At 64.6% G+C, this 423,058-nt stretch carries 378 protein-coding genes, 3 pseudogenes and 3 riboswitches; of the genes and pseudogenes, 177 read left to right on the forward strand and 204 right to left on the reverse strand.

The features are described 5' to 3' along the window. From BLR94_RS04155 to rph, 3 genes are all read right to left on the reverse strand, one after another. Positions 1-1,595: ShlB/FhaC/HecB family hemolysin secretion/activation protein (locus tag BLR94_RS04155; protein WP_090423660.1), on the reverse strand; the 1,595-nt coding region annotated here is incomplete at its 3' end. Positions 1,596-1,847: 252 nt separating this feature from the next. Then, on the reverse strand, positions 1,848-2,222 hold the full coding sequence (locus BLR94_RS04160; protein ID WP_084303515.1) for a DUF4870 domain-containing protein: 375 nt from the start codon (positions 2,220-2,222) through the stop codon (positions 1,848-1,850). 26 nt (positions 2,223-2,248) lie between these two features. Then, positions 2,249-2,971, reverse strand: coding sequence for a ribonuclease PH (rph, locus tag BLR94_RS04165; RefSeq protein ID WP_084303516.1), 723 nt, complete (start codon positions 2,969-2,971; stop codon positions 2,249-2,251). Between the two features lie 186 nt (positions 2,972-3,157). Here rph and BLR94_RS04170 point away from each other — a divergent pair, with 186 nt between their 5' ends. From BLR94_RS04170 to BLR94_RS04190, 5 genes are all read left to right on the forward strand, one after another. After that, the gene (locus BLR94_RS04170) at positions 3,158-4,021 is read left to right on the forward strand and encodes a YicC/YloC family endoribonuclease (protein WP_084303517.1); all 864 of its coding nucleotides are present in this window, start codon (positions 3,158-3,160) and stop codon (positions 4,019-4,021) included. A gap of 55 nt (positions 4,022-4,076) precedes the next feature. After that, positions 4,077-4,697: a guanylate kinase gene (gmk, locus tag BLR94_RS04175; protein WP_084303518.1), complete on the forward strand. Its 621-nt coding sequence runs from the start codon at positions 4,077-4,079 to the stop codon at positions 4,695-4,697. A 232-nt stretch (positions 4,698-4,929) separates the two neighbouring features. Continuing rightward, a complete protein-coding gene (gene rpoZ / locus BLR94_RS04180; protein ID WP_084303519.1) occupies positions 4,930-5,193 on the forward strand; it encodes a DNA-directed RNA polymerase subunit omega in 264 nt (87 codons plus the stop codon). A 60-nt stretch (positions 5,194-5,253) separates the two neighbouring features. Further along, positions 5,254-7,362 carry a bifunctional GTP diphosphokinase/guanosine-3',5'-bis pyrophosphate 3'-pyrophosphohydrolase gene (gene spoT, locus BLR94_RS04185; protein ID WP_084303520.1) on the forward strand — a complete coding sequence of 703 codons (2,109 nt, stop codon included), beginning with the start codon at positions 5,254-5,256 and terminating at the stop codon, positions 7,360-7,362. A 192-nt stretch (positions 7,363-7,554) separates the two neighbouring features. Beyond that, complete coding sequence (locus BLR94_RS04190; RefSeq protein ID WP_084303521.1) at positions 7,555-7,935, forward strand: RidA family protein; 381 nt, start codon at positions 7,555-7,557, stop codon at positions 7,933-7,935. Positions 7,936-7,975: 40 nt separating this feature from the next. Here BLR94_RS04190 and BLR94_RS04195 read toward each other — a convergent pair whose 3' ends face one another. Next, positions 7,976-8,833 carry an SDR family oxidoreductase gene (locus tag BLR94_RS04195; protein WP_084303522.1) on the reverse strand — a complete coding sequence of 286 codons (858 nt, stop codon included), beginning with the start codon at positions 8,831-8,833 and terminating at the stop codon, positions 7,976-7,978. Between the two features lie 165 nt (positions 8,834-8,998). Here BLR94_RS04195 and exbB point away from each other — a divergent pair, with 165 nt between their 5' ends. The 6 genes from exbB (at position 8,999) to BLR94_RS04225 (ending at position 15,941) form a co-directional block, all read left to right on the forward strand. After that, a complete protein-coding gene (gene exbB / locus BLR94_RS04200) occupies positions 8,999-10,135 on the forward strand; it encodes a tonB-system energizer ExbB (protein WP_084303523.1) in 1,137 nt (378 codons plus the stop codon). A gap of 4 nt (positions 10,136-10,139) precedes the next feature. Further along, the gene (gene exbD, locus BLR94_RS04205; RefSeq protein ID WP_084303524.1) at positions 10,140-10,568 is read left to right on the forward strand and encodes a TonB system transport protein ExbD; all 429 of its coding nucleotides are present in this window, start codon (positions 10,140-10,142) and stop codon (positions 10,566-10,568) included. After that, positions 10,565-11,311: an energy transducer TonB gene (locus tag BLR94_RS04210; RefSeq protein ID WP_084303525.1), complete on the forward strand. Its 747-nt coding sequence runs from the start codon at positions 10,565-10,567 to the stop codon at positions 11,309-11,311. Before exbD ends, BLR94_RS04210 begins: the two co-directional genes overlap by 4 nt. Positions 11,312-11,434: 123 nt before the next feature. Next, positions 11,435-12,358 carry a hydrogen peroxide-inducible genes activator gene (locus BLR94_RS04215; RefSeq protein WP_084303526.1) on the forward strand — a complete coding sequence of 308 codons (924 nt, stop codon included), beginning with the start codon at positions 11,435-11,437 and terminating at the stop codon, positions 12,356-12,358. An 8-nt stretch (positions 12,359-12,366) separates the two neighbouring features. After that, positions 12,367-14,442: an ATP-dependent DNA helicase RecG gene (recG, locus tag BLR94_RS04220; RefSeq protein ID WP_084303527.1), complete on the forward strand. Its 2,076-nt coding sequence runs from the start codon at positions 12,367-12,369 to the stop codon at positions 14,440-14,442. A 95-nt stretch (positions 14,443-14,537) separates the two neighbouring features. Then, positions 14,538-15,941, forward strand: coding sequence for an HDOD domain-containing protein (locus BLR94_RS04225; RefSeq protein WP_084303528.1), 1,404 nt, complete (start codon positions 14,538-14,540; stop codon positions 15,939-15,941). Positions 15,942-15,993: 52 nt separating this feature from the next. Here BLR94_RS04225 and BLR94_RS04230 read toward each other — a convergent pair whose 3' ends face one another. The 8 genes from BLR94_RS04230 to glcD all read right to left on the reverse strand — a co-directional run bounded on the left by BLR94_RS04230 (position 15,994) and on the right by glcD (position 22,802). Next, the gene (locus BLR94_RS04230) at positions 15,994-16,383 is read right to left on the reverse strand and encodes a helicase (RefSeq protein WP_084303529.1); all 390 of its coding nucleotides are present in this window, start codon (positions 16,381-16,383) and stop codon (positions 15,994-15,996) included. A gap of 145 nt (positions 16,384-16,528) precedes the next feature. Then, positions 16,529-16,801 carry an HU family DNA-binding protein gene (locus BLR94_RS04235; RefSeq protein WP_073263100.1) on the reverse strand — a complete coding sequence of 91 codons (273 nt, stop codon included), beginning with the start codon at positions 16,799-16,801 and terminating at the stop codon, positions 16,529-16,531. 167 nt (positions 16,802-16,968) lie between these two features. Beyond that, positions 16,969-18,132, reverse strand: coding sequence for an FAD-dependent oxidoreductase (locus BLR94_RS04240; protein WP_090423654.1), 1,164 nt, complete (start codon positions 18,130-18,132; stop codon positions 16,969-16,971). 162 nt (positions 18,133-18,294) lie between these two features. After that, on the reverse strand, positions 18,295-18,462 hold the full coding sequence (locus tag BLR94_RS04245) for a rubredoxin (protein WP_084303531.1): 168 nt from the start codon (positions 18,460-18,462) through the stop codon (positions 18,295-18,297). Between the two features lie 135 nt (positions 18,463-18,597). Then, positions 18,598-18,996 carry a heme-binding protein gene (locus BLR94_RS04250; protein ID WP_084303532.1) on the reverse strand — a complete coding sequence of 133 codons (399 nt, stop codon included), beginning with the start codon at positions 18,994-18,996 and terminating at the stop codon, positions 18,598-18,600. Between the two features lie 21 nt (positions 18,997-19,017). Then, on the reverse strand, positions 19,018-20,235 hold the full coding sequence (gene glcF, locus BLR94_RS04255; protein ID WP_084303533.1) for a glycolate oxidase subunit GlcF: 1,218 nt from the start codon (positions 20,233-20,235) through the stop codon (positions 19,018-19,020). Positions 20,236-20,238: 3 nt separating this feature from the next. Next, positions 20,239-21,303 (reverse strand): glycolate oxidase subunit GlcE, encoded by a 1,065-nt coding sequence (gene glcE / locus BLR94_RS04260; protein ID WP_084303534.1) that lies wholly within the window; start codon positions 21,301-21,303, stop codon positions 20,239-20,241. Beyond that, positions 21,303-22,802: a glycolate oxidase subunit GlcD gene (glcD, locus tag BLR94_RS04265; RefSeq protein ID WP_084303535.1), complete on the reverse strand. Its 1,500-nt coding sequence runs from the start codon at positions 22,800-22,802 to the stop codon at positions 21,303-21,305. The genes glcE and glcD overlap by 1 nt, the downstream gene beginning before the upstream one ends. Before the next feature lie 258 nt (positions 22,803-23,060). Here glcD and glcC point away from each other — a divergent pair, with 258 nt between their 5' ends. The 7 genes from glcC to BLR94_RS04300 all read left to right on the forward strand — a co-directional run bounded on the left by glcC (position 23,061) and on the right by BLR94_RS04300 (position 29,948). Then, positions 23,061-23,831 (forward strand): transcriptional regulator GlcC, encoded by a 771-nt coding sequence (gene glcC / locus BLR94_RS04270; protein ID WP_084303536.1) that lies wholly within the window; start codon positions 23,061-23,063, stop codon positions 23,829-23,831. 47 nt (positions 23,832-23,878) lie between these two features. Then, on the forward strand, positions 23,879-24,430 hold the full coding sequence (locus tag BLR94_RS04275; RefSeq protein WP_084303537.1) for a chorismate--pyruvate lyase family protein: 552 nt from the start codon (positions 23,879-23,881) through the stop codon (positions 24,428-24,430). 42 nt (positions 24,431-24,472) lie between these two features. Further along, a complete protein-coding gene (ubiA, locus tag BLR94_RS04280; protein ID WP_084303538.1) occupies positions 24,473-25,363 on the forward strand; it encodes a 4-hydroxybenzoate octaprenyltransferase in 891 nt (296 codons plus the stop codon). A gap of 112 nt (positions 25,364-25,475) precedes the next feature. Then, entirely contained in the window at positions 25,476-26,165 is a 690-nt protein-coding gene (gene phoB, locus BLR94_RS04285) for a phosphate regulon transcriptional regulator PhoB (RefSeq protein ID WP_084303539.1), read from the forward strand. A 52-nt stretch (positions 26,166-26,217) separates the two neighbouring features. Further along, complete coding sequence (gene phoR, locus BLR94_RS04290; protein ID WP_084303540.1) at positions 26,218-27,525, forward strand: phosphate regulon sensor histidine kinase PhoR; 1,308 nt, start codon at positions 26,218-26,220, stop codon at positions 27,523-27,525. Positions 27,526-27,613: 88 nt separating this feature from the next. Beyond that, positions 27,614-28,954: a hemolysin family protein gene (locus BLR94_RS04295; RefSeq protein WP_084303541.1), complete on the forward strand. Its 1,341-nt coding sequence runs from the start codon at positions 27,614-27,616 to the stop codon at positions 28,952-28,954. Between the two features lie 235 nt (positions 28,955-29,189). Beyond that, a complete protein-coding gene (locus BLR94_RS04300) occupies positions 29,190-29,948 on the forward strand; it encodes a hypothetical protein (protein WP_084303542.1) in 759 nt (252 codons plus the stop codon). Here the strand turns inward: BLR94_RS04300 and BLR94_RS04305 are convergent. The 6 genes from BLR94_RS04305 to BLR94_RS04330 form a co-directional block, all read right to left on the reverse strand. Beyond that, complete coding sequence (locus BLR94_RS04305; RefSeq protein WP_084303543.1) at positions 29,945-31,576, reverse strand: GMC family oxidoreductase; 1,632 nt, start codon at positions 31,574-31,576, stop codon at positions 29,945-29,947. The two genes, BLR94_RS04300 and BLR94_RS04305, sit on opposite strands and share 4 nt — an antisense overlap. A 1-nt stretch (position 31,577) precedes the next feature. Continuing rightward, positions 31,578-32,381 carry an ABC transporter ATP-binding protein gene (locus BLR94_RS04310; RefSeq protein WP_420492665.1) on the reverse strand — a complete coding sequence of 268 codons (804 nt, stop codon included), beginning with the start codon at positions 32,379-32,381 and terminating at the stop codon, positions 31,578-31,580. A gap of 17 nt (positions 32,382-32,398) precedes the next feature. Then, positions 32,399-33,202, reverse strand: coding sequence for an ABC transporter permease (locus BLR94_RS04315; protein WP_084303545.1), 804 nt, complete (start codon positions 33,200-33,202; stop codon positions 32,399-32,401). 113 nt (positions 33,203-33,315) lie between these two features. After that, the gene (locus BLR94_RS04320) at positions 33,316-34,302 is read right to left on the reverse strand and encodes an ABC transporter substrate-binding protein (protein ID WP_084303546.1); all 987 of its coding nucleotides are present in this window, start codon (positions 34,300-34,302) and stop codon (positions 33,316-33,318) included. Positions 34,303-34,438: 136 nt separating this feature from the next. Then, positions 34,439-35,812: an aspartate aminotransferase family protein gene (locus tag BLR94_RS04325; RefSeq protein ID WP_084303547.1), complete on the reverse strand. Its 1,374-nt coding sequence runs from the start codon at positions 35,810-35,812 to the stop codon at positions 34,439-34,441. A 42-nt stretch (positions 35,813-35,854) separates the two neighbouring features. Beyond that, positions 35,855-37,345, reverse strand: coding sequence for an aldehyde dehydrogenase (locus BLR94_RS04330; RefSeq protein WP_084303856.1), 1,491 nt, complete (start codon positions 37,343-37,345; stop codon positions 35,855-35,857). A 613-nt stretch (positions 37,346-37,958) separates the two neighbouring features. On the opposite strand from BLR94_RS04330, the gene BLR94_RS04335 reads away from it, so the two are divergent. After that, positions 37,959-38,702 (forward strand): endonuclease/exonuclease/phosphatase family protein, encoded by a 744-nt coding sequence (locus BLR94_RS04335; protein WP_084303548.1) that lies wholly within the window; start codon positions 37,959-37,961, stop codon positions 38,700-38,702. 57 nt (positions 38,703-38,759) lie between these two features. Here the strand turns inward: BLR94_RS04335 and BLR94_RS04340 are convergent, their stop codons facing one another. From BLR94_RS04340 to tagH, 17 genes are all read right to left on the reverse strand, one after another. Next, entirely contained in the window at positions 38,760-39,656 is an 897-nt protein-coding gene (locus BLR94_RS04340; protein WP_084303549.1) for a peptidoglycan DD-metalloendopeptidase family protein, read from the reverse strand. Positions 39,657-39,908: 252 nt separating this feature from the next. Next, on the reverse strand, positions 39,909-41,891 hold the full coding sequence (locus BLR94_RS04345) for a GGDEF domain-containing protein (protein ID WP_084303550.1): 1,983 nt from the start codon (positions 41,889-41,891) through the stop codon (positions 39,909-39,911). A 2-nt stretch (positions 41,892-41,893) separates the two neighbouring features. After that, the gene (locus BLR94_RS04350; protein WP_167359712.1) at positions 41,894-42,757 is read right to left on the reverse strand and encodes an endonuclease/exonuclease/phosphatase family protein; all 864 of its coding nucleotides are present in this window, start codon (positions 42,755-42,757) and stop codon (positions 41,894-41,896) included. A gap of 24 nt (positions 42,758-42,781) precedes the next feature. Further along, positions 42,782-43,411, reverse strand: coding sequence for a thiol:disulfide interchange protein DsbA/DsbL (locus BLR94_RS04355; protein ID WP_084303551.1), 630 nt, complete (start codon positions 43,409-43,411; stop codon positions 42,782-42,784). Between the two features lie 228 nt (positions 43,412-43,639). Next, on the reverse strand, positions 43,640-44,245 hold the full coding sequence (locus BLR94_RS04360; protein ID WP_084303552.1) for a c-type cytochrome: 606 nt from the start codon (positions 44,243-44,245) through the stop codon (positions 43,640-43,642). 425 nt (positions 44,246-44,670) lie between these two features. After that, positions 44,671-45,555 carry a type VI secretion system-associated lipoprotein TagQ gene (gene tagQ, locus BLR94_RS04365; protein ID WP_084303553.1) on the reverse strand — a complete coding sequence of 295 codons (885 nt, stop codon included), beginning with the start codon at positions 45,553-45,555 and terminating at the stop codon, positions 44,671-44,673. A gap of 155 nt (positions 45,556-45,710) precedes the next feature. Further along, positions 45,711-47,411, reverse strand: coding sequence for a formylglycine-generating enzyme family protein (locus BLR94_RS04370; protein ID WP_084303554.1), 1,701 nt, complete (start codon positions 47,409-47,411; stop codon positions 45,711-45,713). Next, positions 47,404-48,600 carry an ABC transporter permease gene (locus BLR94_RS04375; protein WP_084303555.1) on the reverse strand — a complete coding sequence of 399 codons (1,197 nt, stop codon included), beginning with the start codon at positions 48,598-48,600 and terminating at the stop codon, positions 47,404-47,406. The genes BLR94_RS04370 and BLR94_RS04375 overlap by 8 nt, the downstream gene beginning before the upstream one ends. Then, positions 48,600-49,316, reverse strand: a complete 717-nt coding sequence (locus tag BLR94_RS04380) for an ABC transporter ATP-binding protein (RefSeq protein WP_084303556.1) — start codon at positions 49,314-49,316, stop codon at positions 48,600-48,602. Before BLR94_RS04380 ends, BLR94_RS04375 begins: the two co-directional genes overlap by 1 nt. Further along, a complete protein-coding gene (locus BLR94_RS04385) occupies positions 49,316-52,345 on the reverse strand; it encodes a serine/threonine-protein kinase (protein ID WP_084303557.1) in 3,030 nt (1,009 codons plus the stop codon). Before BLR94_RS04385 ends, BLR94_RS04380 begins: the two co-directional genes overlap by 1 nt. Before the next feature lie 158 nt (positions 52,346-52,503). Beyond that, positions 52,504-53,232 carry a PP2C family protein-serine/threonine phosphatase gene (locus BLR94_RS04390; RefSeq protein ID WP_084303558.1) on the reverse strand — a complete coding sequence of 243 codons (729 nt, stop codon included), beginning with the start codon at positions 53,230-53,232 and terminating at the stop codon, positions 52,504-52,506. Further along, positions 53,229-53,888: a type VI secretion system-associated protein TagF gene (gene tagF / locus BLR94_RS04395; protein WP_084303559.1), complete on the reverse strand. Its 660-nt coding sequence runs from the start codon at positions 53,886-53,888 to the stop codon at positions 53,229-53,231. Before tagF ends, BLR94_RS04390 begins: the two co-directional genes overlap by 4 nt. Next, positions 53,885-57,403, reverse strand: a complete 3,519-nt coding sequence (tssM, locus tag BLR94_RS04400; protein WP_084303560.1) for a type VI secretion system membrane subunit TssM — start codon at positions 57,401-57,403, stop codon at positions 53,885-53,887. The genes tagF and tssM overlap by 4 nt, the downstream gene beginning before the upstream one ends. Continuing rightward, positions 57,400-58,749 (reverse strand): DotU family type VI secretion system protein, encoded by a 1,350-nt coding sequence (locus tag BLR94_RS04405; RefSeq protein WP_084303561.1) that lies wholly within the window; start codon positions 58,747-58,749, stop codon positions 57,400-57,402. The genes tssM and BLR94_RS04405 overlap by 4 nt, the downstream gene beginning before the upstream one ends. A 6-nt stretch (positions 58,750-58,755) precedes the next feature. Next, positions 58,756-60,090 (reverse strand): type VI secretion system baseplate subunit TssK, encoded by a 1,335-nt coding sequence (gene tssK / locus BLR94_RS04410; RefSeq protein ID WP_084303562.1) that lies wholly within the window; start codon positions 60,088-60,090, stop codon positions 58,756-58,758. A gap of 14 nt (positions 60,091-60,104) precedes the next feature. Then, positions 60,105-60,572 carry a type VI secretion system lipoprotein TssJ gene (gene tssJ / locus BLR94_RS04415; protein WP_084303563.1) on the reverse strand — a complete coding sequence of 156 codons (468 nt, stop codon included), beginning with the start codon at positions 60,570-60,572 and terminating at the stop codon, positions 60,105-60,107. A 52-nt stretch (positions 60,573-60,624) separates the two neighbouring features. Further along, positions 60,625-62,175: a type VI secretion system-associated FHA domain protein TagH gene (gene tagH / locus BLR94_RS04420; protein ID WP_084303564.1), complete on the reverse strand. Its 1,551-nt coding sequence runs from the start codon at positions 62,173-62,175 to the stop codon at positions 60,625-60,627. 352 nt (positions 62,176-62,527) lie between these two features. Here tagH and tssA point away from each other — a divergent pair, with 352 nt between their 5' ends. From tssA to BLR94_RS04520, 20 genes and pseudogenes are all read left to right on the forward strand, one after another. After that, on the forward strand, positions 62,528-63,565 hold the full coding sequence (gene tssA / locus BLR94_RS04425; protein WP_084303565.1) for a type VI secretion system protein TssA: 1,038 nt from the start codon (positions 62,528-62,530) through the stop codon (positions 63,563-63,565). Between the two features lie 87 nt (positions 63,566-63,652). Continuing rightward, complete coding sequence (tssB, locus tag BLR94_RS04430; protein WP_042553512.1) at positions 63,653-64,171, forward strand: type VI secretion system contractile sheath small subunit; 519 nt, start codon at positions 63,653-63,655, stop codon at positions 64,169-64,171. Positions 64,172-64,183: 12 nt separating this feature from the next. Continuing rightward, complete coding sequence (gene tssC, locus BLR94_RS04435; protein WP_084303566.1) at positions 64,184-65,677, forward strand: type VI secretion system contractile sheath large subunit; 1,494 nt, start codon at positions 64,184-64,186, stop codon at positions 65,675-65,677. A gap of 73 nt (positions 65,678-65,750) precedes the next feature. Beyond that, positions 65,751-66,239: an Hcp family type VI secretion system effector gene (locus BLR94_RS04440; RefSeq protein WP_084303567.1), complete on the forward strand. Its 489-nt coding sequence runs from the start codon at positions 65,751-65,753 to the stop codon at positions 66,237-66,239. Between the two features lie 167 nt (positions 66,240-66,406). Beyond that, a complete protein-coding gene (locus tag BLR94_RS04445; RefSeq protein ID WP_084303568.1) occupies positions 66,407-67,207 on the forward strand; it encodes a type VI secretion system accessory protein TagJ in 801 nt (266 codons plus the stop codon). Next, the gene (gene tssE, locus BLR94_RS04450; RefSeq protein ID WP_084303569.1) at positions 67,195-67,710 is read left to right on the forward strand and encodes a type VI secretion system baseplate subunit TssE; all 516 of its coding nucleotides are present in this window, start codon (positions 67,195-67,197) and stop codon (positions 67,708-67,710) included. The genes BLR94_RS04445 and tssE overlap by 13 nt, the downstream gene beginning before the upstream one ends. Further along, a complete protein-coding gene (tssF, locus tag BLR94_RS04455) occupies positions 67,707-69,566 on the forward strand; it encodes a type VI secretion system baseplate subunit TssF (protein ID WP_084303570.1) in 1,860 nt (619 codons plus the stop codon). The genes tssE and tssF overlap by 4 nt, the downstream gene beginning before the upstream one ends. Continuing rightward, on the forward strand, positions 69,530-70,561 hold the full coding sequence (gene tssG / locus BLR94_RS04460) for a type VI secretion system baseplate subunit TssG (protein ID WP_084303571.1): 1,032 nt from the start codon (positions 69,530-69,532) through the stop codon (positions 70,559-70,561). Before tssF ends, tssG begins: the two co-directional genes overlap by 37 nt. 11 nt (positions 70,562-70,572) lie before the next feature. After that, a complete protein-coding gene (tssH, locus tag BLR94_RS04465) occupies positions 70,573-73,281 on the forward strand; it encodes a type VI secretion system ATPase TssH (protein ID WP_084303572.1) in 2,709 nt (902 codons plus the stop codon). 35 nt (positions 73,282-73,316) lie between these two features. Further along, positions 73,317-75,164: pseudogene (locus tag BLR94_RS27895) on the forward strand (type VI secretion system Vgr family protein); the annotation flags it as partial. A gap of 865 nt (positions 75,165-76,029) precedes the next feature. Beyond that, positions 76,030-76,593 (forward strand): hypothetical protein, encoded by a 564-nt coding sequence (locus BLR94_RS04475; protein ID WP_139207411.1) that lies wholly within the window; start codon positions 76,030-76,032, stop codon positions 76,591-76,593. Positions 76,594-76,614: 21 nt separating this feature from the next. Next, a complete protein-coding gene (locus tag BLR94_RS04480) occupies positions 76,615-77,721 on the forward strand; it encodes a DUF2169 family type VI secretion system accessory protein (RefSeq protein ID WP_167359713.1) in 1,107 nt (368 codons plus the stop codon). Next, positions 77,718-79,487 carry a DNA/RNA non-specific endonuclease gene (locus BLR94_RS04485; protein ID WP_084303576.1) on the forward strand — a complete coding sequence of 590 codons (1,770 nt, stop codon included), beginning with the start codon at positions 77,718-77,720 and terminating at the stop codon, positions 79,485-79,487. Before BLR94_RS04480 ends, BLR94_RS04485 begins: the two co-directional genes overlap by 4 nt. Position 79,488: 1 nt before the next feature. Further along, entirely contained in the window at positions 79,489-79,905 is a 417-nt protein-coding gene (locus BLR94_RS04490) for an immunity protein YezG family protein (protein ID WP_084303577.1), read from the forward strand. A 119-nt stretch (positions 79,906-80,024) separates the two neighbouring features. Then, positions 80,025-80,582, forward strand: a complete 558-nt coding sequence (locus BLR94_RS04495; protein WP_084303578.1) for a hypothetical protein — start codon at positions 80,025-80,027, stop codon at positions 80,580-80,582. A 34-nt stretch (positions 80,583-80,616) separates the two neighbouring features. Beyond that, positions 80,617-80,901 carry a DUF7660 family protein gene (locus BLR94_RS04500; RefSeq protein ID WP_244158078.1) on the forward strand — a complete coding sequence of 95 codons (285 nt, stop codon included), beginning with the start codon at positions 80,617-80,619 and terminating at the stop codon, positions 80,899-80,901. A 142-nt stretch (positions 80,902-81,043) separates the two neighbouring features. Beyond that, positions 81,044-81,868, forward strand: a complete 825-nt coding sequence (locus tag BLR94_RS04505; RefSeq protein WP_167359714.1) for an ankyrin repeat domain-containing protein — start codon at positions 81,044-81,046, stop codon at positions 81,866-81,868. A 51-nt stretch (positions 81,869-81,919) separates the two neighbouring features. Then, positions 81,920-82,381, forward strand: coding sequence for a DUF6386 family protein (locus tag BLR94_RS04510; RefSeq protein WP_084303580.1), 462 nt, complete (start codon positions 81,920-81,922; stop codon positions 82,379-82,381). Then, positions 82,378-83,010, forward strand: coding sequence for a hypothetical protein (locus BLR94_RS04515; RefSeq protein ID WP_084303581.1), 633 nt, complete (start codon positions 82,378-82,380; stop codon positions 83,008-83,010). Before BLR94_RS04510 ends, BLR94_RS04515 begins: the two co-directional genes overlap by 4 nt. Beyond that, the gene (locus BLR94_RS04520; RefSeq protein ID WP_084303582.1) at positions 83,007-83,603 is read left to right on the forward strand and encodes a hypothetical protein; all 597 of its coding nucleotides are present in this window, start codon (positions 83,007-83,009) and stop codon (positions 83,601-83,603) included. Before BLR94_RS04515 ends, BLR94_RS04520 begins: the two co-directional genes overlap by 4 nt. A gap of 470 nt (positions 83,604-84,073) precedes the next feature. Here the strand turns inward: BLR94_RS04520 and BLR94_RS04525 are convergent, their stop codons facing one another. Further along, on the reverse strand, positions 84,074-85,135 hold the full coding sequence (locus BLR94_RS04525; protein ID WP_244158079.1) for an ankyrin repeat domain-containing protein: 1,062 nt from the start codon (positions 85,133-85,135) through the stop codon (positions 84,074-84,076). Positions 85,136-85,239: 104 nt separating this feature from the next. Here BLR94_RS04525 and BLR94_RS04530 point away from each other — a divergent pair, with 104 nt between their 5' ends. From BLR94_RS04530 to BLR94_RS04540, 3 genes are read left to right on the forward strand one after another with little or no spacing between them, the layout of a single operon-like run. Continuing rightward, a complete protein-coding gene (locus tag BLR94_RS04530) occupies positions 85,240-85,959 on the forward strand; it encodes a DUF6000 family protein (RefSeq protein ID WP_084303584.1) in 720 nt (239 codons plus the stop codon). A gap of 55 nt (positions 85,960-86,014) precedes the next feature. Continuing rightward, positions 86,015-86,554: a CbrC family protein gene (locus BLR94_RS04535; protein ID WP_084303585.1), complete on the forward strand. Its 540-nt coding sequence runs from the start codon at positions 86,015-86,017 to the stop codon at positions 86,552-86,554. A 58-nt stretch (positions 86,555-86,612) separates the two neighbouring features. Beyond that, on the forward strand, positions 86,613-87,161 hold the full coding sequence (locus tag BLR94_RS04540) for a hypothetical protein (RefSeq protein WP_084303586.1): 549 nt from the start codon (positions 86,613-86,615) through the stop codon (positions 87,159-87,161). Positions 87,162-87,327: 166 nt separating this feature from the next. On the opposite strand, the gene BLR94_RS04545 is transcribed toward BLR94_RS04540, so the two are convergent. From BLR94_RS04545 to BLR94_RS04555, 3 genes are read right to left on the reverse strand one after another with little or no spacing between them, the layout of a single operon-like run. Next, positions 87,328-88,698 carry an efflux transporter outer membrane subunit gene (locus BLR94_RS04545; protein ID WP_139207413.1) on the reverse strand — a complete coding sequence of 457 codons (1,371 nt, stop codon included), beginning with the start codon at positions 88,696-88,698 and terminating at the stop codon, positions 87,328-87,330. Positions 88,699-88,709: 11 nt separating this feature from the next. Further along, positions 88,710-90,653 (reverse strand): MacB family efflux pump subunit, encoded by a 1,944-nt coding sequence (locus BLR94_RS04550; RefSeq protein WP_084303588.1) that lies wholly within the window; start codon positions 90,651-90,653, stop codon positions 88,710-88,712. Continuing rightward, positions 90,647-91,816: an efflux RND transporter periplasmic adaptor subunit gene (locus BLR94_RS04555; RefSeq protein WP_084303589.1), complete on the reverse strand. Its 1,170-nt coding sequence runs from the start codon at positions 91,814-91,816 to the stop codon at positions 90,647-90,649. Before BLR94_RS04555 ends, BLR94_RS04550 begins: the two co-directional genes overlap by 7 nt. 424 nt (positions 91,817-92,240) lie before the next feature. Between BLR94_RS04555 and BLR94_RS04560 the strand changes: the two genes are divergently transcribed. Next, entirely contained in the window at positions 92,241-93,200 is a 960-nt protein-coding gene (locus BLR94_RS04560; RefSeq protein WP_084303590.1) for a hypothetical protein, read from the forward strand. 64 nt (positions 93,201-93,264) lie between these two features. Continuing rightward, positions 93,265-93,912, forward strand: coding sequence for an HAD family hydrolase (locus tag BLR94_RS04565; RefSeq protein ID WP_084303591.1), 648 nt, complete (start codon positions 93,265-93,267; stop codon positions 93,910-93,912). A 1-nt stretch (position 93,913) separates the two neighbouring features. Here the strand turns inward: BLR94_RS04565 and BLR94_RS04570 are convergent, their stop codons facing one another. Then, positions 93,914-94,156 (reverse strand): DUF1161 domain-containing protein, encoded by a 243-nt coding sequence (locus BLR94_RS04570; RefSeq protein WP_420492666.1) that lies wholly within the window; start codon positions 94,154-94,156, stop codon positions 93,914-93,916. A gap of 145 nt (positions 94,157-94,301) precedes the next feature. Next, positions 94,302-95,378, reverse strand: a complete 1,077-nt coding sequence (locus tag BLR94_RS04575; RefSeq protein ID WP_084303593.1) for an aminopeptidase — start codon at positions 95,376-95,378, stop codon at positions 94,302-94,304. 103 nt (positions 95,379-95,481) lie between these two features. Between BLR94_RS04575 and BLR94_RS04580 the strand changes: the two genes are divergently transcribed. Next, a complete protein-coding gene (locus BLR94_RS04580) occupies positions 95,482-95,901 on the forward strand; it encodes a PA0061/PA0062 family lipoprotein (RefSeq protein ID WP_084303594.1) in 420 nt (139 codons plus the stop codon). 105 nt (positions 95,902-96,006) lie between these two features. On the opposite strand, the gene BLR94_RS04585 is transcribed toward BLR94_RS04580, so the two are convergent. The 4 genes from BLR94_RS04585 to BLR94_RS04600 all read right to left on the reverse strand — a co-directional run bounded on the left by BLR94_RS04585 (position 96,007) and on the right by BLR94_RS04600 (position 98,263). Continuing rightward, positions 96,007-96,432, reverse strand: a complete 426-nt coding sequence (locus BLR94_RS04585; RefSeq protein WP_084303595.1) for an OsmC family protein — start codon at positions 96,430-96,432, stop codon at positions 96,007-96,009. 126 nt (positions 96,433-96,558) lie between these two features. After that, positions 96,559-97,554 carry an LLM class flavin-dependent oxidoreductase gene (locus BLR94_RS04590; protein ID WP_084303596.1) on the reverse strand — a complete coding sequence of 332 codons (996 nt, stop codon included), beginning with the start codon at positions 97,552-97,554 and terminating at the stop codon, positions 96,559-96,561. A gap of 161 nt (positions 97,555-97,715) precedes the next feature. Then, positions 97,716-97,937, reverse strand: coding sequence for a DUF1161 domain-containing protein (locus tag BLR94_RS04595; protein ID WP_084303597.1), 222 nt, complete (start codon positions 97,935-97,937; stop codon positions 97,716-97,718). A 110-nt stretch (positions 97,938-98,047) separates the two neighbouring features. Continuing rightward, positions 98,048-98,263 carry a dodecin gene (locus BLR94_RS04600; RefSeq protein WP_084303598.1) on the reverse strand — a complete coding sequence of 72 codons (216 nt, stop codon included), beginning with the start codon at positions 98,261-98,263 and terminating at the stop codon, positions 98,048-98,050. Between the two features lie 663 nt (positions 98,264-98,926). Here BLR94_RS04600 and BLR94_RS04605 point away from each other — a divergent pair. The 3 genes from BLR94_RS04605 (at position 98,927) to BLR94_RS04615 (ending at position 103,100) form a co-directional block, all read left to right on the forward strand. After that, the gene (locus BLR94_RS04605) at positions 98,927-99,442 is read left to right on the forward strand and encodes a sigma-70 family RNA polymerase sigma factor (protein ID WP_042553647.1); all 516 of its coding nucleotides are present in this window, start codon (positions 98,927-98,929) and stop codon (positions 99,440-99,442) included. After that, positions 99,439-100,398, forward strand: coding sequence for a FecR domain-containing protein (locus BLR94_RS04610; protein WP_084303599.1), 960 nt, complete (start codon positions 99,439-99,441; stop codon positions 100,396-100,398). The genes BLR94_RS04605 and BLR94_RS04610 overlap by 4 nt, the downstream gene beginning before the upstream one ends. Before the next feature lie 251 nt (positions 100,399-100,649). Continuing rightward, complete coding sequence (locus BLR94_RS04615) at positions 100,650-103,100, forward strand: TonB-dependent siderophore receptor (protein ID WP_084303600.1); 2,451 nt, start codon at positions 100,650-100,652, stop codon at positions 103,098-103,100. A 114-nt stretch (positions 103,101-103,214) separates the two neighbouring features. Here BLR94_RS04615 and tauD read toward each other — a convergent pair whose 3' ends face one another. The 5 genes from tauD to BLR94_RS04640 all read right to left on the reverse strand — a co-directional run bounded on the left by tauD (position 103,215) and on the right by BLR94_RS04640 (position 107,973). Continuing rightward, a complete protein-coding gene (gene tauD / locus BLR94_RS04620; RefSeq protein ID WP_084303601.1) occupies positions 103,215-104,054 on the reverse strand; it encodes a taurine dioxygenase in 840 nt (279 codons plus the stop codon). Positions 104,055-104,085: 31 nt separating this feature from the next. Continuing rightward, on the reverse strand, positions 104,086-104,901 hold the full coding sequence (gene tauC / locus BLR94_RS04625) for a taurine ABC transporter permease TauC (RefSeq protein ID WP_084303602.1): 816 nt from the start codon (positions 104,899-104,901) through the stop codon (positions 104,086-104,088). Then, a complete protein-coding gene (locus BLR94_RS04630; protein ID WP_084303603.1) occupies positions 104,891-105,679 on the reverse strand; it encodes a taurine ABC transporter ATP-binding protein in 789 nt (262 codons plus the stop codon). The genes tauC and BLR94_RS04630 overlap by 11 nt, the downstream gene beginning before the upstream one ends. A gap of 72 nt (positions 105,680-105,751) precedes the next feature. Continuing rightward, positions 105,752-106,735: a taurine ABC transporter substrate-binding protein gene (gene tauA, locus BLR94_RS04635; RefSeq protein ID WP_084303604.1), complete on the reverse strand. Its 984-nt coding sequence runs from the start codon at positions 106,733-106,735 to the stop codon at positions 105,752-105,754. A 260-nt stretch (positions 106,736-106,995) separates the two neighbouring features. After that, positions 106,996-107,973 carry an SMI1/KNR4 family protein gene (locus BLR94_RS04640; RefSeq protein WP_084303605.1) on the reverse strand — a complete coding sequence of 326 codons (978 nt, stop codon included), beginning with the start codon at positions 107,971-107,973 and terminating at the stop codon, positions 106,996-106,998. Positions 107,974-108,202: 229 nt separating this feature from the next. On the opposite strand from BLR94_RS04640, the gene BLR94_RS04645 reads away from it, so the two are divergent. Next, positions 108,203-109,573, forward strand: coding sequence for a uracil-xanthine permease family protein (locus BLR94_RS04645; protein WP_084303606.1), 1,371 nt, complete (start codon positions 108,203-108,205; stop codon positions 109,571-109,573). 136 nt (positions 109,574-109,709) lie between these two features. On the opposite strand, the gene BLR94_RS04650 is transcribed toward BLR94_RS04645, so the two are convergent. Then, positions 109,710-110,357, reverse strand: a complete 648-nt coding sequence (locus tag BLR94_RS04650; RefSeq protein ID WP_084303607.1) for a YitT family protein — start codon at positions 110,355-110,357, stop codon at positions 109,710-109,712. A gap of 45 nt (positions 110,358-110,402) precedes the next feature. Then, positions 110,403-110,915 (reverse strand): dihydrofolate reductase, encoded by a 513-nt coding sequence (locus BLR94_RS04655; RefSeq protein WP_084303608.1) that lies wholly within the window; start codon positions 110,913-110,915, stop codon positions 110,403-110,405. 131 nt (positions 110,916-111,046) lie between these two features. Here BLR94_RS04655 and BLR94_RS04660 point away from each other — a divergent pair, with 131 nt between their 5' ends. After that, positions 111,047-112,150, forward strand: coding sequence for a glycerophosphodiester phosphodiesterase (locus BLR94_RS04660; protein WP_084303609.1), 1,104 nt, complete (start codon positions 111,047-111,049; stop codon positions 112,148-112,150). A gap of 150 nt (positions 112,151-112,300) precedes the next feature. After that, a complete protein-coding gene (locus BLR94_RS04665) occupies positions 112,301-113,083 on the forward strand; it encodes an IclR family transcriptional regulator (protein WP_084303610.1) in 783 nt (260 codons plus the stop codon). A gap of 3 nt (positions 113,084-113,086) precedes the next feature. Here the strand turns inward: BLR94_RS04665 and BLR94_RS04670 are convergent, their stop codons facing one another. Both BLR94_RS04670 and BLR94_RS04675 read right to left on the reverse strand, forming a co-directional pair. After that, a complete protein-coding gene (locus BLR94_RS04670; RefSeq protein ID WP_244158080.1) occupies positions 113,087-114,565 on the reverse strand; it encodes a class I adenylate-forming enzyme family protein in 1,479 nt (492 codons plus the stop codon). Beyond that, entirely contained in the window at positions 114,562-115,584 is a 1,023-nt protein-coding gene (locus BLR94_RS04675; protein ID WP_084303611.1) for an alcohol dehydrogenase catalytic domain-containing protein, read from the reverse strand. Before BLR94_RS04675 ends, BLR94_RS04670 begins: the two co-directional genes overlap by 4 nt. Before the next feature lie 151 nt (positions 115,585-115,735). Between BLR94_RS04675 and BLR94_RS04680 the strand changes: the two genes are divergently transcribed. The 8 genes from BLR94_RS04680 (at position 115,736) to BLR94_RS04715 (ending at position 125,592) form a co-directional block, all read left to right on the forward strand. Continuing rightward, positions 115,736-116,443 (forward strand): enoyl-CoA hydratase/isomerase family protein, encoded by a 708-nt coding sequence (locus BLR94_RS04680; RefSeq protein ID WP_084303612.1) that lies wholly within the window; start codon positions 115,736-115,738, stop codon positions 116,441-116,443. A 98-nt stretch (positions 116,444-116,541) separates the two neighbouring features. Beyond that, positions 116,542-119,052 carry a TonB-dependent receptor plug domain-containing protein gene (locus tag BLR94_RS04685; protein ID WP_084303613.1) on the forward strand — a complete coding sequence of 837 codons (2,511 nt, stop codon included), beginning with the start codon at positions 116,542-116,544 and terminating at the stop codon, positions 119,050-119,052. A gap of 61 nt (positions 119,053-119,113) precedes the next feature. Further along, on the forward strand, positions 119,114-120,469 hold the full coding sequence (locus BLR94_RS04690; RefSeq protein WP_084303614.1) for an MFS transporter: 1,356 nt from the start codon (positions 119,114-119,116) through the stop codon (positions 120,467-120,469). Further along, on the forward strand, positions 120,466-121,650 hold the full coding sequence (locus BLR94_RS04695; RefSeq protein ID WP_084303615.1) for an acyl-CoA dehydrogenase family protein: 1,185 nt from the start codon (positions 120,466-120,468) through the stop codon (positions 121,648-121,650). The genes BLR94_RS04690 and BLR94_RS04695 overlap by 4 nt, the downstream gene beginning before the upstream one ends. A 430-nt stretch (positions 121,651-122,080) precedes the next feature. After that, on the forward strand, positions 122,081-123,457 hold the full coding sequence (locus BLR94_RS04700) for a DUF2868 domain-containing protein (RefSeq protein ID WP_084303616.1): 1,377 nt from the start codon (positions 122,081-122,083) through the stop codon (positions 123,455-123,457). Positions 123,458-123,604: 147 nt separating this feature from the next. Further along, entirely contained in the window at positions 123,605-124,990 is a 1,386-nt protein-coding gene (locus tag BLR94_RS04705) for a GTPase/DUF3482 domain-containing protein (RefSeq protein WP_084303617.1), read from the forward strand. Then, entirely contained in the window at positions 124,987-125,259 is a 273-nt protein-coding gene (locus BLR94_RS04710) for a hypothetical protein (RefSeq protein ID WP_084303618.1), read from the forward strand. The genes BLR94_RS04705 and BLR94_RS04710 overlap by 4 nt, the downstream gene beginning before the upstream one ends. A 15-nt stretch (positions 125,260-125,274) precedes the next feature. Then, positions 125,275-125,592, forward strand: coding sequence for a cupin domain-containing protein (locus BLR94_RS04715; RefSeq protein WP_084303619.1), 318 nt, complete (start codon positions 125,275-125,277; stop codon positions 125,590-125,592). A 47-nt stretch (positions 125,593-125,639) separates the two neighbouring features. On the opposite strand, the gene BLR94_RS04720 is transcribed toward BLR94_RS04715, so the two are convergent. Beyond that, on the reverse strand, positions 125,640-126,521 hold the full coding sequence (locus BLR94_RS04720) for a DMT family transporter (protein WP_084303620.1): 882 nt from the start codon (positions 126,519-126,521) through the stop codon (positions 125,640-125,642). Between the two features lie 91 nt (positions 126,522-126,612). On the opposite strand from BLR94_RS04720, the gene BLR94_RS04725 reads away from it, so the two are divergent. Next, the gene (locus BLR94_RS04725; RefSeq protein WP_084303621.1) at positions 126,613-127,536 is read left to right on the forward strand and encodes a LysR family transcriptional regulator; all 924 of its coding nucleotides are present in this window, start codon (positions 126,613-126,615) and stop codon (positions 127,534-127,536) included. Next, a complete protein-coding gene (locus BLR94_RS04730; protein ID WP_244158081.1) occupies positions 127,533-127,862 on the forward strand; it encodes a hypothetical protein in 330 nt (109 codons plus the stop codon). Before BLR94_RS04725 ends, BLR94_RS04730 begins: the two co-directional genes overlap by 4 nt. 93 nt (positions 127,863-127,955) lie before the next feature. On the opposite strand, the gene BLR94_RS04735 is transcribed toward BLR94_RS04730, so the two are convergent. The 3 genes from BLR94_RS04735 to BLR94_RS04745 are packed head-to-tail and all read right to left on the reverse strand — an operon-like array spanning position 127,956 to position 130,339. Then, the gene (locus BLR94_RS04735; RefSeq protein WP_084303623.1) at positions 127,956-128,750 is read right to left on the reverse strand and encodes a thymidylate synthase; all 795 of its coding nucleotides are present in this window, start codon (positions 128,748-128,750) and stop codon (positions 127,956-127,958) included. Then, the gene (gene lgt, locus BLR94_RS04740; RefSeq protein ID WP_084303624.1) at positions 128,747-129,547 is read right to left on the reverse strand and encodes a prolipoprotein diacylglyceryl transferase; all 801 of its coding nucleotides are present in this window, start codon (positions 129,545-129,547) and stop codon (positions 128,747-128,749) included. Before lgt ends, BLR94_RS04735 begins: the two co-directional genes overlap by 4 nt. A 9-nt stretch (positions 129,548-129,556) precedes the next feature. Beyond that, positions 129,557-130,339, reverse strand: a complete 783-nt coding sequence (locus BLR94_RS04745; protein ID WP_084303860.1) for a sulfite exporter TauE/SafE family protein — start codon at positions 130,337-130,339, stop codon at positions 129,557-129,559. Positions 130,340-130,459: 120 nt separating this feature from the next. Between BLR94_RS04745 and BLR94_RS04750 the strand changes: the two genes are divergently transcribed. Next, positions 130,460-130,837 (forward strand): hypothetical protein, encoded by a 378-nt coding sequence (locus BLR94_RS04750; protein ID WP_139207414.1) that lies wholly within the window; start codon positions 130,460-130,462, stop codon positions 130,835-130,837. Next, positions 130,828-131,574 (forward strand): NRDE family protein, encoded by a 747-nt coding sequence (locus tag BLR94_RS04755; RefSeq protein WP_084303626.1) that lies wholly within the window; start codon positions 130,828-130,830, stop codon positions 131,572-131,574. Before BLR94_RS04750 ends, BLR94_RS04755 begins: the two co-directional genes overlap by 10 nt. 99 nt (positions 131,575-131,673) lie before the next feature. Here the strand turns inward: BLR94_RS04755 and ptsP are convergent, their stop codons facing one another. Both ptsP and BLR94_RS04765 read right to left on the reverse strand, forming a co-directional pair. Next, positions 131,674-133,953 carry a phosphoenolpyruvate--protein phosphotransferase gene (ptsP, locus tag BLR94_RS04760; RefSeq protein ID WP_084303627.1) on the reverse strand — a complete coding sequence of 760 codons (2,280 nt, stop codon included), beginning with the start codon at positions 133,951-133,953 and terminating at the stop codon, positions 131,674-131,676. 12 nt (positions 133,954-133,965) lie between these two features. After that, entirely contained in the window at positions 133,966-134,445 is a 480-nt protein-coding gene (locus BLR94_RS04765; RefSeq protein WP_042553561.1) for an RNA pyrophosphohydrolase, read from the reverse strand. Between the two features lie 176 nt (positions 134,446-134,621). On the opposite strand from BLR94_RS04765, the gene BLR94_RS04770 reads away from it, so the two are divergent. Further along, complete coding sequence (locus BLR94_RS04770) at positions 134,622-135,275, forward strand: histidinol-phosphatase (RefSeq protein WP_084303628.1); 654 nt, start codon at positions 134,622-134,624, stop codon at positions 135,273-135,275. A 66-nt stretch (positions 135,276-135,341) separates the two neighbouring features. On the opposite strand, the gene BLR94_RS04775 is transcribed toward BLR94_RS04770, so the two are convergent. After that, positions 135,342-135,866: an SgcJ/EcaC family oxidoreductase gene (locus BLR94_RS04775; protein ID WP_084303629.1), complete on the reverse strand. Its 525-nt coding sequence runs from the start codon at positions 135,864-135,866 to the stop codon at positions 135,342-135,344. A 175-nt stretch (positions 135,867-136,041) separates the two neighbouring features. Between BLR94_RS04775 and BLR94_RS04780 the strand changes: the two genes are divergently transcribed. The 4 genes from BLR94_RS04780 to BLR94_RS04795 are packed head-to-tail and all read left to right on the forward strand — an operon-like array spanning position 136,042 to position 140,685. Beyond that, positions 136,042-137,217, forward strand: a complete 1,176-nt coding sequence (locus BLR94_RS04780) for a sensor histidine kinase (protein ID WP_084303630.1) — start codon at positions 136,042-136,044, stop codon at positions 137,215-137,217. Further along, positions 137,214-137,894, forward strand: a complete 681-nt coding sequence (locus BLR94_RS04785; protein ID WP_084303631.1) for a response regulator — start codon at positions 137,214-137,216, stop codon at positions 137,892-137,894. Before BLR94_RS04780 ends, BLR94_RS04785 begins: the two co-directional genes overlap by 4 nt. Continuing rightward, entirely contained in the window at positions 137,891-140,215 is a 2,325-nt protein-coding gene (locus BLR94_RS04790) for an ATP-binding protein (RefSeq protein ID WP_084303632.1), read from the forward strand. The genes BLR94_RS04785 and BLR94_RS04790 overlap by 4 nt, the downstream gene beginning before the upstream one ends. Next, on the forward strand, positions 140,212-140,685 hold the full coding sequence (locus BLR94_RS04795) for a response regulator (protein ID WP_084303633.1): 474 nt from the start codon (positions 140,212-140,214) through the stop codon (positions 140,683-140,685). The genes BLR94_RS04790 and BLR94_RS04795 overlap by 4 nt, the downstream gene beginning before the upstream one ends. Here the strand turns inward: BLR94_RS04795 and BLR94_RS04800 are convergent. Next, positions 140,682-141,122 (reverse strand): DUF2269 family protein, encoded by a 441-nt coding sequence (locus tag BLR94_RS04800; RefSeq protein WP_084303634.1) that lies wholly within the window; start codon positions 141,120-141,122, stop codon positions 140,682-140,684. The genes BLR94_RS04795 and BLR94_RS04800 overlap by 4 nt on opposite strands. Before the next feature lie 79 nt (positions 141,123-141,201). Continuing rightward, complete coding sequence (ilvA, locus tag BLR94_RS04805) at positions 141,202-142,716, reverse strand: threonine ammonia-lyase, biosynthetic (protein ID WP_084303861.1); 1,515 nt, start codon at positions 142,714-142,716, stop codon at positions 141,202-141,204. Between the two features lie 126 nt (positions 142,717-142,842). Between ilvA and rpiA the strand changes: the two genes are divergently transcribed. Next, positions 142,843-143,514, forward strand: coding sequence for a ribose-5-phosphate isomerase RpiA (gene rpiA, locus BLR94_RS04810; RefSeq protein WP_084303635.1), 672 nt, complete (start codon positions 142,843-142,845; stop codon positions 143,512-143,514). Positions 143,515-143,550: 36 nt separating this feature from the next. On the opposite strand, the gene BLR94_RS04815 is transcribed toward rpiA, so the two are convergent. The 5 genes from BLR94_RS04815 to BLR94_RS04835 form a co-directional block, all read right to left on the reverse strand. Further along, on the reverse strand, positions 143,551-144,468 hold the full coding sequence (locus BLR94_RS04815) for an SdiA-regulated domain-containing protein (RefSeq protein WP_084303636.1): 918 nt from the start codon (positions 144,466-144,468) through the stop codon (positions 143,551-143,553). Between the two features lie 129 nt (positions 144,469-144,597). Then, positions 144,598-145,515 (reverse strand): SdiA-regulated domain-containing protein, encoded by a 918-nt coding sequence (locus BLR94_RS04820; protein WP_084303637.1) that lies wholly within the window; start codon positions 145,513-145,515, stop codon positions 144,598-144,600. Positions 145,516-145,614: 99 nt separating this feature from the next. Beyond that, entirely contained in the window at positions 145,615-145,962 is a 348-nt protein-coding gene (locus BLR94_RS04825; protein WP_084303638.1) for a NirD/YgiW/YdeI family stress tolerance protein, read from the reverse strand. A 241-nt stretch (positions 145,963-146,203) separates the two neighbouring features. Continuing rightward, positions 146,204-146,869 (reverse strand): fumarylacetoacetate hydrolase family protein, encoded by a 666-nt coding sequence (locus BLR94_RS04830; RefSeq protein ID WP_084303639.1) that lies wholly within the window; start codon positions 146,867-146,869, stop codon positions 146,204-146,206. 97 nt (positions 146,870-146,966) lie between these two features. Continuing rightward, positions 146,967-148,358 carry an FAD-binding oxidoreductase gene (locus tag BLR94_RS04835; protein WP_208601334.1) on the reverse strand — a complete coding sequence of 464 codons (1,392 nt, stop codon included), beginning with the start codon at positions 148,356-148,358 and terminating at the stop codon, positions 146,967-146,969. Between the two features lie 183 nt (positions 148,359-148,541). Here BLR94_RS04835 and serA point away from each other — a divergent pair, with 183 nt between their 5' ends. Then, positions 148,542-149,771: a phosphoglycerate dehydrogenase gene (serA, locus tag BLR94_RS04840; RefSeq protein WP_084303641.1), complete on the forward strand. Its 1,230-nt coding sequence runs from the start codon at positions 148,542-148,544 to the stop codon at positions 149,769-149,771. 63 nt (positions 149,772-149,834) lie between these two features. Here serA and BLR94_RS04845 read toward each other — a convergent pair whose 3' ends face one another. Continuing rightward, a complete protein-coding gene (locus BLR94_RS04845; protein WP_084303642.1) occupies positions 149,835-150,458 on the reverse strand; it encodes a 2OG-Fe(II) oxygenase in 624 nt (207 codons plus the stop codon). Between the two features lie 82 nt (positions 150,459-150,540). On the opposite strand from BLR94_RS04845, the gene BLR94_RS04850 reads away from it, so the two are divergent. Then, positions 150,541-151,272 carry a DUF2059 domain-containing protein gene (locus tag BLR94_RS04850; RefSeq protein ID WP_084303643.1) on the forward strand — a complete coding sequence of 244 codons (732 nt, stop codon included), beginning with the start codon at positions 150,541-150,543 and terminating at the stop codon, positions 151,270-151,272. A 2-nt stretch (positions 151,273-151,274) separates the two neighbouring features. On the opposite strand, the gene bipL is transcribed toward BLR94_RS04850, so the two are convergent. Then, positions 151,275-152,207, reverse strand: a complete 933-nt coding sequence (bipL, locus tag BLR94_RS04855) for a phospholipase BipL (RefSeq protein ID WP_084303644.1) — start codon at positions 152,205-152,207, stop codon at positions 151,275-151,277. A gap of 259 nt (positions 152,208-152,466) precedes the next feature. Between bipL and BLR94_RS04860 the strand changes: the two genes are divergently transcribed. The 3 genes and pseudogenes from BLR94_RS04860 to BLR94_RS04870 all read left to right on the forward strand — a co-directional run bounded on the left by BLR94_RS04860 (position 152,467) and on the right by BLR94_RS04870 (position 156,997). After that, entirely contained in the window at positions 152,467-152,979 is a 513-nt protein-coding gene (locus tag BLR94_RS04860) for a DUF6436 domain-containing protein (RefSeq protein WP_420492667.1), read from the forward strand. Between the two features lie 87 nt (positions 152,980-153,066). After that, a complete protein-coding gene (locus BLR94_RS04865) occupies positions 153,067-154,554 on the forward strand; it encodes a methyl-accepting chemotaxis protein (protein WP_084303646.1) in 1,488 nt (495 codons plus the stop codon). Between the two features lie 63 nt (positions 154,555-154,617). After that, a pseudogene (locus BLR94_RS04870) lies at positions 154,618-156,997 on the forward strand (penicillin acylase family protein). An 88-nt stretch (positions 156,998-157,085) separates the two neighbouring features. Here BLR94_RS04870 and rpmG read toward each other — a convergent pair. Both rpmG and rpmB read right to left on the reverse strand, forming a co-directional pair. Beyond that, the gene (gene rpmG / locus BLR94_RS04875) at positions 157,086-157,241 is read right to left on the reverse strand and encodes a 50S ribosomal protein L33 (protein ID WP_083723973.1); all 156 of its coding nucleotides are present in this window, start codon (positions 157,239-157,241) and stop codon (positions 157,086-157,088) included. A gap of 9 nt (positions 157,242-157,250) precedes the next feature. Next, a complete protein-coding gene (gene rpmB, locus BLR94_RS04880) occupies positions 157,251-157,487 on the reverse strand; it encodes a 50S ribosomal protein L28 (RefSeq protein WP_084303647.1) in 237 nt (78 codons plus the stop codon). A gap of 381 nt (positions 157,488-157,868) precedes the next feature. Here rpmB and BLR94_RS04885 point away from each other — a divergent pair, with 381 nt between their 5' ends. Continuing rightward, on the forward strand, positions 157,869-159,446 hold the full coding sequence (locus BLR94_RS04885) for an ABC transporter substrate-binding protein (RefSeq protein ID WP_084303648.1): 1,578 nt from the start codon (positions 157,869-157,871) through the stop codon (positions 159,444-159,446). Between the two features lie 86 nt (positions 159,447-159,532). Then, complete coding sequence (locus BLR94_RS04890; RefSeq protein ID WP_084303649.1) at positions 159,533-160,897, forward strand: esterase-like activity of phytase family protein; 1,365 nt, start codon at positions 159,533-159,535, stop codon at positions 160,895-160,897. 9 nt (positions 160,898-160,906) lie between these two features. Here the strand turns inward: BLR94_RS04890 and radC are convergent, their stop codons facing one another. Further along, positions 160,907-161,581 (reverse strand): RadC family protein, encoded by a 675-nt coding sequence (gene radC, locus BLR94_RS04895; RefSeq protein ID WP_084303650.1) that lies wholly within the window; start codon positions 161,579-161,581, stop codon positions 160,907-160,909. Positions 161,582-161,758: 177 nt separating this feature from the next. Here radC and coaBC point away from each other — a divergent pair, with 177 nt between their 5' ends. From coaBC to argB, 4 genes are all read left to right on the forward strand, one after another. After that, positions 161,759-162,967, forward strand: a complete 1,209-nt coding sequence (gene coaBC / locus BLR94_RS04900; RefSeq protein ID WP_084303651.1) for a bifunctional phosphopantothenoylcysteine decarboxylase/phosphopantothenate--cysteine ligase CoaBC — start codon at positions 161,759-161,761, stop codon at positions 162,965-162,967. A 30-nt stretch (positions 162,968-162,997) separates the two neighbouring features. Continuing rightward, on the forward strand, positions 162,998-163,453 hold the full coding sequence (gene dut, locus BLR94_RS04905) for a dUTP diphosphatase (protein ID WP_084303652.1): 456 nt from the start codon (positions 162,998-163,000) through the stop codon (positions 163,451-163,453). A gap of 1,210 nt (positions 163,454-164,663) precedes the next feature. After that, positions 164,664-166,055 (forward strand): phosphomannomutase/phosphoglucomutase, encoded by a 1,392-nt coding sequence (gene algC, locus BLR94_RS27665; protein ID WP_208601337.1) that lies wholly within the window; start codon positions 164,664-164,666, stop codon positions 166,053-166,055. Between the two features lie 24 nt (positions 166,056-166,079). Continuing rightward, entirely contained in the window at positions 166,080-166,985 is a 906-nt protein-coding gene (argB, locus tag BLR94_RS04915) for an acetylglutamate kinase (protein WP_084303654.1), read from the forward strand. Between the two features lie 140 nt (positions 166,986-167,125). On the opposite strand, the gene BLR94_RS04920 is transcribed toward argB, so the two are convergent. Then, positions 167,126-168,214, reverse strand: a complete 1,089-nt coding sequence (locus BLR94_RS04920) for a TRAP transporter substrate-binding protein (RefSeq protein ID WP_084303655.1) — start codon at positions 168,212-168,214, stop codon at positions 167,126-167,128. Positions 168,215-168,961: 747 nt separating this feature from the next. Here BLR94_RS04920 and BLR94_RS04925 point away from each other — a divergent pair. After that, a complete protein-coding gene (locus BLR94_RS04925; protein ID WP_084303656.1) occupies positions 168,962-169,858 on the forward strand; it encodes a D-hexose-6-phosphate mutarotase in 897 nt (298 codons plus the stop codon). 85 nt (positions 169,859-169,943) lie between these two features. Continuing rightward, positions 169,944-170,588: a ribosome biogenesis GTP-binding protein YihA/YsxC gene (gene yihA, locus BLR94_RS04930; RefSeq protein WP_084303657.1), complete on the forward strand. Its 645-nt coding sequence runs from the start codon at positions 169,944-169,946 to the stop codon at positions 170,586-170,588. Between the two features lie 484 nt (positions 170,589-171,072). On the opposite strand, the gene polA is transcribed toward yihA, so the two are convergent. Then, on the reverse strand, positions 171,073-173,901 hold the full coding sequence (gene polA / locus BLR94_RS04935) for a DNA polymerase I (protein WP_084303658.1): 2,829 nt from the start codon (positions 173,899-173,901) through the stop codon (positions 171,073-171,075). A 75-nt stretch (positions 173,902-173,976) separates the two neighbouring features. Here polA and BLR94_RS04940 point away from each other — a divergent pair, with 75 nt between their 5' ends. The 3 genes from BLR94_RS04940 (at position 173,977) to BLR94_RS04950 (ending at position 176,090) form a co-directional block, all read left to right on the forward strand. After that, positions 173,977-174,261 carry a DUF2782 domain-containing protein gene (locus tag BLR94_RS04940; protein WP_042553594.1) on the forward strand — a complete coding sequence of 95 codons (285 nt, stop codon included), beginning with the start codon at positions 173,977-173,979 and terminating at the stop codon, positions 174,259-174,261. Positions 174,262-174,273: 12 nt separating this feature from the next. After that, positions 174,274-175,224, forward strand: coding sequence for a homoserine kinase (locus tag BLR94_RS04945; protein WP_084303659.1), 951 nt, complete (start codon positions 174,274-174,276; stop codon positions 175,222-175,224). Between the two features lie 188 nt (positions 175,225-175,412). Further along, positions 175,413-176,090: a TVP38/TMEM64 family protein gene (locus tag BLR94_RS04950; RefSeq protein WP_084303660.1), complete on the forward strand. Its 678-nt coding sequence runs from the start codon at positions 175,413-175,415 to the stop codon at positions 176,088-176,090. A 42-nt stretch (positions 176,091-176,132) separates the two neighbouring features. Here BLR94_RS04950 and znuA read toward each other — a convergent pair whose 3' ends face one another. After that, positions 176,133-177,086 carry a zinc ABC transporter substrate-binding protein ZnuA gene (gene znuA / locus BLR94_RS04955; RefSeq protein WP_084303661.1) on the reverse strand — a complete coding sequence of 318 codons (954 nt, stop codon included), beginning with the start codon at positions 177,084-177,086 and terminating at the stop codon, positions 176,133-176,135. Between the two features lie 189 nt (positions 177,087-177,275). Here znuA and BLR94_RS04960 point away from each other — a divergent pair, with 189 nt between their 5' ends. The 17 genes from BLR94_RS04960 (at position 177,276) to BLR94_RS05040 (ending at position 194,196) form a co-directional block, all read left to right on the forward strand. Continuing rightward, positions 177,276-177,776, forward strand: a complete 501-nt coding sequence (locus BLR94_RS04960; RefSeq protein WP_084303662.1) for a sigma-70 family RNA polymerase sigma factor — start codon at positions 177,276-177,278, stop codon at positions 177,774-177,776. Further along, the gene (locus tag BLR94_RS04965) at positions 177,773-178,714 is read left to right on the forward strand and encodes a FecR family protein (RefSeq protein ID WP_084303663.1); all 942 of its coding nucleotides are present in this window, start codon (positions 177,773-177,775) and stop codon (positions 178,712-178,714) included. Before BLR94_RS04960 ends, BLR94_RS04965 begins: the two co-directional genes overlap by 4 nt. A 100-nt stretch (positions 178,715-178,814) precedes the next feature. Next, a complete protein-coding gene (locus BLR94_RS04970; protein WP_084303862.1) occupies positions 178,815-181,508 on the forward strand; it encodes a TonB-dependent receptor in 2,694 nt (897 codons plus the stop codon). Between the two features lie 49 nt (positions 181,509-181,557). Further along, positions 181,558-182,202: a gamma-glutamylcyclotransferase gene (locus BLR94_RS04975; protein WP_084303664.1), complete on the forward strand. Its 645-nt coding sequence runs from the start codon at positions 181,558-181,560 to the stop codon at positions 182,200-182,202. An 11-nt stretch (positions 182,203-182,213) separates the two neighbouring features. Beyond that, the gene (locus BLR94_RS04980; RefSeq protein WP_208601335.1) at positions 182,214-183,797 is read left to right on the forward strand and encodes an ABC transporter substrate-binding protein; all 1,584 of its coding nucleotides are present in this window, start codon (positions 182,214-182,216) and stop codon (positions 183,795-183,797) included. Next, the gene (locus tag BLR94_RS04985; protein ID WP_084303665.1) at positions 183,794-184,801 is read left to right on the forward strand and encodes an ABC transporter permease; all 1,008 of its coding nucleotides are present in this window, start codon (positions 183,794-183,796) and stop codon (positions 184,799-184,801) included. Before BLR94_RS04980 ends, BLR94_RS04985 begins: the two co-directional genes overlap by 4 nt. After that, positions 184,801-185,682 (forward strand): ABC transporter permease, encoded by an 882-nt coding sequence (locus BLR94_RS04990; protein ID WP_084303666.1) that lies wholly within the window; start codon positions 184,801-184,803, stop codon positions 185,680-185,682. Before BLR94_RS04985 ends, BLR94_RS04990 begins: the two co-directional genes overlap by 1 nt. Further along, entirely contained in the window at positions 185,675-186,532 is an 858-nt protein-coding gene (locus BLR94_RS04995) for an ABC transporter ATP-binding protein (protein ID WP_084303667.1), read from the forward strand. Before BLR94_RS04990 ends, BLR94_RS04995 begins: the two co-directional genes overlap by 8 nt. After that, on the forward strand, positions 186,529-187,263 hold the full coding sequence (locus tag BLR94_RS05000) for an ABC transporter ATP-binding protein (protein WP_084303668.1): 735 nt from the start codon (positions 186,529-186,531) through the stop codon (positions 187,261-187,263). Before BLR94_RS04995 ends, BLR94_RS05000 begins: the two co-directional genes overlap by 4 nt. Positions 187,264-187,352: 89 nt before the next feature. Next, positions 187,353-187,853 carry a Fur family transcriptional regulator gene (locus tag BLR94_RS05005; RefSeq protein WP_084303669.1) on the forward strand — a complete coding sequence of 167 codons (501 nt, stop codon included), beginning with the start codon at positions 187,353-187,355 and terminating at the stop codon, positions 187,851-187,853. Next, positions 187,850-188,653: a zinc ABC transporter ATP-binding protein ZnuC gene (znuC, locus tag BLR94_RS05010; protein WP_084303670.1), complete on the forward strand. Its 804-nt coding sequence runs from the start codon at positions 187,850-187,852 to the stop codon at positions 188,651-188,653. Before BLR94_RS05005 ends, znuC begins: the two co-directional genes overlap by 4 nt. After that, positions 188,646-189,434: a zinc ABC transporter permease subunit ZnuB gene (znuB, locus tag BLR94_RS05015; protein ID WP_084303671.1), complete on the forward strand. Its 789-nt coding sequence runs from the start codon at positions 188,646-188,648 to the stop codon at positions 189,432-189,434. Before znuC ends, znuB begins: the two co-directional genes overlap by 8 nt. A 74-nt stretch (positions 189,435-189,508) precedes the next feature. Beyond that, entirely contained in the window at positions 189,509-190,336 is an 828-nt protein-coding gene (locus BLR94_RS05020) for a hypothetical protein (protein ID WP_084303672.1), read from the forward strand. A 333-nt stretch (positions 190,337-190,669) separates the two neighbouring features. Next, positions 190,670-191,674 (forward strand): methionine ABC transporter ATP-binding protein, encoded by a 1,005-nt coding sequence (locus BLR94_RS05025; RefSeq protein ID WP_084303673.1) that lies wholly within the window; start codon positions 190,670-190,672, stop codon positions 191,672-191,674. Next, positions 191,674-192,339 (forward strand): methionine ABC transporter permease, encoded by a 666-nt coding sequence (locus BLR94_RS05030; RefSeq protein WP_090423656.1) that lies wholly within the window; start codon positions 191,674-191,676, stop codon positions 192,337-192,339. The genes BLR94_RS05025 and BLR94_RS05030 overlap by 1 nt, the downstream gene beginning before the upstream one ends. 63 nt (positions 192,340-192,402) lie before the next feature. Beyond that, complete coding sequence (locus BLR94_RS05035) at positions 192,403-193,179, forward strand: MetQ/NlpA family ABC transporter substrate-binding protein (RefSeq protein WP_084303674.1); 777 nt, start codon at positions 192,403-192,405, stop codon at positions 193,177-193,179. 192 nt (positions 193,180-193,371) lie between these two features. After that, positions 193,372-194,196, forward strand: coding sequence for an alpha/beta fold hydrolase (locus tag BLR94_RS05040; protein WP_084303675.1), 825 nt, complete (start codon positions 193,372-193,374; stop codon positions 194,194-194,196). 9 nt (positions 194,197-194,205) lie between these two features. On the opposite strand, the gene BLR94_RS05045 is transcribed toward BLR94_RS05040, so the two are convergent. From BLR94_RS05045 to BLR94_RS05095, 11 genes are all read right to left on the reverse strand, one after another. Then, a complete protein-coding gene (locus BLR94_RS05045; protein ID WP_084303676.1) occupies positions 194,206-194,661 on the reverse strand; it encodes a GFA family protein in 456 nt (151 codons plus the stop codon). Between the two features lie 135 nt (positions 194,662-194,796). Next, positions 194,797-195,213: a YbaN family protein gene (locus BLR94_RS05050; RefSeq protein WP_084303677.1), complete on the reverse strand. Its 417-nt coding sequence runs from the start codon at positions 195,211-195,213 to the stop codon at positions 194,797-194,799. Continuing rightward, entirely contained in the window at positions 195,206-195,799 is a 594-nt protein-coding gene (locus BLR94_RS05055; protein WP_084303678.1) for a biliverdin-producing heme oxygenase, read from the reverse strand. The genes BLR94_RS05050 and BLR94_RS05055 overlap by 8 nt, the downstream gene beginning before the upstream one ends. Before the next feature lie 110 nt (positions 195,800-195,909). Further along, a complete protein-coding gene (locus BLR94_RS05060; RefSeq protein WP_084303679.1) occupies positions 195,910-197,268 on the reverse strand; it encodes a TolC family outer membrane protein in 1,359 nt (452 codons plus the stop codon). Continuing rightward, a complete protein-coding gene (locus tag BLR94_RS05065; RefSeq protein ID WP_084303680.1) occupies positions 197,265-198,593 on the reverse strand; it encodes an HlyD family type I secretion periplasmic adaptor subunit in 1,329 nt (442 codons plus the stop codon). Before BLR94_RS05065 ends, BLR94_RS05060 begins: the two co-directional genes overlap by 4 nt. Further along, entirely contained in the window at positions 198,593-200,350 is a 1,758-nt protein-coding gene (locus tag BLR94_RS05070; protein ID WP_084303681.1) for a type I secretion system permease/ATPase, read from the reverse strand. Before BLR94_RS05070 ends, BLR94_RS05065 begins: the two co-directional genes overlap by 1 nt. Positions 200,351-200,536: 186 nt before the next feature. Then, positions 200,537-201,103 (reverse strand): heme acquisition protein HasA, encoded by a 567-nt coding sequence (locus BLR94_RS05075; protein WP_084303682.1) that lies wholly within the window; start codon positions 201,101-201,103, stop codon positions 200,537-200,539. 115 nt (positions 201,104-201,218) lie between these two features. Next, positions 201,219-204,218 (reverse strand): TonB-dependent hemoglobin/transferrin/lactoferrin family receptor, encoded by a 3,000-nt coding sequence (locus BLR94_RS05080; protein WP_084303683.1) that lies wholly within the window; start codon positions 204,216-204,218, stop codon positions 201,219-201,221. A 201-nt stretch (positions 204,219-204,419) separates the two neighbouring features. Continuing rightward, positions 204,420-205,397, reverse strand: coding sequence for a FecR family protein (locus BLR94_RS05085; protein ID WP_084303684.1), 978 nt, complete (start codon positions 205,395-205,397; stop codon positions 204,420-204,422). A 90-nt stretch (positions 205,398-205,487) separates the two neighbouring features. Beyond that, complete coding sequence (locus BLR94_RS05090) at positions 205,488-205,991, reverse strand: RNA polymerase sigma factor (RefSeq protein ID WP_084303685.1); 504 nt, start codon at positions 205,989-205,991, stop codon at positions 205,488-205,490. 59 nt (positions 205,992-206,050) lie between these two features. Further along, positions 206,051-206,914: a LysR family transcriptional regulator gene (locus BLR94_RS05095; protein WP_084303686.1), complete on the reverse strand. Its 864-nt coding sequence runs from the start codon at positions 206,912-206,914 to the stop codon at positions 206,051-206,053. Positions 206,915-207,010: 96 nt separating this feature from the next. Between BLR94_RS05095 and BLR94_RS05100 the strand changes: the two genes are divergently transcribed. Beyond that, on the forward strand, positions 207,011-207,436 hold the full coding sequence (locus tag BLR94_RS05100) for a VOC family protein (protein WP_084303687.1): 426 nt from the start codon (positions 207,011-207,013) through the stop codon (positions 207,434-207,436). Positions 207,437-207,568: 132 nt separating this feature from the next. On the opposite strand, the gene BLR94_RS05105 is transcribed toward BLR94_RS05100, so the two are convergent. The 14 genes from BLR94_RS05105 to BLR94_RS05170 form a co-directional block, all read right to left on the reverse strand. Then, on the reverse strand, positions 207,569-208,201 hold the full coding sequence (locus BLR94_RS05105; RefSeq protein ID WP_084303864.1) for an SCO family protein: 633 nt from the start codon (positions 208,199-208,201) through the stop codon (positions 207,569-207,571). A gap of 289 nt (positions 208,202-208,490) precedes the next feature. Beyond that, positions 208,491-210,020 (reverse strand): SulP family inorganic anion transporter, encoded by a 1,530-nt coding sequence (locus BLR94_RS05110; protein ID WP_084303688.1) that lies wholly within the window; start codon positions 210,018-210,020, stop codon positions 208,491-208,493. Positions 210,021-210,240: 220 nt separating this feature from the next. After that, positions 210,241-210,972, reverse strand: coding sequence for a carbonic anhydrase (locus tag BLR94_RS05115; protein ID WP_084303689.1), 732 nt, complete (start codon positions 210,970-210,972; stop codon positions 210,241-210,243). Between the two features lie 361 nt (positions 210,973-211,333). Beyond that, positions 211,334-212,998 carry a glucose-6-phosphate isomerase gene (pgi, locus tag BLR94_RS05120; protein ID WP_084303690.1) on the reverse strand — a complete coding sequence of 555 codons (1,665 nt, stop codon included), beginning with the start codon at positions 212,996-212,998 and terminating at the stop codon, positions 211,334-211,336. A 92-nt stretch (positions 212,999-213,090) separates the two neighbouring features. After that, on the reverse strand, positions 213,091-214,056 hold the full coding sequence (locus BLR94_RS05125; protein ID WP_084303691.1) for a carbohydrate kinase family protein: 966 nt from the start codon (positions 214,054-214,056) through the stop codon (positions 213,091-213,093). Positions 214,057-214,126: 70 nt separating this feature from the next. Next, positions 214,127-215,611, reverse strand: a complete 1,485-nt coding sequence (xylB, locus tag BLR94_RS05130) for a xylulokinase (RefSeq protein ID WP_084303692.1) — start codon at positions 215,609-215,611, stop codon at positions 214,127-214,129. 3 nt (positions 215,612-215,614) lie between these two features. Next, the gene (locus tag BLR94_RS05135; protein WP_084303693.1) at positions 215,615-217,090 is read right to left on the reverse strand and encodes a mannitol dehydrogenase family protein; all 1,476 of its coding nucleotides are present in this window, start codon (positions 217,088-217,090) and stop codon (positions 215,615-215,617) included. Positions 217,091-217,107: 17 nt separating this feature from the next. Continuing rightward, positions 217,108-218,214: an ABC transporter ATP-binding protein gene (locus BLR94_RS05140; RefSeq protein ID WP_084303694.1), complete on the reverse strand. Its 1,107-nt coding sequence runs from the start codon at positions 218,212-218,214 to the stop codon at positions 217,108-217,110. A gap of 18 nt (positions 218,215-218,232) precedes the next feature. Continuing rightward, positions 218,233-219,066: a carbohydrate ABC transporter permease gene (locus tag BLR94_RS05145; RefSeq protein ID WP_084303865.1), complete on the reverse strand. Its 834-nt coding sequence runs from the start codon at positions 219,064-219,066 to the stop codon at positions 218,233-218,235. A gap of 10 nt (positions 219,067-219,076) precedes the next feature. Continuing rightward, positions 219,077-220,003 (reverse strand): carbohydrate ABC transporter permease, encoded by a 927-nt coding sequence (locus tag BLR94_RS05150; protein ID WP_084303695.1) that lies wholly within the window; start codon positions 220,001-220,003, stop codon positions 219,077-219,079. A 96-nt stretch (positions 220,004-220,099) separates the two neighbouring features. Then, entirely contained in the window at positions 220,100-221,410 is a 1,311-nt protein-coding gene (locus BLR94_RS05155) for an ABC transporter substrate-binding protein (RefSeq protein WP_084303696.1), read from the reverse strand. A gap of 224 nt (positions 221,411-221,634) precedes the next feature. After that, entirely contained in the window at positions 221,635-222,540 is a 906-nt protein-coding gene (locus BLR94_RS05160) for a helix-turn-helix domain-containing protein (RefSeq protein WP_084303697.1), read from the reverse strand. 446 nt (positions 222,541-222,986) lie between these two features. Further along, the gene (locus BLR94_RS05165) at positions 222,987-223,712 is read right to left on the reverse strand and encodes a carbonic anhydrase (RefSeq protein WP_084303698.1); all 726 of its coding nucleotides are present in this window, start codon (positions 223,710-223,712) and stop codon (positions 222,987-222,989) included. 297 nt (positions 223,713-224,009) lie between these two features. Continuing rightward, the gene (locus BLR94_RS05170; protein WP_084303699.1) at positions 224,010-225,071 is read right to left on the reverse strand and encodes a PA0069 family radical SAM protein; all 1,062 of its coding nucleotides are present in this window, start codon (positions 225,069-225,071) and stop codon (positions 224,010-224,012) included. Positions 225,072-225,222: 151 nt separating this feature from the next. Here BLR94_RS05170 and BLR94_RS05175 point away from each other — a divergent pair, with 151 nt between their 5' ends. From BLR94_RS05175 to BLR94_RS05190, 4 genes are read left to right on the forward strand one after another with little or no spacing between them, the layout of a single operon-like run. Further along, positions 225,223-226,320, forward strand: coding sequence for an efflux RND transporter periplasmic adaptor subunit (locus tag BLR94_RS05175; protein ID WP_084303700.1), 1,098 nt, complete (start codon positions 225,223-225,225; stop codon positions 226,318-226,320). Beyond that, on the forward strand, positions 226,317-227,384 hold the full coding sequence (locus BLR94_RS05180; protein WP_084303701.1) for an efflux RND transporter periplasmic adaptor subunit: 1,068 nt from the start codon (positions 226,317-226,319) through the stop codon (positions 227,382-227,384). The genes BLR94_RS05175 and BLR94_RS05180 overlap by 4 nt, the downstream gene beginning before the upstream one ends. Then, the gene (locus BLR94_RS05185) at positions 227,381-230,467 is read left to right on the forward strand and encodes an efflux RND transporter permease subunit (protein WP_084303702.1); all 3,087 of its coding nucleotides are present in this window, start codon (positions 227,381-227,383) and stop codon (positions 230,465-230,467) included. The genes BLR94_RS05180 and BLR94_RS05185 overlap by 4 nt, the downstream gene beginning before the upstream one ends. A gap of 36 nt (positions 230,468-230,503) precedes the next feature. Beyond that, positions 230,504-231,355 carry a tetratricopeptide repeat protein gene (locus tag BLR94_RS05190; RefSeq protein WP_084303703.1) on the forward strand — a complete coding sequence of 284 codons (852 nt, stop codon included), beginning with the start codon at positions 230,504-230,506 and terminating at the stop codon, positions 231,353-231,355. A 43-nt stretch (positions 231,356-231,398) separates the two neighbouring features. On the opposite strand, the gene BLR94_RS05195 is transcribed toward BLR94_RS05190, so the two are convergent. Further along, positions 231,399-233,156 (reverse strand): sigma-54-dependent Fis family transcriptional regulator, encoded by a 1,758-nt coding sequence (locus tag BLR94_RS05195; protein ID WP_084303704.1) that lies wholly within the window; start codon positions 233,154-233,156, stop codon positions 231,399-231,401. A 268-nt stretch (positions 233,157-233,424) separates the two neighbouring features. On the opposite strand from BLR94_RS05195, the gene BLR94_RS05200 reads away from it, so the two are divergent. The 3 genes from BLR94_RS05200 to BLR94_RS05210 are packed head-to-tail and all read left to right on the forward strand — an operon-like array spanning position 233,425 to position 236,715. Continuing rightward, complete coding sequence (locus BLR94_RS05200; protein WP_420492668.1) at positions 233,425-234,906, forward strand: benzaldehyde dehydrogenase; 1,482 nt, start codon at positions 233,425-233,427, stop codon at positions 234,904-234,906. A gap of 37 nt (positions 234,907-234,943) precedes the next feature. Next, positions 234,944-235,708 (forward strand): coniferyl-alcohol dehydrogenase, encoded by a 765-nt coding sequence (locus tag BLR94_RS05205; RefSeq protein WP_084303706.1) that lies wholly within the window; start codon positions 234,944-234,946, stop codon positions 235,706-235,708. A gap of 56 nt (positions 235,709-235,764) precedes the next feature. Next, positions 235,765-236,715, forward strand: coding sequence for a SphA family protein (locus tag BLR94_RS05210; protein WP_084303707.1), 951 nt, complete (start codon positions 235,765-235,767; stop codon positions 236,713-236,715). A gap of 57 nt (positions 236,716-236,772) precedes the next feature. Here the strand turns inward: BLR94_RS05210 and BLR94_RS05215 are convergent, their stop codons facing one another. Beyond that, complete coding sequence (locus BLR94_RS05215; protein WP_244158082.1) at positions 236,773-237,171, reverse strand: DUF2388 domain-containing protein; 399 nt, start codon at positions 237,169-237,171, stop codon at positions 236,773-236,775. Further along, a complete protein-coding gene (locus BLR94_RS05220) occupies positions 237,168-238,160 on the reverse strand; it encodes a bile acid:sodium symporter family protein (protein ID WP_084303709.1) in 993 nt (330 codons plus the stop codon). Before BLR94_RS05220 ends, BLR94_RS05215 begins: the two co-directional genes overlap by 4 nt. A gap of 98 nt (positions 238,161-238,258) precedes the next feature. On the opposite strand from BLR94_RS05220, the gene BLR94_RS05225 reads away from it, so the two are divergent. Beyond that, a complete protein-coding gene (locus BLR94_RS05225; RefSeq protein WP_084303710.1) occupies positions 238,259-239,050 on the forward strand; it encodes an AraC family transcriptional regulator in 792 nt (263 codons plus the stop codon). Here the strand turns inward: BLR94_RS05225 and BLR94_RS05230 are convergent, their stop codons facing one another. The 4 genes from BLR94_RS05230 to prlC form a co-directional block, all read right to left on the reverse strand. Further along, positions 239,051-239,830, reverse strand: coding sequence for a DUF1835 domain-containing protein (locus BLR94_RS05230; protein ID WP_084303711.1), 780 nt, complete (start codon positions 239,828-239,830; stop codon positions 239,051-239,053). Between the two features lie 22 nt (positions 239,831-239,852). Beyond that, positions 239,853-240,941 (reverse strand): hypothetical protein, encoded by a 1,089-nt coding sequence (locus tag BLR94_RS05235; RefSeq protein WP_244158084.1) that lies wholly within the window; start codon positions 240,939-240,941, stop codon positions 239,853-239,855. A gap of 144 nt (positions 240,942-241,085) precedes the next feature. After that, complete coding sequence (locus BLR94_RS05240; RefSeq protein ID WP_084303713.1) at positions 241,086-241,373, reverse strand: YheV family putative zinc ribbon protein; 288 nt, start codon at positions 241,371-241,373, stop codon at positions 241,086-241,088. Beyond that, positions 241,370-243,418 carry an oligopeptidase A gene (gene prlC / locus BLR94_RS05245; protein WP_084303714.1) on the reverse strand — a complete coding sequence of 683 codons (2,049 nt, stop codon included), beginning with the start codon at positions 243,416-243,418 and terminating at the stop codon, positions 241,370-241,372. The genes BLR94_RS05240 and prlC overlap by 4 nt, the downstream gene beginning before the upstream one ends. Positions 243,419-243,520: 102 nt before the next feature. Between prlC and BLR94_RS05250 the strand changes: the two genes are divergently transcribed. From BLR94_RS05250 to BLR94_RS05265, 4 genes are all read left to right on the forward strand, one after another. Further along, positions 243,521-244,063, forward strand: a complete 543-nt coding sequence (locus tag BLR94_RS05250; RefSeq protein WP_084303715.1) for a gamma carbonic anhydrase family protein — start codon at positions 243,521-243,523, stop codon at positions 244,061-244,063. Between the two features lie 96 nt (positions 244,064-244,159). Continuing rightward, positions 244,160-244,630 carry a type II RES/Xre toxin-antitoxin system antitoxin gene (parS, locus tag BLR94_RS05255; protein WP_084303716.1) on the forward strand — a complete coding sequence of 157 codons (471 nt, stop codon included), beginning with the start codon at positions 244,160-244,162 and terminating at the stop codon, positions 244,628-244,630. Further along, entirely contained in the window at positions 244,630-245,091 is a 462-nt protein-coding gene (locus BLR94_RS05260) for an RES family NAD+ phosphorylase (protein WP_084303717.1), read from the forward strand. Before parS ends, BLR94_RS05260 begins: the two co-directional genes overlap by 1 nt. Before the next feature lie 20 nt (positions 245,092-245,111). Continuing rightward, positions 245,112-245,609, forward strand: coding sequence for a GNAT family N-acetyltransferase (locus BLR94_RS05265; protein ID WP_084303718.1), 498 nt, complete (start codon positions 245,112-245,114; stop codon positions 245,607-245,609). A 221-nt stretch (positions 245,610-245,830) separates the two neighbouring features. Here BLR94_RS05265 and solA read toward each other — a convergent pair whose 3' ends face one another. Together solA and BLR94_RS05275 are read right to left on the reverse strand one after the other, a co-directional pair. Beyond that, the gene (gene solA, locus BLR94_RS05270) at positions 245,831-247,030 is read right to left on the reverse strand and encodes an N-methyl-L-tryptophan oxidase (protein WP_084303719.1); all 1,200 of its coding nucleotides are present in this window, start codon (positions 247,028-247,030) and stop codon (positions 245,831-245,833) included. A gap of 8 nt (positions 247,031-247,038) precedes the next feature. Further along, positions 247,039-247,698: an HD domain-containing protein gene (locus BLR94_RS05275; protein WP_084303720.1), complete on the reverse strand. Its 660-nt coding sequence runs from the start codon at positions 247,696-247,698 to the stop codon at positions 247,039-247,041. Between the two features lie 285 nt (positions 247,699-247,983). Here BLR94_RS05275 and BLR94_RS05280 point away from each other — a divergent pair, with 285 nt between their 5' ends. The 9 genes from BLR94_RS05280 (at position 247,984) to BLR94_RS05320 (ending at position 258,143) form a co-directional block, all read left to right on the forward strand. Then, the gene (locus tag BLR94_RS05280) at positions 247,984-250,209 is read left to right on the forward strand and encodes a type VI secretion system Vgr family protein (protein ID WP_084303721.1); all 2,226 of its coding nucleotides are present in this window, start codon (positions 247,984-247,986) and stop codon (positions 250,207-250,209) included. Between the two features lie 29 nt (positions 250,210-250,238). Then, on the forward strand, positions 250,239-250,697 hold the full coding sequence (locus BLR94_RS05285; protein ID WP_084303722.1) for a DUF6484 domain-containing protein: 459 nt from the start codon (positions 250,239-250,241) through the stop codon (positions 250,695-250,697). A gap of 10 nt (positions 250,698-250,707) precedes the next feature. Further along, complete coding sequence (locus tag BLR94_RS05290) at positions 250,708-251,820, forward strand: DUF2169 family type VI secretion system accessory protein (protein WP_084303723.1); 1,113 nt, start codon at positions 250,708-250,710, stop codon at positions 251,818-251,820. After that, positions 251,817-252,854, forward strand: a complete 1,038-nt coding sequence (locus BLR94_RS05295) for a 3-oxoacyl-ACP synthase (RefSeq protein ID WP_084303724.1) — start codon at positions 251,817-251,819, stop codon at positions 252,852-252,854. Before BLR94_RS05290 ends, BLR94_RS05295 begins: the two co-directional genes overlap by 4 nt. Next, entirely contained in the window at positions 252,854-254,071 is a 1,218-nt protein-coding gene (locus tag BLR94_RS05300; protein WP_084303725.1) for a PAAR-like domain-containing protein, read from the forward strand. The genes BLR94_RS05295 and BLR94_RS05300 overlap by 1 nt, the downstream gene beginning before the upstream one ends. Next, on the forward strand, positions 254,068-254,964 hold the full coding sequence (locus BLR94_RS05305; protein WP_084303726.1) for a hypothetical protein: 897 nt from the start codon (positions 254,068-254,070) through the stop codon (positions 254,962-254,964). The genes BLR94_RS05300 and BLR94_RS05305 overlap by 4 nt, the downstream gene beginning before the upstream one ends. Further along, a complete protein-coding gene (locus BLR94_RS05310) occupies positions 254,961-256,199 on the forward strand; it encodes a TIGR02270 family protein (RefSeq protein WP_244158096.1) in 1,239 nt (412 codons plus the stop codon). The genes BLR94_RS05305 and BLR94_RS05310 overlap by 4 nt, the downstream gene beginning before the upstream one ends. Positions 256,200-256,307: 108 nt before the next feature. Further along, positions 256,308-256,955, forward strand: a complete 648-nt coding sequence (locus BLR94_RS05315; RefSeq protein ID WP_244158086.1) for a DUF4198 domain-containing protein — start codon at positions 256,308-256,310, stop codon at positions 256,953-256,955. A 36-nt stretch (positions 256,956-256,991) separates the two neighbouring features. Beyond that, positions 256,992-258,143 carry a lipase family protein gene (locus tag BLR94_RS05320; RefSeq protein WP_084303728.1) on the forward strand — a complete coding sequence of 384 codons (1,152 nt, stop codon included), beginning with the start codon at positions 256,992-256,994 and terminating at the stop codon, positions 258,141-258,143. Between the two features lie 41 nt (positions 258,144-258,184). On the opposite strand, the gene BLR94_RS05325 is transcribed toward BLR94_RS05320, so the two are convergent. The 4 genes from BLR94_RS05325 to purE all read right to left on the reverse strand — a co-directional run bounded on the left by BLR94_RS05325 (position 258,185) and on the right by purE (position 260,707). Then, positions 258,185-258,718, reverse strand: coding sequence for a DUF3299 domain-containing protein (locus BLR94_RS05325; protein WP_084303729.1), 534 nt, complete (start codon positions 258,716-258,718; stop codon positions 258,185-258,187). A 66-nt stretch (positions 258,719-258,784) separates the two neighbouring features. After that, positions 258,785-259,033: a GlsB/YeaQ/YmgE family stress response membrane protein gene (locus BLR94_RS05330; RefSeq protein ID WP_084303730.1), complete on the reverse strand. Its 249-nt coding sequence runs from the start codon at positions 259,031-259,033 to the stop codon at positions 258,785-258,787. Positions 259,034-259,130: 97 nt separating this feature from the next. Further along, positions 259,131-260,216, reverse strand: a complete 1,086-nt coding sequence (locus tag BLR94_RS05335) for a 5-(carboxyamino)imidazole ribonucleotide synthase (protein ID WP_084303731.1) — start codon at positions 260,214-260,216, stop codon at positions 259,131-259,133. Continuing rightward, positions 260,216-260,707: a 5-(carboxyamino)imidazole ribonucleotide mutase gene (purE, locus tag BLR94_RS05340; RefSeq protein ID WP_084303732.1), complete on the reverse strand. Its 492-nt coding sequence runs from the start codon at positions 260,705-260,707 to the stop codon at positions 260,216-260,218. Before purE ends, BLR94_RS05335 begins: the two co-directional genes overlap by 1 nt. 374 nt (positions 260,708-261,081) lie before the next feature. Here purE and adhP point away from each other — a divergent pair, with 374 nt between their 5' ends. The 8 genes from adhP (at position 261,082) to aauR (ending at position 269,787) form a co-directional block, all read left to right on the forward strand. Further along, a complete protein-coding gene (gene adhP, locus BLR94_RS05345; protein ID WP_084303733.1) occupies positions 261,082-262,104 on the forward strand; it encodes an alcohol dehydrogenase AdhP in 1,023 nt (340 codons plus the stop codon). Between the two features lie 86 nt (positions 262,105-262,190). Then, a complete protein-coding gene (locus BLR94_RS05350) occupies positions 262,191-262,988 on the forward strand; it encodes a hypothetical protein (protein WP_084303734.1) in 798 nt (265 codons plus the stop codon). A 283-nt stretch (positions 262,989-263,271) separates the two neighbouring features. Further along, positions 263,272-264,180 (forward strand): glutamate/aspartate ABC transporter substrate-binding protein, encoded by a 909-nt coding sequence (locus tag BLR94_RS05355; RefSeq protein ID WP_084303735.1) that lies wholly within the window; start codon positions 263,272-263,274, stop codon positions 264,178-264,180. Between the two features lie 172 nt (positions 264,181-264,352). Further along, positions 264,353-265,099: an amino acid ABC transporter permease gene (locus BLR94_RS05360; RefSeq protein WP_042553386.1), complete on the forward strand. Its 747-nt coding sequence runs from the start codon at positions 264,353-264,355 to the stop codon at positions 265,097-265,099. Next, positions 265,096-265,764 (forward strand): amino acid ABC transporter permease, encoded by a 669-nt coding sequence (locus BLR94_RS05365; RefSeq protein WP_175154210.1) that lies wholly within the window; start codon positions 265,096-265,098, stop codon positions 265,762-265,764. Before BLR94_RS05360 ends, BLR94_RS05365 begins: the two co-directional genes overlap by 4 nt. Continuing rightward, positions 265,761-266,495 carry an amino acid ABC transporter ATP-binding protein gene (locus BLR94_RS05370; protein ID WP_084303737.1) on the forward strand — a complete coding sequence of 245 codons (735 nt, stop codon included), beginning with the start codon at positions 265,761-265,763 and terminating at the stop codon, positions 266,493-266,495. The genes BLR94_RS05365 and BLR94_RS05370 overlap by 4 nt, the downstream gene beginning before the upstream one ends. Positions 266,496-266,570: 75 nt before the next feature. Next, positions 266,571-268,472: a sensor histidine kinase gene (locus BLR94_RS05375; protein WP_084303738.1), complete on the forward strand. Its 1,902-nt coding sequence runs from the start codon at positions 266,571-266,573 to the stop codon at positions 268,470-268,472. Continuing rightward, on the forward strand, positions 268,465-269,787 hold the full coding sequence (gene aauR / locus BLR94_RS05380) for a two-component response regulator AauR (protein ID WP_084303739.1): 1,323 nt from the start codon (positions 268,465-268,467) through the stop codon (positions 269,785-269,787). Before BLR94_RS05375 ends, aauR begins: the two co-directional genes overlap by 8 nt. A 467-nt stretch (positions 269,788-270,254) precedes the next feature. Here aauR and BLR94_RS05385 read toward each other — a convergent pair whose 3' ends face one another. The 8 genes from BLR94_RS05385 to BLR94_RS05420 form a co-directional block, all read right to left on the reverse strand. Next, positions 270,255-271,493, reverse strand: a complete 1,239-nt coding sequence (locus BLR94_RS05385; protein ID WP_279615841.1) for a Zn-dependent hydrolase — start codon at positions 271,491-271,493, stop codon at positions 270,255-270,257. Between the two features lie 115 nt (positions 271,494-271,608). Then, positions 271,609-272,622, reverse strand: a complete 1,014-nt coding sequence (locus tag BLR94_RS05390) for an ABC transporter ATP-binding protein (RefSeq protein ID WP_084303740.1) — start codon at positions 272,620-272,622, stop codon at positions 271,609-271,611. 8 nt (positions 272,623-272,630) lie between these two features. After that, positions 272,631-273,737 (reverse strand): ABC transporter ATP-binding protein, encoded by a 1,107-nt coding sequence (locus tag BLR94_RS05395; RefSeq protein WP_084303741.1) that lies wholly within the window; start codon positions 273,735-273,737, stop codon positions 272,631-272,633. Beyond that, complete coding sequence (locus tag BLR94_RS05400) at positions 273,734-274,630, reverse strand: ABC transporter permease (protein ID WP_084303742.1); 897 nt, start codon at positions 274,628-274,630, stop codon at positions 273,734-273,736. The genes BLR94_RS05395 and BLR94_RS05400 overlap by 4 nt, the downstream gene beginning before the upstream one ends. Position 274,631: 1 nt before the next feature. Continuing rightward, positions 274,632-275,585, reverse strand: coding sequence for an ABC transporter permease (locus tag BLR94_RS05405; RefSeq protein WP_084303743.1), 954 nt, complete (start codon positions 275,583-275,585; stop codon positions 274,632-274,634). A gap of 69 nt (positions 275,586-275,654) precedes the next feature. After that, positions 275,655-277,313, reverse strand: coding sequence for an ABC transporter substrate-binding protein (locus BLR94_RS05410; RefSeq protein ID WP_084303744.1), 1,659 nt, complete (start codon positions 277,311-277,313; stop codon positions 275,655-275,657). A gap of 261 nt (positions 277,314-277,574) precedes the next feature. Next, complete coding sequence (locus BLR94_RS05415; protein WP_084303745.1) at positions 277,575-278,384, reverse strand: IclR family transcriptional regulator; 810 nt, start codon at positions 278,382-278,384, stop codon at positions 277,575-277,577. Positions 278,385-278,529: 145 nt separating this feature from the next. Then, complete coding sequence (locus BLR94_RS05420) at positions 278,530-279,432, reverse strand: LysR substrate-binding domain-containing protein (RefSeq protein ID WP_084303868.1); 903 nt, start codon at positions 279,430-279,432, stop codon at positions 278,530-278,532. 177 nt (positions 279,433-279,609) lie between these two features. Here BLR94_RS05420 and aspA point away from each other — a divergent pair, with 177 nt between their 5' ends. Both aspA and BLR94_RS05430 read left to right on the forward strand, forming a co-directional pair. Continuing rightward, on the forward strand, positions 279,610-281,067 hold the full coding sequence (gene aspA, locus BLR94_RS05425; protein WP_084303746.1) for an aspartate ammonia-lyase: 1,458 nt from the start codon (positions 279,610-279,612) through the stop codon (positions 281,065-281,067). Positions 281,068-281,236: 169 nt separating this feature from the next. Continuing rightward, on the forward strand, positions 281,237-282,004 hold the full coding sequence (locus BLR94_RS05430) for a substrate-binding periplasmic protein (protein ID WP_084303747.1): 768 nt from the start codon (positions 281,237-281,239) through the stop codon (positions 282,002-282,004). A gap of 44 nt (positions 282,005-282,048) precedes the next feature. On the opposite strand, the gene BLR94_RS05435 is transcribed toward BLR94_RS05430, so the two are convergent. After that, the gene (locus BLR94_RS05435; protein WP_084303748.1) at positions 282,049-283,392 is read right to left on the reverse strand and encodes a sigma-54-dependent transcriptional regulator; all 1,344 of its coding nucleotides are present in this window, start codon (positions 283,390-283,392) and stop codon (positions 282,049-282,051) included. 93 nt (positions 283,393-283,485) lie between these two features. Further along, positions 283,486-285,234 carry a sensor histidine kinase gene (locus tag BLR94_RS05440; RefSeq protein WP_090423658.1) on the reverse strand — a complete coding sequence of 583 codons (1,749 nt, stop codon included), beginning with the start codon at positions 285,232-285,234 and terminating at the stop codon, positions 283,486-283,488. Between the two features lie 265 nt (positions 285,235-285,499). On the opposite strand from BLR94_RS05440, the gene BLR94_RS05445 reads away from it, so the two are divergent. After that, positions 285,500-286,813 (forward strand): MFS transporter, encoded by a 1,314-nt coding sequence (locus BLR94_RS05445; protein WP_084303750.1) that lies wholly within the window; start codon positions 285,500-285,502, stop codon positions 286,811-286,813. Positions 286,814-286,817: 4 nt separating this feature from the next. Here the strand turns inward: BLR94_RS05445 and BLR94_RS05450 are convergent, their stop codons facing one another. Genes BLR94_RS05450 through BLR94_RS05460 form a run of 3 tightly spaced genes read right to left on the reverse strand, consistent with a single transcriptional unit; the run spans position 286,818 to position 290,702 of the window. Then, positions 286,818-289,088, reverse strand: coding sequence for a TonB-dependent receptor (locus BLR94_RS05450; RefSeq protein ID WP_167359715.1), 2,271 nt, complete (start codon positions 289,086-289,088; stop codon positions 286,818-286,820). A 20-nt stretch (positions 289,089-289,108) separates the two neighbouring features. Continuing rightward, positions 289,109-290,329: an MFS transporter gene (locus BLR94_RS05455; protein ID WP_084303752.1), complete on the reverse strand. Its 1,221-nt coding sequence runs from the start codon at positions 290,327-290,329 to the stop codon at positions 289,109-289,111. Then, on the reverse strand, positions 290,313-290,702 hold the full coding sequence (locus BLR94_RS05460; RefSeq protein ID WP_084303753.1) for a hypothetical protein: 390 nt from the start codon (positions 290,700-290,702) through the stop codon (positions 290,313-290,315). Before BLR94_RS05460 ends, BLR94_RS05455 begins: the two co-directional genes overlap by 17 nt. Before the next feature lie 147 nt (positions 290,703-290,849). Between BLR94_RS05460 and BLR94_RS05465 the strand changes: the two genes are divergently transcribed. Both BLR94_RS05465 and BLR94_RS05470 read left to right on the forward strand, forming a co-directional pair. After that, positions 290,850-291,788: a helix-turn-helix transcriptional regulator gene (locus BLR94_RS05465; protein WP_084303869.1), complete on the forward strand. Its 939-nt coding sequence runs from the start codon at positions 290,850-290,852 to the stop codon at positions 291,786-291,788. Positions 291,789-291,851: 63 nt separating this feature from the next. Continuing rightward, entirely contained in the window at positions 291,852-292,610 is a 759-nt protein-coding gene (locus BLR94_RS05470; RefSeq protein WP_139207417.1) for a hypothetical protein, read from the forward strand. Between the two features lie 10 nt (positions 292,611-292,620). On the opposite strand, the gene BLR94_RS05475 is transcribed toward BLR94_RS05470, so the two are convergent. The 3 genes from BLR94_RS05475 to BLR94_RS05485 all read right to left on the reverse strand — a co-directional run bounded on the left by BLR94_RS05475 (position 292,621) and on the right by BLR94_RS05485 (position 295,966). Continuing rightward, complete coding sequence (locus BLR94_RS05475) at positions 292,621-293,988, reverse strand: leucine-rich repeat-containing protein kinase family protein (protein WP_084303755.1); 1,368 nt, start codon at positions 293,986-293,988, stop codon at positions 292,621-292,623. A 305-nt stretch (positions 293,989-294,293) separates the two neighbouring features. Beyond that, complete coding sequence (locus BLR94_RS05480; protein WP_084303756.1) at positions 294,294-294,932, reverse strand: vWA domain-containing protein; 639 nt, start codon at positions 294,930-294,932, stop codon at positions 294,294-294,296. 26 nt (positions 294,933-294,958) lie between these two features. After that, positions 294,959-295,966 carry a magnesium chelatase ATPase subunit I gene (locus BLR94_RS05485; protein WP_084303757.1) on the reverse strand — a complete coding sequence of 336 codons (1,008 nt, stop codon included), beginning with the start codon at positions 295,964-295,966 and terminating at the stop codon, positions 294,959-294,961. A gap of 122 nt (positions 295,967-296,088) precedes the next feature. On the opposite strand from BLR94_RS05485, the gene BLR94_RS05490 reads away from it, so the two are divergent. The 3 genes from BLR94_RS05490 to BLR94_RS05495 all read left to right on the forward strand — a co-directional run bounded on the left by BLR94_RS05490 (position 296,089) and on the right by BLR94_RS05495 (position 298,333). Further along, on the forward strand, positions 296,089-296,667 hold the full coding sequence (locus BLR94_RS05490; RefSeq protein WP_084303758.1) for an LOG family protein: 579 nt from the start codon (positions 296,089-296,091) through the stop codon (positions 296,665-296,667). Between the two features lie 175 nt (positions 296,668-296,842). Beyond that, positions 296,843-296,974: a hypothetical protein gene (locus BLR94_RS28150; protein WP_279615842.1), complete on the forward strand. Its 132-nt coding sequence runs from the start codon at positions 296,843-296,845 to the stop codon at positions 296,972-296,974. Positions 296,975-297,244: 270 nt separating this feature from the next. After that, complete coding sequence (locus BLR94_RS05495; RefSeq protein ID WP_175154211.1) at positions 297,245-298,333, forward strand: 3-deoxy-7-phosphoheptulonate synthase; 1,089 nt, start codon at positions 297,245-297,247, stop codon at positions 298,331-298,333. A 73-nt stretch (positions 298,334-298,406) separates the two neighbouring features. Here the strand turns inward: BLR94_RS05495 and BLR94_RS05500 are convergent, their stop codons facing one another. From BLR94_RS05500 to cobW, 3 genes are all read right to left on the reverse strand, one after another. After that, positions 298,407-300,020 (reverse strand): ABC-F family ATP-binding cassette domain-containing protein, encoded by a 1,614-nt coding sequence (locus tag BLR94_RS05500; RefSeq protein ID WP_084303759.1) that lies wholly within the window; start codon positions 300,018-300,020, stop codon positions 298,407-298,409. Positions 300,021-300,480: 460 nt separating this feature from the next. Continuing rightward, entirely contained in the window at positions 300,481-304,209 is a 3,729-nt protein-coding gene (cobN, locus tag BLR94_RS05505) for a cobaltochelatase subunit CobN (protein WP_084303760.1), read from the reverse strand. Between the two features lie 73 nt (positions 304,210-304,282). Then, on the reverse strand, positions 304,283-305,332 hold the full coding sequence (gene cobW / locus BLR94_RS05510; protein ID WP_084303761.1) for a cobalamin biosynthesis protein CobW: 1,050 nt from the start codon (positions 305,330-305,332) through the stop codon (positions 304,283-304,285). A 98-nt stretch (positions 305,333-305,430) separates the two neighbouring features. After that, positions 305,431-305,613, reverse strand: a riboswitch (cobalamin riboswitch). A gap of 349 nt (positions 305,614-305,962) precedes the next feature. Next, positions 305,963-306,165, forward strand: a riboswitch (cobalamin riboswitch). A 97-nt stretch (positions 306,166-306,262) separates the two neighbouring features. On the opposite strand from cobW, the gene BLR94_RS05515 reads away from it, so the two are divergent. The 4 genes from BLR94_RS05515 (at position 306,263) to cobM (ending at position 308,465) form a co-directional block, all read left to right on the forward strand. Continuing rightward, entirely contained in the window at positions 306,263-306,448 is a 186-nt protein-coding gene (locus BLR94_RS05515) for a CbtB domain-containing protein (protein ID WP_084303762.1), read from the forward strand. Between the two features lie 10 nt (positions 306,449-306,458). Then, the gene (locus BLR94_RS05520; RefSeq protein WP_084303763.1) at positions 306,459-307,160 is read left to right on the forward strand and encodes a CbtA family protein; all 702 of its coding nucleotides are present in this window, start codon (positions 306,459-306,461) and stop codon (positions 307,158-307,160) included. Beyond that, positions 307,157-307,564 (forward strand): cobalamin biosynthesis protein, encoded by a 408-nt coding sequence (locus BLR94_RS05525; protein WP_084303764.1) that lies wholly within the window; start codon positions 307,157-307,159, stop codon positions 307,562-307,564. Before BLR94_RS05520 ends, BLR94_RS05525 begins: the two co-directional genes overlap by 4 nt. 127 nt (positions 307,565-307,691) lie before the next feature. Beyond that, on the forward strand, positions 307,692-308,465 hold the full coding sequence (gene cobM, locus BLR94_RS05530; RefSeq protein ID WP_084303765.1) for a precorrin-4 C(11)-methyltransferase: 774 nt from the start codon (positions 307,692-307,694) through the stop codon (positions 308,463-308,465). On the opposite strand, the gene BLR94_RS05535 is transcribed toward cobM, so the two are convergent. Both BLR94_RS05535 and BLR94_RS05540 read right to left on the reverse strand, forming a co-directional pair. Beyond that, entirely contained in the window at positions 308,428-308,742 is a 315-nt protein-coding gene (locus tag BLR94_RS05535; protein WP_084303766.1) for a hypothetical protein, read from the reverse strand. The genes cobM and BLR94_RS05535 overlap by 38 nt on opposite strands. Before the next feature lies 1 nt (position 308,743). Further along, complete coding sequence (locus BLR94_RS05540; RefSeq protein WP_084303767.1) at positions 308,744-311,467, reverse strand: PAS domain-containing sensor histidine kinase; 2,724 nt, start codon at positions 311,465-311,467, stop codon at positions 308,744-308,746. 55 nt (positions 311,468-311,522) lie between these two features. Between BLR94_RS05540 and BLR94_RS05545 the strand changes: the two genes are divergently transcribed. Together BLR94_RS05545 and BLR94_RS05550 are read left to right on the forward strand one after the other, a co-directional pair. Next, positions 311,523-312,044 (forward strand): prepilin peptidase, encoded by a 522-nt coding sequence (locus BLR94_RS05545; RefSeq protein ID WP_167359716.1) that lies wholly within the window; start codon positions 311,523-311,525, stop codon positions 312,042-312,044. Between the two features lie 181 nt (positions 312,045-312,225). Further along, on the forward strand, positions 312,226-312,948 hold the full coding sequence (locus tag BLR94_RS05550) for a response regulator transcription factor (RefSeq protein ID WP_084303769.1): 723 nt from the start codon (positions 312,226-312,228) through the stop codon (positions 312,946-312,948). A 128-nt stretch (positions 312,949-313,076) separates the two neighbouring features. Here the strand turns inward: BLR94_RS05550 and BLR94_RS05555 are convergent, their stop codons facing one another. The 8 genes from BLR94_RS05555 to cpaB all read right to left on the reverse strand — a co-directional run bounded on the left by BLR94_RS05555 (position 313,077) and on the right by cpaB (position 321,173). After that, positions 313,077-313,355 (reverse strand): DUF3613 domain-containing protein, encoded by a 279-nt coding sequence (locus BLR94_RS05555; RefSeq protein ID WP_084303770.1) that lies wholly within the window; start codon positions 313,353-313,355, stop codon positions 313,077-313,079. A 109-nt stretch (positions 313,356-313,464) separates the two neighbouring features. After that, positions 313,465-314,736 (reverse strand): tetratricopeptide repeat protein, encoded by a 1,272-nt coding sequence (locus BLR94_RS05560; protein WP_084303771.1) that lies wholly within the window; start codon positions 314,734-314,736, stop codon positions 313,465-313,467. Further along, on the reverse strand, positions 314,733-315,629 hold the full coding sequence (locus BLR94_RS05565; protein ID WP_084303772.1) for a type II secretion system F family protein: 897 nt from the start codon (positions 315,627-315,629) through the stop codon (positions 314,733-314,735). Before BLR94_RS05565 ends, BLR94_RS05560 begins: the two co-directional genes overlap by 4 nt. After that, entirely contained in the window at positions 315,629-316,510 is an 882-nt protein-coding gene (locus tag BLR94_RS05570) for a type II secretion system F family protein (RefSeq protein ID WP_084303773.1), read from the reverse strand. The genes BLR94_RS05565 and BLR94_RS05570 overlap by 1 nt, the downstream gene beginning before the upstream one ends. 32 nt (positions 316,511-316,542) lie before the next feature. After that, positions 316,543-317,784 (reverse strand): TadA family conjugal transfer-associated ATPase, encoded by a 1,242-nt coding sequence (locus BLR94_RS05575; protein WP_084303774.1) that lies wholly within the window; start codon positions 317,782-317,784, stop codon positions 316,543-316,545. After that, positions 317,781-318,950, reverse strand: coding sequence for a CpaE/TadZ family protein (locus BLR94_RS05580; RefSeq protein ID WP_084303775.1), 1,170 nt, complete (start codon positions 318,948-318,950; stop codon positions 317,781-317,783). Before BLR94_RS05580 ends, BLR94_RS05575 begins: the two co-directional genes overlap by 4 nt. Before the next feature lie 9 nt (positions 318,951-318,959). Continuing rightward, positions 318,960-320,147: a type II and III secretion system protein family protein gene (locus BLR94_RS05585; RefSeq protein WP_244158100.1), complete on the reverse strand. Its 1,188-nt coding sequence runs from the start codon at positions 320,145-320,147 to the stop codon at positions 318,960-318,962. A 78-nt stretch (positions 320,148-320,225) separates the two neighbouring features. Beyond that, entirely contained in the window at positions 320,226-321,173 is a 948-nt protein-coding gene (cpaB, locus tag BLR94_RS05590) for a Flp pilus assembly protein CpaB (protein WP_084303777.1), read from the reverse strand. Between the two features lie 395 nt (positions 321,174-321,568). Between cpaB and BLR94_RS05595 the strand changes: the two genes are divergently transcribed. Next, positions 321,569-321,787 (forward strand): Flp family type IVb pilin, encoded by a 219-nt coding sequence (locus BLR94_RS05595; RefSeq protein WP_084303778.1) that lies wholly within the window; start codon positions 321,569-321,571, stop codon positions 321,785-321,787. Between the two features lie 28 nt (positions 321,788-321,815). Continuing rightward, positions 321,816-322,205 (forward strand): response regulator, encoded by a 390-nt coding sequence (locus BLR94_RS05600; protein WP_084303779.1) that lies wholly within the window; start codon positions 321,816-321,818, stop codon positions 322,203-322,205. Between the two features lie 69 nt (positions 322,206-322,274). Here BLR94_RS05600 and BLR94_RS05605 read toward each other — a convergent pair whose 3' ends face one another. Genes BLR94_RS05605 through BLR94_RS05615 form a run of 3 tightly spaced genes read right to left on the reverse strand, consistent with a single transcriptional unit; the run spans position 322,275 to position 327,855 of the window. Then, positions 322,275-323,639: a TolC family protein gene (locus tag BLR94_RS05605; protein WP_084303780.1), complete on the reverse strand. Its 1,365-nt coding sequence runs from the start codon at positions 323,637-323,639 to the stop codon at positions 322,275-322,277. Then, positions 323,636-326,719: an efflux RND transporter permease subunit gene (locus BLR94_RS05610; RefSeq protein WP_084303781.1), complete on the reverse strand. Its 3,084-nt coding sequence runs from the start codon at positions 326,717-326,719 to the stop codon at positions 323,636-323,638. Before BLR94_RS05610 ends, BLR94_RS05605 begins: the two co-directional genes overlap by 4 nt. Next, a complete protein-coding gene (locus BLR94_RS05615; protein ID WP_090423659.1) occupies positions 326,719-327,855 on the reverse strand; it encodes an efflux RND transporter periplasmic adaptor subunit in 1,137 nt (378 codons plus the stop codon). The genes BLR94_RS05610 and BLR94_RS05615 overlap by 1 nt, the downstream gene beginning before the upstream one ends. Positions 327,856-328,066: 211 nt before the next feature. Between BLR94_RS05615 and BLR94_RS05620 the strand changes: the two genes are divergently transcribed. Then, entirely contained in the window at positions 328,067-330,781 is a 2,715-nt protein-coding gene (locus BLR94_RS05620; RefSeq protein ID WP_084303782.1) for a DEAD/DEAH box helicase, read from the forward strand. 6 nt (positions 330,782-330,787) lie between these two features. Here BLR94_RS05620 and BLR94_RS05625 read toward each other — a convergent pair whose 3' ends face one another. The 3 genes from BLR94_RS05625 to hexR all read right to left on the reverse strand — a co-directional run bounded on the left by BLR94_RS05625 (position 330,788) and on the right by hexR (position 334,196). Further along, positions 330,788-332,974 (reverse strand): patatin-like phospholipase family protein, encoded by a 2,187-nt coding sequence (locus tag BLR94_RS05625; protein ID WP_084303783.1) that lies wholly within the window; start codon positions 332,972-332,974, stop codon positions 330,788-330,790. Between the two features lie 74 nt (positions 332,975-333,048). Next, positions 333,049-333,237 (reverse strand): PA3496 family putative envelope integrity protein, encoded by a 189-nt coding sequence (locus BLR94_RS05630; RefSeq protein ID WP_084303784.1) that lies wholly within the window; start codon positions 333,235-333,237, stop codon positions 333,049-333,051. Between the two features lie 86 nt (positions 333,238-333,323). Continuing rightward, positions 333,324-334,196 (reverse strand): transcriptional regulator HexR, encoded by an 873-nt coding sequence (hexR, locus tag BLR94_RS05635; RefSeq protein WP_084303785.1) that lies wholly within the window; start codon positions 334,194-334,196, stop codon positions 333,324-333,326. 155 nt (positions 334,197-334,351) lie between these two features. Between hexR and zwf the strand changes: the two genes are divergently transcribed. From zwf to BLR94_RS05655, 4 genes are all read left to right on the forward strand, one after another. Then, positions 334,352-335,797, forward strand: coding sequence for a glucose-6-phosphate dehydrogenase (gene zwf, locus BLR94_RS05640; protein WP_167359717.1), 1,446 nt, complete (start codon positions 334,352-334,354; stop codon positions 335,795-335,797). 267 nt (positions 335,798-336,064) lie between these two features. Further along, positions 336,065-336,532 (forward strand): TadE/TadG family type IV pilus assembly protein, encoded by a 468-nt coding sequence (locus tag BLR94_RS05645; protein WP_084303786.1) that lies wholly within the window; start codon positions 336,065-336,067, stop codon positions 336,530-336,532. A 2-nt stretch (positions 336,533-336,534) separates the two neighbouring features. Beyond that, on the forward strand, positions 336,535-338,607 hold the full coding sequence (locus tag BLR94_RS05650; protein WP_084303787.1) for a pilus assembly protein TadG-related protein: 2,073 nt from the start codon (positions 336,535-336,537) through the stop codon (positions 338,605-338,607). 44 nt (positions 338,608-338,651) lie between these two features. After that, positions 338,652-339,164 carry a TadE family protein gene (locus tag BLR94_RS05655; RefSeq protein WP_244158087.1) on the forward strand — a complete coding sequence of 171 codons (513 nt, stop codon included), beginning with the start codon at positions 338,652-338,654 and terminating at the stop codon, positions 339,162-339,164. 8 nt (positions 339,165-339,172) lie between these two features. Here the strand turns inward: BLR94_RS05655 and BLR94_RS05660 are convergent, their stop codons facing one another. The 5 genes from BLR94_RS05660 to BLR94_RS05680 form a co-directional block, all read right to left on the reverse strand. Further along, complete coding sequence (locus tag BLR94_RS05660) at positions 339,173-341,065, reverse strand: PhoX family protein (protein WP_084303789.1); 1,893 nt, start codon at positions 341,063-341,065, stop codon at positions 339,173-339,175. Positions 341,066-341,427: 362 nt separating this feature from the next. Beyond that, on the reverse strand, positions 341,428-342,264 hold the full coding sequence (locus tag BLR94_RS05665) for an alpha/beta hydrolase (protein ID WP_084303873.1): 837 nt from the start codon (positions 342,262-342,264) through the stop codon (positions 341,428-341,430). A 5-nt stretch (positions 342,265-342,269) separates the two neighbouring features. Next, positions 342,270-344,645 (reverse strand): TonB-dependent siderophore receptor, encoded by a 2,376-nt coding sequence (locus tag BLR94_RS05670; RefSeq protein ID WP_244158093.1) that lies wholly within the window; start codon positions 344,643-344,645, stop codon positions 342,270-342,272. Between the two features lie 240 nt (positions 344,646-344,885). Continuing rightward, on the reverse strand, positions 344,886-345,812 hold the full coding sequence (locus tag BLR94_RS05675; protein WP_084303791.1) for a DUF4880 domain-containing protein: 927 nt from the start codon (positions 345,810-345,812) through the stop codon (positions 344,886-344,888). Continuing rightward, positions 345,809-346,327 carry a sigma-70 family RNA polymerase sigma factor gene (locus tag BLR94_RS05680; RefSeq protein ID WP_084303792.1) on the reverse strand — a complete coding sequence of 173 codons (519 nt, stop codon included), beginning with the start codon at positions 346,325-346,327 and terminating at the stop codon, positions 345,809-345,811. Before BLR94_RS05680 ends, BLR94_RS05675 begins: the two co-directional genes overlap by 4 nt. A gap of 206 nt (positions 346,328-346,533) precedes the next feature. Here BLR94_RS05680 and BLR94_RS05685 point away from each other — a divergent pair, with 206 nt between their 5' ends. Both BLR94_RS05685 and map read left to right on the forward strand, forming a co-directional pair. Beyond that, entirely contained in the window at positions 346,534-346,746 is a 213-nt protein-coding gene (locus BLR94_RS05685; protein WP_084303793.1) for a ParD-like family protein, read from the forward strand. Further along, a complete protein-coding gene (gene map / locus BLR94_RS05690) occupies positions 346,743-347,525 on the forward strand; it encodes a type I methionyl aminopeptidase (protein ID WP_084303794.1) in 783 nt (260 codons plus the stop codon). Before BLR94_RS05685 ends, map begins: the two co-directional genes overlap by 4 nt. A gap of 51 nt (positions 347,526-347,576) precedes the next feature. On the opposite strand, the gene glmS is transcribed toward map, so the two are convergent. The 22 genes from glmS to rpmH all read right to left on the reverse strand — a co-directional run bounded on the left by glmS (position 347,577) and on the right by rpmH (position 368,866). Next, positions 347,577-349,415, reverse strand: a complete 1,839-nt coding sequence (gene glmS / locus BLR94_RS05695) for a glutamine--fructose-6-phosphate transaminase (isomerizing) (RefSeq protein ID WP_084303795.1) — start codon at positions 349,413-349,415, stop codon at positions 347,577-347,579. A gap of 10 nt (positions 349,416-349,425) precedes the next feature. Next, positions 349,426-350,199: a DeoR/GlpR family DNA-binding transcription regulator gene (locus BLR94_RS05700; RefSeq protein ID WP_084303796.1), complete on the reverse strand. Its 774-nt coding sequence runs from the start codon at positions 350,197-350,199 to the stop codon at positions 349,426-349,428. 130 nt (positions 350,200-350,329) lie between these two features. Continuing rightward, positions 350,330-350,941, reverse strand: coding sequence for a LysE family transporter (locus tag BLR94_RS05705; protein ID WP_084303797.1), 612 nt, complete (start codon positions 350,939-350,941; stop codon positions 350,330-350,332). A 124-nt stretch (positions 350,942-351,065) separates the two neighbouring features. Then, on the reverse strand, positions 351,066-352,424 hold the full coding sequence (gene glmU, locus BLR94_RS05710) for a bifunctional UDP-N-acetylglucosamine diphosphorylase/glucosamine-1-phosphate N-acetyltransferase GlmU (protein ID WP_084303798.1): 1,359 nt from the start codon (positions 352,422-352,424) through the stop codon (positions 351,066-351,068). 118 nt (positions 352,425-352,542) lie between these two features. Continuing rightward, the gene (locus BLR94_RS05715) at positions 352,543-352,971 is read right to left on the reverse strand and encodes a F0F1 ATP synthase subunit epsilon (protein ID WP_084303799.1); all 429 of its coding nucleotides are present in this window, start codon (positions 352,969-352,971) and stop codon (positions 352,543-352,545) included. A 42-nt stretch (positions 352,972-353,013) separates the two neighbouring features. After that, complete coding sequence (atpD, locus tag BLR94_RS05720; RefSeq protein ID WP_073263617.1) at positions 353,014-354,390, reverse strand: F0F1 ATP synthase subunit beta; 1,377 nt, start codon at positions 354,388-354,390, stop codon at positions 353,014-353,016. A 46-nt stretch (positions 354,391-354,436) separates the two neighbouring features. Next, positions 354,437-355,297, reverse strand: coding sequence for a F0F1 ATP synthase subunit gamma (gene atpG, locus BLR94_RS05725; protein WP_084303800.1), 861 nt, complete (start codon positions 355,295-355,297; stop codon positions 354,437-354,439). Positions 355,298-355,347: 50 nt separating this feature from the next. Next, entirely contained in the window at positions 355,348-356,892 is a 1,545-nt protein-coding gene (atpA, locus tag BLR94_RS05730; protein WP_084303801.1) for a F0F1 ATP synthase subunit alpha, read from the reverse strand. Between the two features lie 21 nt (positions 356,893-356,913). Then, positions 356,914-357,450 carry a F0F1 ATP synthase subunit delta gene (locus BLR94_RS05735; protein ID WP_084303802.1) on the reverse strand — a complete coding sequence of 179 codons (537 nt, stop codon included), beginning with the start codon at positions 357,448-357,450 and terminating at the stop codon, positions 356,914-356,916. Between the two features lie 14 nt (positions 357,451-357,464). Continuing rightward, complete coding sequence (locus BLR94_RS05740) at positions 357,465-357,935, reverse strand: F0F1 ATP synthase subunit B (protein WP_070882403.1); 471 nt, start codon at positions 357,933-357,935, stop codon at positions 357,465-357,467. Between the two features lie 57 nt (positions 357,936-357,992). After that, the gene (gene atpE / locus BLR94_RS05745; protein ID WP_003097235.1) at positions 357,993-358,250 is read right to left on the reverse strand and encodes a F0F1 ATP synthase subunit C; all 258 of its coding nucleotides are present in this window, start codon (positions 358,248-358,250) and stop codon (positions 357,993-357,995) included. 163 nt (positions 358,251-358,413) lie between these two features. Beyond that, positions 358,414-359,283: a F0F1 ATP synthase subunit A gene (atpB, locus tag BLR94_RS05750; RefSeq protein WP_084303803.1), complete on the reverse strand. Its 870-nt coding sequence runs from the start codon at positions 359,281-359,283 to the stop codon at positions 358,414-358,416. A 31-nt stretch (positions 359,284-359,314) separates the two neighbouring features. Further along, complete coding sequence (locus tag BLR94_RS05755; RefSeq protein WP_084303804.1) at positions 359,315-359,707, reverse strand: F0F1 ATP synthase subunit I; 393 nt, start codon at positions 359,705-359,707, stop codon at positions 359,315-359,317. Positions 359,708-359,865: 158 nt separating this feature from the next. Further along, positions 359,866-360,738, reverse strand: a complete 873-nt coding sequence (locus BLR94_RS05760) for a ParB/RepB/Spo0J family partition protein (RefSeq protein ID WP_084303805.1) — start codon at positions 360,736-360,738, stop codon at positions 359,866-359,868. Between the two features lie 11 nt (positions 360,739-360,749). Continuing rightward, complete coding sequence (locus BLR94_RS05765; protein WP_084303806.1) at positions 360,750-361,538, reverse strand: ParA family protein; 789 nt, start codon at positions 361,536-361,538, stop codon at positions 360,750-360,752. Between the two features lie 13 nt (positions 361,539-361,551). Next, positions 361,552-362,199 carry a 16S rRNA (guanine(527)-N(7))-methyltransferase RsmG gene (rsmG, locus tag BLR94_RS05770; RefSeq protein ID WP_084303807.1) on the reverse strand — a complete coding sequence of 216 codons (648 nt, stop codon included), beginning with the start codon at positions 362,197-362,199 and terminating at the stop codon, positions 361,552-361,554. Beyond that, entirely contained in the window at positions 362,199-364,091 is a 1,893-nt protein-coding gene (mnmG, locus tag BLR94_RS05775) for a tRNA uridine-5-carboxymethylaminomethyl(34) synthesis enzyme MnmG (RefSeq protein WP_084303808.1), read from the reverse strand. Before mnmG ends, rsmG begins: the two co-directional genes overlap by 1 nt. 801 nt (positions 364,092-364,892) lie before the next feature. Beyond that, positions 364,893-366,260 carry a tRNA uridine-5-carboxymethylaminomethyl(34) synthesis GTPase MnmE gene (gene mnmE, locus BLR94_RS05780; RefSeq protein WP_084303809.1) on the reverse strand — a complete coding sequence of 456 codons (1,368 nt, stop codon included), beginning with the start codon at positions 366,258-366,260 and terminating at the stop codon, positions 364,893-364,895. Between the two features lie 74 nt (positions 366,261-366,334). Further along, positions 366,335-368,074 (reverse strand): membrane protein insertase YidC, encoded by a 1,740-nt coding sequence (gene yidC, locus BLR94_RS05785; RefSeq protein ID WP_084303810.1) that lies wholly within the window; start codon positions 368,072-368,074, stop codon positions 366,335-366,337. 2 nt (positions 368,075-368,076) lie between these two features. Beyond that, positions 368,077-368,322 carry a membrane protein insertion efficiency factor YidD gene (gene yidD, locus BLR94_RS05790; RefSeq protein ID WP_082045890.1) on the reverse strand — a complete coding sequence of 82 codons (246 nt, stop codon included), beginning with the start codon at positions 368,320-368,322 and terminating at the stop codon, positions 368,077-368,079. Then, on the reverse strand, positions 368,315-368,716 hold the full coding sequence (gene rnpA, locus BLR94_RS05795; protein ID WP_175154212.1) for a ribonuclease P protein component: 402 nt from the start codon (positions 368,714-368,716) through the stop codon (positions 368,315-368,317). Before rnpA ends, yidD begins: the two co-directional genes overlap by 8 nt. Positions 368,717-368,731: 15 nt before the next feature. Continuing rightward, positions 368,732-368,866: a 50S ribosomal protein L34 gene (gene rpmH / locus BLR94_RS05800; RefSeq protein WP_003213577.1), complete on the reverse strand. Its 135-nt coding sequence runs from the start codon at positions 368,864-368,866 to the stop codon at positions 368,732-368,734. 521 nt (positions 368,867-369,387) lie between these two features. Here rpmH and dnaA point away from each other — a divergent pair. The 4 genes and pseudogenes from dnaA to gyrB all read left to right on the forward strand — a co-directional run bounded on the left by dnaA (position 369,388) and on the right by gyrB (position 375,674). Next, complete coding sequence (dnaA, locus tag BLR94_RS05805) at positions 369,388-370,869, forward strand: chromosomal replication initiator protein DnaA (RefSeq protein ID WP_084303874.1); 1,482 nt, start codon at positions 369,388-369,390, stop codon at positions 370,867-370,869. Positions 370,870-370,904: 35 nt separating this feature from the next. Beyond that, positions 370,905-372,008 (forward strand): DNA polymerase III subunit beta, encoded by a 1,104-nt coding sequence (gene dnaN, locus BLR94_RS05810; RefSeq protein ID WP_084303812.1) that lies wholly within the window; start codon positions 370,905-370,907, stop codon positions 372,006-372,008. A 142-nt stretch (positions 372,009-372,150) separates the two neighbouring features. Continuing rightward, positions 372,151-373,253 (forward strand): annotated as a pseudogene (recF, locus tag BLR94_RS05815) (DNA replication/repair protein RecF). A gap of 3 nt (positions 373,254-373,256) precedes the next feature. Then, positions 373,257-375,674 carry a DNA topoisomerase (ATP-hydrolyzing) subunit B gene (gene gyrB / locus BLR94_RS05820; RefSeq protein WP_084303814.1) on the forward strand — a complete coding sequence of 806 codons (2,418 nt, stop codon included), beginning with the start codon at positions 373,257-373,259 and terminating at the stop codon, positions 375,672-375,674. Positions 375,675-375,749: 75 nt separating this feature from the next. On the opposite strand, the gene BLR94_RS05825 is transcribed toward gyrB, so the two are convergent. The 10 genes from BLR94_RS05825 to glyQ all read right to left on the reverse strand — a co-directional run bounded on the left by BLR94_RS05825 (position 375,750) and on the right by glyQ (position 386,214). Further along, positions 375,750-376,682 carry a phosphatidate cytidylyltransferase gene (locus BLR94_RS05825; protein WP_084303815.1) on the reverse strand — a complete coding sequence of 311 codons (933 nt, stop codon included), beginning with the start codon at positions 376,680-376,682 and terminating at the stop codon, positions 375,750-375,752. 1 nt (position 376,683) lies between these two features. Then, entirely contained in the window at positions 376,684-377,304 is a 621-nt protein-coding gene (locus tag BLR94_RS05830) for a lysophospholipid acyltransferase family protein (protein WP_084303816.1), read from the reverse strand. A gap of 10 nt (positions 377,305-377,314) precedes the next feature. Then, positions 377,315-377,773, reverse strand: a complete 459-nt coding sequence (locus tag BLR94_RS05835; RefSeq protein WP_084303817.1) for a hypothetical protein — start codon at positions 377,771-377,773, stop codon at positions 377,315-377,317. After that, entirely contained in the window at positions 377,763-379,112 is a 1,350-nt protein-coding gene (locus BLR94_RS05840) for a phosphatase PAP2/dual specificity phosphatase family protein (RefSeq protein ID WP_084303818.1), read from the reverse strand. The genes BLR94_RS05835 and BLR94_RS05840 overlap by 11 nt, the downstream gene beginning before the upstream one ends. Then, the gene (locus BLR94_RS05845; RefSeq protein ID WP_084303819.1) at positions 379,112-380,932 is read right to left on the reverse strand and encodes a bifunctional alpha/beta hydrolase/class I SAM-dependent methyltransferase; all 1,821 of its coding nucleotides are present in this window, start codon (positions 380,930-380,932) and stop codon (positions 379,112-379,114) included. Before BLR94_RS05845 ends, BLR94_RS05840 begins: the two co-directional genes overlap by 1 nt. Positions 380,933-380,942: 10 nt before the next feature. Next, complete coding sequence (locus tag BLR94_RS05850; protein WP_084303820.1) at positions 380,943-381,563, reverse strand: CDP-alcohol phosphatidyltransferase family protein; 621 nt, start codon at positions 381,561-381,563, stop codon at positions 380,943-380,945. Positions 381,564-381,797: 234 nt separating this feature from the next. Then, positions 381,798-382,574, reverse strand: coding sequence for a lysophospholipid acyltransferase family protein (locus BLR94_RS05855; protein WP_084303821.1), 777 nt, complete (start codon positions 382,572-382,574; stop codon positions 381,798-381,800). A 35-nt stretch (positions 382,575-382,609) separates the two neighbouring features. Then, positions 382,610-383,140, reverse strand: a complete 531-nt coding sequence (gmhB, locus tag BLR94_RS05860) for a D-glycero-beta-D-manno-heptose 1,7-bisphosphate 7-phosphatase (protein ID WP_084303822.1) — start codon at positions 383,138-383,140, stop codon at positions 382,610-382,612. Between the two features lie 75 nt (positions 383,141-383,215). Beyond that, complete coding sequence (gene glyS / locus BLR94_RS05865; RefSeq protein ID WP_084303823.1) at positions 383,216-385,270, reverse strand: glycine--tRNA ligase subunit beta; 2,055 nt, start codon at positions 385,268-385,270, stop codon at positions 383,216-383,218. Further along, positions 385,267-386,214: a glycine--tRNA ligase subunit alpha gene (gene glyQ / locus BLR94_RS05870; protein WP_084303824.1), complete on the reverse strand. Its 948-nt coding sequence runs from the start codon at positions 386,212-386,214 to the stop codon at positions 385,267-385,269. The genes glyS and glyQ overlap by 4 nt, the downstream gene beginning before the upstream one ends. 210 nt (positions 386,215-386,424) lie before the next feature. On the opposite strand from glyQ, the gene BLR94_RS05875 reads away from it, so the two are divergent. The 6 genes from BLR94_RS05875 to BLR94_RS05900 all read left to right on the forward strand — a co-directional run bounded on the left by BLR94_RS05875 (position 386,425) and on the right by BLR94_RS05900 (position 391,466). Further along, positions 386,425-386,988, forward strand: coding sequence for a DNA-3-methyladenine glycosylase I (locus tag BLR94_RS05875; RefSeq protein WP_084303875.1), 564 nt, complete (start codon positions 386,425-386,427; stop codon positions 386,986-386,988). Beyond that, a complete protein-coding gene (locus BLR94_RS05880; RefSeq protein WP_084303825.1) occupies positions 386,979-387,599 on the forward strand; it encodes a pyridoxamine 5'-phosphate oxidase family protein in 621 nt (206 codons plus the stop codon). The genes BLR94_RS05875 and BLR94_RS05880 overlap by 10 nt, the downstream gene beginning before the upstream one ends. 87 nt (positions 387,600-387,686) lie before the next feature. Further along, positions 387,687-388,574: a lysophospholipid acyltransferase gene (locus BLR94_RS05885; protein WP_084303826.1), complete on the forward strand. Its 888-nt coding sequence runs from the start codon at positions 387,687-387,689 to the stop codon at positions 388,572-388,574. A gap of 98 nt (positions 388,575-388,672) precedes the next feature. Beyond that, positions 388,673-388,939 (forward strand): PilZ domain-containing protein, encoded by a 267-nt coding sequence (locus BLR94_RS05890; protein WP_084303827.1) that lies wholly within the window; start codon positions 388,673-388,675, stop codon positions 388,937-388,939. A 214-nt stretch (positions 388,940-389,153) separates the two neighbouring features. Next, complete coding sequence (locus BLR94_RS05895; protein WP_175154213.1) at positions 389,154-389,762, forward strand: hypothetical protein; 609 nt, start codon at positions 389,154-389,156, stop codon at positions 389,760-389,762. A 147-nt stretch (positions 389,763-389,909) separates the two neighbouring features. Continuing rightward, positions 389,910-391,466, forward strand: a complete 1,557-nt coding sequence (locus BLR94_RS05900; protein ID WP_084303829.1) for a sensor domain-containing diguanylate cyclase — start codon at positions 389,910-389,912, stop codon at positions 391,464-391,466. Positions 391,467-391,515: 49 nt separating this feature from the next. On the opposite strand, the gene choX is transcribed toward BLR94_RS05900, so the two are convergent. Continuing rightward, positions 391,516-392,442, reverse strand: a complete 927-nt coding sequence (gene choX / locus BLR94_RS05905; protein ID WP_084303830.1) for a choline ABC transporter substrate-binding protein — start codon at positions 392,440-392,442, stop codon at positions 391,516-391,518. 306 nt (positions 392,443-392,748) lie between these two features. Between choX and BLR94_RS05910 the strand changes: the two genes are divergently transcribed. After that, a complete protein-coding gene (locus BLR94_RS05910; RefSeq protein ID WP_084303876.1) occupies positions 392,749-393,291 on the forward strand; it encodes a C40 family peptidase in 543 nt (180 codons plus the stop codon). Positions 393,292-393,684: 393 nt separating this feature from the next. Further along, the gene (locus BLR94_RS05915) at positions 393,685-394,335 is read left to right on the forward strand and encodes a 7-cyano-7-deazaguanine/7-aminomethyl-7-deazaguanine transporter (RefSeq protein ID WP_084303831.1); all 651 of its coding nucleotides are present in this window, start codon (positions 393,685-393,687) and stop codon (positions 394,333-394,335) included. Between the two features lie 68 nt (positions 394,336-394,403). Here BLR94_RS05915 and BLR94_RS05920 read toward each other — a convergent pair whose 3' ends face one another. Beyond that, positions 394,404-395,693, reverse strand: coding sequence for an MFS transporter (locus BLR94_RS05920; protein WP_084303832.1), 1,290 nt, complete (start codon positions 395,691-395,693; stop codon positions 394,404-394,406). 174 nt (positions 395,694-395,867) lie between these two features. On the opposite strand from BLR94_RS05920, the gene BLR94_RS05925 reads away from it, so the two are divergent. Next, entirely contained in the window at positions 395,868-396,767 is a 900-nt protein-coding gene (locus BLR94_RS05925; RefSeq protein ID WP_084303833.1) for a LysR family transcriptional regulator, read from the forward strand. A gap of 98 nt (positions 396,768-396,865) precedes the next feature. Here the strand turns inward: BLR94_RS05925 and BLR94_RS05930 are convergent, their stop codons facing one another. The 5 genes from BLR94_RS05930 to def form a co-directional block, all read right to left on the reverse strand. Then, positions 396,866-397,186 (reverse strand): tetratricopeptide repeat protein, encoded by a 321-nt coding sequence (locus tag BLR94_RS05930; protein ID WP_084303834.1) that lies wholly within the window; start codon positions 397,184-397,186, stop codon positions 396,866-396,868. Between the two features lie 56 nt (positions 397,187-397,242). Continuing rightward, positions 397,243-398,616, reverse strand: a complete 1,374-nt coding sequence (gene trkA, locus BLR94_RS05935; protein ID WP_084303835.1) for a Trk system potassium transporter TrkA — start codon at positions 398,614-398,616, stop codon at positions 397,243-397,245. Continuing rightward, positions 398,613-399,929, reverse strand: a complete 1,317-nt coding sequence (rsmB, locus tag BLR94_RS05940; protein ID WP_084303836.1) for a 16S rRNA (cytosine(967)-C(5))-methyltransferase RsmB — start codon at positions 399,927-399,929, stop codon at positions 398,613-398,615. Before rsmB ends, trkA begins: the two co-directional genes overlap by 4 nt. Next, positions 399,926-400,867: a methionyl-tRNA formyltransferase gene (gene fmt, locus BLR94_RS05945; RefSeq protein WP_084303837.1), complete on the reverse strand. Its 942-nt coding sequence runs from the start codon at positions 400,865-400,867 to the stop codon at positions 399,926-399,928. Before fmt ends, rsmB begins: the two co-directional genes overlap by 4 nt. An 85-nt stretch (positions 400,868-400,952) precedes the next feature. Next, the gene (def, locus tag BLR94_RS05950; RefSeq protein ID WP_084303838.1) at positions 400,953-401,459 is read right to left on the reverse strand and encodes a peptide deformylase; all 507 of its coding nucleotides are present in this window, start codon (positions 401,457-401,459) and stop codon (positions 400,953-400,955) included. 151 nt (positions 401,460-401,610) lie between these two features. Here def and BLR94_RS05955 point away from each other — a divergent pair, with 151 nt between their 5' ends. The 3 genes from BLR94_RS05955 to tsaC all read left to right on the forward strand — a co-directional run bounded on the left by BLR94_RS05955 (position 401,611) and on the right by tsaC (position 404,425). After that, positions 401,611-402,636, forward strand: a complete 1,026-nt coding sequence (locus BLR94_RS05955) for a LysM peptidoglycan-binding domain-containing protein (RefSeq protein WP_084303839.1) — start codon at positions 401,611-401,613, stop codon at positions 402,634-402,636. An 80-nt stretch (positions 402,637-402,716) separates the two neighbouring features. Then, on the forward strand, positions 402,717-403,832 hold the full coding sequence (dprA, locus tag BLR94_RS05960) for a DNA-processing protein DprA (protein ID WP_084303840.1): 1,116 nt from the start codon (positions 402,717-402,719) through the stop codon (positions 403,830-403,832). 35 nt (positions 403,833-403,867) lie between these two features. Then, the gene (tsaC, locus tag BLR94_RS05965) at positions 403,868-404,425 is read left to right on the forward strand and encodes an L-threonylcarbamoyladenylate synthase type 1 TsaC (RefSeq protein ID WP_084303841.1); all 558 of its coding nucleotides are present in this window, start codon (positions 403,868-403,870) and stop codon (positions 404,423-404,425) included. A gap of 218 nt (positions 404,426-404,643) precedes the next feature. Here tsaC and BLR94_RS05970 read toward each other — a convergent pair whose 3' ends face one another. Beyond that, positions 404,644-405,621 carry an NADPH:quinone reductase gene (locus BLR94_RS05970; RefSeq protein ID WP_084303842.1) on the reverse strand — a complete coding sequence of 326 codons (978 nt, stop codon included), beginning with the start codon at positions 405,619-405,621 and terminating at the stop codon, positions 404,644-404,646. A gap of 185 nt (positions 405,622-405,806) precedes the next feature. Between BLR94_RS05970 and hemF the strand changes: the two genes are divergently transcribed. Together hemF and aroE are read left to right on the forward strand one after the other, a co-directional pair. Then, complete coding sequence (gene hemF / locus BLR94_RS05975) at positions 405,807-406,730, forward strand: oxygen-dependent coproporphyrinogen oxidase (RefSeq protein ID WP_084303843.1); 924 nt, start codon at positions 405,807-405,809, stop codon at positions 406,728-406,730. 58 nt (positions 406,731-406,788) lie between these two features. Next, positions 406,789-407,610 carry a shikimate dehydrogenase gene (gene aroE / locus BLR94_RS05980; RefSeq protein WP_084303844.1) on the forward strand — a complete coding sequence of 274 codons (822 nt, stop codon included), beginning with the start codon at positions 406,789-406,791 and terminating at the stop codon, positions 407,608-407,610. Positions 407,611-407,740: 130 nt separating this feature from the next. Here the strand turns inward: aroE and BLR94_RS05985 are convergent, their stop codons facing one another. The 3 genes from BLR94_RS05985 to BLR94_RS05995 form a co-directional block, all read right to left on the reverse strand. Continuing rightward, entirely contained in the window at positions 407,741-410,170 is a 2,430-nt protein-coding gene (locus tag BLR94_RS05985) for a TonB-dependent siderophore receptor (protein ID WP_244158094.1), read from the reverse strand. A gap of 80 nt (positions 410,171-410,250) precedes the next feature. Beyond that, positions 410,251-411,219, reverse strand: a complete 969-nt coding sequence (locus tag BLR94_RS05990) for a FecR domain-containing protein (protein ID WP_084303845.1) — start codon at positions 411,217-411,219, stop codon at positions 410,251-410,253. Continuing rightward, the gene (locus tag BLR94_RS05995) at positions 411,212-411,751 is read right to left on the reverse strand and encodes a sigma-70 family RNA polymerase sigma factor (protein ID WP_084303846.1); all 540 of its coding nucleotides are present in this window, start codon (positions 411,749-411,751) and stop codon (positions 411,212-411,214) included. The genes BLR94_RS05990 and BLR94_RS05995 overlap by 8 nt, the downstream gene beginning before the upstream one ends. Positions 411,752-412,028: 277 nt before the next feature. Here BLR94_RS05995 and BLR94_RS06000 point away from each other — a divergent pair, with 277 nt between their 5' ends. Beyond that, a complete protein-coding gene (locus BLR94_RS06000; RefSeq protein WP_084303847.1) occupies positions 412,029-413,033 on the forward strand; it encodes an Ldh family oxidoreductase in 1,005 nt (334 codons plus the stop codon). On the opposite strand, the gene BLR94_RS06005 is transcribed toward BLR94_RS06000, so the two are convergent. From BLR94_RS06005 to cobG, 6 genes are all read right to left on the reverse strand, one after another. Beyond that, positions 413,026-413,544, reverse strand: coding sequence for a hypothetical protein (locus BLR94_RS06005; protein ID WP_084303848.1), 519 nt, complete (start codon positions 413,542-413,544; stop codon positions 413,026-413,028). The genes BLR94_RS06000 and BLR94_RS06005 overlap by 8 nt on opposite strands. A 127-nt stretch (positions 413,545-413,671) precedes the next feature. Then, a complete protein-coding gene (locus tag BLR94_RS06010; RefSeq protein WP_084303849.1) occupies positions 413,672-414,001 on the reverse strand; it encodes a low molecular weight protein tyrosine phosphatase family protein in 330 nt (109 codons plus the stop codon). Between the two features lie 7 nt (positions 414,002-414,008). Next, on the reverse strand, positions 414,009-415,667 hold the full coding sequence (gene cobJ, locus BLR94_RS06015; RefSeq protein WP_084303850.1) for a precorrin-3B C(17)-methyltransferase: 1,659 nt from the start codon (positions 415,665-415,667) through the stop codon (positions 414,009-414,011). A gap of 37 nt (positions 415,668-415,704) precedes the next feature. Continuing rightward, positions 415,705-416,457, reverse strand: a complete 753-nt coding sequence (locus BLR94_RS06020) for a precorrin-2 C(20)-methyltransferase (protein ID WP_084303878.1) — start codon at positions 416,455-416,457, stop codon at positions 415,705-415,707. Positions 416,458-416,465: 8 nt separating this feature from the next. Next, entirely contained in the window at positions 416,466-417,098 is a 633-nt protein-coding gene (locus tag BLR94_RS06025) for a precorrin-8X methylmutase (protein WP_084303851.1), read from the reverse strand. After that, positions 417,095-418,450 (reverse strand): precorrin-3B synthase, encoded by a 1,356-nt coding sequence (gene cobG / locus BLR94_RS06030; protein ID WP_084303852.1) that lies wholly within the window; start codon positions 418,448-418,450, stop codon positions 417,095-417,097. The genes BLR94_RS06025 and cobG overlap by 4 nt, the downstream gene beginning before the upstream one ends. A 96-nt stretch (positions 418,451-418,546) precedes the next feature. Continuing rightward, positions 418,547-418,752: riboswitch (cobalamin riboswitch) on the reverse strand. Between the two features lie 207 nt (positions 418,753-418,959). Here cobG and cbiE point away from each other — a divergent pair. The 3 genes from cbiE to BLR94_RS06045 are packed head-to-tail and all read left to right on the forward strand — an operon-like array spanning position 418,960 to position 421,649. After that, a complete protein-coding gene (gene cbiE / locus BLR94_RS06035; RefSeq protein ID WP_084303853.1) occupies positions 418,960-420,174 on the forward strand; it encodes a precorrin-6y C5,15-methyltransferase (decarboxylating) subunit CbiE in 1,215 nt (404 codons plus the stop codon). Then, on the forward strand, positions 420,171-420,896 hold the full coding sequence (locus BLR94_RS06040) for a cobalt-precorrin-6A reductase (RefSeq protein WP_084303854.1): 726 nt from the start codon (positions 420,171-420,173) through the stop codon (positions 420,894-420,896). Before cbiE ends, BLR94_RS06040 begins: the two co-directional genes overlap by 4 nt. 39 nt (positions 420,897-420,935) lie before the next feature. Continuing rightward, positions 420,936-421,649: a (2Fe-2S) ferredoxin domain-containing protein gene (locus tag BLR94_RS06045; protein WP_084303855.1), complete on the forward strand. Its 714-nt coding sequence runs from the start codon at positions 420,936-420,938 to the stop codon at positions 421,647-421,649. A gap of 155 nt (positions 421,650-421,804) precedes the next feature. On the opposite strand, the gene BLR94_RS06050 is transcribed toward BLR94_RS06045, so the two are convergent. Further along, the coding region (locus tag BLR94_RS06050) for an aldehyde dehydrogenase (NADP(+)) (protein WP_090423663.1) at positions 421,805-423,058 on the reverse strand (1,254 nt) is incomplete at its 5' end.

Here is a 423,058-nt window from a genome sequence, read left to right on the forward strand (position 1 = left end):
AGGTGCTCGCCACGCGCGCTGAGTTCCAGGGCATGACCGCTCATGCGCCCACTGGCACCGCCGTTGTGGCTGTCGTGGCTGATCACCCCGACGTCATAGGCCAGCGCGACACCGTATTGCTGCACGAAGGGCTGCAGCGGCACCCAGGTGACCGGCCGGCTCCAGCGCAACTGGTTGCGCCAGTAGCCGCCGCTGTTGCCCGACAGCGATTGATCCTTGAAGGCGCGTACCGAGTTGAGCCCGCCGATGCTGATGCGTGCCGGGCTGAACAGCTCGTCTTCGCTCTTCTGCCCGGTGGCCAGGCTGTCGAAGCTGAAACGTTCACCCCAGAGATTGAAAGGCTGCAGATAGCTCAGGGTCAGGGTGTACTTGTTGTAGCGGGCGACGCCCTGGTCACCTTGCGGATTGCCGTTGCTCTGGGCATCGAAGGCGCCAATGCCGCGCTGCCAACCGGCGTCGAGGTTGACGAAGCCCGTGCCGATGCGCCGCCCGTGGTTGAAGCCCAGTTGCCACTCGCTCAGGCGGTTGCTGGAGAAGTCGATGCGGCTGTCTTCGATGAAGTTGTTGCTGCGCACGTGGCTCAGGCCGCTGCTGAAGGCGGTCTTGCTGACATTGTCGCGGTGCAGCACACGTTCGGCACGCAGCCCATGGTTCTGGTAGTCGCCATCGGTTTTCACGGCGAACCCGTTGAGGTCGGCGGTGGTGCGGTAGTAGGACTGCCCGTAGTTGTAGCTGAACGTCCACCAGCCGTAGGGCAGGCTGTAGTTCAGGCTCTGGCTGTGGGAATGGCGGTAGCTGTCGCTGACCGCATCGCGCGAGGCGCGCAGGCTCAACTGGTCGGCCAGGCCGAGCGGGCTGTCCCACTCCAGCCCGATGCCCCACTGTTGCTCGCCGGTACTGAGCTGACCATCGTTGTGCCGCGACAGGCTCGCCCGCCACGGTTTGCTGCGCTCGCCCTGCAACTGCACACGGCTGCCGCCCACCTGTTCGCCCGGCACCAGCTCCAGCTTGGCGAAACGCGATGGCAGGCGGTTGAGGTTCTCCACCAGTTGTTCCAGCTCGCGCAGGTCGAGCACCTCGCCGGGCGCTCCGGGAAAACTCATGGCCAGCTCCCGGTCACTGGCCAGGGCGGAGCTGTCCAGCCCTTCCAGGCGCCCTTCGACCACGGTGATCTTCAGCGTACGGGCGGACAGATCCTGCTGCGGCAGGTAGGCCCGGGTGGTCACGTAGCCGCGGTCGATGTAGTGGTCGGTGATCGCCTTGAGCAGCCCGTTGAGCTGGCTGACACCCAGGCAGGCGTCAGCGAAGGGGGCGAGGATCGTCGCACGGTCAGCCTCGGACAACAGGCTGGCGCCGCTGATCTCGATCTCGTCGATGGCGAAGCAGCGTGGGTCGTCCGGCACGGGAGCGGCCGCTGCGTCGGCCTCCCGGCCCGGTAGTTGCTGCAGCTCCTGCAGGCGCTGCTGCTGCTCCTGCAGCACGCGCTGCTGACGCTCGCGCAGCAGCTCCTGGTCGCCTGGCGTCTGGGCGCTGGCGAACGACGGAGCCCCTCCCAGGCAAAGCACTATGACCGCGGTTCCTTTGCGGAAAGCCATTTTTCATCCCTGATAGTGAGCGTTACTGCCCATACGGCGCATTAGGTCAAATAGCATATAGCCATCAAGAGACCGCGCCGTGGAAGCCGTTCACAGTTTTGATGATTGGCGCTCAGTTGGCCGACGACCCAGTCGCTGCACAACGCGCCCATGAATCACCTGTGCAGGCCCCTGCGCCATAGCGTGACGCTCAGCTCCGCCACCAGACGCGGCCTCTAACAGCCCGCGGCGACACGCTGGCGCGAGGGCGCGTCACTTCACCAGGCGCAGGCAGAACGGATAGCGATACGGGCGGCCCTCACCGGCCTTGATGCCGGCGATGAGGGTCAGCACGATGGTGCCGATGCACAGCAGGCCCATCAGCAGGAAGCCGATCAGCACCAGCATCAACATCAGGCAGACGATGCCGGCAATGGCCACGGTGATCTGGAAGTTCAGCGCTTCCTTGCCCTGCTCGTCGATGAAGGCATCCTGGTCCTTCTTGATCTGCCAGACGATCAGCGGGCCGATCAGATTGCCGAAGGGGAAGATGAAACCGAGGGCCGCGGCGAAGTGGCAGATCATCGCCCACTGGCGCGCTTCCTTGCTGGGCTCGGGGGCGGGCGTCAACAGGTTGCTGTCATCCATCGTGGCTCTCCTCGGTCAGCGACCGGTCACTCGGCCAGGGCGGCCTGTTGCAGGGCGAACAGCTCGGTCATGCCTTGCTGCGCCAGGGCCAGCATGGCATTCAGTTCGGCAGGCTGGAAGGGCGCGCCTTCGGCAGTGCCCTGCACTTCGATGAAACCACCGCTGCTGGTCATCACCACGTTCAGGTCGGTTTCCGCAGCGGAGTCTTCCAGGTAATCCAGATCGAGCACCGGCTCGCCCTGATAGATGCCCACGGACACGGCGGCGATCATCTGCTTGAGCGGGTCGCCGCCTTTCAGGCCGCCGCGCTTCTTCATCGCCTTGAGCGCATCGACCAGCGCGACCATGGCGCCGGTGATCGAGGCGGTACGGGTACCGCCATCGGCCTGGATCACGTCGCAATCGACGTACAGGGTATTTTCACCGAGCTTGCTCATGTCCAGCGCGGCGCGCAGCGAGCGGCCGATCAGGCGCTGGATTTCCAGGGTACGGCCGCCCTGCTTGCCCTTGCTGGCCTCACGTTGATTGCGGTCACCGGTAGCGCGCGGCAGCATGCCGTACTCGGCAGTCACCCAGCCCTGCCCCTGGCCCTTGAGGAAGCGCGGTACGCCCTGCTCGACGCTGACGGTGCAAATCACCTTGGTATCGCCGAACTCCACCAGCACCGAACCTTCGGCATGCTTGGTGTAGTTGCGGGTGATGCGGATCGAGCGCAACTGATCGGCCGCGCGGCCACTGGGACGTTTCATCAAGGAATACCTGCTCGTGCTCTATATGGAATCGGGAATCTGCCGCGCAGTATAGGGGCTGTTGCCGTCTGGCTGCGACCGTGCACATGCGACGCACGCGCTCAGGATTGGGAGGCGCCGCCGCACTGCGCTACAATCGCCGCCTTTGGCCGGCGCCAAATCAGCATTCTTCAACGAGGTAGCAGCATGATCCACAGCATGACGGCCTTCGCCCGTACCGAGCAGGCAGGTGCCAACGGCACCCTGAGCTGGGAGCTGCGCTCGGTCAACCACCGCTACCTCGAACCCCACCTGCGCCTGCCGGAAGCCTTCCGCGACCTGGAAGGCGCGGTACGCGAAGCGCTGCGCCAGGGCCTGTCGCGCGGCAAGGTGGAATGCACCCTGCGATTTACCGAAGACAGCGCCGGCAAACCGCTGCAGGTCGACCGCGACAAGGCCACGCAACTGATCGCCGCCGCGGAAAGCGTGGCGGCGCTGATCAAGCAGCCCGCCCCGCTCAACGCTTTGGAAGTCCTGGCCTGGCCCGGCGTGCTGGTGGCCGACGGCAGTGACCCTCAGGCGCTCAACAAGACGGCGCTGGCGCTGTTCGGCAGCGCCCTGGACGAGTTGAAAAAAGGCCGCAGCCGCGAAGGCGCCGAGTTGGCCAGACTGCTCGACGAACGCCTCGACGGCATGCTCGATGAAGTGGCCGCCCTGCGCGCGCTGGTGCCGCAGATGCTCGACGCACAGCGCCAGAAGATCCTCGAACGCTGCCGCGAGATGCAGGTCGATCTCGATCCTCAGCGCCTCGAACAGGAACTGGTGATACTGGCGCAAAAGAGCGATGTCGCCGAAGAACTGGATCGCCTCGGCACCCACGTCAGCGAGGTGCGCCGCGTGCTCAAGGCGGGCGGTGCGGCAGGCCGGCGCCTGGACTTCCTGATGCAGGAACTCAACCGCGAAGCCAACACCCTGGGTTCCAAGGCCTTCGACTCGCGCAGCACCCAGGCCGCGGTCAACCTCAAGGTGTTGATCGAACAGATGCGCGAACAGGTACAGAACATCGAATGACCGACGCCCGGCCCCGGCTGCGCACCTCCCGACCTCCCCGTTTCAGGACAGATCCATGGGCACCACCACCGGCACGCTGTACATCATCTCCGCGCCTTCGGGCGCAGGCAAAAGCAGCCTGGTCAAGGCACTGATCGACAGCGAACCCCATGTTCGCGTCTCGGTATCGCACACCACCCGTGCCATGCGCCCGGGTGAGAGCGACGGCGTGCACTATCACTTCGTGGGTCACGCACAGTTCACCTCCATGCTCGAGCGTAACGAGTTCCTCGAGCACGCCCAGGTGTTCGGCAACCATTACGGAACCTCGCAGCGCTCGCTGGAGAAGACCCTGGCCGAGGGCATCGACCTGATTCTGGAGATCGATTGGCAAGGCGCCCAACAGGTACGCCGCCTGATGCCGCAAGCGAAGTCGATCTTCATCCTGCCGCCGACCCTAGAAGCGCTGCGCCACCGCCTGACCGGCCGAGGCCAGGACAGCGGCGAAGTGATCGAGCAGCGCATGCGCGAAGCGGTCAGCGAAATGAGTCACTACGTCGAGTACGACTATCTGGTGATCAACGATGACTTCTCCCATGCACTCAGCGATCTGAAAGCGGTATTGCGCGCCAACCAGTTGCTGCAGACGGCCCAGCAGCAGCGCCACATGGGATTGCTGAACGAACTACTGGCCTGAGCGCAGCGGAGTTAAGGCTCACGTGCAGTCCTTGAACGGGTGTATGGGGGTGTATAGCTGATGCGAAGCCGATCCACCCACTGCCGGTTGCGTACCGGCGATAGCTCCCTGTTTCGCGAACTTGCACCTTCCAGCGACTTTCTCTTCCCTTAATGCTGGCGTTTTTCTAGACTAACCAGTCCGCTCGCCCATTCGGGCCCGCCTTATTTTCGCATTCGCTACGAGGAACACCATGGCCCGCGTTACCGTTGAAGATTGCCTGGACAACGTCGATAACCGCTTCGAGCTGGTCATGCTCGCCACCAAGCGCGCTCGCCAGATCGCCACGGGCGGCAAAGAGCCCAAGGTGGCCTGGGAAAACGACAAGCCCACCGTGGTCGCCCTGCGCGAAATCGCTGGTGGCCTGGTAGACGCCGACATCATCGCCCAGGAAGACATCATCGAAGAAGAGCCGCTGTTCGCCGCCTTCGAGGAAGAGGCGAACGAGCCTCTGTAAGCCGATGCCTGGTCGAAAGCGTACGCCGCAGGTTCACAAGGCCTGGCAAGGGAGCCTCCCATGCCGAGCATAGACGCCCTCGCCGATCGACTTTCGAGCTACCTGGGTGACGACCAGGTCAACCTGGTTCGCCGCGCCTACTTCTACGCCGAGCAGGCGCACGACGGGCAACGCCGTCGCAGCGGCGAAGCCTACGTCACCCACCCGCTGGCCGTGGCCAGCATCCTCGCCGACATGCACATGGACCATCAGAGCCTGATGGCTGCCATGCTGCACGACGTGATCGAGGACACCGGCATCGCCAAGGAAGCCCTGCACGCGCAGTTCGGCGAATCGGTGGCGGAGCTGGTGGACGGGGTCAGCAAGCTGACCCAGATGAACTTCGAGACCAAGGCCGAGGCCCAGGCCGAGAACTTCCAAAAGATGGCCATGGCCATGGCCCGCGACATCCGCGTGATCCTGGTCAAGCTGGCCGATCGCCTGCACAACATGCGCACCCTGGAAGTGCTGTCCGGCGAGAAGCGCCGGCGCATCGCCAAGGAAACCCTGGAAATCTACGCCCCCATCGCCAATCGACTGGGCATGCACAGCATGCGCGTGGAATTCGAGGACCTGGGCTTCAAGGCCATGCACCCGATGCGCTCCGAGCGTATTCGCGCCGCGGTGCGCCGTGCCCGCGGCAATCGCAAGGAAATCGTCACCCGCATCGAGGAATCGCTGCTGCACTGCCTCGAACGCGAGAGCATGACGGGCGAGGTGATGGGGCGCGAGAAGCACCTGTACAGCATCTACCAGAAGATGCGCGGCAAGCGCCGCGCCTTCAACGAGATCATGGACGTGTACGCCTTCCGCATCGTGGTCGACAAGGTCGACACCTGCTACCGCGTGCTCGGTGCCGTACACAATCTCTACAAGCCGCTGCCCGGACGCTTCAAGGACTACATCGCGATTCCCAAGGCCAACGGTTACCAGTCGCTGCACACCACCCTGTTCGGCATGCATGGCGTGCCCATCGAAATCCAGATTCGCACCCGCGAGATGGAAGAGATGGCCAACAACGGTATCGCCGCCCACTGGCTGTACAAATCCAACGAAGATGAAACGCCGAAGGGCAACCATGCCCGCGCGCGCCAGTGGGTCAAGGGCGTGCTGGAGATGCAGCAACGCGCTGGCAACTCGCTGGAGTTCATCGAGAGCGTGAAGATCGACCTGTTCCCGGACGAGGTCTACGTGTTCACGCCCAAGGGCCGCATCATGGAGCTGCCGAAAGGCTCCACGGCGGTGGACTTCGCCTACGCGGTGCACACCGATGTCGGCAACACCTGCATCGCCTGCCGCATCAACCGCCGCCTCGCACCACTGTCCCAGGCGCTGGAAAGCGGCTCCACCGTGGAGATCGTCAGTGCGCCCGGCGCTCGCCCCAACCCGGCCTGGCTGAACTTCGTGGTTACGGGCAAGGCCAGAACCCATATCCGTCACGCCCTCAAGCAACAGCGTCGTTCGGAGTCGATCAACCTTGGCGAGCGCCTACTCAACAAGGTGCTCGCCAGCTTCGAAACCCATCTGGACAAACTGCAGCCCGAGCGCCAGCAGGCCGTGCTCACCGAGTACCGCCTGGAAGCCTTCGAGGATCTGCTCGAGGATATCGGCCTCGGCAACCGCATGGCCTACGTGGTCGCTCGCCGCCTGCTGGCCAGCGAGGGCGAGGAGCTGCCCAACGCCGAAAGCCCACTGGCCATTCGCGGCACCGAGGGCCTGGTGCTCAGCTACGCCAAGTGCTGTACGCCGATTCCGGGCGACCCGATCGTCGGCCACCTCTCTGCCGGCAAGGGCATGGTGGTGCACATGGATACCTGCCGCAATATCAGTGAAGTACGCCACAACCCGGAAAAATGCATCCAGCTGTCCTGGGCCAAGGACGTCACGGGCGAGTTCAACGTCGAACTGCGCGTCGAACTGGAGCACCAGCGCGGCCTGATCGCCCTGCTGGCCGGCAGCGTCAACGCTGCCGATGGCAATATCGAAAAGATCAGCATGGACGAACGCGACGGCCGCGTCAGCGTGGTCCAGCTGGTGGTCAGCGTGCACGACCGCGTCCATCTGGCGCGGGTGATCAAGAAGCTGCGCACCCTGCCCGGCGTCATGCGCATCACCCGCATGAAGGCGTGACCTGACACGCCCATTGCTACCCTCAAGGCAAGCCATCCTGCAGCACCACATTCAGCAAAGCGACACCCGGCAGCGTCACGACTTATCCCAAAGGCGCAACAAGGCCTGTCGCGGCTTGAGACGGAGCACATCAGCCTGTAGCCTGCCTACATCCGTCTTGCAGCCTGAGGCTGCCCTATCGAGGAGTTTTCCATGAGCAAGAGCGTTATCAGCAGCGACACGGCTCCGGCCGCCATCGGCACCTACTCCCAGGCCATCAAGGCCGGCAATACCGTTTACCTGTCCGGGCAGATCCCTCTGGACCCGAAGACGATGGAGTTGGTGGACGGATTCGAGGCGCAGACCGTGCAGGTGTTCGAGAACCTCAAGTCGGTCATCGAGGCAGCCGGCGGCTCGTTCAAGGACGTGGTCAAGCTGAACATCTTCCTGACCGACCTCTCCCACTTCGCCACCGTCAACGAAGTGATGGGCCGCTACTTCCAGCAGCCCTATCCTGCCCGCGCCGCCATTGGCGTGGCCGCCCTGCCGAAGGGCGCGCAGGTCGAGATGGACGGCATTCTGGTCCTCGACTGAGTGTGGCTGCGCCCGGAGCGGACGTTCCGGGCGACTCACTTCAGCCCTCGCGCAATACCGCGGCATAGCCCTCGCGATAACCGGGATACTGCGGCGACCAGCCCAACGCACGGGCACGCGCATTACTGCAACGCTTGCTGCCGGAGCGGCGCACGGCCGAGTCTTGCGCCCAATGCTCGACACCGAGCTGCTGACGTAACCAGCCCACCACCTCATGAAGTGGTGCGGGCTCGTCATCCACGCCGATGTAGCAGTCATCCAGGGGCTTGCCTGTCGAATCCACCTGGAGCAGAAAGGCCAGCAGCCCAGCCGCGTCATCGGCATGAATGCGATTGCCATAGAGCGGGGGCTCCACCGCCACGCGATAGCCCATGCGCACCTGCTTGAGCAGCCACTGGCGACCCGGCCCGTATATGCCTGTCAGCCGCACCACGGTAGCCGGCAGGTCGGCGCCCCACGCCACCTGCTCCGCCTCACGGATCACCCGCCCCGAATAGCTCTGCGCCTCGGCAGGCGAGGTTTCGTCGATCCATTCGCCCTCCGCCTGGGCGTATACGCCGCTGCTGGACACGAACAGCAGACGCTTCGGACGCTGTCCTCGTGACTGCAGCCAACTCAGCACGTGACGCAGGCCATCGACGTAGGCCCGGCGGTAGCCGGGCTCATCGTGCTCAGTGGCCGCCGCGCTGTATACCAGATAATCCAGCTCTCCCTGCGGCCATTGCTCGGGGCAGCCGGGCTCGTGCAGATCGCCTGCGACCGGCAGGATGCCTTCGGGCAATTCGGAGACCGTCCGGCGCATGCCATAGACCTGCCAGCCGGCATCACGCAGACGCCGCGCAACGCGGCCTCCGACATCCCCGCAGCCAGCGATCATCACGCTTGCAACTCCACTCATCACTGCCTCTCACTTCGGCTAATGGCCCAATACGAAGACCTTAATGTAATACAGTTACACTAACGCTTTCATAAACAAGAATTACTTGCAATAATACTCACCCTTTTTTGCCGCGCAGCATTTCGCCTGCGCAGGTCACCGTCATCACACTTAGGTCCGGCAAGCATGAACTCTACCGCCCATAGCGCTAAGCCAACCATCCTCGCCGCTCGGCCGCAACGCCTCGGTGCGCTCTTCGCTCTGCTGCTCAGCCTGGCGCTGCCTCCGACCACGAGCTTTGCCGATCAGTCGGCGACCGCGCCAGCCGAGCCAGCGACAGCTGCCGCCGCCCAGCAGACGCCCGCCAACACCGCCCCGGCCGCGGCTTCACCTCAGATGCAGGCTTCGTCGGCGCAGGTCGACGCACTGGGTGACAAACTCGAAGCACTGGGCCCGCAGGCTACGCCGGAGCAGCTCAACGAAGCACGCCAACAGTTCTTCTCCGAAAACAACATCGCCCCCCAGGATGCCGAGAGACTGCAGCAGGCCCTCGCCGCCCAGCAGAGCGCAGACGCCCAGGCGATGGGTGAAGACTCCGCCGCCGAAGCGGAAGCGGTCTTCCACGACCTGTCCCCATGGGGCATGTATCAGGGCGCCGACGTGGTGGTCAAAAGCGTGATGATCGGCCTGGTACTGGCATCGATCCTGACCTGGACCATCTGGATCGCCAAGACCATCGAACTGGTGACCGCCCGCCGCCGTCTGCGCCGTGAAATCGTCGAACTGAAAAGCGCCCGCAACCTGGCTCAGGCCAGCGACCAGGCTCGTGCCAAACACAGCTTCAGCGAAGTCCTCATCGAAGACGCCCGCGAAGAACTGAAACTCTCGGCCTCCAGTCGCGAGAAGGAAGGTATCAAGGAGCGTGTCAGCTTCCGCCTAGAGCGCCTGGTGGGTGCCTGTGGTCGCGAGATGAGCAAGGGCACCGGGGTGCTCGCCACCATCGGTTCGACTGCGCCCTTCGTCGGCCTGTTCGGTACCGTGTGGGGCATCATGAACAGCTTCATCGGCATCGCCAAGACCCAGACCACCAATCTCGCGGTGGTCGCCCCCGGTATCGCCGAGGCACTGCTGGCTACCGCCCTGGGCCTGGTTGCCGCCATCCCCGCAGTGATCATCTACAACGCCTTCTCGCGCTCGATCAGTGCCTACAAGGCGCAGGTCGCCGATGCCTCGGCTCAGGTGCTGCTGCTGGTCAGCCGTGACCTGGACATGCTGCCTGGCAGCGAGCGCGGTCAACAGCCTCACATGGTCAAGGCAGGTTAAGGCCATGGGTCTTCATCTCAACGAAAACGGCGGCGACGATCTCCAGGAAAACCATGAGATCAACGTCACGCCCTTCATCGACGTGATGCTGGTGCTGCTGATCATTTTCATGGTCGCCGCGCCACTGGCTACCGTCGACGTGAAGATCGATCTGCCGGCATCCAGCGCCAAGCCGGCGCCGCGCCCGGACAAGCCGATCTACCTGAGCATCAAGGAAGACAAGAAGCTGTTTCTGGACAATGACGAGGTGCAGCCGGCAACGCTCGGTGCGGCGCTGGACAAGCTGACGCAGAATGACAAGGACAAGACCATCTTCGTGCGCGGCGACAAAGGCGTCGAGTATGGCGACCTGATGCAAGTCATGGATACCCTGCGCGGTACCGGTTACCTGAAGATCGGCCTGGTAGGCCTGGAGACGGTCGGCGCGCAATGAAGAAATCCAGCCGCACCTTCTCCTGGGTTGCCAGCCTGGTCATCGTGATTGGGCTGCACATCGGCCTGTTCCTCTGGGCCATGTACTGGCAACCCCAGGCGACGCCCATCGAGCTGCCCCCCGCAGCCATGATCGTCGAGCTGGAGCCGCTGCCCCCCGTAGCGCCAAAACCGGCTCCGCCACCTCCGCCGGAAGTCGTTCCGGAAGAGCCCGAACCGCAACCGAAACTGGCCGAAGCCCCCAAGCCAACGCTTGCCGTGACGCCGCCCAAACCCAAGCCCAAGCCCAAACCCAAGCCGCCGAAGCCAAAACCACCGGAGCCCAAGCCACCGGAGCCTCAGGAAGAGCCACCGGAAGACGCACCACCCGCGCCTCCTGCACCTGCGCAAGCCAAACCGGCAGCACCGCAACAGGCGCCGGTCAGTTCGCCCAGCAAGGCTGAAGTCAGCTGGCAGAGCGAGTTGCTGGGCCACCTGGCCAAGTACAAACGCTACCCGGAAGATGCGCGCCGTCGCGGTCTGGAGGGCGTCAACCGTCTGCGCTTCGTGGTCGATGCCGACGGCATGGTGCTGTCGTACACGCTGATCGGCAAATCCAGCAGCGCCTCCCTGGATCGGGCCACGCTGCAGATGATCCGCCGGGCGCAACCGTTGCCGAAGCCGCCGCCCGAAGTGCTCAAGGGTGGCAGCGTGGAAATCGTCGCACCGTTCATCTATTCGCTGGAGCGCGGCCGCGGTCGCTGACATAACCATCCGCCCCGGGCCGGAAGCCGGGGCGGAGCCCCCCTCAGGCGCGGATGCAAGCCCGGTGGTTGGTTACATTGAAGGCAGCGGCTATGCTTGGCTGCATCTCAATGGACTAAGACTATGACCCTCACTGAACTGCGCTATATCGTGACGCTCGCTCAGGAACAGCATTTCGGCCGAGCCGCGGAGCGCTGTCACGTCAGCCAACCCACGCTGTCGGTCGGCGTGAAAAAACTCGAAGACGAACTGGGTGTGCTGATTTTCGAGCGCAGCAAGAGCGCAGTGCGCCTGACGCCGGTCGGCGAAGGCATCGTCACCCAGGCGCAGAAGGTGCTGGAGCAGGCCCAGGGCATCCGTGAACTGGCCCAGGTGGGCAAGAACCAGCTGGCGGCCCCCCTGAAGATCGGCGCCATCTATACCGTCGGCCCTTATCTGTTCCCGCACCTGATCCCCCAGCTGCACCGCGTAGCGACCCAGATGCCGCTGTACATCGAGGAAAACTTCACTCACGTGCTGCGCGACAAGCTGCGCACTGGCGAACTGGATGCGATCATCGTCGCGCTGCCGTTCCAGGAAGCCGACGTGTTGACCCTGCCACTGTATGACGAGCCGTTCTATGCCCTGTTGCCGGCGGAGCACCCGTGGACGGCGATGAAGACCATCGATACCAAGCTGCTCAACGACAAGAGCCTGCTGTTGCTCGGCGAGGGTCATTGCTTCCGCGACCAGGTCCTGGAAGCCTGCCCGACCCTGCGCAAGGGCGAGGAGCAGGCGCGGCACACCACGGTGGAGTCCAGCTCGCTGGAAACCATCCGTCATATGGTGGCCTCGGGGCTCGGTGTGTCGATCCTGCCGTTCTCGGCGGTAGACAGCCATCACTACGCCCCTGGGGTCATCGAGGTGCGTCCACTCAGTCCGCCAGCGCCTTTTCGCACCGTCGCCATCGCCTGGCGCGCCAGCTTCCCACGGCCCAAGGCCATCGAAGTGCTGGCCGACTCCATCCGCCTGTGCTCGGTCGCCAAACCCACGCCGCGTGGCGCCTGAGGGCAACGATGAGCGAGCTGTCGACGGTTCCCGTCACCGATCTCAAGGGCGTTGGCGCGGCCCTGGCGGAAAAACTCGCCAAGGTTGGCCTGGAAACCCTGCAGGACATTCTTTTCCATCTGCCCCTGCGCTATCAGGATCGCACCCGCATCGTCCCCATCGGGACCTTGCGGCCAGGCCAGGATGCGGTGGTCGAGGGCAGTGTTTCCGGCGCCGACGTGGTCATGGGCAAACGCCGCAGCCTGCTGGTGCGCCTGAATGACGGCAGTGGCACGCTCAGCCTGCGCTTCTACCATTTCAGCAATGCCCAGAAGGAAGGCCTCAAACGCGGTACCCAGGTACGCTGCTACGGCGAGATCCGCCCCGGTTCGTCCGGTCTGGAAATCTATCACCCCGAGTACCGCGCCCTGTCGGCAGACGAACCGCCAGCGGTGGAACAGACCCTGACGCCGATTTACCCGACCACCGAAGGCCTGACACAGCAACGTCTGCGCCAGCTCAGCGAGCAGGCGTTGGCTCGCCTCGGCCCGCACAGCCTGCCGGACTGGCTGCCCCGCGCACTGGCCGACGACTACCAGTTGGCGCCGTTGGATCAGGCGATTCGCTACCTGCACCGCCCGCCACCGGATGCCGACCTCGAGGAACTCGCCGAGGGCCGCCACTGGGCTCAGCACCGGCTGGCCTTCGAAGAGCTGCTCACCCATCAGTTGTCGATGCAGCGCCTGCGGGAAAGTGCACGTGCTCAGCGGGCGCCCGCGCTGCCAGTCGCACGAGCGCTGCCGCAGCAGTTCCTCGCCAACCTTGGTTTCAAACCCACCGGCGCGCAGCAGCGGGTTGGCGCGGAAATCGCCTATGACCTGAGCCAGGACGAGCCGATGCTGCGTCTGGTGCAGGGCGACGTCGGCGCCGGCAAGACCGTGGTCGCGGCCTTTGCCGCCCTGCAGGCGATAGAAGCCGGCTACCAGGTCGCGCTGATGGCGCCGACGGAAATCCTCGCCGAGCAACATTACCTCAACTTCACTCGCTGGCTGCGGCCACTGGGCCTGGAGACCGCCTGGCTGGCTGGCAAGCTCAAGGGCAAGGCGCGGGTCGCCGCCCTGGAGCAGATCGCCGCGGGTGCGCCCATGGTGGTCGGCACCCATGCGTTGTTCCAGGAGGAGGTGCGCTTTCGCAACCTGGCCCTGGCGATCATCGACGAACAGCACCGTTTCGGCGTCCAGCAACGCCTGGCGCTGCGCCAGAAGGGTGTGGGCGGCAGGCTCAGCCCGCACCAGTTGATCATGACTGCCACCCCCATCCCACGCACGCTGGCGATGAGCGCCTATGCGGATCTGGACACCTCGATTCTCGATGAGCTGCCTCCCGGCCGCACGCCGGTGAATACCGTGCTGGTCGCCGACAGCCGCCGCTTCGAAGTGGTCGAGCGGGTACGTTCGGCCTGCAACGAAGGGCGGCAGGCCTACTGGGTCTGCACGCTGATCGAAGAGTCCGAGGAGTTGACCTGCCAGGCGGCAGAAACCACCTATGAGGACCTGGCGGCCGCTCTTGTCGGCCAGCAGGTCGGCCTGATCCACGGACGCATGAAGCCCGCCGAGAAAGCCGCGGTGATGGATCAGTTCAAACAGGGTCGACTGCAGCTGCTGGTGGCCACCACGGTGATCGAGGTCGGTGTCGACGTGCCCAACGCCAGCCTGATGATCATCGAGAACCCCGAACGCCTCGGCCTGGCCCAATTGCACCAGTTGCGGGGCCGGGTCGGCCGGGGCAGCGCGGCCAGTCATTGCGTGCTGCTCTACCACCCGCCGTTGTCGCAGATCGGGCGCGAGCGGCTGGGTATCATGCGCGAAACCTGTGACGGCTTCATCATTGCGGAAAAGGATCTGGAGCTGCGCGGCCCCGGAGAAATGCTCGGCACTCGACAAACCGGCCTGCTGCAGTTCAAGGTAGCCGATCTGATGCGTGATGCCGACCTGCTGCCGGCGGTTCGCGATGCGGCGCAGGCATTGCTGGAGAACTGGCCACAGCATGTCAGCCCGCTGCTGGAGCGTTGGCTGCGTCATGGTCAACAATATGGGCAAGTGTGAGCGTCACACGGGACGATGGTCGACTCGCCAGGTCGCGTCGTCCGCTTGCTGGTTATACTTGGGGAGCTGCATCCCCCTTTACGACGGAACACGTCATGACTGAAGTAGCCATCGCCGACCTCTCCCCACAACCGCCCCTGGTGATTCGCCAGTTGCTGGAAAAGCTCGGCCTGAGCTACCAGGTGCGCCATGAGCAGCCTGGCCTGCCGGCCGCCCAGCGCGTGCAGACCGTCCTGCTCGAAGACGCGGTAGGCGCTCTGCTGGTGCTGTTTCCCCAGAATCAGTTACTCGACCTCAATCGACTGGCCGAGCTGACCGGGCGCAAGCTCACCGCGGTCAAGCCGGAGCGGCTGGATCGTATGCTCGGCAAGCATGACCTGCACGTGCTGCCCGGCATCCCCGCGTTGACCAGTTCGCCTTGCCTGTACGACGAACGCCTGCTCGAGGCGCCGAGCCTGTTCATCCAGTCTGGCGAACCCGGCGTGCTGCTGGAGCTCGACACGGAGGCGTTCAAGAACCTGCTGGGCAAGGCCAGCGCCGCGCGCTTCGGCGAGCCGGTGAGTAAAGTACGACTCAACCTGACCCGCCCGGATGACGATCGTGCCGAGATCAGCCATGCGGTTCAGGCCTTCACGGCGCGGCGCATCCAGCAGCGCCTGGAAGAGACCATCGAGATTCCGCCCCTGGCAGAGACCGCCCAGAAGATCATCAAGCTGCGTGTCGACCCAAACGCTACCGTCGATGACATCACCGGCGTGGTCGAGACCGACCCGGCCCTGGCCGCCCAGGTGGTGAGTTGGGCGGCATCGCCCTACTACGCGGCGCCTGGCAAGATTCGCTCGGTGGAAGACGCCATCGTTCGTGTGCTGGGCTTCGATCTGGTGATCAACCTGGCCCTCGGCCTGGCCTTGGGCAAGACCCTCAGCCTGCCCAAGGATCAACCCCAGCACACCACACCCTACTGGCAACAGGCGATCTACACTGCCGCCGTGATCGAGGGCCTGACCCGCGCCATGCCGCGCGCACAACGTCCGGAATCCGGGCTGACCTACCTGGCCGGCCTGCTGCACAACTTCGGCAACCTGGTGCTGGCCCACGTCTTTCCGCCGCACTTCTCATTGATCTGTCGGCACCTCGAGGTCAACCAGCACCTGCCGCACAGCTACATCGAACAGCATCTGCTGGGCATCAGCCGCGAGCAGATCGGCTCCTGGCTCATGCGCTACTGGGACATGCCCGAAGAACTGGCGGTCGCACTGCGCTTCCAGCACGACCCGAGCTACGGCGGCAACCACTCCACCTACCCGAACCTGGTGTACCTGGCGGTCAGCCTGCTGCGCAACCACGGTATCGGTACCGGACCAGAGCGCGAGATTCCGCAGAGCCTGATCGACAACCTGGGTATCACTCGGGACAAGGCAGAAGAAGCGCTGGCCAAGGTACTGGCCGCGGAAGTCGCCCTGCGCGATCTCGCGTCGCAGTTCGGGTCGCCGAACTGATAGCGTTCGCGGCCATCCGTTCTGCGCGTGGCCGCGAACGATCCCCGCTGAATCAGGCCGCTTTCTTGTCGGCCGGCCGCTTGGGGCGCAGGTATTTGGTCAGGCCCTGGAACCAGATCACCAGGGCAGGATTGCCCTGGATCTGGATGTCCTTGCTCTGGATACCCTGCATGAAAGCCAATTGCTTGTTCTTCGCCGTCAGGGTGGCGAAACCGTAGGGTGCATCCTTGAAACCGATGGCGAAGGCCGGATCGCCGACGGTGCCGCGCCTGCTGCTGACACGTTGCTCGCTGACGATGAAATGGCGAGCGATCCTGCCATCCTGGGTGTGCAGCTGGAACACCAGATCGCGCCCCTCCAATTGCTGGCGAAACGCCGGATCATCACGACTTGCCTTGGCCATGAGACGGCCCAGCATCCAGAGGAGAAAACGGAATTTCATGGCATGGCCTGTTGGCGAGAGGCGAAAGCCGCGAATTGTAGCGGCTTGGCGGGTACCTGGCAGTTGGCCTGAGGCCTGCTGACATTTCACAACAACTGCGCCAATGGCCCAGGGTGGAAACGTCAACAGACCAAAGGGCCCGGTCTCAGTTGACCGAGTCCTTGAGCGCTTTGCCGGGTTTGAAGGCGACGGTGTTGCTGGCCTTGATCTTCACCGGCTGACCGGTCTGCGGGTTCTTGCCGGTTCGTGCACCGCGGTGGCGCTGCACGAAAGTACCGAAACCGACCAGGGTCACACTGTCCTTGCGGTTCAGCGCACCGGTGATTTCTTCGAGAACGGCGTTGAGTACACGATTGGCCTGATCCTTGGTCAGATCAGCTTTTTCCGCGATAGCGGCGGCGAGTTCCGGTTTACGCATAAATGCCTCACTTACGGTTTGTTGTTGTGTTCCATGCCATGCAGCGCCAAGACGCCGCGACAGCTCTACGCTGCGGCAGGCCTGGGGGAGAATGGCACGCTCCAAGGGGCTTCGCCAGCCCTGTCACCGGCTAAATCGGGCCATTCATCGAGCAGCCGACAGAACGCTCAGGGCAGCAAGGGTGGCAGTCGACGATTGAGCGACAGCCTTTCCTGCACCGCCGCGCCCGTCAACGCGTAGCCCAGCAGCGCGCCGGAGGCGTCGTGGCACAGCGCTCTTATGTCGGCACCGCTGCCCTCTACCGTCCACTCGCCCTGACGCCCGGGTGGCGGCGGCGATACGACCAGCGGGCACGCAGGCGTCTTCACGGTGACCGGCATGGCGCCATAGGCCACCTCACCTGGCGTGCCGCTGAGGGTTTTCGCCAGCGCACGGGCACAGGCCATCAGCGGCATCACGTAGAGCAGATTGAGGCCGTCGACCTCCGCACAATCGCCCAGCGCGTAGATATTGGCGTGCGAGGTGCGCAGCCCGCGGTCGACCACGATGCCGCGATTGACGGCCAGGCCCGCAGCCGCAGCCAGCTCGGTGCGCGGGCGCAGGCCAACCGCTGAGATCACCATGTCGCAGGCGATCACCCGGCCATCGGACAGATGCGCCTCGAGCCCTTCGCCAGCCTTGTCGAGCCGGCTCAGCACCGGCCCGAGATGCACGCCTACGCCCGATGCCTCCAGACCACCACGCACGGCGGCGGCGGCTTCGGCCGGCAGCAGGGCGGGCATCAACTGTTCGCAGGGTGCCACCAGATCGACCTGGTAGCCGCCGAGCGACAGGTCGTTGGCGAATTCGCAACCGATCAAACCGGCGCCCAGAATCAGTACCCGGCGCTTGCCCAGGGCCGCCTGGCGAAAACGTGCATAACCGTCGAGATCGTTGACCGTAAACAACCTGTCACGGGCATCGCCCTCGAGGGGCACCGCTGGCACGTCGGCCCCCCAGGCCAGCACCAGGTCACGGTACGCCACGGCCTCCTCGCCGATCCACAGGCGCCGGTGACCGGGGTCGATACCGGTAACCCGCGTATGCGTCCACACCTGGGCAGCCAGCTGCTCGGCCATCGCCCCAGGTTCGGCCATGCACAAACCGTCGGCATCCTTGCCCTTGGCGAAACCGGTGGACAGCATCGGCTTGGAGTACGAACGCCCGTCATCGGCGCTGATCAGCAACAGCGGCGTGTCGTTGTCCAGCTTGCGGAATTCGCGGGCCAGGTTGTAACCGGCCAGGCCGGTGCCGACGATGATCACGGGATCGCTCATTGCTCGCTCCTTCATTTGAAGATTGGTCCAAGCTTGCCGGTCCGAAGGACAAGCGCCACGGCGTCATGGACGACCTGAGGAACGTAAACGAGCGCTACTCGCCTCGTCCGCGCGGCCCGGGAGTGGCACTGCGGTGCGTGATCCACGAGTGGCGCGCAGCAAGCTTTGGGCGAAGGCTCAGTTGATTTCGATCATCTCGAAATCCATCTTGCCCACGCCACAATCCGGGCACAGCCAGTCTTCGGGCACGTCTTCCCAACGGGTGCCGGGGACGATGCCGTCATCGGGCCAACCATCACGCTCGTCGTAGATCAGCCCACACACCACACATTGCCACTTTTTCATAACGCTCTCCGGCGTGCCTCACGGTTATTGCGCCGAGACGCTACCGTAATAAGCACAGACAGCCAAGCCGCCTGCACCAGGCGCTGATCGTTACGCGCAGCGCCATACTCGACACCCGGGCCGGTGGCAGGTCATTCAGAGCGCGGCGATGCCGGCCTTGGCGACCTGAGCATCCTGGTCGGCCTTGACACCGGAAACCCCGATGGCGCCGACCACCTGCCCCTCGACCAGCACCGGCACGCCACCCTCCAGGGAGGTCAGCAGAGGCGCGGAAAGAAAGGCACTGCGTCCGCCGTTGACCATGTCCTCGTAGCCTTTCGACTCACGCCGGCCCAAGGCGGCGGTGCGGGCCTTCTCGCTGGCGATGTAGGCACTGATGGGCGAGGCGTCGTCCAGCCGCTCCAGCGCCAGTGGATGACCACCGTCGTCGACCACGGCGATGCTCACCGCCCAGCCATTGGCCTGGGCCTCGGCCCGGGCGGCGGCGAGCATGCGGGCGATATCGGTCTGACTGAGTACGGCTTTGCTGTGCATGGGTAATCCTCCATCAGGGGTTCAGTTCATTGCCTCTTCGACGATTTCTATCCAGTGCCGCACCGGCGTGCGGCGTGCCCCATCGAGGTGACTCTGGCAACCGATATTGGCGGTGACGATCACCTCCGGCTGGCCGCTTTCCAGGGCGTCGAGGCGGTCATCGCGCAAGCGGGTGGCCAGTGCGGGCTGGGTCAGCGAATAGGTGCCGGCCGAACCGCAGCATAGATGACCGTCGGCTACCGGTGTCAGCGTGAACCCCAGACGCAGCAGGACGTCATCCACGGCACCACCCAGGCGCTGGGCATGTTGCAGCGTGCAAGGGCAGTGAAACGCCACGCGCATCCGCGTGCTGACAGCCAGCAGCGCCAGAGGCTCCTCGCGCAGCACCTCGACCAGATCGCGGGCCAGCGCACTGACCTGCCGTGCTTTGTCGGCATACTCGGGATCATGCCTGAGCAGACGCCCGTACTCCTTGACGAATGCCCCGCAACCGCTGGCGGTCTGCACGATGGCTTCGACGCCCTGGTCGATGGCTGGCCACCAGGCATCGATATTCGCACGGGCGCGCTGCAGCCCCCGCTCCTGGGCATCCAGGTGATAGTCCACGGCGCCGCAGCAGGCCGCCTCGCGGGCCGTCACCACGCTGATGCCCAAGCGATCGAGCACCCGCGCCGCAGCCGCATTGGTATTGGGCGACAAGCCTGGCTGCACGCAGCCTTCGAGCATCAGCACGCGCCGCGCATGCCGCATCGGCGGACGCGGTCTGGCGGCGCCAGCGCTACGCGGCAGCTTGGCCTCGAGTGCTGCCGGCAGCAGCCTGCGAAGCATCTGCCCGAGCTGGACCATGGGCGTGAACAGCGCCTCGCGGGTCAGCAGCGCACGCAGGCCGCGACGCAACATGCGCTGCCCCAATGGGCGTGGCACAGCCACGTCGACCACGGCACGCCCGATATCCAGCAGGTTGTGGTACTGCACCCCGGAGGGGCAGGTGGTTTCGCAATTGCGACAGGTCAGGCAGCGATCCAGATGCAGCTGGGTCCTGGCGGTGACTTCGCCCCCCTCCAGCACCTGCTTGATCAGGTAGATGCGCCCGCGGGGTCCGTCCAGTTCGTCGCCCAGCACCTGGTAGGTCGGGCAGGTGGCGTTGCAGAAGCCGCAATGCACGCAGGAACGCAGAATCCGCTCGGCCTCGACGGCGTGCGGCAGTTGCCTGGTCTGTTCACTCAGATTGGTCCGCATGCTTCATAGCTCCGCATACAGGCGGCCGCGGTTGAAGATCCCCAGCGGATCGAGCTGCGCCTTGAGCTGACGGTGATAGCGCAGCAAGGGCGCAGCCAGGGGGTGGAATGGCGAATCGCAATGGCCGGCAGTGAAACAACTGGCGTGGCCACCATTGGCGCTGGCCAGTTGGCGGATCTGCCGGGCGTCTGCGGCGGATTTCAGCCAGCGCTGGGCGCCCCCCCAGTCCAGCAGCTGGGTTCCCGGCAATGCCAGCACCGCGGCGTTGTTCGGCAACGACAGGCGCCACAACGCTTCGGGGGCGGCGAAGAACGCCAGGCGCTGCTGATTGAGATCATCCCAGTAGCCATCGTCTAGGGCCTCTCCCCCGAGGCGCTCACGGGCGGCGGTGACCGAGCCTTCGCCGCCCTCCAGGCGCAGGTGCAACTGCCCGTCGTCATGACAGGCGGCGCTCAGCGGCAGTGGCTGCTGGCCCCACTCGGCCAGCCTGAGCAGGGCCGTCGGGGCATCCATGTGCAGGCTCAGGCTGAGTCGGTGCTGCGGTTTGGGCAGCACTTTCAGGGACACCTCGGTGATCACCCCCAGGCAGCCGAAACTGCCCGCCAGCAGACGTGACAGGTCATACCCGGCGACGTTCTTCATCACCTCGCCGCCAAAGCGCAGGTGCTTGCCCTGCCCGGTGATCAGCCGGGTACCCAGTACCAGATCACGCACGGCTCCAGCCCAGGGTCGCCGCGGCCCGGAAAGCCCGCTGGCAAGCATGCCGCCCAGGGTCGCGCCGGCCGCCGCATGGGGTGGTTCGCAGGTGATCATCTGCCCCGCCTCATCCAGCACGGCCTGCAACTCGCTCAGCGGCGTACCGGCACGCGCGGTGATCACCAGCTCGGTCGGGTCGTAGCTGACGATGCCACGGTGAATCCGCGTGTCGAGGCGCTCGCCCTCGACTTCGCGACCGAGAAAGGCCTTGCTGCCGCCGCCTTCGATACGCAGCGGGGTACGCCTGTCGATGGCATTGCGGACCTGATCCAGCAGGACGTCGCTGGCATCCAGCGAACACCGCGCGGCCATCAGAAGCGCTCCAGTTCAGGGAACGGCAGTTGCCCATGATGCACATGCAACGAACCGAACTCGGCACAGCGCTGCAAAGTGGGAATGTTCTTGCCTGGATTGAGCAGACCCCGAGGGTCGAAGGCGGCTTTCACGGCATGGAACAGGGTCAGCTCATCGTCGTTGAACTGTGCGCACATCTGGTTGATCTTTTCCCGACCCACGCCGTGTTCGCCGGTGATGCTGCCACCGACCTCGACGCACAGTTCGAGAATCCGACTGCCGATGGCCTCGGCACGTTGCAGCTCACCCGGCTGGTTGGCATCGAAGAGAATCAACGGATGCATATTGCCGTCACCGGCATGGAACACATTGGCGACGCGCAGGCCGTACTCCTCGGACAACCGGGCGATACCCCTGAGCACTCCCGGCAGTTCCCGCCGCGGAATGGTGCCGTCCATGCAGTAGTAGTCGGGAGAGATACGCCCCACCGCTGGAAAGGCGTTTTTGCGCCCGGCCCAGAACCTCACTCGCTCGGCCTCGTCACGGGCCTGACGAACCTCGACCGCGCCGGACGCAGCGAGCACCGCGCGTACCCGCTCGCAATCGTCATGCACATCGGCTTCGACGCCGTCGAGCTCGCACAGCAGAATGGCCTGCGCCTGAACCGGGTAGCCCGCCTGGATGAAATCCTCCGCCGCGCGGATCGCCAGATTGTCCATCATCTCCAGGCCACCGGGAATGATCCCCGCGGCGATGATCTCGGCCACCGCGCGCCCGGCCTTCTCCACGGAGTCGAAGCTGGCCAGCAGCACCTTGGCCACCTGTGGCTTGGGCAGCAGCTTGACCGTCACTTCGGTGACGACCCCGAGCATTCCCTCTGAGCCGGTGAACAGCGCCAGCAGGTCGAAGCCCGGCGCATCCAGCGCTTCGCTGCCCAGGATCATGCGCTCGCCCTCGACCGTGAGGATTTCCAGCCTGAGCAGGTTATGCACGGTGAGGCCGTACTTCAGGCAGTGCACGCCACCGGCATTTTCCGCGACATTGCCGCCGATCGAGCAGGCGATCTGCGAAGACGGGTCGGGCGCGTAATACAGGCCGAACGGTGCCGCGGCCTGGGAGATCGCCAGATTGCGCACGCCCGGCTGCACACGGGCCAGACGTGCCGCCGGATCGATATCGAGAATCCGCTGCAAGCGCGCCATCACCAGCAGGATGCCCTTCTCCAGCGGCAACGCGCCTCCCGACAGGCCGGTGCCCGCACCACGGGCCACCACCGGCACGCCGAGCCGGTGGCAAAGCTTGAGCAACACCGCGACCTGTTCGACATGCTCGGGTAGCACCACCAGCAACGGGGTACTGCGGTAGACCGAGAGGCCGTCGCACTCATAGGGGCTCAGGTCCTCAGCGGCATGCAGCACCGTCAGCCCGGGCAGCAGCGCCTGCAGTTCAGCCAGCAGGAACGCGCGATCGATGTCAGGCAATGCGCCGTCGACGCATTCGTCATACTCAATGCTCATGGCAGGATCCATTCGGCCGGTCGTTATTGTTATCGGCGGCCGGTGACTGCGCTGACCGCTCGCCCATGCCTGGGAGGTGTAATCCGATAAAGCCCTGGCGTCCATCGATTCGCGAGCTGGTCATACCAGTTTCTGCGCCGTCAGCGTGGTCTCGTGGATCGGCACGCCCCTGGCAATCGATGGCGATGGATCTATATTCACCCTTATCCGGGGTTGCCCCTGAACACCTTGCGCACTCTGCCCGATGAGCCCTCAGCCATGAATCCGCACAGGACGCCAGCACACCCCCAGGTCAGCGATGCCGTGGCGCACCGTATCGAATGCCTGATCGTCGACGGGGTACTCAAGGCGGGCCAGCCGCTGCCGTCGGAGCGGCGTCTGTGCGAAAAACTCGGTATCTCCCGTTCCGCGCTGCGCGAGGGGCTCAAGGTGCTGCGTGGCCGGGGCATCATCGACACGACACACGGCCGTGATTCGCGGGTGGCGACACTCAGCGTGCCACGCGACACCAGCCCGCTGATGCACCTGTTCAGTTCGCAACCCCGTACCCTGTTCGACCTCCTGGAAGTACGCGTGCTGCTGGAGTCTGAAGCGGCGCGCCTGGCAGCCCTGCGCGGCACCGGTGCCGACTTCGTCCTGCTTACCCGTCGTTACCAGGAAATGCTCGCCGTCCATGACCGGGCGGGCATCGATGCGCGTGAACAGGCAAGCCGCGACCATGCCTTTCACCTGGCCATCTGCGAGGCATCGCACAACCCCGTGCTGCTGCATACCCTGCAATCGCTGACCGATTTGATGCTTACCAGCGTGTTCGCCTCGGTCAACAACCTCTACCACCGGCCAGCGCAGAAACGCCAGATCGACCGCCAGCATGCGCGCCTCTACGACGCCGTGGTCAAGCGCCTGCCAGACCAGGCCCAACAGGCTGCCCGCGAGCATATCCAGGGGCTGCGTGACAGTTTCAGGGAGATCGAAGAGCAAGAGCGACGCCTGGTGCGCGCCACCATGCACCTCGAAGGCCGGGCCTAGAGTGGCGTGATAGACTCGCCCCTCGCGAACCACCATGACCTGCCGCCGTGTCCGACAACCCGCCCTCCCCGCTCTGGCTGAATGCCGCACGCCTTCCCGCGCTGACGGCCCATGAGCGCGACTGGCTGTGCAACGAGGATTCGCTGACCCGCCGCCTGACCGCACTGTCCGACGATGACTTCAGCGTGATGCCGTTGTACGAAGGCTGGCAGGCGTTGCGCGGCGACGAGTGCGCCGCCCTGGATGTCGCGCAAGGCAGCCAGGGCTGGATACGCGAAGTGTACCTGCGTGGGCGTGCCCAACCCTGGGTATTCGCCCGCAGTGTGGCGGCGCGCAGTGCCCTGGAAAACGCGGCAATGAACCTGCAGCAGCTGGGCAGCCGCTCGCTGGGCGAGTTGCTGTTCAGTGACCAGGCCTTCGAACGCGGCGCCCTGGACATCTGTCGCTACCCGACCGCCTGGCTGCCCGCAGAGCGTCGCGACGAGGCCTTGTGGGCGCGCCGCTCGTGCTTTCGTCGCGGCGCTCTGGGGGTACTGGTGGCCGAAGTGTTCCTGCCCGATTTCTGGCGAGCCGCCGCCGCGCACGCCGGCAAGCCTTAGCACGACCTCATGAACGGTATGAAATGCCAGGAGACACCTTCGATGTACACCCGCCTGCTGCAATCGCTCGACCGCCTGCACCCACGCGCCGGGGACTTCGTGCAGTTGATGCGCCTGGACAGGCCGATCGGCATCTACCTGCTGCTCTGGCCGACGCTGTGGGCGCTGTGGATCGCCGCGCAAGGTGTACCGAGCCTCAAGAACCTCGCGATCTTCGTGGTCGGAGTGATACTGATGCGCGCGGCGGGCTGCGTGATCAACGACTATGCCGACCGTCATTTCGACGGTCATGTCAGCCGCACCAAGGCCCGTCCGCTGGCCAGTGGCCGGGTCACCTCCCGCGAAGCGCTGATCCTGTTCGCCGTGCTGATCGCCCTGAGTTTCGCCTTGGTGCTGCTGACCAATGCCACCACCGTCTGGCTGTCGTTCGGCGCCCTGGGCGTGGCCGCGCTCTACCCCTTCATGAAGCGCTACACCTATTACCCCCAGGTGGTGCTGGGCACCGCGTTCTCGTGGGGCATGCCGATGGCCTTCACCGCAGAGACCGGCAGCCTGCCGGTCGCCGCCTGGCTGCTGCTGCTCGCCAACGTGATCTGGACGATCGCTTACGATACCTACTACGCCATGGCCGACCGTGAAGACGACCTGAAGATCGGCGTGAAATCCACGGCGATCCTGTTCGGCGATGCCGATCGGCAGATCATCCTGGTGCTGCAGGGGCTGGCGCTGCTGTGCCTGGCGCTGGCCGGCGCACGCTTCGAACTGGGCCTGTGTTTCTACCTCGGGCTGCTGGTCGCCGCCGCCTGCTTCGCCTGGGAATATCACCTGACCCGCCGGCGTGAACCGCTGGTCTGCTTCCAGGCGTTCCTGCACAACCACTGGGCCGGCCTGGCGATATTCATCGGCATCGTGCTCGATTACGCACTGCGCTAGGAGCTTGCGTAGAACACACCGCGCTTCGCTTTGCCGCACGGCTGTCATATCGCTGCAATAATTCCGTTATCTAATGCGCCGCATGACAGTTGAATGAACCGAGGCCCGATCCATGGTTGGCAAGAACATCCTGATCGTCGACGATGAAGCGCCGATCCGCGAAATGATCGTGGTGGCGCTGGAAATGGCTGGCTACGACTGCCTGGAGGCGGAGAATACCGGGCAGGCCCACGCCATCATCGTCGACCGCAAGCCCGATCTGATCCTCCTCGACTGGATGCTCCCGGGCACTTCCGGCATCGAGCTGGCACGGCGTCTCAAGCGCGACGAGCTGACCGGCGATATCCCGATCATCATGCTCACCGCCAAAGGCGAAGAGGACAACAAGATCCAGGGCCTGGAGGTCGGTGCCGATGACTACATCACCAAGCCCTTCTCGCCCCGCGAACTGGTCGCCCGCCTGAAAGCGGTGTTGCGGCGCGCCGGCCCCAGCGACAGCGAGGGGCCGATCGAAGTGGGCGGGCTGCTGCTCGACCCGATCAGCCATCGCGTGACCATCGACGGCAAACCGGCGGAAATGGGCCCTACCGAATACCGCCTGCTGCAGTTCTTCATGACGCATCAGGAGCGCGCGTACACGCGTGGCCAGTTGCTCGACCAGGTATGGGGCGGCAACGTCTACGTCGAAGAGCGGACCGTCGACGTGCACATCCGCCGTCTGCGCAAGGCACTCGGCGAAGCCTACGAAAATCTGGTGCAGACAGTGCGTGGCACCGGCTACCGTTTTTCCACCAAAGGCTGACCGACAGCCTGGAGCGCAACATGACAGGGACAGGCTGGCGGATGGGAACAACGTGACGAGCCAATGGCGCGGCGCAATCACCCGCCGCTTGCTGCTACTGGTCGCAGCCTGCCTGGTACTGGGGGTGATCACCGGGGAATATGCCTGGGCGCTGGCGCTGGGGCTGGCCATCCACCTGGCCTGGACGCTCAGCCAGTTGCTGCGCCTGCACGCCTGGCTCAGGGATCACCAGCCCGACGAACCGCCACCCGACGGCTACGGCCTGTGGGGCGAGGTATTCGACAGCATCTACCACCTGCAGCGCCGCAACCAGCGTGCCCGTGGCCGCCTGCAGGCAGTGATCGACCGGGTTCAGGAGTCCACTGCGGCCCTGCGCGATGCGGTCATCATGCTCGACAGCCAGGGCAACCTGGAATGGTGGAACAAGGCATCGGAAACCCTGCTGGGCCTGAAAACCCCGCAAGACAGCGGCCAGTCCATCACCAACCTGGTACGTGACCCGCGCTTCAAGGAGTATTTCGAGCGCGGCAATTACCTCGAACCCCTCGAACTGCCCTCACCGGTCAATCCACGCCGGCAACTGCAACTGAACATCACCCGCTATGGCAACCAGGAACACCTGATGCTGGTCCGCGACGTGACCCGCCTGCACCAGCTGGAACAGATGCGCAAGGATTTCGTCGCCAACGTGTCCCATGAGCTGCGCACGCCGCTCACGGTGATTTCCGGCTACGTGGAAACCCTGCAGGACAACGTCGACGAAATCAATCCGCGCTGGCGGCGAGCCCTGCAGCAGATGCAGCAGCAGGGCTCGCGCATGCAATGCCTGCTCAACGACCTGTTGCTGCTGGCCAAGCTGGAAGCCACCGACTATCCATCCGACAATCAGCCCGTACCGGTCGAACAGTTGCTGCGCTCGATCAAGACCGATGCCCTGGCGCTTTCCGCCGAGCGCAATCACCGCATCAGCCTGGAAGCCGACGCCGATCTACGGCTCAAGGGCAGCGAGTCGGAACTGCGCAGCGCCTTTTCCAATCTGGTATTCAATGCGGTCAAGTACACACCGGCCGATGGTGAAATCCGCATCCGCTGGTGGCAGGACGAACAGGGCGCCCACCTGTCGGTGCAGGACACCGGGCCGGGTATCGAGGCCAAGCACCTGCCGCGCCTGACCGAGCGCTTCTACCGGGTGGACTCGAGCCGTGCCAGCAACACCGGCGGTACCGGGCTGGGGCTGGCCATCGTCAAGCACGTGCTGCTGCGCCACCGGGGCCAGCTGGCCATCACCAGCGTGGTCGGCAGGGGCAGCCTGTTCACCTGTCATTTCCCGACAACCCAGATAGCGCAGCGCGACCGCTGAGCACTTTAGGGGTCGTTGACCCCGGCCCTATTGCAAAGCACTGCCCCAGGCCCCACCCTTTAGCAATATCCGGTCACACGAATGCCCCATGGATCCCTCTACGAGCGTCTCCTTCTCCGCCTATTTCGCCGATTTCGGCCTTGTGCTGTTCGCCCTGTTCCTGGTGCTGCTCAACGGTTTCTTCGTCGCCGCCGAGTTCGCCATGGTCAAGTTGCGGGCCACCAAGGTCGAGGCCCTGGCGCAGGAGAATGGCTGGCGCGGACACATCCTGCGTACCGTGCACAGCCAACTCGACGCCTACCTGTCGGCCTGCCAGCTGGGTATCACCCTGGCATCGCTCGGCCTTGGCTGGGTCGGCGAGCCCGCCTTCGCCCACCTGCTCGAACCGCTGCTGACGTCGATCGGTATCGAATCGCAGAAGCTGATCCACGCTATCGCCTTCTTTACCGCCTTCTTCATCATTTCCTACCTGCACATCGTGGTCGGCGAGCTGGCGCCCAAGTCCTGGGCGATCCGCAAGCCCGAGCTGCTGTCACTGTGGACGGCGGTTCCGCTGTACCTGTTCTACTGGGCCATGTACCCGGCGATTTTCCTGCTCAATGCCAGTGCCAACGCCATCCTGCGCATCGCCGGCCAGGGCGAGCCGGGCGTGCACCACGACCATCACTACAGCCGCGATGAACTCAAGCTGATCCTGCACTCCAGCCGTGCCAGCGACCCGACCGATCAGGACATGCGTGTACTGGCCTCGGCGGTGGAGCTCGGCGAACTGGAAGTGGTGGACTGGGCCAACTCCCGCGAAGACCTGATCTACCTCGAACTCCATGCCACGCTGGACGAAGTGTTCAGCCTGTTCCGTCGTCATAAATACAGCCGCTACCCGATCTACGACGAGGCCGCTGGCGAGTTCGTCGGCGTGCTGCACATCAAGGACCTGCTGCTGCACCTGTCGCTGCTGGAAATGCTGCCATCGACGCTGCGCCTCAGCGAACTGATGCACCCGCTGGAGAAGGTCAACCGCAACCTGCCGCTCTCCGAGTTGCTGGAGCAGTTCCGCAAGGGGGGGGCCCACTTCGCCCTGGTCGAGGAAGCCGATGGCAAGGTCATCGGCTACCTGACCATGGAAGACGTGCTGGAAGCCCTGGTCGGCGATATCCAGGACGAGCACCGCAAGGCCGAGCGCGGCATTCTCACCTATCAGCCCGGCAAGTTGCTGGTGCGTGGTGACACGCCGCTGTTCAAGCTGGAGCGTCTGCTGGGCGTCGACCTCGACCATATCGAGGCGGAGACCCTCGCCGGGCTGATCTACGAAACCCTCAAACGCGTGCCCGAGGAAGAAGAGTCCCTCGAAGCGGCGGGGCTGCGGCTGATCATCAAGAAGATGAAGGGCCCCAAGATCGTCTTGGTCAAGGTCATCAAGCTGGACTGATCGCCCTGCAGAGCAGGCTGTAGCCTCCTGCGACACGGCGTTGAATCGCCTTTTCGAAAAGTTGACCGACAAGTCATTTATAGCCTGACAGGATCTTGGCCCAGCTGACCTGCATCGTCGCCCGCTACCGTTCGTCTGGTGGCTCGAATATCGTGAGCGACGCACAGTCCACCGGCCTGCACCACATTCGATTCGGTGCATGCCTTTACATGAACAGACTGCCAAGGATTCAGCCATGCAAATCAATGGAATCGCTTCGAAAACTGCACTCGCCATCTGTCTGGCCGGCGTTTCACACGCTTACGCCGACTCGATCACAGACCCCATCTCCACCATCGGTGTGATCGGCTCGCATAACCAGTACAAGCAGACCACTTTCGGCGAGAGCGACAAGGAACGTCTGAACCAGGGCGGCCTGTTCTACAACTTCGGCAACAAGCTGACCGGTCATGAAGGCTTCATCTATCAGGCGGGCATCGAAGGCCAGTACCGTGAGAAGGACGATGACGAATACAAGTCGGCCCGCGCCGACCTCGACCTGGGCCTGCGCGCTGCGCTGAGCACCAACAACTACATCGACTTCATCGTCGGCGGTGGCTACGACTGGGGCCGTATCGAACAGGACAACGTCGGTCCGCTCGATACCAACGTCAAGCTGACCAGCAAGTCGCCATTCGCCAAGGCAGGTGTCGGCTACAACTACCTGACCCCGGACTACACCGTCCGCCTCGAAGCCGGTGCGCGCTACTCGCTCGACGCGGAAGCCGAGCTGAAAGTCAGCGGCGCAGGCAGCGACACCGTAGACCTGAAGGACAAGGCCAATCCCTATGCCGAACTGACCGTGCTGTGGAACAAGGGCATCAACAACCTGCCGATCAGCACCAGCCTGTACTACACCCGCACCAACTACAAAGTCGACAGCGACAGCGTGCTGACCGAGAACAGCAAGCTCAAGCAGGAACAGATTGGCCTGAAGGTCGGCCTGGCTTTCTAAGCCTCCGGCATAAGCGGGTACCTGGCCGTCAGACTGGGTACCTCGCTGCTCAGGATAAAATCTGCCGCACGCTCGCCGATCATGATGCACGCCGCGTTGGTGTTGCCGCTGATCAGCGTCGGCATGATCGAGGCATCGGCAACCCGCAGGTTCTCCATGCCGCGCACCTTCAGCGCCGGTGTCACCACCGCCATTTCGTCAGAGCCCATCTTGCAGGTGCCAACCGGGTGAAACACGGTGGTCGCGCACTCGCGCAAATGCGCCAGCAACTGCTCATCGGTCTGCACGTCTGATCCTGGCAACATCTCGACGCCACGCGAACTATCGAAGGCTGGCTGGGCAAGAATCCTGCGCGCCAGTTTCACACCCTCGATCAATACGCGTGCGTCCGCCTCGTCGCTGAAGAAGTTGAAGTCGACGAGCAGGCTGCGTCCCGCCCCCAGACGCACCTCACCAATGCTTTTCGGGCGCAGCACGCAGGTATGAATGGCATAGCCATGACCCCACTCGAACAGCCGTCCGCGGTGGCTGCGATAACCGGGCACGAAATGCATCTGTACGTCGGGCAGCCCTTCGGCCAGGGGCGTACGGGCAAAGCCGCCGGCCTCGACGTAGTTGGTGGTCAGCCAGCCCATCTTCTGCGCCAGGTACTTGAACGGCGACACCAGCACCTTGGGCAGCGAACCAAGGGAGAAGCCCAGCGATAGCGGGCTCTTCGAGCGCACGGTAACCAGGCCATCGACATGATCCTGGAGGTTCTTGCCAACGCCGGCCAGATTAACCCGGCAAGCCACACCGGCGGCCTCCAGCTCGGCCTTGGGGCCAATGCCGGACTTCAGCAGCAGATGCGCTGAACCGAGGGAGCCGGCGCAGAGAATGGTCTCACGACGGCAGCGCAAGGCACGCCACTGTTCGCCCTGCTGTAGCTCTACGCCGGTGACGCGGTCACCCTCGAGGATCAGCCGCTCCACCTGGCAGCCCGTGAGCACGGTGAGGTTACTGCGCTCACGCACGGGATGGACGAAGGCCCGATAGCTGGACAGGCGCTTGGCGTTCTTCTGGGTCACGTTGTAGATACCCACGCCTTCCAGGGTACCGCCATTGAAATCGTCGTTTTGACGCAGACCCACCTGCTCCGCTGCGCGGATATAAACCCTGGACAGCGGGTTGGGATCACGCGGCTTGTCCACCAGCAACTCGCCCTGAGTGCCGTGATACAGCAACGATTGACCGAGACGGTTATCTTCCGAACGCTTGAAATACGGCAGCACGTCCTGCCAGCCCCAGCCGGGGCAGCCCGCCGCCTGCCAGCCCTCGTAATCACTGGTATCGCCGCGGATGTAGATCATGCTGTTCATCGAGCTGGAGCCACCGAGCACCTTGCCGCGCGGCGTGTGAAGGCTGCGCCCGGCCAGATGCTGCTGCGGCGTGGAAAAGTAGTTCCAGCTGAACACGCGGCTCTTGTACAGGGTGATGGTGCCGGCTGGTACCTGCACGCGTGGGCTGGCGTCGCTGCCACCCGCTTCGATCAGGCACACGCGCACGGCAGGGTCGGCGCTGAGGCGGTTGGCCAATACACAGCCGGCGGAACCGGCACCGACGATCAGGTAGTCGAAGGCGTCATCCATTTCAGTGCACCGCCTCCAGGTCGTCGTGCAGCAGGCCGAGGATGTGCCGCTTCATGCGGATGAACTCCGGCTCCATCACCACGTCGAGGGTGCGCGGGCGTTCGATCGGTACATCGATAATTTCCTTGATACGGCCAGGGCGCGCACCCATCACGTAGATGCGGTCGGCGAGCAGGATCGCTTCGTCTATGTCATGGGTGACGAACACCACGGTCTTCCTGCTGTTGCCCCACACCTGCAGCAGCAATTGCTGCATCTGCAGGCGGGTCTGGCTGTCGAGGGCCCCGAAAGGCTCGTCCATCAGCAGGATCTGTGGATCGTTGGCCAGCGCGCGGGCGATGGCCACCCGCTGCATCATGCCGCCGGACAACTGCTTCGGGTAATGCTCGGCAAATTTCGCCAGCCCCACTTCATTGAGATAGAACTCGACAATGGTGCGAATTTCGCTGGACTCCAGCTTACGGCGTTTGAGGCCGAACTCGATGTTCTGGCGAACCGTAAGCCACGGGAACAGGGTGTAGCCCTGGAACACCATGCCGCGGTCGGCACCCGGCCCTTCGACCCGCTCGCCACCCACATAGATTTCGCCCTCGCTGGGCTCGTTGAGGCCAGCGGTAAGGTAGAGCAGGCTCGACTTGCCACAGCCGGACGGACCGACAATCACCGCGAACTGTTGATCCGGTACCTCGAAAGACACCCGGTCCAGGGCGGTGAAGGTGTCGCCGTTGGGCGACTGATAGCGCAGGCTGACGTTGTCCACACGCAGGCGCGCGGTGACCTCAGCGTACTCGCTGAGCGCGGGCATCACGTAGGGTTTCTTGGCTACTGCGCCCATTTGGTAATCCTCAGCCGAAGCAATCGAAACAGTTGATCGGTAATCAGCCCGAGCAGGCCGATGATGGCGATGGCCAGGAAAATCACGTCCACTTGGAAGCCGCGCATGGCCTTGAGGCTGATGTAGCCGAGGCCACTGGAGGCGGCCACCAGCTCGGCCACCACCAGGTACGTCCAGGCCCAGCCCATGGTGACTCGCAAGGTATCGAGGATGCCGGGCAGCGAGGCTGGGCCGAGTACGTGCAACACCACATCGCGGCGACTTGCGCCAAGGGTGTAGCTGGCGTTGATCAGATCCCGCGGCACGCCCTTGGACACGTCGGCAATCATCACCAGTTGCTGAAAGAACACACCAAAGATGATGACCGCCACGCGCTGCTCCAGACCGATGCCGATCCACAGGATGAACAGCGGCACGAAGGAGGTCACCGGCAGGTAACGGATGAAGTTGACCAGGGGTTCGAGGAACGCCTGGACGATGCGAAAGCTGCCCATCAACAGGCCCAATGGCACCGAGACCAGAGACGACAAGGCAAAGCCGATCAGCACCACTTCCAGACTGGACAGCACATGCTTGCTCAGGGTGCCGTCACCGGCCAGGCGCACGCCGGCTTCGACGACCTGACCAGGGTTCGGCAGAAACATCGACGGCACCACACCGCCGTACGACAAAGCGGCCCACAGGCCGAGCACCAACAACCAGCACAGGGCGCCGGTGCCGAGCACCAGCTTGCGTGGCAGCTCTACTTTGGGCGTCAGACAGCGCTGCGCCCAGGTTTTTTGCGTGGCCATGAACCACCTCGTGTTGCAGGTATTTGAGAAGCCCGTGGCTGCCACGCCTCACACCGCGCGCGGATGTCGAGAGGCATCGTGGCAGTGGCGTGAACAGCCAGCGGACGGAACGCTTACGGGGTAACGAACGAGGTATCCACCAGGTCCTCGTAGCTCACTGCGTAAGGTTTGCCCTGCAGGCTGGTCCAGGTCTCGTTGGCCAGGCCGATGAGGCCGGCGATGTCGCCCGGTTTGCCCGGGGTGCCGAGCAGTTTTTCGCTCATGGCCTGGTCATAGAACTTCACGCCCTTGGCTGCCTCGACCAGGTCCTTCGGATCGGACAGGTAGCCGCCAACGCCCTTGGCCATGATTTCGTAGGCTTCCTGCGGATGGGTCTTGGTGTACTCGACTGCCTTGTAAAGGCCAGCGACCAGCGCCTTTACATCGTCTGGCTGCTTCTCGATCACGTCGCAGGACAACGCCACCACGTCGACGATTACCCCGGGCGTCTCGCTGCTGTCGATCAGCACCTTGCCCTGCTCTTTCGCCTTGACCAGCGACAGGTGCGGCTCCCAGGTCACAGCCGCCGGTATGCGGCCGGCGATGAATGCAGTGGCCGCATCGTCAGCCGTCATGTTCTGGATTTCCAGATCGCTCATGCTCATGCCCTTCTGCTTGAGCAGGTAGGACAGCCAGAACTGCGATACCGAACCTTCGTTGACCGCCACCGCCTTGCCTTTCAGTTGCTCCAGGCTGGTCACTTCGTTACCCACCAGCACGCCATCACCGCCGTGACTTTCGTCCAGCGCGGCAACGGCCTTGAAGCAGAAGTTCTTCGAACGATACTTGAGGATTTCATCGATGGTCGATGCTGAGCCCGACAACTTGCCCGAGGCCTGGGCCGCCATGTACATGGCCGACTCCTCGATCACGGTGAACTCGACATCCAGCCCCTGCTCCTTGAAGTAACCGAGGTCACGGGCCAGGTAAAGCGTGCCGTAACCGACCCAAGTGGTGTGCCCGAGGGTCAGGGTTCCGGCCTGGGCGCTGACGGCCATGCCGGCGGCGACGGCGGTGCATGCAAAAGAGCGGATGACACGGTGGCGCAAGGACTTGTTCATGAGGCACTCCCACAGCCTGTTGGCTTGTTTTTGGTTTCCATGGGGCAGGTGCAGGCCAGGGGCCAAGGGCGTATCGCAGGCCGGCCTCATGGGGCCGGCACAGTAGTCTTCAGCGCTCTCTACGGAACACGTTGGTTTACAGCAGATTCAGTTCACGCCCGGTTCGATCCACCGCGCGGCGGGTCTTCTCCACCAGCTCATCCAGCTCGGCATGGGTGGCGACCAGCGCTGGCGCCATGATCATCCGGCCGAGGGTCGAGCGAATGATCAGGCCCTCGTCGAAACCAACGGTGCGGCAGTGCCAGGCGATGTCGTTCTCGTTGGCGAAACGTTTGCGCGTGCCTTTGTCTTCGGCGAACTGCAACGCAGCAACCAGGCCGACACCCTGGATATCGCCGATCACCGGATGCCCGGCAAAGGTCTCTCGCAGCAGGTTGTGCAGGTAGGGGCCGGTGTCGGTTTTCACCGTTTCGACGATCTTCTCGTCACGCAGCGCAGTGAGGTTGGCGATGGCCACCGCCGCCGCCACCGGGTGACCTGCATAGGTCAGGCCATGAGCGAACAGGCCACCTTGCTGCACCAGCACCTCAGCCATCCGCGCACTGAACACCAGACCACCCATGGGAATGTAGCCACTGGTCAGACCCTTGGCGATGGTCAGGGTGTCCGGCTGGAAAGCGAAGTGCTGGTGGGCAAACCATTCCCCGGTGCGACCGAAGCCACCGATCACCTCGTCGGCGCACAGCAGCACGTCGTACTGGCGGCAGATGCGCTGGATCTCGGCCCAGTAGCTGGCCGGTGGGAAGATCATGCCGCCAGCGCCCTGGAAGGGTTCGGCGACAAAGGCGGCGACGTTCTCGGCGCCCAGTTCGAGGATCTTCGCTTCCAGCTCGCCAGCGGCCTTGAGGCCGAACTGCTGCTCGCTCAGGTCGCCGCCCTCGGCGAAGTAGTAAGGCTCACCGATATGGGCGAAGTCCGGCAGCATGCCGCCCATCTCGTGCATAAAGCCCATGCCGCCCAGGGCGGTACTGCCCAGGGTCGAGCCGTGGTAGCCGTTCCAGCGGCCGATCATCACTTTCTTCTGCGGCTTGCCGAGGATCTGCCAGTAACGGCGCACACTGCGGATCAATAGCTCGTTGGCCTCGGAGCCGGAGTTGGTGTAGATGGCATGGCTGTAATGCTTCGGCAACAGGCTGAAGAGCAGCTCGGAGAGTTCCACGACCCGCGGGTGTGTGGTCTGGAAGAACAGGTTGTAGTACGGCAGTTCTTCGAGCTGCCGACTGGCAGCGGCATTCAGGTCAGCACGCCCATAGCCGAGCGCTGTGCACCACAGCCCGGACATGCCGTCGAGATAGCGTTTGCCATCGCTATCCCACAGGTTAAGACCCTGCCCCTTGGCGATCACCAGAGCGCCCTTCTCATTCAGCACCTTCTGGTCGAGAAAGGCATGGATATGATGGGCCGCATCCAACGCCTGGTACTGCTGCGTGCTGTGTTTCGGGGCGGTCATGGCAAGGCTCCTGTGATCGGGTTCGGCACTACTGGCCACTGCTCAACGCAGTTGGAACCACGTGGTCTTCAAATGGGTGTATTTGTCGAACGAGTGCAGTGATAGGTCACGACCGAAACCGGATTGCTTACCGCCGCCAAAAGGTACGCTCACGTCCAGGGCATCAACCGTGTTGACCGACACGGTGCCCACCTTGAGGCGGCGCGCCACGCGATGGGCACGATTGAGATCGTCACTCCACAGCGAGGCGGCAAGGCCATAGATGCTGTCGTTGGCCAGTTGCACGGCTTCGTCTTCGCTGTCGAAGGGCATTACCGCCAGTACCGGGCCGAACACTTCTTCGCGGGCCAGACGGCTGGCGTGAGAAACCTTGGTGAACACCGTCGGTTCGATGAAATTGTCCGAGCCATTGAAGCTGCGCTGCCGCCCGCCGCAAACCAGGTGCGCGCCCTCGCGCTGGGCGTCGTCGATGAGGGCCATGATCCGAGCGGTCTGCCGTGGCTCGACGATGGCACCGGCGCGGCTGGTCGGGTTCAGAGGATCGCCCGGCTGCCAGTCGCGAGCCTTGCTCAACAGGCGCTCGACGAATTGCTCATGGATAGAGCGCTCGACCAGCAAACGCGAGTTGGCCGAACAGACTTCGCCCTGATTGAAGAAGATGCCGAAGGCAGCTTTCTCTGCCGCCAGTTCCAGATCCTGGCAGTCGGCGAACACCAGATTGGCGCTCTTGCCGCCGCACTCCAGCCAGACTTGCTTGAGGTTGGACTGTGCCGAATAAGCCATGAAGAATTTGCCGACCTCGGTGGAGCCGGTGAAGGCCAGGCAATCGACATCCATGTGTAGACCGAGGGCCTTGCCGGCGCTTTCGCCGAATCCGGGCACGACGTTGAACACACCCGGAGGAATGCCCGCTTCCAGCGCCAGCTCGGCCAGACGCAGGGCGGAAAACGGCGACTGCTCGGCGGGTTTGAGAATCACCGAATTACCGGCGGCAAGGGCCGGCGCGAGTTTCCAGGCGGCCATGTCCAGAGGGAAATTCCACGGCACCACTGCCGCAACCACGCCCAGCGCCTCACGCGTCACCGTAGCGAGCACATTGCGCGCCGTAGGCGCGACTTCGTCGTACAGCTTGTCGAGGCTCTCCGCGTACCAGCGGAACACACCGGCGGCGCCGGGTACATCGATGTTCCAAGCATCCATCACCGGCTTGCCCATGTTCAGCGAGTCGAGCAGGGCCAGTTCATCTCGATTGGCCAGAATCAACTCAGCGAGTTTGAGCAGCACTTGCTTGCGCTCGACCGGCGCACGTTGCGACCAGACACCCGCCCCGAAGGATTGCCGTGCGGCGTGTACCGCCACGTCGACATCGGCAGCATCACAGGCCGCGACGTTGGCAAGCAGCTGGCCGGTGGCCGGATTGATTGAAGCGAAGGTGGCACCGGACTGCGCAGCGACTCGGCGGCCTCCTATAATCGCTTGGCTGATGAAAGGTTGCTGCCGAGCACGTTGCTGCCAGTCGCCGAGTCCGTACACTACCATCCCCTTTTTTCGCCACTTGGTTACTGCTGCGAACTGATAGTGGCGGAAAGGATGGCCGTTAGAAAAATATTAAAAATATCATCGGGACATACGAAAAAGCTGGCTTATTAGGCACCAAAAGCGAGCAGATCGCACCTATTTCGCGCATTTATCGCTAATTTCGGCCATACGGAAGATTGCGTCAGTTGCAACTATGCATCGGTGAGGAAAACATGGGATTGATGGGAACGGGATGAAATATCTGACGAAAGCGGCCGGCTTGAGCGCCTCATTGCGGCGCACGGAATATCCTGAGGCAGCTCCTGCCAAGCATCTGGGGGACCCTTTTCGCCGCCCAGGGCTCTCCGGGGGCAGGCTGCCCCCGGAGAGCTGAGCTTGATAAGGAGTCGACCGCGGCGCCATGCCTAGCTTGAGCTGGGTGCAGATCTGGATCGTCTGACCGCCCGCAGGGCACGAGTGGCGGGCCTGAAGTCATCTTGGATGGTAAGGACGCAGGCCTTCTAAGGCGGGCGTCTGGTACACTTCGGCATCCCTCGCGCAGAAATGTTTCAAGCGCCCCATGCGTTGTGCACGCTGCCTTCCATACCGTAATCAGCTTACCGATCCCATGTCGCTCAACATCGCCTCCATCAATATCGAACGCTCCAGACACCTGCCGCGAGTCGCAGCCTTCGTCAATCGTGAACGCCCGGACCTGCTCTGCCTGCAGGAGCTCTGCGAACGTGACATTCCGTTTTTCGAAGCGCTGATGGGCGGCAGCATGTCCTTCGCCCCCATGGTGCGCTATCCGGGGGAAGGCCCTGCGAATGTGGTCGGCGTCGGTATGATCGCCCGCGCAGAAACGTTGATGGACGTGGCGACCGACTACTACTCGGGCAGCGCGCAAGGCATTCGCGAAATAGCCTTCTTCAGCGCCCAAGGCCAGCGCACCGCCGACCCGCTGAGCATCGCCGAAGTCATGCTGACCGCGACTGTAAGAGGCATGCGCATCGCCGTCACCCACCTCAACGTGACCCCGCTCGGCACCTCCACGGCATACCAGCGGGAAAGCGCCGGCAAACTGATCCACCTGGCCCAGGCACAAGCACGGCAGGCTGGCGACCTGCTGCTGGTAGGCGACTTCAACGCCCCACGTGGGCGCGACACCTTCGACATGATCGCCAAGCACTTCATCGATGGCATACCGGCGCACTACACCAGCAGTATCGACGGCTCGCTACACCGAGCCGGAGACATCCCCTTCATGGTCGATGGGCTGTTCCACACGCCAGGCTACCGGCTGGAAGAGGCCAGCATGAGTACTGGCGTCTCCGACCACTGCGCAGTGAGTTGCCGCCTGGGCAGAGCCTGAAAGACAGCTATCCACAGGGCACTTGAGGATCAATCGGCGGCTGCATGGCCGGGCGCCTCAGTCACCGCCCACGGCGAAGTTGGGCAAGCTGTCCACCGGCTGGCTGAACTCGAAGGGAATCGACTCCAGCGCCATGCCGACGTTGCGTTGCACCACGAAGTGCAGGTGCGGGCCGGTACTGTTGCCGGTATTGCCGGAACGGGCGATGGGCGTCCCGGTGGCAATCCGCTGGCCTTCATGCACGCTCACCGACCCCTGCATCAGATGCAGGTAGACGCCCATGGTGCCGTCGTCGTGGAGTATGCGCACGAAGTTGCCGGACGGGTTGTTGCCGCGCCCGTTTTGGGCGTTCTCGGTCTTCACCACGATGCCACTGCGCGCGGCGACGATAGGCGTGCCTTCGGGCATGGCGATATCCATGGCATAGCGCCCTTTCGGGGTGAAGTGGCTGTACTGGCCGTTGGCGCCCTGAGTCAGGCGAAAGGGCCCGCCTTGCCACGGCAACGGGTAACGCTTATCGATCGGTAGCGAGCGCGGGTCACCCAGCGCGTAGGCCAGCTTCGGCGTATAGCGCAACGGCTTGGAGGGATCGAGCGGCGCCAGGGTGGCCAGGCGGATCTCGCTGCGCGGCGGCAGTACCCAGTTGATCGGCTTGCCTGGAACGCCGCTGGCGTTGGCCACCTGTTCGAGCTTCAGCTCCACCTGAACCGGTGCGTACAAGTCGTTGCGCACCAACAGGGTCTCGCCACCCGCGTGCCTGCGGGTTTCCAGCTTCACTTGGTTATCGAGCTTTTCCACCATGCGGTCGCTGAACACGAACACTTTCGCACCGGGCGCGGCCTGATCACTGTAGGTGACCACGCCATTGGCATCGGTGTACTTGTAGACGGTCAGCGCGCTTGCCTGACAGGCAAACGCAACGAGTCCCAGAAGAAGTGAGAGGCGCCCTGGCATGATGGTTCGAGTCGATCTGGTTATTAAGTGTTTGGCCAGGCAAGACTAGCAGCGTCTCGTTTACCGGGCGACTACCGGCTTCACGCTTTGCGACAACCGGCACAGGCCTGCCGGGCGCGCTACACGAACCGCCCTGGGGCAGCTGGCGTAGGGCGCCGGTCAGCGCGCCTTCGCCACGCCTGGCGGGCGGCCGTGGCAGCAGATACCTGGGAATGCCGAGCCGGTAGGTGCGATGCCTGAACGGCGGCCGCTTCAACCCTGCTCGATGCGGTTGCGACCGCTTCGCTTGGCGCGGTAGAGCGCCTGATCGGCACGTTCGAACACCTGCTCGCTGCGCTCCTCGGCAGCGAATGCGCTGATACCGCCAGACAGGGTGATGGTGACCCGTTCGCCCCGGAAGTGGAACGGGCAACTCTCGATCGCGGTGCGCAGCGTATCGAGTAGCTTCAGGCCGCCGTCCATGGGCGTGGAGGGGATCAGCAGAACGAACTCCTCGCCGCCGAAACGGGCGATGAAGTCGGTCTTGCGCAGCCGCTTGAACAATTCACCCGCGATGATCTTCAGCACCTTGTCACCAGCCAGGTGGCCGAAATCATCGTTGATGCGCTTGAAGTGGTCGATATCCAGCACCGCCAGCAGCAGATCGCCGCCATAACGCTGCCAGCGCGCCAGCTCGAGATCCAGGCGCTCCATCCAGGCAGCACGGTTGGGTAACCCGGTAAGGGGATCGAGCAGGGCCTTCTGCCGCTGCTCTTCGAGATGATCGCGAAAGCCCTTGGCCTCCAGCTCCATGCTCGCCACGCGCTCGACCAGGGTCTGCAGGCGCTCCCCCACCTGCTGCTCACGCTGGTCACGCTGCTGCTGGTACTGCTCCATCGTCCCGAGCAGGCCGCTGAGGCGATTTTCCACCAGGCTTTTGAGGGTGTCGAGATCAGTGGCTTCGAGCACACTGCTGTGCAAGCCATCGACCTGCTGGCGCAACTCGCTGTCCAGGCTACGCACGGCCTGGCTGGCGTCGGCATAATCGGCGTGCACATCACGCAGACTGCCCTGGAAGGCGGCCAGACGCTCGTTGAGCTGCTTGAGATAGCCTTCGAACTCACGCTGGCCGACATCCGCGATGGCCAGCATCAGCACACCCAGATCGTCCAGCACCGGTACCAGCTCGTACATGTTGAGACCGGCGGTGATGCGCTGTCGTAGCGCATCGGCCTGTGCCTGGTGGCGCTCAGGCAGCGGCAACTCCTCGAGCAAGTCGAGCAGGCTGCTTTCGACATGGCTGGCGATGGCGCTGTAGCCGGGCTCAGGCGCGGCCGGCAGGGCATATTCGGGGTCGGCCGGCAGCGGCGCGTCCCCTGCCGCAACCTCTGCCTGGGCACCGTCGTCTCGCGAAACCCCATCGACGGCGACGGCCTGTGCTGGCTCGACGGGCTCGGCGACTGGCGTTGGCATCAACAACGCAGACGACAGCGGCAGACTGTCGAGCAGTGCCCTGCCGCTGGCCAACGGCGCAGGGGCGAGCGACACCACAGGCGCGATGGGCTGCTGCGGCGCGGAAGGCGCCAGCGGCTCGGCCGGCAGTGCAGGTGCAGGTGCAGGTGCAGGTTCGCCGATGACGGGGGGCTGTACCTGCTCCTCTTCAGCAGGTGCGTCCTGTGGTGGAGGGACCTGCTCGACAGGGGTCACCTCGGCCGGCGTGCTCGGGCTCGGCGCGTCACGGTTTCCGAACAGTCGCTCGATGAAACCGGGGCGTTCGACCTGCTCCGCTCCCAGCACAGTCAGCGCCTGCTGCTGCAACTGGCTCAGTTCGGCCAGCAGAGCAGGTAACTCACGCGATTGCCGCGCTCGCTCGTCGACCTGCTTGGCGTAACGTTTGAGCGGTTTGCGGACATCACCTGGCAATTCCATCTTCAGCAACTGTGCCACCAGGCTGGACAGGCCGCTGGCGACTTGCTCGATTCGTTGCTGACGACGCTGCTCGGAATCCAGCACGGTCTTTTCAAGGCGTGGAATCAGCGCACTGAGCCCGGCATCCATATCGTCGCGGCGCAGGATCTCACGCAGATCCTGCATGCACTGGTCGACCGATTTGTCGGAGCCCTCGGCAGCCAGGCTGCTGCGCACCAGACCGCGCCGCAGCAAGTCGATGCGCGCATCCCAGCGGCGCTCGAGTTTCTCCTGCTGCTCAAGGTTGGACAGGTATTTCTCGCGCCAGCGCTGGGCATCGTCAGCCATGCTCAGGGCTCCCGCAGGCAGGGCGGTGACGGTGGAGCAAGGGAGTTGGGCAGACGGATTTCCACGGCCACCGGCAGGTGATCGGAGATCGGCTGGGCCAGCACCTGGACGCGCTCCAGCTCCAGGCCGGGGCTGAGCAGAATGTGGTCGAGGCAGCGCTGGGGTCGCCAACTCGGGAAGGTCGCCTCGACCTGTGGAGCGATCAGGCCGAGATCGCGCAAGGGCGAATGCTCCAGCAGGTCGGCGGCGTGGGTGTTCATGTCGCCCATCAGGATCTGGTGGCGATAGCCACCGATCAGTTCGCGGATATAGGCCAGTTGCCGGGTGCGCGTACGCGGCCCCAGCGCCAGGTGCATCATCACCACCGCAATGGCATCGTCGCCTTCACCGATACGCAGCAGGATCGCGCCACGACCGGCCGGGCCGGGCAGTGGATGATCCTCGAGCAGCGTTGGCCGCAGGCGGCTGAGCAGCCCATTGCTGTGCTGGCCGAAACGGCCGAGATTACGGTTGAGCTGCTGGTACCAGTAGGGAAAGGTACCCAGGCGGGCCAGGTGTTCGATCTGGTTGACGAAGCCGGAGCGCACGCTGCCACCGTCGGCTTCCTGCAGGGCCACGATGTCGTAGTCCCCCAGCAAGTCGCCGATGCGCTGCAGATTGCCGGCGCGCCCCTGATGCGGCAGCAGGTGCTGCCAGCCGCGGGTCAGGTAATGGTGGTAACGCTCGGTACTGATACCGACCTGGATGTTGAAACTGAGCAGACGCAGGCGCCCGTTCTGCGGCCAATCGCCGTCGGGGGTGCAGTCCGGGTTGACCTGTGGCGCGCACAGGCCAGCCTGACGGGGCATCGAACGGCGGCGCAGCATGGCGGGGCGCTCCGTAGGGGCCGGTTACTTGGCTGCCCGCTCTTTGGCGATCAGGTGGTCGGCGACTTGCAAGGTCTGCTCCGGGCCACCGGAGCTGGAAATATCGAAACGGTATTTACCGTTGACGATCATCACCGGTACACCGTTGATCTGATAGGCCATGGCCAGCTTTTTGGCTTTTTCCATCTGGCTCTTCACGCCGAAGGAGTTGAAGGCCTTGAGGAAGGCATCACGGTCAATGCCCTGGGTGACCAGAAAATCGGCCATTTCTTCCGGCGTGGCCAGCTTGCGGCCTTCCTGGTGAATGGCGCGGAACACCTCGTTGTGTACCTTGTGCTCGACCTTCATGCTTTCCAGGGTGAGGAACATTTGCCCGTGGGCATTCCATACGCCACCGAACAGCGCGGGGATACGAATGAAGTTGACGTCTTCCGGGAGTTTTTCGATCCAGGGATTGAGCGTCGGCTCGAACTGGTAGCAGTGCGGGCAGCCATACCAGAAGAGTTCCACGACTTCGATCTTGCCGGGTTTGGAAATCGGTACCGGGTTGCTCAGCTCGACATACTGCTTGCCGGCTTCGATCTCGGCGGCGTGAGCAGCGACACCGAACAGGCTGACACCAGCCAGAACCGCGGAAAGGATCAGATTACGCATGCATGACTCCTTGCTATGGGGGTGCTGCGGACAGCATCGCTTCGACTGGATAGCCACCCGGCAGGTTCCTTCATTGTAGCCGCCTCGCCAACGAAAAAGGCGCCCAACGGCGGCTTTTTCATTCCCCCTCACGCCGATCTCGGCGAGCCGCCCCACGGAGCAACCTTCAAGCCGGGGGCAAGCGGCCAGGTCCTCTACCGGCCCGGCTTCGCTTGCCCCTCATGAGCGCTAGTGCAGACCCTGGATGTAACTCGAGACCGCCTCGATATCCTTGTTGCCGAGCTTGGCGGCGATGTCACGCATGAGCATGCTGTCGCCGTCATTGCTGCGCTCGCCCTCGCGGAAAGCGGTCAGTTGCTTGGCGATGTAGTCGGCGTGCTGGCCACCCAGGTGAGGATAGCCGGCGGCGGCGATGCCGCTGCCGTCAGGGGAGTGGCAGCCCGTGCAGGCCGGCATCCCTTCTGCCAGCTTGCCACCACGGAACAGGGCCTGGCCACGTGCCACAAGCCCGGGATCGGCGGCACCGACAGTCATTTTCTGAGCGGCGAAATAGGCCGCCACGTCGGCCATGTCCTGATCACCGAGCGGCTCGAGCATGCCGGTCATCTCCAGTACAGGGCGGGCACCGGACTTGATGTCCTGCATCTGCTTGAGCAGGTAGCGCTCGCCCTGCCCAGCCAGTTTTGGAAAGTTCGGCAACGGGCTGTTGCCATCCACCCCATGACACGCTCCGCAAACCACGGCCTTGGCCTGGCCCACAGCCGGATCGCCGGCTGCCTGGACGGCCCCGACCAGGCCCAGAGCCACCAGCAGACTCACTATCATCTTGTTCATCAGCTAATCCAAAACGGCTAAGAGAGAAGTGTTGTGAACCGGGGTGATCCGCCCACCGCGTCTTGCACGGCAGTGCGTAGAGACTCAAGTCGCGCATCCCTGCATGCCCCCTTGGGGCAGCATGGGCTCACCGGCAAACGCCTTCATCAGCGCGTCGCCGACGCCTGCCGCGAACAGCCTGGTCACCCACTCGGCACCCGCCATGATTGCCCAGCACGGCGGCGCCGATAGTGACCGGCATCAATCACCCATGCACATTCCCGGCAAGCAACGTCCCGAGCGGTCGGCGGACCTGCCTAACCCGTGCGTGGAAGCATCCTCATCTTGAGCTGTACGAGCGGCACTGGACACCGGAATGTGCACCTGCCGACCGACAGCAGACGTAAAAAAACCGCGCCAGGCGCGGTTTTCTGTATAGCCAGGTGTCAGGCCTTGCAGCTGGCCGGCGCCCAGTCACCCATGTCCGGGTTGCTGCACACCTCGCTGACCAGCGTGCGACCACGGCTGGCCACCTGCTGGCTTTCCTTCTGCTTGGCCTGGGCCTTCTGCAGGGACTGCTCGGTGGTGATGACTTCCTTGGTCACCTTGGTGGTGGGTTTCGGCTGCTTGGCGGTGGCCACCTTGGTCACGTCCTGGCGCTGCACGCCAACGGCCTGCAGATCCTTCTCATAGGCCTGGGTGTAGGTACTGACGTTTTCCCCGGTGCGGCCGTCAACCTTGGCCAACAGCGCATTGGTTTCGCTCAGGCCACTGACGATTTCCGCCAGGCGCTTGCGCCCGTCGGCGTCGCTGATCTTGTTCGCCTTGCGGTCGGCGCGCAGCTGCGTGAACGCCTGCTGGTAGCAGCTCTGCGCGGCGCTGGCGTAACGGATGTTGCGGTCAATGGCCTGGTTGTTGGTATCGATATCGGTGGCGTAGGAGGCCAGACGCGCGTTGTCGTCGGTGATCTGCTGCTGGCGCTGGCTGTAATAGGCCACCGCGCCTCCGGCCAGGGCGCCACCGGCGGCGCCGATGGCCGCGTTGCGACCCCGCTTCTCATCGTCGACCAGCGCGCCACCCAGGGCGCCCATCAGGCCACCGGTCACCGCGCCGATGGCGACACTGCGGCCCATCGCTTCATCAGAGCTGCGCAGCTGTTTCACGGGCTCGTAGCATTGCGGGAAGAACTCCACCTGGGTGGTCGAGGCAACCTGGGAGCTCGGCGAGGACATACCGGCACAGCCGACCAGCAGCACACTGGTGCAGGTGACGGCAGAAAGCAGCGCAGTGCGTATCGAGGAAAAAGCGGGGGCCTTGCTGAGATTTTGCATCGTCGTCGATCTCGTACTTGAGTGAGTGTTTATTCCATTCGGGCAGCGTCGCATGACAACCGCCCGCTTGATCACGGCCAGGGCCGCCAGAATTCCTTTCAAAGCCGGCATCTGTCAACCGATGCCTGGCATCCATCGTCGCCACGCTACCGCGCTCAAGGCGCCAGCAACTGTTTCAGAATCAGCTCGGCATCAGCCTTGCGGTTCTTGCGGTACTCGCCGACATGCCGCACGAACAGCGTAGCCCGATTCACCAGACTTTTACCCAGTACCGGCTTGCGCGCCAGTTCTTCCTTGGTGCGCTGGAACTGCGCCTGGATGACCGCATTGCTGTAACGCGTGCCGTTGGCCAGGTTGTCGATATAGATCGCCAGCGCTCCGTCCAGTGCGCTACGCCCATTGGCCATCGCCGCTTCGAACAGTTTCGCCGAAGCCTCATCCTTGGCTTTGCGAGCCTCGTCACGACTCTTGCGCAAATTGGTCAGGCGGATGTTGTAGTTGTTGATCGTTTCGGCCACCAGGGCAGCCGACTGGATCAGGTTGCCCGCGGCATCCTCGCGCTGCTTGGCGATCAGCGACACGCCTCGCTTGAGCTCTTCGTTGACGATCGCCAGGCGATCGCGCAGTTGCGGATCGTCGCTGTTGGCGATCAGGGCATCGAGGAGTTTGGTGGCATCCTGTTCTTCGTCGATCTCGTCGGTGAGCGTACTCACTCGTCCTTCGTCCTTCCATTGCGCGAACAGTTCCTTGTAACGCGAGCGGGGTGCCGAGAGCGCGCCGATGGAGACACGGAAACCGGTGGTTTCGTTACGCTGCTCGGTGCCATCGGCAGCGAACAGCGGGTACTCGCGGCGCATGCCGGTGAACAGGGTCATCTCCCCTTCCAGGTAGTTGCCGCCCTTGACCACGAAGCCGCCGTAGGTGCCTTGCCGACGCCCGGCATGCACCAGCTGGAAGGACTCCTGGACCATTTCCGCGGCGTTGCCGATGACGTCGAACAGGCCGATGGGGTTGGGTTTCTTCAGGCCGACGGGCAACAGCCGGGCATTCTGGCCGGTGCCACCGGAGACCTGATTGAACACCGCCCAGTCGCCCAGCGGGCCGTCGCTGTCGCTGCCCTCCTGCGGGCGCGGGAACAGGCGGGCCTCCAGCTGCTGGCGGCTGACCGCGTGCCCGCCCCGGGCGGCGAACTCCCACTCCACCTCGGTGGGCAGCCGCACGAATCCCTGGCCACCGTCCTCGCCGTTGCCACCGCGTCCGCTGACTGGCAACAGGTCGCGGTGGTGCTTGAGCAGCCAGGTGCTGTAAACCGCCGCGAAACGCTCGGCGTCGAAACGCGACAAATCGACCTTGGGCAGCCGCCCGGTCATTCCGGAAGGTGCCTCGCAGGCGGGGGCCTCACCCTCTCCGGCCAGCGCAGGAGCCTGGGCCATGACCAGATCGTACTGTCGTTGGGTCACTTCGTACTTGCCGATGAAGTACAGCATCGGCTTGAGCGGCGTCACCCCGTCGGCCTTGGGCAGCTCACCGCGGACGTGGGCCTGCCAGTCCTTGGAGAGGTCGTCGAGGGTGAACTGGCCATTGATGTAGTCGCGCCGGTAGCCGGAGATGAACGACTGCTGATAGCCCGGTTCACCCTCGCTGAAGGGGTAGCCGAGGGTCACCTCACGGTCGTCCAGCGAACCCTTGGCGAGCACGTAGACATGCCGGAAGACCATCTGCCCCTCGCAGGGCAGCGGCAGACTCACGTCACCTTTCAGCGGCTTGGGATTGTAGAGCGGATCCGCATCGGCCTCGGCCCAGGCGGTACCGGTGAAACACCAGAGAACCAACGTGGCACTCAGCACCTTATACATGACGCAATCCTTCCGAGGCTTCCAGGTAGGCGGCCCGCCAACCACCAGCAGCGGCCGCGAGCACACAGCACAGTAGCGTTGCCAGCGCCGCCAGCAGATAATGGGCAAACAGCAGGCGACAAGCATATTCGCCGGATGCCGACTGCAACAACAGGTTCAGCCCACTCGCCGCCACCGCGTACAGCAGTGCCGAAACCAGCAGGCTGGCGATCCCCGTATACAGTGCCTGCAAGACCACGAAAGCGACCAGTGCGGCGGCGGGGAACCCCAGCAGGCGCAGCACGGCCAGCTCATGGCGCTTGCGTTGTACCGCGCCCAGGGTGCTGGCGATGAGCGCGGCGAAGGCGCCGGCCAGGGACAGGCAGGCCACCGACCAGAAAATCCACCCCAGGTTGCGGCTCAGGGTGCGGACCTGAGCCACTGCTTCGGCCTGGGTCACCACGGCCTGCCGCGCCTGCTGGAAATGCAGGCGCAGGCTTTCCACACCATCGAGATCACGGGCATACAGGCGAAAGCCGGGGTAAACCCGCTCCGACGGCGCGGTAGCCTGCGCTCCCGGCCAGCCGAAAGCGGCGACCGCCAGGCCATCACGATAATCCTCCACCGCCTCCAGCAGCGGCAACGAGGCGAACAGCGCGTCGCGCGAGAATGCTGCCAGCGGCAGCACCGCCTGCACCTGCAGGCGGGCACGCGCGTATTGCGGCACGCCCTGCACGCTACGCCCGAAACCTGCCTCGAGGGTGTCCCCCGCCGTGACGCCGAGTTTCTCCGCCGCGCTCTGGCTGAGCAGCACGGCATTTACACCGACCGGCGCCGGCAGTGAGCCGAGCAGCGGGTCGCCTGATGCAGTCGGCAGCATTTCCACGGTGATGGCCTGCCCGGCGCCCTGCAGCTCGGCGGTGGCGGCGATCGGCCGGGTTCGCGGGACCACGAACCCCACGTCGTCACGCCGGGCCAGCGCCTCGATGGCCTGCAGACTGTAGCGGGCACCGCCGAGCGGAATCACCTCGCGCACGCCGGGGTCACGCTCCAGGCGCTCGGTGAGCGTCGTCACCAGGCCGAACTTGAGACCGAACAGCACCAGCAACGGTGCGATGACAGCCGCCAGGGCGAGGATCGCGCACCAGGACAGGCGCGCATCGCAGCGATAATCCTGCCAGGCGAGACGCGCGAACAGGGCCAGGCGCATCAGCCCGCCTCCCCCAACCGTGCAGCTACCACGCCGTCGCTGCGCTGTTCCACCGTCAGGCGCATGGGTGTCAGCCCGTAGCGAACGGCCAGCGCTTCGTCGTGGGTGGCGATCACCAGACACAGGTCGCGCACCGCCGCCTGCTCGACCAGCAGTTGCATCACCCGCTCGGCGTTCAGCGGGTCGAGCGATGCGGTCGGCTCGTCGGCCAGCACGATGGCCGGGCGGTGGGCCAGAGCGCGGGCGATACTGACGCGCTGCCGTTGACCGACGGAAAGCCGCCCCGGCTGCCGGTCGAGCAGATCGGCAATTCCCAGTTGCTCGGCCAGTTGCTCGACCGCACCGTCCATTGGCAGCCCCAGGAGTTCGCGGGGTAGCTGGATATTGCCGCGTACATTCAGAAAACCGAGCAGCCCACCGGTCTGCAGCACGTAGCCGAAGGCGCGGGCGCGCAGCCGGGCCAGCTCGTCATGCCGGCCAAGCCGCCACAGTTCGGCGAGATCGAGGCCCTGCTGGCTGTCGTCCCAGCGCAGCGTGCCGCCCGGGTCTGGCGACAACGCCAGCGCCAGCAGATCGAGCACCGTGCTCTTGCCGCTGCCGCTGGGGCCGGTCAGGGCGATTCGCTGTCCGGCGCGCAATGCCAGCCCGGGGATTTCCAGGCGATAGCGCTGCCCCTGCGCACCGCGGGTCTTGCTGATCGCACCAAGTGTGAGCATCAGGGCAGGGTCGACAGGGGCACACGGTACAGCGCGTCTCCCGCAGGCGCGTCGCCGAAGCGTACCCAGTTGGCCGTATCGTTGTGGAAGGTCTCGTAGAGCTGGATCTTCGAATCCAGCTCGTCGATGAAATCTTCCTGCTCGGCCACGCTGAGCGACAGCCACAGGTCCTGACTCATGTTCAGCACCTTGCTGCGGTAGGGCAAACCATCCAGGTACTCACCCAGCACGCCGCTCTGGGCCAGGTTGCCGCCCTTGACCATGGCCGACGGATCGCGACTCATATGGGCACTGGCGCTGGCGATTTCCTGGAAGAAGTCCTTCGGCGAACTCTGCGTACGCCGCGCGGCGTCGACCACCATGCGCAGCGACTGCTGCAGGTCGTTGAGCTGCAGTTTGGTGAGCAGCACGCAGACCTGGAAGGCCGGCAAGGCAGGATCGGTGATGTCACGATCGCTGGTCCACGCAGTGACCACCTGGGGCGCCCGCGCCTCGGCCTGATGACCGAGGAAGTCCATGTGCATGGCGTAGCCGACCGCGGCGGACTTGTCGGCGATGCTGGCACCGCCCTTGGGCTCGGGCAGGCTGCTGTCGGTGCGCACCTGGTGCACCAGATCGGCGAAGGCGCTGCCGATCTCCGTCACGCTGTTGCCGAAGGCGTTCACGTCACCGCCGGCCACCGGAACGTACAGGTCGCCGATGCGTGGGTTGGGGTCGGCGGTGAGGCTGCGGTACTGCTGCTCGGCAAAGCCGTGATTGCGCTTGCCGGTGGCGGTCTTCAGGTGCAGGGCATAGATCTTGATCTGCTTGCGCAGTGCCGCCTCGCGCACCTCCGCCTCGTTCATCTGGGTCATCCCCAGCGGGTCGCTCTTGCGCAACGCGCCGGCATCGCTGACCAGCAGGATCAGGCGGCCGCCATAGCCGTTCCAGTCCATCTCATCGACGGCCTGCATGACACCGGCGAAAGCGTCCTCGTTGAAGTCATGACTGGACACGTCGGTGGCCTTGATCTGCTGCGCCAACTGCAGAAACCGCTCGGGATCACGCCCCTGCTCCAGGGATACCAGGGTCTTGGCGGTGTACTCCAGGCCAGGCGTCTTGGCGGTATTGCTGCGGAAGCCGACCATGCCGAAGCTGACGCTGTCCAGATCGCCGCGGTTGGCGATCTGGCCCTGCAGTTCATGGACGACGTCGCGTATGCGGTCGATGTAGGGCTGCATCGACACCGAGGTGTCGACCACCAGCACGATGGCCGTTCTGAATCCTTCCGGCCTTGCCACTGGCGCGCTTTCGCCCTGGTTCTGCGGGGCGCTGCCAGGGTCGATGGAGGCGACGTTGAGCAATTGCATCGGCTGGCCGTTGGCGTCGAAGGTTTCTGCCGAGTCGAAGATCGGCAGCAGGTAGAACTGATCCTGGGGGACCGCGCTGCCGCCCGGCTCTACCGCCACCACGTTGTGGCCGGTACCTTTCAGCGCCTCACGCAACGCCTTGCGAGCGCGGGCCGGCTCGGCCAGCAGCTGCTCCAGGGCCGAGGCGTCGCGCACGAACATCACCGGGGCACGACCGGAGCGCTCGGTGAACTTGAGCACCAGGCTCTGCTTCCAGTCGCTCACCGCCGTGGCCGGCAGCCAGCCATCGCGGCGGCCGTCGCTGGAGGCACCGATCTGCAGCCACGGCTGGCCGTCGATATCCTGCCGGGCATACACATAGAACACCGAAAACGCCGGCATGTCCTTGCCGCTGCTGGCACCCGCCGTAGCGGCCAGCTTGGCGCCGGGTTTGCTCAGCACGCGCTGGAACAGGGTTTTCTTGCCTGGCATGAGCAGCGGGCGATCACCACCATCGCTGTCCGCCACCGCCGAGATCGGGCCGGCCTCGCCACTTGGCTGGGCCAGGGGCTGAGCGGGCTCGCCGGCTACCGGCGGCGAGGCTGGCGGCGCGCTGTCGGAGCCGAACAGCCAGTAACCACAACCGGCCAACAACAGCACGCCGGCCAGGGAAGCGCCGAGAATCAGCGGCTTCCTGCTGGAGCCCGCGTTGCCTTCACGTACCGATGATGCCAACGGCGAGGGCTGCGGGCGCGGTGGCGGCACGGCGGTATCCGCCGCCGGTGCATGGGTCGGTATTGCCACGGAAACCGCTGCCAGCGGCGGCACGCTGTCGCCGCCCTTGGCCTCGGCGGCGGCAGGCAGCACCAGTGGCTGGAACAGGGTGGCATCGTCGGTGGCAGCGGCTGGCACCTGCAGGCGATCGAGCGCGGCAATCAACTGCGCCGCATCGGCGAATCGCTCGTTGGGATCCTTGGCCAGCAGGCGTTCGAGAATCGGCTGGTAGCGGCCATGCACCATGGGCAGCGCCGGCAACGGCTCGGTCAGATGCGCCAGGGCCGTGGACAGCGAATCATTGCCGATGTAGGGCAGCTTACCGGTGAGGATCTCGTACAGCACCACGCCGAGGGCGTAGAGATCGGCACGGCCATCGATATCCAGACCACGGGCCTGTTCCGGGCTCATGTAGCTGGGCGTACCGACGGCGAAACCGGCCTGGGTGAACTGGGTACGGTCGTCCAGCGCCTTGGCGATGCCGAAGTCGCTGAGCACCGCCGTACCGTCAGCGCGAAACAGGATGTTGGCCGGTTTGACGTCACGGTGAACCATGCCCTGGGCATGGGCGTAACCAAGGGCGGAGGCGATCTGGCGAATCCACACCAGCCCCTGATCGATGCTCAGGCCGGCGCTGATGCGCTCCTTGAGGGTACCGTTGGGCAGGTATTCCATGGCCATGTAGTAGAGGCTGCCGACATTGCCGATGTCGTGGATGGTCACGGTATTCGGATGCGACAGCCGCGCCAGGGTCTTGCCCTCGCGCAGGAAGCGCTCGCAGAAGGTCGGGTCCGCGGCCAGCGAGGCCGCCATGATCTTCAGCGCGACCTTGCGGTCGAGGGAACGCTGTGTAGCCAGGTAGACCACGGCCATCGCACCATCGCCCAGCTCGCGTTCGATGTCGTAACCCGGTATTTGCATGTCCATGCTATCGGTCTTCCGAGGCCACCCCGAGAGACTCGGGCGCGGCAGCTATTTGAGTGTTTGGCAGATCAGCGTGCCGCGGGCGCCCATCGAGCATTTCGACGGGCTGCCTGGCCAGCCGGTGAAAACCACCTGCTTCGCAGATGGTCTTCACCAGCCCGTCAGGCGGCCTTGATCACCACGGCGGTAATATTATCCGGGGCGCCTCGGGTCAAGCCAAGGTGCACCAGGCTGCGCACCACCTGGTACGGATCCTCATGCCCCAGCACCTCGCGCAGTTCATGATCCTCGACCGTCTTGTTCAGGCCATCGCTGCAGAGCAGAAAGGTGTCACCCGGGCGCACGTCCAGGCGTACGCTTTCCAGTTGCAGGTCATCCTGCACGCCCAGGGCACGGGTGACGATATTGCCCATGGGGTGGCTGCGCGCCGCCTCTTCGTCGAGCAGGCCGCTGTCGACCAGTTCCTGAACGTAGCTGTGATCGCGGCTGATCGGTTGCAGGTCGCCGTTGCGCAGCCGGTACAGGCGGCTGTCGCCGGCCCACAGGCATAGCGCTTCGGCACCCCGTGCGGCAAGCACCGCCACGGTGCTGCCCATGGTCGCCCCGCCACGCTTCTCGGCCTCGATGCGCACCTGCTGATTGACGTGATCGAGGGTGTCGATCAGCGCCCCTTCATAAGTGTTCAGCACGGCACTGGGCGGCAACGCACGCAGGCTGTCGATGATCAGGCTGCTGACGTAGTCACCGCTGGCATGCCCGCCCATGCCGTCGGCGACAGCCCACAGGCCGTTGTCCGGAGCATCCAGGCAGGCATCTTCGTTGATCTTGCGCACCATGCCGACATGGGTATGGCTGGACGAGTGGTATTGGGTAACGCTCGACGGACTCATGCCTCGCCTCCTGCGGACTCGCTGAGCAGGCGACAGAACGCCTCGGCCGGGGGCAACCCGGCGAAGCGTACCAGGCCGGGCGCGACACGCTCGGAACCGCGTCCCCACCACAGGCTGGCGCCGCTGCAGGCTTGCTGCATCAGGGCCAGGCCTCGGGCCCGCGGATTATCCACAGACCAGATCGCAGCGCCGCTGGCATCCTGGCGCGGGGCGCTGCCGGTCGCCAGCAGCGGGCTGCCAAGGGCGCCTACACCCCGCTCGAAGGCGTCGGCATCGGCATCGGCTTGCAGGGTCGAGAGCAGCAGGGCCTCGGCACGCTCGAACCAGTCGTCGCTGTCGCTGAGCAGGTGACCGATATCGGTCTGTACCGGCAGCGGCAGGGCGATGGTCAGGGGAAAGTACCGACCGACGCGGTCGACGCTGGGCATCATCACCCCGCAAACGGCGTGCTGGCCGAGCAGGCCAGGCGCTATCGCGAAGCGCCAGAGCGGGCTGACCAGATAGGCATCCAGCCAGGCGTCGCCCAGGGTCTGCCGACTGGCGCTGAGGCCTGCCGTCAGCCAGTTGTCCCAGGCCTCGATGAAGCCCGGCGCAAGACCGCGATGAATGAAATCGCCACGTACGGCCAGTTTGCCGTAGAAACCCGGGTTACTCACAAACGCTCCGGCAGGTTGAAACCGCTGACCACCTGGCGGCGGAATGGATTGAACGCACTGCTGGCCCGCAGCTCGCTGGAAATGCTCGCGTTGTCGACGCGCATGCGCAAGGTGAAGCGGTCCGGCGAATTGCCCTGGGCAAGCTCCGACTGGTCGAGCAGGCGGAACCAGGCCCAGGGCCCTTCCAGGGTGATCCCCGAACGCCCGGTGACCGACGCCGGCGAAATGTTCAGACGTACCACCCCGGTGCCGTTGGCGCTCGGCCACTGCATGGCGACCGGCCTGGCCGGGCCGTGGTCGTAACTGAACTGCTGGCCGTCGAGGTCGAGCTGGAACTGCTCGATGCTGGCGTCCATCGCCACCGGCCTCAGCTCGAAGCGCACCATCGGCTGGGTGCCACCGGAACGGAAGAACGCCTCGCGAATGCTCGCGGCACGCTGGAAGGTCTGCAGCACGCCGCTGCCGATACCGAGCTTCTGCGCAGCGCCGGGCTGCCAGCGCCAGGTACTCGCCGAGGTATCCACATAGGGCTGCAGGTACTTGCGGAAGTAGCCGTCGAGCACCCCGCCCTGACCGAAGAAATGGCCGAAATCGTCCAGGGTCGCATCACGGCTGCTGCCACGGTCCAGCGGGTAGCGCCCGGCCAGGGACTGGCGATAGACGCTCACCACTTCGCTCATCCAGGCGGCATTGAGCTGGTTGCGTATGCCGCCCATCATGGTGCCAGTGGTCGAGCCGACCACCGACTTGAGGAAACCCTGTACCAGCGGCGGCTGGCGCTCGGCACTCAGGCGCACCTGATCGGCAGCGGCCGTGGTCTGGTTGCGCGATTCGCCCAGCAGCGCCTCGCCACTGGCGCCACTCATGGCACTGACCTGCACATAGAGTGCGTTGAGGTCCTGCAGCAGGGCATCGATGGCAGGGGTCTGGCCATCGGCGTCCTCGACCAGGCCATTGAGTTCGGCGAAGTGCGCGGTGATCGGATCCATCTCGGTGGCCAGGGCACTGGCCACGCCCTCCTCCGACTGGCCGACCAGGGAACCGAGCTGCTGCTTGAGGCGGTCGACGGTATCGCCGCCGCGTTCCTTGAGCTTCTCGGCGACCAGTCGCTCTTCCTTCTGCAGGTCGGTTTCCTTGGCCACCGCCTGGAGCAGCTTCTTCAGCGGCGAGGCCGGCCCCGAGAGTACCCGCAACACGTCGGCGGCCTGGGCCACGCTGGTCACCGGCACGAAGTCGATATCGGCGAGCAGCGCCTCCCACTGGGCCATGTAGTCCTGCACGTAAAGGCGCCGCACCTCCAAGGCGAGGGCGGCGGCATTCTGTCCATCGTCCAGGCTGCGGCCGAGTACCCACTGCTCTTCGGCCAGGGTGCCGGCCTGGCTGACGCTGCCGACCAGGAAGGCCTCACGGTAGCCGCGCTGGGTGTAGAAGCCGCTGAGCGGCTCGTTGAGCGGCTTGCCACTCTTGCGGCTGAACACCAGTGCGGCATCACGGCCGGCTGCGTCGCTGAGGCGGAACTCCGGGATGCCCTCGGGCAGCTTCTGGCGCTTGACCCGGTCATAGGCGCGCTGGGCCACGGACAGCCGCTGCAGCCGCCGGCGTACGTCCTCGACCAGATGCTCGTCGAGGCGCACCACCGGTGGCTGACGGTCATACAGTGCGGCCAGGTGCTGATTCAGCGCCTCGCGCTGCTCCGGCAGCAGATCCCGCGGCAGGCTGCGATCCCAGTCGAGGGCGATCCAGGCCTTGATGAAGTCGGCATCGTAGTGCTCCGACTCGCCGAGCATCAGGTAGGCCTTGAGACCCTCGTAGAGGAAGTCCGAATTGCCGCCGGTACGCAACTGCTCTTCCAGCCGCGCCAGCACCCGCGGCGCCATGACCGCGATCAGCAGCTTGCGGTACACGCTGGAGGCCTCGCTGTCGAGCATGTCGCCCTGGTAGAGGCCAAAGCCCTCGGCCCAGCCCGGCGCATCGCCACTGACATTGCGGATGGCATTGAGCAGCGGTTGTACCGCCAGAACGTCGCGCTGTGCCGGGCTGAGCGCCTGCAGCTCGCCACGCAGCGGCTGTACGCGGGCATCCACGGCGGCGATGTAGGCCTGGTTGGCACGGAAGCTGGCGAACCATACCGCCGCAGTGCCGAGCACCAGAATCACGCTCGCCGCGATGACCCCTCGTGCCAGCCAGCGCTTCTGCCGCTCCACCTTGGGGTTGGCACCAACCAGACCGCGTTCGCCGAACACCACGTCACGCAGCAGGCGTTCGATGAAGTAGCTGCGCCCGGTACCGGTCTGCCGGGCCAGGTGCTGACGGTCGAGGCTCATGCTCTGCGCCATGGCACCGATCAGACGGTCGATCGGGCTGCCTTCCTGGGTACCGCTGGTCAGGTAGACGCCGCGCAGCAGCACCCGCTCCTCGTAGGGGTTGGGCTTGAACACCCCGTCGAGGAAGCCGGCCAGCGCTTCACGCAGCGCGGCGAACTGCTGCGGGAAACCATAGATCAGGTCGCGCCGCGCAGGGTCGCGCTCCTGCTGCAGACGCTCGACCAGGCGCTCGTTGAGGCGCGCCTCCAGCGCATCGAACTCGCTGCGAAACACCTGCAGCGGGCCCTCGGCACTCTTGCCATCGTCGAGGCTGAAGGTCATGCCCCAGACCTGGGCGCGTTCCTCCTTGCTCAGGCCGTCGAAGAACTCCATGAAGCCGGGCACCAGGTCCAGCTTGGTGAGCATCACGTACACCGGGAAGCGCACACCGAGCTGGGTATACAGCTCCTGCACCCGCGCGCGGATGGCCACCGCATGGGCCGCCCGCTCGCTGTCGCTGCCGAGCAGCAGATCGGACAGGCTGATGGCGACGAAAGCACCATCGATGGGCCGGCGCGAACGCTGCTTCTTCAGCAGGTCGAGAAAGCCCAGCCAGGCGGCCTTGTCGACCGCGGCATGACTGTCCTGGGTGGTGTAACGCCCGGCGGTGTCGAGCAGCACGGCCTCGTCGGCGAACCACCAGTCGCAGTTGCGCGTGCCGCCGACACCGCGTACCGCCCCGGCACCCATCTGCTCGGCCAGCGGGAAGCGCAGTCCGGAGTTGGCCAGCGCGGTGGTCTTGCCGGAGCCGGGCGGGCCGATGATCACGTACCAGGGCAATTCGTACAGGTTGCGCCGCTCGCCGCCGCCCAGCTTGGCGCGCTTGAGCAGGCCCAGGGCCTCGTCCATGCGCTGGCGCAGGGTGGCCAGCTCTTCCGCGGTGGCCACGCTGGTCGGATCCGGTGCGACCTCCACCAGCCCCTGCATGACCTTGGCCGCGTTGCGCCGCGCCTGGACGATACGCAGCACGCGCCAGGCGGCCCACGCGGCGAACAGCAGGCCGATCAGCACCCAGCGCGCGGTCGGGCCGGCCAGGGGTTCGAAACCGCCAATGGCGATCAGCGGACCGACGAACCAGATCACCAGGGCCAGCGCCAGCAAACCCAGAACCGGCATGACCCAGCGGGCCATGAAACCGAAAAACGCCTTCACTCGACGCCCTCCGCAAAGACTGTGATTTCGACCCGGCGGTTACGCGCGCGGCCCTCCGCCGTAGCGTTCGAGGCTTTGGCCTCGGTGTCGCTGCGCCCCTCCGCACGGAATCGCGCGGGCTGGCCGGTCTTGGCCGCCAGCACGTCCATCACCTGCTGGGCGCGATCCTGGGAGAGCTTCCAGTTGGACGGATAACGCAGTGTCGCGATGGGCCGGTTGTCGCTGTGCCCGGTCACCAGCACCTGGCCGTTGACCTGGCGAACGGCTTCGGCGATGCGCAGCAACAGCGGCTGGAAATCATCGGCGATCGAGGCACTGCCGGAGGCGAACAACTGGTCGCCACGGATGGTCACCACGGAACGGTCGACGGCATCCTCCACCGCGACCTTCTGCGCGCGAATCTCCTCGGCCAGGAAACCAGCCAGGCGTGGCCGCTCGACCACGCGCGGCTGCTGGGCCGGACGGTCGATGGTCTGCACCGGCACGTCGCCAAGGGCGTGCAGGTTACGGAATACCGGTTCGGCTTCGGCCGCCAGCTTCATGCGCAGGCCGAACAGCAGCAACAGCAGGATCGCCAGGCCGATGGCCACCGCCACCCACGGCGGCAGGAACTGGCGCAGGCGGTCACGGGCGACCACCAGGCCGCGCCAATGCGGCGACAATTCGCGTTCGATCTCGCCCCGCGTGCTGCGAATGGTCGCGCTGACCCGCTCGCGCAGCGCATCGAGCTGGCTGCGGCCGTCCTGCATGACCCGGTAACGGCCTTCCATGCCAAGGCTGATGCACAGGTACAGCAGTTCCATCAGGTTCAGGCGCTGGCGGGGGTTCTGCAGGCAGTGGTCGAGCAGTTGGAAAACCTTCTCGCCCCCCCAGGCCTCGTTGTGCAGGGTGATCAACAGGCTTTGCTTGCTCCAGTCACTGGCGCTGCCCCAGGGCGTGCTGAGTACCGCCTCGTCCAGCGCGGTGCAGAGCACGTAGCGCGCCAGCATCACTTCATCCTGAGCGACCCCGGCGGCTCGCGCCTTGTCCTCGAACTGGCGCAGGTAGCCGAGCAGTTGCGCGCGCAGGCTGGCCGGCGCGGGATGGGCGATGGTGCTGCGCAAGCGGGTAAGCAGCGCCAGCATCGGCCCGGCGGCGGCCTCGATGGGATTCAGGCCAAGACCCCGTGCGGCCAGTGGCGGCGCACTGGGCATGGCGGGTGGTGGCGAACCGGCGGAGGTCGGCCGCGAGGGCTCGGCGGCGCGGCCACCCGGCCGTGGCATGATCATGGTGCGGTCGTTGCCCGCCGGGTCGTGCCCCTTGCCGGGCTGGCCGGGCAAGGCGCCAAATGGATCGTCGATGGTCATCGCGCGTCAGCCTCGGATGGCCCAGAAGGCCAGGTTCAGGCCAGGGAACTGGCCAGCGATATGGAAAGCGAAACCGCCGGAATGGATCAGCTGCTTCCAGTGGTCGCTGCCCCGATCCAGTTCGAAATAATTGGAGCCGGCGTGATACGGCAACTGCCGTGGCGCGACCGGCAGCGGCAGCAGGCCGATGCCCGGCAACTGCAGGTTGACCAGATCGCGAATGTGCTCCACGGAACCGATCTTGGCCTGCTGCGGAAAGTGCCCACGCAGGCTCTCGCCTGGAACGTCCGCACGCACCACCAGGATGAAGCTGGCGGAATCGAGCAGCGACTTGTCCGCCAGCATCGCCACGTGTACGCCGTAGGACTTCTCGACGATGGGGATGGGGATCGCGCGGCTGTCGATGACCATCGACAGCGCCTGACGCAGTGCCAGCATCACCGGCGCGAACGTGGTGGTCAGGTCGTCGTGCTCATAGACCGGGTATTCGCCCGGTCGCCGTTCGCTGGCCGTGAAGGTGGCGAACTCACCGGCCAGCGCCAGCAGCTCGCGGTACAGCACTTCCGGATGCAACGGCGTGATGCGTGCCAGGTGCGCCACCAGCGGCTGGGCGCGGTTGACCAGTTGCAAGAGCAGGAAATCGGCGATTTCCGACGCACCACCAGCACCAGAGGCGACCACCCGACCAGCCAGGGCCTCGCCACGCTGGTGCAGCAGACCGAGCAGTTCGTTGCGAAACGCCGAGAGCGGCCGCGAGGCGCTGACGTCGAGCAGCGGCGGGATGTAACCATCGTCCAGCAGCAGGCTGCGGTCTTCGCGCTTTTCCACCACGCGCACGACACCGATGGCCGCGTGCTCGTCGAGGCCGTCACGCTCGCTGATCAGGCGCAGGGCCAGGGAGCCGATGGCCACCGGCGCACGGCTCTCGAGGGAGGCGTTGTCGTCACGGACCTCGTGCACGCTGCTCTGATAGCGGGCCGAGCCCAGGCTCTCGCCGCTTTCCACGGTGTCGCGCACACCGGCACGGCGCAGTGGCAGGGCCAGGTAGATCACCCCGTCACGCAGGCTGTCATCGATATTGAGCGGCGCCGGCGCTGCATCGTTCTCGGGAATGTTGAACGGCGTGCCATCGGGCAACAGGCCCCGCGCGGACAGAATCGCCAGCTTGCCCTGGGTCAGCAGCGCGCTGTCGATGAGCAATTGCGAAAAGCCCCAGGCACCGGGTTGCGAGGCATGGTTGCGGCCCTCGACCAGGGTTTCGATATAGCGATCCTGCTGCTGGAAGTGCTGCGGACGCAGGAACATCCCCTCCGACCAAACCACACGATTGTTCCAGGACATGAACGGGTCTCCAGTCACTCAAGAGGGGTCAGCGGCGTGGCGCTGATGGCATAGGCGTCCAGCTGCAGGCGCAGGGCGCTTGCCTGATGGGCCGGAATGTCGATGACCTGGCGCCAGATCGAACGGTCGAGGGCGCGATAGGCCACGACCACACCCAGGTGGCGAGTGGCCTCGTCCAGGGTCAGCGCCTTGCGCTGGGTTTCGCCGGGACGCACCACCAAACGATCATGCTCGATCAGCTCGCCGGCCAGGGTCGCGTCGGCACGATCGACCAGCGAGAAGAAGTCGGCACGGGAAAAGGTCGAGGCGTTGCGCAACTGGTAGACGTGCACCCAGACCGGCGCGGCCGCGCCGTCGAGCGCCGGGTTGAGATCGCGGCTGGCCTGCAGTTGCAGCTCGACGGTAGTGGGTACCGGCTTTTCCGGCCCGGACGCGCAGGCGCCGAGCAACAGGAAAACCAGCAGTGTCAGAATCCTTGGCATAACGCTTCCTCAATGATTGCAGCAGGCTCGCGAGTGCGCGGGCCGAATGATCTCAACGGCCCCGCAAGCGTGCGATGTGCTCCTCGTAGGCGCGGCTGAACTCACGACCGAACAACTCCTGAAAACCGTCTTCGGCCTCCTGGGAAATGGTCGCGTAGAGCTCGGTGAACAGCTCCCAGTAATGGGCACGACGGCCATTGGGCAACAGTGCCGAGAGCCCGCTCGGCTTGTTCAGACGCCCTTCCAGCTCGCGCGGTTCAAACCGTGCCAGCAAATATTTGATGGCTGCCTGAACGCCAGCCATCAGCGCCAACTGGTGGGCGCGCAGATCGTCGAAACTCTCGCCGACCGCCTGATCGGGCGCCATGAAAGCCTGATTGTCGTGACGCAGCAACATCAACAGCGCTTCATCGACGTTGGGCGCGAACTTCAGCGGGTTGTTCTGTACGGGCTGGATCATGGTCTGCGCCATGCGGAACTCGCCCTTGAGGCTGGCCCGCGCACGCAGCACGTCGATCAGCCCTTCGACCATCAACCGGTAACTGCGCCCGATGGCCTCCATCTGCGCGGCAGCCGCGGCACGATCCAGGCGCAGATGCTGCAGGCCGGCACCACGCAGGAACGCCTCCATCAACTCGCCATCATCAATGGCAGCCGGCGTGGCGGGTTCAGGTGCAGGTGCAGGTGCAGGTGCAGGTGCAGGTGCAGGTGCAGGTGCAGGCTGAGGCGCCACGACCGGCTCGACAACCGGTAACGGCTGGACCTGCTGCACCGGCGACTCATCCACGACGAAGGGAGGGATTTCCACTGCCGGCATGGGTGGCGACTCGGCGAACGGGTCCGGCACCTCCATGGCGTCGACACCGGGCGGCTCGGCGAATGGATCGGGCATTGGTTGCGGTGCCGATGCGGCGCGAAGATCGGCGAAAGGATCCCAATCGTCCGGAATCACCGAAGCCGGTGTAGTGACCGGCGCAGCAGGAGCCGCGACCACGGCAGGTGGCCGTTGCGACGGTCGTGGTGGACGAAAATCGTGCTGCTGGGCCGGTACATGGTCGGAGACCGATGGCGCCACGGCTGCCGGAGGGCTGAGGAAGTCGAACAGGTCCGGCTTGGTATCGAATGGCGAATCGCGCCGTGGTGTCGGGCTCACGGGCGCTGCCGGGGCATTCACCGGCGGCATCTCGAGTGGCTGCGCACTGCGGCTCAGCAACGCCTCGAAGCTGTTGAACGGATCGTCCGACGGATTACCGCTCGGCGCCGGTGCCGCAGCCAGGGCAATGCCGCTGATCTGCACACGGATCTCGTATTCGCCGATCTTCAGCACTTCGCCATCTTCCAGAGGCTCACTGCTGCCGCGGCGCAAACGCGTACCGGCGGTCTGCAGAATCACCCCGTTGGTACTGGTATCGGTGATGTAGTAGATGCCGTCGCGGTACTGAATCACGCAGTGCTGGCTGGACACCAGCCGCTCGGGATCGGGCAATACCCAATCGTTCCCGGCGCTGCGCCCGATTTTCAGCTCACCCCGATCGAGCTCGACCTCGGCCCGCTGCCCGGGCGTCAGTTTGTGATAGGTGGTGATGACCAGACGCAGCGGCATTGCGGCTCCTTGCAGTGCGGTAAAAAGACCATGTTCTTCGAGGGGTGTCGATATGCCAAACGCCCTATTTTTTGCCCTTGGCCGATACGGTTCAATGCACGAGCGGGCATATCTTGCCAAGCGGTTGTGAGTCACTGCACAGAAGAAGGAAATACTGTGCCTCACGACAGTTTCTACCGCCTTGCCCTCGCTTGACAATGATCTGAGAGCACTCGGAGAATGATCCGGATTGGCATCGAACCTTGCCTGAATAGTGGCATTGTGCCGCCTAACGTGATGAATCCAGCCTGACAGGCAGCTCGCCGTCACTGCTTCATTTCGACTTTCAGGCCTGACATGGAGAGCACCTGACGTGGTGGATGTGTCGCACTTGCTCAACGCAGTATCCGACGAAAACCCATGTGGGGAAGACCTCGAATACGATGCCGATTTTCTCGAGCTGGAGCGCCTGGCGCTGGGCCAGCCGGAACGCCAGATGGGCCAGTCGGTCATCGCCGCCGAACCGCCGGACTGGCGCCAGGTACGCGAACGGGCCAGCGAACTGTTCGCCCGCAGCAAGGACCTGCGCCTGGCCAACCTGTACCTGCAGAGCGCCATCGCCCTCGAAGGCCTGAGCGGCCTGGCACAGAGCCTGACGCTGGTTCGTGAGCTGCTCACCCAGTACTGGGACGGTGTCTATCCGCAGCTGGATGCCGACGATGACAACGACCCGACCATCCGTATCAACGCCCTCAACGCCCTGAGCGCCGAGCCGGTGATCGTCCTGCTGCGTGAAGCCAGCATCACCCGCTCGCGCGCCTTCGGTTCGGTGAGCATCCGTGCCGCCCTGAACGCCGCGGACCTGCAGCGCTTCTCCAGCGAGACGCTCTCCGCCGATCAGTTGCGCGGCGCCTTCCTCGACACCGATGCCGAGCTGCTCGACAGCACCCGCACCGCCCTCGACGAAGCCAGCGCGGCGCTGGCCGATATCGAAGGCCTGCTCAGCGAGCGGGTCGGTTCGGCGCAAAGTGCCAACCTCGAAGTACTCAAGCAGGTACTGCGCCACACTCGGCAGATCTTCAACGACCAGGCACCCGCCGCAGACAACGACTCATCATCTGCCGATGACACTTACCAGCAGGCCGACGAACAGCCTTCGCAGGGTGCAGCAGAACACACAGCGCGCCAGGCGCCGGCAGCACCGGGACGCATAGCCAGCCGCGACGACGTGCTGCGTACGCTCGATCGCCTGCTGGAATATTACGCCCAGCACGAACCTTCCAGCCCGGTGCCGGTCTTACTGACGCGCGCGCAGAAGCTGGTCACCGCAGACTTCGCGGAAATCGTGCGCAACCTGATTCCCGACGGTATGTCGCAGTTCGAAAACCTGCGTGGCCCCGAATACGACTAACGTGCGGCGGATCTTCAGGGAAGCCCCACGCACATCGCTACCGGCCTATGGCCGACGAAGCCAGTGCACATGCACAGGAGGAGCAACATGAGCAGCAATACCAGCAGCCAGAAATTCATCGCGCGCAACCGCGCCCCGCGGGTACAGATCGAATATGACGTAGAGCTGTACGGTGCCGAGAAAAAGGTGCAGTTGCCCTTCGTCATGGGCGTGATGGCCGATCTGGCCGGCAAACCCGCCGAGCCCCAGGCCGCCGTGGCCGACCGCAAGTTCCTGGAAATCGACGCCGACAACTTCGACTCGCGCCTCAAGGCCATGAAGCCGCGCGCGGCCTTCCACGTGCCCAACGCACTGACCGGTGAAGGCAACCTGAGCCTCGACATCACGTTCGAGAGCATGGACGACTTCAGCCCGGCCGCCATCGCCCGCAAGGTCGACTCGCTGAACCAGTTGCTCGAAGCCCGCACGCAACTGGCCAACCTGCTGACCTACATGGACGGCAAGACCGGTGCGGAAGAGCTGATCATCAAGGCGATCAAGGATCCGGCGCTGCTGCAGGCACTGGCTAGCGCGCCCAAGCCCCAAGACAACGAGCCGCAAGCTTAAGAGGACGTCCCGATGGCCCAGTTGATTCAGGATCCCGCGCAAGCGGCCGCCACTACCGAACAGACCAGCGAATTCGCTTCGCTGCTGCTGCAAGAATTCAAACCCAAGACCGAGCGCGCCCGCGAAGCGGTGGAAACCGCCGTACGCACCCTGGCCGAACACGCACTGGGCAAGACCGACCTGATCTCCGATGACGCGATCAAGTCCATCGAGTCGATCATCGCGGCGATCGATGCCAAGCTGACCGCTCAGGTCAACCTGATCATGCACCACCCGGACTTCCAGCAGTTGGAAAGCGCCTGGCGTGGCCTGCACTACCTGGTCAACAACACCGAGACCGATGAGCAGCTGAAGATTCGTGTGCTCAACATCTCCAAGCCCGAATTGCACAAGACCCTGAAGAAATTCAAGGGTACCGCCTGGGATCAGAGCCCGATCTTCAAGAAGCTCTACGAAGAGGAATACGGCCAGTTCGGCGGCGAGCCCTACGGCTGCCTGGTGGGCGACTACTATTTCGACCAGTCGCCACCCGACGTCGAACTGCTCGGCGAAATCGCCAAGATCTCCGCGGCCATGCACTCGCCGTTCATCTCCGCCGCCTCGCCGACGGTCATGGGCATGGGTTCCTGGCAGGAGCTGTCCAACCCGCGCGACCTGACCAAGATCTTCACCACCCCCGAGTACGCCGGCTGGCGCTCGCTGCGCGATTCCGAGGACTCGCGCTATATCGGCCTGACCATGCCGCGTTTCCTGGCCCGCCAGCCGTACGGTGCGAAGACCGATCCTGTCGAAGAGTTCGCCTTCGAGGAAGAAACCGACGGCGCCGACAGCAGCAAGTACACCTGGGCCAACTCGGCGTACGCCATGGCGGTCAACATCAACCGTTCGTTCAAGCTGTACGGCTGGTGCTCGCGCATCCGTGGCGTGGAGTCGGGCGGTGAAGTGCCGAACCTGCCGGCGCACACCTTCCCCACCGACGACGGTGGCGTGGACATGAAGTGCCCGACCGAAATCGCCATCTCCGACCGCCGCGAAGCGGAACTGGCGAAGAACGGCTTCATGCCGCTGCTGCACAAGAAGAACACCGACCTGGCGGCCTTCATCGGCGCCCAGTCGCTGCACAAGCCGGCCGAGTACGACGATCCGGACGCCACCGCCAACGCCAACCTGGCCGCGCGCCTGCCGTACCTGTTCGCCACCTGCCGCTTCGCTCACTACCTGAAGTGCATCGTGCGCGACAAGATCGGCTCGTTCAAGGAGCGCGACGAGATGCAGCGCTGGCTGCAGGACTGGATCCTCAACTACGTCGACGGTGATCCGGCGCACTCCACCGAAACCACCAAGGCCCAGCACCCGCTGGCCGAAGCCGAGGTGGTGGTCGAGGAAATCGAGGGCAACCCCGGTTACTACAGCTCCAAGTTCTATCTGCGCCCGCACTACCAGCTCGAAGGGCTGACCGTGTCGCTGCGCCTGGTATCCAAACTGCCTTCGGCCAAGGGGGCCTGAGGTTCGTCACTGTGGCGTCCGCATCGGCGGGCGCAGTTGAAACAGAGTGGCAAAAGCCACGAAAGGAGGAATGATGGCTGTTGATATGTTCATCAAGATTGGCGACGTCAAGGGCGAGTCCAAGGACAAGACCCACGCCGACGAAATCGACGTGCTGGCCTGGAGCTGGGGCATGAGCCAATCCGGCTCGATGCATGTTGGCGGTGGCGGCGGTGCCGGCAAGGTCAACATTCAGGATCTGTCGCTGACCAAGTACGTCGACAAGTCCAGCCCCAACCTGATGATGGCCTGCTCCAGCGGCAAGCATTATCCGGAAGCCAAGCTGACCATCCGCAAGGCCGGTGGCGATTCTCAGGTCGAGTACCTGATCATCACCCTGAAGGAAGTCCTGGTGTCTTCCATCAGCACGGGCGGTAGCGGTGGCGAAGATCGTCTTACCGAAAACGTCACCCTGAACTTCGCTCAGGTGCTGGTCGACTATCAGCCGCAGAAAGCTGATGGTGCCAAAGACGGTGGCCCGGTCAAATACGGCTGGAACATCCGCCAGAACGTCAAGGTGTAACACCTGCTCGATAGTTGAGCGCACAGCGATGCCCGGCACTGCGCCGGGCATCGCTGGTTCTGATCAGAACGAATTTTTCGCTGGCGCGCCGCCACTGCCAACGCAGATGCGACGCGCCGAAGGATCACCGCACGACAGCGGTGACCGCGCCAGTACAGGGACCGACGATGACTGCCGAACAATACCTGCGAAACGCACAGCTCGACGACGCGCTGAAGGCGCTGCAGGACCAGGTTCGAGGGCAGCCCGCCAAGGCCGAACTGCGGGTATTCCTGTTCCAGCTGCTGGCCGTGATGGGCCAGTGGAGTCGCGCCCAGAATCAGTTGAAGGTCGCCGGCGAGCTGGATCCCGCCTGCCTGCCCATGGTGCAGACCTACAGCACCGCGCTGAACTGCGAAGCCCTGCGTGAGAAGGTGTTCGCCGGGCGTACGTCGCCGGTAGTCCTCGGCCAACCCGCCGAGTGGGTGGCCCCGCTGATCCTGGCACTGGAGCAGGATGCACAGGGCAACGCCGAGGCGGCCCAGCGCCTGCGCGACCAGGCCTTCGAAGCCGCTGCAGCGGTACCGGGCAAGCTCGACGATGCCCCCTTCGCCTGGCTGGCCGATGCCGACCCACGCCTGGGCCCGGTGCTCGAGCTGATCGTCAACGGCCGCTACGTCTGGCTGCCCATGGAAAACATCGCCAGCCTCAGCCTGGAAGCGCCCAGCGACCTGCGTGACCTGGTCTGGTTGCCGGCTCAGGTAACCCTGACCAATGGCGGCAGCACCGTGGCGCTGATCCCCAGCCGTTATCCCGGCAGCCACGCCAGCAGCGACGGTGCGCTGCGTATGGCGCGCAAGACCGAATGGCAGGACAACGGCCTGCCACTGGGCCAGCGGCTGTTCGCCTTCGATCAGGGTGAACAGGCGCTGTTCGATGTCCGCACACTGAGCTTCGACCACGGGAATGCAGCGGCATGGCCGACCTGAAACGTCAGGAACGCCTGCAGCCCGCGCTGCTCGATCGCCTGCTCGACGACGATCCGGGCAACCCGGCGGAAAGCGTCGACAAGCGCGTGCTGACCCTCAACCAGTTGCGCGCCTCGGTACTGCGCGACCTGGCCTGGTTGTTCAACACCATCGCCCCACTGACCAGCGACGACGAGGCGCTGACCCGGGCCGGCAGCTCGGTGGTCAATTTCGGCCTGCCACCGCTGGCCGGGCACAGCGCCTCGAGCATCGACATACCGGCGGTCGAGCGCCTGCTGACCAAGGCCATTGCCGACTTCGAGCCGCGCATCGTGCGCTCGTCGTTGCGCGTGCGCGCTCGCCAGGAAGCCGAGGAAATGAGCCACAACTCCCTGAGCTTCGAGATCGAAGGCGACCTCTGGGCGCACCCCATGCCGCTACGCCTGCTGCTGACCACCGAGCTGGACCTGGAAACCGGCCACGTTCAGGTGCTGCCCGCCGACGCATCACGGAGACGACGATGAACCCGCGCCTGCTCGGCTACTACAACCAGGAACTGCAACATATCCGCGAGAGCGCCGAAGAGTTCGCCGGCGAATTCCCGAAGATCGCCAGCCGCCTGACGCTGTCGGGCGTGGAATGCGCCGATCCTTATGTGGAGCGCCTGCTCGAGGGCTTCGCCTACCTGACCGCGCGGGTGCAGCTCAAGCTCGATGCCGAGTACCCGACCTTCACCCACAACCTGCTGGAGATCGCCTACCCGCACTACCTGGCACCGACCCCGTCGATGACCGTGGTTCAACTGTGCGCCGATCCCAACGAAGGCTCCCTGAGCAGCGGCTTCACCCTCGAACGCGGCGCCTCGCTACGCGGCCTGCTTGGCAGCGAAGCGCAGACCGCCTGCGAATACCGCACCTGCCAGCCGGTCACGCTATGGCCGCTGGAAGTGATCCAGGCCAGCTATTTCGGCAACCCGACGACGCAGCTCGGCCGCCTCGCCGCCAGCGAGCCCGGTGCCAAGGCCGGTTTGAAACTGCGCCTGCGCACTGGCGCCGGCCTGCCCTTCAATGCCCTGGACCTGGATACCCTGACGTTCTTCCTGCACGGCGCCGACGAGCAACCCTTCCGTCTTTACGAACAATTGCTCGGCAATGCCTGTGCCCTGTTCGTGCGGGCGGTGGATGGTTCGTGGGTCGAGCGTCTGCCACCCGACAGCCTGCGTCCCCGCGGCTTCGACGACCAGGACGCGGCGCTGCCGGTGGTGCCCCGAGCGTTCCAGGGCTATCGCCTGCTGCAGGAATACTTCGCCCTGCCGAACCGTTTCCTGTTCGTCGAGCTGACCGGGCTCAAACGCGCCGTGCAACGCAATGCCAGCCAGGAGCTGGAGATCGTGGTGCTGTTCAATCGCCTCGACAACAGCCTGGAAAACAGCATCGGCGCCGAGCAGTTCCGCCTGTTCTGCACCCCGGCGATCAACCTGTTCGCCCGGCGCGCCGACCGCATTCACCTCAGCGACCGTGTCCACGAACATCAGATCATCGCCGACCGCACGCGCCCGCAAGACTTCGAGATCCATTCGGTCAGCGAAGTCAGCGGCCATGGCAGCGGCCCGGAGCAACCGTTCCAGCCGTTCTATGCGGTGCGCGACCCGTCGCGCTATGGTCGCGAACAGGCCTGGTACAGTCTGCGCCGCGAGCCTCGCGTGCTGTCGAGCAAGCAGCGTCGCAACGGCCCGCGCTCCACCTACATCGGCAGTGAGACCTTCATCTCCCTGGTCGACGCCAACCAGGCGCCCTATCGTCACGATCTGCGCCAGCTGGGCATCGCCGCACTGTGCACCAATCGCGATCTGCCGCTGTCGATGCCGATCGGCGGGACGCGCAGCGATTTCACCCTGGAGGACAGTGCGCCAGTGGTCGCGGTGCGTTGCCTGGCCGGCCCCAGCCGACCGCGCGCCAGTCGCGCCCACGATGCCAGCGCCTGGCGCCTGATCAGCCAGCTGTCGCTCAACTACCTGTCGCTCAGCGAACAGGGCCAGGGCGCCGCCGCCCTGCGCGAGCTGATGCGCCTGTACGGCGACGCTGGCGACAACGCCCTGCAACTGCAGATCGACGGCCTGCGTCAGGTCAGCAGCAAGGCCTGCACGCGACGCCTGCCGATGCCCGGGCCGATCGTCTTCGGTCGCGGCCTGGAGATCGGCCTGGAGTTCGACGAGAACGCCTTCCGCGGTACCGGGGTGTTCCTGCTCGGTTCGGTGCTGGAGCGCTTCCTGACACGTTACGTATCGATCAACAGCTTCACCGAAACGGTGCTGCGCACCACCGAGCGGGGCGAAGTGATGCGATGGAGGGCCAAGCCCGGATGTCGGCCGACCCTGTAGACACGCTGGCGGCGATGGCCGACGCGCCCTGGAACTATGACTTCTTCCAGGCCATGCGGCGCATCGAGTGCGAATACCCCGAACGCCCGCGCCTCGGCCATTCCGTACGCCTGGTCGACGACCCGCTGCGTCTCGGCCAGAAGCCGGACTGCGGTTTCGCGCCCTCGACCCTGGCCAGCGTCATCCACGACAGCACCGGCACACCGCGCATCGAGCAGTTCTTCTTCGGCCTCACCGGCCCCAACGGCCCGCTGCCGCTGCACCTGACCGAACACGCCCGCGAGCGCCAGCGGCACCACGGCGACGCCACCTTCAAGCGCTTTCTCGATGTGTTCAATCATCGCCTGTTGACCCTGTTCTACCGCGCCTGGGCCGAAGCGCGGCCCACCGTCAGTCAGGATCGTGCAGACGATGACTACTGGTCACCGCGTCTCGGCGCCCTGTCGGGCCGAGGCATGCACAGCCTCATGGGCCAGGGCCCGATCGACGATGCCGCACGCTATTACTTCACCGGCCACCTGGCCGCGCAGACCCGCTATCCGGATGGCCTGCAGGCGATCCTCAGCGAGTACTTCGGCGTGCCGGTGGCCCTCGAGGAATATGTCGGCCAATGGCTGCAACTCCCCGAATACAGCCGCCTGGGCGCCTCGACCTGCACCCTCGGCGTGGACTTGTGCCTGGGTACCCACGTGTGGGATCGGCAACACAAGTTTCGCTTGCGCATGGGCCCGTTGAGCCTGGCGCAGTACCGACGCTTTCTGCCGGATCAGCCACTGCTCGCCGAGCTGGCGGCCTGGGTGGCCGAATACGTCGGTGAAGAACTGGACTGGGACACCAACCTGGTGCTCAAACAGGAGGAAGTACCGCAGGCCAGTCTGGCCGGCGATTACCGACTCGGCTTCGATACCTGGCTCGGCACGCCCGACCAGGATGCAAAGGATCTGCTGCTGGCCCGACAGCATGTCGTCAGCCAGCCGCTCCATACCCCGAACTAGAGGACGAAAAAATGGGTGAAATCAGTCGCGCCGCGCTGTTCGGCAAGTTGAACAGCGTCGCCTACAAGGCCATCGAAGCCGCCACCGTATTTTGCAAGCTGCGTGGCAACCCCTACGTCGAGCTGAGCCACTGGCTGCATCAGATCCTGCAGTTGCAGGATTCCGACCTGCACCAGATCGTGCGTCAGTTCAGCATCGAGCCGGGCCGCCTGGCCAAGGACATCACCGAAGCCCTGGATCGCCTGCCGCGCGGCTCCACATCGATCACCGACCTGTCCTCCCACGTCGAGGAAGCGGTCGAGCGCGGCTGGGTCTACGGCAGCCTGATGTTCGGCGAAAACCAGGTACGCACCGGCTATCTGGTGGTCGGCATTCTCAAGACACCGAGCCTGCGCAATGCCTTGCTGGCCATCTCTCGCGAGTTCGACAAGGTCAAGGTCGAGACCCTCACCGAACGCTTCGACGAGATCGTCGGTGCCTCGCCGGAGAATGCCCTGAGCGCCACCGACGGTTTCGATGCCGGTGCGGTGCCGGGCGAAGCCAGTGGCGCCATCGCGCCCAGCGCGATGGGCAAACAGGAGGCGCTCAAGCGCTTCACCGTCGACCTCACCGAACAGGCGCGCAGCGGCAAGCTCGACCCCATCGTCGGGCGCGACGACGAGATTCGCCAGCTGGTCGACATCCTCATGCGTCGCCGTCAGAACAACCCGATCCTCACTGGCGAGGCCGGGGTGGGCAAGACCGCGGTGGTCGAAGGTTTCGCCTTGCGTATCGTCGCCGGCGACGTCCCGCCAAGCCTCAAGGACGTCGAGCTGCGTAGCCTGGACGTCGGCCTGCTGCAGGCGGGCGCAAGCATGAAGGGCGAGTTCGAACAGCGCCTGCGGCAGGTCATCGAGGACGTACAGAGCTCACCCAAGCCGATCATCCTGTTCATCGACGAAGCCCACACCCTGGTCGGCGCCGGTGGCGCGGCCGGTACCGGCGATGCCGCCAACCTGCTCAAGCCGGCGCTGGCCCGCGGCACCCTGCGTACCGTGGCCGCCACCACCTGGGCGGAATACAAGAAACACATCGAGAAGGACCCTGCGCTGACCCGCCGCTTCCAGGTCGTGCAGGTGGACGAACCCTCCGAGCACCGTGCGATCCTGATGATGCGCGGCGTCGCCTCGACCATGGAAAAACACCATCAGGTGCAGATCCTCGACGAAGCGCTGGAGGCTGCCGTCAAGCTGTCGCACCGCTACATTCCGGCCCGTCAGTTGCCGGACAAGTCGGTCAGCCTGCTCGACACCGCCTGCGCCCGCGTAGCCATCAGCCTGCACGCCGTGCCCGCCGAAGTGGACGACAGCCGTCGGCGCATCGAGTCCCTGGAGACCGAGCGCGCGATCATCGGCCGTGAACAGGCCATTGGCGTCACCATCGGCAGCCGCCTGCTGGACGTCGATACGGCGCTGGCCGAAGAACGCCTGCGCCTGGTCACCCTGGAAACCCGCTGGGCCGACGAGAAGGCCCTGGTAGACGAGCTGCTGGCCACCCGTGCCCGCTTGCGCGCCGCTGCCGAGCCGCTGGACGACACCAGCCGGGAGGCAGGCGCCGAACAGCCGGCCCTGAACGACGAGCAACGCACTGCACTGCGCGAGACCCTCGCCGACCTGCAGCAGCGTCTCAGTGCCCTGCAGGGCGAGGCGCCCCTGATCCTGCCGACCGTGGATTACCAGGCGGTCGCCTCGGTGGTCGCCGACTGGACGGGCATCCCGGTCGGGCGCATGGCACGCAACGAGCTGGAAACCATCCTCAAGCTCGACCAGCACCTGAAGAAGCGCATCATCGGCCAGGACCACGCCCTGGAGATGATCGCCAAGCGTATCCAGACCTCCCGTGCCGGCCTGGACAACCCCAACAAGCCGATCGGCGTGTTCATGCTCGCGGGCACCTCCGGCGTGGGCAAGACCGAAACCGCCCTGGCCCTGGCCGAAGCCCTCTACGGCGGCGAGCAGAACGTCATCACCATCAACATGAGCGAGTTCCAGGAAGCGCACACGGTGTCCACCCTCAAGGGCGCGCCACCGGGCTACATCGGCTACGGCGAAGGTGGCGTGCTGACCGAAGCGGTACGTCGCAAGCCCTATAGCGTGGTGCTGCTCGACGAGGTGGAGAAAGCCCACCCGGACGTGCACGAGATCTTCTTCCAGGTGTTCGACAAGGGCGTGATGGAAGATGGCGAAGGCCGTCAGATCGACTTCAAGAACACCCTGATCCTGCTCACCACCAACGCCGGTACCGAGCTGATCGCCGGGCTGTGCAGCGACCCGGAGCTGATGCCCGAACCCGAAGGCATCGCCAAGGCACTGCGCGACCCCCTGTTGCAGATCTTCCCGCCGGCCCTGCTCGGCCGCCTGGTGACCATCCCCTACTACCCGCTCTCCGATGACATGCTCAAGGCCATCACTCGCCTGCAACTCGAGCGCATCAAGAAGCGCATCGAAAGCACCCACAAGGTGCCGTTCGATTACGATGACAGCGTGATCGATCTGGTGGTCTCGCGCTGCACCGAGAACGAGAGTGGCGGTCGGCAGATCGACGCCATCCTGACCAACAGCATGCTGCCGGACATGAGCCGCGAGTTCCTGACCCGCCTGCTCGAAGGCAAACCGCTGAGCGGGGTGCAGGTAACGCAGCAGAACAACGAGCTGCATTACAACTTCGAACGAACGCAGTGAGCATCAGCGGCGCTCGCCGCGGTAGAGGACGCTAGATGGCAATCACTCAGGATGCACGCATGGCAATCGTCACCACCCCGCTGGGTGGTGACGTGCTGGTGCTGCGACGAATGGAGGGCCGGGACGAGCTCAGCCGCCCCTTCGCCTACGAGCTGGCGCTGATCGCCGAAGATCATGCGCTGCCACTCGATGCCCTGCTGGGCAAGCCGATGGGGCTGACCCTGCAACTGGCCGACGGCAGCGACCGCTACTTCCACGGCATCGCTGCGCGCTGCAGCCAGGCGGCTGGCAGCGGTCAGTTCGCCAGCTACCGGGTCAGCCTCAAGCCCTGGCTATGGCTGCTGTCGCGCACCTCGGACTGCCGCATTTTCCAGAACAAGACGGTGCCCGATATCGTCAAGCAGGTCTTCCGCGACCTGGGTTTCTCCGATTTCGAAGACGCCCTCACCCGCTCCTACCGGGAGTGGGAATACTGCGTGCAATACCGCGAAACCAGCCTCGACTTCGTCAGCCGGCTGCTCGAGCAGGAAGGCATCTACTACTACTTCCGCCACGAGCAGGCCCGCCACGTACTGGTACTGTGCGACGCCTATGGCGCCCACCGGGCCGCTCCCGGCTACGCCAGCGTGCCCTACTTCCCGCTGGAAGATCAGATGCGCGAGCGCGACCACATCTACGACTGGCACCTCAACCAAGAAGTGCAGTCAGGTTCGCTGGAACTCAACGACTACGACTTCCAACGCCCCAGCGCGCGCCTGGAAGTGCGCTCGATCGTCTCGCGCCCGCATAGCAACGCCGGGCACCCACTGTTCGACTATCCCGGTGAATACGTACAGAGCAAGGACGGCGAGCAATACGCGCGCAATCGCATCGAGGCCATCCATACCCAGTACGAGCGCGTGCAGTTTCGCAGCAACGCGCGGGGGATCGGAGCCGGCCACCTGTTCAGCATGACCGGCTACCCACGCGCCGATCAGAACCGCGAATACCTGACGGTCAGTGCCGACTACCAGATCGTTCAGGAAGCCTTCGAGAACAATACCAGCGACGAACCGTTGCAGTTCGACAGCCGCCTCGACTGCATCGATGCCAGCCAGGTGTTCCGCCCGCTGCCGCTGACCGTCCAGCCGATCGTGCAGGGGCCGCAGACGGCCATGGTGGTAGGCCCACAAGGGGAGGAAATCTGGACCGATCAGTTCGGCCGGGTGAAGGTGCACTTCTACTGGGATCGTCACGACCAGTCCAACGAGAACAGCTCCTGCTGGATCCGCGTCTCGCAGAACTGGGCCGGCAAGAACTGGGGCTCTATCCAGATTCCGCGTATCGGCCAGGAAGTCATCGTCAGCTTCCTAGAGGGCGACCCCGATCGGCCCATCATCACCGGCCGCATCTACAACGCCGAACAGACCGTGCCTTACGAGCTGCCTGCCAACGCCACGCAGAGCGGTATCAAGAGCCGCTCCAGCAAGGGTGGCACGCCTGCTCAGTTCAATGAAATCCGCATGGAGGACAAGAAGGGCGAAGAGCAGTTGTACATCCATGCCGAACGCAATCAGGACATCGTCGTCGAGCTGGACGAGACCCACGCCATCGGCCGCGACCGCAGCAAGTCCATCGGCCGCAACGAGACCGTCGATGTCGGCGCCAACCGCACCAAGAAGATCGCCCGCAACGAGCGCTACAGCATTGGCCACAACAAGACAGTCAACATCGGCCGCTTCAAGGTCGAGAGCATCGGCATGGCCAAGATGACCAACGTCGGCCTGGGCTATAACCGCAACATCGGCATGGCGATGTTCTCGGCAGTGGGCCTGAACCGCACCGATTTCGTCGGCAAGACCTGGGCCGTCTCGGCCGGCGACAAGATCGAGTTCAAGGTCGGCAGCTCGCAGCTGACCCTGACACCGGATGCCATCTACCTCAGCGCCAAGGACATCCACTTCAAGGCGCAGGAGTACCTGCACGCCGACGCCCCCTCCGATATCCTGCTCAACTCGGGCACCGCACAGCCAGCGCCAGAACACAGCGGCAAGGCGGAGCCCGGCTCGCAGGTGGGCGCGCTGGCAGCGGTCACTGGCGTTCTGCGCGGCCTCGGCTCGCAGGGCGCACCGAGCGCCCAGGGTAATGACAAGCGCCCGGGCGCCGAAGCACAGGGCAGCCTCTCGTTGAGGAGCAATGCACCCGCGGCGGCCGATACGCCTGCAGCCGTTACCACCGGCCTCGGCAGCGCAGTGGATCGCATTGCCGCCCAGTCACCCGCGCTGCAGGAGGATCTGCGCTCGCTGCAGGAGCAAGGCTGGGATATCGAATACGGCCCTGCAGGCGCAGGCACGTACGTGAGTCAGGAAGGTGACGTGAGCCGGATCGTCATCGACGGCGACATGCGTGGCTCGCCCGCCACGGTGACCCAACTGTTGGCTCACGAGGTGGGCCATGCCACCCACCCCTACGAGGAAAACCTTTCTTCCAAGGCTGCCTACGTCAGCGGTGCCCTGCAAGACGAGGGCGCTGCGGTGCTGAACAACATCAAGGTACAGCGAGAGATCATCGCCAACGGCGGCCCGGACATCAGCATCAATGGTTCGGCAGCCAACCATGCGGCCTACAACGCAGCCTACGACCAGCTCGTCAGCAGCGGCGATAACGCTGCAGCCCGCAGGGCCGTCGGCCAGGTGTGGGGCAGCGAAACCTCATCGGTCAAGGTCGACGGCAAGTTCGTCACGTACAACGATTACTACGGCAGCTGGTATGACGATAACGTCGACGATTAAGCGGCCCTTTTTCAGGCTCTTTGCCTACCTGCTCGTGGCGAGCACGGCAGCCTGTTCAACAGCGAACGAGAACCAACGGATGAACCAAGCCTCTTTCACGCTCTGGCAAACCATCGAGCAACTGGCGCAGCAAGGGCCGCTGACCAAGGCCACGATCGAGCGGACGCTGGGCAGCACCTTGCAGTTGGACAAGCAGGATGAGCACCGCACCCGCTGGATTGGCGGAGAGGTTGTCCTGCAAGGCAACGTGCGCATCGCACAGACGGGTTTCACGGTGCTCAACAAGGAGCATGCGGCGCGCCAGAGCACCATCGGCCTGTTTCTGGCTGGTGCCTGCATAGGCCGCCATGACATAGAAGCGCAGTATGGTGAGCTGCTTCTGGTCTCGGCTCCGCGTGGCCGCTCACCGCACGAGACGAGCGTTTGGGAAAGCGCACGCCCCTGGGGCCAACTGCGCTTCGCGTTCAAGCAGAACAACCCCGAGTGCCTGCACAGCGTATCGATCATTCCATCCGTGCAATCGACACCCGGCGAATCTTGATTCATAGCGAACGGACACAGCGTGCAGATCGATAATCGCAGTGGCTTCCCCCATGCCTGGTTCGAGAAGACCGGCCCTGGCGGCGTCGTTTACGACGTACTGGTGCTGCGTGGTACCTTCGCGCTGAGCGGTGGCTACCGTCCACTGCCGCGAGCCGATGTGCAGGCCCCCATCGTCTATGCCGACGAATACGGTGGTCATCCCGAAGCCAACCCCCTGCAAAGCGTGCTGCGCCGCGAAGGCGACCTGACGCTGTTCAAACCGGCCAGCGACATCTACGTCACGGGTACCGCGCGCAGCGAAGGCGGTGTCGCTCAGCCTGGCTGGGTGGCCGGCATTCGCGTCGGCACACGGCGCAAGCTGCTGCAACTGCATGGCCCGCGGCGCTTCGAACGGCACGGGCAGGAATGGCGCCTGAGCAGCGCTGAGCCCGTCAACCAGGTGACCCTCGACTACCGCTATGCCTTCGGTGGCTGCTACAGCGTGATGGCAGGCGAAGAGAACCAGGTGGAGCGGGTGTACAACCCGGATAATCCGGCAGGCTGCGGTTGGCTTCCCGGCGAGGCTGACCTGAGGGCCGTTTCGCCCGAGGCCCAGACGCAGATACGCCAATGGCTAGAGGACGTAAGCGAGCTGCCGGCGCCACAGATCGAGGACGTCGATGCGCCCATCACCAGCCCCCATGACGCGCTGCCGCCACAAGGCTTCGCCCCCCTCGCCCGCTGGAGCCAGGCACGCCTGCAATACGCCGGCACCTACGACGAGCACTGGCAGCGCGAGCGCTATCCCCTGCTGCCCGACGACTTCGACGAACGTTTCTACCAGGCTGCGCCGCCCGGGCTGATCCAGCCCGGCTACCTGGCCGGCGACGAATTCATCTCCCTGCTCGGCATGCTGCCTGAGGGCCTGACGCATTTCCGTCTGCCCGGGATCCTGGCGCTGGTGTCGCTGACCCCGTTCCACGGCCGTACCCGACAAGGGCCGCTGGTGCTCGACACCGTGGCCATCGACCTGGATGCCCGGCACGTCTCGCTGATCTGGCGCGGCACCTTCGAGCGCGGCGAAGCCTGGCGGCGGCTGGCGATCGGCACGCTGGACGTCTCATCAGGACGAGATGACCGGACATGAGCGACTTTACCGTCCTGGATCCGATAGTCGTCAACTCCACCGACCTGTTCCGGTCGGACTATGGCATCGACAGCCTGGCTCAAGCGAACCAGGTAATCGACAACGCGGACGCGTTGTTCGCCCGGGACAGCCACGAGTGGGACGGTAACCGCCAGGCCTTCGACGAGACCGCGCAACGCGTCAAGCAGCGTTTCGAGGATGGTACCTACAAGGAAGGGGAACTGGCGCAGTCGCGAGCGGCCGAGGAAGGCGATGACCTGTGGGGCAACGCCCGCCACGCCGCCAACGACAGCCATGAATGGAAAGCCGTCTGCTCGGTACCGGACTTCTGCAAGGTCGGCAATGCCGTGGTGCCCTTCGACAGCTTCGCCACCATCGGCAATCAGACCCAGTCCTCACCGGACGTGAAAGCCCAGGGCGTGCCGGTGTATCGCGTCGGCGACCTGCACAAGGGTGTTCAGGGCGATGCCGGTTCCCACGTGGTGGCCGGCACTTCGCTCGGCGGCGGCTACGTCAAGTTTCTCAGCGGCCAGGACGACGTCAAGGTCAACGGCATCCCGCTGGTGCGCCAGGACAGCGCCTGCCTGGTCAATTGCAATGGCGCCGGCGTCGGTGGTGCCTTGGGCAAGGTCGTCACCACCCAGCGCGGCGCGGATACCCAGGCCGAAAAAACCGCCGAGGAGGCCAACCCGGAACTGCAGGCGCTGCTCGATGCAGAAGCCGACGAGCGCTCGCTGTGGGAGAAGACCAAGGACTTCGGCTCCGGCGCCTGGAGCAGCACCAAACGCATCGCCGAGGCGAGTGCCGACGACCCGCTGGATACCGGCGTTGGCATACTCAAGGGCATCGGCAATTTGCCTACGGATCTCTGGAACCTGGGGGTGATGGCCAGCAAATACAGCTCGGCGGCGGGTATCCCGCCTATCGCGCTACGCGCCCAGGCCATGGAAAAAGCCGCCCTTGCCGCTCACCAAGCCGGTGACCTGGCCAGGGCCAACGAACTGGCCAGTGAGGCCAGCAAGATGATGAACGCGGGCTACGCCGAGGATCTGTTCGAACTGAACAGCGATGCGCAACAAGGCGGCTCTTTCCTATCGATGTTGATACCCGGCAGCGTGGTGGTGAAGGGGGCGAGTAGAGCGGGCAAGGCGGTGCGCGGAATCGAGGCAGTTGGCGCCATAGCGGACACCGCCCGGGGTGCCAAGGGTGCTGCGCAGGCAGGTAAAACCGCAGGAACCGCCAGCGAAAGCGCACGAGCAGCCGATGCTACATCGGATGTAGGTAAAGGATCAGACGGCGCCAGACAGGGTGTACAGATCAAGAAACGAAGGCTCAAGCCAAATGACAGCTATGAGCTCAATGGCTACAAATACACCACCGACGCCGAAGGCCGTATCAGCTCCGTCGAGGGCAAGCTGGCACTGAAAAAGGCCGAACGCAACCCGTACGCCCAGCGTACTGTCGGCAAGAACGATGGCCGCATCGCTGATGACCAAGGCGGACACCTCATCGGCTCACAGTTCGGCGGACACGGCGGCAAAGGCAATCTGACCCCCATGCACAAGGACATCAACAACTATCACGCAGGTGAGTGGGGTCAGATGGAGAAACGCTGGGCTAGCGAGCTGGCGGCCGGTAAAGATGTGCATGTTAAAATCAGTCCGGTGTATACCGACACCACTATGCGAGCCAGTAAATTCAAGATTGTTGAAACCATTGGTGACGTCACCAGAACACGCACTATCAGAAACCCGACAGGTTCATGACATGACCCCTGAAATACAACAGCTCCAACAAACTATCGCCCAAGGTGTATACGACGCGCTGCCAGATGATGGCTGGATTCAGGCCCAGTACTCTCTTCTGACCATCACGCTCTTTGCCGAGGAAATCGGCCACTACCTGCCCGAAAATCGAAAGCCGGTTTACTTCACCATCGAAGACGAGGCAAGCGACGCATTCCATGAGCTACGTACCAAAATGGCAGCCCTCCATGAAAACGGGCACGCCTGGTACACCGCTACGTTCACACTTACTCCTGACGGCAACTTCAAATTCGATTTCATCTACGACGAACTACCTGCGTTCGAGATAATTCCATCCCCGGACAAATGGGCTGACGAATTCCGCACCTACCCACGGCCGGAGCTGCAGGATCTTGTTCCACAGCAGCCGAAGCTCTAGGGTTGCAACGACCGAAAATGGTCACAAACCAAAACGGACTTCATGACGTGACTCGCACGGTCGTCTGACTGGTGCAGTAAGCCTCCGATAAATCACATTGATGGATAGCAATTGCTGACATGACTCGCTTCCAGCGTATCCAGGCCAGCGTTCCCGCAGGCGTCGTGCTCCCCGATGCGCTGCGCCGAATCTGCGACTATCTGGATCGAAGCGATTATCCCATCAGCGGCTGCATGCGCCTCAGGCCCGACGACTACGGTGGCCTGCTCGCCTGGTTCGATGGCGACGCCGCCATGGCGGCCCAGTTCGCCTGCTTCGGCGCCGGCCCGGATGGTTCGCTGATCGCCTTCTGGCTGCTCGGCGACACCGACGCGCGGCAGGCACCGGTGGTTCATCTGGATTCGGAAGCGAGTGACAACCGGGTGCTGGCGAAGAACTTCGAGGACTTTCTGCTCCTGTTCGGCATCGGCTACGACGAGTTGGGCTTCGCCGACCTGAACCAGCCACCCGATAATCCAGGCTCGGCAGAAAATCTGCGCGCCTGGCTGCACGTCGAGTTCGGCCTGACCTGTCCGGCAACGGGCGCCAGCATCGTCGAAGAGGCCAACCGGGCATGCCCCGACATTCAGCATGCCATCGATGCGTGGTTCAGGAATCGCTACGGCGAAGCGACCTGAGCGTCCATCCGCCACTGAGTGAGTAGCGAAGCGAATGGCTGTGAACCCGATGGATCTGCACGAACGCTTGCAGGCGGTGCATGACCAGCAGAGCTTTCTGGTGTTTGTCAGGGCTCTGCTGCAAGACCGCCACGCCGCCAGCGACCTGGAGCGCGCGGGCGCACCAAGCGACTGGGCCAACAGCAGCCTTGCAGACTTCCTCGAGGGTGCCCTGGCCTGGGCCGAAGACAGCGAATTCGGTGATCGCCAGAACCTGGCCGAAGCCAACCCCTGGCAGCGCTTCGCGGCCTTTCTCTATTGCGGCAAGCTGTACGAATGAGGCAGCGAGGCCGGTGATGAATTACCCTGTTGTTCTGTTCGAGTGCGGACGACGACGCCATCGCTGCGCAGCACGCCCCAAACCGCGGTGGAACGTGCTACCAGCATTCAACGCCACGACCCGATTCGACGAGGACACGCCCATGCCCACGGCCGCCAGACACAGCCTGCACATAGCCTGCCATGCACAGGACAGCGCACTGCTTGTACAGTTGCTGGCCACCGCAACGCCCGCCGCCATCGACAAGAAGCTCACCGATTACCAACTGCCCTACCACGGCACACCCCTGCATATCGCCAGCCGCATGGGCGACCTGGGGCTGGTGCAGCCGCTGATCGCCGCCGGCGCCGACCTGGAGATCAAGGACGTCGCCCGCCAGTCGGCGCTGTCCCTGGCTGCCGGCCTGGGTCACCAGGACGTGGTACAGGCGCTGCTCGACGCTGGCGCGGATCCGCACAGCAAGGGGCCGAACGGCCTGCAGCCGATCCATTTCGCCTGCACGGGCGGCCACCCCCGGATCATCGCGCTATTGCTGGCCCACGGCGTGGACGTCAACCTGCGGGACAGCCTCAAGAGCGGCCTGCTCAGCTTCACCACCAACCTCGAAGGCGGGCACCTTGAGGCCGCGCAGATGCTGGTGGCCCAGGGTATCGACCCAATCCAGTACACCCAGGCCCTGCATGACGCCTGCTGGCGCGGCAACACACGCATCGCCGCCTACCTGCTGGAGCTGGGCGCCGACGTGCAGAGCCTGATCAAGCCCAAGTCTGAACTGCTGTTCTGGGTCTGCCTGATGGGCCATGAGCAGATCATCGACCTGTTGCTGGCCCACGGTGCGGACTTCAGCGTCGCGGTGAAATTCAAGGGTAAAATGATGGCCTATGACGGCTCGCCGCTGGACAAGGCCGCAGAGGCCGGGCACACCGCCCTGGCCGAGCGCCTGTGCGCCAGGGCCATACAGCTCTGAACCCACTCGATAGGGCCTGGTACCTCGGCGGCCCCCCCAGGACGCACGAACATGAGCGACACTTACGCCCACACGACCTTCAGCACCGATACCGCCACCCTGGCGATCTTCGATCCCGCCGCTCTGGCCCATCGCATCACCGATACCGCGGACTGGTGGTCGATCGCCGACGACGCGCTCGCCGAGATCAACGCCGGCAACGTACTGTTCGTCGACCTGGGCCGCGACGGTAGCCACGCCGTGGAGATCCACCGCGGCGTCGATGCCGCACCGGCCGACGCCCTGATGGCGCGCCTGCGCATCGCCTCGGGCTGTCTGTATGTCGGCGCTGGCGAGCAGGTCCCGGCCGGCGACCTGGGGCCGGAAACGGTCTATGGCGGTGTGCTGCTGTTTGCCGAACGGGGTACCTGCGAGGTTCGCCTGCAACGCCAGGGCGAGCGCCTGCTCCTCGCCTACGGGGCGACCACGCTCGAGGCTACCAACCACTTCGACGACAGCCCACGCTTGCCATGACCAGGGACGAACGCCTCGCGGCCCTCGGCGACTGGCACCTGCAGCAGGCCCCTCGTCGCTGGCGCCTGGTGCACTACTGCGGCGTCGAATGCCTGGCGGCCCACGACCTCGACGCAGACGAACTGCTGCAACGGGCCAGCGAACTACTCGCCGAGGGCTTTCATATCGCCTGGCAGCGCAGAGGCGAGGATGCCGTGCTGCGGGTGCACGAGGGGGAACCGACCCCGACCTGGGCGGCGACCTTCGCCGAGCGCGACCTGATCGGCGGCCTGCACTTTGCGCTGCCCGAGGGACACGAGGCGCTGGATGCCGGGCGCCTGGTAGCCGGTTGGCAGCGAGAGAGGACCGCGCAGCTGCTGAGCCTGCTGCAGCCTGACAGCGGCAGAACGGCCACGGCGAAACTCCAGGCGCTGGGGCTGTCGTCGGAGCAGATGGGGCTGTTGCTGGAACTGCTCGACCAGGTCCTCGGCGATACCCTCTACACCCTGCTGCTGGGCCTCGACGGCGAGGCGGCGGTGGGCGGCGAACAGCAGCACGTACGACTGTTCAACGAAGCGGGCACGGAGATATCGCCCTGTGGCGAGCTGGAAGCCGAGGCCTACGCGCAACTGATCGAGAAGCGCCCGTGACCGGCCTCTACGAATGGAACCCGATGCCCTACCAGTTGGCGATACGCTGCCCCCGTTGCCGTCGAGAAGCCTCGTTCGAGTTCGCCGAGGCGCGATTGATACGGCGCAAGCTGGAGGTGCCGCTGTTCCAGGCTCACTCGGCCCTCGAGTACCAACTGCGCCCCGGCCGCGACGGCCATTTCCAGCACATGGCCCTGTATTTCCAGGGGCTGCATGGCGACCCGCGGCAGGCGCTGCACGATCTGCCCGAGGGGTACCAGGCGGCGGACTGGTGCCACTCACGCTACCTGCGCCAACACTACGGTCACACGCTCGGCGCCCTGGTCTGTGGCCCATGCGGCCTGCGCGCCCGCCACCATCTGGATTGGCCAGGCGAGGCGTATTACGCCGTGGACTACAAGAACCACCTGCTCTGGGCCTACCACCGCGAGTCGGCCCTGGACCTGCGCGACTACCTGTCGTCGGTCGACCGCAAGCCCCAGGCCTATCGCTGGGCGGGGATGCTGCTGCACGTACCCGGCGTGTTCAAGACCCGCAAGGCGCGCGCGCCACTGACGCAACGCTTGAACCGCCTGCTCGCGGGCCGCTCGTAGGGTGTCGGCGCACTGAAAGCCACCGGTCTGGGGAGGTTTCTCGCAGCAACGCGATTCGCGCTGACACGCCAACAAGCCCCTAGAGCACCGGCAATCTCGGGCGCATGGCGCGCTCCCACGAACCTGGCCGCGGGCTGCTATCACCCACCAGCCTGCGGTCCTCGCCGCCAACGTATCGTATAAAGATCGCGAACAGGTTCTTAAACTGTCCGGCGCTTCTCGCCGCCCCAGGAGTCTCACCCTCATGCCACCCGTTCCCGGAGATGTCTTCGCCGTTTTAAGCCATCTACGTGGCCCTGATGGGCATCATGGATGCCGTGGATGAGACGCGCATCGAGCTGTTCGGGGGCGAGGCGCTGCCCGTGGATCGCGCGGCGATCGACGCCGCCATGGACGAGGTGCGCGAGTTCTGAGGCCAATCCCCACAGCCGCATCGACATCCTCGAGTGGCGATGCGGCGGGACCCGGTATCACCTGCGGTAGGCAGGTGCCGGCAGCGACACGGGCTGCGGGTTGGCGGTGACCCACTGCACGGCCAAGGCGCTGAGCCGATCAGTGCGCTCGGCGTCATCGTCCCCGCTGCGCAATGCGACGGCCAGCACCCGGGCTTCAGCCAGTTCGGTGGCCGGCAGAGGTGCGGCACTGCCCAGGTAGCTGACCAGGGCGCTCAACATGCTCTTGAAATCCCCGTCCCAGTTGGCTGAGCCGTTGTGGTGGATCTCGCGGGAAATACGCCCACTGATACGGATCACCTCGCCCTGTACCGTTGCCGCCGCGCCGGAGGAGGGCACCAACAGCTCCCAGAGCTGCTGGTGCTGGACATGCCAGGGACCAGCAGGGACGACGATGGCAGCCTTGCCGTCGTGCACCTTGCGTGCCGCGGCAGGGCTGACGCCGAACAGGCGATACAGACGGGTCAGGGCAGCGTCGGTCGCCTGCAGATAGTCCGGGTTGAATGCGCCGCGATGGAACTCGAACTCACGACCGATGCGCTGTACCTCGGCCAGCATCCCGTCCTTGACCTGCACGCCGGCGTCCAGCAGGGTCTGGGCGATTTTCGCAGTGGCCTCGATGTCGGCGTTGCGGGTGCTGGCCAGGGCCACGTGCAGCACGTCATGCCCCTGCCGACTCGTGGCATGGACGTTCGCGCCACGGCGAACCAGGGCGGCGAGAGCATCGGGCTTGTGGCTCTTGGCGGCGGCATGCAGCGGCGTATCGCCTTGGTAGTCCTGCGCCTCGATATCGGCGCCCAGGTCCAGCAACAGATCGACACCGCCGATCCAGCTCGAACTGCGATGGTGCAACGGCGTGCGCTGGTAGGTATCGCGGGCATCGATGTCCGCACCCTGCTCCACCAGCCAGCGGGCCAGGGCGTCGGGGCAATTGTAGAAGCCCAGCGCCGTGCTTTTGCTATAGCCACCGGTGGCCTCCAGCTCGCTGGCCTCGAACAGGGCAATCAACTCGTCCAGCGAAGCCTGTTCGAGCCGTTGAGCGAAGTCCTTCGGCAAGGTCTTGCGTTTACGCTTGGCCATGAAAAATCTCATCATCCTGATCCGTACGGGTTTCATCGGTTACCATCGGGGTTTCACCTGACACCTGTCAACGCACCGGGTTCGGCACCAACCGTGGAGAGCAGATGAACACAGCGTCCGATCAACCGTGCAGCGCGGACGACGCCGGCTCGAACCTCACCGGCGCGCAACCGGCCGCGGGCACGCCGAGGCACCTGGCGCCCCCGAGCCCCCAGGAGCATGTGGCGGGCGCCACCATTCGCCATGCCAGCCCCTTCGCCGAGCTCAGGGTACCCTGTTGCAGCGAGCCCCTGGACCCGGCGCTCCGCGAGCGCTGGGTGGTGCCGCTGTACTTCGGCCTGCATTCGGCGAAAGCCCGCGCCCACCTGGAGCAGCACCTGCACGCCGCCGACGAGGAGCTCGCCGGGCATCTGCTGCAGCAGGTCGACTGGCGCCCGCGCTACGTCGGCGCCCACCTCGCCGCCCTGATTCCCTGCCCGCAGTTGGAGTCGCTGATCGGCCGGCTGCTGTTGCGCAGCGACCTGTGCTACGCAGGCTTCGCCTATTGCGTGGCCCTCGCCCGTTTCGCCAGCGCAGACGCCGCGGACTATCTGGACCGCTATCTCGACCACTACCTGAGCCAGCCGCACCTGTACTTCGACCAGCAGCATGCCATGGCGGCCCTCGCCCACCTCGACCGGCAACGCCGGGAACACCGGCTGGCTCGCCACCTACCGGCCTGGCACGCCTTCGTCGCCGACAAGCCGACCTGGCAGCTGGACGAGGCCTGCGATCACTTCGAGGGCTATATGGCCCTACTCGCCACCCTGGAAAGACACCGATGACCCCGCCAGCCGATGCCCCCAACGCCCGCCCGTCGACAGCCTGGAGCACTGCGCCATGAGTGCCGATCTCCCCGTCTTCCGCCTGCATCCCAATGCCTACCGGCTCGGCCTGTTCAGCCAGCAGGCGGGTATCTGCTCGTGCTGCGACACTCCTCGTGAATGGCGCTACGAAGGCCCCTTCTATGCGCGGCAGAAACCGGCCTACCTGTGCCCCTGGTGCGTCGCCGACGGCAGCGCCGCGCAACGCTGGCAAGGCCAGTTCAACGACGACCTGTCCATCGAAGGCTGCCAGCCGGATCCCGCCGCCCCCTCTGCGAGCCTGGATCTGGCGCTGCTCGACGAGGTCTGCGAGCGCACCCCGGGCTATCTTGCCTGGCAACAGGGCGCCTGGCTGCTGCACTGTGGCCAGCCCTGCCAGTTCCTCGATTACGTCGACCACGCTGGGATCGAGCCGCTGCGCGCCGAACTGGCCGACGACCTCGATGGGTTGCCGCCAGGTTACGTGCGCGCGCTCAGCACCGATGGCAGCCCGACCGGCTACCTGTTCCGCTGCGCGCAATGCGGCAGCCACCGACTGCATACCGACTGCACCTGATGGCCTGCGCAGGGGCAGCCGCTGGGCTCGCCTGCGCGCATTGCGTTAGGATGACGTCATGACAACGCCACCGCCCCGCTCCAGCCTCGTGAAAGTCCTCTCCATCTTCGCCATCGCCAGTGCCGTGATCGCCGGCTTCGGCCTGCTCGGTGTGATCCTCTATTGGTTCTTCACGGGCGTCGTCTTCATCGATGGGGTGGCCAGCGCCGCCGTCATGCTGGGCTTCCTGGCGCTGGCCTGGAAGGGTCGTCTGAGTTGGCGCAAGCCGGAAGCAGCCGCGTTGCTGATCGTCTTCATGGCCTTCATCGGCATGTGTTTCGACAGCCGCGGCAACCCGCTGTACAACCAGCCGCTGGAGTGGCTGTTCGCGCCGCCGGGCGCAGCGTTGCAGACCAAGGAAATCATCAGCCACGGCGGTGGCAGTACCGGGGTGAATTACGCGTTCAGATTCGTCGACAGCTACGGTGGCATCGTCGGCGAGGTGAGCAATTGGATCGTGATTCCGTTTCGCTTCTTCGAATACCTGCTGGTCCTCTCCGCCGCCATGGGTCTGCTGACACTGGTGCGGCCCGCCGGGGCCGACTGGCGTCCACCACCCTCCACCTGATTTTTCGCCGGCCTGCCGGCAGACACGACCGGCGTTTGAACCGCGTATTCGCCAGGCAACGTCCATCGTGGGCACCCCGCCCTCGGCGCGCAACCAACTCGCGGCATGCCCTGGATTCGCCACGGACGCGACGCCGGTCGATCTGCGCCGCCGGCACTAGACCCACCTAGCCCCGCTTGTCGGGCACCCAGCCGCCTCCCAGGGCCCGGGCCAGGGCGACGCTGGCCTGCAGGCGTTGCAGGCGCAATTGCGCCGCTTCGTCCTGGGCGCTGTACAGGCTGCGCTGGGTATCGAGCAGCACCAACAGGGTTTCCGCACCCGCGCGGTAGCGTGACTCGGCGAGCCGGAAGGCGCGCTCGGCCTGTTCCAGCACCTCGTCCTGAGCCTGCTGCTGGGCCTGGACGCCGGCGATGCCGTTGAGCGCCACCTCGACATCGGCGAACGCCGCGATCAACGCGCCGCGGTAAGCGGCCAGCAGCTCTTCACGCTTGGCCTGCGCGATGTCGCGTTCGGCACGCAGGGCGCCCCCGTCGAAGATCGGCGCGGCCAGGGCGGCGGCCAGGGAATACAGCGGGTCGCTGAATACACGCGAGGTACGCGGCGCGCTCCCGCCCACCTCGGCGCTCAGGCTGAGGCGCGGCAGCAGGGCGGCACGGGCCGCTTGCAGGTCGGCATCGGCCGCCCGCAGGTTGGCCTCGGCCAGGGCGAGGTCAGGGCGCGCCAGCAGCAGCTCGCTGGGAATCCCCGCCCCCAATTGCGGCTGGGGCAACTCGAACAAGCCGGTGCGCGCCAGCGCCAGCTCGTCGACCCGTTGCCCGAGCAACAGCGCCAGCGCCGCCAGGCTGTCCTCGTACTGCTGGCCGATGGACGCCAATTCGCGGCGCTGCAGCGCCACCACACCGCGCTGCTGGGCCAGCTCCAGCGAGGTGGCGGCCCCGGCGCTTTGGCGCGCGGCGACGGTTTGCAGCACCCGTTCGGCATTCGCCAGGTTGAGCCGGGCGATACGCCGACGCTCCTGCAGGCCGACGCTATCCAGCCACGCCGACGCCAGCGCCGCGCTGAGCGTGACCCACAGCGTATCGCGGTCGAAGCGGCTGGCCTCGGCAGCGAAACGCGCACTGTCGCGGGTGGCACTCAGGCGTCCCCACAGGTCGACCTCGTAGCTGGCCGCGAGGCTGGCGCTGTAGCTGTTGCCATCGACCTCCGGATCGCCGCCCAGGCGCGCTTCGCGCCCGGCATCGAGCTTGCCATCGAGGTGCGGCAGCAGGTCGGCGCCGGCCAAGCGAGCGCTCGCCTGCGCCTGACGCAGTCGCGCGACGGCGCCGGCCAGGTCCTGGTTGCCCGCCTCGGCCTGACGCATCAGGCCGTCCAGCTCACGGCTGGCGAACATGCGCCACCAGTCGTTGGCCGGCCTGGCCTGTGCCGGCAAGGCATTACGCCAGCGTTCCGGCGCGGCAGGCAGATCCGGCGGCGTATCGGGCGTGCCGCTGCAACCGGCGACGAGCAGCGCGGCCAGCAGGCCAGGTAACGACCTCATCAACAGTCCCGTCATTGTGCCAACGCCACCACGGGGTCGAGCTGGGCGGCGGTTTTCGCCGGCAGGTAACCGAACACCAGGCCGGTGCCCACCGAACAGACGAATGCCAACAACATGGCCGACAGCGAGAACACCAGCGGCACGTTCCAGGCGATCAGCAGGGCGCCGAACAGCAACCCGGTGATCACGCCGACGCTGCCACCCACCAGCGTGACCAGCACCGACTCGGTGAGAAACTGCCGCAGGATGTCGCGCTGCCGGGCGCCCGTGGCCATGCGGATACCGATCTCACGGGTGCGCTCGCGCACCGTCATCAACATCACGTTCATCACCCCTATACCGCCAACCAGCAGCGACACGGCAGCGATCAGGCCGAGCATCAACGTCATGCTCTGCCGTGTCTCGGCCTCGGCCTGCAGCTTGGCGGCCGAGTTGTAGACGCGAAAATCCTGGCGCCCGTGTCGCTGCAGCAGCAGCTCCTCGAGTGAGGCCTGGGCACGGCCCACCAGCTCGCTGCGCATCACTTCGACACCACCGTAGCTCTCGTCGCGCAACTTTGGGAAAACCCGCACCACCCCGGTACGGTGCGGCACCAGCACTTGCTCATCCGGGTAGTTGCCACCGGCGTCACTGCCTTTCTCGCTCATCACACCGATCACTTCGAATGGCGAGCTGTTTATCAGGATGATCGCCCCCAGCGGATCATCGCCCTCGGGGAACAGACTCTGGTAGACCTGATGGCCGAGCACCGCCACCGCCGCGATCTCATGGTTCTCCGCAGCGCTGAAGAAGCGACCGCGGGCCACCGGCCAGCGATGGATCTGCGGCAGGTGCTCGCCCACGCCCAACACCTCGCTCTGCACGGCCTGCTGGCCATGCCGGATCAACGCCGGGTCGCGCAGTATGGGCATCACCCGCGACACCTCGCGCAGCTGGCCGATGGCATCGAAATCATCGGCGGTGAGCACCCCGGTGGGGCCGCCCGTACGCGGCACATCGCTGGACACGTACATCATGTTGGCTCCCATCACGCCCATTTCCGCCACCACCTTCTGCTTTGCCCCCTCCCCCACGGCCAGCATGACGATCACCGAAGCAACGCCAATGACTATACCCAGCAGGGTCAGCGCCGTACGAAAGCGGTGGATCAACAGCACACGCCAGGCCCCCCGCAGCATTTCGCCAAACTCACTGAAGAAGGATGCGCCACTGGCACGCCCGGCTTGCCGCATGTCCGGGGCTGGCAGCGCATTGCTCGGCACCAGGGCGCCACTGTCACTGATGATCTGCCCGTCGCGGATCTCGATCACCCGCCGCGCCTGGGCGGCGACGTCGCGGTCATGGGTGATCAGGATGATGGTGTGCCCGGCATCGGCCAGCTCGTGCAACAGCGCCATGACCTCCTCGCCACTGCGGCTGTCCAGCGCGCCGGTGGGTTCGTCGGCGAGGATGATGCGCCCTCCATTCATCAGCGCACGGGCGATCGACACGCGTTGCTGCTGGCCGCCGGACAACTGCGCCGGCCGGTGCTCGAGGCGTTCGTCCAGGCCCAGCCGGCGCAGCAGCGCAGACGCCCGCTCACGACGCTGGTCGGACGGCATGCCGGCGTAGATGGCAGGCACCTCGACATTCTCCCGCGCGGACTCGGTGGCGATCAGGTGGTAGCCCTGGAACACGAACCCGAACGCCTCGCGGCGAAGCCAGGCCAACTGGTCGGCGTCGAAAGCTGCCACGTCCTCGCCGGCGAAGCGATAGCTGCCGGCGCTGGGGCGATCCAGGCAGCCGAGCAGGTTCATCAACGTCGACTTACCGGAGCCGGACGTGCCGACGATGGCAACGAACTCCCCGGCCTGGATCGACAGGCTGATGCCGCGCAGCACGTCGACGGCCGGCGCACCGCTCTCGCCGCCGAAGCTGCGCCTGATGCCTTGCAGTTCGATCAGCGCAGCTACCACTGGAACCTCGACATGCCCGCCTCCGGCTGCGCATCGCCGGTCACCAGGCGCTCGCCTTCCTGCAGGCCATCGAGGATTTCCGCTACCTGGCGATCCCGCGCACCGACGTTCACCGAGCGCAGTTGCGGGCGCTGATCGTCACCCAGGATACGCACCTGGTAATGGCCCGGCCTGCCCTGCAAGGCATCCAGAGGCGCAGTGAGCACATTCTTCGCCGAGGCCGTGACGAACACCACCTGGGCAGTCATCTGCGCCATCAGCTCGCCGTCGCTGTTATCCACCTCGAACAACACGGTGTACTGCACCACTTTTTCCGGTTCGGCGGCGCTGCTGGTCGATTCGCCCTGCGCGGTAGCGGTCACCGGTGGCGCGGGCAGCACCTGGCGCACCGTGCTGTGCCAACGGCGCTCGTCGACGCCAAGGGTGGTGAAATACAGCGGCATGCCCGCCTTGACCCGGCGGATATCGGCTTCGGACACGCGCGTCCAGCCGGTCATGCTGCGCAGATTGGCAATGCGCATCACCGTGGGCGTCTGGTAGGTGGCGTTGAGGGTCTGTCCCTCCTTCACATCGACACCCAGCACCGAGCCGGCGATGGGCGCGTAGATGCGCGTGTAGCTCAGTTGCGCCTCGTTGCGCTTGAGCAGCGCCTGGCTTTCGACGATCTTCGCACGCAGGTTGTCGAGCCGCGCCCTGGCCGATTTGTAATCCGCGGCGGCAGTCTGAACATCTTCTTCGCGGGTGGCATCAAGCCTGGCCAGGTGGGTTTGCCGCTCGTGCTGCTGGCGCGCCAGCAGCAGCTGCGCCTGCTGCTCTTCCAGTTGCGCGCGCAAGCCCTGCAGTGCCGCACGATCGGCCTCCACCGTGGCTTCGTGCAGGCTGGCGTCTATTTCGGCGAGCAGTTGGCCCTTTTTCACCTGGTCACCCGGCTCCACGTGCAAGCGCACGATCTGCCCGGACACCTGTGCCCCGACATCCACCGAATAACGCGGCTGCAGCGTGCCGATGGCGACTACCGTGGCTTCCACATCGCCTCGGCCAACCACGGCGGTTTCATAGGCTGGCGTCGGCTCGCCGTTGAACCAGGCCAAAGCGATGACCGGCACGAGCGCGACCGTGCCGAGCAGCCAGCGCAGGCGAATGGGAAAAGGGAAAAACGTCATGACGGGCCCGACCTCTGCCTGAGCATCCAATAACCATCCCCGACGTCAACCGAACCTGCACTCGCGCTCAGGCAAACGAAGGCAGCTCGACACGCCCGGGTGAGGTGCGAGGTGAAAGACGCAATGCGCCCGTGCAGGCGCCGTGCAACTCGTGAAGAGCGAGAAATATCCAGCTCTTACCACCCAAGACGGATGAGCCCGGGAAAACCCGGCGCCCCCAGCCCGAACAAATGAAACAAAATGTTTCAAAACTGTAAGCCGACCGGCAGTGACAGGTTTCGCATCGGGAAAATGCAGCCCCATGACCCGTGCGAATACCTCATGGGCGCTCTTGTCTGGCGAACCGTAGAACCATCACAGCAACGCACGCTGCGCCGGTATATCCTGCCGGCATTGAAAGACCTGCCCCGAAAGGAATCGCCCCATGCACAGCAACCCTTACGCCATTGCTCAGGTCGACCCCGCGAGCGAGGCCAGACAGCCGTGCGGGCTGCCCATGGGCCTGTTGATCACGGCGATGCTCTGCTGTGCAGCGGGCCAGATGATTTCCTGGGTCATCATGTGGCTGACTCTGGAGCCCGGATACCTGCAAGCCTACTTGGACGATCTGTGGCAGCTGGCGACCTATTGGCTCGGCGCGCTGGCAATCGATGGCTGCAGTGCGCTGCTGCTGACCCGCTATTACCTGCAGCGCCACAACCTGGTCAACGTCACCCGCCCAGGTCGTCTCATCGCGCTCTTCGTCGGCTTCTACTTCGTGGCCTTCGTGCTGGTCAGCCTGTTCTTCAGGCTGCTGGTGACTGAGTTGATTGCATGGATCTACGAAGGCGACCACGGGATATCCCCCACTCTACTGCTGCAACCGTTGAACCTCGTTTCCTTCGTACTGGCGACGTTGTTGCCACTGTGGCTGAGCCTGCACCTGATGCGCCGTACGGGCGAGGTCGAAACCGGGCTGGGCCTGGTCAGCCGCGGCGAGACTGCGCTGGCCTTCGGCCTGCTGTTCTGCGTGATCTACATGAAACTGCTCACGCTGCTGCCGATCGGCGTCATCGATCCCTATGGCATGGAGTGGCTGCAGGCTGTCAGCAGTGCTTCCGGACTCTTGTACGGGCTGATCGCCCTGCTCGCCGCCCGCGGCGCGCTGCCGCCGCAGTTGCCGCGCCTGGCCGTCGGTCGTCTGCTGGCAAGCGTGCTGCTGTGCATGGCGATCTGGTTGGTCGTGGCGACCGTGCTGTGCGTCGTGCTGTTGGTGGCTCTGTATGCCGGCTCGGAGTTCGTAGCCCTGGCGCTGGTGCTGCTGTTCGGGCTTGTGCTGCTGGCGCTGCTCTGGCCACTGACGCGCCTGAGCCTGCGCTGGGTCTATAGGCCGACGTCGGCCTGAGTTGCTTGAGCGGCTTGCGGTGCGGGACAATCCGCGCCGATTCAGGCCAGCGGATATCCACACCATGCAGCAGCGCACCCTTCTCTTCGACCTCGACGGCACCCTCACCGACCCGCGCGAGGGCATTACCCGGTCGGTGCAATATGCGCTGGCGCAGCTGGATATCCATGAGCCCGACCTGCAGGCCCTGGAGCACTTCATCGGCCCGCCACTGCTGCAGTGCTTCATGCACACCTACTGCCTCAGCGAGGCACGCGCCTGGGATGCGGTGAACCACTATCGAGTGCGTTTTCGCGAAGTGGGCCTGTACGAGAATCAGCTGTTCGAGGGCGTGCTCGAACTCCTGCAGGTGCTGCGCGAGCAAGGACGCACCTTGTACATCGCCACCAGCAAACCCACGGTATTCGCCACGGAGATCGCCCGCCATTTCGATTTCGGCCTTTACTTCAAGGCGATCTACGGCAGTGAGCTGGATGGCACGCGCACCGACAAGGTGCAACTGATCGGTCACTTGCTCCAGCAGGAGGGGCTCGACCGGGCCGACACGCTGATGATCGGCGACCGCAAGCACGACCTGATCGGCGCCCATCGAAACGGTCTCGATGCCGTCGCGGTCGGCTACGGGTTCGGCAGCCTGGAAGAGTTGAGCGGCGAGCGCCCGGCCCACCACTTCCAGACGCTGGCGCAATTGCACCAAGCCTTCGCCGCCTGAGCTACATCATCCGCGAGCCGGTCAGGTCGTTGCGCTGGTAGATCACCTTGCGACTGCCGTTGTCGCACGTGCCGATCACCATGTTGTCGTCCTCGACTTCCTCGTTGGGCACGATCTCCAACGTGTAGCTGGCCACGCCCGCCGCCTGGATCTTCACCTCGATCTCCTGCTTGAGCTCCTCGCACGATTTGGGCGCGGCCCAGGCGTTGCTGCCCATGAGGCCGAGTACAAGCATCACTGCCATCCATCCTTTCATCACGACCTTCCTCTGCGTGTAATCAATACGGGTCTGGATGTGGGAATGCCGCAAACCCGCCGTGAGCGGGTACGGCCCTTGCCCCGTGGCGCAACGGCCTGCGCCGCGGTGGCACCAGAAACATCAACGGACCCTAATCTCGGACAGCGTCCAGCGCTTGCAGTTGTATAAGCCGTTGCGCGTCGGGCAATGCCCCCAACTCGGCCACCCGGCGATAGAAGGTCGGCCAGTCGCCCCGAGCCTCGCGGAACAGGCTGTCGAAGGCAGCCACCCAGCGGTCGTAAAGGCCGAAGGGCAACAGTTTGGCGTTGTTCAATGGCCCGTTGATCCAGCCATCGTAATAGCCAATCCCCTTCCATTGCGTGGCACGCAGTTGCCGGTACTCATCGCGCAGGCGGTCGAACTCGGCCTGCTTGCCGGCACGCATCGCCTCGGCATCGAGGTCGCTGGCGTAGAGGGTTTCAAGGCGCGCACGACTGGCCAACACCAACTCGCTGAACTGCTCGCGCGGCTGGATCGGCAACTCCCTCGGGGCTGGCAACCCCCGTGCGGCGCGCCACTGGCGCAAACCCTCGCGCTCGACGAAGGTGGCGTAGGACTCGTTGAAGGCGGTCTCGCCCGCCAGGTAATACTGCTGGTGAGCGAGTTCGTGGAAGATCAATGCGACCAGGCGTTCGTCACTCCAACGCAACATGGTGTCGAGGATAGGATCATCGAACCAGCCCAGGGTCGAGTAGGCCTCCACGCCACCCAGGTAAGTGTCCAGCCCCTGCGCATCGAGCAGCGCGGCCGCACCGCGAGCACGGTTTTGCTCATAAAAGCCGCGGTAGGCCACGCAGCCCGCGATCGGAAAACAGTGCAGTTGCGGCTGCAGGGAAAACTCCGGGGTGGCGAACAGGTTCCAGACCACGAACGGCCGTTGCAGATCGGCGTACAGTCGATAGCTGCGGTTGTCCGGCAGGCCCAGTCGCTCGGTGGCGAAGCTGCGTGCCTGTTGGGACAACGCCAGGCGCTGGCGCAGTGGCGGCGCCGTCGAGGGAGCGTCGATCAGGGCCTGTACCGGTTGCCGCGCATGCAACAATTGCAGCTGTCCGCGAGCCAGCTGTCCGTAGTAGTCCAGTGTGCTGCACCCTGTCAGCAGCAGAGCGAACAGGGGAACCGTCGTGCGACGCAACAGGTCGACAAGGTAGAAGCTGCAATGCTGGTGCATGGCCGGTGTCATGTGGGGTAGGCACCCTATCCTACCGCGAAGCAGCAGCGGCTTTCGCGCGATACTGCAGCCTGCTTCGTACCCACCCCACGGGAGCCCCCCGATGCGCCAACCCCTATTGCTCGCCAGCCTGCTGTTGCTGGGCGCCTGCGCCTCGCCCCTGCCGACCGCCGATCCGAATATGGCCTGGGTCGACCTCGAGGGAGAGGGCATCGACCTGCTGATGGCCGAGCGCCTGGATCGCCAGCGTGTCCGTGATGGACGCTACTTTCAGGTCACACCCGGGGCTCACGAGCTGGAGATGAGCTTGCGCTTCGAAGTCAGTGGCGGGGGCGGCACGTCGATGATGTCCGAGCCACAGCAGCTGACCTGCGATATCCGCCTGCGCTATGACGACTTCAAGGCCGGTCGGCGCTATCGCATCGAAGCGCGCTCGGTGGTGATGCGCGGCCAAGCGATCCTATACGACGGCGAGCGCAATGCGCTGGCGCACGGCAAGAATCTGCGTTGTGGGAGCTTCTGATCGGATAGGGCCGTTGACGGTGCGGCACGACCGCGCTGCAACGCCAGCAGCCCGTATAGCCGCGACGGGCGTCGCGGCCGATGTGCAGAGGGACTGGGCAGCCGATCAGGCCTCCAGCACCACTTCCAGGGTGATTTCCGCGTTGAGCACCTTGGAAACCGGGCAACCGGTTTTGGCGGTTTCCACCGCTTTCTCGAACGCCGCGCGGTCGGCACCCGGCACCTTGGCCTTCAGCGACAGGTGCACCGCGGTGATGGCGAAGCCGCCGTCCTGCTTGTCGAGGGTCACTTCGGCCCTGGTATCGATGCTCTCGGCGGTCATGCCCGCCTCGCCCAGTTCCTTGGACAATGCCATGGAAAAACAACCGGCGTGCGCCGCACCGATCAGTTCTTCCGGGTTGGTGCCGGGCTTGTCCTCGAAACGGGTATTGAAACCGTAGGGCTGTCCGGAGAGCACGCCGCTCTGGGTGGAAATGGTGCCCTTGCCGTCTTTGATGCCGCCCTGCCAATGGGCCGATGCTGTCTTTTTCATCTCTACGCTCCTGTTGATGAGGGGTACTGAGTTGAGAGAGGCAGCAGGCAGGCAAGTTCGAGTTTTTTGCCGGGCGCGGTCCGCAGGGTTTCATAGACGCTCGATGGCTGGCGGGCCAACGAGCGATCAACGCAGCCCGGCGAGGATGTCGAAGGCGTGCAGGCGATCGGCGAAGTCATAGTGGTCGCAGGTGAAGATCAGCTCGTCGGCCTGGGTCTGCTCCAGCAGCACCTCCAACCGCGCGCGGATCTTCTCTGGCCCGCCGATCACCGCCATGCCGAGGAAGCTGCCGACGGCATCGCGCTCGTGGGGCAGCCACAGGCCCTCCATCGATGCCACCGGCGGGCGCTGCACCAGGCTCTGGCCGCGAATCAGCGAAAGGATGCGCTGGTAGGCCGAGGTCGCCAGGTACTCGGCCTGCTCGTCGGTATCCGCGGCCATCAGTGGCACGCCGAGCATCACGTAGGGTTCGTCGAGCACTTCGGATGGCGTGAAGGTATTGCGATAGATACGGATGGCCTCGTGCACGTAACGCGGCGCGAAATGCGAGGCGAAGGCATAGGGCAGCCCCAACTGGCCCGCCAGCTGCGCACTGAACAGGCTGGAGCCGAGCAGCCAGATCGGTACCTTGGTAGCGGTTCCGGGCACCGCGATGACCCGTTGGTCCGGCGTACGCGGGCCGAGGTAGCGCTGCAGCTCGGCAACGTCCTGGGGGAAATCGTCGGCGCTGCCGGAGCGCTCGCGACGCAACGCCTGGGCCGTGAACTGATCGGCGCCCGGCGCACGCCCAAGGCCCAGTTCGATGCGCCCCGGATACAGGGTCGCCAGGGTACCGAACTGTTCGGCGATCACCAGCGGCGCGTGGTTGGGCAGCATCACCCCACCGGAGCCCAGGCGGATGGCTGAGGTGCCAGCGGCCAGATAGCCGAGCAGCACGGCCGTCGCAGAGCTGGCGATACCATCCATGTTGTGGTGTTCGGCGACCCAGAAACGCTTGAAATCCAAGGACTCGACGTGCCTGGCCAGGGCCAGGGAATTGTGCAGCGCCTGCTGCGCGCTGCCGGTGTCGCGGATCGGCGCCAGGTCAAGAACGGAGAAGGGAAGTTTCGCGAGTGCAGACATGAGGAAGAACCTTGGCTGTGGATAAAGCCTTGGCCTTATCCGAGTAAAACGGTAGGTCTTACTCTACGCCCCCAACCCGCCACGGGCCAACCCGGCGCACAGGGCAGGCAGCAAAAAGCCGGCTGCACGGAAACCGTGAGCCGGCTTTTCGATCATCGGCATCAGTTGCGCTGGTAGACGATGTCCTTGGTACCACCGCCGCAGCTGCCTACCACTTGACGGTCGGTGACGCTGCCCTTGTCGACGATCTCCAGGGTGTAGGACGCAACGCCCTTGGCCTGGATCTTCGCATCGATCTCGCTCTTCAGCTCTTCGCAATCCTTGGCGGCGAATGCCGAACCGGCCAGGGCCATCAAACCCACTGCAAACAACACTTTTCTCATCACAAACGCTCCCTCGTTACCAATGAACCAGTCCGGGCGCCAAAAGCGGCCCGTTTCAATAAAGCCGCAGATTGCCGTTATGACAAGTCAGCGTACCGCAGCTACCACGGTCAGCTGTTGGCGACGCGGAAGCCGACCTTCAGGGTGACCTGATAATGAGCCACTGCGCCATCGGCGATGTGACCACGGGTTTCGGTGATTTCGAACCACTCGAGATGACGAATGCTCTTGCTGGCTTCGGCCAGGGCATTGCTGATGGCATCTTCGATGCTGGTTGCCGACGAGCCCACCAGCTCGACCTTCTTGTAGGTGTGATGATCCGACATATCCGCCTCCAGGGCTGGTAGATGAAAATGGGCTGGGTGCCCTTACTCAATCAGTCCCCGGAGAACGCAGCTAAGTTCAGGTTTTCGATTGTCATGCCACTGGCGATTGCTCGCCTGGAGTGCCGCAGACCAGGATGAGAATTATTCCTATCAGTTCATGGAGCGAACCTGTCCGCGTCGGTCAACGTCAACAACCTGTTCAACAGGGCGTACTACCTGTCCATGGCAGGGAACAACGTGAGCTACGGTGCGCCGCGCAATGTCATGAACTCTCTCAGCTATACCTACTGACCGGCTCCCTCGCTATGCGTGGGAGCCTCTACAGGGGGTGGCTGTCAGCCATTTAGGGTCAACCCTGTTCCAAAAGACGAGAAGCCTTCCCAGGCTTTCGATCGTTCCCATGCCCCGCCCGGGCATGCATCCCCGGGCGCTCCGCGCTCATTCGATCCGGCTGGGCAGCACAGCTTGATCAGCGTGCTTACTTACCAAGACGGATAACACCTCCAGAAAGGGCCACTTCTTTACCGACTTTGCAGAGTTTCCGGCAGCGTTCTCTTGCTGGGCCATTGGCGATTTGCGCTCACGCCTGTTCCCAAAGGCCTACAGCCCTCCTACAATCGCGATCAATTCTTATCCGCACTGGCGCACGCCAAGGGAGTTTCGGTGTCCAGCGCTCCGCCCCCATCAACGCTGCAAAGCGTCGATACGCTCTACCGCGATCATCACGGCTGGCTGCATGGCTGGCTGCGCAAGCGCCTGGGCGACCGCGAACAGGCGGCGGATATCGCTCAGGACACCTTCCTGCGCCTGCTGCTCAGCGGCCGCCTGCCGAGCATCGACGAAGGCCGCAGCTACCTGACCCAGATCGCACGCAATCTGATCATCGACCAGTGGCGTCGGCAGCGGATCGAGCGGGCCTACCTCGAGAGCATCGCTCACCTCGCAGAACCCGAGTCGCCGTCACTGGAGACCCGCGCCATGGTCATCGAAACCCTGCTGCAGATCGATGCGATGCTCGACGCCATGCCCACCAAGGTACGCGAAGCCTTCCTGCTGTCGCAGTTCGAAGGCCTGACTTATCCACAGATCGCGGAACGCCTGCAGGTCAGCGTCAGCTCGGTGCAGAAGTACATGCTGCGCGCCATCTCGGCCTGCTATCAGGTGCTGTACGCGGAATGAAGCGCGCCAGCGATGCACCCATCCCGCCGGCCATCGTCGAACAGGCCAGCCACTGGCTGATGCTGCACTGGGGCGGCGAACTGGATGCCGAGCAACGCCAGCGTTTCGCAGACTGGCAGGCCTGCGACCCCGAACACCTGCGCGCCTGGCAACGCCTGGAGCGCTTGCAGGGTACCCTGGCTGGCGTTCCCGCCCACACCGCCAGCGCCGTGCTGCGCGAGCAGCCTGACGCACGTCGTCGGCAGACCCTCAAGATGCTCGGCCTGACGCTGCTGGCGGGCGGCAGCGGATACCTGGCCCAGTCGCAGCTACCTTGGCGCGAAGCCATGGCAGATCTGCGCAGCGGCACCGGCGAACGCTTGCAGCGCATCCTCGCCGATGGCAGCCGGCTGGCGCTGAACAGCGACAGCGCGGTGAATGTCCGCTTTAGCGAAACGGAACGACGCATCCGGCTGCTCAAGGGCGAGCTGCTGCTGGAGAGCGGCCATGATGCCGCTCGCCGCCCGCTGATCGTCGAGACCGCCGCCGGCGAAATCCAGGCCCTCGGCACGCACTTCTCGGTGTATGAGATCGACGGCGGCAGCCGCGTCGAACTCTACGAAGGCGAATTGGAATTGCGCCCACGTAGCGCCCCACCCTCCCGTCTGCTCGCCGGCCAGCAACGCTGGTTCAGTGCCGAGCGCGCCACCGCCATTGGCCGGGCAGACCGTAACAGCATCGCCTGGAACGAGGGCCGGTTGATCGCCGAGCGCATGCCGCTGGGGCAATTCCTCAGCGAGCTGGCGCGTCACCGCCCCGGCGTGCTGCGCTGCGATCCGGCAGTCGCCAGGCTGCCGCTGACCGGCGTATTCCCGCTCGCCGATACCGACCGTGTGCTGACCGCCTTGCAGCAATCGCTGCCTGTGCAAGTACAGCGCGTCACCCGCTACTGGGTCACCGTGCGACCGAGAGGCTGACCTCTGCTCGTTCCTCACGCTCCGCGTGGGAATGCCACGTATGGCGCTCCGCGCCTCGAACCATCGGCGACTGCTGAACCTGACGGACGCGGAGCGTCCTGACATGCGTTCCCACGCAGAGCGTGGGAACGATCATCACGTGCATGTCAGAGCAATCAGCAAATAATTTCCACAACCCATTGTCGGTTTCACCCGCTCGCTCGGGATACCTCTTGAACCCAATAAAGACGCATTCTCAGAGGATATCCAGAATGCCGTACCTGCCTGCATCCCACCGCTCGACACTGAGCCTGTCGATCACCCGAGTCCTGCTCACCAGCCTGCTGGCCACCAGCCCCTTGCTGATCGTAGCCAGCGCACAGGCGCAATCGGCCGCCACCGAACAGACCCGCGCCTATGCCATCCCCGCGGGGGATCTCGACCAGGCGCTGAATCGCTTCGCCAGCGAAGCCGACATTCTGCTTTCGGTGGATTCGCGGCTGACCACGGGCAAACGCAGCCCTGGGCTAAACGGCAGCTATTCGGTGGATGCAGGCCTGGCCCGGTTGCTGGCCGGTACCGGTTTGCGACCGCTCAAGGCCGGAGACAATTACGCACTGGAAGCGTCGCAGGAAGGCGATGGTTCACTGGAACTGGGCGCGACCAGTATCAACGCCAGCGGCCTGGGCGAAACCACCGAGAGTAGCGGCTCCTACACCACGGGTGCCATGCGCACGGCGACCAAGCTGGCGCTGACCACCCGGGAAACCCCGCAGTCGGTCACCGTGGTCACTCGCCAGCGTATGGACGATCAGAACATGATCACCCTCGAGGATGCGCTGAAATCCACCCCGGGCGTGACGGTGCAGAAGTTCAGTGCCGTGCGCCCACTGATCTACTCACGTGGCTTTCAGGTCGAGAACCTGATGTACGACGGCCTGCCCACGTCCTATGACGGCGACTTCGTGCCATCGCCGGATCTGGCCATGTATGACCGGGTAGAAATCGTGCGCGGCGCCACTGGCCTGATGCAGGGCGCCGGCACGCCCTCGGCGGCGATCAACATGGTGCGTAAAAGGCCGACCCGCGACACCAAAGTCAGCGTATCCGGCAGCGCCGGAAGCTGGGATAACTACCGCAGCGGGCTGGACGCCTCAAGCGCGCTAAACGATAGCGGCTCGGTTCGCGGGCGTATGGTCACCAGCTACAATGACAAGGACAGCTTCCGTGACGTCGAGTCCAGCGAACTGGGCCTGCTCTACGGCATTACCGAGATCGACCTCGGCGAGCGCACGATGCTGACCCTGGGGGGCTCGTTCCAGAACGACAATAACACCACCACCTGGGGCGGCATACCGGTCGGCCCGGATGGCGGTGACCTGGGGCTGTCCCGATCCACCTACTTCGGCAACGACTGGGAATACTGGGACAAGGACACCAAAGGTGTTTTCGCCGAAATCGAGCATCACTTCGATAATGATTGGAACCTGCGCCTGGCTGCGGTGAAGAACTGGACGACGTCGGATATCCTCGCCTCCTTCGTACGGCCCACCGGCAATACCTGGCAGCAGCGCACCGTCCAGCAGAACTCCACCTACGATCAGACCAGCTATGACGGTTACCTGAGCGGCCCGTTCCAGGCGCTGGGCCGCGAGCATGAACTGGTTCTCGGCGGCAGCTATCGCGAGTCGAGCAAGGAAACCAGCGGCGGTTACGCGCCCAACTTCGGTATTGCCGACCTCGGCAACTGGGATTCAGGCGCGAGACCCAAGCCGGAGAACGTCACTCATACCTACGGCACGCTTACCGAAACCACGCAGAAGAGCCTGTACGCGACCACCCGGCTCAGCCTGACCGATCCACTCAAGCTGATCCTGGGTGGGCGTCTGGATTGGTACGCCTACGATCAGGATATTCGCAACAACCCCAGCGTTCACTACAACACTGCACGCGAAGTGACTCGCTATGGGGGACTGGTCTATGAGCTGAATCCGCAGCACTCGGTATACATCAGCTACACGGACATCTTTCAACCGCAGACGTCGATCACCATCGACCAGAGCCTGCTCGAACCCATTACCGGCAAGAACTACGAAATGGGCGTCAAGGGGGAATACTTCGGTGGCGCGCTGAATGCCAGCGCAGCATTGTTTCAGATCGATCAGGAAAACCGCGGCCGTCTGGTCAGCGATACCGGCTGTAACGGCATGCCCTGCTATGAAGCATCGGGCAAGGTTCGCAGCCAGGGTATCGACCTGGAGCTCAACGGTACTCTCATGCCCAATTGGGAGGTGGCGGCCGGTTACACCTATACGCAGGCCAAATACAAACAGGACAGCGACCCGGGCAATGTCGGGCGTCTGTTCGATACGGATGTGCCCCGACACCTGTTCAAACTCAGCACCTACTACCGACTCCCTGGTGACCTGAGCCGGTGGAAAATCGGTGGTTCGGTATACCGGCAGAACCGCACTTACAACGTCGGAACCTACACCAATACGGCCACTGGCATCACCCAGACGTCACGGGTCGAGCAGGATGCCTATACCTTGGTTGATCTGATGGCCAGCTATCAGGTCAACAAGCATTTACTGACCCAACTGAGCGTCAACAATGTGCTCGACAAGACCTACTACGAAGGCCTGGCCAGCCAGCCTTTCGGTGGTCGAAGCGTCTATGGGGCACCTCGCAATTTCACGGTTTCAGCCCAGTACAGCTTCTAAGCCTGGGTCGCCCCTACACCGTTATCTGTGGGAGTGCGCCATGCGCACGAATCGTGGTCATGGCCCGCTCCCAAGGCTCGAGCTGCCGCTGGGAGCTTATGGCTTGCAGCTGCTTCAAGGCCCGAACGGCCGATCCCCGAGAATCGTCGCACGGTGCATGATGCGCCGCTGCGGGCGGTAGTCGTCGCAGGCATAGTGCTGGATCAGGCGGTTGTCCCAGAAGGCCAGGTCGCCCTGGCGCCATTGCCAGCGCACGCTGAACTCCGGTTTGGCGATCTGCTTGAACAGCATCTTCAGCAGTGCATCGCTTTCGCCGGGTTCCAGCTCGACGATCCGCGTGGTGAATGACTCGCTGACAAAGATCCCCTTGCGCCCCGTCTCCGGGTGCACGCGCACCACAGGGTGCGTCACAGGTGGATTGGCAGCCCGAGCGGCGTTCCATTTTTCCAGTGCCTCGGGCGTAGTGCCGAATCGCGCCAGGGGGAACGACAGGGTCAGGTCATGCACGGCGCTCAGGCCATCGAGCAAGTGGCGGATCGGTGCGGACAATCCCTGGTAGGCGGCCGAGCAACTGGCCCACAGGGTATCGCCGCCGTGGGGCGGAACACGCCGTGCGCTGAGCAGCGAGCCCAGCGGCGGCGCCTGGATGAAGGACACATCGGAGTGCCACAGGGCGTTGTCGCGCAGGTCGTTGAGGTCGGTATCCAGCAGGAGGATTTCCGCCTGGCCCTCGACCTTCGGATAGATCGGGTGGACATGCAGATCGCCGAACATGGCTGCCGCATCGCGCTGTTGGCGCGGTGTCAGCAACTGATCGCGCAGAAACAGCACCTGATGCTCCAGCAGCCCCTGGCGCAAGATCGCGTAGCTTTCGGCATCCAGCGGGCGGCTCAGGTCGACGCCGGTGACGCGCGCGCCCAGGGCCTGGCCGATACGTTCGAATACCATGGTCATAGGTCTTTCTCTATTCGCTCCCGTTCAGCAGTCAGTTCCAGGAGGCGTAGCGCTTCTGCAGCGCGCGCAGGCCGAGCTCGAAGGTCAGGGCGATGCAGGCGATCAGCAGGATGCCGACCACCACCACGTCGGTGGCGAGAAACTGCGCCGCGGACTGCACCATGAAACCCAGGCCCTGGTTGGCGGCGATCAGTTCAGAGGCCACCAGGGTCGACCAGCCGACACCGAGGGCGATGCGCAAACCGGTGAGGATGTCCGGCAGGGCGCTGGGTAGAATCACGTGGCGCACCACCTGCAGGCGGTTGGCGCCCAGGCAGCGAATCGCCTGGATACGCGCCTTGTCGACCCGGCGCACGCCCCCCACGGTGGCGATCAGCAAGGGCGCGAACAGCGCCATGTAGATGAGCAGCACCTTGGACAGCTCGCCGATACCGAACCAGATCACCATCAGCGGCAGGTAGGCCAGCGGCGGGATCGGCCGGTAGAACTCCACCAGCGGGTCGAGGGCGGCATTGAGTGTCGGGTTAAGGCCCATGGCGATGCCCAGCGGCACGGCCGTGACCACCGCAGCGAGCGTGGCAATCAGTACGCGCCACAGGCTGGTGCCGATGTGTTGCCAGAGCGTGGCATCCAGGTAGCCGTCCTGCAGCAGGCCCTCGAGGGCTACCAACAATTGTTCGGGCGCCGGCAGAAAGATCGTGTCGACCCAGCCCAGATGGGTGGCCAGCCACCATAATCCCGCCAACGCCGCCAAGGTAGCGAAGGCGGCTACCCGGCGGCGGTCGAAGCGGATCACGAAACGGCGGCTGCGGTCGTTCAGGGTGTTTTTCAGTGCATCAGAAGGCATGGTCGGCGGACTCCTGAAGGAAGACATCGAGCAGCTCCTGGCGCAGCTCGCCAAAGGCCGGGTCACTTTTGATCGAGCGCACCGACTCGCCAGCGAGGTAACGGCGGGCGAACGGCAGTTGCCGGCGAATCACTGCGCGCGCAGGTGGGCCATCCAGCACGATCAGATCGGTGGCGAGAAACAGCGCCTCATCGACGCTGTGGGTGATCAGGAACAGGCCCTTGCCGGTACGTTTCCAGACGTCGAGCAGCAGCACCTGCATGCGCTCGCGGGTGAGCGCATCGAGGGCGCCAAAAGGCTCGTCGAGCAGCAGAAAATCCGGGTCGACGGCCAGCGCGCGGGCCAGGCCCAGGCGCTGACGCTGGCCACCGGAAAGCTCGGCAACCCGATGCTGGGCATGGCTGGCCAGGCCGACCAGTTCCAGCACCTCCAGCGCTCGCGCATGCCGCTGCGCCTTGCTCAGGCCGCGCAGGCGCAAGCCCAGGGCAACGTTGTCGAGGGCGTTGAGCCAGGGCATCAGGGCGTCATCCTGGAACACCACGCCACGTTCGCCGCCAGGGCCTTGCAGGGTGCGGCCGTCAATCTGCACACGACCACTGTCGAGCGGCTGGAAGCCGGCCAACACGTTGAGCAGGCTGGATTTCCCGCAGCCGGACGGGCCGAGCACGACCACCGATGCGCCCTTGTCGATCTGCAGATCGAAGCCATCGAGAATGACCTGGGAATGACCGCGACGATTGAAACTCAGGCGGGCTCGCTCGGCGTTCAGTCGGCTCATGATGCGTACCTCGTGAAGTAAAAAAACCCCTCCGGGGAGGGGCGAAACGTGGCGTGAACGTAACGCTGGGTATCACTGGGCCTGGCGGACGTACTCGGTGCTCACGTACGCCGAGTAATCCGGCAACACAGCGGGAATGCGTTTCTGCTCCCTGAGGAATTCGGCGGTACCGGCGATATCCTTGGCAGTACCACCGCCGAGCAGGTCGGCGCTGACCTGCTGCTGGGCGTTCGGGTAGGCGGAGCCGGCGAGCAGTTCAGGGATGTCGGCAGCGTTGGCGCCGATCAGCTTGGCGATCTTCTTGGCTTGCTCGGAGTCGGCCGTCCACGTGGCGGCATTGGCCTGGTAGTCGGCGAAGGCGTCGAGTGTCACGCCAGCGAATTTGGCCAGCACGTCGGGATGCTTCTCGGCGAAATCCTTGCGGGCGACCCAGACTTCGAAGGTCGGCGCGCCCCACTTGCCCACTTCGGCAGCGTCGGTCAGCACCTTGCCGTCACGCTTGATTTCACCCAGAGCCGGCGACCAGACGAAGGCACCGTCGATATCGCCACGCTTCCAGGCGGCATTGATCTCGGCCGGATTGAGGTTGACGATCTTCACCTTGCCCGGGTCGATGTTCCAGTGCTTCAGAGCACCGAGCAGGCTGTAGTGGGAGGTGGACACAAACGGCGTGGCAATGGTCTTGCCGACCAGTTGCTCGGGTTTGTCGATACCACTGCCGTTGCGCACCACCAGCGCTTCGGCGGCATTGATCTGCGCCGCGACCAGGAAGGCCACCAGCGGCAGTTTGCGCGACGTTGCAGCGGCCAGGGGGCTGGAACCCAGGTTACCGATCTGCACGTCACCGGAGGCCAGGGCAGTCACCACTTCAGGGCCGGCGTTGAAACGCCGCCAGTCGAGCTTCTGGCCAATGGCCTTTTCATAGGCGCCGTCGGCCTGGGCGACCTTGGATGGATCCACGCCGGTCTGGTAGCCGATCACGATGTCGGCGGCATGGGCCTGAACAGCGGTTGCCGCAGCGACAGCGAGCAGCAGGGCTTTGATGGTTCGTTTCACGTTCGACTCCTCGCAAGTGGCACCGCTGCGGTTGATCCCAGGTGCCGAAGCGCCGTCTGGCGCTGTTGCGAGAAAAATATGGTTATAAGAAATATCTTTCCAATAACATTTAATGATTAGCTTAGAGCGGCTTCGATCCCGCCGCGAGCCAGAGCGGCGGCGGCGGTGAAAAGCCGGCAGCGGACAGCTTTCAGGCAGGCATGGTTAAACGAAGATGGGTGCAGTACAGGGCTGGCATGAGCCTATGCAGCCCTGCCCCCTCAGGTCACGGCAACAAAGCTACGCAGGCGCTCGACCAACTGCCCCCGGAAATCCTCGCTGAACACGATGCCGTGCCTGCTTTCGATCAGTTCCCGGGCGTTGAAGCGCGCCGTGAACCAGTCTTCGACGAAACCCGGTGCATAGCCGCAGGTGCTGAAGCCGCGTCCGCCGAAGGCGATCATTGGCGAGTAGGCCTCGAGGTATTGCTGGCGGCGCTCGACGCGATGGCGGTACTGGTAGACCCAGAACTGCACGTCGTACAGCAGGTAAGACAGTGGGTCGGCATGCAGGGCGAAATAGCGTTTTTCCTCGAGCAGTTGCAGGGCGATCGCGCGGACGGCTTCGCCGATGCGCGGGAACGGTGGGAAGTCGTCCAGCAGCGGCGCGAGCATTTCGGAAAACTCGCCCTGGGTCACCCGGCGCAGGTCTTCCTGGAAGTCCTCCTCGGCGGTATCGAACGCCTCCTCGCTGACCAGCCCGCGCACGAAGGTCTCGAAGTCCCTGGCCAGAACGGTGATGTGGTAGTCGCCCTCCTGATCAACATGCACCACCTGTGGCTCGCCCTGAGGACCGCAGGCGCGGTAGTCGAGAGCGACCATGTCGTGGCCGGCGGACGGGCAATCGCAGATGTACACGCCGATATCCGGGTAGCCCCACTCCTCCATCATGAAACGGCTGCCAAGTTCACCGCACAGGGAATACCGCTTGTGCCGCCCGATGCTGAGGAAACCGGTGATGGCAGCATGGTCCTCGGCCCATGAGGTCGGCTCCTCGGTGGGGAAGCAGCACCTGTGCGGCGTACCGCCGTTGTGCCGCCGCATGAAGGCGACATAGGACGCAGGCAACCGGTAGCCGAGTTCCGCTTCGAGCTCGGCGACCAGAGCGTCGCTGGGCGGCACATCGGTGAATTCCTTGCGTGCGTAGGCGCTGTCGTCCCAGAACGCCTGCAGGTCGATATCGTCCGGGAAGCCGCTCATGCCACGACTGCCTGTGCTTTCCCGGCCCACGGGCCGGCGGCTTTCGATATGTTGATCATGGGTGCTCCTTGTCTGCCGGGCGTTGGTCTCGGTCGGGCGTCAGACTCACCTCCACGATGGAAGGTTCGCCCCCCGCCGCTGACCATCTTCTCATTCGGCCTGGCGAATGCCACTTGGGATTGCCTCGGTCAGGCAGTAGAATCCGCCGCTTTTCCAGGCGGCGACGACCATGCAACCAGGTGATTCCCAGCGTAGCGGCGAACTGATCTATGGCCTAGAAGACCGCCCGCGTCCGCTGGTGGCCGTCCTCGCCGCACTGCAGCATCTGCTGGCGATCATCGTGCCGATCGTCACCCCCGGCCTGCTGATCTGCCAGGCCCTGGGCGTGTCGGCCCGTGACACCAACCTGATCGTTTCCATGAGCCTGGTGATCTCCGGTATCGCCACCTACGTGCAGTGCCGGCGCTTCGGCCCGCTGGGTGCCGGGCTGCTGGTGGTACAGGGCACCAGCTTCAACTTCGTCGGCCCGCTGATTGCCGGCGGCGCGCTGATGGTCAAGCAGGGCACGCCGGTAGAGGGCGTGATGGCGGCGATCTTCGGCGTGGTGATCGCCGGCTCGTTCATCGAGATCGGCATCTCGCGCATCCTGCCTTTCGTGAAGAAACTGATCACCCCGCTGGTCACCGGCATCGTCGTGCTGATGATCGGCCTGACGCTGATCAAGGTCGGCCTGATCAGCATGGGGGGCGGCTACGGCGCCATGGCCAACGGCACCTTCGCCAACGGCGAGAACCTGCTGCTGTCCGGCGTGGTACTGGCCGTCATCGTGGTGCTCAACCGCATTCCCGTGGTGTGGATGCGCAGCTGCGCGATCGTCATCGCCCTGCTGGTCGGCTATGCCCTGGCCGGTTACCTGGGGCGCCTGGATTTCACCGGCATGCACCAGGCCGAGCTGTTCCAGATGCCGACGCCCCTGCACTTCGGCCTTGGCTTTTCCTGGAGCCTGTTCATCCCGATGCTGGTGATCTACCTGGTGACCTCCCTGGAAGCCATCGGCGACGTGACCGCCACCAGCAAGGTGTCCAAGCAGCCCGTCGAAGGCCCGCTGTGGATGCAGCGGATCAAGGGCGGCGTGCTGGTCAACGGCGTCAACTCGCTGCTGGCGGGCGTGTTCAACACCTTTCCCAGCTCGATCTTCGCCCAGAACAACGGCGTGATTCAGCTGACCGGCATCGCCAGCCGCCACATCGGCGTGTGGATCGCCCTGATGCTGGTGATTCTCGGCCTGTTCCCGGCAGTGGCCGGGGTCATCCAGGCGGTACCGGAGCCGGTACTCGGCGGCGCGGCCATGGTGATGTTCGGCGCCGTGGCGGCCTCGGGTATCAACATCCTGGCGGGCATCGACCTGGATCGCCGCGCGCTGCTGATCATCGCCGTGTCCCTGGCCCTCGGCCTCGGCGTGTCGCAGGTGCCGGAGTTCCTCGCCCACATGCCGGCGGCGCTGCGCAATGTGCTGGAGTCCGGTGTGGCCACCGGCGGCATCTGCGCCCTGCTGCTCAACTGGTTCCTGCCGGAAAGCCCCGCCAAGATCGAGCGCTGATCGCGTCGCAGGCACCTGCAGGAGCACCGCCTTCGGCGCGAATCAATTGCGCCAGCAGCCTGGTATCGGTGCCGCCTGCACCATTCGCCACGAGGGCGCGGCTCCTACAAATCCGTGATTTCACCCGAGGTCGCTATCAGCTCACGCCCATGTAACGACCGGCGCGGTGATTGATGGCCAGCACCATGTTCAGTGCCACGGCACCGAGTACCGACAGGGCGACCTTTTCCGGGGCGACGACGAAGATCGACGCCAGCACGATGGCGGCGTCCACCCCCATCTGCACGGCGCCGGCGCGCAACCCGAAGCGCTCCTGCAGATACAGCGCGAGGATGTTCACACCGCCCAGGCTGGCACGGTGACGGAACAGCATCAGCAACCCAAGGCCCATGGCGAAACCGCCGAACAGCGCGGCATACAACTCGTTGAGCGCCGCCAAGCCGACCCAGTAGGGCGTCAGCTCGGCAAGCAGTGACACCAGGCCGACCGCACAGACCGTACGCAGGGTGAACGCCCAGCCCATGCGCCAGATCGCCAATAGGTAGAACGGCACGTTGAGCAGGAAGAACACTGCGCCGAATGGCCAGCCCGCCAGGTACTTGAGGAGAAAGGCCAGCCCCACCGTGCCACCGGTCAGCAAACCGGCGTGGCTGTAGAAGGTGATGCCCAGGGCGACCATCGCGGTGCCGAGGACCAGCGCCAATGCATCCTCCCAAAGCGGGTGACGGACGAAGAAGTCGGCAATGGTTACCCGCTCGCCGGAGTCTGGGGTAGGGACACTCATGCTGCGGTGCTCTCACGGGATGCCAAGAACTGAGCCGAATAAAAACTAGCGGCGTGCCCACGTCTCAAAAACAAGGGCCGGTTCAGAATCCGTTGCCGGATGATCTGCATGCTCAATCCGCTGCCACTGGGCATCGTCGAACTCGGGAAACCAGGCATCCCCCTCAGGGCTAATGGCAATCCGAGTCAGGTACAGACGATCAGCAATCGATAGCGCCTGTTGATAAAGCTGGGCGCCGCCGATCAGCATCACTTCGTCGACACCCTGCTCACGAGCCCAGGCTTCGGCACGCTGATGGGCAGCTTCTACCGTAGCGAAGACTTCAGCACCATCGAGTCGCAGGTCCACCTGGCGACTGACCACCAGGTTGAGCCGCCCAGGCAGCGGACGACCAAGGGAATCCCAGGTCTTACGCCCCATGATGATTGGTTTGCGGAGGGTCTTGACCTTGAAGTGCTTGAGGTCGGTCGGCAGATGCCAGGGCATCTGGTTATCGAGGCCGATCACGCGGTTTTCCGCGAGGGCGGCGATCAGGCAGAGAGGGAGTCGAGTCGTCATGGCGGCGAATATAACAGAGCCCCCGTGCCGACCACAGCTGGCAGACTTGCCGCACTGTCATCGCCACGCCATCTTTGTCGGTGCAGGCTGTTGGAAAACCACCGGCCACTGTGGCCCAGGAGAGATGCCCGATGCCCCTAAGCCAGCCCCGTCTGTTATTGCTCGGCGCCCTGCTCGCGGTGCCCTTCGCGGCAAACGCCGATACCCCGGCAGCGCCCGCCGCCAAGCGCGCCGACGATGGCAAACCGCTGATCATCGCGCACCGTGGCGCCAGCGGTTACCTGCCCGAACACACCCTCGCCGCCTATGCGGTCGCCGTCCTGCAAGGCGCCGACTACGTCGAGCTCGACCTGGTGATGAGCAAGGACGGCCAGCTGTTCGCCCGCCACGACAACGAGCTGGGCCTGACCACCGACGTGGCCAGGCACGCGGAGTTCGCCGACCGCAAGCGCAAGGCCAGTGTCGATGGCGCCGAGCTCGAGGGCTGGTTCAGCGAAGACTTCACCGCGGCCGAACTCAAGCGCCTGCGCGCCATCGAGCGGATCCCCGATATCCGCCCGGGCAATACCCGCCTCGATGGCCAGTTCGAGATCCCCACCCTGCAGGAAATCATCGACCTGGTGAAAGCACTGCAGGTCAGCCAGGGCCGTGAGATCGGCCTGTATATCGAAACCAAGCACCCCCAGCATTTCGGCCAGCTGGGCCTGAACATGGACAAGCCGCTGGTCGACATCCTCGCCCACAACGGTTATCGCGATGCCAAGGCACCGGTGTATATCCAGTCGTTCGAGGTGAGCAACCTGAAAGCGCTACGCCAGCTCGGTTCACTGCGCCTGGTGCAGTTGTACGGCAAGGGCCAGCCCCATGACCAGGTCGTGCAGGGCAACCCGCTGACCTATGCACAGATGGCCACGCCTGCCGGGTTGCGGGCAGTCGCCGAATACGCCAATGGCGTCGGCCCTGACAAGGGTTACGTCATCCCCCGCGAGGCGGACGGCAGCCTGGGCGAACCGACACGTTTCGTCGCCGACGCCCATGCCGCCGGGCTGCTGGTGCACCCCTATACCTTCCGTGCCGAAAACCAGTTCCTGCCCACAGAGCTGCAACGGGGTAGCAGCCCCGCAGAGCGCGGGGATATCGACGCGGAGGTGCGTGCCTTCCTGGCCACCGGCATCGACGGCCTGTTCATCGACCAGCCGGATATCGCCGTGCGCCTGCGCCTAAGGCCGGATTAGCCGCACAGCGGCCTGATCCGTCAGGCATCGGCGGCGTCTCTCCGCCATGCTGGCCCTGAGGGCAATCACGGGCGATACGCACAAGGCTTCACCGCAATCGCGATCACCGTTACCCTTAGCGCCCAGCTGAACGTACCCGCCAGGACACCCATGGATAGCTCACACGCCCCTCTCGAACCAACCGGCAAGGAAAAGACTGCCAACGACGGGCGAGTGCAGGTCATCGATCGCGCGGTGCTGCTGCTCAGGACCCTTTCCAGCCTCAAGCAGGGCGGCAGCGCGCTGGAGCTGGCACGCCTGACCGGCATCGACCGCACCACCATCCACCGCCTGCTGAAAACCCTCGCTCACTGGAAGCTGATCGAGCCGCAAGCCGGTAATTATCGTATCGGGCCGGAGAGCCTGATCTACTCCACCGCCTACCTCAATCGCCTGAACCTGCGCCGCATCGCCCTGCCCTACGCCATCGAGCTGCAGCGGGTGATCGACCGCCACCAGGCCATCGTGTCGATTTCCATGCCGGTAGGCGATGAGGTGGTACTGATCGAACGCATGTGGACCCCTTCGACACCGCTCAACGTGATCGTCGACCTGGCGGATCAATTTCCCATCGAACGTGTTCCCAGCGGCCAGGCGATCCTCGCCACCTACAGCGACCCGGCCGTTCTCGAACTGCTCGGTAGAACCCGCCACGACGAGGCCTTGCCGATCCTGCAACGTATCCGCGGGCAAAGCGGCTTTTCGTTCGGCGACAGCGTGTTCAAGGCCGGGCTGACCTCCGTCGCCTATCCGGTTCTCGGCAAGCATGGCCAGGCGGTCGGCGCACTGGTGGTCGCGGGGCTGGAAATGGCCGACGAGATGACACCCGATTCGACCCTGGCCAGCCATGTGCGCCGTGCCTGCGAGGGGGTTTCCGCACAGCTGACCGCCTGAGGCTCAATCCAGCAGCTCCAGCAAGCGCTTGCGCTGCACCTTGCCATAGTGCGAACGCGGCAACTCGGCGACGAAAAACAGCTGCTTGGGTACTTTGAAGCGCGACAACTGGGCACGACAATGCGCCAGCAATTGCTCGCGAGTCGGCTCTCCGTGCGGCACGATGGCAGCGCAGACGCGCTCGCCCCATTCTTCGTCAGGCAGGCCGAAGACATGCACATCGGCCACCTGCGCATGCGCCTGCAGGCATTGTTCGACTTCGCTGGGCTGCACCGACTTGCCACCGCTGCGAATGGTGTCCTTGCTGCGCCCCAAGACCCGAAACAGGCCACCGGCGAGCATCACGCCCAGATCGCCGCTGCGCAGCCAGGACTCGTGCATCACACTCGCGCTCAGCTCGGCCTGACGCCAATAGCCACGCATCAACTGCGGCCCGGCGAGAAGGATTTCGCCGACGCCCTGCTCATCCGGCTGGTGGATGCACATGCCCGCCGAGAACACTGGCCTGCCGACCAGGCCCTCGACTCTTTCGCCGCGGTGGCGTGCCTGTGCCAATTGCGCGGGCGGCAGGTAGCAGCTCCAGGGGGCCTCGGTCATGCCGTAAAGCACGCCAAGGCGTTCGCCGAACAGTCGCGATGCACCCTCGAAAACCTCGGGCGACATCGCCGCGGCGCCCACATCGACGCACTTGAGTGCCGGCAGCCTGGCGGGCTCCGAACCGCTCTCGCGCAGAAGGCGCAACAGCTGGGTCGGCACCAGTGAGGTGAAGGCCGCCTGCTGGTGCTGTAACACGGCAATGAAATGCTTCGCTTCGAACCGTCCGGCCAGTAGTACACGGCCGCCGCTGAGCAGATGCCCGAGGACCGCCACCGCAGCGATGGGCCATAACGGCCGCACGTTGACCAGCACGTCGCCCGGCAACGCACCCCGTGCCATCACGATGTTCTGCAGTACCGCCACCAGCGTGGCATGGCTGTGCATGACGGCCTTGGGCTTGCCGGTAGTGCCGCCGGTATAGCTCAGCGAGGCCAGCTCGTCTGGCGCCTGGATAACGCGACGTCTGCCGCACGTGACAGGGTATCCGGCGATCCGGGCCAGGGGTTCGCAGTGAATGCCCTGCGCGCTCAATGCGTCGGCAGTCGCCTGGTGCTCGGCCGAGAACAGCAGGAGCGCCGCCCCGGCATCGCGCACTTGCGCCAGCAGCTCGGCGAGGGACAGCGAACCGTCCAGCGGCACCCGGACGCGGCCGCTGGCCATGATGCCGTAGTCGGCGAGCAGGTAATCGATGCTGGCGTCGGCGAGCAGCGCGACCCGTTCACCCGGGCCGATCTGCAGCGTTTGCAGCGCCTGGCCGACGGCCAGCAGCGCCGAGTCGAGTTCGGCGAAGCTCAGCGTACGACCGCTGGACACTTCGCGCAGCGCTTCGGCATCTGGCCATTTGTACGCTGCCTGGGCGAACAGATTACCGATATCCACACTCACCACCCACTCATGACGATACGCCCGCTGACCTGCCGCGCATCCAGCAGGGCATGGGCGCGGGCGACTTCGGTGAACGGCAGAACGCGGTCGACCAGCGGACGAACCTGCCCCGCCGCGATCATCGCCAGGGCACGGCGCAGGTCTTCCAGGGTCGCACTGCCCGAGCCCTGAACGGAGATGCGTCGGCCGATCAGCAGGCCAGGGGCGATGCTCACCTCACGGCCCTCGACATTGCCCAGCACCACCACTCGCCCCCCCATGCCCATGGCGCGCAGGGTATCGGGCAGGGTGTGGCCGAGGTTTTCCATGGCGACATCCACGCCCTGTTTACGGGTGCAGATCCAGACGTCTGCGCTATAGCCCTGCTCACCCGCCACGATCACCTCGTGCGCGCCCAGCGATTGCAGGAAGTCGCGTTTTGCGGCGGTGCCGGTGGTGGCGATCACATGGGCACCGAGTGCCCGGGCAATCTGAATCTGGTGTGCACCGAGCCCGCCACTGGCGCCGTTGATCAGCACCCGCTCGCCTGGCTGCAGACCGGCCAGCGTGAGCGCCCGCACGCTGGTGGCAATCGGGCAACAGGCCAGGGCGGCCAGGCTGTAATCGAGGCCATCTGGGAGCACCACGGCCGATGCGGCCGGTACGCACAGATACTCGGCATAGGCGCCTTCCGTGTCGATCGAGGGCAGGCCCAGGGCGCGGCACAGATCCTGACGGCCGCGTGCGCACTCACGGCACGTGCCGCAGAAGCGTCGCTGATAAACCACTACCCGGTCACCCACGGCAAGATGGTTAGGCCCCTCGCCAAGCTCGACCACCTCACCCGCCACCTCATGACCGAGCACCACGCCAACCGCCGCCCCCGGCAAGCGTCCGGCTCGATGCATGAGGTCATGGTGGCAGATACCCGCCGCGTGAATGCGGACCCGTACTTCGCCAACTTTTGGCCGGGGATCGGGTCGCTCTTCGATCTGCAGTTGCTGCGGACCTCCGAAGCCTTTTAGAACTATCGCTTTCATCTTTTATAACCGTTTCGAAGCCACTGATAATTTGTTCATATAGAAAACATATTGTGCGAATTATGCACATTGATTTAAGTTTTCCTCACTTTCACGCAGAGCTCAAGTGGCAATGCGAATTTCCCTGGCATCTTCCTCCTGGCCTGAATACATGACAGTCGAATACCAAATGGTGGCTGATGGCGTACTGCTGATCACCCTGAACCGCCCGGAGCGTCTGAACGCGCTCGATAGCGAAGGCAAGTCGCAACTGGCTGCCGCATGGGAGCACGCCGAGCGCAGTACCGAGATACGTGCCGTGGTCATTCGCGGTAGTGGAGAGCGCGCGTTCTGCGCCGGGTCGGATCTGAAAGAGATCGAAGCGACCGGGCGTACGGTGAGTACCGAGGCGCTGGCGCGCGCCCTGCCCGGGGTCGGCCGCCCATTCAGCAAACCGGTGGTCGCAGCGTTGCATGGCCACACCCTGGGGCTGGGCATCAGCCTGGCGATCCACTGCGACTTCCGTATCGCCCGCCACGACACACGCTTCAGCTTCCCGGAGGTCGGCCATGGGCAACTGTCCGGATTCAGCGCCATTACCCTGCCCGGCCTGATCGGCGAGGCCGCGGCGCTGGATATCCTGCTCAGCGCGCGCGCCTTCGACGCCACCGAGGCGCTGCGTATCGGCCTGATCAACCGGGTCGTGGATGACCCCTGGGCAGAAGCGCTGCAGCTGGCCACCCAGCTGGCCGCGAAACAGTCGACAAAGGCCGTGCAATGGAGCAAGCGCCTGTTGCTGGCTGACCGCCACGAACGGCTGCAACGCCACCTCGCACTGGTCGACCAGGCACGCATCGACGTCATGAAACCGAGCCCATAACGATAACCATCTGCCTACATCGCGCTTCGCCACCAGTACTGCCAGGCACACCCACCAACAGGAAATGGTCAGCGGCACCGCTTCTCAGGAGCCTCACCATGTCTCGTCCGAACAGAAAATTCCGCCCGACAGCCCATGTACTGGGGCTGGGCCTGCTGGGCCTTTCGGCCAGCGCAAGCGTGTCGGCTGCGCAACCGGCGGCAAGCGATGCCGCCCTGCAGACCGTAGTCGTCACCGGCGCCCGCGACAGCGGTCGTACCGTAAAGCAAAGCCTAGCGCCGATCGACGTCATCAGCGCCGAGGATCTGCAGCGCTCCGGCAAGCAGAACCTGCGTGATGCGCTCGCGGCGTCAGTGCCGTCCTATACCAACGCCGCCGGTTTCACGGGCGGTACCGGCCTGTCGGTGAAGTCCGCGACACTACGTGGCCTGGGCGGCAACCACGTGCTGGTGCTGGTCAATGGCAAGCGCCGCCATACCACCTCGCTGATTTTCACCCAGACCGCGGCCACCGCCAGCGGCCAGTCGCCGGCTGACCTCGACCTGATTCCGGTCGCTGCGGTCGACCACATCGAGGTGCTACGCGACGGGGCGGCCGCCCAGTACGGTTCGGATGCCATCGCCGGCGTGATCAACATCATCCTCAAGGACAATGATTCAGGCGGTAGCGCCAGCGCGCTGTATGGCCAGTACAAGGAACGCGTCGGCAGCAAGGGTGGCTTCGGTGCTCGCGGTCAGGGGCAGATCAATCAAGGCTTTGCCCTAGCCAATGACGGCTTCCTGAGCCTCAGTGCCGATATTGGCATTCAGGACAATTCCAACGTCGCGGGAGCGGTACCCGCCAGCACGCGCATCTACAACCCAGTCAATGGCCAGCCCGATCCGCGGGAGAATGGCCAGAGCCGCTACCGGCAGATCATGGGCCAACCGCGTTCGCAGACCTACAACTTCGGCTACAACCTGGAACTGGCGCTGAACGACGCCTTCAGCCTCTACTCCTTCTCCACCCTGAGCCACCGCAACTCGACGAGCTGGGGCACCTACCGTACCGCCAACTCGCAGCAGAACATCCCCGAGGTCTACCCGGACGGCTTCATTCCACGCTTCGTGGTCGAGGAGGACGACGTTCAGAGCGTGGTCGGCGTGCGTAACGATGACCTGTTCGGCTGGAAGCTGGACCTGAGCACCAGCTACGGCCGCAACGACGCCAACATCCGCAACGAGAAATCCCTGAACCCGTCGTTCGGTGCGGACAGCCCACGCAATATGGATGGCGGCCACCTGATCGCCAGCCAGTGGACCAACAACCTCGACCTGACCCGCGCCTTCGACACTGGCCTGTTCGCCAAGCCGCTGAACGTCTCCACCGGTCTGGAGTTCCGTCGCGACGGTTTCGAGATCAAGGCCGGCGAATACGCCTCCTACGCGGACGGCGGCTACGTATTCCCGGTCGGCCACCCGCTGGCAGGTAGAAGCCCCAACCCCGGCGCTCCCGGCCTGGTGGGCTTCACCCCGGATGACGCACACAACTACTCGCGTACCAACACCGCCGGCTATCTGGACTTCACCCAGAGCGTGACGGACAAGTGGGATATCAGCCTGGCTGGCCGCTTCGAGCACTACAGCGATTTCGGCGACACGCTCAGCGGCAAGCTGTCGACCCGCTATGCCTTCGCCCCGACGTTTGCCGTACGGGGCACGCTGAGCAACGGTTTCCGAGCACCCTCGCTGCAGCAGCAGTACTACTCCTCGTCACTGACCGCCTGGCGCACCAGCCCGCTGACCGGCACTCTCGAGCAAGCCGTGACCCGTTATGTGACCGTCGACGATGCTGCCGGCCAGGCATTGGGCTCCAAGCAGCTGAAGGCCGAGAAGTCCGCCAACTACAGCATCGGTTTCGTCGCCACCCCGAACGACAACCTGGATATCACCCTCGACCTATACCAGATCGATATCCACGATCGCATCCTGCAGACCAGCAACCTGCAAGGCGCTGCGGTCTCCACCATCCTGGCCAACAACGGCCTGGATCCGGAGCAGATCGTGTCCTATTTCGGCAACCTGGCCGACACCCGTGCCCGCGGCATCGACCTGGTGGTCGACTACCGCTACGACCTGGGCGCCTACGGCAAGACCCGCTGGACGCTGCTCAGCAACCAGAGCCTGCACAGCGTGGAAAAGGTCAAGGAGCCCGAGGCCCTGGCCGGTACCGGCATCAGCGCGGTGGGCCGTGACCGCATCGGCAACCTGACCACGGCCTACCCGAAGAACGTCACCTCGCTGACCACCGCCTGGCAACTGGGTGACGTCGACATCACCCTGAAAAACACCCGCTACAGCCGCGTGACCGGGCGCAACCAGATTGCCGCCAGCCGCGACGAGGAAATCCGCGCCGCCTTCATTACCGACCTGAGCCTGGGCTACTGGCTCAGCGACGCGGTGAAAGTCACCCTGGGCGGCGAGAACATCTTCGACCGCCGGCCACAGCAGCTGAACGCCGAAGCCAAGCGTTTCTACTTCTCGCCAACCGATGACCCGACCTATAGCTGGTATTCGCCGTATGGCAACGAAGGCGCTTACTACTTCGCCAAGGTCGACGTCAGTTGGTGATTCCCGCAGCGCACGCCGCCCGCGGGCGGCGCGTCCCCCCGTTTCCCGTGGAGCGTCGCCCATGACCGCAACCACCACCGCCCCAAGCCCGTCGACCGCCGTGGCGCCTTCCCTGGCTCCTGCGCTGTACCGCAAGCTGGCCTGGCGCATCATGCCCTTCCTGGCCCTGTGCTTCGTGCTCAACTGGCTGGACCGGGTCAACATCAGCTTCGCCCACCTGCAGTTCAAGACCGACCTGAACATCAGCGACGCCACGTTCGGCATCATCGTCGGCGTGTTCTCCATCGGCTACCTGCTGTTCGAGATCCCCAGCAACCTGCTGCTGGAAAAGATCGGCGCGAAGAAGACCATGACCCGCATCATGATCCTCTGGGGCCTGGTCACCATCGCCACCGCCTTCGCCCAGACGCCGACCCAGTTCTACATCCTGCGGATCCTGCTCGGCGCCGCCGAGGCAGGGTTCTTTCCCGGCGTCATCCTCTACCTGACCTACTGGTTCCCGGCCAGCCATCGGGCGCGTATCACCTCGCGGTTCATCATGGCCATCGCCGTGTGCGGCATCGTCGGCGGGCCGCTGTCGACCTGGATCATGGGCCATTTCGATGGCAGCGGCGGCTACAGCGGCTGGCAGTGGCTGTTCGTGCTGACCGGCATTCCGCCGGTGCTGGCTGGCTGCTTCGCCTGGTACTGGCTGGATGACAAACCAGCCAGCGCCCACTGGTTGAACGCCGACGAGAAACAGCACATCCAGCGGGCCCTGGCCGCCGAACGCAACAACCGCCAACCGGGCGGTCACCTGAACTTTCTTGGCGCCCTGCGTGACCGCAAGGTGTGGTGCATCATCCTCGCCTACTGCCTGACCATCATGTGCACCGGCAACGTGGTCAACATCTGGGCGCCGTCGATCATCCGCGACTCGGGCGTCAGCAACCTGGGCAACCTCGGCCTGCTCTCGGCGCTGCCGTACGTCGTCGGCGTGGGCATGATGTTCCTCGCCTGCCGTCACTCCGACCTGCGCAAGGAGCGTCGCTGGCACTTCGCCCTCGGCGGCCTGAGCGCGGCCCTGGCGATGCTCGCCCTGCCCTCGCTGCAGTCCAGCCCGGTGACGGCGATCCTCACCCTGATCGTGATGACCAGCGGATACCTGGTGGCCACGGCAATCTTCTGGACCATTCCCACCTACTACCTGTCCGACGCCGCCAAGGCCGCCGGCCTGGCCCTGGTCAACTGCTGCGGGCAGATCAGCAGCCTGCTCACACCGATCATGATCGGCGCGATCAAGACGTCCACCGGCAACATCGGCCCGGCCCTGTACATCGTCGCCATCCTGGTGGCCATCGGCACCCTGACGCTTCTGCTCGGCGTACCCCGCCAGGCGCTACACGACTCACTCGCCCCCCGACGGAATAGCCCATGACCGATTATTTGCACCTGGCCCGCGAACTGGCCCCCCGTATCCAGTCCGGCGCGGCCGAGCGCGATGCCCAGCGCCTGCTGCCCATCGAGCAGATGGACTGGATTCGCCAGGCGTGCCTCGGCGCGGCACGCGTCCCGATGGCTTTCGGTGGCGGCGATGTCAGCCAGCGCGAGGTCGCGCAGATCTTCATCGTCCTCGGCAAGGCCGACCCATGCGTGGCCCAGGCACTGTTCCCGCATTTCGCCACGGTCGAGCACCTGCGTCTGATCGCCAGCGGTGAGCAGCAATCACGCTACCTCACAGGTTTCGCCACCGGCCGCCTGTCCTCGGGCGCCATAGCCGAACGCGGTGGCACGTTCCGTGGCGAGATTCACACCCGCCTTTGCCGCGACGCCGAAGGGCTGCGTCTGGACGGCGAGAAGTTCTACAGCACCGGCTGCCTGTTCGCCGACCTGCTGAAGATCCAGGCCATCGACGAAGCTGACGAAGCGGTCTACGTGATGCTGCCGCGCAACACGCCCGGCCTCACCCTGCTCGACGACTGGGACGGCATGGGCCAGCGCACCACTGCCAGCGGTACCACGCGCCTGGAGAATGTGCGGGTCAGCCCGCAACAGGTCATCCCGCTCGCGCAGTGGTACCGTCAGCGCAACTACGTCGGCGCCAGCGCCCAGCTGATCCACTGCTCGATCGACGTCGGCATCGGCCTGGCGGCTCTCGACGACGCCATCCTCTGGGCCCGCGACGGCTCCCGTCCGGTTCGTGAAAGCGGCGTGGATCGCGCCCGTGACGACCCCTACATCCTGCATACCATCGGCGAGCTGTCGGCACGCATCCACGGCGCCGAAGCCCTGGTGGAAAAAGCCGCGGACGTGGTCGATCGAGCGGCACGTGCACAGCTCGGCGGAACGCTACGGGGTGAGGCACTAGAGAGCCTGCTGGTCGCATCCTCGATCGCCGTGGCCGAAGCCAAGATCGCCTCGACCCGCGCCGCACTGTTCGTCTGCGAGCGCCTGTACGACGTCGGTGGTGCCGCCACCACGCAGAGCCGGCACAACTTCGACCGCCACTGGCGCAACGCCCGTACCCACACGACCCACGATGCGCTGGCCTACAAGTTCAAGGCGGTTGGCGACTTTCGGGTCAACGGTCATCCACCGCCCATCGCTTTCACCTACTGAGCCATCGATGCCAAGCCCTGTTCCGAAATTCGCCATCGCCGTTCTAGCGGGCATCGGCTCGGGCCTTGCCCAGGCCAGCGAACTGTCCAGCTGGACCGACCTGATCAGCGTATCGACAAGGTGATGCCGGTGGTGATCGCCCTGCGGCGTGAGCCTCCACCGGTACCCGGAGCTGGGCAATCGCGAGTTCAAGACCAGCGAACGCATTGCCAGGCGCTTGCCGTACTCGTGCGCATGGGCGTGACGCCCCCCGTTTCGAGGTCGATGACGCAGCCCTGGCCATCGGCATTGAAGCCTTGCCCCCCATGCTGCTCAGCGAAATGAGCACCGCCCTGGCAGGGCCCAGGTAATTGATGCAGCCAGGAGTTTTTGCCAACTCCTCCTTAACGGTTATGCTCCTGACCTGGGTTCTCAACTGCCGGGAGATCGCGTGGCCTTACCCAAGCTGCAACGCCTATGGCTCTGCGAGGCCGTACGCCTGCGAGAAGAACATGCCGGGCTGCTCGAGGACAGCGAAGCCAATCGCCGTGCCCAGGTGGCTGGCGGTGACCTGGCCACCCGCATCGAAAACCGTGCCCTGCTGCTCGCCGAACGGGATGGCCAGCAGCAGGCGCAGCGCCATTGGCTGCAGGGTGCACGCCTCGCCCTGCTGTTGCTCGGCCTGCTGGCCCTGGCCAGCGGCGCGGGCCTGGCGGTAGCCGCACTGGGCGACGGACAAACGCCGGTCAACGTGTTCTGGGCCCTGGGTAGCCTGCTCGGCCTGCACCTGCTGATGTTGCTTGGCTGGCTGCTCGGCCTGCTGTTTGGCGGCGGCCATGGCGCGGTGCTCGGGCGCCTCTGGCTGTGGCTCAGCGAAAAGCTGGCCCGCGATGCCAGCGCGCTGCACACCGGCCCTGCCCTGGTCCTGCTGCTGCGACGCCAGCGCCTCAATCGCTGGTTGGTCGGCATGGCCGTGCACGGGCTCTGGCTGGTGGCGCTGGCCACCGCCCTGCTGATGCTGCTGGCGCTGCTGTCCACCCGCCGTTATGGTTTCGTCTGGGAGACCACCCTGCTGGGCGGCGATACCTTCGTCGCCCTGACCCAGGCCCTCGGCGCCCTGCCCGGCCTGCTGGGCTTTCCGGTGCCCGATGCCGGCACCGTGCGCGCCAGTGGCGACAGCCCGCTGCCGCTGGAATCGGCCCGGCATGCCTGGGCCGGCTGGCTGATCGGCGTGGTCGTGCTCTACGGCCTGCTGCCACGCCTGCTGCTGGGGCTGCTGTGCCTGTGGCGCTGGCGTAGCGGCGTGGCACGGCTGCAGCTGGACGTCGACCTGCCCGGTTACGGCCTGCTGCGCGAGCGCCTGCAACCCAACAGCGAACGCCTGGGCGTGTGCGATGCGGAGCCGGCGCAGCTTTATCAGGTGCAGTCCGGCACCGGCGTCGACGCCAGCCAGGGTGCGCTGCTGGTGGCCATCGAGCTGGATGACCGGCGCCCCTGGCCACCGCAGTTGCCCAAGTCGGTGGCCGACGCCGGGATCATCGACAGCCGCGAGCAGCGCCGCCAGTTGCTCGACCAGCTCACCCGCTTTCCGCCCGCTCGCCTGACCATCGCCTGCGATCCGCGGCGCTCGCCGGACCGCGGCAGCCTGGCGCTGCTCACGGAGCTGGCGCGCTGCGCCGGCACCACGCGCATCTGGCTGCTGCAACCGCCACCGGGCGAAACCCTCGACAGCGAGCGCCTCGGCGACTGGCACAAGGCACTCGATCAACTGCAACTGGCCCACCAAGCCACCTCGCCCCTGACCTGGCTGGAGACCGGCCATGATTGAAGAGAGCCGCTTGGTGGATGGCGCTTTTTTCATCCACCGTGCAACTGTAAAGCCTGGTGGATGGGTGATGCGTCATCCACCCTACGATGACCACAAGCATGGCGTAGAAACCGCGCCTCTGTGGCGAGCCTTGGGAGGCCACAGACCATGAGCCAGGCGCTGAAGCTCGCCGTGGTCGGCCATACCAACGTCGGCAAGACCTCGCTGCTGCGTACCCTGACCCGCGATATCGGTTTCGGCGAGGTGTCGCATCGCCCCAGTACCACCCGCCACGTCGAGGGCGCACGCCTGTCGGTGGACGGCGAAGCACTGCTGGAGCTGTACGACACCCCCGGCCTGGAAGATGCCATCGCCCTGCTCGACTACCTCGACAGGCTGGATCGTCCCGGCGAGCGTCTCGACGGCCCGGCCCGCCTGGCGCGTTTCATGGAAGGCAGCGAGGCGCGCCAGCGTTTCGAACAGGAAGCCAAGGTGCTGCGCCAGCTACAGGCATCGGACGCCGGTCTTTACGTGATCGATGCCCGCGAGCCGGTACTGGCCAAGTACCGGGACGAGCTGAACGTGCTGGCCATGTGCGGCCGGCCGCTGTTGCCGGTACTGAATTTCGTGGCCAGCGCCAACCATCGCGAAGACGACTGGCGCGAAGCGCTGGCACGCCTTGGGCTGCATGCCCTGGTGCGTTTCGACAGCGTGGCGCCGCCGCTCGATGGCGAGCGCAGGCTGTACGAAAGCCTGGCGCTGATGCACGAGAAGTCGCGCCCGCAGCTGCAACGCCTGATCGACGATCACGAGGCCCAGCGCGTGGCCCGTCACCGCAGCGCCAAGCGCCTGATCGCCGAACTGCTGGTCGACTGCGCCGCCTGCCGGCGCAGCGTGGCGGGCGATGCCGAACGGGAAAAGACCGCCATCGGCGAACTGCGCAAAGAGGTGCGCCAGCGCGAACAGCGCTGCGTGGAAGCCTTGTTGCGCCTGTACGCCTTCCGCCGCGAGGATGCTCGCGCCGACGAGCTGCCCTTGCTCGACGGCCGCTGGGGCGACGATCTGTTCAACCCGGAAACCATCAAACAGTTGGGCATTCGCCTGGGCGGCGGCGCAGCGGCAGGTGCCGCAGCCGGTGCCGGCGTGGACCTGCTGGTCGGCGGCCTGACCCTGGGCACTGCGGCCCTGGCCGGCGCATTGCTCGGCGGTGGCGCCCAGACCCTGCGCAACTACGGCTCACGCTTAAAGGGCAAGCTCCAGGGCCAGCGTGAGCTGACCGTCGACGATGCCGTGCTGCGCCTGCTCGCACTGCGCCAGCAACACCTGCTGCAGGCCCTCGATCAGCGTGGCCATGCAGCGGTGGAAGCGGTGCGCCTCGACGCCCTGCAGGACAGCCAGTGGCGCGAGGGCAAGCTGCCGGGGGCGCTGCGTATAGCCCGGGCACGACCGGAGTGGTCGTCCCTGAACCCCGGTGCCCGCCTCGATCAGGTCGAGCGCCTGGAACAGGCCGAGCGCCTGGCCAAGGAAATCGGCTCGGCGCCGAGCGCGTCATGACGCTCTGCGAGGAGCTGGCCGCCGTGCTGGCCCGCGAATTGAGCAGCGGCAACCGCCTCGGGCAAGCGCCGCATCGCGCCGGCTGGCCACAGCCCGATTCTCTGTTCGCCGCCCTGCACGACGACTTCAAGAGCGACCTCAAGCATCTGCCGGCCTGCCTGCAGCATGGTCATTGCAACGATCCCCATTACGGCTGGTACGAAGAACTCTACTGCCGTGATCACCACCACCTGTTGGTCGCCGGCGTGCCCAAACCCGGCCGCCGCTAAACACGAGCTTCGCCGATGCCCATTGCCAACCTGTTCACCGACAGCGAGCCGCCCGCTCAGGGCGAACGCTTCGAAACACTGCTGAGCCAGCGCAATCTGGTGATCGAGCGCATCATCAGCTCTACCCGCATCGAGTCGGTGGACTACGTGCAGGAACAGGACGAGTGGGTGCTACTGGCACGCGGCACGGCCAGCATGACCGTCGCGGGAAAGGCGCTGGAGCTGGCAGCCGGCGACCATCTGTTCCTGGCGGCCGGTACGCCCCACCGCGTGGAGCGCACCGCCGATGGCGCGCTCTGGGTGGCGGTGCACCTGCATCCGTCCAGCCCGTAGCCTGAGCGCAGCGATACCCAGGGCTCCCAGGCTACATCGGCCACGCGCTAACGCCTGAGCAGGCTCGTCCACAAGGTCGCCGCGACGATCAACAACCCACCGACCCAGGCCTGCACGCTCAGTTCTTCACTGAGCCACAGCACGGCGAACAGCGCCCCGAACAGCGGCTCGCTGCCCATCAACAGGGACACCCGTGTCGGGCTGCTGCGGCGCAGTGCGTAGTTCTGCACGAAGAACGCGAACAGCGTGGCGAACAGCACCAGATACAAGGTACCGATCCAGAACGCTGGCGCCACCGGCAAGGCGGGCAACCCGCCTGGCAGGACGATCACCCCCAGAAGCAGGCAGCCGAAGCCGATCACCCCGGTCTGCACCGCCGTCAACGCCAGCGCCGGCACCTGGGTATGGGCGGTGAGCCTGCCGGTCAGGCAGACCAGCACGGCGCGCAGCAGCGCCGCCATCAACATCAGGCCATCCCCCAGGTTGAATTGCAGGTCGACGCCGCCGCTGAGCAGCCAGGTGCCGAGCAGCGACAGTGCAACCGCCGGCAGCAGGCGCGCATCAGGCCTGCGGTCGAACATCAGCCATTCGACGAACGGGGTGATGACCACGCACAGGCTGATCAGGAACGCCGCGTTACTGGCCGAGGTATGCAGCACGCCATAGGTTTCGCACAGGAAGATGGCCAGCATCACACCACCCAGTGGAATGCCCGGCGCCCAGGCCTGGCGCCCCTCGCCGCGCAACTGCGGCAGCAGGATCAGAAAGGTCAGGCCGAAGCGCACGGCGAGAAAGCCGAGCACGGGATAGAACACCAGCGTCTGCTTGGCCACGCCGTAACTGGTACCCCAGACCAGCGCGACCAGCAGTAGCGCCAGATCGCTGGCCTGCAGCAGGCGGGAAGGGGAACGGCTGATCAGCGTGGACATGGTGGAGGTTCCTGGAAATCGGCGAGGAACGCATTGTCCATTGCGTCCTACAGCGTGATAATCCACCAACCATAAACAAGACTTGTTCCCCATGCGCACGAATCTCACGCCGCAGCTACTTCCTTATCTGGCCATCTTCGTGCGCGTGGTCGAGGCCGGCAGCTTCTCCGCCGCGGCCCGCCAGCAGGGCAGCACGGCGTCGGCGGTGAGCCGGCAGATCGCCCATCTCGAGCACACCCTCGGTGTACGCCTGCTGGAACGCACCACCCGCCGCCTGCGCCTGAGCGAGGCCGGCAGCGAAGTGTTCGAGCGCTGCAAGGCCATGCTCGACGCCGCCCAGGCAGCCCTGGATGTGGGCGAGCGGCTGATGAGCCAACCCCGCGGCCGGGTGCGCCTGAGCGTGCCCAAGGCCTTTGGCCGCTTTCTGGTCATGCCGCTGATCAACGATTTCCTGCAGCGCTACCCGGAGGTGGATATCAGCCTCAACCTCAGCGACCGCAGCCCGGATCTGATCGCAGAGCAGTTCGACCTGCTGGTGAGCATCACCGATCAGCCGCCGCCCACCCTGGCTGGTCGGCCGCTGTGCAATGTCCAACAATTGCTGTGTGCGAGCCCCACCTACCTGCAGCGCCACGGCATGCCCCAGCACCCCAGCGAGCTGGTTCGCCACGCCTGCCTGTATCTGGACGAAACCGCAGACGATCACCGCTGGCATTTCAGCAATGGGCCGGAACAATGCGTGGTGGCGGTGAGCGGCCGCTTCGCCAGCAACCACAGCGAGGTGCGCCTGAACGCCGCGCTCGACCACCTGGGCATCACCTGCCTGCCACATTTTACCGCCGCGGCGTCACTGGCCAGCGGCGCGCTGCTGCGCGTGCTGTCGCAGTGGCGCTACACCGGCTCTTATCAGGGTACCGCGTGGATCCTCTACCACCCGACCCGCCACCTGCCGCCCAAACTGCGGGTGCTGATCGACCACCTCGCGGAGGGGCTGGGCAAGGGGCCATCGACATGACGGGGTTGATGGGGCGGTTTCGCCAGTGGCTGGAACAGCGGCGGCTCGAACGTCAGCCGGTGTGCACGGTCGATCACGTCACCCTGGAAGATATCGAAACCGAGATCGGCAACCGGATTCTGCAAAGCCTCAAGGCCGAGGGTTGGCAGCAGATCGCCCAGTACAGCCCAATGGCGTTCGACAAGGGCATCGATTACGACAGCTACACACTGCGACACGGCCTGGATGAGCTGAGGCTGGAGTGGGACAACTGGTTCGAGTGGAAACTCAGCGGCCCGAGTGCGCTCGTCGAAGAGATCGCCGAGCGTTTTTCGTTACCCAAGTGAGCGATTGCATTCCCGGGTTACGCCTTCGGCTAACCCAGGCTAAGGCGGTGCTTGACGTAGCCTGCGGTTGAGCGCAGAGATACCCAGCGGCTGTCAGACCGCCACCGGCGCCTTGATGTGCGGATGCGCCTGGTAGCCGACCAGCTCGAAATCTTCGAAGCGGAAGGCGAACAGGTCCTTCACCTCGGGGTTGAGCTGCATGGTCGGCAGCGGCAGCGGCTCGCGGGTCAGTTGCAGGTCGGCCTGTTCCAGGTGATTGGCGTACAGGTGGCAGTCGCCGCCGGTCCAGATGAACTCGCCCGGCTGCAGCCCGGTCACCTGGGCCACCATCAGGGTCAGCAGCGCATAGCTGGCGATGTTGAAGGGCACGCCCAGGAAGATGTCCGCCGAACGCTGGTACAGCTGGCAGCTGAGCCTGCCATCGGCGACGTAGAACTGGAACAGCGCGTGGCACGGCGGCAGGGCCATCTGCTCGACCAGCGCCGGGTTCCAGGCGGAGACCATCAGGCGGCGCGAGTCCGGGTTCTTCCTGATCATCTCGATCAGCTTGGCGATCTGGTCGACCGACCCGCCGTTGGGCGCCGGCCAGTTGCGCCACTGGTAGCCGTACACCGGCCCCAGGTCGCCGTTCTCGTCGGCCCACTCGTCCCAGATACGTACGCCGTTGTCCTTCAGGTACTTGATGTTGGTATCGCCCTGCAGGAACCACAGCAGCTCGTGAATGATGGACTTGAGGTGGCATTTCTTGGTGGTCACCAGAGGAAAGCCTTCGGCCAGGTCGAAACGCATCTGGTGGGCGAACACGCTGTAGGTGCCGGTGCCGGTGCGGTCTTGCTTGAAGGTGCCGTTCTCGCGCACGTGGCGCATCAGGTCGAGGTACTGTTTCATCGTGCGACCTCCTGGGCAGCCTGACGTTTGTAGGCATAGGCCATCACGCCCAGGCCGGCGAGGATCATCGGGATGCACAGCACCTGGCCCATGGTCAGCCAGCCCCATGCCAGGTAACCGAGCTGGGCGTCCGGTACGCGGACGAGTTCGACGATGAAGCGGAAGATGCCGTAGCACACCGCGAACAGACCGGAGACCGCCATGGTCGGCCGCGGTTTGCGCGAATAGAACCAGAGGATCACGAACAGCGCCACGCCCTCCAGCGCGAACTGGTACAGCTGCGACGGATGACGCGGCTCGGGCCCGCCAGTGGGGAAGACCATGGCCCAGGGCACGTCGGTGACCTTGCCCCACAGCTCGGCGTTGATGAAGTTGCCGATACGCCCGGCGCCCAGGCCGATCGGCACCAGCGGCGCGATGAAGTCCATCAGTTCGAAGAAGCGCTTGCCGTTGCGCCTGGCGAACCACAGGGTGGCCAGCATCACGCCGATCAAGCCGCCGTGGAACGACATGCCGCCCTTCCACACCTCCAGGATCAGCAGCGGGTTGGCGATGTAGGCCGGCAGATCGTAGAACAGCACGTAGCCAAGGCGACCACCGAGAATCACGCCCATCGCCACCCAGAACACCAGGTCGGAGAGTTTCTCCTTGCTCCAGGTCGGGTCGAAGGCGTTCAGGCGCCGCGAGGCGAGGAACCAGGCACCGCCGATGCCGACCAGGTACATCAGGCCGTACCAGTGGATCTGCAGAAAGCCCAGGTCGAGAGCGACCGGATCAATATTCGGGTAGGGCAGCATCACGATTCCTCACAACAGAAAATTCAGGCCGACGATGAACAGCAGCAAGGCGAACAGGCGCTTGAGCACCCGCGGCGACAAACGATGGGCCAGACGTGCACCGGTGCGCGCGAAGAATACGCTGGTCAGGGCGATGCCCAGCAGCGCCGGCAGATACACATAGCCCAGGCTCCAGTCAGGCAGACGCGCGTCGCCCCAACCCAGCCACAGGTAACTCAGGGCACCGGCAGCCGCGATGGGCCAGCCGCATGCCGAGGACGTCGCCACCGCCTGCTGCACGGAGACGCCGCGCCAGGTCAGGAATGGTACGGTCAGCGATCCACCACCGATGCCGATGATCGCCGAGGCCCAGCCGATCACCCCGCCGGCGACGCCCAGGCCGGCCTTGCCGGGCACGTCACGGCTGGCCTTGGGCTTGAGATCCAGCGCCAGTTGCAGAGCCACGCACAAGGCGAATACGCCGATGATCTTCTGCAAGACCTGACCGTCGATGGAGTCGGCGGTCAGCGCGCCGAGCGCAGAGCCCAAGACGATACCGACGGTCAACCAGACGAACAGCCCCCAGCGCACCGCGCCACGGCTGTGGTGCTCACGCACGGCATTGATCGAGGTGAACAGGATGGTGGCCAGCGAGGTGCCTACTGCCATATGGGTCAGCACGGATGCATCGAAGCCCTGGGCGGTGAAGGTGAAGATCAGCACGGGCACGATGACCATGCCGCCACCGACACCGAACAGCCCGGCCAGCAGGCCCGCCGCGGCACCGAGCAGTATGTACAGTAAGAAGATCATGGCGTGCCCTGCGAAGCGATGCGGCATGGTAACGGAAGCGGGTCACGCACTCTACTTCAGGCGATGGAAGCTACCACGCGTGGCGCGTACAGTGAGCCTTTCAATGGACGAGAAGCGGCCGTGTTCAACACCCTTTATCTGCGTATTGCCTGTAATCACCTGCGGATCACGCATCTGGAAAGCGGCAACGAACGGGAGCTGCATGCCGATCCTCCGTTCAGCAGCGTACGTTTGCTGGTTGCCGAATTCAGCATCGCTGATCGACTGATCAGTGAGGCGGCTCAGTCAGTGATCCGTAAGCGCTTCATGCGCCTGAGCCTGCCGCCGCGCATGGTTATTCATCCCCTTGAGCGGTTGGAAGGTGGCCTTTCTCAGGTAGAAGAGCGCCTACTGCTCGAACTGGGCAAAGGCTGTGGCGCAAAAAAGGTCGTGGTGCATATCGGCGAAGTACTTGACGCGGCAGGTGTGCGCGCCAAGCTGGAGCGCCCATGTGCCTGATCGTTCTCGCCTGGCGCCCCGGTCACAGCCTGCCCCTGCTGGTCGCCGCCAACCGCGATGAGTTCTACGTCCGCCCTACCGCAGCCCTGGCCGAGTGGCCGCAGATGCCGGAATTGATAGCCGGGCGCGACCTGCAGGCAGGCGGCACCTGGCTGGGTATCGGCCCTGGCGGGCGTTTCGCGGCCCTCACCAACATTCGTGACCCGCATGCGCCCCAGGGCTCACGCTCCCGGGGCGAGCTGCCGCTGCGTTTTCTGCGCGAAGACCTCGGGCCAGGGGCCTTCCTGGACCGGCTGCGCAGCGACGCGAATCAATACAGTGGCTTCAATCTGCTGGTCGGCGATCGCCAGGAACTCTGGCACTTCAACTCCCAGAGCAAGCAGGCTCGAGCCTTGCAGGCGGGTATCCACGGAGTGTCCAACGCGGATATGGACACGCCCTGGCCTAAGCTGCAGCGCGCCAAGGCGGCGCTTGCCAGAGCGCTGGAGACGGCCGATGAGGAATCGCTGTTCGCCCTGCTGGCCGATGGCGTGAAGCCTGCAGACGCGGCACTGCCGGACACGGGCGTTGGCCGCGACACCGAGCGCTTGTTGTCTAGCGCATTTATCGCCAGCCCGAGTTACGGTACCCGCGCCAGCACCCTGCTGTTCACCCATGCAGATGGATCCCGGCGTATGGTCGAACGCCGCTTCGGGGCTGAAGGTGCACCTATTGGCGAGGTGAGATTCGAGGAGTGATGCCTCGGCTCGAAAATGGGCTCATGGAAGCGTCATCCACCCTGCGCCATGACCCCCCATCGAATGGCCGATACCCCACGGGGCTGCCACTCGCTATATCTACGCCTGAATATCCGACGCCGGGTTGATCATCCGGCCCAGGCCGAGGTTGCGCAGGGCCAGTTGCAGGGTGCTGTGGATAACCTGCGGGTTGTCGATGCGCATCACCTGACCGAGCAGATCCCTGGCCTTGGCCATGCTGATCTGGCGCAGCAGCCATTTCACCTTGGGCAGGTTGGTAGCGTTCATCGACAGGCTGTCGAAGCCCATGGCCATCAGCAATACGGCAGCGGTCGGGTCACCGGCCATTTCGCCGCAGATGCTCACCGGCTTGCCTTCGGCATGGGAGTCTTCGACCACCTTGGTCAACGCCTGCAGCACCGCCGGGTGCAGGAAGTCGTAGAGATCGGCGACACGCGGGTTGTTGCGGTCCACCGCCAGCAGGTATTGGGTCAGGTCATTGGAGCCGACCGACAGGAAATCCACCTGGCGGGCCAGGTCGCGGGTCTGGTAGACAGCAGCGGGAATCTCGATCATCACGCCGATCGGTGGCAGCGGCACATCGGTGCCTTCGTCACGCACCTCACCCCAGGCGCGGTGAATCAGGTGCAGCGATTCTTCCAGTTCCTGGATGCCGGAAATCATCGGCAGCAGGATGCGCAGGTTGTCCAGGCCCTCGCTGGCCTTGAGCATGGCGCGCACCTGCACCAGGAAGATTTCCGGGTGGTCGAGGGTCACGCGGATACCGCGCCAGCCGAGGAAGGGGTTGTCTTCCTTGATCGGGAAATAGCTCAGTGCCTTGTCACCGCCGACGTCCAGGGTGCGCATGGTCACGGGCAGCGGATGGAAGGCGGCCAGTTGCTCGCGGTAGATCGCCAGCTGTTCCTTCTCGCTGGGAAAGCGATCCTTGATCATGAACGGCACTTCGGTGCGGTACAGGCCGACGCCCTCGGCACCACGCTCCTGAGCGCGCACCACGTCGGCGAGCAGCCCCGTATTGACCCACAGCGGCATGTGATGGCCGTCCAGGGTCTCGCAGGGCAACGCACGCAGGGCGTCGAGGCCCTTGGCCAGCTGGCGATCTTCCTCGACCACATCGGCATACTGCTTGCGCAGGATTTCGCTGGGGTTGGTGAAGACCTCGCCATGGTAGCCGTCGACGATCAGCTGAATGCCGTCGATCTTCGAATACGGCAGCTCGACCGCGCCCATCACCGTCGGGATACCCATGGCCCGGGCGAAGATCGCCACATGGGAGTTGCCCGAGCCCTGCACCGACACCAGGCCGACCAGCTTGCCCTCCGGCACTTCGCCAAGCATGGCGGGCGACAGCTCCTCGGCGACCAGGATGCAGTTGTCCGGGTAGACCAGGGCCTGCTGCCGCGCCTGTTGCAGGTAGGCAAGCAGGCGGCGGCCCAGGTCCCGCACGTCCGATGCACGCTCACGCAGGTAGTCGTCGTCCATCAGCTCGAAGCGATTGATGTGCTCGCTGATCACATGACGCAGCGCGCCCTGGGCCCACTGGCCGGTCTTGATGACCTGCACCACTTCGTTACCGAGCGCGGCGTCTTCGAGCATCATCAGGTAGACGTCGAACAGCGCACGCTCTTCCGGCCGTAACTGCGTGGCCATGCGCTCCGAGAGGGCGCGCATGTCGCCCCGCACGCCCTCCAGCGCATCGTTGAACAGCTTCAGCTCGGCCTCGATATCGCTGACCACCCGGTCGGGCACCACGTCCAGGTCGGCCGGGGGCAATACCACCACGGCGGTACCGACAGCGGCGCCGGGCGAGCCCGGTACACCGACGAACTTGGCTTCCTGAATGCCCTTGCCCTGTTTGCCCAGCCCGCGGATCGAGCCGGTGGCCTCGGCATGGGCGATAACCCCGGCCAGCTGCGCGCTCATGGTCACCAGGAAGGCTTCCTCGCCCTCGTCGAACTGGCGCCGCTCCTTCTGCTGCACCACCAGCACGCCCATCACCCGGCGGTGGTGGATGATCGGCGAGCCGAGGAAGGAGGCATAGCGCTTCTCACCGGTTTCGGCGAAGTAGCGATAGCGGGGATGTTCGGAGGCGTTCTCGAGGTTCAGCGGCTCTTCGCGGGTGCCCACCAGGCCAACCAGACCTTCGCTGGGCGCCATGCTGACCTTGCCGATGGAGCGCTTGTTGAGGCCATCGGTGGCCATCAGCACGAAGCGGTTGCTCTCCGGGTCGAGCAGGTAGACCGAGCACACCTGAGTGCCCATGGTTTCCTTGACGCGCTGCACGATGATGCCCAGCGCCGCTTTGAGATCCTTGGCGGCGTTGACTTCCTGGACGATCTTGCGCAGCGTGTTGAGCATGCCTGACCCTGCCTAGTCCCGAGCCAGCAGGCGCGGTGCGAGTTCCTTGAGCGCGCGACGGTACACTTCGCGCTTGAATGTAACCACCTGCCCCAATGGGTACCAGTAACTGACCCAGCGCCAGCCATCGAACTCCGGCTTGCCGGTCAGATCCATGCGCACCCGCTGCTCATCGGCGGTCAGGCGCAACAGGAACCACTTCTGCTTCTGGCCGATGCACAGTGGTTGGCTGTGAGTACGCACCAGACGCTGCGGCAGACGATACCTCAACCAGCCCCGGGTGCAGGCGAGAATTTTCACATCCTGCTGTTCGAGCCCCACTTCTTCGTTCAATTCACGGTACAACGCCTCTTCCGGCGATTCGCGATCGTTGATGCCACCTTGCGGGAACTGCCAGGCATCCTGGTTAATTCGACGCGCCCAGAGTACCTGGCCGACATCATTGGTGAGAATGATGCCGACGTTGGGGCGAAAGCCATCAGGATCGATCACGGCGCACAACCTCGTAAACGCATGTTCCGGCATTGTTCCACAAAGCCCGGGACAGCGGCAACGCGCCCGCGCGGGACCGGACAAGCGCCCCGCCACGAGGCCCGATCAGCTTTTCCCCCACCGGGTAAAGCCGCTATTGTGGCCACCTCCCTGGCTCGGTACGAAGAGGTGCTGCTGTGCGTTTGGCTTTATTCGATCTCGACAACACCCTGCTCGGCGGCGACAGCGACCATGCCTGGGGCGACTGGCTGTGCGCGCGCGGCATTCTCGACGGCGCGACCTACAAGGCCCGCAACGATGCCTTCTACCAGGATTACCTGGCAGGGCGCCTGAACATCACCGACTACCTGAATTTCACCCTGGATATCTTCGGCCGTACCGACATGGCCCAGCTGCAGGCCTGGCACCAGCAGTTCATGGCCGAGTGCATCGAGCCGATCATCCTGCCCAAGGGCCTGGCGCTGCTCGACCAGCACCGGGCGGCTGGCGACAAACTGGTGATCATCACCGCCACCAACCGCTTCGTCACCGCGCCGATCGCTGCCCGTCTGGGCGTCGATACGCTGCTGGCGACCGAATGCGAGATGGTCGACGGCCGCTATACCGGGCGTACCACCGACGTGCCCTGCTTCCGGGAAGGCAAGGTCACCCGCCTCGATCGCTGGCTGCAGGAAAACGACCTGAACCTGGATGGCGCCAGCTTCTACAGCGACTCGATGAACGACCTGCCCTTGCTGGAACAGGTCAGTCGCCCGGTGGCCGTCGACCCGGATCCTAACCTGCTGGCCGAAGCGCAGAAGCGTGGCTGGCCGGTGCTGTCGCTGCGCTAGAAGGTGATTGGCAGGCAAGCAGGAACCGGCGCTCAGGGCGCCGGTTTTTCATGAAGCGGTAGCCATTTACAGCTGCTTGGCCACTGCGCTCGGCACCTTTTCCGGCATCGCCGAAGAGTGGTGGTTGAGGATCTTCCACTGACCGTCGACCCGGGTGTAGAGGAAGGTATAACGCGCCTGCACATCCTGCGTCTTGCCTTTGGCATCGGTCAGACGGAAGGTGTACACGCCGCTGTCCAGGGCAGTGGTCGGGCCCAGGCGGCGGATTTCCCGGTAGTTGATCTGGCCGACCGGCTTGAGCGCCAGGAAGTGGTCGAAGTAGTCGGTGATTTCCGCAGACGTTGCCCGCACGTGGTTGGAAACGGTCGGCTGCAACACGGCATCCTTGCTGTACAGAGCGACCACCTTGGACGCATCGCCGGTCTGCAGCGCATTGTTCCAGCGGTCGAAAAGAGCAGCCACTTCACGGTCAGCGGCATCGGCAGGCGTCTGGGCGACGCTGCTGTAGTGGTACGGCTTGTGCTCGACGGCAGCGAACAGCGAGGAGCTGGCGGTAAGCAACAGAGCGGCGGCGATTGCATGCACGTTCATGGTCTTTCCTGTCTCGTTGGTTGATGCCTGCACTTTGCTACGCCCGAGCCACGGCGCCATCGGCCGGTTGGCGACGACGGCCTATGCCGAATGGCGGATGGGCGACCACCGCCTGAAGTCGATTTAATGGGATGATCGCGCCACCGATCGGCGCTGCCCCGCTGGAGAAACACCCATGCACAATGACAATGGCAGTGCCCTGGCCCTACGCAGCCAGTACCGGCAGTGGGAAAGCCGCGCGGCGCGTCTCAGCCTGCTGGTCGATACCGGGCGCGAGCTCGGCGCACTGGCGCCTGGTGAAATGGCCGAGCGGGTGCTGCAACGCGCCTGTGCCTTCTGCGCCATGGACAGCGGCCTGGTGGTGCGGGAGCTGAATGCTGAAAACCAGGTGCTCGCCAGCCATGGTGTCCACTCCAGCGAACAACGCGTGGCCCTGCTGGTCCTGGCCGAAAACGACTCACCACTGGCGCAATGCCTGGCCATCGAGAAGAGCGGGCTGCAACTGGTCATCCGGCTGCCCTTGTCGACCGCTCAGGGCCGCCCGTTCGGCAGCGTCCTGTTGGCCAGCGCAGTGAAGATCAACCCGCCGGATGACGAAGACCTCGAGTCCCTGCAACTGCTCGCCACCCTGCTTGCCGCGCACCTGGAGAACCAGCGCCTGCACGGCGACCTGCAGGCTCGCGAGCGCACCATGTCGGAGCTGGTGCATCGCCTGCTCAGCGCTCAGGAGGATGAGCGCAGGCGCGTCGCCTATGACCTGCACGACGGCCTCGCCCAGACCCTCGCCGGCCTGCATCAGCGCCTGCAGGGTTTCGCCAGCCAATGTCCGACGCTAGCCAACGCCCAGCAGCAGGAACTGAGCACCATCCTCGACCTGGCCCAGCGCTGTGTACGCGAAGGCCGCCAGGCCATCGCGGGGCTACGCCCGCAACTGCTCGATGACTTCGGCCTGCTGCAGGCGCTCGACAAGGAGGCCGATCGCCTGCGCGAAGCCGGTTACCGGGTGCAATGGCTGCAACGCAGCGACGCGCGACTGCCGGCCAACGTGGAAATCACCCTGTTTCGCATCGCCCAGGAGGGCATCAACAACATCCTCAAGCATGCCGGCCCCTGCAGCGTGCGCATCGGCCTGAGCAGCGGGGAGCAAAGCGCCGAGCTGCGGGTCGAGGACGATGGCCGCGGCTTCGACACGACACCTGACAGGTCGCTAGCAGGCAGCGGCGGCCTCGGCCTGGCCGCCATGCACGAACGGGCCAGCCTGCTCGGCGGCCATCTGCATTGCACTAGCGAGCCGGGAGGCGGTACCCGGTTGCTGGCTCAGGTGCCCAGCGCCGGGGGGAGCACGCAATGACCAGGCCCTTGCGTCTGGTGCTGGCCGATGACCATGAAGTGACCCGTGCGGGCTTCGTCGCCATGCTGGCGAGCTGCGACGAATTCGAGGTGGTCGCTCAGGCGGCCGACGGCGATGCCGCGCTGCAACTGTGCGAGCGCCTGCAGCCGGACATCGCCATCCTCGACATCCGCATGCCCGGGCTCAACGGGCTGGGCGCCGCGCGCCTGTTGCAGCAGCGCCTGCCGCGCCTGAAAGTGGTGATGTTCACCATGTACGACAGCCCCGAGCACCTTGAGGCTGCCATTGCCGCTGGCGCCGTGGGCTACCTGCTCAAGGACGCCACGCGCGACGAGGTGATCGCCAGCCTGCGCCGCGTCGCCGCGGGCGAGGAAGCGCTCAACAGCGCGGTCAGTGCGCGCCTGCTGCGGCGTATCGCCGACCGCAGCAACGCCGGCGCGCCGCCCTCCGATGCCCTGACCAGCCGCGAGCGACAGGTACTCGGCCTGGTCGCCGGTGGCTTCAGCAATCGCCAGATCGGCGAGAAACTGGGGATTGCCGCCGGCACCGTGAAGACCCACGTCGAGCGGGTGATCGCCAAGCTTGGCGTGGCCGACCGCACCCAGGCGGCCGTACGCGGCATCGCCCTGGGCCTGGTGGCGCAGCCGGCGGTGGACTGGTTCGGTTCATCGCCATGATGCGCCGCATCGATCGTTCCTGGGCTGACCTGCCCCTGCGCGGCAAGGCGCTGGTCGGCATCTCCCTGCCGCTGGTGATCCTGCTGCTGTCGCTGGTGCTGATCTACATCACCGAGCGGCAGACCGCCGAGGCCGAGGAGGACGTGCGCCGGGTGCTGCAGGTGCAGGGCGATATCCAGGCCGTACAGACCCTGCTGGCCGAGGGCGCCGCCAGCGTGCGCGGCTACCTGTTGACCCGTCGCGAGAACTTTCTGCCCACCTACCTGCAGACCGAACCGCGCATCGAAGCCGCCCTGGCACGCCTCGACGCGACTATCCGCGATAGCGAGGTGCGTCAGCGCCTGGATCGCATCAAGCCGCTGATCAGTACCAAGCTGCAGGGGCTGGATGTACTGCGCAACGTCGACATGCGCCAGGACAGTGAGCAGATCAACGCCATCCTGATCGAGAACAAACGCATGCTCGACACCCTTCGCCAGGAGATCGAGGCGATGCGCGTGCGGGAGGATGCCTTGCTCGCCGACCGCACGGCGAATGCCGCGGACAATCGCCAGCGCATGCTCCTGGCCACGCTGCTGGCGGCTGGCTGCGGCCTGTTCGGTGCGATCATCGCGGTGCTGTTGCTGTCCAGCGGCATCGTCACCCGCGTTCAGCGCGTACAGCGCAGCGCCCGCCACCTGGCCCTCGGCAAGCCGTTGAAAACCCGTCACCACGAGCGCGACGAGATCGGCCGCCTCGGCGCCAGCCTCGAAGAGGCCAGCCAGTTGCTGGCCCAGCGCGAGCGCGCCCTGCGTGATAACGAGGAGCGCCTGCGCCTGATCATCGAAGGCGTGCGCGACTACGGCATCTTCGCCCTCGACCCGCAGGGCCACGTCACCACCTGGAACGCGGGTGCCGAACGGATCAAGGGCTACAGCGAAACGGAAATCATCGGCCGCCACTTTTCGCTGTTCTACCCGAACGAGCAGCGCCCGCACCACCCGCTGCGGGCACTGCAGGTGGCCGCCGAAAAAGGCCGCTACGAGGAAGAGGCCTGGCGTCAGCGGCGTGACGGCTCGCGCTTCTGGGCCAGCGTGGTGATCACCGCCCAGCACGACGCCAGCGGCACCCTGCGCGGTTTTTCCAAGGTCACCCGCGACATCACCGACCGTCGCGCCGCCGATATCGCCCTGCGCGACGCCCGCGAGGAAGCCGAGAACGCCAGCCAGGCGAAGAGCGAATTTCTCTCGCGCATGAGCCATGAGCTGCGCACGCCGCTCAACGCCATTCTGGGCTTCGCTCAACTGCTCGATCTGGAATCGCCCAGGCCACAGGTCACCCACATCCTGCGGGCGGGCCAGCACCTGCTCACACTGATCAACGAAGTGCTCGACATTGCCCGCATCGAAGCCGGCCGGCTGCCCATGAGCCCGGAAGCCATCGACCTGCATGACGTGGTGCAGGAGGCGATGACGCTGATCTCACCACTGGCCGACGAGGCCGGCATCCGCCTGCGGCCATTGCCGCCGAGCACTTCGCCGGCAGGCGTGATGGCCGACCGGCAGCGGCTGATCCAGGTGCTGCTCAACCTGCTGTCCAACGCCGTGAAGTACAACCGCCCGGATGGCGAAGTGCATCTGGATATCCAATTGCAGGGCGAGCGCCTGGCCCTGGCCGTCAACGACAGCGGAGCAGGCATCGCAGCGGACGATCTGGAGCGACTGTTCCGGCCCTTCGAACGCCTGGGCGCCGATCAACACAGCGAAGGCACCGGCCTGGGCCTGGCCCTGAGTCGCAATCTGCTGCAGGCAATGGACGGCACACTGGAGGTGATCAGCGTGGTGGGCACCGGCAGTCGCTTCGTGCTGACGCTGCCAACGGCGCAGGTCGAAACCCTGGCAAGCACCGATGTCCCCTGGCACCACCCACCCTCCCCGGCCCCCGCCGGTACGCAGAAAAGCGGCAACCTGACCCGCGTACTGTGCATCGAGGACAATCTGTCCAGCCAGGCGCTGATCGAAACCCTGCTGCAGCGCCGCCCTGGCGTACAACTGCTGTCGAGCATGCAGGGTCAGCTGGGGCTGGATCTGGCGCGCCAGCATCTGCCCCGGGTGATCCTGCTGGACATCAACCTGCCGGACATGACCGGCATCGATGTACTGAAACGGCTGCGCGCCGACCCGGCCACGACGGGCATCGCCGTACTGATGATCACCGCCGACGCCAGCACTGCTTCGCGGCGTGCCATGCAGCAGGCGGGAGCAACGGCGATCCTCACCAAACCCATCCACGTACCGACCTTTCTGGCCTTTCTCGACCAGCACCTGCCGGAGCCCGCATGAGCGACGACTACCGCATCCTGATCATCGATGATCAGCGTCCCAACCTGGATCTGATGGAGCAGTTGCTGGCCCGCGAAGGCCTGCGCAACGTGCTCAGCAGCACCCAGCCGACCCGGGCGCTGGAGCTGTACAACAGCTTCGAGCCGGACTTGGTGATCCTCGATCTGCACATGCCGGATTTCGATGGCTTCGCCCTGATGGAGCAGCTCAACCGGCGCATCCCGCAGAACGATTACGTGCCCGTGCTGGTACTCACCGCCGACGTGACCCGCGCCACGCGCCTGCGCGCCCTGGCACTGGGCGCACGGGACTTCATCAGCAAGCCGCTGGACGCCCTGGAAACCATGCTGCGGGTCTGGAACCTGCTGGAAACCCGGGCCCTCTACAAAGCCCTGCGCGCGACCCTGAGCGAGCCACAGCTGGCCGCTCTGCTGCAACCGCTGGTGGCACAGCGACAGGGCAGACGTTAGGCGGGCTTGGCGCCCATCACCGCCATGATCACCACCAGCAGCACCACGATCAGCGCGGCATAGGCCATCACGAAACGCAGCGACCTGGCCGGCACCGTGCCGCCTGCCTGAGCCTGCCAGGCACCGAGACGACCGAGCAGCAGCAGGCCGACGATCATCAGCACCGCGAAGAGAATGCTACCCAGCAGCAGCCAGGTCTGGCTCAGCGGCCAACCGGCCAGGTTGACCATCCACCAGCCGGTCACCGGCAGGCTCAACGCCAGCAGGGCGAACACCGGCAGGCTGATGGTACGGGTGCGCTGCAGCTTGCGTTGCAGTACGGCACTGTCGCCGTTGCGCCACGCCTTCCAGAGCATGAAGGCATGGGCCAGCACGCCGAGCAGCAGGAGGATGCCTGGCACACTGTGGAGGATGCGCAGCAGCAGGTAATGTTCCATCACGGTTTCCTTCACTCTTTTTAATAGGGGCCCTGGGTGGAGCAGCGCGATACCCGGGAAAATCGTCTGCGCCCATCAACTAGCCAAGAAACAGCTTATAGGCCGGATTGTCGCTTTCGTCCCAGTATGGGTAACCGATCGCATCCAGCGCGGGCGCGAGCAGATGGCGCTCGTCTTCCGGCACCTGCAGGGCAGCCAGCACACGACCGTCGGCGGCGCCATGATTGCGGTAGTGGAACAGCGTGATGTTCCAGCGCCCACCCAGCTTGTTGAGGAAGTTGAACAGCGCACCCGGCCGCTCCGGGAATTCGAAACGCAATACGCACTCGTCCGGCACCGCTGCGGCATGCCCGCCGACGGTGTGGCGGATATGCAGCTTGGCCAGCTCGTTGTCGGTCAGGTCGAGCACCGGGAAGCCCTGGCCACGCAGGTTCTCGACCAGCGCCGCACGGGGGTCGTGCTCCGGGTGGGTCTGCACGCCGACGAAGATGTGCGCCTCACCGTCCTGATGGTAGCGGTAGTTGAATTCGGTGATCTGCCGCTTGCCGATCGCCTCGCAGAAGGCCTTGAAGCTGCCCGGCTTTTCGGGAATCGTCACGGCGATGATCGCTTCGCGTTTTTCACCCAGTTCGGCACGTTCGGCCACATGGCGCAGGCGGTCGAAGTTGACGTTGGCGCCGGAATCGATGCCCACCAGCACCTGGCCGCTGACGTTTTCACGCTCGACGTACTTCTTGATCCCGGCCACGGCCAGCGCGCCGGCGGGCTCGGTGATCGAGCGGGTGTCGTCGTAGATGTCCTTGATCGCCGCACAGATCTCGTCGGTGCTGACGGTGATCACTTCATCGACGCACAACTTGCAGATATCGAAGGTGTGCTGGCCGATCTGCGCCACTGCCACACCGTCGGCGAACAGCCCGACCTGCGGCAGCACCACGCGCTCGCCGGCGGCCAGGGCCTGCTGCAGGCAGTTGGAGTCGTCCGGCTCGACGCCGATCACGCGGGTCTCCGGGCGCAGGTATTTGACGTAGGCGGCGATGCCGGCGATCAGACCGCCGCCACCGACCGGCACGAAGATCGCGTGCAGCGGGCCCTGATGCTGGCGGAGGATCTCCATCGCCACGGTGCCCTGGCCAGCGATCACATGGGGATCGTCGTAGGGGTGCACGTACACCAGGCCCTTTTCCTCCACCAGTTTCAGCGAATGTGCCAGGGCTTCGGGAAAGGCGTCGCCGTGCAGCACCACCTTGCCACCCCGGGAGCGCACCCCCTGCACCTTGAGTTCGGGCGTGGTGCGCGGCATGACGATGGTCGCCTTCACGCCCATGTGCTTGGCGGCCAGCGCCAGACCCTGGGCGTGGTTGCCCGCCGAGGCGGTAACCACGCCGCGAGCCAGTTCTTGCGGGGTGAGTTGCGCCAGCTTGTTGTAGGCGCCACGAATCTTGAACGAGTAGACCGGCTGCAGATCCTCGCGCTTGAGCAGAATATGGTTGCCCAGGCGTTCGGAAAGTTGGCGAGCGGGTTGCAGCGGGGTTTCCACGGCAACGTCATAGACACGGGAGGTCAGGGTCTTCTTGACGTACTGTTCGAGCATGGCGGGCATCGCAGGCGGCTTCATGGGAAAGCCCGGAGTCTAACGCAGTCTGCCGGACGACCATACGAATTCCGGGGTTTTGCCGGCTATAATCAGCGCCTCGTTTCTCTCTCTCGTGGACCCCCAATGACCCAGGATCAGCTCAAACAAGCCGTGGCCCAGGCCGCCGTCGACTTCATCCTTCCCAAGCTCGACGCCAAGAGCGTCATCGGCGTCGGTACCGGCTCCACGGCCAACTGTTTCATCGATGCCCTGGCCAGGCATAAGCTGAACTTCGACGGCGCCGTGGCCAGCTCCGAAGCCACTGCCGCGCGCCTCAAGGGCCACGGCATCCCGGTGTATGAACTGAACAGCGTCAGCGATCTGGAGTTCTACGTCGATGGCGCCGACGAGAGTGACGAGCGCCTGAACCTGATCAAGGGCGGCGGCGCGGCCCTGACTCGCGAGAAGATCGTCGCCGCCGTGGCCCGTACCTTCATCTGCATCGCCGACGGCAGCAAGCTGGTGCCGGTGCTCGGCGCCTTCCCGCTGCCGGTGGAGGTGATTCCCATGGCCCGCAGCTTTGTCGCCCGTGAACTGGTCAAGCTGGGCGGCGACCCGGTGTACCGTGAAGGCGTGCTGACCGACAACGGCAATGTGATCCTCGATGTGCACAACATGAGCATCACCGATCCGGTGGAACTGGAAGCGAACATCAACGCCATCGTCGGCGTGGTCACCAACGGCCTGTTCGCCGCGCGCCCGGCAGACCTGCTGCTGCTCGGCACCGCCGAAGGCGTGAAGTCGCTGCAGCGCTGAGTAACGCGGGCAATACCGAAAAGGCCGGGTGAGCAGTCACTCGGCCTTTTTTTTGCTGAAGGTGTAGAACAGGTTGGGTTCGCTGATCAGGTAGATCACGCCCTGCTCGTCCATGGCGATGCCTTCGGCCTGGGGAACGGACGCCTTCAGCCCCTGCTGACCGCCGATCAGCGACAGGCTGCTGACCGCTTCACCCTTGGTATCGAGCTCCACCAGCAAGCGCGAATCATCGGACAGGCCCAGCAGATGCCCGGTGCGCGCGTCGTACTGCAGGCTGGACAGGTCACGCACGAAAAGCCCCTCGTCGCGCTCGCGGTCATCGATGACACGGATCGCCGATGGCGTGCTCGGGTCGAGATGAGGAAAGCCGTGCACCTCGTAGATACGCAGCGGGTCGCGCTCCTTGGCGACGAACAGGCGCTTGCCGACCAGGTCGTAGGCCAGGCCTTCGAAGCCCTTGTTCTTGGCCTCCATCTCCAGGCCCAGGGAAAGCTGCTGGCCACTGGCAGCGTCGACACGGGTGGTGGTGTCGTCGATGCGTACCTCGACCAGCCGCTGAGGGCGCTCGTCGGCGATCACGAAGACTCCCGGCGCGACATACTCCACGGCCTCCGGATCACCGAAACCGACCAGTTGAATCTCGCGCAGCACCTTGCCTTCCAGCGAAAGCTCGATCAGCCGGGCGTTCTGGTTGGTGACGGTGAACAGGCTCTTGCGCAGCGGATCGTAGGTCAATGCCGATACGTCGTCGTCCAGGCCTTCGATCACCTGTGCTTCACGGGTTACCTGGTAACCATCGAGCCACAGCGTATTGGCCGGCGCCTGGTCGGGCTGCCGGACGTTGAACCAGGCCCGCTCGAACACTCGGAACTCCTGCCCCCAGAGCACCAGCAGCACGCAGACGACCAACATGAACAGCACCAGCAAGGCCTTGAGGGAGAACAGACGACGCATAGGTTTCACTTGTCCATTGGCGGGAAAACCAGGCGGCCGCTCGGAAAACGCTCGAAGGCGACCATTCGTGCCGGGCGAAGCTAGCAGCCCTCGCCTCACTTCACCAGCGCGGCGAAGCTCCGGCAGGGCTCAGTCGGCATCGCCGCGCTTGAAGACATAGAACAGATTGGGCTCGCTGGTCAGGTAGAGCACGCCCTGGTCATCCATGGTGATGCCTTCGGCCTGCGGCACCGATTTCTTGAGCCCCTGCTGGCCCTGCAGCAGCGACAGGCTGCTGATCGGTTTGCCGTCTTCACCCAGCTCGACCACCAGTCGCGACTCATCCGAAAGCGCCAGCAAATGGCCGGTAAGGCTGTCGTAATGCAGGCTGGACAGGTCACGCACGAAGATGCCCGCATCGCGCTGGCGATCATCGCGGATTTGCACCGGACTGGTCGTGTCCGGGTCGAGGTTGGGGAAGCCATGCACCTCGTAGATGCGCATGGGGTCACGCTCCTTCGCCACGAACAGGCGCTTGCCGGCCAGGTCATAGGCCAGCCCCTCGAAGCCCTTGTTCTTGGTCCCCATCTCCAGGCCCAGCGCCATCTGCTGAGCCCCCGCGGCATCGATCGATCTGGTGTCGTCGTCGATACGCACCTTGACCAGGCGCTGCGCGCGCTCATCGGCGATCACGAACCGCCCGGGCGCCACGTACTCGACAGCCTCGGGGTCGCCGAAACCGACCAGTTCGATCTGCCGCAGGACCTTGCCGCCAAGGGACAGCTCGATCAGTTTCGGATGCCGGTTGGTCACCGTGAACAGGCTCTTGCGATCCGGATCGTAGGTCAGCGCCGACACGTCGTCCTCCAGGCCTTCGATGCGCAGCGCCTCGATCGCCACCTTGTAGTCGCTCAACCACCGCGAGTGGGAAGGCGCCTCGGCCGGCTGGCTGACATTGAACCAGGCCCGCTCGAACAGGCGGAATTGCTGGCTCGCCACCACCAGCGCAAGCAGCAGGACAATCACCAACAGCAGGAACAATCCTTTGATCGAAATCAGACGGGGCATCGCGGCTCACATATCCATCGGCAAAAACGACAACGCCGCCCCCCGGTGTTCCGAGAGGCGGCCATTCAGTGCAGTGGTGCGACGCTAGCAGCGCGCGCCTTATTTCACCAGTTCGACGATATCGACGTCGATCTCGCGGCTGGTCAGATCCTTGTCGACTTCACCGGTCAGCTTGACGGTAGCCTTCTCGGAGACGGCTTGTGGCGGCCAGTCCTTGTCGTCGATTTCGACGTGAATGGTGCCGGTGGCGTCCTTGAACTCATAGAGTTCGTCCTGCAGGCGCTTGACGATCTGGCCCTGCAGCACCACCGGCGTGTCGTCGCCAGCTTTCAGTGCCTGCTCGACGGTAGTGACCTGAGCGACCTGGCCTGGGCCGGTATAGCCCGCAGCCATGGCAGCGGAAGAAAACAGTGGAACGAGCAGCAGTGCGAGTGCGGGAGCTTTCATGGGGATGACCCTCTATCTGTAGATGACGGGGTCAGGTTAAGTCGCCCAGCTGAAGCCAGGCTTAAAGCCGGCTTAAGCCAAGCTTAATTGGAATAAGCGTGGATTCAGGGTGGTTGCCAGGCGAGAACGGACAATCAGCGTTCGACCTTGTGGGAGCGCGCCATGCGCGCGAATCGCGGGCGTGGCCCGCTCCCACAGTGGATCGCTGAATGGCCGCTAGCGCCTTGCAACGGTCGCCATATCAGATGACCCGGCTGGCGAAGCTGGAATGGCCGACCAGGTCCAGCACCAGTTCATCGCCCTTGTGCAACGGGCCGACGCCTGCGGGGGTTCCGGTGAGGATCACGTCGCCGGGCTGCAGGTTGAAGTGGCCGGCCATTGCCTGGATCACCGGCACGATGGCGAAGATCATGTCGCCGCTGGTGCCGTCCTGACGCACTTCGCCGTTGATGGTCAGGCGGATGCCGATGGCAGCCAGGTCTTCGACCGCGTCACCCGGCACGAAGGGCGCCAGTACACAGGCACCGTCGAATGCCTTGGCCGGCTCCCAAGGATGGCCCTTGTCCTTGAGCTTGTTCTGCACGTCGCGCAGGGTCAGGTCCAGAGCAGGAGCGAAACCGGAGATGGCGTCGAGCACTTCTTCTTCACTCGGCTTGCGCGACAACGGCTTGCCGATCAGCACGGCGATTTCCACTTCATAGTGCACCGAGCCTCGGTCTTCCGGAATGCTGAAGCCACCTTCGAGCGGTACCACGCAGCTCCCGGGCTTGATGAACAGCATCGGCTCGGACGGCAGCGGGTTGTTGAGTTCCTTGGCATGCTCGGCGTAATTGCGGCCCACGCACACCACCTTGCCCAGTGGGAAGTGAATGCGGGTGCCATCGATGTACTGGTGCTGGTAGCTCATAGAGTTTCTCCGGAAGCGGCAAGCCTGGCGCAGCGAGCCGCAAGAATGAAGCAGGACAGGCGTTCGCTCGCAGCCCGTGGCTTGAAGCTCGTCACTTTCAATTGAAGATCTTGCCGGGGTTCATGATGCCGTTAGGGTCGAAGACCGCCTTGATCGCCTTCATGTAACCGATCTCGGCGGCCGAGCGGCTGTATTGCAGGTAATCGCGCTTGGTCATGCCCACGCCGTGCTCGGCGGAGATCGAGCCGTTGTACTTCTCGACGGTCTCGAACACCCACTTGTTGACGGTCGCGCACTTGGCGAAGAACTCTTCCTTGCTCAGCGCTTCGGGTTTGAGGATGTTCAGGTGCAGGTTGCCGTCGCCGATGTGGCCGTACCAGAGCACCTCGAAATCCGGGTAGCTGCCGGCAACGATGGTGTCGATGTCGGCCAGGAACGCCGGTACCTGGGAGACCGTCACCGAGATGTCGTTCTTGTACGGCGTCCAGTGGCTGATGGTCTCGGAGATGTACTCGCGCAGTTTCCACAGGTTCTGCAACTGTTGCTCGCTCTGGCTCATCACGCCATCGAGCACCCAGCCCTGCTCCACGCAGTGCTCGAAGGTGGCCAGCGCAGCATTGGCCACATCTTCGTTGACCGCCTCGAACTCCAGCAGCGCGTAGAACGGCGTGCGGCTCTCGAACGGCGCGGGAACGTCACCGCGCTCGAGGATCTTGTCCAGGCACTTGTCGGAGAAGAATTCGAAGGCGGTGAGGTCGAGCTTGCCGTGGAAGGCGTGCAGCACCGGCATGATCGAATCGAAATCCGGCGTGCCGAGCACCATGGCGGTGAGGTTGCGTGGCGCACGATCCAGACGCATGGTGGCCTCGACCACGAAGCCCAGGGTGCCTTCGGCACCGATGAACAACTGGCGCAGGTCATAGCCGGTGGCGTTCTTGATCAGGTCCTTGTTCAGCTCGAGCAGCTCGCCGGTACCGGTGACCACTTTCAGGCCCGCCACCCAATTGCGGGTCAGGCCGTAGCGGATCACCTTGATGCCACCGGCGTTGGTGCCGATGTTGCCACCGATCTGGCTGGAGCCGGCGGAGGCGAAATCCACCGGGTAATAAAGGCCCTGGTCCTCGGCGAACTGCTGCAGGGCGGCGGTGACCACGCCCGGCTGGCAGACCACGGTGCGGTTGGACAGATTGAAGTCGAGGATCTGGTTCATGTAGTCGAACGACACCACCACCTCGCCGTTGGCGGCGACGGCCGCTGCCGACAGGCCGGTGCGACCGCCGGAAGGCACCAGGGCGATCCTGTGGGCATTGGCCCAGCGCACGATGGCCTGCACCTGTTCGGTGGTCTTGGGGAAAACGATGGCGGAGGGAGCCGGCGCGTAGTGCTTGGTCCAGTCCTTGCCATAGGTGTCCAGCGACGCAGCGTCGGTCAGCACCTTGCCAGGCTCGACCAGGGTCTTGAGTTCTTCAATCGGCAGATGATCGGTCATTTCAACTCTCGAAACGTTCATGGTCGCCCTGAGAACCGTTCAGGTCGCAACCGAGCAAGGAAAAGGGATCCCATGCTAGCATATGCCCCCGCAAATCATGCTTCGCCGCGATCTGCCGGGCCATCGGCGCCGGCATCGTTACTTCTCCTGACACTCAATCAAAGTGGGACAACAGGTACTCCGATGAGCACGACCTCTCTCGACAAGGGCAAGATCAAGTTCCTTCTTCTCGAAGGCGTCCACCAGAATGCGGTGGATACCCTGAAGGCGTCCGGCTACACCAACATCGAGTACCTCAAGACCGCGCTGTCCGGGGAGGAATTGAAAGCCAGGATCGCCGACGCGCACTTCATCGGCATCCGCTCACGCACCCAATTGACCGAAGAGGTCTTCGACTGCGCGAAGAAGCTGGTCGCCGTCGGCTGCTTCTGCATCGGCACCAACCAGGTCGACCTGGACGCCGCCCGCGAACGCGGTATCGCCGTGTTCAATGCGCCCTACTCCAATACCCGCTCGGTGGCCGAGCTGGTGCTGGCCCAGGCCATCCTGCTGCTGCGCGGGATCCCGGAAAAGAACGCCTCGTGCCACCGCGGCGGCTGGATCAAGTCGGCGGCCAACTCGTTCGAAATCCGCGGCAAGAAGCTGGGCATCGTCGGCTACGGCTCCATCGGCACGCAGCTCTCGGTACTCGCCGAAGCCCTGGGCATGCAGGTCTTCTTCTACGATGTGGTGACCAAGCTGCCGCTGGGCAACGCCCAGCAGATCGGCAAGCTGCACGACCTGCTCGGGCAGTGCGACATCGTTTCCCTGCACGTGCCCGAGCTGGCATCCACCCAGTGGATGATCGGCGAGAAGGAAATCCGCGCCATCAAGAAAGGCGGCATCCTGATCAACGCCGCCCGCGGCACCGTGGTCGAGCTCGATCACCTGGCTGCCGCGATCAAGGACGAGCACCTGATCGGTGCGGCCATCGACGTGTTCCCGGTCGAGCCGAAGTCCAATGACGACGTGTTCGAGAGCCCGCTACGGGGCCTGGATCGCGTGATCCTGACGCCGCACATCGGCGGCTCCACCGCCGAGGCCCAAGCCAACATCGGCCTGGAAGTGGCCGAGAAGCTGGTCAAGTACAGCGACAACGGCACCTCGGTGTCCTCGGTCAACTTCCCGGAAGTGGCCCTGCCGGCACACGCGGGCAAACACCGCCTGCTGCACATCCACGCCAACGTTCCTGGCGTGATGAGCGAGATCAACAAGGTGTTCGCCGACAACGGCATCAACATCTCCGGTCAGTATCTGCAGACCAACGAGAAAGTCGGTTACGTGGTCATCGACGTCGACGCCGAATACTCGGATCTGGCGCTGGAGAAGCTGCAGCACGTCAACGGCACCATCCGCAGCCGCGTTCTGTTCTAAGAAGGTAGCCGCATTGAAAAGGGAGGCTCGGCCTCCCTTTTGCGTTTCCGGTGCTCGCGCAATTCAGAGCGGGCCGTCGCCACGACGGCGGAACCAACCGGTCAGCGACAAGCGATCACGGCTGGCCGGCAGCACTTCATGGGGGACGTCGGACGACAGGAACACCACCAGGGTACCCGCCTCGGGGATCACGTCGCGCACCTGGCCATCGGCCAGATACAGGCGTAGCACGCCGCCCTCTTCGGGCAACCAGTCATCGTTGAGATAGAGCACGGCGGACACGGCGCGGCGGTCATCGTCGAGGAAGCGATCCAGGTGCTTGAGGTAGAAGGCCCCAGGCGGATAGAAGGCGAAGTGGCTCTCGTAGTCCACCAGCCCCAGGTAGAGGTGCTGGTTGATCGCCACGCGCAGTTCGTCGAGCAGTTGCAGGTAACCGTCGCAGGCCGGCGACTGGCCGGCCTCGAGCCACTGGATGTGATCGCCACGGGTGCCCTCGCGCACCGCCACGGCGTTGCCGCGGCCCGTGCCGGCAGGCGCCAGGGTGCCCTGGGCAATGCGCTGGCGGCACTCCTCGGCCAATTGCCGGGTCAGGGAAAGCGGGGCGAACTGGCGTTGCAACGACCACCCGGATTCGGCAAGGTCATCGATGATGCGGCTCGGCAGCGAATCGGAAATGTCGGTCGTCATGGCGCGATTCTACCCTGTGTCGACTACACCTCGACAAGCTCCGCCTGGCTGCCGAAAATAGCCGCCCCAGACAGGAGTCCTTATGCGCGCGTTGTGTTGTCTTTTTTTGCTGCTCCTGAGCCTTGCCGCTCTGGCCGGGCCTCATGCCGAGCTTTATGAGAAGGCCGGCTGGCCGCAACAACGTGCGCATTTCAGCGATGCCCTCAGCGCCGCCCAAGCCCGCTACAGCAAGAGCCTGCCGCCAGCGGTTTACCAGGCCCTGGTGAGCAACAGCAACCAGCGCTTCGCCGCCAGGGCCATGGATCAGCGTGCCGAGAGCAGCCTGAGCGAGAATCTGACCGACCCGACCCCGGCTCTGCGCTTCTTCGAATCACCCCTGGGCCGCAAGATCGTCGAGGCAGAGCTACTCGCCACGCGCCCGGACCAACTGGCCAAGTATGCCGACGGCCTGCCGCTCAGCGAGGCGGATGCCACGCGTCGCCTGCTGATTCGCCACCTGGCCCAGGCCCTGCCGGCCAGCGAGGCGGGTGCGGAAATCAGCCTGGCCCTGGCTGGCGTGGCTGCCGACAGCCTCAGCCAGATGATTCCCGGCCTGCTGGGCGGTGGCACCGCGCAAGGCCTGCTCGACGGCCAGCGCCAGCGCCTGATGACGCAGATCGACAAGGACCTGGACAACACCCTGCTGCATGTCTACCGCGGACTTTCCGATGCGGAGCTGGAAGAGTTCGTCACGTTCGCCCAGTCCAGCGCTGGTACGGCTTACTACAAGGCCGCGCTGGCGGCGATCCGCGCCGGCCTGGCGGTTGGCCGCTAAGCTCAGCTCAACTGCTCGCCCAGGTAATCGAAATAGCGCTGTCGCAGCGGCGCCACTTCGTTGGCCAGATGATGGCGGGCGTCGGGCAGGCGCAGGATCCGCGGCGCGCTGAACTTGCCTTGCAGCACCCCGAGGTTGTGCCGCCAGTCCACCGTCATGTCCGCCTCGCCCTGGATGATCAGCGGGCTGCGCGTGCTGCGTGGCGCTTGCTCGATGCGCGGCACCCACTGGCTCAGCGCCCCCACCCAGAGAGTCGGCACCACCTTGGACTGCAACGGGTCACGATTGCGCAGGAAGTCGAGAAACTCCTGGTCGCTGGAGTTTTCGCTGAAGCGCCGTGGAATCTCCTGGACGAAGCGGCGCAGCAGGCGATAACTCAAGTGCGACCAGTTCCAGCGGCGCGGGCGAACCAGCGGTGCCAGCAGGATGGTCTCCCCCACCGCAGCCAGCGGCTTGTCGTTGAGCAGGTAGTCGACAAGGATCGCCCCGCCAGTGCTCTGCCCGCACAGGTGCCAGGGTTCCGGCAGGCCAAGCACCTCGGCCTGTTGCAGGGCGGCGCGCAACACCGTCTGATATTCGGCGAAGTCATTGATGCTGGCGCGTAGCCCGCTGGACAACCCATGCCCGGGCAAATCCACGGCCAACACGGCGAAGCCCATCTCCAGGCCCCACTGAATCACGTGGCGATACAGCCCGCTGTGATCGTAGTAACCGTGCAGCAGCAACAGGGTCGCGCGAGGCGCAACCGGCTTCCACAGCTGAGCGGCGATGCGGTAGCCCTCCACCTCGAACCAACCCAGGCGCGTTTCCACCGCGTCCTGCGGGAGGAAACCATAGAATTGCCGGTAGACCCGTTCCGCAGGCGATAACGAGGCGGCACTGGCCAGAGGGCGCAGGCTGGCGACCAGTGATTCGGGATGAAAGGTATCGGACATCGGCGTCATGACTCTTTTGATTCATAGCAGCGTCGCCCGGCGGGCAACGGTTACAGTGTAGCGATAGTCGGCTGCTAGGCTCGCCATGGCAAGCCACCAGCGATGCGACTGCGCCCGAGAGAGCTGCGCGCACCCAGCAGTTGCCGGCCACCACAATCCTCCTGCTTGGCCCAGCCCCTCACCGGAAAGCTGCCACATGCCCCGTTCGCACCGCACCGCCCTGTTCGCCGTCCCGGTCGCCGTGATCTGGCTGGTCGCCATGGTGCTCGCCTTCTGGTGGTTCGAGGCGCGCTACCTGCGTCCGTTCAGCGATCGCACCACGCTGTTCGACGGCACCGAGCTGCACCTGCCGGCAGGGCTGGCCGGGCCAGGCAGGATTCGCCTGGTGCATTTCCAGGATCCGGCCTGCCCCTGTAATGTTGGCAATCAACAGCACCTGGCCGAACTCACGGCCCGTTACTCGATACGAGGCGTGAGCTTTTATGTGGTGCACAAGCCAGGCATGGAAGGTGCCCAGGCGGACGCCACGAGCGGCCTGCAACCACTCATCGGCCTGGAGGGCAGTGACAAGCTGCCCGCCAGCCCGGCGGTGGCAATCTGGGATCAGCGCGGTGAGCTGGCCTATTTCGGCCCTTACAGCAGCGGCTTCACCTGCACCTCCGGCAACAGCTTCATCGAACCTGTCCTCGACGCCTTGCTCGATGGCCGGCGCGTGGTAGCGAACAACAACCTGGCCAGCGGCTGTTTCTGCGACTGGGCAAAACTGCAGTGAACGGCCGTTGAGCAGAGGCGAACTTGAGCTTTTTATTATCGTTCTGCCACAACTTCCTGGCGCCGCCACAATTTATGAAGGGACATCATGCACAACACTTTCTATCGCCAGGCCGACCGCCTGATGCTTTGCGTCGTCTGGCTGATGACCCTGTATGCCCTCGGGCTGGCATTCTGGCACGCGACCTGGGCAGCAGCACTGATCATCGGTGGCGGTACCGCCGTCGCCCTGAGCGCCCTGTATGCCATGATCGGCGGTACACGGCCTTACCGTTGCCTGGTCGCCGTGGCGTTCATGGTGCTCGCGGCACTGCATATCCAGCAGAGCCACGGCATGGTCGAGATGCACTTCAGCATATTCGTCCTGCTGGCGTTCCTGGTCTATTACCGCGACTGGCTGCCGATATTGCTGGCCGCCGGCACCATCGCCGTCCATCACCTGGGCTTCTTCGCCCTGCAGCAGGCCGGCAGCGACGTGTTCCTGCTGCAGCCGGGTAACGGCTGGCCGATGGTCTTCATCCATGCCGCCTACGTGCTCGCCGAGACCCTCATCCTGCTGATCCTGGCCCGGCACAGCGCTCGCGATGCCGCAGCGGGCGAGGACCTGCGACGTACGTCGGCGCATTTGCTGCGTGATGGCGAGCCAGTCGACCTGGCTTACCGCAGCACCTCCAACGACGGTCTGGCCCAACGCTTCAATCGCTTCCTGGCGCTGCTCGACAACCTGGTCAGCCGGGTCGTGGGGGCGGGCGACGAGCTTCGCGGCACCAGCCAGCATCTCAGCCAGTCCACCCGTGGCCTGAATCAGTGCGCGCAAGACCTGCTCAGCGCCACCGCACAGATGGGCGGCGCCATCGAGCAGATGAGCGCGGCGGTCGGCGAAGTCTCCGACAATGCCGAGCAGGCCGCCCAGACCGCCCAACTGGCCGGCCGCGATGCCGCCGCTGGCGCATCGGCGATCAATGACACGCAGAGCGAGATCCAGGCCCTGGCCCGGCAGATCGATGGCAGCAGCAGCGTGGTACTGGAGCTGGCCGATGATGCCAGAGCCATCGACAAGGTGCTGGAGGTGATCCGCTCGGTAGCCGAGCAGACCAACCTGCTGGCCCTCAATGCGGCCATCGAGGCCGCCCGTGCCGGCGAACAGGGACGCGGGTTCGCGGTGGTGGCCGATGAGGTACGCCAGCTGGCGCAGCGCACCCAGCAGGCCACGGGCGAGATCCAGGGAATCATCGGGCGCCTGCAGCAAGGCGCCACCAACGCGGTCAATGCCATGGCGGAAAGCCACACCGGTGTCGCCCGCTGCGTGGGCCATACCGAACGTACCGTGGCGCTGCTGGATAACGTGCACCGCTCCATCGAGGCGATCCAGGTCATCGGCGTTTCCACGCGCGAACAGTTGACGGCCACCGCCGAGGTGGCACGCCTGATCGAGCAGGTACGCCAGGTCGCTGCACAGACCGTACGCGACGCCGGCGAGGTGGCCGGCGACAGCCAGCGCCTGGCCTCGCTGGCCGAGCACCTCAATGGTTTGTGCGGTCAGTTTCATGTCAGCCAGAACCGCGCCGTGTCCTGACCTTGCGGTCGACCGTGATTGCCCGCAGCATGGGCGCCCACGCCGCGACAAGGACGGGGCAGCATGAAACGCAGCTTCATCATTCTGGCGCTCGCCTTGCTGGTCACGGCGGGCGGCGGCACCTGGTACCTGCACGGCAAGCAACCGCTGCGTGACGGCCAGCTGACGCTGCAACGCCTGAGCGCCCCGGTGCAGGTGCACTACGACGAGCGTGGTGTGCCACATATCGAAGCGCACGACGAAGCCGACCTGTACCGAGCCCTGGGTTTCGTACAAGCCCAGGATCGCCTGTTCCAGATGGAAATGCTGCGGCGCCTGGCGCGCGGCGAACTGGCGGAAATTCTCGGCGCCAGGCTGCTGCCCACCGACCGCCTGTTCCGCAGCCTGGAAATCCGCACAAGGGCCGATCAGCAGGCCGCCCTGCTGGATACCGACAGCCCTCACGCCAAGGCCCTCGCCGCCTACCTCGACGGCATCAACCAGTACCAGGCCAGCCGCCCGGCGCCCCTGGAGTTCGACCTGCTGGGCATCGAGAAGCGCCCCTTCACCGCCGCGGACACCCTGTCCATCGCCGGTTACCTGGCCTACAGCTTCGCCGCGGCGCTGCGCAGCGAACCGCTGCTGACCCATGTTCGCGACGAGCTCGGCAGCGATTACCTGGAGATCTTCGATATCGACTGGCACCCTGAGGGCGTACTCGATACGCCTCTAGGGAAAGGGGACTGGCAGATGTTCGACCGCCTCACCCAGCTCAGCCAGCAGGCCCTGGCCGAAAACGGCCTGCCGCAGTTCGAGGGCAGCAATGCCTGGGCGGTATCGGGTTCGCGTACCAGCAGCGGCAAGCCCCTGCTGGCCGGCGATCCGCACATTCGCTTCTCCATACCCTCGGTGTGGTACGAGGCGCACCTCAAGTACCCGGGCTTCGAGCTGTACGGTCATCACCAGCCGGCGACCCCGGTGGCATTTCTCGGCCATAACCGCGATTTCGCCTGGAGCCTGACCATGTTCCAGAACGACGATATGGACCTGATCGCCGAACGGGTCAACCCGGACAATCCCGAGCAGGTCTGGTACCGGGGCCGCTGGGTCGACCTGCAGCATCGCCGGGAGATCATTCAGGTGAAGGACAGCGAGCCGGTGACCCTGGAGCTGCGCCGCTCCCCCCACGGCCCGATTATCAACGATGCCCTGGACGATGCTGGCGGCACGACACCGATCGCCCTGTGGTGGGCCTTCCTGGAAACCGAAAACCCGCTGCTCGACGCCTTCTACCGCCTGAACCGTGCCGACACCCTGGAAAAGGGCCGCGCCGCTGCAGAACGCATACACGCTCCGGGACTCAACCTGGTGTGGGCCAACGCCAGCGGCGACATCGCCTGGTGGGCGGCGGCGAAACTGCCGGAGCGACCAGCCGGGGTGAATCCGGCGTTCATCCTCGACGGTGGCAGCGCCGCGGCAGACAAGCCCGGCTTCCATCCCTTCAGCGCCAATCCTCAGGAAGAGAACCCGGCGCGCGGCTACATTGTCTCGGCCAACTTCCAGCCACTGTCGACCAGCGGCCTGGAAATTCCCGGCTACTACAACCCGCCGGAACGCGGCCAGCGCCTGAACCGGCACCTGGCCTAACCCGGATATACGCTGGGATCTGCACAACAGCCAGGCCCTGCAACTGGAGACCGGCACCGACTACGGCCCGCGGCTGCTGGCGCCGATCCTCGACGACTTGCGCGCAGCGGCAGCGGACGAGCTCGAGCAGGAACTGGTCGAAACCCTGGCCACCTGGAAGGGCGATCATCCGCTGGATTCAGTGGCCGCCACCCTGTTCAACCAGCTCACCTTCGAGCTGAGCCGGGTCGTCATGGCCGAGCGGCTGGGCCAGTCGTCCTTCGAGCAACTGCTGTCGACGCGCATGCTCGACAGCGCGCTACCGCGCCTCACCGCAGACCCGCAATCGCCCTGGTGGACAGCTGCCAACGGCCAACCCCGCAGCCGCGCCGACGCCGTGGCCAAGGCCTGGCGCGCGACGATGCGACACCTGCGAACGACCCTGGGCGAGAACCCCGAGCAATGGTACTGGGGGCCGGCACACACCCTTACCCATCAGCACCCGCTCGGCGTGCAGTGGCCACTGAACACGCTACTCAACGTCGGCCCGCTGGCAGCGCCTGGCGGCCATGAAACGCCGAACAACCTGTCGCACCGCATCGCCAGCGCGCCCTGGCAGGTGAGCTACGGTCCCTCGACGCGGCGCCTGGTCGACATGGCCGATGCCAGCCGCAGCCTGGGCATCAACCCGGTTGGCCAGAGCGGGGTGCCCTTCGATCGTCACTACCGCGATCAGGCACAACGCTTCATCGATGGGGCATACGTGCCGCAGCACCTGAGCGCCGAGGACGTCGTCGCCAATACCCGCAGCACGCTGACCCTCAATCCTGCGCCCTGAGCGACGGCCGGGCGCCTGCCCGGGCACAGATCACAGGCATGAAAAAGCCCGCCATGAGGCGGGCTTTTTCAACAGGGGCGCCGATCAATTACTTGATCTTGGCTTCCTTGTAGGTCACGTGCTTACGTACGACTGGATCGAATTTCTTGATTTCGATCTTGTCGGGCGTGGTGCGTTTGTTCTTGTCGGTGGTGTAGAAGTGGCCGGTACCGGCACTGGACACCAAACGGATCAGTTCGCGCATGATAGCTCCTTAAACCTTTTCGCCGCGGCTGCGGATTTCAGCCAGCACTACGTCAATACCACGCTTGTCGATGATGCGCATGCCTTTGGCAGTGACGCGCAGACGAACGAAGCGTTTTTCGGACTCGACCCAGAAGCGGTGATGCTGCAGGTTCGGCAGGAAACGACGACGGGTTTTGTTGTTGGCGTGGGAAATGTTATTCCCGGTTACCGGACCCTTACCGGTAACTTGACAGACTCTCGACATACCTCAGCCCTCTAAAACCACATGCCCAACCCGGCATGGGTTGGCCGCTTAATCTCTGTTTTTCGGCGCTGGGCGCCGCGTTTCTTCAGGGTCTTACCGGCGATAGATCGCAATCAAGCGACCGGGCCCCTAGAAAAGAGCGCTGCTTTATACCAGAAAGCCCCCTGAGCAACAAGCGCGAAAGAACTTAGCAGGCGGCATTCGATGCTGCACCGACCGAACCTCCGGGCATGGCTGGCAGCGACCGCTCGTCGCCACGATACATTGTCCGCCTTCGCCTTATCGCTTAGTGTCTGTTTCACGCGTCAGCGCCACCCGCCCTGTCCGCGCTTTCCATTCGACGGCACGCCGGATGCGCGCCGCCCCGCCCAGGAGTTTTCCATGCGCCTCGCTCTTTTGCCACTGCTGATCGCCCCACTGTTCGTTCAGGCAGCCACCCTCAGCGTCTGCACCGAAGCCAGCCCGGACGGGTTCGACGTGGTGCAGTACAACTCCCTGACCACGACCAACGCGTCCGCCGATGTGCTGATGAACCGCCTGGTCGATTTCGATGCGGCCAGCGGCAAGCTGGTACCGAGCCTGGCCAGCAAATGGGAGGTTTCCCAGGACGGCCTCGCCTACACCTTTACCCTGCGCCCCGACGTGCAGTTCCACCGCACCGACTACTTCAAGCCCAGCCGCCCACTGGAAGCCGACGACGTGCTGTTCAGCTTCCAGCGCATGCTCGACCCTGCTCAGCCTTGGCATAAGGTGGCCACCAGCGGCTATCCCCATGCCCAATCCATGCAGTGGCCGGCGTTGGTCAAGGCAGTCGAGAAGGTCGACGCCCACCAGGTACGTATCACCCTCGATAAGCCGGACGCGACCTTTCTCGCCACCCTGAGCATGGGCTTCGCCTCCATTTATTCCGCCGAGTACGCCGACCAGTTGCTCAAGGCCGGCACACCGGAGAAACTCAACAGCCAGCCCATCGGCACCGGGCCCTTCGTGTTCCGGCGCTTCCAGAAGGACGCCGCCGTGCGCTATGTCGCCAACGCGGATTACTTCGCCGGCAAGCCGAATGTCGATGCGATGGTCTTTGCCATTACCCCGGACGCCAACGTGCGCCTGCAGAAGCTGCGCCGTGGCGAATGCCATATCGCCCTGTCGCCCAAACCGCTGGATGTCGAAGCGGCCAGCAAGGACGCCAACCTCACCAGCGTGAAGACCGCGGCCTTCATGACCGCCTTCGTCGCCATCAACAGTCAGCATCCACCGCTGGACAAGCCGGCCGTGCGCCAGGCCATCAACCTGGCGTTCGACAAGGCCAGCTACCTGAAAGCGGTATTCGAGAACAGCGCGGAACCCGCCAGCGGCCCTTATCCGCCCAATACCTGGAGCTACGCCAACGACCTGCCTGGCTATGCCCATGATCCGCAAAAAGCCCGTGCGCTGCTGGCCGATGCGGGCCTGGCCGATGGTTTCAAGACCACCATCTGGACACGCCCGTCCGGCAGCGTGCTCAATCCCAATCCCAGCCTTGGCGCACAACTGCTGCAGGCCGATCTGGCTGAAGTCGGCATCACCGCAGAGATCCGCGTGATCGAGTGGGGCGAACTGATTCGCCGCGCCAAGGCGGGCGAGCATGACCTGCTGTTCATGGGCTGGGCCGGCGACAACGGTGATCCGGACAACTTCCTGACCCCGCAGTTTCCCTGCGCCTCGGTGGAGTCCGGCCTGAACTTCGCCCGCTACTGCGACGCCAAGCTCGACAAGCTGATCGCCGACGGCAAGGCCATCAGCGATCAGGCAAAACGCGCCGCGCTATATAAAGATGCTCAGGCGAGCATCCAGCAACAGGCGCTGTGGCTGCCCCTGGCGCACCCGACGGTCTACGCCCTGACCCGCAAGGGCGTCGAGGGCTACAGCGTCAGCCCGTTCGGCCGCCAGGACTTCTCCAGGGTCAGCGTGAAGCCCTGATGTCGCGCGGGGGCAGGCCGCTGTCACAGCCATGACACACGCCTGCGCCACCCTGTGCGTCGTTCACACGGGGGATGATCCAGGCCATGCGTTTCGATGCCAGCGTTTGCAAACTGCTAGTCACCACACTCTGCTGTGTCCCGCTCGCCTCGAACGGGCAGGCCACGGCAAACGCCTACCCCGCGATACTGGCCGGCCACGCCGTGCTGCCGGCGGCCAGCTTCGTGCCCCCACCGACGGATGCACCGGCCGATTTCGCAGTCAGCGGCAAATTCTCCAATGGCCAGCGCAGCGAGAAAATCGGCAGCGTGGAGGGGATGTCGGCCAATCGCCCCACCGGCATGTCGCTGCCTTTCGAAGGTCAGCCGCTGCAGGGCCATTCCGGCATCAAGCACATGCCCGACGGCACCTTCTGGATACTGAGCGACAACGGCTTCGGCACCAAGGCCAACTCGGCCGACGCTATGCTCTACCTCAACCACTACGAGGTCGACTTCCAGTCAGGCGAATTCAATCGGCTGGCAACGGTATTTCTCAGCGACCCGGACAAGAAGGTACCGTTTCGAATCGTTCATGAAGGCTCGAAAGCGCGCTACCTGTCGGGCGCCGATTTCGACCCCGAGAGTTTTCAGTTCGCAGGTGATGCACTCTGGATCGGTGACGAGTTCGGCCCCTATGTGATCAAGGCCGATTTGCAGGGCCGGGTGCAGAAGGTCTTCGATGTGGAGGTAGCGGGCAAACCGCTGCGCTCGCCAGACAACCCCGCGGTCAAATTGCCTGGCTGGCCTGCCGAACCAATGAACGTCGAGGTACGGCGTTCCAAGGGTCTGGAGGGCATGGCGGCCTCGCGCGACGGCAGCAAACTCTACGCCCTGCTCGAAGGCCCCCTGTGGGATGCCGCCAGCAACGGCGCCGAGCAGCAGGATGGCAAGAACGTGCTGCGCATGCTCGAGTTCGACGTGCGGCGCGAGGCCTGGACGGGGCGCCACTGGCTGTACGCCCTGGAGCAGCCCGGCCACGCCATCGGCGACTTCAACATGATCGATGCCAACAGCGGGCTGATCATCGAGCGCGACAATGGCGAAGGTACCGCCGACAAGGCCTGCCCTGCCGGCGAAAAAGGCAGCACCTGCTTCTCCGACATCGCCCGCTTCAAACGCGTCTACAAGGTGGCGTTCGACGACAGCAACGCTGGTCAGCCGGTGCGCAAGGTCGGCTACGTCGACCTGCTCGCCATCGAGGATCCACGAGGCCTGGCACGCAAGCCAATGAACGATGGCGTGTTGACCTTCCCGTTCTTCACCATCGAGAACGTCGACGTCGTCGACGCCACGCACATCGTCGTCGGCAACGACAACAACCTGCCGTTCTCCAGCAGTCGCGAACCCAACCGCGCGGATGACAGCGAGCTGGTTCTGCTGGAAGTGGGCGAGCTGCTGCGCGCCCACTAGCCGGGCAGGCTACATCCAGCCATGCTCGGCCATCGACAACGGCTCTCCATCGCCAACGATGAAATGGTCGAGGATGCGTACTTCGACCAGGGCGAGCGCCTCCTTCAATCGCTGGGTCAGCACCTTGTCGGCCTGGCTCGGTTCGACGATACCCGACGGGTGATTGTGGGTGAGGATCAGCGCCGCGGCATTATGCGCCAGCGCGCGCTTGACCACCTGCCGCGGGTAAACGCTGGTACTGTCGATTGAGCCCTGGAACAGCGCCTCGAACGCCAGCACGCGATGCTTGGCATCGAGAAACAGGCAGCCAAACACCTCGTGGGGCTCGTGGCGCAGCAGTGCCTTGAGGTAATCCCGCACCGCCTGGGGGCTTTCCAGCGCCGAATCACGCCGTAGCTGCTCGGCCAGATGCCGGCGGGCCATTTCCAGCACCGCCTGCAGCTGCGCGAACTTGGCCGGCCCGAGCCCGAGGCGTTGACTGAAGGACGCCAGATCAGCCTGCAACAACGCCCGCAGGCTACCGAAATCGGCGAGCAGGTGACGCGCCAGATCCACCGCACTCTGCCCCGCCACGCCGGTGCGCAGGAAGATCGCCAGCAACTCGGCGTCGGTCAGGCTGACCGCCCCCTGGGCCAGCAACTTCTCCCGCGGGCGCTCTGCCGCAGGCCACTCACGAATACTCATCGAGACACTCCCTGTCCGTTCGAATCGGCATCACCTGCCGCTGGCGAAACCCTCGCCCGGCACGCCGCTGCTCCCCTGCTGCCGCTGTGCTATCGTAGCCCGGTTTTTCGCGGGGTGCCGGGGCTGGGGAGGCGCCGATATCCTGCGTCTGTAACTCCATACGACAAAGGCAGAGTTATGCAGCGGCTGTATCGCAAACGCATCATCCTTGGCGTGGGTGGCGGCATCGCGGCGTACAAGAGCGCCGAGCTGGTGCGCCGCCTCAAGGATCAGGGTGCCGAAGTGCGCGTGGTCATGACCCAGGGTGGTCGCGAGTTCATCACGCCGCTGACCCTGCAGGCGCTGTCCGGTCACCCGGTGCACCAGGATCTGCTCGACCCGGCCGCAGAAGCCGCCATGGGCCATATCGAGCTGGCGCGCTGGGCCGATCTGGTACTGATCGCGCCCGCCACCGCCGACCTCATGGCGCGCCTGGCACAAGGCGTGGCCGACGACCTGCTGACCACCCTGGTACTGGCCACCGATGCGCCCGTGGCCCTGGCGCCCGCCATGAACCAGGCGATGTGGGGCGACCCGGCCACCCAGGCCAACGCCGAGTTGCTGCGCTCGCGCGGCCTGCGCCTGTTCGGGCCGGCATCCGGCAGCCAGGCCTGTGGCGACGTGGGCCTGGGGCGCATGCTCGAAGCCGATGACCTGGCGCATCTCGCCGCCGACTGCTTCGAACACCTCGCACTGACCGGTAAGCACGTGCTGATCACCGCTGGCCCGACCCAGGAAAACATCGACCCGGTGCGCTACATCACCAACCACAGCTCCGGCAAGATGGGCTTCGCCCTCGCCGAAGCGGCGGTGGAAGCCGGTGCCAAGGTTACCCTGATCAGCGGTCCGGTGCACCTGGCGACGCCGGATCGGGTCAACCGCATCGACGTGGTCAGCGCCCGTGACATGCTCGCCGCCTGCGAAGCGGCGATGCCCTGCGATATCCTCATCGCGGCGGCCGCGGTCGCCGACTACCGCCCGGAAGTCGTCGCCCAGCACAAATTGAAGAAAGACCCGAACAGCGGTGACGGCCTGCTGCTGCAGATGATCCGCAACCCGGACATTCTCGCCACTCTGGCACACCGTGACGACCGTCCCTTCAGCGTCGGCTTCGCCGCCGAGACCGAGAACCTGCTGGAGTACGCCTCGCGCAAACTCAAGGACAAGAATCTCGATCTGATCGTCGCCAACGACGTGGCCAACCCCAGCATCGGTTTCAACAGTGAAGACAACGCGATCACCATCATCAATCGCGAGCTGCAGCAGAGCAGCTTCGCGCAGACCAGCAAGGGCAAGATCGCCCGGCAACTGGTCAGCTTCATCGCCGCACGCCAGCACAAACCCTGATATTCACCAGCACGGAAACCCTGATCGTCCATGCACGCCCTACACGCCAAGATCCTCGACCCACGCCTCGGTAGCAACTTCCCCATGCCGGCCTATTCCACGCCCGGTTCAGCAGGCCTCGATCTGCGTGCCATGCTCAAGGAAGACCTGACCCTGGAACCGGGGCAGACCGTATTGATACCCACCGGCCTGGCGATCCACGTCGCCGACCCCGGCCTGGCGGCGCTGATCCTGCCGCGCTCGGGCCTGGGCCACAAACACGGCATCGTGCTCGGTAACCTGGTCGGCCTGATCGACTCCGACTATCAGGGCGAACTGATGGTGTCGTGCTGGAACCGCGGCAACAGCGCCTTCACCATGGCGATTGGCGAGCGCATTGCCCAACTGGTGCTGGTACCGGTGGTACAGGCGCGCTTCGAGGTGGTCGAGGACTTCGACGACAGCGAGCGCGGCAGCGGTGGTTTCGGCCATTCCGGCAGCCACTGAAGCAGGCCCAATCGCCAGGAGACGTCTGATGAAAGGCTTCAAACACGCGCCCAAGGAAAAACGCTCCGGCGATTCGCAAGACAACTCGCGGCCGCAACACAAGGCCAGTGCCGACCTGTTGCCCGGCGCCCTGGCCGCCACCCTCGGCCTAGTGTTGGCCAGTGCGCTGCTGTGGGTCACCGCGGTCAGCCCGGCCCAGCAGGTGCAGCAGCAACAGCTGAGCCGCGCATGGGGCGAGAGCCAGGCGGCCAGCGTGCAACAGGCGCTCAGGCAACTCAGCGCCGACACCATCGCGGCAGCCCGCAACCCGGTACTGTCACAAGCGCTGCAAAGCGGCGATCAAGGGCAACTGCGCAATGCCGAAAACGGCCTGCGCTACTGGAGCGCGGTGGTCGATGCCCAGCTCAACCTCACCGGCCAGGCCATTCCGGACAACACCCGCACGGCACCGATGAATTTCGCCGCCCTGGACATGCTGCGTCGCCTGGAGAGCGGCCAGGCGCCAGCAGTCGAAGCCTACCGGGTGGGCGAACGCTGGCTGGCCTACAGTGTGGCCCCGGTGCGCCAGGACGACACCCAGCCAATGCTCGGCACCCTGCTGCTGGCCGTCGATATCGACCGCGTGCTTGCCAACCTGCCACCGCTGCCCGCCGATGTCGGTCAGATCCAACTGGTGCAGCGCTTCGGCGGCGGTGCCGCACAGGTTCTGGCCCAGCGCGGCCAGGCCGATGGTAGCGCCCAGGCATTCGCCACCGGCAACCCACACTGGACGCTGAACTTCACGCCGGCCTCCAGCCTCGCTGCGAACGGGCTGTCACCGACCCTGCTGATGCTCGCCCTGCTGGTCGCGCTGGCTGGCGCACTGACCGGTGTTTACCTGGTCAACCGCCGCCTGCAGCAGCGCCTGGACAGTGACACCTCGCAATTGAGCCAACTGGTCAAAGAACTCTGCGCGGGCAAAGCCGTCAAAGCCTTCAGCTTGAGCCTGCCGGCCCTGCATGACCTGGCGCAAAGCCTGAGCCGACTCCCCCGTCGCGCCCAGGAGCCGGTGGCCGTCCGCCCGGACGTCATCGCCAGTCGACAAACCGCTGGTGGCGGCGCGGCCAAGCCGGCGGATCCCATGGATCCGCTGTTTCAAGACACCGATATCCTCGATATCGACATTCTCGACGACGACCAGGATCTCCTGGGACTGGAGCAGACCCCGATCATGACCGCGCCGCAAGCCCCGAAACTCCCAGCAGACATCTTCCGCGCCTATGACATCCGCGGCGTTGTGGGCGCTGGCCTGACCCCGGAAACCGCCTATTGGATCGGCCGCGCCATAGGCACGCAGAGCCTGGCAGAGGGCGAGCCCAACGTCTCCGTTGGCCGTGACGGTCGCCTGTCCGGCCCAACGCTGGTACAGCAGTTGATCAACGGCCTGGTCGACAGCGGCTGCCTGGTCAGTGACGTCGGCATGGTGCCGACGCCCGTGGTGTACTACGCGGCCCACGTGCTGGCCGGCAAATCCGCGGTGATGCTCACCGGCAGCCATAACCCGCCGGACTACAACGGCTTCAAGATCGTCATCGCCGGCGACACCCTGGCCAACGAGCAGATCCAGGCACTCAAGACACGCATCGACACCAATGACCTGGCCAGCGGCGAAGGCAGTGTAGAGGCGGTCGACCTGCTGCCGCGTTACCTGGAACAGATCCGCAACGACATCGCCATGGCCAAGCCCCTGCGCGTGGTGGTCGATTGCGGCAACGGTGCGGCAGGCGTGATCGCCCCGCAGTTGATCGAAGCCCTGGGCTGCAAGGTGATTCCGCTGTTCTGCGAGGTCGACGGCAACTTCCCCAATCACCATCCGGATCCGGGCAAACCCGAGAACCTCGTCGACCTGATCGCCAAGGTCAAGGAAGAGAACGCTGATATCGGCCTGGCTTTCGATGGCGATGGCGACCGCGTCGGCGTGGTCACCAACACCGGCTCTATCGTCTACGCGGATCGTCTGCTGATGCTGTTCGCCAAGGACGTGGTCTCGCGCAACCCGGGCGCCGACATCATCTTCGACGTCAAATGCACGCGGCGCCTGACCCCGCTGATCAGCGGCTACGGTGGTCGCCCGGTGATGTGGAAGACCGGCCACTCGCTGATCAAGAAGAAGATGAAGGAAACCGGCGCCCTGCTGGCCGGGGAAATGAGCGGCCACGTGTTCTTCAAGGAGCGCTGGTTCGGTTTCGACGACGGCATCTATGCCGCTGCCCGCCTGCTGGAAATTCTCAGCCAGGACAAGCGCAGCGCCGAGCAGGTATTCGCCGCCTTCCCCAACGACGTGTCGACCCCGGAGATCAACATCCAGGTCACCGAGCAGACCAAGTTCCCCATCGTCGAGCGCCTGCAGCGTGAAGGCCAGTGGGGCGAAGGCAGTGTGACCAACCTCGACGGCGTGCGCGTCGACTACCCGAAAGGCTGGGGCCTGGTGCGTGCGTCCAATACCACGCCGGTTCTGGTACTGCGCTTCGAAGCGGAGAACCAGGCAGAACTCGAGCGGATTCAGGAACTGTTCCGCACGCAGATGCACCTCGTCGCGCCCGATGTCAAATTACCGTTCTGATCCGCCCAGCACTGGAGCCCCCGCATGACCCTAGAGCGTGATGCCGCCACCAACGTCGCCAAGGTGCTGTCCGAAGCACTGCCGTACATTCGCCGCTTCGTTGGCAAGACCCTGGTGATCAAATACGGCGGCAACGCCATGGAAAGCGACGAGCTGAAGACCGGCTTCGCCCGCGACATCGTGCTGATGAAGGCGGTCGGCATCAACCCGGTGGTGGTTCACGGTGGTGGCCCGCAGATCGGTGATCTGCTCAAGCGCCTGTCCATCGAGAGCCACTTCGTCGACGGCATGCGCGTGACCGACGCACAGACCATGGACGTGGTGGAGATGGTGCTCGGCGGCAAGGTCAACAAGGACATCGTCAACCTGATCAACAGCCATGGCGGCAGCGCCATCGGCCTGACCGGCAAGGATGCCGAGCTGATCCGCGCCAAGAAGCTCACCGTCAGCCGCCAGACACCGGAGATGACCCAGCCGGAAATCATCGATATCGGCCATGTCGGCGAAGTCACCGGGGTCAACGTCGAGCTGCTGAACATGCTGGTCAAGGGCAACTTCATCCCGGTTATCGCGCCGATCGGCGTGGGCCCGAACGGCGAGTCCTACAACATCAACGCCGACCTGGTGGCCGGCAAGGTCGCCGAGGCGCTGAAGGCAGAGAAGCTGATGCTGCTGACCAACATCGCCGGCCTGATGGACAAGCAGGGCGAGGTACTCACCGGCCTGACCACTGAGCAGGTCGATAGCCTGATCGCCGACGGCACCATCTACGGCGGCATGCTGCCGAAGATTCGCTGCGCACTGGAAGCGGTGCAGGGCGGCGTGACCGCCGCGCACATCATCGATGGTCGGGTACCCAACGCCGTGCTGCTGGAAATCTTCACCGACACCGGTGTGGGCACCCTGATCAGCAACCGCAAGCGTCACTGATCGCTCTGCGTAAAACGAAAACGCCGGCTCCAAGCCGGCGTTTTCGTTTACAGATGTTGTAGCCCGGGTGGAGCGAAGCGACACCCGGGAACCACATAACTGGGTATCGCTTCGCTCCACCAGGCTACGGCTCTTCAGCCTCAACGAATCGCGTAGATGTCCTTCTCGTTGGCTTCGGCGTACTCGTACAGGCGCGCCAGATAGGCCTTCTGCTGCTCCCAGACTTTCTGCGCGGCGGGGTCGGCGGCGGCGGTGGCATCGACCACGCCGGCAGACACTTCCTTGAGCTTGGCGAGCACGTGATCCGGCAGGCGGCGCACATCGACGCCATCCTTCTTCAACTGCTCCATGGACTCCATGTTCTTGGCGTTGTAGTCGTCGAGCATGTCGCCGTTGACGTCGCGAGCAGCGGCGCGAACGATGGCCTGCAGATCCGCCGGCAGGGTTTCCCAGGCCTTGATATTGATATCCAGTTCGAAGGTGACGTTCGGCTCCTGCCAACCCGGCGTGTAGCAATACCTGGCCGCCTTGTGCAGGCCCAGCGCCTGGTCGTTGTAGGGCCCGATCCATTCGGTGGCGTCGATGCTGCCGGTCTGCAGGGCGGTGAGGATCTCGCCGGCGGGCATGTTGACCACGGTGCCACCGACCTTGCTCAGTACCTCGCCGCCCAGACCCGGGGTGCGCATCCTCAGGCCCTTGAGATCGTCGAGCGCATTGATTTCCTTGTTGAACCAGCCAGCGGTCTGCACACCGGTGGCGCCGCAGGCCATCGGCAGCACCCCATAGGGTCGGTAGATTTCCTCCCAGAGCTGGATGCCGCCGCCGTAGTGCAGCCAGGCGTTCATTTCCTGAGCATTGGGGCCAAAGGGCAGCGCGCAGAAGAATTGTGCGGCGGGCACCTTGCGCTTCCAGTAGTACGGCGCACCATGGCCCATCTCGGCAGTGCCGCGCGACACCGCGTCGAACACTTCGAGGGCCGGTACCAGCTCACCGGCAGCGTGAACCTTGACCTGCAGACGGCCATTGCTCATCTGCTCGACCAGCCTGGCGAAGCGCTCGACACCCACGCCAACACCCGGGAAGTCCTTCGGCCAGGAGGTGACCATTTTCCAGTTGAAGGTCTTGCTTGCGGCGGGCGCTTGCGAAAGGCCCGCCTGTTCCTTGCAGCCGACCAATGCCCCCGCGGCAATGCCGGCGCCCGCGGCAGCCAGTATATGGCGACGTTTCATGGGTAGCTCCTTGCAGTAATAGTGACCCTGGGGCCATTCCCGCCTCGATGGACAGGTGGCGACCCGCCAGCCGCTCCGAGGGTCTGTAGACGTTTCACGCACGGCCGCGCCCGCTCCTGGCGGGCTGGCGGCATTTCCCACACCCTGTGGGGCACACAGCCACCAAGTTTAGCTGGCTAAATGAGCCGGCGAGAAACGCAGCAGCGCGGCAAAACGGATCCGGCCCTGCGGGGGCCACCCAGATTTCTCGCGGCAACGCGGCTCGCGTTGAAACGTCAACAGACCCTAGGCCTGCATAGTGGCGTCTCGACGCGCACAAGTGTTTCAACCCCTCTCCCCTGAATGGCCTGCAACCCGCGCCGGCGTCCTCAGGCGCCCCTGACTCTCGACGTCATCGACCCCCTCTTCGTGGGGGTGTCTACGCAGGCCCGGCCCGGGGTGACGCTCGCCCCGAACCTGCAGAGCCCGCTCCCCACGCTGGCATTGAATTCCCGCGGTTCTGCCTGCGCGGCGTGGGTGCACTCATCCTCATGCGGTTGATGCTGCAGGTCATCGCCTAGCCATTTCGGCACCGATCACTTGGCTACCGAATCAGCTCCAGGGTTCGTAAACTGACAGGCGGCCCAGAACGCCCGCCTCGACGGGCGTTTTTCAGGGCCGCAAGCGAACCTCCGGGCCACGCCGCGGCCCAACAGGCACCGTTTACCAGGCCGTAGCAGAACGACCTGCCACAGGAGCAGTATTGTCATGAGCACCACCAACGAACGTATCCAGCTGGGCGATCTGGTCTGCTGGCGTATCCACCACGCCGGTGCCGAACTGCTGGTGAGCGAGCAAGGCGCACAGGTTCTGCATTACCAACCGGCCAGCGGGCAGCCACTGATCTGGCTGAGCGACCAAGCCGTTTACCAGCGCGGGCAGAGCGTGCGCGGCGGGGTTCCGCTGTGCTGGCCCTGGTTCGGCGACCTGCAGCGCAACCCCGAGGCGATACGGGCCGCCCACACACGCCCTGAAAACGCTCCTGCCCACGGGTTGGTGCGTAACTGCGACTGGCAGTTGATCGGCCTGAACACCGAGGAGGATGGCGTGACGTTGTCGTTCGCCTTCGACACCGCTGCCCAGCCGTTCGCAGAATGGCCGTTCGCTGCCGAGCTGCAACTCGATATCCATCTCGGCGAGCGCCTCAGGCTGACCCTGACCACGCGCAACCTCGGCGACGCCGAGCTGCCGATCAGTCAGGCCTTGCACAGCTACTTCGCGGTCAGTGACATCCGCCGGGTGACGGTCGAAGGTCTGGATGCCTGCCGCTATGTCGACACCCTCGACGGCTGGAAGAAAGTCCGCCAGAAAGGCGCGCTGGCGTTCAGCGGCGAAACCGACCGCATCTACCTCGACACACCGGCACAACTGAGCATCGTCGACCCCCTGTGGAAGCGCCGCATCCTCATGCGCAGCGAAGGCTCGAGTTCGGCGGTGGTATGGAACCCCTGGATCGCCAAGGCCAGGCGCCTGTCGCAGTTCGCCGACGACGCCTGGCAGGGCATGCTCTGCATCGAGCACGCCAACGTACTGGACGACGCCCTGATTCTCGCGCCGGAGGCCGAATACACGCTCGACGTGACCCTCTGGTCGCAGGCGCTCTGAGGCATCATGGCAGTCAGTCCGGGCGCGTCAGCGCGGCCCCAGCCTGATAGACTGCCGCGATGCACGCCCGCCACCGGATACCCCGATGCACGCAAAGAACCCTGCAATCGGCTTGTGTCAGCAAGCCACCTTTCTGATCAGCGCCGCCAAGGTCGACCAATGCCCGGACGACCAGGGCTACGAAGTCGCCTTCGCCGGGCGTTCCAACGCCGGCAAGTCCAGCGCGCTGAACACCCTGACCCACGCCAGCCTGGCCCGCACCTCGAAAACCCCGGGGCGCACCCAATTGCTCAACTTCTTCCGCCTGGATGAAGAGCGCCGCCTGGTCGACCTGCCCGGCTACGGTTACGCCAAGGTACCGATCCCGCTCAAGCTGCACTGGCAGAAGCACCTCGAGGCCTACCTGGGCAGCCGCGAAAGCCTGCGCGGGTTGATGCTGATGATGGACATCCGCCACCCGCTGACCGAGTTCGACCGCATGATGCTCGACTGGTCCGGCGCCAGCGGCATGCCCCTGCACATCCTGCTGACCAAGGCCGACAAGCTGGCCTTCGGCGCGGCGAAAACTGCGCTGCTCAAGGTTCAGCAGGAGATTCGCAAAGGATGGGGCGACCACGTCAGCATCCAGCTGTTCTCGGCGCCCAAGCGCATCGGCGTGGAAGATGCGCAAACCGTCCTGGGCCACTGGCTGGGCCTGATCGGGGAAGCACACGAACAGGCCGGGCAATGACCTGCGCTCCATAGCCGGCAGCGGAACACAGCGACACCCAGGACAACCATCGAGACCTGTAACGTTCTCAAGAAAGCCCTGGGTTTCCCTTCGCTCGACGCCAGGCTACGAACGACCGGCGTGGAGCGGGCGTTTCGCACCAGCGGGCATTTGTGCCTGAACGCTGAGGCTCTACGCGGCGGGCAGGGAAAATCGACAATGGGGCAGCCTGGCACTTTTCTGCAGGCAAAAAAAACCCCGAACTTCGTATGGGGAGGGAGAAGATCGGGGTTTAAGGGTCTGAACCGCTAGGGCGGGGCTCAGATGTCTGCCAACACTTAACACAACAAAGGAGCATCGAAGGGCTTTATGGGCCATTCACACACTCTGACCGGGTGGACAGAAGTAAAGTTCAGCGATGCTTAGAATGCTTTGTTTGGTCTCGATATCCGCTAAGAGCCCTGGGCTCTAAACGATAACGTGACGCATCTCCCGGCCTCGGCGCTCAGTGTGCCTCGTCCCAGTTGTTGCCGACCCCTACCTCGACGAGCATCGGCACATCCAGCGCCGCGGCCTCGGCCATCAGCGGGCGAATGCGCGCTCTGACCTCTTCGACCAGGTCTTCACGCACTTCCAGCACCAGTTCATCGTGCACCTGCAGGATCACCCTGGCATCCAGGCCCGACGCGGTCAGCCAGTTGTCCACCACCACCATGGCCTTCTTGATGATGTCCGCCGCCGTGCCCTGCATCGGCGCGTTGATCGCGGTGCGCTCGGCACCGGCGCGCTCCTGGGGGCGACTGGACTTGATCTGCGGCAGGTACAGGCGACGCCCGAACAGGGTTTCCACGAAGCCCTGTTCGGCGGCCTGGTGACGGGTACGCTCCATGTACTCGCGCACACCCGGGTAGCGGGCGAAATAGGTCTCGATATAGGCCTTGGCGGTTTTGTTGTCGATACCGATATCCTTGGCCAGCTTCTGCGCGCCCATGCCGTAGATCAGGCCGAAGTTGATGGCCTTGGCGCTGCGCCGCTGATCCGAGGTCACCTGATCCAGCCCGACCTTGAACACTTCGGCAGCCGTCGCGGTGTGCACGTCGAGGTCTTTGCGGAAAGCATTCATCAGCCCTTCATCGCGCGACAGGTGCGCCATGATGCGCAGTTCGATCTGCGAATAGTCGGCCGACAGCAGCTTGTAGCCCTCGGGCGCGATGAACGCCTGGCGGATACGGCGACCCTCGGCGCTGCGCACCGGGATGTTCTGCAGGTTCGGGTCGCTGGACGACAGGCGCCCGGTAGATGCCACCGCCTGTTGATAACTGGTATGGATGCGCCCGGTGCGCGGGTTGATCTGTTCCGGCAGGCGATCCGTATAGGTACTCTTGAGCTTGCTCAGGCTGCGGTACTGCATCAGCACCTTGGGCAGTTCGTAGTCCTGCTCGGCCAGCTCGGCGAGCACCGCTTCGGCAGTCGACGCCTGGCCTTTGGCGGTCTTGCTGATGATCGGCAAACCGAGCTTTTCATAAAGGATGGCGCCGAGCTGCTTGGGCGAGCCGAGGTTGAACTCCTCGCCCGCCACCGCGAACGCCTCACGTTCCAGCGCGATCAGCTTCTCGCCCAGCTCCTGGCTGTGACGGCCCAGCAGGTTGGCATCGACCAGCGCCCCATTGCGCTCGATACGCGCCAGCACCGGCACCAGCGGAATTTCGATATCACGCAGCACGCTGGCCAGGCTTGGCTCCTGTTCCAGACGGCTCCACAGGTGCTGGTGCAGACGCAGGGTCACGTCGGCGTCCTCTGCGGCATAAGGGCCGGCCTGTTCCAGGGCGATCTGGTCGAAGGTCAATTGCTTGGCCCCCTTACCGGCGATGTCCTCGAAACGGATGGTGCCGTGCCCCAGGTACTTGAGCGACAGGCTGTCCATGTCATGGCGCGTGGCGGTGGAGTCCAGCACGTAGGACTCGAGCATGGTGTCGAACGCCACGCCCTGCACGGTGATGGGTGTGCAGGCGTTGGCGAGGATATTGATGTCGTACTTGGCGTGCTGGCCGACCTTGGCCTTGGCCGGGTCTTCGAGAATCGGCTTGAGGGCGCGCAGCACCGCATCGCGATCCAGCTGCTGCGGCACACCCATATAACTGTGGGCGACCGGCACGTAGACAGCTTCACCGGCCTTGACCGCGAACGACAGACCGACCAGCTGCGCCTGCTGAGCATCGACGCTGGTGGTTTCGGTATCGAAGGCGATCAGTTCGGCCTGCTGCAACTGGGCGAGCAGCGCATCGAACTCGCCCTGCTCGAGGATCGTGCGGTAATTGCCGGTAACCGCCACCGGCTCGCTTTCGGCAACGGGAGCATCACCTGCAACGGGCGCAGCGGGTTCAGGGCTGCTGAACAGATCGTCGGCAGCCGGTGTGAGCTCTGCCCTGGCCCTGGGCTTGGGTGCGGCGCTCTTGTTCTGGCGCAGCAGTTCATCGAGCCAGCTCTTGAACTCCAGCTCTTCGTAGAGCGGTATCAGTGCTTCGACATCGGGCTCGCCGGGGTACAGCCTGGCGTAATCGAGGTCCAGCGGCACGTCCAGCTTGATGGTCGCCAGCTGATAGGACAGGTAGGCCATCTCACGGTGTTCTTCGAGCTTGGCCGGCAGCGTCTTGGCACCGCGAATCGGCAGGCCTGGCACTTTGTCGAGGTTGGCGTAGAGCACGTCGAGGCCGCCGCCGACACCGACCAGCAGGCCCAGGGCGGTTTTCTCGCCGACGCCGGGCACGCCTGGAATGTTGTCGACCTTGTCGCCCATCAGCGCCAGGTAGTCGATGATCAGCTCGGGGCCGACCCCGAACTTCCCTTTCACGCCCTCGATGTCGTAAACGCTACCGGTCATGGTGTTGACCAGCGTAACGTGCTGGCACACCAGTTGCGCCATGTCCTTGTCGCCCGTGGAGATCACCACGTCACGGCCCTCGGCGGCGCTCTGCCGGGCCAGGGTGCCGATCACGTCATCCGCTTCCACGCCTTCGATGCACAGCAGCGGCAGGCCGAGCGCACGCACGCTGGCATGCAGCGGTTCGACCTGCAGGCGCAGTTCGTCGGGCATCGGTGGACGGTTGGCCTTGTACTCGGCGAACAGCTCATCGCGGAAGGTCCCGCCCTTGGCGTCGAAAACCACCGCGAAGGGGCTGTCCGGGTACTGCCGGCGCAGGCTGCGCAGCATGTTCAACACCCCTTTGACCGCGCCTGTGGGCAGGCCTCGGGAGGTGGTCAGGGGCGGCAGGGCGTGGAAGGCCCGGTACAGGTAAGAGGAACCGTCGACCAGGACGAGGGGGGCTTGGCTCATGAGCGTGATCAACCTTTTCGGCGGGCGTGGCGCTAGAATACGCAGCACCGTTGATATCAAAGGGACAAGGTTACCATGGGACCACTGAATCGCTTGATCCTGCTTGCCGTGCTGGCCAGCGTGCCGTTCGCCGCTCAGGCCGATGACGCCCCCTCGGCGGATCCTGATGTAACCATCCGCCAGGACGGCGACCGTACCGTGGAGGAGTACCGGGTCAACGGCTTCCTCTACGCCATCAAGGTCACCCCCAAAGGTGGCAAACCCTATTTCCTGGTGCGGGCCGACGGCAGCGACGGCAATTTCGTGCGGTCCGATTCGCCGGACATGCTGATCCCGGCCTGGGAAATCTTCAGCTGGTAAGGCAGTCAATTCATGTCGGTGTTCACCCCGCTGCAACGTGCGCAACTGGATACGTTTCTCGCCCCCTATGGGCTCGGCCGCCTGCTCGACTTCCAGGGCATCGAGGCCGGTAGCGAGAACAGCAATTTCTTCGTCAGCCTGGAGCAGGGCGAGTTCGTGCTGACCCTGATCGAGCGCGGGCCAAGCGACGATCTGCCGTTCTTCATCGAGCTGCTGGACGTGCTCCACGCTGCCGGCCTGCCGGTGCCCTACGCGTTGCGCACCGACAGCGGCGATGCCTTGCGCAGCCTGGCTGGCAAGCCGGCGCTGCTGCAGCCACGGCTGAGCGGCAAGCACATCAGCGCGGTCAACGCCCACCATTGCCAGGAAATCGGCGGCCTGCTCGCGCGCATTCACCTGGCGACCCGCGAAAGCCCGTTGCCACGCAAGAGCGATCGGGGCCTGGAGTGGATGCTGCGTGAAGGCGCAGCGCTGGCCCAGCGGCTGCCGGCCGACCAGGCCAGCCTGCTGAACGATGGCCTGGAAGAAATCGCTACAGTGCAGGAACGCGTGCGCAAGCTGCCGGGTGCCAATCTGCATGCCGACCTGTTTCGCGACAACTGCCTGTTCGAAGGCACGCACCTGAGCGGAGTGATCGACTTCTACAACGCCTGTTCGGGGCCGATGCTCTATGACCTGGCCATCGCCGTGAACGACTGGTGCTCGGACGAGCAAGGGCAGTTGAATGCCGAGCGCACTCGCGCGCTGCTTGGTGCCTATGCCGCAGTGCGCCCGTTCAGCGCCGCCGAAGCCGAGCTGTGGCCTGCCCTGCTGCGCATCGGCTGCGTGCGTTTCTGGCTATCGCGCCTGATCGCCGCAGAAGCCTTCGCCGGCCAGGACGTGCTGATTCACGATCCGGCCGAGTTCCAGCGTCGTCTGGCCGAACGTCAGCACGTCGAACTGGCACTGCCGTTCGCGCTGTAGGTCTCCCGTAGGGGCCGGGGCCTGTAGCATCCAGTCGCGTATGCCCTGGCTCAGCGCTTGTACCGTTCGAGCGCCTGCCCCTATGCTGCGGCTCTCATCTGCTGCTACCGGTGAAGTGCGGCTGGCAGCTCGATTTCCCCTGACTCGCTCGAAATCGAGTCGGGTCCACGACCTTGCAGCGGGCCCCTATGCAATCACCGACGCCCAATCACAAGCGGCGTTCGGCGCCCGCTACACCCGCCACCTGGGCATTGCGTCTTCTCGGCGCGACCGTCTTGCTGGTGTTCGCCGTGGCGATCTGGAACGCCTGGGATCATCAAGCGTTCATCGCCTGGCGTGAAGAGGCCGGGGTGCTGCCGTTTTTCTTCGCCATGGCGATACTGCCCGCGCTGGGTGTACCGATCACACCCTTCTTCATCGTCGCCGGGGCGACCTTCGGTGTGCCTATCGGTCTCGCCGGCAGCGCGGTCGCCCTGTCGGCCAATCTGGCGCTGTGCTACTGGATTGCGCGAAGCGGCCTGCGGCCCTGGCTAGGTCGCCTGCTCGCCCGTACTCGCTATGGCATTCCCGACTTCGAGAAAGCTGATGGAGCGCTGCGTTTCACACTGCTGGTCAAGCTGGCGCCAGGCGTGCCGATCTTCATCAAGCACTATCTGCTCGGTATGGCCGGGGTTCCCTTCTGGATCTACTTCGGGGTTTCCGGGCTGATCACCGGCATCTACGCGGTGGCCTTCGTGGTACTGGGTGAGTCGCTGCTCGAGCATGATCTGGGCAACAGCGCGGCGGCCCTCGCCGTGCTGGGCCTGGTCGCGCTGGCGATCTACCTGATACGCCGACGCTTCAGCGCCAGGCAAGACGCCGAATGAGCGGGCCGCAGGCTTGTCGCACCGAAGCGTGAACGCCCGGGTTCAGAGCTTGCCCAGGCAACCATCCAGACCATCGGCCAGCCCCTGCAGCAAGCCTTCGTAACCGCTTGCCCCGAGCGGTGCTGCCGCGCCCATGGCGTCGAGCTCGGCCAGGGTCGCCGGCAGCCCGGCGGTCAGGGTTTCGGCCAGGCGTGGGCGCAGCGGAGGCTCGCTGAATACGCAGCTCGGCCCTACGCGCTGCAGTTGCTCGCGCATCGCCGCCACATGACGGGCACCCGGCTGCACTTCGCTGCCTACGCTGAACACACCGACGTGCTTGAGGCCGTAAGCGGCTTCGAAGTAGTCGAAGGCCTCATGGAAAACGAAAAAGGGCTTGGCCGACAGCGGCTTGAGCTGGGCCTGCAGGCGCGGCTCCAGCGTATCGAGACGCTTGTCGAACGCGTGCAGATTGGCCTGATAACGCGGTGCGTTGGCGGGGTCGGCCTTGCTCAGATCGGCGGCCATGCGCGCGGCAATCACCCGGGCGTTGGCCGGCAACAGCCAGAGGTGGGCGTCCAGGCTGCCGGGGCGGTGGTCATGGTCATGCTCGCCGAGCGATTCATGGGCCTGGTCGTGGTCGTGGTCGTGGTCGTGGTCGTGGCCATCATCCTCACCGAAATGCCGCAGCGTCATATCCGGCAGGCTCTGCACGGCGACGCTGGGCTTTTCGCGGGTAGCCAGAACGCGGGGCATGAAGCTCTCCATGTCTGGCCCGATCCAGTACAGCAGATCCACTTCCTGCACCCGGCGCATGTCCGAGGGGCGCAGCGCATAGTGGTGCGGTGACGCACCCGGCGGCAGCAATACTTCGGGTTCGCCGACGCCGTCCTGTACCGCAGCGGCGATCAGTTGCAACGGCTTGATGCTGGTGAGTACCCGGACATCGGCCTGGGCGAGGGGCACGAGGACGAACAGGCTTAAAGACAGGACGAGCAGGCGAGAAAAGCGCAACGGCATGGCGGCGAGTCATTCAGAAAGCAAAGGGGCTATACAATAACATTTCCTCGAAAAGACGTTGCAGGTTCCTCGTCGGATCTATTTGTGAGCTCGGTGAAATTCAAAATTGGTATATCCATGGTGTTTTTTATTCTTTTTAGCTGATTTCCATTTGCGGCACAGTAGCTTCAGGCCTTTTGAGGAAGGGACATGGAAAATCCAGCTCGGCGACTGGTCGCCCAATGGTTCGTGCACAACCAGCGCTGGCTGCACGCACGCCTGTATCGCCGCCTGGGCTGCACCCACAATGCCGAAGACTTGGTCGCGGAAACCTTCCTGCGCGCACTCAGCTTGCCGGACCCCGCGCAAATCCGCGAACCACGGGCTTTGCTGACCACCATCGCGCAACGCCTGATGCAGGAAAGCTGGCGGCGCCGGGACCTGGAGCATGCCTACCTACAGATGCTCGGGGAGCTTCCGGAACAGGTTCACCCCTCGCCGGAAGAGCGCCTTTTGCTGATCGAAACGCTGGTACGGCTCGACCGACTGCTCGATGGCTTGCCCGGCCAGGGCAAGGCTGCCTTCGTCCACAGCCAGATAGGCGGCCTGACCTACGCGCAGATCGCCGTGCGACTGGGCATTTCCACTGGCCGTGTGCAGCAATACATGAGCGAAGCCTTCAAGCTGTGCTACTGGGCGCTGCAGGAATGAGCGAACACGTGCCGAACAGCGTGGTCGACGAGGCCGCACACTGGATGATGCGCCTGCAATCCGGCGACATCGGCGAGGACGAACGCCAGGCATTCATCGCCTGGCAAAACGCTCATCCCACACACGCCCAGGTATTCCAGCGCCTGGCCGACAACCTCGGCCTGTTGCGCCGCGAGCCCCTGCTGCGGCTCTCCGACGAGCAGGTGCTGCGCGCCCTCAACAGCCCCTCGAGCCGACGCCATTTCCTGCGCGGCAGTCTCGCCGTGGTCGCTGCCGTCGGTCTCGGCACGCTGGGGTTGCACCTCAATCGCACCGGCCTGGTGCTGCCCGGCGACCTCTACACCGCCACGGGCGAGCGCACCAGCTACAGCCTGGCGGACGGCAGCCGGCTGAGCCTGGATGCACGCAGCCGGGTGACACCGGACTTCAGCTTCCGGCGTCGGGGCCTGCACTTCCACCATGGCGGTGCGCTGCTGGATGCCCCCGTCACCGATACACCGCTCACGCTGGATAGCCCGGCAGGTCGCCTGAGCAGCCTGGGTGGCCGCCTCATCCTGCGCAGCCGCACTGCCGGGCAGGTGCAGCTCACGGTGTTCGATGCCGAGGTACGCCTGGCCAACGGTCAACAGCTGCAACCTGGTAGCAACGTGAACCTGGACAGTACCGGCGTCATCGCGCAAGGCCCGTTACGCGGCAACGAAAGCGCCTGGCTCGACGGCCTGCTGGAGGTGGATGACCGCCCACTTGGCGAGGTGGTCGATGCCTTGCGTGCCTATCGCAACGGGGTACTTCGCTTGTCCGCGGCCGCCGCGGGCTTGCGCACCAGCGGCCTGTACCCCCTCGATGACAGTGACCGGACCCTGCAACTGCTGGCACAGACGCTGCCGATCCGCATCAACCGCCTTGGCGACCTGTGGGTCGGTATCGAACGGGCGTGAAGCAGAAATGCATAAGCTCATGACCAATGGTTCCAAGGCTGTTCTGCAGGTTTTTCCGCGTCATCGCTCATTGCAGAAAACCAAGGATGAGATGCCTGCCATGCACACTCCGATCAATACCCTGTTCATCAAACCTTCCTACCTGGCCCTGGCGCTGGTGATCGGCGCCAGCTGGACGCAAGCCAGCCTGGCGCAGAGCACGGCGAGCCAGCAGGCACGCAGTTTCGAGGTGCCGGCCGGCCCGCTTGGCCAGGTGCTGCTGGGGATCTCCCGGCAGAGCGGCCAGCTGATTTCCTTCGACCCGGCATTGGTTCAGGGGCGACAGGCAGATGCCGTCAGCGGCCAGCTCAGCGTCGACCAGGCCATTTCGCAAGCGCTGCAGGGAAGTGGCCTGGGCTTTTCCAGGGATGCCGATGCGCTGATCGTCAGCCCTGGAGCCGCTGCCAGCCAACCTGTGACGCCCGCTGCCGCGGCAGCCGCAACAGTCCAGCCGGCACTGGCGCCGCGCCTGGACAGCGTGATCGTCACCGGCACTCGCTCACAGGAACGCACCGCCAGCGCGTCGCTGTCGCCTATCGATGTGATCAGTGGCGACAGCCTGCGCAGCACCGGCTCGGAAGAGCTGGGTGCGGTGCTGGCGCGCCTGGTGCCGTCGATCAACTTCCCGCGGCCCAGCCTGGTGGACGGTGCCGAGCTGGCACGCCCGGCGCAACTGCGCGGCCTGTCGCCGGATCAGGTTCTGGTGCTGGTCAATGGCAAGCGCCGCCATACCGGCGCCTTCGTCAATCTTGGCGGGGCCATTGGCCGCGGTTCGGCGCCGGTCGACCTGAACGCCATTCCGGTGGCGGCCGTGGAGCGTATCGAAGTGCTGCGTGACGGCGCCTCGGCGCGCTACGGCTCGGACGCCATTGCCGGGGTGATCAACGTGATCCTCAAGCAGGATGCCGAAGGCGGCTCGGTGAGCAGCAAGTTCGGCCAATACAAGGATGGCGACGGTATCCAGCGCCAGCTCAGCGCCAACAGCGGCTTCGCGCTTGGCGACGATGGCTGGCTCAACCTCACCTTCGAGGGGGCCAACAACGATTACACCAACCGCGCAGGGGAGGACCTGCGGCCGGCGAGCGTCGGCTCCAGCACCTATGGCCAGCAGGTGTTCCGCCAGGGTGAACCCGCGACCGAGGAAGGCAAGCTGTTCCTCAATGGCGAGTACGCACTGCACGACGGCTCGGAACTCTATGCGTTCGGCGGCTACAGCCGGCGCAAGGGCGAGACCGCCGCGTTCTACCGCGCCAGCAACGCCGGCAACAACATACCGGCCCTGTATCCGGACGGTTACCTGCCGCTGATTCGCGGTGAGCTGCAGGACAGCTCGCTGACCACCGGCCTGCGCGGCGAGCTGGCGGATGACTGGCGCTACGACCTGTCGCTCAACTATGGCCGCAACGAATACCAGATCAGCACCCGCACCATCAACCCGGACCTGTACCGCGACACCGGCAGTACACCGTTCTCGTTCGACAACGGCACACTGAGCAACGAGCAGAAGCAGGTCAATCTGGATCTGGCCCGGGATTTCCAGTTGTCCTGGCTGCCTTACCCGCTGAGCGTGGCATTCGGTGCCGAATACCTGCACCAGAACTACGAGCTGGAAGCCGGTGAGGCAGGCTCCTACTACCGCGGTGGCAGTTCCGGCCTGGCAGGCTTTCGTGCCGCCGATGCGGGCGACTGGAGCCGCCACAACCTGGCGCAGTATCTGGACCTGGAGACCAACCTGACCGAGCAATTCGGCGTTTCCGCCGCCTTGCGCCACGAGGACTACAGCGACTTCGGCTCGAATATCAGCGGCTCGCTGGCCGGGCGTTACCAGTTCACTCCACAAGTGGCCCTGCGCGGCAGTGTCTCCACCGGTTTCCGGGCACCATCGCTCGCCCAGCAACACTTCGCCCAGACCTCCTCGCAGCTGATCGGCAGCACCATCCAGGAAGCCGGCACCTTTCCGGCCGACTCCCAGGTCGCCCGCCTGCTCGGCGCCGAGGACCTGAAGGCGGAGAAATCGCGCAACTACAGCCTGGGCCTGGTGCTCAACCCGCGCGACGACCTGCAGGTCACCGCCGACGTCTACCGCATCGACATCCGCGACCGTATCACCTTGTCCTCCAACCTCGACCTGAGCAACAACCCCGCCGCTCTGGCTTACCTGCAGGCCAACGGGGTCGGCGACATCAGCTACACCACGGCCCGCTACTTCAATAATGCCGTGGACACTCGCACCACCGGCGTCGACCTGGTCGCCAGCTACCGCCACCGCTTCGCAGGCGACCTGCGCTGGAACAGCACCCTGGGCTACAACTACAACCGCACCAAGGTCACCGACGTCAAGGATAACCCGGCGATCCTCGACAGCCTGGGCCTGAACCTGCTGCGCGTGGACCGCCGTGAGCGGCTCGGCCTGCTTGGCGATACGACCCCCAAGCACAAACTCACCTTCAGCAACGACCTGAGCATCGGCAACTGGACCCTGCGCAGCAACCTGGTGCGCTACGGCAAATTCACCAGCTACCAGAACAATGCGGCCAACGACCAGACCTTCGACGCCGCCTGGATTCTCGACCTGGCAGCGGATTACGCACTCGACAACTGGCTGTTCACCGTGGGCGGCGACAACGTCACCGACGAGCGACCGGAGCGCCTGCTGGCGGCCAACTCCTCGGGCGGCAACCTGAAGTACAGCACCTTCTCGCCCTACGGCTACAGCGGCGCCTTCTACTACGGCAAGGTCAGCTACAGCTGGTAACCTTCAAGTCCCGGCCTCGCCGGGGCCTCAACTTTCAGGCAAGGCAACCATGACCCCGGCCAACTCCCCGCTCGACTCGCCGCTTCCGCTCACCAGCGCACTGCTCAGCGCCGAACAGATGCGCCAGTCGATGGAGACCGTGCACCGCCAGCGCGGTGACCAGCCATTCTGGCTGTTCGCCTACGGCTCGTTGATCTGGCGTCCGGAATGCCCGTCGCTGGAAGTGCGCCGTGCACGCCTGCACGGTTACCACCGGGGCCTCTATCTGTGGTCGCACAGCCACCGGGGCACACCGGAACGCCCTGGCCTGGTGTTCGGCCTGGATCGCGGCGGCTCCTGCAACGGTTTCGCCTACCGGCTGGACGAGGACGAACTGGACTGCCACCTGCTGGCCCTCTGGCGGCGTGAAATGATCGACGCCGCCTACCAGCCGAAGTGGCTGAACTGCCGGCTCGAGGATGGCAGTTGCATCGACGCCCTGACCTTCGTGCTCAACCGCCAGGGGCCGCACTTCGCCGGCAGCCTGCCCGATCCGGTGCTGCGTCAGGTGCTGAGCAATGCTCGCGGCCATTTCGGCAGCACCCGCGAGTATGCCGAGCAGACCGCACGGGCACTGCGCCAGCACGCCATGCCGGATCGGCGTCTGGAGGCAACGCTCGCCCGCTGCGGGTGCGACGTGGTCGGGCCGACATGATGGTTCGGCCGTTGCGCCACGCACTGCTGGCCAGCCTGAGCCTCGCCCTGGTCGCCTGCAGCGACTCGCTCGGCACACCGAACGACGTGCTGGTGATCGCCTGGAACATCGACTCGATCAACACCTTCGACCCGGCGCGCAGCAGCGACATCGTCAGCAACGAGGTCATCGCCAACCTCTGCGATACCCTGGTAACCCCCGACCCAGACGACGCCACCCGACTGCTGCCAGGCCTGGCCGAACGCTGGGAGCAGTCCGCCGATCGCCTGTCCCTGACCTTCCACCTGCGTGAAGGCCTGCGCTTCGCCGATGGTCGCGGCGCCACCGCCGAGGACCTGGCCTGGTCGATCCGCCGTAACCTGCAGCTCGGCATGGCCGGCGCCAACGCCTTGCGCGAGTATGGCTTCCGCCTGGAGGACGCCGAGCAGCGCATTCGCGCGCTGGATGCGCGTACCCTGCGGCTGCAACTGGATCGCCCTTATCCCCAGTCGGTGATCATGCAGGCGATTGGCACTCACCGGGTGTCCAGCCTGCTGGATCGCCAGACATTGCTGAGCGAACAGGTCGATGGCGACCTCGGCAACCGCTGGCTGGGCCAGCACAGTGCCTGCGTCGGCCCCTATCGGCTGCGCCAGTGGAGTGCTGGCGAAGTGGCGGTGCTGGAGCGCAACCCCGGCCATTGGCAAGCGGCGAAACTGCAGCGGGTGATCCTGCGCCATGTCGCCGAGTCGGCCACCCAGCGCCTGCTGCTCGAACGCAACGACGTGGACGTGGCACGCAACCTCAACGCAGAGGATCTGAGAGCGCTCGAGGGCAAGGAGCAGGTGCGCATCGTCGCGGTGGAGAAACCGCAGATGTACTTTCTCGACATCAACAACAACGACCCGATTCTCGGCAACCCCAAGGTACGCCTGGCACTGCGCTACCTGTTCGACTACCAGGCCCTGGCCGACACCGTAATGCGCTACAACGGCATCCCCCGCGCCAGTTTCGTACCGCTCGGCTCGTTCGGTGCCCTGGATGCGGCGAGCGGCCAGCCGTTCCGCCTCGACCTCGACAAGGCACGCCAGTTGCTGGCCGAGGCTGGCTACCCGGATGGGTTCGAACGCCGCCTGCTGTATGGCACGCCGCTGTATTCGGCGCCCATCGCCCAGCACCTGCAGCACAACGCGGCCCAGGTGGGCATCCGGCTGACCCTGGAGCGCATGACCAACGGACAGTTGTTCACCCGTATCTTCGCCAACCAGTTCGAACTGAGCCTGCATAGCCTCGACAGTAACATCCCGGATGCCCACGGCATGGCCTCGCGCCTGGTATTCAACCCGGAGCCCACACCACGCAAGGCCACTGGCGCGATGCCCACCGTGTTCGCCAGCTACTACTCCGAGGCCGCCAACCGTGCCGTGCAAAACGCCCTGCTGGAGCCGGACGAGGCGCGCCGCCAGGCGCTCTACCACGCTCTGCAACGCCAGCAGATGCAGGCGGGCCCGTTCGCCTTCCTGTTCCAGCTCAACCAGTTGGCCGCGCTGCGCGCCAGCCTGCAGGGCTGGCGCTGGAACGGTTCGCGCAGCTACTACGCGGAGGCCTACAAATGAGGCTGCTCGGCAGTCTGTTGTCGGTGCTCGTCACCCTGCTCGGGCTCGCCGCGCTGACCTTCTGTATCGGTCGCCTGCTGCCCGTCGACCCGGTGCTGGCGATCCTTGGCGAAGGCGCTTCGCCGGAGGCCTATGCCGCATTGCATCACCAGCTTGGCCTGGATCGCAGCCTGGCCGAACAATTCTGGCGTTACCTGCTGGATCTGCTGCACCTGGACTTCGGCCTGTCGCTGGTATCAGGGCAGCCGGTGCTCGCCGATATCGCCCGGGTGTTTCCCGCCACCCTGGAGCTGGCCAGCGTGGCCATGCTGATCGGCACGCTACTGGGCATTCCCCTCGGCGTACTGGCGGCGATGCGCCGCAACGGCCCACTCGATCACGGCGTACGGATCGTCGGCCTGCTGTGCTACTCGACGCCGAGCTTCTGGCTCGGGCTGATGGCCCTGGCCCTGTTCTACGCCGCCCTGGGCTGGGTCGGCGGGCCGGGCCGCCTGGATTTCGCCTACCAGTGGAATTACCAGAACGTCACCGGCTTCGTCCTCCTCGATGCCCTCTGGCAGGGCGAATGGGCGGTGTTGCGCAATGCCTGGGCCCACCTGGTACTGCCTGCATCGATCCTCGGCCTGAGCGCCTTCGCCTACATCAGCCGCATGACACGCAGCTTCATGCTCGAACAGCTGCAACAGGAATACATCGTCACCGCCCGGGTCAAGGGCCTGTCCTGGACACGCACGGTATGGCTGCACGCCTTTCCCAACATCGCCGTGCAACTGGTGACGGTGGTGGCGCTTGCCTATGCCTTCCTGCTGGAAGGCGCGGTGCTGATCGAGACGGTATTCGCCTGGCCCGGCTTCGGTCGCTACATGACCAATGCCCTGATGGCCGGTGACATGAACGCCGTGGTCGGCTGCACCTTGCTGGTGGGGCTGATCTTCGTGCTGCTCAACCTGTTCAGCGATCTGCTCTACCGCCTGCTCGACCCACGTACCCGGGAGGCTCTGTGATGCAAGGCGAGCCAACCCGAACCGAGACGCTCTGGCAGGCACGCAGCCGTCAGGCCGCCCTGGCCGTACGCCGTTTCGCCGGCAACCACTCGGCACTGGCCGGGCTGGTGATTATTCTGCTGCTCGGCATGCTGGCGGCAATCGCGCCCTGGCTGGCGCCGGGCGACTACAACGCCCAGGATCTTGCCGCGACCCTGCAGGCGCCCTCGGCGCGGCACTGGCTGGGCACCGACGAGCTGGGCCGCGACCTGCTCGGCCGACTGCTGCATGGCACCCGGCTGACGCTGTACATCGCCCTGCTCTGCGCCGTCATCGTCACACCCCTGGGCCTGCTGGTCGGTACCTGCGCCGGCTACTTCGGCGGCTGGACAGACCGTGTCCTGATGCGCGTCGTCGACCTGTTCCTGGCCTTTCCGGGGTTGATCCTGGCACTGGCCTTCGTCGCCGCGCTCGGCCCGGGCATCGATAATACGATCCTGGCCATCGCCCTGTCGGCCTGGCCGCCGATCGCACGGCTGGCACGGGCCGAGACGCTGGCCATCCGCCAGGCGGATTACCTCGCGGCGGCACGCCTGCTCGGCGCCTCGCACCTGCGCCTGATCGTCCTGCACATCGTGCCACTGTGCCTGCCCTCGGTGGTGGTAAGGGTGACCCTGAACATGGCGGCGATCATCCTCGCCGCTGCCGGCCTCGGCTTTCTCGGCCTCGGCGCCCAACCGCCCAGCCCGGAATGGGGAGCGATGCTCGCCAGCGGACGCGAGTACGGGCTGACCGCCTGGTGGGTGGCCGCGGTACCGGGTTGCGCGATCCTGCTCGCCAGCCTGGCCTTCAACCTGTTCGGCGACGGCTTGCGCGACGCCCTGGATCCCCGCCATGACTGACCTGCTCGAGGTAGACAACCTGCGTGTGCGCTTCGAGGGCCCACGCGGCCGGCACGAAGCGGTTCGCGGCATCAGCTTCTCGCTGCGCGCGGGGGAAAAACTCGGCATCGTCGGCGAGTCGGGCAGTGGCAAGTCGCAGACCGCCCGGGCCCTGCTGAAGATCACCGCGCGTAGCGGCCAGGTCAGTGCCAGTCGCCTGGCCTTCGACGGGCTCGACCTGCTCAAGGCCGATGAACGGCAGATGCAGACGATCCGTGGGCGGCGCATCTCGATGATCCTGCAGGACCCGAAGTTCTCCCTCAACCCACTCAAGCGGGTCGGCGAGCAGGTCGCCGAGACCTGGCGACTGCACCGCCGCGACACCCGCAGCCAGGCCCGTCAGCGCAGCCTGGCGATGCTCGAGGCCGTGCAGATCCGCGACCCGCAACGGGTCTACGAGCTGTACCCGCACCAGCTGTCGGGGGGCATGGGCCAACGCATCATGATCGCCATGATGCTGATCACCGAACCGCAGTTGATCATCGCCGACGAACCGACCTCGGCACTCGACGTGACCGTGCGCCGTCAGTTCCTCAGCGTGCTCGATGAGCTGCTGGCGCGCCAGGGCTCCAGCCTGCTGCTGATCAGCCATGATCTGGATCTGGTCGCCGGGTTCTGCGACCGCATCCTGGTCATGTATGCCGGCCGCATCGTCGAGCAACTGGCCGCTCGCGACCTGCACCTGGCCCGGCACCCTTACACCCGCGCCCTGCTGGCCAGCCGCCCCGACCTGCAAAACCCGCAGGACTGGCTGGCGGTCGCGCAGCGTACGCCAGACTGGTCACGGCCACTCGAGGAGCTCGAAGCATGAGCCTGCTGCTTGAGGTAAGCGATCTGGTGATCGACTACGCGGGCCACCGGGTCGTCAAGGGTATCTCCCTGCACATCGAGCGTGGCGGCGCCTACGGTCTGATCGGCGAATCGGGCTGCGGCAAGTCCAGCGTATTGCGCGCCCTGGCCGGGCTGGTGCGCTACCGGGGCCAGGCACGCCTGGCGGGTAGGGAGCTGCAGGGTACGCCACGGGGCATCCTCGCCAGGCGCCTGCAGATGGTGTTTCAGGATCCCTATGCGTCGCTGCACCCGCGCAAGACCGTCGAACAGGTGTTGCGCGAACCGCTGCACATCCACCGCCTCGATGGCGGCGAGCGTCGCCTGCTGGACATGCTCGACGAGGTAGGCCTGTCCCGTGACCTGCGCTTTCGCTATCCCCACGAACTCTCCGGTGGCCAACGCCAGCGCGTGGCGATCGCCCGGGCACTGATCCTCGAACCCGACCTGCTGCTGCTCGACGAGCCCACCTCGGCACTGGACGTTTCGGTGCAGGCGGAAATCCTCAACCTGCTCAAGCGCCTGCAGCGCGATCGCAACCTCGCCTACCTGCTGGTCAGTCATGACCTGGCCGTGGTCGCCCACCTCTGCAATGACCTCGGCCTGATGCAGGGCGGGCAGATTCTCGAATCGCTCAACGCCGAGCAGATCCGCCATAGCCAGGCCGAGACACCCTACGGCCAGACGTTCCTGGCAGCCAGCCAGGCTTTCTGATCGCCGCCGGGCGACTGCCAGCCGCATTCATTTGCCGCGCGATGGCCGATGCGTAATAGAATAACGTCCTACGCTTCGAGGCCCTTGCCATGTACAAACCCGTCAGCGTCGTGCCGCCCCTGGCATCGCGCCCCCATGACCACTCCCATTGCGTCAGCCATGCGCTGGCCGAAGCCGAGGCCATCTGCGCTCGTCAGGGCCTGCGCCTGACCGCCCTGCGCAAGCGCGTGCTGGAGCTGGTCTGGGCCAGCCACAAGCCGCTGGGCGCCTACGACATTCTTGGCGTGCTCAGCGAGGCAGACGGCCGCCGCGCCGCGCCGCCGACCGTTTACCGCGCCCTGGATTTCCTCCTCGAAAATGGCCTGGTGCACCGCATCGCCTCACTCAACGCCTTCGTCGGCTGCAGCCACCCGGCACACGCCCACCAGAGCCAGTTTCTGATCTGCCGCAATTGCCACGCCGCCGTCGAGCTGGAGCAGACAGCGATCAGTGACGCCATCGTCAGCGGCGCCAAGGGTGTTGGCTTCAACGTGGAAAGCCAGACCGTGGAAGTCGTCGGCCTGTGCGCAGGCTGCCAAGGCAGCAAATGAGCGACACGCTGATTCGCCTCGAAGGCGTGACTGTCGGTTTCTCCGGGCAGGCGGTGCTCGATAACGTCGAGCTGACCATCAGACCCGGCGAGATCGTCACCCTGATCGGCCCCAACGGCGCCGGCAAGACCACCCTGGTGCGTGCGGTACTCGGCCTGCTCAAGCCGGACAGCGGCAGCGTCTGGCGCAAGCCCAGGCTGCGCATCGGCTACATGCCGCAGAAACTGCACGTCGACCCGACCTTGCCGCTCAGCGTACTGCGCTTTCTACGCCTGGTTCCCGGCGTAGACCGCGCCCGCGCCCAGGCGGCGCTGGCGGAGGTGGGTGCCAGCCAGGTGCTGGACAGCCCGCTGCAGGGCATCTCCGGTGGCGAACTGCAGCGCGTGCTGCTGGCCCGCGCCTTGCTGCGCGAGCCGCAGTTGCTGGTCCTCGACGAGCCGGTACAGGGCGTCGACGTGGCCGGCCAGGCCGAGCTGTACCGGCTGATCACCCGCCTGCGCGACCGCCATGGCTGCGGCGTGCTGATGGTCTCCCACGACCTGCACCTGGTGATGAGCACCACCGATCAGGTGGTATGCCTGAACCGCCACGTATGCTGTTCGGGCCACCCGGAGCAGGTCAGTTTCGATCCGGCCTTCGTCGAGCTGTTCGGCCGCGATGCCCAGAGCCTGGCCGTCTATCACCACCACCACGACCATGAACACGACCTGCATGGCAGCGTGGTCAGCGACGAACCCGGCCTGACCATCAACGGCCCGGTTCGCCCCCACGTACATGGAGATGGCTGCAAGCATGGCTGATTTTCTGCTCAACGCCCTGCTCGCCGGCCTCGCTCTGGCGCTGGTCGCCGGCCCACTGGGCTCCTTCGTGGTATGGCGGCGCATGGCCTATTTCGGCGACACCTTGTCCCATGCCGCGCTGCTCGGTGTGGCCCTGGGGCTGATGCTGGACGTCAACCCGACCTTCGCGGTGACCGTCGGCTGCGTGTTGCTGGCGATCCTGCTGGTTACCCTGCAGACCCGCCAGCCGCTGGCCAGCGATACGCTGCTCGGCATCCTCGCCCACAGCACGCTGTCACTGGGCCTGGTGGTGCTGAGTTTCATGCGCGATGTGCGCATCGACCTGATGGGCTACCTGTTCGGCGACCTGCTCGCCGTCGGCACCACCGACCTGGTCTGGATTCTGGCCGGCAGCGCCCTGGTGCTGATCCTGCTGGTGCTGATGTGGCGCCCGCTGTTGGCGATCACCGTGCACGAGGAACTGGCCAGGGTCGAAGGCCTGCCCGTGGCGGCGATCCGCCTCGGCCTGATGCTGCTCATCGCCATCGTCATCGCCGTGGCGATGAAGATCGTCGGCGTGCTGTTGATCACCTCGCTGCTGATCATCCCCGCTGCCGCTGCCCAGCGGCACGCACGCACGCCGGAGCAGATGGCCTGCGGTGCCAGCCTGCTGGGTATCGTCGCGGTGTGCAGTGGCCTCAGCCTGTCCTGGTTGCAGGACACCCCGGCCGGCCCGTCCATCGTGGTCTCGGCGGCCAGCCTGTTCCTGCTCAGTTTCCTGCTGCCACGCCGCAGGGCCTGAGTTGCAGAATTTGGTCAGCGCATGAGCCAGCGTGTAGAATTGCATGTTTTTTGCACAAACCGAGACTCGCAGCCATGACTTCGTTCCCCCTACGCAGCGCCGCCCTGGCCGCACTGGTTTTGCTGATGGCCGGCTGCCAGAGCCGCCAGCAAGCAGAACCGGCCCCCGCCCCGGCAGCCGTGGCGGTTGCGCCAAGTGCCCAGCAACAGTTCGACGCCGATCTTGCCGGCGGCCGGCTGGCCGAGGCCAAGACCCAGTTCGAGGCGCTGCGCCAGGACGGCGACCCCGCCGCGGTGTTGCACGCTCAACGGCGCCTGTCCGAAGCCTATTTGCAGGAAGGTCAGAAAGCCCTGGAAAGCGGCGATCTCGACAAGGCCGCCAAATCCCTGGGGCACGCGCGCAACCTGATGCCCAAGGCCCCGGCGCTGACCACCGGCCTGGATGGCGCCATCGGCAAGGCCCGTGAAGCCGAGTTGAGCGCTGTCGAGCAGGCACGCCAGGCCGGAGAACAGGCCCAGGCCGCACGTCAGGAACAGTTGCGCCTGCTGCGCCAGGCCGCCGAGGCACAGGCCGCGGCAACCCGTACCGCCGACGACACGCCAGGCCAGGACATTGCCCAACTGATCGACCCGACCGCCAAGCGCAGCGAAGTCAGCCTGTCGATGCTCGACAGCCGTGACGAGGCGGCCTTGTTCGAACGCTTGGATGCGGTAGCCGCGGATGTGGTGAGTTTCGACCGCAGTGTGCATATCCAGGTGCGCAGCGCCGAGGACCTGCGCCGCGTCACCGGGCTGCTCGAAGCACGGGTGATGAAACGCGACCCGACCTTCAAACTGATCCTCAGCCATGCAGTGAAACCCGTTCAGGTGCCCCGCCTGGTACTGCGCTCGCGCAATCGGTAATTGAATGGAACCCCGCCTCGGGCGGCGTAAATAGACCATATTTTTTGGTTATTAACATAGGTCTACAAATATTTTTGAGGCCTAAAGGGCGCCGGGTAAACTCCGCCATGCGCTGAACGCGCGAGCGGGGCAGCCAGTGCAGGGCCGATGGCACCCCGGCCGACACCTGGCGCAGCGAAACACCTGCACATGAGCATTTCCATGGGGCGCCTGGCCTGGACTGGCACACCCACCGTTTTCAACGTCGCGATGGCAACAGCGGAGTTTCCAGCGGTTTGCCAGCGCTCTTTTCATGCCCACCCGGCAAAACAACGAACCCAAAAGGTTTAATGCGTGATCGACTTCCATCAGGTTCACAAGGCGTACCGCGTCAGTGGCCGCGATATCACCGCCCTGCAACCCTGCGATTTGCACATCGAGCGCGGCGAAGTTTTCGGCATCATCGGCCATTCCGGCGCGGGTAAAAGCACCCTGCTGCGCCTGATCAACCGCCTCGAAGAGCCTTCCGGCGGCCGTATCGATATCGATGGCGTGGAGGTGACCGCTCTCGCCGCCGATGGCCTGCGCACGTTCCGCCAGCAGGTCGGCATGATCTTCCAGCATTTCAACCTGCTGTCATCCAAGACCGTCGCCGCCAACGTCGGCATGCCCTTGAAGCTGGCTGGCGTGGCAAACGCGGAGATCGAGCAGCGCGTCGCCGCCCTGCTCGCGCGCGTCGGCCTCCAGGATCACGCCGACAAGTACCCGGCTCAGTTGTCCGGTGGGCAGAAACAGCGCGTGGGCATCGCCCGGGCGCTGGCCACCCGACCAAAGATCCTGCTCTGCGACGAAGCCACCAGCGCCCTCGACCCGCAAACCACCGCGTCGGTGTTGCAGTTGCTGGCCGAAATCAACCGCGAGCTGGGCCTGACCATCGTCCTGATCACCCATGAGATGGACGTGATTCGCCGCGTCTGCGACCGCGTGGCGGTCATGGATGCCGGCGTGATCGTCGAACAGGGCGCCGTCGCTGACGTTTTCCTGCACCCACAGCACGCCACCACCAGGCGTTTCGTCCAGGAGGCCGAACAGGTCGATGAAGACGAACAGCGCGACAACTTCGCCCATGCTCAGGGCCGCATCCTGCGCCTGACCTTCCAGGGGGACTCCACCTATTCGCCGATCCTCGGCCAGGTCGCCCGGGAAACCGGCATCGACTACAGCATCCTCGCCGGGCGTATCGACCGCATCAAGGACACGCCCTACGGCCAGCTGACCCTGGCACTGAGCGGCGGCGACATCGACGCGGCCCTGGCCCGCTTCGAAGCGGCCGACGTGCACCTGGAGGTTCTGCGCTGATGGAAACCCTACTGCCCAACGTCGACTGGCTGGAAATCTGGCAGGCCAGCCTCGATACCCTGAACATGCTGGGCGGCTCCATGCTGTTCACCGTGCTGTTCGGGCTGCCACTCGGCGTGCTGCTGTTCCTCACCGGGCCACGACAGATGTTCGAACAGAAGGCGCTCTACGCGGTGGTCTCGCTGCTGGTGAACATCCTGCGTTCGGTGCCTTTCGTGATCCTGCTGATCCTGCTGATCCCGGTCACGGTACTGATCACCGGCACCTCGCTGGGGGTTGCGGGCGCCATACCGCCGCTGGTGGTGGGTGCCACGCCATTCTTCGCACGCCTGGTGGAGACCGCACTGCGCGAGGTCGATCGCGGCATCATCGAAGCGACCCAGGCGATGGGTGCCAGCACCCGGCAGATCATCTTCAACGCCCTGCTGCCCGAGGCCCTGCCGGGCATTCTGGCGGCGGTCACCGTCACCGCCATCACCCTGGTGTCCTACACCGCGATGAGCGGCCTGATCGGCGGTGGCGGCCTGGGCGACCTGGCCGTTCGTTACGGCTACCAGCGTTATCAGCCGGACGTGATGTTCGTGACCGTGGCGCTGCTGGTGGTGCTCGTACAGATCCTGCAAACCATCGGCGACCGGCTGGTGGTGCACTTCTCCCGTAAATGAAACAGCTGGACCGGACGACCGGCACTTCGCCGACACGCCGCCTCATCTTCAAGGAGTCAAACGATGAAAAAACTGCTTACTGCCCTGGCTGTCGTCGCAGCCTTCTCCAGCGCTGCCCAGGCTGAAACCCTGAGCGTCGCGGCTTCGGCCGTGCCACACGCCGAGATCCTCGAGTTCGTCAAACCGGCACTGGCCAAAGAAGGCGTGGAACTGGACGTCAAGGTATTCACCGACTACGTGCAGCCCAACGTGCAGGTCGCCGAGAAGCGCCTGGACGCCAACTTCTTCCAGCACCAGCCCTACCTGGACGAGTTCAACAAGAGCCGTGGCACCACCCTGGTCAGCGTGGGCGGCGTGCACGTCGAGCCGTTCGGCGCCTACTCCAGCAAGATCAAGGACCTGAAAGATCTGCCACAAGGTGCCAACGTGGTGATCCCCAACGACGCCACCAACGGTGGCCGTGCCCTGCTGCTGCTGCAGAAAGCCGGGGTGATCACCCTCAAGGACCCGAGCAATATCCTTTCCACCCCGAAAGACATTGCCCAGAACCCGAAAAGCATCAAGGTACGCGAACTGGAAGCCGCGACCCTGCCGCGGGTGCTCACCCAGGTCGACCTGGCGCTGATCAACACCAACTACGCGCTGGAAGCCAAGCTGAACCCCACCGAGGACGCCCTGGCCATCGAAGGCAGTGACTCGCCGTACGTCAACATCCTGGTTACCCGTGAGGACAACAAGGACAACGCCGCCGTCCAGAAGCTGGTCAAGGCCCTGCACAGCGAAGACGTGAAAGCCTTCATTCTGGAGAAATACAAAGGCGCGGTGGTTCCGGCGTTCTGATCGCCTTACGCCCTCTGCTGCCGTAGCCGATGCCGCGTAGCCCCACAGCTACGCGGCATTTTTCGTTGGCATGCCTGACGAGCGGCGCGCCGAAAAGACCGAACGCTTCGCCATGCCGCCACTCAATGACTCTGTAGCCGCTGCCCCGTGCCTTGCCCTGGTAGCGACCTGTAACCCGCAGAGGAGTGCACCATGGCCACGTTCACCACCCACGACGGCACCGAAATCTATTACAAGGACTGGGGAACCGGTAAACCCATTGTATTCAGCCACGGCTGGCCGCTGGATGCCGACATGTGGGACTACCAGATGCTCCACCTGGCCTCCCACGGCTACCGTTGCGTGGCCTTCGACCGCCGTGGCTTCGGGCGCTCCAGCCAACCCTGGTCCGGCTACGACTACGACACCTTCGCCGAGGACATTCACGAACTCATCGAGCACCTCGACCTGCGCGAAGTGACGCTGGTCGGCTTCTCGATGGGCGGCGGCGACGTGGCCCGCTACATCGGCAAGCAGGGTTCCGGGCGTGTCGCCGGGCTGGCCCTGCTGGGCGCCGTGACGCCGATCTTCATCAAGACCGACGATCATCCGGAAGGTGTGGAAAAAGGCGTATTCGATGGTATTCGCGCCAACCTGCGCGAGGATCGCGCCCAGTTCATCGCCGACTTCAGCGCAACCTTCTATGGCCTGGACAAGGGCCAGGAAGTCTCCGAGGGCGTGCTTACCCAGACCCTCAACATCGCCCTGCTGGCCTCGCTGAAAGGCACGCTGGACTGCGTGACGGCCTTCTCGGAAACCGACTTCCGCGCCGACCTGGCCAAGGTCGACGTGCCGACCCTGGTCATTCATGGCGATGCCGACCAGGTGGTGCCGTTCGAAGCCACCGGCAAGCTGGCCGCGGAGCAGATCAAGGGCGCCGTGCTCAAGGTCTACCCAGGCGCGCCCCATGGCTTCGCGGTGACCCATGCCGATCAGCTCAACGAGGACTTGCTGGCGTTCGTCTCACGCCCGGCGTAATCCGCAAAGCTAGCTGGCGGGTGATCGCTGCGCGACCTCCGTGGCGATGAAGCGCAATACACCCGCCTGTCTCGGCCCTGCCCCGCTAGGGTCATCCTTCGGGTGGGAAATGCCATCGCTGACCGGTATCTCAGCGAAATCGAACGGGCTGATGCCTTCCAGGCACGCCACGTTGACGCCGTACTGATGGGGATTGGAACGACGCTGGTGATGGGTATAGATACCGCAGCGCGAGCAGAAGTAGTGCGCTGCACTCCTGGTATTGAATCGGTACACCGTCAGCAACTCTTCACCCTGCAGCACGCGGAAGTCGGCCAGTTCGGCAGATACCGCGACCGCGCCACGCATCCGGCAATAGGAGCAGGTACAGCGCCGTGCGGTGTGCAAGCCGTCGCTCAGGGTCACGTGAAAACGCACCCCGCCACAATGGCAGGTACCGCTGATCTCGCCGATATCCTTGTTCATCGCCATGCCCTCGTTGGATCGAGCCCATAGCATAAGCCACCCGGCAACCGAGTTGCCTTGGCGTCGAGCGAAGCGATACCCGGGAGTCTCAAGGTATCGGGGCTGGTCCCGGTTATCGCGGTGCTCAATCGCGAGCTACGGCGCGGGATTGTCGTTGCGTGCGAGTCGCTCGGGCCGCGACCAGATCCACAGCGCGCCGCCGCTCATGCCCAGACCGGCGAAGATCAGCGATGGGGGATGCGCTACCGTCAGCAGCATGATGCAGAAGGCGGTCAGCATGCTCAGACTTGCCACGACTTTGCTACGCCGGCCTATCACCCCGCCGTCCCGCCAGTTACGCAACAGCGGGCCGAACAGCCGGTGATTCTCCAGCCAGGCGTTCAGACGCGGCGAACTGCGCGAGGCGGCCCAGGCCGCCAGCAGGACGAACTCGGTGGTCGGCAAGCCGGGCACGATCACCCCCAGAGCAGCCATACCGATGCTCAGGTAGGCCAGCGCCAGCCACAGCCAGCGTGTCCAGCCACTTGCCAATACCCGTGGGGTATCAGGCAAAACTGCGCTCCAAGTGAACGGTAAAGCGCTCGAACGCGGCGATCGCCGCCGCCTCTGCCTCACGCTCCTGTTCGGCGTCCAGCTCGATCGCGTCCAGGGCCGCGACGAAGGTCTTCCAGCCCTGCGCCCTGCCGCCTTCCGGCTCGCCGAGGTGGCGCGCGCCAAAGGACTCGCTCAGGCCCAGGGCCGGCATACGCTTGAGCAGAAAGGCGGCACCTAGCTTGGAGCCCTCGGACACGAACAGCCAGGCCAGGGCGGCACCCAGCCCGAGGGATTGGCCGCGGATGATGTCGTCGCCCTGGGGGATCGGCTGCTGCAGGTCGAGCAGATCCAGGCGCACCTGCTCGACCCGGCAACGTGCCGGCAAGTCGGCAACCAGGGCGCCCAGCGCCGGATCCTGGTACAGCTTTTCCAGGTCGTACTGGAACAGGTATTGAGCGGCGACGAAGCGGGCGAAGCGTTCGCGACTGGCGAACGGATCATGGCTCTTCACCAGGGCGTCGAGCCGGCTGTGTGGTTCGTGCGTCAGCTGGTTGAGGCGCTGCGAACGCAGTGGACGGGACAGTCCTGCGGGTTGGGCGGTCATGGGTATCTCCTTGTGCGGGCCTCCCGAGCGGTGCTCGGCCTTGTCTAGATAACTGACGACTCAGCAGGAAAAACTCGGTAAACACCGCCATTCGAGCGCCAGGCCAGCCGTCACGATCGGCCAGGGAAGTAGCGGTTCAAGTGGCGCAGGTCAGCCTCACCGAGCACCCCGGCCAGGTAGCGCACCTGCAACCAGGCCCGCAGGTAGCCATAGCGGGCTTCAGCCAGATCCCGCCGAGCGCTGTAGAGCTGCTGCTCGGCATCGAGTACATCGCGGTTGACCCGCTCGCCACCGGTCACGCTCTTGCGGGTAGCTTCGATCAACGCGCTGGCCGACTCGACCGCCAGTTCATAGGCGCGCACCTTGGCCGTGCTGCTCGCGCACAGGTTGAATTGCCGCCGCAGTTCGTTGAGTACCCCGTCGCGCTGGGCATCCAGTTCGTAGCGGGCCTGATCGTAGGATGCCGATGCCTGACGCCGCGCTGCCGACACACCGCCACCCGCGAACAACGGCACGCTGAGCTGGATGCCGATGCTGTCGGTGTCGTATTTCTGGTTGAAGGTGCTCTCCGAATCGGAACTGGTCTTGCGCGAGGTGGCGTACAGGCCGAGTGTCGGCAAATGGCCGGCGCGCTGGCGCTCGACCTCCTGCTCGGCCACGGCAAGCCCATGGCGCTGGCTGGCCAGTTCGGCGTTATGGGCCATGGCCATGTCGCGCCAGCCTTCGAAGTGCGCCGGAGCCAGTGGCTCGGCACTGAAAGGGCCGCTCAGGGGCGTCAGTTGGCGCAGCTCGACCGGCTCGCCAAGGATCGCCTGCAGATCGCGCAACGCGGCATCCAGCGCATCCTGCGCCTCGATTTCCTGTGCGCGGGACAGGTCATGACGGGCCCGGGTTTCCAGCAGGTCGGTACGGGTGCCTTCGCCCGCTTCGAAGGTGCGCTGATTGAGTTGCAGTTGTTCGGCATAGGCCCGCCGCTGGGCGACTGCCAGTTCGATCTGCTCGCCGGCCAGCAATGCCTGGCTATACGCGTCGAACACCCGCACCACCAGTTCCTGGCCTCGACCGCGCAGGCGCTCGTCGGCCAGGGCCGCCTTGGCCACGCCCTGGCGGTACTCGGCCCAGGCGCCATAGTCGAACAACGGTTGCTGCAGGGTCAGCGCCGACGAGTAGCTGTCGTAGTCGCGGTCGGTTCGCACGTCGCCGGCCGTGACGTCGGATTCGTTGCGAGCCTTGCGGTAGCTGTACGAGAGGTTCGGCAGCAACCCGGCTCGCCCGATGGCCAGGTTCTCCACGCCGGCATCCCGTTCACGGGTGGCGGCACGGAAGGTCGGGTCATTGCGCAGGGCCAGGGCGTAGGCATCCATCACGCCGAATGCGAAGCTCGGCCCGGCGAGCAGCACACCGAGCAGCAGCAGCCCGCACCTGAACACCGACGAGCGTGGACGCGCCGCTTGCTTCGACGACTTCATTCTTCCACCAGCGCCATATGGGTGCGATCGGTCAGCGGCTTGAACAGGTAGTTGAGCAACGAGCGCTCGCCCGTGCGCACGAAGGCCTCCACCGGCATGCCGGGACGGATCTGCTGGCCCTGCAACTGGCGCAAGCCGTCGTCGTCGACCTGCACACGCAGCCGGTAATAGGGCTGGTCAGTCTTGTCGTCCAGCAGTCGGTCGGCGGAGACCAGGGTCACCTTGCCATTGACCCGCGGCGTGCGGCTCTGGTTGAAGGCGACGAACAGCAGCTCCACGTCCAGGCCAGGCTGCAGCTTGTCGATCAGTTCGACCGGGGCACGGGCATCGACCAGCAACGGGGCGTCCTGCGGGACGATCTCCATCAGCATCTGCCCCGGAGAAATCACCCCACCCTCGGTGAACACCTCGAGTCCGACCACGGTACCGGCAGCCGGGGCGCGGACTTCGCTGTGGGCCAGCTCGAAGTCGGCGGCGCTCAGGCGACTGCCCAGTTCCTCGATCTTCAGGCGTGAATCGGCAAGCTGCTGACGCACGTCCTGCTGATACTCCTCGCCCCGTTGGGCCGCACGCAGGCGCAGTTCGAGGATCTGCCGCTGGGTGCGGCCGATATTGCCGAGGTCTTCGGAGATGTCGCCATTGAGCTGGGCGTACAGCCGCTCGTTTTCCAGCAGACGGTTGCGCGCCACGTAGCCTTCGCGCGCCAGCTCGCGCAGGCCCTGCAGTTGTGCCTGCATGCTGGTGCGCTGCTCGTCCTTGTGAGCCTTGGCGGCACGCAGGCCCTCGAGCACGGCCTGGCTGCCGGCGATGCTCTCCTGCAGGCCATCGAGTTCCAGGCGCAGCGCGGCCCGTCGGCTGGCGAACAACTGGCGTTGCAATGCCAGGGTCGAGTCGACCCGAGGATCGTCTTCGGCACCCATCGCGGCAGGAAAGGCGATCTCCGCCAGCCCGTCGCGTTCAGCCTCCAGGCGCGCGGTGCTGGCCACGGCCCCCAGGTGCTGGACGAACAACGCTTCACGCTGGGCACGGATCTGCGTGGCGTCCATGCGAATCAGCACCTGGCCGGCTTCGACCTGGTCACCGTCACGTACCAACAGGCGCTGCACCACACCACCCGAGGGGTGCTGCACGGCCTGGCGATTGCCGGCGACCACCACGTTGCCGCTGACCGCCACGCCCTTGTCCAGCGGAGCCAGGCCGGCCCAGAGCAGAAAGCCCCCGAACCCGACCGCCAGCAGCCAGCCTCCCATGCGCGAATAACGACGCTCGTCGAGAGGCAGTACATCGGCCAGTGCGGCCTCCCCCTTATGCACCGGCTTACCCATCAGGAGGCCACTCCCGGGCTGCTGTAGCTCATGCTGAACGAGGGAACCGGGCGTACGGCAGGTGCCGGAGACGCCTTGGCTTGCAGTTCCTGCAGCACCTGCTGCGCCGGGCCGAAGGCCTGCATCTGCCCGGCGCGCAGCACCAGCAACTTGTCGGTACTGGCCAGCAGCGAAGGCTTGTGGGCGATCAGCACCAGGGTGCGACCTTGCCGCTTGGCCTCGGCGATGGCGGCCAGCAGCGCCTGCTCGCCCGGTTCATCGAGGTTGGAGTTCGGCTCATCGAGCACGATCAGCGCCGGCAGGCCGTACAACGCGCGGGCCAGGCCGATGCGTTGCTTCTGCCCACCCGACAACCCGATGCCGCCCTCGCCGAGGCAGGTGTCGTAGCCCTCGGCCAGTTGCAGGATCAACTCATGCACCCCGGCCATCCGCGCAGCCGCCACGACGGTCTCCGGCTCCACCTCGGCGAAGCGGGCGATGTTCTCGGCAATGCTGCCGGCGAACAGTTGTACGTCCTGGGGCAGGTAGCCGATATGAGGCCCCAGGGACAGCCGATCCCACTGCTGCAGGTCGGCACCGTCCAGGCGCACCTTGCCGGTCTGCGGCGACGTGACGCCCACCAGCAGACGGGCCAGGGACGACTTGCCCGAGCCTGAAGGGCCGATCACCCCCAGCACCTCACCCGCCTCCAGGGCAAAGCCGAGGTTCACCAGGCACGGGGTGCGCGTGCCGGGCGCGAAGGCACTGAGCTGTTCGACCCGTAGCGCACCTCTGGGCGCTGGCAGTGGCATGCCAGCCTCGCGCGGTGGGTGCGCCTGCAGCAGTGCGGACAGCCGCTCATAGGCCAGCCGCGCGTTGCTCCACTGGCGCCAGACCCCGAGCACCTGGTCGATGGGCGCCAGCACCCGACCCATGAGGATGGAACCGGCGATCATCATGCCGGGCGTGATCAGCCCATCCAGCGCCAGCCAGGCGCCAAGGCCGAGCACCAGCGATTGCAGGGCCAGCCGAACGTACTTCGACCAGGCGCTGAACACGGCGGTCTTTTCGCTGGCGAGATTCTGCTGGCCGAGGAAACCGGCATGTTGAGCGAACCAGCGCTGGCGCAGCGCTGCGAGCATGCCCATGGACTCGATGGCCTCGGCCTGGCGCAAGTGGCCAGCGGCCTGCTGGTTGGCGGCGATGGACAGCCGCGCCGCTTCACCCAGGGGCGCGCGAGTCAGGCGCTGGTTGAGCCAGGCCAGCGCCACCAGTGCCAGGGCGCCACCCAGTGCCAACAAACCGAGCCAGGGGCTGAACAGAAAGATCACCCCGAGGTAGACGGGAAACCAGGGGGCGTCGAAGAAGGCGAACAGTGCGTTGCCGGTGGCGAACTGACGCAGGCTGGTGAGATCGCTCAGGGCCTGGGCCGATGTCTGCCGGCCATTGCGCAGGTTGGCGTCGAAGGTCGCCTCGAACACTCGCGCATTGAGGCGCATGTCCATCTGCGTACCGAGACGGATCACCAGCAGGCTGCGGATCCACTCCAGCGCCCCGGCGAACACGAACAGCCCCACCACGATGAGGGTCAGCATCAACAGGGTCATGGCATTGCCGGAGGCCAGCACGCGGTCGTAGACCTGCAGCATGTAGAGCGCAGGCGCCAGCATCAGCAGGTTGATCACCGCGGAGAACAGGCCGACGTGGATCAGCCCTGAGCGGCAGGCTCGCAGGGCCTGAAGTATCTCGTGGCTAGCCGCAGGAACGGGCGCGCGCATGTGGAGCTCCTTGGCGCAATGCCAGGCGCGGAGCGACTGGCGGCGTCTACCCGGGCCATTGACGACGGCCGGGGCGACACCCAGAATTCGTGGCCGTCACGGCCTGGGCCTTGGAAAACACGGGCCGTGACGGCGTTACCAGAGCGAACGGGATGACACATCCGTTCGCTTTTCATTGCCCAACCATCAGGCCGCCAGCAGCAGCTCGGACTCGCTGAACGAAGACGAACCCGTGGTGGTGATGATGTCGTCGCTCAGGCCGGCAGCATCCAGCACGGCCAGCAGGCCGCCATCGTTCGGGGTACCGGCACTGTCGGTGGCGCCTTCGACCGAGCCGTTCATCAGGCCCCAGATCACGTCATGCACGGCATTGTCGCGACCTTCCGCGGCCGTCGCGGTCAGCGGCGTGGTGCCGAAGTCGAAGGTGATCAGCGGGGTGGAAACGGTACCGTCGGCGTTCAGGCCGCCACCCAGGGTCACCTGCTGCAGGGTGCCGTACAGGGCATGGGAGCTGAAGTTGTAGGTCAGGCTACCAACCGCCGAGAACGAAAAGTTGCCGTCGTTGAGCGACATCGCGTAGGTGTCGCCGGACAGGCCGGAGGCCACGCCGTTGGTGTAGAAACCGCCGGTGTTGGCGGGGTGCTCGCCGGCGACGCCGTCTTGTTGATAGACCAGAAGAAGATCTTCCAGCGTTCCACCCGAGGTGAAACCGACAGGGAAGTTTTCGGCCTCGTAGCTGTAGGAAATTGCCATCTTTCTTTCTCCTTGCTTGGCGATCATTTCGCCGGTTGGTTGGCACCTCTCGGTACCGCTTCGCGCACCGTTCCCGGTGTGCGTCCATTGGGGCCGTCACAGGCGACGCCCCCACTCAGAACTGCAGCTCGAAGCCCCCCATCACGGTGCGGCCCGGCCCGTAGGACTTGGTGAAGATGTCGGAGTAACCGCTGACATAACTGCGGTCGCGGATGTTCTCGACGGTGGCGCGCAGCAGCAGGTTGCGGCTGACCCGATAGCTGGCGAACAAATCCCAGGTGGTGTAGCTGGGCCACAGGTCATAGCTCCAGTCTTCCGGGCCGCCAGCGGCGCTGTAGTTGAGGCGCGCGCCGAGTTCCAGGCTCTCGTTGAACCAGCGGGTTCCCACCACCCAGCTGCCCCGGTCCATGGGCAGGTTGCGCGCACTGTTCATGCCGTAGACGTCGCCGTCACAGTTCTCCAGGGCGTCCAGGTATGCCTCGTAGGAGTCGTAGCCCGCGGCGATGGCGGCGTTGTGGAAATCCGAGTAGGTGCCGTCTTCAAGCGGCATGTCTTCGCGAATGTTGGCACTGCCCAGGGGATAGACCTTCTGGCAGATGTCGTTGTCGCCGCCCAGCACGTGGGTGTAATTGATGCCCGTGTACCAGCGCCGCGCGTCGTAATCGAATTCGAACTCGATGCCACGGAAGTTCATCGGCACCTGGTTGTTGACGAACATGGTATTGCCCAGGCCGCCCGTTCGGCCCGGCAGGGTGTTGACGATGGAGGTGATGAGGTAGTTGTCGACCCGGGTGTCGTAGTAGGCGACCTTGGCCTGGAAGCGATCGCCTGGCGACACCAGGCCGAGGGCACTGACGTTGAAACCCAGTTCCCAACTGCGCGAGGTTTCCGGATCGGCGTAGGTGTTCGGGTACATGCGTGCGAAGGGATCGCCCGGGTGAGAGCCCTCCATCAGCGACTCGGTCAGCGTTGGCGGGCGCCAGGACTCCCCCCAGTTGGCGAACAGCTCCAGCCAGCCCGTCGGTCGGTAGGCGGCTGAAAGCGTCGGCAACAGCTTGGTGATGCTTTCGTCGACGTCGTAGTCGTACATCCCCGGATTGGAGAGCCACTGCGGTGCGTAGTTACCGCTGGTGTAGAAGTTGGAGACGGAGGTCGGATCCGCCAACGCTGCCTCCAGTGACGGGATCGAGTTGCAAGCCACGCGCCGGGCTCTCTCGCTGAGAGTTAGGTCTGCACAGTTGTTTCTCGCATTGATCAGGGAGGTGGTGTTGCGACTGATGAAACGCTCCAGCCTGGTCTGGTAGGTCCACTCGGTGCCCGGCACCTGGGTCTTGCCCTTGAGGTGGTAGTAGTCGTAACGCAGGCCGGCCGACAGGGTGATCGCGTCGGTCTCGTAGGTCAGGTTGCCGAAAGCGCTGGCGATGCTGCGCTTGCCATTGGGGTTCAACGTGTTCGACGACGAGGTGAAAGCTTCGCCCTGATAGTCGCTGCTGCTCTTCGAGGTGCCCTTGTCGAGGAAATACTCCAGGCCATGGTTGAAACTGAAGCCTTCCTGGCCTGCGATGGCGAAGCGAGCTGTGTTGTCGAGCTTGAAACCGTAGGTGTCGATGCGCGTGTGCGTCTCGTTGCCCAGGCCGGCTTCGCACTCTTGCGTCCAGGAGTCCGGAATCGGATTCTGCCGGCAGAAACCCAGGCGCCAGGCCGTCTCGGTCATGTCCACCCCACCGGTGACGATGGGCCGGCCGGCAGCGGTATAACGTTCGTTGCGGGTGGTGACGTAGTACAGCTTGGCGTTGAGATCGATCCAGGGCGAATCGGGCGTGAAGGTGTAGTCCAGGCCGAAGGACTGCGAGCGCGCACTGGCGTCGCCGAACTTGGCCCAGGCCTCGTCGCCGTCGATGGCCGAGCCATCCACCGCGTTGGCCACACGGCGATCGGAAACGTTGTTGTAGCTGAGCTCGGTGCCCACATAGGTGAACTGCAGGGCCTGCTCGGGGGTGAGTTTCAGGCGTCCCTTGAACAGTTCGGAATCCTGCTCCTGGTCGGAAAACTTGATGCGGTCGACGACCTGGGTGACCCCCTCCCTGCCATCCTGAACGCCAGCGGTGAGGAAATCGAAATTCTCCCGGCGCGAACCTGGCGCATAGTCGCCGAAGCTGCGTCGGCTGCGGGCGGCGAGCAATTCCCAACGATCACCGAAACGCCCGGCCACTGCCGCACTGCCGATGAAGTTGACGCCATTGGCGTAGCCACCGAGGCCGGTCATGCCGCGCAGGCGTGCGCCCTGATCCTGGCCCGGCAGGAGGATGTCGTCGACGTTCAGCGTGCCGAAGTTGGCGCTGCCGGCGATGGAGGTCGCGCCGGTGACGTCGGAGCGCGGCCCCTTCTCGATCACCACGCTGCTGATCAGCTCGGAGTCGACGTACAACTGGCCATTGCGCTGCTGGTGGCCGTTCTCGTTGAAGTTCTGGCGCATGCCATCGATCATGGTGTTGACCCGACCGAAGTCCTGCATGCCACGGATATTCACCGACAGGCCGGGATCCTGGGCACTGACCGCGCTGTAGACGCCAGGGGTCTCGACCAGCATGTCGGCGGCGTGCCGCGGCGGGTTGCGATCGAGTTGCTCGCGGGTGATCACGCTGACCGAACGGGGAGCCTGGTAGATCCACTCGTTGCGGGCATCGCGGGTCGACTCGATGGTGGTGGCGTCGATCTGCAGCGTGCCGCCGACCTCGGTCAGCCGTTCCACGTTCACCCGTCGTTCCCCGGTGAAGCTGTAGCTCACCGGCAAACCGCCGAGCAGCAGGCTCAACCCCTGCTGTGCAGAATGCTGGCCTTTCAGTTCACGGCTTTGCAGGCCGGCCAGCTTGCCACTGTCGAAGAACACCTGCACCCCGGCCTGCTCGGCGAAGGCGATCACGGCGCTCCCCAGGGGCTGTGCGGGAATATCGAAATTGACCTGCTCGGTGGTGGCACCCGCTGGCGCCACATTGCTGGTGGCCTCCTGTGCCCTGGCCACCAGGCTGAAAGCGAGTGTCGCGCCGACCACCAGACTGCCGGCCAGGCGTACCGAGCAACGCGCTCGCGTTGCCCTGGCTACTTGATGACTCATTCCCCAGCTCCCATTTACCTTGCTTGTTGCATGCCTTTTCAGTAATGAAAATCACTATCAATAGGCAAGACGCTTCAGCCGGGGAAACTCAGTAAGGAATTTTCGATTTTTTTCCAGGGTGGGTGGCAGGCCACCGGGCAAGGCGCGAGGGGCCCACCCCCCGCGGCAGTGCTCGCCCCGGGGCATGGGGCGCTGCGTGACTCAGTAGATCAGACTCACCCCAAGCAGATCGCGATGCCCAACGTGCAATTCGTCGGTCAGGGTGGCGACGGCGCCCTCCAGCGAGTCGAGGCGAAATACACCGCTGACCCTGCGTTGCGCCAGTTGGCCATCGGCGATGAGGATACGCCCCGCGCGATAGCGGTTGAGCTGCTGCACCACCTGCTCGAGCGGCACCTGGTCGAAGATCAGCAGCCCGCGCTGCCAACTGCCGGCGCGCGCCAGGTCGAGGTCGAGGCGCTCGATGCGGCCATTGGCGTCATAGCGGGCGCTCTGCCCCTCTTCGAGAATCAGGCTCTGGCTATGCTTGCTGACCGCTACACGGTGCTGCATGACACCGACGAGCGTCTGCTCGGCATCATCGCGCCTGACCAGAAAGCGGGTACCCAGGGCCTGTGCCTTGCCGCCGGCGCTGGCGACGATGAAGGGCCGTGATTCATGCTTGCCCACGGGGGCGGTCTGGAAGATCGCCGAGCCGGCCAACAGTTCCACACGGCGCGCCTGGGCGGTGTAATCGAGACGAATGGCGCTGCGCGCGTCGAGGGTCGCCTGGCTGCCATCGGGCAGTTCGAACGTGCGCACCTCGCCGCTGGCGGTCAGGTGGTCGGCGACCAGCGGCAGGTACAGGGCCGGGCCCTGCGTCCAGCCAATCGCCGTGACGATCACCGCCAGCGAGGCGCTGCTCAGCCAACGCAACACCCGACGGCGGCGACGTGGCGATGCTGGCGGCCGCTGGGAGGGTGACAGGCGGGCGACATCGGCAGACGGTGCGGCCAGGCCGGCCAGATCGCCCCAGGTATGCCGCGCGAACTGCAGGGCCGCGCCGTGGCGTGGATCGCAGGCGAGCCAGGCCTGCAGCGCCTGTTGCTCATCCTCGTCGAGTGGCGAATCGCTCATGCGCACCGCCCAGTCGGCGGCGGCCTGGCGAATCGCACGATCCTGCAGGTCTGGGCTATTCACGTCGTGCTCTCGGTTTCTCTTATAGGGGTAATGACGTTCGGGCCGCCCTTTTACCGTAAAAGTGCCCGGTGACACCGGCCTTGTTGCCGTTCACGGCCCGGCCCCCAGGCGCTCCATGACATGCGACAGCGCCTTGGACAGGTGCTTCTGTACCGAGCTGTCACTGATTTCCAGGCGTCTGGCCACCTCGGCGTGAGTAAGCCCTTCGATGCGGTTGAGGTGAAAGATTTCGCGGGTACGCGGCGGCAGTTCGGCCACGGCACGCTGCAACAGTTCCATACGTTGCTGCCTCTCGGTGGTGTCTTCCAGGCTGTCGACCTCGTCTTCGACAGCGTTGAGCACCTCGTCGCCCAGCAGATCGGTCTTGTGCCGCTCCTGCTGGCGTCGATGGTCGATCAGCAGGTTACGCGCGGTGCGGTACAGGTAGGCCGGGGTATTGTCGATACGATCGTGACGTGCCTGCTCGGTCAGACGCAGGAAACTCTCCTGAACCAGATCGGCGGCCAGGTGGGGGTCACGGCTCTTGCGCAGCAGGAAGCGTTGCAGCGCCCTGGCGTGCTGCTGGAAAAGGCCTTTGAGATCCAGATCCGACAATCGTCATACCTGACCTGAGCGGGAAGGAGCAGCATCTTACCGGCGGATGAGAATAGTTTTCAATTGTCATTTTTATCCAGGCACTGCAGCAGCCAGTCCAGCGCCGGCTGACGCTGTGCCCGACGAAGGATCGCCACCAGCTCACGATGGAAGGTCAACTCGCCCAACTCCAGCACGCGCAGCGTGGAAGGCCGCTGGCACCAGAGCCCGGCGCGGGGAATCAGGGAAACCCCCAGGCCACACTCGACCATGCGCACGATGGCTTCCAGCTCATCCAGCTCCAGCGCCTCGCGGGGTGTCAGGCGCTGCTCGCGCAGGAAGCGCTCGACCTGCCGGCCGCCAAAGGAGCGCCGGTCGTAGCGCACGAACGGCTGTTCGCGCAGCAGTTGCAGCGGATCGTCCCCACGCACTTCGGGCGGCGCGATCAATACGAAGGGCTCGCGCGCCAGTTCGACCTGCAGCAGCTCCTTGGGCAATTCGAACGGCGGGCGGATCAGCACGGCCAGATCCAGTTCGCCGGCATCCACCTGGCCGAGCAGGTCGAGGGAAACCCCCGGCACCAGCTTCACCTCCACCTGTGAAGCCTGGGCACGAAAACGCACCAGGGCTTCGGGCAGCAAGCCGGTCTGTACGCTGGCGATGGCACCGATCCTCACCTCACCCTGCCATTGCGCCAATGCGGTGGGTAGGGCCATCTGCGCATAAAGACCGAGGATCTGCTCGGCCAGCGGCAGCGCATGTCGGCCTGCGGCACTCAGCACCGCACTGCGCCCGCTGCGATCGAACAGGCGTACGCCCAGGCCGTGCTCCAGCACGCGCATCTGTGCACTCACGGCGGACTGGGTAAGGCCCACACGCAATCCTGCTGCGGCGAAGGTGCCATGGCGGGCGACGGCGACCAGGGTTTTCAATTCGCGAATCATTGATCGATTTCATTTGAGCTGGACGGCAATAATATTCGCTTTCAATCAAAATCATTGCACCTAAAATCGACAGGTACCGACCTGAGGAGCCTGACCATGGCATTGTCCCCGTTTCACCTGGCCATTCCGGTCTACGACCTGGCAGCCGCCAGGCATTTCTACGGCGAAGTCTTCGGCTGCGCCGAAGGCCGAAGCAGCGATCACTGGGTGGATTTCGATTTCTTCGGCCATCAGCTGGTGATCCACGAAGCCCCGAAGATGGCCCACCAGGAAGCCGCCCACAGCAACCCAGTGGACGGGCACGATGTGCCGGTGCCGCACTTCGGCGTGATTCTCGAGTGGCCGGTCTGGGAAACCCTGGCGCAGCGCCTGCGCGAGCGCGATACGGCGTTCGTGATCGAGCCCTACGTACGCTTCAAGGGCCAGGTGGGCGAACAGGCCACCATGTTCCTGCTCGACCCCTGTGGCAATGCCTTGGAGTTCAAGGCGTTCAAGGACATGAGCCAGCTGTTCGCCAAGTAACTCAGCCGCCATCCCGGGGCCACCTCTTAGTCCGTCCCCATGCACTGGATGTGTGTGAAGCGGGATACAGGATGGCCGTCACCTGCGCGGCCCGACCCATCCTACGCACCGTGTAGCGGGTCACTCGCAGCGTCAGTCCTTGCGGATCAGCCCCGGCAACTGTGCAGCCAGTTTGTCGATATTGATCGGCGCACGGATGAAGCCACGCTGGGTGCCGTCCGGGCCGATGACGGCGAGATTGCCGCTGTGGTCGACGGTGTAGTTTTCCTTGCTGGTGTCAGCCGGGATATAGGGAATGCTCACCGCGTTGGCCAGTTTCTGGATGGTTTCCGGCTCGCCGGTCAGGCCCATGAAACCGGCATCGAAATAACCCAGATACTTGTTCAACTGCTCCGGGGTATCGCGGTTCGGGTCGACGCTTACCAGCACGATGCGCAGCGCGTCCCAGGCCTCTTGCGGGATCTGCGTACGCAGTTGGCGCAGCTGCGCCAGGGTCGCCGGGCAGATGTCCGGGCAGAAGGTGTAGCCGAAGAACAGCAGGCTCCACTGCCCCTTGAGCTGGCCGGTGGAGAAGATCTGCCCATCCTGGTCGACGAAGTCCAGTGCCGGTACCTGACGCTGTTGCGGCAACATCACGATGCCGGCGTCGAGCAACGCCGCAGGATCGCTGCGCGAGGAGCCGCCGAGCAGCTTGTTGACGGCCAGCCCGAGTACCAGGGCAAGGACGGCGACGAGGACGAACAGGAGGGTTTGCTTTCGGGTCATGGCGCCACGAGGTTCTGAGTGAGATGGGATCGCACGGCCGGGCCGGATGCACCGGGCCGACGCGAGCAGGTTCGCGCCCGGCAGGCGGGTGGAAATCGGCCGGCGGGCGATACGCAGCGGGAAAAGGTAGCAGATACCGGGCGTCAGGGTAGCTTTCGCCGCATGCGGCGAGCTGTCACGGCCCGGGCGCCCCATCCCCGAGGTTGCCCGGCGTGCCTGGTGGCGACGGCTCCAGCCAGCATGCCGGGCAGGCAGTCAGGGGTGGAGCCGGGGGTTCGAGGGACGCCGGTCAGGCCACGGCACGCCGCATGCTCAGCGCACGGCCCTCCAGCCGCCGGGCGAGGCCATGGCGCTCGATCAGCAGTGCGCCACCCTGCTGCTCTGCTGCACGGCCCCAGTCGTCGAGCAATTCCATGCAGGCGTGGTCGACATAGCTGAGCCTGTCGAGCGGCACGTGCAGGCGCGTGGTCGGCGCGATGCCTTCCAGCACGCTGGCCAGGCGCGGCACCTTCAGGAAGGTGGCCGAACCGGTCAGGCGCAATTCCGCCTCGTCAGGGCCGAGCTGGCTGAGATTGACCTTGAGCCGCGAGGCCTTGCCGGCCAGCTTTATCAGGGTCAGGGCAAAACCGATCAACACCCCGGTAAGCAGGTCGACGGCGACGATTCCCACGGCCGTGGCCACATAGATGAACACCGGCGCACGCCCATAGCGACCGAGGTTGCGGACGGCCTTGATGTCGACCAGCTTGAAACCGGTGTACACCAGCACACCGCCCAGGCAGGCGATGGGAATGCTCTGCAACACACCGGGCAGCAACATGACGAACGCCAGCAGCCAGGCACCATGCAAGATGGCCGACATCCGCGTGCGGGCACCGGCCTGCACGTTGGCCGAGCTGCGCACGATCACGCCGGTCATCGGCAAGGCGCCGAGGGCACCGCAGAGCATGTTGCCAACGCCCTGAGCGGAAAGTTCCCGATCCAGGTTGGAGCGTGCGCCACTGTGCATGCGATCCACCGCCGCCGCCGACAACAGGGTTTCCGCACTGGCGATGAAGGCCACCACGACCGCGGCCAGCAGGATCTGTGGGTCGGCGAGGTTGAGCAGGTCGGCGGGCTGTACCCAGTCGATGGCATCGCTCAGCGTGGCCGGCACTTCCACCCGCGCCACGCCCAGCTTTAGCCACAGGCTGGCCAGGGTCATCGCCGCCACGCCAAGCAGCGCACCAGGCAGGAAGCGCAGGCTGGCGGGACGCAGCTTGTCCCACAGGAACATGCAGGCGATGGTGCCGAAACCCAGGCAGGCGGCCGCCAGGGCACTGCCGCCGCCCAGGCCGGGAAGCGCCTGCCCCAGGGTGTTGGGAAAAGCCAGCAGGTTATCGAGGCCCGATGCCTGGGGCTTCACGTCGAACATCACGTGCAACTGCGAGAGCACGATCAGGATGCCGATACCGGCAAGCATGCCGTACACCACCGCGGGTGCCGTGACACGAAACCAGCAGCCCAGGCGCAGGCGCCCGGCGACCAGTTGCAGCAGGCCGGCGAGCAGCAGGATCGGCCCGAGCATGGCCAGACCGTGGGTGCGGACCAGCTCGAATACCAGTACGGCGAGGCCGGCGGCCGGGCCACTGACCTGCAACGGCGAGCCGGCCAGCCAGCCGACCACCAGGCCACCGATGATGCCGGTGATCAGGCCTTTGGCCGGCGGCATGCCGGACGCGATGGCGATGCCCATGCACAGCGGCAGGGCGACGAGAAATACCACGATGGATGCCAGGGCATCCCGTGGTAGAGCGGATTTGAAGGAAGCGAGGGTCATGGTGCGGTCTCCTGCAGGTACGGCGCACGAAAGATCTAGGACGACAAGCTGTGCTCGCCGTCCGGCAGGTAGGCAGTCAAAACCCATGTGCCTTCTGCCTGGTCGACGCAACCGCCACGACTGTGTCGCGGCGGTCTCGTCAACGCGGTAGAAGGCCCGATACGGCTGTCGATTGTTGGAGTCGATTCATGGCCACCGGGTGACGTCCTGTCGGGGTCGGCTAGGAAGCCAGGTAACGCGCTCGTGGGCTGGCGTTGGGAGCCGTCTCGCCATCGAGGGGCAGGAACTCGCCACGCTCGGCGTCATAGGCCTTGATGGTGCAGTTCTCGATGTCGTAGACCCAGCCGTGGATGAACAGTTGGCCGCTGGCCAGGCGCGCCGCCACCGACGGGTGCGTGCGCAGGTGGTCGAGCTGGGCCACCACGTTCTCTTCGGTGAGCACGCCCAGCGTTGAGTGGTCGGCGCAGCCGCAGTTGTCTGCCACTACCGTCTTGGCCACTTCGGCATGGCGCAGCCAGGCCTTGACCGTCGGCATCCGCTCGATGCTTTCAGGCGCCAGCACGGCTTTCATGGCGCCGCAATCGGAATGCCCGCAGATGATGATGTGCTGTACGCCCAGGCCCATCACCGCGTACTCGATGGCGGTGGATACGCCACCGTTCATCTGCCCGTACGGCGGTACCACATTGCCGACATTGCGGGTGACGAAGAGCGAACCGGGGTCGCTCTGGGTAATCAGTTCGGGAACGATGCGCGAGTCCGCGCAGGTGATGAACATGGCCCGCGGGCTCTGCTGGCGGGCCAGCTTGCTGAACAGCTCGCGTTGCTCGGGAAAGACCTCGGTACGGAAGCGCTGGAAGCCATCAAGCAGGGTCTGCAGGGCATCTTCTGCGGTCTGCTTGCCGGCTGATGGGGGTGTGGCGGTTCGGATGGAACGAATGCGATCGCTCATGGTGCCTCCTGGTTTCAGTCATGATATTGACTTGCCATCTGATGGCAGTATGCAATCTGACCAGCTGGTCACATTGAAACCGAAGATACCCCTGCAGGCTTAAACAAACCTTAATCGCAAGCATTTCGCAGCGTATCGGGCGGCCTCTGTATAACTGCATGTGGACGCCGTACGCGCATCGGTCAACCGCTCTGGCATGGGCTCGACGTCCCGGCATCGTAAAAGCATGCAGATGTCGATCGCGTGACAGGGGCTCGCGATCGGACGAATGCGCCAGGATTGGCTGCCGTTGCATCCCCCGCCGGCATCATTCGGCGCGGGGTGCAATCAGCAGGTAACGCCTACAGGCCGTACCCGGCGTTCAGCCGCGGTGGCGGCCGCGGAAGAAGTCGATCAGGCCCTGGGTCGAGCCGTCTTCCGCGCGGGCCTCGTCGCTGCCGACCATGCGCGAATACACACCCTTGCCAAGCTCCTTGCCCAGCTCCACACCCCACTGATCGAAGGCATTGTTGCCCCAGATGACGCTCTGCACGAACACCTTGTGCTCGTACATGGCGATCAGTGCACCCAGGCGCCGTGGGCTGACACGCTCCATGACCAGGGTGTTGCTCGGACGGTTGCCGGGGATCACCTTGTGCGGTGCCAGGCGCTGCACCTCGTCCTCGTCCATGCCCTTGGCGCGCAGTTCATCCTCGGCTTCCTCGCGGGACTTGCCGAGCATCAGCGCCTGGCTCTGCGACAGGCAGTTGGCGTACAGCCACTGGTGGTGATCGCCGACCGGGTTGTAGCTGCTCACCGGGACGATGAAATCCGCCGGAATCAGCTGGGTACCCTGGTGCAGCAACTGGTGGTAGGCATGCTGGCCGTTACAGCCGACGCCGCCCCAGATCACCGGCCCGGTGGCGGTGCTGACCGGTTGGCCATCGCCACGCACGCTCTTGCCGTTGGACTCCATATCCAGCTGCTGGAGGTGCTTGGTGATGTTGCGCAGGTAATGATCGTACGGCAGGATCGCATGGCTCTGGGCATCCCAGAAGTTACCGTACCAGACGCCGAGCAGCGCCAGCAGCACCGGCATGTTCTCCTCGAAGGGCGCGGTCTGGAAATGTTCGTCCATGCGGTAGGCACCGGACAGCAGCTCCTTGAAGTTGGACATGCCGATGGACAGCGCGATGGGCAGGCCGATGGCCGACCACAGCGAATAGCGACCGCCCACCCAGTCCCACATCGGGAAGATGTTCTCTTCACGGATGCCGAAACCCACCGCCGCTTCGCGGTTGCTCGACACGGCGATGAAATGGCGATACAGCTCGGCCTCGGAACCGCCCTGGGCCAGGTACCAGCCGCGCGCGGCCTGGGCGTTCTTGAGGGTTTCCAGGGTGCCGAAGGATTTCGACGAGACGATGAACAGGGTGGTCTCGGCGCGCAGTTTGGCCGACAGCTCGTGGAACTCGCTGCCGTCGATATTGGCCAGATAGTGGCAGCGCACGCCGCGCTGGGCGAAGGGCAGCAGCGCCTCGGAGACCAGTTGCGGACCGAGGAAGGAACCGCCGATGCCGATGTTCACCACGTCGGTGATGGGCTTCTCGGTGTAACCGCGCCACAGGCCATCGTGGATGCGCCCGACCAGCTCGGTCATCTGCTGCAGCACGCGCTGCACCTCGGGGATGATGTCCACGCCATCGACCTGCACCTTGTCACCCAAGGGGCGGCGCAGCGCGGTGTGCAGTGCTGGTCGCTGCTCGGTGTTGTTCAGCAGCTCGCCGTCGAACAGCGCGCGGATGCCCCGCTCGAGCCCCACTTCGCGGGCCAGGTTGACCAGCAGCTCGCGGGTCTCGGTGTTGATCAGGTTCTTCGAGTAATCCAGGAACAGCCCGCAGCCGCTCAGGCTGAAGGTCTCGAAGCGCTGCGCGTCGGCGGCGAAGGCCTGACGCATGCTGAAGCCGGCGAGCCGCTCGCGGTGGGCGACCAGGGCCTGCCAGCTCGGCAGTTGCGTGACATCCAGCGATGACGAAAGGTACGGCATGAAGATTCCTCGGTTCGGGCCAGCCTGCTGGCCTCGCGAATTCAATGGCATGCCGCTGAGCGTGGCGTTGGCAATACTGCATTGAAAATTGCCTACTGCGCCTCACGTCCCTCAACGGCCTCATAAGGCTCCAGTTCATGGCGGTACGGCAACTGCGGGCCAACCCGCGAACAGGTCAACGCCGCGGCCTTTACCGCGAAATCGAGCATCGCATCGAGCCGCTCACGCGACAACGCAGCGAGGGCAGCCGGGCTGTCCAGCCCATGCTGCACCAGGTAGGCGATGATCGCCGCCTGGAAGGTATCCCCCGCTCCCACCGTGTCACGCGTGGCCACCTGGCGCGCCGGCACTGACCAGTGCCCATGCTGCCGGCTGAACACGCCCGCCCCTGCGCTGCCACGGGTCAGAAACACCACCTGGCAACGCCCGGCCAGCCAGCGCTCGATGCTCGTCAGCGGCTCGATACCGGGATAGAGCAGCTCCAGGTCTTCCTCGCTGACCTTGATCAGATGCGCATGGGCGGCAAAAGATTCAATTCGCTGGCGCCAGTGCTCGATATTTGGCGCAGGATTGAGACGTACGTTGGGGTCCAGGCTGATCAGGCGGCGTTCGCTCTCGCGCTCGACCAGCGCCAGCAGGGTGTCGCCAATCGGCGGCACCACCAGCGAATAGGAGCCCACGTGCAGGCCGCTGACCTGCTCGTCCAGAGCGGGCAGATGCTCGGCGAGCAGCTGCCGATCCGCGCAGCCCTCGCCACGAAACATGTACTGCGGCGAGCCCTTGGCATCCAGGGCAACCATGGCCAGGGTAGTCGGCGCCTCGCTGGCGATCAGGTAACGATCGCTCACCCCCTCCTCCTCCAGCACCTGGCGCAGGCGCTGGCCGAGGTAGTCGCTGGAAATGCCGCCGAACAGGGCCGATTCCACGCCAAGCCGACGCAGGCCGACCGCCACGTTGAACGGCGAACCGCCGACCAGGGCCTGGAAATTCAGCTCGCCGCTGCGCTCGCCAGGGTTGCAGAAGAAATCGAACAAGGCTTCGCCGCATACCAGGTACATGGAATCTCCGCATCACAGAAGGCGCGCTCGCGCAGGGAAGAGCCAACGGCGAAAGGCCGCCGGAATGGGGTCATTGCAGCTGTCGCACCTGCTCACGATAGCGTTGATAGACGCCTTCGTAGGCCCGGCTGCGCAGCGCGTCGGGTTGTGCGCCGCGGGTTTCATCCAGGGTCACGCAGCGCTCGCACAGGCTGTCCAGGCTCAGCGCCTGGCCCTGCTCGTGGCTCACGCACCAGGCCGCCTGGATCGCCCCGCCGAGCGCTGCCGCCTCGGTGTGCTGCGGACAGGCCACCGGCGCGCCCATGATGTCCGCGACGATCTGCCGCCAGGTGGCGCTCTTCGCACCGCCGCCGATCAGGCGGATGGCATCGCTGCGAATGCCGCTGTCGCGCAGCAGGTCGAGGCCATAGCGCAGGCCGAAGGTGGTGCCCTCCACCACCGCGCGGCAGAGGTTGGCGCGGGTCAGGTTGTCACTGGTCAGGCCGTGCAGGCTGGCGCTGGCCAGCGGCAGCGCCGGCACCCGCTCGCCATTGAGGAATGGCAGCATCAGCACGCCCTGGGCGCCAATGGGCGCCTCGCCGACCAGCGCACCGAAGGTGTCGACATCCAGCCCCAGCAGGTCGCGGATCGCGCCGCTGGCGTTGGTCAGGTTCATGGTGCAGATCAACGGCAGCCAGCCGCCGGATGACGAACAGAAGGTCGCCACCTGCGGGTGCGGGCTGACCCGCGGCTGATCGGCATAAGCGTATACCGTGCCCGAGGTGCCGAGGCTCATGGTGATGGCGCCGGGGGCGATATTGCCCGTACCGATGGCGCCCATCATATTGTCGCCACCGCCGCTGGCCACCAGAGCACGGGGGTTGAGGCCCAGGCGCTCGGCGATCTGCGGACGAACCGGGCCGACGCAGCGATGGGACTCGATCAGCTCCGGCAGGGCTCGCACCAGCACGCCGCTCGGATCGATCATCTCCAGCAGTGCATTATCCCAGCTGCGGGTGCGCACGTTGAAGTAGCCGCTGCCCGAGGCATCGCCGTACTCGGCACAGCAGCGACCGGTCAGCCAATAATTCAGGTAGTCGTGGGGCAGCAGGACATGGGCGATACGGGCGAACACCTCGGGGTGGTGAGCGCGCGTCCACAGCAGCTTGGACACCGTGTAGCCCGGCGCGATGGCCACGCCCAGACGCTCCAGCGAACCGCTTTCGCCGCCGAGCAAATCCAGCAGCTGGGCGTTCTCGGCCGTCGACTCGGTGTCGCACCAGAGCTTGGCCGGGCGCAAGACCTCGCCCCTGGCATCGAGCAGCACCAGGCCATGCTGCTGACCGGACACGCCGATACCGAGAATCGCATTGCCAGTTACCCCGGCCTGCTGCAGCGCTCGCGCGGTGGCCAGCTCGAAGGCCTGCAGCCAGCCGGCCGGCTCCTGCTCGCGGCGCCCGTTGGCGCCGTTGATCAGTTGGTGCGCGGCGCTGCCCTCGCCGAGCACCCGGCCGCTGTGGATGTCCAGCACCAGCGCCTTGGTGCCCTGGGTGCCGCAGTCGATGCCGAGGTACATGGCTCAATCGCCCAGCAGGGTCTGCAGGGTGCGTGTCACACCGAGCTTGCGCAGGCTGTCGTAGCACAGCTCGAAGGCAGTGACGAACGCCGCCGACTGGGGGATGGCCGTGCCGAAGATCACCTCGACACCCAGCACCCGCTCGCTCACCCGCTCGTCGTCCTCGACCAGCCCCTGGCAGAAAGCGGCACGCGGATCGGGAATGCGATAGCGGATGCCTTTCTCGTCGACCCCCTTGAGATACAACGCCCAGGCGGCGACCACCAGCGCAGCGCGCTCCAGTGGCCGACCGTCCTCGATCAGCCGGTTGAGGGTCGGCACGATGAACTTGGGAAACTTCGACGAGCCGTCCGAGCAAACGCGTTCGAGCTGATCGGCGATGGCCTGGTTGGAGAAGCGCTCGATCAGGGTGTCCTTGTAGGCCTCCAGGTCGATACCCGGCACCGCCGCCAGCTGCGGGGTCACGTCGAAGTCCATGAAGGTGCGCACATAGCGCTGCAACAGCGGGTCGTTCATGGCTTCGTGTACGAAGCGATAGCCCTTGAGAAAGCCCAGGTAGGTCAACGCCAGGTGGCTGCCGTTGAGCAGTTTGATCTTCATCTCCTCGTAGGGCGTGACGTCATCGGTGAACTGCACACCGACCTTTTCCCAGGCCGGCCGGCCGTTGACGAACCTGTCTTCCAGCACCCACTGCAGGAACGGCTCGCAGACCACCGGCCAGGCGTCCTCGACGCCATGACGCTCGGCCAGTTGCTGACGGTGGGCATCGCTGGTCATGGGCGTGATGCGGTCGACCATGGCATTGGGGAAGCTGACGTGGCTGTCGATCCAGGTCGCCAGCTCGCGGTCGGCCAGGTGGGCGAAAGCCAGCAGCGCCTTGCGGGTCACCGCGCCGTTGTGCGGCAGGTTATCGCAGGACATCAGGGTGAATGCCGGCGTGCCGGCCGCACGGCGTCTGGCCAATGCCGCGCAGAGAAAACCGAAGACGCTGCGCGGTGCGTCCGGGTGCGCCAGATCGTGCTGGATGTCCGGCAGGTGGGCCATGAACTGGCCGCTGCTGTCGTCGATGCAGTAGCCGCCCTCGGTGATGGTCAGCGAGACGATGCGAATCGCCGGGTCGGCCAGCCTGTCGATCAGCGCGGCCGGCGAATCCTCGGCCAGCAGCATGCCGTTGATGGCGCCGACCACGCGTACTTCCAGGCCGGGCTCATCGCCCAGCACCAGCATCGTGTAGAGATGATCCTGCTCGGCCAGCGCCTGTTGCATGGCGCGGTCCTCGTGGCGCAGGCCAACGCCACAGATGCCCCAGTCGAGGGCTTCGCCGCGGTTGAGCAGCGCTTCGGTGTAGATCGCCTGGTGGGCGCGGTGGAAACCGCCGACGCCGATATGGGCGATGCCCTGGCGCACGTGCGCCGGGTCGTAGCTCGGTACCTGAACCTCGGCGGCCAGTGATGCGAGATGCTTGCGGGTCAGTTTCATGGAGTCATTCCTGCGCCTCAGGTGGCCTGGCCAGCCTGGATGCGTTTGTCGATGGCCAGGCCATCGGCGTTGAAGAGGTGGCAGTGGGCCGGATCGAAATCCAGTGCCAGGGGCTCGCCATAGGCCGGGGAGAAATCGCCACGCACGCGCACGGTGAGGTCTTCCGCGCCGACGCGAACATGGCAGAAGGTGTCGCTGCCCAGGCGCTCGCTGACGTCCGCCGTCGCCTGCAGTCGGCCCTGGCCGGCAGGCACCACGTTGAGGTGCTCGGGGCGTATGCCCAGGGTGACCTGGCTGCCGTTCACCAGCCCGGTGCCCGCCAGCGGCAGCTCCAGGGTGGAGCCGCCCTGCAGGCGTATCCGGCAAAGCCCGGCCTCGACGCCTTCGACCTGGCCACGCAGGAAGCCCATCTTCGGCGTGCCGAGAAAGCCAGCGACGAACAGATTGAGCGGATGGTTGTACAGCTCCAGCGGCGAACCGACCTGCTCGACGCGGCCGCCGTTGAGCACCACCACCTTGTCGGCCAGGGTCATGGCTTCGACCTGGTCGTGGGTCACGTAGATCATCGTCGCCTTCAGCTCCTTGTGCAGGCGCGCCAGTTCCAGGCGGGTCTGCACGCGCAGGGCGGCGTCCAGGTTGGACAGCGGCTCGTCGAACAGGAAGATCTTCGGGTTGCGCACGATGGCCCGGCCGATGGCCACCCGCTGACGCTGGCCGCCGGAGAGCTGCTTGGGCTTGCGCTCGAGCAGGGCGTCCAGCTCGAGGATGCGCGCCGCGTTGGCGACCTTCTCCTGCACCTCCTGCTTGCCCACCCGGGCCAGATCGAGGGCAAAGGACAGGTTCTTGCGCACCGTCATGTGCGGGTACAGGGCATAGGTCTGGAAGACCATCGCCAGGTCGCGCCTGGCCGGAGCAGTGTCGGTGATATCCGTGCCGTCGAGGGTGATGGTGCCGCTGGACACTTCCTCCAGCCCGGCGATCAGCCGCAGCAGGGTGGACTTGCCGCAGCCGGACGGGCCGACGAAGACCACGAACTCGCGGTTCTCGATATCCAGGTCGATGCCCTTGATGATCGCCGTGCCGTCGAAGCCTTTCTTCAGGTTGCGGATTTTCAAATCAGCCATGGCTCTTGATCCTTCTTGTTATTTCACAGCGCCGAACGACAGGCCGCGCACCAGCTGCTTCTGGCTGATCCAGCCGAAGATCAGGATGGGCGCACAGGCGAGGGTCGAAACGGCGGAAAGCTTGGCCCAGAACAGGCCTTCGGGACTGGAATAGGAGGCCACCAGCGCGGTCAGTGGCGCCGCGGCGGAGCTGGTCAGGTTGAGCGACCAGAACGCCTCGTTCCAGCACAGGATCAGCGACAGCAGCATGGTCGAGGCCAGGCCACCACGGGCGATGGGCAGCAGCACGCGGACGATTTCCTGCCAGGTGGTGGCGCCATCCAGGCGCGCCGCTTCGAGGATCTCGCCGGGAATGTCCTTGAAGTAGGTGTACACCATCCACACCACGATCGGCAGGTTGATCAGGGTGTAGATGACGATCAGCACGATGCGCGAATCGAGCAGGCCGAACTGCTTGGCCAGCAGGTAGATCGGCACCAGCACGCCCACCGGCGGCAGCATCTTGGTCGACAGCATCCACAGCAGCGTGCGCTTGGTATGGCGGGTTTCGAAGAAGGCCATGGAGTACGCCGCCGGTACGGCGATCAGCATGCTCAGCAGGGTCGCCGAGAAAGAGATCAGCACCGAGTTCCAGGCGAAGCTGAAGTAGTCGCTGCGCTCGTTGATGTGCAGGTAGTTCTCCAGGGTCGGCGTGAAGATGAACTGCGGCGGCGTGGCGAAGGCGTCGAGTTCGGTCTTCAGGCTGGTCAGCACCATCCAGAAGATCGGAAAGAAGATCAGCGCGGCCACGGCCCAGGCCAGCGTGCCGACCAGCACGCTTTGCAGACGGCGGGATTGTTTGAGAGTCAGCATGCTCACGCCCCTACTGCTTGTCGGTGAGGTTTTTGCCGATCATGCGGATCAGCACGATGGCGGCGATGTTGGCGATGACCACGGCGATCAGCCCGCCGGCGGAGGCCATGCCCACATCGAACTGCAGCAGCGCCTGGGTGTAGATCAGGTAGGCCAGGTTGGTGGACTCATAACCGGGGCCGCCACTGGTGGTGGTGTAGATCTCGGCGAACACCGAAAGCAGGAAGATGGTCTCGATCATCACCACCACGGCGATCGGTCGCGCCAGGTGCGGCAGAGTCAGGTGCCAGAAGATGGCCAGCGGCCCGGCGCCGTCGAGGCGCGCCGCTTCCTTCTGCTCCTGATCGAGGGATTGCATGGCGGTCATCAGGATCAGGATGGCGAACGGCAGCCACTGCCAGGAGACGATGAGGATGATCGAGAACAGCGGGTGGTGGGCCAGCCAGTCCACCGGCTGGGCACCGAAGAACGTCCAGACCGCAGCGAGAATCCCCGAAACCGGATGGAAGATCAGGTTCTTCCACAACAGTGCGCTGACCGTGGGCATGATGAAAAATGGCGAGATCAGCAACACCCGTACGATGCCCCGGCCGAAGAACTCGCTGGCCTCCAGCAGTGCGGAAATCAGCACGCCGAACACCACGCTGATCAGCAGTACGCTGCCCACCAGCAACGCCGTGTTGCCGGCACCGGAGAGGAAAGCCGCGTCGGTGACGAAGTATTCGAAGTTCTCCAGCCCGACGAAATCGTTCTCGCCGGGGTACAGCAGGTTGTAGCGGATCAGCGAAAAGTAGAGGGTCATGCCCAGGGGCACGATCATCCAGATCAGCAGCAGAATGACCGAGGGGCTGACCAGCAACCAGCCGGGCGCCAGGCGTCGCGATTTTCGTGGCGCCGGCTCGCGGGCCTGCTCAGCAGGATTTTCGATGGTGTTCATCGTGTCTCCGAAAGACGGTTCTACAGCGGATGACGCTTTACCTAGGGTGGGTTACGGCGCCATGCCTAAAGGCGCCCAACCCACCCTACGGATTGGCTACTTCGGATACCCGGCGCGCTTCATCTCCCGCTCGGTGCTCTGCTGGGCTGCCTGCAGGGCCTGATCAGGTTTCATCTGCCCGGTCAGCGCGGCGGCGAACAGCTTGCCGACACTGGTGCCGATGGCCTGGAACTCGGGAATGGTCACCAGCTGGATGCCCACGTAAGGCACGGGCTTGGCGCTGGGGTTGGCGGGGTCGGCCTTCTTAAGCGAGTCGAGGGTGACCCTGGCGAACGGCGCCGCTTGCATGTAGGCGGCGCTGTAGGTCGACGCGCGGGTGCCGGGCGGCACGTTGGCCACGCCATCCTTCTCGGCGACCAGCGCCCCGTAGGCCTTGGACGTGGCCCAGGCGCTGAAGGTCTTGGCAGCTTCCTTGGACTTGGAACTGGTAGGGATCGCCAGCGCCCAGGAATACAACCAGGAGGCGCCCTTGTCGGTGACCTGGGTCGGCGCGAAGGTAAAGCCTACCGAGTCGGCGACCTTGCTCTGCGATTTGTCGGTGACGAAGGAGCCGGCCACGCTGGCATCGACCCACATCGCGCACTTGCCGCTGTTGAACAGCGCCAGGTTCTCGTTGAAACCGTTGCTCGACGCGCCAGGCGGGCCGTACTTGTTCATGGTGTCGACATAGAAATTCAGCGCGTTCTTCCACTCGCTGCCAGTGAATTCGGGCTTCCACTGCTCGTCGAACCAGCGCGCGCCGTAGGCATTGGCCACGGTGGTGATCAGCGCCATGTTCTCGCCCCAGCCGGCCTTGCCGCGCAGGCAGATACCGTACTGGCCCTTGTCGGGCTGGTGCAGCTTGCCGGCGAATTCGGCCATCTGCTCCCAGGTCGGCTGCTCGGGCATCTTCAACCCGGCCTGCTCGAAAAGGTCGCTGCGGTAGTAGGTGATCGACGCTTCGGCGTAGAACGGCAGGGCGTAGAGCTGGCCCTTGGCGGAGAGGCCTTCGCGCACGGAGGGAAAGACGTCATCGAGGGCGTAGTCGGCGGGCAGGTCGGTCATGGGCTCCAGCCAGCCCTTCTCGCCCCACAACGCCGCTTCGTACATGCCGATGGTCAGCACGTCGAACTGGCCGCCCTGGGTGGCGATGTCGGTGGTCAGGCGCTGACGCAGCACGTTCTCTTCGAGCACCACCCATTTGAGCTTGATGTCCGGATGCTGTTCTTCGAAGGTTTTCGCCAGGCGCTGCATGCGGATCATGTCGCTGTTGTTGACCGTGGCGATGGTCAGGGTCTCGGCGGCCTGTGCGCCAACGCTGAGCGACAGGCATGAAGCGGCTACCAGTACTTTGATCGAGTGGTTCATGGTCTTGAACTCCTCTCCCTGACCGGCTCGGTCGAAGGAGACATTATTGTTTTTGTGGGCCGACCCGGATTACACCCCTACGTCCGAACATGAACAACGCCTCGACTGCACTGCAACCGATACTTTTTTGCACTCATCGAATAGCGAGCAACAGCCATGACATACCGCAGAAAGCCTCAAGTGCGGGCCTTTCGGCCTCTTCCCGGTAGATGAGGCCGGCGCAATCAGTACCGGTTTTGCTCGGTAATCCGTTGCGTGACCAACCTGCGATAACCGCTGGGCGTCATGCCCTTGAGCTGCTGGAAACGCCGATTGAAGTTGGAAATGTTGTTGAAGCCGGACTCGAAGCACACCTGGGTCACCGGCTTGTCGCTCTGGGTCAGCAGCTCGCAGGACTTGCTCACCCGCATGCGATTGACGAACTCGACGAAGCCACGCCCGGTGGCCTGCTTGAAGAACCGCGAGAAATAGGTCGGCGTCATGCCCAGGTACTCGGCCACTTCTTCCTGGGCCAGTTCCTGGGCGTAGTGCTGGAAGATGTAATCCACCGCCCGATTGATGCGTTCGACATGGTGCTCGTCGGCCAGCTGCGCGGCGGTTCTGTCCGACAGCAGCTGGTAGTCGTCGCAGGCGGCGAGCAGCTCCATGAGGATGAAGAAATTGCCCAGCCGGGTCATGCCCTGGGAGTCGGCGATGCGCTGCAGCAGCTGGCGCGCCTCGGCGATGGTGCGCTCGCAACGGAACTCGATGCCGTAATGGGCACGGCTGAGCAGCGGCTGCAGATCCTTGAGCTCGGCGAATACCGCGGTGCCGCTTTCCAGCACCTCGTCGGTGAAGTTGACCAGCATGTCGCGCTGAGCCACTGCCTCGCCCGCGCCCATCTGGCTGATCCAGTTGTGCGGCAGGTTGGGGCCGGTGAGAAACAGGGTATCGGGGGAGAAATTGCCGATGTAGTCGCCGATGAACACTTTGCCGGAACTGGCGACGATCAGGTGCAGCTCGTATTCCTTGTGGAAATGCCAGCGCACCAGCGGGCTGGGAAAGCCGTGCTGGCGATAGATCAGCGAATGGCCCTCGTGGTCATCCATCAACTCGTAGGACGGGTCGAGCGTTCTTTGCGTTCGGGACATGATTCGGGCGGCGTCGTCTTGTTCTTGTCGGAATATCGACTAGAGACCCTAGCACAGCCCTCCGGGCTCGCCGATCCCGCGCCCGCGAACCCTGTCACAGAGGCAGGCGTGGCCGACGCTTTTTGCATCCACCACTGCGATCATGGAGCCGGTGGACGGGAGAAGCGCCGTCCACCCTACAAATGGCCGCTATTGCTTTTAACGCCTGTGGCAGGCGCCGCCACCAACGACCAGGACGTAGGGTGGATCGGGGCGCGTAGCTGACGCTCTTTTCATCCACCATTGCGATTGTCGAGCGGTGGGCTGACGTTGTGCGATCCACTATGGGAGCGGGCCGCGCCCGCGATTCGCGCGCATGGCGCGCTCCCACATCGCCTGTCTCCCACGCAGAACGTGAGTGCGCCTTATCGCGGCCCCACTACACGACCAGCAGCGAGCAGACCGACTCAGCCCTGAGGATAACGCGCGCGCGGCGTCGCCATCGGCAGCGGACCGTCGCCGATCTGGCGGAACTCACCGGTTTCGGCATCGTAGGCCTTGATCTGGCAGCTCTCGATGTCATACACCCAGCCGTGGATGAACAGCTGCCCGGCAGCCAGACGCGAGGCCACCGACGGATGGGTTCGCAGGTGGTCGAGCTGAGCCACCACGTTCTCTTCGGTGAGCACACCCAGGGTGGTGTGATCGGCGCAACCACAGTTGTCGGCGACCACCGTCTTGGCGACTTCGGCATGCCGCAGCCAGGCTTTTACCGTGGGCATGCGCTCCAGGGTGGCCGGGTCGAGCACCGCTTTCATCGCGCCGCAGTCGGAGTGACCGCAGACGATGATGTGCTGAACGCCCAAGGCCGCCACGGCGTATTCGATGGCGGTGGAAACGCCACCGTTCATCTGCCCATAGGGCGGCACCACGTTACCGACGTTGCGGGTGACGAACAGGTCGCCCGGCTCGCTCTGGGTGATCAGCTCGGGAACGATGCGCGAATCGGCGCAGGTGATGAACATGGCGCGCGGCGATTGAGCGTGGGCGAGCTTCTTGAACAGCGCCTGCTGTTGCGGGAATACATCCTGGCGAAAGCGCAGGAAGCCATCGACCAGATGATCCAGCGCCTCGGCGGCGGAGGCGGCGTTTTTCTCGGACTTGCCATCGGCAGAACGACGATTACCAGGCATAGCGTTACCTCGTTTACGGATGGGGGCGAAGCCTATGACAGTGCACAAGCTTCCCAGTCGGCAGGGTTACCGACAAGTGGTCGAAGGCTTGGACTGTGCCAGGATGATTCAAGGCACGTCCGGGTGAAAAATCTCCGCTCGGCGGGTGAGCGCAAGCGTTCCTTCAGCCAGTTTTTATCCGCAAATTTGCCCTGGGTATCGCTTCGCTCAACGCCAGGCTACGCAGCGCCAGCCGCCAAACCAGTAGCCCGGGTCGAGCGCAGCGACACCCGGGAATGCCGGCAACGAGAATCGCCGTCAGAACAGCCCCATCTGCTGCCCGGGTGGCGCGAACAGCGAGCAGTCCAGGCTGGCCCGCCTGCTGCCGTCGTACCCATAACGGCGGCGGGCCAGGCGAAAGCGCTGGGCCAGCAGTTCGGCGAAGTGGCCTTCACCCTTCATGCGCACGCCGAAACGGCTGTCGTAGTTCTGCCCCCCGCGTGACTGGCGGATAAGGCTCATCACGTGCTCGGCACGCTCGGGAAAATGGCGCTGCAGCCACTCTTCGAACAGCCCGGCGATCTCCAGGGGCAAGCGCAGCAACACGTAGCCGGCGGAGCTCGCCCCCGCCTCACGCCCGGCCTCGAGCAGGCGCTCCAGCTCCATGTCGTTGATCATCGGAATCATTGGCGCCGCCATCAGCCCCACCGGCACGCCGTGCTCATGCAGGGTACGCATGGCGCGCAGACGTGCCTTCGGCGTCGCGGTTCGCGGCTCCATGATGCGCTTGAGTTCGTCGTCCAGGGTGGTGACGCTGAAGGCCACGCTGACCAGATTGAGGCTGGCCAGCTCTTCGAACAGATCGAGGTCGCGCAGGATCAGCGCACTCTTGGTGATGATGCTGACCGGGTGGCGATAGCGCAGAAGCACCTCCAGGGCCTGGCGCGTCAACTGCTGCTCACGCTCGATGGGCTGATAGCCATCGGTGTTGATACCCAGGGCGATGGGTTTGGGCACGTAACCCGGCTTGCTCAACTGTTCCTCGAGACGCTCGGCCAGGTTGGTCTTGGCGATCAGCCTGGTCTCGAAATCGATGCCTGGCGACAGGTCCCAATACGCGTGGCTGGGCCTGGCAAAACAATAGATGCAGCCATGCTCGCAGCCCCGGTAGGGATTCACTGACCGGTCGAAGCCCACGTCCGGCGAGCTGTTGCGGCTGATCACCGTCTTCGCCAACTCCTGGCGGACTTCGGTGGCGAAAGTCAGCGGCGTCTGTTCCTGATACCAGCCATCGTCCTCCGCCTCGCTGCTGGTGGGCGCGAAGCGGTTGTGCGGCTTGCTGGCGGTGCCGCGACCGCGCGGGGCAGGGGTCGGCTTCATGATGCAGGCTCGTTAACTGTATATAAACACAGTATTCGCTTTGCTGGTGTCGACACAAGCCACCCTCGTCGGAAGAGGTTGCCTGAACCGTTCGTCGCCTGCCGCGGTCGCATCTGCACACACCTTCGCTTCCTGCCGTGCCGGAGCTCCCATGCCGCCCGTATCGATCTTCGCCTCGCCTCGCATTGCCGCGGCCTCGCTGGCTTTCGCGCTGCTGGCCGGCTGTGCCGATGAGGCACCACCCGAGCCGCAGCACCCACGGGTCAAGGTGGCGACCGTGAGCCAGATCGACTACGCGGCCGATGCCACGCTGACCGGCGATATCCAGGCACGGGTGCAGACCGACCTGTCGTTCCGCATCGGCGGCAAGATCATCGAGCGCCTGGCCGATGTGGGTGACAGCGTGCAGGCCGGCCAGGTTCTGGCGCGTCTCGACCCCCAGGATCAACGCAATGCGGTGCGCTCCGCCGAGGCCGCCGCCGAGGCCGCGCGCGCCCAGGTGAAACTCAGCGCAGCCAACCTCTGGCGCCAGCAGCAGTTGCTGCCCAAGGGCTACACCAGCCGCAGCGAATACGACAGCGCCCTGGCCAGCGAACGCAGTGCCCGCAACAGCCTGGCCGCAGCCGACGCACAATTGGCCGACGCCCGTGAGCAAAGCGGCTACACCGAACTGCGCGCCGAGAGCGCCGGGGTCATCACCGCCCGCCAGGCCGAGGTCGGCCAGGTGGTGCAGGCAGCCACGCCGATCTTCGGCCTGGCCCGTGAAGGCGAGCGCGACGCAGTGTTCAACGTTTTCGAGGCACTGCTGGTCGAGCCCGGCCAGGCGTTGCGCGTCAGCCTGCTGGACAACCCGTCGGTCAGCGCCGACGGCCAGGTTCGCGAGGTCAACCCTCAGGTCTCGGCGCAAAGCGGCACGGTGCAGGTCAAGGTTGGCCTGGAACAAGTACCGGCAGCGATGACCCTGGGGGCCACGGTCAGTGCCCAGGTGGGCAATCAGGCCAGCCGCGCCGTCGAGCTGCCCTGGTCGGCGCTCACCAAGGCCGAGCACGAGCCGGCGGTGTGGCGGCTCGGCGATGGCGACATTGCACAGTTGCACCCGGTACAGGTCGACCGCTACCTGACCGACAAGGTGATCATCCGCGGCGGCCTGCAGGATGGCGATCGCGTGGTGGTGGCCGGTGGGCAGCTGCTGCACCCGGGCCAGAAAGTGGAAATCGCCGAAGCGCGCGAGCAGGACAATCAGCCATGAAGCGCTCCATAGGTATCGCCCTGCTCGCCGCACTGCTTCTGGCAGGCTGCGCCGAAGAAGAGAAGCCCGAGCCGATCCGCCCGGTGCTATACACCGAGGTGCAGCAGCAGAACCAACAGGTCGTGGGGCGTTTCGCCGGCACGGTCGAGGCCCGGGTGCAGAGCACCCTGGGCTTTCGGGTCGGCGGCCGCGTCGCCCAGCGCCTGGTGGACGCCGGTGCCGAGGTGAAGGCCGGAACCACCCTGGCCACCCTCGACCCCACCGATCAGCAGAACGCCCTGCGCGCCAGCGAGGGTGATCAGGCGCGCAGCGAGGCGCAGTGGATCAACGCCCAGGCCAATGCCCGACGCCAGCAGGAACTGTTCGACCGAGGGGTCGGTGCCAAGGCCGTGCTGGAGCAGGCGCAGACCGAACTGAGCAGCGCCCGCAGCAGCCGCGATCAGGCCGCAGCCGCCACGCGGCAGGCCCGCGACCGCCTCGCCTACGGCAACCTGAGCAGCGAATTCGACGCGGTGGTGACCGCCTGGCACGTGGAGGCCGGCCAGGTGGTCGGCGCCGGGCAGGAGGTCGTGACGCTGGCCCGGCCCGACGTCAAGGAAGCGGTTTTCGACCTGCCCGTGGAACTGGCCGATGCCTTGGACGACCAGGTGCAGTTCAACATCGCCTCCCAGCTCGATCCGAGCATCGCCACCCGCGGCCAACTTCGCGAGCTGGGGCCCCGTGCGGACGCCGCGACCCGTACCCGACGTGCGCGCCTGAGCCTGGAAGACACCCCACCCGGCCTGCGCCTGGGCACCGCGGTGGCCGTCAGCCTGTCCCGCGAACAGAAACCCCGCAGCCTGCTGCCGGCCAGCGCCCTGCAGGAAGTCGACGGCCAGCCCCGCGTGTGGGTCATCGACACGGCAGCGAAAACCGTGCACCCGCGCGCCGTGCAGGTGGTCGGCCGCGAGGGCGAACAGATCAGTGTCGAGGGCCTGGCGCCAGGCGACAAAGTGGTCAGCGCCGGCTTGAGCCTGCTCAAGGACGGCCAGGCAGTACGTATCGACGAGGGCGTGGCACCATGAATCAGCAAGCGCCACGCAAGAACGGCTTCAACCTCTCCGACTGGGCGCTGCGCCATCAGTCGTTCGTCTGGTACCTGATGTTCGTGTCCCTGCTCATGGGGGTGATTTCCTACATGAACCTGGGCCGCGAAGAGGATCCCGCCTTCACCATCAAGACCATGGTCATCCAGACCCGCTGGCCGGGCGCCACGGTGGACGAAACCCTCACCCAGGTCACCGACCGCATCGAGAAGAAGCTCGAGGAGCTGGACGCCCTCTACTACGTGAAGAGCTACACGCGGCCCGGCGAGTCGACCGTCATGGTGTTCCTGCGCGACACCACCAAGGCCAGCGAGATCGACGGCATCTGGTACCAGGTACGCAAGAAGATCGACGACATTCGCGGCGAGTTCCCCCAGGGGTTGCAGGGTCCCTCGTTCAACGACGAGTTCGGCGATGTGTTCGGTTCCATCTACGCCTTTACCGGTGACGGCCTGAGCATGCGGGCCCTGCGCGACTACGTCGAGCAGGTGCGCGCCGAGATCCGCAGCGTGCCCGACCTGGGCAAGGTGCAGATGGTCGGCCAGCAGAACGAGGTGTTCTACCTCAACTTCTCGACCCGCAAACTGGCCGCCCTGGGCATCGACCAGAGCCAGGTGATCCAGAGCCTGCAGGCGCAGAACGCGGTGACGCCCTCCGGGGTGATAGAGGCGGGCCCCGAGCGGATTTCCGTGCGCACCAGCGGCCAGTTCGCCTCGGAAGCCGACCTGCGCAACGTCAACCTGCGCCTGGATGACCGCTTCTATCGGCTGACCGATATCGCCGAGATCAGCCGTGGCTACGTCGATCCGCCGCAAGCGTTGTTCCGCTTCAATGGCACGCCGGCCATCGGCCTGGCCATCGCCATGCGCGACGGCGGCAACATCCAGACCTTCGGCAAGGCCCTGCACGCACGCATGGACGAGCTGACCGCCGACCTGCCGGTGGGCGTCGGCGTGCATGTGGTGTCCGACCAGGCCGAAGTGGTGGAGGAAGCGGTCAGCGGCTTCACCCGCGCCCTGTTCGAAGCCGTGCTGATCGTCATGCTGGTGAGCTTCGTCAGCCTCGGCATCCGCGCCGGCCTGGTGGTCGCCTGCTCGATCCCGCTGGTGCTGGCCATGGTGTTCATGTTCATGGAATACAGCGGCATCACCATGCAGCGGATTTCCCTTGGCGCGCTGATCATCGCCCTCGGGCTGATGGTCGATGACGCCATGATCACCGTGGAGGTGATGGTCACCCGCCTGGAAAAAGGCGACTCGCTGCACGACGCCGGCACCTTCGCCTACACCTCCACGGCATTCCCGATGCTCACCGGTACCCTGGTGACGGTAGCCGGCTTCGTGCCCATCGGCCTCAACGCCAGCTCCGCTGGCGAGTACACCTTCACCCTGTTCGCGGTGATCGCCGTGGCGCTGTCGCTGTCCTGGCTGGTGGCGGTGGTGTTCGCCCCGGTCATCGCCGTGCACATCCTGCCAAAGCGCATGAAGGCCAAGGAAAGCGGCCCGGGACGCATCGCCCGCGCCTTCGACAAGGGCCTGCTGCTGGCCATGCGGCACCGCTGGTGGACCATCGGCCTGACGATAGCCCTGTTCGCCGCCTCCCTGGCCGGCATGACCCTGGTGCAGAGCCAGTTCTTCCCCGCTTCGGATCGCCCGGAAATCCTCGTCGATCTCAACCTGCCGCAGAACGCCTCGATCAACGAGACCCGTGCCCAGGTCGACCGCCTCGAGGCCAGCCTCAAGGACGATCCGGACATCGCCCGCTGGAGCACCTACATCGGCCAGGGCGCCCTGCGCTTCTACCTGCCGCTGGATCAGCAACTGCAGAACCCGTTCTACGCTCAACTGGTGATCGTCAGCCAGGACATCGACGCCCGTGATCGGCTGGTCGGCAAGCTGAAGAAACGCCTGCGCGAGGACTTCGTCGGCATCGGCAGCTTCGTCCAGCCGCTGGAGATGGGCCCGCCGGTGGGCCGGCCGATCCAGTACCGGATCAGCGGGGCGGATGTCGACCAGGTGCGCAAGCACGCCCTGGAACTGGCGGCGCTACTGGACAAGAATCCGGACATCGGCGAGATGGTTTACGACTGGAACGAGCCGGGCAAGGTGCTGCGCATCGACATCGCACAGGATAAGGCGCGCCAGTTCGGGCTGTCTTCCGAAGATGTCGCCAACCTGCTGAACAGCATCGTCAGCGGCACCACGGTCACCCAGGTCAAGGACGATATCTACCTGATCGACGTGATCGGCCGGGCCGAAGACAGCGAGCGCAGTTCGCCGCAGACCCTGGAGAACCTGCAGATCGTCACCCCGAGCGGGGTGGCCGTTCCGCTGCGCGCGTTCGCCACCGTGGGCTATGAACTGGAACAGCCGCTGGTCTGGCGCCGTGACCGCAAACCGACCATCACCCTCAAGGCGGCGGTGGTCAGCGAGATCCAGCCGACCGATCTGGTCGCCAACCTGGCGCCGGATATCCAGAAATTCTCCGACGAGCTACCCACTGGCTACAGCGTCGCCACCGGCGGCACCGTAGAAGAAAGCGGCAAGGCCCAGGGCCCGATCGCCAGCGTGCTGCCGTTGATGCTGTTCCTGATGGCGACCTTCCTGATGATCCAGCTGCACAGCGTGGCGAAGACCTTTCTGGTGTTCAGCGTGGCGCCCCTGGGGCTTATTGGCGTGGTCCTGGCGCTGGTGCCCACCGGCACGCCCATGGGCTTCGTGGCCATCCTCGGTATCCTGGCGCTGATCGGCATCATCATCCGCAACTCGGTGATCCTGGTGACCCAGATCGACGAGTTCGAGCGTGGCGGCGACTCGCCGTGGCAGGCCGTGATCGACGCCACCCAGCACCGCCGCCGGCCGATCCTGCTGACCGCCGCTGCCGCCAGCCTGGGCATGATCCCCATCGCCCGCGAAGTGTTCTGGGGGCCGATGGCCTACGCCATGATCGGCGGTATCTTCAGCGCCACCCTGTTGACCCTGCTGTTCCTGCCGGCGTTGTACGTGGCCTGGTACCGCATCGAGGAGCCGGCGCACGAGGACAATGAACCGCCCCTGCACTAGACTGCCGCGGCCCGACGCTGCCCAACGGAGTTGCACATGCCCTTGAAACTGCCCGACCGGGTCACCGAGATCAGCCTCGACGACACCCTCCTGCCCGGCGGCATCCCTGGCTTCTTGCCCTTTGCCGAGCATGCCCTGGGCAATGGCGACAGTTATGGCCTTTACTGGCCGGTGGGCCAGGAAGGCCGTGAGCCGATCGTGGTGGAGACGTTCCATGACGAGGGCCGCCTGGTACCGGCCTTCTCCAGCCTCGACACCTTTCTCGCCGCCTCCCACGCCCTGGAAGACGACGACGGCTACCTGGAACATGCGGATTTCAGCGCCGACCCGCACGCCCCGCGGGCGGCCTGCGAACAGGCCCGCCTGCTCGTGAAACAACAGGCGGTGGACGCCGCCGTGGCCCTGCTGGAACGCACGCTGCAGCGGCTGCCCGAGTACGCCGACGCTTCGGCCTTGCTGGTCAGCCAATACCGGCGCCTGGAGCGCCACGACGATGCCTGCCGGCTTGCCGTACGTACCCTGCTGGCGCCTCCCTGCTTCGGCAGCGGGCCCACGGTAGAGCGGATATGGACATGGCTGGCCAGCCAGGCGGACGGCCCGGCGGACCTGGCCGACGACCCGCTCTGGCAGCACCGCGCGGCATTCGCCGCCATCCCCTGCGGCGGCAGCAAGTACAACGACCTGTACCCGGTGATCGACGCGGTCATCGCGGCCTACGTCGAACGCGGCGACACCCCCAGCGCCCTGCTGTTGCTGCAGGCGCAGGCCCAGTACCTGGGTGGCGAAACCCTATCCCTGCAACAACGCTATGGCTTCGAGCGCGAGGCCCAGTGGGCGCGCCAGATAAGCCTCAGCGCCATCCTGGCGAACGGGCCGAGGCACCTCTGAAGTACGTGCCCGCAGGACCGCTGCACAGTACGCCGAGCGTCCCTCAAGCCTGGGCGCGCTTGAGCCGGTAGGCGTACTGGGCCCGGGTCAGGCCAAGCATCCGGGCAGCGCCGGCAACATTGCCTCCAGCTCTGTGCAGGGCCTGCTTGAGCAGACGGTTCTCCACCGCCGCCAGGGACAGACCGGTAGCAGGGTCGGCGGCGAGCCGGGCGAACAGATCCACCTCGTCCACGCTGGCGGATTCCTGCACCAGGCGCCCCTGCTGCAGCAGCGAGTAGAACTCGGCGGGCAGCTCCTCGTCGCGGAACAGGTGGTTGAGGTCGATCGCGGCCCCCTCGTTGCTGGCGATCACCCCCCGTTCGATGAGGTTCTGCAATTCGCGGATATTGCCGGGGAAATCGTAGTTGAGCAGCGCCTTGATGCCGCGCATGGTCAAACCGACCGGGGTACGCCCATAGCGCTCGCAATAACGGCGCATGAAGAAATCCACCAGCAGGGGGATGTCGTCGCGGCGCTCACGCAGCGGCGGAATATGGATCGGGTAGACGTTGAGCCGGTAGTAGAGATCCTCGCGAAAATCACCCCGGCGCACGGCAGCGCGCAGATCCACGTTGGTCGCCGCGATCACCCGCACGTCGACGTGGATGACCGAGGTGCCGCCGACCCGCTCGATCTCCCGCTCCTGCAAGGCGCGCAGTAACTTGCCCTGCCCCGGCAGGCTGAGGCAGGCGACCTCGTCGAGAAACAGCGTGCCGCCCTGGGCACGCTCGAAGCGGCCAGGCCGCGAGTGGCTGGCGCCGGTGTAGGCACCGCGCTCGACACCGAACAGCTCCGCCTCGATCAGGCTCTCGGCGATGGCCGCGCAATTGAGGGCCACGAAAGGCCCCTCGCGACGCGCGCTCATGCGGTGCAGGTTACTGGCGAACAGCTCCTTGCCCACGCCAGACTCACCACTGAACAACACCGTGGCCGGGGTAAGCGCGACCCGCTGCAGCGACTGGAAAGCGGTATTGAAGGCCGCCGAGGCGCCGATCATGCGACCGTCCTCGGCCGGCGCACCGGTAGCGGCCAGCGGCAGGCACGGGGCGCGATCCAGCCGGCAATGCTCGCCGTCGTCGGCGGACGCATTCAGGTAACGCAGGTCCTCCTCCACGTCGCCCCACAGCTCGGCGGTCTTGCCCAGAACCCGGCACACCTGGTGCCCCATGGCCCGGCACTCCACCTCACGGAACACCACCAGACGGCCGAACAGGCCACTCACGTAACCGGTGGCATAGCCCAGTTCCATCCAGCAGGCCGGATCATTACCGATGCCATAGGCGGCGATGTGCTCATCGTCCTCGTGGGCATGGTGCCAGAGGAACTCGCCGTCATAGTGACCACGGTCGACGTCGAACTCGAAATGCAGCGGTTCCACCTTGACCATGCCCTCCAGGCCATGCAGGCGAATGCCGGCGGCGAAGATCGAGGCCGGCTCGGCATCCGCCCAACGCTGCTGCACCAGGCGTGCATCCCGTGCTCCAGACAGGTAGCCGGCGCGGGTCAGCAAGCCACGGGCGCGCTCCAGGCCGAGGCTGTCGATCAGTTCGCAGCGCAGCGCGCCGAGGGCGGCACAGTGCAGCAGCACCATGCGCTGGTCATTGAGCCAGATGCGCCCATCGCCCGGCGAAAAGAACAGGCACTCGGTCAGCTCGCGCAAGGTCGGCGAGCTCTGTACGTCCAGGGCGTCGCTGGCGCCCCGGTAATGCGGGGGCTCGGTGATGTGCAGGGCATCCAGGGAAATACGCTGGGGATCGGCCATGGCTACGGCTCCGTGCTTGCGCAAATCATCATGTCCAGGCCGACCCACGACTCGGTCAGTTGCTCATTTGCAACAGTCCATCGCTGCTACCTGCGCCAGCGTGGACCGTCAGGAACCTGATGAATGCATCCAATTTATTGAAATTATTGAGGATTCATACGCCGCCCAGGCACCAGGGCGTACCTGGGCACACTCCTTGCGCATTGCTTCCTGGCCACAGGCAAATCAACCAAAACAACAATACCCCCAAGGAGACACCATGTCTCGACTGCCGCAAACGCAATCGACGCACGCATTACTGGATGAAAGCCGCTGGGACGGCAAGCTGTTTACCGGCAGCTGGCACGCACCGCTGTCGGGAGGCCGTAACCCTGTCATCGAACCCGCCACGGGCCGGTGCCTGACCACCACCGGCGAAGCCCGTGCCGAAGACATCACCCAGGCCGCTGCCAGCGCGGCTCGCCATCAGCCCGCCTGGGAAGCCGTCGCCCCGCGCCAGCGGGCGGACATCTTCCTGCGTGCCGCCCAGGTGCTGCAGGCACACGCCGAGGAGTGCGCACTGTTCATCGCCCGCGAGACCGGTGGCATCCTGCCCAAGGCTCATCATGAAGTGCGCGAGGCGGTGCTGTTCCTGCAGCTGGCCGCCGGGCAAGTGATGCAACCCCACGGCCTGGTGCTGCCAAGTGGCGCTGGCACGCTGTCCTACGCGCGGCGCCTGCCCCATGGCGTGATCGGGGTGATATCGCCGTTCAACTTCCCGCTGATCCTGTCCATTCGCGCCGTTGCGCCGGCCCTTGCAGCCGGCAATGCGGTGCTGCTCAAACCCGACCCACAGACCCCGATCAGCGGCGGCTTCCTGATCGCCCGTCTGTTCGAGGAGGCCGGCCTGCCGGCGGGCGTGCTGCATGTGCTGCCCGGTGGCGCCCAGGCCGGGGCGGCGCTGTGTGCCGATCGCCATGTGCGGATGATCGCCTTCACCGGCTCCACCGCCGCCGGGCGCAAGGTGGCGGAAACCGCCGGGCGCCACCTGAAGAAGGTCGCCCTGGAGCTGGGCGGCAAGAACCCGCTGATCGTACTCGACGACGCCGACCTGGAACGCGCCCTGAGCTGCGCCGCCTGGGGCGCCTTTCTGCACCAGGGGCAGATCTGCATGGCCAGCGGGCTGATCCTGGTGCAGGCGTCGCTGGTCGAGCGCTTCGTGGAAGGGCTGGTCGAGCGCACGCGGCGGCTGCGCGTTGGTGACCCGGCCAGTGGCGAGGTGGAACTCGGCCCGATGATCAACGAGAACCAACTGGTCCGTACTCACCAGATGGTGCTCGACAGCGTGGTCGCCGGCGCACGCTTGCAGGCCGGAGGTCGTTACCAGGGCCTGTTCTACCAACCCACCGTGCTCAGCCACGTGACCCCGGGCATGCCGGCCTTCGACCAGGAACTGTTCGGCCCGGTGGCTTGCGTGACCAGTTTCGCCAACGACGAAGAGGCCATCGAGTTGGCCAACCGCAGCGAATACGGACTCGCCGCGGCGGTGATCTCCCGCTCCGTGGGCCGCGCCATGGCCCTGGGGGCAAGGCTCGACTGCGGCATGCTGCACATCAACGACCAGACCGTGAACGACGACGGCGTGAATCCCTTCGGCGGGCGTGGCCACTCGGGCAACGGCGGCAGCATGAGCGGCCCGGCCAACTGGGACGAGTTCACCCAATGGCAATGGGTGACGGTCAAGGAAACCCCACCGCAGTACCCCTTCTGACAGCTCCCTGCCTACAACAAGAAAGAGAGGACACACCATGAAACTGTACGACAAGACCCTGGTGATTACCGGCGCTGCCTCCGGCATCGGTGCCGAAGTCGCACGCCTGGCGCGCTTTCAGGGCGCACGGGTCATCGCACTGGATCGTCACGAACCGCAGATCAGCGTCGACGCCTACCACCCGGTGGATCTCGGCGACCCTGACAGTATCGATGGGGTGATCGCCAGGCTGCCCGAACGCATCGACGGGCTGTGCAACATCGGCGGGGTGCCGGGCACCTCGCCGGCCGAACGGGTCGGCCGGGTCAACTACCTCGGCCTGCGTCACCTGAGCGAGGGCCTGCTGCCACGCCTCGCGGGCGGCTGCATCGTCAATGCGGCCTCGATCCTCGGCGCCGAATGGCCGCAACGCCTCGACCTCCACAAGGCCCTGGCCGCCACCGCGGGATTCAAGGCGGGGAGCGACTGGCTCGAGCGCAACCCGGTGGAACAGGCGACCTGCTACCAGTACTTCAAGGAGGCCCTGATCGTCTGGTCCTACCAGCAGGCTTCGAGCTGGTTCCGCGAGCATGACGTGCGCCTCAACTGCGTCGCGCCCGGCCCGGTGTTCACGCCGATCCTCGGCGACTTCGTGCAGATGCTCAGCGCCGAGCGCCTGGCGCGCGACGGCCAGCACATGAAGCGCCCGGCCCTGGCCGACGAAGTGGCTGCCGTGGTGCTGTTCCTCTGCTCCGATGCGGCGCGCTGGGTCTGCGGCGCCAACGTTCCCGTGGATGGAGGACTGGCGGCCAGTTACGTCTAAGCCGCACGACACGGCAGCCGATCGACAACAAAAACAACAAGACAAGGATCACCCTCATGCACCTATCGCGCGTAACGGCCCTCACCCTGGGCCTGACTACCCTCACCGCCGGCGGCGCCCACGCCTACGACCAGCCCTCGATCAATCTCGGCTCCACCAGTTTCTACGACGGCGCGCCGCTGCCCGGCGGGCCGGGTGGGTATCTGGTCGAATACCTGATCTACGGAAAAGCCTCGCGTTTCAACGACGAACGCGGCGACAAACTGCCCTTGCCCAAGCAGGAGATAGAGACCTTCGCCCCGGTCACCCAGCTCATCCACCTGGGCCAGCCCATGGACAATGGCTGGATGCCCGGCTTCACGGTGATCGTGCCCTGGCTGGCCCACGCCAAGGTGGACGACGGCCTCGACAACAGCGTACTGAGCTCACGGGAGGGGGTCGGCGACATCGTGCTGGGCGCCTTCCTGCAGTCGTCGCTGAGCACCCGCGCCGATGGCTCGCCGCTGTTCGCCCAGCGCCTCGAGGCCGAGGTGATCCTGCCCACCGGCGCTTATGACCGCGACAATTCGGTCAACCCGGGCGGCAACTTCTGGTCGTTCAACCCCTACTACGCCGCGACCTGGTGGGCAACGCCCAAGTGGTCGCTCAGCGGGCGCTTCTGGTACCTGTGGAACGCCAGGAACGACGAGCCCTCCACGGCTTTCGGCGATGTCTCCAGCAGCCAGGCTGGCCAGGCACTGCACGCCAACTTCGCCACCCAGTACGCGCTGACCGAGCGCCTGAGCGTCGGCCTCGCCGGCTACTGGCTCAAGCAGATCAGCGATACCAGGGTCGATGGCCACGAGGTCAGCGGTCGCCGCGAACAGGTCTGGGCCATCGGCCCCGGCCTGACCTACGCCTTTTCCAAGGAGAACATCGTAACGGCCAACAGCTACTTCGAGCAGGACGCGGAGAACCGCACGCAGGGCAACAAGTTCGTGGTCAGCTTCGTGCACAAGCTGTTCTAGCGCTCGACCGCAAGCGAGGCACCCGCGCCTCGCTTGCGTCACTGGCGCTCAACGTGTTCAGCGAGGTTCGTAGGCCAGCAAGGCTTCTGCCAGCTGCATGTCACTGTAGGAGGCCAGCTCGCTGCGTTGCTGCAGTGCGTCCAGCGCCGCTTCCAGCATCACGCCGCGAATCTGACCGTGACTGCCGACGAAGGCCGCTGCATCGTCCCGAGCCAGCTTCATCTTCTGGTCGATGCTGCTGCTCTCCTTCGATATTTCCCCGGCCAGCTCGGTGCCATCTCCCGGCTTGGTCGTGGTGAGGATCGGCACCAGGGTCGACAACACGCCGTAGTAGGTCGTGCCCACCACGGGATTTTCATCCAGCTCCGGCGCGACTCGAACCCAGGCATGAGCCGGCAGGGTCGGCAGCAAGGCGATTACCAACAGTGAAGCCTTGAGATGCATGGAATGGCTCAATTCACCACCACCTTGTGTTCGACAGGATCGGCCCGCTTGGCATAACGCTGGGCAATCACCGCGCAGACCATCAGCTGGATCTGGTGGAACAGCATCATCGGCAGGATCATCAGGCCGATGCTGCTGCCGGCGAACAGCACCTGGGCCATGGGCACACCCGTGGCCAGGCTCTTCTTCGAGCCGCAGAACAGGATGGTGATGCGATCTTCCAGGCTGAAGCCACACCATTTGCCGAGCAGCGCAGTGATGCACAGCGCCAGCGCGAGCAACAGGCAACAGGCGAACACCAGCGCCGCCAGGGTCGGCCAGGAGACCTGATTCCACAGGCCTTCGACCACCGCCGCGCTGAACGCGGTGTAGACCACCAGCAGGATCGAACTCTGGTCGACGTACTTGAGCCAATTCTTGTTGCGACCTACCCAGGCACCGATCCAGCGTCGGGCGATCTGGCCGAGGATGAAGGGCACCAGCAGTTGCAGGGTGATCTTGCCAATGGCGTCCAGGGTCGAACCGCCGCTGCCGTGTACGTCCATCAGCAAGGCCACCAGCAGCGGCGTGAGGAAAATGCCGAACAGGCTGGAGGCCGCCGCGCTGCAGATCGCCGCCGGAATGTTGCCGCGCGCCAGGGACGTGAACGCGATGGCCGACTGCACGGTGGCCGGCAGCGCGCACAGGTAAAGCATGCCCAGGTACAGCTCGGTGCCGATCATCGGCGACAGCAGCGGCTTGAGCGCCAGCCCCAGCAGTGGGAAGAGAATGAAGGTGCAGCTGAACACCAGCAGATGCAGGCGCCAGTGGCCGGCACCGGCAACGATGGCCTCGCGCGACAGCTTGGCGCCATGCAGGAAGAACAGCAGGGCGATGGCCAGGTTGGTGATCCAGCCGAAGGCCACCGCGACATCGCCCCTGACAGGCAGGAAGGTGGCGGTGAGAACGACGGCGATCAGGGTCAGCGTGAAGTTATCGGGCAGTAGACGGGAGCGGGCCATGGGCGGAATTCCAAGCGGACGAAGGCAAGCGGTTGCCATACAAAGGCCTCCACTCTACCCTGAGCCTCGATTGCCGACTAACGCCATAAAGCCAGATCATGTCGCCAAACGGACAAACTGCGATTGCCGAACGCAGCGTTCCCCAGCTGGAGCGCCTGCCGCGCCCCCTCTATGCGCGCAACGAATCGCTCCGCCGCCAGACCGGGACCCCACGCCATAGCCACGCCTGGGTACAGCTGACCTATGCCATCCAGGGCGTGCTGCAGGTGCGCACCGCCGTCGGCAGCTTCGTGGCGCCGCCACAACGGGCCATCTGGATTCCCGCAGGGCTGGAACATGAAGTGCTGAGTTCGCCGAACACCGAGATGCGCAGCCTCTACGTGGACGATGGCCATGGCGATCAGATGCCCGGCAGTTGCCGTGTGCTGGGCGTGGACGCCCTGACCCGTGAGCTGATCCGCAGCTTCTGCGAGCTGCCGGTGGAGTACGACGAAGCAGGGCCGGACGGGCGCCTCGCCCAGGTGCTGCTCGACCGCCTGCGGATGGCGCCCGAAGTGCACCTGTCATTGCCGCTGCCGAGCGACCCACGCCTGCGTGCCCTGTGCAGCCGCCTGCAGAAAAAACCCGATGACGACCGCCCGCTGGCAGCCTGGGGCGAAAACCTCGGCGTGTCGGAAAAGACCCTGAGTCGCCTGTTCCTGCGCGATACCGGGCTGACCTTCCGCGCCTGGCGCCAACGCCTGCGCCTGCTCGGCGCCCTGACACCGCTGGAACGGGGCCAGCGCGTCACCGACGTGGCCCTGCTCTGCGGCTACGACTCCACCTCGGCTTTCATCGCCGCCTTTCGCCAGCAGTTCGGCGCCACGCCGGGGGAGTTTTTCCGCGGTTGATCAGCTACTACGGCGTACCTGCAGCCCTGAGTAGCCGTGCTCGCCCGGCTCGCCGTCGAGCACCAGCAGGCCGTCTGCAGCCAACTCGCGGGCGCGCCAGAACAGGAAGTAATCGCTGGCGAAGAAGCCGTCGCAACGCGCCATCACCTCGGCCATGACGCGGGCCAGGGGTTGCGGCTCGGCTCGAGACTGACGCAGCAGGGCAGCGTCGATAGCCTGGTAATCCTCGGCCGTGAAGCTCCCCGCCTGCCAACGATGAATCAGCCCACCATCCGTCACCGCCGAGTGCCATTGTGCGGCCAGGCTTGCACGGCGTTCTGGCTCGACCGGCTTAGGTTTGGCCAGGGCGAACAGCGTCTGGGGTGCGTGCATGGCCACCGCCTTGCGGCTCTGCACCCAGCTGTTGCCGGTGCCGCAGGTGACCTCGAGCAACAGCACATCACTGCCCTCCAGCGCATGCACCACCCGCGCCAGCAGCAACTGTTCACTGGCACTGTCGCCATGCCAGACGGTGACAGGGCGCTTCTGCCGGGCAAGACCGGCGATCCACTGCGCATCGGCGGGTAGCCCGGCAGCGAAATCCGCAACCGGCATTACGCCCTCCGGCCACACCGCGCCCCAGAACGTCACGCGTGCTGCACAAGGCGGCACGTCGACATCGCCCAGCGGGCCGACCGCCAGGTCGTCACGCATGACCCGCAGCCCGTCATCGGCAGCCTGCTGCCCGATCACATGGCTCACGCCCTCTACGGCGTTGTCGCCACATACCAGATGCCACATAGGTGCTCCTTGTCGACCGAGGTCACGGGGTGAGCCGGACATCCAGCGCCGGCTTCTCGCCCTGCTGCCAGGTGCCTTTCAGGCTGCCATCGGCCTGGAACTCGAGTTCGAAGCGGGCCGGGGGCTCGCTGCTCTCGTAGAGCGTGACGAAGTCCTGCTGGTGCTCGCCACCGAGCTCTATGCGCTTGGCATGCTTGTCGTAGAAGTAGCTGGCGGACAGGCTGTGGTCGGCATACAGCTGCTCGAGCACCAGGGTGATCGGGTAGCGTCCCAGCGTGCCGTGGTAAACGCTCTGGGCGGAGGTATCCTCAGGTAGCGCGCAGTCGCTACGGTGCTGCAGCAGCAGGCAGCGGCCATAAGCGCTGAGATCCTTGCTCAGGGCCTGATAACTGAAGCTGCTGGGGAACTCGCCGAGATCGTCGAGGGCGAGATTGACGTGGGAGGCGCAACCTTCGGCGACCAGGGTCAGGCTGTCGCCACCCAGTTGCACACGGTCATAGTCGAGTCCCGCCTCGCGGCGCGAGTCCAGGCAACTGAGATAGAGCTCGCGCTGGCCCTCCAGCATTTGCTCGTCTTCGCTGAGGTTCTCGGGGTGACCGGGTTTGCCTGGCGGCAGCTTTGCGAGAAAGCCTTCCATGCGCTTCGCCCGCGCGCCCTGCACTTCGTTCTGCACACGCTGCAGCCCATCGTGACTGAACAGTTGCCGCAAGCCGATGGGCCGTCCGCTGACCAGATCGAAGTTGTAAGTGCGGGTGCTCTGGCTGGTGTAAGCCGCGGTGTACTCACCCTCGACCGCCAGGGAAAGATACCCCGGCCCCTGGCCCAGAACCTGGTAGTCGAGGCGGTTCACACCCCAATGCTCGCCCTCCTTGGGCTGCACGTTCTCGAACGGCGATTTGGCGAAACGCCCGGGAAGCGCCTGCAACTCGACGGCATGCAGAAAGGTGTTGATACGCCCGATGGCGGGGGTGTCGCCGACCAGCAGCGGGAAGCGATAGGTCTCCCAGTCGCTGCGCTTGGCCGTGAGGTCATCGATACGCACATCGGCCAGCGCAGGAGCGGCGATGGCAAGCAGGGGCAGCAGCAGGAAACGCAAGAGAAGCGTCCTCATTCATGTCACGCAGGGCTGTCGAGTATCCGCCATGGAAGCAGTGAATGCCACGGCAAGGTTCAGTACGGCCTGCCCGGCAAGATGACAGCACAGCCTGAAACGCCACGCCCTGCAGTGGTGCCTTCGATTTCCTCGGAGGCTCCCTCAGTCGTCGTTCTTCTTCAATTTCGGATTGGGGAAGAACTGCACGGCCTTGACCTTGGGGTCGGCCGGCTTCTTCGCTGTCAGGGCACTGACGTTGACGCGGGTCGGCAGCTCCTTGGCCACCGAGTTGCCGCGCTCGTCCAGGGTGTCGGCATAACCGCACTGCACGCACTCACGGTGCGGCACGCCATCGACGTTCCACATCTTGATGCTGTCCATTTCGCTGCACGCCGGGCACACGGCGCCGGCGATGAAGCGCTTGGGCGTTATCACCGGGTCGTCGCTCATGCCGCCTCCGCACTCAGGCCGAGGTGGCGCAGCAACGCGTCGATGCTCGGCTCGCGGCCGCGGAAATCGACGAACAGCACCATCGGCGCCTGAGAGCCGCCACGGGCCAGGATCGCCTCGCGGAAGGCGCGGCCGGTCTGCGGGTTGAGCACGCCCTCTTCTTCGAACTTCGAGAAGGCATCGGCGGACAGCACTTCGGCCCACTTGTAGCTGTAGTAACCGGCGGCATACCCCCCGGCGAAGATGTGCGCGAAGCTGTTGGGGAAACGGTTGTAGGCCGGCGGACGCAGCACCGAGACCTCGTCACGAATGCCTTCGAGCACTTCCAGCACGCTGCGGCCATCACCATGAATGGCATGCAGCTCGAAGTCGAACAGCGAGAACTCCAGCTGACGCACCATCATCAGGCCGGACTGGAAGTTCTTGGCGGCCAGCATCTTGTCGAGCAGGTCCTGCGGCAGCGGCTCACCGGTCTCAAAGTGCCCGGAAATCAGCGCCAGGCCCTCGGGCTCCCAGCACCAGTTTTCCATGAACTGGCTGGGCAGCTCGACGGCATCCCAGGCCACGCCATTGATGCCGGAAACCCCGACGTGCTCGACGCGGGTCAGCAGATGATGCAGGCCGTGGCCGAATTCGTGGAACAGGGTGGTGACTTCATCGTGGGTCAGCAGGGCCGGCTTGCCGGTCGACGCAGGCGTGAAGTTGCACACCAGGTTGGCCACCGGGCTGACCAGCTCGCCGCCAGCGCTGCGACGCTTGTCGCGGGCACCGTCCATCCAGGCACCACCGCGCTTGTTGGCACGGGCGTAGAGGTCGAAGAAGAAACGCCCGACGTGCTGGCCGTTTTCGGAAATCTCGAACAGACGGACGTCCGGGTGCCAGGTATCGAAGCCGGACAGCTCCTTGATCTGGATGCCGTAGAGCTTCTCGACGATGGCGAACAGGCCGCCGAGCACCTTGTCGATGGGGAAATAGGCACGCAGGATTTCCTGGGAAATGCTGTAGCGCTGCTCACGCAGCTTTTCGCTGTAGTAGCCCACGTCCCAGCTCTGCAGATCGTTGCAGCCATGCTCGGCGGCGTAGGCCTTGAGCTCGGCCAGATCCTGCTCGGCGAAGGGTTTGCTGCGCACCGCCAGGTCGCGCAGGAAACTCAGCACCTGCTCGGTGGATTCGGCCATCTTGCTGGCCAGGCTCAGCTCGGAGTAGTTGGCGAAACCGAGCAGGCGCGCCAGTTCCTGACGCAGGTCGAGGATCTCGGCCATCACCGGCCCGTTGTCGTGCTGCCCGGCGTTCGGGCCCTGATCCGAAGCACGGGTGCAGTAGGCGGCGTACAGCTCTTCGCGCAGCGCGCGATCGTCGGCGTAGGTCATCACCGCGTAGTAGCTGGGGAATTCCAGGGTGATCAGCCAGCCGTCCAGGCCCTTGGCTTCGGCAGCCTGTTTCATCTGCGCCTTGGCGGAATCGGTGAGGCCGGCCAACAGGCTTTCGTCCTCGACCTGCTTGGTCCAGGCCTGGGTGGCGTCCAGCAACTGGTTGGAGAAACGGCTGCCCAGCTCGGAGAGCTTCATCTGGATCTCGCCGTATCGCTTCTGCTGCTCGGCTGGCAGGTCGATACCGGACAGGCGGAAATCACGCAGGGCGTGCTCGAGAATGGTCTTCTGCGCCACGTCGAAACCGGCCGCTTCAGGGCTGGCAGCGAGCGCCTCGTAGGCCTGGAACAGGGCGCGGTTCTGGCCCATTTCCGTCCAGTACTCGGAGAGTTTCGGCAGGCAGGCCTCATAGGCGGCACGCAGCTCGGGGTTATTGCGCACGGCATTGAGGTGGCTGACCGGGCTCCAGGCACGGCCCAGCTTCGCGCCCTGCTCGTCGAGCGGGTCGATCAGCGATTCCCAGCGTGGTGCATTGCCCTGGCTGGCCAGCAACTCGGCCACCGCCGTACGGCTTTCGGCGAGGATGGCATCCACCGCCGGCTCTACATGCTCGGGGAGGATGGTCGAATACGGCGGCAGGTCGAAGGATTGCAGCAGGGGATTGTTCACACTCACGTCGGGTACCTGTGGTGGAATGAATAGGGAAGACTGATTCAGCCGATATGGCGTTCATCTTAATTACAATCAAGCCCCGGCGTAACGTTGCAGGTTTCTATCATGACGATTCGAACATATCAGGGCACCACGCCCGAACTGGCCGAGGGGGTGTTCGTCGACGCCTCGGCGGTGGTCATCGGCGATGTGCAGATCGGTGAAGACAGCTCCGTGTGGCCGCTGACCGTGATCCGCGGCGACATGCACCGTATCCGTATCGGCAAGCGCACCAGCGTGCAGGACGGCAGCGTGCTGCACATCACCCATGCCGGCCCGTTCAACCCGGACGGCTTCCCGCTGATCATCGGCGACGAGGTGACCATCGGCCACAAGGTGATGCTGCACGGCTGTACCCTGGGCAGCCGCATCCTGGTCGGCATGGGCAGCACGGTGATGGACGGCGCGGTGGTAGAGGACGACGTGATCATCGGCGCCGGCAGCCTGGTGCCGCCGGGCAAGGTACTGGAAAGCGGTTACCTGTACGTCGGCAGCCCGGTGAAACAGGCGCGGCCACTGACCGACAAGGAGCGCAACTTCTTCAGCTACACCGCCGGCAACTACGTGAAGCTCAAGGATCAGCATATCGCCGAGGGTTACGGGCACTAGGGTAGTGCTTGCCGCCCGGCAGATGGGTATGCAAGAAGGAGCAGAAGCGAGTAACCTTCATTTGACGATTATTTTTATTCAGATGAAGGAGACAGCATGGCCGTTACCGCAATGCGTCAGGCCAAGCAGGGCAAGGACGACCACTCGCCCGTGGTCGCCGCCTTCTGGGATTTCAGCGCCGGCCGGGAAAGGCTCAGCGAAGCCGAGCGCCTGCAGCAGATTCGTGACGGCTTCGCCGCCGACCTGGTGCAGGCCGTCAAGGCGACCTTTACCCTGCCCGAACGCAGCCTGGAAATCCTTCTCAACGCCTCGATCTCGACCCTCGAGCGCCGCCGCCGCGAGCGCAAGGTGCTCGACCCGGTAGCCTCGGAGCGCCTGGACCGGATCGCCATGGTCTGCCAACTGGCCGAGGATGTCTTCGAGAGCCGCCAGGCGGCCGCCGACTGGATGTCGCGCGCCAATCGCTCGCTGGGCGAGCAGGCGCCGATCATGCTCTGCGAGACGGAAATCGGCGCCAAGCAGGTACGCCGGGTGCTCAACGCCCTCGACTGGGGTGGCGCGGCCTGATGCGTGCCTGGCGCGTGGCCAAGGCCAAGCGGGCCAGGGACCTTTCCGGCATCGGTGCAGCGCTCGAAGGCGGGCGCTGGAACGAACAGGAGGTGCCCGCCGTTTACATGGGGCTCAGCCCCGGCATCTGCTGCCTGGAAACCTTCGTACACGCCGAGGGACCACCGGCGATGCCGCTGAAGATCACCTGTTTCGAGCTGCCGGACGATCCCGAGCTCTACTGGGAACCGGCTGCCGGCGAGCTGCCCGGCGGTTGGAACACCCTGCCGGTGGATCGCCCGAGCATGGACTTCGGTAGCCGCTGGCTGCGCTCGACCCGCCACCTGGGCCTGATCGTTCCCTCCGCTGTGTTGCCGCTGGAACGCAACCTGGTGATCAATCCCGGTCATCCAGCGGTTGCCCGCATCAGCGTCGTCGAGGTCTACGATTTCACCTACGACCCACGCATGTTCAAGGCGTGACCTACCGACAAGGAAGCACTGTGCTTATTCGTCCGATTACCGAAGCCGATTTCGACCAGGTCTGGCCGATCATCCGCGATGTCGTCCAGGGCGAGGAAACCTACGCCTATGACCCGGCCATGGACCGCGAAACGGCCTGGCAGCTCTGGGTCGAACTGCCCCGCGCCACCTTCGTGGCCGAAGCCGGCGGGCAGATCCTTGGCAGCTACTACATCAAGGCCAACGCCGCCGGCCCCGGTGACCACGTGTGCAACTGCGGCTACATGACCGCCCCTGCCGCCCGCGGCAAGGGTGTGGCCAGTGCGCTATGCCAGCACTCCTTGCAGATCGGTCGCGAGCTGGGCTTTCAGGCGATGCAGTTCAACTCCGTGGTCGCCACCAATACCGTTGCCGTGGCGCTCTGGCAGAAGCACGGCTTCAGCATCGTCGGCACCCTGCCGAAGGCCTACCGTCACCGCACCCAGGGTCTCGTGGACTGCCATGTGATGTATCGCTGGCTGAACGACGATGCTCTTTAGCCGAAAGATTGCCTGCGATGGCCACAAAGTGGCGATAGCAGCCGTTCGGTTTGGTGGGCGACAACGAACGGCGGCTATCGCCTTGAAGCTGCCTTCAGGCGTAGGGTGGACGACGCTTCACCTACGCGGCCCGATCCGTCCACCGCTTCACGATCGCAATGGTGGACAAAAAGAGCGTTGTCCACCCTACGCAGGGAGCGGCGCTTCTGCCTTGCTGCCGTCTATTCGTCAGTAGCTCCTGAGACCTTACTTGCGGTAACTCTGAATCGCGCCAGCGAGAATGCAGACAGGTCGACGGCGCCGGGCTCGTTGCAGTGGTGCATGGCCAGCGCTTCACCAATGCCGGCGGAATGCTTGAAACCATGCCCGGAGCAGGCAGACACCAGGGTCACGTTGGCCAGTTGCGGATGGGCGTCGATGATGAAGTTGAAGTCCGGGGTGATGGTGTAGGTGCAGACCCTGGACTTGAGCACGCGATTCGACACACCGAGCAGGCGGCCGGCCACATGGGCATCGTACAGGCCGTCGATATCCGCCTGGCTGACGCTGCGATCCAGCGCATCGGGATCGCAATCATCGAGGTACTGCTCGGTGGCGATCTTGATGGCGTTCTCGCCCGGCAACGGCGGAAAGCCGTAACAGCTGTCGGTGTCCGCCGCGCCGTGCAGCAGGATGTAAACCGGCGAGTCGGCGGCGAAGCGTTCAGGCTCGTCCAGTTCGAACCAGACCAACTGCTGGCGGCACACCTTGAGCAGCCTCTCCACCGGCGCCCCGAGCAGCCGGCCGCTCCACATACCGGCGCAGACGATGGCCTTGTCCGCGGTCAGCGTCCCGCTGCTGGTCTGCACGCGAACACCCTGGGCGTCGGACGCGATGGCGGTGACCGGCCTGTTTGTGTGCAAGGTGGCACCCAGCTGCTCGGCCAGCCTCAGTTGCACGTCGATGGCCCGCTCGGGGCGCACGTAACCGGCGCCCGGCTCGTGATAGCCGGTGGCCTCTTCGCCGAAACCAGCGAACTGTGGAAAGCGTGCACGAATCCCGGCGGCATCCAACAGGCTGTGCTCGATGCCGAAACGCTTGGCCAGCGCTGCCGTCTCACCGCCGAAATCGGGTGTGCCGTGCCCCCGCGTCGGCGCCTGGCTGCTGCTGAGCATCAACATGCCGCACGCCTCGAACAGCGACTCACCGCTCTGCGCTTCCAGCTCACGCCAGATACGCTGGGAATTCAACGCCAGCGGTACATAGGCCGCGCCCTCGCCCACCGCCTGGCGGGTAATGCGCGTATCGCCATGGCTGGAACCCTGATCGTGGGGCGGCGCATGACGATCCACGCCGACCACGCGCACGCCGCGCCTGGCCAGTTGGTAAAGGGTGGCGGCGCCCATGGCGCCCAGGCCGATCACGATAACGTCGTAGTGCATGGGGTTCTCTACTGCTCGAAGGGCTGGGTTTCCTCGCGAAACGCGTCGAGGAAGGCGACCATCCGCGCATGCCGCTGCTGGGCCAGGCGCGAACCGGTGGGTGTCTGGAAACCGCAGGCCAGGCCCAGCAGCTTGGTACGGAAATGGTCGAGGGCGAAGCGCTGGTCATCCAGGGGGCGATACACGGCGTCGATATCGTCGGCGTCGTACAGGGCGCTGCCCAACCGCCCGGCCACATGGAAACAGCGCGCCACGCCAATCAGGCCGATGGCATCGAGACGGTCGGCATCCTGCAGGATGCGCGCCTCCAGGCTGGTCGGCGTGATCGCCGCGGAGAAACTGTGCGCCTCGATGGCATGGCAGGCCGCCGCGATGCGCGCTTCGCCCCAGCCCAGGCTGGCGAGTACCTCGGCGGCCCGTGCAGCGGAAAGGCGCGATGCGCTGGCGCGCAACGGGGAGTCCTTTTCCACCGCGACACAGTCATGCAGCAGCACGGCAGCCAGCAGCAGCTCCAGATCGCCGCCCTCTTCGCGCTGCAACAGACGGGCATTGGCCCAGACCCGCTGCAGGTGCGACAGATCATGGGCGCCATCGTCGGTCGAGGGCGCGCAGAGCGCGAGCAACCGGGCTGCCTGCTGCGCGAAGGGGGCAAAACGATCCATGGTCATCGGCGAGAGGCTGTGGGCGAAAGCCGCACCTTAGAGCCAGGCGCTGCGCCTAGCAAGCCAGGTCATCGAGCATGGCCTATCGCCATTACTGGACAATGTCACGCCGCTTGCGACACCTTTGCGCTTCGCCGGCCTGATCGGGCGCTGTCACCGACAGCGCCACACCAACCCGCGCGGGAAAACAGACGGACAGTCCAGCTCGAGCGCGTATTCCCAACGGCGTCTCGGCACGTAACCGCATTCGCGGTTATCTTCGGCACAGGACGGCATCGCAGGGTCACGGAAATGGCAATCACACAACAATCGCGCATGGCCAAGGTCAACAGCCCGCTCGGCGACAACGCGCTGGTCATGGAGCGCCTGAACGGCACCGAGTCCCTCGGCCGCCTGTTCCAGTACGAGCTGAGCCTGGCGTCCGAAAACTCATCGCTGAAGCTCAACAACCTGCTCGGCAAGCCCATGGGCATCGCCGTGCAACTGGCCGATGGCAGCGATCGCTACTTCCACGGCCTCGTCGCCCGCTGCAGCCAGACCGCCCACCGTGGCCAGTTCGCCAGTTACCAGGTCACGCTCAAGCCCTGGCTGTGGCTGCTGTCGCGTACCTCCGACTGCCGGATCTTCCAGAGCAAGACCGTACCCGAGATCATCAAGCAGGTATTGCGCGATCTCGGCTTCTCCGATTTCGAAGACGCCCTCACCCGCTCCTACCGGGAATGGGACTACTGCGTGCAGTACCGCGAGACCAGCTTCGACTTCGTCAGCCGGCTGATGGAACAGGAAGGCATCTACTACTACTTCCGCCACGAGCAGGAACGCCACGTGCTGGTGCTCTGCGACGCCTACGGCGCGCACGGCACGGCACCCGGCTACGCCCGCGTGCCTTTCTACCCCCTCGACGACCAGATGCGCGAGCGCGACCACATTCATGACTGGCACCTGGCGCACGAAGTGCAACCCGGCTCCCTGGCGCTCAACGACTATGACTTCCAGCGCCCCAGCGCGCGCCTGGAAGTTCGCTCCGGCATCGCCCGCGAGCACAGCAACGCCGACTATCCGCTCTACGACTACCCGGGCGAGTACGTGCAGAGCAAGGACGGCGAGCAGTACGCGCGCAATCGCATCGAGGCGATTCAGGCCCAGCACGAGCAGATTCGCCTGAAGGGCAACGCCCGCGGGCTGGGCAGCGGCCATCTGTTCAGCCTCACCGACTATCCGCGCGATGACCAGAACCGCGAATACCTGATCGTCGACAGCGAATACACCATCACCCAGGACCTGTACGAGAGCGGCCGCGGCAGCGAGAGCTTCCAGTTCGACAGCAGCCTCACCTGCATCGATGCCAGCCAGGTGTTCCGCCCGCTGCCACTGACCGTGCAGCCGATCGTGCAGGGGCCGCAGACGGCCATGGTGGTCGGCCCCAAGGGCGAGGAAATCTGGACCGATCAGTACGGCCGGGTGAAGGTGCATTTCTACTGGGATCGCCATGACCAGTCCAACGAGAACAGTTCCTGCTGGATCCGCGTATCGCAGAACTGGGCCGGCAAGAACTGGGGCTCCATCCAGATTCCGCGCATCGGTCAGGAAGTCATCGTCAGCTTTCTCGAGGGTGATCCCGACCGGCCGATCGTCACCGGCCGCGTCTACAACGCCGAACAGACGGTGCCCTACGATCTGCCTGCCAACGCCACCCAGAGCGGCACCAAGAGCCGCTCGAGCAAGGGCGGCACGCCGGCCAACTTCAATGAAATCCGCATGGAAGACAAGAAGGGCGAGGAGCAGCTGTTCATCCATGCCGAGAAGAATCAGGACATCGAGGTCGAGAACGACGAGACCCATTGGGTGGGCCACGATCGCAGCAAGACCGTCGATAACGATGAGACGGTGCACGTCAAACACGATCGCACCGAAACGGTGGACAACCACGAGACCATCACCATCGGCGTCGACCGTACCGAGAAGGTCGGCAACAACGAAACCATCACCATCGGTGTGAACCGTAGCGAGCAGGTCGGCAGTAACGAGACCATCGCCATCGGCGCCAACCGCAGTGAGACGGTGGGCAGCAACGAAACCATCAGCATCGGCGCCAACCGCACCGAGAGCGTGGGCAGCAACGAGACCATCAGCATCGGCGCCAACCGTACCGAAAGCGTGGGCAACAGTGAGCGCACCACCATCGGCGCTGACCGTACCGCGCTGATCACCGCCAACGAGTATGTGCTCATAGGCGCCGATCTGGCGACCATGGCAGGCGGCAACGAGTCGCACTACGTGCGCGGCGAGCGCAATAGCCGTGTCCTCAAGGATGACAACCTGCATGTCGGCAAGAATTTCGTGCTCAAGGCCGGCGACTCGATCACCCTGCAGACCGGCGCTGCAAGCATCACCATGAAGAAGGACGGCACCATCGTCATTCGTGGCAAGAACATCAGCATCGACGGCTCCGGGGCGATCAACGTCAAGGCAGCCAGGAACATCGTGATGAAAGGCCAGAAGATCCTGCAGAACTGAGCAGCGACAGCGGCCATGGAGCAATGCGCATGACAGTCCAGTTCCACACCCCAGTCCCTGCCATCACCCGTCTCGACGGCGTAGTGATCGGTGTACTGCTCGATGTGCCGCAGGCGTCCAGCCCGGTCGTGGCATTCCCCGGCTGCCCAGCGGAGACCGGTATCGCCGCGACCACCACCACGACGCTCAGCCGTGAAGACATCGGCGCTCAGGTAGCGCTGATGTTCGTCGCCGGCGACCCATCTCAGCCGCTGGTGATCGGCCGCATCCAGCGCCTGCCGCAGGCACCTGCCAACCCACCCGCAGCGGTGGCACACATCGACGGCGAGCGCCTGGAATTCAGCGCCGAGCGCGAGATCGTGCTGCGCTGCGGCAAGGCCAGCATCACCCTGACCCGCGAAGGCAAGGTGCTGATCAAGGGCGCCTACCTGTCCAGCCGCTCCAGCGGTGTGAACCGCATCAAGGGCGGTTCGGTGCAGATCAACTAAGAAGCCGCCCATGGAACTGCTCAATGCCACGCGAATGGTGGCGGCCTACAACCAGGGTCTGGATGCCGATGGCCGCGAGTATCTGGTGGTCATCGTCAAGGGCACCTTCGACCTGCCAGTGGACGGCAGCGTGGCACGCCTGCTGGAAACCCAGCAGCCGCTGCTGATGAGTGACACCTTCGCTGGCGACCCCGGCCTGTCGGCCCCGCTGCGCGAGTTCGACTTCGCACCCTTCAAGCCGTACTGCGACGTGCTGGTAACTGGCAGCGCCCATGCACCGGGCGGACGCCCCGTCACCCAGCTCACCGTCGGCATCCGCGTCGGCCAGGTCAGCAAGGCGTTCAGCGTATACGGACCACGGCAGTGGCAGCCCGGCGCTCTCGGCACCACCGCCGGACTGGCGCAGCCCTTCGTGCGCCAGGACATTTCCTACGCCAGCGCCTTCGGCGGCAGCCATCCGGCACCGGGCAACCACGAGCATCTGCTGTGCAACCTGCGCAACCCGGCCGGTCAGGGCTGGTACCCGCGCAGCCTGAGCGGCGGCACCGTGGTCGGCATGCCGATGCCCAATACCGAAAAGCTCGGCCAGGCCGTGGATGCGCCCCATGGCGACTTCGACCCCATGGCCCTCGGCCCACTGGGCAAGCACTGGCAGGCCCGTGTCGGCTTTGCCGGCACCTACGATCAGGCCTGGCAGGACGAGCAGTTTCCTTTCCTGCCCAGGGATTTCGACGAACGCTATTTCCAGGCCGCCCCGGCCGATCAGCAGACGGACTACCTCAAGGGTGGCGAGGATGTCTTCCTGCTCGGCCTGATGCCCACCGAGCGTGCCGGCTTCCGCGTGCCCAGCGTGCGCATGCCGGTGACCTACTTCCTCAGCAAGGGCGGCCACGAAAGCGCGGAAGCGGTCATCGACACCCTGCTGGTCGACAGCGATGCCGGGCATGTGGAAATCACCTGGCGCACCCGCAGAGCGCTGAAGCGCAACCTGTTCGAGATCGCCCAGGTGCTGGTCGGCGAGAAGTCCCGGGCCTGGTGGCGCGCCCGCGAGCTGGGCAAGGACTACTATCCGTCGCTGGCCGCGCTGAGCCACAGCCGCTCGATACAGGACGATGCCCGATGAGTGCCCTCGGCATCCTCTCCTGCGGCATGGTCAGCGCCGTTGGCCTGAGCGCTCCGGCCAGTTGCGCGGCGATCCGCTGCGCCATCGACAATTTCCAGGAAACCCGCTTCATCGACGGGGGCGGCGAATGGCAGATCGCGGCCAGCGTGCCGCTGGAGGAGCCGTGGCGAGGACGAACCAAGCTGGTAAAGATGGCCGCTCGGGCCATCGCCGAAAGCCTGGCCGCCGTACCAGGCCTGGATTGCACCGATACGCCGTTGCTGCTCGGCGTCGCCGAACTGGATCGCCCGGGCCGCTGCGACGGCCTGGACAGCAGCCTGCTGCGTGACATCGAGCGCGAGCTGGGCGTGCAGTTCCACGCCGCGTCCACCCTGATCCCCCGCGGTCGGGTCAGCGCCGGGGTGGCGCTGCTCAATGCGCGCCGGCTGATCCACGAAGGCGGCCACCGGCATGTAGTGATCGCCGGGGTCGACTCGTTTCTCAACGCCGCCACCCTGTCCGCCCTCGAGCAGCGCCAACGGTTGCTCACCAGCCGCCATTGCGATGGTTTCGTCCCCGGCGAAGGCGCAGCGGCCGTGATCGTCGGTGCGCCGCTGCGCCAGGATGCCGAGCAGTTGATCTGCATCGGTCTGGGCTTTGGCGTCGAGAAGGCCACCGTGGAAGCCGACGATATGCCGCTGCGCGCGGACGGCCTGGTCCAGGCCACCCAGTCGGCGCTCAAGGACGGCAACTGCCGCATGGAGCAGATGGACTACCGCCTGACCGACAATTCAGGCGAGCAGTACTACTTCAAGGAAGCGGCCCTGGCACTGAGCCGCACACTGCGCGTGGTCAAGGAAGACTTCGACATCTGGCACCCCGCCGACTGCATCGGCGAGTGCGGCGCGGCCATAGGCCCGGCCATGCTGGCGGTGGCCCTGGCTACTTCGCGCAAGGGCTACGGCCCCGGCTCGAACATCGTCTATCAACTGGGCAACGACGCCGGCGAACGTGCCGTCGCGCTGCTCAGCTATCAACGGGTGGGAGTTGCCTGATGGCCAACGAGGTCTACGCCAACAACCGGGAAATTTCCTGCAAATCGGCCAGCGGCAAATCCATTGCGGCCTTCCCCGACGTCTGCTTCACCCCGCCGCAGACGCCGCCGATGCCCATGGGCATCCCGATCCCGTACCCGAATACCGGCCTGTCCAGCGACACCACCAAGGGCACCCGCACCATCCGCATCACCCGCAAGGAAGTGATGCTCAAGAACAAGAGCTACTACAAGACCAGCTACGGCGACGAACCCGGCTGCGCGCCGAAGAAAGGCATCCTGACGGGCAAGATCAAGGGCAAGGTGTACTTCACGTCCTGGTCGATGGACGTCAAGTTCGAAGGCAAGAACGTAGTGCGGCATATGGACCTGACGACCCATAACCATGGGTCGATGCCGGGGAACACGCCGCCGTGGCCATATCTGGATAAGAATGCGATGGGTGGCGGTGAAGGGCCGTGCAAGGAAGACGTCGCGAAGGAAAAGGACGCCTGCGCGGCATACATCCCGTATGGCGACCAAGATCCCTGCCCACCCACTACGGAACTGGCACGAGTCAAAAAATTACGATCACTGGCTGCAAAGGGATCCCCGGCCCGTGATCAGGCCAATGCCAAGGTCAAAAGTGCCTACGAGAAACTCGCGACCAAGAACCAGGCCAACAAGTGCCTGCAAGCTAGGCGCTGTAGGCTCGTCCCCTACAAACCCAAAGGTCGCGGCAAGAATCGCCAACCGGGCTGCTGCCCAGGCCAGACAGGCCACCACCTGATAGAAGCGTCGGCGTTCCTCGAACCGGGAACACGTAAAGAAGGTGGCTCACTGCGGGCGCAATTCGCCAACTCTAAATATGACCTGGACCAAGCCCCATGCGTATGCGCGGAAGGCCCTGATAATACGACGGCCACCCACGGTCTGATGCACACCTATCAAGGGGTGAGAGCCAAGAAGCTCGCGCCTGATGGCGTCTGGACCTTGCGCCAAGCCACTGAATGCGGAGCGGCATCAGTGAATATGGTTTTCCAGGGCGGTTGCAACGAAAAGTGCCTGCAGGCACAGCTCCATGCCTACCACGGCAACGCCGACGTGGGTGTCGGCCCTGCTACGAAAATACCTTCATCGCCGAGTGGGAAAACTGAAAGCACTGTCGCTGAAAAAGCATGGCAGCAATACGACAAAGGCAAACGAATACTAGAAAATCCAGGAGATATATCAAGATGATGTTCAAGGATGTCGGCTACCGCTACCGGAGCGGAGCTGTGCGTTACGGCGACCTTGCCTATGTATTGTGCATCGACCCTGATCTCAACGCCGACGGACTGCCGCACACTTCTTTTTATGCCTGGGATGGTGGCAAATGGGGTATGTATGAAATAGGTCGCTGGAATGCCCATTCGATCTGCATAACTCAAAACCCTAAAGACCAGGCCATCGCACTGGGCGAACATGGCAATGTTCGTGTGATGGGTAATAACGATGACTATGACGAGCAGATTACCTGTCCCGGCATAACGCTGAGCATCCTGCGCGAGATACGCAATATTGGCGGCTTCGCCTATGTCTGCGGCATGGATCGCCAGGTTTTCAAACGGGAAAACCCGGGCAGTTGGTTGGCGCTCCATGGCGATATGCCCAGCCAACCTGCCAAGGATATGGTTTTTGGCTTTGAGTCCATCCATGGTTTCAGTGAACAAGACCTGTACGCCGTCGGCTGGTATGGCGAAATCTGGCATTTCGATGGTGCTGCCTGGAAGAACTGCGCCAGTCCTACCAATATAAATCTCACTCGGGTGTTCTGTGCCGAAGACGGCTGGGTGTATGCCTGCGGTATGCACGGCATCCTCTTGAAAGGTAAGAACGACCAATGGGAAACCATTGAACATGAAGCGACCGATTCTGATTTCTGGGATCTCGAGTGGTTCGCCGGCAAGCTTTATGTCTCTACGCTCCATGCCTTGTACTGGCTGCGTGACGATCAACTTGAGCTGGTCGACTTTGGTGACTTGATCCCCAACAGCTGCCATAGCCTGAGTAGTGCAGATGGATTGCTCTGGTCCATCGGTGAGACCGATATCCTGGCCTACGACGGCACGACCTGGACGCGCATCGACTGATGATCGCCACCATCCTCGACCAGCACGCCGAAGAAGCTGGCTTTCTCGCCGGCCTGCGCCGCTATGCCGTCAGTGCCCCCCACTACGATCTGGAGCACCTGGGCGATCTGGATGGGCGTATCGAGGCGCATCTGGATGGCCTGCAGATCGCCGGGCTGAAGGGCCTTCACCGGGTGCTGGAACAACTCAATCCCCACGCCCAGGGCGAAGTGTTCGCAGCGGCGGCGCTGGCTCTGCAACTGAACAGCGATGCAGCGCTGAATGACCTGTACCGTCATCTCGAAGAAGCCCCCGGTGGCGAGCCATTCCTTACCGCGGTACTCGGCTGGCTGGACTGGCCGCAGGTGGCCGGCCGGGTAGAACGTGACCTCGCTGCAACCGATGCTCGGCAACGCCGCATTGCCCTGACAGCCTGTGGTCTGCACCGCCACGACCCTGGCCCGGCACTGCTGTCTGCGCTGGGCCATGCTGACCCGAGTGTGCTGGCCTGCGCCGCACGTACCGCAGGCCAACTGCGGCGTCTCGACCTGTTGCAGGCCCTGCGCAGCCACCGCCTGCATGGCGACGACGGCGTGCGTTTCTGGAGCAACTGGGCCAGCGCGCAGATGGGTGATCAGGAGGCCCTCGGCACCCTGCGTCTGTTCGCCGAGCGCCCCGGCGATCTACGCCAACCCGCACTCGAGGTGCTGCTCGCCTGGCAGCCGCGGGAAGTCAGCATCGTGTGGTTGCGCAGCCTGATGCAGAGCCCGGAGCACCGGCGCATGGTGATCCAGGCCCTCGGCCTGTTCGGCGATCCGCAGACCATCCCCTGGCTGATCCGGCAGATGCACGAGTTGCCCTTCGCCCGCGTTGCCGCGGAGGCCTTCACGCTAATCAGCGGCGCCGACCTGGCGGAACTCGACCTGGAATTGAGCGTCTATCCCGACTACGACAGCGGCCCCAATGACGATCCGGATGACCCCCATGTGGATATGGATCCGGATACCGACCTGCCCTGGCCCGACCCGCACAAGGTCGAGCAGTGGTGGCAATGCAACGGGCACGGCCTGCCTGCGGGCGTCGCTCACCTGACGGGGCAACCATTCAGCGAGCGGCAGTGCCTGGCCGTGCTGCGCAGTGGCCAGCAGCGCCAACGGATTGCGGCAGCCTGCCTGCTGGCAAGATACCAGCCGGCCAGCGCTGTGTTTCCAACGGATGCGCCGGCGCAGCGGCAGAAGCGACTGCTCGGTTACTGAAGCAGCAGGTAAATCGATGACACAAGGACAGTGCGAACATGCTCAAACAATTCCGGCAGTGCCCCCCGCTATACTCCGTGACCGAGTCCAGGGCCGATCGCATCGATCGTGCCCGATCAGGTCGGTAGTCGGCATGAGCAGTCGCCCGATGACCACCCGCTGGATGCACCAGAAGCTTCGCTGCCTGCATCGCCGGGCACTCAACGCAAGGAGAATGGTATCGATGACCGCTGCAATCGGCACCAGCCCCTCCACGAATCACCTTCACCCGGCGAGGGCATGACCTTGAATCGCAAATCACTCTCCTGCTGCGCACTGCTGCTTATCGGACTACTCACACAGGGTTACGCCATGGCTTTCTCCAAGACGCTCTATCTGTTTTCCGAAATCGAGGGCACCGTGCTGCTCGGCGGCCAACCTGTCGAAGGTGTCGAGGTCGAGCAGGAATATCACTGGCACTGGAAGAACGAGCATCGCAAGAACAGCGTGAAGTCCGATGCCAATGGCCGCTTCCATTTTCCCGCGGTGACCGGCAAGTCGCTGACCGCGGGCCTCATGCCCCACGAACCGGTCATTGGCCAGCGCATCACGTTGCGCTACCAGGGCAAGGAGCACAAGGGCTGGGTGTTCACCAAGCACAACTACGACGATCAGGGCGAAGTGAAGGGCCGGCCGCTGACGTTCACCTGCGAGTTGAACAGCGAGCCCGTCGCTCATCCTGAAACAGAAACCTTCGGCATCTGCGTTCTTCGATAACGCCTCCCCCTCTCACCAGACCAGAAGGATTCGGCTGTGAACCCACTGAGCCCCAAACAATCCGCCCAGATCGCTACCCACGTCTATACCGTCAAGGATGCCGTCATGTCGTCCATGGGCGGCGTGGAAGACGAAGCGGCCCGTCTCGGCTTGAGCAACTCCTTTGACTTCTCCAACCTGCAAATGGCCAGCGGCACCAGCGGAGCGGTTTTCCGCACCCGCACGGGCTTCGCCTATGCGGTTCACGGCGTAGGTGGACGACAAGGAGAGATGCTGCTGGCATTTCGTGGCACCGATAGCATCGCCGATGCCCTGACCGATGCGAACGCGGGCTTGCAGCGTGGCCCAAGCACCTGGCCCGTGCACGCAGGCTTCAACGAAACGTTCAAGTCGCTGCGCGATGACCTCGATGCATTCATGCGCGGGCGCAACCCCAGTACCGTGCATTGTGTTGGCCACAGCCTGGGCGGCGCGTTGGCCACCCTGGCGGCGGATCACCTCAGCGAGTTGGGCGTGGCCGGTATCAAGCTCTACACCTTCGGCTCGCCACGTGCCGGAGTCGGCGGCTTTGCCCGCCACCTGAGCGGCAAGCTCGGCGCCACCAATATCCATCGCGTTTACCACAGCGCCGATCCGGTGAGCATGGTGCCGATCTTCCCGTTCAGCCATGTGCCGGTCAGTGGCAACGTGTGCATGATCCCCTGGAAGGGCGCGCAGATCAGCCCCAATGCACACCGTATGACCCAGTACCTGCCCGCTATCGGCGATGCCACCTGGACGGGGCTGTATCGCAACCCCGAGCCGCCGCTCGACCGGGAAATCGACATCTGGCTGGAGAGCGCCAGCTATGGCCCGACCCTGTACTCCGCAACGACCTTGTGGATGATTTCCAGGGCCATGCAGTACCTGCTCAAGAAGGCTGCCAATATGGTGATCGGCAGCGCGATCACCGTGAGCATGACCGTGCTGGATCAGATCGCCGGGGTTCTGGTGCAGGGCGCACAGCTTTGCAAGGACATCAGCGATTCGATCCGTGCCCTGATCGTGAAAATCTTCAAGTTCCTGGGTCGCGCAGTGCCGGCCACCATCGACGTGACCACGTTTTTCCTGCGCTGGGTGCTCGACCTGCTGGCCAGGGCGGTCATCGACATGGCGCGCCAAGCCATGCAGCTGGTGGTTCGCTCATGAGTCAGTAGAGGAGACAGCGGCGCCCCACCGGGCGCCGCCTCTCACAGGTCGCTTTCCTCGACCATCCGCGCGCTGCTGGCGTCCAGCGCATAGGCAGCGTCGGCCAGGTCATTGCTGACCGGCTCGATCTTCAGCGTGCCGTTGACCCAGAGGGGTTCGTAGATATCGTCCAGGGCGATGCCCTTGGGGTAACGCACCAGTACCAGCTGGTTGGGCGGCGGTGGTGGGACGTGGATACAGGCACCGGGATAGGGCACCAGGAAGAACAGCGTGCTACGTCCGGCGTTGTCTGTTTCCAGTGGCACCGGGTAGCCGCCGAGACGAATCTTCTTGCCGTTCATGGCCCGCACTGTCTTGGCCGAATACATGACGGCGGGCAGGCCCTTTTGCTGCTGCTTGAGACCGCCCCTGCTGTCGAAGCTGCCAGCCGCTTCCGGGCTGTCGTGGGTGATCTCCGGCATCTGCTCCAGCGCACGCTGATCCTCTTCGGGCATCAGCTCCAGCCAGTCGGTTTCGGGGAGTTCGGCGCGGGCGAGGCCGCTCGACAACAACAGGATCAACAGCAGGTAACGCATCGACGGGACTCACGGTGGTAATGGCCAACAGGGAGCAGCCGGGCGTCGATGCGTCAGGCTACCGGTTCAACGCTTCTTGGTGATCAAGCCATAGATCACCAGCAGGATGATCGCACCAACCACCGCGCCGATGAAACCAGCGCCTTCGCCTGCCCGGTAGATACCCAGTGCCTGGCCACCGTAGGTGGCGGCGATGGAGCCACCGATACCCAGCAGGATGGTCATGATCCAGCCCATGCTGTCATCGCCTGGCTTGAGGAAACGGGCGATCAACCCGACGATCAGGCCGATTAAAATAGTGCCGATAATACCCATGACGCCCTCCAGAATAGAAAAAAGGCGCCGCACGAATGCGGCGCCTTTCATCTGACGAGCGCAGCGCTGGAGAGGTTCAACCTCCCGCGCCAGACGCCTAGCCTGCTGTGATCAGTGCCTGTACGTCGGCGATACGGTTATCGAGGGTAGCCCGATCCGCACAGCGCAATGTGGCATGGCCAACCTTGCGCCCGGCCTTGAAGGCCTTGCCGTAGTGATGCAGGTGACAATCGTCGATGGCGACCACCTTGTGCACAGCCGGTACGCTGCCGATGAAGTTGAGCATGGCGCTCTCGCCGACCTTGGCGGTCGAGCCCAGCGGCAGGCCGGCGACGGCGCGCAGGTGGTTCTCGAACTGGCTGCACTCGGCACCTTCGATGGTCCAGTGCCCGGAGTTGTGCACCCGCGGCGCGATCTCGTTGGCCTTGAGGCCGCCGTCGACCTCGAAGAACTCGAAGGCCATGACGCCCACGTAGTCGAGCTGCTTGAGCACGCGGCCGACATAATCCTCGGCCAGCCCCTGCAACGGGTGCCCGGTGCTGGCCACGGACAGGCTGAGAATGCCGCTGTCGTGGGTGTTGTGCACCAGCGGGTAGAAGCGCGTTTCGCCATCACGGCCGCGCACGGCGACCAGCGATACTTCACCAGTGAACGGCACGAAGCCTTCGAGGATGCACGGCACGCTGCCCAGCTCGGCGAAGGCGCCGGCGACGTCTTCAGGCTTGCGCAAGACCTTCTGGCCCTTGCCGTCGTAACCCAGGGTGCGGGTCTTCATCACCGCTGGCAGGCCAATGCTGGCCGCCGCCGCATCGAGATCGGCCTGGGAATGGATGTCGGCGAATTCCGGCGTGGGAATGCCCAGATCACGGAACATCGACTTCTCGAACCAGCGATCACGGGCGATGCGCAGCGACTCGGCACCCGGGTAGACCGGTACGAACTGGGACAGGAAAGCGACGGTTTCCGCCGGTACGCTTTCGAACTCGAAGGTCACCAGATCGACTTCATCGGCCAGTTGGCGTAAATGATCCTGATCGCCGTAATCGGCACGGATATGTTCGCCCAGCGCTTGTGCGCAGGCGTCCGGCGCCGGGTCGAGAAACGCGAAGTCCATGCCCAGCGGTGTGCCCGCCAGGGCCAGCATGCGGCCGAGCTGGCCGCCCCCGATCACGCCGATCTTCATTACTGCGCCCTCGGGTCCGGGTTGTCCAGTACGCTCGTGGTCTGCTCGTCGCGGAACTGCTTGAGCGCCACGTGGAACTGCGGGTGCCGATGGCCGAGGATGCTGGCCGCCAGCAGTGCGGCATTGACGGCACCAGCCTTGCCGATGGCCAGGGTAGCGACCGGCACGCCCGCCGGCATCTGCACGATGGACAGCAGCGAGTCGACACCGGAGAGCATGGACGACTGCACCGGCACCCCGAGCACCGGCAGATGAGTCTTGGCGGCGCACATGCCAGGCAGGTGAGCCGCACCGCCGGCCCCAGCGATGATCACCTGGATACCGCGACCGTCGGCTTGCTCGGCGTACTGGAACAGCAGATCCGGGGTGCGGTGGGCAGAAACCACCTTCACTTCGTTGGGAATGCCTAATTTATCCAGCATCTCGACGGTATGGCTCAAGGTGCTCCAGTCAGACTTGGAACCCATGATCACGCCAACCAGTGCGCTCATCGTCGTGCCTCTCTCATGTCTGGCGCTCGGCGCCGTGGCGAATCGTCGGGCGCGTGGCGCCTCAGCAGAAACCAACAAGCCACGCCCATGAGCGTGGCTTGCGGAAACCAGAAATTATACCGCAGTCGCAGACGGAATCCTCCTCGAATCGACCGACCGTGCACAACCGCGCCCCTCGCGCCACACAGGCGTCAAGGGCACTGCCGCTGCGCGCTCGCGCGACTCTCCGGCCGACGGCCCTCACGGGCGAAACCCCCAGCCGGCGGGCAGCGGGCCGGAAATGTCCGCCTACAAACAATTGCCCCAGAACAATGCAGATCCAGCCCGATGGGCCACACTGTCTTCTTCCCATCGGAATACGAGAGGATCGTGACATGCAAAAGACCATGAAAGCAGCTGTCGTGCATACCTTTGGCGAACCCCTGCGGCTCGAGGAAGTGAAGGTGCCACTGCCAGGTCCGGGGCAAATACTGGTGAAGATAGAAGCCGCCGGTGTCTGCCACACCGACCTGCACGCTGCGGACGGCGATTGGCCGGTCAAGCCCAGCCTGCCATTCATCCCTGGTCACGAGGGCGTCGGCCATGTCGCCGCCGTGGGCAGTGGCGTGACCCGGGTGCGCGAGGGTGACCGTGTCGGCGTCCCCTGGCTGTACACCGCCTGCGGCTGTTGCGAACACTGCCTGACGGGCTGGGAGACGCTCTGCGCCAGCCAGCAGAACACCGGCTACTCGGTGAACGGCAGCTACGCCGAATATGTGCTGGCCGATCCCAACTATGTCGGCATCCTGCCGAAGAACGTCGGATTCGCCGAGATCGCCCCGATTCTCTGCGCCGGCGTCACCGTCTACAAGGGCCTTAAGGTGACCGGAGCGCGCCCCGGCCAGTGGGTGGCCATTTCAGGTATTGGCGGCCTCGGCCACGTTGCCGTGCAGTACGCGCGAGCCATGGGCCTGCATGTGGCCGCCATCGACGTGGATGACGCCAAGCTGGAGCTGGCGAAGAAACTCGGCGCCAGCCTGACCATCAACGCACGCGAGGAGAGCCCGGCCGAGGTCATCCAGCGCGACATCGGCGGCGCCCATGGCGTGCTGGTCACCGCGGTGTCGAACAGTGCCTTTGGCCAGGCCATCGGCATGGCGCGTCGCGGCGGTACCGTCGCCCTGATGGGGCTGCCGCCGGGCGATTTCCCGACGCCGATCTTCGATGTGGTGCTCAAGGCCATCAGCATCACCGGCTCCATCGTCGGTACCCGCGCCGATCTGCAGGAGGCGCTGGACTTCGCGGGCGAAGGGCTGGTCAAGGCCACCATCCACAGCGATACCCTGGACAACGTCAACGGCATACTGCAACAGATGCGTGCCGGCCAGATCGAAGGGCGGGTGGTGATGCAGTTCTGAATGCGTCGCCTACCGACAGCGGGGGAACGCACTCGCATCGCCCGCTGTCGGATCTGTCTACCTCAAACATCAACAAGGACTCTGCCATGACACGGCTGTCACTCCTGCTCACCTGCGCCTTCCTGACTACCCACGCCAGCGCCCTGGAGCTGGCCAAATATCCCAAGGCCTTCACCAGTGGCGAGGGCTTCAGTGTCGTCGTCGCACCCAGCAACGATGAAAAGCAGGCACTGGTTCAGGTTCGCGGCATCAATCATCCACTGGATGAAGTGGTGCTGCTGACCGATGTCAAACAACGCGGCGAGCGGGAAAACGACTACACCACGACCCTCGACGGCAGAGACTATGTACTGGTCGGCCAGCGGCAGTCCTGGGGCGGCGAATCCTACCAGGTGTACCTGCCGACCGACCGCGAGCCGCGCTACCTCAGCCTCGACGAGGCAGCCAGCAAGGCTGTCAGACCTGCCGAGTTGCTGGCGCTCTACGAGAAACAGAAGAAGGACGGCGTGCAGGAAAAGCTCGCCCGCTTCGATCGCGAGAAACGCGAGGAGTATCACGTCGAGCAGTTGAAAGAGATGGACGAGCGGGCCTCAGCCAGCTGCGGCAGCCCGGTGAAAACCACAGTGGACTTGAAAAGCCTCGACGAGCAACTGCTCAAGGAGCTGAGCATCTCCAGCTATTGCGGCGAGGTGGTCAACCAGATGGACAACCTGTGCAGCAGTTCGCCGGCGTTCAAGAAGCAGGCGGCCAAATTCACCACCGTGCAGTGCAGCTTCGGTACTGACATGAAGATCCGCGAGCAGGGCGACCGCATCCTTTTCAGCACCGAGCGCGAGGCGACCAACCAGGGCGACTTCGTCAAGGCGTTCCTGCGCAACCTCTGAACGGATCACCCAATGGCGACGGACGGGTCGCCAGGGCTTTTCGTTCGGTTTCCCGAACGAAAAGCCCTCGAGAAACCGAACAACCGAACCCCTGGCTATCCCAGAAACCTCCTCTAGACTCCAAATATCCATACTTTTCAATTGCTTGGGTATGAGATAAGCGTCCTCCGGCGGCTGGCACACATCCTGCTCTGCATCCCATCAGGAATGCGATAGCTCTTCCACACAGAAGTGCGTGCCACGCTGTACGGCTTCGATAACAACAACACCGAGGAACCGATCCATGCGTATTGTCCCCCGCGTACTGGCTGTGGCCATCACCGCCGCACTGATGTCCACCCCGACCCTGGCCGCCGAGCTCACCGGCACCCTGAAGAAGATCAAGGAGTCGGGCACCGTCACCCTGGGTCACCGCGACTCGTCCATCCCCTTCTCGTACTTCGGCGACACCTCCAAGCAGCCGGTTGGCTACTCCCATGACCTGCAGCTCAAGGTCGTCGAAGAGCTGAAAAAGGAACTGGAGCTGCCTGACCTGAAGGTGCGCTACAACCTGGTGACCTCCCAGACCCGTATCCCGCTGGTACAGAACGGCACCGTGGATCTGGAGTGCGGCTCCACCACCAACAACGTCGAGCGTCAGCGTCAGGTCGATTTCTCCGTCGGCATCTTCGAGGTCGGCACCCGCCTGCTGACCAAGAAAAGCAGCGGCGTCAACGATTTCGATGACCTCAAGGGCAAGAACGTGGTGACCACCGCCGGCACCACCTCCGAGCGCCTGCTCAAGTCCATGAACGCCGAGAAGAAGATGGGCATGAACGTGATTTCCGCCAAGGATCACGGCGAGTCCTTCCTGATGCTCGAATCCAACCGCGCCGTGGCCTTCATGATGGATGACGCCCTGCTCGCCGGCGAAATGGCCAAGGCCAAGAAGCCGGATGACTGGCACGTGGTCGGCACCCCGCAGTCCTTCGAGATCTATGGCTGCATGGTTCGCAAAGGCGACGAAGGCTTCAAGCAGGTGGTCGACAAGGCCATCAGTGCGACCTTCGCGTCGGGCGAGATCAACGACATCTACAACAAGTGGTTCCAGCAGCCGGTACCGCCGAAAGGCCTGAACCTGAATTTCCCCATGAGCGACGAGCTGAAGAAGCTGATCGCCAAACCCACCGACAAATCTGTAGAGCAGATCTGACGGTGTAATGCCGCGCCTCCTTCACGAGAGGGGGCGTAGCGGGGACTCGGAGAGGCCGCTGGCCTCTCCTCCAATTTCCAGACCAAGCCGACGCTCATCCGCCAACGCGGATGCGGGCGACTGTTGCCTGGCGACGGCTTCGTCGCATTACTCCACCTGAGGGGAAACCCGCATGAACTACAACTGGGACTGGGGCATATTCTTCAAGTCCACCGGCATTGGCAGCGAGATCTACCTGGACTGGTTCATCACCGGGCTAGGCTGGACCATCGCCATCGCCCTGGTCGGCTGGCTGATCGCCTTGTCGCTCGGCTCGCTGCTCGGGGTGATGCGCACGGTGCCGAACCGGCTGATTTCCGGGATCGCCACGGCGTACGTGGAAGTGTTCCGCAACGTGCCGCTGCTGGTGCAGCTGTTCCTCTGGTACTTCCTGGTGCCCGACCTGCTGCCCGAACCCCTGGAGCTGTGGTTCAAGCAGGATCTCAATCCTGCTACTTCGGCCTATCTGTCGGTTGTGGTTTGTCTCGGCCTGTTCACCGCAGCCCGCGTCTGCGAGCAGGTGCGTACCGGCATCCAGGCACTGCCGGCCGGCCAGACCGCCGCCGCCTACGCCATGGGTTTCCGCCTGCCGCAGATCTACAGCAACGTGCTGCTACCCCAGGCCTATCGGATCATCATTCCGCCATTGACCAGCGAATTCCTGAACATTTTCAAGAACTCCTCGGTGGCCTCGCTGATCGGCCTCATGGAGCTGCTCGCGCAGACCAAACAGACGGCCGAGTTCAGCGCCAACCTGTTCGAAGCCTTCACCCTGGCGACACTGATCTACTTCACCCTGAACATGAGCCTGATGATGATCATGCGTGTGGTCGAACGTAAGGTCGCCGTGCCGGGCCTGATTTCCGTGGGAGGCAAATGATGGACTTCAGTCAGATCATCCCTGCCCTGCCGGGCCTCTGGGAGGGCATGGCCATGACCCTCGAGCTGATGGTCATGGGCGTCATCGGTGGTGTGGTGCTCGGCACCCTGCTGGCCCTGATGCGCCTGTCCAGCAACGTGTTCCTGGCGAAGCTGGCGGCCAGCTACGTCAACTATTTCCGCTCGATCCCGCTGCTGCTGGTAATCACCTGGTTCTACTTCGCGGTGCCGTTCGTGCTGCGCTGGATCACCGGCGAAGACACACCGATAGGTGCGTTCGCCTCCTGCCTGGTGGCCTTCATCATGTTCGAGGCGGCGTACTTCTGCGAGATCGTCCGCGCGGGCATCCAGGCCATTCCCAAGGGCCAGATGGGCGCCGCCCAGGCACTGGGCATGACCTACGGGCAGACCATGCGCCTGATCATCCTGCCCCAGGCATTCCGCAAGATGACCCCGCTGCTGCTGCAACAGAGCATCATCCTGTTCCAGGACACCTCGCTGGTCTATACCGTCGGCCTGATGGACTTCCTCAATGCCGCCCGTTCACGCGGCGACATCCTCGGTCAGCCTCACGAGTTCCTGATCTTCGCCGGCCTGGTCTACTTCACCATCAGCTTCGCTGCCTCGCAGCTGGTCAAGCTCCTGCAAAAAAGGTTAGCCGTATGATTTCCATCAAGAACGTCAACAAGTGGTATGGGGACTTCCAGGTGCTGACCGACTGCACCACGGACGTCAAAAAGGGTGAAGTGGTGGTGGTCTGCGGCCCGTCCGGCTCGGGCAAATCCACCCTGATCAAATGCGTCAACGCGCTGGAGCCCTTCCAGAAGGGCGACATCGTTGTCGATGGCACCTCCATCGCCGACAAGAAGACCAACCTGCCCAAGCTGCGTTCGCGGGTCGGCATGGTGTTCCAGCACTTCGAGCTGTTCCCGCACCTGACCATCACCGAAAACCTGACCATCGCGCAGATCAAGGTGCTGGGTCGCAGCAAGGAAGAAGCCACCAAGAAGGGCCTGCAGTTGCTCGAGCGCGTAGGCCTTTCGGAACATGCCCACAAGCATCCCGGCCAGCTTTCCGGCGGCCAGCAGCAACGGGTCGCCATCGCCCGCGCCCTGGCCATGGATCCGATCGTCATGCTGTTCGACGAACCGACCTCGGCCCTCGACCCGGAAATGGTCAACGAAGTGCTCGACGTGATGGTGCAGCTGGCCCACGAAGGCATGACCATGATGTGCGTGACCCACGAAATGGGCTTCGCCCGCAAGGTCGCTGACCGGGTGATCTTCATGGACGCCGGCCAGATCGTCGAAGACTGCCCCAAGGAAGCGTTCTTCGGTGACGTAAGCGCGCGCTCCGAGCGTGCCCAGCAATTCCTCGCCAAGATCCTGCAGCACTGAAAAGTAGAAGGGGCCGGGCCGCGCAGGCTGAACCCGCGCGGCCCGGCCCATACTACCCAGCCCAGGAGGACTGTGATGCAATGCGCTTCCGCCAGTCTTCGTGTGGTGCCGCCCGCCTTGTCCGCCAAACCACGCTACGTCCGCCACCTGCTGCTGACCCTGTTGATGCTGATTCTGGTCGCCGTATGCGGCTACGCCGGCTATTACCTCAGCGAAAAGGCCGGCATCCGCAACCTGATCGAAAGCGGTGAGCGCCAGCTCGAGCTCAACGCCCGGGCGGTGGAAAGCGAGATCAACACGTACACCTACCTGCCCAGCCTGCTGGAGCTCGAATCCAATGTCAGCCGCCTGCTGCTGACGCCCACCGCCTACCGCCGCCAGCGCGTCAACGATTACCTCGAAGGCCTCAACCGGCGCAGCGGCAGCCTGGCCATCTACGTGATGGACACCGACGGCCGCGTGCTCGCCACCAGCAACTGGCGCCAGCACGACAGCTACCTGGGCGAGGACCTGTCCTTCCGTGCCTATTTCCAGGATGCCCTGCTCGGCGAGCAGGGACGTTTCTACGGTATCGGCAGCACCACGGGCGAGCCTGGCTACTACCTGTCACACGGCCTCCGGGCCAATGGCCGGATCATCGGCGTGGCGGTGGTCAAGGTACGCCTAGACCCGCTGGAGCAGCGCTGGCAGCGAGCGCGCCTGGAAGCCTACGTCAGCGATGAGAACGGCATCATCATCCTCTCCAGCGATCCGGCTCGCCGCCTCAAGGCAGTGCGTGCGCTGAACGCCGATACCAAGGAACGGCTGGCGCGCAGCCTGCAGTATCACTGGTCGTCACTCGACGAACTGATCCCCCTGGCCCGCACACCGGTGGACACCGATGCCGAGCAGGTCAGCTTCGCCGCCACCGGCGGGCAGGAGCGCAGCGGGGCGATCAACTACCTGTCGCAAAGCCGCCAACTAGAGGACACGCCCTGGCATCTGACGCTGCTCAGTCCATTACAGGATCTGCGCCGCGAAGCGGTCAGCCACGGCATGCTGGCCGCCGCTGCCTTCGCCCTGCTGGCCTTTCTGCTGATCGCCTGGAACGAACGCCGCAAGGTAATCGCCACCCGGCTTGCCGCCCGAGAGGCGCTGCAGCTGGCCAACAGCGAACTGGAGCGCAAGATCACCGAGCGCACCGCCGACCTGCGTGCCAGCAACGACCGCCTCAAGGCGCAGATCCGCGAACGTCGACAGGCCGAAGAGACCCTGCGCCTGGCCCAGGACGAGTTGGTGCAGGCCGGCAAGCTGGCGGTGATCGGGCAGATGTCCACCAGCATCGCCCACGAGCTCAACCAGCCACTGGCCGCGCTGCGCACCTTGTCCGGCAATACCGTACGCTTCCTGTCCCGGGGCTCGTACGACGTGGCCACCACCAACCTGCAGACCATCAACGAACTGGTCGACCGCATGGGCAAGATCACCGGCAGCCTGCGGGCCTTCGCACGACGTTCCAACGACGGCGGCGAAGCCAGCCTGAGCAAGGCCGTGGAAGCGGCGTTGCAGGTGGTGCAGCCACGCCTGGAGCGCACCCCGCTAAACATTCACCACCAGTTCGACGAGGCGCACCTGGCGATCAACCAGACCCGCCTGGAACAGATTCTCGTCAACCTGATCGCCAACGCCGCCGACGCCATGAGCGTCCAGGCGGATCGCCACCTGTGGCTGCTGGGCAGCGCCGATGGTGACCGCTATCGCCTGCGCGTGCTGGACAACGGCCCCGGCATCGCCCCCGCCGATCGCACCCATCTGTTCGAACCCTTCTTCACCACAAAACCCGGCGAACAGGGCCTGGGCCTTGGCCTGACGCTATCGGCCAGCCTCGCGGCTGCGGCAGGCGGCAGCCTCAGCGCCGATCATCCGCCCCAGGGCGGTACCGCTTTCGAACTCAACCTGCCTCAGGTTGCCACTGTCATGGAGAGACCCGATGAATGACGACCTCAGCGTGCTGATCGTCGAAGACGATCCCCACGTGCTGCTCGGCTGCCAGCAGGCCCTGGCCCTGGAAGATATCGCCAGCGAGGGCGTCGGCAGCGCCGAACAGGCCCTGCAACGCATCGATGGGGATTTCGCCGGCATCGTCATCAGCGATATCCGCCTGCCCGGCATGGATGGCCTGAAGCTGCTGGACGAACTCAAGCGCCGCGACCCGACACTGCCGGTGGTCTTGATCACCGGCCACGGCGATATCGGCATGGCCGTGGGCGCGATGCGCGACGGCGCCTACGACTTCATGGAAAAGCCCTTCTCACCCGAGCGCCTGGTCGATGTCGCCCGCCGCGCCCTGGAACAACGCAGCCTGGCCCGCGAGGTGTCGGCGCTGCGCCGCCAGCTCGCGGGCAAGCAGGCACTGGAACACCGCCTGATCGGCCGTTCGCCGGCCATGCAGCAATTGCGCGAGCTGATCGCCAACGTCGCCGACACCTCGGCCAACGTGCTCATCGAAGGGGAAACCGGTACCGGCAAGGAACTGGTCGCCCGCTGCCTGCACGACTTCAGTCGTCGTCAGAGCAAGGCCTTCGTCGCCCTCAACTGCGGCGGCCTGCCGGAGAACCTGTTCGAGAGCGAAATCTTCGGCCACGAGGCCCACGCCTTCACTGGCGCTGGCAAACGGCGCATCGGCAAGATCGAACACGCCAACGGCGGCAGCCTGTTTCTCGACGAGATCGAAAGCATGCCGCTCAATCTGCAGATCAAGCTGCTGCGCGTGCTGCAGGAACACAGCCTGGAGCGCCTGGGCTCCAACCAGCCGATTGCCGTCGATTGTCGGGTGATCGCCGCCACCAAGGCCGATCTCGACCAGGCCGGCAAGAGCGGGCAGTTTCGCAGCGATCTCTATTACCGCCTCAACGTGGTGACCCTGGAATTGCCACCACTGCGCGAGCGTCGCGAGGACATTCCCCTGCTGTTCGAGCACTTCCTGCAACTCTCCGCACTGCGCTTCGACCGCGCCGCGCCGGAGCTGGATCGCCAAACCCTTGCCAGCCTCATGGCCCACGACTGGCCCGGCAACGTGCGCGAACTGCGCAACGTCGCCGAACGCTTCGCCCTCGGCTTGCCCGCCTTCAAGAAAAGCGGCCACGGCGAGGGTACCGCCGCTACCTTCGCCGAAGCCGTCGAAGCCTTCGAACGCAACCTGCTCGGCGACGCCCTCGACCAGCACGCCGGCAACCTCAGCCAGGCCGCCCAGGCCCTGGGCATGGCCAAGACCACGCTGTTCGACAAGGTGAAGAAATACGGGCTGGCTTGACCCTGGCTATCGCTCCATCGCCATGTGGGTACCGGGCGGCTTTGCAAAACTGGGCGGCGATCGGACGGGACAACGATCTGGGTGGGTGTGGGCGGTACAGGTTGGCGCCCACGCGCCATTTGTCCAGTTGCCAGGGCAGGTGATAGGGGGGGCTGAGGGTTCAGCTCCGTGCGCGAGTTGTCCCAACAGCCCAACGCCACGGACTGCAAGCCACCACCCGCCAGCAACGGAACCAGTGCTTGGTTGGCGCTCGGCTGCCCCGTACGGCCGGGCTGCTCTTGCCGGCCTGGTCGAACACGATGTTCAATCCGCTGTCTCGGCTCAAGCGAGTCAGGTCGGCGGCCAACGAGCCAGCAGGCAGGCTGTAGGTCTTCATCGCGCTGGGCCGCTCCGCGCCCTGGACAGCAGGCACAAGGGACAGGCCCAGGCTGAACGGGCGCTCGCAGCGGCCATGGCCTGGAACCCCGTCAGCACGCCCGCGCCAGCACCGCCTTCAGCAGGACATTGGCACCCGCGCTCAGGTGTTCTGGGGTGGCATATTCGATCTCGTTGTGGCTGATGCCGTTTTCGCAGGGCACGAAGATCATCGCGGCGCGGGTGACCCGGGCCAGGTAGACGGCATCGTGACCGGCGCCGCTGACCACGTCCATGTGCGGCAGCCCGAGGTCCTCGGCTGCTGCGCGGACCAGGCCGACACACTCGGCGTCGAAATGGCAGGGCGGGAAGTACACCACTTGCTCGACGCTGATACCGAGCTGCGGGTCGGCGGTTTCCAGCTCGGCACAGGCGGCGCGCAGCTGCCGATCGAGGAGCGAGAGCACGGCGTCGTCCAGCGCGCGGAGGTCGACCGAGAACTTGACGCTACCGGCAATGGTGTTGCGCGAGTTCGGCGATACCTGCATGAAGCCGACGGTCGAGCGGGCATGGGGGGCGTGATCCAGTGCCAGCTGGTTGATCCGGGTGATCAGCCGCGAGGCGGCCAGCAGGGCGTCGTGACGCTGCGCCATGGGCGTGGGGCCGGCATGGGCCTCCATGCCGTTGACGGTCACGTCGTACCAGCGCTGGCCGAGTGCGCCGGGAACGATGCCGATCGGCACGTCGTGGGCCTCCAGCACCGGCCCCTGTTCGATATGCACTTCGAAGTAAGCGTCGAAGGGGCCGCCAGGAACCTCCCCGGGTCGGCACGGGCCGGCATAGCCGATACGGGCCAGCTCCTCGCCGACGCGCAGGCCATCGACATCCTGGTTCGGCAGGACGTCCTCCAGCGAGAACGCCCCGCAGAAGACCCCCGAGCCCATCATGACCGGGACGAAGCGCGAACCTTCCTCGTTGGTCCAGGCCACCACCTCGAGCGGGGCGGCGGTGCTGATTTGCGCATCGTTCAGCGTCCGCAGGACTTCCAGACCGGCCAGTACGCCGTAGTTGCCGTCGAACTTGCCTCCGGTAGGTTGGGTGTCGATATGGCTGCCCATGGCGATCGCCCGGCGAGTCGGGTCGGTGCCCTCGCGGCGGGCGAAGACGTTGCCGATGGCATCGACCCGCACGCTCAGGCCGGCCTCGCGGCACCAGCTCACGAACAGGTCACGGCCCTGCCGATCAAGGTCGCTGAGCGCCAGGCGGCAGACACCCCCTTTGGGCGTCGCCCCGATCTCGGCCAATTGCATGAGCGATTGCCACAGGCGGTCGGGGGAAAGGGTCAGGGTCACGGGCATCTCCAGGCAGTGGGACTCGAGTCGGCCGAGAGGCCGGGCAATGGCGGACGGCGGTGGGCACTGCAGCCCCCTGAACGGTTGCCTCCCCCGGGACGCGGCGGCATGAGCATCAGGGCGCCGGCCCCGCGACGGGTGAGGGGGGCAGCTCGGGCAACTCGTCGAGGCGCCAGCAGGCTGCCGACTGATCGGCGCCGATCTCGGTAGGCGGCGGGACCCGGGAGCGACAGTGGTCGGCGGCGAAGGCGCAGCGCGGTGCGAAGGTGCACCCGGCCGGCAGGTTGGCAAGATCCGGCGGCGCGCCAGCGATAGTGTCCAGGCGCCGCCCCTTGAGCATCGCCCCTTCGCGGCGGCTACGCAGCAGGGCCCGGGTATAGGGGTGCCGGGGAGTGCTCATCAGCGCGCTGGCCGGGCCCTGCTCGACGATGCGCCCGGCGTACATTACCGCCAGGCGGTCGGCGACTTCGGCGGCGGCACCGATGTCGTGGGTGACGAAGACGATGGAAAGTCCCCGCTCGCGCTGCAGTTCGCGCAGCAGCAGGAGAATCTGGATCTGCACGGTGGCATCCAGCGCCGTGGTCGGCTCGTCCGCCAGCAGGACCTGCGGGTTGCAGGCCAGTGCCAGGGCGATCATCGCACGCTGGCGCATGCCGCCGGAAAGCTCGTGCGCATAGGCGTCCAGGCGGCGCTCCGGGCTGGGAATGCTGACCCGCTGGAACAGCTGCAATGCCCGGGCGCGGGCTTCTCGCTTGCTCACCGGTTCGTGGCGGCGAATGGTCTCGACGATTTGCTGGCCCAGGGTGTAGACCGGGTCGAGGGCCAGCAGCGGCTCCTGGAAAATCATCGCCACACGCTTGCCGCGCAGGTCGGCCAAGGCACGGGCTGGCATGCCGAGTACATCCTGGCCGGCCACGCGCAACTCACCGCGATAGTCCGTCGTGCGCTCCGGGTGCAGGCGCATCATGGCCCGGAGCGTGACGCTCTTGCCAGAGCCGGACTCGCCGATCAGCGCCAGAACCTCACCCTGCTCGACATCCAGGGAGACACCGTTGACGGCCTGCACACGCTTGCCTGGCGGGTGGAACTCGACGTGCAGGTCACGCAGTTTCAGCGCTACTTCGGACATGGCGAACCTCACCTGGCGTATGTCGATGTTTCGCCGCCCTGGACGGCGACGGTTGCGCGATGCGCGGCGACGGCCGCCTCCTGGTATCCCGAGTCAGGCTCGTGTTGCAGGCAGGCCACGCCATGCCTGGGGTGCGCCTCGACGAAGCGTGGCGCACGCTGGGCGCACACCGGCTGCGCCGATGGGCAGCGGGTATGGAAGCGGCAACCGGATGGCGGGTCGATCGGGTTAGGTGGATCACCGGCAAGCGGTGCCTGCTGGGTGCGTTGCAAGGGATCGGTGCTTGGCATCGAGCGCAGCAACGCAGCGGTATAGGGGTGCAGCGGCTGCTCGAACAGCGCCTCGGCAGGACCGACCTCCACCACCTGGCCCAGGTACATGACCAGCACCCGGTCCGACACGTAGCGCACCACGTTCAGGTCATGGCTGATGAACACGTAGGTCAGGCCGAAGGCTTGCTTGAGATCGGCAAGCAAGTTGAGGACCTGGGCCTCGACCGACTTGTCCAGCGCCGAAACCGATTCGTCGAGGATGATCAGGCGGGGCTCCAGCGCCAGCGCGCGGGCAATGTTGACGCGCTGGCGCTGGCCGCCGGACAGCTCGTGCGGATAACGCCCGGCGAAACGTGCCGGCTCCAGACCGACCCGCTCCAGCAGGCCATGGGCACGAGCCAGTGCCTCCATGCGGGAAACGCCGTGCACCGCGGGACCGAAGGCGACGATGTCCTCGATGGTCAGCCGGGGATTCAGCGAGGCATAGCTGTCCTGGAAGACCATCTGCGTCTGGCGGCGATAGTCACGCAGCGGCAGGCTGTGACCAACCGCCTCGCCATCGAAGACAAGCTCACCGCTGTCCTGTGCGGTCAGCTGCATGAGCAGGCGAGCCGTGGTCGACTTGCCGCAGCCGGACTCTCCGACTATGCCCAGGGTCTCGCCCTTGAGCACCGCGAAACTGACGCCATCCACAGCGCGTACCGCCTGGCGCTCGCGCTTCCAGCCCAAGCCCTTGCGCTTGAGTGGGAAGTGCTTTTTCAGGTCGCGGGCGATGAGCAGCGGTTGCCGCGGGCCGCCTACGTCCTGCGGCGTGTCCGGGGATCTGGCGTGTACCTGGCTCATTGCTTTACCTCCATGGCCGAACGCAGACCGTCGGCCAGCATGTTGAACGACACCGAGGTGATGAAGATCATCAGGCCGGGCAGTGCCGCAACCCAGGGCTGGGTGTAGATGGCGGTGCGCAGGGTATTGAGCATCAGGCCCCATTCGGGCTCTGGCGGCCTGACCCCGAGGCCGAGGAAGGACAGGCCGGAGGCGAGGATCATCGACACCGAGATCAGGCTGGTGGCATAGACGAAGATCGGGCCGATGACGTTGCCCAGCACCTGACGACGAACGATGACCAGAGCCGATGCACCGCTGGCACGGGCGGCGTCCACGTAATCGCTGCGCCGCACGGCGGTGGTCACGCTTTCCGCGATACGCGCGATCTGCGGGACGAACACCACCGTCAGCGACACCAGGGCGTTGACCATCCCGGCCCCCAGGGCGCCGGACAGGGCGATGGCCAGCAACACCGACGGGAAAGCATAGAGCACATCGATGCAGCGCATGATCGTGGTGTTCAGCCAGCCGCCGGCATAGCCGGCGACGATGCCCAGCGCGCCGCCGATGAAGAACGCCAGAACCACCGGGGCGATGCCCATGAACAGCGACAGCCGCGCGCCGAGGATCAATCGCGAGAGCAGGTCACGGCCCAGCTCGTCGCTGCCCAGTGGCAAACCGGGGGTACCGATGGGCTTGAGGCGCTTGAGCATGGACGTGGCGAAGGGATCTTGGGGCATGATCCAGGGGGCGAACAGCGCCATCAGGATCAGCAGCACGATGACGCAGGCCGCGACCATAGCCACGGGATTGCGCAGCAGGCGGCGCACCACGTTGCCGCCGTGGCTGCGTGAACGCAGCACGACCGCCGGGGACGAGGTGGATGAACCGGGAGTCAGCACAGTGCTCATGTCAGCCTCTCTCGATACGAGGGTCGAGGATCGTCTGCAAGACGTCCACCAGGAGATTCAGGAGGACGAAGAACAGCGCCAGCACCAGGATCGAGCCCTGCAGCAGTGGCAGATCGCGCTGGAATATCGCCTGGTTGAGTAGAAAGCCCGTACCCGGCCAGGCGAACACCGTCTCGATCAGGATCGAGCCGCCGAGCAGGTAGCCCAGCTGCAGACCGACCACCGCCAGCGCGGTGGGCGCACAGTTCTTGATCACGTGGCCCAGCACCTGGCGTTCGCCAAGGCCACGGGCCCGCAGGCCAACGATGAACTCCTGGGCCAGGGTGTCGGCGACCAGCGCGCGCACGGTGCGCGCGACGATGCCCATGGGGATGAACGACATGGTCACTGCCGGCAGGATCAGGTACTGCACGTGTGCCCAGTCCCAGACCCATTCACTGGAGCCCCCCGGCCCGGCACCCGTGGCCGGCAGCCACATCAGCTGTGCCGAGAAGACGATCACCAGGACCATGCCCAGCCAGTAGTTGGGCACGCTGACGCCGATCACCGAGAGCAGGGAAGCCAGACGATCGGCCCAGGAATTGCGGAAATAACCGGCCACGAAACCGAACAGCGAACCCAGGCTGAAACCGATCAGGCTGGCCAGCAAGGCGATGCTCAGGGTGTTGCCGACCGCCCTGAAGACCTCATCGGCAACAGGCCGGCTGGTGGCGATGGAGGTGCCGAGATCGCCGTGCAGCACGCGCCATATCCAGTGGGCGAATTGCTCCGGCAAGGGCCGGTCGAAGCCGTAGAGCTGCATCATCTGCCGTTGCAGGTCGGCAGACGCATCGGCAGGCAGGATGGAAACCAGCGGATCGCCAGGGGCGATGTGCACCAGCATGAAACAGAGAAAGGCAACGCCGAGCATGATCGGCATGGCATAGCCAAGCCGCCGCAACAGATAAGCAGTCATCGCAGGACCTCTCAGGCAGGGAAGCGCCGCGCGCCGAACCCTGCGGCGCTTGGACGGCGGTGGCGAAGGTCAGTCCATGGTCATCGTGGCGATGTCGATGAACCAGCTGCGTGGCTGTACCACGTTGCCCACCTTGGGCGAGATTGCCCGAGGGCCGACATCGTGCGCGACGAAGAGGAAGGGCGCCTGCTCGACCAGGTTGGCGTGCAGCTTGCTCAACGCGTCGTCGCGCGCCTTTTCATCGAAGGACGTGCGCGCCGCCTCGATCAGCGTGTCGGTTTCCTCGCTGACGTAGTAACCCCAGTTGTTCGATACCGGCGGCAACGCCTTGCTGCTGACGAAGCGAACCATGGCGAAGAACGGGTCCATGGTCGCGGCGCTGACGTTGGTGGCGTCGGCCCCGTGCGCCGCCGGATCCTTGGCCCCCAGGCGCCAGTTGGAGAACAGGGTGTTCCACTCCAGCACGTCGAACTGGACGTCGAAGAAGCAATCCTTGAGGTTCTGCTGGATGTACTCGTTCATCGGCAACGGCTGCATCTGCCCGGAGCCGGAAGCGGACGTCTGCACCTTCACTTTCGCCGGCTTCGCGGCGGAGTAGCCGGCGTCGGTCATCAGTTGCCGGGCGGCATCGACGTCGTAGCGCACCTGGAAGCTCGGTTTGCCGTGCCACGGGTCATCCGCCTCGACGATACCGGTGGCCGGCGCCATCTGGCCGTTGAGCAGGGTCTTCAGGTCTTCGCGATTGACGCACAGGTTCGCCGCCTGGCGTACGCGCAGGTCATGGAAAGCCGACTGTGGCAGCAGGGAGAACTGCCAGGGCCAGAGGTGAGGCTGCAGGTTGGCGTACACCCTGAAACCGCGCGCCTCGATAGCCGCGATCGAATCGGGCGCCGGCGCCTCGATCCAGTCCACCTGCCCGGACATCAGCGCCGCGGTGCGGGCACTGGCCTCGGGCAGCGGCAACAGTACGACCCGATCGATCTGCGGCCGTCGCCTGGTGTCCCAATAGGCGGGGTTGGCGGTGATTTCCAGGCGCTCGCGCGCCACGAAGCGGCTCATCTTGAACGGACCGGTTCCCGAGGCATCCGCCGCGAACGCCGTCCAGGCCTGGCTGGCGCGCTGCAGCGGATCGCTCACACTGGCTGGCAGCGCATCGAACTTGGCCTGCCAGTGCGCCGGGGACGCCATGAACAGGTTGGTCAGGTTATAGGGCAGGAAGGCATCCGGCTCCGAGGTCTTCAGCTCTACCCGGTAGTCGTCGATGACACGGGCGGAACGCAGGGTGGGCATGCGTGAAGTGGTGGTGCCGACCTGGGAGGGGTCGTACTGCGGCGCCGACTTGTCGAGCACCTTGTCGACGTTCCAGACCACCGCCTTGGCATCGAAGGCCGAACCATCGTGGAACCTCACCCCCTCGCGCAGCTTGAAGATCCAGCGGGTGGTGTCCGTGGGATCGACGCTCCAGGTCTCGGCGAGGCCGGGGATCAGTGCGCTGGGCTTGTCCGCCGCGCTCAGGTCCCACTGGGTCAGGCCGTCGTACAGGGTGATGCCGGTGAAACGGTTGCCCTCGAAGCCCTGGTCGGGTTGGCCCAGGGTGCGCGGGATGTCGCCGGCGGTCATGCCGATGCGCAAGACCTTTTCCTGCGCCAGCAGTGGGCCGCTGACACACAGCGCCAGGGTCAGTGACAGGCATGCACCCCATGCCGGGCGTCGCGTCGTCGTGCTCATCGGGCTTTCCTCATCGGAATGGGATTCGTGCCACGGAAAAAGCAACGTGCATGCCAATCGATTTAAATATATCGATTATCGATACTTACTGAACTATCCCTCTACCTTGCGCCGAGTCCAGCTACCCGGGCATGCCTTGGCGGCCGTACCCACCCGGGGATGCTCGAGGAAATCCCTGGCCATCCTGGTATGGCCCCGGCGTGTAGCGAGCGGGTGTGCTGGCCGCCTCAATAGAAAGCAGCCCCATCGCCACGCGCTCCTTCAGTGGGCGAGGGATTCGGAAATGCCGCGGGCGCATTCCAGGACCATTGGCGCAAGGCGTACGGTCGCTTCTTCCAGGGTCCAGCGGCTGGTGGGCGGGGACAGATGCACCGCAGCCAATGGCTGGCCCTCACGATCGACGATCGCGGCGCCGACGCCCATGTCGCCGAAGAACAGCTCTTCGCAGTTGATCGCATAGCCCAGGCGCCTGCAGGTCTGTATCTGCCGCAGGATGGCATCCACTTCGACCAGGGTCGACGGTGTCCGCGCCACGCGCTCCACGGCCTGCAAGCGAGCGACCACCTCCGCCGTATCCAGCCGGCTCAGGTAGGCACGGCCGGAACTGCTGCAGTACATGGGAATGTGCATACCGACCGGCGTCAGTACCGGAATCGCCTGGGAGGTCATGATCTGCGAGATGTAGACCATCGACTGCTCGACGGGCTCGGTAAGGCTGGCGGTCTCGCCCGAGGCGCGCGCCAGCTGGGCCAGATAGGGATGCGCCAGGCGCACCAGCGGGTGCGTGGCCAGGTAGTTGAACCCCAGTTCCACGACCTTGGGCAGCAGGCGGAAACGCCGGCTGCGCGGGTCGCGGCCGATATAGCCAAGCGTCTCGAGGGTATGCACGGCACGCTGAACCGAGGCCTTGCTCATGCCGGTCAGCTCGGCAATCTTGCTCAGGGTCATGGCCGGGTGCGCACGGTCGAAGCTGCGCAATACCAGGAGCCCCTTTTCCAGGGACTGGTTGAACAGAGGGTCGGCCTCGGCCGCGGCTCCAGAGGGTGCCGGCTGGTCATTCTGGGTGGTCATCAAGGGGCTCCGAGCGGGCCAGTCCGAAGGGTGTCGATGCGCCCTACTTTAACCGGATCACCTCGCCATCCGAACAGTGGAGGCGACCTCGAGAAGACTCGCTTGCGCCAGGGCGGAGGCTGCCGAGCCATATCGACCCGGCCGTTCACTGCCCCACGCCACCCTCGAGCTTGCGCCAGAGCAGGCGCACGGCGGCCTTGCGCGACATGCTCCAGCGGTAGAGGCGAATTTCCAGGGGAATGAACCAGTGTTCCTTGCCGCAGACCACCAGCTCGCCGCGCGCCAGCTCGGCGTTCATGGACAGTCGCGGCACCCAGGCCACGCCCAGGCCTTGTAGCGCCATGGCCTTGAGGCTGTCGGCCATGGCCGTTTCATGCACGGTGGTGGAGCGTAGCGCTCGCTGGCGCAGCAGCAGGTTCACCGAGCGTCCCAGATAAGTGCCGGCGCTGTAGGCCAGCAGCGGAACACCCTGCCCGGCCTCCAGATCGAAAAGCGGCGTGCCCTGCTCATCGACGGCGCAGACCGGCAGCATCTCGCTGTTACCCAGATGCAGCGACGGAAACAGATCGGGGGCCAGTTGCACGGCAGCGTCCTGGTCGTGGTAGGCGAGGATCAGGTCACAGGTACCTTCACGCAGGGAGTGCACGGCTTCGCCGACATTGGTGGCGACCAGCCGGGTGGTCAGCGGCAGGCCGTCGCGGCGCAAGCGGGCGATCCATTCCGGGAAGAAGCTGAACACCAGGGAATGCGCAGCGGCGATCTGCAAGGCCTCGCCCTGCTGGCCCTCGAGGTGATGCAGGTGACGCACCACTTCACCCAGTTGCTCGACCAAACTGCGCGCGGTGAGCAGAAACAGCTGGCCGGACTCGGTCATTTCCACTGGTGTGCGCGAACGGTTGACCAGGGTCAGGCCCAACGCTGCCTCGAGACTTTGGATACGCCTGCTGAACGCTGGCTGGGTAACAAAACGCTTCTGCGCCGCCTGGGAAAAACTGCGCGTAGCGGCCAGCGTCACGAAGTCTTCCAGCCATTTGGTTTCCAGGTTCACGAGCATCCTCCCCTGCAGCAATGCTGTGCACACGTTTGGTGCGCCCAGTCCGTCACACTTACATTATGCCGATTATGCATACCCCAGCAAGTAACAGCATTGGCCATCAGACGGTCAAAATCCTTACTCTAAGGGCCATTGCGGTATCTTCCGCGCCTTTATGAGAATCGATACATCATGTCCGCTGCTGCATTGTTCCGCGTCGAAAAAGACCTGCTCGGTACCCTCGAAGTCCCCTCCGAGGCTTACTACGGTATCCAGACCCTGCGTGCGCTGAACAACTTCCGCCTGTCCGGCGTGCCGTTGGCGCATTACCCGAAACTGGTCGTGGCCCTGGCCATGGTCAAGCAGGCAGCAGCCGACGCCAACCGCGAACTGGGCTACCTGCCTGCCGACAAGCATGCCGCGATCAGCGAGGCTTGCGCACGCATCATCCGTGGCGACTTCCACGACCAGTTCGTGGTCGACATGATCCAGGGCGGTGCGGGTACCTCGACCAACATGAACGCCAACGAGGTGATCGCCAACATCGCCCTGGAAGCCATGGGCCATGCCAAGGGTGAGTACAAGCACCTGCACCCGAACAACGACGTGAACATGGCGCAGTCGACCAACGACGCCTACCCCACCGCCATCCGCCTGGGCCTGCTGCTGGGGCATGACACCCTGCTGGCCAGCCTGGACAGCCTGATCCAGTCGTTCGCCGCCAAGGGCGAGGAGTTCGCTCAGGTACTGAAGATGGGCCGGACCCAGCTGCAGGATGCCGTACCGATGACCCTCGGCCAGGAATTCCGCGCGTTCGCCACCACCCTGGGTGAAGACCTGGCGCGCCTGCGCAGCCTGGCACCGGAGCTGCTCACCGAAGTGAACCTGGGCGGCACTGCCATCGGTACCGGTATCAACGCCGACCCCGGCTATCAGCACCTGGCCGTGCAACGCCTGGCGCTGATCAGTGGCCAGCCGCTGGTGCCGGCCGCCGACCTGATCGAGGCCACCTCGGACATGGGTGCCTTCGTGCTGTTCTCCGGCATGCTCAAGCGCACCGCGGTCAAGCTGTCGAAGATCTGCAACGACCTGCGCCTGCTGTCCAGCGGCCCGCGCACCGGCATCAACGAGATCAACCTGCCGGCGCGCCAGCCGGGCAGCTCGATCATGCCCGGCAAGGTCAACCCGGTGATTCCGGAAGCGGTCAACCAGGTGGCCTTCGAAATCATCGGCAACGACCTGGCACTGACCATGGCGGCCGAAGGCGGCCAGTTGCAACTCAACGTGATGGAGCCGCTGATCGCCTACAAGATCTTCGACTCGATCCGCCTGCTGCAACGCGCCATGGACATGCTGCGCGAGCACTGCATCAATGGCATCACGGCCAACGAAGCCCACTGTCGCGCCCAGGTGGAGAACTCCATCGGCCTGATCACCGCGCTCAACCCGTATATCGGTTATGAAAATTCGACGCGTATCGCCAAGGAGGCGCTGGTCAGCGGCCGCGGCGTACTGGAACTGGTGCGCGAGGAGCAATTGCTCGACGACACCACCCTGGCCGAGATCCTGCGTCCGGAAAACATGATCGCCCCGCATCAGTTGAAGCCGCTGATCCCGCCGAGCAAGCCGGCGGTCGACCAGCAACGCTGAGCCGGGCAGGGCTCCCGCCAGGGACGGCAGCTTGTCTCGAGAAACCCCGTGTCGCCGCCGCGCCACGGGGTTTCTTCGTTACCGGGTTCGCCTTTCTCATGTGCGTGCGTTGCCGTTTGTCGCGTGGCGCGCTACAACGGCAACGGGCCCTATAACGAGAAGTCGCCACATGACCAGCAAAGCCGCATGGTTCACCTGTTTCGTCACGCTCCTGAGCGCCTTCGCGCTTCCCGCTCGCGCCGAGTTGCCGGCCGGCTACCAGGTGGTGTTGCAAACGGAAAACTTTCCGCCATTCAACATGGCCGACAACGAAAAGAATTTTGCCCGTGACGCCAATATCCAGGGCGTGAGCACCACCATCGTGCGTGAGATGTTCAAGCGTGCCGGCATCGATTACACCCTGACCCTGCGCTTTCCCTGGAGCCGTATCTACGACGCCACCCTCGCCAACCCCAACCACGGGCTGTTTTCCACCTCCATGAACGAGGCACGCCGCCCGCTGTTCAAGTGGGTTGGCCCGATCGCCAAGGTCGAACGGGTGCTGCTCGCCGCACCGGGCTCCGACATCCCCAACCTGAAAGACCTGCAACAGGCCAGCCAGTACCGGATCGGCAGCTACAAGGACAGCGCCGCCAGCCAGACCCTGGAAAAGGCCGGGCTGCAGCCGATCAACACGCTGCGCGACCCGGAGAACATCGGCAAGCTGACCCAGGGCCGCATCGACCTGTGGGGCACCACCGACCCGGTGTGGCGTCACCAGGCTCGCCAGGCGGACGTCAGCGGCCTGCGCAACGTGCTGACCTTCGACCGCTCAGACCTGTACCTGGCGCTCAATCTGGACACCCCGGACGAAGTGGTCGCACGCCTTCAGCAAGCGCTGGATCAGATGAAGACCGAGGGCTACGGCACCTGCAACAAACACCCGGAGCTGTGCTGACAACCGCTGTACGTCCGCCTGTCGAGGGGCTACTGCGCCGATATTCAGTCTTCGTCGCTGCTGCCGGCGGCACGATAGGTGCTGCGTTGCAGGCCATGGCGCTGCATCTTTTCGTTGAGGGTACGGCGTGGCACCTGCAGCAGCTCCATGGTCTGCAGGATGCTGCCGCGACATCGCAGCAGGGCGTTGTGCAGGCACTGCGCCTCGAAGGCCTCCATCTGCCCGGCCAGCGACTGGCTGACGTCCTCCTGCGCCGCGCCGCTCAGGCCCAGGACGTGGCGCTCGGCGGCGTTGATCAGCTCGCGTACGTTGCCCGGCCATTCATGCCCGAGCAGGCTCGCCAGTTCGGCAGGTGTCAGCGGTTCCAGGCTACGACCATGGCGTAGCGCAGCCTCCCCGGCGAAGTGTTCGAACAACAGCGCGATGTCCTCGCGCCGCTCGCGCAGGGGCGGTATCTGCAACGTCGCGACATTCAGCCGGTAGAGCAGATCCTCGCGAAAGCGACCGGCACGGACTTCATCGAGCAGCTCGGGCTTCACCGCGCTGATCACCCGCAGGTCGACGCGGATGCTGCGGTTGGAACCCAGCCGCTCCAGCGTCTTTTCCTGCAGCACGCGCAGCAGCTTGACCTGTTGCGCCAGCGGCAGGCTTTCCACCTCGTCGAGGAACAGGGTGCCGCCATCGGCATGCTCGATACGACCGATGCGCTTGCTCTGGGCGCCAGTGAAGGCGCCGCTCTCATGGCCGAACAGCTCGCTCTCGAACAGGTGCTCGGGAATCGCGGCACAGTTGAGGGCCACGAACGGCTTGTCGGCGCGCCCGCTGAAATCGTGCAGGCAGCGCGCCACCCGCTCCTTGCCGGAGCCGGTCTCACCGCGGATCAACACGTTCACCGAGGTGCCGGCCAGGTCGAGGATCTGCCGGCGCAAGCGCTCCATGGGCCGCGACACGCCGAGCAATTGCGCGGCGATGCCGTCCTTGACGGCGAACTGCTGCCGAAGGGCACGGTTCTCGCAGATCAGGCGGCGTTTTTCCAGGGCGCGGCGCACGGTGTCGAGCAGGCGATCGGGGGTGAAGGGCTTTTCGATGAAATCATAGGCGCCCTGCTTGAGCGCCTGTACGGCCATGGGCACGTCGCCGTGCCCGGTGATCATGATGACCGGCAGATCGCGGTCGCAGGCGACCACCTTGTCCAGCAACTGCAGGCCATCGGTGCCGGGCATGCGTACGTCGCTGATCAGCACGCCGGGAAAGTCGATGTCGATCAGGGCCAGCGCCTGGGCGGCATCGGCGCAGGTACGCACGCTGAATCCGGACAGCTCCAGCCATTGCTGCGCCGCTTCGCGGATCGCTGCCTCGTCGTCGACGACGATTACCTGAACGCCCATATCACCTCCTTATTCTTGGATCGCGCAGTGTAACGCCGGGTCATCGGCACGGCCGGCGCGGCATCGTTACACGAAGTTGACGAGCCGAGGTGTTCAGCCTGCGCAGGGCAGGCGCAGGCTGAACACTGCGCCCTCGCGACCATTGCGCACCTCCAGACTGCCGCCCAGATCGCGCACGATGCCATAGGAAATCGCCAGGCCAAGCCCCAGCCCCTCGCCCACCGGCTTGGTGGTGAAGAACGGCTCGAACACGCTGCCCAGATGCTCCTCGGTAATCCCGCCGCCGCTGTCGCTGACCTGCAGCAGGCAGCTGTCGCCCTGCTGCTCGATGACCACGCCGAGCACAGGGGTGGGGCTGTCGAGCATGGCATCCAGGGCATTGTTGAGCAGGTTGAGAATCACCTGTTCGAGGCGGATGGCATCGCCACACACCCGCGCCTCGCTGCGGATCTCGCGGTGCAGCTCCACCTGCTCGCTGCGCAGGCGCGGCGCCAGCAGCAACAGCGCCTGTTCCAGCACATCGCTGAGCAGCAGGCGCTCGTCGAGCCCGGCCGGGCTCTTGCGGGCGAAGGTCTTCAGGTGGCCGGTCAGGCTGGCCATGCGTTGCAGCAGCCCGTCGATACGGATCAGGCCTTCGCGCACCTCGCCCTCGCGGCCGCCGTCGAGCAACAGGCCGAGGCTGCCCAGGTGCATCTGGATGGCCGTCAGCGGCTGGTTGATCTCATGGGCCATGGCCGCCGACATCTGCCCCAGCGCCGCCATCTTGGCGGCATGTACCAGGCCTTCCTGGGCTTCGCGCAACTCGGCGGTACGCAGGGTCACCTCACGTTCGAGGTTCTCGCGGATGCTCGCCTGCAGGCGCTGGTTCTTGTGCCGCTGAACCAGGAACAGCACCAGGAACACCAGGGTCAGCCATACGCCGGCCGCAGCCAGGCGATAGCTGCGGGCGGTATCGCCCAGGCTGCTTTCCTCGATCAGCAGGTGCAGCGTCCAGGCTTCGCTGGCCAGTTCCTGGCGCTGCCACAGGTAAGTCTGCCGGCCATCGGGGCCGTCGATGTTCATCCAGTCGGCATTGCCTTCGAAGTACGGGCCGGGCTCCGTGGACAGCACCTCCAGGGGACGCTCGGCGTACTTGCGCACCTCCAGCAGCTCGGCGTGATCGAGCTCGTCCAGCTCATCCAGGGCGCGGAAACGCCAGGCCGGCCGGCTGCTGAGGATCACCACGCCGTAGCTGTCGGCCACCAGCAGCACGCCGGGCTGGCCCACCCACTCACGCTGCAGTTCCTCCAGCTCCAGCTTGACCACCAGCACGCCGATCACCGCGCCGTTATCGTCGTAGACCGCATGGGAGAGGAAGTAGCCGGGCACGCCAGTGGTCACCCCGACCGCGAAATAGCGGCCTGCTGTGCGCTGCAGGGCATCCTGGAAATAGGGGCGGAAACCATAGTTGCTGCCGACGAAGCTGCTCCACTCGTTCCAGTTGCTGGCCGCCAGGGTGAGGCCCTGGCGGTCGATCAGGTAGAGCACGCTGGCGCCAGCGGCGGCGTTGAGCAATTCGAAGCGGCGGTTGAGCTTGTCGCGCAACTGCGGATCGGCCGGCGCCTCCAGCAGCGCCTGGATGTCGCCGTCCATGGACAGCAGTTGCGGCACGGAGCGGAAGCGGTCGACCAGGGTCTGGATCGATTGCGCGTAAAGCTGCAACTGGCCGTGGGCCTCGCTACTGCGTTCCTCCCAGGCGCGCTGCTCGGCATAGCGGCTGGCCAGCCACAGGCTGGCCGCCAGGCCGAAGACGACCAGCAGCACGATGGCAAGGATCCGATAGCGCAGAAACAGGGCGGTCATGCATGACTCGAATTCTTGTGGTGTCGGCATGTTAGCCCGAAATGACTGGCCGTCGCGTGGGCGATGGCCATCAGGCAGGGGCGGGCGACAGCGCCACCGCGACGGGTGCCTCGCGTTCCACCACACCGGCCGTGTCGCTCACGACTATCCCCGGGTCGTACCCGGTACCCGTCAGCGCGTAAGAGCCACGTAAGTTGTCCACAGATGGACGCGAAGGCCCGGGCCAGGCGAGTCCGCACGTTGCAACGACCACGCGGGGGCAGCCATGCGCGCGACCACTTATCCACAACCGGCCATGCCTGTCGATCCGGGCACCTTGCGCAAGGTGATCGCCGCGTCGGCCATCGGCAACTTCGTCGAGTGGTTCGACTTCGCCGTGTACGGCTTCCTGGCCGTGACCATCGCCGCGCTGTTCTTTCCACCGGGTGATCCGGCCCTGGCGCTGCTGCAGACCTTCGCGGTATTCGCCGTGTCGTTCGCGCTGCGGCCGCTGGGCGGCATCGTGTTCGGTATCCTCGGCGACCGCATCGGCCGCAAGCGCGTGCTGTCGATCACCGTGCTGCTGATGGCCGCCGCCACCACCCTGATCGGCCTGCTGCCGACCTACGCCAGCATCGGCCTGGTCGCACCGCTGCTGCTGGCCCTGGCGCGCTGCCTGCAGGGCTTCTCTGCCGGCGGCGAATACGCCGGCGCCTGCGCCTTCGTCATGGAGCACGCGCCGACCGACCAGAAGGCCCGCTATGGCAGCTTCGTGCCGGTTTCGACCTTCGCGGCCTTCGCCTGCGCGGCAGGTCTGGTATTCGGCCTGGGCCTCCGGCTGGACGAGACGCAGATGCAGGCCTGGGGCTGGCGCGTGCCCTTCCTGATCGCCGCACCGCTGGGCCTGGTGGGTTTGTACATGCGCCTGCGCCTGGATGAATCGCCCGCCTTCCAGGCCCTGGCCGCGCAAGCGCACCCGGAACACTCGCCACTGCGCGAAACCTTGCGCGAGCACGGCGCCACGGTGTTGTGCCTGTCGGCCTTCATCTCCGCCACGGCGCTGTCGTTCTACATGTTCACCACCTACCTGACCACCTACATGCAGGTGGTCGGCGGTGCGACGCGGCCGACAGCCCTGCTCGCCAGCCTGATGGCGCTGCTGTTCGCCGCCTTGCTGTGCCCCTTGGTGGGCCGTTATTCGGATCACGTGGGCCGCCTGCGTACCATCCTCAGCGCCGGAGTGGCATTGATCGTCGCGGTCTACCCGGCCTTCACCCTGGCTGCGTCGGGCAGCCTGCTGGCCTCGGCCATCGGCGCCATGCTGCTGGCGGTCGGCGCGGTGATCTGCGGCGTGGTGACCGCCGTGCTGCTCTCCGAACAATTTCCCACCCGGGTGCGCTACACCGCGTCGGCCTTCACCTACAACCTGGCCTACACGGTGTTCGGCGGCACCGCACCACTGGTCGCCACCTGGCTGATCGAGGTGACCGGCAACCGCATGTCGCCGGCCTTCTACCTGATCGCCATCGCCCTGCTGGCTCTGGCAGGCGGCCTGTCGCTGCCGGAGTCGTCGAAGCGTTCGCTGGACTACCAGCCCTGAACGATCAGTACGCCACCGAGTAGCTGAGGCCGAAGGTGCGGCCCTGTGCCGGCAGGCTGGAGATAGCGCCATAGGTGGCTGCCGCCTGCTGGCCGTAGACGGTCTTGTAGTCGCGATCGGCCAGGTTGTAGACGCCGAAGCCGACCTCGCCGCCAAGCCAGGGCGCGTGGGCGATCAGGTCGACCACGGTGTAGCCGTGGATCTTCGTCGCCGGCGTGGCGCGGATGGTCGGGCTGATCGCGGCGGCCTGGGCATCGTCGTAGGCACGGTCGCTGCCCCCCACGGTAAGCGTCTGCAGACGTGCGCCATAGCCGTCAGCGAAACGCCAGTCACTGTAGAGGGTGGCCTTGAGCGGCGAGACGCGGAAGGCGTTCAGTTCGCGCCAGTCGCCGGCAGCGTCCTTGTACTGGCCACGGGTGTAGGCCAGGGTACCACCCAGGGTCCAGCGCTCGGTGACGGGCACCTGCAGGTTGCCCTCGGCGCCCCACACGCGTTCGTCGGTGTCGGCCACCGAAACGCTGAAGTCACGGTTGAACTGCACCACCTTGTCGGAGGTGTTGTAGAACGCGGTCAGACCGGCATTCACGCCGCCGGCTTCGCCGATGCGCCAGCCCAACTCGTAGTTGTTCACCTTGATCGAGTCGATGCTGCTGCTATCGATCACGAAGTTGGCGGGCACGTCACGCAGCATGCGCTGGGTGTCGGGCAGGCTGAAGCCCTGGGAGAAGTTGGCGAACAACTGCTGGGCATCGGTCAGCGCGTACACGGCGCCGAGGTTGAACAGCGTTTCGCTGTGGCGCACGTTGCCACCCTCGAGGGTACGAGCCTGGTAGCCAGCCACGCTGGCAGCGGTGACCGCCTCGCCGTACGGGATGGAATCGTCCACCTCATTGCGGATGGTTTCGCGGCGCACCCCGGCCTGCAGGCTCAGGCGCTCGGTTAGCTGGTAGTCGCCCTGCAGGAACAGGCCGGTCTTGCTCACCTCGACATCCGGGCCCATGGACGCGCGATAGGTTTCCCGGTAATTCAGGCCATTGCTGGCGAAGAAGCGGTTGAAATCGTAGAACTGGCCGTCCTGACGATCCTGCTCACGCTCGTGATCGAGGCCGTAGGTCAATTGCAGGTCGCGTCCGCCCAGGGTGAAGCCCTTCTGCAACGCGGTGCGCAGGCCCCACACGTCGATATCGGTGCTCGATTGCAGCACCACGTTGACCACGCCACCGGGCAACGCGGCATTCGCTGCGCGACTGGCGAACGGGAACCAGCGCGACTTCTCCTTGCGGTAGTAGATCTCGGCCGTCAGTTGCTGGCCGCCAAACAGGTCGCGGTTGAGGTATTGCAGGTTGGCGCCGTAATGGCGGGTGCGTGGCTGGTCGTCGAGCTGCAGGCCGTCCACCGCGTCATGGCTGGGCTGGTAGTTGGGCACCAGCAGGGCTGACAGGTTGGGGCCGTAGTCCGGGCCGTAATCGCTATCCTGTTCGTCGTCGTAATAGCGCACGCCGCCGCTCAGTTGCTGGTCGTCATCGAGGTGCCAGGTCAGGCGGCCATTGAAGTCGAAGCTGGTGGTGTCCTGGCGGTCGGTCTGGGCGATTTCCGGGCCGACGCGATCACCATCGGCGTCGCGGATCTCGCCCTGCTTGGTGTAGCTCAAACCGGCGAAACCGCTGACCGCGCCCTGATGGAAGGCGGCGGTCTGCGAAGCCTCGTAGGCCATGGCGTCGCGGGCCGCGCGCCCCGGCGTGCGCAGGCCGATACGGCTGCTGAAGTCGCTGGTTTCGTCGTCGGCATTGCGGGTGATGATGTTGATCAGGCCGCCGGTGGCACCGGCGCCGTAGATGCTGGTGGCACCGGAGATCACTTCGATACGCTCGATCATTGCCGGGCTGATGCTATTGAGCTGGCGCGAACCGTCACGGGAGCCGGTCAGCGGTACACCGTCGATCATCACCTGTACGGTACGCCCACGCATGGTCATGCCGTAGTTGCTGGTGGTGCCGCTGCTCGGTGCCAACGACGGCACCAACTGGCCGAGGATATCGGCAGTGGAACGGCCAGCCGACGCCTGCTCGGCGATTTGCTCACGCTCGATGCCATAAACCGTGCCGGCGATCTCGGCAATGCGCTTGGCCGAACGCGTGGCCGTCACCACCATCGGCCCCAGTTCCCGGACCTGGCTGCCGCCTGATCCCGTGCGCTCGCCACTCTGCGCGAACACCTGGGCACTGACCGCCAGACTCAGAAGCGTGACCTGCATGGATGCCGAAAGATGCCGCATGATGTTCCCCTGTGGATAAGTTACGACGCGAAGCCGGAAGAGAGTTTCTTGATGAGCGGTTTGCAGACCAGCACGCTGAGCACCGACAGCCCCCCCAGCAGCAGGTAATAGGTCTCGTAGCCCAGCCCCTTGGCCAGGAACCCGGACAGCGAGCCGCCGATGAAGAACACCAGCAATTCGAAGCACACCAGCACGGTGAAGTCGGTACCGGCCTGCTGGCGTGAACACAGGCGCATGAACAGTGCATAGAGGCTGGTCATCGCCATGTAGCGCAACGCCAGGGTGGCCAGCACCACCAGGCCGAGCCAGGGCGTCGAAGTGGCAGCCAGGCCGCTGGCCAGCAACGCGGCGAGCAGCAGGTAGATGCCGCTGCGCCACCAGCCGGCGCGAATCAGCAACACCTCGGGCGCCCGGGTCTTCAGCGCCCTGGCGGTCAGCACCGCCGCCAACAGGCCGATGCTGGCACCGGCCACCGACATCAGCACACCGATCTGCGCCAGCGACCACTGCTGGTCCACCAGCAGCGGCGTGAGCATGGCCATGGCCGGCGCCTCGACCGCCCGGTAGAGCAGGATCAGCAACAGCGCCCAGCGCATTTCCGGGCGGCGCAACGTGTGGATGAAGCTGGGTCGCTCGGCGGCCGGCGAATGACGTTCTTCGACGCGTGCCACCACCAGCATGGGCAGTGCGGCCATCGCTGCCAGTGTCAGCAACGCGGTCTGCCAGCCAGCGGCCTGATACAGCCAGAGCACGCCGGCACCGCCGAGCATGCTGCCCAGTGCCACGCCCATGCTCTGCGCCATGCTGCCCAGGCGGTGCTCCTCGGTTGCCAGCGACTCGACCGTATAGCCGTCGATGGCGATGTCCTGAGTCGCGGCGAAGGTAGATATCCACAGGCCGATCAGCACGAACAGCAACAGGCCATGCTCGAGCCCGCTCACCGCCAGGGCCAGCAGGCCGGCCACCAGGGCTGCCTGGGTCAGCCACAGCCAGGTGCGACGCCGGCCGAGTACATGCAGGTAGTAGCGGTCGACCAGCGGCGCCCAGAGAAACTTGAACGCCCAGGGGATGTACAGCAGGGCGAGCATGCCGATCCAGCGCAGATCGACGCCCTGGCTGCGCAGGATGGCTGGCAGCGCCACATTGAAGAAGTACAGCGGTAACGCGTGAGCCAGGTAGAGCACGACGATGACCGTCAGGCTCAGCCGCGTTACCGGCGTGAGATCATTGGACTGTTGCATCGCTCACCATGCGCTCGGCGATCCACTGAAAACCCTGCTCACGTTCCAGGGTCACGAAATAAGGCACGCCCCAGGCGGCGTGTAGCGCCGGGGTATCGAGCCGCGCGCGTTCCTCGGCGTCGCCTGCGATACGCACCAGCCCCCGGCAGGTGCTCCGGAAGGCGGGCTTGTGGCGCTTGTACCAGGCGGCTTGAATGGCCCGATAATCATCCGCAAGCTCGGTGTCGGCCAGCGTGCTGGAAACGAAGAAGAAGGGTTGCTGACGCTCGATCAACTGCTCGATGCACGCCAGCCAATCGCGTATTTCCGCGGCACTGACGGCCCTGTGGAAAACGGCCTCGACCACCACCGTTTCCGTGATGTTCAACCCCACGGTATTGCCCTTTCACGACGAAGAGAGTCACCCCAGGAGATGGCCTGTGGCGAGTAGACGCACATGAGAATAATTCCGAATAGTGTTGCTCGCTTAGGCTAAAAAAAGGAAGATTTAGCCCTTACGACATTTATCCGGATGCAGCCCATGCCTGTATTCACCAGGGGTCAGCTCGATGCCGTCGCCCATGCCCAGGGCGGTGACGTACGCTTCCAACGCGAAATACCCAACGACTTCCCCGTGCTCAGCGGCGAGCAGGCCGTTCAGGCGCTGGGCAATGGCCTGGTGCTGTACATCAGCCACAGCGAAGACCTGATCGATGGCGACAGCCAAAACCTGCTGCCTAGCGGCATCACCGCCGCCTTTCTGCTTCAGGGCCAGGCGGATGTCAGCATGGCCGGCCAACGCCAGTATTTCGATGCCCGCCCGGGTCGTTATAACGCCATGCTGGTGAACCTGACCGACAGCGACCAGTTTCACCGTCACTGGCGCAAGGGTCGCCAGGAAACCAAGCTCTGCCTGTGCTTCAGTCCAGACTGGCTCAACCAGTTCGAGCACGACAGCAACCTGCGCACATTCAGCCGTACGCACTGGCAACAGCAGCCCTGGCAGCCCTCTGCCGACATCCTGCAACGGGCCCATCGGCTGATGACCCAGAATGATCGGCACCCGCTCGTGCAAAGCATGCGCCGGGAAAGTTTCGCGCTGGATTTCGCCACCGAAGTGCTGCAGACCATCGAAGCACCCGTGCCGCTGAAACGCACGGTCGCACGCCTCGATCGCCGCCTGCTGCGCCTCAAGGAATGGCTCGACAGCGGTGAAGCCGATCGCTTGAGCATCAGCCAGATGGCCCGGCAGTTGGGTACCAACCCGGTCGATCTGCAGAACGGCTTTCGCGCCCGCAATGGCATCACCATCGCCGCCTATCTGCGCAGGCGCCGCCTGGAGCAGGCCTACCGCGCCATCCGCCAGCAGTCACTGTCGATCGAAGAGGCCGCCAACCTGGCCGGCTACGAACACCTCAGCAGTTTCAGCGCCGCCTTCAAGCGCCAGTACGGGTTTCCCCCCTCGCAAGCCAGGCACTGAGCGGGCGCCGGGCGGCAAGGGGACGCTATGATGGAGCCCCTCCTCGTTCCAATGGGTGCCCCCATGCGACTCGATCCCGTACATGAGCCCGACGGCCACCTGCTGGGCCAATGCTTCCGGCTGCACCAGCCGGCCTCGCTGGAAGAGCTACTGAGCGTCTATGACGATGTGCCCGACGGGCATCGCCATCTGTTCACCCTGGATGATCTGGGCCAGGCGCTCTACACCGCGATGCATGCGAGCAACCGCCATGATCTGGACAGCGGCGACTGGCTGCAGGAGGCGGGGATCGACGCGACCTGGCTGGAAGATGGCTATCCACGGGACGACCTGTCGCTGCAACAACGCCTGCACATTCGTCGCCTGGGTGCCGAACGCAAACTGCAGGAGACCTCCTTCGACGACCTGTTCGCCAAGGATCTGCGTGTGGATGAAGACAGCCTCGCCGACCTGGTGGCTGCCAATACCGACCTTGTCTCGGTGCTCGATGATGAATGCTATCTGCTGCGGATTCCCGTACAGCGCGCCTGCGAGGCCATCTACGGCTTCGCCAATGGCTACTTTTCCAGCGACCTGTCGCCTCAAGAGAATTTCCGCCTGGCCGAGCATCTGGAAAACCACTACGGCTATGCCCTGTTCGGCATCGGCGCCAGCCTCATCGCCTTTCGTCGCTCACGGGCCCTGGATCAGGCGCAGACCGCCAGCCTGCTCGATCTGCTGAGCCGCCTGTATGCCCGCGAGGACAACGGGGCGCCGGTTCGGGCACTGTTCGCGGACAGTATCGAGAACCGCGAGCTGCTGGTGCTGCGTTACACCGAATGACCGGGTAAAATCAGATCGGCAGCAAACCGGTCTCGACGCATGCGCTCGACTCATCGCGGTTGCCCGATTGCATGGCCAACAGACGCGCCAGCGTCGTATCGATTTCGATGAAGTCGGGGCGGGCACTGACCTGCGGCTGCTGGCAACGCATCACCAGCTCTTCCAGCAGCGCCGCGTAGAGCGCGGGCACTTCGCTGCGGGTGAGCAACTCTTCGAGCAGGATGCCAAAGGCGCGCACCTCGATGCGCTGCACGGCCGCGTGTTGCCAGGGGGCCGCCGGGGGCTGGAACGACGCGGCACCGAAGTCACCGAGCAGCACCTCGCCAGCGTCATCGAGCAGGATGTTGTGGCCGTAGAGGTCGCCGTGGGAAATGCCCTGCGCATGCAGGTGACGCAACGCCGAGGCGATGCCGCAGACCACTCGCAACGCCTGAGCGAAGGGCGCCCGCCAGGCTGACGGATAGGTGTCACGGCTGCAGCTTTCCAGGCTCGGCGGCCCGGCCAGGGTGCTGAACCGCGGATCGACGAGACCCAGTAGCAGCCCCTGCTCGCCTTCGGGTGCCGCAGCGAGGCGCCCGAGTACGTCGATCAGATTCGGGTGACGCCCGGCGGCGAGGCAGGCGCGCATTTCGCTGTCCGGGGTACCGTCGCTGGTCATCTGGCCCTTGAACAGTTTGAGCGCCACGGCCTCGCACGCGCCATCCGGCCGCTGCCAGCGGGCATGGTGAATGATGCCGGACGCGCCCTGACCCAGCACCTCACCCACCTGCAACTCCTGCCACGGCACCTCGGGTGCCAGGGACTCGAATGCCGCACTGCTGTCGAAAGGATTACCGGCGTAGGCCAGCCAGGCCAGGCGGGGCAGATCCAGCAGCGCATCCGGCAAGCCAGGCAGTCGATTGGCGGCGATGCGCAGCAGCTCCAGCTTCTCCAGGCGCGCCAGGCTGGCGGGCAATGCACTCAGGCGATTGCCGGCGAGCATCAGTTTCTGCAGTTCGACGCAGTCGCCGAGGGCTTCAGGCAGACTCTCCAGGCAGTTGTCGGTCAGGATCAGCCAGCGCAGGTGCGGAGGTAGGGCCTTCTCGGACAACTCACGAATACGGTTGGACTTGAAGCCCACCATGCGCAACGACAGGCAGCGACCCACCGACTCCGGCACGTGCTCGAAGCGATTGTTGGAGCAGAACAACACCTGCAGACGATGCAGCCGGTGCAGGTCGTGGGGCAAATCGCTCAGCAGGTTGCCGCTTAGATTGAGCACTTCGAGGCTGTCGGCCAGCGTGTAGATTTCCTCGGGAAACCGCTCCAGCGCGGCGCACAGGTCGAGACGGGTGATGCCATGGAGCTGGCCGGCACGCAATTGATCGAGGGTATGCATGCTGGCGCAGGCTCGGGCAGGAAGGAGCCTGCCATTCTAAGCGATCATGGCCCTTGGCCACCCAGTGCCCAGAAGAAAAATTTCCCGTTTGCCGAACAGTTGCCGAAAGGCACGCGTTGCGACAGGCCAGCGGCGGGGTCAGCGTCGTACCACGGGGCCTAGGCTCTGTCCGAAAAGTACCTGCGCTCGGTGATGCTTCGTTAAAAATCGGTTCGGAATGCTCATTTACAGCTCGTAAACTCGAATGCGAGCCCAGTCCGTTCCTCACCGATTTTTGCCTCGCCTGACCTTCGCTCGGAGACTTTTCAGACAGACCCTAGCGAGTCGATGTGCCGGTACTCGGCGCCCAGCTCATCTGCCAGTTGCGCGGCGCGGCCCAGACGGATCGGCGCGCATTCGATATCCACCAGTGTCACCGGACAGGGGCTGGGCGGCAGGGCTGGCCATTCCCGCAAGCGCCCGTCGGTGACCACCAGCAGGCGTTGCTCCTCACCCGGCTTGAGACGCTGACGCCGCTGCAGCCAGCCATGGGCTTCCTGCAATGCCGGGATCAACGGGCTGCCACCACCGGCCCCGAGCTCCACCAGCCATTGCTGCAGAGCGCCGGACGCCTTCTGGCCCTGCCAGTGCCATTGCGGTCGTGCTCCCTGGGCGTCCAGCACGGCGATCCGCACGCGCTCCCGGTAGGCCCGCTCGAAGAGTTCGGCGAGCAGCCCCTTGGCCTTGCCCAGCGCACCGTGGCGCCGGGTCGAGGCCGAAGCGTCGACGACGATCAACCATAGCTGTGTCGGTGCGCTGCTTCGGGGCCGATGCTGCACATCCGCGCGACGCTTCGGCTTGCCTTGCAACAAGGTGGCGAGCCAGTCGATGGCGCCGCTCGTGCCACGCTGCCTGGCACCACGGCGGCCCTGTGCCTGTTTGCCGGGAGCCGGCTTCGCATCCATCCCCGCTCTGGCGCGCGGGGGGATGCTCAGGGCTTTTTTGCCCAGCGCGGCGGTTCACGGCGCTCGCCGGCGGTTTGCGCTTGCGGCGGCAACTCGCCCCACTGACCGTCGCCCGCGGCGGGCTGCTCGCTCGGCGCCTGGGCGAGAGGGCTGGCCGGCGGCTGAGCCTGCTGCCGGGGGGGCGTATGCCGACGGCGATGGCGCAGCACGAAGTCCTCGACCGCATCGATATCCACAGGCTCGATACCCGTCGCGCCACGCCAGGCCGTATGGGCACGGGCCGCGCGCAACCAGACCAGATCGGCACGCAACCCATCGACACCCGCCTCGAAACAGCGGCTGGTGATCGCCTCCAACGCCTGATCGTCGAGTGCAATGCGCGCCACCCGGGCACGCGCCTGCACGCAGCGCTGCGCCAGTGCCGCCTGTTGCTCGGCCCACTGCGCGATGAACGCCTGGGGATCGGCATCGAAGGCCAGGCGGCGGCGGACGATGTCGGCCCGCGCCCCCGGTTGCGGCTGGCCGTCCAGCGCCAGGTTGAGGCCGAAGCGGTCGAGCAGTTGCGGGCGCAGCTCGCCCTCTTCGGCGTTCATGGTGCCGATCAGGATGAAGCGCGCACTGTGGCGATGAGAGATACCGTCACGCTCGACATGGTTGACGCCACTGGCCGCCGCATCGAGCAGCAGATCGACCAGATGATCGGGCAGCAGATTGACCTCATCCACATACAGCACCCCACCATCGGCCTTGCTCAGCAGGCCGGGTGAGAACTGCGCGCGGCTTTCACCAAGGGCAGCGTCCAGATCGAGCGTGCCGACGATGCGCTCCTCGCTGGCACCCAGCGGCAGGGTAACGAACACGCCGCTCTCCAGCAGCTCGGCCAGGCCACGGGCCAGGGTCGATTTGGCCATGCCCCGCGGGCCTTCGATCAGCACCCCGCCGATTGCCGGATCGACCGCCACCAGGCACAGCGCCAACTTCAGCGAGTCGGCAGCGACCACGGCGGCAAGGGGGAAGTGGGCGTTATCGGTCATGGCGCAATCCGGCTGAGCAAAGCCGCCATTGTAGCAGCGGGCGGTCGAATCCCACCCCGCTGTTCTGCTAATGTCGGCGGTTTCGCGATGCTGTCGCGTGCGATTTATCCAGGGAGACTCAGATGCGCCTGTGCATTTTCTGCGGTTCCAATGCGGGCACCAATCCCGTCTATATCGAGGCGGCTACCCGCCTCGGCCAAACGCTCGCCAAAGCCGGCATCGGCCTGGTGTATGGCGGCGCGTCCGTCGGCCTGATGGGCGCCGTGGCCAACGCGGCGCTCGAGGCCGGCGGCGAGGTGATCGGCGTGATTCCGCGTTCGCTGTGGGAAAAGGAAGTGGCCCATACCGGCCTCGATGACCTGCGAATCGTCGACTCCATGCACCAGCGCAAGGCGCTGATGGCCGAATTGTCCGATGGTTTCATCGCCCTGCCCGGCGGCGTGGGCACCTTGGAAGAACTGTTCGAGGTATGGACCTGGGCACAACTGGGCCACCACCGCAAACCCTGCGCACTGCTCAATATCAATGGCTACTACGACCGCCTCGCCGCCTTTCTCGATCACATGGTCGACGAAGCCTTCGTCAAGGCACCGCACCGCGAGATGCTGATCGTCGAGCCGGGTATCGAGGCGCTGCTGACGGCGATCCATGGCTACGAGGCGCCCCAGGTGGGCAAGTGGATCGGCCGGCAGGAAACTTGAGACAGTGTGTCGGGTGGACAACGCTTTTCTTGTCCACCGAGGGGCCTGAGGGTGAGCGGATGAAGCGTCGGCTAAGCGCCCCGCCCCACCCTACGAGGCCGATATGCTGTGTTGGCTGCGCTTGCAATCGACCCCCGCGATGAATTAACGTCGAGCCCATTCAACGGAGCCTTGCATGTCCACATCCCTGATCCTGAACGCTACCCGCCTCGATGCAGCCTGCATCGCGATCGCGCGTGCCCAGGCATCCGTGGTCGCGGCGGCTGCGTATTTTTATGGGTATTGGTTTAGCCACAGGCGCGCCTGATACCCCACAGGCGCCCTAGCAACTCAGGGTCGCCACCAGACAGTTTCTCGAAACCCCCGGTCGGCCTCCCGACCGGGGGTTTCGTTTTTTTGGCACATCGATTGTTCACAGAGGATTTCACCATGACCGCCTACGCCACCTACCAAAACGATTACCGCTACAGCTGGCGATTTACCGGCAGCCGCGCTGCTCATCCACTCAATCGAACATCCCATCGAGCCCGATAGTGCGCCGCGCGCGGTAACGTCCGCGCCGGCCGAGGAAACCACCATGTCCGTAGCCGTCAAGTCCCGCTGCACCGCCCAATCCGCCGATCTGCATCGGGTCGACACCAAGACCCGCCGCCAGACCTCGCCCTTGCCCAGCGCCACCCAGTTGCGCGAAGCGCTGCCCCTCTGCGCCGCCCGCGCGCGCCAGGTGCAGCAACAGCGCCACTCGATCCGCGCCATTCTCGATGGCCACGACCCGCGTCTGCTGGTGGTGGTCGGCCCCTGCTCCCTGCACGACGACGCCGCCGTACTCGAATACGCCGAGCGCCTGGCCGCCCTCAGCCAGCGAGTGGGTGATCGCCTGCTGCTGGTGATGCGCGCCTACGTCGAAAAGCCGCGTACCACGGTGGGATGGAAGGGCCTGGTCTACGATCCGGCGCTGGATGGCAGCGGCGACATGGCCGAAGGCTTGCGCCGTTCGCGGCAGCTGATGCTGCGCCTGCTGGAGCTTGGCCTGCCACTGGCCAGCGAGATTCTGCAGCCGCTGGTGGCTGGGTACTTCGACGACCTGCTCGGCTGGGCGGCGATTGGCGCACGCACCAGCGAATCCCAGGTGCACCGCGAGCTGGTCAGCGGTCTGGAGATGCCGGTGGGCTTCAAGAACGGCACCGACGGCAGCCTCGGCATCGCCTGCGACGCCATGCGCTCGGCGGCCCATGCGCACCAGCACTTCGGCGTCGATGGCCACGGCCGCCCGGCACTGGTGCAGACCCAGGGCAACCCGGACACCCACCTGGTGCTGCGCGGCGGCCACGGCGCGCCGAACTACGACGCTGCCAGCGTCGCCACTGCCCGCGCCGAGCTGGAGCGCCAGGGCATCGCGCCGCGAATCATGGTTGACTGCAGCCACGCCAACAGCGGCAAGAACCCGCTGCGCCAGCCCGAGGTGCTGCGCAGCGTGCTCGACCAGCGCCTCGCCGGCGACGGCGCCCTGCGTGCGGTGATGATCGAAAGCCACCTGTTCGACGGCGCTCAGAGCCTGGGCGGCGAGCTGCGCCACGGCGTGTCGATCACCGACGGCTGCCTCGGCTGGACCGCTACCGAACGCATGCTGATCGACGCCGCCGTGCGCATGCGCCACCTGGTCTGACCCCGTAGCCTGGCATTGAGCGCAGCGATACCCAGGACACCCTTCCCCGGGTATCGCTGCGCTCAACCTCGGGCTACGAAAGCCGATGGTACTGCCAGCCCTGCGTCGTCCACTGCAGGCGGTCGGTGATCGCCACTGCCTCGATGAACGCAGCGTCATGGGACACCAGAATCAGCGCACCACGGTATTCCCGCAGCATGGCTTCGACGGCCAGCAGCGAGTCGAGATCGATATGGTTGTCGGGCTCGTCGAGCAGCAGCAGGGGCGCTGCCGGTTCGCTATCGATCACCCCGGCAAGCGCCAGTTTGAGGCGTTCACCGCCGCTCAGCCGTGCGCTGGGCTGCAGTGCCCGATGGGCATCCAGCCCCAGGTGCATCAGGCGGGTGCGGGCAATCGCTTCGGGCAATGCGGGGTTGCAGCGACGCAGGTGATCGAGCGCGCTTTGCGCCGCCTGCAGGCAGCACAGCTGCTGATCCAGGTAGGCCAGAGGCACCTCGACCCGACACTCGCCGGCAACGGCTGAAAGCCGCCCCGCGAGCATCGCCAGCAAGCTCGACTTGCCACAACCGTTGGGCCCGGTGATGGCGAGCCGGCGCGGGCCGAACAGCTCGATATCCGGCAGGACGGCGCCCGAGAACGGCGCCTGCACGCCACGCAGACTCAGCACCCGCTTGCCCTCGGGCAGGCTGGCAACGCTGCCATGCAGCTCGATCTTCAGGTTCTCGTCGACCCGCGCTGCGGCTTCGCGCACCGCGCCTTCGAGTCCGCTACGGGCCTCTAGCAGGCGCTGCTGCAGCCGCCCGGCGCTGGCCTCGCTGCGGCTCTTCTGGCGATCCAGGAGGATCTGCGCCTGGTTGCTGTCCCGTGCGCCACGCGCTCCGCTGGCGGTGCGCCGCTGCTGACGTTGCTGCTGCGCCTGCAGTTCCCGTTCACCCCGTTTGCGCTCGGTACGGGCGTGCTCCAGCGTATGCTGGGCGGCCTGACGCTCACGCAACAGGCAGTCTCGGTACACGCTGTAATTGCCGCCGTAGGCACGCAGCCCGCCTGGCGATAGCTCGACGATGCGCTGCATGCGGTCGAGCAACTCGCGATCATGGCTGATCACCAGCAAGCCACCCGGCCACTGTTGCAAGCGTCGATAGAGCCGCTGGCGGCTGAGGCCATCGAGGTGATTGCTGGGCTCATCGAGAATCAACAGATCGGCACCGCTGAGAAACATACCGAGCAGCGCCACCCGCGTGCGCTCACCGCCGCTGAGCCGGTTGGCCGGAGTTTGCAGCGAGAGGTGGCCAAGGCCCTCCTCATGCAATGCGCTACACAGGCGCTCGGCGGTATCCCAGCGGCCTTCGAGCAGCTCGATATCGTCTTCGCCCATGCGCCCGTCAGTCACCCGACACAGTGCATCGTAAGGCGCAGCGAAACCCGTCAGGTCGACCAGCCGAGCACCCTCGGCCAGCTCGATGTCCTGAGGCAGGTAGGCAACCTGGGCCTGCCGCAAAATACGCCCGGCGGTCGGCTGCAACAGCCCCGCGAGCAGGCGGCCGAGTACGCTCTTGCCGGTGCCATTGCGCCCCACCAGGCCGGTATGGCGGGCATCGAAGGTTTCGCTCAGCTCATCGAACAGCGGCTGACCGTTGGAAAAATCAAAGGACACGCGCTCGAGCGCGATAACAGGCGAGTTCGTCATGGATGACTCCAGGCAATGCCGTGAAAACCCGAGGCACGAGGCCGCGGCGGACGATCACAGGTCGTGCGGACACGACGGCATTACTGGCGCATTGGACGAAACTCCTGGAGGGGAATGAGCGGGTAGGCTAAACCCAAGTTCTGGCCAGGGCAACCGAGGAGACTCGTAAAACCCCAAAAGCGCTGAAGGTAGCTTCAAGGCAGAAGCGCCGTTCCCTGCGTAGGGTAGACAACGCTCTTTTTGTCCACCATTGCGATCGTAAAGCGGTGGACGGATCGGGCCGCGTAGGTGAAGCGTCGTCCACCCTACAACTGAAGGCAGCTTCAAGGCGATAGCAGCCGTAGGGTGGATGACGCTCTTTTCATCCACCATCGCGATCGCAGAGCGGTGGACGGATGAGGCGTCGTCCACCCTACGAATGTCCGCTAACGCCACTTTTCGGCCAACGTGCCAACAAACCTCAGCTTTCTTCACTGTCGAGGAGAAGGTTTTCCAGGGCTTCGCGATAGTCGCCCGGCTCCTGCCAGAGACCGCGCTGCTGGGCTTCGAGCAGACGTTCGATGATGTCCTGCAGGGCACCGGGGTTATGCTGCTGGATGAAGTCGCGGGTGTCTCTGTCCATCAGGTAGGCGTCGGTGAGCAGGGCGTACTGGTGGTCGTCGACCAGCTCGCTGGTGGCGTCGAAGGCGAACAGGTAGTCGATGGTCGCGGCCAGCTCGAACGCCCCTTTGTAACCGTGGCGCTTCATGCCCTCGATCCACTTCGGGTTGGCCGCACGGGCGCGCACTACACGGGCCAACTCCTGCTTGAGGGTGCGGATACGCGGGGTATCGGGCTGGCTGTTGTCACCAAAGTAGCTGGCCACCCTGGCGCCCCGCAGGGTTTCCACCGCCGCCAGCATGCCGCCCTGAAACTGGTAATAGTCGTTGGAGTCGAGGAGGTCGTGTTCGCGATTGTCCTGGTTGTGCAGCACCGCCTGCAGATGCTCCAGGCGCTCGGCGAACTGGCCCCGTGCGGGCGTACCCTCGCTGCCTTTGCCGTAGGCGTAGCCGCCCCAGTTCAGGTACACCTCGGCAAGATCCGCGCGGCTTTCCCAGAGACGTTCCTCGATGGCGTTCTGCACGCCGGCACCATAGGCGCCGGGCTTGGCGCCGAAGATCCGCCAACCGGCCTGACGCCGTGCCTCGCGCTCGTCCAGCCCACCATCCTGCAGCGCCAGGGCTTCCTGCCAGACGCGCGCGGACAGCGGGTTCATGTCCGGCGTCTCGTCCAGATCGGCAACCGCCTGCACGGCATCATCGAACAGGCGGATCAGGTTGGCGAAGGCATCACGAAAGAACCCGGAGACCCTCAGGGTCACGTCGACACGCGGGCGGCCGAGCTGCTCCAGGGGCAGCACGTCGAAGCGCTCGACCCGCTGGCTACCCGCCTGCCACACCGGGCGCACGCCCATCAGGGCCATGGCCTGGGCGATATCATCGCCACCGGTACGCATGGTTGCGGTGCCCCACACCGACAGGCCGAGCTGGCGCAAGTGGTCACCTTCGTCCTGCAGGTGACGTTCGAGCAGGCGGTCGGCAGCCTGCACGCCGAGGCGCCAGGCCGTGGGCGTGGGCAGGTTGCGCACGTCCACGGAATAGAAATTGCGCCCGGTGGGCAGCACGTCGAGCCGCCCACGACTCGGCGCGCCGCTGGGGCCGGAGGGCACGAAGCGGCCCTCCAGCGCATCGAGCAGGCCATGCATCTCGGCATCGCCACAGGCGTCCAGCAGCGGCGCGATATGGCTGCGCAGGCTGTGCAGCACTGCGTCACTGCTCGGGCCGACGGATTGCTCACCCTCGATCAGCCGTAACCCCAGCAGCTCCAGGCGCTCACGGGTATCGCCCAGAGTGCGCCAGGGCTCATCGCTCAGATCAGCCAAAATCTCCGGGCGCGGGCCCGTCCACGACGCGGCCATATCGCAATCGAGGGGGTCGAAGTCCAGCGCCAGGTCATGGGCCAGGGCACGCAGCAGGCTGGCATTGCCGCCCTGGCCATCGCCGCGAGGGATGCGCAGCAAGGCCAGCAGGGTGTCGCGGCGCAGCGTGCCGGCCGGGGATTCGCCGAACACATGCAGGCCGTCGCGAATCTGCGATTCCTTGAGGTCGCACAGGTAGGCATCGAGTTGCGGCAACCAGCTGGCGGGGTCATCGTTGAGCTGCAAGCCCAGCTCACGATCGAGGCTGGCCTCGCGGACCTTGTGCAGGATCTCGCCACGCAGCTCGCCGGCGCGGCGCAGATCGAGCTGGCTGGCGTCGTAGTACTCGTCGGCCAGACGCTCCAGATCGCGCAGCGGGCCGTAGCTCTCGGCGCGGGTCAGCGGCGGCATCAGGTGGTCGATGATCACCGCCTGTGTGCGGCGCTTGGCCTGGGCACCTTCGCCGGGATCGTTGACGATGAAGGGGTAGATGTTCGGCAGGGCACCGAGGATCAAAGTCGGCCAGCAGCTTTCGGACAGGCCGACGCTCTTGCCCGGCAGCCACTCCAGGTTGCCGTGCTTGCCGACATGGATCACCGCCTGGGCAGCGAACACCTGGCGCATCCAGCAATAGAAGGCCAGGTAGCCATGGGGTGGCACCAGATCGGGGTCGTGATAGACCGCCGCCGCATCCACCTGATAACCGCGCGCCGGCTGGATGCCGACGAAGGTCAGGCCGAAACGCAGGCCGGCGATCATCAGCCGCCCCTCACGGAACATCGGGTCGTTTTCCGCTGCGCCCCAGCGCTCCAGCACCGCCTGGCGATTGGCCTCGGGCAAGGCTGCGAAGAACTGCTGGTAGGCGTCCAGGGCCAGGCTTTGCGCACAGGGCCGCAGGTCGAGGTTGTCGAGATCGTTGGTCACGCCACCGAGCAACTGATTGATCAGCGCGGTGCCGCTGTCCGGCAACGCCTCTACCGGATACCCCCGCTGCTGCAAGGCTTGGAGGATCTTCAGGGCCGCCGCCGGGGTGTCCAGGCCGACACCGTTGCCGATGCGCCCGTCGCGGGTCGGGTAGTTGGCCAGTACCAGGGCGACGCGCTTATGCGCGGCCGGCGTGCGCTGCAGCTCGCACCAGCGCCGCGCCAGTTCGGCGACGAAATCCATGCCGGGCAGGTGCACGCGGTAGCAGACCACATCGCTCTGGCTGCGCTCGCTGTGCCAGGCCAGGCCCTTGAAACTGATCGGCCGGGTGATCAACCGGCCGTCCAGCTCCGGCAACGCGATATGCATGGCCAGGTCACGGGGGCCGAGGCCCTGGGCGTTGCCTTGCCATTGTTCTTCGCTGTCCAGCGCGCACAGCGCCTGCAACACCGGCACGTCGCGGCGAAACGGCCTGGCCTGGGGCGACTCCGGGTTGGATTGCGCGAAACCGGTGGTGTTGAGGATCACGCTCGCGCCGGCTTCGTCCAGCCAGTCCTCGACCTGCGCCAGGCAGGCCGCTTCCTTGAGGCTGGCCACGGCGATGGGCAACGGATTGAGGCCCTGGGCCTGCAGCCGCTGGCAGAAGGTGTCGACGAAGGCGGTGTTGGCGGCCTGCACATGGGTGCGATAGAACAGCAGCGCGGCAACGGGCGCATCCGGCTGCCAGCTGGCACGCCAATCCTGCAGCGACGCATTACCCAGGTGCGGGTGATACAGGCCGACCCGCGGTAGCGCTCGGGGAGGCTGGCTGCCGTAATGCCGGCCGAGATAGCGGTCAGCGATGCAATGGAAAAACTGCCGCGCGTTATCCACACCGCCCTGACGCAGGTATTGCCAGAGCTGCTCGGCGTCTTCGCCGGCGACGTTGCCCAGGCCGGTCAACTCCGGATCGGGGCTGTCGTCGCCAGGTACCAGAATCAGCGTCTTGCCCTGCCCCGCCAGCTCCACCAGCCGCTGGATGCCATAGCGCCAGTAACTGACACCGCCATGCACGGAAATCAGGATGACCCTGGCGTGCTGCAGGACCTGCTCGACGTAGAGGTCCACCGAGGCGTTGTTACTCAGCTGCGCCGGGCTGGCCAGGCGCAGGCTGGGGTAATCCTCGGGCAGATGACGGGCGACCTCGGCCAGCAGCGACAGGTGCGAATCACCGGTGCACAGCACCACCAGCTCGGCGGGGGTCTGGCCGAGGTCGGCGATGCTGTCGGCCGGCAGCGACTGGCCGGGCTGGGTGCGCAGGAGGTGCATATTCTCGCCTAAGGCATCGCCCGCAAGCGGGCTCCTACGCGAACCGCAGGAGCCCGCTTGCGGGCGATCATGGTTATACCAGAGCCGCTTTCAGCTCAGCCGCGATGGCCGTGTGGTCGAGCGCCTGGCCGATCACGATGAGGCGGGTAACCCGCGCCTCATCGGCCTTCCAGGCACGATCGAAATGCTTGTCGAAACGCAGGCCGACCCCTTGCAGAAGCAGACGCATGGGTTTGTTCGGCACGGCGACGAAGCCCTTGATGCGCAGAATGCCGTGTTTGGCGACGACGTCCTTCAACGCGGCCAGCAGGCGGGCTTCATCGGCTTCCGGTAGTTCCACGTGGAACGAGTCGAATTCGTCGTGATCGTGATCGTCGCCTTCATCGTCATGGTGGGTGCGACGGCCTTCGATATGCAGCTCGGTCTCGCTGTTCAGGCCCAGCAGCACATTGAGCGGCAGGGAACCGCCATGGGCTTCGACCACCTTGACCGCTGGCGGCAGCTCTTCGCTGACCTCAGCGCGCACCGCTGCCAGCGCCTCGGCATCAAGCAGATCGGCCTTGTTGAGGATCACCAGATCGGCGCTCGCCAGCTGGTCGGCGAACAGTTCGTGCAGGGGCGACTCATGATCGAGGTTGGGGTCGAGCTTGCGCTGGGCGTCGACCTGATCGGGGAAGGCAGCGAAGGTGCCTGCGCCCACCGCCGGGCTGTCGACCACGGTGATCACCGCATCCACGGTGCAGGCGTTGCGGATTTCCGGCCAGTTGAACGCCTGGACCAGCGGCTTGGGCAGGGCCAGGCCGCTGGTTTCGATCAGGATATGGTCGAGGTCGCCGCGACGCTCCACCAGTTCGCGCATCACCGGGAAGAACTCTTCCTGCACGGTGCAGCACAGACAGCCGTTGGCCAGTTCGAAAACCCGGCCGTTGGCTTCTTCCTCGCTGCAGCCGATGGAGCATTGTTTGAGGATCTCACCGTCGATACCCAGTTCGCCGAACTCGTTGACGATCACCGCGATACGGCGACCCTCGGCATTTTCCAGCATATGGCGCAGCAAGGTGGTCTTACCGGCACCGAGGAAGCCGGTGACGATGGTGACGGGAAGTTTGGCGAGCGTTTTCATGGAGGCCCCTGGCGTATGCAGAAACGGCGAGCGGGCAATAGGATGGCAGGCGCCAGCCGAGGCTGGCGAAGGCATCACCGGATCACCCCGCCCGGTTGTCGAAAGCGTTATCGAGGCAGGTCTCCTGGCTCACAGGTCATGACGCATAGCCGGCCTTCCCGGTTGCCCAGTGGCGGTTGGCGATGCGCTCGCTGCTTACAGTTGCGGGGGCAGCCACGGCTTGCCGTGTTCCCTCTTAGCCCCATGCCGATGCATGAGGAACCTCGAAGAACGCAAGGCTACGCAGACCCTGGGACACGGTCAATCGCTAGGGTCTGTGGACGTTTCAGTGCGAACCGCGTTGCTGCGAGAAATCACGCAAGGCCGGGCGGCGATCCGCTAGGCGGACGACGCCGGGAATGGCATTCCCTTTTCAAGTCCTCCAACAACGCGTGGCGGCGATTTCCCGCGCAACCCGTAGGGCCGGGCCAGTTTTAGTGCGATGCTGCGTTTCTCGGTGACTCATTTAGCTAACTAAACTTCGCACCTCGTGCCTTGCCTCGCGCTAAAGCTGGCTCCGGCGCGGTCGTGCTGAAACGTCCACATACCCTTAACCCGTAACATATTGACGCATCTGTCGCTTCATGGTGTTCTTGCGCGGTTGTTTCAGGTGTCTCGCGCCGTCGTGCGTGAGGTGAAACGGGAAGCCGGTTCGAGTCCGGCGCTGCCCCCGCAACGGTAAGCGACTGTCAGGATCGTGTTGGCCACTGTGCGAGCGCATGGGAAGGCCGATCCTTATCACTGCCCCAGTGATCATCGTGAGCCCGGAGACCGGCCTGAATCCTTCGTTTGGCAACCCGCGGTGGGCGGGCACGCGCCGATAGCTGCCCTTGTGCGGGTGGGCTCGCTGCGTCCCTGTGCACCGTCTACCTCACCAAGAAGGTCACGATCATGCCCAGCAGCGTCCTGTCGTCCGCCACGCCGTCCTCCCTTTCCCTGTCCCAGCGCATCGTGCTGGCCATCGGTAGTTGCCTGCTCGGCAGCCTGCTGATCTTCTTCGCCGGCTTTTCCCACGTCGAAGCCCTGCACAATGCCGCCCACGATACCCGGCACAGCGCCGCGTTCCCGTGCCACTGAGGACGCCAGGATGATCAAGCGCATCGCCCGGACCGCAGGCTTCGCCGGCCTGCTCGCCGCCATCGTGCTGACCTTGCTGCAGAGCCTGTGGGTCACCCCGCTGATCCTGCATGCCGAGACGTTCGAAGTCGCCGAGCCCGCTTCCGCTGTCGAACACAGCCACGATACCGCCAGCGCCGCTGGCGACCATAGTCACGACGTTGAAGCCTGGGCACCGCAAGACGGCTGGCAACGGCTGTTATCCACAGGCTTGAGCAACCTGGTGGTGGGCGTTGGCTTCGCACTGATGCTGGCCGGCCTGTTCGTCCTGCGCGCACCCGAGAAAACCTGGCAGGGCCTGCTCTGGGGGCTGGCCGGTTTCGCCACCTTCGTGCTCGCGCCCTCGGCCGGTCTGCCGCCGGAACTGCCGGGTACCGCCGCGGCCGATCTGCTGCTGCGCCAGTACTGGTGGATCGGCACCGCTGCTTCGACCGCCGCAGGCCTGGCGCTGCTGGCCTTCGGCAGCAACTGGATGCTGCGCATCCTTGGCCTGCTGATCCTGGCGCTGCCCCATCTGATTGGCGCGCCGCAGCCCGAGGTGCATGAAAGCCTGGCACCCGAAGCGCTGGAGCATGAGTTCATCCTCGCCTCGCTGCTCACCAACGCGGCTTTCTGGGTTGCCCTGGGGCTGGCTGCCGCCTGGTTCCATGGCCGCACTCGACACGCAGAATGAACGAGCGCCCGACCCTCGTCGCCGGCCTGGGTTGCCGGCGCGGGTGTTCGCTGAGCGAGCTGCTGGCCTTGCTCGACAATACGCTGGCCGAGCATGGCGCGAGCACTGCCGAGCTGACGGCCCTGGCCAGCAGCGACCACAAGGCTGACGAGCCCGGGTTGCTGCAGTTGGCCGAGCACCTGGGCCTGCGCATCAGCTTCCTGCCCGCCGAGGTGCTGACCGGTTACCATGAACGCCTGAGCCAGACCTCGGCCATCGCCCTGCGTGTCACCGGCAGCCAGGGGGTTGCCGAAGCCAGCGCCCTGGCTCTGGCCGAACGCATGAACAATCGACCCGCTCGCCTGTGGATAACCAAGCGCAAGAGCGCCGCTGTCACGCTGGCCGTTGCCCGCAGCGATCCGTAGGGTGGATCGGGACGCGTAGTCCACGCTTTCTCGATCCACGGGATGGCGATCCCCCGCCGAGCGACCGGATAAGCCGAACAACAGGGTGGAAGAGAAAAGCGTCTTCCACCCTACACCCAGGATTCGCATGACCGTCTATTTCATCGGCGCCGGCCCCGGCGACCCCGAGCTGATCACCGTCAAGGGCCAACGCCTGATCCACAGCTGCCCGGTCATCCTCTATGCCGGTTCCCTGGTACCGGAGGCCGTGCTCGAGGGTCACCGGGCCAGGCAGGTGGTCAACACCGCCGAATTGCACCTCGATGAAATCGTCTCGCTGCTGCGCGCCGCCGACGGGCGCGGCGAGGACGTGGCACGGGTGCATTCGGGTGATCCATCGCTGTACGGCGCCATCGGTGAACAGATTCGCCACCTGCGCGCGCTGGGCATCCCCTTCGAGATCATCCCCGGGGTCACCGCCACGGCAGCCTGTGCCGCGCTGCTGGAAAGCGAGCTGACCCTGCCGGATGTTTCCCAGACGGTGATCCTCACCCGCTATGCCAGCAAATCACCGATGCCCGACGGCGAGCAGTTGCATGAGCTGGCCCGTCACGGCGCGACCATGGCCATCCACCTGAGCGTGCAGCACCTGGCGAAGATCGTCGGCGACCTGCTGCCGCACTATGGCGCCAGTTGCCCGATCGCGGTGGTGCACCGCGCCAGCTGGCCGGATCAGGACTGGGTGCTCGGCACCCTCGCCGATATCGAGGGCAAAGTCAGTGCCAAGGGCTTTCGACGTACCGCGCTGATTCTGGTCGGCAGGGTGCTGGGCGCCGAGGACTTCGCCGATTCGGCGCTGTACCACGAGCGCCATCGCCACCTGTTCAGGGCAGGCGTTGCAGACGATACAGACTCTCGCTGAGCTTGCCGCGATTGTCGGCGATGGCGATTCGTGCGCCCTGCCGAGCGAGACGCGTATTGAGATCACTGGCATACAGGCAGCGCAGAAAGCTCGGGTAATCGCCTGCGGGCTGGCTGGCCGCCCGGGCAGCCAGCCAGGCATGCAGCGCCGGCAGATGAAAGCTCCAGCCCTCCTCGTCGCAGTCGAAGCCGGCGGCGCGCAGTTGCGCGATCAGTTGCCGATCACCACGCAGCACCCCTTCGCAACAGCCATACAGATCGTCCAGCCACTCGCTCATATCAATCGATGACCACCGGCAATTCGATGCGGAAACAGGCACCACCGTCCTGGTTACTGACGCTCAGCTTGCCACCCATCTGGTTGACCAACCCATAGCTGACCGACAGCCCCAGACCGGTGCCCTTACCCACCGGCTTGGTGGTGAAGAACGGGTCGAATACCCGATCCAGCAGCAGCGGATCGATACCACCGGCGTTATCCTGAACCAGCACGATCACCTTTTCCACGCCGAGCGAGCTGCGCAGTAGGATACGCGGCTCCAGTTCGGGGTGTTTTTCCCGCGCGCCAAGCAGCGCGTCCTTGGCATTGACCAGCAGGTTGATGATGACCTGCTCGAGCTGATCGGCGTGCCCGCGTACCTGCGCAGAGCCGCAAAGGTCGAGGGTCAGGTCGATATCGCCGGCGAGCTCGCCCTCGCGGATCAGTGTCAGTGCGCCCTCGATAGCCTCGTCAGGACTGAACAGATCGCCCTCGACCTCGGAGCGCCGCCCGAAGATACGCATGTGATTGACGATCTTCGCCGCCCGGGTGATCTGCTGCTCGATACGCCCCAGCTTGTTCTTCAGGTACTCAGGGTTGGCCGAGCCGTTCTCCACTCCCTTCAAGGTGTTGGTCAGGGCGATGCGCATGACGTTCAGCGGCTGGTTGATCTCGTGGGCCAGCCCGGTGGCCATCTCCCCCAGCACCGCCATCTTGGCGCTCTGATTGAGCATCTGCCGGGCCTTCTGCAGTTCCGTGTCGTCGCGCCCGACGGCCTGTACCTCGAGCAACTTGCCCCGTTCGTCGAACACACCGCGCTCGGCCAGCACCCACCAGATGTGTTCGCGGCCGGGCAGATCCATGCGCACCAACGCGGTGGACACCGGTTCTGCAGGCGTGAGTTGCCGATGGCGCTCGCGAAACTGGGTCAGCTCCTGAGCCGACAGATAGGTCGCCAGGCTGGTACCCGGCAGGTTCTCCTGGCGGATGCCCAGGTAGTGGGCCAACGGTCGGTTGGCATACACCAGGGTGAGATCGGGGCGATACCGGCAGATGATCGCCGGCGAGTCCTCCACCAGGATGCGATAGCGCTCCTCGCTTTCGCGAATCCGTTCGGCGGCGAGGGCAGCATCGGTCACGTCGAGGCAAAGACCGACCGCCTCGACGGGGATGCCGCGTTCGTCACGCAGCAACTTGGCCTCGTCCTGCAGCCAGTGGTAGCGACCATCGCGGTCGATCAATCGATAGCGACAGCTCGCCGCGCCCTGACTCAACAGAGTGCGGGTATGGGCGAAATAGACATCCCGGTCATCGGGGTGGATGAAATCGGCCATGCCGCGCTGCACGAAATCCTCCAGCGTCCAGCCCAACAGAGCGCTGCTGCTGTCGCTGCAGAACACCGGTACCAGGACACCCTCTTCATAGCGATTCACGTAGATCAGCGCCGGGGCGCTGGCGACCAGGCTTTTCAGCCGAGTGGTCGCCGCATCGGCCTCGACTTCCTTGAGCTTCATGTCGTTGATGTCCAGCACCGCGCCGACGATGCGCCGCTGACCATTGGCATTGAGGATGCGCGTGTGGATGCGGAACCAGCACAGGGCACCGTCGGCATCGCGCAGGCGTACCACCTGCTCGAAGGCACGGCCGCCCAACTCGGCGTCTCCCAGGCGAATGCGGAATTCGCCGCGGTCGGCCGGGCTGAGCAACTCCAGCCAGTCAGCCAGGGTGACCACCGAACGGGAATCGAAGCCGAAGCGCTGCATCAGGCTGGGGGCGAGAAGAAACGCCCCGCTGCGCGGCAGGTATTCCCACCAGCCGGTACCCAGCAGGTTCTGCAGGATGTCCAGCCGCTCGCCATGAACCCTGCGAGCCTGCTCGTCGAGACGCTGCAAAAGGGGCGCGGCGACATGGGCGAACAGGTCCAGCCAATCGCGGGTGTTGAGTTCGGGCATGCTCTGGTGGGCGATGTACGGCGAACACAGCAGCCAGGCACGAATGCCCTGGTGATCGGCATAGGGCACCAGCCAGACGGAGTCCGCCGCATGCCATTCGGCGGCATCTGTCCCATCCCGCAACCACTGGATGGGCTGCTCGCCAGAATAATGCTGCAGCTCGCTTGGCAGGTGCTGGCCCTCCTCCCAGAACACCGGTGTCAGTGCATCACGGTAGTGCCCGACAACCTGCCAGCCGCCTCGCTGTTGGTCCGGTAATGCCAAGGCGGTACAGGCGAGCCGTAGGGTCTGGGCCAATGCGCCCAGCCACTCGTGCGCATGCCGGGGAAAGTCGACCCGATCGGCGCCGCGTATGCTCTGTGCAACGCTGCTGATTTGCGAGAACACCTGCAGCCGCTGCTCACAGGCCTGCAAGCGGGCCAGAAAATCACCGATCTCGAAGGCCTGCAGCGACCAGCCCTGCGCCTCGGCCTTCAGCCAGCCGCGGGTATGCAGAATACCGCCGTCGCGGGTGACGAAGGACAGGTCGAGCATCTGCTGTACGAACGCCGCCAGGTCGGTGACCAGGTAGCGGCTCTGGCCGTGCAGCAATTGCTCCAGCGGCAGCACTTGCGACACGGCGATGGGCAGGCGGTATGAGAGACTGCCGGAGACCTCGAAGACGCGTCCCAGGGCATCGATGGAAAGATTGAGGCATGGACTGTTGGCGGAAACCGGCACGGGTGGGGCCGTGGCTTGCTCCGTCGACTGCGCATCCGTGTCACGTTTGAACCAATCCTTGAAGACTTGCATTGTCCGGCCCACCTACCATGATTAGCGCCGCAGACGGATCGAAATGTCCGTCGCTGTGATCGGGCTGCATCGCCCCTGCCGAAACCGGGTACCCACTGCATCCATGACTTACATCGTATTGCTCTGCTGGTTCATCGCCTGCGCCGTGCAGGATGCTCGGCATCGCAAGATCGCCAACTGGCTTACCCTGGGCGGCCTCGCCGCCGCGCTGCTGTACCTGCTGGGGTCGGGCAGCAGCATGACCGGCGCCAGCCCGGGGGCAGTCGTTCTGGCGATTGGCATAGCGCTGCTGCTTTCACTGCCTGGCTACCTGAGCAGACAAATGGGTTCGGCGGACGTGAAAATGCTGGTGGCGCTGGGTGCCGCCAGCGATGCCGCGCATGTCCTGTTCAGCGTGGTCGGTGCCGCATGCGTGCTTGTCGCATGGGCGGCCCTGGTACATATCAGGCCGAACATTCGTCAGGCCCTGCCGCGTCGATGGGTGTTTCTGAGGCAAACCACTGCCGGCCCTCCGCCCTACGCCCCCTTCCTGTGCCTGGGATTCGCACTTACCGTTCTATGGTTTATAGCCAAATAACCGTTTCCATAAACAATCGTTAGTTCGTGACTGAGCAGAGCGGACATTATCGCCATCCCACTCAGCGGCAAACTGATAATCACTTTTAATCACAGCGCACTTGGCTGCATAGCTTTGACTATAACTTAAGGCATAGCTACCCTGATTTTTAATAGCACCCTTATTTACGCAGAGTCTCCGCATGGAAAGCACCCTTCCCCCACAGATAATGATAGTCGATGACGAGCCGATCATTGTCGAGGAGCTTGCGGAGTTTCTCGAACGCCTGGGTTATGGCGTCACGGCGTGCCATTCCAGCGAAGAGGCGCTGCAGGCGTTCAAAGAAGATGAGCGCATAGCGATAATCCTCAGCGATATGCACATGCCCGGGCTCACCGGCGTACAACTGATTGCCGAACTGGCCCGCGTTGCTCGCCCGGGGCGGCTCTACGAAACCGCGATATTCACCGGCAGTACGGACAAACAGGACGTTGTCCTGGCCTTGCGGGCAGGGGTTGCCGATTACCATCAGAAACCCGTGGACCTAAAAGAGCTGCAGGACAGCGTGAAGCGCCTGCATGAGCGTGTCGAGCAACAGCTCAAGGAACAGCGAATTCGCGAGCGCATCCAGGATCTTGCGGTTTCGCTGCACCAGATGCACAGCGACAAGCTGCCTACTACGCCGATAAGGAATGTCGCGCAGATGACCACTTCCGCGGATATGATTCCCGAGCCTTTCAATAAATTATCCAAAAGGCAATTGGCGGTGGCGCAACTGATCGCCAAAGGAATGACCAACTATCAGATTTCCTGCGAACTGGGCATAACCGAAAACACCGTGAAACTCTATGTCTCACAAATATTGAGACTGACTCAGGTGCATAACCGTACCCAACTGGCGCTGTCCTATCCTTCACACGCGTAAATCTGCAAAAGTGACTGCCGATAATATTCCTTGAACTTAAAAACACAGGAATGTTCGCGCGCAATTCTTCTGCCGCATCAACAACGCCGTCATCAAACGGCAACGTCTGTCTTTGCGCCAATAGTTCGTTACTTATCCAGTTCTCCGCCCACGTTCTGTTCGAAGAATTCGGGGATGGGGTGCTTGTGGCTGTCCAGCCATCGCTGCAACGCCAATTCCTGCTCGGCTGGCGTCGACGCCTGGGGATGCTGCGAAGCCAGTCTTCCCTCACGCTGCAGGCGCAGCCAATGAGCGACCTGGGTTTCGCGCTCCCCGCCGACCAGGCCCCGCACTTGCCCCTGATCCGCCACGACGGCGTTCAGCGGCAGGCATGCCAGCAGTGCGACGCCAACGATCATCCTCTTCATGATGTTCTCCTCTGATTGTCGTGCCCTGGCCCACCAAACTTCGCATCTCGTGCCTTGCCTCGCGCAAAAACAGGCTCCGGCGCGGCCGTGCGTGAAACGTCAACAGCCCCTAGGCGCCACTGATCGGTTCAACGCGAATGACGCCACCGTCCTCGGGCACGATCAGGCGCCCCGCACGCATCTCGATTCCTGCCCGCCCCTGACCGGCAGGCAGGCCGGCTGGCTTGGAAGGTGGCGCAGCGGTGGCAACCTCATCCACCGACGCAACGGAAGCCAGCGATTCGTCAGGAGCACGCAGCGCTGGCGTGGCAGCCACTACCGGTGCTGTCGGCTTGCCGACAACCGCAGGAGCAGCGGCGACCTGCTGAATCGCTGAAGGGCTCGGCCCCGCGCTGGCCACGGCAGGACGTGGCACGACAGGTTGCAGCGCCGCCGGCACGACCGGCAGCTTGCTGGTAGCGCTGGCCACAGACAGCGGCACGACCGGCTTCGGACGGAAATTGGACAGTCGCGGGGCCGGCACGGATGGCGAGTGGGTCACGGCCGACGAGGCAACCGGCAACGGTGTCGCTGGCTTGGCGGCAGGCGCTGGTTGCTGTGCCGGCACTGCACGTGTCTCTGCCGGAGCCACGGCGGCGGACGGATCCTGATTGGCCCCGGGAAACGGCGACAGGGAAGCGCCCGCCTGCGAGGGAGCGGCACCGGCTACGCCGAACTGACTGCGCAACGCCTGCGCTCGTTGTTCGGCCATGCGCAACTCGCCCGCGGAAAAGCCCATGCGGGCGGCCAGCGCGCTGGCCTGCGGCTGGTTGCCTTGGTAGAGCAGCAGAGTAAGCAGATTCAGTGCCGGTTGCTTCTCCGCTTCGTTCAGTTCCAGAGCGGTGAGCAGTTCGAAGCGGGCTTCGTCCATGCGCCCAAGGTTCATGTACACCACCCCCAGGTCGTTGCGCAGGGTATCGCTGGTCGGATCCAGGTTGGCTGCCAGCCGCAGGTGCCTCAGCGCCTCGTCGTAATGGCCCTGCGCACTGGCAAGCTGGCCAAGGCCGTGTTCACCCTGGGCCTTGAGGCAGGTATCGACCAGGCTGGCATAGAGCTCCCGGGCCTCCGGGCGGTTCAGCGAACGCAGAATACGCGCCTTGTATAAACGCGCCTGCGGCAGATCGCTGGGTAGGCGCTCCAGGTTGGCCAAGGCGGCATGCAGACGGCCTTCCTCGGCGGTCTTTTGCGCCAGATTGAGGTTCAGCTCCTGATCCTGGGACAGCGGCGCACAGTTCATCGGGATCGCCGCGCCCCTGCTCATCAACCAGGGGGACTGCGCCGGGCTGCTCGCGCAACCACCCAATAGCCCCAGCATCCCCACCACGATCACTACAGGTTTCATCTCAACTCCCCCAGAGCCCCGACAATCGCGATGAATCCGGGCCCCGCCAGTACGATCAACAACGCCGGGAACAGAAATATCATCATGATGACGGACATCTTCCCTGACAATTTGGACACCCTTTCTTCGAGAGCCGTATGGTGCCGATCGTCGATCAACTCCTTGAGCCGCAACAACGAGGCCATGGCTCCGCCGCCCTGGACGATAAGCTGCTCGAGGATCACCACGCAATCGGTGACCTCGTAGACGTCCAGCTGGGCTGCCATGTCACGTAATTCGCGGCCCAACTCGAGCCCCGCGTCGACCCGTGCCAGCACCAGGCGCAGCTCGGCGCTCAGGTTCGGCAGGATACCTTCGGACTCCCTGGCGAGCACGCGCAGCCCTTGCTCCACGGTCATGCCGACATCGAACAGGATGCGCAGCAACGGGATGAACGTGGTCACTTCCTCAGCCAGGCTTTCCTGCCGGCGCTTCGCTGCCCAGGCCAACCAGCGCTTGGGGATCAGGTAACCGATACCCAGCGCGAACAGTGGCGCCAACCAGATCGGTTGCGGCGCTTTGCTCAAGAACAGCTCGACGATCATCACGAGCGCAAGCAACAGGATCGGCGTGCCCAGTTGAATGGCCGAGAACATCGACTGCTGACTGCGTTTACGCCAGCCCAGGCGGTTGAGCAGCTGCAGTGTCTCGCTATCCATGCTCAGGGTACGGCGGCCCAGGGAACTGCCGCCAATGCCACGCATCACCCCTCCACCGGAAACCCGCGACACCGTGCCCATGCCCATGCGCTGGCTGAACTGGCGGCGGGCGCGCAGGTCGGCATAGGCCAGGTAGATGAGCAGCAACGCGAGCAGCAATTGCAGCAGCGCACTGAGCAGAAGCAAGCCATCCATCACAGGCTCCTCAGTATGCGCCATAGGGAGAAACTGCCCATTGCCTGCAACGCGAACGCCAGCAGCAGTACCATTCGGCCGGTGGATTCGTGCCACATACCGAGCATGAACTGGGGATTGGTCACGAAGATGTAACATGCCAGCGCCAGCGGCAACCCGCCCATCACATAGGCGCTGATGCGTGTTTCGCCGGTCAGCGCACGTAGCTTTCGAGCGCTCTGCTCGCGCTCGCGAATCAGTCGGATCAGGTTGTTCAGCAACTCGCTGCTGTTGCCGCCATAACGCTGATTGACCCTGACCCCAAGCGCCAGCACCTGGAATTCGTCGCGCTCGTAGAGATCGGCGAAATCCTGCAGGGCATCGCCCAGGCCCATGCCTCGCTGCGCGTTACGGCGGGTACGGGCCAGCGCCCCACGCAGCGGCTCGGGGGCGACTTCCATGGCCAGCATCAGCGCGTCACCGAGCGCACGACCGGACTTCAGGCTGCGGATCACGTGATCGAGGAAGATCGGCAGTTGCTCGATCATGCGCAGCACCCGGCGACGATAGCGCAGTGCGATGAACAGCCGCCCCAGCAGCAGCGGCAGCAGTGACATGATCAGCAGGCCGAGCCAGTGACCGACGATCAAGCCCATCAAGGCGCCCAGCAGCCAGATGAACAGCCACAGACCGAGCCCCTGGCGTGGCCTGCTGAAGCCGGCGCGCAGAAACAACTTGTCCACATGGCCGATGGACAAGGCGCGCAGCGGCTCCGGTTGATTCATCTGCAGCCGCTGGGTGACTTGTTCGGAAGCGGCCTGCTCGCGGCTGCGACGCAGCATCAGCAGGCCCAGGCCGAGCAAAGTCAGGCAGATCATGCCCAGCAGCATCGATGCGTTCATTCAAGGTCTCCTTGGCAGCCGCGCGGGCCCGCTCAATCGCGCCGCATCTTGTCACCGGCCGGGTTCGGCGCATCGCGGCAGAAGGCACCGCTGCCACTGCGGTCGAGGCGAAATAGCGTATTGGTGACGTATTGGTCCTCACGCAGGCCGAGCACTTCGACCACTTCGCTGATACAGCGGCGACCATCCGGCATGCGGGTCAGCTGGATCACCACGTCCAGCGCCGCGCAAATCATCTGCCGCAGGGTCCGTTCGGCGACCTTGGCACCGGAGAAGCCCACCAGGGTTTCCAGGCGCAGCAGGGCATCCTGGGCATTGTTGGCATGCACGGTACTCATGGAGCCGTCGTGACCGGTGTTCATCGCGGTCAGCACGTCGAGCACCTCGGCACCGCGAATCTCACCGAGCACGATGCGGTCGGGGCGCATGCGCAGGGCGTTGCGCACCAGCTCACGGGCCGCTACTTCGCCATAGCCCTCGGCGTTCGGCGGCCGGGTTTCCAGGCGCACCACGTGGTCGTGATTGAGCCCCAGCTCGGCCGTGTCCTCGATGGTGACGATACGCTCGCGCGGGTCGATCATCTGGCTCAGCATGTTCAGCAAGGTGGTCTTGCCGGTACCGGTACCGCCACTGACCATGATGTTGCAGCGACGCCTGACCATCAGTTCCAGGCAACTGAGCATGGCCTGGTCCAGCGAGTTGCTGGCCAGCAGGTCGGCACTGCGCAGCATGTCCTTGCGAAACTTGCGCACCGAGATGCAGGGTCCGTCCAGGGCCACTGGCGGGATGATCGCGTTGATACGGCTGCCATCGGGCATGCGCGCATCGACCATCGGCGAGGATTCGTCGAGCCGCCGCCCCACCGGTGCCAGAATGCGCTGGATCACCCGCAGCACGTGCTGATCGTCGATGAAACGCAGATCGCTGAGCTGCAGCACGCCGCCGCGCTCGATGAACACCCGATGCGGGCCGTTGACCAGAATCTCGGTCACGCCTTCGTCCCTGAGGAGGATTTCCAGCGGACCGAAGCCGGTCAGTTCATCCACCAGTTCTTCGCCGAGCCGATCCACCTCGTAGCGCGAAATGGCGATCTGCCGACGGCTGACGTATTCACTGACCTGTTCCGACACGAACATCGCCAGCGACGTGCGCGTACCTTCCAGCAGGTTTTCACCCTTCTCTTCCAGGGCATCGATGAGATAGCGGTGCAGCACGGGCTTGAGATCGTGGACCCCAACCCGTGCACCATCGCCACCGAACGGACCGATCGTCATGAGCCAATCCTCAACATGCGCTGCCACCAGCGACCGGAGCCGCCCTGCTTGTGTTCGACCAGGCCATTGGCAATCGCCAGCAGGCCATGTGTAAGGCCATCACGGGGCGCGAACTGATACAGCGGCACCCCCTGGTTCTTGGCCTTGAGGCGAGTCACCGGGCTCAGCGGCAGGCCGGCTTCGAGGGGCAGCGCAAAGGTTTTGCTCAACTCCTGCAGGCCGGGCGCCACGCCAGATTGATAACGATCGACGAGCAGGCGCGCATGGTCGAGCTTGATACCCTTGCCGCGCCAGATCGCCAACAGGGCCAGGTTGCGCCGGCAGTTGGGCACGCTCTGATCGACGCACCAGAACAGCCGCAGGGCATGGGTCACGAAGGACCGCAAACCGTCGCAATCGGGTTGGCCGCACAGGTTCACCACCACGTGCTGGAAATGCTGGCGCAGGCTGCCCAGCAGGAGAAACAGCTCGCCAAGGCTGAAGCGTTCGAGCGCATCGTCATCCGGCCCATGGGGCAGCAGACGCAGGCCATCGGGATGTCGGGCGAAGGCACTTTCGATCAGGTTCGAATCGAGGCGACGGATGTTGCGCAACGCGTCGCCAAAGCAGAACGACGACTCCAGCCCGAACAGCTCAAGGCTCTCACCCCTCGGCACTCCGAGGTCGATGAACAGCGTACGCTGGCCACGGGCCTGGATCTGCAGCGCCAGGTGCACGGCCAGCAAGGCGGCATCGGCATCCGGTTGCAGGCCGTACAACAGCGTCAACTCGCCCTGGTCACGGGATGGCGGCAATTGCGGCAGGCGCTGCGTCAGGCGGCGAACCAGCCCCAGCACCTCGCTGCTGCGCGAGCCATAGGCGATGAAATCTCGGGCACCGGCGCGCATGGCATTGAGCACCAGTTGGTTGTCGAGGCCATCCCCCAACGCCACCACCACCACCATCGGCCGCACATCGAGCAATGCCTCGATCAACGCGCCCTGGGCCGTCTGCCCTTCGCGACTGAGGCCAACGAACACCAGGCTACTGCCAGTCATGTCCATCAACCCCAGCACTTCATCGAGCGTTTCGCCGACGTTGAGCACCTGGCCCTGGCCGGCCAGAGCGGCCTGCAGCCATTCCAGGTCCTGTTTGCGGCGGGTTTGCGCGAGAAAAATCTGTTCCATGACCACTCCCTAGCGCGACAGGCCGTCCGCCCGGTGAAAGTCGCCATTCTCGAGGAACAGTTGCCGGAACACGCCAGGGTCGTAGTTACGCAACTGTTCCCCCGGCAGCTCTGGCAACTGGGCATTGGCCGCCATCGGCTGTACCAGGCGCGGCGTGACCACCATCAGCAATTCGCGCTCCTCGCGCTCGATGCGCGAAGACCGAAAGAACGCGCCGAGCACGGGTACATCGCCGAGAAAGGGCAACTTATCCACAGTCGACGAACTGTTGGTCGAAATAAGGCCGCTGATGATGAAACTCTCACCGTCCGCCAGCGAAACGCTGGTATCGGTACGCCGCACATTCAAGGCCGGAACCTGGGTGCCGGAGATGGTGATGCCGGCAGTGAAGTCGAGTTCGCTGACCTCGGGAGCGACCTTGAGACTGATACGGTCGCGTCCTATGACGGTCGGTGTGAGCGTCAGGCGCACGCCGAACTCCTTGTACTCGATGGAGAGCGAATCACTGCCGCTGCTGGGCACGGGTATGGGAAATTCACCGCCGGCGAGGAAACTCGCGCTCTGGCCGTTCAGCGCCACCAGGCTGGGCCGCGCCAGGGTGTAGGCAAAACCACTGTTCTCCAGCGCATCCAGGCCAAGCAGGAACTTGCTGCTGCCACCGCCCCAGAGAATATTGAAGCCGCTGCCCGACAGCGGAAACGCTGCGCCGGGCCCTACGCCACCGACGCCTCCCACGGGCACCGTGGCAGGCCCGGTACCGGGTGCGCCGATCAGAAAGTTGTTCGAGGCCGTGCCGAAGATTCGCAATCCCACCTCACGCAGCTTGCTGCGCCTGACCTCGACGAAACGAATGTCGGTCTGCACTTGGCTCGGGACATCTTGCTGGCCAGGAGCCGCCCCTTGCTCGGCGAACGCGGCCGTCGCGGCGCCCTGCACGAACACCCTGCTTTCCCTCGGCTCGCGGTCGCAACGGGTCCAGACCAGCAGGCTGGTGGTGCCACCGCGCTTGCCCAGCAACAGAAAGCTCTCCTTGGTGTTCAGGCTCACATCCGCCACCTCGGGGTCGGCGATGGCCAGGCGGGTGATCGGCACTGGAAAACGCAGCTCACGCTGCACGCCCTGCGCCACCTCCATCACCGCCGGCACTGGCTCGAGCCCCGCACAGGAGGCGAAAACCCCGGTTGGCACGCCCAGCATCCCCCCTGCCAGGCAGGCTGCCAGGCGCAAGAGTCGCGGAATACGGTTGGCATCGTTCATGAATTGCGTCCTTGCCGATCAGGGAGTTTGCCGAGTGGCAGCATTACCGCGATGCACCGGAATGGTGGCGGGTGACGCGGGCGGCGCAGCAACGCCCGGGCGGGGTGGGGTAGCGGCGTCATGCAGGGCCAGCTTCTCGAACTGGAACAATTGCCGCTGGGCGTCGGCGATTTCCACCTTCGGTTCATCACCCGCGTAATAGCCGGCGAGCAGTTTTTCGTCTGCGCTGCGCACCGCCAGGCGCAGGCTACCCACCTGGGTGGCCAGCATGAAGCGCGTCAGCAGGGCCTCGGGAACGGCCAGAACGGCAGTGGTCGCAGGGCCTCGACGACGGCGCTCGTCGCTCGCATCCCCAGCGGCTTGCGCCGCCTCCCCCTGATTGGTGGCACCCAGGGCGTCTCCGACACTGAGCAGCCGCAGCGCAGGAATCAATACCTGAGCGGTCTGCTCGCGGTTGGTTTCGTCCTGACGTAGATACAGCAGCACATCCACGTAGTCACCCGGGCTCAGATGCCCGCCGCCACCGATGACTTCATCCACCGCAACGGCAACCGCCCGCTCCATGGGACGAATCATCCGTGCCAGCGGGCCGCCCATCTCGAACGTCGCCTGGTTCAAGACGGTACCGGCCGGTGTAGGCCGCCACAGGGTGCGACCCAGCAGTTCTTCCGGCTTGGCGAAGCTGCCGGGCGGCGCGATGCGCAGGTGCTCCACGGCGAGGTCATCACGGCCGAGGGGCACAAAGGGTGGCACGTCACGAGCCAGAACGACCACGCTGCTGCGCTGCTGCTCATCCACCTGGGTTTGCAACTGGCTCGTGCCTTCGGCCGGCAGCTGCGCGGGTGCAGTCGCTGGTGCCGATACCGGCTGCGCGGTTTCACGGCCGAGGGTCAACCCCCAGTACCCCGTGACCACGGCTCCCACCAGCAATAAGCCGGCCAGCACCAGCGTCAATCGGCTATTCATGACAACACGCTCCCTGTAGCCATAGAACTGCATAACCTCAGCATAATTCGGTGTTCATGCTGAATAACCATAGGCCGGAAAACTGGATCGCGTTGACTATCGGTAACTCGGCTTTTCAGTTTGATACGGATTTATCGCCCACTTATAGCGAATCCAGACATATGCCGACTATGCCATTCGTCGCAGTAACGAGTTCAGGACAGGCCAAGTCCTCCAAAAGCGCCCCACCACTATCACCTTACCCATTGAATTGATTGGATATAATAATAGTAATTAATACTTTATATATAATACCAAGGTACGTTTGCGGACTGGCCGAGGTCATTTCTAAACTCCATCTGACAAGCTCAGCGACAGGCACATCTGCCTGCAGGGCTCTTGTAGGGAGTACCCATATGTTAAAGCTCATTATCCTTCGTGAGAAGATTCGCGAGTTCTTCGTTAACGAAGACGGCGCGTCGGCAATCGAATATTCAATCATTGCCGCGTTGATTGCGGTGGTCATTGTGACCGGCGCAACGGCGCTGGGTACCGATATTAATTCGGTATTCACCTCGATATCGAACACCTTGCAGGGCGCAACGGGCACAGGGACCACTGGCGGTGGGAACTAACTTTCGTTCGCCACTGTGAGCAATCAACATGCGACAACACATTCTACTCGTGGATGATGAAACCGAAGCCCTCGAAGAACTTGGCGAGTTGCTCGAGGGTGAAGGTTTTCACTGCCACAGCGCCAGCAGCGTCGAAACGGCGATGCAGTGCTTGGCCGCTTGGCCAGCCATCGAGCTGGTGATCACCGATCTGCGCATGCCGGACGAGAGCGGGTTACGCCTGATCCATAATTTGCGCAGTACCCCCCAGCACGCAACCCTGCCCATCATCGTCATGTCCGGGCATGCCGACATGAACGATGTTATTGGTCTGCTGCCCCTGCAGGTAGTCGACTTCCTGCCCAAACCCATCTATCAGGAGCGCCTGATAGAGGTGCTCAATCAGCGTTTCCCGGTCTCCCAGGCAGTCAATTCCTGAGCGCCACAGAAAGATCTTCAGCTTTCAGCAGCAATGCCCCGCCCTATCGCCTCTTCTCGATGACACCGCTCACTCCAGCGTCCGTACCGACTCGCCTGACGAATCCGCCGGCTCTTCGGGTGCCAGCCCCAGCGTTCTATAGATTTCCACCCATCGCAACGCCACATCGGTGAAGGCACGCTGCTGTTCGAGCTGGGTGTCGAACTGGGTACGTTCGGCATCCAGCACGTCGATAAGGGAAACGGTACCGGCGTCGTATTGCCGTTGCGCCAGAGCCGTGGCGTTGGCAGCGGAGCGGCCGGCATTGTCCAGCAGACGCTGACGATCGAGTCCCTGCACATAGGCACTGATCGCACTGCGGGTTTCTCGCAACGCCTGAATCAGGCTCGCCTGATAGCCCAGCCAGGCCTGCTCGCGCAGCGCGTCGCCGGCTTCGATGCCGGCAGTAATCCGACCGAAGTCGAACAGCGGTTGCAATGCCTGCCCGCTGAGGGTCCAGGCGGGCACGCCGATACCCTGCTCGAAGCCCACCAGGGCGCCCAGGGTCAGCTGTGGATAACGCAGCGCCTTGGCCGCATCCAGACTGCTGTCGGCAGCCAGCAGCCGTAGTTCGGCGGCGCGCACGTCAGCGCGGGCACGCAGGCTGCTGGCGGGTAGTTCGAGCAACGGCAGCAGGCGCTCGTCACGGGGCGCCAGCGGAGTCGCTTGTTCGGCCAGCAGGGCATCGATGCGCGGTTGCTCGGCGTTGAGCAAATAAGCCAGCGAGTAGCGCGCCGCTTCAGCGCGCTGCCGCGCTTCAGGGATTGCCGCCCGGGTTACCGCGAGTTGGGTATCGAGACGCTCGACATCGAAGCCACTGGCAGTGCCCTGATCGAAGCGTACCCGGGTGATCCGCGCGATCTGCCCCTGGCTGTCGGCGGCGCGCCCCGCTATCTCCACTTCGCGCTGGGCCAGGCGATACTGCAGGTAGGTGCCTGCCACTTCGGCGATCAGGCTGACGCGCAGCGCCTGATAGTCGGCAGCCGCCGCCTGCAGATTGGCATCGGCGGCCCGTTGCAAGGCGCCCAGGCGCCCGAACAGGTCGGCCTCCCAGCTCAGGTCGAGACCGTAGAAATAGTCTTCGTCATGGCCATCGCTGGCACTGCGGCCCTTTTCATGGCTGCCGGTGATGCTCAGGTTCGGATAACGGTTGCCGGTCGCCTGACGACGCAGCGCACGCTGCTCGCGGATACGCTGTGTTGCGGTCGCCAGATCCAGGTTGTCGCGCAGCGCCAGCGCTATCAGTTGATCGAGAGCAGGGTCCTGCAGGCTCTGCCACCAGGCTTGCGGCAGGGCCGCCACGGCCTGAGCTGGCAATTGCGCAGGCGGCAACGGCTCGCGGCTGCTACAGGCCAGCAGCGACAGACAGACGAGGACCAGCAGCAGCGGCTTCATGGCGCGAGCTCCTGATGCTGGGCAACCGGCTCACGGCGGCTGGCCAGGTGGCGATCCATCATCAGGTAGACCACTGGCGTGGTCAGCAGCGTCAGCACCTGGCTGAACAGCAGGCCACCCACCACCGCAACGCCCAGCGGTTCACGCAGCTCGGCACCGGTGCCGAACGCCAACATCAGCGGCACTGCCCCGAACATGGCGGCCAGGGTGGTCATCAGGATGGGCCGAAAGCGCGTCATGCAGGCCTGGTGGATCGCCTCCCGCGGCGCCATGCCCTGGCGCTGGGCCTGCAGTGCGAAATCGACCAGCAGAATGCCGTTCTTCTTGACGATACCGATCAGCAGAATCAGGCCGATCAGCGCCATGATGGAAAAATCCAGGCCCCACAACCAGAGCAGCAACAAGGCACCGATGCCCGCTGAAGGAATGGTCGACAGGATGGTCAAGGGGTGCACCAGGCTCTCATAGAGCACCCCGAGGATGATGTACACCGCGACCAGTGCCGCGAGGATCAGCCAGGGCTGCGAGGCCAGGGTCTGCTGAAACGCCTGGGCGGCACCGCTGAAGCGTCCGCCGATGCTGGCCGGCATGCCGATGTCCTGCTCGATCTGACGCAATACCGCCACCGCGTCGCCCAAGGCGACGCCGGGCGCCAGGTTGAACGACAGGTTGGCCGACGGCAGCATGCCGCTGTGGTTGATGCTCACCGGCGCCGGCTTGGCCGGCAGTATCCGCACGAAGGTGCTCAGCGGCACCAGTTGCCCGGTTGCCGGCGAACGCAGTTGGAACAGCTCCAGGCTCTGCACCCGCTGGCGCTGGCTGCTGCTCAGTTCCAGCACGACCTGATACTGGTTGGACGCGGTCTGGATCTCGTTGATTCGGCGCTGCCCGAACGCGTCGTACAGCGCGTCATCGACATCCGCTGCCGAGAAGCCATAGCGCGAGGCCGCCTCGCGGTCGATCTGCACGGGCGTTACCGAGGCGTCGAACTGCAGGTCGTTGTTGACGTCACGAAACAGCGCATGGCCCTGCAGCCGTTCGGTCAGGCGTGGCGTCCAGGTGGCCAGTTCTTCCAGCGAGCGGCTGCGCAACACGTACTGATACTGGGCCCGCGATGCCCGCGAACCGAGGTTGATGTCCTGAGCGGCGCGCAGGGTCACGCGCAGATCGGGGATGGCGGCGAACTGCGGACGCAGCCGGTCGATGATCTGTTCGACACTGACGTCGCGATCGTCCGGGTCGCTGAGCACCACGGCGAGACCACCTACGCTGTAGCTGCCGTCGTTACCGATATCGGTATTGAAGGCGACGACGTCGGGGTCGTTGCGCAGGATGTCCACCAGTTGCCGGTTCTTGGTACGCATCGCCTCGTAGGAAATGTCCGCCGAAGCCTGCACCGTGCCATTCATGAAGCCGGTGTCCTGCAGCGGAAAGAAGCCCTTGGGCATCAGCGCGAAACCACCCACGCTGATGGCGATGCAGGCGAAGAACACCGTGAGGATGCTGCGCGGATGATCCAGTGCCCAGACCAGTACGCGCTCGTAACCGCCAAGCACGCGGCTCATGGTCGGCCCCGGGCCGCCATGGTTGGCCAGCGGGCGCATGCACAACGCGGCCAGGGCGGGCGCCAGGGTCAGGCAGATGACCACGGAAATCATGATCGCCGAGGTGGCCGCCAGGGCGAATTCGCGAAACAGCCGGCCCACATAGCCACTCATGAAGAACAGCGGAATGAACACCGCCACCAGCGACAGGCTGATCGACACCACGGTGAAGCCGATCTCGCGAACCCCGTCGAGGGCCGCCTGGATCCGGCCGACGCCGCGCTCCAGATGCCGGTGGATGTTCTCCACGACGACAATGGCGTCATCGACGATGAAACCCACGGCAACGATGATCGCCACCAGCGTCAGGTTGTTCAGCGACAACCCGAACGCCAGCATGGCCGCGCAGGAACCGATCACCGAGGTCGCCAGCACGGCGAACACCACCAGGGTCGCCGACCACTGGCGCAGGAACAGTGCCATGATGCCGATCACCAGGGCCACGGCGATCAGCAGGGTCAGCTCGGCCTCGTGCAGCGACGCACGGATGGTTCGGGTGCGATCGTTGAGCACCTTGACCTCGAGATCCGCCGGCAGGCCGGCAGTCAGCTCCGGTAGCGCTGCCGTCACCGCATCGGCGGTGGCGACGATATTGGCGCCCGGCTGACGGCGAATGACCACCGCGACACCTGGTTTGCCATCCGGCGAGGCCTGGGTGTAGGCGTTTTCCGCGCCAGCGACCACGCTCGCCACATCACCCAGGCGCACCGCGGCGCCGTTGCGGTAGGCGACGATCAGCTCGGCGTAATCGCTGGCCTCGAACAACTGGCCATTGCTGTCCAGCGTCGACAGCCGATGTTCGCCGACCAGCGCCCCCGTGGGCCGATTGCCGCTGGCGCGCTGCACCACCGCGCGTACGTCGGCCAGGGTGACGCCGGCCGCCACCAGCCGCTCCGGCCTTGCCTGGATGCGGATCGCCGGACGCTGCAGGCCGTTGAGGCGAATCATCCCCACGCCTTCGATCTGGCTCAATTGGCGGGCGATGGCCGACTCGGCCAGATCGCTGACTTCGTAGGGCGAGAGCGTATCGGAGGTGACCGAAAGGATCAGGATCGGCGTATCCGCCGGATTGATCTTGCGCCACACCGGTAACTCCGGCAGTTGGCTGGGCAAGCGTGACGAAGCGGCGTTGATCGCGGCCTGGACTTCCTGGGCAGCGGCGTCGATATCCTTGTCGAGATTGAACTGCAGGATCAGCTCGACACGGCCCAGGGAGCTGGTCGAGGTCATGTCGTCGACGCCAGGGATGGCGCTGAGCTGCACTTCCAGTGGCGTGGCCACCGAGGAAGCCATGGTTTCGGCGCTGGCACCGGGCATCTGCGCGGAGATCTCGATGGTCGGCGCATCCACCTCCGGCAGTGGCGCCAGGGGCAGGCGAACGAAGGCGATGATGCCACCGAGAATCAGCGCCAGGGACAGCAGAATCATGCCGATCGGATGAGCGATGCACAGCGCGTAGAACCCGCGCGGCGGCATCAAGGTACAGCTCCGGGCGCGACGGGCGCCGGCTCGACGCGCCTGACGGTCACGCCCGGGCGCAGCCGCGACTGGCCATCGATGACGATCCGATCACCTGCAGCCAGTCCTTCGACCACCGCGCGCTGCTCGTCTTCGTGCAGCACCTTCACCGCTGCCGGTTGCACCTTGTCACCCTGCAAACGCCACACGAAGGTGCCCTCGGTACGCTGACGGATCGCCTCCAGCGGGACCGACAGCGCCTGGGCGAGCAGATCGGTCTGCAGGGTGACCACCACGGACTGATCCGGCCACAGCTGCTCACCGGCGTTATCGAAGCGTGCCTTGAAGCGCAGGGTGCCGGTATCCAGGGCAACGCGATTGTCGATCAGCGTCAGTTGCCCGGTACCGAGCAGCGTGCCGCCCTCCTCGCGAAACGCCTGTACCGGGGTTCTGTCCGCCGCGGCGAGCAGCCGCTGCAGCTCCGGCAGGCGCCGCTGCGGCAGGGTCGCCTCGATATCGATGGGGTTGGTCTGCACCACCGAGAACAGGCTGGCGGTGTCATTGGCCCTGAGCAGGCTGCCGACATCCACGTTGCGGATGCCCAGGCGGCCATCGATGGGCGATTGGATGCGCGTATAGGAAAGCTGTACCTGAGCGGCAGTCACCGCCGCTTCGCGGGTCGCCAGCGTGGCCTGCAGGCGCGCGACCAGGGCCTTCTGCTGATCCAGGGTCTGCGCCGGCGAGGCACGCTCGCGCACCAGATTCTGGTAGCGCTGCAGATCGACACGGGCGATATCCAGCTCCGCACGGGTCACCCCGCGCTCGGCCTCCGCCTGCTGCAGGGCGGCGCGCAGGCTGCGGTCATCGAGTCGCGCCAGCAGCTCGCCCTTGCGTACCTGCTGCCCCTCGGCAACCGGCAGTTCGACCAGGGTGGCATCGACCTGGGCGCGAATTTCCACGCTGTTCAGCGCCCGCACGCGACCCAGCGTTCGCAGCAGCACCGGGATATCGGCCGGGGTCACTTCATGGACCACCACCGGCACTGCGCCAGGGGCTTGATCGGTAATGGCCGTGGTCGGGTGCAGCCACCACCCGATCAGGGCGCCCAGCAGCAGGACGGAAACCACGAGCAACGATGTTCGGGACAGGGGCATGCCGTTTCTTCACAGTCAGGGAGCGGGGAGCCGGCGGCACAGGCAGATCCGCTCAGGATCAGACGTTTTAACGGATTTCTCCGGCAATATCCCTATCGCTTGCCGAATTTACATAACCGCGCGTTACAACGCCTGCATGCGCATCGGTGACACCAGCGCGGCCACGGCTGTAGAGTCGCCGCCTGACCATACCGGCCGCGACGGAAACACGATGCAGGAACACGACGTACGGATCGCCCAACTGCTGACCTTCTATCGCAGCGCCTACCTGGCCGACAGCCGTGACCTGAACCTCGACAATCTGGTCGCTCTGCCCGCCGAGCGCCGCGCCTGGCTGGACGGCCGCGAAGAGCTGGCCAGCGGCGCCCTGCCGCTGCTGGCACTGCCGCCGGGTATCGGCGCCGAGCTGGAGCGTCAGCAGCAGCTTTATCAGCGCGAGCTGCAACTGATCTACGGCGTACTGCCGGTCTGCGGTCGGCTGAGCACGGGCACAGGGCCGGCCACCGCCTTCTGCGCTCCGCTGGTGTACTACGAGGCCAACCTGAGCAACGGCAGCGAAGGCGATGCGCACCTGCTGGCCATCGATATCGCGCAGCCTCTGGCGAACTGGCGGCTGCTGCGCCAGTTGCTGGCCGACGACGACAGCGGCTCGCTCGATGACCTGCCACTGGCCGATGCGCCAATCGATGCTCACGTGCTCGGCGATCTGCTGGGCTGGATCAGCCGCCGCACCCGGGTTGCCGATGTGCTCGCCGCCAGTGGCTTTCCGGCCCTGGAAAGTCAGCAGGCGGTGGACAAGGCGCTGCGCCGTCGCAGCCTGTCGCTGCGCTCGGCGGCCATGGTCGCGTTGGTGCCGCGGGGCAGCGGCAGCCGTGGCATCGTCCACGAGTTGCAGCAATTGCAGGAGGGCAAGGACTGGTCTGCCCCCCTTCGCCAACTGCTCGGTGCGCCTCAACCCAGCGCCATCCAGGGCGCCAGCAGCCCGTACGCCTTGCCGGCCCAGCTCAGCAACGCGCAGAGCCAGGCCCTGGCCAACGCAGCTCGCTATCCGCTGAGCCAGGTATCCGGCCCACCCGGAACCGGCAAGAGTTACACCCTGGCGGCACTGGCACTGGATCGCTACCTGCATGGCGAAACGGTCTTGCTGGTCAGCCGCAGCGAACAGGCGGTGCGGGTCATCGCGCAGAAACTGCGCGATGACTTCGGTCTGCGTGATGCAGTACTCGACGGCGATGGCCGCAGCCTTCAGCACAACCTGCGCGACCGCCTCGGCAGGCTGCTGCAGGGCGAGCTGACACCAATCGATGAGAATGCGGAGCGCCAACAGGAGCAGGCGCTGCGGCGCCTGATCGACGAAGAGCGCCATCTGGCAGCGGCGCTCGGCAAACGCGGTGACCAGGCGCTGCGCTGGAGCCGGCTGATTCTGCGTGACGATCGCGGCGCCCTGGGGTTCTGGCGGCGCCACCTGCTGTTGCCCTGGGTGCGCCGACGCATCCGCGGCAGTGTACGGCCCTGGGTGCTGCTCGATGAACTGCGCGACTGCCAGCAGCGCCGCGAACGCCTCAGCCGCGACTACCTCAATACCCGCCGCAGCGCGCGCCTGCAGCGGCTGCTGGCAGCCGATCGGCAACTCTTCGTACAGTACAACCAGGCGATTCGCGCACGCCAGTCACGACGCCAGCTGGCGCTGTTCGAGGACATCGATCCACAGCGGCTGCTGGCGGCCTTCCCGATCTGGGTGGTGACACTGGATGAATTGCACCGCCTGCTCCCCCTGAAGGCCGGGCTGTTCGACGTGATGGTCATGGACGAGGCCACCCAGTGCGATATCGCCTCGGCACTGCCGGCTTTCCAGCGCTGCCGCCGCGCGGTGATCACCGGCGATGCCAGGCAGCTACGTCACCTGTCGTTCCTCTCGCGCAACCGTGAAACTCAGCTGCTGCAGCGCAGCGGGCTGCCGGGCGAGCAACGCGAGCGCTGGAGCTACCGTGACAACAGCGTGCTGGACCTGGTTGGCCTGCACCTCCCCGAGCAGGCCGCGCTGACCTTTCTCGACGAGCACTTTCGCAGCCGCCCAGCCTTGATCCGCTTCAGCAACCAGCGCTTCTACGACAATCGTCTGCGGGTGATGAAGGAGCGTCCGGGGCTGAGCCACTGCGACAGCCTGCAGCTGCAGCGCCTGCCTGGCGAACGGGGGCTCAACGGCGTCAACGAAGAGGAAGTGCAGCGCGTGCTGCGGCTGATCGACGAGCACATGAGCCGATACGCCGACAGCCCGGTCAAGCCGACGATTGGCGTACTGTCGCCCTTTCGCGATCAGGTCGAGGCGGTTCGCCAACGCATCGCCGGCCTCGACCTGCAGCGCCTGCGCGACTTCCGCCTGCTGGTGGATACGCCCTACGGCTTCCAGGGCGAGGAGCGCGACCTGATGATCATCAGCTTCGCCATCGATAGCCGATCCAGCCAGGCCGCTGCCTACCTGAACCGCCAGGACATGTTCAACGTCGCCATCACCCGTGCCCGGGAGCGCCAGGTTCTGCTGTTCAGCGGCGACGAGCGTCAGTTACCGAGCGAACACCTGCTGCGCCGCTATCTGGAAAGCCTGGCCGATCAGGCGATGGCCCCGCACGGCCAGCCCGACCAGGACGAATTCCAACGCGCCCTGTGCATGGCGCTGCAGGCGCAAGGCGTCTCCACCTGGACGCGTTATCCCCTGGCCGGCCTGCTTCTCGACGTATTCTGCCAGCGCGGCGACAAGTGCCTGGCCATCGACCTGATCGGCTTTCCGGGCGAAGGAGAGGGCTTCCTCGAGCTCGAGCGCTACCGTGTGCTGGCGCGCGCAGGCCTGGAAATCGTGCCACTGAGCTACGGCCTGTGGCGCCAGGAACCTGAGCTGGCCCTACAGGCGCTGTTGCAGCGCCTCTAGGCGGAATCAGAAGCTGCTGCCCAGATTCAGGTACAGCGCCTTTTCGTTCTGGTCATTCAGCCCGTAGCTGAAGTTGAGCGGCCCCAGCGGCGTTTCGTAGCCGAGGAAAACGCTTGCCGCATTGATGTAACCGCTGTCGAAGGCATTGTCGTTGTTCCACACCCGGCCGCGCTCCAGGGAGGCACCGAGGTAGATGGGAAAATCCAGCGGCAGGATCGAGCGCGGCGTCATGCGCCGGTAGTACACCATCCGCGCAAGGCTGATGTTCTGCCCTGCCAGGGCATCCTGGCGAAAGCCGGACAACTGTCGCGGTCCGCCCAGCTGGAAGCTCGAGGTGACCACCTCGGCATCGTCCAGCGTGCGTCCGTAACGGCCGCCGATCAACAGGCTGTGTGGCCCTTCGCTAAAGGCCTTGTCGAGCTTCAGTTCCCATTGCCGATAGCGGTCGTCGGCACCCAGGCTGGCATCGTACTGGCGCAGATGCAGGTCGATCTGCTCGCCCTCGTGGGGAAAGTCGACGTTGTCGAGGGTGTCGAAGGAATACTGCATGTCGTAGTAGCCCTCGGTGAAGCTGAACTCCGGCAGGTCGCGCTCGCCGATGCGAACCTCCGCTTCACCCAGGGCCTGGCCGATGCCGAAGCGGATCTCGCCGTTGTTGGCGATCTGTCGACCCACATTGAGCCCGTAGCCGTAGCGTTGCACCCGGTATTCGGCGATCGGGTCATTGTCGAGCACGGCGTCGACGTTCCACGCCTGGGCAGACAGGTTGGGTGCGACGAACCAGCGCGAGCCCACGTCCAGCGGCTGATAGAACTCGCTGTAGAGTTCCTGGCGATCGCCCAGTTGCACCCGCGTCAACCACTCGGCACCGAGCCGGTTGATACCGTTCTTGCGGAAACTGGCACCCAGATTGAAGACACTGTCGCCATTGAAATCATCGGACAGGTTCAGGCCGAGGCGCAGGTAGTCGGTACCGGTGCGTTTTTCCCGCGCATCGATCACCAGGGTGTTCTTGCCCTGATGATTGACCACCCGGTACTGCACCCGCTCGAAGTAGTCGAGGCCGTAGAGCGTACCCATGTCACGCTGCAAGCCTGCCATGTCCAGCGGCTCGCCAAGGGGCTGACGGATGTAGTTGCGGATCACCTCGTCGCCGACCTTGGAGTCGTTATCCACCTGAATGGCGTCGATCACCGGGGTGCGCTGCTCGGCACTGCGCGCCAGGGTGAGCGCCGGGTTGCCGCCACTGTGTCGCACCAGGGCTGTCAGGCGCGGCTGCAGCGCCTTGGCGGCCTGGTAGCCGGCTTCGATCATTTCCTCACCGCGGCCGAAATCGGTGACGCCGAAGGGCGACATGTTCGGCTGCACCAGAATGTCGGTGGCCTGCAGCGTCGCCAGCTGCTCTTCGGAATTGCGCCGGGTCATCATGGTGATCGACTGGTTGAGCACGTCGACCACGGTGAGCAGCTCCTTGCGCGGTTTCAGCGGAGTGCCGATATCCACCACGATGACCCGGTCCACGCCCATGTCGCGGGCCACGTCCACCGGAATGTTGTCGACCATGCCACCATCGACCAGCAGGCGCCCGTCCAGCTCGACCGGCGCGAAAACTGCCGGAATCGACATGCTGGCGCGGATCACCTGGGGCAGGTGACCGCTGCGGAAGACCACCTTCTGGTCGTTGGCGATGTCGGTGGCCACGGCCCGAAAGGGAATGGGCAGGCGATCGAAGTCGCGCACGTCGCTGCTGCGCACCAGCAGGCGCTCGAGCAGCAGCGCCAGGTTCTGGCCCTGGATGACGCCCAGCGGCAGGCCCAGGCTGCCGTCGTCACGGAAGCTGAGACGCTGCTTGATGAGAAAGTCGCGGTCGTCCTGCTTGCGGCGGAACGGCATATCGGTGCGCGGCGGGTCGTCGGACAGCACCTGCCGCCAGTCCATGTTCAGCGCCACGTCCTCCAGTTCGGCGATGCTGTAACCCGACGCATACAGGCCACCGATCACCGCACCCATGCTGGTGCCAGCGATGGCATCGATCTGTACGCCCTGCTCCTCCAGCGCCTTGAGCACGCCGATGTGGGCTAGCCCGCGGGCGGCGCCACCGGACAGCACCAGGCCGACCTTCGGCTGCGCATTCTGCGCGACGGCGAACAGCGGAAAGAGCAGGAGCAGCAGAACGAGCAGATGACGACGCATGGCACATCCCTGGCGGTGGGCAAAAGCGCCATTATAGGAGCCTCCTCGCCCGGGATGTATTGCGCTGAGCTCACTCAGTGCAGCCGGTGGGATTCGCCGGAGAACGGGTCTTGGAAACTGGCGATCTCGGACTGCAGCCGACGGTTCTCGCCATACGCTTCGATGGCGCGGCGGTAGCGCATGCGCTGCTCGTCGAGCAGTTTGCGCCGGGCTTTCACCACACTCTGTTCATGCTGTTGCGCTTCATCCACATGGCGAGCCATGGCAGGTCTCCAGGTTGAAAAACGGGAGACCAGATTCAGCCAGTGCCATGACAGTTTGAGGGCAACGCGGTGACGCTGAGGTGAACTCAGGCGCCTTCTTCGTGATTCTTTATCGACTTCGCCGACAGCCGCAGACTGCGCAGGCTGCGCTTGACGCTCTTGAGGTGGTTGACCAGGCTCGGGCCACGGGCCATGGCCACCCCCATGGCGAGCACGTCGATCACCACCAGGTGGGCGATGCGCGAAGCCAGCGGCGTGTAGATTTCGGTGTCTTCCTGCACGTCGATGGCCAGGTTCACCGTGGCCAGCTCGGCCAGGGGCGTCTGTCCCGGGCACAGGGCGATCAGCGAAGCGCCGGCTTCGCGTACCACGTTGGCCGTGGTCAGCAGATCCTTGGAGCGCCCGGACTGGGAGATGCACACCGCGACGTCCGACGGCTTGAGGGTAATCGCCGACATCGCCTGCATGTGCGGGTCGGAATACGCTGCCGCATTGAGCAGCAGGCGGAAGAACTTGTGCTGGGCATCGGCCGCCACCGCGCCGGACGCACCGAAACCGTAGAACTCGATACGCTGTGCCTCGGAGCACAGGCCGATGGCCTTCTCCAGCGCCACCGGGTCAAGCTTCTCGCGCACCTCGATCAGGGTGTGCAGGGTGGTATCGAAGATCTTCATGCTGAAATCGGCGACCGAGTCGTCTTCATGGATGGCGAACTGGCCGAAGCTCGCACCGGCTGCCAGGCTCTGCGCCAGCTTGAGCTTGAGATCCTGAAATCCACTGCAACCGATGGCGCGACAGAAGCGCACGATGGTCGGTTCGCTGATGCCCACGGAGTGCGCAAGTTCGGCCATGGAACTGTGCATCACCGCCGCAGGATCGAGTAGCACATGATCGGCCACCTTGAGTTCCGACTTGCGCAGGAGGTGGCGTGACTGGGCAATGTGCTGCAACAAATTCACTGGCAGGGACTCGACTGATCAAAGGATGAATACGCCGGCTGGACATTAGGGTAGTCACGACTCGGTTATGATCGAGATGCGCCGGGGGTGTAGTGTTCTTGTAGTTATACTACAAGGCCGGCGCCCTCGCACGGACAAACCGATTCGGAGTTCCCATGCTGAGCAATTCCTGTGACATGCTGGTCTTCGGGGGCACGGGCGATCTGGCCCTGCACAAGCTACTGCCGGCGCTGTATTACCTGCATCGCGATGATCGCCTGCACCACGACACCCGCATCCTCGCCCTGGCCCGCAGCAACCATACGCGCGCGGCCTATCAGGCGCTCGCCGAACGCCACTGCCGGGCGCAGGTGGCACGCGCCGACTTCGATGATGACACCTGGCGCCGCTTCGCCGAGCGCCTCGACTACTTCGTCATGGACGCCTCGCAGAGCGCGGACTTCGGGCGCCTGGCCAGGTACCTGGGCACTGGCCGGGAACGGGTCAGGGTGTACTACCTGGCCACGGCACCGGACCTCTTCGAGGACATCGCCTCGCACCTCGAGGTCGCCGGCCTGGCCGATTCGAACGCGCGGATCGTGCTGGAAAAGCCCATCGGCCATTCGCTGCAATCGGCTCAGGCGATCAACGCCGGCATAGGTGCCGTATTCGACGAGTCCCAGGTGTTTCGTATCGACCACTACCTCGGCAAGGAAACCGTACAGAACCTGATGGCGCTGCGCTTCGCCAATGCCCTGTTCGAACCGGTGTGGCGGGCCGGGCACATCGACCATGTGCAGATCAGCGTCTGCGAGACCCTGGGTGTGGAAAACCGCGGCGCCTACTACGACCAGGCCGGCGCGATGCGCGACATGGTGCAGAACCATCTGCTGCAGCTGCTTTGCCTGGTGGCCATGGAAGCACCGGTGCGCTTCGACGCCGAATCGGTGCGCAACGAGAAGCTGAAGATTCTCGAAGCGCTCAAGCCCATCACCGGCCTCGACGTACGCGACAAGACCGTGCGTGGTCAGTACGCCGCTGGCAGGATCGGCGGCCAGGAGGTACCGGCCTATTATTTCGAGAAGAACGTCGACAACGACAGCGACACCGAAACCTTCGTCGCCGTACAGGCCGAGATCAACAACTGGCGCTGGGCCGGCGTGCCCTTCTACCTGCGCACGGGCAAGCGGCTGGCGCGCAAGACGTCGGAAATCCTCATCCAGTTCAAGCCCGTGCCCCACCAGTTGTTCGGTAACGGCGAAGCCAACCAGTTGCTCATCCGTCTGCAGCCCGAAGAGCGCATCAGCCTGCAGTTGATGGCCAAGAACCCCGGCAAGGGCATGCGCCTGAAACCGGTCGAACTGGACCTGAACCTGGCCGACGCCTTCAACAAGCAACGCCGCTGGGATGCCTACGAGCGACTGTTGCTGGACGTCATCGAAGGCGACTCGACACTGTTCATGCGCCGCGACGAGGTCGAAGCGGCATGGCAATGGGTCGACCCGATCATCAAGGGCTGGAACCAGCATTACCAGCGGCCACGTCCCTATGCGGCCGGCAGCAATGGCCCGGAACAGCTTCAACACCTGCTGCAGCGGCATGGCCGCGAATGGATCGAGTGATCGGCAAGACGGCGTTTTCGAGACCGCGAGGCATGCCCTTGGCGAGGGGATCGCCGCCGGGCGGCATGCACATGGCTCGGGCCGGGTGTTAGTCATAAAGTGCTATGGCGCGCGGTGTATCGGCTTGCTATTAGATACCCATCGGCAAGGCCTCGATGGGTGCCCGCCGCTCGTCAGAGCGAGGGGTCCCCATTGGAATCACAGCTCAGCGATGCAAGCTGTGTGTCCGTCGCGCAGGGCGATTGCAACGGCACGAGGATCAGGGAAGTGCCTCACTCTTCAGAAATGCCCTCGGGTCACAAACAACGCGGTGCCGTCGCCGTCGAGTTCTCGATCACCTTCGTCATTTTCTTTCTGATCTTCTACGGCATGGTCGGTTACAGCATTCCCTTCCTGCTCAGCGCCACCTATCAGGAGCTGGCCACCGAAGCCTTGCGCGATGCCATTCGCTCCACCGATACCCGAGCGCCCACTGCGCAACAACTGGCAACCCATCAGCAACGCGTGTTGCAGACCATGCGCAACTCCTGGCTGCCGCAGGCCTGGACGCAGACCTGCAGTGGCTACGATGGCTTCTTGAAAACCGGCGCGGTGTGGAGCGTTTGCGTGCGCCATGGCAATCCCGAAAGCATCATGCCGGCACTCTCGATCTTCGGCTGGAAGGTGCCCCAACTGCCCAGCGAGTTACGCGGCGAAGCCAAGATCCGGCTGTACAACGCCGCTGCGGGAGCCTAGGCATGCAGCGCCCTCGATCCGCCTCCAGGCGCCAGCGCGGCGCTTTCAGCATGCTCGCCGCCGCGACCCTGGTCATGACCATCCTGTTTTTCGCCCTGGTGGTGGACAGCGGCCGCCTGTATCTGGAACAGCGCAACCTGCAGAAGCTCGCCGACACCGCAGCGCTGGAGTCCATCTCCAGGCTCGAAGGCGGAAACTGTGCGCTGGACACGGCCAAGGCACAGCTCTATGCCCAGGATAACGCCGCCTCGTACGGCTTCCCCGGCAGCGCCCAGCAGTCACTGAGCGCATCCTGCGCCAGCCTGTCGATCATCGACGGCCTGCGGGTGCCGACGATCGATGTCAGTGGCAGAGCCGTGAGGGTCGTCACCAGCAGCCAGGTACCTTCCAGCATCATCGTGCGTACCGGTGGCCTGTTCGGCCTTCCCGGCAACGCTACCGTACGCCTGCAGGCCGTGGCCGTAGCGGAGAAAGACAGTGATCCGCTGGCGGTATTCAGCGTCGGTGCGCAACTGCTCGACCTGAATGCCAGCGGGCTGCTGCCAAGGCTGCTGAAAGCTGCCGGGGTGAACGTGAACAACCTGACCCTGCTCGACTCCGAGGGCCTGGCGAATGCCCAGGTCACACCCGCCGGCCTGCTTCAGGCACTCGGGGTGAACGTGGGTATAAACCAGCTCAAGGTGCTCACCCCGCAAGGGCTGGCTAGCCTGGTGGACACCCAGATCGGCGCGGTCGGCATCCAGCGGCTGATCCACGTATCGGCCACGCTGGTCAGCCAGGATCAGGCGCTGGCCACTGAAGTCAGCGCCCTCGGTGACACGCTCGCCAACTCGCAACTGAACAACGCCACGCTGAACCTGCTCGCGAGCGACGGACGTCCCGGCCTGCTCAGACTCGTCACCGGTTCGGACCAAGCCCTCGGATCGGCACTGGATGCCAAGCTCGCGCTCGGCGACATCCTGGCTACAGGACTGATGGCCGCCGTCCAGGGACGGGGCCTGCTGCTGGAGCAGCTGAATCTTCTCGGGCTGGTGAAGATACGGCTTGGCGTCGTGGAGCCGCCGTCCATCGGTATCGGCCCGGTGGGGACGACGGCCTTCAACGGGCAAACTCGCCTGTACGTCGATATCGACAGTGCTGGCATGCCTCTGGCCAATTCGCTGCTCACCACCTTGGCTACCTCGATCAAGCTGCCGATCATCGTCGACCTGGTGAGCGCCAAGGGCGAGCTGACTGAGATCAACTGCTCGCTGACAAAGCCGGAAGCGACCATCGAGGTCGAATCCACCATCGGCAATATCTGTATCGGTACGATGCCCGGTAATACGCTGTGGTCGACCCGCAACAGTTGCACCGAATCGGCCCTGCAAGACGCCACCATCCTGAAACTGCTCAATATCGATCTGATCAAGGGCAAGGCCGCCGTACCACTGGTTGGAACCGGTACCAACCCTGTGCGGGACGAAGTGACGCTGGCCGTGGACGAGTCCGAGATAACCACAGTCAACCAGTTGAAGATTGGCGACTCCATCGCGAACCTGCTGACCCAGGTGACCCGCCTGATAAGACTTGGCACCCCGAAGGGGTCGGACGGCTACCCGGGCTTTACCTCGACCCAGGCAGCCCAGGTCGCGGACAAATACCTGTCCACCTACAGCAGCAAGGAAGCCATTCGAGCGGCCCTGAAAGCGGACGGGCTGACCTGGCCCAGGCCCGTGGCCCTGGTGCTGGATACGACGATGCCCGATGAGTGGTACAGCAAACTGCCCCTCATCAACTGCTCTACCAACAAGACGCGTTGTCGCGATGAGCTGATCACGTCATTGCAGACGAAGCCTCAGGGCGGTGCGCTGAGCAGTGTTCTCGCCGGCGTGGCCAATGCGCTTGGCTTGGGCGGCAACTCTCAGCCCTTGCTGCTGACCATCCTGGGCCCCGTGCTGGATATCATCAAGCCGCTGCTCAACACCGTGGGCAGCGAGGTCAGCAAGCTGCTCAGCGGCCTTGGCCTGGACGTCGGCAAGAGCGAAATAAAAGTCCACAGCATCAGCTGCGGTATCCCCTATCTGGTTCACTGAGGTGTGACGTGGAACGCTGCGCAAGGAAATCACAGCGAGGCGCCGTGGCCATCGAGTTCGCCATGCTGTTCGGCGTGTTCTTCGTGGTGGTCTACGGGATCATCGCCTACAGCATTCCGCTGCTGCTGTTGCTGACCTTCAAGCAGGTCAGCGCCGATGCCGCCCGCGCTACCCTGCAGGTCGACCCCGGCAACCCCGCGTACACGCAATTGCTCAGCAGGGAAATCACCCGCGTGGTCGAGCGCAGCTGGCTGCCGGACAGCTGGCTGGGCGGCGACTGCCCACCACCGGAGCAGGATGCCGCCGGCTTCAGCTGGACCAGCCTGCCCGGCCAGAATGGCCATCATTCCTACGGCCATGTCGCCGTCGACACCCGCGACCCCAACACCCCGCGCTATGTGCTGCACGTCTGCCTGCAGCGCTTCTACAACAGCGAGGGGGCCAAGGACAAACGGGCCATCGTGCCGACCCTGAGGCTGCTCGGCATCAGCATCCCGAGCCTCCCGGTGGAAGGCGGCAATGTGGTCATACGGGGTGCCACCACGGTGACCCTGTAAGCTGCCCCTCAGGCGCCGATGACGCCGCCATCGTCGCGGCTGATGACCATCACCGAGGAGCGTGGATGGACACCGGCGCGATGATCCGGGAAGGTCGACCCCCCCTCTTCACCCGGATGCTGAATGCCCACGAACAGGGTTGTGTAGTCCGGCGAAAAGGCCAGCCCGGTCACCTCGCACCCCACCGGCCCGACCATGAAACGGCGGATCTCCCCCGTTTCGGGGTCGGCGCAGAGCATCTGGTTGTTGCCCATGCCGGCGTAGTCGCCCTTGTCGCTGTACTTGCCGTCTGTCTGGATCCACAGGCGGCCGCCGCCATCGAAGCCGACACCATCCGGGCTGTTGAACATGTTGTGGGCATTGATCGCGTGGCTGCCGGCCTGAGGTGTACCGGCATGAACCACCGGGTTGCCGGCGACCACGAACAGGTCCCATTCGAAATCCTCCGCAGCCGCGTCATCACCCCCTTCGCGCCAGCGCAGGATCTGCCCGTAAAGGTTGTTGGCACGTGGGTTCGGCCCGCCCACTGGCTGACCTTCCTCACCCCGCTTGCTGTTGTTGGTGAGGGTGCAGTAGACCTGACCGTCCTGCGGGCTGACGGTGATCCACTCGGGGCGATCCATCCGCGTGGCGCCGACCTGAGAGCCCGCCTGACGCGCCCGAATCACCACGTCGCCCTGGCTGGCGAAGCCGTTCTCGGCAATGAGACCGTTCTTGCCGGCCGTCAGCTCGATCCAGCGGCCACGCCCCTTGGGATGATCGGTATTGCCGTCACCTTCGTCGAAACGTGCCACATACAGCGTGCCATGGTCGAGCAGATGACGATTGGCCTTGGCATCACCGCGATCGAGGCGGTCACGGGTGATGAACTTGTAGATGAACTCGCCCCGTTCGTCATCGCCCATGTAGACCACCACACGGCCATCGCGGGTCGTGGCCAGGGCAGCGTTCTCGTGCTTGAAACGTCCGAGGGCGGTACGTTTGATCGGCTTGGACTGGGGGTCGAACGGATCGATTTCGACGATCCAGCCGTGGCGATTCAGTTCGTTGGGCGTCTTCGCCAGATCGAAACGCGGATCGAAGCGGTGCCACTCGTTTTCCGCGCTGGCATGCAGCACGCTGAAGCGCTTCTGATCGGCGCTGAACGGCAGGCTGGCATCGCTGCTGCCGAAGCAGTCGCTGAAGTTCTCTTCACAGGTCAGGTAGGTGCCCCAGGGGGTCTGGCCGCTGGAGCAGTTCTGGAAGGTGCCGAGCACCTCGATGCCAGCCGGGTCGGCGGCCGTCTTGAGCAACTCGTGGCCACGTGCCGGGCCGCTGACGTCCATTGGCAGGTTGCCATGTACACGGCGGTTATAGGGCGAGCCCTGTACGAACGCCCAGCCACTGGCGCCACGGCGCACTTCGATCACCGTCACGCCCTCGGCATTCTGCGCTTTGCGCACGTCTTCGGCGGATTTCGGCAAACCACCGTGAGCCAACAGATAGCGGTAATTGACGTATTCGTTATTGATGGCCATCAGCGCACGATCCGCGTCACCCGGCCAGGGGAAGAAACTCATGCCATCGGTGTTGTCACCGAACTGCTGCAGCTGTTCGGCGGCCGTGTTGCTGCCGTCGCCCTTGAACGCAGGCCCACCGGCATGCAGCGGCTGGCCCCAGCTGATCAAGGTGCTGAACGAATAGCCGGGCGGCAGGGTGATGGTATCGGCCGTTGCAGCAGCGATGTTGGCGAAGCCAAGCAGTGGACTGCCAACAGCCGCACTGATCGAATCGGCCAATACGCTGCGCCCCAGCAGGCCACCGCCGAGAAACAGTGCCGCACCGGTCAGCGCACCGGCGCCGATGAAGCGACGGCGGGAAAGGGTCAGGCGTTCAAGGTCAGTCAATTGATCGTCATGCATCACGGCGCTCCTGCTTTCTTCTGATGCGCAGGGACGCTATGTCACTGACATGACGTTTGGATGACAGTTGATTGCAGCGCGTGTCAGGCCGCAGCGAAGTTATCGACAGGCAGAGCGATGTTCACAAATACGGTTATCTAACCTGTGGATAACCTGGTTACTCTCTGCCGCAGGCCATACGGCACAGGCTATCCAGAAAAGTGTACAGAATATGACCAGCAATCATGCTTTATTCACAGGTACTCTGGATAAAATTCGTGAGTACCTGTGGATAAACACTCAAGTGCCTTGTATTTCGGGCTCTGCAGGATTCAGGATACTTTTTGACCACTCCGCTGACAGCGCGAACCCCATGCTCCGGATCAGAAACGTCGCGTGCCGCTCAGCTCATCCAGTACCCGGGAGGTCACCCTGAAAACCACTGATGTATGGTCCTCGCCTGCTTCTATCTGGAAATCACTGCGCAGCCCGTACTGCGACAGATCTTCCAGGCGCAGCTGCAGAGCACGGGCATCCTGAATTCCCTGGGGTGCCTCGCGATCGCCTATCAACAGCGTGAGGCTGCTGTGGATAAGATCCAGTTGACCTGCATGGGCGCGTTTGAAGAATGCCCGTTCATGCTCCAGCAGGTAGCGATCACGCCACCACAGGCTCGGGCTGATAGCCACCACGTGCTGGAACAGCGCGGGGCGAGTGAACAGCGTATAGATGGCGAACATTCCACCAAAGGAATGGCCGACCAGGCTGCGCTGGTCCTGATCGACCTTGAAGCGCTCGGAGACCCGGGGCATCAGGCGCTTCTCGATGAAATCGAGGAACAGATCCTGCCCGCCCTGGGGCGGCACATTGCGCTCGGGCGGTTGTGGAGGCGACAGGTCGAACGCGCGGCGCTCGAAGTCCAGCGGCGTGTCGCTCGGATAACCGATGGCCACCAGGATCGACCCGCGCAGCCGCTCCTGAGCACGCTTGGCAGCGTGGAAGGCCGGGAAGTAGGCATTGCCATCGAGCAGGTAAATCACCGAATAGCCGCCGGTGTAAGGCACGTCGCCCTCCGGCAGGCTGATCATGATGCGGTACTCGCGCCCTTCGGCGCTCTTCATCATCCATTGCTCGGTACCGTCCAGCACCACCGGCTCGGCCTGGGCGACCGCCAGGCTGCCCAGCAGCAGCGCGCTCAGCAACCCACGCCACATGCTCATGGCGATCACCAGTTGTAACTCAGGCTGGTGACAACGCTGCGCGCTTCGCCGCGGTAGCAGTTGCTGTCCTGGCAGTTGATATAGCGCTTGTCCGTCAGGTTGCGGGCATTGAGGGCCAGGCGCACACCGTCCAGGCCACCACCGAAGTCATAATGCACGCCGGCATCGATCAGGGTGTAGCCCTCGTTCTTCAGGGTATTCTCGCCGTTGCCGTAGGTGCTGCCGGTATAACGCGCACCACCCGATACGCCGAGCCCGAACGGCAGGCGGTAATCCAGCCACAGTGACGCCAGGTGGCGCGGTACGTTCTTCGGTGCCTTGCCCTGGTAGTCGCTGTCCTTGGTGACCTCGGCATCGTTGAAGCTGTAGCTGGCGGTCATCCGCAGGCTGTCGCTCAGGTCGGACACGGCCTCCAGTTCCAGGCCACGGGAAACCTGCTCGCCGGTCTGCACCTGGAAGTTGTCATTGTTCGGATCACGCGTGGTCACGTTGCTTTGGGTCAGGTGGTAGATAGAGGCGGTGAGCATCGTGGTGCTACCGGGCGGTTGGTACTTGAGGCCGACTTCGTACTGTTCGCCCTCGCTTGGCTCGAACAGTTTGCCAGCGACGTCCGATCCACTCTGTGGCAGGAATGACGTCGCATAGCTGGCGTAGGGTGCCAGCCCGTTATCGAGCAGATAGAGCGCGCCGACCGAGCCGGTGGTGGCTGAATTGGTGGTCTTGCTGTTGATGTCACTGCCGAACTGGTCGCCATTGGAACGGGCATGTACCCAGTCGCGACGCAACCCGGCGGACAGGCGCCAGCGATCGAGCTCGATCTGATCCTGCAGATATGCACCCGCACGGTGCTCCAGACCATCTCTGTCGACCAGCACGGTATCAGGACGGGAGATCGGCTGGTGATAGTCGGGGGCATCGAGGTCGAGCGATGGTGCGCTGCCAGTGGCATACAGCAACTCGGTATCGAGCCAGGCATAGTCCACGCCGCTGACCAGCGTGTGCTGCAGATTGCCAGTGGCGAAGCGACTGATCAGACGGGTATCGGTGGACAGCGTGGCCATGTCCTCATAGCTGCCTGCGGTGCTGCGAGAGAGAATATTGTCGACGCTGACCACGCCGACATCCAGGTATTGATTGGTGGTGTCCAACTGACCGTAACGCAGATTCTGCTGCAGGCTGAAGGTATCGTCGAAGGCATGCTCGAACTCGTAGCCGACCGTCCACTTGCGCTGCTCGAGCTTGTCGAAGTACTCGTCGCCCTGCCAGATGTTGGTCAGGCGATCGCCATCCTGATAGAGCATCGGCGACGCCGCCGTCTGCCGTTCCTGGTACTGGGCCAGCAGCGTCAGGCTGGTATCCGGATCGATCTGCCAGCTCAGCGACGGCGCCAGCAGGCGCGTATTGTTGTCCATCTGCTCGATGGAATACTCGGCATCTCGATAGATACCCACCGTGCGGAACAGCACATCGCCCGCTTCATCCAGCTTGCCGCCGACATCGAACTGGCCCTGCCGGTGGTCGTAGCTGCCGGCCTGCACCTCTACCTGGTTCTTCGCCAGCAGGCTTGGCCGCTTGCTTACCCGGTTGACCATGCCGCCGGGGCTGATCTGCCCATACAACACGGAGGCCGGCCCCTTGAGTACCTCGATGCGCTCCAGGCTGTAGGCCTCGATGGAAGGCAAGGCCAACCAGCCACTGCCAGCCTGGCGCAGGCCATCCAGAAAATCGGCGGACTGCGTGGTCTCGAAGCCACGCACGTTGATGGTGTCGAAACGCGGATCCAGGCCCGAACCGCCGACCCGCACACCCGCCGTATAGGCCACTGCATCCTCGACCCGGTTGACCTTGCGGTCGGCGATCTGCTCGGCAGTCACCACGCTGATGCTTTGCGCGGTTTCCAGGATCGGCTTGTCGCTCTTGGTGGCGCTGCTGGCATTGCTGGCGAAGTAGCCGGGCAGTGGGGCGAAAGCGCTCTGCACGGAGCTCGCTTCGATGCTGGTGGCATCCAGTTGCAGACCTGCCTCTGCCCTGGCCGGTACCACCACGTAACCAGACGAGGTCTTCTGCGCAGCCAGGCCGCTGCCACTCAACAGTTCGGCCAGACCGTCCTCCAGCGAACCGCCGCCGGCCAGGCCTGGGCTGCTCAGGCCACGCACCGTATCCGGCGAGTAGGACAAGGTGATCCCGGCGCGCTCGGCGAAGGTGCTCAACGCCTGCTCCAGCGGCCCAGCCGCGATGCTCGGGGCGACGGCTGCGGCGACTGGCTGGGCCGCCTGCACCGTCACGCTGGCCGCGCCACCCAGCAAGGCCAGCGCCAGGCAGATGGCACCTGGTAATGTACGGGACTGAAGCTGAAACGGCAGGGGGCTGACAGCACGCATGACGGTATCCATTGAGGGAGTGATTCCCTCTAACCGGACGAGTGAAAAAAGTCCGACATTGGATTTAAAAATCGGGGCTTCATTGGCGGTTGTAAGGCGAAAGCAGCCGTAGGGTGGATCGGGGCGCGTAGCTGACGCTCTTTTCATCCACCATCGCGATCTCAGAGCGGTGGACGGATGAAGCGTCGTCCACCCTACAAATGACTGCTATCGCCTTCAAACAGCCACTCGCGGTCGGCGTCACGCAACCGGCATCACCCGCACCCACCAGCGCGTCCGCTCGACGATCTTCACCGGCAACAGATGGGTAATGTTGCTCAGCATCGCGTCAGGCTCGTCCAGGCGGAAAACCCCGGAAAGGTGCAGGTCGGCGACGGCGGCATCGCAGCCCAGCCAGCCCTTTCGATAACGCCCTGCTTCGGCCAGGAAGTCGGCCAGGCGAATATCGCTGACCACCAGCAGGCCACGCGCCCAGGCAAAGGGGTCGATAGCCCCTTTGCCAAGGGTGGTCGTACCGGTTGCCGACACACCCACCCCCTCGCCGCCCCGTAGCCGCAATTGGCCGGTTGCAGTGGACACCAGCGCTTCGCCACGCTGAACACGGATCTCGCTGTAATCGTCATGCTCGCGCAGCAGCACGCTGGCGTTGCGGCCCTGGCAGGTGGCGAAACGGCAGCGCGCGTGCCAATCGGCGCCCTCTATCAGTGCTTCGCCGCCCTGCAGGATCAACTCACGCCCCTGCACGTCCAGGGCGCTGCCGGTGTTGAGAACCACCTCGGCAGCTGCGCCCAGACTGATCCGTCGGCGCTCACCCGTCGCAGTGGCGAAGTCGGCTCGCCAGGTGGGCGAGGTCTGCGCCAGCAACACCGTCGCGCTGCCAGCCAGCAGACCGAAACCGAGCAACTTCAAGGTGCGCCGACGGCTCAGGTCCGCTTCGGCACGCCGCAGCAAGGGAATGCTTTGCCCGGCATCCGGCAGCCGATCGGCCTGAAACAGCCCGCCCATCTGCTGCAGGCGCTGCCAGGCCAGGCGATGACGGGCGTCACGCTGCAACCACTCCTGCAACTGCTCGTACAGCTCGGCACTGCCTGAGTCACGCAGGCGCATCTGCCATTCGATAGCCGCACGCACGATGGGCTCTGGTACCCGCTCGGAGGCTGCATTCACAGCGACGCCTCGAAGCAAGCGCGGTAGCAGTGCAGCAACGCGCTCGCGACATGCCGCTCGACCGTACGGCTGGACATACCGAGTTGCTCGGCGATCTGCTGGTGGGTCAGGCCGCCGAGCTGGTACTGCAGGAACGCCTCGCGCACCACCGGCTTGAGGCCGTCGAGCAAGCCGGCGATTCGCTCCAGGCATTGCAGCGCTTCGTGGCGCACCTCCGGCGATGGATAGCTGGCTTCGGGCAACTGTGCCAAGGCATCGAGATAAGCACGTTCAAGCGCATCACGGCGCCAGTGATCGATCACCAGGCCGCGGGCGACACGAACCAGCAAGGCACGCGGTGCACGATCAGTGATCGGTTTGCCACGCATCAACAGACGCACGAAGGTGTCCTGAGCCAGATCGGCCGCCTGCTGGGAGCAGCCGAGCGAACGCCGCAACCAACCATTCAGCCAGCGATGGTGCGTGCCGTACAGCACGTCGAGCGGGACGATGGAATCCGTTTCAGGTAGCGACATGGACGCCCTCCGAGGCCGACAAGCACAAAGAACACCATGGACAGGATGGCGACCGCGCACATTATTCGCGAATCGTTCTTATTACAACCATTGACGTGGTTCAGCCGACGGGCAGGGTCCATAAATGGCATCACCTGCACCCTGTGGTGACAGAAACGCAAATGCAGATATATGATTCATGTATATTTCGTATATAAGGAGCACCCATGGGCATCGTCAACATCGAAGATGAGCTGCATGACCAGATTCGCAAGGCCAGCAGCGTGTCGTGTCGCTCGATCAACGCCCAGGCCGGGTTCTGGATCCGCATCGGCATGCTGTGCGAGATGAACCCGACCCTGAGCTTCAACGACGTGATGGCCGGGGAGTTGCGCGCTGCCGGTGTGGTGCCACCGCGCCACGTGGTGGAGGGCGCATGACCAAGACCCCGGAAGAGATTGCCCTGATGGCGGAGTCCGGCAGGCTGCTGGCATCGGTGTTCAGCCATCTGGATGGCCTCAGCCTGCAGGGCATGTCGACCCTGCAGGTCAACGACCTTGTGGATAACTTTATCGTTCGGCAACTCGAGGCCCGCCCTGCCAGCAAGGGGCAGTACGGTTATGCCTATGCGCTGAACGCCTCTCGCAACCAGGTGGTGTGTCACGGTGTACCCAGCGCTGGCGAGGTGCTGGAAAGCGGTGATCTGGTGAATTTCGATATCACCCTGGAGAAGAACGGCTATATCGCCGACTCCAGCAAGACCTACCTGATCGGCGAGGTTTCTCCACAGGCCCGGCAACTCGCCGCAGTCACCTATGAAGCGATGTGGAAAGGCATCGAAGCGGTGCGCCCCGGCGGCCGCCTGGGCGATATCGGTCACGCCATCGAAAGACACGCCCGGACCCATGGCTATGCGGTGGTTCGCGAGTATTGCGGCCACGGTATCGGCAGGGAAATGCACGAGCCGCCGGAAGTGCTGCACTGGGGCAAGGCGAAAACCGGCCTGACGCTGCGCGAGGGCATGGTATTCACCATCGAGCCGATGCTCAATCAGGGCCAACCGGGTGTGCGTACCCTGCGCGACGGCTGGACGGTGGTAACCCGCGACGGCAAGCTCTCGGCGCAGTTCGAACACACCGTGGCGGTCACCGCCAATGGTGTTCGGGTACTGACGCTGCGCCCCGAGGAGCAACATCGAGTCGCTGCCAGTCCGACATGAAAAAGCCCGCCTCTGGAGGCGGGCTTTTTCATGTACCGAATGCTCGATCGATCACTCTACGGTGACCGACTTCGCCAGGTTACGCGGCTGGTCGACGTCGGTGCCGCGCAGCACGGCCACGTGGTAGGACAGCAACTGCAGCGGCAGGGTGTAGAGGATCGGCGCCAGGGCGTCGTGGATGTGCGGCATGTTCACCACGTGGGTGCCCTCGCCGTTGCTCATGCCGGCCTGCTCGTCGGCAAACACCAGCAGCTCGCCGCCACGGGCGCGTACCACCTGCAGGTTGGACTTGAGCTTGTCGAGCAGCTCGTTGTTCGGTGCGACGGTGACCACTGGCATGTCCGCATCCACCAGGGCCAGGGGGCCGTGTTTCAGCTCACCGGCCGGGTAGGCTTCGGCGTGGATGTAGGAGATCTCCTTGAGTTTCAGCGCGCCCTCCATCGCCACCGGGTACTGAGCACCGCGCCCCAGGAACAGGGTGTGGTGCTTCTCGGCGAACAGCTCGGAAACCTTCTCGACGATCTTGTCCATGGCCAGCGCTTCGTCCAGACGGGCCGGCAGGCGGCGCAGCTCTTCGACGAGTTCGGCAGCCACACCGGCTTCCAGGGTGCCCTTGACCTGGCCGACGGCCAGGGTCAGCAGCATCAGGCCGACCAGTTGAGTGGTGAAGGCCTTGGTCGAGGCGACGCCGATCTCGGGGCCGGCGTGGGTCAGCAGGGTCAGGTCGGATTCACGCACCAGCGAGCTGATGCCGACGTTGCAGATGGCCAGGCTGGCCAGGTAGCCGCCATCGGCCTTGGCGTTGCGCAGGGCGGCCAGGGTGTCGGCCGTCTCACCGGACTGGGAGATGCTGACGAACAGGGTGTCCGGCTGCACCGCCACGCGGCGATATCGGAACTCGCTGGCCACTTCGACCTGGCAGGGAATGCCCGCCAGCCCTTCGAGCCAGTAACGGGCGACCATGCCGGCGTGGTAGCTGGTGCCGCAGGCGACGATCTGCACGTTGCGCACCTTGGCGAACAGCTCGGCAGCCTGGGGTCCGAAAGCCTGCACCAGTACATGATCGCTGCCCAGGCGGCCTTCCAGCGTGCGCTGCACGACGGTGGGCTGATCAAAGATTTCCTTGAGCATGAAGTGGCGGAATGCGCCCTTGTCCGCCGCATCGGCGCCTTCGTGGTACTGCACCACTTCACGCTGCACGACAGTGCCGTTGGTATCCCAGATCTGCACGCTGTCGCGCTGGATCTCGGCAATGTCGCCTTCTTCGAGATACATGAAGCGATCGGTGACCTGGCGCAGGGCGAGCTGGTCGGAGGCGAGGAAATTCTCACCCAGGCCCAGGCCAACGACCAGCGGGCTGCCACTGCGCGCGGCGAGCAGACGATCCGGTTGGGCGGCGCTGATCACGGCCAGACCGTACGCACCCTGGAGCTGCTTGACCACCGCTTTCAGGGCGTCAGCGAGGTCGCTCTCAGTTTTCAGGGTGTGATCGAGCAGGTGCACGATGACTTCGGTATCGGTATCGGAACTGAAGGTATAACCGAGGCCCTGGAGGCGCTCGCGCAGCGGACCGTGGTTTTCGATGATGCCGTTGTGCACCACCGCCAGCTGATCACCGGAGAAGTGTGGGTGGGCATTGCTCTCGGTCGGCACGCCATGGGTGGCCCAGCGAGTATGGGCGATACCCAGACGACCTGGCAGCGGCTCGCTGCTCAGCGCGCTCTCCAGTTCGCCGACCTTGCCGACGCGACGACGACGCTGCAAGGCGCCCAGATCATCGACCAGTGCCACACCGGCGCTGTCGTAGCCACGGTACTCGAGGCGCTTGAGGCCCTCGACCAGCACAGCAGTGATGTTGCGTTCGGCGATGGCGCCTACGATGCCACACATAGCGTTCTCCTCAGGAAGCGTCAGCTACCGCGCAGATCAACTGGATCCCGCGGGCCAAGAGTTGTTCACGCGCCTCATCAGCGAGGCGCTCATCGGTAATCAGGGTGTGCACGCTGCTCCAGGGCAGCTCCAGGTTGGGGATGCGGCGGCCGATCTTGTCGCTTTCGACCATCACGATCACTTCACGGGCCACCTCGGCCATCACCCGTGAAAGGCCCAGCAATTCATTGAAGGTGGTAGTACCGCGCTGCAGGTCGATGCCGTCGGCACCGATGAACAACTGGTCGAAATCGTAGGAGCGCAGCACCTGCTCGGCGACCTGCCCCTGGAAGGAATCCGAGTGCGGATCCCAGGTGCCGCCGGTCATCAGCAGCACCGGCTCGTGTTCGATGTCGCTCAGGGCGTTGGCCACGCTCAACGAATTGGTCATCACCACCAGGCCGGGCTTGTGGCCCAGCTCGGGAATCATCGCCGCCGTGGTGGTGCCGCTGTCGATGATGATCCGCGCATGCTCGCGAATCCGTGCCACGCCGGCGCGGGCGATGGCCTGCTTGTAACGGGAAATCGGCTGGCTGCTCTCGACGATCAGTTCCTGGGGCAACGACACGGCACCGCCATAGCGGCGCAGCAACAGGCCATTGGTTTCCAGTGCGGCGAGGTCCTTGCGAATGGTCACTTCGGACGTCGCGAAACGCTTGGCCAAGGCATCCACGCTCACCTCACCCTGCTCGGCGAGCAAGGTGAGAATGGTGTGACGACGCTGTGGTGTGTTGCGCTTCGACATGCTTAAGTTTCGGTTCGAAAGATAATGGCGCGAATCAAAACCTAAATAAGCTTCGGAGTCAAGCTACCACGAAAGCAAATTCTTCGATGAAGTTAACCGCAACACCAGCATTTCACTGCTTCACAGCCTTTCAGCTGAGGGTCAGCTTGACACCGAAACCGATCAGAAACAGCCCGGCCAGCTTTTCGAGGCCCCTGCCGATACGAGGATTGGCACGCATGCGCTCCGCCAGGAAATGGGTACAGAGTACGACTACCAGCCCGTAGAGGAAGGTCAGCACCGCGATGGTCACGGCCAGAAAACCGAACGTGAGCATGCCCTGATGGCGCAGCGGATCGATGAACAGCGGAAAGAAGGCCATGTAGAAGACGATGGCCTTGGGATTGAACAGGGTGATCAAAAAGGTTTGTCGCAGGTATTGGCGCGGTTTGATATCCAGGGTGGGCGCTGCCCCGGGTCTGGCCAGCAACATCCGCGCACCGAGCCAGATCAGGTAGGCCGCGCCCAGCCACTGCACCAGATGGAAGGCAGCGGGATAAGCCTTGAGCAACGCCGCTACACCGGCCACCGCCAGCCACATCAACACCTGATCACCGAGGATGATGCCCAGGGTCGATGCCAGGCCACCACGAATGCCGCCCTTGCCTGTGGATAAGATCAGCGCCAGGTTACCCGGCCCGGGAATCGCCAGCAGAACGATGAAGGCCACCACGAAAGCGCTGTAATCCGTTACACCGAACATGCATCGACTTCCTATTGATGTGATGAGGCGAGACAAGGCCAGCTATACAGTGGTTATCCACAACTTCATCCACAGCGCCCATTTCCTGGGTATCGCTCCGCTCAACCCAGGCTACGCGGGCCTCCTACTTCTTGGCTGGGCGCTGCCAGCCTTCGATATTGCGCTGGCGGCCACGGGCAACGGCCAGGTTCTTGGGTGGCACGTCATTGGTAATGGTCGAGCCGGCAGCGGTGTTGGAGCCATCACCGATATCCACAGGTGCGATCAACGAGTTGTTGGAGCCGATGAATACATCCTCGCCAATCACCGTCTGATGCTTGTTGGCGCCGTCGTAGTTGACGGTGATGGTGCCAGCACCGATGTTGGTGCGCGCGCCAATGACGGTGTCACCCAGGTAGGTCAGGTGACCCGCCTTCACGCCCTCACCCAGCACGGCATTCTTCAGCTCCACGAAGTTACCCACATGAGCCTTGGCCCCCAGCACGCTACCGGGGCGCAGACGGGCGAACGGGCCGCAATCGGCGCCCTCGCCGACGTCGGCACCTTCCAGGTGGCTGTTGGCCTTGACGATGGCGCCCTTGCGCAGGGTGCTGTCCTTGATCACGCAGTTGGGGCCGATCTGCACGTCGTCTTCGATGATCACCCGGCCTTCGAGGATCACGTTGATGTCGATGGTCACATCGCGGCCCACGGTGACATCGCCGCGCACATCGAAACGATGCGGGTCACGCAGGGTGACGCCCTGCGCCATCAGGCGGCGGGCGATGCGCTGCTGGTAATGACACTCCAGCTGCGACAGCTGGATGCGGTCGTTGGCACCCAGCACTTCCATCTCGTCGGCGGCCCGTTCGGTAGCCACCACCAGGCCGTCGGCCACTGCCATGGCGATCACGTCGGTCAGGTAGTACTCGCCCTGGGCATTGCTGTTCGACAGCCGCCCCAGCCAGTCGGCCAGGCGCTTGCCCGGCACCGCGAGAATGCCGGTATTGCCTTCGCGGATCTGCCGCAGCGCTGCGCTGGCATCCTTGTGTTCGACGATGGCCTGCACCACGCCCTGATCGTCCCGCACGATGCGCCCGTAGCCGGTCGGATCGGCTAGCTCGACGGTGAGCAGGCCAAGCTGATCGTCATTGACCAGAGCCAGCAGGCGCTGCAGGGTCGCGGTCTCGATCAGCGGCACGTCACCGTAGAGGATCAGTACGGTATCGGCGCTGAGCTGCGGCAGCGCCTGAGCCACTGCGTGGCCGGTACCGAGCTGCTCGGCCTGGATGACGAAATTCAGGTCGTCCGCTGCCAGTCGCTCACGCACCTTCTCGGCGCCATGCCCGATCACCACCTGAATGCTCTGTGGCTGCAGGCTGCGGGCGGTGTCGACGACGTGGGCGAGCATGGGCTTGTGGGCCACCGGGTGCAGGACCTTGGGCAGAGCGGAGCGCATACGGGTGCCCTGGCCGGCGGCGAGGATGACGATATCGAGGGACATGGGGAGCGGTTCCTTGGCAATCGCAGACGCGCGGGTCGGCTGCGAAATGAAAACGGCAGAAAAGCAAAAGGGTAGCCAAGGCTACCCTTTTACCAAGCAACGATGAAGCCCGCAGGTATCAGCTACCGCCGAACTTCTTGCGCAGTTGCTGGACGGTACGCAGCTGGGCTGCAGCCTCGGCCAGACGCGTAGCCGCAGAACCGTAGTCGAACTCGGCACCCTGCTCGCTCAACGCTTTCTCGGCAGCCTTGACGGCTTCCTGAGCAGAGGCTTCGTCCAGGTCGGCGGCACGTTGCACGGTGTCGGCAAGTACCTTGACCATGCTCGGCTGCACTTCGAGGAAGCCACCGGAGATGTAGAACACCTCGGTGTCGCCACCCTGCTTGACCAGACGAATCGGGCCCGGCTTGAGGTCGGTGATCAGCGGCGCGTGGCCCGGGGAAATCCCCAGATCACCCAGGTTGCCGTGGGCGATCACCATTTCGACCAGACCGGAGAAGATCTCGCCTTCTGCGCTGACGATGTCGCAATGGACTGTCATAGCCATATCTAGCCTCACGTAAGCGCCCGTTGCCGGGCGCACGGGTGATTACAGTTTTTTCGCTTTCTCGATGGCTTCTTCGATGCCGCCGACCATGTAGAACGCCTGCTCCGGCAGGTGATCATACTCACCTTTGAGGATGCCGCTGAAACCAGCGATGGTGTCCTTCAGGGAAACGTACTTGCCTGGCGAACCGGTGAAGACTTCGGCCACGAAGAACGGCTGGGACAGGAATCGCTGGATCTTACGAGCACGGGATACCAGCTGCTTGTCTTCTTCCGACAGTTCGTCCATGCCGAGGATGGCGATGATGTCCTTCAGCTCCTTGTAACGCTGCAGCACGTACTGAACGCCGCGAGCGGTGTCGTAGTGCTCCTGGCCGATCACGTTCGGATCCAGCTGGCGCGACGTCGAGTCGAGTGGATCGACCGCCGGGTAGATACCCAGGGAGGCGATGTCACGGGACAGTACGACGGTGGCGTCCAAGTGGGCGAAGGTGGTCGCCGGGCTCGGGTCGGTCAGGTCGTCCGCAGGGACGTATACAGCCTGGATCGAGGTGATCGAACCGGTCTTGGTCGACGTGATGCGCTCTTGCAGAACGCCCATCTCTTCGGCCAGGGTCGGCTGATAACCCACTGCAGACGGCATACGGCCGAGCAGTGCGGATACTTCGGTACCGGCCAGGGTGTAGCGGTAGATGTTGTCCACGAAGAACAGAACATCACGGCCTTCGTCACGGAACTTCTCGGCCATGGTCAGGCCGGTCAGTGCGACGCGCAGACGGTTGCCTGGTGGCTCGTTCATCTGACCGTAGACCAGGGCTACCTTGTCGAGAACGTTGGAGTCCTTCATCTCGTGGTAGAAGTCGTTACCCTCACGAGTACGCTCACCCACACCGGCGAACACGGAATAACCGCTGTGCTCGATGGCGATGTTACGGATCAGTTCCATCATGTTCACGGTCTTGCCGACACCGGCGCCACCGAACAGACCGACTTTACCGCCCTTGGCGAACGGGCAGACCAGGTCGATGACCTTGATGCCGGTTTCCAGCAGCTCGTTGGAGCCAGCTTGCTCGGCGTAGGTCGGCGCAGGACGGTGAATGCCCCAACGCTCTTCTTCGCCAATCGGGCCCGCTTCGTCGATCGGGTTGCCCAGTACGTCCATGATACGACCCAGGGTCTTCACCCCGACCGGTACCTGGATGCCTGCGCCCGTGCTGTCGACGTCCAGGCCACGTTTCAGGCCTTCGGTCGAACCCATCGCAATGGTACGCACCACGCCGTCGCCCAGCTGCTGCTGAACTTCCAGAGTGGTTTCGGCGCCGACTACTTTCAGCGCTTCATAAACACTCGGCACCTTGTCACGCGGGAATTCCACGTCGATGACGGCGCCGATGATTTGAACGATACGTCCGCTACTCATCTTTGATTCCTCTGACTTGTTTCAACCGTTCTGGACAGTTGAACCGTTAAACCGCGGCAGCGCCGCCGACGATTTCCGAAATTTCCTGGGTGATCGCTGCCTGACGTGCCTTGTTGTAAACCAACTGCAGGTCTTTGATGATGTCGCCAGCGTTGTCGGTGGCATTCTTCATCGCAATCATCCGCGCGGCCTGTTCGGCGGCGTTGTTCTCGACCACTGCCTGGTACACCTGCGACTCCACGTAGCGCACCATCAGCCCGTCAAGCAGCTGCTTGGCGTCGGGTTCGTACAGGTAGTCCCAGTGGTGTTTCAGCTCCTGATCCGGATCGGCCACCAGTGGAATCAACTGCTCCACGGTCGGCTTCTGGGTCATGGTATTGACGAACTTGTTGGAAACCACGGACAAACGGTCGATGCGCCCTTCCAGGTAAGCATCGAGCATCACCTTGACGCTGCCGATCAGGTCGTTGATCGACGGCTCTTCGCCGAGGTGGCTGATCGCAGCGACGACGTTGCCACCAAAGTTGCGGAAGAATGCCGCACCCTTGCTGCCAACCACGCAGAGATCGATCTCCACGCCGCGCTCGCGATTTGCCGACATGTCCTTGACCAGGGCCTTGAACAGGTTGGTATTCAAGCCACCGCACAGACCACGGTCCGAACTCACCACCACGTAACCGACGCGCTTAACTTCGCGTTCGATCATGAAGGGATGACGGTATTCCGGGTTGGCGTTGGCCAGATGACCAATCACCTGGCGGATACGCTCCGCGTAGGGACGGCTAGCTGCCATGCGCTGTTGTGCCTTGCGCATCTTGCTGACCGCCACCTTTTCCATGGCGCTGGTGATCTTCTGCGTGCTTTTGATGCTCGCAATCTTGCTGCGAATCTCTTTTGCGCCTGCCATTTCACACCTTTGGGGTTAGCAGGCGGGCGCCGTTGGGCGCCCGCTGCGGCTTACCAGGTTTGGGTGGCTTTGAACTTCTCGATACCGGCTTTGAGCTGGCCATCGATGTCGTCATTGAAGTCACCCTTCTCGTTGATCTTCGCCATCAGAGCGGCGTGATCACGGTTGAAGAAGGCGATCAGAGCCTGCTCGAAGCTGATGATCTTGGCGACTTCGATGTCGGTCAGGAAACCACGCTCGGCGGCATACAGCGACAGCGCCATGTCCGCGATGGACATCGGAGCGTATTGCTTCTGCTTCATCAGCTCGGTAACGCGCTGGCCGTGCTCAAGCTGCTTGCGGGTGGCTTCGTCCAGGTCAGACGCGAACTGGGCGAATGCCGCCAGTTCACGGTACTGAGCCAGAGCGGTACGGATACCACCGGAGAGCTTCTTGATGATCTTGGTCTGCGCAGCACCACCCACACGGGATACCGAGATACCGGCGTTGACGGCCGGACGGATACCCGAGTTGAACATGGCCGATTCCAGGAAGATCTGACCGTCGGTGATGGAAATCACGTTGGTCGGAACGAACGCGGAAACGTCGCCAGCCTGGGTTTCGATGATCGGCAGAGCGGTCAGGGAACCGGTCTTGCCCGTCACGGCGCCATTGGTGAACTTCTCGACGTACTCTTCGGAAACGCGCGATGCACGCTCCAGCAGACGGCTGTGGAGATAGAACACGTCGCCCGGGTAGGCTTCACGGCCTGGCGGACGGCGCAGCAGCAGGGAGATCTGACGGTAGGCAACGGCCTGCTTGGAGAGGTCGTCGTACACGATCAGGGCATCTTCACCGCGGTCACGGAAGTATTCGCCCATGGTGCAGCCGGCGTAAGGAGCCAGGAACTGCAGCGCAGCGGATTCGGAAGCCGAAGCAGCCACCACGATGGTGTTGGCCAGGGCGCCGGACTCTTCCAGTTTGCGAACCACGTTGGCGATGGTCGATTGCTTCTGACCGATGGCTACGTAGACGCAGAAGATGCCGCTGCTCTTCTGGTTGATGATGGCGTCGACGGCCAGGGCAGTCTTGCCGATCTGACGGTCACCGATGATCAGCTCGCGCTGGCCACGGCCTACCGGGATCATGGCATCGACCGACTTGTAACCGGTCTGCACCGGCTGATCGACCGACTTACGCCAGATCACGCCCGGTGCAACTTTCTCGACGGCGTCGGTGGCTTGAGCATTGATCGGGCCTTTGCCATCGATCGGGTTGCCCAGGGCGTCGACAACGCGGCCCAGCAGTTCCGGACCAACCGGAACTTCCAGGATGCGCCCGGTGCACTTGGCGCTCATGCCTTCGGCCAGGGTGGTGTACGCACCCAGGATTACGGCACCTACGGAGTCTTGCTCCAGGTTCAGTGCCATACCATAGACGCTGCCCGGGAACTCGATCATTTCGCCGTACATGACGTCGGCGAGACCGTGAATGCGCACGATACCGTCAGACACGCTGACGACGGTGCCTTCGTTACGGGCTTGGGAAGAGACGTCGAGTTTCTCGATACGTCCCTTGATGATTTCACTAATTTCGGAAGGATTGAGTTGCTGCATAGCTCTGCTGCCCCTTCAAACTCAAGATTTCAATGCTTCGGCCAGTTTCGCGATCTTGCCGCGAACTGAGCCATCGATAACCAGGTCGCCGGCGCGGATCACGACACCACCAATCAAGGCGGCATCCTCCGCAGCATGCAGGCGCACTTCCCGGCCGAGCCGTGCACTGAGAACCTTGGCGAGTTTGTCTTGCTGTTCATCGCTCAATGCGAAGGCACTGGTGACATCCACGTCGATCGACTTCTCCTGTTCGGCCTTGTACAGCTCGAACAGCGAGTGGATTTCCGGCAACAGGGCCAGACGATCGTTCTCTGCGACAACGTGGATGAAATTGCGTACCTGGGCGTCGAACTTGTCACCACACACCTCGACGAAGGTGGTGGCCTTGTCTGTACTCGTCAAACGCGGGGCCTTGAGCACGCGTTGCAGGGTGGCGTCTTGCGACACCGCCGCTGCCAGGCCGAGCATGGCTGACCAAGAGGCCAGCTGCTGGTGAGCCTGGGCGTATTCGAAGGCCGCCTTGGCGTAAGGTCGGGCCAACGTGGTCAGTTCTGCCATGATCGCGCCCTCGCTTAAATTTCGGCGGCCAGTTTGGAAACCAGCTCCGCATGCGCGTTTTGGTCGATGGATGCGCCCAGGATCTTCTCGGCACCGCCAACGGCCAGAGCACCCACTTGGGCACGCAGCGCGTCTTTGATGCTGTTGATTTCCTGTTCGATCTCGGCCTGAGCCTGTGCCTTCACGCGATCCGCCTCGACACGCGCCTGTTCACGGGCTTCGTCGACGATTTGAGTACCGCGTTTCTTGGCTTGCTCGATGATCTCAGCAGCCTGTGTCTTGGCTTCGCGCAGTTGTTGACCCGCTTTCTCTTGGGCCAACTCCAGATCACGAGCCGCACGACTGGCTGCATCCAGACCTTCTGCAATCTTCTTCTGACGTTCTTGCAAAGCCGCAATGACCGGAGGCCACACGAACTTCATGCAGAACAGCACGAAGATAAAGAAGGCAACGGACTGGCCAATCAGGGTTGCATTAATGTTCACGCCAACACCTCGCTCGTTCGTTGTCCATCACACCAATCAGCTCGAAAACTCGAGTGATCAGCCAGCGATTTGACCAACGAAGGGGTTCGCGAAGGTGAAGAACAGTGCGATACCAACACCGATCATGGTCACGGCGTCGAGCAGGCCGGCGACGATGAACATTTTCACTTGCAGCATTGGAACCATTTCCGGCTGACGCGCAGCGCCTTCCAGGAACTTGCCGCCCAGCAGGCCGAAGCCGATGGCGGTACCCAGAGCGCCCAGGCCAATCAGCAGAGCAACAGCGATCGCGGTCAGACCAACTACAGTTTCCATCTTTCCTCCCGACTTTTTACGTCGTATTGGTTAAGGTTTTTCTAAGGGTAAAGCGGTAAAGCAAAATCGTTGCTTCCAGTGCCCTTGCAGGCGATCCAGCCGAAACTGGAATCCATCGAAAACGCCGCGCATCCCGCCGGGGCAGTGGATGCGCATCACGTCATCAATGGCTGTCTTCGTGCGCCATCGACAGGTAGACGATGGTCAGCATCATGAAGATGAAGGCCTGCAGCGTGATGATGATCAGGTGGAATACTGCCCAGGCCCACTGCAGGACGCCTGCCAGTGCTGCCAACAGAATGCCGCCGCCGAACATGACCGCGATGAGGATGAAGATCAGCTCGCCGGCATACAGGTTGCCGAACAGACGCAGCGCCAGGGAAATCGGCTTGGCGATCAGGGTCACGAACTCCAGCAGGAGGTTGACCGGGATCAGCAAAATTTTCACGAAGATGTTCTTGGCACTGAACGGGTGCAGGGTCAGTTCGCCGATGAAGCCGCCGATGCCCTTGACCTTGATGCTGTAGAAAATGATCAGCGCGAATACCGACAGGGCCATGCCCAGGGTCGCGTTCGGGTCGGTGGTCGGTACGGCGCGGAAGAACAGGTGCTCGTCACCGGCTATCTTGGCAGCGGCGACCGGAATCCAGTCCACCGGCACCAAGTCCATCAGGTTCATCAGGAAGATCCAGACGAAGATGGTCAGGGCCAGCGGCGCGATCAGCGCATTGCGGCCGTGGAAGGTGTCCTTGACGCTGCCGTCGACGAACTCGACCAGCACTTCGACGAAATTCTGCAGACCGCCAGGCTGGCCCGAGGTGGCACGGCTTGCGGCAGCCTTGAACAGCAGAATGAAGATCAGGCCCAGCACCACGGAGATACCCAGGGTATCGAGGTGGAACGCCCAGAAGCCCATTTCTTTGGCCTCTTCAGCGGTGTGGGCGAACCCCCAGCCATTCACCGGATGCTGACCATAGGTCAGGTTCTGCAAGTGATGCTGGATATAACCCGAAGCGGTTTCTGCAGCTGCCATAAATCCCTCAAACGCTCTAAGGCTTTAAAAGTTATCTCTTCATCAGCAAGGGTGCGAACCAGTTGACCAATTGGGTCAGCAGGAATACGCCGAACAACGCCAGCGCATCCAAAGGCTTCACACCTGCAAACACCAGCGCAAAAAGCACCGCTGTCAGAACCAGTTTCCCCGCTTCGCCGGCATAGAACGACCGGACGATGGCCTGGGCCGCCCGCGCTCCGGAGAACCGGAATGCCTTGTGGGCGAAATACAGATTCGGCAGCCAGGCGATCAGGCCACCGTACAAGCCTGAATAGCCACCGATCGAGCCCCGCCCGTACCAGCAGGCAGCGGCAAGAACCAATGCCACGATCAGTTGAGCCAGCAGAACAGGAAACACCGGCAGTCGATGGAATGGCAGGCGTTTTGGCGTGCGGCTATCCATCATTTTTCCCGGTAAATCGTACTCAGACTTCGTTACCAAGCTAATCAATAACTTGGCACATTTTGTGCCGCCGAAATGCGCGCAGAGTATAGGGGTGGTTCCCACCCCGTTCAACTGCCCGAAAGTCTTTTCGCACTAGTGCCGCGGGGGCAATTGTTTCAGCGGATGTGGGCCAGGACGCCCTGCAGTTCATCGAGGGAATTGTAGCGAATGACCAGTTGGCCCTTGCCCTTCTGGCCATGCTTGATCTGTACCGGAGAGCCCAGGCGCTCAGCCAGGCGCTGTTCGAGCCGGCTGATATCCGGATCGGCCTTGACGGCGGCCACGGGCTTTTCCTGGGTGTTCAGCCATTGCCGCACCAGCGCCTCGGTCTGACGGACGGTCAGGCCCCGTGCGACAACGTGTCGCGCTCCCTCGGTCTGCTGTTCGGCAGGCAGGCCCAGCAAGGCGCGGGCGTGGCCCATTTCCAGATCGCCATGGGACAGCAGGGTCTTCACCTCTTCGGGCAGGGCGATCAGGCGCAGCAGGTTGGTGATGGTCACTCGCGACTTGCCGACGGCTTCGGCGACCTGTTGCTGGGTCAGCTGGAATTCCTGCTGCAGGCGCTGCAGGGCCATGGCTTCTTCGATCGGGTTGAGGTCTTCGCGCTGGATGTTCTCGATCAACGCCATGGCGATGGCGGCTTCGTCCGCCAGCTCGCGCACCAGCGCCGGAATGCGCTCCAGGCCGGCCTGCTGGGTGGCCCGCCAGCGACGTTCACCGGCGACGATCTCGAAACGTCCCTCACCCACCGGGCGCACCACGATGGGCTGCATCACGCCGTGGGTCTTGATCGAGTGGGCCAGCTCCTCGAGGGCGGTGACGTCCATGTCGCGGCGTGGCTGGTATTTGCCGCGCTGGATCAGGTCCAGGGGCAGATGCTGCAGCTCGCTGGTGTCGGCCTGGACCGCTTCTTCCTCAAGGGCGTCGACGCTGGAGCCCCCCAACAGGGCATCCAGGCCTCGTCCCAGCCCACGTTTCTTGGCGGCCATGCACAGGTTCCTTATACGGTTGCGGTGTGGGCGTTCGCACGCTGTCGACGAACCAGTTCGCCAGCCAGCGCCAGATAGGCGATCGCACCACGGGATTGCTTGTCGTAGACCAGCGCCGGCATGCCGAAGCTCGGCGCTTCGGCCAGTCGCACGTTACGCGGGATCACGGTTTGATAGAGCGTGTCGGGGAAATGTTCCTTGAGCTGCGCCGATACGTCGTTGGTCAGGCTGATGCGCGGGTCGTACATGGTACGCAGCAGGCCTTCGATCTTCAGCGACGGGTTGAGCAGCTTGCCGATGCGCTGGATGCTGTTGACCAGATCGCTCAGCCCCTCGAGCGCGTAGTATTCGCACTGCATGGGGATGATCACGCCGTCGGCGGCGACCAGTGCGTTGACCGTCAGCATCGACAGCGCCGGTGGGCAGTCGATGAGGATGTAATCGTAATTCTCGCGGATCGGCGCCAGTGCATAGCGCAGGCGGCTTTCCTTCATCTTCATTTCCAGCAGGGACACTTCCGCGGCGGTCAGATCACGGTTGGCCGGTAGCAACTGGTAGCCGCCATGCTCGGAGAACTGCATGGCCTCGACCAGATTGCATTCACCGACCAGCACGTCGTAGACGGAGTGTTCCAACGCCTGTTTGTCCACACCGCTGCCGGTGGTGGCGTTGCCCTGAGGGTCGAGGTCGATGAGCAGTACACGGCGTTTGGTCGCAACCAGGGAAGCCGCCAGGTTGATGCAGGTCGTGGTCTTGCCCACGCCGCCTTTCTGGTTGGCGATTGCGAATACTTTAGCCATGTTGCCGTTCCCCCTAAACCGAGCGACGCAGTATCAACAGATGGCGCTGGCCTTGGCAACCGGGAACCTTGAGCACGTGGGTGGCAGCAAGGTGGAAGTCCGCTGGCAATGCCTGCAGCTCGTCGTCCGGATGTACGCCCTTCATCGCCAGCCACTGGGTCTGGCCATCGCCGAGATGGCGCGTCCAGTTGGAAAAATCCTCCAGTGAGCTGAAAGCCCGTGAACAGATACCGCTGAACGGCCGCTCAGGCGTGAATGCTTCCACCCGGCTGTGGATAACGTCCAGGTTGGCCAGCTTCAGCTCGAGCTTCACTTGCATCAGGAAGCGGGTTTTCTTGCCGTTGGAATCGAGCAGCGTGAAACGTCGCTCCGGAAACAGGATGGCCAGCGGAATACCGGGCATGCCACCACCACTGCCGACATCCAGCCAGTTATCCCCAGCCTCAACGACGAAGGGCACCACGCTGAGGCTATCGAGCAGATGACGCGAGACCATCTCGTTGGGGTCGCGTACGGCGGTCAGGTTGTAGGCCTTGTTCCACTTGATCAGCAAGGCCAGGTAGGCGAGCAATTGCTGGTGTTGCTGCTCGGACAGGGTGACACCCAGTTCGCGGGCGCCTTGCTGCAACTCTTCGGCATGACGAGTGGTTACGGCGGACATCAGGCGGGCTGCTCCAGCTGGCGACCGGCGCCGCGTTTCTTCAGATGAATCATTAGCAGGGAAATCGCTGCGGGCGTGACACCCGGGATACGCGACGCCTGGCCCAGGGTCTGTGGCCGGGCATTGCCAAGCTTGTGCTGGATCTCCTTGGAGAGCCCGGAAATCGTCGTGTAGTCGATGTCGGTGGGCAGTGCGGTTTCTTCACTGGCGCGCAGGCGAGCGATCTCGTCCTGCTGACGCTCGATGTAGCCCGCGTACTTGGTCTTGATCTCGACCTGCTCGGCGACCTGCGGATCCTCGGCGCCTTCACCGGTCACCTGGACCAGGCCGACGTAGTCGATCTCCGGGCGCGCCAACAGATTGAGCAGGTTGTACTCATGGGTCAGCGGCGTGCCGAAACGCTCGACGAGAGCGTCGCCCTGGGGCGTGTTCGGGCGCACCCAGGTACTTTTCAGGCGCTGCTCTTCACGGGCGATGCCTTCACGCTTGGCCTCGAAGGCTGCCCAGCGCTCGTCGTCGACCAGGCCCAGTTCGCGACCTTTTTCGGTCAGGCGCAGGTCGGCGTTGTCTTCACGCAGAATCAGCCGGTACTCGGCCCGCGAGGTGAACATGCGGTACGGCTCCTGGGTACCCAGGGTGATCAGGTCGTCGACCAGCACGCCGATGTAGGCCTCGTCCCGACGGGGACACCAGCTGTCCTTGCCCTGCGCGCGCAATGCGGCATTGGCACCGGCCAGCAGGCCCTGTGCACCGGCTTCTTCGTAGCCGGTGGTGCCGTTGATCTGCCCTGCGAAGAACAGGCCGCCGATGACCTTGGTCTCCAGGCTGTATTTCAGGTCGCGAGGATCGAAGTAGTCGTACTCGATGGCATAGCCCGGGCGCACGATGTGCGCGTTCTCCATGCCGCGGATGCTTTGCACGACCTGCAATTGCACGTCGAACGGCAGGGAGGTGGAGATGCCGTTGGGGTACAGCTCATGGGTGGTCAGGCCTTCCGGCTCGATGAACACCTGGTGGCTGTCCTTATCGGCGAAGCGATGGATCTTGTCTTCGATCGACGGGCAGTAACGCGGCCCGACACCTTCGATGACACCGGAATACATCGGCGAGCGATCCAGGTTGGCGGCGATGATTTCGTGAGTTCGCGCATTGGTGTGGGTGATCCAGCAGCTCACCTGGCGTGGGTGCTGTTGCTTGCTGCCCATGAACGACATCACCGGAATCGGCATATCGCCTGGCTGCTCGGTCATCACGGAAAAATCCACCGAACGTCCATCGATGCGTGGGGGCGTACCGGTTTTCAGGCGACCGACACGCAGCGGCAGTTCACGCATGCGTTTGGCCAGAGCATTCGAGGGCGGATCACCGGCACGACCACCGGAATAGTTCTGCAGGCCGATGTGGATAAGTCCACCAAGGAAGGTACCGGTGGTCAGTACCACGGAGTCTGCGAAGAAACGCAGCCCCATCTGGGTCACCACGCCTTTGACTTCGTCCTGCTCGACGATCAGGTCGTCGGCAGCCTGCTGGAATATCCACAGGTTGGCCTGGTTTTCCAGGATCTCGCGGACTGCGGCCTTGTACAGGATGCGATCCGCCTGGGCGCGTGTCGCACGTACCGCCGGGCCCTTGCGGCTGTTGAGTACGCGGAACTGGATGCCCCCCTTGTCGGTGGCAGTCGCCATGGCGCCACCCAGGGCGTCGATTTCCTTGACCAGATGGCTCTTGCCGATCCCGCCGATGGCCGGGTTGCAGCTCATCTGTCCCAGGGTCTCCACGTTGTGGGTCAGCAGCAGGGTTTTCACGCCCATGCGCGCCGCTGCAAGCGCAGCCTCGGTACCGGCATGGCCGCCGCCGATGACGATCACCTGAAAACGGGAAGGGAAATCCACCACGCACCTCGTGCCTGTTGAGTAGGGGTTAGTCGGAAAGGGCGGCAAGTATAGGGACTTAGCCGAATTGAAAGAAGCCTTTTGCACAAAAAATAGCCAATTGGTCATCAGTCATCGCTTAGTTATCGGTTGTCCTTCATCCCCTTTTCCCATCGCCCCTGGCAGATCGAATGACCTGGATATAAATAAAAGAAAAAGAATGATTTTCTTAAAAGGCTTGTTTTTATGTTTATAAATGATAGCGACAATTTCTGTGGATACATTGCTACAGGCCAATAACCACATGCTGTACAGCAATGTATGGAAGTGCGGGTATCCTGGGTGGCGGGTGTTGGATAGCGGTGATCAGCCTGTGTGTAAAAGTGCTGGTTATGCACAGGGTGGTTTATCCCTAGCTTTGTCACCGGGTTATGGGCATAGCTCAGCCGAGGTTTTCCACAGGGTTCATTTTGGCTGTTGAAATCTCAATCGACAGGAAATTACCTACCAGGCGTGCTGGTCGGCAGGCCCTGATCAGAATGCGGGATCTGGAAGTGAGAAAGGTGGCAGAGAAAGGAGAGGTAATGCCGATCTTTTGTTGGGGAAGATTGGTCGGCTGAATGGAACAAGCCGCGACCTGTGTAGGAGCGCACTTGCGGGCGATGTGACAGCGGAGCATGACTGCCATTCGCCGCGGGGTCGCGGCCCTAGAGGGCCATTGGCTAGCTGGAAAACCTGCGGCCCTGGGGATAAGTAGAGATCAATCTGCGGGCGGGCGATCAAGCGGGTCTCTTTGCGCAGTTCTACAGTACCCCGAAACGCTTATTTTCCGATGCAGAAGCTCGAGAAGATGCGCCCCAGCAGATCGTCGGAGCTGAAGGCACCGGTAATCTCCCCCAGTGCCTGCTGGGCCTGTCGCAGGTCTTCGGCAAGCAGCTCGCCCGCGCCTGCCAGCGTCAGTTGCGCATGCCCGTGTTCGAGGTGGCTCTGTGCCTGGTGCAAGGCATCCAGGTGGCGGCGGCGGGCGCTGAAGCCGCTCTCTGCCGTTTGCTGAAAGCCCATGCAGGCTTTCAGGTGTTCACGCAGCAGCTCCAGGCCTTCGCTGGACCTGGCGGATAGCACCAGCATGGCGTGGCCATCGTCGCTGGTGTGCAAGCCGACGGGCTCGGCCGAGAGATCCGCCTTGTTGCGGATCAGCGTGACGCGGGTGGAGTCCGGGCGCTGCTCGAGAAACTCCGGCCACAATGCGAAGGGATCACTCGCCTCAGGTGCCGTGGAGTCGACCACCAGCAGCACGCGATCCGCTTCGCCGATGGCCTTCAGCGCACGTTCCACGCCAATTCGCTCGACCTGATCCTCGGTATCGCGCAGCCCTGCGGTATCGATCACGTGCAGTGGCATGCCATCGATGTGGATATGTTCGCGCAGTACGTCTCGCGTGGTGCCGGCGACATCGGTGACGATGGCCGCTTCGCGCCCGGCTAGGGCATTGAGCAGGCTGGATTTTCCGGCGTTCGGCCGCCCGGCGATCACCACGTTCATGCCATCGCGCAGCAGCGCGCCCTGACCCGCTTCGCGCAATACTGTGGATAACTGGGCGCGTACACCTTCGAGCAGGCTCAGGACGTGGCCATCGGCCAGGAAGTCGATTTCTTCTTCAGGAAAGTCGATGGCGGCTTCGACGTAGATACGCAGGCTGATCAGTCGCTCGGTCAGCTCATGCACTCGACGGGAGAATTCACCTTGCAATGAGCGCACGGCATTGCGCGCTGCCTGGGTGGAGCTGGCTTCGATCAGGTCGGCGATCGCTTCCGCCTGTGCCAGGTCGAGCTTGTCATTGAGGAATGCCCGTTCGCTGAACTCCCCCGGGCGGGCCTGACGTGCACCCAGCTCCAGGCTGCGCTGCAGCAGCATGTCCAGAACCACCGGGCCGCCGTGGCCCTGCAGTTCGAGCACGTCTTCACCCGTGAAGGAGTTGGGTCCTGGAAAGAACAACAGCAACCCTTCGTCGATCACCTCACCGCAATCGTCATGCCAGGCACCGTAGTGCGCATGCCGTGGTACCGGCTCGATACCACTCAGGGTGATCGCGATCATCCGTGCGCGCGGCCCGGAGACCCGCACGATACCGACCCCGCCACGACCCTGGGCAGTGGCGACGGCAGCGATGGTTTCACGGGGTACGGACATAGCATTCTCCAGACGCTGGATAGCAGAACGCCCCACGAGGGGGCGTCTGTCATGTAGCTGATGAAGCGCGAGGGCTACGCCTCGGAAGGCTTGTTCGCGGCTTCGATCTTGCGGGTAATGTACCACTGCTGAGCGATGGACAGGACGTTGTTGACCACCCAGTACAGCACCAGACCCGCCGGGAACCACAGGAAGAAGAAGGTGAAGATGATCGGCATCATTTTCATCACACGAGCCTGCATGGGGTCCGGCGGCGTCGGGTTCAACTGCTGCTGGATGAACATGGTGGCGCCCATGATGATCGGCAGGATGAAGAACGGGTCCTTGATCGACAGGTCGGTGATCCACAGGATCCACGGTGCCTGACGCATCTCAACGGATTCCAGCAGGGTCCAGTACAGGGCCAGGAACACCGGCATCTGTACGAGGATCGGCAAGCAGCCGCCCAGCGGGTTGATCTTCTCTTTCTTGTACAGCTCCATCATCGCCTGGGACATCTTCTGGCGATCGTCACCGAACTGTTCCTTCAGCGCCTGCAGGCGCGGCGATACGGCACGCATGCGCGCCATGGAACGGTAGCTGGCGGCCGACAGCGGGAAGAAGGCCAGCTTGATGATCAGCGTCAGCACGATGATCGAGAAGCCCCAGTTGCCGAGCAGGTTGTGGATATGTTCCAGCAACCAGAAGATCGGCTCGGCGAGGAACCACAGGATGCCGTAGTCGACGGTCTTGTCCAGGCCAGGCGACAGCGCTGCAAGGTCCTTCTGGATCTTCGGACCGGCATACAGGATGGTGCTGGCCTGGGCCTGGGTACCAGCGGCAATGTTCAGTGCCGGGCCGGTGTAGCCGATGATGTAGTTACCCTGGCTGTCCTTGCGGGTCTGCACCAGGTTGGTGTCGTCTTTCGACGGAATCCAGGCTGTCACGAAGTAGTGCTGCAGCCAGGCGATCCAGCCGCCCTGTACGGATTCCTTGAGACCCTGCTTGTCGATGTCTTTCATCGACACCTTGGTGTACGGCTTCTCGGCGGTCCACAGCGCCGCACCCAGGTAGGTGGCAGTGCCGGTGGCGGTGCTGGAGGACGGATCACCACTGTTGTCGCGCTTGAGCTGGGCGAACAGGTTACCGGTCCAGGCATTGGCACTCTGGTTGTCGATCAGGTAGGTGACGCCGATCTGGTAACCGTTGCCACTGATGCAACCGGCTTTCTTCTGTTCCACTTCCTTGGCGGAGCAACTGGTATCGAGGCCACGATTGAAGGTGAAACGCTTGATGTAGTTGACGCCGGCTTCGCTGAAGCTCAGGTCGACGACCAGTTGGTCCTGGCCATTGGCCAACTGATAGACGCGACGCTCGCTGTTGTACAGCGGGCGACCGTTGGCACGGGCGTCCGGACCGTTGGCGCCGGTCAGGCCACTTTGTGCCAGGTACAGGTGCTCGCTGCCGTTGTCGAACAGCTGGAACGGAACGTCCGGGCGGTCCTGGCGGCGCGGGTAGTGGGGCAGGCTCAGGCGCACCACATCACCACCGCGCGGATCGATGGCCAGATCCAGAACGTCGGTCTTGACCTGGATCAGCTCGTCGCTGACAGCGACGGCCTCCACCGGGCTTGGATCGGTGCCGTCGGCGTTCGCCGTGGGGACATCGTCGTTGCTGGCAACGGAGGCGGTTTCCGGCAAGCCCGGGGTGGCCTTGCTGGTGGAAGCTGTCTGATTCGGCAGGGCAGCCTGGCCATAGTCCTGGTTCCATTGGAGAACCATCATGTAGGACACGACTGCCAGGGCGACGATCAGGATCGAGCGTTTGATATCCATGATTATTCGGCCATCGAAGAGGATCGGGAGTGTTTCGCGAGGGGCACCGGATCGTAGCCTCCGGGATGCCAGGGGTGACAGCGTCCCAGACGACGAACGGTCAGCCAGCCACCACGCAGGACGCCATGGGTTTCGATGGCTTCGAGCGCGTAGCAGGAACAAGAGGGATAGAAACGACAATGACTGGCCATCAATGGACTGATGGCGTACTGGTAGAACCGGATTGGAGCTTGAACCAGTTTACGCATGGGGATTGTCGTTCACCCCGGTCCGGGCATCGGTCTGCTGAACAGGCTTGCTGCGGGCAAGGCGTTTCCACAGCTTGCCGAACTGTTGGGCCAGTTCGGCGTTCTGCAGATCGCCCAGGCCTTTACGCGCGACCACCACGATGTCCCAGCCCACCAGGTTGTCCTGGTTCAGGCGGAACGATTCGCGGATCTGGCGTTTCAGGCGATTGCGCTCAACGGAGAGCTTGACGCTCTTCTTGCCGATCACCAGACCTAGGCGTGAATGATCAAGCTCATTGTTGCGCGCAAGCAGCAGGACACTCTTGCCCGGCGCTTTGCCACTGGGAGAGTCGAAGACTGCCTTGAATTGCCGGGGAGTTAGCAGGCGCTTCTCCCGGCCGAAGCCTCGACTCACCACAAGACTGGAAAATCAGACTGCGAGACGAGCACGGCCCTTGGCGCGACGACGCGACAGGACGGCACGGCCGTTCTTGGTAGCCATGCGGGCACGGAAGCCGTGGGTACGAGCGCGTTTGATGGTGCTGGGTTGGAAAGTGCGTTTCATGATGCGGTTACCTGGTTGTCGACAACGGGCCGGAATGGCCCCCGTTTTAAGAGACCGGCGATTCTAGAGAAAGCCGCAGGCCAGGTCAATTTCCAACCAGGTGTTTTCCACCTAGAGAAATATAAAGGAAAGAATCTTTTTAGAAAGGCTTGTTATGTTTTCTATATTTAGGCGAATGCCTTTCTGTGGATAAGTATCTGGGCGTCTTTTCCTTGGCGGCTTTCGGCACTTTGAAACCCTGTCAGAAAACAGTGCCGCGCCTGTTGGGCAGGCGGGCATAAGCTGGGGGTGAAATGGCAATTTACCCACAGGCTGATTATCCACCGCGTTTTCCCTGTGCTTGCGCACGGGGTTCATGGGCTTTTATCCACAGGTTTCAAGGTTATTCAGCCGACGTCTGGTCGTTCAGGTAACACCTTGATTTGTCATGTACTGATCGCGTTTCCTATGTGGATAACTCAAGCGGCGGAGGCTACAATAGCGGCTGTTTTTGCCTCAGCGCTTTTGATCAGGGGATGTCCGTGTCCGTGGAACTTTGGCAGCAGTGCGTAGAACTTCTACGCGACGAACTGCCTGCCCAGCAATTCAACACCTGGATCCGTCCATTACAGGTAGAAGCCGAAGGCGACGAGCTGCGCGTCTACGCACCCAATCGCTTCGTGCTCGACTGGGTCAATGAAAAGTACATGGGGCGTATGCTCGAGTTGCTCGGTGAGCGTGCTTCGGGCCTGGTTCCCGCCATATCCCTGTTGATAGGCAGCCGCCGTAGCTCCACGCCTCGTGCCGTGCTGACGCCCTCGCCGTCGGTCGCCAACTACAGCAGCCCGGCCGCGCCTGCGCCGCAGGTCAGCGCACCGCCGCCCAAGCCGCCGGTTCAGGCCGAGCCCTCCCGGGCCAGCTTCGATTCCATGGCGGGTGCCGCCTCCAGCGTCGCGCCGGTTCGCAGTGAACGTAACGTGCAGGTAGAAGGTGGCCTCAAGCACACCAGCTACCTTAACCGCACCTTCACCTTCGACAACTTCGTCGAGGGCAAGTCCAACCAGTTGGCGCGTGCCGCAGCCTGGCAGGTCGCGGATAACCCCAAGCACGGTTACAACCCGCTCTTCCTTTATGGAGGGGTCGGCCTGGGCAAGACTCACCTGATGCATGCCGTCGGTAACCACTTGTTGGCCAAGAACCCGAATGCCAAGGTGGTCTACCTGCATTCCGAGCGTTTCGTGGCTGACATGGTCAAGGCGCTGCAGCTCAATGCCATCAACGAATTCAAGCGTTTCTACCGCTCGGTGGATGCGCTGCTGATCGACGACATCCAGTTCTTCGCCAAGAAGGAGCGCTCCCAGGAGGAGTTTTTCCACACCTTCAATGCCTTGCTCGAGGGTGGCCAGCAGGTGATTCTCACCAGCGACCGTTATCCGAAAGAGATCGAAGGCCTGGAAGAGCGACTGAAGTCGCGCTTCGGCTGGGGCCTGACCGTGGCGGTCGAGCCGCCCGAGCTGGAAACCCGTGTGGCGATCCTGATGAAGAAGGCCGACCAGGCCAAGGTCGATCTGCCCCACGATGCTGCATTCTTCATCGCCCAGCGCATTCGTTCCAACGTGCGTGAGCTGGAAGGCGCATTGAAACGTGTGATCGCACATTCGCACTTCATGGGGCGCGACATCACCATCGAGTTGATCCGCGAGTCGCTGAAGGATCTGCTGGCCCTGCAGGACAAGCTGGTCAGCATCGACAATATTCAGCGCACCACGGCCGAGTACTACAAGATCAAGATCACCGATCTGTTGTCCAAGCGTCGTTCTCGTTCCATCGCCAGGCCGCGCCAGGTGGCCATGGCCTTGTCCAAGGAACTGACCAATCACAGCCTGCCGGAAATCGGTGTGGCCTTTGGCGGTCGTGATCACACCACGGTATTGCACGCCTGTCGTAAGATTGCTGAACTTAGGGGATCCGATGCGGACATCCGCGAGGATTACAAGAACCTGCTGCGTACACTGACAACGTGACGCGCCACTCCATGCACGAGGCAAGGGACTAGACCATGCACTTCACCATTCAACGCGAAGCCCTGTTGAAACCCCTGCAACTGGTCGCCGGCGTCGTGGAACGCCGCCAGACCTTGCCGGTTCTGTCCAATGTTCTGCTGGTCGTCGAAGGCCAGCAGCTGTCGCTGACCGGTACCGACCTCGAGGTCGAGCTGGTCGGTCGCGTGGCGCTGGAAGATGCCGCCGAACCCGGCGAAATCACCGTGCCGGCACGCAAGCTGATGGACATCTGCAAGAGCCTGCCGGCCGACGCGCTGATCGACATCCGTGTCGACGAGCAGAAGCTGCTGGTCAAGGCTGGGCGCAGCCGTTTCACCCTGTCCACCCTGCCGGCCAACGATTTCCCCACCGTCGAAGAAGGCCCGGGTTCGCTGACCTTCGATCTGGTGCAGAGCAAGTTGCGTCGCCTGATCGAGCGCACCAGCTTCGCCATGGCTCAACAGGACGTCCGTTACTACCTCAACGGCATGCTGCTGGAAGTGCAGACCGGGGTCCTGCGTGCTGTAGCCACCGATGGCCACCGTCTGGCGATGTGTTCCATGGACGCCAGCATCGAGCAGGTCGAGCGTCATCAGGTGATCGTCCCGCGTAAAGGCATCCTCGAGTTGGCGCGCCTGCTCACCGAGCAGGATGGTACCGTAAGCATCGTCCTGGGCCAGCACCACATCCGTGCGACCACAGGTGAGTTCACCTTTACCTCCAAACTGGTCGACGGCAAGTTCCCGGACTACGAGCGTGTACTGCCACGTGGTGGTGACAAGCTGGTCGTCGCAGACCGTCAGGGCCTGCGTGAAGCCTTTAGCCGCACCGCGATCCTGTCGAACGAAAAGTACCGCGGTATTCGCCTGCAATTGGCCGCCGGCCTCTTGAAAATCCAGGCCAACAACCCGGAGCAGGAAGAAGCAGAAGAAGAGATCGCCGTGGACTACAACGGCGGCGCGCTGGAGATCGGTTTCAACGTCAGCTATCTGCTCGATGTGCTGGGCGTGATGACCACCGAACAGGTGCGTCTGATCCTGTCCGATTCCAACAGCAGTGCGCTGGTCCAGGAAGCCGACAATGACGATTCCGCTTATGTCGTCATGCCGATGCGCCTGTAATTGTTGCTGCCGCTAACAGGCAACCCAGGCGTTATTGAAATCAGCTTTGGTATGTTCGGATCAGATACTGACCCGTTACATCCAAAGCTGATTTCGTTTCTGGCAGCGCTATCCGCTTGCCCATTCCTCGACGGCCCGCTTCATGTCCTTGATCCGCATTAATCTGACCGCGGTGCGCAACCTGCAGCCGTCGACGCTGATGCCCTCCCCACGCATCAACATTCTCTACGGCGCCAATGGCAGCGGAAAAACCAGCGTGCTCGAAGGCATTCATCTGCTGGGACTTGCACGTTCGTTTCGCAGCGCTCGGTTGCTGCCCGTCATCCAGTACGAGCAACAGGTCTGCACTCTGTTCGGACAGGTGAGCCTGGGCGACGGTCGGCAGAGCAATCTGGGGGTCTCACGGGATCGTCAAGGCGAGTTCCAGATCCGCATCGACGGGCAGAATGCGCGCAGCGCAGCACAACTGGCCGAAACCCTGCCGTTGCAGTTGATCAATCCAGATAGCTTCCGCTTGCTTGAAGGCTCTCCTAAAATCCGTCGGCAGTTTCTCGATTGGGGAGTGTTCCACGTGGAACCTCGTTTCCTTCCCGCCTGGCAGCGCCTGCAGAAGGCCCTCAAGCAGCGGAACTCATGGCTCCGCCGTGGTACACTTGACGCCGTTTCTCAAGCGGCCTGGGATCGCGAGTTGTGCCTGGCCAGCGATGAAATCGACAGTTATCGGCGATCCTACATACAGCGACTGAAGCCTGTCTTCGAACGTACCTTGAGCGAGCTGGTGGAGCTTGAAGGGCTGACGTTGAGCTACTACCGGGGATGGGATAAGGATCGGCCCCTGAATGAAGTGCTGACGTCGTCCCTGTTGCGTGACCAGCAGATTGGACACACCCAATCCGGCCCGCAGCGAGCAGACCTCAGGTTGAGGCTTGGCGCGCACAACGCAGCGGACATCCTGTCCCGAGGCCAGCAGAAGCTGGTGGTGTGTGCTTTGCGGATTGCCCAGGGGCATTTGGTTGACCAGGCCAAGCGCGGCCAATGTATCTATCTGGTGGATGACTTGCCGTCAGAACTGGATGAACAGCACCGCCGCGCTTTGTGCCGGTTGTTGGAAGATTTGAACTGCCAGGTATTCATCACCTGCGTAGACCATGAATTGTTGAGCGATGGCTGGCAAACGGATACGCCGGTTTCCATGTTCCACGTGGAACATGGACGTATCACCCAGACCTCGACCACCGGGAGTGAAGCATGAGCGAAAACCAAACGTACGACTCCAATAACATTAAGGTCCTCAAGGGCCTGGATGCCGTACGCAAGCGGCCTGGCATGTACATCGGCGACACCGATGACGGCAGCGGTCTGCACCACATGGTCTTCGAGGTGGTCGATAACTCCATCGACGAGGCCCTGGCCGGTCACTGCAGTGACATTACCATCACCATCCATCCCGATGAGTCGATCAGTGTGCGCGACAATGGCCGTGGCATTCCGGTCGATATTCACAAGGAAGAAGGCGTCTCTGCTGCCGAGGTCATCATGACCGTGCTGCACGCCGGTGGTAAGTTCGACGACAACAGCTACAAGGTTTCCGGCGGTCTGCACGGTGTTGGTGTTTCGGTAGTCAACGCGCTCTCCAAGGAGCTGGTGTTGACCATTCGCCGCAGCGGTAAGATCTGGGAACAGACCTACGTGCATGGCGTGCCACAAGCACCGATTGCTGCTGTTGGTGACAGCGATACCACAGGTACGCAGATCCACTTCAAGCCGTCGGCAGACACCTTCGCCAATATTCACTTCAGTTGGGACATTCTGGCCAAGCGCCTGCGCGAACTGTCGTTCTTGAACTCTGGCGTTGGCATTCTTTTGAAGGATGAGCGTACTGCCAAGGAGGAACTGTTCAAGTACGAGGGTGGCCTACGCGCATTCGTTGAATACCTGAACGTCAACAAGACAGCCGTGAACCAGGTGTTCCACTTCTCCGTACAACGTGATGACGGCGTCGGTGTGGAAGTGGCCCTGCAGTGGAACGACAGCTTCAACGAAAACCTGCTGTGCTTCACCAACAACATTCCCCAGCGTGACGGCGGTACCCACCTGGCAGGCTTCCGTTCGGCGCTGACGCGTAACCTGAACAACTACATCGAGCAGGAAGGCCTGGCCAAAAAGCACAAGATCGCCACCACGGGTGATGATGCCCGTGAAGGTTTGACCGCGATCATCTCGGTCAAGGTTCCCGACCCGAAATTCAGTTCGCAGACCAAGGACAAGTTGGTCTCCTCCGAGGTGAAAACCGCGGTCGAGCAGGAAATGGGCAAGTATTTCTCCGACTTCCTGCTGGAAAACCCCAACGAAGCCAAGGCGGTTGTCGGCAAGATGATCGACGCCGCTCGTGCCCGTGAAGCGGCGCGTAAAGCTCGTGAAATGACCCGCCGTAAAGGCGCGCTGGATATCGCAGGCTTGCCAGGCAAGCTGGCCGACTGCCAGGAAAAGGACCCTGCCCTTTCCGAACTGTACATCGTGGAGGGTGACTCCGCGGGCGGTTCTGCCAAGCAGGGCCGTAACCGCAAGACTCAGGCGATCCTGCCGCTCAAGGGCAAGATCCTCAACGTCGAGAAAGCGCGCTTCGACAAGATGATTTCCTCTCAGGAGGTCGGCACGCTGATCACTGCCCTGGGCTGTGGCATCGGCCGCGAGGAATACAACATCGACAAGCTGCGTTACCACAACATCATCATCATGACCGATGCTGACGTCGACGGTTCGCACATCCGTACCCTGCTGCTGACCTTCTTCTTCCGTCAGCTACCGGAACTGGTCGAGCGTGGCTACATCTACATCGCTCAGCCGCCGCTGTACAAGGTCAAGAAGGGCAAACAGGAGCAGTACATCAAGGACGACGAGGCCATGGAGGAATACATGACCCAATCGGCCCTGGAAGACGCCAGCCTGCACGTCAACGAGAGCGCTCCCGGCCTTTCCGGCGAAGCGCTGGAGCGTCTGGTCAACGATTACCGGCTGGTGATGAAGACCCTCAAGCGCCTGTCCCGTCTGTACCCCATGGAGCTTACCGAGCACTTCGTCTACCTGCCCGGCGTGACCACCGAGCTGATGGCCGACAAGGCGCAGATGGAAAGCTGGCTGGCCCTGTTCGATGCACGTCTGAAGACCATGGAGAAATCCGGCCTGGTGTACAGGACCAGTCTGCGCGAGGATCAGGAACGCCACCTGTGGCTGCCTGAAGTCGAGCTGATCTCCCACGGTAACTCCAGTTACATCACCTTCAACCGCGATTTCTTCACCAGCAACGATTACAAGACGGTCACCACCCTGGGTGATCAGTTGAACAGTCTGCTGGAAGAAGGCGCCTACGTGCAGCGTGGCGAGCGCAAGAAGCCGGTCACCACCTTCAAGGAAGGCCTGACCTGGTTGATGACCGAAAGCACCAAACGTCACAGCATCCAGCGATACAAAGGTCTTGGTGAGATGAACCCGGATCAGCTGTGGGAAACCACCATGGATCCCGAGGTTCGTCGCATGCTCAAGGTGCGCATCGAAGATGCCATCGCTGCGGATCAGATCTTCAACACCCTGATGGGTGACGAAGTGGAACCGCGTCGCGACTTCATCGAGACCAACGCCCTGGCGGTGTCCAACCTCGACGTCTGATCGCGTATGCGATGCATAAAAAACCCGGCTTCGAGCCGGGTTTTTCATTATTAATCAGTCAGTTGTCGATGCACTTCAGCCCCACCAGTAGCGCACCATATGGAAGAACACCGGGGCCGCGAAGCACACCGAATCGAGGCGGTCGAGCATGCCGCCGTGGCCTTCGATCATGTGGCCCCAGTCCTTCACGCCGCGGTCGCGTTTGATCGCCGACATCACCAGGCCGCCGGCGAAGCCGAGCAGGCACACCAGCAAGGCGAATAGGCCGGCCTGCCAGAAGGCGAACGGGGTGATCCAGTACAGCGAGGCGCCGATCAGGGTCGCCAGTGCCACGCCACCGAAAAAGCCTTCCACGGTCTTCGACGGGGACAGGTTGGGGGCGATCTTGCGTTTGCCGGCAAGCTTGCCGCAGACGTACTGCAGCACATCGGATATCTGCACGACGATCACCAGCCAGGCGATCAGCAGCAGATTGCGGCCATCGTAGCCGGCGATATCCAGGGTCAGCAGCGCCGGCACGCTGGAGATGCAGTACACGGCGATCATCAGCCCCCACTGCACCTTGGAGGTACGCTCGAGAAAGCGTGTGGTATCGCCGCCCAGCGACGACAGGATCGGCAGCAGCAGGAACAGGTACACCGGAATGAAGATGGCGAACAGACCGTACCAGCCGATGCCGATCAGCAGGTATTGCATCGGCAGCGCGAAGTAGAACGCGGCGACCAGTGCCGGGTAGTCGCTGCGCCGGGTCGGGGTCAGGGTCATGAACTCGCGCAGGGCGTAGAACGATACACAGTAGAACAGCAGCACCACGCCGATGTTGCCGAACAGGAAGGCGAAGCCGATCACCAGCACCATCGCCCACCAGGCATTGATGCGCGCATTGAGGTTGTCGATGACCGGGTGTGGGCCGGGGCCGGCGCGCAGTTTCAGCAGCCAGCCGATCAGGCTGGCCAGCAGCAGGATGCCGCCAATGCCGGCGAACAACAGCAAGGTATTGCGATCCATCTCAAACCTCCTCGGGAGCCAGGGCCAGTAGCGCGTCGCGGGCGCGTTCGAGGAAAGCGTCTTTGCCCTCCTCTTCGCCCATACCCAGTGGTGCGCCGAAATTCAGGGTGCACAGCAGCGGTAATGGCAGGGCTCGGCCCTTGGGCATCACCCGGTTGAGGTTGGCGATCCACACCGGGATCACTTCCACGTCCGGCCGCGCCTTGGCCAGGTGATAGAGGCCAGCCTTGAAGGGCAGCAGGCCGTCCTCCAGGTTGCGCGTGCCTTCCGGGAAGACGATCAGCGAGTCGCCCGCTGCCAATGCGTCGAGCATCGACTGCAGTGGATTGGCGTTTGGGTCACTGCGTTGGCGGTCGACCAATACGCCGTTGAACACCCGCTGGATCAGGAAGCTGCGCAGCGTGCCCTTCATCCAGTAGTCCGACCCGGCTACCGGGCGGGTGCGTTTGCGCAGTTCGGCGGGCAGCGATGCCCACAGCAGCACGAAGTCGCCATGGCTGCTGTGGTTGGCGTAGTAGATGCGCTGTACCGCTTGCGCAGTGCTGCCCAGCCACAAGGCGCGGGCACCGGTGAGCAGACGCGCCCCGGAGGTGATGAGAAAGGCGACCAGTGACGCAAGCATGGACAGCTCCTTATCCGAATCGAATGTGTGAAAGCCAGGGCATCAAGACGATGGCCGCCAGGGCGATGAGCATCTGCAGGCCGAGCCACAGGGCCTGCAGACGCAACAGACGCAGCGCGCCCTGGCCCCGTTGCTCCCAGGAGCGCGAACCCTGATCGGCCTTACTGCCGAGGGTGAGCAGCGCCTTATCCAGCTCTGCAGTACGGCGGGTGAGTTGCGTCGGGTCGTTTGCCGCTTGCGCGAACAATTCCGCGTCCAGCGCTACACGCAGCGCGTAGTACTTCTGCAGCAGGCCGCAGACCAGCAGCAGTACGCACACTGCACCGCCGGTAGTGAGCGCCATGAAACCGAGCAGCGGCCCCAGGCCGATAACCAGGGCGAGCAGGGTCAGGGCGCTGGAAAGGCGGTCGAGGGCTTTGCCACGGCGCAACAGCCCGGCGATCAGTTGCAGGTGCATTTCACTGGCCATGCAAGGCGCCTCCAGCTGTGGCGGCTGGTTGGCTCAAGATGCCCTCCAACGCCTGTAAATGAGCGTTTCCAAGCACAACCTGTGGGCGTGCCTGGCGAAGCAGTGAAACGGCCTCTGCGACGCTCCTGCAGCGGCCGCTGTGCAATAGCCAGGCGGCAATCGCGGTGGCACTGCGTGAGTAGCCCAGGGCGCAGCACACCAGCACCGGCCCGTGCACGCGAAGATCGTCGATGGCCACTGCCGCCTGCAGGCAATGTTCGCTGCTCGGTGCGATCAGATCGAGGCAAGCCAGTTCGCGGTAGACCTTACCTTCAACCCGGCACGGCAGCTCGGCACTCAGGTCGGCGACTGCGGCGAAAGCCTGCCCTTCTCCACGCCCGGGAATCCGCCCGAGCCAGACGCCGTCGGCGACCTCGTCGGGCTGTGGGTGCTTGCGTGTCCAGGCTCGTGAGTTGATCCAGGCGGCCGCCAGATAGGGGGCCAGCAGCCAGTTGCTGGCAGCACTGAGACGACCGTCCGCACGCTTCTGGAAACCCCGTGCATCGAACAGCGCATAGTTCAGCGCCACCATCAGCAACGACAACGCCGGCCACAGCAACCACAGAGCGAAGCCACCGACGTGGACCGCCAACGCACTGCACAGCGCTGCACCTAAGGCGTAGCGCAAGGCCAGCCGCCAGCGCGGTGGATCGCAGGCCAGGCGCCAGGCAAGCAATGGGCTGCGCCCTTCGCTGGGCCATAGCCACAGGCACAGGAAGCCGGCGAGCATGCCGGTCGGCACGTCGATGAAATGATGCTGCCAGGTGGTCAGTACCGACAGGCCGATCAGCGAGAACCAGATGTGCAACACGACACGCCATACACCAACTGCCGAATGGGCGAAGCAGGCCCAGAGCACGACCAGCAGGGTGATGTGCAGCGAGGGTGCCTGATTGAACGGTTTGTCGAAGCCCATCAGTACGTCGAACATCACCCCGAACAAGCCGTCCAGCGCCGGGCGGTCGAAGGTGAAGCGCAGCGGCCAGAGCAGGAAGCAGGTGATGCAGATCACTTGCGCGGTCAGCAAGCGCAAGCCGAGCCTGTCCACTGCGCCACGGGAAGCCGGCAGCAGGAAGGCCAGGCCGTAGAGCAGGTCGATCGACCAGTAGGGAATGATCGTCCAGGGCCACAGGGGGATCTGCCGCTCCCAGGCGAATACCAGGCTGCCGACGTCGTCACGCTGCCCGGTGAACCAGTTGGCGAAGCCGTAGGTGCCGAAGAACAGCGGCGCGAGCAGCAGCAGCCAGAGGATGCCGCGCTTCCATAATCCGCTTTCGCGAACGACTGCGGCGGGCGTCATCAGGACACCCGCTGGGCCAGGGATACGCTGAAGATACCCCACTCGTCGATGCGCTGGGTCAGCTTGCGAAAACCCGCCGCCTCCACCAACTGATCCATTTCCGCCTGGCTGCGGCGGCGCATCACCCAGGCCTGGCCATCACGGTGGCTGGTCAGCGCGCGGGCGATCAGCTCCAGCTGCGGGTGCCACGGCTGGCCGGTATAGATCAGGTAGCCGCCCTCTTCCACGGCTGCCGCCAGGCCTGCCAGCGAGTCGCCGACCAGCTGATTGCTGCCGAACAATTCATAGAGGCCGGAAACCACTGCCAGCGTCGGCCTCGCAGGCTGTTGCAAAACTACCTGCGTTGCCACTGCCTCGCCTACGTTTTGCAACGGCCTGCTGAGATCCAGCGCAGCCAGGTCGGCCTTGTCGAAGGCATCGCCCTTGACGAAGCGGGCGATGCTGCCCAGGCCCTTCTGCTCGATCAGCGCAGCGCCGTCGCGCACGTTGATGTCGCTGTAGTCCCGCAGCAGGATCGAGTCGGGTTTTTCGGTGCCCTGCTCCAGCGCTTCGAGGATATAGCGGCCGTGACCGGCGGCGATATCGACGATGCGCACCTGGCGACCCTGCTCACGCAATTTGCCCATGGCCAGGCGCAGCAGTTCTTCGGCGTGCACCTTGCGCTGACGAATGCCACGCCAGCCGATGGAGTTCAGGTAGTTGCGATCGATCAGTCGGCCCAGTGGCGAGCTGCCGGTGGGTGTATTGCGGTACACGTAATCCAGGGTGCTGCCGGAATCGAAGCCGGTGTCGAAACCCAGTTTCACCCCCGCAGCCAGTCCGCTGCCGAGCTTCAGCCCGGCGCGTGTGGCGCGCCAGTAGAGATCCCGAGGCGAGTTCTTCGGCAGCGCTGCGGCCAGTTCCTCGGCCTCGGCGCAACTCCAGCCCAGGCGATCGGCATCGAGCAGCGATGGTCGCTGCAGCGGCTCTTCGAAGGTCTTCAGGACGAAACGCCGAATGCGCGTGAGGGCATGGGAACGATCACGCTCGCCCAGGGTGTCGTGGAAGAATCCGGGCAGGATGTGCTGCTCCTTGTGCAGGCTGCCCAGGCGCTCGAAGAACTGCTCCTGGGGCTTGCGATGCACCACGAAATCGCTGCCGGAGATCAGCAACTGGGTGGGGATCTGGATCGCCTGGGCGTCGGCGACCACCCGCTCGGCAGCCTCGTACAGGCCCAGCAGCATGTTCACCGAGATCGGCCGGCTGATCAGCGGATCCTGTTCGAAGGACGCGATGCGCTGCGGATCGTGGCTGAGGTACTTGGCCTTCACGTAACTGTTGACGAAGAAATTGCCGCGCCAGGCGCGCATCAGCTTCAGGCCAGGCCGCGCGAACGGTACGTACAGCTTGACCTTGAAGGCTGGCGAGGCGAGCACCAGGGCGCGGATCTTCGGGGCGTAGTCGTGGGCCCAGGTGGAGATGATCACCGCGCCGACGCTTTGTGCCAGTACCACCATGTCTGCGCTATCGATGCCGTGAGCGCTGGCGATGTGATCGACAAAGGTCTGCACATCGCGCACGCTGGTAGCGAAGCTCGGGCTGTCTCCGCGCTCGCCCGGCGATTCACCGTGACCGCGAGCGTCCCAGGCGAAGAAGTCGAAGCCCTGCAGGCCCAGCTCCTCGACCAGATGGGCCATGCGCCCGCCGTGTTCGTGACCGCGGTGGAACATGACGACAGCCCGGCGCGGCGCGTCAGGCTGTGCATCCACAGCAGGCCAGTGACGGTAGAACAGGCTGACGCCGTCATGGGTCGTGAAGGTATTGGAGCGGACTTCATTCATTGGAGCATCCCTATTCCACGGTGGAGGAAGCCGCTTGCGCCAGACCCTGGCGTACGCGGTTGTAGAGCGTGTACAGCAGCAGCGCGGTGATGACCGCGAGAATCGGGTTTATCCAGCTCAGCGGCAGCAGCGCGGTGGCGACACCAGCGCCAAGCACGCCGAAGCAGAAGGCGCGGTCGCTTTTGCCCATCGGCCCGTCGTAGCGCCGTGAAGCGCCCACCATGGGGCCCATGACGCCGGCGTACTCGCTGATCAGTGCGGCGATGACCAACAGCACCACCAGCACGGGAGACACGCCGGGCAATAGCGCGAAAGGCAGGAACAACGCGGCATCGGCGATCACGTCGCAGAGTTCGTTGAGGTAAGCGCCGAGTGTGGATTGCTGGCCGAACTCACGGGCCAGCATGCCGTCCACCGCATTGAGCGCCATCCGCAGCAGCATCCACAGCGGGATCAGCGCGAACAGCCAGAGGTGGTCGGGCAGAAAGGCGAGCAGCAGACCTATCAGCACCGACACGATGGCCGCGCTCAGCGTCACCTGATTGGCGGTCACGCCACGGTCGAAGAGGCGCTGAACCAATGGGCGCAGCAGGTTCTGGAAGCGGGGTTTGAGCTGATAGATCGAAAGCATGTTACGAACTCCGTTTCGCCACGTTTCTTTGTCTGGCCGAACGCCAGCTTAGCCGGTCGAGCACCCACTAAGCGATACGCCAACGTGATCATTGTCATGTTGCCGCATGAAAACTTATGCCCAATTTATCGACATTTCAGGTACCGATAAAAGTCCAGTTTTATCAGTACCTTGAGACGGCTATTTAAATTTTAGGATAAAACCTTCAACAGGTTATCCACAGATCGTGACGGCTCAGGCGAGATCATTGGCCGTCTCTACGGCAGTGCTCTGTGGATCGAGAGCACCGAGTTCTTGCTGCGCCTGGCTGACCCACGCGAAAGCGCGGTCGTTGAGGTTGGCAATCGCTCGCGGACCTTCGCCCTCGGCAAACAGCGGCGGGCCGAACACCACCTGCACGGTGCCCGGCTTCTTGCCCCAGCCCTCTTTTGGCCAGAACCGGCCGGCGTTGTGGGCGACGGGCAGCACCGGTAGCTTGCTGTTAACCGCCAGCGCCGTACCGCCTCGGGAAAACTTGCCGATCTGGCCGTCCGGGATCCGTGTGCCCTCGGGGAAGACCAGCACCCAGGCGCCCTGCTCCAGACGTGCGCGGCCCTGGCTGGCGAGCTGTTTGAGGGCGGCCTTGGGGTTGCTGCGGTCGATGGCGATCGGTTTGAGCATGGCCATCGCCCAGCCGAAGAACGGTACGTACAGCAACTCGCGCTTGACCACCTGGCTCAGCGGCTCGAAGTAGGCACACAGGAAGAAGGTTTCCCAGGTGCTCTGGTGCTTGGCGAGAATCACGCAGGGCTGCTCGGGGATGTTCTCCTGGCCCTTGATCTCGTAGCGGATACCGGCGACCACCTTGGCCAGCCAGACGGCGCAGCGGCACCAGTTCTGCACCACGAACCGGTAGCGTGCCCGGAATGGCAGGAACGGCGCGACGAACACGCTGATGATGCACCAGACGAACGAGCTGGAAGACAGCAACAGATAGAAGAAGAAGGTTCTGAACAACTGCACTGTCGACATGTGAGCGATTACCGTTGCAGGCCTGGCCTGCGCTATCAAGTGAGAAGCCGAGCAGCGAGCGCTGCCAGATCGTCGAATACCAGGGTGCCCGCTGGCAGTGCCTTGGCCAGGGTGCGCTCACCCTTGCCGGTTTTCACCAGCACGGGTTGACAATCGACGGCTTGCGCGGCTTTCAGGTCACTGCCGCTGTCGCCGACGAACCAGATTCCGCTCAGTGGTACTGCGTAGTGCGCGGCGATCTGGCGCAGCATGCCGGGTTTCGGCTTGCGGCAATCGCAACCCTCGTCCGGGCCATGTGGGCAATGCACGATCAGGCCGACTTCACCGCCCTGCTCCGCCACCAGCTCGCGCAGCTGCGTGTGCATGGATTCCAGGATGGCCAGCGAATAGTAGCCGCGGGCGATACCGGACTGGTTGGTGGCCACTGCCACCGTCCAGCCCGCCTGGCTCAGGCGGGCGATGGCCTCGATGGAACCCGCGATCGGGATCCATTCGTCGAGGCTCTTGATGTAGGCATCGGAGTCATGGTTGATGACCCCGTCGCGGTCGAGAATGATCAGCTTCATAGCTGCAAGCTCCAAGCCTCGAGCTGCAGGCCAAAGCCGCTACCTGCAGCTTGTGGCGTGCAGCTTGCGGCCGCTTTAGCCCAGCACGGAGATATCGGCGACACCCAGGAACAAGCCGCGCAGGCGCGCCAGCAGCGCATAGCGATTGGCCCGTACCTTGGGGTCTTCGGCGTTGACCAGCACCGCTTCGAAGAAGGCGTCCACCGGTTTGCGCAGCGAGGCCAGTTGCGCCAATGCTTCGCGATACTGACGCGCCTGGGCCAGCGGTTGCACGGCGTTGTCGGCCTGCTGGATGGCGGCATTGAGGGTGAACTCGGCCGGCGTATCGAAGTAATGCGCCTCGATGCTCGTGGCGACTTGCCCGTCGGCCTTGCCCAGCAGGTTGGACACGCGCTTGTTGGCGGCAGCCAGGGCCTCGGCCTCCGGCAACTGGCGGAACGCCTGCACGGCCTGCACGCGCTGATCGAAGTCCAGCGGCGACAGCGGATTCACTGCCCGTACGGCCTGGTAAACGGACACGTCCACGCCCTCGTCTTCGTAGCGCGCGCGCAGGCGGTCGAAGATGAAGTCGAGCACCTGCGGCCCCAGGCCCGGTGCCTTGACCTTGCCGCCGAACTGGCGGACAGCGAAGTCGACGGTGGCACCCAGATCCAGGTCCAGGCCCTTCTCGATCAGAATGCGCAGCACACCCAGTGCCGCACGACGCAGCGCATAGGGATCCTTGCTGCCGGTGGGCAGCATGCCGATACCGAAGATACCGACCAGGGTGTCCAGCTTGTCGGCCAGCGCCACGGCGGCACCGGTCAGCGTGCTCGGCAGTTCGGCACCGGCACCGCGCGGCATGTACTGCTCGTTCAGCGCCAGGGCAACGTCCTGTGGTTCGCCGTCGTTCAACGCGTAGTAGTAACCGGCGATGCCCTGCATCTCCGGGAACTCGCCGACCATTTCACTGGCCAGGTCGCACTTGCTCAGCAAACCGGCGCGGGCACCACGGCGGGCGTCGCCACCGATGCGCTCGGCGATGAAGCCGGCCAGCGCCGAGACACGCTGGGCCTTGTCATAGACGGTGCCGAGCTGGGCCTGGAAGACCACGTTGGCGAGACGCGTGTTGAAGCTTTCCAGCTTCTGTTTCTTGTCCTGCTTGAAGAAGAACTCGGCATCGGTGAGGCGTGGGCGCACCACCTTCTCGTTGCCGGAAACGATCTGCGCCGGATCCTTGCTTTCGACGTTGGCCACGGTGATGAAGCGCGGCAGCAGCTTGCCGCCTGCGTCCAGCAGGCAGAAGTACTTCTGGTTGTCCTGCATGGTGGTGATCAGGGCTTCCTGCGGTACTTCCAGGAACCGCTCTTCGAAAGAGCAGACCAGCGGTACCGGCCACTCGACCAGCGCACTGACTTCCTCGAGCAGTGCTGGTGGCACGATGGCCGTGCCCTGCTGCTCGGCAGCCAACTGGTCGACGCGCTTGGCGATCAACTGACGACGCTCGCTGGCATCGGCGATCACATAGGCGGCACGCAGTTCCTGGGCGTACATGGCCGGGGCCGAGATACGCACCTCGTGGTTGGCATGGAAGCGATGCCCGCGGGACACGCGACCAGCCTTCTGGGCGAGGATTTCGCAATCGATCACCTGGTCACCGAACAGCATCACCAGCCACTGGCTCGGGCGGACGAATTCGGTCTTGCGCGCACCCCAGCGCATGCGCTTGGGAATCGGCAGTTCGTTCAGCGAGTTTTCCACGATGCCCGGCAGCAGCCCGGCGGCGCCCTGCCCCGGGATGTGCTGGCTGAACTTCAGCTTCGGCCCGCTCTGATCGATGGCGTCCAGCTCGACGCCACACTTCTTGGCGAAGCCCAGGGCGGCCTGGGTCGGATTGCCGTCGGCGTCGAAGGCGGCCTGCAGCGGCGGGCCGTCGAGATTGACGGTGCGATCCGGCTGCTGGGTGGCAAGCTGCTCGACCAGCACCGCGAGGCGGCGCGGCGCGGCATACATGCGCGCGCTGTTGTAGCTCAGGCCAGCGGCCTTGAGGCCCTTTTCAACGCCGGCAAGAAAGGCATCGCCGAGGTTCTTCAGGGCTTTGGGTGGCAGCTCTTCGGTGCCCAGTTCAACGAGAAAATCGAGCGCACTCATTCTGCTGCCTCCAGCTTGGCCAGTACTTCATCACGCAGATCGGCGGTGGCGAGCGGGAAGCCCAGGCGGCGTCGGGCCTGCAGATAACTCTGCGCCACGGCGCGGGCCAGGGTGCGCACGCGCAGGATGTACTGCTGGCGCGCGGTCACCGAAATGGCGCGACGGGCGTCGAGCAGGTTGAAGGTATGGGAGGCCTTGAGCACCATCTCGTAGGTGGGCAACGGCAGCTCCAGTTCAATGAGGCGATTGGCCTCGCTCTCGTAGAAATCGAACAGCTCGAACAGCTTGTCGACGTTGGCGTGTTCGAAGTTGTAGGTCGACTGTTCCACTTCGTTCTGGTGGAACACGTCGCCGTAGGTCACCTTGCCGAACTGGCCGTCCGCCCACACCAGGTCGTACACCGAATCGACGCCCTGGATGTACATGGCCAGGCGCTCGAGGCCATAGGTGATTTCACCGGTGACCGGGTAGCACTCGATGCCACCGACCTGCTGGAAGTAGGTGAACTGGGTGACTTCCATGCCGTTGAGCCAGATTTCCCAGCCCAGACCCCAGGCGCCGAGGGTCGGCGATTCCCAGTTGTCTTCGACGAAACGGATGTCGTGCACCAGCGGGTCGATGCCGATGGCCTTCAGCGAGCCCAGGTACAGCTCCTGGAAGTTCTCCGGGTTCGGCTTGAGCACCACCTGGAACTGGTAGTAGTGCTGCAGGCGATTGGGGTTCTCGCCATAGCGGCCATCGGTGGGCCGGCGCGAGGGCTGCACATAGGCAGCGTTCCAGGTTTCCGGGCCGATGGCGCGCAGAAAGGTGGCGGTGTGGAACGTACCGGCGCCCACTTCCATGTCGTAGGGCTGCAATACCACGCAGCCTTGCTCGGCCCAGTATTGTTGCAGGGCGAGGATCAAGTCCTGGAAGGTGCGCACGGCAGGCGTTGTCTGGCTCACGAAAAATTCACCTGTTGGGGCTGCGACAGAAAGCCGGGGAGTATACCCGAAGCGAGGTCCAGCCCGCATGCTGCGCCGTCTCTGCAGCCCAATGCAGGGTGGCGGCGATGGCAGGTTGCCGCGGCTGATCGCCTCGCAGAGAATGGCATGGCGCCATGGCAGCCGATCCACGGCTATAGTCGGCTCTCGCCCATCGCCGAGCCGAGTGCCATGCCCCGTTGTTTCTGGTGTAACGACGACCCGCTGTATCAGACCTATCACGACGAAGAATGGGGCGTGCCGTCGCGCGACCCGCAGCACCTGTTCGAGATGCTGCTGCTCGAGGGTGCGCAGGCCGGCCTGTCGTGGATCACCGTGCTGAAGAAGCGTGAGCGCTATCGCCAGGTGTTGTTCGGGTTCGATGCCGAGCGCCTGGCCGCGATGAGCGACGCGTATATCGAGAAGCTGATGCAGGATCCGGGCATCATCCGCAATCGCCTGAAGCTGCAGGCCGTGCGTAACAACGCTCGGGCCTGGCTGCGCCTGGACGATCCGTGTGCGCTGCTCTGGTCGTTTGTCGGCGGCACCGTGAAGGTCAATCATTTCAATGGCCGTGGCGACGTGCCGGCGGTCACCCCGGAAGCCGAGGCCATGAGCAAGGCGCTGAAAAAGGCCGGCTTCACCTTCGTCGGTCCGACCATCTGTTATGCCTTCATGCAGGCAACCGGGATGGTCATGGATCACACCCGCGAATGTGATCGCTACGCAGCATTGCAGCAGGAGGTATGCCCGTGAACACCACCGTCACCACCCTGGAGCAGTTGCAGGCGTTGTACGGTCAGGTTCATGAGCGCTCGCTGCGCAAGGAAATTGCCTGTCTCAGCGAGCCCTACCGGGCGCTGGTCGCCGCTTCGCCGTTCGTGGTGCTGGCCACCTGCGGCGCTGACGGGCTGGACTGCTCGCCCCGTGGCGATGCGCCGGGCTTCGTCCGGGTTGTCGATGAACGCACCCTGCTGTTGCCGGATCGGCCGGGCAACAACCGCATCGACAGCCTGCGCAATATCCTCCACGACCCCCACGTGGCGCTGCTGTTCCTGATTCCTGGCGTCGGCGAAAGTTTCCGGGTCAACGGCCGTGCCAGCATCTGCGTCGATCCTGCTCTGCTGGAACTCTGCAGCGCACAAGGCAAGCTGCCGCGCAGCGTGCTGCGTATCAGTGTCGACACCTGCTATTTCCAGTGCTCCAAGGCGGCGGTTCGCTCAGGTCTGTGGGAGGCCGAACGGCACGTCGAGCGCTCCAGCCTGCCGTCGGCGGGCGACATGCTCAAGTCGGTCATGGACGCGCAATTCGATGTGCAGGTCTATGAGCGCGAGTTGCAGGAACGTCTGAAGACCTTGCTCTACTGAAGGTTTCAGCGTTTGCGTGCGTGCAAGCGACAGTCACGCTGGGCCGAGGCGGTTACACTGTGCTCCCTTTTTTGACCGGAGCAGCTTGTGGAAAAGCTCAAAGGCGCGCTGGTGGTCGGTTCCCTGCGCTTGTTCGCCCTGTTGCCATGGCGGGCGGTACAGTCGCTCGGCGCGATGATCGGCTGGTTGATGTGGAAATTGCCCTCCGGCTCGCGCGACGTGGTGCGCATCAATCTGGCCAAATGTTTCCCGGAATTGACGGCCGCCGAGCATGACCAACTGGTTGGCCGCAGCCTGATGGACATCGGCCGTACGCTGACCGAGAGCGCCTGCGCCTGGGTCTGGCCGGCGCACAAATCCCTGGCTCGCATACGGCAAGTCGAGGGCCTGGAGGTGCTCGAGGCGGCGCTGGCTTCCGGCAAGGGCGTGGTCGGCATCACCAGCCACCTGGGCAACTGGGAAGTGCTCAACCACTTCTACTGCTCGCAGTGCAAACCGATCATTTTCTACCGCCCGCCGAAGCTCAAGGCTGTGGACGACCTGCTCCGCGAGCAGCGCGTGCAGCTCGGCAACCGCGTGGCGCCGTCGACCAAGGAAGGCATCCTCAGCGTCATCAAGGAAGTGCGCAAGGGCGGTGCCGTGGGTATCCCCGCAGACCCTGAGCCGAGCCTGTCATCCGGGATGTTCGTGCCGTTCTGCGGCACCGTGGCCCTGACCAGCAAGTTCGTGCCGGGCATGCTCGCCGGGCACAAGGCCGTTGGCGTGTTCCTCCACGCGCTGCGCCTGGAGGATGGTTCGGGTTACAAGGTGATTCTCGAGGCGGCGCCGGAAGGCATGTACAGCGAAGACACCTACACCGCCGTGGCCGCCATGAGCGGTGTGGTGGAGAAGTACGTGCGCGCCTACCCCAGCCAGTACATGTGGAGCATGAAGCGCTTCAAGAAGCGTCCTGAAGGCGAGGCGCGCTGGTACTGAAAGCCGTGGTGCCTCGCCATGGGGTACCAGGCCTCTGCGCCAGCCGGGAGCTGACTTATCAACAGGGTGAATATCTCTTCGCACGAGGTTGACCAAACATGTCCGCCAACCATCGCCGGCATCCCCGTACACCGATGAAGTGCCGCATCCGCATCTGCCATTCCAGCTTTGGCGATCTGCTGGCGCAGACCCGTGACCTCTCCGACGGCGGCGTCTACGTCCGCCACCGGGATCTGGCAGCGCTGGCACCCGGGACGCGGGTGACCGGCCAGGTGCAGGACATGCCCTTCGAAGCCCCGGTCCTGGAAATGGAAGTGATGCGCGTAGACGCCGATGGCGCAGGGCTGCGCTTCGTACGCGACTGAGCCGCTGCCGCTGGACAACCCGTTTACCCCGCCCGGGGTAGGCAGGCTGCTGTCCGCGTCGCTGCGGCGAGTGTTTTTTCATTGCCGCGTGCGGGTTTTCCCGCCGTTATGCGTCTTTGTAGATGAACCTCCACTTTTCTGCTCCGGCGCTGTTGCCGGATTCCCGTCAATCTCGTGAAAAGGCGTTCCCATGATTGCGTTTCGTGGCCATCGCATGGCTTCCCTCTTCTTGCTGCTGGGCACCGCCCTGGCACTGCCCGCCGTCCATGCCGAGTACCTGTGGGTCGAGCGTGGCCCTGCCCCGCAAGCCAAGGCTTACCTGAGCGGCTTTCAGCCTAGTGAACGGTTGAGCCTGGGCAAGCTGTTGCAACCGAGCGTCAGGCAGGCCGATGGCAAGATCGCTGCGCTGCGTGCCAGTGGCGATGCCTACCCGCTCACCGACAGCGGCCAGGGAGATCTGCGGGTCAGCGCCAAGCTGCCCGAAGGCGACAAGCTGGTGATCTACGAAGCCAAGGCCGGGCGCCACGAGACCAAGGCGGTCAACGACCTTGAACTGGTACCCACCACATCCGGCGGCAACGCTTTCAAGCTGTACTGGAAGGGCTCCGTGGTGTCGGCCTCGCAGGTCAATGTCTACACCTCCGAGCAATGGACCCGCACCCTCAAGCCCGATGCCGACGGCGTGGTGAGCTTCGATCCGTCCTTCCCCGCCCGCTACGTGCTGGAGGTGGTCGCCCAGGTCAATGGCGCTGCCACCGTCGATGGCAAGCGCTATGACAGCGTGGTGCACGTGGCGACCCTGTCGTTCGAGGTGCCGCGCTAGGGTCTGTTGACAGCGTGTAAGCGGGCATGACGCAGGCACCCGCGACGGTCATCAGCCGGGCAATGGTGCCGCTCGTGCCAGACTGGCCAGTTCGACGACGGGTGGGCATCATAGCCGGCTTCCGTCTCCTGTTGCGATTGGAAGCCGATGATCCGTATCGACCTGCGCCAGTTGATTCTGAGCCTAACCCTGCTGTCCGTGGCAGCCACCCTGGCCAATGCGCTCTACTCCAGCTATCGGGTGCAGGAAGACTTGCTGGTCAGTACCACCCTGGAAGCCAACCGGGTGTATGCCACCAAGCTCGCTGCCTCCACCGACCGTTTCCTGGCCGCCACCCAACAGCGGCTGGCCTTCGCCAGTGGGGAAATCAAGCAGCAGCTCGACCAGCCGGCGGCACTGCAGCTGATGACCAAGCGCTTGTTGCTGGAAACTTCCAGCTTCAATTCGGTGCTGATCGTCGATGCCGACGGCCGGGTGGTGGGTTGCTCGCCGGAAAGCCTGCACCTCGGCGGAACGCTTCTGCGCAGTGAGGGTAACAGTGCGGCGCTGCGCGAACGCCAGCCGCTGATCAGCCAGCCATTCATGAGTACCACCGGCAAGCTGGTAGTGACCGTCTCCCAGCCCCTGTTCGATGTCAGCGGCCGTTACCGGGGCTATCTGAGCGGAGTGATTTACCTGCAATGCGACAGCATCCTGCACAGCCTGCTGGGCGAGCACTACTACCGCGATGGCTCCTACCTGTACGTGGTCGACAGCCAGCGGCGGCTGATCTACCACCGGGATGTCGCCCGCCTCGGTTCCACGGTGAACGACAACCCGGCCATCGAGCAGGTGATCGCCGGCCAGGAAGGCAGCATGCAACTGCGCAATAGCCAGGGCGTCGATATGCTCGTCGGCTACGCGCCGCTGCAGAGCGCGGGTTGGGGGGTGGTGGCGCAGCGTCCTCTGGCCGCCACCCTGGCACAACTCGACGGCCTGCTGTGGCGCACCGTCGCCAACATCCTGCCCATGCTGCTGTTGTCATTGCTGCTGATCTGGTGGCTCGCCAGGCGAATCGCCCTGCCCCTCTGGCAGATGGCACGCAATGCCCGCGAGATGGAGTCTCCCGGAGCCCGTGAAACCCTCGAGCAGGTATCGGCCTGGTATTTCGAGGCTGCACAACTCAAGCAGTCACTGCTGGCCGGCCTGAGCCGGGTCAACAGCAAGATCCATCGCCTCAATCACGAATCGCTGACTGACCAGCTCACCGGGCTGTGCAACCGCCGTGGCATGGAGAGCGTGCTGGGCGAGTGGACCGCAGCGGGACGGCGCATTGCGGTGATCGTGCTGGATATCGATCACTTCAAGCAGGTCAACGACGCGCATGGCCACGACATGGGGGACCGGATCCTGCAGGAGCTGGCGCACGTCATGCGGGCCTGTGCCCGCGCCGAGGATCTGCTGTGTCGCAGCGGCGGCGAAGAGTTCGCCATCTTCCTGCCCGATGACGGGCTGGACAGTGCCCTGGAAGTCGCCGAGCGCCTTCGCCGTGCGGTTGCCGAGTACCCGTTCGCCAGCGACGGGCAGATTACCATCTCGCTTGGCCTGGCCCATTTCCCGGACAGCGCGGCGCTCATGGACGACGTACTGAAACAGGCGGATCGGGCGCTCTATCAAGCCAAGGCCGAGGGGCGTAACCGCAGTGTGGTGGCGCGCGTCGACTGATCGGCCCTGCACCGTTCATGCATCGCACACGCCGCACACTGCCGCGCCTTCAGAGTTTGCCTTGCACCGCTTCCAGCGCATCGCCGCCATCGCGCGTGGTCACGCCGTCGAGCCAGCGCTCGAGCACCTCGGGGTTGGCCTTGATCCAGGTCTTGATCGCCGTGGCATTGCCGACCTTCTGGTTGAGTACCTGATCCATGATGGTGTTTTCCATGTCCTGGGTGAACGTCAGGTTGCTCAGCAGCTTGCCGACGTTCGGACACTCGGCCACATAGCCCTTGCGCGCCAGGGTGTTGACCGAGCCGGTGCTGCCGAAGAATTTTTCGCCGCCCTTGAGGTACTGCATGTCGTACTGGATGTTCATCGGATGCGGTGTCCAGCCGAGGAATACCACGAACTGTCCGCGCTTCTCGGCCCGACCGACCTGTACCAGCATGGCCTGCTCGCTGGACTCGACCAGCTCCCAGTCGCCAAGGCCGAACTCGTTGTTGGCGATCATCTGGCGGAGGTAGTCGTTGGCCGGCGAGCCGGAGCCGATCCCGTAGATCTTGCGGCCGAAACGCGCGGCGAATGTGTTCAGGTCCTTGAAGTCCTGGACGCCCTCTTCGTAGGCATAGGTCGGCACGGCCAGGGTGTACTCGGTGCCGCCGAGGTTTTCCACCACCTTGTCGACCTGGCCGCTGGTGACGTAGCGCTCGTAGTCGTGCTGGCCGGCCGGCATCCAGTTGCCGAGGAACACATCGACCTGTCCTTTCTGCAGCCCGGCGAAGATGATCGGCACGGCCAGGGTCCGGGTCTGCGGCTTGTAGCCGAGACCGTCGAGCAGCAGGCTGGCGATGCCGTTGGTGACCGCGATGTCGCTCCAGCCTGGATCGGCCAGGCTCACGGTGGCGCACTTGGCGTCTTCCGCCAGGCTGTGGAAGCTGGCGCCGAGGGCCAGCAGGCTGACGGCGATCACGGTCTTCAGGGGGTTCATCGGCATCGTCCTTTTGCGTGAGGGAGCCCTAACCCTAGGGGCTATTGGCATTTCAGCGCAAGCCGCGTTGCGCAGCCCGCCCTGCCAGGCAGAGGGTGCCGGTAGAGACCGGCCGTTTCCAGCGTCGACGACGCTCATCGGCTCAATACCGTTCATCGGTAAATAGCCAGAAAAAATGAACCTTCGATGTTTTTAGATTGTCCGTCCAGCGGACGTGCGGAGCGCTGTTGATTGTCTATCAATGTTGCAAGTGGCTGATTTCAGGAAAGGATTCGCGGCGACTTGGGTATTTTCAAGGTCATCGAATTGAATAAATTGATCCTTTCTCTGTTTCTGGGCGGCACCCTGTTGTGTGCTGCCGCTGGCAATGCATCCGCCAGCTTTCGTGTTCATCTGCAGGACGGCAGCAGCCAGGTGGTAGCTCCTGCTCATGTCGAGCAGTCACCGGCGCAAGATGTGGTCAAGCGCGCGCTGGGTGCCCTGGGAACGCCCTATCGCTGGGGTGGCACCAGCCTCGAGCGCGGTTTCGACTGCAGCGGCCTGGTGAATTACGCCTTCAGGAAGGTCGACGACCTCGACCTGCCGCGTACGTCCCGCGCGCTTTCCCGTGTCGATGGTCCGAAGGTTGCCAAGGGCAAGCTGGAGCCAGGCGATCTGCTGTTCTTCCGTATCCGTGGGCGCAGCGTCGATCACGTGGCCATCTACCTGGGCAACGACCGCTTCATCCATGCGCCACGACGTGGCAGCAGCGTGCGCATCGACAAACTCAGCGACGGCTACTGGAAAAAGCATTTCCAGCTGGCCCGCCGGGTGATGCCGGAAGGCACCCAACTGGCCAGCAACGGCTGACGGAGCCGGCGAAACCACTGTTGTAAGTCGAAAGCGCCGTTCGTAGTCGGGGGCCAATTGGTGGGCTGAAGCGGATCGCCGCCCGGCCCACCCTACAGCTGCAAAAAGGCGATAGCGGTCATGTGTAGGGTGGACCGGGGCGCGTAGCCGACGCTTCACCTACGCGGCCCGATCCGTCCACCGCTCTACGATCGCGATGGTGGATGAAAAGAGCGTCAGCTACGCGCCCCGATCCACCCTACGTCTGCTTTCCCCACCAAGCCGCCTACGATGAAGCCATCCGGCGGGCGGGCTGTCCCGACGTGAGGCCAGGCGGTACACTGCGCGCCGCTCGTGGCCATGTCGGTCGCGGCAATGGGTTCCCTAACCCCATTTCACCAAAAAGGACATGCCATGACCCTGCTTCCCGCCTCGGTCAGCCGCACCGTACTGGCTGCGCTGATCGCCTTTCACATTGTCATCATCATTGCCAGCAACTACCTGGTGCAGCTGCCGATCACCATTTTCGGCTGGCACACCACTTGGGGTGCGTTCAGCTTTCCGTTCATCTTCCTGGCGACCGACCTGACCGTCAGGCTGATCGGCAAGCATGCCGCGCGGGTGGTCATCGCCCGGGTGATGGTGCCGGCACTGGTCGCGTCCTATATCGTCTCGGTGCTGTTCCATGACGGCGCGTTTGGCGGTGTTGCCGCCCTCGGCGAATTCAACCTGCTGGTGTTCCGTATCGCCCTGGCCAGTTTCCTGGCCTACGTGCTCGGGCAACTGCTCGATATCCAGGTGTTCGACCGCCTGCGCAGGCTGAAACAGTGGTGGGTCGCTCCGGCAGCTTCCAGTGTGTTCGGCCAGGCCATGGACACCCTGGCGTTCTTCTCCATCGCCTTCTGGCACAGCAGCGACCCCTTCATGGCGGCCAACTGGGTGGAGATCGCCGTGGTCGACTACGTGATCAAGCTGACGGTCAGCCTGATGCTGTTCGTGCCACTGTATGGCGTGCTGCTTGGCGCTATCGTGAAGAGGTTGTCGCAGCGCTCCGTGCTGAACTGAACCATCAGCAGACGAAAACGCCGGAGCCCCTCAGGGTATCCGGCGTTTTTCGCTGCGACGTTGACGGCTTAGCGCGAAGGCATGGCCACCGGTAGCGCCTGCAGGCGCGACAGGTGCAGGGCCACCGCCAGGGAGACCAGCAGCAGCGAGCCGATGAACAGGCCCAGGCCGTCCCAGCCGCCAGCCTGCCAGAACACCCCGCCGAGGGTGCCGGCGACGCTGGAGCCCAGGTAGTAGCAGAACAGGTACAGCGACGAGGCCTGGCCCTTGGCCTGGGTGGCGCGGCGGCCGATCCAGCTGCTCGACACCGAATGGGCACCGAAGAAGCCGAAGGTGAACAGCAGCATGCCGACCAGGATCACCGGCAACACGTCGAACAGGGTCAGCACCAGGCCCGCCAGCATCAGGCCGATCACCGCCCAGAGCACCTTGCGCCGGCCCAGCTTGTCAGCCAGGGCGCCGATCTGCGCGGAGCTGTAGATGCCCGACAGATAAACCACCGAGAGCAGGCCGATACTGGTCTGGTCGAGTCGGAACGGTGCTTCGATCAGGCGGTAACCGATGTAGTTGAACATCGTCACGAAGGCGCCCATCAGCAGGAAGCCCTGCAGGAACAGCCACGGCAGGCCGGCGTCGCGAAACTGCAGGGTGTAGCCCTGCAGCAGGCTGCGTGGGCGCAGCGAACGAGGACGGAAATTGCGGGATTCGGGCAGCAGGCGCCAGAACGCCGCGCCGGCCAGCAGGCCCAGGCCGCCGAGGGTGCCCAGCACCGCGTGCCAGGACATGAAGTCCACCAGTACGCCGCTGAGCAGCCGGCCGCTCATGCCACCGATGGCATTGCCGCCGATGTACACACCCATGGCCAGGCCCAGGTGCAGCGGGTCGATTTCTTCGCTCAGGTAGCTCATGGCTACGGCCGCCAGGCCACTGAGGGCCAGGCCGACCAGCGCGCGCATCACCAGCACGCCTTCCCAGGTCGGCATCAGCGCACTGCCCACGGTGAACACAGCGGCGGCGAGCAGCGACACCACCATCACCGGCTTGCGCCCGAGCGCATCGGACAACGGCCCGGTTATCAACAGGCCGACGGCCAGGGTGATGGTGGAAACGGACAGGATCAGGCTGCTCTGCGCGGCGCTAAGCTCGAACTGTTGCGCCAGCATCGGCATCATCGGTTGCACGCAATAGAGCAGGGCGAAGGTAGCGAAACCACCGGAGCACATGGCGAGGATGGTGCGCAGGAAGGCGCGGGTGCCTTTCTGGATATAAACAGGCTCTGCGACGAGGCTGCGGGGCGCAGGCTCCTCATTGCAGGCAGGAACGCACTCGTTGGGCGCGTGTGGAACGGGCTGACTCATTACGACCTCTTGAAAACTCGATTCCCAGGCGAAACGCTGCCGTATGCACAGGCGGACGCTGGCATGGCTTGGTTTTTTGTAATTGGGAATGATCACAAGGATAAATAGGCGATCAAGTTCTTTCCAATATAATTTTCGACACGATCGATATGTTTTAAGACCTATGGAGGATTCATGGAGCTGCGCCATCTGCGTTACTTCGTGGCTGTCGCCGAAGAGCTGCATTTCGGCCGTGCCGCCGAGCTGCTGGGCATTTCCCAGCCACCGCTGAGCCAGCAGATCCAGGCGCTGGAGCAGGAGCTGGGGGTGCGTCTGTTCGAGCGCAGCAACCGCCATGTGGCGCTCACCGATGCCGGGCGGCTGTTTCTCGAGGAAACCCGGCAGACCCTGGCGCAGGTCAGCAAATCGGTGGATGTAGTACGCCGCGCCGAGCAGGGCGAGATCGGCGAGCTGCAGATCGGCTTCACCGCCTCGGCGCCGTTCGTGTCGATCATTCCGCGGGCGGTATTCGCCTTTCGCCAGGCGTTTCCCGCGGTGCACCTCAACTTGCAGGAAATGACCAGCCGCCAGGTCTGCCAGGCGCTGCTGGAAAAGAAACTGCAGATCGGCATGATTCGTCCGCTGGAGTTGCCCGCCGAGCTGGACGCCGTGGAGCTGCTCAGCGAGCCGCTGGTGGCGCTGCTGCATGCTGGCCATCCGCTGGCTGGCGAGCAGGATCGGGGGCTGGCCCTGGCCGAACTGGCTGACGAGCCTTTCGTGTACTTTCCACGCAATTACGGCTCAGGTCTGTATGGCCAGTTCTTCAACCTGGCCCGGCAGGCGGGTTTCACCCCGCGGGTCACTCAGGAGGCTCACGAAGCGCTGACCATCATCGGCCTGGTGGCCGCCGGCCTTGGGGTGTCCGTGCTACCGGCCTCGTTCCGGCGCATCCGCATCGATGGCGTGGTGTTCCGCACCCTGATGGATGCCGATGCCACCACCGCGGTATGGCTGGTCAAGCGGCGCCAGGAGCGCTCGCCTTTGGCACAGGCCTTTATCGATCTGCTGACCCGGGAAGTGCAGGCGCGCAAATAGATGGGGCTCGATAGCTTTCGGGAGCCCGGGTAGAGTGCTCCGGGTATCGCTTCGCTCAACCCAGGCTACGGGCTAGAGGCTACGGACTGCGTCGCGACTCAAGTGCTGGCGTTCCTGTCCAGCTTGCGCAGGAACACGCTCATTTCCTTTTCCGCCTGCTTGTCGCCCTTGGCCTGTGCGGCCTGCAGGCCGCTCTGCCAGGCGCTGCGCGCGGCGTCCGGGTTGCCGGCGGCCTGGTGAGCCTTGCCGAGCAATTTCCAGGCGGCCGAATACTGCGGGTCGTGTTCGACGCAGCGTTGCAGGTGCTCGGCGGCCTTCGCGGCCTCACCGGCATCCAGGTAGCCCTTGCCCAGGCCGAAACGCAGCAGCGAGTTATCCACACCCTTGGCGAGCATCTTTTCCAGTGCGTCGGTGCTCATGGAGCCTCCTTCGTCGACAGCTTCAGGCGGCAAGTAAAGTGCTTGACGCTTGCTGCTCAAAAAAACGTCAGGCCAACCTGGAACAGCCGCTCGACGTCGCGAATGTGCTTCTTGTCCATCAGGAACAGGATCACGTGGTCGCCGGATTCGATCACCGTCACGTCGTGGGCGATCAGCACCTCTTCGTCGCGGATGATCGCGCCGATGGTGGTGCCTGGCGGTAGCGAGATTTCCTTGATGGCCTTGCCGACCACCTTGCTCGAGCGCGCGTCACCGTGGGCGATGACTTCGATGGCTTCGGCGGCACCGCGGCGCAGCGAATGCACGCTTTCGATATCGCCGCGACGCACGTGGGTCAGCAGGCTGCCGATGGTCGCCAGCTGCGGGCTGATGGCGATGTCGATCTCGCCACCCTGGATCAGATCGACGTAGGCGGGGTTGTTGATCAGCGTCATCACCTTGCGCGCGCCCAGGCGCTTGGCCAGCAGCGAGGACATGATGTTGGCCTCGTCGTCGTTGGTCAGGGCCAGGAAAATGTCGGCGTCCTTGATGTTCTCTTCCACCAGCAGGTCGCGGTCGGAGGAACTGCCCTGCAGCACGATGGTGCTTTCCAGGTTCTCCGAGAGATAGCGGCACCGTGCCGGGTTCATCTCGATGATCTTCACCTGGTAGCGGCTTTCGATGGCTTCGGCCAGGCGTTCGCCGATATGCCCGCCGCCGGCGATCACGACCCGCTTGTAGCTATTCTCGGCACGGCGCATCTCGCTCATCACCGCACGGATGTCGGCCTTGGCGGCGATGAAGAACACTTCGTCGTCGGCCTCGATCACCGTATCGCCCTGGGGCATGATCGCCCGGTCGCGGCGGAAGATCGCAGCGACCCGGGTATCGACCTTGGGCATGTGCTCGCGCAGTTGGCGCAATTGCTGGCCGACCAGCGGCCCACCGTAGTAGGCCTTGACCGCCACCAGTTGCGCCTTGCCGTCGGCGAAGTCGATGACCTGCAGGGCGCCGGGGTATTCGATCAGGCGCTTGATGTAGTTGGTCACCACCTGTTCCGGGCTGATCAGCACGTCGACCGGGATCGCCTCGTTGTCGAACAGCGCCTCGCGGGTCAGGTAGGCCGCTTCGCGGACGCGGGCGATGCGCGTCGGCGTGTGGAACAGGGTATAGGCGACCTGGCAGGCGACCATGTTGACTTCATCGCTGTTGGTTACTGCCACCAGCATGTCGGCATCGTCGGCGCCGGCCTGGCGCAACACGGTCGGGAACGAGCCCTTGCCCTGCACCGTGCGAATATCCAGGCGGTCGCCGAGGTCGCGCAGACGGTCACCGTCGGTGTCCACCACGGTGATGTCGTTGGCTTCGCTGGCCAGGTGTTCGGCCAGGGTGCCGCCCACCTGGCCGGCGCCGAGGATGATGATCTTCATCGGGGAGCTCCTGCCGCGGCTATCTTGATCAGCTTGGCATAGTAGAAACCGTCGTGGCCGTCCTGCTGGGCGAGCAGTTGCCGGCCGTGGGGCTGCGGCACGCCGAACGGGCCGGCAATAGCCAGATCGCGGGCCCCCGGCGTGCGCTCGAGGAAGGCGTCGATCACCTCGGTATTTTCCGTTGGCAGGGTCGAGCAGGTGGCGTAGAGCAGGATGCCGCCGACTGCCAGGGTGGGCCACAGTGCGTCGAGCAATTCGCCCTGCAGTTTGGCCAGCGCCGGAATATCGTCGGGCTGACGGGTCAGCTTGATGTCCGGGTGGCGACGGATCACCCCGGTGGCCGAGCAGGGTGCATCGAGCAGGATGCGCTGGAACGCTTCGCCGTCCCACCAGGCAGCGGTATCGCGGCCATCGGCGGCGATCAGGGTGGCCTCGAGCCGCAGGCGGTCGAGGTTCTCGCGCACGCGCAGCAGGCGCTTGGCTTCCAGATCCACGGCGACCACCTGCTGCAGTCCGGGCTCGGCTTCGAGCAGGTGGCAGGTCTTGCCACCTGGGGCCGCGCAGGCGTCCAGCACGCGCTGCCCAGGCGCCAGCTGCAGCAGGTCGGCAGCCAGTTGTGCGGCCTCGTCCTGTACGCTGACATGGCCCTCGGAGAAGCCGGGCAGCAGGGCGACGTCGCAGGCTTGCAAGAGGCGAATACCGTCGCGGCTGAAGGTGCAGGGTTCGGCGTCGAAACCGACCTGGCGCAGCCGCGTCAGATAGTCATCGCGGCTGCCGTGGCGACGGTTGACCCGCAGGATCAGCGGCGGGTGGGCGTTGTTGGCCGCGCAGATCGCCTGCCAGTGCTCGGGCCAGAATGCCTTGAGCTGTTTTTGCAGCCAACGCGGATGAGCGGTGTGCAGTACCGGGTCGCGATCCAGTTCTTTGATCAGGCTCTCGCTGTCGCGCTGGGCGTTGCGCAGTACGGCGTTGAGCAGGCCCTTGGCCGAGGTCTTCTTCAATTTGTCGACGCAGCCGACCGTCTCGCCAATGGCCGCATGGGCGGGAATGCGTGTGTAGAACAACTGGTAGAGGCCGATCAGCAGCAGGGCTTCGAGGTCGCGGTCGCCATCCTTGAAGGGCTTGCGCAGCAGCTTGTCGGCGATCAGCGCCAGACGTGGCTGCCAGCGCGCGGCGCCGAAGGCCAGGTCCTGGGCGAGGCCACGGTCGCGTGCCTCGACCTTGTCGAGCAGCGGCGGCAGGCTGCTGCCCAGCGACGCCTTGCCTTCGAGTACCGCCGCCAGGGCGCGGGCGGCTGCCAGCCTGGGGTTCATGCCAGCACCGTGCCGACGACGAACTGCTCACGGCGGCTGTTGTACAGGTCGGCGAAGTTCAGCGCCTTGCCGCCAGGCAACTGCAGGCGGGTGAGCAGCAGGGCGTTTGCGCCACAGGCGACGGTCAGGCCGTCCTTGCTGGCGGCGAGGATCTCGCCGGGCTGGCCCTGACCTTCGGCGAGGCGGGCGGCCAGCACCTTGAGCGGCGCGTCGTTCAGGGTGCTGTGGCAGATCGGCCAGGGGTTGAAGGCGCGGATCAGTCGCTCCAGATCAATGGCCGGGCGGCTCCAGTCGATACGCGCTTCGTCCTTGTTGAGCTTGTGGGCGTAGTTGGCCTGGGTGTCGTCCTGTACTTCGCCCATCAGCGTGCCACTGGCCAGACCGGCGATGGCGTCGATCACCGCCGGCGGGCCGAGTTCGGCGAGACGGTCATGCAGGCTGCCGCCAGTGTCGTCGGCAGTGATCGGCGTACGTACCTTGAGCAGCATCGGCCCGGTATCCAGACCCGCTTCCATCTGCATCACGGTGACGCCACTTTCTGCGTCGCCAGCCTGTACCGCGCGCTGGATCGGCGCGGCACCGCGCCAGCGGGGCAGCAGGGAAGCATGGCTGTTGATGCAGCCGAAACGCGGGATGTCGAGCACCGCCTGAGGCAGGATCAGCCCGTAGGCGACCACTACCAGCAGATCCGGCTCGAGACCGGCCAGCTCGGCCTGGGCAGCGGCATCCTTGAGGCTCGGCGGTTGCAATACGGGAATGTTGTGTTGCAGGGCGAGCTGTTTGACCGGGCTGGGCATCAGCTTCTGGCCGCGGCCCGCCGGGCGATCCGGCTGGGTGTACACCGCGACGATCCGATGTGGCGTGTCGAGCAGCGCCTTGAGGTGGGCGGCGGCGAATTCAGGGGTGCCGGCGAATACGATACGCAGAGCTTCGGTCATGGTGTCTCGCTGTTGCTCGGGAGCGCTGGGCGCTGCAGCTGAAAAAGAAAAGGCTTGCCGTGGCAAGCCTTTGCAGAGGGTGGCATCACACCTGCTGGCGGTGCTGTTTTTCCAGCTTCTTCTTGATGCGGTCGCGCTTGAGCGTGGACAGGTAGTCGACGAACAGCTTGCCGTTGAGGTGGTCGCACTCGTGCTGGATGCACACCGCGAGCAGGCCTTCGGCGATCATCTCGAACGGCTGGCCGTCGCGATCCAGTGCGTTGATCCTGACCTTCTGCGGGCGGTCGACGTTCTCGTAGAAGCCGGGCACCGACAGACAGCCTTCCTGGTACTGGTCCATCTGCTCGGTGAGCGATTCGAACGTCGGGTTGATGAACACCAAAGGCTCGCTCTTGTCCTCGGACAGGTCCATGACCACCACGCGCTTGTGCACATTCACCTGGGTCGCGGCGAGGCCGATACCGGGGGCGTCGTACATGGTTTCGAACATGTCGTCGATCAACTGACGCAAGGCGTCATCGACCACGTCCACCGCTTTGGCGATGGTTCGCAGGCGTGGATCGGGGAATTCGAGGATGTTTAAAATCGCCATATGCGTTTGTGATGCACTTGTGGAATAAATTCAAAATCCGCTGCTAAGATGACCGCAGCATCGAAAAACGGCTTCACGCCGCGGTTTTACTGGGTTCTGTCGCGGCGCTAGGGCGCTTCACGCGAAGCCACATAATAAAGGGATTCACCGCATGAGGAAATCACTACTCGCCCTGCTGCTGGTCGCCGCGAGCGGCCTGGCAGCCGCCGAGGTGCAACTCAGGGAAGGTCACCCCGAGCGCTACACGGTGGTGAGGGGCGATACCCTCTGGGATATTTCCGGCAAGTTCCTGCGCCAACCCTGGAAATGGCCGGAAATCTGGCACGCCAACCCGCAGGTGGAGAATCCGCATCTGATCTACCCGGGCGATGTGCTGAGCCTGGTCTATATCGACGGTCAACCGCGCCTGATGCTGGGCCGGGGCGAGTCGCGCGGCACCATCAAGCTGTCGCCGAAGGTTCGCAGCACGCCGATGGCCGAGGCCATTGCGACCATCCCGCTGGAAGCGATCAACAGCTTCCTGCTCAAGAACCGCATCGTCGATAGTCCGGAACAGTTCCAGGGCGCACCCTATATCGTCGCCGGCAATGCCGAGCGCGTGGTCAGCGGTGCCGGTGACCGTGTCTACGCCCGTGGCAGCTTCGATCCGGCCGAGCCGGTGTACGGCATCTTCCGCCAGGGCAAGACCTATACCGATCCAGACACCAAGGAATTCCTCGGCATCAACGCCGATGATATCGGCGGCGGCGAAATCGTTGCCGAGGAAGAGGGCGTCGGCACCCTCAACCTGACCCGTACCACCCAGGAAGTTCGCAACGGCGACCGTCTGTTCCCCACCGAGGAACGGGCGATCAACTCGACCTTCATGCCCAGCGAGCCGAGCGTACAGGTCAAGGGCCTGATCCTCGATGTGCCGCGCGGGGTCAGCCAGATCGGCCAGTTCGACGTGGTCACCCTGAACAAGGGCGCCCGTGACGGCCTGAAGATCGGCAACGTGCTGGCCGTCTACAAGACCGGCGAGACCGTGCGTGACCGGGTCACCGGCGAGTCGGTGAAGATTCCTGACGAACGTGCCGGCCTGCTCATGGTGTTCCGCACCTACGACAAGCTCAGCTACGGCCTGATCCTCAACGCCTCCCGGCAGTTGGCGGTGATGGACAAGGTGCGCAACCCGTAACACCCGACCAGCCCCGCGATCGCGGGGCGCGTGCTCTCTACCGCCGCTACGGCGGCGCGACCGATCAAGGATGATCAGCCATGTCGCCATTCTCCGATGCGTTGTCTCCCGCCGAGCTCGAGGCCCGTCTGCGCCTGCATTGCCTGCCTGAGCTGGGGCCCAGGCGTTTCCGCACGCTGCTCAGTGCCTTCGGCAGCGCCTCTGCCGCCCTGAGCGCGCCGGCCAGTGCCTGGCGCTCGCTCGGCTTGCCGCAGGCCTGTGCCGAGGCACGGCGAAGCGCGCAGGTGCGCGAGCGGGCTCGACTGAGCCTGGACTGGTTGCAGGCGCCGGCCCAGCACCTGCTGATGTGGGACGACCCGCGCTACCCCGCCTTGCTGGCGGAAATTCCCGATGCGCCGCCGCTGCTGTTCGTCGCCGGCGATCCGGCATTGCTCGAGCGGCCGCAACTGGCCATGGTCGGCAGCCGCCGGGCGTCGAGGCCGGGCCTGGAGACCGCACGGGGTTTCGCCCGCAGCCTGGCCCGTGGTGGTTTCGTGATCACCAGCGGGCTGGCGCTGGGGATCGATGGGGCGGCGCACCAAGGCGCGCTGGATGTTGGCGGGCACACCGTCGCGGTGCTCGGCACGGGGTTGCAGTGCCTGTACCCGGCGCGCCACAAACGCCTGGCCCGGGACATCATCGACGGTGGCGGGGCGCTGGTCTCCGAGCTGCCGCTGGATTGCCCGCCCCAGGCCGGTAACTTTCCACGTCGCAATCGCCTCATCAGCGGCTTGTCACTGGGGGTGCTGGTGGTCGAGGCCAGCCCCTCGAGCGGCTCGCTGATCACCGCACGCCTGGCGGCCGAGCAGGGGCGCGAGGTCTATGCGATTCCCGGCTCCATCCATCATCCGGGGGCCCGGGGTTGCCATCAGCTGATTCGCGATGGCGCCACGCTGGTGGAAAGCATCGAGCACATCCTCGAAGCCCTGCGCGGCTGGCAGGTACCCCATGCCGAACGCTCAGCGGCCACCGAGACCGTCCCGCAGCCGTCAGCCCATCCCCTGCTGGCGTTGCTGCACGCCGCGCCCCACAGCAGCGAGGCGCTTGCCCACTGCAGCGGTTGGCCGCTACCCGAGGTTCTCGCCGCCTTGACCGAGCTCGAGCTGGACGGACGGGTCGCCTGCGAGGCGGGGCTTTGGGTGGGCTGCAAGGCGTAATACACTGCGGCCAGTGTTTTCCGGGGGAGATATCCATGATCACCAGTTGGCAGGTCAAGCAGGCCGCGCGCGTGGTTCGCGCTGGCGGCGTCATCGCCTATCCGACCGAAGCGGTGTGGGGGCTGGGGTGCGATCCGTGGGATGAAATGGCCGTGGACCGCCTCCTGGCACTGAAGGAGCGACCGGTGCGCAAGGGTTTGATCCTGGTGGCCGACACCATCCGCCAGTTCGACTTCCTGCTCGACGACCTGCCCGAGCTCTGGCAGGATCGCCTGGCCAGCACCTGGCCAGGCCCGAACACCTGGCTGGTGCCGCACCAGGACCGCCTGCCCGAGTGGATCACCGGTGAGCACGACAGCGTCGCCCTGCGGGTCAGCGATCACCCGCTGGTAGGCGCACTCTGCGCCCTGACCGGGCCACTGGTCTCGACCTCCGCCAACCCTGCCGGCCGCCCGGCCGCGCGCTCACGGTTGCGGGTCGAGCAGTACTTCCCGAGGCAGCTGGACGCGGTACTCGGCGGTGCCCTGGGCGGGCGCCGCAATCCCAGCGTGATTCGTGACCTGGTGACCGGCGACGTGCGCCGGCCCGCCTGAGGCAGTAGTCGAGATACAAGGGTGGGAGACAGAAGATGTGGGAGCGCGCGGGGACGCCTAGTCCATGCGCGCGAAATCGCGGGCGTGGCCCGCTCCCACGAGAGAACGGTAGGGTGGATCACGCTCCACCGATCCACCACTGCACCGTATCCGCTCCCATAAAACGTTTGCCAGCTTTCGCCTAGGGAAAGCTGGCAGGCAGCGGATAGCGTTTCAGCCTAGGGCAGCAGAATCGTCGACCCGGTGGTCTTGCGCTCGCTCAGCAGTGTCTGCGCCGTAGCGGCGTCGCTCAGCGGGTAGCGTTGGCCGATCTCCACGTCGAGCTTGCCCCTGGCGATCATGCCGAACAGTTCGTCGGCCATCTTCTGCAGGCGCTGCGGTGTGTCGGCGTAGCTGGCCAGGGTCGGCCGGGTGACGTACAGCGAGCCCTTCTGCGACAGGATGCCCAGGTTGACGCCGGTGACTGCGCCAGAAGCATTGCCGAAACTGACCAGCAGGCCGCGTGGCGCCACGCAGTCGAGCGAGGTGTCCCAGGTGTCCTTGCCGACGCCGTCGTAAACCACCGGGCATTTCTTGCCGTCGGTCAGCTCCAGCACGCGCTGGGCAACGTTTTCATGGCTATAGTCGATGGTCGCCCAGGCACCCTGTTGCAGGGCGCGCTCGGCCTTCTTGGCCGAACTCACGGTGCCGATCAGCTTGACGCCGAGGGCCTTGGCCCACTGGCAGGCGAAGGAGCCGACGCCGCCCGCCGCCGCGTGGAACAGGATGATGTCGCCGCTCTTCAGCTCGGCGGTCTGGCGCAGCAGGTACTGCACCGTGAGGCCCTTGAGCATCACCGCCGCGGCCTGTTCGAAGCTGATGGCATCGGGCAGCTTGACCAGCTTTTCCGCGGGTAGCACGTGCAGCTCGCTGTAGCCGCCCAGTGGCCCGGTGGCGTAGGCCACGCGATCGCCGACCTGGAAGTCCGTGACCTCGGCGCCGATCGCATCGACGAAACCGGCACCCTCGGTGCCCAGGCCGGATGGCAGCGCGGGTGGCGCATACAGACCGCTGCGGAAGTAGGTGTCGATGAAGTTCAGGCCGATGGCCTGGTTATGCACGCGCACCTCGTTGGGGCCTGGCGCGGCCGGCTGGTAGTCGACGTATTCGAGTACCTCGGGGCCACCGTGGTGGCTGAACTGGATGCGTTTGGCCATCGTTTTTGCTCCTGCGTGAAAGGTGAATGCAAGGAACCCCTAATCCAGTGGGGTATTGAGCGGGTTTTTGGCGTGAGTGGTCGAACGTCGCATCTGCCGTTGACCGGCGTCAACTGCAGAGCGCCGAAACGCGGTGATATGCTGGCCGCCGATTTTACCGACGTTCGTGACACAAGGTGCCCCCCGTGAGTAACCAGACCGAGGCCGTAAAAGCCTACCTGCTCGACCTGCAAGACCGTATCTGTGCCGCCCTGCAAGCCGAGGACGGCAAGGCCAGCTTCATCGAGGACGCCTGGCAGCGACCCGGTGGTGGTGGCGGTCGCACGCGGGTGATCGGTGACGGCACGGTGATCGAGAAGGGCGGGGTGAATTTCTCCCACGTGTTCGGCGACAGCCTGCCGCCGTCGGCCAGTGCCCATCGCCCGGAGCTGGCCGGGCGCGGTTTCCAGGCCCTTGGCGTGTCTCTGGTGATCCATCCGCACAATCCGCACGTGCCAACGTCCCACGCCAACGTGCGTTTCTTCAGCGCCGAGAAGGCAGGCGAAGCGCCGGTCTGGTGGTTCGGTGGCGGCTTCGACCTGACACCGTACTACGGCAACGAAGAGGATTGCGTGCACTGGCACCGTGTCGCCGAGCAGGCCTGTGCGCCTTTCGGCACCGATGTCTATGCGCGCTACAAGGCCTGGTGCGACCGCTACTTCCACCTCAAGCACCGCGGTGAACCGCGTGGCATCGGCGGGCTGTTCTTCGACGACCTCAACGAGTGGGATTTCGACACCTGCTTCGCCTTCATCCGCGCCATCGGCGATGCCTACATCGAGGCCTACCTGCCCATCGTGCAGCGCCGCAAGTCCATGTCCTTCACCCCGGCGCAGCGCGAATTCCAGGAGTTCCGCCGTGGCCGCTACGTGGAATTCAACCTGGTCTACGACCGTGGCACCCTGTTCGGCCTGCAGTCGGGCGGGCGTACCGAGTCGATTCTCATGTCGCTGCCGCCCCAGGTGCGCTGGGGCTACGACTGGAAAGCGCAACCAGGCAGCGAGGAAGCACGCCTGACCGAGTATTTCCTGACCGACCGCGATTGGCTGAACGTCCAGAACCAGGCTTGAAGGTCTGCGCAAAAAGCTTCAGGCTTGCCGCCTTTGGCTTTTGCGCACGGAAACCTTCATGGACCGCTACGGTGTATTCGGCAACCCCATCGGCCACAGCAAGTCGCCCCTGATCCATCGCCTGTTCGCCCAGCAGACAGGCCAGGCGCTGAGCTACGAGGTACTGCTGGCGCCGCTGGAGGATTTCGATGGCTATGCCCGGGCCTTCTTCGCCGAGGGCCATGGCGGCAACGTGACCGTGCCGTTCAAGGAGCAGGCCTTTGCGCTGGCCGACAGCCTGACCGAGCGCGCCCGCCGTGCCGGTGCGGTGAATACCCTGAAGAAGCTCGATGACGGCAGCCTGCTCGGTGACAACACCGACGGTGCCGGCCTGGTTCGCGACCTGACCGTGAATGCCGGGATCGAGCTGCGCGGCAAGCGCATCCTGCTGCTCGGCGCCGGTGGCGCGGTACGCGGCATTCTCGAACCCTTCCTGGCGCAGCAGCCGCAGACCCTGGTAATCGCCAACCGCACCGTGGAAAAGGCCGAGTACCTGGCCCGCCAGTTCGCCGATCTCGGCCCCGTGGTGGCCAGTGGTTTCGACTGGATCGATGCGCCGGTGGACCTGATCATCAATGGCACCTCCGCCAGCCTGGCCGGCGAGCTGCCGCCGATCGCCGCCAGCCTGATCCAGCCGGGCCACACCTGCTGCTACGACATGATGTACGGTGCCGGCCCCACCGCCTTCAACCGCTGGGCCGCGGAGCAGGGTGCGGCGCGCACCCTCGACGGCCTCGGCATGCTGGTCGAGCAGGCCGTGGAAGCCTTCCACCTGTGGCGTGGCGTGCGCCCGGACAGCGCGCCGGTGCTGGCCGAGCTGCGCCGCCAACTGGCCGCCTAGCACCACGCCCCGCCACCGGAAACCCCTGTAGGCTGTGGGAGCGGGCCACGCCCGCGATTCGCGCACATGGCGCGCTCCCACAGTGCAGCCGGTCTGCCTCATCCTTGCCCTTCGCTGGCGAGCCGCTTTCTCAGAAGCTGTAGCGGGCCGTCACCTTGAAATTGCGTGGGTCGCCGTAGATGTCGTAGGGGTACCACTCGCCGTTGGCCACACTGGTGTAGTAGGTGCGGTCGAACAGGTTGTTGACGTTGAGCTGCAGATCCAGCTGCTCGCTGGCCTTGTACCCGGCCACCAGGCCCACCACGGTGTAGGAACCCTGCTGGTTCTTCCAGGCGCTGGCACCGGTGCCACCTGAAGTGCGGATGCGGCTCTGCTGGTAGACATCACCCCCTATGCGCCAGCGCTGCAGCTCCCCGGGCAGGGTGTAGAGCGTGGACAGTTTGAACAGCTGGCGCGGTTTCTTGCGGTCGAAGTCCTCGCCTTCGCGGGCTGCGTTGGCGTCGCTGACATACTGGGTCTGGGTGTAGGTGTAACCCGCAGCGACCTGCCAGTCGTCGCTCAAGGCGCCCTGGATTTCCAGGTCGATGCCGCGGCTGCGCACCAGCCCGGCGGCCTCGTAGCAGGAGCTGTCAGGCGTGGAACCACAGCCGAGTTGGCCCGTCAGGGTCTGGGCACGATTTTTCTGGTCGATCTGGAACAGTGCCAGGCTGGCATTCAAGGCACCGTCGTAGTATTCGCCCTTGATACCGACTTCGTAGTTCTCACCAACCATCGGCTCCAGCGGTTTTCTGTCCAGCCCGCGATCGTTCTGGGGTTTGAAGATATCGGTGTAGCTGACGTAGACCGAGTGGTTCGTATCCAGGTCATAGATCACACCGGCATAGCGGGTCAGGTTGCGAGTGACCTTGTAATCGCTTTCGCTGCTTTCGCGATCATCGTATTCGTACCAGTCGACGCGACCGCCGAGGATCAGCGACAACGGTTCGCTCAGGCGCAGCCGGGTCGTGGCGTAGACGCTGTCCTGGGTGGTCAGCTCACCCGTCCAGGTGGGGTCGACCACGATGTTCGGTTTCGCGTGACCACGGGGATTCCAGGCGAAGAGGTCGACGTCGTCATCGATGAAGTCGCTCCAGCTGTCACCCGTGCGATAAGTCAGTTCACGCTTGCTGGCGCCCACGGTCAGGTCGTGCTCCAGACCGAACAGCTGGAAGGGCCCGCTGAGCGCCAGGTCGTAGCCGACTTCCTTCTGCTCCATGGCCTGTGTCCACAGGTAGTGGCGGTCGTATGCCCAGATCGAAGAAGCCAGCACCTCGGTATCGGTTTTCGCCTGCATCGCCGCCAGGCGCAGCGTCCAGTCGTTGGCAAAGCCATGCTCCAGGGTGGCGAAGTAGCCGGTGGTGCGGTTGTCCGAATATTCCCAGTCATGCCCCAGGAAGGTGTCGCGCGGCAGTCCCAGATGGCCGCCGCCACGGGCCATGGGCAATCCGCCCCAGATGTAGTTGCTGTAGTTCTTCTGTCGGTAGGCGCCGAGGCTCAGGGTGGTGCTTTCGCTGAGGTCGGCGTCGACCACGCCGTAGAACAGGTCGTGATCGTGCTCGACCGAATCACGGAAGCTCCTGGCGTCCTGCCGGGAGACCACGGTACGGGCGCGCAGGGTGCCGTTTTCATTGAGGGGGCCGCCGACATCCAGGGTGCCGGTGTAATCGTCCCAACTGCCGGCGCTGCCGGTGAGCGTGCCCTGGAACTCATGGGTCGGGCGCTTGCGCACCAGGTTGATGGCGCCGGATGGGCTGCCGGCGCCCTGGGCCAGGCCCGTGGCGCCGCGAACGATTTCCACACGGTCGTACATGGCCAGGTTGGCTTCACCGCTGGGCAGGTAGGTCAGCAGGCTGGTGGGGAAGCCGTCGTACATGAGGTTGTCGACATCGAAGCCACGGGCGCTGAAAGACGGCCTGCCGACACCTCCCGAGTTGTTCAGGAACACGCCGGGTGTGCTCTGCACCACGTCACTGATACTGGTCATGGCCTTGTCGTCCATGCGCTTGCGCGTGACCACACTGACCGACTGCGGCGTTTCGCGCAGGCTCAGGGGCAGCTTGGTGGCGGTCTGCATGGCGCCGGTGGTGTAGGAATCACTGTTCTCGGTAGTCGCCGTCAGGCCCTGCCCGGTGATGCTGGTCGCGCCCAGTTCCAGGCCCGCGCCCGCTTCCTGCGGCGTCAGCAGATACAGGCCATTGCCTTGCGGTGCAGCGTGCAGACCGGTGCCCTGCAGCAGTTGCCGCAGGCCGCCTTCCACGCTTGTGGCGGCGTTCAGGCCGGGGCTGCGTAAACCTTCCACCAGGGCTGGCTCGATGGGCAGGGTGATGCCTGCCTGACTGGCGAAATCGGACAGGGCGCTGCTCAGGTTACCGGCCGGTACCTGATAGGCACGACTCCGCTCGGTCGCCTGCTCGGCGGCCTGCAGCGGGGCCGCAGTGAAGCTGCCGCCCGCGATGATCAGCCCCAGTGCGGCAGCCTGTACCGCCCGTGCCAATGGTTGCATGCCCTGCGTCGTCGCCATGTTTGCGTTCCCGCCCTGTGAGAATGATGTGGTTACGGGAGGGACACGCAGCCTGGAGAAAACACGACAATGAGTCTTTGTTACGCGGTGGCACGCGCCGTGACGGTGACCCAATAGGCCGTGCGGTAGTGGACGCTCACCGGCAGGGTCCGGCTCAGGGCACTGAGAATCTGGTCGGTATCGCGCAGCTGGAAGGCGCCAGAGATCAGCAGCCCGGCGACTGCCGGATCGCAACGCAGCAGGCCCGGGCGATAGCGATCCAGCTCGGCGATGAAGTCATCCAGGCGCATCCTTTCTGCGCGCAGCACGCCGCTGAGCCAGTCGAGACGATGCTGTGCCAGCGCCACTGCAGGCTCTGCAGTGCGGGCGTCGACGTAGGTCTGCTGGCCGGCCGCCAGGCGCATCAGACCGTCGTCACCCCGTGACAGGCGCGGGCGCACTTCTACAGCGCCCCCCAGCGCTGCCAGGTAGGTACTGCTGGGGTACTGACGCACCAGAACACGGCTGCCCAGCAGGGCGATTTTCGCGTCGGCAGTATCGACGATGAAGGGCCGCCTGGCATGCTCGCGGGGCACCTCGACGAGCAGCTCGCCGGCGATCAGGCGCACGCGGCGAACGCTGTCGTCGTAGGCGATATCGACCGCGCTGCCGGTGTTCAGGCGAAGCTGTCCGCCATCCGGCAGGTGCAGGGTGCGCTGCTCACCGGTGGCGGTGCGCTCGTCCGCCTGCCATTCACGCCAGGGCAAGCCGCGGTGTGCGGCGAGGCCGAGCGGGGCGGCGGCGATAAGCAGGGCGAGGGTTTTGAGCACTTGTCGCCGCTGCAGATTGCGTGGGCGCTCCAGGACTGCCCGTCCGGCGCCTCCGGCAAGCTGTTGGGCGTGAGCGCTGAAACGCTCGGCCAGTTGCCAGGCCCGCTCGTGATCGGCATGCCGGGCCCGCCATTCGGCACAGGCAGCATGCTCGGCGGCGCTGACCCCACTGTTCTGCAGACGCACGAACCAGCCGGCCGCCTCACGGGCGATCCGCCGGTCGATGGGCGACTCACTCATGCTTCGCGCCCTGGCTGGCGAGCACGATGCATTCCTCGAAGGCCCGTGCGAGGTGGCGTTGCACCGAGCGCACGCTAAGGCCGAGCCGGCTGGCGATCTCCTCCTGTGTATAACCCTCCAGCTGCGCCATCAGGAACGCCTGCCGGGCCTTGGCGGGCAGTACGCCAAGCACCTGGTCGACCTCGTCGAGGGCTTCGAGCACCAGAGCCTGATGTTCCAGCGATGGCGCCAGCTCTTCCGGTATTTCCGCCAGCGCGGCCAGGTAGGCGTGCTCCAGCGAGCGGCGGCGGTAGAGGTTGATGGTCAGGCGGTTGGCGATGGTGGCCAGATAGGCGCGAGGCGTCGTGAGGTTAAGCGGCTCGCCCGGCGCACTGCTGAGCAGGCGCACGAAGGTGTCCTGGGCCAGGTCCGCCGCATCGGCGGCATTGCCCAGGCGCTTGCGCAGCCAGCCTTGCAGCCAGCCGTGGTGGTGGCTGTAGAGCTGATCGATGGCCTGATGCGGGTGGTGAGGTGCCGATGGAGTGGAATGCACGGGATAGGGTCGGTGGGAATGAGAATTCGTCGCATTCTAGCACCCTGGCTACCGGCCCGCACGAGCACAGGATATGGATACCTGAGATGCACTGTGCGCCTGGAGTCTTTCCTGGGTATCGCTACGCTCGACGCCAGGCCAGAGGGGCTTGTCACATGGCCGGACTGTGCTGAATTCGTCATCTGCCAGCAGCAAAGGCATCAAGCCAGCGGCTGCTTCAGGTTTCACTGTATAACGTCAATCCGGCCCTGCGGCCGCCTCGAACAAGGAGCTGAAGATGATTCGACTGACCCTGGACGAAGCCGAAGAGCTGGCGCTCTCGATCCTGCGCCACAACGGCTTCAGCGAAGCCCAGGCACGTGCGGTGACTGCCACGGTGCTGGCGGGCGAACGCGACGGCTGCGCCTCGCATGGTCTGTACCGGGTGCTGGGCTGCGTAAGCTCGCTGAGGGCGGGCAAGGTGGTGGCCGATGCCGAGCCGCAGGTAATCGATCAGGCGCCGTCGATCGTCCGCGTGGATGCCCGCGGCGGCTTCTCGCAACTGGCCTTCCAGGCAGGGTTGCCGGTGCTCGAAGAGAAAACCAGGGCCAACGGCATCGCCGCCCTGGCGATCAACCGCTGTGTGCATTTTTCCGCATTGTGGGTGGAGATCGAGGCGCTTACCGAAGCCGGGCTGGTAGCCCTGGCGTGCAATCCCAGCCATGCCTGGGTAGCACCGGCCGGTGGCAGCAAGCCGATCTTCGGTACCAACCCCATCGCCTTTGGCTGGCCGCGCGCCGGCCAGCAGCCGTTCATCTTCGACTTCGCCACCAGCGCCATCGCCCGAGGCGACATCGAGCTGCACCGCCGGGCTGGTAAAGCGATCCCGGAAGGCTGGGGCATCGACGCCGACGGCCAGCCAAGCACCGATGCCGAGGCGGTCATGAACGGCGCCATGCTGACCTTTGGCGGGCACAAGGGGTCGGCGTTGGCAGCCATGGTGGAGCTGATCGCCGGGCCGCTGATCGGTGATCTGACCAGCGCCGAGTCCCTGGCCTATGACGCGGGCAGCAAATCGTCGCCCTATCATGGCGAACTGATCATCGCCCTCGACCCGCAGCGCTTTCTCGGCGCCGCTGCCGATCAGCACCTGGCCAGGGCCGAGGCGCTGTTCGCGGGCATTCAGGAGCAGGGTGCGCGCCTGCCGTCACAGCGGCGCTACGACGCCCGCGTTCGCAGCCTCGTCGATGGCGTGCAGATCCCCCAGGCGCTCTACGACGACCTCAAGGCGCTGCTCAATTGATGCTGTAACCGCGCCCGCTCAGGCAAGCACCCAGGGCGCGCCGGTAGTAGTCGGTGGCGCTGGCGGCTGGCGCACTCGTGGCGGTAGCCGGGTCGAAACCGCTCTGGCCGACCGCCCAGCTGTGGCACTCGTAGCGGTCGCGGGCCTGCAAGTCAGCGTTCTGACCGCGGGCTGGATAGGCGATCACATCGTAATTGGCCGCAGGTGCAGCCACTGACACCGGCGGCGCCTCGACCACGATGTACTGCCTGCGGTCGGCGTTCCACATGTAGTAGGTGCCGGCAGCGACGAAGTACAGCGCGCTGCCAATCCACAGCTCACGGGCGTAGTCCGGCAGGCCATGGCCATGCCGCGGGCCCGGGCCACCCCAGCCTGGCCCTGGGCCGCCATGACCGCGATATCCGCCCTGGCCCCCGGGGCCACCACCCGGCCCGCCGGGGCCAGCCAGAGCATTCAGGGAAAGCGTTGCGAGCAGTATGGCAACGGCAGTGCGGGGGAGACTTGCTTTCATCATGGGCTCCAGAGAATGCGACAGCCCGACCAGATGGTTGGGCAGAATCGATTATCCAGGGGCCTGTGCAAAGGGACGTCAGGCCGATGTAAAGGTGGTGTAAAGGAGGCTCGAGCCGGCGCTATCGTCAGTCGAGGCCAAGGCAGGCGGCGACGCTTCTCTCGAGAATGTCCACCAGCTCGGGATCCATGTACTGATACTCGTCCGCTATATCCAGAACGTGCAGTGGTTTATGACTCAGTAACCGAGCGAAGTTCGCCATCAATCGGCTCTTGTGCTTGTGCTCCATGACGAACACCACGTCGGCCCATTGGATATCGCTTGCGCTCACCGTCCTCCGTGCCCTCGGGCTGGTACCCGCGGAGCGCACGCAGAGCTCCGGATGCTTGCGCCATACTGTTTCGGCGGTGGGGCTGCGCCACTGATTGCGGCTGCAGACGAACAGAATGTTGCTCATAGGCAGTCTAGGGCTGTGGATAACTGCGCGGCGTATACACCCACTCACCCCCATCGCGCCTGGGCAGGCGCCGGGTCTGGCTGGAGCCGATGATCACCAGGGTGCGCATGTCGACCATCTGCGGGGTCAGCTCGCCGAGGTCGAGCACGCGCAGGGCTTCGGCGGGGCGGCCGATGTCGCGGCCGAGCACCACCACGGTGTCTGGCGTGCGGTGCTGGCGGACGATGTCCAGGGCGCGGCCGAGTTGCCAGGGGCGGGCTTTGGAAATCGGGTTGTAGAAGGCCATCGCCAGATCCGCCGCGCCGGCATGCTCGAGGCGATTTTCGATCACCGCCCAGGGCTTGAGATTGTCCGACAGGGAAATCAGGCAGAAGTCATGACCCAGCGGCGCACCGGCCTTTGCGGCGGTGGCCAGGGCAGCGGACACGCCGGGCAGAACCTCCAGCTCGACGGCGTGCCAGTCGGTCGCCGTGCCATTGGTTTCCAGGGCTTCCAACACGGCCGCTGCCATGGCGAATACACCGGGGTCGCCGGAGGAAATCACCACCACGCGGCGGCCGCTGGCGGCCAGCTCGAAGGCATGGCGGGCGCGTTGCAGTTCTTCACGGTTGTCGCTGCAGTGGCGCACCTGTTCCGGGCGCAGCGGCTCGGCCATGTTCACGTAGGTGGCGTAGCCGAGCAGATCCTCGGCCTCGTCCAGCACGCGACGTACCGCAGGGGTCATGTGTTCGGCGGCACCGGGGCCCAGGCCGATCACGCTCAGGCGGCCGCGGGGACGGCCAATGGCTTGCGCCGCTTCGGGCGAGTCTGCGAGCAGCAACTGCAGGTTTGCGCTGCGGTGCCGCGGTGGTGGCAGTGCCTCGCCTGCGCGGACAAAACGCAGCGGCACGGCGAGGTCGCTGGCGGCCTGGGCCAGGCGCTTGTCGCCCATCAGCGCCTGGGGGGCGAGCAGGGCGGCCAGGGATTTCGGCGCCAGGCGCGATTGTTCGAATGCCTGGCCGAGGCTGGCTGCCAGGTCATCCGCCTTGTCGACCAGGGCGAGTAGCGTGCGCGGATGGATCAGCAGTTCGTCAGGCTGTGCAGGGCGCTGCTCGGTGGTTATCCGTACGCTATGGCCGGCATCCTCGTCCAGCGGCAGCCGGGCTCCGTCCAGCCACGGCGCGTTGCCGTCGATGCGCAGGCTTTCGCCGCCGAGCAGGTCGCAGACGAAGCGCTTGCCGTGCTCGAGGTCGGCCAGTGCATAACCGCTCGGCGGGTCGAGCAGGCAGGTGCCGAAACGCAGTTCGCCGCTGGTGGTGATCGCCGCGCGGGTATCCAGTGCGGTGGCGATCTCCCGGGCCATGCGGTTGACGCCACCCAGGCCGCCGAGCAGCGGCACCACGGCGCTGGCGTCTTCGGCCACGGCCAGCACCGGCGGCTCGGCACCCTTGCTGGCGAGCAGCGGCGCCAGGCTGCGGATGACGATGCCGGCGGCGCACAGGGCGATGATCGGCGTGCCGTCGCGATACAGGCTGCGCAGGGTGTCGCCGAAGTCCTCGTAGGCCTGGTCGGCCTCGACCCGCCCGCGCAGGCCATGGATCACGGCCTGTGGATAAAGCGCCTGGATGCGCCGTGCGGTGGCCAGGGCAGAGGGGCCGAGAATGACGATGGCGGGGGAAGCAGTCATTGGGATTCCAGGTTCAAGGTGCAGGCAAGGGTGTGGCTCAACCACGCCACTTCTCACCCGGGACCACGATCATCGAAAAATACGGCGAGGCCATGGGCTCGACGTCGTGCAGCGGCACGATGCGCTGGTTGGCCATGGTCGCCCGTTCCACGTAGTGGGCACGTTCGTGCAGGCCGAGATCCTGCAGCACCCGGCGCACTTTCTCGAAGTTGCGGCCGAGCTTCATCACCACGGCGGCTTCGGCTTCTCGCAGGCGCTCGCGCAGTTCGTCTTCGGGGAGCACGCCGGAGAGCACCGACAGGCTCTGGTTGCGGTACACCAGGGGTACGCCGAGCACTGCCGCGCTGCCGAGCATCGAGCATACGCCGGGGATCACCTGGGCCACGTAGCGTTCGGCCAGGCGATCGTGCAGGTACATGTAGGAGCCGTAGAAGAACGGGTCGCCTTCGCAGATCACCGCCACGTCGCGGCCGGCGTCGAGGTGCTCGGCCACCTGGGCGGCGCAGGTGTCGTAGAAGTCGCTGATCACGTCCTCGTAGCACTGCGGCGGCTCGAGCTTTTCGGTGGTCACCGGATAGACCAGCGGCAGGCGCTGCTGGCTGTCGTCCAGGTGCCCTTCGATAATGCCAAAGGCGTTGCCGCCCTGGCCAATACTGGCCTTGGCCTTGGCCACGAAGTAACCGACCACGGGTGACGACTTGAGCAGGCGCAGGGCCTTGAGGGTGATCAGCTCGGGGTCGCCCGGGCCGACGCCCAGGCCCAGCAGGCGGCCTTTGCCGGGGCTGTCCATACCGATCATCACTCGACCTCCGTGGCCAGGGCGTTGACCGCGGCGGCGGCCATGGCGCTGCCACCCCGACGGCCCTGGACGATCACGTAGGGTACGCCATGTTCGGCGAAGGTGCTGGCGAGCAGATCCTTGGATTCCGCCGCGCCCACGAAGCCCACCGGGAAGCCGAGAATCAGCGCCGGTTTGGGCGCGCCGGCAGCCAGCATGTCGAGCAGATAGAACAGCGCGGTGGGAGCGTTGCCGATCACCACCACCGCGCCGTCGAGGTGCTCGCGCCAGTGCTCCAGGGCCACCGCCGAACGGGTGTTGCCGAGCTGCCTGGCCAGCTCCGGCACGCCGGCATCGTTGAGGGTGCAGAGCACCGGATTACCGGCTTGCAGGCGCGCCCTGGTCACCCCTTCGGCGACCATGCGGGCGTCGCAGAGAATCGCCGCGCCATTGGCCAAGGCCTGGCGACCCGCCGCACCGGCACCTGCCGAGAAACGCAGATCCCGCACCACGTCGACCATGCCGCAGGCGTGGATGACCCGCACCGCGAGCTTCTCGAGATCCGCCGGAATGCCGCTCAGGTCGGCCTCGGCGCGGATGATGGAGAAGGAATGGCGATAGATCTCCTGACCATCGCGGATGTAATCGGTCATCGGGTGAAACTCCAGGTATCGGGAAGCGAGGCCAGCAGCGCACTGGCTTCGTCGAGTGTCAGGTGGCGGGCCAGTGGCTCGCCGAAAGTCTTGTTGTCCGCCTGGCGGGCGAACAGGTCGTAGCGGCCCTCGGCGACCGCCAGCAGGGTCACCGGCGCGCGGTGGGCGGCGGCGCAGGAACGACGGCAGCCGCTGAGGTGGACGCCCGGCTGCCGGCTGCCGGCCTGCAAGCCCTCGGCCAGGCGGCGGGCATCGGCCTTGGTGTCGGCCAGGCCCCTGGCACAGCCGCTGGAACCGGTGCAGGCGATGATGCGTGCCAGCGGCGCATCGGTATCGACCAGCAGGCCGAGCCCCTCCAGCGCCTGGAGAGTTGCCTGTGCATCGGCTGCGGCGACATTGGGCAGCAACACGCTCTGCCAGGGGGTCAGGCGCAGGCTGCCATCGCCCAGGCGGCGAGCCAGGGCGGCGAGACCGAGCAACTGTTCGGCGTCGAGCCGGCCCAGTGCAGGCACGCCGCCGACCTGCACCAGGCCGGGCTGAAGTTGGCAGCCAATACCGATATGGGCCTGGGGTTCGGCCGGGCGGCGCCGCCAGTCGTTCGCGTTCAGCAGTACGTCACCCAGGCGCTCGCCCAGGCGTTGCCGCAGCTCGGTGGCCGGGTGACTGACGAGCAGGTGGCGCATGCGCGTCTGCTCGGGCGTGGCCAGTTCGAGAAACAGCTCGAGCAGTGCCAGCAGCAGCCCGTGGGCATGGGCCCCGGGCACCAGGGCCAGCGCGGGCGCATCGCCAGGCGCCTGTGGCGGGCAACCGGCCAGGCCGAAGGCATAGCCGATCCCGCCATCCAGCGGCAGGGCGCTGAGCCAGATGTCGTGGGGGTGTTCGAGCATCGCCAGGCGTTCGCCGCCGTCGAGCAGCAGGGCGAACTTGGGCGACAGCGCGTGCAGGCGCGGGGTGTTCTCCAGGGTCGTCAGCAGGCGCGTGGCGAGTGGCGATACATCGACCAGCGCCGCCGGGTCGAGGCCGGCAGAGGGGCTGACCATCAGGTTGCGCACATCGTCGGCAGCGGGTGAGCGCGGGCCGAGGCCGGCGGCCAGCAACTCGCCGATCAGCGCGTCTTCACGGCCGGCATGGATACCGCGGATCTGCAGGTTGGCGCGGTTGGTGGCTTCGATCACCCCGCCCGCATGGCGTTGTGCAGCGCGGGCGATACGCTCGGCCTGGCTGGCATCGAGGCGCCCGCAGGCCAGCTTGATCCGGCAGATGCCGCCGTCCTTGGCCTGCACGATACGCAGCAACCCCGGACAGGCCGAGGGGCGAACAGCAGGGGATGGAATGCAAAAAGCCTGTTTCAACGGATCACCGGGGTCGGGTCACATGGGCATCCGTTCGAGGATAAGCCAGAGAAGGACGAGCTTCTATCACCGGGACACCCCGCCCGGTGTGGGCACATGCGACTGAATCCGTCGGCAGGTCTCCTGGCTCGCAGGTCATGGCGCGTGGCCGGCCTTCCCGGTTTCCCAGTGGCGATTGGCACAGGCGCTCGCTGCAACAGTTGCGGGGGCAGCCACGCGGCAGAGCATTCTGCTCGTGTTCCCTCATAGGCCCGTGGCTACGCATCACGCAGCCGACGGACACCGACGAAGACGTTATTATGCCCGCTTTGCCCACCCGGATGAAAAGCCGCGTGGATCAGCGGCAAGCGACACGTTTCAAGACGTAGGGCGGACGACGCCACCGCTCCACCCTTGCGATGGTGGACAAGAAGAGCGTTGACTGCGCGTCCCGATCCACCCTACGGAAAGCACGCTGGTGCCTTTATAGCCAATTGAGTACGGGCAGTTCTGATAATGAGGAAAAACAGTTGAATCCCTGGCTGACCGTCGTGGGCATCGGAGAAGACGGCTACGCCGGCCTCGGCAAGGCGGCGCGGCATGCCTTGCTCAAGGCTGGCCAGGTGTTCGGCAGCGAACGCCAGCTGGCCCTGCTGCCGCGCTGCATCGCTGCCACGCGTCTGCAGTGGCCCAGGCCCTTTTCCCTGGCGCCGGTGCTGGAGCGCCGCGGCACGCCGGTCTGCGTGCTGGCCAGCGGTGACCCGATGCTCTTCGGGGTCGGCGCCAGCCTGGCCCGCGCATTGCCGAGCGAGGAGCTGCACATTCTGCCGGCGCCTTCCTCCTGTTCGCTGGCGGCGGCTCGCCTGGGCTGGCCGTTGCAGAGCACTGCCCTGGTCTCGCTGGTTGGCCGCCCCCTGGCAGCGCTCAATGCGCAGATTCATCCCGGCGTGCGCCTGCTGGCGCTGAGCAACGATGGCGAGAGTCCGGCGGCCATCGCCGCGTTGCTGCGTGAGCGTGGTTTCGGCCCCAGCCGCCTGAGCGTCTTCGAACACCTGGGCGGTGAGCGCGAGCGGCGTATCGATGGCCTGGCCGATGGCTGGTCGCTGGCTCGATCTGCCGATCTCAACCTGGTGGCGATCGACTGCGTGGCCGGTGATGACGCCAGGCGCCTGCCCCTCACCCCCGGCCTGGCGGACGATGCCTATCGCCACGACGGGCAACTCACCAAACGCGACGTGCGCGCCATCACCCTGGCGCGCTTGGCGCCGTTGCCCGGCGAGCTGCTCTGGGATGTGGGCGCCGGCTGCGGCTCCATTGGCATCGAGTGGCTGCGTGCCCACCCCGCTTGTCGGGCGATCGCCATCGAGGCCGACGAAGGGCGCCAGGGGCATATCGCCCATAACCGCGATGCCCTTGGCGTGCCGGGCCTGCAACTGGTGGCTGGGCGGGCGCCCGAGGCGCTGGAGGGGTTGGCGGCGCCGGACGCCATCTTCATCGGTGGCGGGGTGACCGCGCCTGGCGTGCTGCAAAGCTGCTGGCGCGCGCTCAAGCCCGGTGGCCGACTGGTGGCCAACGCCGTGACCCTGCAGAGCGAGGCGGCGCTGATCGCCTTTCGTGGCGAACAGGGCGGTGAGCTGACCCGTATCGAGGTCGCTCAGGCGCGCCCGCTCGGCGGTTTCGACACCTGGCGCGCCGCGTTGCCGATCACCCTGCTGCAGGTCAGTAAACCGGTCGAGTCGCCATGAGCCGCGTGCTCTTGCTGGGCGGCATCGGCGAAGCGCTGAACCTCGCCCGGCGCCTCGGCCCCGCGCATGTCTACAGCCTGGCCGGGTTGGGCAAGGTGCCGGATGACCTCGCTTGCCAGGTGCGCGTCGGTGGTTTCGGCGGGGCCGATGGTCTGGCTGCGTTCATCCGCGAGGAGGCGATCGACCTGCTGGTCGACGCGACCCATCCCTACGCTGCGCAGATCAGCCACAACGCCGCCCGCGCTGCACAGCGGTCAGGGATCGCCTGCTGGGCGCTGCGCCGGCCTGGCTGGAGCGCCTCGCCCGAGGATGACTGGCGCGAGGTGTTCGACTGGCCGAGTCTGATCGCCGCACTCGGCGACTTCCGGCGCCCACTGTTCACCCTCGGCCGCGAGCCGCTGGAGCATCTGCGCGAGATTCCCGGCCACCAGCACTGGACGGTGCGCTGCCTGCACAGCCAGCCTGCCACGCCCCGTGCCGACGTGATCGGTGCCCGTGGGCCGTTCAGCCTGCAAGGCGAGCGCGCGCTGTTCGAGCGCCTCGGTTGCGATGTGCTGGTGAGCAAGAACAGCGGCAGCGCCGCCACCGAGCACAAGTTGCAGGTGGCCCGTGAGCGTGGCGTGCCGGTGCTGGTGTTGCAGCGGCCGCCATTGCCCGCTGTAGACCGGGAATTCGCCGAGCCCGACGTGCTCTGGCAGGCGTTGCTGACCAATGGTGTCTAGCTCACTGCTAGACTGCCGCCCTTTTCCCGGAGCCTACCCATGACCACCCCGCCCTACGCTCAGGTGCTGTTCACCGGCCCGGATCTGCTCGACGGCTCCTTTGCCGAGCTGTTTCGGGCCCGCCTGGTCGAGCTGCGTGGCGCGCCCGCGCTGGCCGAAATCGTCGATACCGGTGCCGGTTATGGCGGCCTCTGGCAGCGCGTGAAGGAGTGCAGCGGCAGGCTGCTGGTAATCGACCTGGAGCCGCAGAGCAGCAGCCAGCATGTCGACTGGCTGCGTAGCGAACTGGCGAGCCTGAGCGAGCCTGCACGGGTCTCTGTCACCAGCCTGTTCGGCCAGCTCGATGCCGATGCAGCCGGGGCCGCCTGTGCACTGATCGAGCGCCCGGAGCTGCATCTGGACTGCGTGGATGTGCCGGCGCTGCCCGGCAGCCACGCCTGGTCGAAGATTCCCGCTCACCAGTACCGCGTGCTGCTGTGCAACGGCCCGCGCTGCACCCGCCGCGGTGCCCTGCCGCTGTGGAAAATGCTGCGGGAGAAGGTCAAGGATGCCGGCCTTCTGGAATGCGAGGGTGGTGTGCATATCACCCGTACCCAGTGCCAGTTTCCCTGCGATCAGGGCCCGACGCTGACGGTCTACCCGCCGGGTCATTGGTATCAGGTGCGTAGCGAGGAAGACGTGGTGCGCCTGGTCGACGAGCAATTGCTCGGCGGGCGTGCACTGCCCGAACTGATGATGGCGCGACCCGCATAGGAGCGCCACCCCGGCGCGAAGCCAGGGGTGGCAGGGGATCAAGCCTGCCAGGGCCAGCCGTCACCGTAAGGCGCGGCTCCCAGGGGAGCCGCGCCGGGCCAGGCGTTCAACTGCCGGCATCGACCCTCTGCCGGCTTCTTGCGTTGCGCTGCGGTTTACAAGGCGTCGCGGCTGCTGGCGCCATCGACCAGGCGGGCGATGCCCAGCGGGTTGGCGCTCTTCAGGGCGTCGGGCAGCAGCGCGTCCGGGCAGTTCTGGTAGCACACCGGGCGCAGGAAGCGGTCGATGGCCAGGGTGCCGACCGAGGTGCCACGGGCATCGGAGGTCGCCGGGTACGGGCCACCGTGGACCATGGAATCACAGACTTCCACGCCGGTCGGGTAGCCGTTGAACAGCACGCGACCGACCTTCTGCTCGAGCAGCGCGAACAGCGCTTCGCTACCGGGCAGGTCGCCCGGCTCGCTGAGCAGGGTGGCGGTCAACTGGCCGTGCAGGCCATCGATGGCCTTGAGCAGCTCGGCCTGATCGGCCACTTCGACGACGATGGTGGTCGGCCCGAAGACTTCTTCCTGCAGCAGTTCGTCGCCGTTCAGCAACAGGCTGACGTCGGCCTTGAACAGCTGCGGACGGGCCTGATTGCCTTCCTGCCTGGCGCCGGTCAGGTGGGTGATGCCGGCGTGTGCATTGAGCGCTTCCAGGCCTTTGACATAGCTCTTCAGGGTGCCGGCATTGAGCATGGTCTGCGGCGGCTGCTCGGCCATCTTGGCGGTGAAGCTTTGCAGGAAGGCGCTGAACTCAGGCGAACGAACGCCGATCACCAGACCCGGGTTGGTGCAGAACTGACCGCAGCCCATGACCACCGAACCCGCCAGCTCGCCGGCGATCTTCTCGCCACGGGCCTTGAGGGCCTCGGGCAGCAGGATCACCGGGTTGATGCTGCTCATCTCGGCGAACACCGGGATCGGTTGCGGGCGCGCCGCGGCCATGTCGCACAGGGCGCGACCGCCTTTCAGCGAACCGGTGAAGCCAACGGCCTGGATGGCCGGGTGCTTGACCAGCGCCTCGCCGACGCCACTGCCGTAGATCATGTTGAACACACCCTTCGGTGCGCCGGTTTTCTCGGCAGCGCGCAGGATGGCTTCGCCTACGAATGCAGCGGTAGCCATGTGGCCGCTGTGCGCCTTGAACACCACCGGGCAGCCAGCGGCCAGCGCGGAAGCGGTGTCACCGCCAGCGGTGGAGAAGGCCAGCGGGAAGTTGCTGGCGCCGAACACCGCGACCGGGCCGAGGCCGATGCGGTACTGGCGCAGATCCGGGCGCGGCAGCGGCTGGCGGTCCGGCAGGGCGCGGTCGATACGCGCGCCGTAGAAATCACCCCGGCGCAGCACTTTGGCGAACAGGCGCATCTG

It is taken from the genome of Phytopseudomonas flavescens (assembly GCF_900100535.1).
In the GTDB taxonomy this organism is placed as follows: Bacteria; Pseudomonadota; Gammaproteobacteria; order Pseudomonadales; family Pseudomonadaceae; genus Aquipseudomonas; species Aquipseudomonas flavescens.

What these genes read in the sequence shown, in the direction of transcription:
- BLR94_RS04160 (WP_084303515.1), bottom strand. Translation starts at nt 2,222, where the DNA reads ATGGATGACAGCAACCTGTTGACGCCCGCCCCCGAGCCCAGCAAGGAA.
- rph (WP_084303516.1), bottom strand. Translation starts at nt 2,971, where the DNA reads ATGAAACGTCCCAGTGGCCGCGCGGCCGATCAGTTGCGCTCGATCCGC.
- BLR94_RS04170 (WP_084303517.1), top strand. Translation starts at nt 3,158, where the DNA reads ATGATCCACAGCATGACGGCCTTCGCCCGTACCGAGCAGGCAGGTGCC.
- gmk (WP_084303518.1), top strand. Translation starts at nt 4,077, where the DNA reads ATGGGCACCACCACCGGCACGCTGTACATCATCTCCGCGCCTTCGGGC.
- rpoZ (WP_084303519.1), top strand. Translation starts at nt 4,930, where the DNA reads ATGGCCCGCGTTACCGTTGAAGATTGCCTGGACAACGTCGATAACCGC.
- spoT (WP_084303520.1), top strand. Translation starts at nt 5,254, where the DNA reads ATGCCGAGCATAGACGCCCTCGCCGATCGACTTTCGAGCTACCTGGGT.
- BLR94_RS04190 (WP_084303521.1), top strand. Translation starts at nt 7,555, where the DNA reads ATGAGCAAGAGCGTTATCAGCAGCGACACGGCTCCGGCCGCCATCGGC.
- BLR94_RS04195 (WP_084303522.1), bottom strand. Translation starts at nt 8,833, where the DNA reads ATGAGTGGAGTTGCAAGCGTGATGATCGCTGGCTGCGGGGATGTCGGA.
- exbB (WP_084303523.1), top strand. Translation starts at nt 8,999, where the DNA reads ATGAACTCTACCGCCCATAGCGCTAAGCCAACCATCCTCGCCGCTCGG.
- exbD (WP_084303524.1), top strand. Translation starts at nt 10,140, where the DNA reads ATGGGTCTTCATCTCAACGAAAACGGCGGCGACGATCTCCAGGAAAAC.
- BLR94_RS04210 (WP_084303525.1), top strand. Translation starts at nt 10,565, where the DNA reads ATGAAGAAATCCAGCCGCACCTTCTCCTGGGTTGCCAGCCTGGTCATC.
- BLR94_RS04215 (WP_084303526.1), top strand. Translation starts at nt 11,435, where the DNA reads ATGACCCTCACTGAACTGCGCTATATCGTGACGCTCGCTCAGGAACAG.
- recG (WP_084303527.1), top strand. Translation starts at nt 12,367, where the DNA reads ATGAGCGAGCTGTCGACGGTTCCCGTCACCGATCTCAAGGGCGTTGGC.
- BLR94_RS04225 (WP_084303528.1), top strand. Translation starts at nt 14,538, where the DNA reads ATGACTGAAGTAGCCATCGCCGACCTCTCCCCACAACCGCCCCTGGTG.
- BLR94_RS04230 (WP_084303529.1), bottom strand. Translation starts at nt 16,383, where the DNA reads ATGAAATTCCGTTTTCTCCTCTGGATGCTGGGCCGTCTCATGGCCAAG.
- BLR94_RS04235 (WP_073263100.1), bottom strand. Translation starts at nt 16,801, where the DNA reads ATGCGTAAACCGGAACTCGCCGCCGCTATCGCGGAAAAAGCTGATCTG.
- BLR94_RS04240 (WP_090423654.1), bottom strand. Translation starts at nt 18,132, where the DNA reads ATGAAGGAGCGAGCAATGAGCGATCCCGTGATCATCGTCGGCACCGGC.
- BLR94_RS04245 (WP_084303531.1), bottom strand. Translation starts at nt 18,462, where the DNA reads ATGAAAAAGTGGCAATGTGTGGTGTGTGGGCTGATCTACGACGAGCGT.
- BLR94_RS04250 (WP_084303532.1), bottom strand. Translation starts at nt 18,996, where the DNA reads ATGCACAGCAAAGCCGTACTCAGTCAGACCGATATCGCCCGCATGCTC.
- glcF (WP_084303533.1), bottom strand. Translation starts at nt 20,235, where the DNA reads ATGCGGACCAATCTGAGTGAACAGACCAGGCAACTGCCGCACGCCGTC.
- glcE (WP_084303534.1), bottom strand. Translation starts at nt 21,303, where the DNA reads ATGGCCGCGCGGTGTTCGCTGGATGCCAGCGACGTCCTGCTGGATCAG.
- glcD (WP_084303535.1), bottom strand. Translation starts at nt 22,802, where the DNA reads ATGAGCATTGAGTATGACGAATGCGTCGACGGCGCATTGCCTGACATC.
- glcC (WP_084303536.1), top strand. Translation starts at nt 23,061, where the DNA reads ATGAATCCGCACAGGACGCCAGCACACCCCCAGGTCAGCGATGCCGTG.
- ubiA (WP_084303538.1), top strand. Translation starts at nt 24,473, where the DNA reads ATGTACACCCGCCTGCTGCAATCGCTCGACCGCCTGCACCCACGCGCC.
- phoB (WP_084303539.1), top strand. Translation starts at nt 25,476, where the DNA reads ATGGTTGGCAAGAACATCCTGATCGTCGACGATGAAGCGCCGATCCGC.
- BLR94_RS04295 (WP_084303541.1), top strand. Translation starts at nt 27,614, where the DNA reads ATGGATCCCTCTACGAGCGTCTCCTTCTCCGCCTATTTCGCCGATTTC.
- BLR94_RS04300 (WP_084303542.1), top strand. Translation starts at nt 29,190, where the DNA reads ATGCAAATCAATGGAATCGCTTCGAAAACTGCACTCGCCATCTGTCTG.
- BLR94_RS04305 (WP_084303543.1), bottom strand. Translation starts at nt 31,576, where the DNA reads ATGGATGACGCCTTCGACTACCTGATCGTCGGTGCCGGTTCCGCCGGC.
- BLR94_RS04310 (WP_420492665.1), bottom strand. Translation starts at nt 32,381, where the DNA reads ATGCCCGCGCTCAGCGAGTACGCTGAGGTCACCGCGCGCCTGCGTGTG.
- BLR94_RS04315 (WP_084303545.1), bottom strand. Translation starts at nt 33,202, where the DNA reads ATGGCCACGCAAAAAACCTGGGCGCAGCGCTGTCTGACGCCCAAAGTA.
- BLR94_RS04320 (WP_084303546.1), bottom strand. Translation starts at nt 34,302, where the DNA reads ATGAACAAGTCCTTGCGCCACCGTGTCATCCGCTCTTTTGCATGCACC.
- BLR94_RS04325 (WP_084303547.1), bottom strand. Translation starts at nt 35,812, where the DNA reads ATGACCGCCCCGAAACACAGCACGCAGCAGTACCAGGCGTTGGATGCG.
- BLR94_RS04335 (WP_084303548.1), top strand. Translation starts at nt 37,959, where the DNA reads ATGTCGCTCAACATCGCCTCCATCAATATCGAACGCTCCAGACACCTG.
- BLR94_RS04340 (WP_084303549.1), bottom strand. Translation starts at nt 39,656, where the DNA reads ATGCCAGGGCGCCTCTCACTTCTTCTGGGACTCGTTGCGTTTGCCTGT.
- BLR94_RS04345 (WP_084303550.1), bottom strand. Translation starts at nt 41,891, where the DNA reads ATGGCTGACGATGCCCAGCGCTGGCGCGAGAAATACCTGTCCAACCTT.
- BLR94_RS04350 (WP_167359712.1), bottom strand. Translation starts at nt 42,757, where the DNA reads ATGCTGCGCCGCCGTTCGATGCCCCGTCAGGCTGGCCTGTGCGCGCCA.
- BLR94_RS04355 (WP_084303551.1), bottom strand. Translation starts at nt 43,411, where the DNA reads ATGCGTAATCTGATCCTTTCCGCGGTTCTGGCTGGTGTCAGCCTGTTC.
- BLR94_RS04360 (WP_084303552.1), bottom strand. Translation starts at nt 44,245, where the DNA reads ATGAACAAGATGATAGTGAGTCTGCTGGTGGCTCTGGGCCTGGTCGGG.
- tagQ (WP_084303553.1), bottom strand. Translation starts at nt 45,555, where the DNA reads ATGCAAAATCTCAGCAAGGCCCCCGCTTTTTCCTCGATACGCACTGCG.
- BLR94_RS04370 (WP_084303554.1), bottom strand. Translation starts at nt 47,411, where the DNA reads ATGTATAAGGTGCTGAGTGCCACGTTGGTTCTCTGGTGTTTCACCGGT.
- BLR94_RS04375 (WP_084303555.1), bottom strand. Translation starts at nt 48,600, where the DNA reads ATGCGCCTGGCCCTGTTCGCGCGTCTCGCCTGGCAGGATTATCGCTGC.
- BLR94_RS04380 (WP_084303556.1), bottom strand. Translation starts at nt 49,316, where the DNA reads ATGCTCACACTTGGTGCGATCAGCAAGACCCGCGGTGCGCAGGGGCAG.
- BLR94_RS04385 (WP_084303557.1), bottom strand. Translation starts at nt 52,345, where the DNA reads ATGGACATGCAAATACCGGGTTACGACATCGAACGCGAGCTGGGCGAT.
- BLR94_RS04390 (WP_084303558.1), bottom strand. Translation starts at nt 53,232, where the DNA reads ATGAGTCCGTCGAGCGTTACCCAATACCACTCGTCCAGCCATACCCAT.
- BLR94_RS04405 (WP_084303561.1), bottom strand. Translation starts at nt 58,749, where the DNA reads ATGACCATCGACGATCCATTTGGCGCCTTGCCCGGCCAGCCCGGCAAG.
- tssK (WP_084303562.1), bottom strand. Translation starts at nt 60,090, where the DNA reads ATGTCCTGGAACAATCGTGTGGTTTGGTCGGAGGGGATGTTCCTGCGT.
- tssJ (WP_084303563.1), bottom strand. Translation starts at nt 60,572, where the DNA reads ATGCCAAGGATTCTGACACTGCTGGTTTTCCTGTTGCTCGGCGCCTGC.
- tagH (WP_084303564.1), bottom strand. Translation starts at nt 62,175, where the DNA reads ATGCCGCTGCGTCTGGTCATCACCACCTATCACAAACTGACGCCCGGG.
- tssB (WP_042553512.1), top strand. Translation starts at nt 63,653, where the DNA reads ATGAGCAGCAATACCAGCAGCCAGAAATTCATCGCGCGCAACCGCGCC.
- tssC (WP_084303566.1), top strand. Translation starts at nt 64,184, where the DNA reads ATGGCCCAGTTGATTCAGGATCCCGCGCAAGCGGCCGCCACTACCGAA.
- BLR94_RS04440 (WP_084303567.1), top strand. Translation starts at nt 65,751, where the DNA reads ATGGCTGTTGATATGTTCATCAAGATTGGCGACGTCAAGGGCGAGTCC.
- BLR94_RS04445 (WP_084303568.1), top strand. Translation starts at nt 66,407, where the DNA reads ATGACTGCCGAACAATACCTGCGAAACGCACAGCTCGACGACGCGCTG.
- tssE (WP_084303569.1), top strand. Translation starts at nt 67,195, where the DNA reads ATGGCCGACCTGAAACGTCAGGAACGCCTGCAGCCCGCGCTGCTCGAT.
- tssF (WP_084303570.1), top strand. Translation starts at nt 67,707, where the DNA reads ATGAACCCGCGCCTGCTCGGCTACTACAACCAGGAACTGCAACATATC.
- tssG (WP_084303571.1), top strand. Translation starts at nt 69,530, where the DNA reads ATGGAGGGCCAAGCCCGGATGTCGGCCGACCCTGTAGACACGCTGGCG.
- tssH (WP_084303572.1), top strand. Translation starts at nt 70,573, where the DNA reads ATGGGTGAAATCAGTCGCGCCGCGCTGTTCGGCAAGTTGAACAGCGTC.
- BLR94_RS04475 (WP_139207411.1), top strand. Translation starts at nt 76,030, where the DNA reads ATGACGATAACGTCGACGATTAAGCGGCCCTTTTTCAGGCTCTTTGCC.
- BLR94_RS04485 (WP_084303576.1), top strand. Translation starts at nt 77,718, where the DNA reads ATGAGCGACTTTACCGTCCTGGATCCGATAGTCGTCAACTCCACCGAC.
- BLR94_RS04490 (WP_084303577.1), top strand. Translation starts at nt 79,489, where the DNA reads ATGACCCCTGAAATACAACAGCTCCAACAAACTATCGCCCAAGGTGTA.
- BLR94_RS04495 (WP_084303578.1), top strand. Translation starts at nt 80,025, where the DNA reads ATGACTCGCTTCCAGCGTATCCAGGCCAGCGTTCCCGCAGGCGTCGTG.
- BLR94_RS04500 (WP_244158078.1), top strand. Translation starts at nt 80,617, where the DNA reads ATGGCTGTGAACCCGATGGATCTGCACGAACGCTTGCAGGCGGTGCAT.
- BLR94_RS04505 (WP_167359714.1), top strand. Translation starts at nt 81,044, where the DNA reads ATGCCCACGGCCGCCAGACACAGCCTGCACATAGCCTGCCATGCACAG.
- BLR94_RS04510 (WP_084303580.1), top strand. Translation starts at nt 81,920, where the DNA reads ATGAGCGACACTTACGCCCACACGACCTTCAGCACCGATACCGCCACC.
- BLR94_RS04515 (WP_084303581.1), top strand. Translation starts at nt 82,378, where the DNA reads ATGACCAGGGACGAACGCCTCGCGGCCCTCGGCGACTGGCACCTGCAG.
- BLR94_RS04525 (WP_244158079.1), bottom strand. Translation starts at nt 85,135, where the DNA reads ATGGCCAAGCGTAAACGCAAGACCTTGCCGAAGGACTTCGCTCAACGG.
- BLR94_RS04530 (WP_084303584.1), top strand. Translation starts at nt 85,240, where the DNA reads ATGAACACAGCGTCCGATCAACCGTGCAGCGCGGACGACGCCGGCTCG.
- BLR94_RS04535 (WP_084303585.1), top strand. Translation starts at nt 86,015, where the DNA reads ATGAGTGCCGATCTCCCCGTCTTCCGCCTGCATCCCAATGCCTACCGG.
- BLR94_RS04540 (WP_084303586.1), top strand. Translation starts at nt 86,613, where the DNA reads ATGACAACGCCACCGCCCCGCTCCAGCCTCGTGAAAGTCCTCTCCATC.
- BLR94_RS04545 (WP_139207413.1), bottom strand. Translation starts at nt 88,698, where the DNA reads ATGAGGTCGTTACCTGGCCTGCTGGCCGCGCTGCTCGTCGCCGGTTGC.
- BLR94_RS04555 (WP_084303589.1), bottom strand. Translation starts at nt 91,816, where the DNA reads ATGACGTTTTTCCCTTTTCCCATTCGCCTGCGCTGGCTGCTCGGCACG.
- BLR94_RS04560 (WP_084303590.1), top strand. Translation starts at nt 92,241, where the DNA reads ATGCACAGCAACCCTTACGCCATTGCTCAGGTCGACCCCGCGAGCGAG.
- BLR94_RS04565 (WP_084303591.1), top strand. Translation starts at nt 93,265, where the DNA reads ATGCAGCAGCGCACCCTTCTCTTCGACCTCGACGGCACCCTCACCGAC.
- BLR94_RS04570 (WP_420492666.1), bottom strand. Translation starts at nt 94,156, where the DNA reads ATGGCAGTGATGCTTGTACTCGGCCTCATGGGCAGCAACGCCTGGGCC.
- BLR94_RS04575 (WP_084303593.1), bottom strand. Translation starts at nt 95,378, where the DNA reads ATGCACCAGCATTGCAGCTTCTACCTTGTCGACCTGTTGCGTCGCACG.
- BLR94_RS04580 (WP_084303594.1), top strand. Translation starts at nt 95,482, where the DNA reads ATGCGCCAACCCCTATTGCTCGCCAGCCTGCTGTTGCTGGGCGCCTGC.
- BLR94_RS04585 (WP_084303595.1), bottom strand. Translation starts at nt 96,432, where the DNA reads ATGAAAAAGACAGCATCGGCCCATTGGCAGGGCGGCATCAAAGACGGC.
- BLR94_RS04590 (WP_084303596.1), bottom strand. Translation starts at nt 97,554, where the DNA reads ATGTCTGCACTCGCGAAACTTCCCTTCTCCGTTCTTGACCTGGCGCCG.
- BLR94_RS04595 (WP_084303597.1), bottom strand. Translation starts at nt 97,937, where the DNA reads ATGAGAAAAGTGTTGTTTGCAGTGGGTTTGATGGCCCTGGCCGGTTCG.
- BLR94_RS04600 (WP_084303598.1), bottom strand. Translation starts at nt 98,263, where the DNA reads ATGTCGGATCATCACACCTACAAGAAGGTCGAGCTGGTGGGCTCGTCG.
- BLR94_RS04610 (WP_084303599.1), top strand. Translation starts at nt 99,439, where the DNA reads ATGAAGCGCGCCAGCGATGCACCCATCCCGCCGGCCATCGTCGAACAG.
- BLR94_RS04615 (WP_084303600.1), top strand. Translation starts at nt 100,650, where the DNA reads ATGCCGTACCTGCCTGCATCCCACCGCTCGACACTGAGCCTGTCGATC.
- tauD (WP_084303601.1), bottom strand. Translation starts at nt 104,054, where the DNA reads ATGACCATGGTATTCGAACGTATCGGCCAGGCCCTGGGCGCGCGCGTC.
- tauC (WP_084303602.1), bottom strand. Translation starts at nt 104,901, where the DNA reads ATGCCTTCTGATGCACTGAAAAACACCCTGAACGACCGCAGCCGCCGT.
- BLR94_RS04630 (WP_084303603.1), bottom strand. Translation starts at nt 105,679, where the DNA reads ATGAGCCGACTGAACGCCGAGCGAGCCCGCCTGAGTTTCAATCGTCGC.
- BLR94_RS04640 (WP_084303605.1), bottom strand. Translation starts at nt 107,973, where the DNA reads ATGAGCGGCTTCCCGGACGATATCGACCTGCAGGCGTTCTGGGACGAC.
- BLR94_RS04645 (WP_084303606.1), top strand. Translation starts at nt 108,203, where the DNA reads ATGCAACCAGGTGATTCCCAGCGTAGCGGCGAACTGATCTATGGCCTA.
- BLR94_RS04650 (WP_084303607.1), bottom strand. Translation starts at nt 110,357, where the DNA reads ATGAGTGTCCCTACCCCAGACTCCGGCGAGCGGGTAACCATTGCCGAC.
- BLR94_RS04655 (WP_084303608.1), bottom strand. Translation starts at nt 110,915, where the DNA reads ATGACGACTCGACTCCCTCTCTGCCTGATCGCCGCCCTCGCGGAAAAC.
- BLR94_RS04660 (WP_084303609.1), top strand. Translation starts at nt 111,047, where the DNA reads ATGCCCCTAAGCCAGCCCCGTCTGTTATTGCTCGGCGCCCTGCTCGCG.
- BLR94_RS04665 (WP_084303610.1), top strand. Translation starts at nt 112,301, where the DNA reads ATGGATAGCTCACACGCCCCTCTCGAACCAACCGGCAAGGAAAAGACT.
- BLR94_RS04675 (WP_084303611.1), bottom strand. Translation starts at nt 115,584, where the DNA reads ATGAAAGCGATAGTTCTAAAAGGCTTCGGAGGTCCGCAGCAACTGCAG.
- BLR94_RS04680 (WP_084303612.1), top strand. Translation starts at nt 115,736, where the DNA reads ATGACAGTCGAATACCAAATGGTGGCTGATGGCGTACTGCTGATCACC.
- BLR94_RS04685 (WP_084303613.1), top strand. Translation starts at nt 116,542, where the DNA reads ATGTCTCGTCCGAACAGAAAATTCCGCCCGACAGCCCATGTACTGGGG.
- BLR94_RS04690 (WP_084303614.1), top strand. Translation starts at nt 119,114, where the DNA reads ATGACCGCAACCACCACCGCCCCAAGCCCGTCGACCGCCGTGGCGCCT.
- BLR94_RS04695 (WP_084303615.1), top strand. Translation starts at nt 120,466, where the DNA reads ATGACCGATTATTTGCACCTGGCCCGCGAACTGGCCCCCCGTATCCAG.
- BLR94_RS04705 (WP_084303617.1), top strand. Translation starts at nt 123,605, where the DNA reads ATGAGCCAGGCGCTGAAGCTCGCCGTGGTCGGCCATACCAACGTCGGC.
- BLR94_RS04710 (WP_084303618.1), top strand. Translation starts at nt 124,987, where the DNA reads ATGACGCTCTGCGAGGAGCTGGCCGCCGTGCTGGCCCGCGAATTGAGC.
- BLR94_RS04715 (WP_084303619.1), top strand. Translation starts at nt 125,275, where the DNA reads ATGCCCATTGCCAACCTGTTCACCGACAGCGAGCCGCCCGCTCAGGGC.
- BLR94_RS04720 (WP_084303620.1), bottom strand. Translation starts at nt 126,521, where the DNA reads ATGTCCACGCTGATCAGCCGTTCCCCTTCCCGCCTGCTGCAGGCCAGC.
- BLR94_RS04725 (WP_084303621.1), top strand. Translation starts at nt 126,613, where the DNA reads ATGCGCACGAATCTCACGCCGCAGCTACTTCCTTATCTGGCCATCTTC.
- BLR94_RS04730 (WP_244158081.1), top strand. Translation starts at nt 127,533, where the DNA reads ATGACGGGGTTGATGGGGCGGTTTCGCCAGTGGCTGGAACAGCGGCGG.
- BLR94_RS04735 (WP_084303623.1), bottom strand. Translation starts at nt 128,750, where the DNA reads ATGAAACAGTACCTCGACCTGATGCGCCACGTGCGCGAGAACGGCACC.
- lgt (WP_084303624.1), bottom strand. Translation starts at nt 129,547, where the DNA reads ATGCTGCCCTACCCGAATATTGATCCGGTCGCTCTCGACCTGGGCTTT.
- BLR94_RS04745 (WP_084303860.1), bottom strand. Translation starts at nt 130,339, where the DNA reads ATGATCTTCTTACTGTACATACTGCTCGGTGCCGCGGCGGGCCTGCTG.
- BLR94_RS04755 (WP_084303626.1), top strand. Translation starts at nt 130,828, where the DNA reads ATGTGCCTGATCGTTCTCGCCTGGCGCCCCGGTCACAGCCTGCCCCTG.
- ptsP (WP_084303627.1), bottom strand. Translation starts at nt 133,953, where the DNA reads ATGCTCAACACGCTGCGCAAGATCGTCCAGGAAGTCAACGCCGCCAAG.
- BLR94_RS04775 (WP_084303629.1), bottom strand. Translation starts at nt 135,866, where the DNA reads ATGAACGTGCATGCAATCGCCGCCGCTCTGTTGCTTACCGCCAGCTCC.
- BLR94_RS04780 (WP_084303630.1), top strand. Translation starts at nt 136,042, where the DNA reads ATGCACAATGACAATGGCAGTGCCCTGGCCCTACGCAGCCAGTACCGG.
- BLR94_RS04785 (WP_084303631.1), top strand. Translation starts at nt 137,214, where the DNA reads ATGACCAGGCCCTTGCGTCTGGTGCTGGCCGATGACCATGAAGTGACC.
- BLR94_RS04790 (WP_084303632.1), top strand. Translation starts at nt 137,891, where the DNA reads ATGATGCGCCGCATCGATCGTTCCTGGGCTGACCTGCCCCTGCGCGGC.
- BLR94_RS04795 (WP_084303633.1), top strand. Translation starts at nt 140,212, where the DNA reads ATGAGCGACGACTACCGCATCCTGATCATCGATGATCAGCGTCCCAAC.
- BLR94_RS04800 (WP_084303634.1), bottom strand. Translation starts at nt 141,122, where the DNA reads ATGGAACATTACCTGCTGCTGCGCATCCTCCACAGTGTGCCAGGCATC.
- ilvA (WP_084303861.1), bottom strand. Translation starts at nt 142,716, where the DNA reads ATGCTCGAACAGTACGTCAAGAAGACCCTGACCTCCCGTGTCTATGAC.
- rpiA (WP_084303635.1), top strand. Translation starts at nt 142,843, where the DNA reads ATGACCCAGGATCAGCTCAAACAAGCCGTGGCCCAGGCCGCCGTCGAC.
- BLR94_RS04815 (WP_084303636.1), bottom strand. Translation starts at nt 144,468, where the DNA reads ATGCGTCGTCTGTTCTCCCTCAAGGCCTTGCTGGTGCTGTTCATGTTG.
- BLR94_RS04820 (WP_084303637.1), bottom strand. Translation starts at nt 145,515, where the DNA reads ATGCCCCGTCTGATTTCGATCAAAGGATTGTTCCTGCTGTTGGTGATT.
- BLR94_RS04825 (WP_084303638.1), bottom strand. Translation starts at nt 145,962, where the DNA reads ATGAAAGCTCCCGCACTCGCACTGCTGCTCGTTCCACTGTTTTCTTCC.
- BLR94_RS04830 (WP_084303639.1), bottom strand. Translation starts at nt 146,869, where the DNA reads ATGAGCTACCAGCACCAGTACATCGATGGCACCCGCATTCACTTCCCA.
- BLR94_RS04835 (WP_208601334.1), bottom strand. Translation starts at nt 148,358, where the DNA reads ATGACCGATCATCTGCCGATTGAAGAACTCAAGACCCTGGTCGAGCCT.
- serA (WP_084303641.1), top strand. Translation starts at nt 148,542, where the DNA reads ATGAGCACGACCTCTCTCGACAAGGGCAAGATCAAGTTCCTTCTTCTC.
- BLR94_RS04845 (WP_084303642.1), bottom strand. Translation starts at nt 150,458, where the DNA reads ATGACGACCGACATTTCCGATTCGCTGCCGAGCCGCATCATCGATGAC.
- BLR94_RS04850 (WP_084303643.1), top strand. Translation starts at nt 150,541, where the DNA reads ATGCGCGCGTTGTGTTGTCTTTTTTTGCTGCTCCTGAGCCTTGCCGCT.
- bipL (WP_084303644.1), bottom strand. Translation starts at nt 152,207, where the DNA reads ATGTCCGATACCTTTCATCCCGAATCACTGGTCGCCAGCCTGCGCCCT.
- BLR94_RS04860 (WP_420492667.1), top strand. Translation starts at nt 152,467, where the DNA reads ATGGTGCTCGCCTTCTGGTGGTTCGAGGCGCGCTACCTGCGTCCGTTC.
- BLR94_RS04865 (WP_084303646.1), top strand. Translation starts at nt 153,067, where the DNA reads ATGCACAACACTTTCTATCGCCAGGCCGACCGCCTGATGCTTTGCGTC.
- rpmG (WP_083723973.1), bottom strand. Translation starts at nt 157,241, where the DNA reads ATGCGCGAACTGATCCGTTTGGTGTCCAGTGCCGGTACCGGCCACTTC.
- rpmB (WP_084303647.1), bottom strand. Translation starts at nt 157,487, where the DNA reads ATGTCGAGAGTCTGTCAAGTTACCGGTAAGGGTCCGGTAACCGGGAAT.
- BLR94_RS04885 (WP_084303648.1), top strand. Translation starts at nt 157,869, where the DNA reads ATGCGCCTCGCTCTTTTGCCACTGCTGATCGCCCCACTGTTCGTTCAG.
- BLR94_RS04890 (WP_084303649.1), top strand. Translation starts at nt 159,533, where the DNA reads ATGCGTTTCGATGCCAGCGTTTGCAAACTGCTAGTCACCACACTCTGC.
- radC (WP_084303650.1), bottom strand. Translation starts at nt 161,581, where the DNA reads ATGAGTATTCGTGAGTGGCCTGCGGCAGAGCGCCCGCGGGAGAAGTTG.
- coaBC (WP_084303651.1), top strand. Translation starts at nt 161,759, where the DNA reads ATGCAGCGGCTGTATCGCAAACGCATCATCCTTGGCGTGGGTGGCGGC.
- dut (WP_084303652.1), top strand. Translation starts at nt 162,998, where the DNA reads ATGCACGCCCTACACGCCAAGATCCTCGACCCACGCCTCGGTAGCAAC.
- algC (WP_208601337.1), top strand. Translation starts at nt 164,664, where the DNA reads ATGACCGCGCCGCAAGCCCCGAAACTCCCAGCAGACATCTTCCGCGCC.
- argB (WP_084303654.1), top strand. Translation starts at nt 166,080, where the DNA reads ATGACCCTAGAGCGTGATGCCGCCACCAACGTCGCCAAGGTGCTGTCC.
- BLR94_RS04920 (WP_084303655.1), bottom strand. Translation starts at nt 168,214, where the DNA reads ATGAAACGTCGCCATATACTGGCTGCCGCGGGCGCCGGCATTGCCGCG.
- BLR94_RS04925 (WP_084303656.1), top strand. Translation starts at nt 168,962, where the DNA reads ATGAGCACCACCAACGAACGTATCCAGCTGGGCGATCTGGTCTGCTGG.
- yihA (WP_084303657.1), top strand. Translation starts at nt 169,944, where the DNA reads ATGCACGCAAAGAACCCTGCAATCGGCTTGTGTCAGCAAGCCACCTTT.
- polA (WP_084303658.1), bottom strand. Translation starts at nt 173,901, where the DNA reads ATGAGCCAAGCCCCCCTCGTCCTGGTCGACGGTTCCTCTTACCTGTAC.
- BLR94_RS04940 (WP_042553594.1), top strand. Translation starts at nt 173,977, where the DNA reads ATGGGACCACTGAATCGCTTGATCCTGCTTGCCGTGCTGGCCAGCGTG.
- BLR94_RS04945 (WP_084303659.1), top strand. Translation starts at nt 174,274, where the DNA reads ATGTCGGTGTTCACCCCGCTGCAACGTGCGCAACTGGATACGTTTCTC.
- BLR94_RS04950 (WP_084303660.1), top strand. Translation starts at nt 175,413, where the DNA reads ATGCAATCACCGACGCCCAATCACAAGCGGCGTTCGGCGCCCGCTACA.
- znuA (WP_084303661.1), bottom strand. Translation starts at nt 177,086, where the DNA reads ATGCCGTTGCGCTTTTCTCGCCTGCTCGTCCTGTCTTTAAGCCTGTTC.
- BLR94_RS04960 (WP_084303662.1), top strand. Translation starts at nt 177,276, where the DNA reads ATGGAAAATCCAGCTCGGCGACTGGTCGCCCAATGGTTCGTGCACAAC.
- BLR94_RS04965 (WP_084303663.1), top strand. Translation starts at nt 177,773, where the DNA reads ATGAGCGAACACGTGCCGAACAGCGTGGTCGACGAGGCCGCACACTGG.
- BLR94_RS04970 (WP_084303862.1), top strand. Translation starts at nt 178,815, where the DNA reads ATGCACACTCCGATCAATACCCTGTTCATCAAACCTTCCTACCTGGCC.
- BLR94_RS04975 (WP_084303664.1), top strand. Translation starts at nt 181,558, where the DNA reads ATGACCCCGGCCAACTCCCCGCTCGACTCGCCGCTTCCGCTCACCAGC.
- BLR94_RS04985 (WP_084303665.1), top strand. Translation starts at nt 183,794, where the DNA reads ATGAGGCTGCTCGGCAGTCTGTTGTCGGTGCTCGTCACCCTGCTCGGG.
- BLR94_RS04990 (WP_084303666.1), top strand. Translation starts at nt 184,801, where the DNA reads ATGCAAGGCGAGCCAACCCGAACCGAGACGCTCTGGCAGGCACGCAGC.
- BLR94_RS04995 (WP_084303667.1), top strand. Translation starts at nt 185,675, where the DNA reads ATGACTGACCTGCTCGAGGTAGACAACCTGCGTGTGCGCTTCGAGGGC.
- BLR94_RS05000 (WP_084303668.1), top strand. Translation starts at nt 186,529, where the DNA reads ATGAGCCTGCTGCTTGAGGTAAGCGATCTGGTGATCGACTACGCGGGC.
- BLR94_RS05005 (WP_084303669.1), top strand. Translation starts at nt 187,353, where the DNA reads ATGTACAAACCCGTCAGCGTCGTGCCGCCCCTGGCATCGCGCCCCCAT.
- znuC (WP_084303670.1), top strand. Translation starts at nt 187,850, where the DNA reads ATGAGCGACACGCTGATTCGCCTCGAAGGCGTGACTGTCGGTTTCTCC.
- znuB (WP_084303671.1), top strand. Translation starts at nt 188,646, where the DNA reads ATGGCTGATTTTCTGCTCAACGCCCTGCTCGCCGGCCTCGCTCTGGCG.
- BLR94_RS05020 (WP_084303672.1), top strand. Translation starts at nt 189,509, where the DNA reads ATGACTTCGTTCCCCCTACGCAGCGCCGCCCTGGCCGCACTGGTTTTG.
- BLR94_RS05030 (WP_090423656.1), top strand. Translation starts at nt 191,674, where the DNA reads ATGGAAACCCTACTGCCCAACGTCGACTGGCTGGAAATCTGGCAGGCC.
- BLR94_RS05035 (WP_084303674.1), top strand. Translation starts at nt 192,403, where the DNA reads ATGAAAAAACTGCTTACTGCCCTGGCTGTCGTCGCAGCCTTCTCCAGC.
- BLR94_RS05040 (WP_084303675.1), top strand. Translation starts at nt 193,372, where the DNA reads ATGGCCACGTTCACCACCCACGACGGCACCGAAATCTATTACAAGGAC.
- BLR94_RS05045 (WP_084303676.1), bottom strand. Translation starts at nt 194,661, where the DNA reads ATGAACAAGGATATCGGCGAGATCAGCGGTACCTGCCATTGTGGCGGG.
- BLR94_RS05055 (WP_084303678.1), bottom strand. Translation starts at nt 195,799, where the DNA reads ATGACCGCCCAACCCGCAGGACTGTCCCGTCCACTGCGTTCGCAGCGC.
- BLR94_RS05060 (WP_084303679.1), bottom strand. Translation starts at nt 197,268, where the DNA reads ATGAAGTCGTCGAAGCAAGCGGCGCGTCCACGCTCGTCGGTGTTCAGG.
- BLR94_RS05065 (WP_084303680.1), bottom strand. Translation starts at nt 198,593, where the DNA reads ATGGGTAAGCCGGTGCATAAGGGGGAGGCCGCACTGGCCGATGTACTG.
- BLR94_RS05070 (WP_084303681.1), bottom strand. Translation starts at nt 200,350, where the DNA reads ATGCGCGCGCCCGTTCCTGCGGCTAGCCACGAGATACTTCAGGCCCTG.
- BLR94_RS05075 (WP_084303682.1), bottom strand. Translation starts at nt 201,103, where the DNA reads ATGGCAATTTCCTACAGCTACGAGGCCGAAAACTTCCCTGTCGGTTTC.
- BLR94_RS05080 (WP_084303683.1), bottom strand. Translation starts at nt 204,218, where the DNA reads ATGAGTCATCAAGTAGCCAGGGCAACGCGAGCGCGTTGCTCGGTACGC.
- BLR94_RS05095 (WP_084303686.1), bottom strand. Translation starts at nt 206,914, where the DNA reads ATGATTCGCGAATTGAAAACCCTGGTCGCCGTCGCCCGCCATGGCACC.
- BLR94_RS05100 (WP_084303687.1), top strand. Translation starts at nt 207,011, where the DNA reads ATGGCATTGTCCCCGTTTCACCTGGCCATTCCGGTCTACGACCTGGCA.
- BLR94_RS05105 (WP_084303864.1), bottom strand. Translation starts at nt 208,201, where the DNA reads ATGACCCGAAAGCAAACCCTCCTGTTCGTCCTCGTCGCCGTCCTTGCC.
- BLR94_RS05110 (WP_084303688.1), bottom strand. Translation starts at nt 210,020, where the DNA reads ATGACCCTCGCTTCCTTCAAATCCGCTCTACCACGGGATGCCCTGGCA.
- BLR94_RS05115 (WP_084303689.1), bottom strand. Translation starts at nt 210,972, where the DNA reads ATGAGCGATCGCATTCGTTCCATCCGAACCGCCACACCCCCATCAGCC.
- pgi (WP_084303690.1), bottom strand. Translation starts at nt 212,998, where the DNA reads ATGCCGTACCTTTCGTCATCGCTGGATGTCACGCAACTGCCGAGCTGG.
- BLR94_RS05125 (WP_084303691.1), bottom strand. Translation starts at nt 214,056, where the DNA reads ATGTACCTGGTATGCGGCGAAGCCTTGTTCGATTTCTTCTGCAACCCT.
- xylB (WP_084303692.1), bottom strand. Translation starts at nt 215,611, where the DNA reads ATGTACCTCGGCATCGACTGCGGCACCCAGGGCACCAAGGCGCTGGTG.
- BLR94_RS05135 (WP_084303693.1), bottom strand. Translation starts at nt 217,090, where the DNA reads ATGAAACTGACCCGCAAGCATCTCGCATCACTGGCCGCCGAGGTTCAG.
- BLR94_RS05140 (WP_084303694.1), bottom strand. Translation starts at nt 218,214, where the DNA reads ATGGCTGATTTGAAAATCCGCAACCTGAAGAAAGGCTTCGACGGCACG.
- BLR94_RS05145 (WP_084303865.1), bottom strand. Translation starts at nt 219,066, where the DNA reads ATGCTGACTCTCAAACAATCCCGCCGTCTGCAAAGCGTGCTGGTCGGC.
- BLR94_RS05150 (WP_084303695.1), bottom strand. Translation starts at nt 220,003, where the DNA reads ATGAACACCATCGAAAATCCTGCTGAGCAGGCCCGCGAGCCGGCGCCA.
- BLR94_RS05155 (WP_084303696.1), bottom strand. Translation starts at nt 221,410, where the DNA reads ATGAACCACTCGATCAAAGTACTGGTAGCCGCTTCATGCCTGTCGCTC.
- BLR94_RS05160 (WP_084303697.1), bottom strand. Translation starts at nt 222,540, where the DNA reads ATGTCCCGAACGCAAAGAACGCTCGACCCGTCCTACGAGTTGATGGAT.
- BLR94_RS05165 (WP_084303698.1), bottom strand. Translation starts at nt 223,712, where the DNA reads ATGCCTGGTAATCGTCGTTCTGCCGATGGCAAGTCCGAGAAAAACGCC.
- BLR94_RS05170 (WP_084303699.1), bottom strand. Translation starts at nt 225,071, where the DNA reads ATGAAGCCGACCCCTGCCCCGCGCGGTCGCGGCACCGCCAGCAAGCCG.
- BLR94_RS05175 (WP_084303700.1), top strand. Translation starts at nt 225,223, where the DNA reads ATGCCGCCCGTATCGATCTTCGCCTCGCCTCGCATTGCCGCGGCCTCG.
- BLR94_RS05180 (WP_084303701.1), top strand. Translation starts at nt 226,317, where the DNA reads ATGAAGCGCTCCATAGGTATCGCCCTGCTCGCCGCACTGCTTCTGGCA.
- BLR94_RS05185 (WP_084303702.1), top strand. Translation starts at nt 227,381, where the DNA reads ATGAATCAGCAAGCGCCACGCAAGAACGGCTTCAACCTCTCCGACTGG.
- BLR94_RS05190 (WP_084303703.1), top strand. Translation starts at nt 230,504, where the DNA reads ATGCCCTTGAAACTGCCCGACCGGGTCACCGAGATCAGCCTCGACGAC.
- BLR94_RS05195 (WP_084303704.1), bottom strand. Translation starts at nt 233,156, where the DNA reads ATGGCCGATCCCCAGCGTATTTCCCTGGATGCCCTGCACATCACCGAG.
- BLR94_RS05205 (WP_084303706.1), top strand. Translation starts at nt 234,944, where the DNA reads ATGAAACTGTACGACAAGACCCTGGTGATTACCGGCGCTGCCTCCGGC.
- BLR94_RS05210 (WP_084303707.1), top strand. Translation starts at nt 235,765, where the DNA reads ATGCACCTATCGCGCGTAACGGCCCTCACCCTGGGCCTGACTACCCTC.
- BLR94_RS05220 (WP_084303709.1), bottom strand. Translation starts at nt 238,160, where the DNA reads ATGGCCCGCTCCCGTCTACTGCCCGATAACTTCACGCTGACCCTGATC.
- BLR94_RS05225 (WP_084303710.1), top strand. Translation starts at nt 238,259, where the DNA reads ATGTCGCCAAACGGACAAACTGCGATTGCCGAACGCAGCGTTCCCCAG.
- BLR94_RS05230 (WP_084303711.1), bottom strand. Translation starts at nt 239,830, where the DNA reads ATGTGGCATCTGGTATGTGGCGACAACGCCGTAGAGGGCGTGAGCCAT.
- BLR94_RS05235 (WP_244158084.1), bottom strand. Translation starts at nt 240,941, where the DNA reads ATGAGGACGCTTCTCTTGCGTTTCCTGCTGCTGCCCCTGCTTGCCATC.
- BLR94_RS05240 (WP_084303713.1), bottom strand. Translation starts at nt 241,373, where the DNA reads ATGAGCGACGACCCGGTGATAACGCCCAAGCGCTTCATCGCCGGCGCC.
- BLR94_RS05250 (WP_084303715.1), top strand. Translation starts at nt 243,521, where the DNA reads ATGACGATTCGAACATATCAGGGCACCACGCCCGAACTGGCCGAGGGG.
- parS (WP_084303716.1), top strand. Translation starts at nt 244,160, where the DNA reads ATGGCCGTTACCGCAATGCGTCAGGCCAAGCAGGGCAAGGACGACCAC.
- BLR94_RS05260 (WP_084303717.1), top strand. Translation starts at nt 244,630, where the DNA reads ATGCGTGCCTGGCGCGTGGCCAAGGCCAAGCGGGCCAGGGACCTTTCC.
- solA (WP_084303719.1), bottom strand. Translation starts at nt 247,030, where the DNA reads ATGCACTACGACGTTATCGTGATCGGCCTGGGCGCCATGGGCGCCGCC.
- BLR94_RS05275 (WP_084303720.1), bottom strand. Translation starts at nt 247,698, where the DNA reads ATGACCATGGATCGTTTTGCCCCCTTCGCGCAGCAGGCAGCCCGGTTG.
- BLR94_RS05280 (WP_084303721.1), top strand. Translation starts at nt 247,984, where the DNA reads ATGGCAATCACACAACAATCGCGCATGGCCAAGGTCAACAGCCCGCTC.
- BLR94_RS05285 (WP_084303722.1), top strand. Translation starts at nt 250,239, where the DNA reads ATGACAGTCCAGTTCCACACCCCAGTCCCTGCCATCACCCGTCTCGAC.
- BLR94_RS05290 (WP_084303723.1), top strand. Translation starts at nt 250,708, where the DNA reads ATGGAACTGCTCAATGCCACGCGAATGGTGGCGGCCTACAACCAGGGT.
- BLR94_RS05295 (WP_084303724.1), top strand. Translation starts at nt 251,817, where the DNA reads ATGAGTGCCCTCGGCATCCTCTCCTGCGGCATGGTCAGCGCCGTTGGC.
- BLR94_RS05300 (WP_084303725.1), top strand. Translation starts at nt 252,854, where the DNA reads ATGGCCAACGAGGTCTACGCCAACAACCGGGAAATTTCCTGCAAATCG.
- BLR94_RS05305 (WP_084303726.1), top strand. Translation starts at nt 254,068, where the DNA reads ATGATGTTCAAGGATGTCGGCTACCGCTACCGGAGCGGAGCTGTGCGT.
- BLR94_RS05325 (WP_084303729.1), bottom strand. Translation starts at nt 258,718, where the DNA reads ATGCGTTACCTGCTGTTGATCCTGTTGTTGTCGAGCGGCCTCGCCCGC.
- BLR94_RS05330 (WP_084303730.1), bottom strand. Translation starts at nt 259,033, where the DNA reads ATGGGTATTATCGGCACTATTTTAATCGGCCTGATCGTCGGGTTGATC.
- BLR94_RS05335 (WP_084303731.1), bottom strand. Translation starts at nt 260,216, where the DNA reads ATGAAGATCGGCGTGATCGGGGGCGGCCAGCTCGGCCGCATGCTGGCC.
- purE (WP_084303732.1), bottom strand. Translation starts at nt 260,707, where the DNA reads ATGAGCGCACTGGTTGGCGTGATCATGGGTTCCAAGTCTGACTGGAGC.
- adhP (WP_084303733.1), top strand. Translation starts at nt 261,082, where the DNA reads ATGCAAAAGACCATGAAAGCAGCTGTCGTGCATACCTTTGGCGAACCC.
- BLR94_RS05350 (WP_084303734.1), top strand. Translation starts at nt 262,191, where the DNA reads ATGACACGGCTGTCACTCCTGCTCACCTGCGCCTTCCTGACTACCCAC.
- BLR94_RS05355 (WP_084303735.1), top strand. Translation starts at nt 263,272, where the DNA reads ATGCGTATTGTCCCCCGCGTACTGGCTGTGGCCATCACCGCCGCACTG.
- BLR94_RS05360 (WP_042553386.1), top strand. Translation starts at nt 264,353, where the DNA reads ATGAACTACAACTGGGACTGGGGCATATTCTTCAAGTCCACCGGCATT.
- BLR94_RS05365 (WP_175154210.1), top strand. Translation starts at nt 265,096, where the DNA reads ATGATGGACTTCAGTCAGATCATCCCTGCCCTGCCGGGCCTCTGGGAG.
- BLR94_RS05370 (WP_084303737.1), top strand. Translation starts at nt 265,761, where the DNA reads ATGATTTCCATCAAGAACGTCAACAAGTGGTATGGGGACTTCCAGGTG.
- BLR94_RS05375 (WP_084303738.1), top strand. Translation starts at nt 266,571, where the DNA reads ATGCAATGCGCTTCCGCCAGTCTTCGTGTGGTGCCGCCCGCCTTGTCC.
- aauR (WP_084303739.1), top strand. Translation starts at nt 268,465, where the DNA reads ATGAATGACGACCTCAGCGTGCTGATCGTCGAAGACGATCCCCACGTG.
- BLR94_RS05390 (WP_084303740.1), bottom strand. Translation starts at nt 272,622, where the DNA reads ATGTCCGAAGTAGCGCTGAAACTGCGTGACCTGCACGTCGAGTTCCAC.
- BLR94_RS05395 (WP_084303741.1), bottom strand. Translation starts at nt 273,737, where the DNA reads ATGAGCCAGGTACACGCCAGATCCCCGGACACGCCGCAGGACGTAGGC.
- BLR94_RS05400 (WP_084303742.1), bottom strand. Translation starts at nt 274,630, where the DNA reads ATGAGCACTGTGCTGACTCCCGGTTCATCCACCTCGTCCCCGGCGGTC.
- BLR94_RS05405 (WP_084303743.1), bottom strand. Translation starts at nt 275,585, where the DNA reads ATGACTGCTTATCTGTTGCGGCGGCTTGGCTATGCCATGCCGATCATG.
- BLR94_RS05410 (WP_084303744.1), bottom strand. Translation starts at nt 277,313, where the DNA reads ATGAGCACGACGACGCGACGCCCGGCATGGGGTGCATGCCTGTCACTG.
- BLR94_RS05415 (WP_084303745.1), bottom strand. Translation starts at nt 278,384, where the DNA reads ATGACCACCCAGAATGACCAGCCGGCACCCTCTGGAGCCGCGGCCGAG.
- aspA (WP_084303746.1), top strand. Translation starts at nt 279,610, where the DNA reads ATGTCCGCTGCTGCATTGTTCCGCGTCGAAAAAGACCTGCTCGGTACC.
- BLR94_RS05430 (WP_084303747.1), top strand. Translation starts at nt 281,237, where the DNA reads ATGACCAGCAAAGCCGCATGGTTCACCTGTTTCGTCACGCTCCTGAGC.
- BLR94_RS05435 (WP_084303748.1), bottom strand. Translation starts at nt 283,392, where the DNA reads ATGGGCGTTCAGGTAATCGTCGTCGACGACGAGGCAGCGATCCGCGAA.
- BLR94_RS05440 (WP_090423658.1), bottom strand. Translation starts at nt 285,234, where the DNA reads ATGACCGCCCTGTTTCTGCGCTATCGGATCCTTGCCATCGTGCTGCTG.
- BLR94_RS05445 (WP_084303750.1), top strand. Translation starts at nt 285,500, where the DNA reads ATGCGCGCGACCACTTATCCACAACCGGCCATGCCTGTCGATCCGGGC.
- BLR94_RS05450 (WP_167359715.1), bottom strand. Translation starts at nt 289,088, where the DNA reads ATGCGGCATCTTTCGGCATCCATGCAGGTCACGCTTCTGAGTCTGGCG.
- BLR94_RS05455 (WP_084303752.1), bottom strand. Translation starts at nt 290,329, where the DNA reads ATGCAACAGTCCAATGATCTCACGCCGGTAACGCGGCTGAGCCTGACG.
- BLR94_RS05465 (WP_084303869.1), top strand. Translation starts at nt 290,850, where the DNA reads ATGCCTGTATTCACCAGGGGTCAGCTCGATGCCGTCGCCCATGCCCAG.
- BLR94_RS05470 (WP_139207417.1), top strand. Translation starts at nt 291,852, where the DNA reads ATGCGACTCGATCCCGTACATGAGCCCGACGGCCACCTGCTGGGCCAA.
- BLR94_RS05475 (WP_084303755.1), bottom strand. Translation starts at nt 293,988, where the DNA reads ATGCATACCCTCGATCAATTGCGTGCCGGCCAGCTCCATGGCATCACC.
- BLR94_RS05480 (WP_084303756.1), bottom strand. Translation starts at nt 294,932, where the DNA reads ATGGATGCGAAGCCGGCTCCCGGCAAACAGGCACAGGGCCGCCGTGGT.
- BLR94_RS05485 (WP_084303757.1), bottom strand. Translation starts at nt 295,966, where the DNA reads ATGACCGATAACGCCCACTTCCCCCTTGCCGCCGTGGTCGCTGCCGAC.
- BLR94_RS05490 (WP_084303758.1), top strand. Translation starts at nt 296,089, where the DNA reads ATGCGCCTGTGCATTTTCTGCGGTTCCAATGCGGGCACCAATCCCGTC.
- BLR94_RS28150 (WP_279615842.1), top strand. Translation starts at nt 296,843, where the DNA reads ATGTCCACATCCCTGATCCTGAACGCTACCCGCCTCGATGCAGCCTGC.
- BLR94_RS05495 (WP_175154211.1), top strand. Translation starts at nt 297,245, where the DNA reads ATGTCCGTAGCCGTCAAGTCCCGCTGCACCGCCCAATCCGCCGATCTG.
- BLR94_RS05500 (WP_084303759.1), bottom strand. Translation starts at nt 300,020, where the DNA reads ATGACGAACTCGCCTGTTATCGCGCTCGAGCGCGTGTCCTTTGATTTT.
- cobN (WP_084303760.1), bottom strand. Translation starts at nt 304,209, where the DNA reads ATGCACCTCCTGCGCACCCAGCCCGGCCAGTCGCTGCCGGCCGACAGC.
- cobW (WP_084303761.1), bottom strand. Translation starts at nt 305,332, where the DNA reads ATGAAAACGCTCGCCAAACTTCCCGTCACCATCGTCACCGGCTTCCTC.
- BLR94_RS05515 (WP_084303762.1), top strand. Translation starts at nt 306,263, where the DNA reads ATGCCCAGCAGCGTCCTGTCGTCCGCCACGCCGTCCTCCCTTTCCCTG.
- BLR94_RS05520 (WP_084303763.1), top strand. Translation starts at nt 306,459, where the DNA reads ATGATCAAGCGCATCGCCCGGACCGCAGGCTTCGCCGGCCTGCTCGCC.
- BLR94_RS05525 (WP_084303764.1), top strand. Translation starts at nt 307,157, where the DNA reads ATGAACGAGCGCCCGACCCTCGTCGCCGGCCTGGGTTGCCGGCGCGGG.
- cobM (WP_084303765.1), top strand. Translation starts at nt 307,692, where the DNA reads ATGACCGTCTATTTCATCGGCGCCGGCCCCGGCGACCCCGAGCTGATC.
- BLR94_RS05535 (WP_084303766.1), bottom strand. Translation starts at nt 308,742, where the DNA reads ATGAGCGAGTGGCTGGACGATCTGTATGGCTGTTGCGAAGGGGTGCTG.
- BLR94_RS05540 (WP_084303767.1), bottom strand. Translation starts at nt 311,467, where the DNA reads ATGCAAGTCTTCAAGGATTGGTTCAAACGTGACACGGATGCGCAGTCG.
- BLR94_RS05550 (WP_084303769.1), top strand. Translation starts at nt 312,226, where the DNA reads ATGGAAAGCACCCTTCCCCCACAGATAATGATAGTCGATGACGAGCCG.
- BLR94_RS05555 (WP_084303770.1), bottom strand. Translation starts at nt 313,355, where the DNA reads ATGAAGAGGATGATCGTTGGCGTCGCACTGCTGGCATGCCTGCCGCTG.
- BLR94_RS05560 (WP_084303771.1), bottom strand. Translation starts at nt 314,736, where the DNA reads ATGAAACCTGTAGTGATCGTGGTGGGGATGCTGGGGCTATTGGGTGGT.
- BLR94_RS05565 (WP_084303772.1), bottom strand. Translation starts at nt 315,629, where the DNA reads ATGGATGGCTTGCTTCTGCTCAGTGCGCTGCTGCAATTGCTGCTCGCG.
- BLR94_RS05570 (WP_084303773.1), bottom strand. Translation starts at nt 316,510, where the DNA reads ATGAACGCATCGATGCTGCTGGGCATGATCTGCCTGACTTTGCTCGGC.
- BLR94_RS05575 (WP_084303774.1), bottom strand. Translation starts at nt 317,784, where the DNA reads ATGACGATCGGTCCGTTCGGTGGCGATGGTGCACGGGTTGGGGTCCAC.
- BLR94_RS05580 (WP_084303775.1), bottom strand. Translation starts at nt 318,950, where the DNA reads ATGGAACAGATTTTTCTCGCGCAAACCCGCCGCAAACAGGACCTGGAA.
- BLR94_RS05585 (WP_244158100.1), bottom strand. Translation starts at nt 320,147, where the DNA reads ATGCTGGGCGTGCCAACCGGGGTTTTCGCCTCCTGTGCGGGGCTCGAG.
- cpaB (WP_084303777.1), bottom strand. Translation starts at nt 321,173, where the DNA reads ATGAATAGCCGATTGACGCTGGTGCTGGCCGGCTTATTGCTGGTGGGA.
- BLR94_RS05595 (WP_084303778.1), top strand. Translation starts at nt 321,569, where the DNA reads ATGTTAAAGCTCATTATCCTTCGTGAGAAGATTCGCGAGTTCTTCGTT.
- BLR94_RS05600 (WP_084303779.1), top strand. Translation starts at nt 321,816, where the DNA reads ATGCGACAACACATTCTACTCGTGGATGATGAAACCGAAGCCCTCGAA.
- BLR94_RS05605 (WP_084303780.1), bottom strand. Translation starts at nt 323,639, where the DNA reads ATGAAGCCGCTGCTGCTGGTCCTCGTCTGTCTGTCGCTGCTGGCCTGT.
- BLR94_RS05610 (WP_084303781.1), bottom strand. Translation starts at nt 326,719, where the DNA reads ATGCCGCCGCGCGGGTTCTACGCGCTGTGCATCGCTCATCCGATCGGC.
- BLR94_RS05615 (WP_090423659.1), bottom strand. Translation starts at nt 327,855, where the DNA reads ATGCCCCTGTCCCGAACATCGTTGCTCGTGGTTTCCGTCCTGCTGCTG.
- BLR94_RS05620 (WP_084303782.1), top strand. Translation starts at nt 328,067, where the DNA reads ATGCAGGAACACGACGTACGGATCGCCCAACTGCTGACCTTCTATCGC.
- BLR94_RS05625 (WP_084303783.1), bottom strand. Translation starts at nt 332,974, where the DNA reads ATGCGTCGTCATCTGCTCGTTCTGCTGCTCCTGCTCTTTCCGCTGTTC.
- BLR94_RS05630 (WP_084303784.1), bottom strand. Translation starts at nt 333,237, where the DNA reads ATGGCTCGCCATGTGGATGAAGCGCAACAGCATGAACAGAGTGTGGTG.
- zwf (WP_167359717.1), top strand. Translation starts at nt 334,352, where the DNA reads ATGCTGAGCAATTCCTGTGACATGCTGGTCTTCGGGGGCACGGGCGAT.
- BLR94_RS05650 (WP_084303787.1), top strand. Translation starts at nt 336,535, where the DNA reads ATGCAGCGCCCTCGATCCGCCTCCAGGCGCCAGCGCGGCGCTTTCAGC.
- BLR94_RS05660 (WP_084303789.1), bottom strand. Translation starts at nt 341,065, where the DNA reads ATGCATGACGATCAATTGACTGACCTTGAACGCCTGACCCTTTCCCGC.
- BLR94_RS05665 (WP_084303873.1), bottom strand. Translation starts at nt 342,264, where the DNA reads ATGAGCATGTGGCGTGGGTTGCTGAGCGCGCTGCTGCTGGGCAGCCTG.
- BLR94_RS05670 (WP_244158093.1), bottom strand. Translation starts at nt 344,645, where the DNA reads ATGCGTGCTGTCAGCCCCCTGCCGTTTCAGCTTCAGTCCCGTACATTA.
- BLR94_RS05680 (WP_084303792.1), bottom strand. Translation starts at nt 346,327, where the DNA reads ATGTCGCTACCTGAAACGGATTCCATCGTCCCGCTCGACGTGCTGTAC.
- BLR94_RS05685 (WP_084303793.1), top strand. Translation starts at nt 346,534, where the DNA reads ATGGGCATCGTCAACATCGAAGATGAGCTGCATGACCAGATTCGCAAG.
- map (WP_084303794.1), top strand. Translation starts at nt 346,743, where the DNA reads ATGACCAAGACCCCGGAAGAGATTGCCCTGATGGCGGAGTCCGGCAGG.
- glmS (WP_084303795.1), bottom strand. Translation starts at nt 349,415, where the DNA reads ATGTGTGGCATCGTAGGCGCCATCGCCGAACGCAACATCACTGCTGTG.
- BLR94_RS05700 (WP_084303796.1), bottom strand. Translation starts at nt 350,199, where the DNA reads ATGTCGAAGCGCAACACACCACAGCGTCGTCACACCATTCTCACCTTG.
- BLR94_RS05705 (WP_084303797.1), bottom strand. Translation starts at nt 350,941, where the DNA reads ATGTTCGGTGTAACGGATTACAGCGCTTTCGTGGTGGCCTTCATCGTT.
- glmU (WP_084303798.1), bottom strand. Translation starts at nt 352,424, where the DNA reads ATGTCCCTCGATATCGTCATCCTCGCCGCCGGCCAGGGCACCCGTATG.
- BLR94_RS05715 (WP_084303799.1), bottom strand. Translation starts at nt 352,971, where the DNA reads ATGGCTATGACAGTCCATTGCGACATCGTCAGCGCAGAAGGCGAGATC.
- atpD (WP_073263617.1), bottom strand. Translation starts at nt 354,390, where the DNA reads ATGAGTAGCGGACGTATCGTTCAAATCATCGGCGCCGTCATCGACGTG.
- atpG (WP_084303800.1), bottom strand. Translation starts at nt 355,297, where the DNA reads ATGGCAGGCGCAAAAGAGATTCGCAGCAAGATTGCGAGCATCAAAAGC.
- atpA (WP_084303801.1), bottom strand. Translation starts at nt 356,892, where the DNA reads ATGCAGCAACTCAATCCTTCCGAAATTAGTGAAATCATCAAGGGACGT.
- BLR94_RS05735 (WP_084303802.1), bottom strand. Translation starts at nt 357,450, where the DNA reads ATGGCAGAACTGACCACGTTGGCCCGACCTTACGCCAAGGCGGCCTTC.
- atpE (WP_003097235.1), bottom strand. Translation starts at nt 358,250, where the DNA reads ATGGAAACTGTAGTTGGTCTGACCGCGATCGCTGTTGCTCTGCTGATT.
- atpB (WP_084303803.1), bottom strand. Translation starts at nt 359,283, where the DNA reads ATGGCAGCTGCAGAAACCGCTTCGGGTTATATCCAGCATCACTTGCAG.
- BLR94_RS05755 (WP_084303804.1), bottom strand. Translation starts at nt 359,707, where the DNA reads ATGGATAGCCGCACGCCAAAACGCCTGCCATTCCATCGACTGCCGGTG.
- BLR94_RS05760 (WP_084303805.1), bottom strand. Translation starts at nt 360,738, where the DNA reads ATGGCCGCCAAGAAACGTGGGCTGGGACGAGGCCTGGATGCCCTGTTG.
- BLR94_RS05765 (WP_084303806.1), bottom strand. Translation starts at nt 361,538, where the DNA reads ATGGCTAAAGTATTCGCAATCGCCAACCAGAAAGGCGGCGTGGGCAAG.
- rsmG (WP_084303807.1), bottom strand. Translation starts at nt 362,199, where the DNA reads ATGTCCGCCGTAACCACTCGTCATGCCGAAGAGTTGCAGCAAGGCGCC.
- mnmE (WP_084303809.1), bottom strand. Translation starts at nt 366,260, where the DNA reads ATGTCCGTACCCCGTGAAACCATCGCTGCCGTCGCCACTGCCCAGGGT.
- yidC (WP_084303810.1), bottom strand. Translation starts at nt 368,074, where the DNA reads ATGGATATCAAACGCTCGATCCTGATCGTCGCCCTGGCAGTCGTGTCC.
- yidD (WP_082045890.1), bottom strand. Translation starts at nt 368,322, where the DNA reads ATGCGTAAACTGGTTCAAGCTCCAATCCGGTTCTACCAGTACGCCATC.
- rpmH (WP_003213577.1), bottom strand. Translation starts at nt 368,866, where the DNA reads ATGAAACGCACTTTCCAACCCAGCACCATCAAACGCGCTCGTACCCAC.
- dnaN (WP_084303812.1), top strand. Translation starts at nt 370,905, where the DNA reads ATGCACTTCACCATTCAACGCGAAGCCCTGTTGAAACCCCTGCAACTG.
- gyrB (WP_084303814.1), top strand. Translation starts at nt 373,257, where the DNA reads ATGAGCGAAAACCAAACGTACGACTCCAATAACATTAAGGTCCTCAAG.
- BLR94_RS05825 (WP_084303815.1), bottom strand. Translation starts at nt 376,682, where the DNA reads ATGGATCGCAATACCTTGCTGTTGTTCGCCGGCATTGGCGGCATCCTG.
- BLR94_RS05830 (WP_084303816.1), bottom strand. Translation starts at nt 377,304, where the DNA reads ATGCTTGCGTCACTGGTCGCCTTTCTCATCACCTCCGGGGCGCGTCTG.
- BLR94_RS05835 (WP_084303817.1), bottom strand. Translation starts at nt 377,773, where the DNA reads ATGGCCAGTGAAATGCACCTGCAACTGATCGCCGGGCTGTTGCGCCGT.
- BLR94_RS05840 (WP_084303818.1), bottom strand. Translation starts at nt 379,112, where the DNA reads ATGACGCCCGCCGCAGTCGTTCGCGAAAGCGGATTATGGAAGCGCGGC.
- BLR94_RS05845 (WP_084303819.1), bottom strand. Translation starts at nt 380,932, where the DNA reads ATGAATGAAGTCCGCTCCAATACCTTCACGACCCATGACGGCGTCAGC.
- BLR94_RS05850 (WP_084303820.1), bottom strand. Translation starts at nt 381,563, where the DNA reads ATGCTTTCGATCTATCAGCTCAAACCCCGCTTCCAGAACCTGCTGCGC.
- BLR94_RS05855 (WP_084303821.1), bottom strand. Translation starts at nt 382,574, where the DNA reads ATGTCGACAGTGCAGTTGTTCAGAACCTTCTTCTTCTATCTGTTGCTG.
- gmhB (WP_084303822.1), bottom strand. Translation starts at nt 383,140, where the DNA reads ATGAAGCTGATCATTCTCGACCGCGACGGGGTCATCAACCATGACTCC.
- glyS (WP_084303823.1), bottom strand. Translation starts at nt 385,270, where the DNA reads ATGAGTGCGCTCGATTTTCTCGTTGAACTGGGCACCGAAGAGCTGCCA.
- BLR94_RS05875 (WP_084303875.1), top strand. Translation starts at nt 386,425, where the DNA reads ATGCCCCGTTGTTTCTGGTGTAACGACGACCCGCTGTATCAGACCTAT.
- BLR94_RS05880 (WP_084303825.1), top strand. Translation starts at nt 386,979, where the DNA reads ATGCCCGTGAACACCACCGTCACCACCCTGGAGCAGTTGCAGGCGTTG.
- BLR94_RS05890 (WP_084303827.1), top strand. Translation starts at nt 388,673, where the DNA reads ATGTCCGCCAACCATCGCCGGCATCCCCGTACACCGATGAAGTGCCGC.
- BLR94_RS05895 (WP_175154213.1), top strand. Translation starts at nt 389,154, where the DNA reads ATGGCTTCCCTCTTCTTGCTGCTGGGCACCGCCCTGGCACTGCCCGCC.
- BLR94_RS05900 (WP_084303829.1), top strand. Translation starts at nt 389,910, where the DNA reads ATGATCCGTATCGACCTGCGCCAGTTGATTCTGAGCCTAACCCTGCTG.
- choX (WP_084303830.1), bottom strand. Translation starts at nt 392,442, where the DNA reads ATGAACCCCCTGAAGACCGTGATCGCCGTCAGCCTGCTGGCCCTCGGC.
- BLR94_RS05915 (WP_084303831.1), top strand. Translation starts at nt 393,685, where the DNA reads ATGACCCTGCTTCCCGCCTCGGTCAGCCGCACCGTACTGGCTGCGCTG.
- BLR94_RS05920 (WP_084303832.1), bottom strand. Translation starts at nt 395,693, where the DNA reads ATGAGTCAGCCCGTTCCACACGCGCCCAACGAGTGCGTTCCTGCCTGC.
- BLR94_RS05925 (WP_084303833.1), top strand. Translation starts at nt 395,868, where the DNA reads ATGGAGCTGCGCCATCTGCGTTACTTCGTGGCTGTCGCCGAAGAGCTG.
- BLR94_RS05930 (WP_084303834.1), bottom strand. Translation starts at nt 397,186, where the DNA reads ATGAGCACCGACGCACTGGAAAAGATGCTCGCCAAGGGTGTGGATAAC.
- trkA (WP_084303835.1), bottom strand. Translation starts at nt 398,616, where the DNA reads ATGAAGATCATCATCCTCGGCGCCGGCCAGGTGGGCGGCACCCTGGCC.
- rsmB (WP_084303836.1), bottom strand. Translation starts at nt 399,929, where the DNA reads ATGAACCCCAGGCTGGCAGCCGCCCGCGCCCTGGCGGCGGTACTCGAA.
- fmt (WP_084303837.1), bottom strand. Translation starts at nt 400,867, where the DNA reads ATGACCGAAGCTCTGCGTATCGTATTCGCCGGCACCCCTGAATTCGCC.
- def (WP_084303838.1), bottom strand. Translation starts at nt 401,459, where the DNA reads ATGGCGATTTTAAACATCCTCGAATTCCCCGATCCACGCCTGCGAACC.
- BLR94_RS05955 (WP_084303839.1), top strand. Translation starts at nt 401,611, where the DNA reads ATGAGGAAATCACTACTCGCCCTGCTGCTGGTCGCCGCGAGCGGCCTG.
- dprA (WP_084303840.1), top strand. Translation starts at nt 402,717, where the DNA reads ATGTCGCCATTCTCCGATGCGTTGTCTCCCGCCGAGCTCGAGGCCCGT.
- tsaC (WP_084303841.1), top strand. Translation starts at nt 403,868, where the DNA reads ATGATCACCAGTTGGCAGGTCAAGCAGGCCGCGCGCGTGGTTCGCGCT.
- BLR94_RS05970 (WP_084303842.1), bottom strand. Translation starts at nt 405,621, where the DNA reads ATGGCCAAACGCATCCAGTTCAGCCACCACGGTGGCCCCGAGGTACTC.
- aroE (WP_084303844.1), top strand. Translation starts at nt 406,789, where the DNA reads ATGGACCGCTACGGTGTATTCGGCAACCCCATCGGCCACAGCAAGTCG.
- BLR94_RS05985 (WP_244158094.1), bottom strand. Translation starts at nt 410,170, where the DNA reads ATGGCGACGACGCAGGGCATGCAACCATTGGCACGGGCGGTACAGGCT.
- BLR94_RS05990 (WP_084303845.1), bottom strand. Translation starts at nt 411,219, where the DNA reads ATGAGTGAGTCGCCCATCGACCGGCGGATCGCCCGTGAGGCGGCCGGC.
- BLR94_RS06000 (WP_084303847.1), top strand. Translation starts at nt 412,029, where the DNA reads ATGATTCGACTGACCCTGGACGAAGCCGAAGAGCTGGCGCTCTCGATC.
- BLR94_RS06005 (WP_084303848.1), bottom strand. Translation starts at nt 413,544, where the DNA reads ATGAAAGCAAGTCTCCCCCGCACTGCCGTTGCCATACTGCTCGCAACG.
- BLR94_RS06010 (WP_084303849.1), bottom strand. Translation starts at nt 414,001, where the DNA reads ATGAGCAACATTCTGTTCGTCTGCAGCCGCAATCAGTGGCGCAGCCCC.
- cobJ (WP_084303850.1), bottom strand. Translation starts at nt 415,667, where the DNA reads ATGACTGCTTCCCCCGCCATCGTCATTCTCGGCCCCTCTGCCCTGGCC.
- BLR94_RS06020 (WP_084303878.1), bottom strand. Translation starts at nt 416,457, where the DNA reads ATGGACAGCCCCGGCAAAGGCCGCCTGCTGGGCCTGGGCGTCGGCCCG.
- BLR94_RS06025 (WP_084303851.1), bottom strand. Translation starts at nt 417,098, where the DNA reads ATGACCGATTACATCCGCGATGGTCAGGAGATCTATCGCCATTCCTTC.
- BLR94_RS06040 (WP_084303854.1), top strand. Translation starts at nt 420,171, where the DNA reads ATGAGCCGCGTGCTCTTGCTGGGCGGCATCGGCGAAGCGCTGAACCTC.
- BLR94_RS06045 (WP_084303855.1), top strand. Translation starts at nt 420,936, where the DNA reads ATGACCACCCCGCCCTACGCTCAGGTGCTGTTCACCGGCCCGGATCTG.